This is a genomic window from Thalassobacter sp. 16PALIMAR09, from assembly GCF_000765485.1.
In the GTDB taxonomy this organism is placed as follows: domain Bacteria; phylum Pseudomonadota; class Alphaproteobacteria; order Rhodobacterales; family Rhodobacteraceae; genus Thalassobacter; species Thalassobacter stenotrophicus.
Window position 1 is genome coordinate 113,432 of the sequence record NZ_JHAK01000002.1, and the last position, 454,425, is coordinate 567,856.

A 454,425-nucleotide genomic window follows, 5' to 3' on the forward strand; every position below is an offset into this window, starting at 1 on the left:
GATGTTTGTCGAGTGCAGGGGGAACACACGTTCCACGCCTTCACCGAAGGAAATCTTGCGCACGGTGAACGAGCCAGCGATGCCGGAGCCGTTCTTGCGGGCGATGCAGACGCCTTCGTAGTTCTGCACACGAGTACGTGTGCCTTCGGTCACTTTAAAACCGACGCGGATGGTGTCACCGGCTTTAAAATCCGGAATGTCGTTGCCGAGCGCAGCGATTTGCTCCGCTTCGATTTGTGCGATCACGTTCATGATACGCTCCTATGCTGATCCCCGTTTTTCGGGAAATATTGGCGCGTCCTCAGAGCTCTTGGTCTTCGCCCGGGTCCCTATCGTGATCTTCACAATAAGCCCGCCAGAGGTCAGGTCGTCGTTGCTTCGTCAGCCTTTCGGCCATGTCCGTCCGCCAGTCAGATATCCGGGCATGGTGCCCCGAGAGAAGAACCTCAGGAATGTCACGCCCCTGCCAAGTGGCCGGTTTCGTATATTGGGGGTGTTCGAGCAGACCGTGCGAGAACGATTCGTCCTCGGTGGAAGCCTGATTCCCAAGTACGCGCGGTATAAGGCGGACGGTGGCATCGATCAAGGCCTGTGCCGCGATCTCTCCCCCGGTCATGACGAAATCACCCAAAGACACCTCTTGGATGCCGTAATGTTCCAAAACGCGCTCATCCACGCCCTCAAACCGGCCGCACAAAAGCGTGACGCCGGGGCCTTCGGACAGGCGCTGCATCATGGCTTGATCCATTGGTTTGCCCCGGGGGCTCAGATAGATGATTGGCGCGTTCCAACCGCGTTGGGCATGCTCAATCGCGGGTCCGACAACATCGGGGCGCAGCACAAGACCCGCGCCTCCGCCCGCAGGTGTGTCATCCACATTGCGGTGTTTCGTCAGCCCAAAAGTGCGCAGATCAATTGTTTCAAGTGCCCAAAGGCCTTTTTGCAGGGCCGTGCCCGTCAGGCTTTCACCCAAAACGCCGGGGAAGGCGCTGGGAAAAAGGGTGATGATCTTGGCGGTCCACGCGCCCTTGAGGCGCGGCGTATCCGTCACAAGCGCGCGTGGCTTGAGGCTGGCCGAGATTGATAGCCGCCCGTGGGATTTGGTGGGCCGAGGGCGGGCGAGGTCTGGCTTGTCGGGGTCACTCATGGCGGGTCTCAATATGCTTGGGCGTCAGACGCGCCATGGCTTGGGGCCGTTAGGATTTGGGCGCGTCGTCTTCGTCGCTGTCGTCAAACAGCCCGGCAGGTGGGTCAATCACCACGCGGCGCGCGGCCAGATCAACTGTGGGCACGACCGCTTGGGTGAATGGAACCAGTATGGTGCCCGGGCCCTTGATTGGACGAAGTTCTAGGATATCGCCCGCGCCGTGGTCATGCACCGCATGGATACGGCCCAGCGTTTCGCCGCCCGTGTCCACGGCTGTGATGCCAATCAGGTCGCTATAATAATATTCGTCATCGGGCAGCTCGGGCAGCGCGCTCCGGGGGGCCCACAGCTTTTGTCCGCGCAAGCCATCGGCGGCTTCCTTGGATTTGACGCCAGACAGGCGCACTGCATAGCCGCCCTTCACGGGCCGCGTGACCGTGAGGGTGTATGTGCGACCCTCATCATCGGTGAGCGTGCCGTAATCACCAATCGCAGATGGGTCGGCGCAAAAGCTTTTGACCCGCGCTTCGCCGCGCACGCCGTAGGACCCCGTGATCGCCCCCAGACAGACTTTGTCCTTCATCGCTCCAGCACCTCCAGCGCCGTTGACCGGTCTTCCCAGCCGAGTTGTTCTAATTCGGGTGTCTCATCCACGGTCTCGGGCCAGCCAACGCATAGGTAGGCCACAAATGCCCAATCCGCAGGCACATCTAGATCGCGGGTTAGTTTGTCAGGGTCTAGGACCGAAACCCACCCCATGCCAAGGCCCTTTGCGCGGGCCTCAAGCCAAAAGAGGGTCAGGGCCGAAACCACCGAATACCGAAGCATTTCGGGCATGGTCGCGCGGCCCAGACCTTTGCCTTTGAGGCCGATTTCATCGCAAAACACAGCCAATTGTACCGGCGCCTCGCGCATGCCCGAAAGCTTGAGCGAGGCGTAGGTGTCGGCATCTGCCCCATCGTAGGTCGCCAGCGCATCTGCATTGGCGGCCTCAAAATTGGCAAGGGCTGCGGCCCTTGCCTGCGGGCTTGCCACGCGTACGATCCGCCAAGGCTCCGAGAGGCCAACAGAGGGGGCAAGCCGAAACGCATCCAGCGCCTCGGCCAGCAGATCCTCTGGTACCGGGTCCGTGCGAAAGCGGCGCACATCACGGCGCCACTTCAACAGGTCCCGGAATTCCTCTTGGAACGCCTGCGAAAACGTCCGCATCTGCCTTACTCGGCAGCAGCTTCCTCAGCGGGTGCGGCAGCAGCTTCGGCGGCCTCAGCAGCTTTGGCAGCTTTTTCTTCAGCGCGTTCCTGAGCGGCTTTGCCCGGTGTACCCTTCTTGGGGTTGTTACGCTCTTTCTTGGGCAGCACGTCGGCGGCTTCCAGGAAACGCGACACACGGTCGGTAGGCTGGGCGCCTTGGCTCAGCCAGTGCTGAACGCGTTCCATGTTCATTTGCACGCGCTCTTCGCTGTCTTTGGGTAGCAGTGGGTTGTATGTGCCGAGCTTCTCGATGAAGCGGCCATCACGCGCCATGCGGCTGTCAGCAGCAACAATGCGGTAGAAGGGGCGTTTTTTGGAACCGCCGCGGGCGAGCCGGATTTTCATAGCCATGGTGTTTCTCCTATCAATGGCGTTTGCAGACGAATGTGTCTGCTATTTCTGGTGTTCTTCGTGGTGTCGGATGACTTCCTGAATGATGAAGTTCAGGAATTTCTTGGCAAACTCGGGGTCCAGATCGGCCTCGGTTGCAAGGGCTTCGAGCCGAGCGATCTGCGTGGCCTCACGGGCCGGATCACTGGGCGGCAGGTCGTGAGTGGCCTTGAGGCGCCCCACAGCCTGCGTGTGTTTGAACCGCTCGCCCAGCGTGTAGACGAGGATGGCATCGAGCCGGTCGATGCTGCCGCGGTGCTCTGCAAGCACTTCGGCGGCGCGGGTTACGACGTCATTAGTCAAGAGCAAAGCCTTTCGGTTTGAAGGTCGGATCTGCGTAGTGTTCGATTTCCATCTCGATCCCATGGGCCAGACGCGTGTTGTCCAGTTCGGCTCGGGACGGGTGGCGGTAGACGACATCGTTGCCATCAACGCTTTGGGCTTCTCTGTCGCGACAGGCTCCCAGACGCTCTGCCAACCGGATGCTGTCTAGGTTTTTCGGGTCCAGATAGCTAACGGCGTTTTCCCAACCAGCTTGGCGATAGAAATAGTCGCGCGCGGCATGGGTGGCTTCGAGCGCATAGCCCTTACCTGCGACTTGAGGCCAGATCATCCACGCCAATTCGGCTTGGGGCCATTTGGCGGGCTGCCATCCACCGGCCATGCCCAAGGTGTGATCCGTCTCACGGTCATGGATCATCCACATGCCAAAGCCGCGAATTTCCCAATGCCCGATTTCCGCAGCATAGAGCATCCAGCTTTCGTAGTCGTTCAATGGCCCGCCCATGAACCGCGCGCGGTAGCTGGTGAATGTGGCTTTGAAGTTGGGGTAATCTTCGGCCTGCGGGCCGCGCAGCTCTAAGCGGCGGGTGCGCAGAACGGGGATATCACGGTGACCCATCGATTATCCTCCGACCTTGGGGTGGCGGTAGATGGTCAGTGTGCCAAGGCGTGCGTGCGTGAACGTGCCCTCGGGCGTGCAGCCGAGGCGCGTGGCCACGCGGGCAGATGCATCATTGCCAATCGCCACAAGGCTGATCGCTGTGTCCCAGCCAAGCGTGTTATAGGCATAGCTTCGCGCAGCTTCCGCTGCCTCAGTCGCATAGCCTTTGCCGGTCGCGCCCTCGAAAAGGTCCCAGCCGATTTCCGGCTCAGGCCAACCTAGTGGGGCCCATAGCCCGACACAGCCGATACATGTGTCGCTGCCCGTCTCGGTCACGGCCCAACGGCCAAAGCCATTCAAGGTCCAGTGCCCGATTTCGCCCGCGAGCGTGCGCCAGGATTGCTCTGCGTTCATGGGGCCGCCCACAAAGGATGAGCGGTCATCGGCATAGAATGCGGCGAACGCCTCGGCGTCTTGGGGGCCAAGCGCGCGCAGTGTCAGGCGGTCAGTGGTGAGGGGCGGTGCAATCATCCGCGCGGTCCCCAATATCTGTATATGCGATTACCGTTCAGAGTGCCGCGATGTTTGGCGCCCAACCGCTCGGCCAACGCAATAGCGCGGGTGTTGCTGGCGTGGATATAGCTGACAAGCTCGGGCAGATGCAGCGTGTCGCGTGCATGCAAAAGAGCGGCTTGGCTTGCTTCGTGCGCATAGCCATGGCCTTCGCCTGCCTCGGTGAACATAAAGCCCAATTCGTGGGCCTCATCCCCGGGTTCGGTCCCTATCCGGACAAACCCGATGGGCACGCTATCGGAGGTCACGGTCCAGATGCCGTGGCCGCGCAGGACCCAAGTTGCGCACATCTGGGCATAGTCGGCCCATGCCTCGGCGCGCGTCTTGGGGCCGCCCAAATGCTTGCCGCGCTCAGAACAGGCGATGCTCGCGTAGACCTCAAAGTCATCAAGGTTGGGTGCGCGCACGGACAAACGCTCAGTCGTCAGGACCGGCAACGTGGCCGAGGTGAAAAATGCCTGTTCATAGCCACGAGGGGTGACGGGGATGTGTGTCGGTCTTAGCATTCGTTCGCAAGCTCAGCGGGGGACCGGGTGATCAGCTTAAAGTTTAGAGCCTTCGGCATCCAAGCAGGAGGTGCTGTGTCTTCCCTCTGTGCGCCGATTTTTTCAGCGACACGAATAGACGCGAGATTTTCGGGAAGAACGTGAATGTGATAGATGGGTACGCCGATAATGCCATCAACGACAGCGCGTGCGGCTTCGCTGGCAATGCCTTGCCCCTCATATGCGCTATCCCACAGGGTCCAAGTCATTTCTGGTGCTGTGGTCTCGTCAAGCAATAAAGGACCAACGTGGCCGATTGGGATGTCATCCTTCGTGATGATATAGCGGCCTATACCGCGTAGGGTCCAATGCCCAATCATCGCCGCAAATTTGTCGACGGCTTGGACCGCGGAGTAGGGGCCGCCGACGAACTGCGCGCGCACACCTGTGCAATAGGCCGTGTAGGCGGGCAGGTCCGTCGCGGCCGGACGGCGCAGCACTAGGCGCGCGGAACGTATGGTGGAAGGGGCGTTCACCGATTACTTCTTCTTGCCAAAACCACTCAGGCCACTTGGCAATCCGCCCATACCGCCGGGCATTCCGGGCATGCCCTTCATGGCGCCCAGTTGTTTACTGGCAGCTTCCAGTGCGGCGGGGTCCATCTGGCTGGGGTCTGGCATACCGCCACCCTTGCCCATCATGGCGGCCATGGCTTTCTTCATCATGCCGCCTTTGCCCATCTTTTTCATCATGTCCGCCATCTGGCGGTGCATCTTGAGCAGCTTGTTTAGCTCAGAGACCTCAAGGCCCGCACCCGCCGCGATCCGCTTTTTGCGGGACGCTTGCAGAACCGCAGGGTTGGCGCGCTCTTTCTTGGTCATCGAGTTGATCAGAGCGACCTGCCGTTTGAGGATGCCGTCATCCATCCCGGCTTTGTCCATCTGCTTGGCCATTTTGCCCATGCCGGGCATCATGCCCATGACGCCTTCCATGCCGCCCATCTTTTGCATCTGTTCCAGCTGGCCCTTAAGGTCGTTCATGTTGAACAGGCCCTTTTGGAAGCGCTTCATCATGCGCTCTTGGGCCTCGATCTCCATGGTTTCCTGCGCCTTCTCGACCAGCGCGACGATGTCGCCCATGCCAAGAATGCGGCCCGCGATGCGCGAAGGCTCAAAGGTTTCGATGGCGTCCATCTTTTCGCCAAGACCGACGAAACGGATGGGCTTGCCGGTGATGGCCCGCATAGAGAGGGCCGCGCCGCCGCGACCGTCACCGTCCATCCGGGTCAGAACAACACCGGTAATGCCGATTTGGCCGTCGAAGTTTTCGGCCGTATGGACCGCGTCTTGGCCAGTCAGGCCGTCAACCACCAGAAGCGTTTCGCGGGGGTTTGCCACGTCGCGGACAGCTTCGACCTCAGCCATCAGCTGTTCGTCGATCGACAGGCGCCCTGCGGTGTCGAGCATATAGACATCAAACCCACCCAAGGTGGCCTGCTGCTTGGCGCGCTTTGCGATTTGAACAGGGGTCTCGCCCTTGACGATAGGCAGTGTCTGAACGCCGATCTGGGTGCCAAGGATTGCCAGCTGTTCCATCGCGGCGGGACGGTTTACGTCGAGCGATGCCATCAGCACGCGCTTGCCCTCACGCTCGGTCAGGCGCTTGGCCAGCTTTGCGGTGGTGGTGGTTTTACCCGAACCCTGCAGGCCGACCATCAGGATCGGCGCGGGCGGGTTGTCGATCTTTAGCTCGCCAGGGTCCCCTTCGCCCGAGAGCGTGTTGATCAGCTCATCGTGGACGATCTTGATGACCTGCTGGCCGGGGGTCACGGATTTGGTGACGGCGGCGCCGGTGGCCTTGGCTGTCACGGCTTTGACGAAATCGCGCGCGACGGGCAGCGAAACGTCGGCCTCTAGCAGGGCGACACGGACCTCACGCATGGCGGTGCGGACGTCATCCTCTGAGAGCGCGCCCTGCTTGGTAAGACGGTCAAAGACACCGGACAGGCGTTCAGAGAGATTTTCAAACATGCCCAAAGGCCCCTTATTCTCGATCAGTTGCTCCAAGCATATGGAGCCGCAGCGCAATACACAAACGCCCCCACGGGCGTAACACGCTGGTGGAGGGCGATCCTTGGCACATAGCCGCAGGACCGGAAGGCAAGCTTCCGGGGATGGGTGGCGTGTACGCCGCGCGAGGGTAGGAGTCAACCAAAGGTGCGAGACCTGGTTAAGTGCGCGGCCTTCGGAGCGTATATTTTATGGACCCTCTGGCCCAGAATCAAAAAGGGCGTCTCGGTTGAGACGCCCTTTTCCATTCGCAGCGAAAGAATCGCTTAGACGATTTCGATGTTAACCGCGCTCTCGCGGCCATCACGGCCAGCTTCAAGCTCAAAGGTAACTTTTGTGTTGTCTGGCAGTTCGCGCAGGCCGGAACGCTCAAGAGCGGAGATGTGAACGAATACGTCCTTGCCGCCATTTTCAGGAGCAATAAAGCCGAAGCCTTTGGTTGTGTTGAACCATTTTACGGTGCCGTTGGCCATTCCGTGTCTTCCTTATATCATGTTGCCCGCATAAGGCGGCAACCCGGCTGTGTATGCACAAGATCGAATGCGCTGTAGCCGATAGACTGGAGACAGGGTCGATAGAGATAACGTAGCCCCTACCGCATGACAGGTTGACGCGGAGGCGTAAAGTGGTTTCGTGAATCTTTACCCGGCGTGCTTAATACTTCGGCAAAATTCCGCGGTGATTACCGTTGTTTCCTGCGTAAATGAACGCAATAGTCGTTTTTGTGTGAACTGTGTGGAGGGTAGCACAATGGCGTTTAACGATTGGGACGAGGTGCGTACCGCATTTCAGGTGGCCCGCAAGGGCACCGTGAGTGGGGCGGCTCAAGTGCTGGGCGTGCACCATGCGACCGTCATCCGCCACATTGATAGCCTTGAGGAAAAGCTGGGCGCCAAGCTGTTTCAGCGCCATGCGCGCGGCTACACCCCGACTGAGGCAGGCGCTGACCTGTTGAACGTTGCCCAAAGCACCGATGATCAGTTGAACCAATTGGCCAGTCGCATCCGTGGGCGCGGCGATCAGGTCACCGGGGATTTGGTGATCACGTCTCTTGCCGTTCTTGCGCCGCTTGTTTCACCCGCGCTGGCGGCATTTCAGGATGAGCACCCCGAGGTCACAATCAAGTTCCTGACGGATGAGCGGTTGTTCCGGCTCGAATACGGGGAGGCCCATGTCGCGATTCGTGCAGGCAACCCACCCGATCAGCCCGACAATGTGGTGCAGAACTTTTACACGCAGCAGTTCGGCCTTTACGCCTCCAAGGAATACGTCGCGCGCTACGGTAAGCCGACGAGCTTTGAGAACTTGGCCCACCACAAATTCATTGGCAGTGCCGATGAAACGCCGCGCGCTCCGTTCTTTGTGTGGCTGCATGATAATGTGCCTGCCGAAAATATCACATATAAGGTGAACCAGATCACAGCCATGCGCCCAGCGATTGAAGCGGGGCTGGGCATTGGCTTTGCTGGTGTATGGGACCGGAATGAAGCGGACGGCCTTGTCCAAGTCTTTGCGCCGATCCCCGAGTGGGAATCAAAGTTGTGGCTGGTGACGCACGTGGACTTGCATCGGACGCCAAAGGTGCAGACGTTCGTTCGCTTTCTCAAGGATTACGCGAAGTCCTGGCCGGCCTAATCTGCGTCGGGCAGCTCGGTCTGCAAGAAACGTTCAAACGCGTCTAGGTTCACGGCCTCGAACTGGCCAAAGCTTTGCATCCACACGGACGCATCGCGCAGGGCCTCTGGCTCTAACTTACACCATTTGACCCGGCCGCGTTTCTCCTGCGTGATCAGGCCCGCGCGGGTCAGGATCATCAGGTGTTTAGATACCGCAGCCAGTGACATTTCGAATGGTTCGGCCACGTCCGTCACGGCCATATCGTCCTCTAACAGCATCGCAAGGATTGCGCGGCGTGTGGGGTCCGAGAGGGCCGAAAATATCGTGTCGAGGGCATCACGCATACACCCTCCCTGCCAGTCGTGCGGGGTGTAGGCAATGTCCAATCACGCGATTATCAACCAGACCGTTGAATATGCCGCAGCCGATATTGAGGGTGCGACAGGATGGTCATTTTAAGCAAAACGCAATTCTATCAGTGACTTACTGATGTCGTATGTGCGTTGACTCTCTCGTCGCCTCTGATAGCTTCCGCTCAAACTTCTGGGGGGTTGGTGCGCATGTCCGAAGGACTTGATCCAAACCGACTGGCCGAACTTGAGGCGCGCATCAAAGCCGCCAAGGGTGACGCAGGCGCCGATCACATGGAAGAACACTATTCGCAGGCGCAACATGCATGGCGGATGGTGACGGAGCTGGTCGCGGGTCTCGGGATTGGTTTCGGAATAGGATACGGGCTCGATGCGCTGATGGGGACAGCCCCATTGATGATGTTGATCTTCACCATTCTAGGCCTCGTGGCCGGTGTGAAGGTGATGATCAAAACGGCGCAAGAGCTTCAGGATGAAAACATGGCGCAGTCTTCGGACGCGCAGGATGAGAGCGAAGGGAAGTAGTCTTGGCAGACGCAACTGACAGCGGAGTCGCATTCGACTTCAAACCGATGGATCAGTTTATCGTCAAGCCGCTCGGCGGGTCGGCAGGTGATCCTGTGAGCATGCTGACGATCACCAACGCAACGCTTTGGCTTGGTATTTCGGTTCTTGCGATCATCGCTCTGTTCGTTTTGGGCACCAGAGGCCGGGCGATCATCCCGTCGCGGACGCAATCCGTTGCGGAGCTGGCCTACGGTTTCGTGTACAAGATGATTGAGGACGTCACTGGTAAAGATGCCGTTAAGTACTTCCCCTACATCTTTACACTGTTCGTGTTCATTCTGTTTTCGAACTTCCTCGCGCTGATCCCGATGTCGTTTTCGCCCACGTCGCAGATCGCCGTCACCGCGGTGCTTGGTTTTTCGGTGTTCTTCGTCATCACGGCGATTGGCTTCATCAAAAATGGCGTCAGCTTCTTGAGCCTGTTCTGGGTATCGTCGGCGCCACTCGCGCTGCGCCCGGTCTTGGCTTTGATCGAAGTGATTTCTTACTTCGTGCGGCCCGTTAGCCACTCTGTCCGTTTGGCAGGCAACGTACTTGCCGGGCACGCAGTTCTAAAGGTGTTCGCAACGTTTGCGGCGTCTGTTCTGGTCGCACCAGTGGCGATCCTCGGCGTGGTTGGCATCTTCGCACTCGAAATTCTCGTGTCAGCGATCCAAGCCTACGTCTTCACTATTCTGACGTGCGTGTACCTCAAGGACGCACTTCACCCGCATCACTAAGAACGTTCAGCAGGAAATCCTGCTGCACATACGACTAACTTCCAATCGTAAGGAGAATACTCATGGAAGGTGAACTCGCACACATCGGCGCAGGTATTGCTGCACTCGGTACTGGTCTGGCTGCAATCGGTGTTGGCAACGTTGCTGGCAACTTCTTGGCCGGCGCACTGCGCAACCCATCTGCTGCTGGCGGTCAAACTGCCACGCTCTTCATCGGCATCGCTTTCGCAGAAGCACTGGGGATCTTCTCGTTCCTCGTCGCTCTGCTTCTGATGTTCGCCGTCTAAGCACTTCAGGTATCCTTACGCGCGGTGGGGCATTTGTTTGCCCCACCGTTGACAGAGGTTTCCCCTAGGAGAGCCCAATGGCAACCGAGACCACTACATCCACAAGCGCTTGCGTGGACGCCTCCGGCGGCGCAATCGGGATGCCCCAACTGTGCCCAGATTGGTTCACAAACCAGATTTTTTGGTTGGTGATTGCCCTTCTGGCTATCTTCTTCGTGCTGTCGAAGATCGCTCTGCCTCGCATCGCTGCGGTTTTGGCCGAACGCTCGGGCACGATTTCAAATGATTTGGCATCCGCCGAAGACCTAAAGCGCAAAGCTGTTGAGGCTGAAGAAGCCTACAACAAGGCTCTGGCTGACGCCCGTGCCGAAGCGCAGAGCATCGCCGCCCAAACACGTGCCGAGATCAAGGCCGATTTGGATGATGCCATCGCTAAGGCCGACGCTGAGATTGCCGCCAAAGCTGCCGAAGGTGAAGCAAAGATCGCCGAGATCCGCGCCGGAGCCATGGAAAGCGTATCTGAGGTGGCCAAAGACGTCGCCGCAGAGATCGTGACCGCACTTGGCCAGACAGCAGATGCAAAGACCGTCGGCGATGCCGTCGCGGCCCGGCTGAAGGGATAAGACCATGAAACGTATGAGTGTTCTTATCACCCTGTTGGCAACAACGCCTGCTTTCGCAGCGAAAGGTCCGTTCTTTTCGCTTGGAAACACAGACTTTGTTGTGACCATCGGTTTCCTCGTGTTCCTCGGGGTGCTGGTGTACTTCAAAGTCCCCGGCATGCTGATGGGTTTGCTGGATCAGCGCGCTGCTGGCATCCAGTCTGACCTTGATGAGGCCCGCGCGCTCCGCGAAGAGGCTCAGTCAATCCTCGCCGAGTATGAGCGCAAGGCCGCTGAGACCAAGGATCAAGCCGAAGCCATCGTTAAGGCGGCCCGCGAAGAAGCGGCGGCCGCTGCCGAGCAAGCAAAAGCTGACTTGGCCACCTCCGTGACGCGCCGTCTTGCCGCTGCGCAGGACCAAATCGCGAGTGCTGAGGCATCTGCCGTTAAGGAAGTGCGTGACACTGCCGTGACCGTGGCAATTGCTGTCGCCGGTGAAGTTGTTGCCAAGCAGCTCAAAGCCGCTGATGCAAACGCAATGATCGCTGACTCGATCAAATCGGTTGGCGCCAAGCTGCACTAAGTACGACCTACAAGAATTCAAAATGCGTCCCGCCAACCAGCGGGGCGCGTTTTGCGTTTATGAAGAGTGTTTAGGTGCCGCGCGGTTTTGCACGAAGGGTTGGGTCCGCCTGTGTCGGGTCCTCTGGCCACGGATGGCGCGGATACCGACCGCGCATGTCTTTGCGCACGTCGGCGTAGGACGTCGCCCAAAACCCCGGGAGGTCTTGGGTCACTTGAACGGGCTTTTGTCCCGGCGACAAAAGAACCATCCGCAGCGGTGTTTGGTTTGGCCCCGTGCAAGGGTGTCGCGTTTCGCCAAACACTTCTTGTAGCCGCAAGGACACTTCGGGCGTGCCGCTGGAGTAATCGATTGGCACTTGGCGCCCCATTGGTGAGGTATAGTGCGCGGGAGCAAGTTGGCCCATGCGCTGGCTGTCCTCCCAGCCCAACCATGCGGTTAGGGCTTCGGTCGGGTCGAACTGTTTAAGGTCGGCCGCAGTACGTTTGCCGCTCAGATAGGGCAGGGCCCAGTCCTCCAACGTTTCGATCAGAGCTTCGTCCGATACATCCCGAACCTGTGAAATGGCGATCCGTGCGCGGAGCCGCTTGGCTTTGGCTGACCAGTTGAGACAGTCCAACCCCAGATCGCGGATGCCATCCAGCAAGGCCTCTGCGATATTCTCGGGCGGGGCTTCGGGCCATGTTTGGTCATTAAGCACCAGCGCCATGAGCCGTTCCTGCCGCCGCGCTTGGACCCGGCGCGCGCGGGCATCCCATTGGCAAATGTTTTGCCACGCGATGGCGTCCCCGTGGGTGGCGCGCAGTTCAGCCTCGCTGAGAGCGAGCGCTTGGCGCACACGCGCCTCTCGGCGGTCACCATCCACGTCTAGGGCTACGATAAGCCGCGCCGTTGATAGGCTATCGCTCACCTCCATTTTAGCTCCGGCTCCGCCTGACAGGTGCCACCGGGGGGCATCGCCTGCGCGGCGCAATCCAATCCGATCGGGATAAGCGCGGGCGGCCTGTTGGGCAGGGCTTTGGCTTGGCTCTTCGGCCTCAAATCTTTGCAACCGTTTAGCTTCTTTGCGGAGGCGGCTCAGCGCGGGATCCGCCCGGCCCGAGTTGATTGCGTCTAGTCGCGTCAGCGTATCAACCCCTGCGCCATGAAGCGGGTCTCGGTCCGACAAAAGTGCGGCGAGCGTCGCGCTGCCTGTCCCACCGGTTAGAACCATGTGGCCCAAACGTGGGTGTAGCGGCAGCTTGGCCAAGGCGCGGCCATGTTCTGTGATCTGGCCATCGCGGATTGCACCGAGGGAGGCCAACAAGGCTTGTGCCTCCCGCAGCGCGCCCTCGGGTGGTGGGGTCAAAAACGCCAAGCCAGTGCCATCTGGCGCGCCCCATAGCGCAAGGTTGAGCGCGAGATCCGACAGATCGGCCGCTGCTATCTCCGGCGGTGGAAATGCCGCTAGCGCACCCTCTTCGCCCTTGGTCCAGTGGCGGTAGCAGGTGCCAACGGCAACACGGCCCGCACGCCCGGCGCGCTGGGTGGCCTCAGCCTTGGTGACGCGTTCGGTTACCAACCGGCTCATGCCACGGGACGGGTCGAACCGTGCCCGCCGTGCGCGTCCACCGTCGACCACCACCCGAATGTCCGGCAGCGTCAGCGACGTTTCGGCTATCGCCGTAGACAGCACCAAATGGCGGCCAGTTTTCGGGGGGCGAGTCGCGGCTTGTTGGTCCTTGAACGGCATCGCACCGTAGAGTTTGTGCAGCGTGACATCAAGCGGCAGGGGTCCCAGCGCTTGGGCCACTTTGTTGATCTCTCCCACTCCCGGCAGAAAGACGAGGCAGGAGCCTTCGGAAACCTCCTCCAACGCGCGGTTCACCAACCCGGCCATCGCGGCCTCATATCGCTGGCCTTGGGGCACGGGGCGGTCGCGGTGGCGGATATCCACCGCATACGCGCGGCCCTCTGCCGTCAGGATTGGGGCATCGTCCAGCATCGCGGCGACGGGGGCTGCGTCCAGCGTGGCGGACATCACTACGATCTGCAGGTCATCACGCAGCGCGCCTCGGACCTCCCACGTGAGCGCGAGCCCTAGATCCGCTGTCAGGGAGCGTTCATGGAATTCATCAAAGATGACCACATCGACACCCGGTAGGTCGGGATCGGATTGGAGCATCGCTGTCAGAATGCCCTCGGTGATAACCTCGATCCTGGTCGATTTGGACACCTGCGCATCGCCGCGCATCCGGTAGCCGACGGTTTGGCCCAACGGCTCACCCAGTGTTTCGGCCATCCGGGCGGCGGCCCCCCGTGCCGCGAGGCGACGAGGTTCAAGCATCAGGATTTTACCCGCAACATCCGGCAACAAAGCCAGCGGCACACGCGTGGTTTTCCCAGCACCCGGTGGGGCCTGAAGCACAGCGCGCCCAGTGCTGCGCAACGCGGCGCGCAGATCAGGCAGAATGGTGTCGATCGGAAGGTTGGTCATCGGCGGCGCAGCACGGCGTCTCCGTATACTGTGGGCACGCGCACTTCGGTCACCCGTAGTTTGTCCGCCATCGGCTGTAGCCTCAGGGTCATCGGAAAGACCGAGCGTTCTGCCAAATCCTCAGGTGAGAAGCCGCCCAATCGCGTGTAGTCGCCCGTGCACGTCGCGGTTCCGTCCGGCTGTACCGTTGGCGCGCCAAGTGTCAGCTGCGTCCTGCGGCGACCATCGAACAAGGTTAGGCTGGTGCTGCAGGCGCTCTCGCGGGGTTGGTCACGGAGGACCGCGAAGATCGCGGTCAGCGGATCAACTGTGCCGCCTTGGGTTACGGGATCAAGATCATATGGGGCGCGGCCGCGTGGTGGGGTGATCTGGGGTGGTTGGGGCACACCTGCGCTGTAACTCATTTCTGCGCGAGCCTTTCGGCCCCGGCGGTCGGTATCTTGGCTGTAAAAGCTGGGGCGGAAGCCATTGGGGGTTACGGTGCCGCGCGCGGTGGCGTCGTAGCGAAACGTCAAAAGGGCCGCGACGATCCCTGTGCTTTGGACCTTCCCGGCCACGGCATATCGCCCACCGGCCTGTTCGGCCTTAAACACCAACTGTCCCGCAGGAATACCGCGTAGGATCACGTCGAAACGGCCCTCATCCACCTGCTGGGCGTGCAGGGGCAGGCCTAGCAGGCCAAGAACAAGGGCAATCGCGAGGGTGTGTCGCATCAAAAGCGTTCCTTTCGCCGTGCAGACGCACTGGACTTTCTGGGGTCAGACAAGGCAGGTATCTCCGGAAGGGTCAACCAAAAGGCCCGTGAACTGGGCGAAAGCCTGCCGCAAAGGACATATTTCGTGAACGACGCCGATCTTGCGCCTGATCCGCTGTTGGAGCCCGTTTTGCAAGGGCAGCGCCGGTCATTGGCCCGTGCGATTACCCTTGTCGAAAGCACGCGGCCCGATCACCGCCGTCGCGCTACTGCCCTGTTAGAGGCGCTGCGTGGCCATGGGCGCGAAAGCCTGCGCATCGGGCTGTCGGGGACGCCGGGCGTCGGTAAATCCACGTTCATTGAGGCCTTTGGCCTGATGCTGACCGGGCAGGGGCTGCGCGTTGCCGTTTTGGCGGTGGACCCGTCCAGCACCCGCTCGGGTGGCTCGATCTTGGGCGACAAAACCCGGATGGAACGGCTGTCGCGGGACCCGCTGGCATTTATTCGGCCCTCGCCTTCGCTGTCACATCTGGGTGGGGTGTCGCGCCGGACCCGTGAAGCGGTCGCGCTGTGTGAGGCTGCTGGGTTTGATGTCGTCCTGATTGAGACTGTGGGCGTGGGCCAGTCCGAAACGATGGTCGCTGAAATGTGCGATCTGTTCACTTTGCTGATGGCGCCTGCGGGTGGGGATGAATTGCAGGGCGTCAAACGCGGAATCATGGAGATCGCTGATCTGATTCTGGTGAACAAGGCGGACGGTGACTTGAAACCTGCTGCCAGTCGCACTGTGGCGGATTACGCAGGCGCATTGCGGCTGTTGCGCAAACGGGCGCAGGACCCTGAGGGCTTTCCCAAGGCGTTGCCGGTTTCCGCATTGGCCGAAGAAGGGCTGGCGGGCGCATGGGCCGATATGCAGCAACTCGCAGAGTGGCGTCGCGCCGAAGGGCATTGGGCCAAGCGTCGTGCGGCACAGGCAACCCATTGGTTTGAAGAAGAAGTTCGTAGCGGTTTGTTGGCGCAATTGACCGATAATCCGCGAGCACGCGGCGAAATGGCGGCTTTGGCGGCGCAAGTGTCAGAGGGGCAGCAGTCACCAGATGCGGCCGCCGCGCTGATGTTGGCGTATTTGCGGGGTGAATCGCTTGACAGCCCCCCGCAGAGAGCCTAGTACCGCGCGAACCGCGGGGCCATCAGGCCCCTGCTTTCTATCTGAATTGTATATAACTGAGGTTGGGCCATGTCGCGCGTCTGTGAACTCTCCGGTAAAGGGCCGATGTCTGGCAACAACGTCAGCCACGCCAACAACAAAACAAAGCGTCGGTTTTTGCCGAACTTGAACGACGTAACGCTCCAGTCCGAGACACTCGGTCGTGGCGTAAAGCTGCGCATCTCGGCGTCTGCCCTGCGCACCGTCGATCACCGTGGTGGCCTTGATGCCTACCTCGCGAAAGCTAAGGACGTTGAACTGTCCGACAAAGCGCTGAAAATCAAAAAAGAGATCGCAAAAGCCTCTGCCTAAGAGAGCCTGCGATTGATGCAAGAGCCTCGGGGTTGCCCGGGGCTTTTTGCGTTTTTTGGTGGGGCGTGTTGCCCCAAGCTGCCCGGTATAGGGAAGATGTCAGCACGACGGCTCTAGCCGCAGCGTCGTTCGGCAAGGGACGCAAAGTCCCGCCAACGCTGCCAGAGCCGCTCATCACTTGTACGGTTTGATTGTCGGGTGTCTTGGGCCAGTTGCGGGTCCGCGAAGAACTGCGCCGTGCGCCGCTGTTCGTTGCGCCGCAATGACGCGTCAGCCACCCCTTGAATGCATGCACACAAGGCGCGACTGGCCGCTGCGCGATCAGATTGAAGACAGGCGCGTTCAATAGGGCCTGCATACGTGAGAGAGGGGAGGACCGCTACACAAGCGGCGAGCATCCAAGATTTCATCATAGCCTCATACCGCATCGCTCCATTCATTGGGGCATACGCAGAAATGATGTCAGAAACCTTAATTCGGCTCAACATCTGCGGTGCAAACGGATCTGCACCGCAGGCGTGTCGTTTTCTACGCGGCGTCTATGCGGCGGATTTGCTGCGACCGCCACCGGAGGGGCGTTTATTGCGACGTGGACCGCCAGGCTTGCCCTGTGGTTTGGGTTTGCCAGCCTTGGGTGCGCCACCCTTGGCCGGGCCGCGCCCTTGACCACCGGGGCCACCACGGCGTCCGCCACCACTGCGACCCGAAGGCTTAGTGGCATCCCCATGCGACGGTTCCCAGCGACGGCCAGAGGCCACGGGGATGTCTAGCTTGATGACCTTCTCGATGTCTTTCAGGCAGCCGATCTCATCAGGGGCACAAAATGCAATAGCCGCCCCATCACGCCCAGCTCGTGCTGTACGACCGATGCGGTGAACATAGTTTTCGGCCACGTTGGGCAGATCGAAGTTGTAAACGTGGCGCACGCCGGGAATGTCGAGACCACGAGCCGCCACATCAGTGGCCACCATGATCATGGCTTCTTCAGCCTTGAAGGCCTCAAGCGCGCGGGTACGTTGGCCTTGGGATTTGTTGCCGTGCACCGAAACAGCCGTAAAGCCCGCGTTCACGAGGCTTTTCATCAGCTTCTCCGCACCATGCTTGGTGCGGGAAAACACGAGCGCGAGTTCCTTGCGGTGCTCACCCAACAACTCAATCAGGAGTTTGGATTTTTCAGCCTGCGCGATGAAGTGAATTTTCTGCGTCACCTTGTCGGCGGTTTTGCCAGGGGGCGAAACCTGTACGCGGACAGGGTTGGTCAGGTACTTGCCAGCAATTTCTTCCATCTGCTTGGGCATTGTGGCCGAAAACAGCATGGTCTGACGTTGCGCGGGCAGCAGAGACGCGATTTTGCGAAGTGCGTGGATAAAGCCGAGGTCCAGCATTTGGTCCGCTTCGTCCAGCACGAGGAACTGGGTTTCATCCAAGCGCATCGCCTTGCGATCCAGCAGATCGAGCAGGCGACCGGGGGTCGCGACCAACAGGTCGGCACCGCGCTCTAGGCGTTTGACCTGCGGCCCAAGGCCGACGCCGCCCACAACTAGCTGTACTTTCAGGTGTGAACCTTCGGTGTAGGCGCGCAGGTTGTCGGTGATCTGCTTGGCCAGTTCGCGCGTTGGCGCAAGGATCAAACCGCGCACAGTTTTCGCCTCTGGCTTAGTGCCCGCGGTCAAAAGCGCGTGGATCATAGGCAGGCCAAAGGCCGCCGTCTTGCCGGTGCCTGTCTGCGCAAGGCCCATTACATCCTTGCCGTTCATGGCATGGGGAATGGCTTGGGTCTGAATGGGGGTTGGCTGTGTAAGGCCTTGATCAGCCAGCGCACGTGTGAGGCGGGGCGCAAGGCCCAGCATGTCGAAATCCATCAACGGTATCCTTAGATGTCGGACGTCTTCTCCGACACCGAGCGCCACATGGCACTCTCGGGAGACGTGATTGAGTGGCCCTAATGCGGCAGCGCAGCGATTATGTCAACAGATACTGGACCGCGTACAGGGTCACGATCCCGCTGACGATGGCTCCGATAACGTTCTTGGTGAGGATGCCAACCGCAAGTGCAGCCCCCGCCGCGCTAAGCCGCGCAGGGTCGGGTTGGCCCCCGGTTGCGGCGGGCCACAAGACCAAAGGCGCAATCAACCCGGGCATCACCGCAACGGCTGTATATCGCAGGTGCCGTAGCAGCCATGCAGGCATCTCGCGGTCGCCAACAAGTCCAATGAAAACAAATCGAAGCACGAACGTCCCCAAAGCGAGGCAGACGATGATGAGCCAGATGGTTGGGGTGGAATAATTCATTGCCGACGCTCCAGCCAAAGCTCAGACTGCGCGCCTGCAATCATTGCGAAAACGGCCGCGATAATCAGCCCGAGGTTGTAGGGCACCCAGACAAACGCCAGTGCGAGGGCCGCGGAAATGACGGCTGCAATGACGTGGGGTAAGGTGCGCAACGCGGGTGCGATAATCGCAAGGAATGTGATCGGAACCGCGAAGTCGAGGGCGTATTCTGGCGGGATCGCCATGCCCAGAACCGCCCCCGCATAGGTTGCGATATACCACATTGGGGCGACGGTGCTGATGCTTCCGACGAAAAAGGCGACCTTTTCCGGGATGGTCAGATTGGGCCTGCTTTCGTATTCGTTGATTGAACAGGCGTAGCTTTGATCCACGCACAGATAGGCGATAAAGGCCCGTTGCCACAGCGGGGCTGCCCCCAAATGCTGGGCCAGCGACGCCGAATACATCGCCATGCGCAGGTTCACGGCCAACGCCGATATGATCACGATTATGGTTGGGGCCTGTTCGGTCATCAACTGAACGGCGGTGAACTGCGCGGCCCCCGCGATCACAAGGACCGAGAACGCCATGACCTCTAACAGGGGTAGCCCGGCTTCGGTCCCAACAACGCCAAAAAGCGCCCCAAATGGGACGATAACCAACAGAAATGGCGCGCCCGCGCGAAAGCCGCGCCAGTATGCTGTTTTCGGGTTGGAAATTGCCATGAAACGCCCCAAAGTTGTGCCTCAGTCGGCGCAGTTGCGTCCGGTGTACGCACCCACCTTCGGAGAAACAAGCGCATGATTATTGCCCCCGATCCTTCTTTGCCGCGGCTCACGCGGGCCGTCGTTGGGCGTGATCAGACCGGGGCTGAGGTTGATCTGCGCGTGGTCGAAGAACGCCCCCTGACGATTTACCTCAATAGCCGCGAAATCGTGACCTCGATGACGATTGGGGATTATCCCGAATACTTGGGGCTTGGGTTTTTGGTGAACCAAGGGATGGTTGGCCCGGATGATGTTGTGACGGGCGTTGACTACGACGAAGAGCTCGAGGTTGTCGTTGTGCGCACTGAGGTTGAGACGAACCATGAAGCCAAACTGGCCCGCGCCACCCGCACAAGCGGTTGCGCTGTGGGCACCGTTTTTGGTGACATGATGGAGGGGTTAGAGGGGCTGGAGCTGCCCGCCACACAGGTGCGGACCTCGGACCTGTATTCTCTGTCAAAGGCGATCAATCAGATGCCCTCACTCTACCTAGATGCGGGAGCGATCCATGGCACGGTTCTATGCCAAGGTGACCAACCCTTGGTCTATATGGAGGACGTTGGCCGCCACAATGCGGTGGATAAAGTCGCGGGTTGGATGAGGTCCACAGGAACGCCTGCGGGTGACAAGACGCTCTATACGACCGGGCGCCTTACGTCCGAGATGGTGATCAAATGCGCATTGATGGGCATCCCGGCGCTTGTGTCCCGGTCGGGCTTTACCGCTTGGGGTGTTGAAATCGCCCAAGAGATTGGTCTGACGGTTGTGGGGCGTTTACGTGGGCAGCGATTTGTGTGCCTTAGCGGGGCGGAGCGGTTGGTATACGACGCTGATCTCAGCGCGGTTTCGGACGAAAGCAGCAAGCATCGCCGCAAGGGAGCACAGGCATGATCCAACCTCATGGGGTGATCCTTGCGGGTGGTTTGGCCACACGTATGGGCGGCGGTGACAAAGGTCGCCTCCGCGTCGGTGGGCGCAGTTTGTTTGCGCGTGTCATTGATCGGCTAGAGCCGCAGGTTGACCGTATGGCTCTGAATGCCAATGGCGACGCGACCCGGTTTACTGATCTGGGCTTGCCGGTGCTGCCCGACAGTGTGGATGGTTTCGCGGGTCCCCTCGCGGGTGTTTTGGCTGGGCTGGAATGGGCCGCCGAAACCGGCGCGCCGCATATCGTGACGGCTGCTGCTGATACGCCATTTTTCCCCGCTGATCTGGTGCCGCGTCTATTGCTGGCTGCGGGTCCCGAGGGTGTGGCTCTTGCCGCGACCCGGGATGAGGATGGCAAGCTGTGGCACCAACCGACGTTTGGGCTGTGGCCCACTGCGTTGCGCCATGACCTGCGTGCAGCCCTCGAAGGTGGGCTCCGCAAAGTGCTGCACTGGACCGACCGCCACGGCGCTGGCATGGCTGAGTTTCCGGTCACAGGGCTTGATCCGTTTTTCAACATCAACACGCCAGATGACCTTGCGACGGCTGAGGCCGCCCTATGAAGCACTATGGCATTACGGGCTGGAAAAACTGCGGCAAGACCGGGTTGATGGAGCGATTGGTCACCCATTTCACGGGCCAAGGTCTGCGCGTGTCGACGATTAAGCATACGCACCATGCGGTCGACCTTGAGGTCGCGGGCACCGACACGCATCGTCACCGTGTGGCCGGGGCGGATCAGGTGATGCTGGCCTCTGCCAGTCGTTCCGCGCTGCTGACCGAACATCGCGACGCGCCTGAGCCCGAATTGCGTGATCTCTTGGCGCAGATGGCACCCGTTGATTTGGTGCTGGTTGAAGGGTTCAAATCCAGTGATCATCCCAAGGTTGAGGCGCACCGCGCCGCAGCGGGCACATCCGCACTGTTGGCCGAGACCAACACGACCATTCGGGCCGTGGCCAGCGACAGCAACCCTAGCGCGTCCGTGCCAGTGTTTGACCTCGATGATACGGCGGCCATCGCGGCGTTCATTGCACAGGATCTGGGCCTTTGACCTATGATCTGGTGATCGCGGTTGATTGGTCCGCACGGGCCAAGCCGGGGCCAAAGGCTCCGACCAAAGACAGTATCTTTATCTGTGCCGGACGGCCCGGTGAAATCACGCACCCCGTTTATTGTCGCACCCGCATGGACGCGATGGCACATATTCATACCCTTCTGGATGCCGCCCTCGCAGCAAAGGAACGGGTGTTTTTGGGCTTTGATTTCGCCTTTGGTTATCCCGATGGTTTTGCCGAAACGCTGACCGGCCAGCGCGGCGCGCTTGCCGTGTGGGATTGGCTTGCAGCGCGCGTGTCGGATGCGCCTGACAATGCCAACAACCGATTTGAGGTCGCCGCCGAAATGAACCGCGCCTGTTCTGGTGTTGGTCCCTTTTGGGGGTGCCCTGCGCAGGTTGAGCTGCCGGACCTACCGGCCAAAGGCACGGCGCGGCACGGGCATGGCATGGCCGAACGCCGCCGGGTTGAGGCCAACATCCGCAGCGCGCAGCCCGCGTGGAAGCTGTTCACCACGGGGTCGGTCGGCTCTCAAAGCTTGTTGGGGCTGCCGCGACTTGCAGCACTCCGGGCGCGGTACGGTGATGACCTATCGGTTTGGCCCCTGCAAAGCGGGTGGCAGGCACCCGAGGCCGCAATCACTGTGGCTGAGATCTATCCGTCGATGCTGGCCCCAAGCGATCCCGGGGCGTTGGATTTGGAATACCCCGGCGCGGGCTATGACATCCTCGATGCCGCGCAGGTCCGTTGGGTGGTTGAGGCGATCCTGACAGCCCAAGCAAATGGTACGCTTGAGGGATGGTTCCATGGTGAGGGCGATCCCGCCGAGGAGGGGTGGATTTTTGGGGCAAATGCCGCGCGTGCGCCGGTGGCGCCGCCCCTCAAGAACGATTGTTTTGCCCTGCCGCCCGGCGTGCATTGGACCCCCGTGGACGAGGCGTTGGACCACCTGCGCGATGGATTAAGCCGAGTTGTAGCCGCGGAGGTCGTGGAGCTTGAGCACAGCCTTGGTCGTGTTCTGGCACAAGATATTGTCGCCCTGCGAGACAACCCACCGACCGCGAATGCGGCCGTTGATGGCTACGGCTTTGCCCATGCCTCGGGCGCGCTGCGGATGCCGCTGTTGGATGGGCGTACGGCGGCTGGTGTGCCCTATGACGGGATCGTACCCCCCGGGCATGCGGTGCGCGTTCTGACGGGTGCACCCGTGCCTGCGGGCGTGGATACGATCGTGATGCAAGAGGACGTCGCGCTGGATGCGGGTGCCTTGCACCTGTCCGCGTTGCCAAAGCCCGGCGCAAATACCCGCCGCGCGGGTGAGGACCAAAAAGCCGGCGCGCCGATTTTCGATGCGGGTCACGTTGTCCGCGCACCGGATTTGGCGACGCTATCGGCGCTTGGCCACGGCAGTGTTCCGGTGTGGCGGCGCCTGCGTGTGGGTGTGCTGTCTACGGGCGATGAGCTGGCTGCCCCCGGCGCGGCCGTGGCACCTGCGCAGATTTATGATGCGAACGGCCCTATGCTGCGTGGTTTGATCGCGGGTTGGGGGATGGAGGCTGTCCATTTGGGCCGTGCCCCTGATGATCGCGATGCCTTGCGCGCGCTATTGAATGATGCGGCCAGTCGGTGCGACGCGATCCTGACGTCTGGCGGTGCCTCGGGCGGGGATGAGGATCATATGTCCGCACTCCTGACGGCTGAGGGGCAGCACACTCTATGGCGCATTGCGGTAAAACCGGGGCGTCCGCTTGCGCTGGGCCTGTGGCAGGGCGTGCCGCTATTTGGTTTGCCCGGCAACCCGGTTGCGGCTTTTGTCACGGCGGCCATCTTTGCCCGCCCCGCGCTGGCAGTGCTTGCAGGCGCGGGTTGGCGCACACCACGACCCACGTGGCTGCCCGCACAATTTGCCAAGGGCAAAAAAGCGGGACGTCGTGAATTTTTGCGCGCGAAAATCACGCCCCAAGGGGTTGAGGCCTACTCATCCGAAGGATCGGGCCGGGTGTCGGGGCTGTCTTGGGCGGATGCGTTGATCGACCTGCCGTCGGACGCGCTAGAAATCCAGCGCGGCGACATGGTGCGAGTGCTGCCCTACGACGCGCTTTTGCGGCTATAGCAAACCGCGCCGCTGGATTTCACATTCCAGCAGGCGTTTTTCGGTGATCTCGCTGTCTAACGGCGCGAATGTGACGGCCTGCATTCTGGAATACAGGTGCAGGATTTCTGCATCGCCCTTGCCGGTTTCCAGCGCGTTGAGCGCGCTGCGCACATTGATAGCATCGGTGTCAATGCCGTTGGCGCGTGCTGCGGTCACCCGCGCGTTTTCATTCATTTGTACCGCTTCAAGGCCACCTTTACAAAGGTTGCCCACAAAGGTCTTGCGGATGATCGATCCGTTTAGGTCCGCCTCGGTGGTTACAGCCAGACCATCTACACCGGTACTGACGGTTGAAACCACTGCGATACCCGTCCCGACCAGGGCAGCGGTAAGCACCACCCAGTCCAGCGTCAGCGCGCCGGCATCGTCATTTAGGAAGTCGCGAAAAAACATAATAAGCCACTCGTTAAGGTTAATGTCCTTTCAACATAGCGGCTGAGGTTGGCAAAATTTGGGCACTTTGGCCGGTATTTGCGAATTATATCGGGATCATTAGGTCCTGAATGAGCAACAAAGCGCAGTTTCTGCACCCATTATGTCATTAATTTGCCAGTTCGCGCGCTGGGCCTCTAATTGTTCATTTACCTTAAAATTAGGTTAACGGGCGCCCCCAAAACGCGCCCGTTGACGGTGTCAGCCCCTTACAGGTTGTCGGGGTGCGGCATGCCCATCACGTGATAGCCGCCATCAATATGCACGACCTCACCCGTGGTGCAGGCCCCCATCTCAGATGCGAGGTACACGGCTGTGCCGCCCACAGCCTCAAGCGTCGCGTTAGAACGGAGCGGCGCGTTTTGTTCGGTATGCCGATAGGTTTTGCGCGCGCCACCGATGGCCGCCCCCGCAAGGGTTTTCATCGGGCCGGGCGACAGGGCGTTCACGCGGATCCCGTCGGGGCCCAGATCAGCGGCAAGATAGCGAACCGATGCCTCAAGCGCCGCCTTGGCCACGCCCATCACGTTGTAGAACGGTGTGACGCGTTGCGAGCCATCAAAGGTCAGCGTGAGCAGCGTGCCGCCATTGGGCATCATTTCAGCAGCCCGGCGGGACACTTCGATGAACGAATAACAGGAAATATCGAGCGAATTTTTGAAATTCGACCGGCTGGTGTTGACGAAACGGCCCGTCAGTTCCGACTTGTCCGAGAACGCGATGGCATGGACAAGGAAATCGAGGCTGCCCCAGCGATCTTTGAGGGTGTCAAAGGCGGCGTCGAGTGACGCATCATCGGTGACGTCCGCATCCACAAGGATGTCTGAGCCCAATGACGCGGCAAGCGGTGCGACCCGTTTGCCAAAGCCTTCGCCTTGGTACGTGAACGCCAGCTCGGCGCCTTGCTCTGCCATGGCCTTGGCGATGCCCCACGCAATGGAGCGCTCGTTCGCGACCCCCATGATCAGGCCTTTTTTGCCGTCCATCAGTCCCATGGTGTCTCCTTTTTCACTATTTAGAGTGAGCGGTAGGGGACGGGCGCGGGGCGGTCAAGCTTTGGGCGGCATTTGAAGGGCGGGCACGCTGATAGGCCGCGCCCAAGCCGGGCACGGCACTTGGAAGTTAGCGGAGCGCTTAGTCGCGATGCTTGGAGATGATGACCGTGCCGTTGGTGCCGCCAAAGCCGAACGAGTTCGACAAGATCGAGTCGATCTCAGCGTTTTCCTTCAGCTCGGTGTTGATCTCGGCAGGGGCGAGGTTTTCGTCCAGATCGTTGACGTTGATCGAGGGCGCGATGAAGCCCTTGTTCATCATGATCATGGAATAGATCGCTTCCTGCACGCCGGTCGCGCCGAGGCTGTGACCTGTCATGGATTTGGTCGAGCCGACCGGGGGCGTGTTGCCCTCACCCCAGATGTTGCGGCAAGCCACGATTTCTTTGATGTCGCCCACAGGGGTCGAGGTGCCGTGGGCATTGATGTACCCGATGGAGCGGTCCTCAGGCAGTGTGCTCAGCGCCAAACGCATCGCACGTTCCCCGCCTTCACCGGAGGGGGCAACCATATCATGGCCGTCGGATGTTGCGCCGTAGCCAGTAACTTCGCCGTAGATTTTGGCGCCACGGGCAATCGCGCGTTCGCGTTCCTCTAGGACCACAACACCGGCGCCGCCGGCGATGACAAAGCCGTCGCGGGTGCTGTCATAGGGGCGGGACGCGGTTTCGGGGGCGTCGTTGTATTTGGACGACATGGCGCCCATTGCGTCGAACAGGCACGAGAGGGTCCAATCGACTTCCTCACCGCCGCCGGCAAACACGATATCTTGCTTGCCGAATTGGATTTGCTCCGTCGCGTTGCCCATGCAGTGCAGCGATGTGGTGCAGGCGGATGTGATCGAATAGTTCACGCCCTTGATCTTGAACGGCGTCGCAAGACACGCCGAGTTCGTGGACGACATACAGCGCGTGACCATGAAGGGGCCCATGCGCTTGGGGCTGCCCTTGTTGATCACGGTGTCAAAGGCGGTAAAGAAATTTGAGGTCGATGGCCCACCGGACCCCATCACAAGGCCTGTGCGCTCGTTCGAGACTTCGTTTTCCGCCAAGCCGCTGTCTGCAATCGCGCGTTCCATCGCGATGTAGTTGTAGGCTGCACCCGGCCCCATGAACCGCAGCTGCCGTTTGTCGATGTTTTCGGCCAGATCGATGTCCGGCACGCCGTGGACTTGGCTGCGGAACCCATGCTCGGCATAGGATTCTGAGAATGTGATACCGGACTTGCCTGCGCGCAGGCTCGCTTCGACCTCATCGGGCGTATTGCCGATGGGGGACACGATGCCAATACCTGTGACAACAACTCTACGCATGGGGTTCTCCTCGATCCGGTCGCATTTGTGTTTAGGCGAGGGGTCGTGGAGGAGCAAGGCCCGGGTGATCTAAAGGTTGGTGTGCGGAACGCAGAATCAAGTCACCCGCGGGCTTGCGGGTGACTGAAAGGATACGAATTATCGGTGATGCCGCAGGCGCGTTAAGTCTCGCTCAGCGCGACTTTCATGTCTTTGACCTGATAGATCACTTCGCCGTCGGCCTCGACGATGCCGTCAGCTACGCCCATGGTCAGGCGGCGCGTTTGGATCGCTTTGGTGAAATGCACGTGGTATTTCAGCATCTTGCGGTCAGGGCGCACCATACCCGTCAGTTTGACCTCACCCACGCCAAGCGCATAGCCGCGTCCCTGCCAGCCGCGCCAGCCAAGGTTGAAACCGGTCAGCTGCCACAGCCCATCCAGACCCAAACAGCCGGGCATGATTGGATTGCCGGGAAAGTGGCAATCAAAGAACCAAAGGTCGGGTGTGATGTCGAATTCTGCGATCACGTGGCCCTTGCCGTGCGGTCCGCCGTCACCCGAAATCTCGGTGATCCGGTCCATCATCAGCATGGGCGGAGCGGGCAACTGGGCATTGCCAGGGCCAAACAGCTCTCCGCGTGAGCATTGCAGGAGGGCTTCCTTGTCGAAAGAACTGGGGAAATCGGCCATGGTCAATCCTTCGAATGTGTCGCGATTAACCGGGCTTAGCATTCAAGGTTTGGGGTCCGCAAGGGCGCGTGCTACTCCCCGTTGTGTGCGTCAGTGCGCCCGGCACAGGCCCATTGAAAATTGGTCGCAACTCGCACTATATTAAGATCATGGAGAAAACGGACATCAAAATGGCCCCTGAGGCGCTGACACGCGGAGCAGATTGGCTTTCGGGCGCGGGGCTGCGACCAACGCGCCAGCGCGTGCTTTTGGCTGGTATTCTGGTGGGTGACGGGGCGGATCGCCATGTCACTGCCGAATGGCTGCACGATGCGGCGGGCCGTGTGGGTGATAAGGTCTCGCTCGCGACGGTTTATAATACGCTGCGGGCTTTCTCTGATGCCGGGTTGGTGCAGGAAATCACTGTTGATGGCACGGGCTCCTACTTCGACACACGCACCGAAGATCACCCGCATTTCTACTGGGAGGGGAGCAATTCCCTCACGGATGCCAGTGCGGATGAATTGCAAATCGCGCGCCTGCCATCGCCCCCCGAAGGGATGGAGATCGCCAAGGTCGATGTTGTCATTCGGCTGCGCCCCAAAGCGAACTAGCCGCTTGGGGTCATGTAGGCGATTTGCGCGCCGAACGGATCCTTTAGAATTGTCATGCGTCCGACACCCTGCACCTCAAAGGGTGGCTGTATGATTGTCGCACCGGCGGCTTCTGCCTCGGCTGCCGTGGCATCCACGTCCTGCACCCCGATATAGCTGAGCCAATAGGGTTCAACGTCCTCCATCCCCTCAGGCATGCCCATGATGCCGGCCACCATCGTGTCGCCTATCCGCGCGACGTGGTAGGGGCCCGTGCCCATATCAACCTCTTCAACGGTCCAGCCCGCGGTTCGGTTGTAATACGCGGCTGCGGCGTGGGGGTCCGAGGTCATCAATTCGGTCCAAAGGATCGTTCCGGGAATAAATGTCATGGCAATCTCCTAATGTGATGGGAATGTATCACATCTCGTGGCTTGAGTGTGGGCTTTGCGCGATGCAATGTGTGCACCTTGAGGGAGCACACGATATGCCAATCACAACTTGCATCTTTGATGCCTACGGAACTCTGTTCGACGTGGCATCCGCCGCGCGCGAGGCTGCAGCCGAACCCGAATTCGCCATGATTGCGGAGACGTGGCCAACCATTGCCAACGACTGGCGGCTGAAGCAGCTGCAATACACGTGGTTGCGGGCCATCACGGGTGAGCACACAGATTTCTGGGAAGTCACCGGCAACGGTTTGGACTGGGCGCTAGAGCGCTCCGGCCTTGCGGGTGAGGCCGCGTTGCGCGAACGCCTCATGGCGCTCTACTGGGAGTTGTCTGCCTATCCAGAGGTGCCCGGTATGTTGGATACGTTGACATCAGCGGGCTTCAAAACGGGCATCCTGTCCAACGGCTCGCCCGAGATGCTGGCCGGTGCGGTCAAATCCGCCGGGATTGCGCGGCACTTGGACCACGTGCTGAGCGTAGAAAGCGTCGGCATCTTCAAGCCCGCGCAGGCGGTGTACGACATGGTCGGCACAGCATTCGATTGCGCCCCAAACGAGGTCTTGTTTGTGTCGTCCAACGGCTGGGACGTGGCGGGGGCAACCGGCTATGGGTTCAACACCGTTTGGGTGAACCGCGCCGCCGAACCTGTGGACCGCCTACCGCATCGGCCCGCCCATGTGTTGGACGATCTGACCCCCATCCCTGATCTTGCAAGGACGTTCTAAGCATATGCCCGAATTCACAACATCCGATGGCTTGACCTTGCACTACACAGATGAGGGGGCCGGTACGCCGATCCTTTGTTTGGCTGGGCTGACGCGCAACGGCACCGATTTTGACTACGTTGCTCCCTATCTGGATGGGGCACGCTTGATCCGTCTGGACTATCGCGGGCGGGGCAAAAGCGGCTGGGCCAAGGATTGGAGCACGTATTCCATCCCGGTTGAAGCGCGCGATGTGCTGGAGCTTTTGGATGAGCTGGCCTTGGATGAGGTGGCGATTTTGGGCACCTCGCGGGGCGGTTTAATTGCCATGGCGTTGGCCGCGACCGTGCCGGACAAATTGTTGGGTGTTTGCCTGAACGACATCGGCCCTGAAATTGCGGAAAGCGGGATGGAGGACATTCGCGACTACCTCGGCATCCCGCCCACAGCCAAAACGTATGAGGATGCAGTTAAGGTCCGCGCCAGTCTTCTGCCCGGGTTCGACGATGTCCCCGAGGAGCGTTGGCGCGAGGAGGTCGAGAAGCACTATGTCGAGACCGAGGAGGGGCTTGGCCTGAACTACGATCCAAGCCTGCGCGACGCGATCCTTGAGGCAGGCGCGCAACCCATTCCCGACCTTTGGCCGCTGTTTGACGCGCTGACGCCTTTGCCCTGCTGCCTGATCCGTGGGGCTAATTCGAACTTGCTCACGGCCGAAACGGCCGCCGAAATGCAAGCGCGCAACCCCGACATGATCTATGCCGAAGTGCCCAAGCGCGGCCATGTGCCCTTTTTAGATGAAGCCGAAGCGCTGGATGCTCTGAACGAATGGATGATGCTGCTATGAGCGATTTGACCATGATCTGCGCCGCAGCGGAGCGGCTGAAGGGCCATGCCCGCGTCACGCCTTTGTTGAACTCGGCCTTCCTGGATGAGATCGCTGGCCGGCGTGTGTTCGTAAAGGTCGAGGCCTTGCAGCACACTGGTAGCTTCAAGTTCCGCGGCGCATGGTCGGCGGTTTCGGCCCTGTCGGAGGCCGAGCGTTCCAAGGGGATTTTGGCCTTTTCATCGGGGAACCACGCGCAGGGTGTCGCTATGGCGGCGCGCAGTCATGGGGTGCCTTGCGTCATCATTATGCCTGCCGACGCTCCTCGTGTGAAAATTGAAAACACCCGTGCGCTGGGCGCTGAGGTGGTGCTGTATGATCGGGACACTGAGGACCGGGACTCCATTGGCGCGTGCCTCACGGTTGAGCGTGGCATGACCCTCGTGAAACCGTTTGATGAGCCGTTGGTGATCGCTGGTCAAGGCACCTGCGGGCTAGAGATCGCGGCCCAAGCGGCTGATCTGGGTGTCACCCCGCAAGAGGTGTTGGTGTGTTGCGGTGGCGGTGGGCTGACCTCTGGCATCGCGTTGGCGCTTGAGGCGGAGATGCCCGGTGTAACCGTTCGTCCCGTGGAACCTGAGTTTTTCGATGACGTCACCCGCAGCCTTGCGACGGGCACGATCCAGCGCAATGCGCGCAGCTCTGGCTCTTTGTGTGACGCGATCATCACGCCGCAACCCGGTGATATTACATTTCCAATCCTGCAACGCTTGTGCGGCCCCGGCATCGTTGTGCCCGAGGATGATTGCCTGCGGGCAATGGCACTCGCGTGGGACCGGCTCAAGGTGGTGCTGGAACCCGGCGGGGCAATCGCGCTTGCGGCCGCTTTGTTCCACAGCGAAGGCACGTCTGATATCGTGGCCGTTGCCTCCGGTGGTAACGTGGACCGAGACGTGTTTGTGAACGCGCTAGAGAGGTTTGGCTAGCGTGCGCCTGCCGGGCCGCTGACCCGTAGGCCCATCGCATAAATCGCCCCCGCAACCGCCATCAAAACCGCGGCGGCCATAAACGGCGCACCGGGCAAAAAGACGGGCGTTGTGGGGGCGGTGAACTGCCAAAACACTTGGGTAAAGACCAAGGGTGCCACGATCATCCCGATCGCATTGATCGAAGACATCACCCCCTGCAATTCGCCCTGCTGGTTGTCAGCGGCCCGTTGCGACATCACCGATTGCAGGGCAGGTGCCACAACCGCGCCAAGGGCAGATAGCGGCGTCAGCGCAAGCAGGAGCCAGCCGCTGCCGATGAACGTGATGACCGACAGCATCACAGCGTTGTACCAAAGGAACACGTAGACCGTGCGCATTTCCCCCAAACGGGCGATGATCACACGGATCAATCCGCCTTGGACCAGCGCCATTGATATGCCGTAGCAGGCCAGCGAAATGCCCACCATGCGCGGCCCCCAATCAAACGCGGCGCTGGTGTAATAAGCCCAGACAGCTGGGTAGACCATGTTCGCAATCTGGTAGAAAAAATAGCACGCAAGCAAGATCCCCACACCGGGAATAGCGGTTACATATTTCAGCGCGCCAAAGGGGTTTGCACGTTTGATCTGAAACGGGCGGCGGGTACGATCCGTGACGGTTTCAGGCAGGATCAACAGCCCATAGAGAAAGTTCGCACCCGCGAGGATTGCGGCGGCGACGAACGGCGCGCGGGGTCCTAATTCTGCTAACAGCCCGCCAAGAACGGGGCCAAGGATAAATCCGATCCCGAAACAGGCCGAGATCAGACCAAAGTTCGCGCTTTTCTTTTCAGGGGCTGAGATGTCGGCCATGTAGGCAATCGCAGTTGCGTGGGTGGCAGCGGCGATCCCGCCAATGATCCGCCCAATGAGCAGCCAGCCCAACGTGCCCGCCAGTGCCATGATGACATAGTCCAAACACAGCACCGCCGTTGAGATTAGTAGTACCGGGCGCCGTCCAAACCTGTCCGAGAGTGACCCAATTGTAGGCGAAAACAGGAACTGCATCACGGCATAAACAGCCGACAAAACGCCTCCCCAAAGGGCGGCCTTGGCGACATCTGATGCGCCAACCTCCATCAGCAGATCTGGCATGACCGGTAGGATCAGGCCGATCCCCATGGCGTCTAAAACAACCGTTACAAGGATGAAGTATACAGGGGCCTTCGCGGATGCGGCGGGTTTGGTCATGATCGAATATTGCCCCTGTCGCGGGCATGTGCGTTCCGCGTGTTTCGGCTGATGTGTCAATGCAGCCTTACACCTCAACAGCGGTTTCACGCAAGTGCCGGGTATGGCGGAAAAAGTTGGCCAATTAGACCCTCAGGCGTCGCTAAAGGACAATCGAGCGGATAGGGACGTGCCAACGTGCGAGAAAAGAACAGGAGCCTTGTGATGGCAAAAATCAAAGCCGCTGTGTGCCATGAATTCGGTACGTCCCTTCAGATCCAAGAGGTAGATCTACGCACCCCAGAAGCCGGTGAGGTTGAGGTCACGCTTGAGGCCTGTGCGATCTGTTTTTCAGACATCTCCTTCATGGATGGTGGTTGGGGCGGAACGCTGCCAGCGGTGTTTGGGCATGAAGCTGCGGGCCGCATTACAGCCGTGGGCGCCGATGTGCGCGGCTACGAATTGGGGCAGGCGGTCTTGGTCACGCTGATCCGGTCCTGCGGGACCTGTGCATCCTGCGCCTCGGGTGTGCCGGTGCAATGCGCCGACCCGGATGCGTCCGAGCCGCTCAGCCTCGAAGGTGCGCCTTTGCACGCGGCAATGAACTGCGGGGCCTTTGCGGAAAAGGTCGTCGTGCATCCATCGCAGCTTGCCGCGATCCCGGATGATATGCCCATGGATGCGGCTAGCCTGTTGTCTTGCGGGGTCGTGACGGGCTTGGGCGCGGTGGTGAACACTGCCCAAGTGCGGCCGGGCCAAGTGGTTGTTGTGATCGGCGCCGGCGGCGTGGGGTTGAACGCGATCCAAGGCGCGCGGATCAGCGGTGCCTCGCGGATCGTGGCCGTAGACATGACGGAGGACAAGCTCGCGGATGCCCGCGAATTTGGCGCAACAGACGGCATTTTGACGACAGACCCCGCCCCATGGGACCGTTTGGCTGAGTTGACAGGTGGGCGGATGGCGGATGCGGTCTTTGTGACCGTCGGCGCGATCCCCGCCTATGATGCAGCGCCCAAATACCTCGCGCGGAGCGGTGGTGTTTATATGGTGGGCATGCCCCATGAGGGCGAACATATGACGATTGAGCCGGGCAATATCGCGGCCTACGGGCAGTCCTTGGTTGGCACAAAAATGGGAGACGTCGTTCTAGCACGCGACATTCCTTGGCTGGTTGAAATGTACAACCAAGGGCGGTTGAAGCTGGATGAGTTGGTTTCGGGGCGCTATCCGTTGGAGGACATTAATGCCGCGATTGCCGACACAAAGGCCGGAGCGGCCCGCCGCAACGTGATTGTGTTCAAATGAAACTCGCTGGTCTTGAGATTTTCGTTGTGGCCCCCCCCGCACCGGGTTGGGGTGGTCAATACTGGATTTTCCCTAAGCTAACGACGGCCTGCGGGATCGTGGGGTATGGCGAATGTTACGCCTCTACGGTTGGGCCAGAGGTCATGCGCGCCGTGATCGAGGATGTGTTTGCGCGACACATGCAGGGCGAAAACCCAGAAAACCTCGAAAAAATGTTCCGCCGTGTCTATTCCAGCGGCTTTACGCAGCGGCCCGATCCGACGGTCATTGGTGCGTTTGCCGGGCTCGAAATCGCCTGCTGGGACATTCTTGGTAAGGCGCGGGATCGGCCTGTTTGGGCACTGCTCGGTGGGCAGATGAACGACCGTTTGCGCGCCTACACCTATTTATATCCGCAGCCGGGGCAGGCTTTGCCAGAATTCTGGACTTCGCCCGAAATGGCGGGCGAGGCGGCAATCGCGATGGTTGAACAGGGCTATACGGCCGTTAAGTTCGATCCCGCGGGCCCCTATACAATGCGCGGCGGCCACATGCCGGCGATGTCCGACATCTCAATGTCGGTGGCGTTCTGCAAAGCCATCCGTGAGGCCGTGGGTGACCGCGCTGATCTCTTGTTCGGTACGCACGGGCAGTTCAGTGTCGCGGGTGCGATCCGTCTGGGCCAAGCGATTGAACCCTATAGCCCGCTATGGTTCGAAGAACCCATCCCGCCGGACGCACCGCTGGATATGGCTCGCGTGGCACAATCGGTGCGCATTCCGGTGGCTACCGGTGAGCGGCTGTGCACCAAGGCCGAGTTTGCGACGCTCTTGCGTGCGGGTTCTGTTGAAATCCTGCAACCCGCTTTGGGGCGTTTGGGCGGTATTCTTGAAGCCAAGAAGCTGGCGGCTATCGCCGAAGTCTTTACCGCGCAGATGGCACCGCATTTGTATGCAGGGCCTGTGGAATGGGCCGCGAATGTGCATCTGGGCGTCTCTATCCCGAACCTTCTGATGGTCGAAAGCATCGATACGCCGTTCCACAACGCGCTGATCAAGAACACTGTAAAGGTTGAGGGTGGGTTTGTGCCTGCGCCCCAAGCCCCCGGTCTGGGCATCGACTTTGACGAAGATCTTGCGCGCGCGCATCCGTGGACTGGCACGGGCCTGCACCTGAACATGCAGGACGCGCCTTGCGACTACGTCAATGGGAACAGCTTTGGGGGCGGCGCGCTGGTTAAAGAGTAAATCCTAGCGCGCTTGCTCGTGCTCAAGCCGCTTGCGGGCGATCAGCTCGTGCTTGTCGGCCTCGGTCTGGTCCTTAAGGCAGGTTAGAACGAAGGTCAGATGCGCTTCGACGGCGGCTTGGGCTGCGTCTGGATTGCGGGCTTGAAGCCCATCGTTGATGGCGCGGTGTTGGTCCAGCAACAGTTCACGCGTGGCGCGCTGCTTGAACATCACGGTGCGGTTGTAAAACACGCCTTCGCGCAAAAGATCCATCATCGACCGCATCATATGCAGCATGATGACGTTGTGGCTCGCCTCAATGATCGCCAGGTGAAATTCCGCATCAAGGGTGGCTTCATCAGTCGGGTTTCGCTTGGTGTGGGCGGCTTCCATCTTTTTGAAAACGGTATCAACCACGGCCAAATCCGTGTCCGAACCAAGGCGGGCTGCGCGGGCGGCTGCCAGCCCCTCCATGTCGCGGCGAAACGCGATGTAGTCAAAAACGGCGGCGTCGTGGCTGGCAAATAACTTGACCAGTGCAGGTGAAAACGCTGAGCCCAAGACATCGGCCACATAGATGCCTGCACCCGCTTTGGCCGATAGCAATCCGCGCTCCTGCAATTCGCCCACGGCTTCGCGTAGCGAGGGGCGCGATACGCCAAGCCGTTCAGATAACTCACGTTCTGAGGGCAGGCGGTCCCCTGGGCGCAGGATGCCGCGCAGGATCAAATCCTCAATTTGGCGCACCACGGCCGTCGACAAACGCTCGGATTCGATTTTGGCAAAAGGCACGGGCATACTCCTGAATTGGCGAAAGAATATGACCGCGCCGGAGGCTTTGCAACCATTGGGGGCTAGGCGGTTGGCTGAATAACGATCTCCACCCGGCGGTTAAGCGCCTTGCCGTCCTCCGTCAGGTTGGTGGCAATGGGGTCTTCCTCTCCAAAGCCTTGGGGGATGACGCGCGATGGGTCGACGCCGCTTTCGTACAGCACGCTGGCCACCGCCGTGGCCCGCCGCGCGCTGAGCGCGAGGTTGTACTGCGATGTACCCGTGCTATCGGTGTGGCCCTGCACCTCGACCACACTGTTTGGGTACTGTTGCAAGTTATCCGCCAGCGCCTGCAAATCGCCGACAAGGCCCGGGGCCACGATCGCGCTGTCGGTGGCAAACAGGATGTCTTGCGGTAGGGTCACGATCAGCTCGGACCCGGTGTTTTCGATGCGGACGTCGGGGTTGTCCAATTGTGCCTCTAGATCGCGGGCCTGACGGTCCAACGTTTGGCCAATGGCGGCGCCAACACCTGCGCCAATGGCCCCACCGATGACCGCACTTTTGAGCCGATCATCATCATTGGTAAGGCCCGCTGCCGCCGCCCCAAGGATGGCCCCAATGGCCGCGCCGCTTTTGGTGCGTTCACCGTTGCGAACCGGCTCATTTGAGATCGGGCCAGAGGTACATCCCGCCAAAGCAATCGCACTGACGGACATAAGGACAAGAAACTTGGAAAAACTGCGCATAGATCACCTGTGATTTTTCACCATTTTGCAGAGGTGCCGCGATCTTTGCCAGTTAATTTCCGCGAACGCGCGAGGAAGTGATCATGCCGATTCCAATTTGGCCGTTTCAAATGCAAGCATCGCGCGTTTGACGGGCAGGCCCCAGTGATAGCCGCCCAAACCGCCCGATTTGCGCAGGGCGCGATGGCAAGGGATCAGCCATGAAATAGGGTTCCGGCCGACTGCGGTTCCCACCGCGCGCACGGCCTTGGGGTTGTCGATAGCCTGTGCGATTTCGGAATAGGTCGTGACGTGGCCCGAGGGGATTTTTAGCAGGGCTTCCCACACCTTGATCTGGAATGGCGCGCCGATCAGGTACAAGGGCGCTGTTCCGCCCTCGACCTTGCCAAAGGCTGCATCAACCCAAGGGCCCAACCGCATGGGGTCTTCGACGAATGTCGCCTTGGGCCAGCGGGATTTTAGGTCGGCAAAGGTCGGCTCGGCTCCGGCTTCGGCGCCGAAACCCATGCCGCAAATGCCACGGTCTGTCCCCATCACAAGGGTCGGGCCAAAGGGGCTTTCGAACCAGCCCCAAAAGATGGTGAGCCCCGCGCCACCAACGGCGTAATCACCGGGGGCCATCGCCTCCCACCGGACAAAAAGGTCGTGCAATCGCCCGCTTCCCGACAGCCCGATGGTTGCCGCCGTTTCCAGTGTGGTGTGGCGCGCCCGCAAAAGCGTTTTGGCGTGGTCTAGCGCAAGGTATTGCCCATATCGCTTTGGGCTGAGCCCCGCCCATTGCGAAAACACCCGTTGCAGGTGCGCGGGGCTCATCCCCAATTCTTTGGACAGGTCTTCAAGCCGGATGCCCGCACCCTGTGCGTCGATGATATCCAGCGCACGGCGCACAACGCCGTAGTGGTAAGTTTCCTCGGGGGTGTCGGTCATGGCGGTCTCCTTGCGGGAAACTTTAGGGTGCTTGGCCCGCCACCGCGACCCGAACCTTGCGCATTACCGCACCTTTTGTCGCGAATGATTTGCCGCGGGCTTGGCAGGCTGGGCCGGGTGGGGCATAGACGTCGGATGGCAAAGCAGATGGACTACAACACCCTTACCCAGATTTTTGAGCGGTTTCAGGCCCATGAGGCGGAACCCAAGGGTGAGCTTGATCACACCAACGCTTACACGCTTGTTGTGGCCGTGGCGCTGTCGGCGCAATCGACGGACGTCGGCGTCAATCGCGCCACGCATGAGTTGTTCAAGGTGGCCGATACCCCGCAAAAGATGCTCGACCTTGGCGAAGAGGCCCTGATCGAGCATATCAAGACGATCGGCCTGTACCGGAACAAGGCCAAGAACGTGATGAAGCTGAGCCGCATCCTCGTGGATGACTACGGCGGTGAGGTTCCATGTTCCCGCGCGGCCCTTGTGTCGTTGCCCGGTGTGGGGCGCAAAACGGCGAATGTTGTGCTGAACATGTGGTGGGGGCATCCATCGCAGGCCGTCGACACCCATATATTTCGCATTGGCAACCGGACGGGCATTTGCCCCGGCAAGGATGTCGATGCTGTGGAACGCGCGATTGAGGACCATGTCCCCGTGCCCTTCCAACACCACGCCCATCACTGGCTGATTTTACACGGCCGTTATATCTGCAAAGCGCGTAAGCCGATGTGCCAAACCTGCATCATCCGCGACCTTTGCCCCTATGAGGACAAGACCCAATGAGCCAATTTGACGTCATCGGCATCGGCAATGCGATTGTGGACGTAATCTCAACTGCGCCTGATACGTTTCTCGACCAGATGGGGATCGAGAAGGGGATCATGCAGCTGATTGAGCGTGACCGTGCCGAGTTGCTTTATGCTGCGATGGATGGTCGGGTTGAGACCCCGGGCGGATCGGTGGCCAACACGATTGCGGGCATTGGCGCGCTGGGCCTCAAGACCGCGTTCATCGGCAAGGTAAAGGATGACGCCTTAGGCCAGTTCTATGCCGATGCGTTGGCGGAGTCGGGCACCGCGTTTCCCAACCCACCCAAGGGTGTTGATCTGCCGACCTCACGCTCGATGATCTTTGTGTCGCCTGATGGTGAGCGGTCGATGAACACCTACCTCGGTGCGGGGGCGGATCTGTCGTCTCAGGACGTGCCAGAGAACGTGTTTGCGGGCGGTGGCTTGTTGTTCCTTGAGGGATATCTGTTCGACAAGGATGAGGGGAAAACCGCGTTCTCTGAGGCCGCGAAGGATATGAAAGCCGCCGGTGGGCGCGCCGCGATTACCCTGTCGGACCCGTTCTGCGCCGACCGTCATCGCGATGATTTTCAGCGCCTCATCGCTGAGGACATGGATATTGCTATCGGCAACGATCAGGAGTGGATGACGCTCTATGAAACTGACGATCTGAAGGCGGCACTGACCAAGGCCGCAGCCGTGTGTGACATCGTCGCTTGCACCCGCTCCGGTGAGCCGGTTTGGGTCTGGGCCAATGGTGCGCAGATCGAAGTGCCGGTCAAAACCATCACCCCGGTCGATGCGACAGGCGCGGGCGATCAGTTCGCGGCGGGCTTCCTCTATGGTTTGTCGACGGGCAAAGACCTTGAGGCGGCCGCGAAAATGGGTGTCATTTGTGCGCACGAAGTGATTGGCCACATTGGACCCCGCCCCGAGGTGGACTTGCTCGCGGTGTTCCGGGATCAAGGCCTCGTTTGATCGGGCCGTCGGACCCACCCAAATTGTTTGCTAATTGAGAGACCCGGATGCCTTATACCTACGACACCCAGAACATTTTTGCCAAAATCCTGCGCGGTGAAATTCCCAATAGCACCGTGATGGAGACAGAGCATACGCTCGCCTTCAACGACATCACCCCGCAGGCGCCGCATCACGTCCTGGTCATCCCGAAGGGGGCATATGTTTGCTATGATCACTTTGCGCTCGAAGCGTCAGAGGCTGAGATCGTCGATTTCACCCGCACCATTGGCAAACTTTGCGCCGAACTGGGCGTTCAACCGGGTGAGGGCGGCAACGGGTTCCGGCTGATCACCAACGCAGGTGAAGACGCCATCCAAGAGGTGCCCCATATGCACATCCACCTTGTGGCTGGGCGCGGTCTTGGGCGTATTTTGCAGCCCGCAGGCTAGTGCCGTTTAGTCAAACGTTCCGGTCACGCGCCCTAACAACATAAAGGCGCGGGCCGTGCGGGTGTTGCCCAGCTGGGTCAATTCCACGTCGGTCATGCGCGGCTCTGCTTGCGCGAGCGTGCGGTCAAACTGGCGCAAAAAGTGATGCACAGTGTCCTTGAACACTGGGTCCGAGCGCATCCGCCCCGCACAAAGCGTGAGCGAGGACCGGTCCCTGATACCGCCCAGAGACGCAATTTCACGACCGCGTTCGCCTTGCGCAAATTGGCGCCAAATTTCGGGGCGCGCGCGGTCTGGCGTGAGGTCATCCATATAGATGCCCTCTTGGCTCATTAGGGTCAGCACGTCTTGGGCGGCGTTGATCAACCGCGCTGCAGCCCGGTCCTTGAGAGCGCGGCGGAGGGTGCGAAAGCCCTCTTTGTCTTTCTCGTTTTCCGGGAAATTCACGGCGCGAATAAATTCACCCATCGTGAGCGGATCCCCTGCGGGCAGGGCCTCTGCAGGGGTGCCTAGCGCGAGGGGCGGCTGATCGGTGATCTCCATCTGTGGGGCGGCTTCGGCTGTCACCTCAGGGGCCGCTGGTTCCGGGGCCGTTGATCTGGCCATGCCTGCGATTGCGGCTTCAGCCCGCTCCTGCGCCTTGGAGATCGAATCGATTTTAGCTTCCATCGAGCGTTTGATCGACATGCCCGCCATCTGCTGCTGCTCAACATAGGCGTGACGCATCCCGTCGATGGCGGCCTGAAGACGTGCGCTTTCTTCGCGCATGGTGCGCGCAGTACGCGCCGCAGACGCCCCGATCCAAATCACGGCGAGCGGTAGGATGACGCCAACCATGGTCATCAAAGACGTTAGTGGGGCTTCCTCGCCGCCTGCGGACGGATCAGCCGTCAGATAAAAGTAGCTGATGACCAGCACCCATAGGACGCTCAGCACAATGGCCACGATCTCAATGGTTGAGATCAGGCTCGGCGCATCGCGCTGGCCATAGGTGTTAAGCCCCATTGATGCGATTCGCTTTGCTGCCCCAGAACCAGTGCCAGTGTCATCACTGGTTGGTTTTGGCGGCTGTGGGGCTGAGCTGGTCATAGGAAGCGCCTATTTGAATGCGACGGTCAGGATTTCGTAGTCTTTGACGCCACCGGGTGTGCGTACCTCGACGCTGTCGCCTTCTTCCTTGCCAATCAGGGCGCGGGCGATGGGCGATTTGATGTTCAGCAGGCCGTTTTCGATGTCAGCCTCGGTTTGCCCCACAATCTGATAGGTTTTTTCCTCGTCGGTTTCCTCGTCCACGATGGTGACGGTCGCGCCAAATTTGATGGCGCCCGACAGGGTGGCCGGGTCAATCACCTCAGCTAGACCAATGGTGCCCTCAAGCTCCTTGATGCGGCCCTCAATGAACGACTGCTTTTCGCGCGCAGAGTGATACTCGGCGTTTTCCGACAGGTCGCCGTGTTCCCGAGCCTCGGCGATGGCCCTGATGATAGCGGGACGCTCGACTGATTTGAGCTGTTTGAGCTCTACGTTAAGCGCCACGAACCCCTTGGGGGTCATTGGGAATTTTTCCATGAAACGTCTCCTACCCGGCCGACCTGACCAGGACTTCACGTTAACTGTATGATTGCGCCGTGCGCGTTGCAACGCCCGCTAGGGCGCAGCACGCATCAGTTGGTCGAAACGACCGTTTTTTCGCCACCCGAGGGCGGTTTGGGGGCGCCATCCACGCCACATGCGGCGAGGATGACCATGCATAGGATCAATGCAGCAGGCTTCATGCGTAGATACCCTGCCAGCGTTTGACCTGCGCGCGCACGTTGACGGGTGCGGTGCCGCCATAGGCCGTGCGGCTGGCCACAGAATTGTGGACACCCAAAACGGTGAACACATCGGCGGTAATTGCACCGTGTACGGCCTGCATATCCTCAAGCGTAAGGTCGGGCAGATCGCAGCCTTTGTCCTCGGCCATCTTAACGAGTGTGCCTGTGACGTGGTGCGCCTCCCGGAAGGGCATGTCGAGGGCCCGTACCAGCCAATCCGCCAGATCGGTCGCGGTTGAAAACCCGCTGGACGCGGCAGCCTCAAGGCTTGGAACATTGGCCTGCATGTCCGACACCATGCCGGTCATTGCCGCAAGCGACAGCATCAGGTTATCGGCGGCGTCGAACACCTGCTCTTTGTCCTCTTGCATGTCCTTGGAATAGGTCAGCGGCAGGCCCTTCATCACCATAGTGAGGGCGACTTGCGCCCCGAAAATCCGCCCGATTTTGGCGCGCATCAGTTCGGCGGCATCGGGGTTTTTCTTTTGGGGCATGATCGAGGAGCCAGTCGTCCACTTGTCCGACAGTTGCACAAAGCGGAATTGGGCTGAGGACCAGATGACCAGTTCCTCTGACAGGCGGCTCAGGTGCATCGCGGTGATTGACGCACAGCTCAGGAATTCGAGCGCGAAATCGCGGTCAGATACCGCATCGAGTGAGTTGGCGGCAGGTCGATCAAAGCCCAGCTCATTGGCGGTCATCTCGCGGTCAATCGGGAATGATGTGCCCGCAAGCGCGGCGGCGCCCAAGGGGCATTCATTCATCCGCTCGCGGGCGTCCGCAAAACGGGTCAAATCGCGTGAGAACATCTCAACATAGGCCAGCATATGGTGGCCCCACGTCACAGGCTGTGCCGTTTGTAGGTGGGTAAAGCCGGGCATAACCCATTCAGCGCCCGCCTCGGCCTGCGCCACAAGTGCTTTGCACAGCGCGCTTAGTGCGTCGATTGCGGCGTCGGCTTGGTCGCGGACCCACATGCGAAAATCGAGCGCGACCTGATCGTTGCGCGACCGTGCGGTGTGCAACCGCCCCGCTGGTGCGCCGATCAATGCGGTCAGACGCGCCTCCACGTTCATGTGGATGTCTTCCAATTTGGTTGAGAATTCGAACGTCCCGGTCTCAATCTCTGACAAAACCGTGAGGAGGCCTTCCCGGATCGCTTCTGCATCGGTATCTGAGATGATGCCTTGGGCGGCTAGCATGGCAGCGTGTGCGCGGCTCCCGGTAATGTCCTGGCGCGCCATGCGCTTGTCAAACCCGATGGAGGCGTTGATGGCCTCCATGATTGCGTCGGGGCCTTCTGCAAAACGCCCGCCCCACATCGCGTTGGAGCTGGCGGCATCGTTGGATTGGGTCATGGAAGTGGTCCAGAAATGGGAGTGAAACATGCGGACAATTTGCGCCGGACTGCTATACGGTGCCTTGGCCTTGGGTGCAAACAGCGCGCTGGCCGGCGGCTTCGAAAAGCTACAGGTCCATGCCGCGCCCAAAGCGCCCGCTGTGACCTCGTTCGTGACAATTGATGGGGTGCCAATGGACCTAAGTGCCTATGCGGGCGCCGTGGTTGTCCTTAATTTCTGGGCGACTTGGTGCGCCCCGTGCAAGCGAGAAATGCCCGGTTTGGACCGTTTGCAGGCCATGATGGGCGATGAGGGCATTGAGGTCGTTACGATGGCCTTTGGGCGGCACAATCCGATGGCGATGGAGAAATTCTGGGACCGTGCCAACATTGAGAACCTGCCCCTGCACCGTGATCCCACCACTGAGTTGGCGCAGGCTTTCGGGGTTAAGGGGCTGCCGCACACGGTGATTCTGGATGCCGAGGGCAACGAAATCGCCTCGCTTCCGGGTGAGGCTGAATGGGACAGTGCCGAGGCGATTGCGCTTTTGGAGGGGTTTGTTACGGATTAGGCCAGCGCGGGCCAGAGTGTCGCCATTAGCAGCGTGGCCATCGTCCAATTGAAGGCGCGCAACCGGCTTGGGTTGGTCAGGACGCGCTTCATTTGTTGGCCGAGCACCGTCCACGTCGAAACCGATGGCAGGTTTACCGCGCCAAACGCGAGGGCCACGGCCCCGATCGCCCAAACGGACCTATCTGGCGCGTAGATCGTGATTGCTGTCAGGGCCATGGTCCACGCCTTTGGGTTCACCCACTGAAAGGCCGCCGCCTGCAAAAAGGTCATGGGTTTTGGGCCCGCGCCTTGTTCCTTTGGGGTGCCGGAATGGGCAATTTTCCATGCGAGCCAGCATAGGTACGCTACGCTCGCGATCTTGAGGACGGTGTGCAGCACCGGAAACGCGTCAAACACCTGCGCCAAACCCATCCCCACTAGAAATATCATCAGCGTAAAGCCGATCCCGATGCCAAGCATATGCGGCACCGTACGGCGAAATCCAAAGTTCGCGCCGGAAGCCATCAGCATCAGGTTATTGGGCCCCGGGGTGATGGAGCTGACAAAGGCAAACCCGGTCAGGGCAAGGAGGATTTCATAACTCATGGCGCAATAAAGAACGAAAAGACTGTGCATGTGCTTGCGTTTTCATGGGTTTATCCGCTAATTTTGCAATATATGATGAAGATTGATGCTATAAATGCGCATATATTGCGCGTACTTTCCGATGATGGGCGCGTGTCCAACATTGATCTGGCCGAACGCGTGGGATTGTCGCCTTCCGCGTGCCTGCGCCGCGTCCAAGAATTGGAGCGGAGCGGTGTTATCACTGGCTACCGTGCGGTGGTAAATCCGCTGAAAATCGGGCGGGGATTTACGGCCTATATTACCGTCGGTTTGAACGATCACACAAAGGCCAGCCAAGAGGCTTTTGAGCGTGCGATTTCCCGAAGCCCTGAGGTGCGGGAGTGTCACAACATCACTGGCTCGGTTGAATATCTGCTACGCGTCGAGGCTGAGGATTTGGCGGCCTACAAAGTGTTTCACACCGAAATTTTGGGAACACTGCCACAGGTCCACGCGATTACCAGCTATGTTGTGATGGGCTCGCCCAAGGATGAGCGCGCCTAGGCTGTGTCTATGAGGTCGGCTGCATGGCGGCGACCTCAGCATGGCGAGGGCAGCTGACCAAATGGTCGTTCACCATGCCGGTTGCTTGCATGAACGCATAAACAATCGTGGGGCCACAGAATCGAAATCCGGCCTTCTTGAGGTCCTTGCTGATCTGAGTCGAAAGCGGGGTATGGGCTGGAACATCCGCCAAACTCGCCCAAGAATTTTGTAACGGTTTGTTCTCCATATATCCCCAAAGGAACGTATCGAACCCTTCGCGCTGCTCGATTTTCTGCCACGCGCGGGCGTTGCCGATGGCGGCTTCAATCTTGCCTCGATGCCGGATAATTCCCGCGTTCTGAACAAGAATTTCAACCTCTTTTTCACCCCAAGTTGCGATCTCATTGGGGTCGAAGTCTGCAAAAGCAGATCTAAAATTATCACGCTTTTTCAAAATGGTTATCCAGCTAAGGCCTGCTTGGAACCCATCTAAAATCAGCTTCTCCCATAGGGCGCGACTATCCCACTCGGGAACGCCCCATTCCGTGTCGTGATAATCCACGTAAACGGGGTCAACTCCGCACCATCCGCAGCGATCCATAGAGGTCTCCTTCATTTTAGGGAAAGGTGAAGCAAAAAGAACAAAAATAAAACATTTAATAATTCAGAAAGGGTTTCGGAGCCATGATTGCTGTGAATTTGGTGAGAGGGATAGCACATTATGGCACAAGAAATTATGAGACCCGATCAGGAACAATCCGCCGGTACGGACGCCGTGCAGAGCGATCAAGCCATATTGTCTATGGTGGTTTCCGCGCTCGAACGAGGCGATTTCATGTTGGCGTTCCAGCCTATCGTTCAGTCGCAGAAGCCCTATCACCCCGCGTTCTATGAGGGGTTAATTCGTGTCTTGGATAGTGCTGGTCGGATTATTCCTGCGGCTGAATTCATGCCGCTGGTTGAGCATCATGACATCGGGCGGGACATCGACTGCGCCGCACTTCGCTGTGGCATTGATGCACTTCGCCGCAAGCCCGATTTGCGTTTGGCGATCAACATGTCCACCCGCTCAATTGGTCATCCGCAATGGACGCGCATACTGGAGCATGCTTTGCTCAATGACCCTACTTTGGGTGAACGTTTGATCCTTGAGATCACTGAGAGTTCAGCCATGCGAATACCTGAGGCGGTGATGGCCTTCATGCAGCGGTTTCAGGCACAGGGCGTGACCTTTGCATTGGATGATTTTGGGGCGGGTCATACCTCGTTTCGCTATCTCAAAGATTTCTATTTCGACATCCTCAAAATTGATGGGCAATTCACGCGCGGTGTTCATCATGATGCGAACAATCAGGTGCTGACCGAAGCCCTTATCAAGATCGGTCGACAGTTCGATATGTTCACCGTGGCCGAGGCAGTTGAGACGCAGGAAGAGGCTGATTTTTTGGCGAAGGCGGGCATCGATTGCATGCAGGGCTATTACTACGGTCGCCCGGAAACGAACCCTTTTTGGTTACAGCAACCTGAGCAAAAGCATAGCCAAATGTCAGCTTAGCTATGCGCTGGGCGCATGGGACCTATCGGCAGGTATGCGCCGGGTGAGACACCGTGTCCGCTTACTCCGTTCAAAGACTCGCGTTAACCAAACCCTAGGACATGCGCGAGGGCTTGGCCCACTAAGGGGTCGGGGTGGTCGCGCCCTCAGAAGGGTAAGATGAATGACGAATGTTGTGATTGCTTCAGCTGCGCGGACCGCGGTTGGCAGCTTTGGAGGGTCGTTTGCCAACACCCCCGCCCATGATCTTGGTGCTGCTGTTATCGAAGCTGTGGTTGAGCGGGCCGGCGTGGACAAAGCCGAAGTTTCCGAAACAATTCTGGGCCAAGTGCTCACCGCGGCCCAAGGCCAAAACCCTGCACGTCAGGCGCATATCAATGCAGGCCTCGCGCAGGAGGCTGCTGCTTGGAGCATTAACCAAGTATGTGGTTCCGGTCTGCGTGCTGTCGCGTTGGGCGCGCAGCATATTATGCTTGGCGATGCCGAAATGGTTGTCGCTGGCGGTCAGGAAAACATGACGCTTTCGCCCCATGCCGCTGCAATGCGTGCCGGTCAAAAAATGGGTGATATGAAGTTCATCGACACGATGATCCGCGATGGCCTGTGGGATGCTTTCAACGGCTACCACATGGGGCAAACCGCCGAAAACGTCGCTGAGAAATGGCAGATTTCGCGTGATCAGCAGGACGAATTCGCGGTCGCTTCGCAGAACAAGGCAGAAGCGGCGCAAAAGGCTGGCAAATTTGATGATGAAATCGCGGCCTTCACCGTGAAAACCCGCAAGGGTGACATCATCGTTGATAAAGATGAGTACATCCGTCACGGCGCCACGCTGGAAGCGATGCAAAAAATGCGCCCCGCTTTCACCAAAGATGGCACAGTGACTGCGGCGAATGCCTCTGGCCTGAACGACGGTGCTGCCGCGACATTGCTGATGTCTGCCGATGCAGCCGAAAAGCGTGGCATTCAGCCGTTGGCGCGCATCGTATCTTATGCAACTGCCGGTCTTGACCCGTCGATCATGGGCGTCGGCCCGATCTACGCGTCGCGCAAGGCGCTCGATAAAGCCGGTTGGTCGGTCGGTGATCTTGACCTTGTCGAAGCCAATGAGGCTTTTGCGGCGCAAGCATGTGCTGTGAACAAAGACATGGGCTGGGACCCGGAAATCGTAAACGTTAATGGCGGCGCTATCGCGATTGGTCACCCCATTGGTGCCTCGGGTTGTCGTGTTCTCAACACCTTGCTGTTCGAAATGCAGCGTCGTGACGCCAAAAAAGGCCTCGCCACGCTTTGCATCGGTGGCGGCATGGGCGTCGCTCTGTGTGTTGAGCGTCCCTAATCATCAAAAACGGGCGGGCTGAAACCCGCCCTTATTTCTAGATTTCTGAGGAGAAAATCCATGGCACGAGTTGCACTGGTCACCGGCGGATCGCGCGGTATTGGCGAAGCGATTTCCAAAAAACTTAAGGCTGACGGCTACGAAGTTGCGGCAACCTACGCTGGTAACGATGAAAAAGCGGCTGCCTTCACTGCCGCAACTGGCATCAAAACCTACAAGTGGGACGTGGCGGATTACGCAGCTTCTGAAGCTGGCATCGCGCAGGTCGAAGCCGACCTTGGCCCTGTTGATGTCGTGGTGGCAAACGCCGGCATCACTTGGGATGGCTTCTTTCACAAAATGAAGCCCGAGCAGTGGCAAAAAGTCATCGATACAAACCTGACAGGTGTGTTTAACACTGTGCGCCCCGTGTGGCCCGGCATGCGTGAGCGTGGCTTTGGACGTGTGATCGTGATCTCTTCGATCAATGGTCAAAAAGGCCAAGCCGGTCAGGTTAACTACGCCGCGACCAAGGCAGGCGATCTGGGTATCGTTAAATCGCTGGCTCAAGAGGGTGCCGCCAAAGGCATCACAGCCAACGCTGTTTGCCCCGGATACATCGGCACCGAAATGGTGCGCGCAATCCCTGAGGAAGTGTTGAACGCCAAGATTATCCCGCAAATCCCAGCGGGCCGTCTGGGTGAGCCAGAAGAAATCGCACGTTGTGTAGCGTTCCTTGCGTCGGATGATGCGGGCTTCATCAACGGTTCGACGATTTCTGCCAATGGTGGCCAGTTCTTCGTCTAAGGGTTGCGAGGATAAGAAATTCAAAAGGACCGGCCATGTAGTGCCGGTCCTTTCTGCGTTAAAGCTGTACTTAAGTCGCTTGCATAACGGCTAGCGGGGCGAATGTTGCGCGAAGCCCGAACCAATTTTTCCAAACTGAGGCAAAGGCAGCGGCCCGTTCTTTGTGGGCGTTTTCAATCGCTTGTTGCAGCGGTATTGTGTGCAATTGGTGTTCCATGTCAGTATTCCTTAGCATGTTGCAATTTCTAGGGCTCAACATGCGCCTCAACGTTCTTTTTCACAAACGAGACTTTCAAACGCGTCAGATAAGTTATATTTAACTGATATGATGGATCGCCTTCCTCCCCTTACCGCTTTGCGGGCCTTTGAAGCTGCTGCGCGGCACATGTCATTCGCACGGGCTGCGGATGAGTTGAACGTCACCCCAGCGGCGCTGAGCTTTCAGATTAAATCATTGGAAGAACACTTCGGCGCGCCCTTGTTTCGGCGGCTCAACCGCGCGGTTGAGTTGACGGAGGCTGGCAAGGCGCTCGCGCCGGGCACAACGGACGCCTTTCAAATGCTGCAAGCCGCCTGGCGGGCGGCGGGCAGAACGGTGGATACAGGCGTGCTTACGGTCACCGCTGGCCCAGCTTTTACGGCCAAATGGTTGGCACCGCGGCTTTTTGATTTCGCTCAGAGCCACCCAGAGATCGAATTGCGGTTCGCGGCCAGCCTGCGACTGATGGATTTTGAGCGGGATGACATCGATATCGCCATCCGGTTTGGCTTCGGTGGGGATGATGGCCCGAATCTTTACAGTGAAAAAATCGTGGGTGAATGGCTCACCCCAATGATGCATCCGGACCTTGCTGCGCGGTTTCCAACGCCTGAATCCTTATTGAACGCACCGTTGCTACACCAAGATGACATCGCGTGGCTGCGTCCGGCCTGTGACTGGACCGCTTGGTTTCGGGCAAATGGCTTAGAATTGGGCGAAATCCATGGCGCACGTTTCAGCCAGGCGGATCACGCCATTGATGCCGCCCAAGCCGGGGCAGGTGTTGTCTTGGGGCGGATTACTTTGACGGATCGGGCGTTGCGTGATCGACGCTTGGTTGCACCGTTTCAGACAGCGATCTCAACGGATGCGCATTTTCGGGTGCTGTGTCCAAAAGGATCCGAGGAAAAGCAGCAATTCAAAGCGTTTCTCGAATGGCTTCGGGTCGAAACCTGCAAAATGCGGGACCACGGCCAAGGTCGGCACATGGTCCGCGCAGATAATATTGGGGGTTAGGCGGAGAGGCGCTCAATCTCTTGTTTGAGCTGTAGCTTCTGCTTTTTCAAAGAGACGACTTCAAGTCCGTCCGTTCCGGGACTTCGTTGGGCTTCTTCCACTTGTTTTGAGAGATGCTCGTGCTTTTTGCGTAGGCTCTGCAGATGCGACGTCAGCGACATGTATATCTCCTCTCTAGTGATGAATATTAAAAGCTCACCACAAGAACTGAGTCCTGTCACGTAATTTTGTTCGGCATCCGGGCGACGAATATAACAAGTTTTATCTATTTTAGGTGAATTGCCGCGCCGCCGCGTAAAACGTCTGAGGCGATTTTGGTAAAATCATCCCCATCTTCAAAATGTTGCGGCCCTTCATGCAACACCATTGGGGGGCACATTTGCAGGCCTGCGCGCCCGCCTTTGCGGCTGCAGAATATTACACGCTGCGCCGGTTTTTGGGCCCGAGGTGTTAACGGAAGCACGATGTGACTGCCCATTCGTGCGTCGATGGCTTGGAAATAGCTATCCAACCGGTCCGCACGCAGGATCATGGTTAAGGTCCCCCTGGGTCGCAGGCGACGGGTCGCCACGTCGATCCATGTGGCCAGTGACACATCCTCACGCAATGCGGTTTCGCGCGACGCGTTGGTCGATGCGGTCCCGGCCTTGGGGGCGAAATAGGGCGGGTTACAGATGACATGATCAAAGTTGAGTGCGGACAATTCCGCAGGCGGCGCCGCCACGTCGCCTACAATTACCTCAAACGGCAGGCCTTGGCCGTTGCTTCTGGCCAAGGCCGCGTAGTCCGGTTGCAGTTCCAAGCCGGTTACCTGCGCTTGGGGCACCCGCGCCAAAAGGCATAAGCTGGCGACACCGACGCCGCAGCCAAGCTCCAACACGCTTTCGCCAGCTGCGGCGGGGCACGCGGCGGCCATCAACACAGGGTCCGTCCCGGCCCGGTAGCCGTCGCGCGGTTGATGCACCTGCACCTTGCCGCCCAAAAAACTATCAAACGTTGTCTCGATCACCCGGTTACCGTGATGCCGTTGTCGCGCAATGTCGCGCTTGCCATGAAATAATCGCGCTCCGCCACCAAAAGCCGCCGCGGCAATACGCCAATGCTTCCTTCTAGGACGCTCATATGGACGTCCATTTCAAACCACTCTATATCCTCCCCCTGTAAGAGGGCCTTGGCAAAGGCAATGGCGGTTGGGTCATTGGTGCGAAGGATTTCTTTCATACCCATCAGTTAGGCGCCGGTTAGGGCGCTGTCGAGCCAAAGGTCGCAAAGATGAGTTTGGATACCGCTGTCCAAAAGCCCCACGAACGTCTGGCGATTACGCTCGCCGCTGATCTGGAGGCTGTTAACCACCTGATCCGTGCGCGTATGGCGTCTGAACATGCCCCGCGCATTCCGGAGGTCACGGCCCATCTGGTCGAGGCTGGCGGCAAACGTGTGCGCCCTATGCTAACGCTCGCCTGCGCGCGGATGTTTGGCTATGAGGGTGAGCATCACCAAAAGCTCGCTGCAACCGTTGAATTTATTCACACCGCGACCCTGCTGCACGATGATGTGGTGGACGAAAGCGGTCAGCGTCGGGGCCGTCCAACGGCGAACCTGTTGTGGGACAACAAATCCTCGATCCTAGTTGGTGACTATCTGTTCGCGCGTGCGTTCCAGTTGATGGTCGAAACCGATAGCCTGCGTGTGTTGGATATCCTCGCCAACGCATCTGCAACTATTGCTGAGGGCGAGGTGCTGCAACTGACTGCGGCCTCCAATCTGGCGACGACTGAGGCGATCTATCTGCAAGTGATCCGCGGCAAAACAGCGGCTTTGTTCCAAGCCGCGTCCGAGGTTGGCGGTGTGATCGCAGGCCAAGACGACGCGACCGTTGCAGCCCTGCGCACCTTTGGTGACGCGCTCGGCGTGAGCTTTCAGATCGTGGACGACTATCTGGATTATGGCGGCGCGGGCACGACCCTCGACAAAAACGTCGGCGATGATTTCCGGGAGCGTAAACTGACCCTGCCAGTCATCCGCGCCGTGGCACAGGCCACCGATGAAGAACGCGCGTTCTGGGTCAAGACGATCGAAAAAGGGCGTCAGGATGAAGGCGATCTTGAACACGCCATGGCGCTGATCGAAAAATACGGCACGCTTGAGCAGACCCGCCAAGAGGCTCTGCGTTGGGCTGAGGTTGCGAAATCTGCGATGGCGTCCATGCCAGAGCATCCCTTGCGCGACATGTTGATTGATCTTGCCGATTACGTGGTCGCGCGCGTCCGCTAAAGCACCTTTGCGGCGCGGGTCCACCAGTTGGACCTGCTCAATTGCGCGGCGGCCTTGTTCGCAGCAGCCTCTGATGGGTACAACCCAAAGCACGTAGCGCCTGAGCCGGACATCCGCGCAAGCCCTGCATCAGTGGCTGTGATCGCAGCAAGCACCTCAGCTATTTCTGGGCACAACGTTCGGGCCGGGGGTTCTAGGTCGTTACGCTGTTCTCTGAGCCAAGCCAGTTGATCGTGCAGCGATGCAAAGCGGGCCACCGGCCCCATGGGCGGATTATTCTTGGTCGGTAGGGCGTTGAAAATCGGCCCCGTCGGCGTGGGAACACCGGGATTAACCAGCACCACCCACATGGGATGCAACGTCGCGACTGGGGTGACGTCTTCGCCAATTGAAGTCATCCGTTGTGGCCGCGGTGACAGGCACACGGGCATATCCGCACCCAATGGCAACAGCGCCTGTGGTGGGGGCAGGGGTTGGCCCGTTAGGCGACACAAGGCGCGTACCGCGGCTGCGGCATCTGCGGACCCACCTCCGATCCCGGCAGGGTGGGGTAGGTTTTTTGTCAGGTGAAACTGACCTTCGACCCCAAGCAGTGCTGCGGCCTTGAGGATTGAGTTTTCTGGCCCCGTCGGCACGCCCTGCGCAAACGGCCCCGTTACAGACAGGGATGGGCCGCCCAACTGAGCCGCCAGCCCATCGCCCACGTCCGCAAAAACCACGAGGCTGTCGAGCAGGTGGTATCCATCGCTTCGCTGTCCCGTGACATGGAGTGTGAGGTTAATCTTCGCGGGCGCGAACTCTTGGGTAGTGGCTGTCAAGAAAAAGGCTCAGTCCTGCGCGGCTTTGCGCGTAGCTTCCGCTGCGGCAGCCTTTTCAGCCAATGATGGCGCGCCTTCTTCCTTCAGGACGCGGTCTAGGCCGATCTCTAACTTCCGGCGCATTCGATCTGGATCAGCCTCGCTGTCTGTGTCGTCGGGGTCCACGTTGGATAAGGCACGACGCCACTGAAACTCAGCCTCGCGCTTGCGCCCAACAGCCCAAAACACATCGCCGAGGTGATCGTTGATAACCGGATCAAGCGGCTCTAGGGCGACGGCACGTTCCATGGGGGCAACGGCCTCATCGAAACGGCCAAGGCGGTAAAACACCCAGCCAAGACTGTCGGTGATGTAGCCATCATCGGGGCGCGCAGCCACGGCCTTTTCGATCATATCAAGCGCTTCGACCAGATCGCCCTGCTTTTCGATCATCGAATACCCAAGATAGTTCAGCACATGCGGCTGTTCAGGGTTCAATTCGAGCGCTTTGCGGAAATCCGCCTCGGCCAGTGGCCAACGGTTCGTGCGTTCATAGGCGATGCCGCGCACATAATAGAGGAACCAATCGCGGGGTGTCGGCTCTTGGACCAAGGCAACAGCGGCCTCATAGGCGTCTGCGGCTTCACGGTGACGTTCCAGCCGGCGCAGAGTGTCGCCAAGGGCGGTGTGAACCTGTTGGATATCGCCATGCGTCCGCGCGAGCGATTTGAGAACCTCGGCCGCCGTATCCCCCCGGTCGTCGCTGTATAGCAGGCCCGCGCGTGAAATCTCTGCGAGGTAGAATGACGGATGATCAATCGGAACGGCGTCCAGCACCGCCCCGGCAAGGGCGTATTGTTCCTGTTCCTCTAGCAGGTCCGCGGTCAAAAGGATCGCATCCACATTGGTGGGGTTCAGGACAAGTGCCGCACGGCTGTGCAGCAGCGTATACGTGTGCGAGGCCTCTCCGTTGACGACGGCCGCGAGCGTGGCAAACGCCTCTGACATGCCCTCAAGCGGGGTGCGAATAATGTCGTAGCTGACCGCGTCACCGTTTTCGATCCGGGTGAGCAGCGCCTCTAGCTCCGGGGAGGAGCCGCGTTGCAACGTTTGAGCCAGAAAGGCTGCCGCATCGTCTGGACGGTCCAGCTGCACAAGGATTTGCGCATAGGCCTCAAAAGCTGTGATGTTCAGGCTCAACTCGCCGTAGGTTTCACCGCTCAGGATGGCTTCCGCGCTTTCGAAATCACCGACCATCGCGAGGGCGAGGGCCTTGTGGATGTAGGCAAATGAGCGGAACGCGCGGTTTTCCGAAAGGGCCTCAAACGCGGTGACGGCTTCGGACATATTGCCCTCGGCCAGTTCCACCCAGCCCAGCAGCAGCCCGTCGAGCAGGGGGCCGCCGACCACACCCTCCATCAGGGCATCCTTGGCCGCAGCCGTGTTGCCCTGCGATACGTCGCGCACCAAGCGGACCATCTGCGCAATCTGCATGTCCGGCTCAAGGCTGATGACCCGCGCTGCGGCATCGCCCGCGCGCTCAAAATCACCGAGCATGGCAAAGCTGATCATGGCCGCGTCAAGGATTTCAACTTGGCTCGGATCGCGCTGCAACAATTGGCCGTAATATTCGGCGGCGGCGGCGTAATCACTGGCAAAGCCCGCAAGCCGCGCGGCCAAATAGGGTCCTGCAATACCGTCTTGGGCAAAGCTCGGAGCGGGTGTCGCAAATGCAAAGGTGCTGGCAAGTAGGGCGCTTTTGAGGATGTGCAGGCGCATTGGCTCTCCGGTCTAGTTTCCTCAAAGGTAGTTTGCCCCAGCCCCAAGAGCAATGGGGCGCCCCGCAGGACGCCCCATCAAGTTGATCACATGTTCGGGTAGTTCGGCCCGTCACCGCCCTGCGGTGTGACCCAAGTGATGTTCTGGCTTGGGTCTTTGATATCGCATGTTTTGCAGTGCACGCAGTTTTGGAAGTTGATCACAAAGCGCGGGTCTTTGTCCGGCTCGCTCACCACTTCGTAGACGCCGGCAGGACAGTATCGCTGCGCGGGTTCCGCGTATTTGGGCAGGTTGACGCCCACCGGGATCGACGGGTCCGTCAGACGCAGGTGTGCCGGCTGGCTTTCTTCGTGGTTGGTCATCGAAAAGCTGACGTTGGTCAGGCGATCAAACGACAGCACACCATCGGGTTTGGGGTAATCGATGGGTGCAAACTTGGCGGCCTCGCCGGTGGCATCGGCGTCGTTTTTGCCATGACCCAAAGTGCCCAGAATGTTGAAGCCGGTCAGGTTGGCCGCCCACATATCGGCGCCACCGCCCATGAGTGAGGCAACAAGCCCATACTTCGACCACAGCGGTTTGACGTTGCGCACGCGCTTGAGGTCTTTGGCGATAGGGCCCGACCGAACGTCGGCTTCATACGTGGCCAGTTCATCGCCTGCGCGGCCTGCACCGATCGCCTCAAACGCGGCCTCAGCGGCGGCTTTGCCGGACAGCATCGCGTTGTGATTGCCCTTGATGCGCGGCACGTTGACCATCCCTGCAGAACACCCCAGCAGCGCCACGCCGGGGGCCACAAGTTTCGGCATGGATTGCCAGCCGCCTTCGGTGATGGCCCGCGCGCCATAGGCCACGCGTTTGCCGCCCTTCAACAGGTCGGCAACCATTGGGTGATGCTTGAACCGCTGGAATTCCATGTAAGGGAACATGTGCGGGTTTTCGTAGTTTAGATGAACCACAAAGCCCACATAGACCTGATTGTTATCAAGGTGGTAGATGAATGATCCACCGCCCGCGTTCTTGCCCAAGGGCCAGCCCATTGTGTGGGTCACGGTGCCTTCTTTGTGCTTTTCTGGATCGATTTCCCAGATTTCCTTCATGCCAAGACCGTATTTCTGCGGCTCGGCATCCTTGGCGAGGTCGTATTTCGCGATCACCTCCTTCGAGAGGCTGCCCCGCACACCTTCGCTCAGGAACACATATTTGCCGTGCAGTTCCATGCCGACTTCGGTGTTTTCACCGATAGAGCCGTCTTGTTCCAACCCGAACACACCGGCCACAACGCCCTTCACTTCGCCGTTATCGCCGAACACCAGCTCGGAGCACGCCATGCCGGGGAAAATTTCAACGCCCAGCTCTTCGGCTTGCTCGGCCATCCAGCGGCATACATTGCCCATCGACACGATGTAGGTGCCATGGTTGCTCATCAATGGGGGCATGATCGACGTGGGGATGCGCAGCGAACCGGCCTCACCCAACATGTAAAAGTTATCCGACGTCACGGGCACATTGATCGGCGCGCCCTTTTCTTTCCAATCGGGGATCAGAGAATCCAGACCGGTCGGGTCCAAAACGGCGCCAGACAGGATGTGCGCACCGACCTCGGACCCTTTTTCCAGAACGACCACATTCAGATCTGCGTCCAACTGCTTGAGCCGGATCGCAGCCGACAGGCCCGCAGGACCCGCCCCGACGATTACGACATCGTATTCCATGGCTTCGCGTTCAATTGCAGACATATCGGTCACCCCGTTGGCTTTGCTCGATTCCAAACTCAAAAAAGGTTATGGGGACAGAAGCCGGAGGCGTCAATTCCGACGCCACATCATTTCGCCGCACTGCCGCAATTCCGTAATATTATGTCGCGGCGGGCACATTTTTCATTCAATCAGCCGCAATAACAGCACATGGTTGGCCTTTGGGCTTTTCCCACTACGTCTCGGCCAAAGGAGACTTCCATGATGACCTTCGTCTATATCGCCCTCGTGATCCTCGGCACGATCCTGCCGTGGCGCCATTTCTATGCGTGGTTCCAAGAGCATGGGTGGGAACTTGGCCCCCTGATCGATGCTTGGTACGTCAACGAAAGCACAACGGGCCTGACCTGGGACCTGACGATTGCGGCTGTGACGCTGACGCTCTGGATCCTCCATGAGACGATCTCACGCCGCAATTGGCTGGGACTTTTGGCGATCCCTGCGACCTATGGCATCGGCATCTCTGCGGGCTTGCCTCTTTACCTTTTGCTCCGGGCGCGGCAAAGCCGCTGACATGGACCATTTTCTCTACAAAGACGGCGCGCTGCACGCCGAAGATGTCTCCCTTGCGCAGATCGCAGCGCAGGTGGGCACGCCCTTCTATGTCTATTCCAGCGCCACGCTGACGCGACATTTCAAGCTGTTCAACGAAGCCCTTGAGGGGCTGCCGCATCTTGTGTGCTTTGCGATGAAGTCGAATTCCAACCAAGCGGTGATCAAGCTGCTGGGGGATTTGGGCGCAGGCATGGATGTTGTGTCGGGCGGTGAATACGCGCGCGCCAAGGCGGCGGGCATTCCTGGTGAGCGGATCGTGTTTTCGGGCGTGGGCAAAACCCGGGCCGAGATGCGGATGGTTCTTGAGGGCGGTGTGCGGCAGTTCAACGTCGAAAGCGAACCAGAGATGGAGGCGCTGAGCGCCGTAGCCAGCGAACTGGGTGTTGAGGCGCCGATCACGATCCGGATTAACCCGGACGTAGACGCCAAAACCCATGAGAAAATTTCCACCGGCAAATACGACGATAAATTCGGCATCCCGATTTCGCGGGCGCGCGAAGTTTATGCGATGGCGGCCAAGCTGCCGGGCCTCAAGGTCATTGGTATTGATGTGCACATCGGCTCTCAGCTGACCGAGCTTGCGCCATTTGAGCTGGCCTACAACAAGGTGGTCGAACTGACCCACCAGTTGCGCGCGGATGGTCACACGATTGAGCGGCTCGATCTGGGGGGCGGTCTTGGCATCCCCTATGAACGTTCCAACACCGCGCCGCCTTTGCCCATGGAATACGGGGCGCTAATTAAAAAGTGTGTCGGTGATCTGGATGTTGAGGTCGAGATTGAGCCGGGTCGTCTAATTTCTGGCAACGCAGGTCTGCTCGTGACCGAGGTTATTTATCTCAAGAACGGAGAAAGCCGCGATTTCCTGATTGTCGATGCGGCGATGAATGACCTGATCCGCCCGGCAATGTACGGGGCACATCACGATATTGTGCCCGTCGTTGAGCCCGCCCCCGGTGTCGAAACATCTACCTATGATATCGTTGGCCCCGTTTGCGAAAGCGGCGACACCTTTGCCAAACAACGCACGCTGCCGCCCTTTAAATCAGGTGATCTCATGGCGTTCCGCAGTGCGGGTGCCTACGGCGCGGTTATGTCGAGCGAGTATAATTCGCGCCCCCTCATCCCCGAAGTTTTGGTGCAGGGCGATCAATACGCGGTGATCCGCGCACGTCCCACCTTTGACGAGATGATAAATCGAGATACCATTCCAGAGTGGCTCTAAGCGGAAACCCCGCGGAAGGGCGCATCCATTGTGAACCTTCCGGGGGTTGAATGACCTTACCAAAAACCCTGCGCTGGCCCTATTCGCTCACGTATTTGGGGCTTGTGGCTGAGCGGATCACCCAAGCGGCTTGGCCGCTTTGGAGCGTTCTGTTCGCGGCATTGGCGCTGTGGGGTTTGGGCGTTTTGGCGGCTTTGCCGACGCAGGCTCTGTGGCTTGCGGTCGTAGTGCTGCTTGCGGGGGTCGCCTATGGCGTCTGGTATGCGCGACGGTTGCGTTGGCCCACCCGGGCCGAAGCGCTAGAGCGTCTTGATGCGGCCTTGCCGGGACGCCCTATTCAAGCCCTATCAGACACGCAAACGATCGGCGGCACGGACGCGGCATCTGTCGCGGTGTGGCGCGCCCACCTTGCCCGAATGGAACAGAAATTGCGCGCCGCCAAAGCGGTTGAGCCTGACCTGCGTGTCGCACGCGCCGATCCGTATGCCCTGCGGTACATGGCTGTTCTTGGGCTTGCGCTTGCGCTTTTGTTTGGGGGCGCGTGGCGCGGTTCTGACCTTGCGGCGGGCTTGGGCGCTGGGGCCGCTGATGCGCTGCCCGCAGGCCCCGCGTGGGAGGCATGGCTTGAGCCGCCCCGCTACACCGGCAAACCAACTCTTTATTTACCCGATATCGCGCCGGGCACTTTGGAAATCCCCCAAGGATCGCGCGTGACATTGCGGCTTTATGGGCAAGTGGGCGCATTGGCCGTCACCCAAACCCTATCGGCGACACCCCTGCCGGACCCATCCGCCGTCGCGCAGGATTTTGAGGTCACGCGCTCGGGCAGTTTGACCATCGCGGGTGGGGAGGATGACCAAACATGGGACATCGTGATGTTGGCCGATACCGTGCCCAGCATCACCATTGATGAGGCTCCCACCGCACAGCCCCCATCACAAATGGAGATGGCGTTCACCGTGGTCGACGACTACGGCATGGAGATCGGCCGCGCCGTTATTACCCGCGATCTGGCCAATACGGACCGTCGTCATGGCCTCGCGGTCGATCCTGACCCGAGGGCCCCTCTGTCACTGACACTGCCCTTGCCGATTTCGGGTGATCGTGCGGATTTTTCCGAAGTTCTGATTGAGGACGTCTCAAAGCACCCCTTCGCGGAGTTGCCCGTCGCCCTGACGCTAGAGGCGGAGGATGCGCTGGGCCAAACTGGGCGCTCGGATACGATGCAGGTGGTGTTGCCGGGGCAGGGCTTTTTCGACCCGCTGGCACATGCGCTGATCGAACAGCGGCGCGATCTGTTGTGGGCTCGTGCGAATGGCCCGCGCGTGGCCCAAATTCTGCGTACGCTGACCCACCGCGCCGATGATACCTTTGTCGATCCGTCTGCTTTTATTCTTGTGCGGATGGCCATTCGCCGGCTTGAGGCCAACGCCGATCTGACGCCTGAGGTTCAAGAAGACGTTGCCGAAATTCTGTGGCAAGCGGCTCTCAAGATTGAGGAAGGGACACTTGAAAACGCCCTTGAAGAATTGCGCCGCGCCCAAGAGCGTTTGTCTGAGGCGATCCGCCAAGGCGCGGATCAGGCTGAGATTGATCAGCTGATGCAAGAGCTGCGCGAGGCGATGAACAACTACATGCAGCAACTGGCCCAAGAGGCCATGCGCAACCCTGACAGCCAGCAAAGCCAGAACCAACAGGGCCAGCAGGGTGAGAGCGAGCAGGTCACCCAAGACCAGCTTGATCAGCTGCTCGAACGGATTGAGGAGTTGATGCGCGAGGGCCGCACGGCGGAGGCGCAGCAATTGTTGCAAGAGCTTCAGCAGATGATGGAGAACATGCAAGTCACCCAAGGTGAGGGCGGCCAGGGCCAGCAAGGCGAAGGTCAGCAAGCTATGGAAGACCTGCGCGAAACCCTGCGCGAACAGCAGGGCCTGAGCGATGAGGCCTTCCGCGATTTGCAGGAGCAATTCAATCAGCCCGGTCAGCAGGGTCAACAAGGCCAACAGGGCCAGCAGCCGGGCCAACAACCCGGACAGCAGCCGGGACAAGGACAAGGACAGGGTCAAGGTCAGGCAGAGGGGCAACAACCCGGCCAAGACCAACAACCTGGACAGGGGCAAGGTCAAGCACAGGGCGGCCAACAGCCCGGCGGCGCACCCACTGCCGAAAGCCTCGCACAACGCCAAGAGGCCCTGCGCGATCAGCTTGGCCGCTTGGAACGCAACCTCCCCGGTCAGGGTACCGAAGCGGGCGACGCCGCGCGTGACGCATTGGGCCGCGCAGGCCGCGCAATGGACAATGCCGCCGACGCGCTCGAACAGGGCGATCTGCCCGGAGCGATCGACGATCAGGCGCAGGCAATGGATGCCTTGCGTGAGGGGATGCAAAACCTAGGCGAGGCGCTCGCACAGGAACAGCAGAACAGACAGGGGCAGCAAGGCTCTGAGTTCGGGCAAAACGGTCAGCCGCAACAGCAAGACCCGCTTGGTCGCAGCCAAGGCACCACGGGCAGGCTTGGTACGGATGAGAATATGCTTGGGGCAAATGACCCGCGCCAACGCTCTCGCGAGTTGCTGGATGAAATCCGCCGCCGCTCCGCTGAGCAGGAACGTTCCGAGCAAGAGCGCGACTACCTTAACCGCCTGCTGGATCGTTTCTAAACCGCGCGGTTACGCGCTGTGCCCGACGGTTAACGCCAGCACACCTACCAAAACGAGGCTCAGCGCCCAGGCGACATCAAGGTTGAACCAGCCCTTGGATAAAAACCGCAGCCCGAGCCAGCGGTATACGCCAATGGCGATCAAACCACCCGACAGCATCATCGCGCCCGTGTGCACGAACGCCACGATCAGCGCGATCTCTACGTCGCCCGTGATCAACCGCGCCGCGGCGGCATGGCCCGCATTTGTGTCGATTGTTTTGCAGATGCCCAGATAGATCGGTACCAACATCAGCCCTGCGCCATGGGCCATCGCCGCCAAAAAGGACCACAACGCCAACCGCGTCGGTGGCACGCGTGCCAGAAACCGGGGGTGGCGTCGGTTGATCAACAAATAGACCCCCAACGCGATCACCAAAACGGCCGCGGCCACTTGAATCTCATGCTGCCATTGCACCAGCACCAACAGCGCGGAAAACGGCAGCAAGATCGTGATCATTGCCAGCAAATGCCCTGCCGCCAATGCCAGAAGGGCGCGCAACAATGACCCGCTCGTTTTTGTCATCAACGCTGAGGACACCGCCAAGGGCCAGCCCATGCCGGGGTTCACACCGTGATAAATGCCCGATGCAACGACAGCCCACCAAAGGGCCGTCGTCGTGTCAAAATCTAGCACCGATCAGGTGTTCGGATAGCAAAAGCTATCGGTTGAGCAATCGCCGCCCTCTAGCCGGATTTGGTGGCTGCGGTAGCCTTTGGGGAACTCCACATAGAAATCTGGATCCAGCGTGAGCCCGCCATTTTCGCCCACATGGGCCATGACCATCTGGCCACCGTCTTCGCCGGGATAGAATTGATCGTCCCACGTAGAATAGAGCGAGTTGGTCCAATAGACGCGCTTTCCGTCGCGGCTGATCTCAACCATCTGCGGGCCATAGACAAAGGGCTTGCCGTTGGGATGTGCTGCACCGCGTGCAATGCCGCCCAACTCAACCTTACCCGCCAACACCGGGTTCATCGGGTCCGTCACATCGTATTGATGCATCTCGCCCAAGCCCCAGCAGGCCACATACAGGTATTTGTCATCAAGGCTGAGGTCGATGTCTGTGACCAAAGGGGGCACCGCGCCGAAACCCTGCAAAAGGGGCGGCAGGTTGGCAGGGTCCTCGGGGCGCGGATCAATGGTCAGGACCTTCTTGGCGTCAAATGTGCCATCCTCCTTCTGCCACCAAGTGAAAATCGCGCCCTGAAGGTTGGTGGTGTCTACGACCACCCCGCAAAATCCGTAATCCTTGGCCGGGTCATGTGCAGGGCGGATTTCCAGCGCCATCTGATGGTTCGCGCCCAGATCAATGGTTTGGACATTCTTGCGCGCCCGCAGGTTCCAGAAATGGATCGAATGGCCGTATTTGTTGGCCAAAAGGTCCTCAGCTACGATCCCGTTTTCGAATTGCGGCGGCAGGCCCCATTCTGAACTGACCATGTAGTCACGCGGCAGGTTCCACCAAAAATCGTAATGCTTGTCCTGCGCGCCGCGGTCCATTTCGTAGCGGCCCAAGATTTCAAAGGTCTCACAATCCATGATGAAAATGCCGGGGGGACCGTCGGTGCCATCCTCGCCGCCGCCACCAAGGGTCGAGACATAAATCCCCTCCGGGCCACAATGGATGGTGTGAGGGCGCGAATAACCGGTTTTGTCAAAGACCTCCTCCGGCTCAATGATTTTGTGGATCTTGGCCTTGAGCGGTTCTTTGACGTCGATGATATAAATCCGCGAGGACCGGATGCCGGGAATGATCAGATAGCGGCGTTCCAAAAACGCATGACCCGATAGGGGCGACAAAGAGGATGAACACGCGTTCCAGCCAAAGTGGTGAAATTCATCGCCTGTATTGGGCATGATCACTTGATGGACGATCTGACCAAAGGTGGGGGACTTTGGGTCCACATCAACCACCGCAAGCCCGTCGGGCTGGGTGCCATCGGGACTGAGCATCAGGGTAAAGGCAAGGGTTTCGGCAGGGGCCTCCATCGCCATGCGAGGAGACGGGTGAAACGTTGGATCAGGTCTTAAATTCATGAATGGGTCCTCCCTTGGAAAAAGAGGTGCCGGTCAGTTGCTGATCTCTGACACCCCGAAGGGAAGCCTCGCACGACTCATGACGCTGCGTAAACTTATTTGATTTATCGGCTGTTTCGTGGGCGCCGCGGCGTTTTTTTCGAGTTATATTCACGCTGTTTACGCCGGAATGATCTGCCGCAGTCTTTGCTTTGAACGGCTGAGTAAGGTTCAATGAACCTGCCCGGACCCCACACATGAGTACACTCCCATGCCCGCACAATCCGAAACACCGCCCATCCAAACCGCCCATGACGACCCGCATTTGATCCACCGTCAGGGGTGGCTCAGGGCATCGATGATGGGGGCGAATGACGGAATACTATCGACGGCTGCGTTGATCATTGGGGTCGGCACTGGCGGGTTGGGCGCGGACGGCGTTGTGATCGCCGGCATCGCGTCAGCCGTGGCAGGGGCCATGTCGATGGCCGCGGGGGAATACGTTTCCGTGGCCAGCCAGTCCGATCTGGAAAAAGCTGATATCGACCGAGAGCGAGAGGCCCTGCGCACCAATCCCAAAGGCGAATTGGTCGAGTTGCAAAGCATCTATGAGGCCCGTGGGCTAGAGCCCGACCTGGCACATCAAGTGGCGCAGGCCCTGACCAAGAAGGACGCCCTTGGCAGCCATATCCGGGATGAGTTGGGATTGGATGAGACACTGCGTGCCCACCCAGTTCAGGCGGCGGGGGCCTCGGCAAGCGCGTTCGCGCTGGGCTCACTGCCGCCCATATTGGTGGCGGCTTTCGTGCCTTATGACTACTTGCTGCTGGCTGTTGGGTTGGTCACGATTATCGCGCTGGCCACGCTGGGGGCGCTGGGTGCGCACGCAGGCCGGGCCGCGCGGGGCAAAGCGGCGGGCCGTGTCGTGCTGTGGGGTGTACTGGCCATGGGCGTGTCGGCGGCGGTTGGCGCCTTGGTGGGGGCGGTTCTTTAGCGGATTGCGCCCACCTGATCCCACTTGATCCCTGTTGGGACCTTCGGTAACAGGACGCGTCGCTGTCCGCTCTGGGGCGACCATGTCTCCGACTACCATGTGAAAAACGGATCATATCTATGACAAGACTTCTTCCTGGCGTTCTCGCCATGGCGGCCATCGTCGTCGCCTCGAACATCGGCGTTCAGTACATCATCGCGGATGGTTGGCTGACCTATGGTGCCTTTACCTATCCGCTCGCGTTCCTCGTCAATGACGTGATGAACCGTGTCTACGGGACCGATGCGGCCCGCAAGGTCGTGTTTGCAGGCTTTGTGACCGGCGTGATCTGTTCGCTGATCGGCAGCCAAATCATGGGTGAGTTTGGCCCGCTTGTGACATTGCGTATCGCGATTGCGTCTGGTTCGGCTTTCTTGATCGCGCACCTGATCGATCTGGTGATCTTTAACCGCCTTAGGGATCAGGCATGGTGGCGGGCGCCACTGGCCTCAACCCTTGTGGGGTCGACCATCGATACGGCGATCTTCTTTTCGCTCGCGTTTGCAGCGGCGTTTACGTTCATCGAACCGGCCAACGATGTGAGTTGGGCGAATGAGGCGCTGCCCCTGTTCGGGGTCGGACCTGAACTGCCCTATTGGGTCGGTCTCGCGATTGCTGATTATGGCGTCAAACTGATGATTGGATTGGCAGCTTTGGTGCCATTCCGGGTGCTCGTTCACAAAACGATTACCAAATCGGCCTAAAAAGTTTTTGACTTCCACAAAATATATGGCACGGTCACCATATCGGCAATTTATCGAAAGGAGGTGATCCAGTGTCTAAGAAGGTGTTGGAGAATGCGGTCGGGACAACTTTGGAGGGTCTCATCTAAGGCAGTCCTTGGATGACTGAAACTCCGAGGTGGAGCCTGCTCTAACCGGCCCCCTCCTGAACTTCACGGAAACGCCGCACCCATTGCCGGGGGCGGCGTTTCTTATTTCTAAATGTGCGCTGTGCGCGTTACATGTTTTAGGGGGCTCTGTCCCCGTCCTTCGGACTCCCCCGGAGGTATTTGGGGAACAAAGGAATGCTGCGGGTCTCAGAGGATGTCAGTCTTGAAGAGTGGGAGTTGACGGAGAGTTTTACCCGCGCCTCGGGGCCGGGGGGGCAGAACGTCAACAAAGTCGCTACGGCTGTGGAGTTGCGGTTTGAGGCGGCGCGGTCGCCCAATTTGGCCGGGTCGGTTAAGGCGCGGCTGAAGCGCTTGGCAGGCCGGCGCTGGACTGCGGATGGGGCGATTGTGTTGCGTGTTGAGGATACGCGGCATCAGGCGCGCAACCGTGAAATCGCGCGCGATCGGTTGGTAGAGTTGATCGCCAAGGCGTTGGTCGTACCCAAGCGCAGGGTCGCAACAAAGCCGACAAAGGGGTCCGTCCGGCGAAGGTTGGCCGGAAAGGCGCAGCGCGGTGCATTGAAAGCCTCGCGTGGGCGGGTTACCGATGATGAATGACGTCTGATTTGCTTTCTCGACGTGCGGCGGCCCTTGGGGGACATGTGCCGACGTTTTACCGCCAGCCGCTAGAGATTGTGCGCGGTGCGGGTGTGTATGTGTGGGATGCGCAGGGGCGGCAATATCTGGATTGTTACAACAACGTACCGCACGTTGGGCATTGTCATCCGCGTGTGGTGGAGGCGATTGCCCAGCAGGCCGCGACGTTGAACACGCACACACGGTATTTGCACCCGATGGTTGTGGAATACGTTGAGCGGCTATGCGCCAAGTTTGATCACGGTTTGACGCAGGCCATCATGGTGTGCACGGGATCTGAGGCGAATGACGTCGCGTTGCGCATGGCGCAGGCGGCAACGGGTGCGCGGGGCGTGATTGCGACCGATGCGACCTATCATGGCAACACGTCAGCGGTTTCCGCGTTGAGCACTCGGCGGCCGCCAATTGGGGGGTATCCGGCCCATGTGCGGTTGGTGCCCGCCCCCGAGGCAGGGATGACCGGCGCAGAATTTGCGGCGAACGTGGCTGACGCCATTGCAGAGCTTAAAGCCGCTGGTGAAGGGTTTTCAGGGCTAATGCTGTGCCCTTTCTTTGCCAATGAGGCGTTTCCGACCGTTGCGCCGGGGTTTCTACGCGCGACGGAACAGGTTGTGCAGGATGCAGGCGGCTTGATCATGGCTGATGAGGTGCAGCCAGGATTTGGCCGGTTGGGCAGTCATTGGTGGGGGCATGATTGGATCGGGTTGGTGCCGGACATTGTCACGCTCGGCAAGCCCATGGCCAACGGACATCCGGTGGCGGCTGTTGTGACGCGGCCTGACATAATGGAGGCGTTCCGCAGTGCTTTTGGTTATTTCAACACCTTTGGCGGCAACCCCGTGAGCAGCGCCGCCGCCCTTGCGACCCTTGATGTGATAGAGGATGAGGCGCTGGTCCAAAACGCCGCCGCCGTGGGCCCGCATGTGACCGAGATGTTGCGCGGGTTGGATCATCCATTCCTGCATGAGGTGCGCGGCGCGGGTCTTTTCTTTGGCATCGAGTTCCGCAAAGACGGGGCCCCCGCCACGGATTTTGTCGGTGAGCTGGTCGAGCAAGTCGTGGCGCGGGGGGTCTTGCTCAACAAGATTGGGCGGCATGGAGAGGTTCTTAAGATGCGGCCACCTATGCCGTTTTCGCACCAAAACGCCGAGCATTTGGTGCAGGTGCTGGACGATGCGCTGAGGGCGACACCGCTCGATGCATGATGTGATGACCCCCGAATCCGCAGCCGCCGATTGGGGCGCACATTCGCCGGTTCTGCTGAGCCATCGCGAGAACGCCGTTTATGCGGTTGAACGTGGCGGGGAACGCGCGGCGCTGCGGCTGCACCGACCGGGGTATATGTCGCGCCGGGCGATTTCGTCGGAACTGTGGTGGATGCAGTCGCTGGTTTCCCAGGGTTTTCCGTGTCCCGCGCCCGTGCCGCTGCCCGATGGGTCATTGGTGCGCAAAGTCGGGGACCGGATGGCCACGATGGTCACATGGGTCGAGGGCACCGCCATCGGCGAGGGTGGCGCGCCGTTGCCGGGCACTCTGGCCGATCAATCCAAACTGATGACGCAGATCGGCGGGCTGATGGCACAGATGCACAGCCTGAGCGATGGGATGGTGCTGCCCGAAGGGTTTGAGCGGCCCGCGTGGGACATGGACGGGTTTCTGAGCCACCATCCAACTTGGGGCCGGTTTTGGGAAAACCCCTGCCTGACGGATAGGGACCGCGCCCTTGTTAACGAAGGCCGCATCATTGCGCGCCATGCGCTGAGCCGTGATGTGCCAGACATCGGGCTGATTCACGCGGATCTTCTGCGGGAGAACGTCTTTACCGGGCCGCAGGGCCTGACGTTCATCGATTTCGATGACGCAGGCATTGGCTACCGGCTGTATGATATCACGACGACCCTCACCCAAAGCCTCGAAGACCCCGAGCTGCCGGACCTCGCGCAGGCGTTGCTAAGGGGCTACGATGATGTGCGGCGGTTGTCGGATCTAGATCTATCGCTGATGCCTGTTGCGTCGCTTTTGCGGTCTATGGCGGCTCTGGGGTGGGTGATGTCGCGGTACCCGGCCAACCACCCCAAGATGCCGATTTATATCGCGCGGGCCACGCGCTCGGTTGAGGCGCTGCAACAGGGGCGGAACTTCTTTCTTGAGGGGTTTGGGTGACCGCCTAAACGATCACGTCCATCGGCTCTTGGGCGTCTAGGTCGAACACGCGCTTGTAGCGTTCCACCTCGGCCTTGGGACCCATCGCTTTGTTGGGGTTGTCCGACAGCTTGACCGTGGGCTGCCCGTTGGCGGCCACCGCTTTGCACACCAGCGAAAACGGCGCGAGACCTTCGTTCGGCACCAATCCGCGAAAATCGTTTGTCAGCAATGTGCCCCAACCGAACGACACACGCACGCGGCCTTGGAACTGTTTTTGCAGCTCTAGGATTTTGTCCACATCCAACCCGTCCGAGAAAATCACCAGCTTTTGGGTGGGGTCCTCGCCACGCGCTTTCCACCATGCAATCGCACGCTCCGCGCCGGTGGCGGGATCACCGCTGTCGATGCGCATGCCGGTCCAGCCAGCCAGCCAATCGGGCGCGCCTTGCAGGAACCCTTGGGTGCCGTAGGTGTCGGGCAGGATGATCCGCAGATTACCTTCATGTTCGTCCTGCCAATCGGCCAGCACTTTGTAGGGGGCGTCGCGCAGGGCCGCGTCATCCTCTGCCAGTGCGCTATAGACCATCGGCAGTTCGTGCGCGTTGGTGCCGATGGCCTCCATCTCGCGGCGCATTGCGATCAAACAGTTGGAGGTGCCGACAAAATGCTCGCCCAACCCTTCGCGCATGGCCTGCACGCACCAGTCTTGCCACAGAAAGCTGTGGCGCCGCCGGGTGCCAAAATCTGCCAGCCGCAGGGTGGGCAGATCGCGCAGTGTTTCGACCTTTTCCCAGACTTTTGTCATCGCGCGCGCATACAACACTTGCAGCTCGAACCGGCCCATATCGCTCAGCACAGCGCGGGACCTTAGCTCCATCAAAATCGCGAGCGCGGGGATTTCCCATAGCATAACCTCATGCCACTTGCCTTCGAACGTCAGCTCATATTGTCCGTCGCGTTTTTCAAGATGATAGGGGGGCAGGCGCATGCCCTCGAACCATTCCATGAAATCGGAGCGGAACATCTGGCGCTTGCCGTAAAAGGTGTTGCCGCGCAGCCAAGTGCTTTCACCCCGGCTCAGGGAGAGGGACCGCATGTGATCAAGCTGTTCCCGCAGCGCACCCTCATCAATGATATCGGCAAGCCGGATCGATTTACTCCGGTTGATCAGCGAAAAAGTCACGTTTGTGTCGGGTTTATTGCGAAAAACCGATTGGCACATCAGGAGTTTATAGAAGTCCGTATCGATCAACGACCGCACGATCGGATCGATCTTCCACTTGTGATTGTAGACCCGCGTGGCGATATCAACCATGGTGCGCTCCTTTGGTTAATGGCTTTAGACCAAACGCCACGCGGGAAAGCAATCAGGCCGGGCGCAGGTGTGGCTCTCACACCATTGTGTCTGGCAATTCGGGCCTATCCCCCTTTTCATAAGGCCTCAAAATCGGCACATCAGAGACATCGTCCAAGGAGAGACCCGTGACCAAACCTGTTTTTTCCCGTCGCTCGCTGCTGTTGACCGCTGGTGCCAGTGTTCTGGCCGCCCCAGCCATTGCGCAGGACCTCGATTTTGAGGTGCAGGACCGGTCCATCACGGCCGTGACGCGCCGCAACACATCCAGCTTCCGGCAGCAGTCTTGGCAGGATCACTTTGACACGCTGGGTGTCGCGACGATCGTCTGTGATACCGGGTCCCGGGCGCTGCATTACTGGAACGCGGACGACACAGATTACCGGATTTATCCGACGTCCGTCCCCATGAGCGAAGAGCTTACCCGCCGCGGCTACACCACGATTGTACGCAAGAAAGAGGGCCCCACATGGACGCCCACGGCCAATATGCGCCGCCGCGACCCATCCCTGCCTGAGTTTATGGAGGCAGGTCCCGGCAACCCGCTGGGCACACATGCCATGTACCTCGGCTGGCCCGCCTACCTGATCCACGGGACCCACGACACGCGCAAAATCGGGCGTCAGTCGTCATCGGGCTGCATTGGCCTGTATAACGAAAAGATCGAAGAGCTATTCGCGCTCGCCCCAATTGGGACGCAAGTGCGCGTCATCTGATCTTGGCCGCTTAGCCCGCCAGAACAACACCCGCCGCCGCCATCCCGTCCCGCGCGGCGGCCAATGAACCGTCGAAATCAATCGCGCGGCATAGGTCCATGCGGACTGCGACCTCAAAGCCCAACTTAGCTGCATCCACGGCTGAATAATTGACGCAAAAATCGGTGGCCAACCCCACAAGCGTCACTTGGGTGATCCCGCGCGTGCGCAAATACCCCTCCAGCCCCGTGGGCGTTGTGTGGTCATTCTCAAAAAACGCAGAATAGCTGTCGATGGCGGGGTTAAACCCTTTGCGGATGATCATGTCGGCACGGTCTGTGCGCAGATCAGGGTGAAAATTCGCGCCACGACTGCCTTGGATACAATGATCGGGCCACAAAACCTGGGGGCCGTAGGGCATCTGGGTCAGGCTCATGGGGGCCGCGTCATGGCTGCTGGCAAAGCTGGAATGCCCTGCGGGGTGCCAATCTTGGGTCAGGATTACGGCGTCGAAATCAGCCATCAATGCGTTGATGCCGTGAACAATCGCATCGCCGTCCGGCACCGCCAGCGCACCACCGGGGCAGAAATCGTTCTGGACGTCGATCACGAGCAGGGCGTGGGTCATGGGGGCCTCCGGGCATGGGTCTGCGACCAGCTTACGCCTTGAGCGGTGCCGCGCAACCGCGTATGCGATAGCCCATGTATACAGTAGCTGCACTCTATCACTTTACCCCGTTTGCGGATGTCGCCGCGCTTCAGGATCCGCTGCGAGACGCCTGTGAGGCGGGCGGCGTTGTTGGCACGCTCTTGCTTGCGCCCGAGGGGATCAACGGCACCATCGCCGGGCCGCGCGCCGGGATCGACGCTGCCTTGGCCCATATCCGCGCCCTTCCGGGATGCAGCGACTTGGAGTGGAAGGAAAGCACCGCCGCCGAGCGCCCCTTCAAAAAGCTCAAGGTGCGCCTCAAGCGAGAGATCGTCACAATGGGCCAGCCGCAAGTGGACCCCCGCGCAAGCGTGGGCCACTATGTGACGCCCGCCGACTGGAACGACCTGATCTCTCAACCCGATGTCGCCGTGATCGACACGCGCAACGATTACGAGGTGGCCATCGGCACGTTCGAAGGCGCCGTTGACCCCGAAACCAAAAGCTTTGGTGAGTTCCCCGCATGGTGGGAGGCCAACAAGGCCCGCTTTCACAACAAGCGGATTGCGATGTTCTGTACAGGGGGTATTCGCTGTGAAAAGTCTACGAATTACCTGCTGGGCGAAGGCGTCGAGGAGGTGTTCCACCTCAAGGGTGGCATCCTGAAATACCTCGAAGAAGTCCCCGAGACGGACAGCAAATGGGACGGATCGTGCTTTGTGTTTGATCGGCGCGTCAGCGTGGAACACGGCCTGCGCGAAGGACCCCATGTGCTGTGCCACGCTTGCCGCCGCCCCCTAGACCCCGCCGATACTCAGCGCCCTGAGTACGAGGCCGGAGTACAGTGCCACCAATGCGTGGACGACTATACCGAGGCCGACCGCGTCCGTTTTCGCGAACGCCAGCGCCAGTTAGAACAGGCCAAGTCATGACCCAAGATGAACGCGGCGAACTGCTTTTGCGGACCATGGCCATGCCCGCCGACACCAACGCTTCGGGCGATATTTTTGGTGGCTGGCTACTGAGCCAAATGGATATCGCGGCGGGTATCATTGCCAGCCAGAGGGCACAGGGCAGGGTGGCAACCATCGCGATTGAGGCGATGAAATTCATTCGTCCCGTCCATGTGGGCGACGTGCTGTGCATCTACGGTCAGGTCACGCGCGAAGGCCGCAGTTCCATGGGGATCACCCTAGAGGCATGGGTCCTACGGGACCGCATCGGCGCGCGTGAAAAGGTAACCGAGGGCCTGTTTACCTTTGTGGCCATTGATGACGAAGGCCGCAAACGGACGTTGCCCTAGCACGCCCCATGGCTAGTGTGGTCCCCAAAGGGGAGGGGCCTCATGCAGCTTGAATTTCACCACATCAACGTTGTGGGCGATGACATCGATCGCTTGCACAACTTCTACACCAACGTCCTTGGGCTGGCGGATATGCCGGTCGAAATGTTCCCCCGTACCGAGGCGCGGGCGGGGGCCGGCTACGATGGCGATATCAAATTCGCAACGGACGGCGGCATGCAAATGCATCTGGCCCAACGCGACCTAACCGTCGCCTTTCGCAACGGCCAATCACTTAATCCCGTCGCGCGGGGGCACATCGCGTTTCGCACGGATGATTTGGCGCAGGTTTTGGCAGAGCTAGAAGCGGCGGGTGTGCCCTATGCCGACTACGGCACCGCGTTCTCGGCAGAGTGGCACCAAGTCTTTTTCCAAGACCCCGAGGGCAATGTCATTGAGGTCCATCAGCAGGTCGCGAAGGCGTAACCTGCCGGGTCAGTCGTAGGGCGCGCAGCGGCGCACCCTACGGTTTTATATCGGTCTAGCGCGTGAATTTCTTGTATTTCACGCGTGTCGGTTCCAGCGCATCCGGGCCAAGGCGACGCTCTTTGTCTTCCTCATAGGCTTGGAAGTTGCCCTCAAACCATTCCACATGCGCCTCACCTTCAAACGCAAGGATGTGCGTGCACAGCCGATCGAGGAAGAACCGATCGTGCGAGATGATAACCGCGCAACCCGCGAAATCGTCCAGCGCATCTTCGAGCGCGCGCAGCGTTTCAACATCCAAGTCGTTGGTCGGCTCATCGAGCAGCAGCACGTTGCCGCCGGATTTGAGCAGCTTGGCCATGTGCACGCGGTTACGTTCACCACCCGACAATAGGCCGACCTTTTTCTGCTGATCGCCGCCCTTAAAGTTGAACGAGGAACAATAGGCCCGGGAATTCACCTCTGCGTCGCCGAGTTTGATCAACTCCGCCCCGCCTGAGATTTCTTCCCACACTGTGGCATCGGGGCTGAGCGTGTCGCGCGACTGATCCACGAAGGACAGCTTAACCGTATCACCAAATTCAACCGTGCCCTCATCGGGCTTTTCCACGCCCGTCAGCATGTTGAACAGCGTCGATTTACCCGCGCCGTTCGGCCCGATCACACCGACAATCCCACCCGGAGGCAGCGAGAACGACAGGTCTTCAATCAACAAGCGGTCGCCAAAACCCTTCTTCAGGTTTTCGACCTCAATCACCTTGTTGCCCAGACGCGGGCCGTTGGGGATGACGATCTGGGCGCGGCTGATTTTCTCACGCTCGGACTGGCCTGCCATTTCTTCGTAGGCGGCAATCCGGGCCTTGGATTTGGCTTGGCGGGCCTTGGCCCCGGCGCGAATCCACTCCAGCTCTTTTTCGAGGGCTTTGGTCTTGGATTTGTCGTCCTTGGCCTCACGCTCCAGCCGTTTGGCTTTTTGCTCCAGCCAAGCAGAGTAGTTGCCTTCGTAGGGAATGCCCCGACCCCGGTCCAACTCAAGGATCCAGCCGGTGATGTCATCAAGGAAATAGCGGTCGTGGGTCACGATCAGGATCGTGCCTTTGTAGTCGATTAGGTGGCGTTGCAGCCATGCAATGGTTTCCGCGTCCAAGTGGTTGGTCGGTTCATCGAGCAGCAGCATGTCAGGCGCTTCGAGCAACAGTTTGCACAGCGCCACACGGCGCCGTTCACCGCCCGACAGGTTTGCGGGCATCGCGTCATCAGGGGGGCAGCGCAGCGCCTCCAGCGAGACGTCGATCTGCGCGTCCAGATCCCAGAGGTTCTGCGCGTCGATCTCGTCTTGGAGCTGCGCCATCTCATCGGCGGTCTCATCCGAGTAGTTCATCGCCAACTCGTTGTAGCGATCCAGAATGTCTTTTTTGGCCTTCACGCCCAGCATCACGTTTTCACGCACGTTGAGGGCTTCGTCCAAGTGGGGTTCCTGCGGCAGGTAGCCAACTTTGGCCCCCTCGGCGGACCACGCCTCACCTGTGAAATCCTTGTCCATCCCGGCCATGATTTTCATCAGGGTGGATTTACCTGCGCCGTTCACGCCAACGACGCCAATCTTCACGCCCGGCAAAAAGCTCAGGCGGATGTTCTCAAAGCACTTCTTGCCACCGGGATAGGTCTTGGACACGCCGTCCATGTGGTAGACATATTGATAAGCCGCCATTGGGGTCCTCCAAACGTTTCACAGGGATGTAGCCGGGGTGCGCCCAGAGGGCAACAGTCGCCGCATGCGCCTTTGCCATTGCATGCGCCCCCCGGTCCGGGGCAAAAGACGCGTAGCGGTCCCTTAGCTCAACTGGATAGAGCAGCTGACTTCTAATCAGCAGGTTTGGGGTTCGAGTCCTCAAGGGATCGCCACATCACATCCAATTCACGCGGGCGGCTCGGCGTTTTGTGGCCATGTATCGGCGGCAGACCGCGCGCCATAAGCGGTGGGCCGCGCAGGATTATTCCCGTGGGCGTAGCCCTTGCAACGTAACGGCCGCCGGGCGACGACATCCTCAGAAGGGTGTGTTTTCCAACGGGGGACGGACGATGGATACGACCAAACGCCCAACGCTCAAGACCATTGCCGGGATCACCGGATTGGCTGTACCGACAGTCTCTAGGGCACTGAAAGGGGCGCGGGATATCAGTCAGGCGACCAAGGATCGGGTGCGCCAAGTGGCCGATGAAATCGGCTATGTGCCCAATCACGCGGGTATTCGCCTGCGCACGGGGCGTAGCCATGTCGTCACGATGCTGATGTCCACGGAACCTGAGCTGATGACCCAAACGGCCCTCTTTGTGCGGGCGGCGGCAGCGGGCTTGCGGGCCTCTGATTATGCTTTGTCCATTGCGCCTAGTTTGCCCGACGGTGACCCGCTGGCACAGCTGAAATACGTCGTGTCCACGCAGATGGCAGACGCGCTGATCCTTGACCGCGTAACTCTTGATGACCCGCGGGTGCGGCACCTGATGGACATTGGCCACCCGTTCGTGACCCACGGGCGCAGTCGCTGGTCCGCGGACCACGCCTTTTTCGATGTGGATCATGCGCAACTGGGGGCCGAGGCTGTCGCGCGGCTGGTGTGGAAAGGCCGTCAATCGCTTCGGCTGGTGGCCCCATCCGCTGACCAATACGCCGCCGCCCATCTGCTTGAAGGCGCGCGCCTTGCCGCGGACACCTACGATGTCGAACTTGAGCTCATCTCAGGCTTTGACGCAGACAGCCCCGGGGGCCACATTCGCGCCCTTGCCCAAGAAATTGCGGTGGGCGGCGGCGCAGGGGATGGGTGGATTTTCGCGTCAGCGGCTTCGTGCTTGGCCGCGCTCAGCGGGTTCGCGGCCGCAGGCATAGAGGCGGGTTCCGATTTCGACGTGGTTGTCCATGATGCGCCGTCCTTCGTGGGTTGGGCGCAGCCGATGGTGCACACCGTTCCCAGCCGGGCCGAGGCGGCGGGCGCGTTCTTGGCCCGCGCAGCCATCGCCCGGATCACGAACCCAACTGCTGCGCCGCTGCAACACATCGACCGCCTGCCCAACCTTGATGACCCTTTCACACAAACGTGAGCCACTCATTCCGCTTCGAACGGCTAAAATCAAACCCACATGCGGTGGGGCGCGTGATCGGAGGGACAGATGGACCGCAGAACTTTTTTGATGTCAGCCGCAGGGCTTGGTGGCGCATTCGCCACTGGCCAAGCAGCGGCATATGAACCCGCCGCGAACTTGCGCCCAACGCTGGTGCAGGTCCGCGCGGATTTTGCCCCCGGCAGCATTGTTGTCGTGCCCAAGGCACACTACCTGTACTGGATCCAAGAAGGCGGGACCGCCATGCGCTACGGCGTAGGGGTGGGGCGCGCGGGCCTCGAATTTCAGGGCGACGCGGTGATCGCGCGCAAAGCCAAATGGCCCAACTGGCGCCCCACGGATGAGATGATCGAACGCGACCCCCAAACCTATGCCCGCTTTGCAGAGGGTGTGCCCGGCGGACCCGAAAATCCCCTCGGGTCGCGCGCGCTGTATCTGTATCAGGGTGGGGTCGATACGTATTACCGCATTCATGGCACGACCCAGCCGCGTTCCATCGGGCAATCGGTGTCGAACGGCTGTATTCGGATGATCAACGCACATGTTGAGGACCTGTATGACCGGGTGCCGGTGGGCACGCGTGTCACGGTCCTTTAGGGGCGGTCCTAAGCCCTACTTACCCTTGCCCTTAAACGGCGCCATGCCGGCGCGCGCCAGTTCATCGGCGCGCTCGTTTTCGGGGTGCCCCGCGTGGCCCTTGACCCATTCCCACGTCACGTCATGACGGGCCTGCGCTGTATCTAAACGCTGCCACAGGTCCACGTTTTTGACGGGCTTTTTGGTCGATGTCTTCCAGCCGTTCTTTTTCCAACCAAACAGCCACGCGGTGATCCCGCCCTTTACATAGGCGCTGTCGGTCACGACCGTGATCACGCTGGGCCGCTCTAGGGCTTCTAGGGCATTGATCGCAGCCAAAAGCTCCATCCGGTTGTTGGTCGTGTCGGCCTCACCGCCCTGCAAGGACCGCTCCTTGACGACATCTGCGCCGTCCTTGGCCTGCAACAATGCGCCCCAACCGCCGGGCCCGGGGTTTCCGCTGCACGCGCCATCGGTATAGGCATAGAGCTTATTCATGGATGGCCACCATCATCGCAACGGGGTCTATCGTTCCGGCAAAGCCGCGCTCTCGTCCGGTTTCTTGCCAGATCACTTTCATGCCCACGTCTCCCAAGGCTTTGTGCAGTTCCTCAACCGTGTGAAAGCCATAAAGCCGACCCATCGCGTCGCGGAAATCCTCTGTGCCCAGCTTCATGCTTATATACAAGCGGCCATCGGGGCGCAGGGCGCGGACCGCACGGGCCAAGACATCGGGAAATTCTGCACGCGAGGCGTGTAGCAATGAAAACGAGGCCCAAACCCCATCATAAGCGGCATAATCATCCAGCTCGAAAAAACTGCCCAAACGCGCGCTCAGGCCCCGCTCGGTCGCGGCGGTGACAAAGGCAACCGAGGCATCCAGCCCGGAAACCTCAAATCCTTGGCTGAGGAACGCGGCCCCATGCAGGCCCGGCCCACAGCCCAAATCAAGGATATGCGCGCCTGAAGGCAGCCCCTCGACAAACGCCGCCATAGAGCGGATTTCACTGTCCGGCAGCTCCAGCGCGGTGTATTCGGCCGCGCGTGCATTATAGCAGTCGATCGTTTCACGGTCGCTCATAGAAACACCCCAACGCTTAGGCAGATCACAACGATAGCGGTTAGCAATACGCGCAGGTGCATCCACCAGGGCGGCGCTAATTCTTGCTTCCAAAATAGCCAATCAATGCCCAGCAGCCCGATGAACCCGGCCATCAGGGCCATGCCCGCACTAACCGGACCGCCCCCCGTCATGAAAAACGCCCACAGCGCAGGCAGCACCGATAACGCGTAGCCGGTAGTGGCCACGGGGCCGGTGGTCTTGGTGGCAAAGCCCCACAACACGCCGGACATGAACGACAAAATGACCGAGCCGTAGAACAATTGCACATAAGGCCCCACAAATCGCGGCCCCAAGGCATGCGCGCCCCACAGTTGCAGGTCGGTGTTTGACGTGGTCATGGCCCCCCACACAAAAGGGATCAGCCCGGCAAGGCCGAGCAAAAGGGCGCTGCGGGGTATCTGTGTCATGCGCGCTCCGTCGCGAGGCGGGCCGCGAGCAGGGCAAACACCCCCGCAAACCCGCGGTTCAACCAGCGCATGACCCGCGCGCTTGACAGTAGCCACACCCGGGCGGCCGCTGCGAACACGCCGTAGGCCACAAAGACCGCAAATGTCATCGCCATGAAAATCGCGCCCATACCTACCATTTCCGCTGTAGCGGTTGCGGGGTTCCCGCTCAGGAACGGGGGCAGAAGCGCGAGGAAAAAGATCGACAGCTTCGGGTTCAGGATGTTGATTAACGCACCGCGTTGGGCGATCCGCAGGCCCGGCTCAGTGGTGCGCGTGGCCGATACCGCCAGCGCGCCGTCACTGCGCAGCGCGCCCCATGCAAGCCACAACAAATACGCAACGCCTGCGAATTTGACGATGTTGAACAAAACGGCCGAGGTGTGCAGCACAGCCGCCACGCCCAGCGTTGCGGCCAACAAGTGCGGTACGATCCCAAAGGTGCATCCCAGCGCGGCCCAAATCGCCGCGCGTCGCCCCTGACCCAAGCCAAGAGCCAGCGTGTAAATCACCCCAGTTCCGGGGGCGACAACAACCACCAAAGCGGTGACAAGGAATTGGACTGAGATCATGGCGTCCTCGTGTTAACCTAAGTTTACGGCCATTGCCCGAATGCGAAAAGCCTCTTTTGGAACCGATTTAGGGCCGCGGTGTCCCCGTGGTAGGCACATCTGCAACCGCATAAATCGTGTCGATCGGGCGGGTACATGTCGGCACGCGTCTAGGGCGTGGGGCTGCGCCTAGGCGGGTTCGCGCAACACGCGTGGGACTTTGAATTCGACGTTCTCAACGGCAGTTTCCACCATTTCGACGGTCACGTCATAGCGGTCCTTGAAGGCGTCTACGACCTCATTGATCAACACCTCAGGTGCGGAGGCACCCGCCGTGATCCCCATCGATGAAATCCCCTCTAGCGCGCGCCAATCAATGTCTGTCGCACGTTGCACCAATTGCGCGTATTTGCAGCCCGCGCGGGCGCCAACCTCGACCAAGCGCTTGGAGTTGCTTGAGTTTGGCGCACCGACCACCAACATCGCATCGGCCAAGGGTGCCATGGCCTTGACCGCCTCTTGGCGGTTCGTCGTCGCGTAACAGATGTCTTCCTTGTGGGGGCCAACGATAGCGGGAAAGCGCGCGTTCAAGGCGGCGACAACCTCGGCGGTGTCATCCACGCTCAGCGTTGTTTGCGTGATATAGGCCAGTTTTTCTGGGTCGCGCACGTCTAGGCCCGCTACGTCGTCTGGCGTTTCGACCAGCAAAACCTCACCTTCGGGCAATTGCCCCATCGTGCCCACAGTTTCGGGGTGACCCGCGTGCCCGATCATCACCATCTGAAGCCCGGCATCCGCATGACGCGCGGCCTCAATATGGACCTTGCTGACCAGCGGGCAGGTAGCATCCACATAGACCATTTCGCGGGCCTGCGCCGCAGCGGGCACGGATTTCGGCACACCATGGGCCGAAAAAATAACGGGTCGGTCGTCGGGGCATTGGTCCAATTCCTCAACAAAAACAGCACCCTTGGCCTTGAGGTCATCAACGACGTATTTGTTGTGCACGATCTCATGGCGGACATAGACGGGCGCGCCCCATTTCGCCAAAGCCATCTCAACAATCTTGATCGCGCGGTCGACACCGGCGCAAAATCCGCGCGGCGCGGCCATATACAGCGTAAGAGGGGGCTTGGTCATGTGGGGTCTCCTTCTCCCAAAGGGGTAAACCGCCCCTTGCGCGGGGTCAAACACTAGCCGTCAGCCGCGCCAACGAAAAAGACCCGCCACTGGGGGCGGGTCCTTCGCAAGCATGACGTATGATTTAGGCGGTTTGACGACGCCGCGCCGCATATCCTAACCCACCAAGGCCCAGCAGAACCAAGGGCAGGCTCGCAGGCAGGGGCACGGCGGCCAGCGTGATGTTGATGTCGCCACCATAGCTGGGCTGACAATTGCCGGTACAAGCCAGATCGGTAAAGTTGATCCATGTCGACAGACCAAGCAGATCCCAGTTTTTGTCGTTGGCTCCCACCCCGACTTGAACCGCTTTGGTCATGTCCATTTCCGTCAGCTTAAAGCTCGCCAAACTGCCCGCGCCCAAATAGGTCAGCGTGCTGTCGATGGATGTGCTGATGGAATAAAACGTCCACGCGCTGGTATCGATGCTTTGACCGGCGGGAACCGGCGGCAGCTTCAGGCTCGCGGGGGTGCCCGTAGCCTCCATGAACAGGCTCAGCGCATATTCATCGCCACCTGCATTTTTGACATTGCCCGTCAGAGTCGCGGTCCCGTCGTCAAACTGTGTGAACACACCGTTACCGGGCATCGCGTTCTCAAACAGGAAGTGGTTGTTTTTCGGCCCGCTAGAGCCCGCCGGATTGTGCCCACCTGCAAAATACACCGAATGCTCGGGCGTCGCCTGCGCCCCAACGGTATGGCTAAAGGCTTTGTATTGTTGCGTAATTGTGGCCGCGTGGGCGGCGCCAGCAATGCACGTTGCGGCCAACATGGCCGCCGCAAACCGAATTGCTTTCATGACTGTCCCCTAAGCAAATAGATATTTAAAATCTCTTTAGTTGATACTTAATATCTATCGTATTGTTAACACATTTGCAATCCATCCTAAAAGATCGACCTAAATCGATAAAAATTCTTAAAAATGGCTGGTTTAGAGGCGAATGGCCAATTGGCCCGATGTCAAAGAGAGATCAATATCCCCCGCGCATCCCTACTTTCGCCACCGTGTCGGCACAATTGCAAGCGCCCCGATTGAGCTGGCGATGGCGTTAAATCCGGGCTGGCGAAAGCCGATGCCGAACATGATCTGCACAAAGTAGAAACATAGCGCCCCACCAACACAAATGATGATCGAAGGGATGATACCGTTGGTCGTAAACCCCGTGCGCTCGCTTGCGTAGCCGATGATGCCCGCGATGATGATGGTGCCGATCATTGTGGGAAACATTGGCCTAATCCCCCAGTCGCGCGCTGGATTTCAGGCCTGCGCCATTGACCCAAGATGCCGCATCCATCCGGCCTTTGCCTGCGGGCTGGACCTCTAGCAATTCAATCGCTCCGGTGCCACAAGCCACGGTTGGCCCTTGCAGTAGGGTGCCGGGTTCGGCCGCATTTGCATCGTCCAACGCGCGCGCCCGCAATAGCTTGAGCCGCGTTTCACCCCGCATCACGAATGCGCCCGGAAACGGCGACAACCCATTGATATGACGTGCAACTTCCGCCGCAGGCCGGGTCCAATCAATGGCGGCCTCTGCCTTGTCGATTTTGTGGGCATAGGTCACGCCCGCGTCGGGCTGAACCTGCGGCTCCAGCTCTGGCAGGCGCTCCAAGGCTTCGATGATCAGCCGGGCGCCCATCGCGCTCAGCCTGTCGTGCAGCGCGCCGGTGGTTTCCGTGTCACCAATGTCCAGGGCCTCACGCAGCAGGACCGGCCCAGTGTCCAGCCCGGCCTCCATCTGCATGATGCAAACGCCGGTTTGCGCGTCCCCCGCCATAATGCTGCGATGGATCGGCGCCGCCCCCCGCCATCGTGGCAAAAGCGAGGCGTGGATGTTCAAACACCCCCGCGCAGGCGCATCCAAAACGGCCTGCGGCAGGATCAAACCATAAGCCACAACAACCGCTACATCCGCGTTTAAAGCCGCAAAAGCCGCCTGTTCTTCGCTTGATTTCAGCGACGTAGGGTGGCGAACCTCAATCCCCAAGGCCTCTGCCCGCGCCTGTACCGGCGATGGGCGCAGCTTTTTGCCCCGGCCCGCTGGGCGCGGCGGTTGGGAATAGGCACACACGACCTCATGCTCAGCCGCCAAGGCTTCAAGCACCGGAACCGAAAACTCCGGCGTGCCCATGAAAACGACCCTCATTTGCGGGCCTTCTTGATCAACATATCCCGCTTCAACTTGGACAGGTGGTCGAAATACATCTTGCCGTTCAGGTGGTCGATCTGGTGCTGCACGCTGGTCGCCCAAAGCCCGACAAAGTCTTGCTCCTTACTCGCACCCGTTTCGTCCAAAAAGGCAACGGTCACGGCGCGGGGCCGCGTGATCCAAGCAAACGCACCGGGCAAATTGGGTGACGCTTCTTGGTGATCGTTGGTCTTGATGCTGGCATGCAGGACCTCGGGGTTGGCCATGCGTATGGGGGCCGTTTGATCACCCGCATCCACCACCGCCAGCCGCAGCGAGATACCCAGTTGCGGTGCCGCAAGGCCCACACCGGGCATCGCATACATCGCCTCAAGCATTTCGTCCCAGATTGCGCGCGTCTCGTCGGTTACGGCCTCAACAGGGGCCGCAGGCGTGCGCAAAACCTTCGCAGGCCAAGGGACAAAGGGGCGATGCGCCATGAGGTACTCTCCAAATAGTCCAATCGGATCAGCGGCCCCTTGGGGCCGCAATACACGCGCCTAAGGCCGCGCCAATTCCCGTTTCAGCTTTTGCATCTTGCGGGTGATCATCTGACGCTTGAGCGGTTTGAGGTAGTCGATGAACAGCTTGCCGTCCAAATGGTCAATTTCATGCTGCACACAGGTCGCCCAAAGCCCGGTAAACACTTCGCTCTTGGCAGAACCGTCCACGTCCATCCACGCGACTTCCACCTCGGCAGGGCGCGTGACATCCGCGTACTGATCCGGGATCGAAAGGCAGCCTTCCTCGTAAACGCTCGTCTCATCGGAGGCGGCAATCACCCGTGGGTTCAGCATCGCCAAAGGCCGGGGCGCCTCGCCCTCTTCCTTCACGCAATCCATCACAATCAGCCGCTGGCCAATCCCGATCTGGGGCGCGGCCAAGCCAATGCCCGGCGCATGATACATCGTCTCCAGCATGTCCTCGGCCAACGCGCGCAGGTCATCACCAGAATCCTCAACAGCCGCAGCAATCGCCTTCAATCGCGGGTCCGGATGGATAAGAATGGTCCGTTTTGTCATACCCTTCACGTAATCCAGACGCCCGCAAATCGCAATGCGCCGCCCTCTCCTTTGTTCCCAAAATACTCCCGCCGGAGGCGTCCCAGCGCCGCACCCCTTGCGTCCGCCCCGCATTTCACTAGCTTCCCCGCCAAAGGAGACCTGCCCATGACCGCCCATTCCGATCTCGACCCAAGGTTCGATCCCATTATCAATCGCGTGGGCACCAGCTGCTCTAAGTGGGATGCGATGGAGAGCCTTTATGGCGTCTCCCCGCAGGATGGTCTGGCGATGTGGGTCGCGGATATGGACTTCAAACCGCCGGCATGCGTCGCGGACGCGCTGGCGGCGATGCATAACCACGGCGTCTACGGCTACTACGGCGATCAAACCGCCTACAAAGAGGCGATCTGCTGGTGGATGCAAACCCGCCACAACTGGCACGTTGATCCGGCCTCCATCTTTACCACCCATGGCCTCGTGAACGGGACGGGCCTGTGCGTGGATGCTTTCACCAAACCAGGTGACGGCGTTGTCCTAATGACCCCAGTCTACCACGCCTTCGCCCGCGTGATTGAGGCCGCAGACCGCCGCGTTGTCGAATGCGAACTTGCCAATACCGACGGGCACTACAGCCTTGATACCGCCGCGTGGGACGCCCAACTCGATGGGTCCGAGACGATGCTCGTCTTCTGCTCGCCCCACAATCCCAACGGTCGCGTCTGGTCCCGGGCCGAACTGCAAGAGGTCGCCGATTTCGCCAAGCGTCACGACCTGATCCTTGTGTCCGATGAAATCCATCACGACCTGATCTATCCCGGCTTCACCCACACGCCGATGTCCGCGCTGGACGGGATCTCGGACCGGTTGGTGATGATGACCGCAAGCACCAAAACCTTTAACATCGCGGGCGCGCATATCGGCAACGTCATCATCGCCGATGAAGGTCTGCGCGCACGGTTCGCAAAGCGGATGGGGGCGCTGGGCCTTTCGCCAAACTCCTTCGGGATCGTCATGGCGCAGGCGGCCTACAGCCCTGCAGGTGCCGCTTGGGTGGACGATCTAATGGTTTATCTTGATGGCAATCGCCAAATTTTCGACGCCGGGATCAACGCGATCCCGGGCCTCAAATCCTCCCGGCTGGAGGCGACGTACCTGTCATGGGTCGATTTCGCGGACACCGGCATGGACCGTGATGAGTTCACCCGCCGCGTGCAACAGGACGCGAAAATCGCGGCCAACCACGGGCCGACATTCGGCAAGGGCGGAGAGAGTTTCCTGCGCTTCAACATCGCGACGTCCCGCGCGGTGATCGAAGACGCGGTTGAGCGGATGCAAAAGGCCTTTGCTGACCTTCAGTAGTAGGCCTTAGCGCGCGTTAAGGGTGTTCACCAGCGTCGTAAGCTGCGTGAACACCTCATTAAGCTGCACGCGCAAATCATTTACCCACGCGACATATACCGTCAGAACCGGGGCCGCATCTGGCACGGCTTGGGCCAATGATCCGGCGGTCACGTATGCGATAGCCGCGATCACGACCGCCGCCATCACAAACCCAAACCCGAACCGACGCCCGGCGCGCTGTGGCGATGCGGGCCGCCGCGTTTCGACGACAGCTGCGATGTCCTGCTCGCGTGCAACGTCATCGGGACGAAGGGTTGAGTTGATCTCTTCGATATCCGGCAACAAATCGCGCCGCTGGGCAGCGGGGTCGGCCTCTGCTTCAGCGGGCTTGCCCGGTGCAATCGTGGGGGGCTGTGGGGCGGGGGCTAAATCGGGTGCCGTGTCCGCTTCTGGTTCCAGCGTTGCCCCTGGGGCCAGATCAGCCTCAACCTTAGCCGTGGGGGGCTCAGCCTCGGGGCGGGCCAGCCCGGCAATCTGCGCGCGTGCTTGACGGCCCCGCTCAGCGGTGTCGGCGGGCATGTCCAGCGGCATTTCTTCTTGGGTCTCAAGCGCCTCAGCGGCGCGCATCCGCGCTTCGCGGGCGGCCTCTTGGCGGATGATCTCAAGCGCGCCAGCCGATGTGCCCTGACGGCGCGGTTGCGGCGGCTCTGTCGGGGCGGGAATGGGCGCAGGCACGTCCTCGGGCACTGCATCAACGGGTATGCGCGCTGCCGCAGGGGCCTGATCAACGTCATGTTTTCCGGGCTGAAACCACGTGGTCACACAGTTCGAACACTGCACGTCCCTGCCGTCCGCCGGGATCATGGCAGCGTCTACTTCGTACTGCGCCCCACAATTCGGGCAGATCAAACGCATGTGCCACTGCTCTCCAGGCGAAATGTCCTTGAACCTTATGTCTATCAACGCCTTGTCGCTTTTCCAAGCGCCTTGTCCACAGGTCCCTGCATCGCCCAAAATTCGGGAACCGGGCCAAACCCGGCCCCACGCGGGACAGGCGCATTGCGCCGCTCGCGACCCTAGGGCAGAAAGACCCCAACACGGGCGGGAGCATATCGTGATTGAGTTGCATAAGGCGGGCTATTCCTACGGTCAGGACGCGATCTTGCGGGACGTGTCGTTGCAGCTTGCGCCCGGGTCGTTCCACTTTTTGACGGGGCCAAGCGGGGCGGGCAAATCCACCCTGCTCAAGCTGTGCTACGGCGACCTTTTGGCCAATACGGGTACGGTTAAATTGCTGGGCCAAGACGCCCGCGATCTGAGCCGCGATGCGCTGGCCAAAGTACGCCAACGCATTGGTGTGGTGCACCAAGATTGCCAGTTTTTGGATCACCTCAGCATCACGCAGAACGTGGCGCTGCCGCTTGCGGTCTCGGGCCGCGATGTTGAGGCTGAGGCCGAGAACCTTGCGCAACTTCTGGCGTGGGTCGGGCTAAGCCCGCGCGCCCATGCCTTGCCGCCCGAACTCTCGGGGGGGGAACGTCAGCGCGCCGCCTTGGCCCGCGCGATCATCATGGGGCCTGACGTGATCTTGGCGGATGAACCCACCGGCAACGTCGATTGGGAGATGTCGCAGCGCCTTCTGTCGCTATTGGTCGAGCTGAATAAGATGGGCAAAACGGTCCTCATCGCGACCCATGATTTGGGCCTGATCCGCGCGGCCAAGGCGCAAGTGTCGGCCCGGGTGCTGCGGCTTGCGGGTGGGGCGGTTCAACTGGCGGGAGCGGATCTGTGAAGCAAATCTGGGCCATTTTGTCCGGTGCGCCGGATGCGGACCGCGTTGTCCCGCCGACGGGATTTACCGTTTGGTTGACGGTGTTTAGCGCGGCTGCGATGGCGTTTTTGGCGGTGTTCGCCTTGGCCTTGTCGCTGGCAACAGAACGGCTAAGCGTGCGGTGGGGCCAAGAGTTGGCACGCACCTCAACGGTGCGCATTTCCGCCCCCGCCGCGCAGGAGGCGCTGCAAACCGCGGCCGCCCTCACCGTGCTGGAAACAACCCCCGGCGTGGCCCGTGCCCGCGCCCTAAGCGATGCCGAGCAAGAAGCGCTTTTGGCCCCATGGTTTGGGGTTGACCTGCCGCTGGATGCACTCCCGATCCCGCGCCTGATTGAGGTGGTTGAGGCTGGCGCCGGCTATGATGCCGAAGGCTTGCGCGCGCGTCTCGCGGCAGAGGCCCCGGGCGCGATCTTGGATGATCACACGCGCTGGCGCCGCCCCTTGATCGAGGCGGCCAATCGGTTGCGCACAATCGGCTGGGTGTCATTGCTTTTGATTATGCTGAGCATGGCGGCGATGATCACGCTTGCAGCGCAATCGGCGCTAGCGGCGAATGCGGGGGTGATCCGAACGCTGCGCCTGGTCGGGGCACGCGACAGCTATATCGCGCGGGCATTTGTGCACCGGTTCACGATGCGCGCGGCGTTGGGCGCGGGCCTCGGGACCGTGTTGGCCATGGGGGCTGTCGCGGCATTGCCAACGGCGGATGTGGCGGGCGGATTTCTGACTGGGTTGGGATTTTCGGGGGCAAGTTGGCTGTTGCCGTTGCTGATCCCGCCGCTCGCGGGGGGCGTGGGCTTTGCCGCCACCCGCGCCGCCGCCTTGCGCGCCCTGCGCAAAATGCCATAAGGGACGCCATGCAATTCCTTCGTTCCCTCTTGTTCAACATCCAAATGTATCTGGCGATGCCGGTCGTTGGGATCCTGTTTTTGCCATGGGCGCTGGTGTCGCGCCGGGGCGCGCACGCGGGCTGTCACGCCTATGCGGGCTACGTGATCTGGTCGGCGCGTTGGATGGTTGGCCTGCGGTGCGAGGTGCGTGGCACCCCGCCGAGCCAAGGCCCCGTGATTGTGGCAGCCAAGCACCAAAGCTTTCTCGATATTCTCATGATTTATCACGCCATTCCGCGCGGTATTTTCATCATGAAGGACATCCTGAAATACGCCCCCGTCATTGGCCAATATGGGCTACGGCTGGGCTGTATTCCGGTGAAGCGTGGGCAGCGTGGCGTGGCGATCAAAAAGATGCTGGATGACGTGGCGAGTGGCCGCCAGCGGGGCGGTCAGTTGATTATCTACCCGCAAGGCACGCGGGTCGCGCCGGGTGTAGTCAAGCCGTACAAAATCGGCACTGCCGCGATCTATGATCAAATGGCTCAGCCGGTGTATCCGGTTGCGGCGAATGTCGGGATGTTCTGGCCCAAGCGCGGCGTGACCCGCAAACCGGGTGTTGCGGTCATCGATTTCCTGCCGCCGATTGAGCCGGGGCTGAGCAAACAAGATTTCATAAAACGCCTTGAGCATGATATCGAAACCGCGTCGGATGCTCTTTTGGACGAGGCGGGATTTCAGCGTGACACGGGTCAACTCGATCGCAGCGCTTGAGGCGCTGTATAGCCAATCGCCGGGGGCCGCATCCTTGGCAAAGGTCGCGCGGCGGCTGACGCCTCTCTATCGGAAATGGATCATGGCATCGCGCTTTTGCGTGCTGACGACCGTTGGCGCGGAGGGCACGGACGGAAGCCCCCGTGGCGACGATGGCCCCGTGGTCGCCGAGCTGGACCCCGGGACGCTGTTGATGCCCGATTGGCGCGGCAACAACCGGTTGGATAGCCTGCGCAACATTGTCAGTGATGGACGGGTGTCCTTGATGTTCATGGTGCCGGGATCGGCGACTGTTGTGCGCGTTAACGGGCGCGCGCACCTCAGCACGGATGCCGCTTTGCGCGAACGGTTCGTGCAAAAGGGGCGGCAGCCCACGACGGTTATCGTGATTGAAATCGCTGAGATTTATACCCAGTGCGCTCGGGCGATTATGCGGGCAGGATTGTGGACGCAGGGCGATCAAAGTGCGGGGTTGCCGTCAGCGGGTGAGGTCCTGCATGAGATGACCGAGGGGGAGATTGATGGTGCCGCATATGATGCGGCTTGGCCCGCGCGCGCCAGGGCGAGCATGTGGTAGACGGCCGAGTTATTAGGTCAGTCTTACTGCTGTTTTGTTGCGCGTGCGCAACAATGGGTCAGTCTACGTGACTGATAATAAAGGTTAATCCAACCAGTTGGCGCTTGCGCGACGGGGCCGTTCTGTGATCGATTCGTGCGCTTTTGGGTTGGGGTGGCCTAAGCGGCCAGCCCCTTGGACCCGATATCGAGGAACTTTTGCCGCCGCATCGCCACCAGTTTTTTGGGTGAAAATCCGGACAGCTCATCGATCATGGTGTCGATGTTTTTACCAACGGTTTCCATCATCTGCGTCCGGTTGCGTTGTGCGCCGCCTTGCAGTTCGGGGATAATCCGGTCGATGACGCCCAGCTTGTGCAGGTCTTGGGCCGTGAGGCGCAGGGCCTCGGCGGCGTCGCGCATTTTCTCGGCGTCTTTCCATAGGATCGATGCGCAGCCCTCGGGTGAGATTACGGAATAGACCGAGTGTTCCAGCATTGCGACGCGGTTGGCTGTAGCAAAGGCCACAGCTCCGCCGGAGCCGCCTTCGCCGATGACGACGGACACCAAAGGCACGCCGATTTGCAGGCATTTCTCGGTCGAGCGGGCAATGGCCTCGGACTGGCCGCGCTCCTCTGCGCCCTTGCCGGGGTATGCGCCGGGGGTGTCGATCAGGGTCACGACCGGCAGGCCAAAGCGGTCGGCCATGTCCATCAGGCGGATCGCTTTGCGGTAGCCTTCGGGGCGGGCCATGCCAAAGTTGTGGTGCAGGCGGGATTTGGTGTCAGCGCCTTTTTCGTGGCCGATCACGACGACTGCGCGATCTCCGAGCCGGGCGAGGCCGCCCATGACGGCGTCGTCTTCGGCAAAGTTCCGGTCACCGGCGAGGGGCGTGTATTCGGAGAACAGCGCCTCGATGTAGTCTTTGCAATGGGGGCGGTTTGGATGCCGGGCCACCTGACATTTGCGCCACGGTGTGAGGTCCTTGTAGAGGTCCTGCAACATCTGGGCTGCTTTTTTGTCGAGGGCGACGGCCTCTTTTTCGAGATCGACGTCCTCATTGGTGCGTGCCATGGCGCGCAGCTCTTCGGCTTTGCCTTCGATCTCGGCGAGAGGTTTTTCAAACTCGAGGTAGTGGTTCATGCGGCTGCCCTTTTGCTTCGCCCACATATGGGACAAGGCCGCGCGGGATGCAACGGGGGGCTGTGCTGGGAACCGGGGTGCGCAGTTGGACGCGAGGGGTCACCGGAGCGCGGGCCAGAGCCCTGTGGGCTCCGGTCCGCGCTCCGGTGCTGTGGCGTGTTAGCCCGCAATCATTTCGGATTGCTTGACGATCACTTCGGCCTGTTTGATCGAGGCGATGTCCACGAGGCGACCTTTGTAGACGGTTGCGCCTTCGCCGTTCGCCTTGGCCTGTTCCATGGCGGCGAGGATTTCACGGGCTTCGGTCACAGCGGCCTCGGAGGGGGTGAAGACCTCATTCGCGAGGGCGATTTGTTTGGGGTGGATTGCCCATTTGCCCACCATGCCCAGCGTCGCCGAGCGGCGCGCCTGTGCGCGGTAGCCATCATCGTCCGAGAAATCGCCAAAGGGCCCGTCCACGGGCAGCACGCCGTTGGTGCGGCAGGCCGCGACGATGGCCGCCTGTGCCCAGTGCCATGGGTCTGACCAGTGCTGTGCACCGTCCCGCAGCATGTAGTAGTTTTCCTGTGTGCCGCCGATGCCTGTGGTTTGCATCCCCATGGAGGCCGCGAAATCGGCGGCGCCAAGGCTCATGGCTTGCAGGCGGGGCGAGGCGGCTGCGATAGCGTCGACGTTTGCGATGCCTGCGGCGGATTCGATAATGACCTCAAGCGCGACTTTCTTGGTGCGGCCCATCGCGGCTTCGATCGCGGTGATCAGGGCGTCGACGGCATAGATGTCTTCGGCGCAGCCCACTTTGGGGATCATGATCATGTCCAAACGCTCGGACGCCTGTTCCAGCAGGTCCACCACGTCGCGGTACCAATACGGGGTGTCGAGCGAGTTGATCCGGACCGACACGGTTTTGGTGCCCCAATCGATCGTGTTGATCGCCTCGATGATGTTGGCGCGGGCCGTGGCCTTGTCGGAGGGTGCGACGCTGTCCTCAAGGTCCATGTTGATGACGTCTGCCGCCGATGCCGCCATTTTCGCGAACAGTTTGGTGTTGGAGCCGGGTCCGAACAGCTGGCAGCGGTTTGGACGGGCGGCGGGCGTGGGTTGCAGGCGGAAGCTCATGGCGATTCTCTTTGGGTTAGAAAGTTTCGTCTTGTTCGGCTTGAGTGTTAGGATATTGCGTGAGTGGGTGCAAGCGCTGCATTGCAGCGAAAGTGGCGCGGCGGCTAGAGCGGTTTTGAAAACACAATCTTGTCGTCGCCCTTGGCCCAATAGTCCGGAATACAAGCGACTTGGTTGTAGCCGATATGGCAATAAAACCCTCGCGTTTGGGCAAAGTCATCCGTGCCAGAGGTGTCCACGATGATCAGGCGTTGGCCCTCAGCGCGGAGCTGATCCTCCAGTGCGCGGGTGAGCGCGGCGCCGAGGCCTTCGCCCTGATACTGCGGGTGCAGCGCGAGGGCGCGCATGTTCCATGTGCCGTCCGTCAGCTCCTCAGGTTCTGCAAAGCACAGGCCGATGGCCACGCCGTCCCGCTGACATGTCAGCCACCGCGCGGGGCTGTCGCCTGCAAGCATCGGGGCGAGCATGTCGGGCAGCATCTCACTGGGGAACAGGTGTGTTTCGTCCAGCACGCGTTGGAGCGCTGGAATATCGGCGGGCGTGGTCATTTCAAAGGTTACTTTGGTCATGGGTTTTGCCTTGAATATCCAATGACAAACCCGCCCGGTGGTGTGCCGAGCGGGTCGCAATGTGTAGGCCTAAGCGGGCGGTGCGCGCCGCAAAGCGCCGCTATACCCCCGCCGCGATGATCGCGTCCGCAAGGATTGGCACGGTCTGGGCGTTGAGGCCCGCGATATTCAGGCGGCTGTCGCCGACCATGTAGATCGCGTTGTGTTCACGCATGGCTTCGACCTGTTCGGGGCTGGCGCCGAGGCGTGAGAACATGCCGCGGTGCTCGGCGATAAAGCCAAACCGGTCCGAGCCGGAGCGCTCACGCAGGGCATCAGCCAGTTGTTGGCGCAGGTCCAGCATGCCAAGGCGCACCTCTTCGAGTTCCTGCATCCAGTCCGCCTTGAGTGTTTCATCGTTCAGGATGATCGACACCAGCCGCGCGCCGTGATCGGGCGGGAAGCTGAAGTTCTGACGGTTCAGGAATTGCAGGTTGGTCTGGGTGAGGCTTTGCTCGGCCGAGGACGGCGAGAGCGCCATCAGAACGCCCGTCCGCTCGCGGTAGATGCCGAAGTTCTTGGAGCATGACGCCGCGATCAGCATTTCGGGCACTTTGGAGGCGATGAGGCGCACGCCAGCTGCGTCCTGTTCCAGCCCGTCGCCAAAGCCCTGATAGGCGATGTCGATGAAGGGGATCGCGCCGCGCGCGTTCAGGAAATCGGCCACTTCGCCCCACTGCGTGAGGTTCAGGTTTGCGCCCGTTGGGTTGTGGCAGCAGCCGTGCAGCAGGACCAGATCGCCTGCCTTTACGCCCTCAAGATCAGCCATCATGCCCGCGAAATCGACCGCGCGCGTGGCGTTGTCAAAGTAGCGGTATTCGCCCATCGGCACGCCGAGGTATTTCATGATCGAGGGGTGGTTTGGCCACGTCGGGTTGGACAACCAAACGGTCGCGTCGGGCGAGGCCATTTGGATCAGCTCAAGCGCCTGACGGATCGCGCCGGTCCCGCCCGGGGTGGCGACGGCAGCGAACCGCTCGCGCGGGTAGTCCGTGCCGAGGATCAGGCCGGCCATCGCCTCAGAGAACGCGGGATCACCGGCCAGCCCGGTGTAGGCTTTGGTCTGTTCTTCATCGACGATACGCTGTTCCGCCACCTTGATGGCGCGCATCACGGGTGTCAGGCCTTGGGCGTTTTTGTAGACGCCAACGCCCAGATCCACCTTGGTGTCGCGCGGGTCGGCGCGATAGGCGGCGGCGAGGCCGAGGATCTTGTCGACGGGTTGGGCCTTTAGGTTGCTCAGCATGGGCTATTCTCCCGTTTCGATTTTCAGGTCAGGGTACATGCCCCACTCGGCCCAAGAGCCATCGTAGAGCGCATGTGCGTCATGGCCGATCTGGGCCAACGCAAGGTTAATAACAGCCGCCGTTACGCCGGAGCCGCATGTGGTGATCACGGGTTTGGACAGGTCCACGGAAGCATCGGCAAACACCTCACGCAGGGCGGGTGTGGGCAGCATCGTGCCGTCCTCAGCCAGGAGCGAGGTGTAGGGGATGTTGCGCGACCCGGGGATGTGGCCTGCGCGCAGACCGGCGCGCGGCTCAGGCGCTTCGCCCCGGAAACGTGCGGGCGCGCGGGCGTCCAGAATTTCGTGTGTGCCCAGTTTGGAGGCTTGGGCGACTTGGGTGACATCCTTCAACAGATGCGCCTGACGGGACACGGTCATGTGCCGGTCGCGCATCATGGGGGGCATGTCCTCAGTAGGGCGGCCCTCGGCCTGCCATTTGGCAAAGCCACCGTCCAGCACGGCCACGTCCTGCTTGCCCATCAGTTTGAACAGCCACCACAGGCGTGCGGCCGAAAACAGGCCCGCGCCGTCATAAACGACGACTTGGTGGCCATCCCCCACGCCCCATTTGCGCATGCGAGACATGAACTTTTCAACCGGTGGGGCGGTGTGTGGGATTGCGCTGCGCAGGTCCGAGACTTCGTCAATCGGGACAAACCGTGCGCCGGGAATGTGGGCGGCGTCGTATTCCGCCTTTGGGTCGCGGTTTGCGTCGGGCAGGTACCAGCTCATGTCCAGAACACGCAGGTCCGGGTCGTTGAGATGGGCCTCAAGCCAGTCGGTGGATACGAGGATGCGGGGATCGTCAGCCATTGCCATCGCCTCTTTACGTCGGGGACCTTCCTACGCCGGGCTTGGCCCCCGTGCAAGGGCTCTGCAAGGGCCGTTCAAAAGCGGTGCGGACTAGCCGCGTTCGCGCAACAGGCGGGCTTTTTGACGGTTCCAATCGCGCTTGGCAGAGGTCTCACGCTTGTCGTGATTTTTCTTGCCCTTTGCGATGCCGATTTTGAGTTTCACCCGACCCGTGTGGTTGAAATACATAACTAGTGGCACGAGGGTGTAGCCCTCTCGCTGGGTGGCGTTCCACAGTTTGGCCAGTTCCTTGCGCGATACCAGCAGTTTGCGGCGGCGGCGTTCTTCGTGGGGGAACATGCGGGCCTGCGGGTAGGGTGCGATATAGCTGTTCACAAGCCACAATTCGCCCTCATCCACCGAGGCATAGCTTTCGGCGACATTTGCCCCGCCTTCGCGTAGCGATTTGACCTCAGACCCCTGAAGAACGATGCCGCATTCGATGTCGTCCTCGATGGCATAGTCGTAGCGCGCGCGCCGGTTCTCGGCGACGACTTTGTAGTTCTTTTCCTCGGGGGTCTTGGGTTTGGCCATAACGGGGATGTATGCGCGCGGCTCTGGGATGTCTAGCCAGAGAGCCTGCGTGACAGCATGATATGTGCGATTGCCAGTGTCGCGGCGAGGCCGCTGGCCAGCCCCAGCGCCTCAATCCCGAAGCGAGCGATGACCACGCCGCCCATGCCCGACCCGATAGCAGCACCAGCATAGACTGCGGCGGCATTGAGCGACAAAAGTACCGGGGCCGTTTGGGGGGATAGCGTCACAAGGCGGGTTTGTTGCGGCGCCATAAAGGACCAGCCACAGACCGACCAAAGTGCGACCAGCACCACAAACACCGGAAGCGGCAGGGGCAGCAGGCTGAACGGGACCATAAGCGCGGCCTGCGCACAGGACAGGACCAGCAAGGTGCGGGCGGGTCCGAGCCGCATGCTCATCCGGCCGCCCATCCAGTTGCCAACAACAGCGCCGACGCCAAAGACGATCAACGATGCGGTTACCATGTTTCGCTCAAAGCCCATTTTGGCCTCTAGGAGGGGGGTGAAATAGGTGTAAAGCGTGTAGATTGCGCCAAGGAACGTTGCCGTGAATAGCACCGCAATCATGGAACGGGCGTCGCGCAGGGTTCGGCCCAGATCGCCAAGGCGCACGGGTTGGAAGGACAGGCCAGCTGGGACGCGGAGCCACAAAAGCGCGAGCATCGGCAGGCCCAATGCCGTGACTGTCCAGAACGCCGCGCGCCAGCCGAATGTATAGGCGATGAAGCTGCCTGCCGGTACGCCGATGACCTGCGCCATGGTCATGCCAAAGAACACGCCGGCCAAGGCTTTGGCGCGGGCTTGGGGCGGGGCAAGGGCCGCCACGACTGCCGCCGTGATGGGCGTTGTGATGCCCGCCCCAGCTGCGGCCATCACGCGGCTGGCCAGCAGCAGTGTTTCATTTGGGGCAAGGGCGGCGACCAGGTTCGACAGTGTGAACAGGGCGAGCCCCGCAACCAACACGCGCCGCCGTCCGATCCCGCCTGTTAACGTCACCAACAGGGGCGACAGAACCGCATAGGATATCGCGTAGACGGTCAGCAGGAGGCCCGCCTCACCCGGGGTGAGGCCTAGGTCACTGGCCAATGGCATCAGCCCGCCGATCACGACAAAGGCGCCCATGCCGATGATGAAATTGGTGGCTGACAGTAGCGGGATCAGCCCTTTGGGGATACCCGCTGTTGTACCTGTCATGGAGGGCTGGCTCAGTTCAGCAGTCCCGCGTGACGCAGGCCCGCGCGCAGTTTTTCGCGTGTGGGTTCGGTCACGGGCAGAAGGGGTAGGCGCAGTTCGCCGTCGATCAGGCCCAGCTCTTCGAGCGCGGCCTTGGCACCGGCCAGACCCGGCTCGGTGAAGATCGCGTCATGCAGGGGCATCAGGCGGTCCTGAAGCGTGAGCGCGGTTGCGTAATCACCCTTGAGGCAGGCCTCTTGCAGTTGGCTGCACAGTTTGGGCGCGACGTTTGCCGTGACCGAGATACAGCCCGTGCCGCCTTGGGCGTTAAAGCCGTGTGCAGTTGCGTCCTCACCTGACAACTGGATGAAATCCGGGCCGCAGGTCTGGCGCTGGGCGCAAACACGGGCCAGATCGCCGGTCGCGTCTTTGACCCCGATGATGTTGGGGTTCTTGGCCAAGTGCCCCATCGTTTCGGGCGTCATATCCACGACGGAACGGCCGGGGATGTTGTAGATGATGATTGGGATGCCAATTGCGGCCAGCGCCTCGAAGTGGGCGATCAGACCGGCTTGGGTCGGCTTGTTGTAGTAGGGCGTTACAACAAGGGCAGCGGTCGCGCCGACGTCATGGGCGTGGCGGACCATCTCATAGGCTTCGGCCGTGTTGTTGGAGCCTGCGCCCGCGACAACCGGAATGCGCCCTGCGGCGGCGGTCACGACGGCCTCAACCACTGCGTAGTGTTCTTCGTGGCTGAGCGTGGGGCTTTCGCCGGTGGTGCCAACGGGGACGAGCCCGTGCGAGCCTTCGGCGATGTGCCATTCGACCAGCTTCTTGAGCGTATCGAAGTCCACTGCGCCGTCTTTAAACGGCGTGATCAGGGCAGGCATGGAACCTTTGAGCATGATACGCTTCCTTTGATGAGGTGTGGTCGTGTGTGAATCGCGCGGAAACTAGCCGCGATGTGGGTCTTTAACAAGTTCGCTATTTGGCTTCCGGTGCGCGGGGCCTTAGCTATGTCGAAACAAGCGCGAATGCGGAGTGGTACAGGCGATGATTTTACGGGCTTTTCTGGGCGCAGTGATGGTGTGTGCGTCTGTTGCCGGGGCTGCGGCGGACGCAAATTTGCGCGCGGCGATGGAAGCGGTGCGCGCACAGGATTGGGATGCGGCGCGGGCGGCACAGTCGCGGATCACTGACCCCGCGGGGCGTGACGTCGTGAGCTGGTCGCTTTTGCGGGCGCGGCAGGGCAGCTTTGCGCAGGCGCAGGATTTTTTGGCGCGCAACGGTGATTGGCCGGGCCTGCCGTTGCTGCGCGCGCGGGTCGAGGCTGCGATTGCCCCCGACGCAAACCCCGATCAGGTGTTGCGATATTTTGCGCCTCGACCGCCCAGCACCGCCCAAGGCGCGCTGCGATTTTCCGAGGCTTTGACGCGGCTCGGGGAGCGTGACGCCGCGCGGGCCGTGTTGATCCGGTATTGGCGCAATGAACCCATGGGGCCAGAGGACCACGCCCTGTTCATCATGGAGCACGGCGCAACGCTGGCCGCCCACCATCAGGTGCGGTTGGACAATATGGCATGGGCTGGTGCGCAAGAGGCAGGTGCGTTGATGCTGCCGCTGGTGCCGGACGCGCAGGCCGCGTTGGCGCGCGCGCGACTGGCTTTGCGCGCTGATCAAAACGGTGTGGATGCGTTGATCAATGCGGTGCCTGCATCGCTGCGTGATGACCCCGGGCTTGCCTATGAACGGTTCCGTTGGCGTCTACGCAAGGGCCGTTTGGATGCCGCGATGGATCTGTTGTTTGAGGCCAGCCGCAGTGCAGAAACCTTGGGGCGCCCCGAAGTGTGGGCCCAACACCGAGAGCGCCTTGCGCGGCAATTGATGCAGGACGGGCGTGACCGCGATGCCTACCGCGTGGCGTCCGAGCATCGGATGACGGATGTGTCTGAGGTGGCGATGGCCGAATGGCTTGCGGGCTACATCGCCCTGCGCAAACTGAACGACGCCCCCCGCGCCGTGCAACATTTTGAGCGGTTCACAGCCGCAGTTGGCACCCCCATCAGTTTTGGTCGTGGCGGCTATTGGCTGGGCCGCGCGCAGGAGGCTGCGGGCAACCCAGAGGCCGCAGCGCAGGCCTATGCCTTTGGCGCACGGTTCCAAACCAGTTTCTATGGCCAGTTGGCAGCGGAACGCGCGGGGCTGGCCCCCGACCCGCTGCTGACGGGGCAAGAGGCGTTTGAGGATTACCGCAGCGCGCCTTTTGCCGATAGCTCCATCTTGCGCGCGGCACTGGTGTTGCGCGATGCGGGCCAAGACGTCCTTGCGGAGCGGTTTTTCACCCACCTCACCGAAAGCTTACCGCGCCGCGAAGTGGGTCAGTTGATTGAGCTGGTCCTAGAGCTAGAGGAGCCGCATATCGCCATCATGATCGGCAAACGCGCGGCCCAAGCAGGCGTGGAATTGCACCGGGGCTACTATGCCGTGTTGCCAAAGCTGGTGGCCATGGATGGCCCTGTTGCGCCCGAATTGTCCCTGTCGATTGCGCGCCGCGAAAGCGAATTTGACCCCGTCGTGGTGTCACCCGCAGGGGCACGAGGGTTGATGCAATTGATGCCCGGCACCGCAAAAGAAATGGCGCAAGACTTGGGAGAGGCCCATTCGCTGAGCCGTTTGCTGAGCGATCCAGTCTATAACGCGCGCCTCGGCACTGCATATCTGGCGGAGCTTCAGCGCGAGTTTGGCGCGAATGTTGTGCTGGTGTCCGCGGCGTATAACGCAGGGCCCACACGGGCGCGCCGCTGGGTCAAGGAGTTGGGGCACCCCGGTGATCCGTCGGTTGATGTGGTCGATTGGATCGAGCACGTGCCGTTTACCGAGACGCGTAACTACATCATGCGCGTATCCGAGAGCCTTGCGATTTATCGCGCGCGGCTGTCGGGGCAAACCGCGCCGCTGGGGCTGGGGGCTGCGCTTACGGCGCGCTGACCCGTTCGCGCCACAGGGTGAACAGGCCTGCGCCAATCACCACTGCGGCACCGATGACCAGCGGCCACGACAGGCTTTCGCCAAAAATCGTAAGTGCGATTGCGGAGGCAAAAACCAGTTGCAGATAGGCAAAGGGTTGCACGGCGCTTGCCTCGGCAAAGGCGTAGGTTTTGATCAGCGTGTAGTGGCCTATGGCGGCGGTGACGCACAGGATGCACATCCAAACCCAGTCCGAGCTGCTCATCGGTTCCCAGAACCAGATGCCGATGGTGGTGGTAAAGACCGCGCCCACCGTGCCGGTCCAAAAGAACGAGGTGGCCGCACTGTCTTTGCGGGCGGCCAACCGGGTCAGCAGGTTATAGAGCGCGAACATCAGGGCCGCGAGCAGTGGGATCAGCGCGAGCGGTGAGAACACTTTTACCCCCGGTTGCAAGATGATGACCACGCCGACAAAGCCGATCCCGATCGCGGCCCAGCGGCGCCAGCCGACGGCCTCGCCCAAGACGGGGCCAGAAAGGGCCGCAACCAGCAGCGGATAGGCCGTGAAAATCACATGGCTTTCCACAAGGCCCAAAAGGGTGAACGCGGTAATCATTACACAAATCTCAGCCGCAAGCAGAAAGCCCCGCACGGTTTGTAGCACGGGCTGTTGGGTGGCTGCGGCGGCGCGGATGCTGCCTGCCTGACGCTTGGCGATGGAGATCACAAAGGCCGCAAAGAACCAGTAGCGGATCATTACAATCATCAGAACGTTGTATTCGCCCGCAAGGTGCCGGGAAATCCCGTCTTGGGCGGCAAAGATGATGGTCGTGATGACCATCAGCCCGATGCCTTTTTGGGTGTCGGTCATGGTTTGGTCCCGCGGGTCATGTGGCGTTTGCGGCCAAAGCCCTCGGTGCGTGTGATGTCAAAGCCTGCCGCCTCTAGGGATTGGCGGACGTGACCTGCGGCGGTGTAGGTCGCACAGGTGCCTTGCGGCGCGGTATGTGCGCCGACTTGGGCCATGAGGTTCGGTTCCCACAGCTCGGGGTTTTTGGCGGGGGAAAACCCATCCAAAAACCATGTGTCCGCCGCGCCCGACCATAGGGGCAGCATGGTGCGCGCGTCACCCTTCCAAAGGGTCAGGGTGATGGGGCCGAAATTGGCGCGGCTCAGGGGCCACGCTTTGACCAATTGCTCGGCCAAGGGGGCCAGCTCTGGAAACGCCAAAAGCGCTTGGGCCATGTCGTGGGTGTCCAGCGGAAAGGCCTCAAAGCTGGTGAAATGGATTTGCCCGCCGTGGGTTTTGTAGGTGTCTGAGGTGATCCAAGCCTGCCACAGCGTCAGAAACGATAACCCGGTGCCAAAGCCCAGCTCGGCCACTTGGAACCCGTCGCGCAGGCGCGCGGGCAGACCGTTGCCGTCCAAAAACACATGCCGGGTCTCGGCCAAGCCCCCTTCGAGCGAAAAGTAAGGGTCGTCAAAGCGATCGGACACCGGGGTTCCGTTTTCGCGCCAGCTGAGGGGGTTTTCGTTGGTCATATCGTCCTGTAGGCCCATCTGAACAATGCGGCAAGAGGTGTGGCGATGGTCGATGTAACAGTGCGTGGCGCAGGGATTTTTGGGCTGTCGGTGGCATGGGCCTGCGCGCGGCGGGGTGCGCGCGTGCAGGTGGTTGATCCTCATGGCGTGGGGGCAGGGTCGTCGGGGGGGATTGTCGGGGCATTGGCACCGCATACGCCCGAAAACTGGAACTCGAAAAAGGCGTTTCAATTCGACAGTCTGATGATGGCGCAGGCGTGGTGGGATGAGGTCGCGCAGGTCAGCGGCCTGCCCACCGGTTATGCGCGCAGCGGCCGCGTTCAGCCTGTGTTGGATGCGCGCGGGCTGGAACTGGCGCAGGCCCGGGCCGAGGGCGCCAAGACGTTGTGGCAGGGTAAGGCGGTTTGGTCCGTTGAGGCCGCCTCGGGGGAATGGTGCCCGCAATCGCCCACGGGCATGGTTATCCGCGATACGCTGTCGGGGCGGTTGCATCCGCGCATGGCGTCGCAGGCTTTGACGGGGTGTTTGCCGCCCGTCGTGGCCGAGGCCCCGGACCAAGGCGCAGTCGTTTGGGCCACGGGGTGGCGCGGGTTGTTGGACCTGTCGGAGCGGTTTGGCCGGATGATGGGTGCGGGCGTCAAAGGGCAATCCGCGCTCTTGCGTTATGATGCCCGCGATGCGCCGCAGTTGTTTGCCGATGCGCTGCACATTGTGCCCCATGCGGATGGGACGGTGGCGATTGGCTCAACATCCGAGCGGGAGTTCGATGCGCCCGATACCTGTGACGATCAGCTGGATGATGTGATTGCGCGCGCGTTGTCCGCGTTTCCGGTGCTGGAGGGAGCGGAGGTGATTGAGCGATGGGCCGGTGTACGCCCGCGTGCCCGTAGCCGCGCCCCAATGTTGGGCGCATGGCCCGACAGGCCCGGGCACTTTATCGCCAATGGTGGGTTCAAAATTGGCTTTGGCATGGCCCCCAAGGTGGCGGAGGTCATGGCCGATTTGGTGCTTGAGGGGCGCGATACGATCCCCCAAGGCTTTCGGGTTGAGGATAATTTACCCGCTTAGGTGGCTGCTGCCTTAAGCGCGTCCATCAACCGTTTTAGCCCGTCCAGCCCGCGCCCTTCCTTGAGGCGTCCATCCTCGGTGAACTCATTGAAGTTGCTGCCGATCAAGACCTCGGGCCCCGGCAGAACATGCGCCTGAAAAGGCATCAGGCACAGGCGCGTGGCGTATTGCGCGCGTTCTCCGCCGGAGCGGCCCGCCGTCGCTGATAGGATCGCGACAGGCTTGCCCGCCCAAGGGGCATCCTTGGTACGGCTCACCCAGTCGAGCGCGTTTTTGAGCACGCCAGACAGGGACTTGTTGTATTCTGGGGTCACGACCAGCACCGCGCTGGCGGTTTTGATCTGGTCGGCAAGGGTCTGGACATCCGCCGGAATGCCCTCGGCCTCTTCTAGGTCGCCGTCATACAGCGGCAGGCGCAAATTGCCCTCAACAAAGGGGCCGCCGTACTGCAACGCGGCCTCGCGCATGAGTTTGAGGTTAAAACTGTCGCGGCGCAGTGATCCGCAAAGTCCCAGAAGATGTGACATGGTGTTTTCCTTACCCGTTGGCTGTGTCACAGATAAGCCAAATGACGGGGAGACAAGGTTCATGCGCCACGGTGGAAAAATCCTAAGCGATCAATTGGCGATACAGGGCGTCACGCGCGTGTTTTCTGTGCCGGGTGAGAGTTTCTTAGCCGCTTTGGACGGTTTGTATGACAGCGGCATCGCCAATGTTGTGTGCCGCCAAGAGGGCGGGGCCGCTATGATGGCCGAAGCCCATGGCAAGCTGACGGGTCAGCCGGGCGTGCTGTTTGTGACGCGCGGACCGGGGGCGACCAACGCCAGTGCGGGTCTGCACGTGGCGATGCAAGACAGTACCCCGATGGTGGTGTTTGTGGGCCAAATCGCCCGGGATCACCGTGACCGAGAGGCCTTTCAGGAGGTTGATTACCGCGGGCTCTTTGGCGGCTTGGTGAAATGGGTGGCTGAGGTCGATCAGGTTGAACGCTTGCCCGAATACATCGCGCGGGCGTTTTCCGTGGCGCAAGCGGGGCGGCCGGGGCCGGTGGTTTTGGCCCTGCCGGAGGACATGTTGTCCAGCGCGGCTGAGGTTGCGGACCGCGCGCGCGTTGTGGTGCCGCGCGCCGCGACACCCGATGTTGCCCCGATCCTTGAGGCTTTGCGCGAGGCGTCGCGCCCGATGATCATCGCGGGCGGCCCGGGGTGGAGCGCGCAGGCCGCGCGGGACCTAGAAACCTTTGCGCAGGCCGCGCAAATCCCCGTGGCAGTGGCCTTCCGGCGGCAGGATTACATGGACAACCGTGAGCCGAGCTATGCCGGGGACCTGAACGTGGGGCCGAACCCTGCGTTGATGGCGCGGTTGCGTGCGGCGGATGCGTTGTTGGTGTTGGGTTGTCGTCTGGGTGATATCGCAACGCAGGGTTATACTGCGCTGGACCCTGCGGACCCGGGCAAAACGATCGTGCATGTCCACCCTGATCCCGACCAGATCAACACGACATATCAGGCTGAGGTGCCTGTGGTCGCGGACGCAGGCGCGGTGGTGGCCGCCTTGGCCCCGCGCGGGGGCGAATTGCCCGGCTGGCCTGCTGAGGTCGGAGGCGCGCGCGCCTCCTATGAGGCGTGGATCACGCCCAAGCCCACCCCCGGTGCCGTGCGCCTAGAAGAGGTCATCGCGCACCTTGATGCGGTTTTGCCCGAGGATGCCATCCTGACCAACGGAGCCGGAAATTATGCCGCGTTCCTGCACCGCTATTACCGCTGGCGGCAGTATGGCACGCAGTTGGCGCCTACCTCTGGGTCGATGGGGTATGGCTTTCCGGCGGCGGTGTCGGCGGCCTTGCATGCGCCGGACCGTACCGTGGTTTGCCTTGCGGGGGATGGGTGTTTTCAGATGACCCTCAATGAGATGTCCACAGCGATCCAACATGGTGCGACACCGATTGTAATCGTGGCTAACAATGGCCGCTACGGGACGATCCGCATGCATCAGGAGAAAACATATCCCGGGCGTGTGTCTGGCACCGCGCTGGCCAATCCTGACTTTGCGGCGTTGGCCCAAGCCTATGGCGGCAAGGGATGGGTCGTAACGGAACAGGCGCAGTTTGCACCCGCCTTTGAGGCCGCGCGCGCCTGTGGAACCCTTGCGGTGATCGAGCTGAAACTGGACCCAGATATGCTGAGCACCGGCCAATCGCTCAGCGATTTGGCGGGGTCCTGAGGGCCGGGGTGAAGGCCCTCAGGGGCGTTGAAGCTAGGCCTGTTTCGGCAAGAACGCCTCAACTGCGGCGGTGGCGATGGTTGTGACATTGCCGCTGTCGGGGTTCGTGATCGACAGCCCGCCTTGCACGGCAGTCACAGTGGCGCGGCCACGGGGCAGGTTGGCCTTGAGAGCCTCTGTGTCGGTGGCCGCTGGATCCGGCACGCCCACGGTGACCTGAACACGCATCTCATCGTGTGAGATATTGAGCGCCTCAAACATCGGGATTGAGGAATGACGGATCGCATCCTCAATCGCGCGGGCGGCGGCCTTGGTCATATCTTGGCCATAGAGGTCGTTGCCCATGCCCATCTCAATGATAAAACGTTGATCTGTCATGGCTTATACCTCTAGTGCGACGGAAATTGCGGCGTTCGCGATGACGGTCGGATTGCCATCGGGCCGGGGCACATCCAACCCGCCAAGAACGACGCGCACGGTCACATCGCCATAGGGAAAGACGGCCTTACACGCCTCGGCATCGACAGCATCGGGTTGCTGCACGCCGATTTCGGCGGTGATCTGCATGGCGGATTTCGGCTTGTCGAACAGCTCCGCTAGGTTGATCGAATTGTGCCACAGCGCGTCCTTTAGAGCGCGGGTCGCGGCCTCGGTGTAGTCTTGGCGGCGCAGGGACGTGCCCATGCCGAATTCTGTCAAAAGACGTGGCATCAGATGCCCTTTCTATAGCCATTTATGATAGCGGAAAAATACGAAGAGTGCGGCGGCAATGGCCACACAGGCGGCGCATAGCGCGGCAAAGGCCCAAGGTGCGGTCAGCCCTGGCATGCCCGCGATATTGACCCCAAACAGCCCCGACAGGAACCCTAGCGGCAGGAACACAGCCGCGACCACGGACAGGATATAGCCGTGTCGTGACACGATGGCGCTTTGCTGGGCGTCCAACTGGTTTTGCAGCACCGCAAGGCGGTCGCGGTTGGCCTCTAGCTCCTCGACGGAGCGGGCAGCAGCGTTGGCCCATTCGCGCAAGGCCGCGCGGGCGGGGGCGTCCAGCCATGGGATGTCGGCCTGTGCCAGCCGGGCCAGTGCTTCTCGTTGGGGGCCAACGTATCGGCGCAATTTGATGATACGGCGTTGCAATTGGGCAAGGTTTGCAGCCGTTGAGCCACCGTCGAGCGAGACGTCCTCTAGGGTGTCCACCTGATCCTCGAGCGCGAGTGAGACGGTTTCAATCCGGGTGATCAAGCCTGCGATGATCATCGTCAACGCGGCCGCGGGTGTGGCGGGTACGGGGGCGGCTGGATCGGCAAGCGCGCCCTGCAATTCCTGCACGGCCATCAGTCGCCGCAACCGGACCGTGACCAACCCGTCGGGGCTGAGCCAACACCGCAGCGACACCATATCATCGACCTGTGCGCCGGGGTTCATGTTGACCCCGCGCAGCACAATGATGGACCCTTCGGCCATATGATCAGCCCTTGGGCGCGTTTCCTCAGCCATCAGGGCCTTGGCCGCGACGGTAGGCAAATGCGCCGCCACCCAGTCGCGAGTGCCCGGTGCGTTCAGGTCTAGATGCAGCCACCGGTAGCCCTGCGGTGATTGGGGGGCGGGCCATGGGTCATCCACGGGCCGCGCCGCCCCGTCCACCACGTCAAAGGCAGCCAGCGGCATGAGCGCCTGCGCCATGGCTTAGTATTCCACGCCGATCTGCGCCTTGATGCCCGCGCGGAAGGGGTGTTTGACCAGCTCCATTTCGGTGACCAGATCGGCCAGTTCAATCAGCTCATCCTTGGCGTTGCGCCCGGTCAAAACCACATGGGTCATCTCGGGCTTTTCATCGCGGAGGAACGCCACGACTTCGTTCACGTCGATGTAATCATACCGCATGGCGATGTTGATCTCATCCAGCAGGACCATTTTGTGGCTGGGGTCGCGGATCAGGTCCTTGGCCTTGGACCACGCGGCCTGCGCCATTTCGATGTCGCGGTCTTTGTCCTGGGTTTCCCATGTAAAGCCCTCACCCATGGTGTGGAATTCACAGATATCGCCAAACTTAGCGAGGATCAGGTCGCGTTCGCCGGTGGACATGCCGCCCTTGATGAACTGCACCACGGCGCATTTCATGTCATGCGCGATACAGCGGAAAATCATCCCAAACGCGGCAGAGCTTTTGCCCTTCCCCTTGCCGGTGTGCACGATCACCAAGCCCTTTTTATCGGTCTTGGTAGCCATGATCTTATCGCGGGCGGCCTTTTTCTTGGCCATCTTGGCATTGTGGCGCTCTGTGTCTGCTGCGTCGGTCATCGCGGGCTCCCTTTTCATTTGGTGCCCAGAGTGCCTGCGAGAGCGGCAGATGAAAAGGGGGTGTAGTTGTTAACCAAGGCTTAACTAAGTTTGGTGCAAACTAGGACATGAAGGCCGTAATTCTTATCCCCCTTGCGGCTTTGGCCGCCTGCGCTTCACCGCATCCTCTATCCGGGCTGCGAGATCAGGTCACCGTGGACGCAGGCGGCTACTCCTTCGCAATAAACTACTCACAAGACCGAGCCGAGGTGACCCGGCTCACCCGCGTGTGGCGTCCTGATTATGCGGACGTACAGGCCGCAGCGGTGGCCGCCGTAATCAAGGGGACCGGCTGCGCGCCGGACCTTGGGTCTGTGTCCGGCGATGTGGCTTTGTTGCGGATGAAGATCGACTGCACCGAAGGCGCAGAGCTGAAATTGCCCCCGCCTCGGGATGGTCCCAAAACATCCTGCGTGGGCAATTTGATCCCGTTTGACCTTTCGACCGGGGTGTTCGATCTGGCCATCGACTGCGACTAGGCGTTGTTCGCGGGTTGACCGCTGCCCAATTGCTCCAGCAATGCGCGGGCTGAGTTGGACCGCGGCGTCCATAGCCCGCGGTCAATCGCCTCTTGCAGGCGGTCCGCGATGTCGGCGAGGGCTGGCGCGTTGTGATCGGCGATAAAGTCGCGCGTGTCTGTATCCTCCAGCATCGCGGCGTGGACCATGTCAAAATGGTGGTCCCGCACAGCGCCTGTCGTGGCGGCAAACGCAAACAGGTAGTCCACCGTGGCCGCGATCTCAAACGCGCCCTTGTAGCCGTGGCGTTTGACGCCCTCGATCCATTTTGGGTTCACCACACGGGACCGTACAACGCGCCCAATCTCATCCTCTAGTGTGCGGATAACAGGTCGTTCGGGCCGAGAGTGGTCGTTGTGATAGACAGGACGGTCGCGCCCTTGCAGGGTGCTGATCGCGGCGGCGGCACCGCCTTCGAATTGGTAATAATCGTCGCTGTCGAGCAGGTCGTGTTCGCGGTTGTCTTGGTTTTGCACGACGGCCTCAGCTTGGCTTAGCCGTTGTTCCAACCCGGCGCGGTCGCGCGTGCCTTCGGCGTCAGCGCCATAAGCGTAGCCACCCCATTCGAGGTAGGCCTCCGCGAGGTCGGATTTGTCGGCCCAAAGGCGTTCGTCGATCATGGCCTGAAGGCCTGCGCCATAGGCCCCCGGTTTTGATCCATAAACACGGGCCGTGCTTTCGCCTGCGCGGGCGCGGGCGGCGGCGGGGTTGTCCGCGTCCGGCTCATCAAGCGCCTGGATCGCGCGGGCGGCGGAATCGATCAGTGCGATTTGCTGCGGGAACGCGTCGCGGAAAAAGCCCGAAACCCGCAGCGTGACGTCTACGCGCGGGCGACCCAAGACGCCTTGGGGCAGGATTTCAAACCCCGTGACCCGGCGGTTTGCGGCGTCCCACTTTGGCTTGACGCCCATCAGCGCGAGGGCCTGCGCGATGTCATCGCCGCCCGTGCGCATGTTGGCCGTGCCCCATGCTGTTAACAGCAGGGCGCGGGGCCAGTCGCCGTGGTCCTGTAGGTGCCGCTCGATCAATAGGTTGGCGGATTTCCAGCCCAGCTTCCATGCGGTGGGGGTTGGAACAGCGCGGCTATCGACCGAAAAGAAATTGCGCCCTGTGGGCAGGACGTCCAGCCGTCCGCGCGTTGGTGCGCCTGACGCACCCGGGGCGACGAAGTGCCCTGATAGGGCGGTGAGAAGGCCCGCCTGTTCCGCCGGTCCGCAGGCGCGCACGGTGGGGGTGATATGATCGCGGATTGCGTCCAGCACAGGGGCGGATGCGGTGAACTCTGCCGGTGTTTCGGTCCAGCCGAGGGCGGTTTGCGCCAACAGCTCCAACCGTTCTACGGTGTCGCCATTGCTGCGCCACGTATCCGCGCTTACGTCCGCGAGGATCGCGGGACGTTGGCCTTCGTATGTCGCGGCCATGTCGCAATCCAGCGGATCAAACCCTGCGCCGCAGTCCTGTGCCAACGCTCGCAACAAGGATGCGTCCGCGTCTTTGCCCTCACCACGTGGAATGCGGGCCAATGCGATGACCAGATTTCGCTCTAGCGTGCCCTCGGGCGAGGCCCCAAAGATATGCAGGCCGTCGCGAATTTGGGCTTCTTTCAACTCGCACAAGTATGCGTCCAGTTTGGCCAGATCGCCGGCCTCATCGCCGTCAAAACCTGCGTCTTGGTCCAACCCGGTTGCTGCCGTCAGGCTCAGGATTTCGCGGCGCAGATGTTCGATCCGGCGCGGGTCGACGCCCGCAGCTTCATAGTATTCATCGACCAACGCCTCTAGGTCGCGCAGCGGTCCGTAGGTTTCGGCGCGGGTCAGCGGTGGCGTCAGGTGGTCAAGGATCACCGCCTGCGCGCGGCGCTTGGCTTGTGTCCCTTCGCCGGGGTCGTTCACGATGAACGGATAGATATGGGGCGTTGTGCCCATCACGATCTCGGGCCAGCACGTGTCCGACAGCGCGACTGCCTTGCCGGGCAGCCATTCGAGGTTGCCGTGTTTGCCCATATGCACAATTGCGTCTGTGGCCCAGTGGTGGCGCAGCCAAAAGTAGAACGCCAGGTAGTTGTGCGGCGGAACCAGATCGGGAGAGTGATAAGTCTCGGTCGGGTCAATGTTGTAGCCGCGCGCGGGCTGTAGGCCGACGACGACATTGCCAAAGGTGTGGATGCCAAGCGCAAAGCCGTCCGTGTCGCAAAACGGGTCCGTTTCGGGTGTGCCCCAGCGGTCCTCCATCTGGCGGCGGACCTCCCACGGGAGGGCGTCGTAGTGGCGGCGATAGTCGGCCATGGTCAACCGCTCACCGCCCGTCCGCTCAACTCGGTCCGTCAACCAGTTGGTGGGACCAGCCATAAGCCGCTGCATCAGGGCATCACTGTCTGCAGGAGCGTTTTCAACGGAATACCCGTCGGCGCCCAAAGTCTGGAGGGCAGCTACCGTGGCCGCAGGCGTATCAAGGCCCACACCATTGGCGAGCCGTCCGTCTCGGTTGGGATAGTTCGCCAGCACCAGTGCGACCTTGCGATCCGCCGTCTTGGCCCGGCGCAGGCGTGCCCATGCGAGGGCCAGTTCCGCCACATAACCGATCCGGTCGCCGCGTGCCTTGTAGGTGGCGATGGCGCATTCGGTTGCTTCATCGAAATAGGCCTCGCCCTTGAAGCTGATGGCGCGGGTCAGGACACGGCCATCCACCTCCGGCAGGGCTACGTTCATCGCGATGTCCCGCGCGCTCAGGCCGGTGAGGCCTTCTTCCCACGCTTGTTCGCCTGAGCCTGCGAGGACGACCTGAAACACTGGGGCTGCGTTGCACCATTCGGCGGCCAGCGGGTTTTCGGCCCCGTCCCCGTGGGGGCTGCCGACGGCGAAGGAGGTGGCGTTGAGGATAACCTCGGGCGGCGCTTGGGTGAACAGCGTCTGAAGCGTCGCGACCGAGACTGGATCTTTGAGCGAGGCAACAAAGACCGGCAGCGGGTTCAAGCCCGCGCGCAGGAGCGCTTTTACCATGCGGTTGATCGGGTTCAGGCCCGCGCCTTGGACCAGCGCGCGGTAAAAGATCAGCGGCACGACGGGCGCACCTTCGGTCCAGTTGGCTGTCGCGGCGTTTAGGTCCGCGATCCCGGCACCGGGCCAGTAGACGCCCGCGCGCAAAAGGGGTGTCGCGGCTTGGGGGCGCTCAGATTTATCGAGAAAGGCACGGGTGTAGGCAAGGAAGTTGGCGGCATTCTGGGGCCCGCCTTCGACTAGATAGGCCCAGAGGGCGTCGTAATCCTCAGCCGGGACGGTCGAAAGCTCCCGCAGTTCGGGGTCGGGTTTGTCATCACCGGGTAGAAAGGCCACGGGGATGTTCGCGGCACCCAACCGGGCTGCGTATTGTTCCACGCCGTAGCGCCAATAGCCCATGCCCCCAAGAACGCGCGCAATGACCAGCCGGGATTTGGTGGCGCAGGCTTCTAGGTGGAGGTCCACCGACATTGGGTGGCGCAGATGCATCATGTTGGCCAGCCGCAGTGTGCCGTGAGGCGCGTCGGCATGGGCCGCGGACAGGGCGGCGAGTTCCGTATCAGCGGCGGAAATAATGACCACGTCGGCGGGCGTTTGGCCGAGGTCAACGGGTTCTTGGCCGTCGTCGATTTGTCCGGGTGTTGCTGCGAGCAGATGCATGGGCGCTCCTGTTACGGTTTTTCTGGCGAAAAACCGGGCCTCCGGCGGGAGTATTGGGGGAACAAAGGACTAGAGCCGTTTTTCCATGAATGTTGACGTTGGCACATCGAGGTAGTCTGCGAAGGGGCCGCGACGGCGGTATCCCATACGTTCATACAGAGTGCAGGCGGCGACAAGAAGATCACCTGTTTCGAGCCGCATGAGAGTATGGCCGTCCGCTTGCGCGTCCTTCTCTAGGCGGGCCATTAGGGCTCGGCCCAGTCCGGTGCCTTGGGCGGGTGGCGTGACGAACAGGCGTTTGATTTCGACGTAGTCGCCCATATCAACGGAGGCAACGCAGCCTAGTGGGGTGTCTTGGGCATCGCGTGCGATGTAAAAAATGACGCCCGGCGCCGTGAGTTCCTCTGGCGAATAGGCAAAGCTTTCTTCGGCCGTGTAGAATTCACGCAACGCCTGTTCAGACCCTTCGATCAAGGCGAGGCCCTCGGGGCTGAGCGGATCGCCGGGCGCGATGATCATGCGACGAGGGCGGCCGTGATGGCGGCGCGGTCGAGCCCTGCCTCACCGATGACAACCAAGCGTGTTTCGCGTGGGTCACTGCCCAAGGGGCGATCGAAGTAGGTGTCGACGCGCGGACCAACGGCTTGGAGCGTGAGCCGCATGGGTTTGTTCGCGACGGCGGCAAAGCCCTTGAGCCGAAGGATACCATGGGCGCGGATTACATCAGCGACTTGTTCGGCGAAGGCTGCGGGGTCAGCGATTTCGGAGCGCGTGACGATAAAGCTCTCGAATTCGTCGTGCCCGTGTTCGTGGGCGTGATGGTGATGGTGGTGGTGATCGTGATGATGGTCGTCATCGTGGGCATGATCATCTTCGTGGTGGTGGTGATGCACCTCATTGCGGGCGTCTAGATCGGCTTCGGCGCCGACGCCTTGGCCCAGAAGGACGGAAACAGGGAGCGCGCCCATGGACGCTTTGACCACCTGCACGCCGCCCCGAGCCTCATCCTTGAGGCGGGCAACAAGGCCGTCGGCCTCTGCGGTGTCGAGCAGGTCGGCTTTGTTCACGACAATCATGTCAGCGCAGGCCACTTGGTCTTCAAACAGCTCAGACAGGGGTGTTTCGTGATCAAGGTTTTCGTCCAGCTTGCGCTGTGCGTCCACGGCTGCGACGGAATGCGCGAACTGCCCATCGGTCACGGCGCGGCCATCCACGACCGTGACAACGCCGTCCACGGTGACACGGGTCGAAATGCCGGGCCAGTTGAAGGCGCGCACAAGGGGTTGGGGCAGGGCAAGGCCAGACGTTTCGATCACGATGTGATCAGGGGGCGTGTCACGATCCAGCAGTTTTTCCATCGTTGGGATGAAGTCATCGGCGACGGTGCAACAAATGCAGCCGTTCGACAGTTCCATCACGTCGTCCTCGGTGCAGGTCTCGATGCCGCAGCCCTTGAGGATATCGCCATCGACGCCTAGATCACCGAACTCATTGATGATCAGCGCGATGCGCTTGCCCTCGGCGTTTTGCAACATGTGACGGATGAGCGTGGTTTTGCCCGCGCCCAGAAATCCCGTGACAACGGTTGCTGGAACTTTGCCTGCCATACTCGTTTTTCCTTTTCGTGTCTGAACGCGGTGCGCCAAGCCTGCCTGGTGGCGAAAGGGGCGCGCCGAATGATCAAGGGCCAGCGCCGAGTGGGCGCTGACCCGAATGGTTGGTTTAGGCGGCCTCACGCGTGTAGAAATACGCCGCAAAGAACCCGAGGGCAGCCCATCCGGCGGCCGCATATCCCAGCGACATCGCTGAGAATTGTGCCGCAAGTTCCGCCGGTGTCACCCCAAAGTAGGTGTCGAGCGTTGGCGCACCTACAAGCTGGGGAGCCAGCAAAAGAGGCACTGCCAACAGGGGCAGCAAGCCACGGCCAAACGCTAGGAGCCACATGGCCAACCCTGCGGTGAGCAGCGTTGCCATCCACCATGCTTGGCGCGGACCAATGTCGGCCCCGATAGAGCCGGGCAGGACCGGTGGTTGCCCGATCGCGGGGGCCAGTTGGATCGCGATGAACCCGGCAATGCCCCAGATCAACCCTTGGCGTGGGGTGATTTTGGTCAGGCCGCGTGCCTCAGCCAGGGCCATAAGCGCCACCAAAAGGAACCCGAACCCTACGTAGGTCACCACGTTGAACGCCATGGTCATCACGTAACGCATCGGCTCTGCGGCAAAGTCGATCTCTGCGCCGCCACGAGGGCTTTGTGGCGAGCCATCGACGGCGAAGTGAACCTTGGCACCGGCTTCGTAAAGCTCGCCCTCAAGCAATGAGGACGTGACAAATGTAAATTGCAGCAAAGCGGCAATCAGCCCTGCAGCAACACCAGCGAACACCGCGCTGGTCAGCAATTTCATCGGCATGGAGCTAAGCGCTGCCTAGTGGCAGGGGAATGCCATAGCGTGACGCTGATCGTGGGCGGCGTCATGCAGGATTGTGGCTTGTGCGTAGCCCGAGAAGAACAGCAGCATCATGCCAGCGGCTGCGGCAAAAACGATGGAAGCTGTGGAAGTGTTGGTCGTTGCGACTGTTTGGGTCGTCATGGGTCTTTCTCCTATGTCCGTCCACCCGACGGCAGGGGTTATCAAAATCGCTTGGCCGGTCTCCTGGCTTGCGGGTCGATGCGCGGACCGCCTTCCCGGGGGAACCCCAGTGGCATGTGGCCTTTGCTCACCGCTTACAGTCGCGGGGGCGGCTGTGGCATCTGGCCCCGACTTGGGTCACCGTCACCACATTCCCGTTTCAGACCCCGTCGCGCTTTGCGCATGGGGCCACCAAACTGCACCCGTTGTGCGTGTTCGGTGCGGGTGGGTCAACAATGAAAGCGTCATCTGGGGGCGGCATAACGGCATCTGTTCTGCGCGAGGGCCTATATATTGTGGATAACCTGGCACGAGTCGCGAAATATGCGATGCCTCGCCTTGACACAATGCGCGCGCCTTTCCGAGACTGCCATTGATATTGCGTTATTTCTTGAAGTGAGTCGCCCTTGCGTTTCGCCCGTCTTCGTCTGAATGGCTTTAAAAGCTTTGTTGATCCCACCGATTTGGTCATTGCGGATGGGCTGACGGGGGTGGTGGGCCCCAACGGATGTGGCAAATCAAACCTGCTTGAGGCTCTGCGCTGGGTAATGGGCGAAAATCGCCCCACGGCGATGCGTGGCGGCGGCATGGAGGACGTGATCTTTGCGGGGGCGGCTACACGTTCGGCCCGCAATTTCGCCGAAGTAACGCTGGGCATGGACAACAGTGAGCGCCTTGCGCCGGCGGCGTTCAATGGTGAGGAAAACCTCGACATTATCCGCCGGGTCACGCGGGATGTTGGCTCTGCCTATAAGGTGAACGGCAAGGACGTGCGGGCGCGCGATGTGCAAATGCTCTTTGCGGATGCCTCGACCGGGGCGCATTCGCCCGCGTTGGTCCGGCAGGGGCAGATCAGTGAGTTGATCAACGCTAAGCCCCAGAAACGTCGCCGCGTGCTAGAGGAAGCGGCTGGCATCTCGGGCCTGTACCAGCGGCGTCATGAGGCTGAGCTAAAGCTGAAGGGGGCCGAGACGAACCTGACCCGGGTGGATGATGTTTTGGAGCAATTGGCCGCACAGTTGCAGACCCTTGCGCGGCAGGCCCGTCAGGCTGCGCGCTATCGCGAAATCGGGACAAGCCTGCGGTTGGCCGAGGGGCAATTGTTATACCGTCGCTGGCGCGAAGCAGAGGAGGCCCGCGCAAAGGCGGAGGCGCAGGTGCGTACCTTGTTGACCGAGGCCGCGCAGGCAGAGGGGGCGGTGACACGCGCCGCCAGCGCCCGTACGCAGGCCGAGGACAAGTTGCCCCCTCTCCGCGAAGAAGAGGCCGTGTCAGCAGCTGTTTTACAGCGCGTTTTGGTGGCCCGCGACACGCTTGAGGCAGAAGAGACCCGCGCGCTGGAGCGGATAGAAACGCTGACCGGGCGGATTGAGCAACTGGCCCATGACCAAGCCCGCGAAGAGACGCTTAACACTGATGCGGGCCAAACGATCGAGCGTTTGGATTGGGAAAAGACGGAGCTGGAAAAGGCGGACGCTGGCCACGCCGAGGCCCTGGCCACTGCGCAAGCCGCCGCCCATGAGGCTGCCGAAGTGCTCGCGGAACGTGAAAGCGACTTATCGCGGCTAACCGAAGATATGGCGCGGCTGGCGGCGCGGCACCAATCGGCGACGCGCCTGATCGGTGACAGCCAGTCGCGGGTCGAACGGCTGGAGGCCGAAGCAGCCAAGGCACAAGTTGCCGTGACCGAGGCGCAAGCAACTTTGGACGGTGCGCAAGCGGCATTGACGCAGGCCCAAACCGCGCAACAGGCCGCGACCCTGCTGGCGCAACAGGCGGATGAAGCGCTTTCGGCTGCGGAGGCTGCACGCGCCGAAACGCAGGAACGAGAAAGCCGCGCCCGCGCCGCACGATCCGAAGCTGAAGGTGAAGCCACGACCTTGCGCGCTGAGGTCACTGCCCTGACCAAGCTGATTGCGCGCGACAGTTCGGAAGATGAGCCACTTCTGGATCGGTTGACCGTTGAGCCGGGGTTTGAGGCTGCATTGGGAGCGGCTCTTGCGGATGATCTGCGCAGTTCCGAGACGGAAGGCGACACCGGCTGGGCGCGGTTGCCTGACTATGACGCCCCGCAAAAACTGCCTGCGCAAATCCGCTCCATCGCGGAGCATGTAAAGGCCCCGGCGGTTTTGACGCGGAGGCTGGGACAGATCGGTGTCGTGGATGCGGATGAGGCGCCCAAGCTGCAACACATGCTGTTGCCCGGGCAGCGGTTGGTCAGCCAAGACGGGGATCTGTGGCGCTGGGACGGGTTCCGGGCCGCATCTGAAACCGCGCCGTCCTCGGCCGCGTTGCGTTTACAACAGATCAATCGACTTCAGGCGCTGAAGCGTGACCTTGAGGAGGTCGAGGCCCGTGCTGATGGCACCCGTGCCGCGCATGAGGCGCTGACGGACCGGCTTAAGGAATTGACGACGGCTGATATAGCGGCCCGCGATGCCCGCCGTGCTGCGGACAGGGCTGTGGCCGATGCATCCCGCGATGTGTCCCGCGCCGAAAGTGCGCAAAGCATCGCAGAGAGCAAGCTGGAAACCGGGCGTTTGGGTGTTGCACGGTTCGCCGATGAAGGGGCCGAGGCGCGGACCGCTTTGACTGAGGCGCAGGCGGCACAAACTGCGCTAGAGCCATTGGACGCGGCGCGCGGCGCGGTTGAAGACATTAAACTGACGGTTGAGGCCGCGCGCCTGACCATGTTGCAACGGCGCGCTGCCTCGGACGAATTGAAGCGCGAAGGCGATGCGCGCACCCGGCGTCGGCAAGAGGTTATCAAAGAGCTGAGCGGTTGGCGCCACCGCTTGGAAACCGCGACGACCCGTATCACCGACCTGACGGAGCGGCGCCTCAAGGCCGAGGCGGAGTTGGGTGAGGCACAGGCCGTGCCGGAGGCATTGGCGGCGCAACGTGCAGAGCTGTCGACACAGATCACCGCCGCCGAAACCCGCAAAGTAGCATCCGCAGAAGCGCTTTCGTTGGGGGAGGCCGGACTTCGCACAGCCGCCGAAGCTGAGCGCACCGCAGAGCGCGCGGCTTCAGAGGCCCGAGAGGCCCGCGCCGCAGGCCAAGCCCGCCTTGAGGCTGCTGCTGAGGCTGTGGAGGCGGCTGCGAACCGGATCAACGAGGACCTTGAAACCACGCCCAAAGCGCTTTTGGCGCAACTGGAGGTGGACCCCGTGAACATGCCGACTGCTGCGGCCCTAGAGGCGGATGTGAACCGCCTGCGCCGTCAGCGCGATGCGCTGGGCGCGGTCAATCTGCGTGCCGAAGAAGACGCCCGTGAGGTCCAGACCGAGCATGACGAGTTGCTTGCCGAAAAGACCGACCTTGAGGAGGCGATCAAGGCCCTGCGTGCCGGGATCGCGGGTCTGAACAAAGAGGGCCGCGAGCGGCTTTTGACCGCGTTTGAAACGGTGAACAGTAATTTCTCGATGCTGTTTACGCACCTGTTTGGTGGGGGTGAGGCTCGACTGGCCCTCGTCGAAAGCGATGACCCGTTGGAGGCAGGCCTTGAGATCATGTGCCAGCCGCCGGGCAAGAAACTGTCTACGCTGTCGCTGTTGTCGGGGGGAGAGCAAACGCTGACCGCGCTGGCTTTGATTTTTGCGGTGTTCCTTGCGAACCCCGCGCCTATCTGTGTGTTGGATGAGGTCGATGCGCCCTTGGATGACGCGAACGTCACGCGGTTCTGCGACATGCTTGATGAAATGACCCGTCGCACAAACACGCGGTTCCTCATCATCACGCACCACGCGGTGACGATGGCGCGGATGGACCGTTTGTTTGGGGTGACGATGGCCGAACAGGGTGTCAGCCAGCTGGTGTCCGTTGACCTGAAAAAAGCCGAAAGTCTGGTGGCTTAGAGGCCTTCAGAGCGCGTCCAATAAATCTGTCGTGGGCCAAGCGTCCGCCGGAAGGCCAAGGCGCTGCTGCTCAGACTGCACAGCGGCGCGAGTTCGCGCGCCCAAGATGCCGTCGATTTTGCCAACATCATACCCGCGCGCGGCCAGCTTTTGTTGTAGGCGTTTCATCTGGTTGTCCTCCAGCCCAGCCTCAGCCGCGCGGGCATCAAACACAGGCGCGCCGCTGAGCCGTGTGGCAAAGTAAGCAGCGGTCGTCACATAGGTAAAACTCTGGTTCCAATCGAAAAATACGCGGTAGTTGTCAAAAGCTAAAAATGCAGGACCTTTGTGGCCTTGGGGCAATAGCAGCGAGGCTTGCAGCCGCCGCGGCAGGTCTGTGCCTCGCGGTACGACGCCCAATCGTGCCCATTCCGCGACGCTCTTTTGGGTTTCAAGCCCAGAGACGCTCCAATCCATTTCGGCGGGCACGACAACCTCTGCCAGCCACGGTTCATCGCGCTGCCAGCCGAAATCGGCCAACATACGCGCGCCTGACATCAACGCATCCGCGACAGATGTTTTGAGGGTGACGTGGCCATCGCCGTCGCCGTCTACGCCGCGCTCTAGGATGTCGCCGGGCAGCATTTGGACCATGCCGATTTCTCCGGCCCATGCACCTGTCGTGCGGGCCGGGTCGAAATCGCCCGCCTCAAACAGCTCCAGCGCGGCGAACACCTGCGGGCGGAACAATTCCGGGCGGCGGCAATCGTGGCTCAGTGTCACGAGCGAGTTGAGCGTGTTGAAGTCGCCCTGTACCGCGCCAAAGTCAGTTTCAAGCGCCCAAAATGCCAACAGGACCCCGCGCGGGACACCGTACTCGGCCTCAGCCCGGTCAAAGATGGCATCGTAGCGATCTGCGTTGCGGCGCCCGTTGGTCAGTCGGCTTTGGCTGATGACCCGGCGGGTGAAGTCGGTAAAGGGGATGCGGAACACCCCTTGGGATCGGTCGGCGCGCAGAGTGCGGTCGTCTTGGGTGACGGAGGCAAAGAATTCTGACACCGATGCTCGGTTGTGCCCACGGCTGATGGCTTCGGCCTTTAGGTCTTCGACAAAGCCCGAAAAGCTGCCCCCGCATGTGGCGAAGGCCGCGCCGGGCAGGCACAGTGCCAAGCTGATGGCGAATGAAAGTCGGCGCATGGTGCTGGTCCTAGCTATCCCCTTGCGGCCACCTCACATCATCAGCGCGCCAATGGCAACCGCGCCGAACAGGCCCGCCCAGACGCGCCAAAGCACATTGCACGCCGCGTCGATGTCGCTTGGGCCGATATCGCGGCGCCCTGCGGGGTGGACGAAGGGGAACTCCTCCATCCGACCATCATAGCTGCGCGGCCCTGCAAGCGCGACGTCTAGCACCGGCGCAATTGCGGCTTCTGGCCAACCGGCATTGGGAGAGCGGTGTAGCCGCGCCTCAGCCATCACGCGGCCCCACGCAGCGCGATCCAGTGCGCGGCCCGAGACCACCATAATGGCAAGTGCGGTCAGGCGCGCGGGCACCCAGTTCATGACATCGTCCAGCCGCGCGGCAGCCCAGCCAAAGTCGCGGTATCGCTCCGTCCGGTAGCCAATCATGCTGTCGGCTGTGTTCACGATTTTGTAGATCAGGATGCCCGGCAGCCCGCCCACAAAGAACCAAAACGCAGGGGCCATGACGCCGTCGCTAAAGTTTTCGGCCGCGCTTTCGATGGCGGCGCGGGTGACGGCGGGTGCGTCCATCGCGGTCACATCGCGCCCGACGATCATGGCGACAGCGCTGCGCCCCTCGGCCAGCCCTGTGCGGAGCCCGTCTGCCACGGCGCGCACATGTTCGATGAGCGAGCGGTGCGCCAGCAGGATCGCGGCGCCGATGATTTCGAACACCCAGCCGAGGGGAAGGGCGGCCAGCACCATCCCCAAAGCGCCCGCGCCAATCACAAGGATTGCGACGGCCAATACACCGGCGCGGCGTTGTGTGGGGGGATGGTTGAGCCGTTGATCAAGCGCGCCGACCGCACGCCCCATCACGACAGCGAGATGCGGCGCGCGGTTCCACAGCCATTTGGGTTCGCCCAATGCTGCGTCCAGCGCAAGGGCTAGGGCGAGCAGTCCGCTCATGCGTGGGTGTCCGATCGGGGGGCGGCTAGGGCGCGTTCCAAGTGGTCCCATTGGGCGGACGTGCCGGGCAGGCCGAGGCGCACCCAACGGCTGGAATAGGGAAAGATCCGGCTCCAGACATGATGCATGGCCAGTCGGTCCTGCCATGCCTTTGCATCGCCCACATCGTACAGTCGAAACAGGGACGTGCCGCCGACAACGGGCGCGTCAATTAGCGCGTCCAGCCGCGCGGCGTCTTGGGTGAGCCTGTCCCGGGTGGCTGCGGCCCAATCGTGATCCTCAAGCGCGACGGCCCCGATGCGCAGGGCTGGCCCCGACACAGCCCACGGTCCAATCATGTCGCGCAGGCGTGCGATGGTCGCCGGTTGGGCAACTGCAAACCCCAGCCGCATCCCCGCAAGGCCCCAGAATTTGCCAAAACTCTTGAGGACGACGACCCCATCGCGCGCGGCCAGCTCGATCATTGATGCCTCGGGCGTGACGTCGCAGAAGCTTTCATCGATGATGGTGAGCGGGGCGGTGATATCCTCAGCGGACCAGAGCCGCCCGTCGGGATTATTGGGATGCACCAACACGCGGGCGGACGGGGCCTGATCCGTGATCTGCCAGCCATGAGCACGGAAGGCTGCCGCATGTTCGTTGTAGGTGGGGGCAGGGATGTCGACACGTCCAACCGGGGCCAAGACCGGCATTTGGGCAATAAGCGCAGAGGCGCCGGGGGCTGCCAAAACCTCGGCTGAGGCCGGGACATTCCAGAATGTCCGTGCGGCTTGCGTGAGCCTGTCTTGTGCCGCTGCATCGGGCAGGCAGGCCCAGTCAGCGTCTGTTAACTTTTGTATCGGAAACGTTACCGGGTTTATGCCGGTAGAAAGGTCTAACCATGCGTCGCGTGCCCCGCCCCAGCGGGCAACAGCGGCATCAAGACCTCCGCCATGATCGCGGGGCGTTTTGGGGCAAGCCGAGGGGGCAGGCGCGAGGGTCATTTTACGCTCAGGCGTCGGGCAGTGGTGGGATGCGGGTGATGAAGTGGCCCTTGATCGCTTGGGGCCACTGCTTGAACGGGACTTGTCCGCTTTTGCTTTCGGCGTGCAGGGCGGCATAGGCAACAATCCCCTCGGCAGCCTCTGCCGTGGTTTCGAATTTTCCCAACGTATAGGTCAGTTTACCCGCGGCTTGGAGCGATACGTTACAACCGTGATTGCACCCCATAAGACAGGAATGACGCCGTGTCTCGACACCAGCAACGCCTTCGGCTGCGGTTTCGACAAGTGTGGCCAAGGCCTCACCATCGGTCAGCTCAACCCCATCATTGGCCGCGCGTTCGGCCCAGTCATCGCGTTTGCAAGTGTCGCAAATGGTGATCACGCTCGTCATCAGGCGCTCCCTTTATCGTGCAGATGTGTGCGTCAATATAGGGCGCGCAAGCGAGTGCATCCCCTTTTGCGACCCTTCAACAGCAATTCGGAACGCTCTGCAAGAAACCGCGCATCGGGGGCTGCCACGCGGCACTGTTAATCCTCTGTTAGGGTTCGTGGACTAGCCATAAAGGACAGCCACTCAGAACGAGTTCATTAGGTCGATACACCGCAGAAGGGGTAAACGGGCATGCAGGTTCTTATTGTCGAGAGTAACGCGAATTTGGCCGCACTTTGGCAAAGACCGCTGTCGGCTTGGGGGCATGGCGTGACCATTGCGACGGGGCAGTTGGATGCCGTGCGGCACCTGTCCACCCACGATTTTGACGCAATCATTCTAGACCTAAAACTGACCGAAGGCAGCGCCATGGCGGTGGCGGATTTTGCGAATTACCGCCAGCCGCAGGCCCATATTATCGCGGTCACCTCTGATCGGTGTTTTTCTGATGGGTCAATCTTTGCCCACCTTGGCAACGCGCGTGTGTTGTTGCCAAGGGCCACCTCGCCCGACGATCTGGGCAAGATGGTCGAATATTACGCGGCCTGAAGCCCGTCACGCCCATGGGGTTCCATCCAGTCGATCTGTGCATTGATCGGAAGGATGCGGTTCGGGTTAATCGTGTCGTGACTATAGTGGTAGTGGCGCACGATATGCTCCATTCCGACGGTCTCTGCGACGCCGGGCACTTGGTACAATTCTCGCGTATAGGCCCACAGGTTGGGGTAATCGACCAGCCGCTTGCGATTGCATTTGAAATGCAGGTGATAGACCGGATCGAACCGTACAAGTGTGGTGAACAGGCGCCAGTCTGCCTCGGTGATTTGATCGCCCGCAAGATAGCGGCGGGTGCCGAGCAGGGCCTCCATCTCATCAAGGGCGGCGAACAAGGTCGTGACGGCCGTGTCGTAGGCCCCTTGGGTCGTGGCAAAACCTGATTTGTAGACGCCGTTGTTGATCGGCTCATAGACGCGCTCATTGATCTGATCGATCTCGGAACGCAGGGCCATCGGATAGAAATCGAGCGTGTTGCCCGTGATTTCGTTAAATGCCGTGTTGAACATGCGAATGATCTCAGAGGATTCGTTGCTCACGATGGTTTGGCGCTGTTTGTCCCACAGGATCGGCACGGTCACGCGGCCCGACACGCCGGGGTCCGCGCGGGTATAGATGTCACGCGCAAAGGGCAGCCCATAAAGCGTATCGCCGGTTGCACCATCATCGTCAGTTTCAAACGTCCAACCGTCAGACAGCATGTCGGGATGCACCACTGAGATGTTGATGAGGTCAGTCAAACCCTTGAGTTTGCGAAAGATCAGCGTGCGGTGCGCCCACGGGCACGCAAGGGAGACATAGAGGTGATAGCGGCCCGCCTCGGCTTTAAATCCGCCTTCACCCGTGGGGCCTGCGCTGCCATCTGCGGTGATCCAATTGCGGAACCCGGCCGTTGAGCGGACGAACTTTCCGCCCGTGGATTTCGTGTCGTACCAAGTGTCATGCCAGACGCCGTCAACCAATTGGCCCATCGTTCATCTCCTTTTGTTGTGTCCCGAATAGACCGCTTGCATTCGCGCATCTAGGTCGCGTTCAGCGCAGGGCCTGCGCGCATACGCACAAACTGGGGGAAAATGAGGCTAAAACCGGCTTTGAATCCCGTTGCGCCCTTGTCACCCGCAGGCTAGGCAGTGGCAGACGACGCCTCGTTTCGGGGCCGGACAGGTGGATCACGGGCCCCGCCGACCCAGACAGGGGGCGGACCGCGACATCGTCATCCCGGCCACGGCAGCGGGGCATGCGAATGATGGAGCGTGCCTTGAGACCTGTTCTTTTCCTTATCCTCTCTGCTTTTGCGGGACCGGCTGCGGCGCACCCCGGTCATATCGCGGACCTTGCTGGCCATGACCATTGGGTTGCGGGTGCTGCGATTGGTGCGGCGATCGGTGCTGCGATCTGGGGGCACCTAAAGGGCAAAAAGGCCGAGGCCAAAGACGAAGAGCCCGAAGATACCGCCGAGGAGGCCACCGCATGAGCACCACTTCCCCCCAGAAAACCGGCGTTATGATTTGTGGGCACGGTTCGCGCTCGCAGTCGGCGGTGGATGAATTCGCGACACTGGCCGAAAAACTGCCCGCCCACCTGCCCGCGGAGTGGGAGGTGGACTATGGCTATCTTGAGTTCGCCAACCCCGTCATTCGTGACGGTCTTGATGCCCTGCGTGCCAAAGGTTGTACGCGGATTTTGGCGGTGCCGGGTATGTTGTTCGCAGCGATGCATGCCAAAAATGACATCCCCACTGTTCTGAACACATATGCCCAGAAAAACGGGCTACAGGTCAGCTATGGGCGTGAGCTGGGCGTAGACCCCAAGATGGTGTCCGCGGCGGCCGCACGTATTCGCGAAGTCGCGGGTGATGGCCCCTATCACGACACCTGTCTGGTGGTTATTGGCCGCGGCGCAAGCGATCCTGACGCCAATGGCAACGTCGCCAAAATCGCCCGGCTTTTGCACGAAGGCCTTGGCTTTGGCTGGTGTGAGGTTGGCTATTCCGGCGTGACGTTCCCGCTGGTGGAACCTTGCCTGCAACACGCGGCCAAGCTGGGTTACAAGCGGATCGTCGTGTTCCCGTACTTCCTGTTTTCGGGCATTTTGATCGACCGGATCTATGGCTTCACCGATCAAGTCGCGGCACAGCACCCCGAGATTGAATTCCTCAAGGCCGGTTATTTGGGCGATCACGTGGATGTTCTGCGCACCTTTGCCGAGCGTGTGATTGAACAAGACAGCGCGACCCCACCCCCCAACTGTGGGCTTTGCGCCTACCGTGAGCAGGTGCTTGCGTTGGAGGATGGCCGCCATCACCACATCAAGGCCGAAGACCGCCAGCACCCCGCGTTTGGCGCGGTCCCGCCGTCCACTTGTGTGATGTGCAAATACCGCACGGCCGTTCTGGGTTTTGAGGCTGAGGTGGGGGCTGTCCAAGAAAGCCATCACCACCATGTTGAAGGGCAGGGGGCCAATGCGCCCGGCTCAAACGTGGCGGATTGCAAGCTGTGCGATACGTTCTGCACGGGCATGTGCCGGTTGGAAATGCAGGATGCGCACGCGCATCACCACCATCATGACCACGGACATGGACATGCGCATGACCATGATCACGGGCATCACCATCACGCGGAATACCCGCACGCTAAGCACCCTCATGGGCCCGAAAGCGCGCGCAAACGGGTTAAGCCCTAACTCCGAACCCGCGCCTGATTATCTGCGTCCCGTCCGGCTCAACCGCTCCGAGAGGATTTCGCCCTGCGTCCCTACGAAAAAGACCCGAAGGCCATCTATGCGGCCAGCTTTGCCACCGTTCAGGCCGAGGCCAATCTGGACCGGTTCGATAGTGGTATGCAGGCGCTGGTCACGCGGCTGATTCATGCGTGTGGCATGGTTGAGGTTGCGGATCGCATCGCACATTCACCCGGGGCTTATCTGGCCGGGCACCGTGCTTTGGCGAATGGCGCGCCTGTTCTGTGCGACTGTGAAATGGTCGGCGCAGGCATTATCCGCCGGTATTTGCCCGCGCAGAATGAGGTCATCGTGACGCTGAATGACCCCAGCGTGCCGGACCGCGCGGCCGCGATCGGTAATACACGATCTGCCGCCGCAGTGGAGTTGTGGGCAAACCATCTGGAGGGCGCTGTTGTCGCGATTGGTAATGCGCCCACGGCTCTGTTTCACTTGCTTGAACTGTTGGATCAAGGCGCGCCCAAGCCTGCCGTGATCCTCGGGTTTCCGGTGGGGTTTGTCGGCGCGGCGGAATCCAAGGCCGAATTGGCGGAACGGCCCCGGGGCTGTGACTTTGTCGCCCTGCGTGGGCGGCGGGGTGGCTCGGCGATTGCCAGCGCGGCCGTGAATGCCTTGGCCGCTGGGCTGCCGGAACTCAACGCATGAGCGGGCACGTCGAAACGTCCGCACCTTGGTTGCATATCGTTGGCATCGGTGAGGACGGTCTGGACGGGCTGACCCCCGCCACACGCGCCGTGGTTGAGGCCGCAGAAATCCTGATCGGCGGAGATCGTCACCACGCCCTTGCGCAAACAACTACGGCCAAGCGCTACGCATGGCCCAGCCCGTTTGATGCCCTGATCGATCTGTTAAAACAGCACGCGAACCAGCGTGTTGTCGTCCTCGCGACAGGCGATCCGCTGTGGTTTTCGGTTGGGGCGCGGATTGGCCGCTCAATCCCCGCAGGGCAGATCACATACCATCCGCAACTGTCCGCGTTTCAGCTGGCAAGTGCGCGCATGGGCTGGTCGATGGCCGATGTAGAGACGTTGACCGTTCATGGCCGCCCTGTTGAGCAGATGATCGCGTTTATTCAACCCGATCAGCGGCTTATCATCCTGACCACCGGGGCTGAGACGCCGGGCCAGATCGCGCAGTTCCTGACGGAACGCGGTTTTGGCGACAGTCCGATGACTGTTTTGGCCAACATGGGTGGCGAAAGGGAGCAGCGTTTTGACGGGATTGCACGCGAGTGGTCCCATGAGGTGCCGCCGTTCAACACCCTTTGCGTCGATTGCCGCGCCGCCTCTGATGCGGCCCTTTTGCCACGTGTGCCGGGCCTGTCAGATGACATGTTCCAGCACGACGGCACCATGACAAAGCAAGAGGTGCGCGCTGTTACGCTGGCCAAGCTGATGCCGATGCGTGGCGCGCTGTTGTGGGACATCGGGACGGGCTGCGGGTCCGTCGCGGTCGAATGGATGCGTGCGGCGCGCTACGCCCGCGCCATCGGGATTGAGCCGCGCGCGGACCGCCGCGCCATGGCCGCCGCGAATGCGTTGTCGCTTGGAGTGCCCAAGCTAGAGCTGATCGATGGACAGGTTCCAGAGGCGCTGGATGGGTTGGAAAAACCTGATGCCGTGTTCATCGGCGGGGGCCTGTCGCCCGAGACATTCGATGCCGCCTTCGCCGCGCTCCGGCCTTTGGGTCGGTTGGTCGCGAACGCCGTAACGCTGGAATCTGAGGCGACGCTGGTCGACCTGCACAAAACCCACGGGGGGCAATTGGTTAAGCTCTCTGTTAACCGCGCTGAACCCGTGGGCCGCCTGACGGGCTGGCGCCCGCTGATGCCGGTCACGCAATGGAGCTTGGTAAAGAGATGACGGGACGATTTATTGGTGTGGGCTTGGGTCCGGGTGACCCGGGGCTCATCACGCGTAAGGCTGCGCAATTGATTGAATCGGCTCAGGTGATTGCCTACCCCACGCTCGCTGGGGGCGATAGCTTTGCGCGCAGCATTGCCGCCGATCTGATCCGCGCAGAGGCCCGCGAAATCCGTATGGATGTGCCGATGACCCCGGCCCGCGCCCCGGCCCAAGCGGCCTATGACCAAGGCGCCGCCGAAATCGCGGCAGCCCTTGATGCAGGTCAGGATGTCGTCTGTCTGTGTGAGGGGGACCCGTTCTTTTACGGCTCTTTCATGTATCTGTATGCGCGGCTCAGCACCAAGTACGACACCGAAATCGTCCCCGGCGTGACCTCAGTCACGGCCTGTGCGGCCCGCGCGGCGATGCCGCTGGTGGCGCGCAATGAAGTGATGACCGTTCTGCCCGGCCCGCTGCCAGAGGCAGAATTGCGCGCCCATCTTGAGGCCGCAGACACGCTGGTTATCATGAAGGTCGGTCGCCACCTGCCCAAGCTGCGCGCGCTGCTAGACGAGGCGGGCCTGACGGACAACGCCACCTATGTCGAACGCGCGACGCTGGGGGCTGAGGTTATCCTGCCCCTCGCGCAAGCGCCCGAAACTGCACCCTATTTCTCCATGATCCTGATCGCGAAAGGCGCCGACCCATGGCTCTAGATCCCATTGTCCTGTGCCTGAATCGGGCCGGCGAACCCACGGCACATCTTATTGCGCAGGCGCTTGGCGCGCCGGTGCATGGCCGCGAAACCCGCGTTGATCAAGCCGACGTGTTTTTTGCCAATGCGTTGGATCACATCCGCACGTTGTTTGCGGCGGGCACGCCCGTCATTGGAGTATGTGCCAGCGGCATTCTGATCCGCGCTGTGGCGCCTTTGTTGGTCGATAAATCGATTGATCCCCCGCTCCTGAGCGTGTCGGACGATGGGGCAATCGTGATCCCCTTGCTTGGCGGGCACCGGGGCGCGAACCGGCTTGCCGCAACCATTGGGGATGCCATCGGCGCCACCGCAGCCGTCACGACGGCGGGTGATGTCGCCCTTGGGGTGGCCCTTGATGCGCCGCCCGTGGGTTACCGCCTTGCCAACCCAGAGGATGCAAAAACCGCTATGGCCGCGCTGTTGTCGGGCGATGGGGCAACCTGTCTTGGCGCGCCATTGTTCGATCTGCCAAAGGGCACTGCGGCCACCATCGAAGTTACCGAAAAGCCCGCCCAGACTGGGCCGGAGCGGTTGGTCTACCACCCGCAGACCTTTGCATTGGGTGTGGGCTGTGCGCGTGATGCGGACCCGACTGAGTTGTGGGACAACGTTCAAGCCGCGATGGCCGAGGCGGACATCGCACCGGGTGCAATCGCTTCGGTCAACACGCTGGACCTAAAGGCCGATGAGCCCGCAATGAACCAGCTTGCCGAGCGCTTGGGCGTTCCGCTTCGGGTCTATTCCGCCGCTGAGTTGGAGGCTGAGGCCCCCCGTTTGGCCAACCCTTCAGACGTGGTATTCGCCGAAGTGGGCTGCCACGGTGTGTCCGAAGGCGCGGCCCTTGCTGCGGCCCCCGATGGTGCGCTTGCGGTTGCCAAACGCAAGACCGCCAACACGACCTGCGCACTGGTCCGCAACCCAGTGCCCATCACTGAACATGCAGGCCGGTCGCGCGGGCGGCTGTCGATCGTAGGGATCGGTCCGGGGCAAGCCACATGGCGCACGCCCGAGGTGTCAAAATTGGTGGCCGATGCCGAAGAACTGGTGGGCTACGGCCTTTATATCGATCTTCTGGGTCCGCTCGGCTATGGCAAGGCTCGCAGTGACTTCCCGCTCGGCGGTGAAGAAGCGCGTTGCCGTTATGCTCTAGAAAAGGCCGCCGAAGGGCGCAACGTGGCGCTGGTGTGTTCGGGGGATGCGGGCATCTATGCCATGGGCGCGCTGGTGTTTGAATTGCTCGACCGGGGCGCGGATGAGCTGGGCGTAAGCGACGCGGCCAAGCGGGTGGATATTGTCTGCTCACCCGGTGTGTCGGCCCTGCAGGGGGCTGCGGCCCGCGCCGGTGCCCCGCTGGGGCATGATTTCTGTGCGATTTCGCTGAGCGATCTGCTGACCCCGCGTGAAGACATTATCAAACGTCTGCACGCAGCGGCTGAGGGCGATTTTGTCATCGCCTTTTACAACCCCGTGTCGCAACGCCGTCGGACTCTGTTGGCCGAGGCGCGCGATATCCTGTTGCAGCACCGCCCACCGGAAACGCCCGTTATGCTGGCCAGTTCACTTGGTCGTCCCGAGGAATACATCCGCTACCGCCGCCTTGATGCCCTTGAGGTAGACGAGGTCGATATGCTGACTGTTGTTCTGATCGGCTCCAGCCATTCAAAGCTGGCGCATTTGGGTGAGGGGCCGCGCATGTACACGCCACGTGGCTATGCGCGCAAAATCGATGGCGATTTGGCGCAGGCGACCAAAGAGGGTCAGGGGTGAGCGCGCGCGCTCTCCCGCGCTGGTACGAAACTGTTTGGGCCGCGCTTTGTCGTGCCGCCTGTCCTTCGCAAGGAACACTACTATGACTGTCTATTTCATTGGCGCAGGCCCTGGGGACCCCGAGCTGCTAACGCTCAAGGCGCAACGTTTGATCCGGGCCTGTCCGGTCTGCCTCTACGCGGGTTCGCTTGTGCCGGAGCAGGTCGTGGCCGAGGCGCCAGAGGGCGCGCGGGTGTTGGACACCGCCTCGATGACGCTGGACGAAACCCACGCAGAGATTGTTGCGGCTCATGGCCAGGGCCAAGACGTGGCGCGTGTGCATTCCGGTGATCCATCGCTTTATGGTGCAATCGCAGAGCAAATTCGTCGCCTGAAAGCCGATGGCATTGACTACCAAGTGGTTCCCGGTGTGCCTGCCTATGCCGCGGCCGCCGCCGCCTTGGGCCAAGAGCTGACAATTCCTGAGGTGGCGCAGTCGATCATCCTGACGCGGGTGAGCATGAAGTCCACCTCTATGCCGCCCAACGAGACGTTGGAAAACTTTGCGCGGACGGGGGCCACGCTGGCGATCCATCTAGGCATCCGGAACCTGCGGGAGATTGAGCGCGTTTTGACCCCGCATTACGGTGCAGATTGTCCCGTGGTTGTGGCCTACCGCGTTGGCTGGCCGGACCAGATGTTTGTAAAGGGCACAATCTCGGATATTCAGCCCAAGATACGCGCCGCCAAGATAACGCGCACCGCACTGATTCTGGTCGGTCCCGCCCTGCGGGAGGTCCAAGATTTCCGCGATAGCGCGCTCTATGACCCGGCGATGCCTCATGTCCTCAGGCCAAAAGCGCGCGCCTGAGGTTTTTCTGCAGGTATTAAACCCGCCCTTAACGAATGGCGTGCCACGTTGGTGTTCATAAGAGAGGACCAACCATGAGCACGCTTATTCAAGACCATTCAAATGTTCACGTCCGTGTCGGGGATGCGTCCCTGCCGGTCTATGCGCTTACTGAAAACGGTCTGGATATGGATATAAAGGACGCCCCGCTTTTGCGGGGTTTTGTTTTGGTTTTCGATGGTGAGCAGTTGTTGTCAGAGGCCTACATCGATGCGGTCGATGAAGCGCGCGGCTTTCTGCGATATGTTTTTGGGCGTGATACCGCCCGCACCTAAATCGGCACTGGCCCGTAGTGGGCAGCCTCCGCACCGGTAATGCGGGCCCACATTTGATCACCCAGCGAAAAGTGCCACCACTCCGTCGGGTTGTTGGCAAAACTCGCCGCATCCATCACCCAAAAGAGCATGCGCCGGTTGTCCCGTGCCTCAATCGCCGAGAAAGACATGGCGTCTGAGGCGGTTTCAAAATGTGCGGTGTTCGATATTTCGGTCACATCGTCAAAGATTGAACCCATGAATAATGCGTCCCCCCCGATCCTGCGCAGCGTCAGGTCTACGGCGGCCCCTGTGGCGTGGGGCGGCGGTGAGGTTGGATCAATCATGCCGCCGGGCGCGCCGCGTGCCCAGTATTTCTCCACTTCCGCCTGAAGTGGGGCACCCTCAAGGCTTGGATCATGGTGGCGCAAATGCGCAGGCATCCAGTGGTCATGAAAATAGTTTTGCACGGCGATGGGCCGCCACGCATCAAACACCCACAGCTCTAGCCCGTATTGGGCGAGGACCGTGTTGACGTTTTTTAGGCGTTCTGCGAGCGGGGCGCGCAGCAACAGATCTGGCACGGAGCCGTCGATTTTGGTGTGATACGGCGGGTTGTGCAGACTGTGGTAGTAGTTCTCGCCCGCGATCCCCGATGCGCGCAAATCCACCATAGCGTCGCGTTGCGCCGGGGCGCTGACGTCCACCGGATGGTCGCGGTAGCCGGGGCGGAGCGCTTCGGCGCGGGCCACGCGCTCCGCAATGGATTGAGTGCGATAGGTGCCAAGAACACCTTGGGTAACAGATTGGATCATGGCGCCTTTTTGCGGCCTTGTGACCCTTTCGGCAAGGCTGGACTTGACGGTCTGGCGCGGGCGGGCACATAACCGTGCGACCCAATCAGGAGGCTTCCCCATGTCCAGAACCGTCTATGTGAACGGGGCCTATGTGCCCGAAGAAGACGCCAAAATTTCCGTGTTCGACCGGGGGTTTTTGTTCGCGGACGGGGTGTATGAGGTCACGAGTGTACTGGGCGGCAAGCTGATCGACTTTGAGGGGCACGCCAAACGGCTCGAACGCTCATTGTCTGAGTTGGACATGCCCGCGCCCTGCACGATGGACGAATTGTTGGAAATTCACCGCGAATTGGTGCGGGCGAATGGGATCGACGAAGGCTTGGTTTACTTGCAGGTCACGCGCGGGGCGGCAGATCGTGATTTTGCCTATCCGGTAGATGCCGCGCCGTCGTTGGTTTTGTTTACACAGTCCAAGCCCGGATTGGCGGCGAACCCTGTGGCGGAAAAGGGGATCTCGGTCATTTCGATCGAAGATCAACGCTGGGGCCGGCGGGACATTAAGACCGTGCAGCTATTGTACCCGTCGATGGGCAAGATGACGGCCAAGGCTGCGGGTGCAGACGATGCGTGGATGGTCGAGGATGGCGCCGTCACAGAGGGCACGTCTAACAATGCATACATTGTTAAGGGCAACACGATTGTAACCCGCCATTTGGGCAACGAAATTTTGCACGGGATTACCCGTGCCGCCGTACTGCGCATGGCACAAGAGGCGCAGATGCAGGTAGAGGAGCGGTCCTTTACACTCGAAGAAGCGGCGGCTGCGGATGAGGCGTTTGTGACCTCGGCCTCGACGTTTGTGATGCCGGTGGTGTCATTGGATGGGGCGCAAATCGGAACCGGTAAGCCTGGGCCTGTGGCTGCGCGTTTGCGTGAGATCTATCTTGAGGAGAGCCTTGCAAAGGCCATCTAGTGCTGCGCTGGAGGAAGCCTCCGGCGGGAGTATTTTGTGAACAAAGGAGGGGGGCGTCGCGGCCCCCCTTTTTGTTTGTTCAGCCGTCTTTATTGGTGACGTTTTCTTTGAAAGATGTTTCGAACGCGGCTTTCTGTTCGGCGGTGGCCTCGGTCTGGTGCTTGGCCTTCCATTCGGACATGGGCATGCCGTAGTAGGTTTCGCGCGCGGCGTCCTTGGTCATCTCGATCCCATGTTCTGCGGCGGCCTCTTGGTACCAGCGCGACAGGCAGTTGCGGCAAAAACCTGCGAGGTTCATCATGTCGATGTTTTGTGCGTCTGGACGGTCTTCGATCAGGTGTTTGCGGAGCCGGCGGAAGGCAGCGGCTTCGATTTCGATGCGGGTTTGGTCATCCATGGGTAGGCTCCTTTAGGGCGGCGCGCGCGTGTTCGAGTAGCGGGGCGAGCCGTATGGCCCATGCCTTTTGTTGCGCGGCTGTTTCGATCAGATCGTTGCGGATTTCGATGAGTGTGTGCAGGCGCCCGGTGCGCAAACCATGCCGGTGCAATGCATCCTCGGGTAGGTGCCCGTGATAGGGTTCATTCACGCCGACGCAAAGGTTTTCCTCGGCGTTTAGGGCAGTGATCAGCGCGCGAGACAGCCTGTCGTCTGTATCAGAAAACAGGACGCTGATTTCCCATGGTCGGGGCGCGCGGCCTTTGAGTTGAGGCGTGAAGGAGTGAATGGCAACGATCGCCGCGTCGGGCGTGGCATTGATCGTTTGTGCCAGCGTGTCGTGATAGGGGCGGTGATAGAGGGCGAGCCTCCGCTCACGTTCTGCCTCGGTGGCGTGGCGGTTGGCGGGTATGATCGAGCCGTCGTAGAGGCGCATCATAAGCGTCGGGTCGTCCTCGCCTCGGTTGGGATCAATCACCAAGCGCGAATAGGTCGACAACACGGCAGGTGCGTTTAGATGCGCAGCCAAGTGTCGGGTAACGCCGGCGGCCCCCACGTCGTAGGCGATATGCCGCCCCATGTCTGTTTCGGGCAGGCCGAGGCAGCCGATTTCTTCGGGGATACGGTTGCTTGCATGGTCACACGTGATAACCCACCGGGCAGTCGCCGGACCAGGAAGCGTTTCGTAAGGCGGGGAGAGGGCTCTTGTCATAGGGCTGATATAAAGGTCTTCTATGGCGGTGACCAGTTGTGCCTGACCCAGACTTCGGGCATTAAAGCGGTAATGTTTGCGCTAACATTTTGATGTGTTGGCCGTGGATGAGACGAAATTAGAAGGAACGAGCAGAATGCGCCGGCATCGGAATGTGAAAATCGTGGCTACTTTGGGGCCCGCATCCAACGACTATCAGACGATTAAGGCGTTGTTTGAGGCGGGCGCGGATGTGTTCCGCCTGAACATGAGCCATGGTGATCATTCTGAGATCCGGGCGCGCCACGCGATGATCCGCGATCTGGAGCGTGATACCGGCCGGCCCATCGCGATCCTTGCGGATTTGCAGGGGCCAAAGCTGCGGTGTGGTGTGTTTGCAGGCGATAGCGCCGAGATCGAGGCCGGTGCACCGTTTCGATTTGATCTGAGCGATGCACCCGGCGATGCGACCCGTGTTCAGCTGCCCCACCCCGAGATTTTTGAGGCCCTTCGCCCTGGTGCCACGTTGCTGGTGAATGACGGCAAACTGCGGCTTACGGTTGATGATTGCGGGCCCGATTTCGCACAATGCACTGTTGTGATCGGTGGTACGATTTCAAACCGCAAGGGCGTGAACGTGCCTGATGTGGTGCTGCCCTTGGCTGCGTTGTCCGAAAAAGACCGCAGCGATCTTGAGTTCGTATGTGAGTTGGGTGTCGATTGGTTGGCGCTGTCGTTCGTGCAGCGCGCGGCCGACGTGGACGAAGCGCGCGACTTGGCAAAGGGCCGGGCCGCACTCCTGTCGAAGATCGAAAAGCCCGCCGCCGTAGAGGCCTTTGAAGAAATCCTTGCCGCGTCAGACGGTATCATGGTGGCGCGCGGTGATCTGGGCGTTGAGCTGCCGGTGCAAGCTGTGCCCCCGATCCAAAAACGCCTTGTGCGTCGCTGCAGGAGCGCGGCAAAGCCCGTGATCGTTGCGACCCAGATGCTGGAGAGTATGATCGACAGCCCCATGCCCACGCGGGCCGAGGTGTCGGATGTGGCGCAGGCCATCTACGAGGGCGCGGACGCAATTATGCTGAGCGCGGAATCTGCCGCAGGATCGTACCCGCTGGAAGCGGTCAGCACGATGAACAACGTGGCTGTTGAGGTTGAAAGCGACCCAACATACCGCGAGATTATTGAGGCGAGCCGCACCGCCACGCGCACCACAACGGCCGACGGCATCGTGGCCGCGGCGCGTGAGATCGCGGAAACCACGGACATCAAGGCGATCTGTTGCTTCACGCACTCAGGTACGACGGCCGTCAAGGTGGCCCGTGAGCGGCCGCGCGTGCCGATCATTGCGTTGACCCCATTCGCCAACAGCGCCCGGCGTATTTGCCTGACGTGGGGCGTGCACACCGTCATCAGCCATGAGGTAGAGCGGTTCAAGCTGGCGGTTGTATCAGCGGTGCGGGCCGCAAAAACGGCGGGCTTTGCGGAGGAGCAGGATCAGGTCGTCGTGACTGCCGGTATCCCGTTCAACCAAGTCGGCTCGACCAACATTCTGCGCGTCGCGCCTTGTGACGAAAAGCTGATCTACGCAGGCGAGGGTGACTGAGCTACCGCCCATCGGCGACCCGGCACTGTTCATCGTTTTGATGACGGTGCTGATGGCGCTGGGGGCATCGAGCGTCATGTCCGGCTGGGCCGAGCGTCGGTTTCCATGGCTTGGCGTGTTGGTCACGATCGTCGCCTCATGCGGGTTTGCATGGGTCGGATCGCAAGAGGGGATCGCGCTGGACACGATCCCGGTGGCCTTTGTGGAAATCCTTGCGCGATTGATCCGGTAGGATCGTGCGCATTGGGCTTGCCAAACCTTCTGCGTCTCCGTAAAGGAGGCGCTCTAATCCGCGAGACCGGCGCAAGTGGCATGCCGAGTCGCGCGGCAACACGTATCCGATAGGAGACCGAAATGCCCAAGATGAAGACGAAATCGAGCGCCAAAAAGCGCTTCAAGATGACCGCCTCCGGGAAGGTCAAAGCTGGTCAGGCAGGCAAACGCCACGGCATGATCAAGCGCACCACCAAATTCATCCGTGACGCCCGTGGCACCACGACCCTGTCCGCTCCTGACGCACGTATCGTCAAGAGCTACATGCCCTACGACCGCTAAGCAGGAGTTCGAGATATGAGCCGCGTTACATCTGGTAAAGTCACCCACGCCCGTCACAAGAAGGTCATCAAGGCCGCCAAAGGTTATTACGGTCGCCGTAAGAACGCCTTTCGGACTGCTACGCAGGCGGTCGACAAAGCGAACCAATACGCCACACGCGACCGTAAGAATCGCAAGCGCAATTTCCGCGCGCTGTGGATCCAGCGGATCAACGCTGCTGTTCGTTCGCACGACGAGAGCCTGACATACTCCAAGTTCATCAACGGTCTGGCGAAAGCTGGAATCGAAGTTGACCGGAAAGTTTTGGCTGACCTCGCCGTTCACGAGCCCGACGCGTTCGGTGCGGTCGTGGACCAAGCGAAAGCCGCATTGGCCTAAGCCGATCTAGTAATAGTTTTTAAAAGGCCCCCGCGGAAACGTGGGGGCCTTTTTGTTTTGTCCAGTTTGAGCAAGACATACGGACAGGACGAGCGTAGGTGTGATACACGGGGCGTCGATCATAGCTGATACCAAGTTCAAGGTTCGGGACGCGCCGATCTGAAAGGAGTGACGATCATCACCGATCTCTCTCAAATAATTTATGTATCTCAGCCCTTCGGATATGATGCGGCCATTCTCAGCAATATTCTGCTCGATGCCCGCCGCTGTAACGAACGTGATGGTGTCACGGGCGCTTTGGTCTGCCGTCACGAAATTTTCCTACAGCTGCTTGAGGGCTCCACCGCAGAGGTTGAGGCAACCTATGCGCGCATCCTCCGTGATGATCGGCATGTGAGCCCTCGCAAACTGGTCTCTCGGTCGATCTCGCGCAGGATGTTTGCGGATTGGGCGATGCTGCATGATCCGGCCAAATCTCTCATTTGGTCCCGACAAGAGATAGCTGATGGAGCGCTGGATAGGGCGACGCCATCCGATGTCATCAAAGTGTTCGAAGCTCTGGCGGAGAATGTGGAGCGGGCAGCAGACACTTAGAAAGCCATTCAAGCTCTTGTTTGGGGCGACTTTGGCTGGGGCATGCGCAATCCACATTCGACTAGCTTCAAAAAAGCTCCCGCACGGATGCAGGCGCTTTTTCGGTGATCAAGCGTGCTGATGCGCTGATTAAAAGTCGAAAATCTCGCTCAAGAAGCTGTCGCGTTTTTTCTTTCTGGGGCGCTCTTCATAGCCTTGGTTGTAACCACGTGGCGGCGGAGGGCTGGCGGTGGCTGCGGCCGGGACGCTGCGTTCGATGATTTTGTCTGACTCGCCGCGATCGAGCCACACGCCACGACACTGCGGGCAATAGTCAATTTCGACCCCATTGCGATCTGACATCATGAGCTGAGTACCGTCTACTGGGCATTGCATAGCGTCTAAGTCTTTTCCAGATTTAGGGTTTGGAGTGGCCCGTACAATGGCATCGGCGAAACCAATATGCGTGCGATAGGGTGGCTAAATCACTGTGAGTGTTAGGGGCATTTGCAGCTTAGCGGTGGGAGCATTCTGAACGCGGCGCGTCCCCGACCCTTGCACCCAACCCCCATCCCCGGTAGCACGCTCATCAGCCAATCCGGAGACGTCTGATGCAAGAGTTGCGCGACACATACCTGACCCAAATCGCGGCCGCCGCCGATGAAGCCGCGCTTGAGGCGATCCGCCTCGCCGCTGTCGGCAAAAAGGGCGAGATCGCTCTTAAAATGCGCGAACTGGGCAAGATGACAGCTGAGGAACGGCAAGTTGCCGGGCCTGCCCTCAACGCTCTCAAGAATGAGGTTAACTCGGCCATCGCCGCCAAGAAGGCCGCTTTGGCGGATGCCGCGCTCGATGAGCGTCTGCGCAGCGAGTGGCTGGATGTGACACTGCCCGCACGCCACGCACGTCAGGGTTCCATCCACCCGATCAGCCAAGTGACCGAAGAGGTCACCGCGATCTTTGCTGACATGGGGTTCTCCGTGGCTGAAGGGCCGCAGGTCGAGACCGATTGGTACAACTTTGACGCCCTGAATATTCCCGGCCACCACCCTGCGCGCGCCGAGATGGACACGTTCTACATGGCGCGTGCGGAGGGTGATGATCGCCCACCCCATGTGCTGCGCACCCACACTAGCCCTGTGCAAATCCGCTCGATGGAGAAACAGGGCGCTCCCATTCGGGTGATCTGCCCCGGTCGCGTGTATCGCGCCGACTACGACCAAACCCACACGCCGATGTTCCATCAGGTCGAGGGTTTGGCGATTGATACCGACATCTCGATGGCGAACCTAAAATGGTGCCTTGAGGAGTTCGTGAAGGCCTTCTTTGAGGTGGACGATGTTGAGCTGCGCTTCCGCGCCTCGCACTTCCCGTTCACCGAACCATCGGCTGAGGTGGATATCCGGTGTTCATGGGAAGGTGGCCAGTTGAAGGTGGGTGAGGGCGATGATTGGCTCGAAATCCTGGGCTCTGGCATGGTCCACCCCAAGGTGCTGCAGGCCGGTGGGATCGACCCGAGCGTCTATCAGGGTTTTGCATTTGGTGTCGGCATCGACCGGATTGCGATGCTGAAATACGGCATTCCCGACCTGCGCGCGTTCTTTGATAGCGACCTGCGGTGGTTGCGGAACTATGGGTTTGCATCGCTGGATGCGCCCAGTCTGCACGCGGGCCTTAGCCGCTAAGGTGACACGCGCCGCCTGACGCCTATGTGTATGGGCATCAGGACAAGGGGCGGGACATGAAGCTGCGCGGATGGTTGGTCACTGGGTTGGTCGTTTGCATCGTGTTAGCGCACGTGGCTTTGTGGCGCTCTGGGATGGACACCTCGACCAAGCTGGCCTTCACCGTTTTGAATGCCATCGGTTGGACCATCGTCCTTGCGCCTATCTTGCTGGTGGACAAATGGCTCGATGCCAAGCGTGGACAAAACCAAGACCGTGATTGATGGCCCGCAAGGGGCGGTCAATCAGACTATTTCCACCGCCCAAGCGGCGCGTTTGTGCAGCAGGTCTTTCCCCTGTGCGGCCAATGGGCTAAGCACGCCGCGACTTGGCTTAAATTCATAAGGCACGCCCCATGAAATTCACGCTCTCGTGGCTCAAAAGCCACCTCGACACCAATGCCACTCTGGATGAGATCGTTTACGCGCTCACGGACCTTGGGCTTGAAGTGGAGGGCGTTGAGGATCGCGGCGCCAAGCTGGCCGATTTTACCATCGGCAAAGTGATCTCAGCCGAAAAGCATCCCGATGCGGATCGCCTGCGCGTGTGTCAGGTCGAAACGGACGAAGGTCTCAAGCAGATCATCTGCGGCGCGCCCAACGCGCGTGAGGGCATCACGGTCGTGGTCGCCAAGCCCGGGGTTTATGTGCCCGGCATTGATATCACGATTGGCGTGGGCAAAATCCGCGGGATCGAGAGCTTTGGCATGATGGCCTCCGAGCGGGAGATGGAGCTGAGCGATGAGCACGATGGCATCATCGAGCTACCCTCCGGTGACGTGGGTGATCGGTTCGTCGATTGGCTTGCGGCAAATGATCCGGCCAAAGTTGACCCCGTCATTGAGATTGCAATCACACCCAACCGCCCAGATGCGCTGGGTGTGCGCGGGATTGCCCGTGACCTTGCAGCCCGTGGCCTTGGTACGATGATCGCACGCGATGTGACGCCTGTGGCTGCGACGTTTGCTGCTGACATGGCCGTTAGCATTGATGACGATACGCTTGATGGCTGTCCGCTGTTTACGGGCCGTCTGATCCGGGGCGTGAAAAATGGCCCTTCGCCGGAGTGGTTGCAGGACATGCTGCGCGCCATCGGCCTACGCCCGATTAACTTCCTCGTCGATGTGACGAACTTTTTCACCTACGATCTGAACCGCCCACTGCACGTGTTCGATGCAGATAAAGTCGCGGGCAACCTGCGGGTGCATCGCGCTGCGGGCGGCGAAGAGATCGTTGCGCTGGACGACAAAACCTACACGCTGCAATCTGGCCAAATGGTCATCTCGGATGACAACGCGGCCGAAAGCATTGCTGGCGTTATGGGTGGCGCAGCCACCGGTTGCTCGGACGAAACGGTCAACGTGTTCGTCGAAAGCGCCTATTGGGATCCGGTGCAAATCGCCTACACCGGGCGCGCTCTCAAGATCAATTCGGACGCGCGCTATCGGTTTGAGCGTGGGATTGACCCGGCCTTTACGGCTGAGGGTCTTGAGCATGCGGTGCGGATGATCGTGGATCACGCGGGTGGCGAGGTGTCTGAGGTGATCAGCGCAGGCGCGGTGCCGGATGTGGCGCGTGCCTACAAACTGGATACCGATCGTGTGCAAAGCCTTGTGGGCATGGAAATCCCCGCGGAGACGCAGCGCGCGACGTTGGAAACCCTTGGCTTTGTGCTGGAAGGTGACATGGCCCATGTCCCATCGTGGCGGCCTGATGTTCGGGGCGAAGCGGACCTTGTGGAAGAGGTTGCGCGGATTGCGTCGCTCACGAAACTTGTGGGCAAGCCGATGTCGCGGGTGGCGGGTGTGCCCAAGCCGGTCCTGACGCCAATGCAGCTGCGCGAGCGCGCGGCGCGGCGCACGATCGCGGCGCTTGGGTATAACGAATGTGTCACCTACAGCTTTATCGACGCGGATGCGGCCAAGGTGTTTGAGGGCGGCACAGACGCGACGAAGTTGGAAAATCCGATCAGTTCTGAGATGAGCCATTTACGCCCCGCGCTGTTGCCCGGGCTGTTGCAGGCTGCGGCGCGCAACCAAGCACGCGGCTATATGGACTTGGCTTTGTTCGAAGTCGGTGCTGCGTTCCAAGGTGGTGAGCCCGGTGAGCAGCACGTATTGGCGACCGGGCTTTTGGTTGGCCATTCCGGCCCCAAAGACCTGCGTGGAGAGCGGCGCGGTGTTGATGTGTTTGACGCGAAAGCGGACGCCGAAGCCGTTCTAAGTGCGATTGGTGCCCCTGCCAAAGTGCAAATCCTGCGCGGTGCGCCCTCGTGGTGGCATCCGGGACGCTCGGGCAAGATGTGCCTTGGCCCGAAAAAGGTCATGGCAGAGTTCGGTGAAATCCACCCCAAAGTGCTGGATGCGCTGGATGTGAAGGGGCCTGCGGTCGGCTTTACCGTCTACCTCGCAGAGCCGCCTTTCCCTAAAGCGAAATCCACCACGCGTCCTGCGTTGAAACTGCGTGATTTGCAGGCGGTGGAGCGTGATTTCGCGTTTGTGGTAGATGCTGAGGTTGAGGCGCTGACGCTGGTGAATGCGGCTGCTGGTGCTGATAAGGCTCTGATCGAAGACGTTCGCGTGTTTGATGAATTCATTGGTGGCGCGTTGGGTGAGGGTAAGAAATCCCTTGCGGTGACGGTGCGCCTGCAGCCCACAGATGCGACCTTGACGGAAAAAGATATCGAGGCCGTGTCTGAGAAGGTGATCGCAAAGGTGTCCAAGGCGACGGGCGGCGTGCTGCGCGGCTGATGCCTGGTTCTGGCTGATGGCGGCGGTGCCTCCGGCGGGGATATTTGTGAACCAAAGAAGCGGAGGAAGTTTGAGATGACGTTGAAGGTTTATTTGTCGGGCGAAATTCATACCGATTGGCGCGAGCAGATCACGGAAGGGGCTGCCGCGTTGGATGTGACGTTTGAGAGCCCGGTGACGGATCACGACGCGAGCGACGATTGTGGTGTCGCGATTTTGGGTGCGGAGCCGAACAAGTATTGGCACGATCATAAAGGCGCGATGGTTAATGCGATCCGGACCCGCAAGGGTATTTCGGATGCCGATGTCGTCGTTGTGCGGTTTGGTGAGAAATACAAGCAGTGGAACGCCGCGTTTGATGCAGGGTATGCTGCAGCGTTGGGGAAATCACTGATCATTCTGCACGGGGCGGAACATCAGCACCCTCTGAAAGAGGTGGATGCCGCGGCGCTTGCGGTGTGTGAAGAGCCGCGGCAAGTGGTTGAAATCTTGAACTACGTGTTAACCGGCAAGTTGCCCGGTTAACGTGCGTTAGCCGTCGCGGTCGGGCACGTTGAGCCCGACTTGCACGGCGGGACGGGCGAGAAATCGCTCAAGATATGCGATAAGGGCTGGGTGGTTATCCCACCCGACAGTGTCCTTTACGCCATAGAAATCGAGCGCGCGTAGCCAAGGCGCGATTGCCATATCAGCGATGGAATACTCCCCTGCAATCCAGTCGCGTGTGCTTAGCTGAGCCTCTAACACTGCTAAAAGCCGCTTGCCTTCGTCGACGTAGCGCTGCCGGGGGCGGTGGTCTTCTATCTGGGCGCCTGCGAATTTGCTGAAGTAACCAAGCTGACCAAACATGGGGCCAAGACCACCCATCTGGAACATGAGCCACTGTGTGATGCGGGCCTTTTCAGTCGGTGTGTTTCCACCGAATTTTCCTGACTTTTCAGAAAGGTACAGGAGGATTGCACCGCTTTCGAATAGTGCGGTTTCGGTTTCGGGATCAATGATCGCTGGGATTTTGTTGTTGGGATTGAGCGCGAGAAACTCGGGGCTTTTGACGTCGCTGTCGGAAAGAGTGACGAGATGCGGTTCGTAAGGGATGCCCATTTCTTCGAGGGCGATGGATACTTTGACCCCGTTTGGCGTGGGAAAAGAATAGAGTTGCAATTTCGACGGATCAGATGTGGGCCAGCGGTTGTTAATGGGGTGATTTGTAATGAACGACATGAGTGTCTCCTTGGGTTGGAACTACACCTAGCCTCTTTTTCTTGGGACAAAAGGCGTGACACCTGTGCGTTTTTGGACAGAGTGGTATGCGGTGGTGTTTGGGGAACACGAACAGCGCCGTTACATTGTGAGCAAAAGGGATAGGGAAAAGATGCTTAACGAATTCAAAGAATTCATTGCCAAAGGCAACGTCATGGACATGGCGGTGGGGATTATCATTGGTGCCGCGTTTACTGCGATTGTGACCTCATTGGTCGGGGATTTGATTAATCCTCTGATTGCGCTCTTTACTGGGGGGATCGATTTCTCGGGTTGGTTCTACTCGCTCGATGGGGAGACATATGCATCCTTGAGCACCGCGCAGGAAGCAGGTGCACCGGTCTTTGCCATCGGGAATTTCATCATGGCAGTGATCAATTTCCTAATCGTGGCTTTTGTTGTGTTCATGTTGGTTAAGACTGTGAACCGCGTGAAAGCTGCTGCGGAAAAAGAGCCTGAGATCAAAGAGGAAGCGCCTAAGGGGCCTTCTGAAATTGATGTTCTTTTGGAAATTCGGGACGCCTTAGCCAAGCAAAAGGCTAGCTGAGCCAAAAGCCAACTAAGCAAAAGGCCCGCCAATCCGGCGGGCCTTTTCTATTTCAACTATGATGTTTCGCAATTAAGCGGCCAAGACCGAGCTTGGATCGACGCTTGCGAGGTTCAGCGCCTCACCCACTGCGGCATAGGTCAGTTTTCCGGCATGCACGTTAAGGCCGTTGCGCAGGTGCGGATCGGCCAGGCAGGCCTCGCGCCAGCCCTTGTTCGCCAAGGCGATCATAAACGGCATCGTGGCATTGCCGAGGGCGATGGTCGATGTGCGGGCAACCGCGCCAGGCATGTTGGCCACGCAGTAGTGCATGATCCCGTCCACGTCATAGATTGGGTCGGCGTGGGTCGTGGCGCGAGATGTTTCAAAGCAACCGCCTTGGTCGATTGCGACGTCCACGATGGCCGCACCCGGCTTCATGGTGGACAATTGTGCGCGCGATACCAGCTTGGGGGCCGCAGCGCCTGGCACGAGAACCGCACCGATAACCATGTCGGCCTCTGCGACCAGCTCGGCGGTGTTCCCGGAGGATGCGTAGCGCGTGCGGAACACAGAGCCGAAGGCATCATCAAGATACCGCATCCGGTCAAGCGACATGTCCAGCACGGTCACATCCGCGCCCATACCTGCCGCGATGCGGGCCGCGTGGGTGCCCACAACGCCGCCACCGATCACGGCTACCTTTGCAGGGCCCACGCCGGGTACGCCGCCCAGCAGGACGCCGCGGCCGCCGTTGGCCTTTTGCAGTGTGTAGGCGCCGACTTGTGGGGCCAAACGTCCCGCCACTTCGGACATGGGCGCCAGCAGGGGCAGCCCGCCACGTGCGTCGGTGACGGTTTCATAGGCGATGCAGGTCGCGCCGGATTTCAGCAGGTCGTGGGTCTGCTCGGGGTCGGGTGCAAGGTGCAGGTAGGTGAACAGAAGTTGGTCCTCGCGCAACATCGCGCGCTCAACCGCTTGGGGTTCTTTGACCTTTACGATCATGTCGGCTGTCGCAAAGATTTCTTCCGCGGTGTCAGCCATGCGTGCGCCAGCGGCCACATAGTCGGCATCTGCAAAGCCTGCGCCTGTACCGGCACCGGCTTGGATCACGACTTCGTGCCCATGACGGACGGCTTCCATGGCCGCAGCTGGCGTCATGCCGACGCGGAATTCTTGGGGTTTGATCTCTGTTGGGCAGCCGATGAGCATTGTGATGTTCTCCCTAAACGCATCGTTGAGTCTCGTTGCTCGCACAATAGGAGAGGCCGAAGGCAATTGCTTTGAATTGATCGGCGTGTCAGGATAGCTAAACGCAAAATTTTTGCGTTATACGTTATTCAATCGGGATCAAATGTTGTGAATGAAGAAATGGACGCAATTGATCGTCGTCTGCTGACATGTTTGCAGCGGGATGGACGAATCTCCATGCAGGCATTGTCCGAGATCGTGCATTTATCCCCCTCCGCGTGCCATCGGCGTATTCAGCGGTTGGAAAAGGCGGGGGTGATCCGGGACTATGTTGCTCTCACGAATGCGCGAAAACTTGGGCGCTCAACCACGGTGTTTGTAGAGATCAGCCTTAGCGGGCAGGCGGATGAGCTGTTGGATCGGTTCGAAAAAGAGGTCGCGTTGATCCCCGACGTGCTGGAATGCCACCTGATGACCGGGCGCTATGATTACTTGCTCAAGGTAGTCGCCAAAGACACTGAGGATTTCGCGCGCATTCACCGGCAATCGCTTGCGCGGCTGCCCGGGGTCGCGCAGTTGCAGTCCAGCTTTGCGCTTAAGACGGTGTTCAAAACCACCGCCATCCCCGTGGATTGAGGTCTAGGCCCTAGACCTCTTCAACCATCGACACACCGGGCAGCGATTTTAGCGCGCCTTTGATTTGGGGCGAAACAGGGAAGGGTTCAGGCAGGATCACCTCCACCTCACCGGGCAGGTCAGGAGCCATCAGGCACAGGTGCACCGGCGCACGCCCTTTGGTTTTGCTTTCGGTTTTCATCCGCTCCAACAGGTTGGCGACAGAGCTCACCGCTTCAGTCTGATCGACGAAAACACGCAGCCCCATGGGGCCTTGGCCCATTTCGACCACGTCATCCACGGGTGTCACACCGCGCGCGAGCAGCTTGAGCTGATCTGCCTCCAACGTGGCCTCAACCTGTACGGTGATACGATTGCCCGTCTCAAGGTGGTCGCGCGATGCCTCAAGCGTGTCTGAGAACATCGTTGCCTCAAACTGACCGGTCGGGTCGCTGAGTTGGATAAACGCAAAGCGGTTGCCCTTGGCGGATTTGCGTTCCTGTCGTCCGGCCACAACACCGGCCATTCGTGCCACCAACGGGCCGCCACGGGTCAAATCCATGATCTCGGCCAAGGTTTTGACGTCCTTGCGACGCAGCGCGGGCATGTAGTCATCCAGAGGGTGCCCGGACAGATAGAAGCCGATGGCCTTGAATTCCTCGGCCAAACGCTCTGCGGGCAGCCAATCGTTCAGCTCACGCATACGCGGTTCGGGCAGGTCGTCGCCCGCCTCCCCAAAGAGCGAGACTTGGTTTGACGCGCGCTGCTCATGGATCGCGGCGGAGTATCCGACCAACCCATCCAGATTGGCCAATACGCGAGCGCGGTTGGCATCGATTTCATCAAACGCCCCAGCCCGCGCGAGCATTTCAAGCGGGCGTTTGCCAACCCGCTTGAGGTCCACACGGCGGGCAAAGTCATACAGCGTGGCAAAGGGTTTGCCATCGCGTCCCTTCACGACAAGCTCCATCGCATCCACGCCGACATTCTTCAATGCGCCCAACCCATAGATCAGGTGCCCCTCCCGGGAGGAGAACCGCGCATCCGAGCGGTTCACGCATGGCGGCACAATCGTCAGGCCAAGCCCGCCCCGTTCGGTGGGCTTGCGGACCTCTTCGGCATAAACCGACAGCTTATCCGTCAGGTGGATATCGCAGTTCATCACACCGGCCATGAACTCAACCGGATGGTTCGCCTTAAGCCATGCCGTCTGATAGCTGACCACCGCGTAGGCGGCGGCGTGCGATTTGTTAAAGCCGTAGTTGGCGAACTTATCGAGCAGGTGCCACACCTCAAGAGCCTTGGCCTTGTCGACGCCATTCTTGGCTGAGCCTTCAAGGAACTTGGGGCGTTCGGCGTCCATCGCCTCTTGGATCTTTTTACCCATCGCGCGGCGCAACAGGTCGGCGCCGCCAAGGCTGTAGCCGGCCATTTCCTGCGCGATCTGCATCACCTGTTCCTGATAAACGATGATGCCCTGCGTCTCATCTAGGATGTGGTCGATCGACGGGTGCAGCTTGTCGCGTTCGCTCTTGCCGTTCTTGACCTCACAGAACTTGGGGATGTTCTCCATCGGGCCGGGCCGGTACAGCGCCACAAGCGCGATGATATCCTCGATGCAGTCGGGTTTCATGCGCCGCAGCGCGTCCATCATGCCGCTCGATTCCACCTGAAACACGGCAACGGTGCGCGCGTCGGAATACAGCTTGTAGCTGGCCTCATCATCCAAGGGGATCGCGTTGATGTCGCCCTCAGTGCCGGGCGCGGGCACGTATAGCTCGGTCCCATCCGCACCAAGGTGAATTTCGCGCCCCTGCGCATGGATGATCTCAATCGCGTTTTCGATCACCGTCAGGGTCTTTAGACCCAGAAAGTCGAACTTCACCAACCCGGCCTGCTCAACCCATTTCATGTTGAACTGGGTGGCGGGCATGTCCGAGCGGGGGTCTTTATAGAGCGGTACAAGCGCGTCCAGCGGACGGTCCCCAATCACAACACCGGCGGCGTGGGTCGACGCGTTCCGCAATAGCCCCTCAACCTGCTGGCCGTAGTTCAGCAAGCGTGCCACGACTTCCTCGTCACGGGCGGCCTCGCGCAAGCGCGGCTCATCGGCCAGCGCCTTTTCGATGGACACAGGCTTCACGCCCTCCACCGGGATCATCTTGGACAGACGATCCACCTGACCATAAGGCATCTGAAGCACCCGGCCCACATCACGCACCGCAGCCTTGGACAGAAGCGCACCAAAGGTGATGATCTGGCCCACTTTGTCCCGGCCATATTTCTCCTGCACGTATTGGATCACCTCCTCGCGGCGATCCATGCAAAAGTCGATGTCGAAGTCGGGCATCGATACCCGCTCAGGGTTCAGGAACCGCTCAAACAGCAGCGAATATCGCAGCGGATCAAGGTCAGTAATCGTTAGCGCATAAGCCACAAGCGACCCCGCGCCCGACCCCCGGCCAGGCCCCACGGCGATGCCCTGATCTTTGCCCCACTGGATAAAGTCGGCAACGATCAGGAAATAGCCCGGAAAGCCCATGCCCTCGATGATGCCCAACTCAAAGTCGAGCCGCGCTTGGTATTCCTCAAGCGTGGCGGCATGGGGGATCACCGCAAGCCGCTTTTGCAGGCCTTCATTCGCCATCCGGCGCAGTTCGGCGACCTCATCATCGGCAAATTTGGGCAGGATCGGGTCACGCTTGTAGGCTTTGAAGGCACACCGCTTGGCGATCTCCAGGGTGTTTTCGATCGCCTCGGGCAGGTCCGCAAACAGGGTGACCATCTCGGACTGCGATTTGAAATAATGCTCCGCGGTTAGCCTGCGGCGGTTAGCCTGCTGATCGACATATGCCCCCTCCGAGATACAGATCAGCGCGTCATGCGCCTCATACATCTCAGTTTTGGGGAAATAGACATCGTTGGTCGCGACCAGCGGTAGGTCGTGGGCATAGGCCAGCTCGACCGTCTCTGCCTCTGTCGGGTGGACACCACCGTGGCGTTGCAATTCAACATACAAACGGGTGCCAAAAGCGGCCTTGAGGCGCGTCAGCAGCGCCTCGGCCTTGGGCATTTGCCCCCCGTCAATCAGCCGTCCCAAGGCCCCATCCGGTCCACCGGTTAGGCAAATCACTCCAGCGGCGTATTTTTCCAACTCATCTACCGTCACCTGCGGCAGCATCTCGGGCCGCTCAAGGTACAGGCATGAGTTCAGCTTCATCAGGTTTTCATAGCCTAGCTCGGATTGCGCCAGCAAAACCATCGGCGCAGGGTTGCGTGGCTTCTGGCCGGGCTCGGCGGGATCATACATCACATCGAACTGACAGCCGATAATCGGCTGCACGCCCGCCTTGCTTAGGCCCTCTGAGGCCTCAAGTGCGGCGAACATGTTGTTCGTATCAGTGATCGCCACGGCAGGCATCTCAGCCATCTCACACAGGCCCGGCAGCTTCTTTAGCCGCACAGCCCCTTCCAAAAGTGAGTATTCCGTGTGCAAACGCAGGTGAATGAATCGCGGTTTTTGTGCCATGCCGCCACCATATGTAGGGTGCGCCCCTTGGAAAAGCGTGAAAGCACTTGCAAGAAGCCCAAACGCCCGCTTTCCTGTGGGCAGTTCCTCCCGCGCTCTCTACGCCGCATCGACAGCGCACGACCGGAGGTCATTAACCGAGTAACGCGGCGGGCATATAATATGGAGATCACGTTTCTTCTGAACGGAGAAACCACCCGGGTTTCGGTAAGCGACCCGACGGTTACACTTCTTGATTGGCTCCGCGAGGACCGCGGCCTGACCGGCACCAAGGAGGGCTGCAACGAAGGCGATTGCGGCGCCTGCACGGTCATGGTGACAGACCCCCAAGGTGCACGCGCATTAAACGCCTGCATCCTGTTTTTACCACAGATCGACGGTAAAACCGTCACAACGGTCGAAGGCCTCGCCGCCCCAGATGGCACACCCCACCCGGCTCAAGACGCCCTCGTTACCCATCACGGCAGCCAATGCGGCTTTTGCACACCTGGTTTCGCGGTCTCGATGGCTACGGCACATGTTAACGGCGCGACGGACCACGACGACCAACTCGCTGGTAACCTCTGCCGCTGTACCGGCTACGCGCCGATCCTGCGCGCCGCCAAATCCATCGAAAACGCCCCCGTTCCCCCCCACATCAAACCTCTCTTTGGTTCCGAAATATCCCAGGGGGAGGCGAATAGCCGGGGGGCAGAGCCCCCATATGCCCACCCCGAAACAATCGATGCGCTGGCCGAGTGGTACGCCGCTCACCCCAAAGGCACCCTCATCGCGGGTGCCACCGACGTCGGGCTGTGGGTGACCAAACAACATCGCTCATTAGGGCCTGTGGCCTTTTTGAACCGTTGTGCAGACCTGCAAGAAATCTCCATTAATGATAGCGAAATCCGGATCGGCGCAGGCGTAACCCTGCGCGATTTACGGCCCGTGATGGCGCGCTACCATCCCGCCTTCGCGGAGATGATCCGCCGCTACGGCTCTGAGCAAGTGCGGGGCGCTGCGACCATCGGCGGCAATATCGCGAACGGCTCGCCTATCGGCGATAGCCCGCCCGCGCTTATCGCGCTTGGGGCCACGTTGCATTTGCGGCACGCAAACACACGGCGCAGCCTCCCGCTTGAGGATTTCTTCATCGAGTATGGGAAGCAAGACCGCGCACCCGGTGAATTTGTCGAGGCTGTCAGCATTCCGCGCCAACCCGACACCCTGCATGTTTACAAGCTGTCCAAGCGGTTCGACCAAGACATCTCAGCAGTGTGCGGTGCGTTCAATTTAGTGATCGAAAATGGCCGTGTTGCCTCCGCTCGGATTGCGTTCGGGGGCATGGCGGGCACTCCAAAGCGGGCCTCGCAGGTGGAGGCTGCTCTCACGGGGCAGCCTTGGACCGAGGCGACCGTTGATGCTGCGATCGACGCCTTCGCGCGTGATTTTGATCCGCTATCTGATATGCGGGCCAGCGCGCAGTACCGGCTGAAATCCGCGCAAAACATGCTGCGGCGGATCATGGCGGAACATTCAGGTCACCGAACCAACGTGTTGGAGGTCCGATCATGAGCGTTGCCAAACCCCTCCCCCACGATGCAGCCGCGCTTCATGTAACGGGTGCTGCGCGCTACGTAGATGACATCCCCACACCCAAGGGCACGTTGCACATCGCCTTTGCCTTGTCGGACGTGGCCCACGGCAGGTTAAACGGCCTGGACCTAACGGCTGCGCGCGCCGCGCAGGGGGTTCACGGCGTTTGGTCAGGCGATGATATTTCGCCCATGCCGGACTGCTCGCCCTCTGTCCATGATGAGCCGCTTTTGTGTACGGGTGAAGTCCAGTTCCTAGGGATGCCGCTGTGTATGGTTGTGGCCGATAGCCACCTGAATGCGCGCAGAGCGGCGGCCTTGGTCTGCGCAGATATCACGCCCGCCCAGGCGATCCTTAGTATTGAGGACGCAATGGCTGCCAAAAGCTGGTTTGACGGCGGTCCGCGGGTTTATGCCCGTGGTGATCTGGATCCGGCCTTAAAAGCTGCACCCCACCGCCTGAGCGGTGCGATTGAGATGGGCGCGCAGGAGCATTTTTACCTTGAGGGCCAAGCCGCCCTCGCGTTGCCGCAAGAGGGCGGCGATATGGTTGTGCACAGTTCAACTCAGCACCCTACGGAAGTGCAGCACAAAGTGGCCCATGCTTTGGGCGTGCCTATGCATGCTGTCCGGGTCGAGGTCCGCCGCATGGGTGGTGGATTTGGCGGTAAAGAGAGCCAAGCCAATGCGCTGGCCATTGCCTGTGCCATTGCCGCCTCCCGCACGGGGCGCCCCTGCAAAATGCGTTATGATCGTGATGACGATTTCATGGTCACGGGCAAACGGCATGATGCGCGGGTCGCTTATGAAGTGGGGTTTGACGATGACGGCAGGCTGCTAGGCGTGCGGTTCACGCATTTCGTCCGGTGCGGCTGGGCGCAGGATTTGAGCTTGCCGGTCGCGGACCGGGCCATGCTGCATGCTGACAATGCCTATTTTCTGCCTGCGGTCGAGATCACGAGTTACCGTCTGCGCACGCATACGCAGAGCGCGACCGCCTTTCGCGGGTTCGGTGGCCCTCAGGGGATGCTTGGGATTGAGCGCGTGATCGAGCATGTCGCCCATCATTTGGCACGCGATCCCTTAGCCGTACGGCGCGTTAATTTTTATGACGAGGCCGGAGGGGCCAGCCCCCCCGGACCCCCCCGGGATATTTCGGAACCAAAGAGAAATACTACGCATTATGGGCAGGAGGTGTCTGATTTCTGTCTAGGTGGGTTGGTTGCTGACCTTGAGGGTCGGGCTGGGTATGGGGCACGCCGCGAGGCGGTGGATGCGTGGAATGCGCGTGAGCCGATCTTGAAGCGTGGTCTTGGTTTGACGCCGGTGAAATTTGGGATTTCGTTTACTCTGACGCATCTCAATCAGGCGGGTGCCTTGGTGCATGTGTATCAAGATGGTTCGGTGCATTTGAACCATGGTGGAACGGAGATGGGGCAGGGATTGTTCCAAAAGGTGGCTCAGGTCGCTGCGCACCGATTTGGTGTTGGTCTTGAGGCAATCAAGATTACCGCCACCGATACCGGCAAGGTGCCAAATACTTCGGCAACTGCGGCCTCTAGCGGGTCTGACCTGAATGGGATGGCGGTGCAGGTGGCGTGTGACAAGATCAAGGCTGCGATTGTAGATTGGTTGGGTGATCCGCAGGCGCGGTTTGTGGATGGTATGGTTATCGCTAAGGGCGAGGCGCGGCCTTTTGCGGAAGTGGTGAATGCGGCCTATCAAGCGCGTGTGCCGCTGTCGGCGACTGGGTTTTACAAGACGCCTGATATCGCCTGGGATCGGGACAAGGGGCAGGGGCGGCCGTTCTATTACTTTGCCTATGGGGCGGCTTTGACGGAGGTCGTTGTTGATACGCTGACCGGTGAGAACCGCATTTTGCGCACGGATATTGTGCATGATGTCGGGGCGTCTTTGAACCCTGCGCTGGATGTGGGGCAGATTGAGGGCGGGTTTGTGCAAGGCGCAGGTTGGCTCACGATGGAGGAGTTGGTGTGGGATGACGCGGGGCGGCTGCGCACCCATGCGCCCTCAACCTACAAAATCCCTGCCGCTAGCGACCGGCCCGCTGAGTTTAACGTGCATCTGTGGGATGGGGCCAACCGTGAGGACACGGTGTATCGATCAAAGGCTGTTGGGGAGCCGCCTTTTATGCTGGGCATGTCCGCCTTGATGGCGCTGTCGGATGCGGTGGCCGCCTGTGGTGATCGTTTTCCTGCGTTGGACGCACCCGCCACGCCGGAGCGGTTGTTGGCCGCGATTGAGGCCGTCCGGGCATGAGTTTCGACCTTGAGGCGTTGCAAGCCGCACTGGCCCATGCGGGCCGGGTCGTGCGGGTGGTTGTTACGGACGTGCGCGGCTCGGCGCCGCGTGAGGTAGGGGCATCGATGCTGATCTGGTCGGGCGGGCAGTCCGGCACGATTGGCGGGGGGCAGTTGGAATGGGACGCGACAGAGATTGCGTTGCAAACCCTGCGCGATGGGACGCCTCGAGTGCGGCGCTTTGCGCTGGGTCCGGAGCTAGGACAATGTTGTGGTGGGGCGGTGCAGATCGCTGCGGTGCTTTATACGCCCGAGAGTGTGCCTGCCCCGGGGATTGTTGCCCAGCCGCTGGAGACAGGCGTTGTGCGTCCGGCCGCGCCACTTGCTCTGCCCGGCATCAAGGGTGGGTGGTTTTTCGAGAGCACTGATGCCCCCGCCACACCCGTCTGGATTTATGGCGCGGGTCACGTGGGGCGGGCGATTGTTGATGTGTTGAGCCTACAGCCGGGATTTGGCGTGATGTGGGTTGATACCGGCGTCGATCGCTTTCCCGAGGCGCCCAAGGTTCGCTGTTTGCCAGCGCAGGACCCGGCGCGAGCGTTGGGGTTGGCGCCCAAAAACGCCCATCACCTGATCTTGACGTATAGTCATGCGATGGACCTCGCACTGTGTCATGCGGCGCTGGGCCACGGGTTTGCGAGCGCGGGGCTTATCGGGTCGCAAACAAAATGGGCGCGCTTTCGCAAACGTTTGCGCGAATTGGGGCATGCTGAGGATGCAATTGCCCGAATTACTTGCCCGATTGGGGATCCAAAGCTGGGACGGCACCCGGAGGCCATTGCGCTTGGCGTTGTCGCTGGCCTAATCTATGCCGCGGCGGCGCACCCGGTCGCAGCAGAGGAATTCACATGAGCCAAACGCCCCTTCTTGACCTGAGCGGTCTGCGCAAGGCCTATCCCGGCGTTGTGGCCAACGACGACGTAACCTTTGCGATCCAGCCCGGTGAGGTACACGCGCTTTTGGGCGAAAACGGTGCGGGCAAGTCCACGCTGGTCAAGATGATTTACGGGCTTGTACGCCCTGACGCGGGGACGATGATGCTGAACGGCACGCCCTTTTCCCCGCCCGAACCGCGTGCCGCACGGGCGGCTGGTGTGGCGATGGTGTTCCAGCATTTTTCGCTGTTTGAGGCGCTGAGCGTGGCGGAGAACGTAGCGCTCGGGATGGAGAACCCGCCCAAGCCGAGCGCGCTTGCTGCGCGGATCACGGAAGTGTCGAACACCTATGGTCTGCCACTGGACCCGAACCGTCGGGTTGGTGACCTGAGCGCGGGGGAGCGTCAGCGGGTCGAGATCATCCGTTGCCTTCTGCAAGACCCGCGTCTGTTAATCATGGATGAGCCAACCTCGGTTCTGACCCCGCAGGAGGTGGATATCCTGTTCGCGACCTTGCGCAAGTTGCGTGCGGAGGGGACGGCGATCCTGTATATTTCCCACAAGTTGGAGGAAATCCGCAGCTTGTGTGATGCGGCGACGATCCTGCGGTTGGGCAAGGTCGTGGCCCGGTGCAATCCACGCGAAAAGACGGCCTCGGAGCTGGCTGAGTTGATGGTGGGCACCTCGCTTAAGCCGCCCAAGAGCGGTGGCGCTGCGCCCGGTGACATCATCCTGAAGGCCCAAGACCTGTCGATGCCAAGTGCAAGTGCGTTCGGAACACCGCTGCGCAATATCTCATTTGAGTTGCGGCGCGGTGAAGTGCTGGGCATTGGCGGTGTGGCGGGCAACGGGCAGGATGAATTGCTGATGGCCCTATCGGGGGAGCGGAAGCTGCCCCAAGGGTCGCTCTATTTCGAGGGCGAAGACATCGGTACGCGACCCGCTGATATGCGCCGCCGGATCGGCGTGCTGAGCGCGCCAGAGGAACGGCTGGGCCACGCGGCAGCCCCGAACATGAGCCTTACGGAAAACGCAGCCCTAACGGCGGCGCGGCGGCAGGGCATGCTGTCACGCGGGTTTGTGAACTGGGGCGCTGCAAAGGGATTTGCCGAAAAGGTTATTGGCGCCTTTGACGTGCGTACGCCGGGGCCAGGTGTGGCTGCGCGTGCCCTTTCGGGCGGAAATTTGCAGAAATTCGTGATTGGCCGTGAGGTCATGCAAGCGCCTGAGGTCTTGATCGTGAACCAGCCCACTTGGGGCGTGGATGCTGCGGCTGCGGCCTTTATCCGGCAGTCAATGCTCGACTTGGCCGCGAAGGGAACGGGCGTGGTGGTTATCAGTCAGGATCTTGATGAATTGATGGAAATATCCGACCGGTTCGCGGCCCTCAATGAAGGCCGCTTGAGCGCGGAGGTGCCCACGGGCGACCTGACCATGGAGAAGATCGGATTGATGCTAGGTGGCGCGCAGACCACCGCGATGGAACAGGCGTGAGGCTGGGAATTTGAGTATTTTTGGAACAAAGGAGCGGCCGGGTCGTTTTGTGTTGGAGTGCTGGGCTTGATTTGGCTTGAGAAGCGCCCCGCGCCGAGCCGCACTTGGTCGGCGGCCAGCCCGATCGTGGCCGTTTTCCTGACGCTGATTGCGGGCGGCATCATGTTCGCCATTTTGGGCAAGAACCCGTTTGAAGCGCTGCGCACGATCTTTTGGGACCCGCTGTTTCATGAGCAATTCGCATCGTTTTCGCGGCCGCAATTGTTGGTAAAAGCGGGGCCGTTGATCTTGATTGCCATCGGGCTTTCGTTCGGGTTCCGTGCTGGAATTTGGAACATCGGCGCCGAGGGGCAGTACATCATGGGTGCCATCGTCGGCGCGGCCGTTGGGTTGGCGCTGTACCCTTCGGACTCGGTCCTGATCTTTCCGCTGATGGTGGTGGCCGGCGCGCTGGGCGGCTGGGCTTGGGCGATGATCCCGGGGCTTTTGAAGGTGCGCTTTGGGACCAATGAAATCCTTGTGTCGTTGATGTTGGTCTATGTGGCCGAGAATATCCTAGCCTCCGCCGCAGTTGGGTGGTTGAAAAACCCCGATGGCGCTGGATTTCCCGGCTCTCGGAACCTGAGCCAGTGGGAGGCCTCTGCCAACCCCGAGTTGATCGCAGGCACAGGGGCGCATTGGGGTGTCATGGCAGCGGTGATCGCGGTGGTTTTCGCCTATGTTGTCTTCACCAAGCACATCCTTGGGTTCCATATCCGTCTGTCAGGCGAGGCGCCGCGCGCGGCCCGGTTCGCGGGCGTGAACCCGAGCTTGTTGGTTCTGGTGTGCCTTGGGCTATCGGGGGCGCTTGCGGGGCTTGCGGGGTTGTTTGAGGTCACGGGGCCTGCGGGGCAGATCGGCATCGATTTTAACGTGGGCTACGGGTTTACCGCGATTATCGTTGCGTTCCTTGGGCGGCTTCACCCGATTGGGATTTTGCTTGCGGGGCTGTTGATGGCGCTCACCTATATCGGTGGCGAGCTTGCATCCTTTATGCTGTCGATCCCGGGGGCGGCTATTCAGGCGTTTCAGGGGATGTTGTTGTTTTTCCTTTTAGGGGTGGATGTGGCCACGCATTACCGTGTGCGGTTTGGCCGGAAAGGTGTCGCGTAATGGACCTGTCTTCCATCAATTGGCTTCTTTTGCTGGCCTCTCTCATGGTGGCGGCGACGCCAATTTTGTTGGCCGCCGTTGGTGAACTGGTCGTCGAAAAGGCTGGTGTGCTGAACCTTGGGGTTGAGGGCATGATGATCATGGGCGCGGTCTGCGGCTTTATCATCGCGGTCGAAACCGGCTCTGCGCCGCTGGGCTTTGTGGCGGCGGCTGCGGGGGGCGCGCTTTTGTCGATGCTGTTTGGGGTGCTGACGCAGTTCTTGATGTCGAACCAAGTGGCGACGGGCCTTGCCCTGACGCTGTTTGGTCTGGGGCTGTCGGCGTTGATGGGCCAAGGCTACATCGGGATCAAGGCGCCGGGCATTGGAAAGCTGGACCTCGGGCCGCTGTCGGACCTGCCGGTGCTGGGCACCATCCTGTTCCGCCACGACGCCATGGTCTATGCGTCCATCGCTATCGTCATCGCGGTATGGGCGTTTTTGAAATTCACGCGCGGAGGCCTGATCCTGCGCGCAGTCGGCGAGAGCCATGATGCGGCACACGCACTGGGTTACAACGTGATCCGCGTGCGGCTGATGGCGATTGCCTTTGGCGGCGGCTGTGCGGGCCTTGGCGGCGCTTACCTGAGCCTTGTGCGCGTGCCCTCATGGACCGAAGGCATGACAGCGGGTGCGGGGTGGATCGCGCTGGCAATTGTGGTATTTGCCAGCTGGAAGGCGGGTCGGATTATCGTGGGTGCCTATCTTTTTGGCGGAATCACGGTTTTGCAGCTCAACCTTCAGGCCGCAGGGGCCAAGATTCCTGTAGAGGTCTTGTCCATGTCGCCTTACCTCATAACTATCATCGTGCTGGTCGTGATCTCGGCGGACCGAAAACGCGCGGCGCACAACGCACCAGCCGATCTTGGCAAATCATTCCATGCCTCTCACTAGGGGCACATCCAACAGGGGGATACCCATGAAACTCACGAAACTTTTGGCATCGGCCGCACTGGCGGTTGGCCTTGCAACGACCGCATTCGCGGACGGCCACGAGAAAACCAAAGTCGGCTTTGTGTACGTCGGACCCATCGGTGACGGCGGCTGGACCTACCAGCACGATCAAGGCCGCCTTGCTGTCGAAGCTGAGTTCGGCGATGCGGTTGAAACCGTGTTCCAAGAAAGCGTCCCCGAAGGCCCCGACGCCGAGCGTGTGATGACGCAAATGGCGCTGTCTGGTGCGGACATCATCTTTACGACGTCTTTCGGTTACATGGACGCCACGAACAATGTGGCCGCCAAATTCCCAGACATCAAGTTTGAGCACGCGACAGGTTACAAACGCCTGCACGACAACGTCTCGACCTATGATGCGCGCTTCTACGAAGGCCGCGCCGTTCTGGGCCACATCGCAGGTAACATGACCGAAACCAACAAAATCGGTTACATCGCGTCGTTCCCCATTCCCGAAGTGATCCAAGGCATCAACTCTGCCTATTTGCACGCGTCCAAGGTAAACCCTGACGTCGAGATGGTCGTGATCTGGGCCTACACATGGTTCGATCCCGCCAAAGAAGCCGACGCCGCAAAAGCGATGATCGAGCAAGGCGTTGACGTGATCCTGCAACACACCGATTCCACTGCACCACAGGCCGCCGCACAGGAAGCCAACGCAAACGGTGGCCGCGTGTTCACCTTTGGTCAGGCCTCTGACATGGCTGCATTCGGTCCCAAGCCGCGCATCGCGTCGATCATCGACGATTGGTCGCCCTACTACATCAAGCGCGTTGGCCAGCTGATGGACGGCACGTATGAGCAAACTGCAAGCTGGGGCGGCATGCCCGAAGGCGAAGTGGTTATCGGTGAGATCACAGACGAAGTCCCCGCCTCGGTCAAAGCCGAAGCACTGGCGATGGTAGAGGCCATTTCCAACGGCACATACCACCCCTTCACGGGCCCTATCACCAAGCAAGACGGCACACCGTTCCTTGCAGAAGGTGAAGTCGCCACGGACGTGCAGCTGGTGACGATGGATTTCTACGTCGAAGGCATCACAGGCGACATCCCGAACTGAGTCGGGTCATGATCTAGTCGCTGAAAATGCGGCGCAATGGGGCGTGTCAGTGAAAACTGGCGCGCCCTTTTGTTTTCGCCAAGCATACAAAAGTATCTAAATCTTCATGTTGTTTCGCGAAACTGGCCCCAACTGAGATATAACTTTTGGATAGGTTGGATCACCTCTTGTTTTGTGTACTGTCCTGGGCGGAATGGATATCGATTTTTTGATTATAGGCGGCGGCATTGCCGGAACCTCCGCAGGCGCCGCGCTGTGTGCGCTCGGCTCCGTTCATCTGTGGGAGGGTGAGACCGCGCTTGGCTATCACGCCTCGGGTCGGTCTGCCGCGCTGTTTGAGGAATCCTATGGCCTTGCGGAGGTGATCGCGCTTAACAAAGCCAGCGGGCCCGTCCATCATGCCAATGGCTATACCGCGCCGCGGGGCTTGCTGTTTTTGGGGACCCCCGCGCAATCGGATGATCTGGCGCGGGATATCGCGGCTTATGGTTTGACCCCGCTTAGTCCGTCTGAGGCGACGGATATGATCCCGATCCTCAATGCGGACGCGTTGGCGGGGGCAGGGTACCACGCAGAGGCCTATGATCTGGACACTGACCGTATGGTCCAAGACGGCGCGCGTGCTATCCGCGCCGCTGGTGGGGCGACAGAGACGGGCCGAACCGTTACGGCGATTGAGAAGCTCAAGGGCGGATGGCGTGTTAGTGCCGGTGCCATCACAGTGACCGCGCGGCATGTGGTTAACGCGGCGGGCGCATGGGCGGACGGTGTTGCGGGAATGGTCGGTGTGGCCCCCGTGGGCCTGACGCCGATGCGGCGGTCTATGGCGCGGCTTGCCGCTCCGGGTGGGCTGCCCACGGCGGATTATCCCATGATGATCGGCGCAAATGAAACGTGGTACGCCAAGCCCGACGCTGGCGCGCTGCTGGTGTCTCCGGCGGAAGAAGAACCAAGCGCCCCCATGGACGCTTTCGCCGATGACATGGTGCTGGCCGAAGGGCTGGCCCGCTACCAAGAGGCCGTCACCCCCGAGGTCACGCGCCCGATGTCCACATGGGCCGGGTTGCGGACCTTTGCCCCAGATCGTCGTCTTGTGCTGGGCCGGGACCCCGCCGAGCCTTCGTTCATATGGTGCGCGGGGCAGGGCGGCTACGGCTTCCAAACGGCTCCTGCGGCGTCTCGCCTTTTGGCGGATATCGTCGGTGCCCGTCCGTCGGAACTAGATGCCACCACAGTTAACGCCTTTGCTCCGGAGCGATTTGCATGACACCAAAACCCTCCGACCGGGCGCCGAACACAGCCGCTAACCCAAACGACATCATCGCTCAGAAGTTTTCTGTCGCAGCGGAACGGAACATCAAACCAATCCAAGATGTGTTGGCCAAATACCTGCCCACCAGTGGCCGGGTGCTGGAAATCGCGTCAGGGACGGGGCAGCGCATCGTAGCGCACGGCGCGGCCTTCCCCGAGCTGATGTGGCAGCCCACGGACATCAGCGCCATGCGTCGTGCGTCTATTGAGGCGTATCGCAAGGTTATGGGCCTCGAAAACGTCCTACCGCCTGTGCATATGGATGCCTGTGCCCAAGGGTGGGCGCGGCAGCGTGGCCCGGTGGATGTGGTGATCGTGGTCAACCTTTTGCACTTGATCACAGATGCCGACATGGCCGTTTTGCTGGATGAGGCAAGCCAGAGCCTGTCGTCCAGCGGAATGCTCGCGATCTATGGACCGTTCCTGCGTGAAGGAATGACGACGTCCCAGGGCGATGCCGATTTCCATTCTGAACTTCTCGCGCGGCATGAGGGGCTTGGCTACAAGGACCTTGGCGCCGTGGCCTCGGTGCTAGAGGCGCTGCAACTGCGCGTCTCAACCTATCCGATGCCGGCCAACAATGTGATGCTGATTGCCCGTAAGGCCGACTAATCGACGAGGGCGTCCGGGGACGGCATCGCCGCCCCACGGGCCTTTGTATCAGCTACCCTAGCCGTCCTTGCGGATGGTGGCGTTCGTAGGGTCATAGGGGCTGTCGACGGTCACCTCGACAGGCCATAGCTTGTCTTGGATTTTGACCATCAGCTTAGTGCCCGGCTCTGCCAGATCAGGCCGCACATACCCCATCCCGATGGAACGCCCAAACGCCGGTGAATACCCGCCCGAGGTCAAACGCCCGACCTTGGTATCCCCTGCATACAGCGCCTCACGGCCCCACGGGTCAGCATCCGCAGGCCCATCCACCAAAAGCGTGACACATTTGGACCGGATGCCAATGGCCTCCATCGCGGCTTTGCCGTGGAAGTCCTTGTTCAGGTCCACAAAGCGGTCCAGCCCGGCCTCTAGCGGCGTCGCATCCCGGCCCAATTCGGTGCCAAACGCGCGATAGGATTTCTCCTGCCTGAGCCAGTTTTGCGCCCGTGCGCCCACCAGCTTCAGCCCATGGGGTTCACCGGCCTGCATCAGTTGGTCGAACAGATAGTTCTGCATCTCAATCGGGTGGTGCAGCTCCCAGCCCAGCTCACCGGTGTAGGCCACGCGGATCGCCATCGTGGGGCACATTTTCAACTCGATGTCCTGCGATGACAGCCACGGGAACCGCTTGTTGGACAACGCGGTTTCTGGGTTGGCATCACTGATCAAGGCACCCAATACGTCACGGGATTTTGGCCCCGCAATCGCAAACACCCCGTATTGCGATGTCACGTCCTGCAAGGTCATCGCGCCGAATTCAGCGGTCTTGTCCGCAATGGCAGCCCGCAGGAAATCAGCGTCATAGGACTGCCACGCGCCAGCGGACACAAGGTAATAACTGTCCTCGCCCCGGCGCACGATGGTGTATTCCGTGCGCGTGGTGCCCGCCGCCGTCAAAGCATAGGTCAGGTTGATACGGCCCACGCGGGGCAGCTTGTTCGTGGTGAACCAATCCAGGAATTGCGTAGCACCGGGGCCGGACAGAACGTGTTTGGTAAAGGCTGTCGCATCGATCAGGCCAACGCCCTCACGGATCGCGTGGGCCTCGTCCTTGGCATAGTCCCACCACGCCCCGCGCCGAAAGGACCGTGCGTCGTGGTCAAAGCTATCGGGCGCATCAAGCGGGCCAAAGTAGTTGGGCCGTTCCCAACCGTTGACGCAGCCAAACTGTGCCCCCAGCGCCTTTTGCCGATCATAGGCTGGCGCAGTTTTTAGCGGACGACATGCGGGGCGCTCTTCATCCGGATGGTGCAGGATGAAAACGTGGTCGTATGATTCCTCGTTCTTGCGCGCGGCATATTCCGTCGTCACCCAAGAGCCAAAGCGTTTCGGGTCGAGCGACGCCATGTCGATCTCCGCCTCACCCTCAACCATCATCTGCGCGAGGTAATAGCCCGTGCCACCCGCAGCCGTGATCCCAAAGCTAAAGCCCTCAGCCAGCCACATGTTGCGCAGTCCCGGCGCGGGGCCAACCAACGGGTTGCCATCGGGGGTATAGCAGATCGGGCCGTTGAAATCGTCCTTCAGGCCGACTTCCTCAGACGAGGGGATGCGGTGGATGAAGGACATGTATTCTTCTTCGATCCGCTCCAGATCCAGCGGGAACAGGTCCGCGCGGAAACTGTCCGGCACGCCGTATTCAAAACACGCAGGGGCGTTTTTCTCATAGGGGCCCAGGATCCAGCCGCCGCGTTCCTCACGCACGTACCACTTGGCGTCCGCATCGCGCAGCACGGGGTGCTCACCGTGGTTTTTACGGTATTCTTGCAGCATCGGGTCGGGTTCGGTCACGATGAACTGGTGTTCCACCGGGATCGCAGGGGATTTGATGCCCAACAGCTTCGCGGTGCGTTGGGCGTGGTTGCCCGTGGCGGTCACCACATGCTCTGCCTTGACGACAACCTGTTCCTCGGTCGCGACCAAGTTGCCGCCCTTGTCGGCCATCTTGGTGCAGGTGACCTCCCAGTGATCGCCCTTCCACTCATAGCCATCGACTTGCCACTTACGCTCAATCGTGACGCCGCGCTGTCGGGCGCCTTTGGCCATGGCCATCGTCACATCGGCAGGGTTGATATAGCCGTCGGTGGGGTGGAAAATCGCGCCCTCAAGGTCCTCGGTGCACACCAATGGCCACCGCTCCTTGATCTGCGCGGGCGTCATCCACTCGTAGGGCACGCCCACGGTTTCGGCCGTGGATGCGTACAACATGTACTCATCCATGCGCGCTTGGGTCTGCGCCATGCGCAAGTTGCCCACCACGGAAAAGCCCGCGTTTAGGCCGGTCTCTTCTTCCAGCGATTTGTAGAACTTCACGGAATAGTCGTGAATATGGCTTGTGGCATAGCTCATGTTGAACAGGGGCAGCAGGCCAGCGGCGTGCCAAGTCGAGCCCGAGGTCAGTTCATCGCGCTCCAGCAACATCACGTCGGACCAACCGGCTTTTGCCAAATGATAGGCGATGCCGTTGCCCACGGCGCCACCGCCAACAACGAGGGCTTTTACTTCCGTTTTCATTGCAACACTCCCGGAGATCTAGTTGCGCCTACATTGTCCAAAAATGCGCGCCGCCCACAATCCCACCCGACGCAAACCCATCCGAAAACGACCTGTTGTCAAAGTTGCGCCCTTCATGCCGCATTGATGCAGGCAACCGGGCCGGATAAGCGACGCGCATGAAAGTCGTTCACACCAAATCCGACCTGCGCGCCGCCCGCGCGTTACTGCCCGCCAACATCGGGTTTGTGCCCACGATGGGTGCTCTTCATGCGGGCCATATGGCTTTGGTGCAGGCCGCGCGCGCCGCATCCGATGCCGTGGTCGTGTCGATCTTTGTGAACCCCACACAGTTCGGCAATCCCGAAGATCTGGCCAAATACCCCGACACTCTCGCAGAGGACCTCGCCCAGTTAGAGGCCGCAGGCGTCGACCTTGTGTTCTGCCCCACAGCCGCGCAGATGTATCCCGAAGGCGCGGATACAATCGTTGAGACACCCAAACTCGCAGGTATGCTGATGGGTGCCCTACGGCCCGGCCACTTTCGAGGGGTCGCAACCGTTGTCAGCAAATTGTTCAACCTGGTTCAACCTGCCCGGGCGTGGTTTGGGCAAAAGGACTACCAACAGGTGCTCGTGATCCGGCAGATGGTTCGCGATCTCGAAATTCCGGTTGAAATCGTGGCTCACGCAACCGTGCGTGAACCCGACGGCCTGGCGATGTCCTCGCGCAACCTGCGCCTCACCGCAGAGGATCGCGCCGCCAGTACGGTCCTGTCACAGGCGCTCAATACTGCACAATCCATGGCCGCACAGGGGGCCACACCCGATCAAATCGCGGCAAAAGTCTCCGCTCAAATCACGGCAGAACCCCGCGCCACCCTACAGTCCGTAGATATCCGCGGCGCCGCAGATCTCCGCGAACTGCCCGATGCTCCACTTGCGTCCCATGCGGTCCTGTTACTCGCGGCAGATTTCGGGCCGGTCCTGCTGATCGACAACGCGATCCTCACCCCCTGATCCCTAACTCTTTGGTTCCCAAATATCCCGGGGGAAGGCCGCAGGCCGGGGGCAGAGCCCCGTACAGCATGTCCCTTACAACATACTGGGCACAACCAAGTCGGGTGGACGGTGTCCATCATCAAACGTCTTGATATTGATCAAGACCTTCTCACCCATTTCAACGCGCCCTTCATGTGTCGCCGACCCCATATGTGGCAATAGCACGACGTTGTTCAGCTCACGCAGACGTGGGTTCACGGTGCGGCCATGCTCATACACATCCAGCCCCGCACCCGCGATTTCATTGGCGCGCAGCATCCGGGTCAGTGCATTTTCATCCACGACTTCTCCGCGCGATGTGTTCACAATCACGGCCGTGGGTTTCATCAACTTCAGCCGCCGGGCGTTCATCAAGTGAAACGTCGAAGGCGTATGGGGGCAGTTGATCGACAGCACATCCATGCGCGCAATCATCTGGTCAAGGCTCTCCCAGTAGGTGGCCTCCAAGGGCTCCTCTAGGCCCGCGTGTAGGCGGCGGCGGTTGTGGTAATGCACCTGCATCCCAAAGGCCGCGGCGCGTCGCGCGACTGCCTGCCCAATTCGTCCCATTCCCAAAATACCAAGGCGCCGCCCGGCCAATCGGCCGCCCAGCAGGGCCGTGGGGGACCATCCGTCCCAATTGTCTTTCTGCATGACGGCCATGCCCTCAGGAATGCGCCGTGTGACGGACAGCATCAGGGCCATGGTCATGTCAGCCGTGTCTTCGGTCAGCACGCCGGGCGTGTTGCTGACCAAAATGCCCCGTTGCCGCGCAGTGGACACATCAATGTTGTCGACACCCGCGCCGTAGTTCGCGATCAGCTTCAGCCTGTCGCCCGCTTGCCCCAAAAGGCCTGCGTCAATCGTATCGGTGATCGTCGGTACCAAAACATCGGCGCGCGCCATCGCGGCGACCAGTTCTGCGCGGGACATCGGCGTGTCATCTTCGCGCAGCTCGACGTCAAAAAGCTCCATCATGCGGGTCTCGACCGCCTCAGGCAGTCTCCGGGTGACCACAACTGTCAGCTTTTTGCCTGCCATTTGACTGCTCTCCGTTGGATTTGTCACGCCACTGGCGCGCTGGGCTCTAGATTTATGCCCCCCATAGTGACAAACTGACAGCCACGCGCAAGGCGTGAAACGCAGCCCGAAACGGGCGCAGATCAGACGATACAGGACCTCTCACATGATGCGCAGGCTTGCGTTCGCACTACTGATCGGGCTGATGGCTTACGCGCCCACGGCGCAGGCCACCGAAGAGCCAGCCCAGCCCGCAGCCGAACGCGGCCCCGTGACCAATCTGCCCTTGCCGCGCTTTGTCTCGCTTAAGGCGGCTGAGGGCAATGTGCGGCGCGGCCCTTCGCGCACACACCGGGTGGATTGGGTGTTCAAACGGCGCAACATGCCCCTGCAAGTCGTCAGCGAATATGGCCATTGGCGGCGCGTGGTGGACCGCGATGGCGCGGGCGGCTGGATGCATTATTCGCTGCTGTCCGGGGCCCGCACCGCGCTTGTTACGCTTGATAAACTGCCCCTACACGCACGCCCCGACGCCAGTACGCGCGTCATAGCCTACGCCCAAGAGGGCGTAGTGGCGCGCTTGGGCGAATGCGCGGATGGCTGGTGTGAGGTCCGCATCAGCGGGATTGAGGGCTGGTCGCCCATGGCGCATTTGTGGGGGGCAGGCGCACCCGCCCCCTAACGCATCAAGCGGTCAACAATCCGCGTCCCTTGAGCAAAGCCTCAACCCCCGGCATCCGGCCCCGGAACTTGGTATATAGCACATCCGCCTCTTCCGAGCCGCCTGCCGACAGGATGAACTCTTCCAACTTTGCCGCAATTTCGGGGTCAAACGGACCACCTGCTTCGCCAAAAGCGTCGAACGCGTCGGCGTCCATCACTTCGGACCACATATAGCTGTAGTACCCGGCGGAATATCCGTCGCCCGCGAATACATGGGCGAAGTGCGGCGTTGCATGGCGCATCGGGATTGCGCGGGGCATGCCGATCGCCTCTAGGACTTCGGCCTGTTTTTGCATCGGGTCGGCGGGGGCGTCTGCGGCTTCGTGGAACGCCAGATCGACCAGCGCCGAGGCGACATATTCCACCGTCGAAAAGCCCATATCATAGGTCGCCGCACCCAACAGGCGGTCCAATAGGTCGCGCGGCATTGGCGCGCCGGTGTCGGCGTGGGTGGCGAATTCCTCCAATACTTCGGGCACCTCCAACCAGTGCTCATAAAGCTGGCTGGGTAGTTCTACGAAATCGCGCGCCACAGATGTGCCTGAGATCAGCCCATAGGTGACGTTCGACAGCATCTGGTGCAACGCGTGGCCAAATTCGTGGAACAGGGTGCGAGCGTCGTCATAGGACAACAGCGCGGGTTCTGATTTGGCAAAGTTGCACACGTTCACGACGATGGGTGTCACGGCACCGTCTAGTTTGGATTGTGACCGCATGGCTGAACACCACGCCCCCGACCGTTTGGAGCCACGGGCAAAGTAATCGCCGATGAAAATGGCCACCGGCGCGCCATTGCGGGTGACTTCCCAAGCGCGGGCATCGGGATGATAAAGCGGGACGTCCAGTGGCGCAAACTCCAGCCCAAACAACCGGTTGGCGCAGGCGAAAGAGGCTTCAATCATCCGGTCCAGCTGCAAATATGGCTTCAGCTCGGCCTCATCCAAATCATGCTCGGCCTTGCGCCGGATGGCCGCGTAATAACGCCAATCCCACGGCTCTAGCGGACCTTCGTAGCAGTCCTTGTGCAGCATCGCTTCTAGGATTTGCGCGTCCTCGTTGGCGGCGGATTTCGCGGGCTCCCAGACTTGCATCAACAAGCCGCGCACGGCGTCCGGCGTGCGGGCCATTTCGGTCTCAAGCTTATAGTCGGCAAAATTGGCATAGCCGAGCAGCTTGGCCCGTTCTGCCCGCAAGGCCAAAATCTCGGCGCAGATGGCGCGGTTGTCTGTGTCGCCGCCGTTCGCGCCCCGCGCGATCCATGCGGCAAAGGCCTTGGCCCGCAGGTCGCGGCGCGGCGAGAATTGCAAAAACGGTGTGATCAAAGACCGCGACAGCGTTACAATCGGACCGCCTGCCTCTTTTTCCTCACCCGCCGCGCGGGCCGAGGCTACCACGAAATCCGGCAGGCCCTCTAGGTCGTCCTCGGACAAGGGCATGAACCATGACCTTTCATCCGCCAGCAGGTTTTGGGTGAAGGTCGTGCCCAAGGTTGCGAGCCGTGATTTGACCTCTGTCAGCCGATCCCGCGCCGCGCCTTCTAGGGCTGCGCCCGAGCGGACAAAGCTGCGGTGATACAGCATCAAAACCCGTGCCTGTTCCGCGCTCAGATCTAGGTCATCACGCGCATCCCACAGCGTTTGGATGCGGGCAAATAGGGCTGCGTTGTTGGTAATTTCGCTGGCATAGGCCGACATGCGGGGGGCCAAGTCACGCATCAGCGCCTCGCGCTCGGGGTTACTGTCCGAACCCGCGATGTTGTAGAATACGCCTGCCACCCGGTCGAGCAGCTTGTCCGCACGCTCCAACGCTTCGATCGTGTTGGCGAACGTCGGCGGCTCGGTGGCCTCGGCGATCGCGGCAATCGCCGCGCGCCCTTCGGCTTCGGCGGCGTCAAACGCGGGGCCGAAATGCGCGTCGCTTATGGCGTCAAACGGGGGCAGGGCGTGAGGGGCGGTCCACTCGGCAAGCAACGGGTTGGTCATGGGAAATCTCCTTTGACCTCAAGCTAGGGGCGCGGCCCGTCCTCCGCCAGCCCTATGGCGCAAAAAGGTCCCGACCGGAGCCGTGCGAATGGGGGCTGGATTATAGCCGACAGACGGCGCACTCTGCGCGCAACAACAGGCAAAACAGGGGGCGCGCGCCATGGCTTGGTCCATTCATCACGTCAATCTAGAGGCACGCAATGTGGCTCAAACCGCTCGGTTCTATACCGAAATTCTGGGCATGACGCTGGGCACATGGGCCTTTCCCGAAACGCGCGGCTACCTTCCGGGTGATCCAGATAAGTTGGCGCTTTTGGGCGATGGGCGTGAGGGTCACACCGGCCTGCACCTCATCGCACCGGACCCTGAGTTCGCGGCCAAAAACAACATGGCCCACAACCCCAGCATTGGCGGTCACGTGGCGCTTCAGGTCGATGATCTGGACAGCGTGATTGCGCGGCTGACAGCGGCAGGCGTGCCCCATTCCGTCACCGGAGAGTTCGCAATTCCCGGCCTGCGCCACGTCTATGTCGAGGACCCAGAGGGCAACCTGCTAGAGATCAATGGCCGTCTGCGCCCAGCCCCGGTGCCTGTGCGCCACATCGTGCTGTGCCAGATCGAACCGACCATTTCGCAGGCTGAGATCGACGCACTTTGGACAAAGCTAGAGGGGCTGCGCAGCGCCGTGCCGGGCATGGGCCCGGTCCGCGCAGGCCCCAACACCAGCCCCGAGGGTGCTGCGCGCGGTTATACCCACGCCATCACCATCGACTTTGAGGATGCTGCCGCGCGCGATGCGTACCTAGCTCATCCCGATCACATTGCCGCGGGCGCAGAATTGGTCGCAATGTGTGCGGGCGGCGCGGATGGGATCTGCGTGTTGGATATCTAATAGCACCCTTTCGCCGACCTAACCCAGGGCGCTGGTCGCGCCCATTTAGATATGGTTAATACGTATGAAGACCAAAGGAGAACGCGGCATGACCCGTATTTGTGTGATGATGGCAATGTTGGTGGCGCTGACCGCCTGCGGAACAATCCAAGGCGTGGGCCGTGACATCACGAGTGCCGGACAGGCCATCGAACGCGCGGTTCAATAGCGACCCGTCCCCGTGTTACCGCGCGCAGTTTCGACACAGCGACGCGGTGGGCACGGCCTCCAGACGCGCGACTGAAATAGCCTCACCGCACTTTTGACAAATGCCGTATTCGCCGGTCTCGATCCGGGCGAGGGCGGCATCAATCGCGCGAACCTCTTGGGCGTCATGGACGCCAAGCGCTTCCATCACCTCATCTCCCTGCCGCTCAGTGGCGGCATCCTCCACGTCTCGGGGGGCAGGTTTGTCGAGGTCCCGCTCAATGATCTGCATCTGACGGGTCAGCTGATCACGTCGATCCAACAGGCGGGCTTTTATTTCGGCATAGGTTGGGCTTGCGGCCATGGGTTCATCCTCCGTTATGCGGATGAACTATGCGCCCGGCCTCAGACGCTCGCGTTGATATGGGTCAACTGGCTCGGTGGCTGTGCGCTCCACAGGGCCAGCACAGCCGCCAAAACGGACAGCCTTAGCTGTCCATTTTCAGTGCATTGATAAACGCCTGCTGCGGAATTTCGACCTTGCCGAACTGGCGCATCTTTTTCTTACCGGCTTTCTGCTTTTCAAGAAGCTTCTTCTTCCGTGTGGCGTCACCGCCATAACACTTAGCAGTCACGTCTTTGCGCATGGCTGAAAGGGTTTCACGCGCGATCACTTTGCCGCCGATGGCCGCTTGGATCGGGATTTTGAACATGTGGCGCGGGATCAACTCCTTGAGCTTTTCGACCATCGCGCGGCCACGTGTTTCGGCCCGCTCGCGGTGCACCATCATCGACAACGCGTCCACTGGCTCATCGTTTACCAGCACCGACATCTTAACCAAATTGTCTTCGCGGTAACCAATCATTTGGTAATCGAACGAGGCATAGCCCTTTGTCACCGACTTCAGGCGGTCATAGAAATCAAACACCACCTCGTTCAGCGGCAGGTCATAAACCACCATCGCCCGCGAACCCGCATACGTCAGGTCCAGTTGTAGGCCGCGCCGATCTTGGCACAGTTTCAGAACGTCGCCCAAATACTCATCAGGCACGAGGATCGTGGCCTTAATCCGCGGCTCTTCGATGTGATCCACAAGGGTCAGGTCGGGCATGTCCGCAGGGTTATGCAGCTGCTCAACCGTGCCATCCTTCATGTGAATATCATAAATCACGCTTGGCGCGGTGGTGATCAGGTCGATGTCATATTCGCGCTCAATCCGGTCACGGATCACTTCAAGGTGCAGCAACCCTAGGAAACCACAGCGAAAACCGAACCCAAGAGCCGCGGACGTTTCCATCTCAAAGCTGAAGGACGCATCGTTCAGCGCAAGCTTATCGATGCTGTCGCGCATGTCCTCAAACTGGGCGGCGTCCACGGGGAACAGCCCACAAAACACAACCGGTTGCGCGGGCTTAAAGCCGGGCAGTGCCTCAACCTCGGACTTTTGGTGCGTGATCGTATCACCCACACGCGTATCGCGAACCTGCTTGATGGAGGCCGTTAGGAACCCGATTTCACCGGGGCCGAGGCTATCGATTTCGGCCATCGCAGGCCGGAACACGCCGATCCGATCCACATGGTGCACGGTCCCGTTCGACAAAAACTTAACGCGTTCACCCTTTTTCAGGCGACCATCGATAACGCGGACCAAAACGATCACGCCCAGATACGAATCATACCAGCTGTCCACCAGCATGGCCTTTAGCGGCGCATCCGGGTCGCCCTTGGGCGCGGGCAGATGTTTGACAATGGACTCAAGGGTTTCGCGGATGCCAACACCGGTCTTGGCCGAAACCTGAATGGCCTCAGAGGCATCAATCCCGATCACATCTTCAATCTGCTCCGCCACGCGTTCACAATCGGACGCAGGCAGGTCGATTTTGTTCAAAACCGGCACGATTTCGTGGTCCGCGTCAAGCGCGTGGTACACGTTGGCCAGCGTCTGCGCCTCAACACCTTGTGTGCTGTCGACCACCAGCAATGATCCCTCAACCGCACGCATCGAGCGGGAGACCTCATAGGCAAAGTCGACGTGGCCGGGGGTGTCGATCAGGTTCAGCACATAGTCCTGACCATCATCGGCGGTGTAGTCGATCCGCACGGTGTTGGCCTTGATCGTGATGCCGCGCTCACGCTCAATGTCCATGGAATCAAGCAGTTGCTCTTTCATGTCCCGAACGGCGACGGTGTTCGTCTCCTGAATTAGGCGATCAGCGAGCGTGGATTTCCCGTGGTCGATGTGCGCGACGATGGAAAAATTGCGGATTTTATCGAGGTCGGTCATGATGGGGATATGATGCGGTTTTCGGGCTTGGTCAATGGTGGAGATGCGGGACGGTAAAGGCGTCTGTTAACGGCCGTGAAAATAGGGGTCTGGTGGTCTGGTTTGCGCAGGGCCTAAGCGCCCGCTGATCAGCCATTTAATACATATTAATGCAATGACCAGATGGGCGTTGCAGCAAGACACCCGTGTGCCACAAAATAAAGGGATGCCCCTCTACATTTTGTGGTTAGCGCGATATGGTGCGAAATTAATTTCAGTTAATTATCAGTAAGATAACCTGGCCCTTTGTTGCGCGTGCACAACAATAGGACATAAGGCGTGACCTATCGGGTCAGAGGCCCAGAATACCCTCAAGCCGCTTCAACTCAGCCCGGTCCTCAGTTGTCCAATCCGCCGCGCGCGCGCGGAACAGGGTCGCTTGGCTTTGGTGGATCGGCTCGCCACCCAATACTTTCAGGTGGTTCGCGCGCAGCGTTTCCCCGGTTGATGTGATGTCCGCGATCGCCTCTGCCGTCTCATTCTTGACGGTGCCCTCCGTCGCGCCTTGGCTGTCGACCAGCTGATAGTCGGCCACGCCCGCGTCGCGCAGGTAGTCGCGCACCAGACGGTGGTATTTCGTGGCAATCCGCAGGCGGTGACCATGCTGCGCGCGAAACGCGGCGGCAACCGCGTCCAGATCATCCAGCGTGTCCACATCCGCCCAAGCGACTGGCACCGCAAGGATCAGGTCCGCATGACCAAAACCCATCAACGCAAGCTCTTCGACACGCTGGTCCCATAGGCTCAACTTTTCGCGCACAAGGTCCGACCCCGTGACGCCCAAATGAATGCGCCCAGCGGACAATTCGCGCGGAATTTCACCAGCCGAAAGCAACACCAACTCGATGTCTGCGCCTTCAACTGCCCCGGCATATTCCCGCTCGGACCCGGTGCGCGACAGCGTCAGCCCACGTTTGCCAAACCATTGAAATGTCTTTTCCATGAGCCGCCCCTTGGACGGCACCCCCAGCTTCAGCGTCATGTGAGGTTCTCCCGCATTTGGCGGACTAGGGCGGGGCGGATGACGCCGCCCACAGCAGGGATCGCGCGGCCTTGGCCCAGCACCGAGGTCAGCGCGTCATAGCGCCCGCCAGTCGCGACAGGGGGCAGGTGCGGCGCGCCGGTAAAGCCGAACACGAAGCCGTCGTAATACTCCATTGAGGTGCGCCCATAGGTGGCCTCAAACGGGATGTCGGCGATGGTGATACCCGCCGCATCCAACGCTTCGAGCCGAGCCTCAAACATGTCGGTCGCATCCGAAATGGCGGGCAGGTCGATGGCGATATCGCGCAGAATTTGCAGTGCGCCGGACAGTGGTGCTTTTAGGTCCAAAACCGCGTCAATCACGTCTGCCTCGGCCTCACCGATGGGCGGGGTGGCGGCGTCGATCCGAAGGGCCTCGATCCGGTCCGCGACTTCCTGCGGGCCGCGCTTACCGACCTGTACGGCATCGCTCGCGACGGCCAAGGCCGCGCGCGGGTCCGCGATCAGGGCGGCGCGGTGCGCGGGCACGGACGTGCGGCCCGTAAAGCGGTCCAGCAGCGTGCGGAACCGGCGCGGACGCCAGATGTGGCGGCGCAGTGCGGCGCGGCGGCGTTCCGATGTGGACAGCCCATTTACGACCGCGATCAGGATACCAATGTCCCCGGTTACAGCCCGTAGGTTGAGCGGCGAAAGCACCTCTGAAAACAGAGAAAACACCTCAGCGTCGGCGCGGGCGGGATCGGTGCGATCAAACAGCTCAAAGCCAACCTGTAGGTATTCACGCGCGCGGGTTGCGTCGCTTTCTTGCTTGCGAAACACCTCACCCATATAGGCGTAGCGCGCGGGTTCGGGGCCTCCGGCCTCGATGTTGTCCATGTGCATCTGCACGACAGGCACGGTAAAATCCGGGCGCAGCATCATCTCACCCTGATCGGGGTCTTGGGTGATAAAGGCACGGCCGCGAATGTCTTCGCCGTAGAGGTCCAACAGCGTTTCGGCAGGTTGCAAAAGGTCCGTTTCCACCGGCGTGGCACCGGCGTGTTTGAACGCCTCTAGCACCCGTGCGGCTTCGGCCCGGTCTGCGGTTTTATCTATTGCTCCAGGCACTTGCGAACCTCTTCCACCAGATCGTCGCGCGAAATCTCGCGTTGGGCGGGCTGGGCTTTCCATTCCTCAAGGCTCGCGCTTTCGGCGATTTTGGCCCCAAGGATCAGGTCCTTGATCTGCACAACGCCGCGCTCAGCCTCATCCGAGCCTTGGATGATCGCCACAGGGCTGAGCCGCTTGTCCGCATATTTCAGCTGGTTGCCAAAGTTCTTGGGGTTGCCCAAGTACACCTCGGCGCGGATGCCGGCGGCGCGCAGCTCAGACACCATCTGTTGGTAGTCCGACATGCGGGCCTTATCCATGACCGTTACTACCACGGGGCCGGGCGGGGTTGCGGCGGTGCGACCCTTCATACGTAGGGCGGCCAGCAAGCGATCAACGCCGATGGACACGCCAGTTGCGGGAACCTCTTGGCCAGTGAACCGTTGCACGAGGCCGTTGTAGCGACCGCCCCCTGCGACCGAGCCGAACTGCCGCGGACGGCCCTTTTCGTCTTTGATCTCAAAGGTGAGTTCGGCTTCGTAGACCGGGCCTGTGTAGTAGCCGAGGCCGCGCACGACGGAGGGGTCGATCACGATTCTGTCGGCGGCGTAGCCTTGGGCTTCGAGCAGGGACGCGATTGTTTGCAGCTCTTCTACGCCCTCGGTGCCCACGGCGCTGTCGCCGATGGCGGCGCGTAGGTTGGCGAGTGTGTCGGCCGAGGTCGCGCCCTTGGATGTCAGGAACGCGAGGACCGGTTCGGCCTGTGCGTCGGTCAAACCAACTCCGTCGATGTAGGCACCGGAAGCGTCCAGGCGCCCCTTGCCCAGCAGTTCGCGCACGCCGGCCTCACCGACTTTGTCGAACTTGTCGATGGTGCGCAAAACGTCGGCCTGTTGGGCGTCATCTGTGACGCCTGTGGCCTCTAGCACGCCGTTGAGGACTTTGCGGTTATTGATCCGGATCAGGTAGTCGCCGCGCGGGATGCCCACGGCCTCTAGCGTGTCCGAGAGCATCGCGCAGATTTCGGCGTCTGCGGCGACCGAAGGCGCGCCAACGGTATCGGCATCGCACTGATAAAACTGGCGGAACCGACCTGGGCCGGGTTTTTCGTTGCGCCAAACGGGACCCATCGCAAAGCGACGATAGGGCATCGGCAGATCATTGCGGTGTTGCGCATAGACGCGGGCCAGAGGCGCGGTCAGGTCATAGCGCAGGGCCATCCAGTCGCCCTTGTCGTTCTCATCGGCTTCTTGCCACGCAAAGACGCCCTCATTGGGGCGGTCCACGTCGGGGAGGAATTTGCCCAAGGCTTCGACCGTTTCCACGGCAGAAGATTCGAGCGCCTCAAACCCATACAGGTGGTAGACAGCGGCGATCTGATCCAACATAGCCTTGCGCTCGGACACCTCGGTGCCGAAATAGTCGCGAAAGCCCTTGGGCGGTTCGGCCTTGGGGCGCGGGGATTTCTTGGGTTTGGCCATGGGTCGGTCCGATGTTTGATCAGGTGCCCCGCCTTTACCCGCCCCGGTACGTGGGGGCAAGCAATGGGACAATTGGACGAGGTGAGAGATGAGTGATGTAGAAATGATTGCGTTGCAGGAAAAGGTGGCGCACCTGACCCGTGTGGTCGAGGATTTGTCAGATGTTGTGGCCGGGCACGCCAAGACATTGGACATCGCGGAGCGTCGGATTGAGGCGTTGATGCGCCGCGCCGCCGAGAGCGAATTGGATGCGGGGGGCACCGTGCCCCTAGCTGATCAACGCCCGCCGCATTGGTAGGCCGCTCGGTTAATGCAAGCTGAGCGTGTCGGGATCTGGGGCGAGGCCCCAGATGGCTGCTGGCGCGGCGTTTGAGTATTTTTGGAACAAAGGAGGCGGGGCGGCGTTAGAGCAGCCCGATGTCTGCCAGCTCGCGCGCGAGTGTGTCGGGCAGGGGGTCGTCAGCCTCACGGCCTTCGCGCAGGTCTAGGGGGGCGTCGGCAGCTTGGAGGTAGCGCCAGCCTTGGAACGGGCGTTTGGGAGCGGGCGTGACGCGGGTGATCGTGGGGTCCAGCACGATGCCGCAGCGGCGGATACCGTCGTGGCCGATTACCTCATCGAAGCGAACGATAGGTTGGCGGCAGAGCACCAAGCCTTTGAATACCCAGTAGAGTGAGCCTTGGCCCACGATCTCGGCTTCGCGTTTGGGCCACATGCGTGTGACATGGCGTGGCTGGCCATCGGGGCCTTTGGCGCGGGGGTGGTTTTGCCACGCCAGAAGGTCCTCAACCGCTTCTGCTCCAACGCAGAGTTTGATAAGATGCACAGGCTTATCCACAGAGTCGTCCCCATAATTCACAACATATGGTAGTGGATTTTGAGGGGTCTTCAAGCTATTGTGTGTCTCCGCCGTTATTGAAAACAAGGATCACTGCCATGACCCGTTTTACCGCTCCGATTGCTGAACAGATTTGGGATATGAAGTATCGGTTCAAGGAGGCGGATGGGACGCCGCTGGATCATTCGGTGGAGGACACGTGGCGGCGGATTGCCCGGGCTTTGGCAGCGGTTGAGGCAGAGCCGGAGGTTTGGGAACCTCGGTTCTATGCCGCTTTGGAGGATTTCAAGTATTTGCCCGCGGGCCGCATTACGGCGGGGGCAGGGACTGCGCGGTCGGTGACGTTGTTCAATTGTTTCGTCATGGGCACGGTCCCCGACAGCATGGGCGGAATTTTCGACATGCTGAAGGAGGCCGCGCTGACGATGCAGCAGGGTGGTGGGATCGGCTACGATTTTTCGACCATCCGGCCCAAGGGCGCGAGCGTGACGGGTGTGGCGGCGGATGCCAGTGGGCCTTTGTCGTTTATGGATGTGTGGGATTCGATGTGCCGCACTATTATGTCGGCGGGGTCCCGGCGGGGGGCGATGATGGCCACGATGCGGTGCGACCACCCCGACATTATTGACTTTATCGAAGCCAAGTCGGACCCGGCGCGGCTGCGCATGTTCAACGTAAGCGTGTTGGTCACGGACGCCTTTATGGAGGCGGTGAAGGCCGATGCTCCGTGGGATTTGGTGTTTGACGGGCGGGTGTACCGCACGTTGGATGCGCGTGATCTGTGGAACCGGATTATGCAGGCGACGTTCGAATACGCCGAGCCGGGGGTGATTTTCATCGACCGGATCAACGCGGCCAACAACCTGAATTATTGCGAGACGATTGCGGCAACGAACCCTTGTGGGGAGCAACCCTTGCCGCCCTATGGGGCCTGTTTGCTGGGTTCGGTGAATATGGCGCGGCTGGTGGATCGGCCATTTGAGGACGGGGCGGATTTGGATGAGGAGGCTTTGGTTTCCTTGGTCGGGACCGCCGTGCGGATGATGGACAACGTGGTTGATGCCTCACGCTTTCCGCTAGAGGCGCAGGCCGCTGAGGCGCGGGCCAAGCGGCGCATTGGACTGGGCGTGACCGGATTGGCGGATGCGTTGTTGATGGTCGGTGCGCGCTATGGCTCGGAGGAGGCGGCGCGTCTGACGGACCGCTGGTTGCACCGGATTGCGCGCGCCGCATACCTTGCGTCGGTGCAATTGGCACAGGAAAAGGGGCCGTTTCCGTTGTTTGACGCGGAGGCCTATTTGGCCAGCGGCACGATGGAGGCGATGGATGACGACGTGCGCGACGCCATCCGCACCCATGGGATTCGCAACGCGCTGCTGACCTCGATTGCGCCGACGGGGACGATTTCGTTGTACGCGGGAAATGTGAGTTCGGGCATCGAGCCGGTGTTCGCCTATGCTTATACGCGCAAAGTGTTGCAAAAGGACGGGTCGCGGACCGAAGAAGAGGTCGTGGACTACGCCGTCCAGATGTGGCGCGAAAAGTTTGGCGACCGGGAGCTGCCCGATTACTTTGTGAATGCCCAAACTCTTGCGCCACAAGACCACGTGCGGATGCAGGCGGCGGCGCAAAAATGGATCGATTCGAGTATCTCAAAGACGATCAATTGCCCCGAAGACATCAGCTTTGAGGATTTTAAGGACGTCTACATGGCGGCTTGGGATCAGGGCTGTAAGGGCTGCACGACCTATCGGCCCAATGCGGTGACCGGGTCGGTGTTGAGCGTGTCGGAGGATAAGCAGGACCTGAGCGCGGCGGCGCCTGAGGCTCGTAGTGACACGTCTGAGGGCGCAGAAGTGGTCCACCTCTCGGAGCCGTTGCGGCGGCCGGCTTCGTTGGAGGGGCAGACCTATAAGGTGAAGTGGCCCAACACCGAGCATGCTATTTACATCACCATCAATGACGTGATCCTGAACGGGCATCGGCGTCCGTTTGAGGTGTTCATCAACTCCAAGAACATGGAGCATTTTGCGTGGACAGTTGCGTTGACGCGGATGATTTCGGCGGTGTTCCGGCGGGGCGGGGATGTGTCGTTCGTGGTGGAGGAATTGAAGGCGGTATTTGATCCGCGCGGGGGCGCTTGGATTGAGGGCAAGTATATCCCGTCGATCCTTGCGGCGATTGGCGGGGTGATTGAGCAGCATCTGATCTCAATCGGGTTCATTGAGGGTGAGGGGATGGGCCTAAAGGCTGATCCTAAGGCCGAGGTCGTTAACCTGCCCGGACAAGGGGCGGGACCTGCCTGTCCGAGTTGTGGGCAATACGGGATGCAGATGATCGAAGGCTGCATGACGTGCCGGGATTGTGGCCATTCAAAGTGCGGCTGAGGGCGTGGTGCGCGGCCCCTATGGGCCAAAAGAAGGGTGCCGCAAACTGGCCTTTTGGTGTCTGAAATAGGCTGACCTCAAAATGGTTGCTCGCTAGGCTGCTCCCAAAACAGGGGGTGACCATGCACTTTGGGTTGAGCGATGAGCAGCAGATGATCGTGGATACGGTCCGGTCGTTTGTAGAGGCCGAGATCTATCCGCATGAGGCGGAGGTTGAGCGGACCGGCGAGGTGCCGCCCGCCGTCGCCGAAGCTATCAAGGCAAAGACTCTTGAGTTGGGCTTTTACGCCTGTAATTTCCCGCAAGAGGTTGGCGGCGCTGGGCTAAACCACGTGGATTTCGCGCTTGTGGAGCGTGAGTTGGGCCGTGGGTCCATGGCGTTGACGCATTTCTTTGGGCGGCCACAAAACATCCTGATGGCCTGCGAAGGTGAACAGCGTGAGCGGTACCTGCTGCCAGCGGTGCGTGGGGAGCGGATGGACGCGCTTGCGATGACGGAACCCGGCGCGGGCTCGGACGTGCGGGGCATGACTTGCGCCGCGGTGCGCGACGGTGGCGACTGGGTCTTGAACGGGACCAAGCATTTTATCTCGGGGGCGGAACACGCGGATTTCGTGATTGTGTTTGTCGCGACGGGTGAGGATCAAACCCCCAAGGGGCCCAAAAAACGGATTACGACGTTTTTGGTGGATCGGGGCACGCCGGGGTTCACGATCCGGGATGGATACAAGAGCGTCAGCCATCGCGGCTACAAGAATATGATCCTAGAATTCGACAATTGTCGCCTGCCGGATGCCCAAGTCTTGGGCGAGGTGGATGGTGGTTTTGCGGTGATGAACGAGTGGCTTTATGCGACGCGGATCACGGTGGCCGCGATGGCAGTGGGCCGGGCGCGGCGGTGTTTTGATCTGGGGCTGAATTACGCCGCTGAGCGTCGGCAGTTCGGGCAGGCGATTGGCAAGTTTCAGGGGGTGAGTTTTCAGCTAGCGGACATGGTCACGGAGATTGACGCCGCCGATTACCTGACGCTTGCGAGCGCGTGGCGATTGGATGAGGGGCTGCCCGCGAACCGTGAAATCGCGAGTGCGAAGCTCTATGCCTCGGAGATGCTGGCGCGGGTCACGGATGCTGTGTTGCAGATCCATGGGGGGATGGGCTTGATGGATGATTACCCCATTGAGCGGTTCTGGCGTGATGCGCGGGTGGAGCGCATTTGGGATGGGACGAGCGAAATTCAGCGCCACATTATCTCGCGCGAGTTGTTGCGGCCCTTGGAGGGCTGAGGGGGTGGGAGCCTCCGGCGGAAGTATTTCGGGAACAAAGGATGGGTTGGGGCGGCTTTTGCGGCCGCAGTCCATTGCGGTGGTGGGGGGCGGCGCGTGGTGTGCGTCGGTCCTTGGGAATTGCCGGGAGTTTGACGGGCCTGTGTGGTGGGTGCACCCCACCCGCGGGGATGTCGCGCGGGTCGAGGATTTGCCGGGCGTGCCGGATGCGGTGTTTTTGGGCGTGAACCGTGAGGCGACCGTAGAAGCGGTGGCTGCGTTGTCTGGGATGGGGGCTGGGGGGGCTGTGTGCTTTGCCTCCGGCTTTTCGGAGGCAGTGGCGGAGTTAGCGGACGGCGGCGATATGCAGGCCGCGCTTTTGGCCGCGGCCGGAGAGATGCCGATATTGGGGCCTAATTGCTATGGGCTTTTGAACTATCTTGATGGGGTCGGATTGTGGCCCGATCAGCATGGTGGTGTGCCCGTGGAGCGAGGCGTGGCGATTGTGGCGCAGAGTTCCAACATCGCGCTCAACATCACAATGCAGGCGCGGGGATTGCCGATTGCCTATGTCGTGACGCTTGGAAATCAGGCGAGCCGGGGTGTGAGTGATGTGATTGCGGAGTTGGCGGCGGACCCTCGGGTGAGTGCGATTGGGCTGTACCTTGAGGGGATCGATGATTTGGAGCGGTTCGTGTCGGTTGCGCGGGATGTTGAGGTGCCGATCGTTGCGTTGAAGGTGGGGCGGTCGGCGCAGGCGCAGGCCGGGGCGGTATCGCACACGGCCTCTTTGGTTGGGTCAAGCGCCGGGGCGTCCGCGTTGTTTGCCCGCCTTGGGATCGGAGAGGTTGAGAGCCTGCCGGTTCTGTTGGAGGCGTTGAAACTGTTGCATTGCACGGGCGGTTTGGCGGGGTCGCGGGTTGTGTCGGCGTCCTGCTCGGGCGGTGAGGCGAGCCTGATGGCGGATTTGGGCGCGAGATTGGGCGTGACGTTCCCAGCGCTGGAACAGGGGCAGTCGGATGGGCTGCGCGCGGCGCTTGGCCCCAAGGTCGCGCTGGCCAACCCGTTGGATTACCACACCTACATTTGGGCTGATGTGCAGGCGATGGCTGCGACTTATTCCGCCATGATGGTGGGTAACGTGGATATGGGGCTGTTGGTGTTGGACTTTCCGCGTGGGGATCGATGCGACGTGGAGGCGTGGACGCCTGCGATTGAGGCGCTTGAGGCGGCGGCAGCGGCAAGTGATGCGCCCATGGGGTTAGTGTCGAGTTTGCCAGAGGCCTTGCCGGAGGATGTGGCGCAGCGGTTGATTGCACAGGGCATTGTGCCGTTTTCGGGCATGGCGGAGGCCTTGGCCGCGATTGCGGTGGTCGGCGCGATGGCGCGGGGTGACAGTGCGCGGCCCTTGGTGCCCGGCCCGCGTAGTGGTGTGCCCGTTGTGTGGGATGAGGCGCGATCCAAGGCGGCCTTGGCGGGCTATGGTGTGGCCGTTCCGCGTGGGGGTGGAGCTGGTCCGTTTGTGGTGAAGGCCACGGGGCTTGCGCACAAGACCGAGGCCGGGGGTGTGATGTTGAACGTCGCCGCGTGTGATTTGGCGCAGGCCAAGGTGGCGCTGGGCGGCGCGGTTTTGGTGGAGGAAATGGTCACCGACGCCGTGGTTGAAGTTTTGGTCGCTGTCGTCCGGGACCCCGCCCACGGGTTTGTCCTGACGCTAGGCGCTGGCGGGGTTGATGCGGAGTTGTGGGGTGACACGGTGCAACTGTTGGTGCCCAGCACTGCCGCCGAGATTGACGCGGCCCTCAGCCGCTTGGCTATTGCGCCGAAATTGGTGGGCTGGCGCGGGGCGCCGGGTGTGGACCGGGAGGGTCTTGTGGCTTTGGTGCAATCCGTGCAGGACTTCGCGCAGGCCCATGCGGATGCGTTGTGGGAAGTTGAGATTAACCCGGTGCTGTGTACGCCCACCCGCGCGGTGGCAGTGGACGCATTGGTGCGCATGGCGGAGGACTAAATGGACACCCCTTTTCACATCGAGCGTCGCGGGGGCGTGTTTGAATTCACGCTTAACCGACCCAAAGCCAATGCGATTGATCTGGAGACCAGCCGGGCCATGGGCGAGGCATTTACCGCGTTTCGGGACGACCCGGAGATGCGGGTGGCGTTAGTCACTGGAGCGGGAGAAAAGTTTTTCTGCCCGGGCTGGGATTTGAAAGCTGCGGCCGATGGTGATGCCGTCGATGGCGATTACGGGAAGGGCGGCTTTGGCGGTTTGCAGGAGCTGCGCGGGCTCAACAAGCCGGTGATCATGGCGGTGAATGGGATTTGCTGTGGTGGCGGGTTGGAGTTGGCCTTATCCGGCGACATTATCTTGGCCTCTGAGGGCGCGTCATTTGCATTGCCCGAGATACGCTCGGGCACTGTTGCGGATGCGGCGTCCATCAAGTTGCCCAAGCGTATTCCGTATCACATCGCAATGGAGATGTTGTTGACGGGACGCTGGCTAGAGGCTGAAGAGGCGGCGCGTTGGGGGTTGGTGAACCGGGTTGTAGCGGCTGAGGATTTGATGGCTGAGGCGCGGGCTTTGGCGGATAGTCTTGCGAGCGGGCCGCCGTTGGTGTTTGCGGCGATCAAAGAGGTTGTGCGCGAGGCGGAAGATATGAAATTCCAAGACGCGTTGCTGCGGATTAAATCCAGCCAGTTTGAGAGTGTGGAGCGATTGTATCGATCCGAGGATCAGTTGGAAGGTGCGCGCGCTTTTGCTGAAAAGCGCGATCCCGTATGGACGGGGCGCTAGGGTGGCCACAGATTTTTCGGGAAAAATCTGGCCTCCGGCGGGGATATTTTGAAACCAAAGATGACGAGGAAGTAAGACATGCCACTGACGATGAACCGGGAGGTGTTTGTCACCTGTGCTGTCACAGGGTCCGGCGGAACGCAGGATCGCAGTCCCCATGTGCCGCGCTCGCCTGCGCAGATTGCCGAAAGTGCGATTGACGCGGCGAAGGCCGGTGCAGCGGTTGTGCATTGCCATGTGCGAGATCCGGAGACCGGTGCGCCGTCGCGGGATTTGGGTTTGTACCGCGAAGTGACCGACCGGATCAGGGATGCGGATGTTGATGTGGTGTTGAACCTGACCGCCGGTATGGGGGGCGACATTGTGTTTGGCGGCGTTGAGGCGCCTTTGCCCGTGGTCGCCGGCACCGACATGGTGGGTGCGACCGAGCGGGTTGCGCATATTGCTGAGTGCCTGCCGGAGATTTGTACTCTGGATTGCGGCACGATGAACTTTGCCGAAGCTGACTACGTGATGACCAACACGCCCGGGATGTTGCGGGCGATGGGGCAGGCGATGACGGATTTGGGTGTGAAGCCCGAGATTGAGGCGTTTGACACCGGGCATCTTTGGTTTGCCAAGCAGCTGGTGGCGGAGGGCATTTTGACCTCTGATGCGTTGGTTCAATTGTGCATGGGCGTGCCTTGGGGGGCGCCGGATGATTTGAACACCTTCATGGCGATGGTCAATAACGTACCATCGGACTGGACGTTCAGTGCATTTGGGCTGGGGCGCAATCAGATGGCCTATGTTGCGGCGAGTGTTCTTGCGGGCGGCAACGTGCGGGTCGGTCTTGAGGACAACCTATGGCTTGAGAAGGGTGTTTTGGCCACGAATGCGCAGCTTGTTGAGCGTGCGGTTGGTGTGATCGAGGGCATGGGCGCGCGGGTGATTGGCCCCGCTGAGGTGCGTGAAAAGCTGGGGCTTGTGAAGCGCGCGCCGCGTGATGATCTGCGCGATGCGCGCAGTGTCGCGGCACCTGTGCCTGCGGCGGATGCGTCGGGGCGCAAGACCTGTCCCGAGTGTGGTCATGTGTTCCGTGGCAAGGGCTGGGATGGCATCGACACGCATTGGCATCTGAAGCACGAGGGCGTCATGCCATTTGATCAGGCTTGGCCTGCGATTGAGGCTGGCACGTATAAGTCGTCTTCATGACGCACGAAGGCGCGCGGGTTGTTATCACCGCTGGAGGCGCCGGGATCGGGGCCTGCTTGGCGCGGCGGTTTGAAGAGCAGGGGGCGCAGGTCGCCTATTGTGACGTCGATCCCGGCGAGGTGCCTGAAGGCATGTTGGGTGTCGCTGCTGACGTCACGGATGAAGCGCAGATGGCTGCGTTTTTCGCCCGCGTCGAGGAGACGATGGGCGGCGTCGATGTGTTGTGCGCCAACGCGGGCATTGGTGGCCCTGCAGCGGGCATTGCGGACATGAGCCTTGGGGATTGGCGCGCCACTTTGTCTGCCAATCTGGACGGCGCGTTTCTGGCTACGCGCTGGGCTGCGCCGTTGATGGCCGCGCAGGGGGCGGGGTCGATCATGCTGACGTCCTCGACGTCTGGGCTGTGGGGTGTGCCGACGCGCGCGCCCTATGTCGTTGCGAAATGGGGCGTGATTGGCTTGATGAAGACCCTCGCGATGGAGTTGGGCCCCGCCGGTGTGCGCGTCAATGCGGTGGCGCCGGGTGCGGTTGAAGGCCCTCGCATGGAGCGTGTCCTTGCCAAAGAAGCCGCCGCAAAGGGCTGCTCCGTTGAGGACATGCGCGCGCTTTATGCTGAGGGCACCTCCCTGCGGACGTGGGTCACCGCAGAGGACATCGCGGATATGGTTTTGTTTGTCACATCAGATGCGGGCAAGCGGATTTCAGGACAAACACTGGCCGTGGACGGCCATACGGAGCGGATGACATGAAGGCAGCGATTATTGGCGGCGGCGTAATTGGCGGCGGTTGGGCAGCACGGTTCTTGTTGAACGGATGGGATGTGGCTGTGGCCGATCCCGACCCAGAAGCAGAGCGCAAGATCAACGAAGTGTTGGCGGGCGCGCGGCGGTCCTTGCCTGCGGTGTATGACCGGGCGTTGCCAGCTGAGGGCACGCTAAGCTTTTGTGCGTTGGAGGACGCCTGTGCGGGCGCCGATTGGGTGCAGGAAAGCGTGCCGGAGCGGTTGGATATCAAACATGCCGTGCTGGACCGCGTGAATGCAGCGGCCCCGGATAGTGCCGTGATCGCGTCCTCGACCAGCGGGTTCAAGCCCTCTGAGTTGACGGCGCAGGGTGCGCGCTGCATCGTGGCGCATCCGTTTAACCCTGTGTATCTGCTGCCGCTGATTGAGCTGGTGGGCGACGTGCCTGCGGGTGCCGCCGATATGCTGCGCGGCGTTGGCTTTTCGCCCCTGCATGTGCGCAAAGAGATCGACGCGCATATTGCGGACCGTTTCCTTGAGGCCGTTTGGCGCGAGGCGCTTTGGCTGGTTAAGGACGGTATCGCGACCACTGAAGAGATTGATGAAGCGATCCGCATGGGCTTTGGCCTCCGGTGGGCGCAAATGGGGCTGTTTGAAACCTACCGCGTGGCGGGCGGTGAGGCCGGGATGAAGCACTTTATGGCGCAGTTCGGCCCCGCGTTGCAGTGGCCTTGGACCAAGCTGATGGATGTGCCCGAGTTTACGGATGAGCTGGTTGATCTGATCGCAGGGCAATCCGACGCGCAATCTGGGCATCTGAGCATTCGTGAGTTGGAACGTTTGCGCGACGACAACCTTGTGGGCATTTTGCGTAGCCTCAAGCGGACGAATGCTGCGGCGGGTGGTGTGATCGCCGCCCATGAGGCCAGCCTTCCGCAGCCTAGTGCGTCCTCTGAGGCTTTGCCCATTACCCAAGACCGCGTGATCCCGCAGACATGGACCGACTACAACGGGCACATGAATGAGGCGCACTACCTTGAGCTGGGCGCGGCGGCGACCGACCGCTTCATGGAGATGATCGGTGCTGATGCGGCCTACATCGCCGAGGGGCTGAGCTATTTTACCACAGAAAACCACTTGCAGTATCTGGATGAGATGCACGCCGGTGATCGGGTCCGGGTGAGCACTCAAGTGCTAGAGGGTGGCCCGAAAAAGATGCATTTGTTTCACCGGATGATGAATCCTGCCGGTGAGGTTGCGGCCACCATGGAGACGTTCCTTTTGCATGTTGATCTGGGCACGCGGCGCAGCGCGCCTGCGCGTGCGGATGTGGCCGAGGCGTTGGCTGCGTTTGAACAAGCGCATGCAGGGATGCCACGGCCCGAGGGCGCAGGGCGCTACGTGGGGCAGCGGGGCTAACCAGCCCCTTTGATCACGCAAAATAGGGACGCGCGTGTTGCCCAAGAGCTGGGCTGCACGGGCGTTGGTCTGCGATTTTTGTGAAAGCGGAACACGCGTTCTGTTTTGGCGGCGGGTATGGAATTTATTTCCGCGCAAAGGCTTTGTATTCTGCTTTGTGAGAACGCATATGGGGCGGACGCAAAGAAATAGGTGCGCCCATGCTGCTGGACTACATCCCCTCTGACCTGAATGTTCAACTTCTGTTTGGATTGGCGCTTGGCGTGCTGTTTGGCATCGCGGCGCAGATCACTCGGTTTTGTTTGCGGCGCTCGGTCGCTGGCGAAGAGGGCGTGGATCGGGCGGGCCTGTCCGTTTGGCTGCTCGCACTTGCGACAGCGATTGCGGCGGTGCAGTTCGCGGTGGGCGCGGGCTACGCCGTTTTGGACGAAAGCCGCTACCTCAACCCTGATATTCCGGCACTTGCGATTGTGCTGGGTGGGCTCGCTTTTGGGGTGGGGATGGTGCTGACGCGCGGTTGCGTGACGCGCCTGACGGTGCTGTCGGCGACCGGCAACATGCGCGCGCTGACGGTTTTGGTGGTGTTTGCCATCACGGCCCACGCGATGATGAAGGGCATTCTTGCGCCGCTGCGTACGACCCTTGGTGAAATCTCATTTGAGCTGCCGTTTGCTACAATCGCTGCGGTTCCGGGCATCAGTGTTGTGCTGCCGATTGGTCTGATCGCGGGCAGCGTATGGCTGGCGAAACGGGGCGGCGCCCCCGTGACGCATCTAGGCTTGGGGGCGCTTATTGGTCTGCTGGTGGCTGCGGGCTGGATCGGGACATCAACCCTGTTGATGGATGAGTTCGATCCGTCCCCTGTGCAATCCATCGCGTTTACCCTGCCTTGGACGGATAGTTTGTTTTGGGTCATCGCCTCAACGGCCATTCCCGCCGGGTTCGGCACGGGTCTGATCGGCGGCGTGATGGTTGGGGCGTTCTTAAGCGCACTTGTGCGGTCTGAGTTGGCCTTGGTCAGCTTCGCCGAGCCTCAGCAAACCGTGCGCTACGGCGCGGGCGGTGTGTTGATGGGTATTGGCGGGGTCTTGGCGGGCGGCTGCACGATTGGTGCGGGCCTGAGCGGCGTTGCCACCCTTAGCCTGTCGGCCATGCTGGCGCTGGTCGCGATTGTTACGGGCGCAGTTGTTGCGCGCTATGTGCTGGGCACGCGATCCGCAGGTGCGGTGCTGGCGTAGCGCGATCTGGGCGATTATCCACAATCTGCCCACAAAAAATCAACATATTTATCCACAGTAACGAATCACCCCCTTCCCAGGGTGATTCGGCTGTGTTAGCCTTATGGGAAGTTCTTTGAGCAGCCAGAAATAAGAACAGATACCGTAGGCAGGTGATAACAGGCCATGAGCATTCGCGGCGCAAGCCCGATGCTCAACACATTAGCGAACTCCCGGGGAGATGGTGGAACACCGCACCCGGGACGGACCTGTGAGAGACGCACCAATACGGTGTTGACCGGGCGCTTTGGGTTCCATGAGGGGAACCGGGCGCCTTTTGCTTTTCCCCCTATATACTGTGCGGCTGTCGGCTTTGTGGCGCCCGCGCCAAGGGTTAAAGCCTGTGCCAAGGCTATCGCGCTTGACTCCCCCCACATGGCCCCGTAAAGCCCGCCCATTCATTGGTGTTGGTGGCCCCTGCAAGGGGATGCCTGTCGGGGTACGCCCAAAGGACAACGCCCTTCTTGATGGTTCTGATGCGCCTCACCGCGTGCCAAAATCATCCTACATAACGAAGGAGAACAGCCGTGACCAAACGCACGTCTGCCAAGTACAAAATTGACCGCCGCATGGGCGAAAACATCTGGGGCCGCGCTAAATCCCCAGTGAACCGCCGCGAATATGGCCCCGGCCAGCACGGTCAGCGCCGCAAGGGCAAACTGTCCGACTTTGGTCTGCAGTTGCGCGCCAAGCAAAAACTGAAGGGTTACTACGGCGACCTGACAGAGAAACAATTCAAGCGCATCTTTGGTGAAGCTGCTCGTGTCAAAGGCGACACCGGTGAGAACCTGATCGGCCTGCTGGAGCGTCGTCTGGACGCTGTTGTGTACCGCGCCAAGTTCGTTGCAACCATCTTTGCTGCACGCCAATTCGTGAACCACGGCCACGTGACCGTGAACGGTAAGAAAGTGAACATCGCTTCCTACCGTGTGAACGAAGGCGACGTGATCGAAGTTCGTGAGAAGTCCAAGCAGATCGCAGTCGTGATCGAGGCTACTCAGCTGGCTGAGCGCGATGTTCCTGACTACATCGAAGCCGACCACAACAAAATGAAGGCGACGTTCGTGCGCACTCCTGGTCTGGGCGACGTGCCCTACGCGGTGCAAATGGAACCAAACCTCGTCATCGAATACTACGCTCAGAACTAATCTGACGCTGGTTGATGGATTTAAAGGCCGCTCCTTCGGGGGCGGCCTTTTGCGTTGGCGCTGTGGATGGGGTGCCTGCTGGGCGATGTTTCGGCAAATACGTCGCGTTCCATGGCTATCCTCTGTGGTTGGTTTCAGCCTATGAAGCCCGCACTGGCTGGCGCGTCCGTCTGTGACATCGCTCCAAGCCATTTCTTTCGGCCAAGCGCGGTCTATCTCGAACCGCACCAAGCAAGGAGCAGCGCGATGTCTCACCCAATTTATGCCCGTATTGATGGCCCCATTGTGATGATCGGTTTTGGGTCGATTGGTCGGGGGACGTTGCCCTTGATTGAGCGCCACTTTGACTATGACCGCGCGGCGTTTTCGGTGATTGAGCCGGGCGAGGCAGGGCAAAAGGAATTGGCGGCGCGGGGCATTACCTGTCATCCCGTGGCACTGACACCTGAGAATTACCGTGAGGTGCTGGGCAAGGTTTTGGAACCGGGCAAAGGGTTTTGCGTGAACCTGAGCGTCGATACCTCTTCGCTTGATTTGATGAAGTTCTGCCGCGAAATCGGCGTGCCCTATATCGACACCGTGGTGGAGCCATGGGCGGGCTTCTATTTCGACACCGAAGACAACGCCGCCCGCACCAATTACGCGCTGCGCCAAGCGGTGCGTGATGAGAAGGCCGCAAACCCGGGCGGGAGCACCGCCGTGTCGTGCTGTGGTGCGAACCCCGGGATGGTGTCGTGGTTTGTGAAAGCCGGCTTGATGACCTTGGCCCGGGATACGGGCCGTGAGATCGCCGCGCCTACGGACCGTGCAGGCTGGGCCGGATTGATGCAGTCGCTTGGCGTTAAGGGCGTGCACATCGCAGAGCGTGACACGCAGGCCCGCGAAACGCCGCGCCCCCGCGGTGTTTTTGTGAACACTTGGTCGGTTGAGGGTTTCATCGCCGAAGGCTTCCAGCCCGCTGAGTTGGGGTGGGGCACGCATGAGACATGGTTCCCGGAAAACGGCTATCGCCACAGTGAGGGGTGTCAGTCGTCTATCTGGCTGGACCGGCCGGGCGCGATCACGCGTGTGCACACCTGGTGCCCCACACCGGGGCCTCAGTTTGGGTTTTTGGTGACGCACAATGAGGCGATCTCGATCTCTGATTACTACACTGTGGGTGCTGCGGATGCGCCGGAGTTCCGGCCGACGTGCCACTATGCCTATCACCCTGCGGATGATGCCGTTTTGTCCCTGCATGAGATGTTCGGATCGGGACGCCAGCAGACCGAGCATGTAATCTTGGAGGTCGATGAGATCGTCGAGGGGATCGATGAGTTGGGTGTGCTGCTTTATGGGCATGAGAAGAATGCCCTGTGGTACGGATCGCGGCTGTCGAACGAAGAGACCAAAGCGTTGGCGCCCGATCAGAATGCGACCGGGTTGCAGGTGACCTCTGCGGTTTTGGCTGGGATGGTCTGGGCCTTAGAAAACCCCAATGCGGGTATCGTTGAGACCGACGAAATGGATCACGCTCGCTGTTTGGAGGTGCAAGTGCCCTACCTCGGCCCGGTCGAGGCGCATTATACCGATTGGACGCCATTGCAGGATCGCTGGCAGCATTTTCCCGAGGACATTGACGAAGCCGATCCTTGGTTGTTCCGCAACGTGCTCGCCAGTTAGATTTTTTGCCTCCGGCGGGGATATTTCGAAACCAAAGAAACGCAGGGGCAGGTGTGCGCGAGCGCGGGATTGCTCTGGGCGAGGCAGTGGTGTAGCGCGAGTGGGTGAAAACTGTACACCTCTCTGAGACGCGCGACTGGCCTTTGTGGCGGCGCCCTGTGGCTTTGCTGGCTTTGATGGCCGCGGCTATGCCGATTGCTTTTGCGACTTGGTCGGCGCTGTTGAACAACTTTGTCATTGAGATGGCCGGGTTTGATGGTGCGGACATTGGGTGGCTGCATACGGTACGTGAGATCCCGGGCTTTTTGGCCATTGGGGTGATTTTCATTATCATCTTTATGCGCGAGCAAGTGTTGGCGTTGGTGTCGCTGGTTTTGTTGGGGTTTGCGACCGTGATAACTGCGCAGTTTCCATCGTTGGGTGGGTTGTTGTTTGTGACGCTCTTGTCGTCCATCGGGTTTCATTACTACGAAACCGCCAACCAATCGTTGCAGTTGCAATGGATCGACAAGGCGCGCGCTCCGCAAGTGTTGGGCATTTTGATGGCTGTGGGGTCGGGGGCTACGTTGCTGGCGTATGGCGCGATTGTGCTGACGTGGCGGGCGTTCGATCTGAGCTATGATCTGGTATATTGGGTCGCGGGATCGATCACTGTGGCCATGGCGCTGTTTGCGTTTTGGGCGTTTCCGCAGTTTGAGAGCCCCAACCCGCAGACCAAGAAGATGGTCCTGCGTAAGCGTTATTGGCTGTATTACCTGTTGCAGTTCATGTCCGGTGCGCGGCGGCAGATTTTCGTGGTCTTTGCAGGCTTTATGATGGTCGAGAAGTTCGGCTTTTCGGTGAGCGATATCACGTCCCTGTTCATGGCCACGCTCGTGGTGAACATGATCGTGGCGCCCCAGTTGGGCCGGGCTGTCGCATATTTTGGCGAACGGGCTGCTTTGATCGTCGAGTATGCCGGGTTGTTCGGGATTTTTGCTTTCTACATTGGGTTATATTTGTTCGATTGGTCGGCCACGGTAGCGGCGGCTTTGTACATCTTGAACAACATCTTTTTCAGCCTCGCGCTGGCGATTAAGACATACTTTCAAAAGATCGCGGACCCCGGGGATATCGCGCCCACGGCGGCAGTGGCCTTTACGATCAACCATATCGCGGCGGTGTTTTTGCCTGCATCGCTGGGGTACCTTTGGTTGGTATCGCCGATTTCGGTATTTGTCGCGGCGGCGTGTATGGCGTTGGTGTCGCTTGGGCTGTCGTGTTTGATCCCGCGCCATCCTGAACCTGGGAATGAGACCGTGATCACGCGGCCTATCCCTAGTCCTGCGGAGTAAAGCGCCCTATATCAAGCGAAAGCCAGATGGAGGTGCTGCATGTTTCTGTTCCAACGTAAGAAAGCCGAGATGGTTGCGCGCAGTGCAGCCTTGCCCGGTCGTCAGACAGCCATTCCTACGGCGCAGACCCACTTTGTGAACGGCAATCCGCTATTGGGTCCCGTGCCTGATGGCATGGAAGAGGCCATGTTTGGCATGGGCTGTTTCTGGGGCGTTGAGCGGATGTTTTGGCAGCTGGATGGCGTCTATGTCACGCTGGTGGGGTATGCGGGTGGCTATACCCCGAATGCCACATACGATGAGGTGTGTTCGGGCCAGACAGGTCACAATGAGGTGGTGCGTGTGGTCTATGATCCTGCGGTCATCAGCTATGAAGATCTGCTGCGGGTCTTTTGGGAAGGGCATGACCCGACGCAGGGGATGCGCCAGGGCAACGATATGGGCACGCAGTACCGCAGCGGTATCTATGCTTATTCCGATGCGCAAAAGACAGCGGCTGAGGCATCAAAGCTCGCGTTCGCGCCACGGCTTTTGTCTGCGGGCTATGGTGCCATCACCACCGAGATCATCGATGCACCTGCGTTCTACCACGCGGAGGACTATCATCAGCAGTACCTTGCCAAGAACCCGGACGGCTATTGCGGGATTGGCGGGACGGGCGTGACCTGTCCCATTGGTGTGGGCGTCTAGACAGCCGCCGCAGGGCCGGGTAGGCGGGGTGCAAAGGAGCCCCCGCTATGACCGAAACGACCTTTACTGCCTTTACGACACTTTCTGGCAAAGCGCCCGCCGAAGCTTTGGGCGAAGCGTTGGAGGATATCGATCCGGCGCCTTACGGCGTGGGCGTGTTTGAGGTCGAGGACGGCTCGGGCACGTGGGAGGTCGGGTCCTATTTCCTTGAGCGTCCGGATGCGGTGGCCTTGGCGCTATTGGCGGCAGCGCATGGCGCGGCGGATTTCGTAGTGTCTGAGTTGCCGGATACGGACTGGGTCGCACATGTACGCCGCGAATTGCACCCGGTTGAGGCGGGTCGGTTTTTTGTACACGGCGGGCATGACACCGAGGCGTTGCCTGAGGATCGCATTGGCCTGCTGATTGAGGCCGCGATGGCCTTTGGCACTGGACACCATGGCACAACGCACGGCTGTCTTCTGGCGTTTGAGCGTCTGTTGCAGGCGGGCTTTGGTCCTGGAAAAGTGGCGGACATTGGGTGCGGTACAGCGGTTCTGGCGATGGCTGCGGCCAAGGTTTGGTCCGCCGATGAGGCTGGCACGGTCTATGCCAGCGACATGGACCCAACGGCCGTGGATGTGGCGCGTGTGAATGCGGACGTCAACGGGTTGGGCGACCGGATCGAATGCCTAGAGGCTGCGGGCTTTGACCACCCGACGCTGGCCGAGGTGGGTCCCTTTGATCTGGTGTTTGCCAATATCCTGATGGGACCCCTGCTGGAATTAGCCCCTGATATGGCAACAAACGTTTCTTTTGGTGGCTACGCTCTTTTGTCGGGTATCCTGAACGAACAGGCCGCAGACGTAATTAAGACTTATGAAACAGTGGGTTTCACGCTTGAGCATCATCACAAGACGCCCGAGTGGTCGACCCTATCGTTGAAGAGAAGCTAAAAATCGCGCCTTATTGGTGCCCCATTTCGGCTGTATTTTATCAGTGTTGGGGGTGCCAATTCATTTTGAGGTGCCGATGTATAGTCAAAATAAATCGTTTCAGCACCGTATGGCTGAGGTGGAAACGCGCAAGCGCGAAGCCGCGTCGAAACACGCTAAGGTGCTTTATAAAAAGCGGCCCGATGGGTTGCTGGTTCCTGTTGTTCTAAAAGAAGCCCGCCGTATTCCGTGGCTGCATTTGGCTTTTGTGATTGTGTGCTTGATCGGTTTGAAGGGGTTTATTTATGCCTACTTCGGGACCGATGTTTTGAATGTGCGGGTCACGGGATTGTCTCAGGGCAATTGGTCGGATCAGGTATTCGCTTTTGTGCTACAACCGGATGCCATCTCGCTGCGGGTTGCGGAATGGATGTCGGCGGTTTTGCCTTCTGGGGTTGCCGCCCCGGTCGCTGGATAAACAGCGTTCTAAAAATGCAGAACGCCGCACGAGGGTGCGGCGTTTACACGTTACAAAGGTGGGTAAACCCCTTTGCTATAGCCTCAGATCAAGGCTTCGATGTCGGCGCGTTTAAGCCCGATATCATTCAGTTCCCGGTCCGACAGACGCTCAAGAGCATCACGCGTTACGCGGCGATCATTCCAAGCCGCAATGGCTGCAATGAGAGAGATAAAGAACGTCCGAGGGCCATTTTCGGTGGCGATCGGACGGATGGTGTCGAGGGTTGCCATAAGTGCGTCCTTTCCGATCTTTCAAGTTTTTAGGTTTAAGCGAAAGCGTGGTAATTGCTTTCCATGAGCGGCAGGTATTCCGGAATTCTGATCTCAACAATTAGCAAGAATGCATGTCTCATATGCGATTTGTGCATAGGATCGTGGGGTGGTTAACGGATTTAATTGACTGCGATTTTTGGCCCAAAAAGCGTCGTTTGCGAATTGTGTTGCGTCGGTTTTGGTTTGCAATGTCGCGTTTGGCTTGGCGCGGGATTAACCTTTGTTTTTCTGGCTGCCGTCCGATCTTCGTGATAGTCCTGTAACAAACACAAAAGGCGAGAGCAGAATGCGCGTTCTAGGGGTCGATCCCGGGCTGAGGAACATGGGGTGGGGCGTGATTGAGTCGCGCGGCAGCCACTTGCGCCACATCGCCAACGGGACATGCAAAACGGATGCAAAGGATACGTTGGCCGCACGGTTGCTGAGCCTGCATGCGCAGCTGACGGATGTGATCGCGGCCTATGAGCCCGACACCGCCGCCGTGGAACAGACATTCGTGAACAAAGACGGGGCGGCGACGCTCAAGCTGGGGCAGGCGCGCGGCGTTGCGTTGTTGGTGCCAGCGCAGGCGGGCTTGGCGATTGGGGAATACTCACCCAACGCGATCAAAAAGACGGTCGTGGGCGTGGGACACGCGGACAAAGGGCAGGTGCAGGCAATGGTGCGCGTGCAATTGCCTGGTGTGACGTTCGACAGCCCCGACGCGGCAGACGCGTTGGCAATCGCGATTTGCCACTCGTTTCACGCGCAATCCTCAGGTCGACTGGAGGCCGCAATGCGGGCAGCACAATGATTGGCAAACTTACGGGTCGGGTGGACTACAAAGGCACGGATCACGTTCTGCTGGATGTGTCGGGCGTTGGATATACCGTTCATTGCTCGGATCGGACGCTGGCGAACCTGCCAGCGAAGGGCGAGGCCGCTGCACTCTATACTGAACTGTTGGTCCGCGAAGACCTACTGCAATTGTTCGGCTTTACGACTGTGTATGAGCGGGAATGGCACCGGCTGTTGATCTCGGTCCAAGGGATCGGGGCCAAGGCGTCGATGGCGATACTGGGCACACTTGGGGCCGATGGCGTGGCTCGCGCGATTGCCTTGGGTGACGCAGGCGCGATCAAGGCTGCGCCGGGTGTGGGCCCTAAGATCGCTGCGCGCGTTGTGAATGAATTAAAAGACAAGGCCCCCGGCCTGATGGCGACCGGGGCGGATACGCTGGTTGAGGCGGTGGGCGATGTCCCGGCGGCGGCGTCCGTGGCCAAGCCGCAGGCCGCACCATCCGCCCCCGGTGGTCAGGCCGAGGCATTGTCCGCGCTGACCAACCTTGGCTATGCGCCCGTTGATGCCGCCCGCGCCGTGGCGGAAGCCGCCGATGCAGGCGACACCGGCGCAATCATCAAGGCCGCGCTGCAATTGCTCGCGCCGAAGGGCTAAGCCATGACCGACCCGCTTTTGGATCCAAACCCCGCCCCCGAGGACAACGACCGCGCCCTGCGTCCGCAAGCGCTTGAGGAATTCATCGGTCAGGCCGAGGCACGCAGCAATCTGCGGATTTTCATCGAAAGCGCGCGGCGGCGCGGTGAGGCGATGGACCATGTATTGTTCCACGGCCCTCCCGGCTTGGGCAAGACGACTCTGGCGCAGATTATGGCCCGTGAGCTGGGGGTGAACTTTCGTATGACCTCTGGCCCGGTGCTGGCAAAGGCGGGCGATCTGGCAGCGATCCTGACCAACCTTGAGGCGCGCGATGTGCTGTTCATCGACGAAATTCATCGTCTGAACCCGGTGGTCGAAGAAGTGCTGTACCCCGCGATGGAGGATCACGCGCTGGACCTTGTGATCGGGGAAGGGCCGTCCGCCCGAACCGTGCGCATCGATCTGCAACCTTTCACGCTTGTCGGCGCGACGACGCGGCTTGGCTTGCTGCAAACCCCGCTGCGGGATCGGTTCGGAATCCCGACACGGTTGCAGTTCTATACCGAGGATGAATTGCATCAGATCGTTCTGCGCGGGGCACGCCTTTTGGGCTGCCCTGCTGATGATGCTGGTGCGCGCGAAATCGCAAAACGCGCGCGCGGCACCCCGCGTGTTGCGGGCCGATTGCTGCGCCGGGTCGTGGATTTTGCGGTTGTTGAGGGTGATGGCCGCGTTACCCAAGCGCTTGCGGACAACGCGTTGACCCGCCTGGGCGTGGATAACGCGGGGCTGGACGGCGCGGACCGTCGGTACCTAACCCTGATCGCAGAGCATTACATGGGCGGTCCCGTAGGCGTTGAGACAATCGCCGCCGCTCTGTCAGAAAGCCGCGACGCCCTAGAAGAGGTAGTAGAGCCGTATTTACTGCAACAAGGCATGTTGCAGCGCACCCCGCGCGGCCGGATGCTTGGCCCCCGTGCCTGGACCCATTTGGGCCTGACACCACCACGCCCCGAACCCCAAGGGGACTTGTTCTAGGGGCGAAAAATCTTCATGTAGACCCCTCGAACGGGAGGACGCAGAGGCGTCTTTCCCCCTACACTCATGGGGCCGAGATGACACCAGACGAGACAACCGCCTATTTCACCCGCGCTGATGACAGCTATTTGTTTGCCCGCTGGGGCCGGCCCATTGTGCCGATCACATTCGGCGTTTTGGATGAAACGATCGCAGTCCTAAAGGGTGCGATTGAGGCTCTGTGCGTTCTGACCGGCCACAAAATGGCCGAGACCGACCCAGAGCTGGGCGCCAACCTGATGGTGTTCTTTATCCAAAGCTGGGACGAACTGACCGAGACCCCGAATATGGACCGGCTGCTACCGGACCTAGAGCCGCTGGTCGCGCGGCTCAAGGCAGCTGACGCAAACCAATACCGCGCCTTTCGGTTTGACGAGGACGGGGGCATCAAGGCCTGTTTTTCGTTCATCTGCATGGATGATGCGTTGCGCGATGTGCCTGCCGAAACGCTGGCGCTGAACCAAATGGTGCAGGCCATGGTGTTGTGGTCCGATACGGCGTTTTTGGGGGCCTCGCCTATTGGGTTGGTCGACGGTTCGGCGGTTCTGCGGCCTGACGTGTCCAGCTTGTTGCGAGCGGCCTATGACCCGGTGATGCCAGTGATGGCGCAGGATCCGTCCCACGCACTGCGCCTTAGCGCGCGTATGGCGGCGGAGAAAGTCCAGTGAGCCTGCCGGGCCCGCATCGCTGGCCCATTCGTGTCTATTACGAGGACACCGATCTGGCCGGGATCGTGTACTACGCCAACTATCTCAAGTTCATCGAGCGCGCTCGGTCCGAGATGGTCCGCGCAGCGGGTATCGACCAAACTGCGATGAAGGCTGCGGGCCAAGTGTTCGCCGTCGCTCGGCTTGAGGCCGACTACCGCGCCCCCGCCAAATTCGATGATGAGTTGATCGTTGAAACATCTGTCACAAAGACGACCCCGGCGCGGCTTACCTTGCAGCAGGTCATAACCCGCAAAAGTACCCTAATTTTTGAGGCAAAAGTCGTGCTTGTCTGTCTGGGCTCGGACGGACGTCCCACCCGCCTGCCGCCCCAGATCACAAAACTGGCAACCACTCGCTGATTTGTGCCAAAACCTTGGCCTTTGCGCTGAAATTCTGTTACCTAATTTCTATATAAGCCGATAACGGCATCACTAGACAGGACCGAGCAGTCCATGGAAACCGAAGTTCTCGCAGCCGCGCAGGAGATTGATTTCTCTATGTGGGCGCTGTTTCTCCGCGCCACGTTTATCGTGAAGGTCGTCATGATCATGCTGATCGTGGCCTCCGTCTGGGTTTGGGCGGTTTATATTCAAAAGCTTATGCAGTTCCGCCAAGCGCGGGCTGAGACCTCCGTCTTTGATGAGGCTTTCTGGTCCGGCGAGCCGCTGGATGAGTTATATGCCAAGATCAACGGCGCACCAAAAACCGCGAATGAGCGGATTTTCGTCTCGGCCATGACTGAGTGGGAACGCAGCCACCGCAACGATGGTGGATTGATCGCAGGCGCGCAGGCGCGGATTGACCGGGCCATGGACGTGGCCATCGCCAAGGAGCGCGGTGCGCTGACCTCGGGGTTGACGTTCCTTGCGACAACCGGATCGACGGGGCCGTTCATCGGCCTGTTCGGTACGGTCTGGGGCATCAAACACGCGTTTGAAGAAATCGCCATTCAGCAAAACACCAACCTTGCCGTTGTGGCGCCGGGCATCGCTGAGGCGTTGTTGGCCACGGGGCTGGGCCTATTGGCTGCGATCCCCGCAGTGGTGTTCTTTAACCAGCTTAACCGCGATGCGGACAAGATCACGGGCGAATATGAGGCCTTTGCCGATGAGTTCGCCACGATCCTGTCGCGCCAGTTGGACGCGGCCTAGGCCATGGGCGGCGGGGTCATGCAATCGGGTGGCGGCGGGCGGCGCGGACGGCGTCGGCGCGGCGGTGGCAGTCAGCCAATGTCCGAAATCAACGTCACACCCTTTGTGGACGTGATGTTGGTGCTGCTCATCATCTTTATGGTCGCGGCACCTTTGTTGACCGCGGGTGTGCCCATCGAATTGCCCGAAACGGCGGCAGGGCCGCTGCCGGATGAACAAGAAGAACCGCTGGCCGTGACGATCGCCGCTGACGGCACCGTATTGATCCAATCCACCGAAGTGGCGCGCGAAGAACTGGTCACCCGGTTACAGGCCATTGCCGCAGAGCGCACCACCGACAAAGTGTTTCTGCGCGCCGACGGCATCGTGCCATATGCGCAGGTGATGGAGGTCATGGGTGCGCTCAATGCGGGCGGTTTCCGCAATTTGGGGCTGGTGACGGACGCGGGCGGGCCAACGCTCGACGCGGACGGACAGTGATCGCGCATGCAGATGCGCGAGGGCCTCATTGTCTCCGGGACGGTCCATGGGTTGATTGTCCTTTGGGCGATGGTGGGAGCGTGGTTGCAACCCACCCCGCCGGAAGAGCCGTTTGCCGTGACCGAAGTGAGCGTGATGACCAACGCGGAGTTTGACGCCTTGGTGTCCGACGCTCCTGCGGTCGAGGTGCCGATGCCCTCCGCGCCGATTGCGCCCCCGCCTGAGACATCTGACATCGCGACACCACAGGTTGAAACCACGCCCCGGCCCGAGGCTCCGACGCCGCAACCTGCGCCGGAGGCACCCTCTCCGCCTCAGGTCGCGATCCTGACACCGCCGCCGCGCACCGAAGTGCAGCCAGAGGCGCCCCAAGCGCCCGAGCCGCCCGCACCTCCGCCGTCGGATCCGGATGCGCCGATTTCTGATGCGCCGCCAACACCGAGGGCGGCCCCGCGCGTTGCACCTACACCTGCGCCACCCTCGCTGGCGGAAACCGCCCCTGTGGTTGAGGCCGCCCCCACGCCATCAGAGGCCGCCGATGCCCCACCGGAGGAGGCCGCCCCAGACCCCGTCGCCCCACCAGAGGCCACCACACGGATTGTCACCGAAGCGGATATTCCATCGCGCGCGCCGGAGGTTTCCTTGCGCCCGCAGCGCAAACCAAGCCGCCCCGTCGCTGTGGCCGAGGCCCCAGTTGTGGAGGAGCCGGTGGTTGAGCCGACCCCTGATCCCGCGCCAGAGCCTGAGGCCGACACGTCCTCTGGGATCGCGGGCGCGATTTCTGAGTTGCAACAAACGGTGGCCGCTGCGCCATCTCGCCCACCGCTTAGCAGTGGCGAACGGGATGGTTTCCGCGTCGCCGTGCAATCATGCTGGAACGTCGACCCCGGCGCTGTTTGGGCGCAAACGGCTGTGACGATTGCCTTTGCCCTCAACCCCGATGGCACGCCTGTTGCAAGTTCTTTGCGCATGGCTGGGTTCCAAGGTGGCTCGGAAGCGACCGCCCGACAGGCCTATGAGGCAGGTCGCCGCGCAATCCTACGCTGTGGCGCGCGGGGGTTTGACCTACCCCAAGAGAAATATGACCATTGGCAAGAGGTCGAGATGACCTTTGACCCTTCATCGATGAGGATCCGTTAATATGCTGTCCCTTCTGAGCCGTATCCTTCTAGCGCTGGCGATTTTGACTGGCCCCGCCGTGGCGCAAAGCCCCGGGCCGCTGCGCATCACCATCACCGAAGGTGTGATTGAGCCGATCCCCGTCGCGATCCCGGATTTTGTGCCGCAAAACCGGGCGTCGAACGATATGGCCCAAGATATCAGCCGAGTGATTGCGGCCAACCTGACGAACACAGGCCTGTTTCGGGAAATTCCGGCTTCGGCGCATATTTCTCGGGTGACCAGCTTTGACAGCACGGTTCCTTACAGCGACTGGAAAGCGATCAATGCACAGGCGCTGATCACGGGGGCTGTGACCGTTCAGGGTAATCGTTTGACCGTACAGTTCCGGTTGTTTGATGTGTTTTCGGATGCCCCCCTTGGGGATGGGTTGCAGTTCGTGGGTACCACAGACGGGTGGCGGCGGATGGCGCACAAAGTCTCGGACGCGGTCTATGCCCGGATCACCGGTGAGGCGGGCTATTTCGATAGCCGCGTTGTTTTCGTGTCAGAGACCGGCCCCAAGAATGATCGCCGCAAGCGTCTTGGGATTATGGACTACGACGGGGCGAATGTTTCGTTTTTGACCAGCTCGGACACTATCGTTCTGGCCCCCCGCTTTTCGCCTGACGGCGAGCAGATCCTTTATACCAGCTATGAGACCGGCTTTCCGCAGGTCTATGTGATGGATGTGGCCACCCTGCGCCGCCGTGTGATCGGTGATCAAGGCGGCGACATGAGCTTTGCGCCCCGCTTTTCACCTGATGGTCGGACGGTGGTCTACAGCCTTTCGGCGCGTGGGAACTCGGATATCTATACGCTTGATCTGCGCTCGGGGCAGTCGCGGCGCCTGACCTCTGGCCCGTCGATTGAGACTGCGCCTAGTTTCTCTCCTGACGGCCGTCAAATTGTGTTTGAGAGCGACCGCTCTGGCAGTCCGCAAATTTATATCATGTCCGCTACGGGGGGCAGCGCGCAGCGGGTCAGCCAAGGCCGCGGACGCTATGGCACGCCCGTGTGGTCCCCGCGCGGTGACTTAATCGCCTTTACCAAGCAAAATGCTGGCCGGTTCCATATTGGCGTGATGCGCACCAACGGGACTGAGGAACGGCTTCTCACGGGGGCGTTCCTTGACGAAGGCCCAACGTGGTCGCCCAATGGGCGTGTTATCATGTTCACCCGCGAAAGCCGTGGCGCGCAGGGTGCGCCTGCTTTGTACTCTGTCGATATTTCGGGGCGTAACCTGCAACGCGTCCCGACCCCCAATGCTGCAAGCGACCCCGCATGGGGTCCGCTTTTGCCCTAAGCCATGTTATACTCATCACTGCGGGAACGAGCTGCCCGCATGTGCCCACAAGAAGGACGTTTGAAATGACCCTCCGCACTCCCATTATGTTGCTGGCCGCCCTCGCGCTGTCGGCGTGTACCAGCAATCCGTTCCTTGGTGACGGCGGCGGCTTTGGCGGCTCCGGCAGCGATGGCGCGCTGGGCAGCAATGGCCAGATTGTGCCCGGCTCGGTGGATGATCCGACCTCGCCTGCGTATTTTCAACAAGCCGTCGGTGACCGCGTGCTGTTTGCCGTGGATCAAAGCACCATCGATGAGGCTGCTCGCGCCACGTTGACCGGCCAAGCGGATTTCTTGGCCCGCAACCCGGAATACACCGCCCTGATCGAAGGCCACGCCGATGAACAGGGCACGCGGGAATACAACCTTGCGCTCGGCGCACGCCGGGCGGCATCGGTACGTGACTATCTGGTGAGCCAAGGCATCGCGGATGCCCGCCTGCGCACCGTTACTTATGGCAAGGAACGCCCGATTGAGCTGTGCTCAACCGAAGCCTGCTATAGTCAAAACCGCCGGTCGGTCACGGTCTTGGGTGCCGCCGGTCTGGGGAGCTAACTTATGAAATTGCCTGCACTTTTACTGTGGTCGCCAGTGGCCTTTGTTCTCGCCTTCGCCGCGCCGATGTCTGCGCAGCAAACGCAGGAACAGACGCTGGCGGATATCCGGCAGGAACTGACGGTTCTGTTCGTAGAAGTGCAGCGGTTGCGCACACAGCTTTCGACCACAAGTGCGCCGGGGGCGGTTGTCTCTGGCGACACGGTTCTTGAGCGGCTCGATGCGATTGAACAGGAAATGCGCCGCCTGACGGCCATTACCGAAAACCTTGAGCTGCGCGTGCAGCGGGTGGTTGCAGATGGCACAAACAAGGTCGGTGATCTTGAGTTTCGCTTGTGTGAACTGGAGGCAGCCTGCGATATCGGCTCACTCGGTGAAACGCCGAAACTGGGTGGTGATCTGACAGATGCGGTGGCGACTGACCCCGCGATCAATCCGACACTTGCACCCGGCCCCGAGGCTGATGGTGAGCAGTTTGCCGTAGGTGAGCAAGGCGATTTCGCCCGTGCGCGCGATGCATTTGAGGCCGGGGATTATGCTTCCGCTGCGGACCAGCTACAGGCGTTTTCTCAGACGTATCCCGGTGGCCCGCTGACGTTGGATGCGTTCTTGTTGCGCGGCGACGCGCTGAGCCAAATGGGAGAGTGGCAGCCCGCCGCCCGCGCCTATTTGGACAGTTTCAACCTAGCGCCCAACGGCCCCGAAGCGCCTGGTGCTTTGCTGAAACTTGGTCGCGCGTTGGATATGATCGGCCAACCGGGTGAGGCGTGCTTGATGCTGGCCGAGGTCGGTATCCGCTTTCCGGGGGCGGCCGAGGTAGCTGAGGCTGAGGCCGCACTGGCGACGCTTGGCTGCTCGTGACGCTGGAGGCCCGCGCCGCAGAGGCTATTAGAACGCTTTGCCCCGAGGGTGCGGTCGCCGTGGCGTGTTCCGGCGGGGGTGATTCGATTGCAACGTTGCATTTGGCCGTGCGTGCCTTGGGGCCGGCGCGTGTCACAGGCTTAAGCGTTAACCATAATTTGCGCCCCGAAGCGGCCGATGAAATTATGCTGGTCGCTCGGCATTGCGCGGCCCTTGGGGTCGAGCATCAGGTGTTAGATTGGCATTGGTCAGGTGTTGGCAATGTCCAAGCCGCCGCGCGTGAGGGGCGCCATAGCGTCCTGCTGGCGGCCACCTCGGGCACGATCCTTATGGGGCACACTGCGGATGATCAGGCCGAAACGGTGCTGCTGCGGCTTGCGCGTGGCTCTGGCGTGGATGGCTTGGCGGGGATTAGGCCTGTGTCTGGCCGAGTGATCCGACCGCTGCTTGGTGAAACCCGGGCGGATTTGCGCGATTGGTTGCGGGCTGAGGGGTTGGATTGGGTGGATGATCCATCGAATGAGGACCCCCGGTTTGATCGCATTCGCGCCCGCAAAATGGCAGATGCGCTGGCGGACTTGGGCCTCAGCCGGGCGCGGCTTCTACAAACTGCCGAACTGATGCAAGACGAGGCTGACGTTTTGGCCTATGCGTCGCTCAACTGGGCTAAGGCCCATGTGCGGGCAGAGGCGGGCGACCTGTTGATCGATGCATCTGCTGCGCGCGCGGCCCCTTCCGCGTTGGTCTCACGCATTTTGGCGGCTGCGGTACAATGGATGTCAGCGAGCCCCTATAAACCCCGCAGGCAGGCCACGCAAAACTGGCTGGATCAGGCCACGTCGCAGGGCAGCGCGCCGTTGGGGGGCGTGTCGATGACCGTCCAAGGCGAAACGTTGCGGTTGAGCCGAGAACTGCACGCGGCAAACAGGTGTGAGAAGTCATCTTTGAGCGGACTGTGGGACCATCGCTGGCAAATCACCGGTCCCGCCAAGGCAGGCGCGCTGCGGATTGTGGCCTTGGGCGATCATCTGCGCGATTGCCCCGCGTGGCGCACAACTGGATTGCCACGCCGATCCCTCGTGTCCACGCCCGCAATTTTCGTCGATGACGCTCTTGTGGCGGCGCCTTTGGCAGGGCTGACAGGCGATTGGGACGCTTTTATCCCCATCTCATTCATCACATTCCTCGAATCCCGTTGAAGTTCGCCCCATCACGTTTATCTTTAGGGCAACTGGTGTGACCCTCCCGTCGCGCCACACTTGAAGGAGTATCCCCTTGGGTAACGCGAGAAATATCGCCTTTTGGGTCGTTCTGTTCGTCCTGATCCTGTCTTTGTTCAACCTGTTCTCGGGTGGCCAGTCGTCGTCCAATGCCCGCGCAGCAGCCTATTCGGACTTTATCGCGCAAGTCGAAGGCGGCGGAGTGAACTCCGTGACGTTGGACGGCGAGCGTATTTTGTTCCGCGGCGCGGATGGCCAACAGCAAGTGACCATCAAACCCGCTGATGTAGACGTGACCCAAACGCTTTTGGATAACGAAGTCATCATCCGCGCAGAGCCGCAGGAACAGTCTGGATTTATGTCCGCGATCTCCCTCTGGTTGCCGTTTCTCGTGCTGATCGGCATCTGGATTTTCTTCATGAACCGGATGCAGGGCGGCGGCAAAGGTGGGGCAATGGGCTTTGGTAAATCCAAGGCCAAACTGCTCACCGAAAAACAAGGCCGCGTGACATTTGACGATGTGGCGGGCATTGATGAGGCCAAAGATGATCTCGAAGAGATCGTTGAGTTCCTCAGAAATCCTCAGAAATTCAGCCGGTTGGGTGGTAAGATCCCCAAGGGTGCGCTGCTTGTGGGCCCTCCCGGTACGGGTAAGACGCTGCTCGCACGGGCCGTGGCAGGTGAGGCGGGTGTGCCGTTCTTCACCATCTCGGGTTCTGATTTTGTTGAGATGTTTGTGGGTGTGGGTGCCTCCCGTGTCCGCGACATGTTCGAGCAGGCGAAGAAGAACGCGCCTTGCATCGTGTTCATCGATGAGATCGACGCCGTGGGCCGGTCCCGTGGCGCTGGCTACGGTGGCGGCAACGATGAGCGGGAGCAAACGCTGAACCAGCTTCTGGTTGAGATGGACGGTTTTGAGGCCAACGAAGGCATCATTATCGTGGCCGCGACCAACCGCCCTGACGTTCTGGACCCCGCGCTGCTGCGTCCGGGTCGGTTTGACCGTCAGGTGCAAGTGCCCAATCCCGACATCAAAGGCCGTGAGAAAATCCTTGGTGTCCACGCGCGCAAAGTGCCGCTTGGCCCCGACGTGGACCTGCGCATCATTGCACGCGGCACGCCCGGGTTTTCGGGTGCTGATCTGGCCAACCTTGTGAACGAATCAGCTCTGATGGCTGCGCGTGTTGGTCGTCGCTTTGTAACAATGGAGGATTTCGAATCCGCCAAGGACAAAGTGATGATGGGTGCGGAGCGGCGCTCGATGGTCATGACCGAGGATGAAAAGGCGCTGACCGCGTATCACGAAGCGGGCCACGCGGTGGTCGGCCTTTATGTGCCCGATCACGACCCGATCCACAAAGCGACGATCATCCCGCGCGGTCGTGCGCTGGGTCTGGTGCTGTCATTGCCTGAGCGTGATCAGCTGTCGGTGAGCAAGCAAAAGTATACCTCCAAGATTGCGATGGCGATGGGTGGTAAGGTTGCAGAAGAACTGAAGTTTGGCCCCGAGAATGTGACCTCGGGTGCGACCTCGGATATTCAGCAATCGTCCAAAATTGCCCGCGCGATGGTCACCCAGTTCGGTTTTGCCGAAGAGTTGGGCCACGTGGACTATGCGAATGAGCAGCAGTCCTATCTGGGTAACTACGGCGGTGGCACGAACCACAGCCAAGCGACCCAACAGATCATCGACAAGAAGGTCAAAGAGATCATCGACACCGGCTATGAGACAGCCAAGCGCATCCTCACGGAAAAGCGGGACGAGTGGGAAAACCTCGCTCAGGGCTTGCTGGAGTATGAAACGCTGACGGGGCCTGAGATCAAAAAGGTCATGCGCGGCGAGCCTCTGAACCGGGGCGACGATGATGAGGATCATAACACGGGCGGGACCAGCGTTACGGCGATCCCCAAGACAAAGCCCAAGTCCAAGCCTTCGGGCGGCGACATGGAGCCTGAGCCCTCGGCCTAAAACGGTCCACTCCGTTTCTTGCACAAAACCCCCTGCGCGCTGGCGTGGGGGGTTTTTCTTTGTCTGCACGCAGGGCTAGATGGGCCGCAGCAACAGGAGACGACGATGCCCGCACTCAAACCGCTGAAACTAACCGGCCAGATTGTATGGCTTGGCCACGTCCCGGACCGGGAGGCAGCCTTGGCTTCAACTGCGCAGGACGAAATGGCCCTGTCCTTTGCTGGCCCCGTGGGAGAGGACCATGGCGGGCTGACGCGTCCTTCGTGCAGTCGGGTGATCTCTCAGTACCCCAGGGGCACCGAGATCAAGAATACGCGGCAGCTGTCTGTCGTCTCAGCCGAGGAGTTGGCGCAAATCGCAGAGGCAATGGGTGTAGATACCTTGGACCCTTGGTTGGTTGGGGCGACAATGGTCGTATCTGGTATCCCGGATTTTAGTCACCTGCCGCCATCAAGCCGATTGCAAGTCGCCAACGGCGCGACCCTGACTGTGGATATGCAAAACCGTCCCTGCCACCTGCCAGCGGCTGAGATCGACGTGCCCCACCCAGGCAAGGGCCGTGCGTTCAAGGCGGCGGCGCGGGGCCTGCGCGGCGTAACCGCGTGGGTCGAGCGTGAGGGCACGGCCCGTGTCGGCGATAGCGTTACGGTTCACGTCCCTGATCAGCGTGCATGGGCCTATACGGGCGAATAGCCTTAGGCGGTTGATGTCATAAGGCTGATCATGACGCTGCACGCCAATAGCAAAAATCCGGAATGCAGATAGAGGGTTTCAATGTTCATGGGGGCTCTCCACTTGATGAACCTGAAAATTCCTCTGAGCGGTTAACAAAGCGTTTATCGCGATACACCGTGCGCTGGGTTTCCGATCTGAAACGTCTGTTTCCTCGGTAGACGATTCCGATGCGCGTTTTGTCGGAAATGCACCACGGTGGGCACTGACGCGTCTCTATATGCCAAAGTATACATGAAGACTGTGGCGGATTTTCACGTCCACGGGTGCATGCAGGGAGAGCAGCATGAGCTATAAGACCGATATCGAGATTGCCCGCGAGGCGTCGAAGCAGCCCATCCAAGAGATCGGCGCGAAGCTGGGCATCGACACGGCGGATTTGCTGCCCTACGGCCACGACAAAGCTAAAGTGAGCCAAGCCTTCATCGAAAGCGTTAAGGACAAGCCAAACGGCAAACTGATCCTCGTGACCGCGATCAACCCAACGCCTGCGGGTGAGGGCAAGACGACCACGACCGTGGGTCTGGGCGATGGCCTGAACCGTATCGGCAAAAAAGCCGCTGTTTGTATCCGCGAAGCCTCGCTTGGGCCAAACTTTGGGATGAAGGGCGGCGCCGCTGGCGGTGGTTACGCGCAGATCGTCCCGATGGAGGACATGAACCTCCACTTCACGGGCGATTTCCACGCGATCACCTCGGCGCATTCGCTGCTAAGCGCGATGATCGACAACCACATCTACTGGGGTAATGAGCTCGAAATCGACATCCGCCGCGTCGTTTGGAAGCGCGTTGTGGACATGAACGACCGTGCGCTGCGTCAAATCACGGCGTCGCTGGGTGGTGTGGCCAACGGTTTCCCCCGCGAAGCTGGCTTTGACATCACTGTGGCCTCTGAGGTTATGGCGATCCTGTGCCTTGCAACCGATCTCGCGGATCTAGAGAAGCGTTTGGGTGATATGATCGTGGCTTACCGTCGTGACCGTACGCCCGTGTTCTGTCGCGATATCAAAGCGCAAGGCGCGATGAGCGTGCTGTTGAAGGACGCGATGCAGCCCAACTTGGTGCAGACGCTCGAAAACAACCCGGCCTTTGTGCACGGCGGCCCATTCGCCAATATCGCTCATGGCTGTAACTCGGTGATTGCAACGACCACTGCGCTCAAGACGGCGGATTACGTTGTGACTGAGGCAGGCTTTGGTGCCGACCTTGGTGCTGAGAAGTTCATGAACATTAAGTGCCGCAAAGCGGGTCTCGCACCCGATTGTGTGGTCCTTGTGGCGACAGTGCGCGCGATGAAAATGAACGGCGGTGTGGCCAAGGCTGATCTGGGCGCCGAAAACGTCGATGCGGTGAAAGCCGGTTGTGCCAACCTTGGGCGCCACATCGGTAACCTCAAAAGCTTTGGCGTACCGGTAGTTGTCGCGATCAACCACTTTGTCACGGACACGGACGCCGAAGTGCAGGCCGTCAAAGACTATGTGGTCAGCCAAGGGTCCGAGGCGATCTTGTCGCGTCACTGGGAATTGGGCTCGGAAGGGTCCGCTGAATTGGCGACACGCGTTGCGGAAATCGCGGACAGCGGCGTCAGCCAGTTTGCGCCGCTGTATGCGGACGAGTTGAGCCTGTTTGAAAAGATCGAGCGTATTGCCAAAGGCATCTACCGCGCGGACGATGTGATTGCGGACAAGAAAATCCGTGACCAACTGCGTCTTTGGGAAGAGCAGGGCTATGGCCATCTGCCGATCTGTATGGCCAAAACGCAATACAGCTTCTCAACCGATCCGACCCAACGCGGCGCGCCCACAGGCCACTCTGTGCCCGTGCGCGAAGTCCGTCTGAGCGCGGGTGCCGGGTTCGTGGTTGTTGTCTGCGGTGAGATCATGACCATGCCGGGTCTGCCCCGTGTGCCCTCCGCTGAGGCCATTCACCTGAACGACGCAGGCCAAATCGAAGGCCTGTTCTAGGGTCATAGACCATCCAAAGACCAACACCGGGCGGGTAACAAGATTAATCAGTACTCAACACATCCGCCCGGTTTCTTGGTCCATGGCGTCATATGACACATGGCTGCGATGCGCAGCGCGCCCTATGGGTTTCCACAAAGTCCGCCGCACACCCCAGTGTTGGCCAACAATATGTTAAGGAGGCGTTAACATGGCGCAGATCATCGACGGAAAAGCGTTTGCCGCCAAAGTGCGCGGGCAAGTGGCCGATCACGTGGCGCAATTGCGCGCAGATCACGGGATCAAGCCGGGCCTTGCCGTAGTTTTGGTGGGCGAAGATCCCGCAAGCCAAGTTTACGTCAAGTCCAAGGGCAAGATGACGGTTGAGGTCGGCATGACCTCGGTTGAGCATCGCCTGCCCGCAGACACCCCCGAAGACACATTGCTTAGCCTCATTGCTGAGCTGAACGCCGATGCCGAAATTCACGGCATCCTCGTGCAATTACCGCTGCCGGATCACCTCGATTCTGATCTGGTGATCAATTCGATCGACCCTGCCAAGGATGTCGATGGGTTCCATATCTCCAATGTCGGTTTGCTGGGCACAGGCCAGGACGCGATGGTGCCTTGCACGCCGCTGGGATGCCTGATGATGCTGCGTGACTATCACGGCTCGCTTAGCGGGATGGACGCCGTTGTGGTGGGGCGCTCCAACATCGTGGGCAAGCCGATGGCGCAGTTGCTGCTGGGCGATAGCTGCACAGTGACGATCGCGCACTCGCGGACCAAGGATTTGGCGGCGGTGGTCAAGCGCGCTGATATCGTGGTCGCGGCCGTTGGCCGTGCCGAAATGGTCCCCGGCGATTGGATCAAACCCGGCGCGACAGTCATAGACGTGGGCATCAACCGCATCCCGGCCCCCGAAAAGGGTGAAGGCAAAACGCGCCTCGTGGGGGATGTGCATTACGAAAGCTGCGCCGAAGTGGCCGGCGCGATCACGCCCGTTCCCGGCGGTGTAGGTCCGATGACCATCGCGTGCCTGCTGGCCAACACGTTGACAGCGTGCTGCCGTGCCAACGGCCTGCCAGCGCCTGAAGGCCTAACCGCCTAGCGCGGTTGCGCCAAGGAGGGTCGCTGGGGCGCTGTAGGTGCTGCGCCCCGCGGCATCGGGATTTCGACCATCGGCGTGCCGGTCAGGATGGCGGTGGCTCGTGGCTCCATCATCGTAGTCAACGCGGCATCGCTGGACCGGAGCCCGCCAGTATACGTGCCATAAGCCGGCAGGATCAGGCGCATTTCATCCCTTAGAAAGCATGGCCGCGATAAGCTGCGACCTTGTAGGGCCACGCGCGCCTTGGGGTGGTAATGCCCCGACACTTCGCCCCGCGCGCTGCCCGTCGCAATATGGCGAAAGATCAGGGGCGGTTCGTAAAAGGCATCCAGATGCGTGCCGCCAAGCTCAAGCGGGGCAGGATCGTGGTTGCCCGCGATCCAAACCCAGCGCCGCCCGGCCATCAGCCGCTCAATCCAGGTGCGATGTTCCTCTGACAGGGCCTGCTCTGAGTCCATGTCGTCAAAGGTATCACCCAGACACACCACAATGCGTGCGCCGGTGGTCATGATGTCATGATCGAGCCGGGTAAGGGTGTCTGTTGTTTCGTAGGGCGGCAACAAGCTGCCGCCGCGCCGTGCAATACGTTCGGACTTGCCCAAATGCAGATCCGAGACAATTAAACATTGGCGACCGTGCCACCAAAGTGCGCCCGACGGCAGGGCCGTCAGCTGCGCCTGTGCAAATTCAAAAGCGTAACCTTCCATAACGTCAACAGATACCACTTCTTGCGGAAATGGAAGAGCCGACCGCTACTACTTGTTGTTATCGCTTTCCAAAGCCTCAAGACGCGCCAAGAGTGCGGCGTTCTCTTCGCGGGCTTTCTGCGCCATGGTGCGCACGGCATCGAATTCTTCGCGTGTGACGAAATCACGGTCGGCCAGCCAGCGGTCCATCAAGGATTTCATTGCCGTCTCGGCCTCATCCTTGGCGCCCTGAGCCACGCCCATGGCGTTCGTCATCAATTGGCCGAGGTCGTCAAAGATTTTGTTGCGCGTCTGCATGGTGGCCCCTTTTGGCTATGTGCTGGCCCTTATATGGGCCGCGCGAGGCTGGCTCGCAACCTTGTTGCTGTCGCACCCGTTGACATCCGGCGGCGGGCGGCTGATCCATCGACTATGTTAGCTGCTATTCCCTTCCCGAACCTTTCGCCCGAGATTTTCACGCTGTCGCTGGGATCATTCGAATTTTCGCTGCGGTGGTATGCGTTGGCCTATATCGCGGGGCTGGGCTTTGCGTGGGCATTCGCGCGGTGGCTGGTGCAGCGGCCCGGGCTGTGGCCTGCGGGTCAGGCGCCTATGACCGCCGCGCAGGTTGAGGATTTCATGACATGGGCAGTTTTGGGCGTTGTACTGGGGGGGCGGCTCGGATTTGTGCTGTTCTATCAACCGGCCTACTACCTCGCGCACCCGGCTGAAATCCTGATGGTTTGGCAGGGGGGCATGGCGTTTCATGGCGGCTTCCTTGGGGTGGTTGTGGCGGCTGTCATTTTCGTGCGTCGCAATGGTTTGCCGTGGCTCAGCACAGGTGATCTGATCGCGATTTCGGTGCCGATCGGGCTGATGCTTGGGCGGCTTGCGAACTTCATCAATGCAGAACTTTGGGGCCGACCGACAGACGTGCCATGGGGCGTGATTTTTCCCGGCGCTGCGGCCCAAGCCTGTGGCGATCCATGTGTGCGCCACCCGTCGCAATTGTACCAAGCGGGGCTTGAGGGGTTCGCCCTGTTCGCCGTGCTGGTCTTGGTTGCGCTAAGGCTGCGAGGTTTTCACAAACCCGGCCTGATTATGGGGCTGTTCGTTGCCGGATACGGCGCTGCGCGGGTTATTGTCGAAGGGTTCCGCCAGCCTGATGCGCAGTTCATCACGCCGGATAATCCACTCGGGCAGGTGTTTTTGGGGCTGACAATGGGGCAGCTGCTGTCAGTGCCGATGCTATTGATCGGGGTGTCCCTTGCGAAGTGGGCAGCGCGGCGATGACCACGCCCTTGACCGATATCCTCGCCGCTCGCATCCGTGCAGACGGCCCGATTTCGATGTCGAGCTACATGGCCGAATGCCTGCTGCACCCGACCCATGGCTATTACACAACCCGCGACCCCTTTGGCGCAGCAGGTGATTTTACAACCGCGCCCGAAATCAGCCAGATGTTTGGCGAAATGCTGGGCCTGTGCATGGCGCAAGCTTGGATGGAACAGGGGCGGCCGTCGCGGTTCATCCTTGCGGAGCTTGGTCCCGGACGTGGCACCTTGATGGCCGATGTGTTGCGCGTGGGCCGAGCCGTGCCTGGCTTCGTTGAGGCCGCTCAGGTTGTGTTTGTTGAGGCATCTGAGGTGTTGCGCCGTGCGCAGGCGACCCGCGTGCCGGACGCAAAATGGGTCGACAGTGTTGATCAAATCCCCGCGGATGCGCCGCTGTTCTTATTGGCGAATGAATTCTTTGATGCGCTACCGATCCGCCAGTTCCAACGACAACAGGTCGATTGGGCCGAGGTATGTGTGGGTTTGGATGCAGATGGTACCTTGCAACTGACGCTGCGCCCCGCGCCCGGTGCCGTGCCGGGTCGGCACAGCGATACCCAGCCGGGAGGCATCGTTGAGCTGTGTCCTGCGCTGCCCGGCATCGTGGCAGAGGTTGCGGCCCGTGTGGCTGATGGTGGCTGTGCGATCATTGTGGATTATGGCGATTGGCGGTCGCTGGGTGATACGGTCCAAGCCCTGCGCGCCCACACGCCTGAACCGATCCTTGCGGCGCCCGGTGCGGCTGATCTGACGGCGCATGTAGATTTTGAAGCGATTGCGCAGGCAGCCAACGGGCAGGCCAGCGCGATGATCCCTCAGGGCGTTCTGTTAGAGCGTCTGGGCATAACGACCCGCGCCCAAACGCTGGCGAAGGGCCTGACAGGGGCTGCACTGGACGCGCATATTGCGGCGCACCGGCGCTTGACCCATCCGGATGAAATGGGTCACCTGTTCAAAGCGATTGCCCTTGGACCAAAGGGCGGTCCGTTTCCTCCGGGGTTTGTATAGTGGGCGGGGTCGTTTGATGGGGCTCGAAATCCTCAAATCTGAAGTGCTGGGTACTGTTCCGCACGGTTTTTTCACGCGCAAGGGCGGGGCTTCGTCGGGCGTGTTTCAGGGGCTGAACTGCGGCAGCGGATCATCGGACATGTCTGACGCGGTCAAGCTGAACCGCGCGCGGGTCGCGGCGGCGATGGATGTGCCGGAATTGGCGAGCGTGTATCAGGTTCACTCCGGTGATGCAGTCGCGGTCACTGGGTCGGGCCGCGCGGCGGGCGAGGCGGACGGGATCGTCACCGCGACACCGGGTGTCGCCCTGTCGATCCTAACTGCCGACTGCCAGCCCGTGTTGTTCCACGACCCAAAGGCCCGTGTGATCGGCGCAGCCCACGCCGGGTGGAAAGGCGCTATCGGCGGTGTGCTGGAGGCAACTGTGGCACAAATGGAGGCTCTGGGCGCGACGGTTGGCAATATCCGCGCGGCCATTGGCCCCTCAATCAGCCAGCCCGCCTATGAAGTCGGTCCCGAGTTTCTTGATCGCTTCGTGGAACAGGCTCCTGAGGCCGCAACATTCTTTGCCAAGGGCGTGGGGGAGAAGTACCTCTTTGACCTGCCTGGGTACGGGCTGTCGCGGTTAAATGCGCTTGGTGTGGCGGCTGCGGAATGGACCCAGCATTGCACCTATTCGGACCCCTCGAGGTTCTTTTCCTATCGGCGCGCCACCCATGAGGGTGAGGCGGATTATGGGCGATTGATCTCAGTGATTCGGCTGTAGCGGCGCGATTTTTCTCCAGTATTGACACAAAACCGTCGTTAACGTTTGTTAATGCTGACGGCGAAACAGTGGACCGCTTATGCAGCGCATTCTCGGGAAAAGTATTGCGAGACGGTCCAATGCGCATAATTTTAAAGCTACAAGGCCCTCCCCTGTAGGGAGAGCGTTTCGGGCGGTGGGGATCGCCCGGGGCATACCGAGGCCCAGACATGGAAGCGAAATCCAAGGGCTTGGGGAATTTAGCGAGGGGCGTCGTGCCGTTGCGCGGCTGCTCGTAAAAAGTAATTTTTATGAAGTAACACGGGCACGTCCTTTGCGGGGCGTGCCCTTTTTATTCTAGCCCAAAACGCGGTTCACATGGCCCATTTTGCGGCCGGGCTTGGCTTCTGCCTTGCCGTACAGGTGAACCTGCGTGCGCGTGGCGCGCATCTGCGTGCCTAGGTTGGCGACATCGTCCCCGATTAGGTTCAGCATCTCAACATCTGCGTGACGCTGACCATCGCCCAAGGGCAGGCCGACGACTGCACGAATGTGCTGCTCAAACTGATCCACGGCGCAACCCGCTTGGGTCCAGTGGCCCGAGTTGTGGACGCGTGGGGCGATCTCATTGACGATCAGGCCACCGGGGGTCACGAACAGCTCAACCCCCATTACGCCAACATAATCGAGCGAAGTCAGAATCTTGCCCGCAAGCAGCGCTGCATCCATCCGTTGGCTGCCGCTGAGGCGGGCAGGCACGGTTGTCGTGTGCAGGATACCATCCCGGTGGACGTTTTCACCGGGATCATAACAAACGACCTCACCAGTGAGGCCTCGCGCCGCGATGACCGAAACCTCGTGGCTGAAATCAACGAACCCCTCAAGGATCGCGGGCGCACCTGCCATTGATGCAAGCGCCTCAGCCGCGTCATCGGATGTTTTGAGGCGGGCTTGGCCCTTGCCATCATAGCCCAAGGTGCGGGTTTTGAGGATCGCGGGTGCCCCGATTGCAGCAATCGCGGCATCCAAGCTGGCGGCGTCGCTGACGTCCGCAAACGGGGCGGTTTGTAGGCCCAATTCCTGAAGGAACGTCTTTTCCGTTAAGCGGTCCTGAGACGCCGCAAGCGCGGCGCGGCCGGGCCGGATGGGTTTGAGCGTTTCCAGCAGGTCCAGCGCGGCCGTTGGGATATTCTCGAATTCATAGGTGATGACATCCACAGCGTCGGCAAATGCGCGCAGAGCGGCGTGGTCATCGTAGGAGGCGGTCGTGACCTGCTCAGCCACATGGCCCGCAGGGGGCTGCGCGCCGGGCTCAAAGATGTGGCACCGATAGCCTAGTCGTGACGCAGCAACCGACAGCATGCGCCCCAGCTGTCCACCGCCCAAAATACCAATCACGCTGCCTGCTGGGAGGGCATCACTCATCGGTCGGCTCCTGCGGGATAGAGGCGGAAAGGGCCGCGCGCCACGCATCCAAACGCTCTGCCAATGCAGGGTCTTGAAGCGCCAGAATTCCCGCCGCCATCAGGCCCGCGTTGGCGGCACCTGCCGCGCCAATGGCCATGGTCGCAACCGGATAGCCCTTGGGCATCTGTACGATGGAATAAAGACTATCCACCCCGGACAGTGCCTTGGTCTGGACCGGCACACCGATCACAGGGACCCGCGTCTTGGACGCCATCATGCCGGGCAAATGTGCAGCACCACCAGCCCCTGCGATAATCACCTGAAGGCCGCGGCCAACAGCCTCCCGGCCGTAGTCCCACAAACGATCCGGCGTGCGATGCGCCGACACAATGCGAGCCTCATAAGCGATGCCAAGATCATCCAAAACAGAAGCGGCTTCCTTCATCGTGGGCCAATCCGATTGGCTGCCCATGATGATACCGACAGGCGGTGTTGTCATTTTCGCCGTCCTTTTATGCGATAATATCGGGGGTAAGCTCGTCCTCGACCCGTGCGATCTGGTCTTTTAGGTGAAGCTTTTGTTTCTTGAGCCGGCGCAGCGTCAGCTGGTCAGCGGTGGCCTGACCACCCAGCGCATCAATAGCCACATCAAGGTCGCGGTGCTCGCGGCGCAAAACTTCTAGTTTTACACGGAGGACCTCTTCGTGGGTCATCTTGTCAGGCTGTGGCGTCATGGGTGGCAGCTATCGGCATCAAGGTCACGTGACGTGAAAGCTTTTCTTAGCGTCATTTTAGGTCTCAAGCAAAGGGGCATTGCATCAAAGACGATGCAATCCCATATTATTTGCATGCGCAGGGTGCCGCGTGTCGGGCCTTTGTGTGCGTTAATCGCTTTTCGAAGGGTTACCTGATGACGAAACTTACCTTGGCTACCCATCCGTTTTTGCTCGGCTTTGATGAGCTGGAGCGGCTGGTGGAGCGGACTGCGAAATCCGGAAACGACGGATATCCGCCCTATAATATCGAACAAACGTCCGAGAATGCATTTCGGATCACGCTGGCTGTTGCTGGCTTTGCCGAAGAGGATCTGTCGATCACTCTTGAGGACAAGCAACTGGTGATCCGTGGGCGGTCTACGGACGACAGCGAGGGGCGCGTGTTTTTGCACCGTGGCATCGCCGCGCGGCAATTCCAGCGGTCATTTGTGTTGGCGGATGGTGTCGAAGTGGCGGGTGCCGCGATGGAGAACGGATTGCTGCACGTTGATATGAAACGCTCAGTGCCAGAGACCGTTGTTCAAACGATCAAGATCAAGAAAGGGTAAGCACATGACAGAGAATTTTGACATCAAAGCCCCTGAGGGCGACACGCCACTGGTATACGTGCGTCCGGTTGAGGTGGCGGATTTACCCGAAGCCGTGCGCGCGGAAGCGGGCGACGTGGGAACCCTTTACGCCTTGCACCGGCCCAACGGTCAGCAGTTGGCGCTGGTCCGGGACCGCAAGCTGGCATTTGTGCTGGCCCGCCAGAATGACCTCACGCCGGTGAGCGTCCACTAAAACGACGTATGGCGGGGTCATCCCCGCCATAGCCTGTCATTTGGGCTTAGGGCCCGGAGCCTATTTGGCTTAAATCAGCCCCATGCTTTCTAGCTTGAGCAGAACCTGTTGGGCGCAATTGTCCACCTCATACCCTTCGGTATCGACCACCAGCTCGGCTGCGGTGGGGGCTTCATACGGGTCGGAAATCCCGGTGAATTCTTTGATCTTACCCTCGCGCGCTAGCTTATAGAGGCCCTTGCGATCCCGCCGTTCACATTCCTCTAGGGCAGTGGCGACGTGGACTTCAACAAAGGCACCAAACTGCTCAATGTCTTCGCGCACGGCTCGGCGGGTGGCGGTGTAGGGCGCGATGGGCGCACAGATCGCGATCCCGCCGTTTTTGGTGATCTCGCTGGCAACATAACCGATGCGGCGGATGTTCAGGTCACGGTGCTCTTTGCTGAAACCTAGCTCCGAGGACAGGTTTTTACGCACGATATCCCCATCAAGCAGCGTCACAGGACGCCCACCCATTTCCATCAGCTTGACCATCATGGCGTTCGCGATGGTGGATTTGCCCGAGCCTGAAAGCCCGGTGAAGAACACGGTGAAACCCTGCTGAGACCGGGGCGGCGAGGTGCGGCGCAATTCATTCACGACCTCAGGGAATGAGAACCACTCAGGGATCTCTAGGCCTTCACGCAGGCGGCGGCGCAATTCCGTGCCCGAGATGTTGAGGATGGTCACATCATCCTTGTCGGTGATCTCATCGCTGGGTTCGTACTGGGCGCGCTCCTGCACATAGACCATGTGCTTAAAGTCGACCATTTCGATGCCCATTTCTTCCTGATGGGTGCGGAACAGGTCCTGCGCGTCATAGGGGCCGTAGAAATCTTCGCCGGCTGAGTTCTTGCCGGGGCCCGCGTGATCGCGACCGACGATAAAGTGCGTGCAGCCGTGGTTGGCACGGATCAGCCCGTGCCAAACCGCCTCGCGTGGGCCGGCCATGCGCATCGCAAGATTCAAAAGGCTCATGGAGGTGGTTGCTTGGGGGTACTTGTCGAGCACCGCCTCATAGCAGCGTACGCGTGTGAAGTGATCCACATCGCCGGGTTTGGTCATGCCAACAACCGGGTGCAACAGCAGGTTCGCCTGCGCCTCACGGGCTGCGCGGAACGTCAGTTCTTGGTGGGCGCGGTGCAGCGGGTTGCGCGTTTGGAACGCAACGATGCGGCGCCAGCCCAGCTTGCGGAAGTATGCGCGCATTTCATTGGGTGTGTCGCGGCGCGCACGGAAATCATAATGAGTGGGGGGCTGGATGCCTGTGATTGCGCCGCCCAAATAAACGGGTCCGGCCGTGTTGTGCAGATAGTTGACCGCTGGGTGCGCCAGATCGTCTGCGCCGAAGACCATCTCCGCCTCGCGGGCTTTGTTGGGGCGGTACGCGTCCGAAATCGAGAGGATCGCAAGGATCACGCCCTCTTGGTCGCGCAGGGCGATGTCTTGGCCCGCCTCGACGCCCTCGGCAAATGCCTCTGATACATCCAGCGTGATGGGCATGGGCCAGAGCGTGCCGTCCGCAAGACGCATGTTTTCCACGACGGAGGTGTAATCCTCTTGGCTCAGAAATCCTTTGAGCGGGCTAAAGCCGCCGTTCATCAGGAGTTCAAGATCGCAAATTTGGCGTGGGGTCAGGTCCCAACTGGGCAGGTCGCCAGCGTCAATTTTCAGCTTCTGAGCGCTGTCTTGGCTGACATACAGTTCTTGAATTGGGGTCAGATTGGAATTCATCGGAAGCGTCCTATTGAGAGGAGGAAGAAAGCTGCTGCCAGAGCCGGAGAGTTCGGCATGCAGAGCGTGATACTCGGCGCGTTTGCGCGCTAGAAATTGATCCGCAAGGCGGGCCTTGGTCGCTGCGCCCTTCGTCGTGAGGGTGTAATTGAACCGCGCCCGTTTGTCGGGGCCGGGCCGATCGGAAATGGCGATCAGACCTTCCGCGCTTAGCGCGCGAAGCAAAGTGTTGAGCCGCCCAAGTGAGATGCCCAACGCCACTGCAGTCGCGCGCTGCGACTGGCCGGGTGCTACGTCGAGTTGCCGTAGGAGGCGAAATCGCAGGTCGTCGTTGGGTTCGGTGTCGTGGTTTGGGGTGGTCACGGGCGTACATTCACAATGCGTTCAGTGGTGAACACATTGCATGGATTTTTGATCTTGAAAAGAAAAAACCTGCGAAACGGTGTGTTTCGCAGGTTTGAGCCTGAAGTTGAGCGGAATTTCTGCCTGTCCGCCGAGGATAAGGAGACGGTCGAGGTGTGGCCTAGGTTAAAGCCCGCGGCCCTAGCTCTCATCCTCGGCCAAGAACTTCTCAGCCTCAAGTGCAGCCATGCAGCCCATGCCCGCGCTGGTGACGGCTTGGCGGTAAATGTGGTCGGTCAGATCGCCTGCCGCAAAAACCCCCGGGATCGAGGTTGCCGTGCTGTCGGGTTTTGTGACGACGTAGCCGCCCATGTGTGTCTCGAGTTGATCCTTGACCAGCTCAGATGCAGGCGCATGGCCGATGGCGACGAAAAAGCCTTTGCAGGGGACTTCGGTCACTTCACCGGTATCCACATGGCGCGCCTTTACGCCTTCAACGCCAAGCGGCGCCTCGGAGCCGACGACTTCATCAACTGAGTGGTTCCAAAGGATCTCGACCTTGGGGTTCTTGAACAGTCGGTCTTGGAGGATTTTCTCGGAGCGGAGCGTGTCGCGGCGGTGGATAAGGGTGACCTTGGACGCAAAGTTCGTAAGAAACAGCGCCTCTTCCACGGCAGTGTTCCCGCCGCCAATAACCACAACCTCTTGACCGCGGTAGAAAAAACCATCGCACGTGGCGCAGGCAGAAACGCCAAAGCCCTTGAATTTCTCTTCGGAAGGTAGGCCCAGCCACTTGGCTTGCGCGCCCGTGCACAGGATCACAGCATCGGCCGTGTAGACCATGCCGCTGTCGGATTGGGCGGTAAAGGGCCGCTTGGACAGGTCGATGCTCGCGATATAATCAGCGATGATTTCGGTGCCGACAGCGCGGGCGTGTGCCTCCATGTTCACCATCAAATCGGGGCCTTGAATTTCGGTTTCACCGGGCCAATTTTCCACCTCGGTCGTGATGGTCAGCTGTCCGCCGGGCTGGATGCCTTGTATCAGAACGGGTTCTAGCATCGCGCGCGAGGCATACACGGCCGCCGTGTAGCCTGCGGGGCCGGAGCCGATGATCAAAACGCGGGTGTGGCGGGTTTGGGGCGAGGTGTCGGACATCGGCGCGCGGCCTCCTGAAAATACGCTGGCAGCCCGATATAAGCGGCGCAGGCGAGGGATGGAAGGGCTCGATTAGAGCTTCGCATTTCTTGCGTTGGGGTGAAACATTGTTGCGCATGTTTGGCGCGCAATGTAAGATATGAAAATTGAGGCGTGGAGGAAATCGGACCGTGGCGATATCAAAATTAGATCCAATCGATAGAATGATTCTAGCAGAGCTACAGGCCGATGGGCGCATGACCAACGTTGAGCTGGCCAAGCGGGTGGGCATCAGCGCACCGCCCTGTTTGCGCCGTGTCCGCAGCCTCGAAGAAGCTGGATATATCCGTGGATTTCATGCCGATGTAGACGCCCGCGCGCTGGGTTTTGAAGTGCAAGTGTTCGCTATGGTTGGTCTGCATTCGCAAGCCGAAACCGACCTTAGTGCGTTTGAAGCCAAATGTGCTGAGTGGCCATTGGTGCGTGAGTGTCACATGCTGAACGGCGAAATTGATTTCATTCTGAAATGTGTGGCGCCGGATTTGTCGAGCTTTCAAAGCTTTTTGACTGGGCAGCTTACATCTGCGGAAAACGTGGCGAGCGTCAAAACCTCACTGGTAATTCGCGGTGCCAAGGATGAGCCGGGCGTTCCATTTGACGTGTTGGAACAGCGGCTTGAGCAGATCGCCTAAGTGCACGCGACGCTAGAATAGCCCAAGACTGCGGGTCTCTGACAAAGAAAGATGTGCCACACGCTGCGGTCCAAACCCGTTGCGCGCACTGAGGTGTGGGAACAATCGTGCCAGTTCGCGCAGGCCGTCTTGGTTCAACAGGTGGCTTGCGTTTCGGCAGGGGTGAAAAGTCTCTATGGGGAGGCCGTTTGCAATGACTGCCTCATGGTTTCGCAGGGCGATATTGTACACGGTCATCTCACCAGCGGGCAGGATGCGGGTGACGTTATAGCTGTCTTCAAAGGCAGTGATTGGCGCAAAGCCCATGTCCTGACCAATCAGCTTGCGACATGCGGGAGTGCGCAACAGAACGGCTGCAGCATGGGCCAGCACCAAATCGTGCGCCGGTGCGTTATGGCCAAACGCCCCGGCGCAGACCCGGTACAGCGGCGCGCGCGTTTCAGTGTTCGGGGCGGTACCTTCGGCATAGCAGTGAGAGCCGATCCACTGCACCTGCGCCGGTGGGCCACTGGCTGTGTTAACCATCATGCCGGGGTTCAAATCTTCAACTGCGATCTGGCCGTCAGGCGTGCTGAGCAGGGTGCCCCGTGCAAGGCTAGAGACTGCTGCATCTATCACATCTGATACAGGTAAAACCCGAGTTTCCCATTCCGGGTGCCCTTGTGCATTTAGCCATGCCAGATCGAATGAGCCGTGGGGCCGAAGCGCAGCTGCCTGCTGTGAAGGGCGCGTAAGGGGGGACGACCTGAAGGCGGAATTCATGGCAGACTTTCAGCATGACGGCCCCCACCGTGATGGCTCTAGTATCGCCTGATGCCCGCCATCAACTCAAGTTCTGTAAAAGAAACAATAGGTTTCGGTGACAGTGTACGTCTTGGGTGGCCACTGTAGCGCCGCCTACGCCCAATCGGTCACCTGCCAGCAACAGTTTGAACGCATCCAAGGCGTAAGCGTGGAAACCGGGGCAGGGGGGCGGCGAATCTACGTCATAGGTCTGTTCTGTCCACGACGTATAGGAAGGGCTCGCCGCGCTCACACCGTGCGATATTGGCTGCGATCTGCTCGGATGCAGTATCAGATCGAGTCTCGCTTGCGATGTGCGGGGTGACGGTTACGCGCGGATGGGACCAATATGCGTGCTCTGGTGGTAAGGGCTCCACCCGGAATGTATCAAGCGTGGCGTGCGCAATTGCGCCACTGTCCAGCGCCGCCAAAAGGGCGGCATCATCCACCAATCCGCCGCGCCCGGGGTTGAGCACAAAGGCCCCTTTGGGCATTCGGCTGAGCCGCTCGGCGTTTAACAGGTTTTCAGTCTTGGAGGTTAGGGGCGTTAGAAGAATGAGGATCTCAGCGTTGCTCAAGACCTCGTTCAAGCCGTCCTCGCCGGTGTAGTTGGTGACGCCGGGCACGTTCTTGGGTGACCGGCTCCAGCCCATAACCTGAAATCCGAGCCCCGCGAGGGCCGCGCCGCAGGCCCCGCCCAATTCGCCCAAGCCCAAAATGCCGACCTTGCGCCGAGACATAAGGGGGGTCATCGCCCGCCCAGATCGCCACTCACCGTCTTGGCCGTGGATATGGGTGTCGATGTCCATATGGTGCCGCAGCGTGTGGGCCAGCACCCATTGCACCATGCCATCGGTTAACCCCGGATCGACCATGCGCATCAAAGGCGCGGTCAGTGTCTCATTCCCGATGACATCCTCGACGCCCGCCCAGAGGTTCATAACCCCTTTCAGCCGCGTATAGGGCCGGAAATCTTGGACAAAGCTGGAGGGAGCGTAAACGATATAGTCCACGTCCTGCGGCTCCATTTCGGGCGCGATGACCGCATGCGTGAGGCCCTCAGCATCGAGTGCGCGGCGCAAATGGGGGGCGTAGTCCGACCACATTTCGGGGCGGTCGGCGAAGAGGATATTAACCATTACGGGTCCTTGGTCGATGGATATGTGCGGATTGGACGACCCCAAAGCCGACCATGAGAACCAACATGGCAGAGCCGCCATAGCTGACAAGGGGCAAGGGCACGCCGACAACCGGGGCCAAGCCCATAACCATCGACATGTTCACGGCAAAGAACAAAAAGAACGTCACCGCGATGCCCAGTGTGACGAGGGATGAAAACCTGTCCCGGTTGCGCAACGCCGAGATGACGCAAAACACGATGATCAGCGTGTAAAGCGTCAGCAGCGACAGCGCGCCGATAAACCCAAATTCCTCAGCCAGTGTGGTAAAGATGAAATCCGTGTGCTTTTCCGGCAAAAAATTCAGCCGTGATTGCGTGCCCTGCATATAGCCGCGCCCGGTCCAGCCACCTGATCCAAGCGCGATCTTGGATTGCGTAATGTGGTAGCCCGCGCCCAAGGGGTCGGTTTCGGGGTCAAGAAAGGTGTCGATGCGGCGGTATTGGTAGTCTTTCAGGATTTGCCAACTGGTGCCCTTGGATTGCAAAACCGCGGTCACCAGCCCCACACCCGCCGCGATCACGGTCGCAAAATAGGCCCAGTGGACGCCCGCGAAAAACATCATCGCCCCGCCGCCCACCAGCAACAAAATTGCGGTTCCAAGGTCCGGCTGCATCAGCGTCAACATCACCGGCAGCAGGATCAGAGCCACGGGGATGATCACCCAAATCGGTCGCGAAGCTTTCTCAGCCGGGAGCCAGTCGTAATATGCCGCCAGCATCATAACCAACGTGATTTTTGTAAGCTCAGAGGGTTGTAAGCGCATGAAACCTAGGTCGATCCAGCGCTGTGCGCCCATGCCGACAACGCCCACGAACTCCACTGCCAAAAGCAACGCAATAGAGATGGCGAATAGCAATGCGGATAGGTTGCGCCAAAGCCAGATGGGGATCATCGCGACGACAAACATCGCGGCCAACCCGAGGCCAAACCGCTTCAATTGTGGTTCAGCCCATGGTCTCCAGGAGCCGCCCGCAACTGAGTACAACTGCATGACACCTATGGCGACAACGGCCGCGATCAGAATGACCAGCGCCCAGTTCAGGTGCAGCACTTTGCGCAGACCCGATGGGACCTGCGCGACATTGTACTCAAGATAACTCATGCCCGGGTTCGCCCCGATGAACTTGGGCCTGGCGGACGTAGCGGCAGGGCGTTTTGCATTTCTTCAATCTCACGTCGCTGATCCGATGGATAGGCATCCAAGGGCGGCAGCCCGCCGTGCAGCGCTTGCAACATGATGTCCCGCGCGACGGGTGCTGCCGCAGATGACCCGCCGCCGCCATGCTCAACCACCACCGAGATCGCATATTTTGGAGCGTCAAAGGGTGCAAAGCCCACGTATAAGGCGTGGTCGCGCCGGTTCCACGGCAGGTCGGCGTTGCGAAACACCCCGCGCGCGCGTTCGGCTGGGGTGATGTTGCGCACTTGGCTCGTGCCTGTTTTGCCAGCCCACTTGTGTTCCTCGGTCATGATGCGGCTGGCCCGCGCAGTCCCGCGTCGCCCGTTATTGACGTCATACATCGCCTCACGGACCCATTGCAGGTGGAGCGGGTTCAGCCCCATGTCCGGGCCGTTTTCAATCGGTTGCTCAACCCCATCAACGGATTTCACCATGCGGGGCATGATCGTGCGTCCCGTGGCCAGCCGCGCGGTCATAACGGCCAGTTGCAGCGGGGATGACAGCACAAAACCCTGCCCGATTGAGGCGTTGACCGTGTCGCCGATCACCCATTCCTCACCGCGGTTTGCAAATTTCCAATCCTTGTTCGGGATCAACCCGCTGGAGATCGAGGTCATGTCCACGTCATGCGCCACGCCCAGGCCCAGCTTGCGGGCCATTTCGGCGATCTTTTCAATCCCGACCCGCATAGAGATGTCGTAGTAATAGACGTCACAACTCTCCACGAGGGATTTTTTCAGGTCCACGGGCCCATGTCCGGCACGTTTCCAACAGTGTGCCCGCCGGCCGCCTACGCGCAGCACACCGTTGCATTGGATACGTTCCTCCGGCGTGATCAAACCGGCCTCAAGAGCTGCCAAAAGCGTGACCATTTTGAAGGTCGAACCCGGGGGATAGAGGCCTTGTGCGATCTTATTGTGCAGGGGGCGATGATCGTTGTCGCGCAACAGATCAAAATCGCTTTGGCTGATGCCATCGACGAATTTGTTGGGGTCATAGCTGGGCGAGGATACGGCCGCGACCAGGTCACCGGTTTCGACATCCATCACCACGGCGCTGGCGCTTTCGTCGCCAAGTCGGGCTTGGACGTAGTTTTGCAGGTTGGCGTCCATGGTCATCTGCACGCTCGCGCCGCGCTGGCCTTCTTCACGGCCCAGCTCGCGCATCACGCGCCCTAACGCGTTGACCTCAATGCGGCGCGACCCGGCTTTACCGCGCAAAATATCCTCCAGCTTGGCCTCTGCCCCGAACTTACCGATCTTGAACTGTGGCATCTGCAACAGCGGGTCGCGGTCCTCTTGGTTGGCCAAATCCCGTTCCGTCACACGGCCCACGTAGCCGATGGTATGGGCAAAATCCGCGCCCAGCGGATAGCGGCGCAGCAGCCCCACCTCAGGGTAAAGGCCCGGCAACGCAGGGGCATTCACAGCAACGATTGAGAATTCTTTCCACGTCAGGCCATCCGCCAGCGTCACGGGCACAAAGGGCGACCGGCGACGCATCTCTCGCAACGCTCGCTGCAATTGCCCCTCATCTAGTGGGATCAGGGCGCGCAATTGCTCAATCGTGGCCTCAACGTCATCGGTGTCTTCGCGCACAATCGTCACGGAATAGTTCTGCGCATTGTCCGCCAAAAGGGTGCCGTTGCGATCAAACATCAGCCCCCGAGCGGGCGCGAGCAGACGCACGTTAATGCGGTTTTCCTCGGCCAAAAGGCGGTATTGATCCGCGTCCTCCACCTGTAGCTGGCGCATGCGCCCCGCGAGCAAACCAATAAACGCCAGCTTTAACCCACCCACAATTGCAGCGCGCCGAGTGATGCGCCGCAGGCTGTCTTCGCTGTCTTTGACATTGCGCTTCATGCGCGCCCTCCCAAAGTGTCAACTTCGCCGGGTTGCAGGCGTCGCACGCCTAGCACGCTGTGGGTGAACAGAACGATAATCGGGTAAAACACGAGTGTCATCCCAACGTGGATGACTTGGCTGAAAAAAACGGGCGGCTCGGCCAGTAGGGCCAATAGGATAAGGCGTTCGGCGATAAAGCATGCCAGCATGACCGGCAGGATTTGGCCGAATTCCTCTGCGGGGGTAAGGGCCTCTGTCTGGACCACACTGCGGCGCAGGAATTCTGTCGCGACCAGCATGATCAGGGTCCACAAACCAAGGGGGCGCATCAATAACGCGTCCGCCGCGAACACCATCACCAAGACCAGCCCAAGGGGCACATAATCGGGGCGGCGCAGCACAAACGCGAACAACAGGCACATGGCCAAGTCTGGGCCCGGAATGCCGCCGAACATCGGGCCAAGCGGCAGAAGGCTGGTAAAAATGATCAGGCTCAGAAGGCCTGCGAGCAAAGCGCGTTGTTTCCAGACGGCATAGGGGGCCATGCTTAGCCCTCCGGGTCCGGGGGCAATTGCGGCCCTTGGATCGGGGGGCGCACGGGTGCGATCAACCCGCCCATTGTATCAAGCGCAGGCACCGGCCGCGCGCGCAAGACCCGCAAAAACTCCAATCGTTCCGCATCCGCAGACAGCTGAACGCGCCAGCGTTGGTCTGGGCCTTGGGCCATTTGACCAACCAAAAGATCGGCGGGAAATACGCCGCCATCGCCCGATGTCACGACCCTATCACCGGGGCGCACCTCGGTCGTGCGTTCCAAAAACTCGATCAGTGGCGCGGCGGTGGTGTCACCTGTCAAAATCGCTTGCTTGCCAGAGGGTTGGATCGTTACGGGAATGCGGCTGACAGGGTCGGTCACAAGGATCACGCGCGCGGTGTTGTCACCCACGCCTGCGATCCGGCCTACTACGCCCAGCCCGTCCACGGCCGCCCATCCATCGCGAATACCGTCATTCGCCCCGATGTTCAGCAGCACGGACCGGCGAAAGGGGCTGCCGCTGTCGGTCAAGACGACCCCAGTGACAAACGTCAATTCCGGCGACAACCGCACCTTGTTGAGGTCCAAAAGCCGCGCATTTTCCTGCTCTAGCTGAAGGGCCGCTTCACGCCAGGCCTTCATCTGTTGTAACTCACGGCGCAGGTCTTGGTTCTGCTCATAGACGCGGGTGTAGCCTTCAAAATCCTGCACCAAACGGCTCAGCTTGGTCACGGGCACCATGGCCCATTCAACGTTCGGAACCACGGCATCCACAAGCATGGACCGAATACGCTCCGCACGTGGGTTATCAATCCGCCACAGCAGGACAATTGCCACCAACACAAAGATCATCAGCCCCAGAATGAGGCGACGCACAGGGCGCTGGTAAAACTCTGTGTCAGAGTTGCGGGCCATCGGGTCTCCGCTTGGGCGAGGTTAACGTTGCAGCCGGGTTTAGCTGTCGTAGTCGATAACGTGGCGCAGGAGCTTTTCGTATTCAAGCGCCTTGCCGGTGCCCAAAGCCACACAATTGAGCGACTCGTCGGCCACCGAAATGGCCAGCCCGGTCTGCTCACGCAGTGCCAAATCCAGATCACCCAAGAGCGCGCCACCACCCGTCAACATTACACCGCGGTCCACAATGTCCGCGGCCAAATCAGGCGGCGTGCTCTCAAGCGCTTGCATAACGGCTTCGCAGATTTGCTGCACGGGTTCGGCCAGTGCCTCACACACTTGTGCCTGAGTGATCTCTGTTTCCTTGGGGACACCATTCAAAAGGTCCCGACCACGGATGGTCATGGACGCGCCGCGCCCGTCGTCAGGCATCCTCGCGGTCCCGATTGAGGTCTTGATCCGCTCAGCGGTGGCCTCACCAACCAAAAGGTTCTGGTGACGCCGCAAATACGCAATCACCGCTTCGTCCATCCGGTCGCCACCCACGCGTACGGAGCGCGCGTAAACGATATCGCCCAGCGACAGGACCGCGACCTCGGTCGTCCCGCCACCGATGTCCACAACCATGGATCCGGTGGGGTCCGTGATGGGCATGCCCGCACCAATCGCGGCCGCAATCGGTTCGGCGATCAGGCCGGCTTTGCGCGCGCCAGCTCCCAGAACGGACTGACGAATGGCGCGTTTTTCAACCGGGGTGGCCCCATGGGGCACACAGACGATGATCTTGGGCTTGGTAAAGGTCGTGCGTTTGTGAACCTTGCGGATGAAATGCTTGATCATTTCCTCGGCGGTATCGAAGTCCGCGATGACGCCGTCACGCATGGGGCGGATCGCCTCAACCGAGCCGGGCGTTCGGCCCAGCATCAGCTTGGCGTCTTCGCCCACGGCCAGCACCTCTTTGCGGCCACCTTTGGTATGGTAGGCGACGACCGAAGGCTCGCTCAACACCACGCCCTTACCCTTGACGTAGACCAACGTGTTGGCCGTCCCAAGGTCGATTGCCATGTCTGAGGAGAACAAACCCCCGAACCCGAATGCCATTTTTGTTATCCTCGGTGAAATCGCCAACGCAGACAGACATGCCCGCCTCTGGTTACAGTTAATGGCTTCGCGCGAAGAAAGGGTAAAGGCCGATCCTTAAATTGTCGGCCATATTTCGCTGTTGTGATGCCTTCATGCGGCGTTGGGCGGTGAATTTGGCCAATTGGCGGCAATCTTGGGGCAGAGGTGCGCGTGATTGGCGGGTCAGCCTCGGCCATCAATTCAAGGCGACGTTAATCCCTGCGCATGAAAACACCCTGCCGTGAGGGTGTCTCGCGGCAGGGTGCATATCTTGGGCAGCGCAACGCGGGGACCGCATTGCGAAGGGCGTAACCCGCCTAGCCAGCGGCGTCCGTATAGCGGATTTCTCGCGCGTCAGAGCCGGACTTTTCGCGGCGCACCATCAGCCGGTTGAGCGCGTTGACGTAGGCCCGGACCGAAGCCACGACCGTGTCCGTATCCGCCGATTGGCCCGAAACGATCCGGCCGTCTTCTTCCATCCGCACGGTCACGGTGGCCTGCGCATCGGTCCCTTCGGTCACGGCGGACACTTGATACAATTGCAGGCGGGCCGAGTGCGCGACCAAGGCTTTGACCGCGTTGAACGCCGCATCCACAGGGCCGTCGCCGGTCGCGTCTGCGGAAACGCTTTCGCCGTCGATGGCCAGACGCAAGGTCGCCTCTTGCGGACCTTCGGTGCCGCACACCACACGCAGGTATTCCACCTTGATGCGGTCCTCGCCAGAGCGTTCCTCATCCTGCATCAGCGCGATCAGGTCGTCGTCATAGATTTCCTTCTTGCGGTCCGCTAGCGCCTTGAACCGCACAAACACGTCGGCCAGTTGGTTGTCGGCCAGCTCATAGCCCAACTCACCCAACTTGGACCGCAGCGCGGCCCGGCCTGAGTGTTTGCCCATCACAAGGTTCGTCTCGGACAGGCCCACGTCCTCGGGGCGCATAATCTCAAACGTTTCCGCGTTCTTGAGCATCCCATCTTGGTGGATACCGCTTTCGTGCGCAAAGGCGTTCTTGCCGACGATCGCTTTGTTGAACTGCACCGGGAAGCCCGAAACAGAGGCCACGCGACGCGAAATCGCCATCAGCTTGGTCGTCTCAATCCCGGTGGTGTAAGGCATGATATCGCCGCGCACCTTCAGGGCCATCACAACCTCTTCGAGGGCGGTGTTGCCCGCGCGCTCACCCAAGCCGTTGATCGTACACTCGATTTGGCGCGCGCCGCCCTCAACTGCGGCCAGCGCGTTTGCGGTCGCCATGCCAAGGTCGTTATGACAATGCGTAGCGAAAATCACAGCGTCAGCCCCGGGCACTTCGGCGATCAGACGCCGGATCAGGTCCGCACTTTCGCGCGGTGCGGTGTAGCCCACGGTGTCGGGGATGTTGATCGTGGTTGCGCCGGCCTTGATCGCAATCTCAACAACGCGCGCGAGATAATCCCACTCGGTCCGGGTCGCATCCATCGGCGACCACTGCACGTTGTCACACAGGTTGCGGGCATGGGTGACCGTTTCGTGGATCTTGTCGGCCATCTCATCCATGGTGAGGTTCGGGATGGCGCGGTGCAGCGGCGAAGTGCCGATAAACGTGTGAATACGTGGCTTGGCGGCGTGTTTCACGGCCTCAAAGCAACGGTCGATGTCTTTGAAGTTGGCCCGTGCCAGCCCGCAGATCACCGAATTCTTCGATCGGCGCGCAATCTCGGAAACGGCTTCAAAATCGCCGTCCGAGGCGATGGGAAAGCCCGCTTCGATAATATCTACACCCATTTCGTCGAGCATCTCGGCGATTTCGACCTTTTCGTCGTGGGTCATAGTGGCGCCGGGGCTTTGCTCACCGTCGCGCAACGTGGTGTCGAAAATTACGACTTTGTCTTTGTTTGCCTCTGGCGAAACGCGGTTCTGTGTCATGGTATTTGTCTCTATGCTTCTGTGCGTTTTTTGGTGACTGGCGCTGATCCTCCCCTGAGCGGTCGCGCCAAAAGGCACGCTCAGAGGCGGCTAAGAAGCAGGCTTGCGTCTAGGAGAGCGTAGGCTCTGCCGGTGGGGATATGTGGACGCTGTGTCATTGCGCAGCATCATACGTCTGCGTCGCGGTTTGAAAAGAGGTTAAATCAAATTGTCTTGATAAACCCCCGCGCTAGGTGCGGGTCATGGAAAAAGCACTGGTGATAGGAGCGTCCGGCGGGATCGGACAGGCGTTGGTGGCCGAATTGGCACAGCGCTATGATGTAACGGCCCTTTCGCGTCGCGCCGACGGGCTGGACGTGACCGATGAGGCCAGCGTTGCGGCCACTTTGGGCGCGCTAGAAGAGCCGTTTGCCCGGATCATCGTGGCCACCGGTGCGCTGGAAATTGACGGCCATCAACCAGAGCGGACGATCAAGGCGCTGGAGCCAGAGGCGATGATGGCCCAGTTTCGCCTTAATACGCTGGGGCCTGCCCTCGTGCTCAAACATGTGTGGCGGTTGATCCCGCGCAAATCCCCCAGCGTGGTCGCGGTTTTGTCGGCGCGGGTGGGCAGCATCGGCGACAATAAAATCGGTGGCTGGGTCAGTTACCGCACGGCCAAGGCGGGGGTGAACCAAGTTGTCCATACCGCCGCGATTGAGCTTGCGCGCACCCACAAACAGGCCTGCCTGATTGCGCTGCACCCGGGCACTGTCGCCACGCCGTTCACCCAAAAATATCTAGGCCGCTACCCTTCCGTCCCGCCCCAAGAGGCAGCAGCCAATTTAGCGGGCGTGCTGGATGCCCGCCGCCCCGAGGACACAGGCCAATTCTATGATTGGGCCAACACACAGGTGCCATGGTGAAACTTGTCTTAGTACTGGGCGACCAGCTTTCCCCCGAACTCAGCGCTCTGCGCGAGGCTGACAAAACCCGTGACGTGGTGGTCATGGCCGAAGTCATGGAAGAGGCCTCTTACGTTCCGCATCACCCCAAAAAGATCGCGTTCCTGTTCGCCGCCATGCGCAAATTCGCCGCTGAACTGCGGGCTGATGGCTGGGATGTGCGCTATTTCGCGCTGGATGAGGGCCACACCAGCATCGTGTCGGCCCTGTTGGCGGTCGCAGGCGACACCGGTGCCGCTGAGGTGTTGGCCACGGAACCCGGTGAATGGCGCGTGATTTCCGCGCTAGAGGACAGCCCCGTACCGGTTCACCAGTTCCCTGACGACCGTTTCTTGTGCAGCCACGCCGAATTCGACGCATGGGCCGAGGGGCGCAAACAGCTTCGGATGGAGTATTTCTACCGCGATATGCGGCGCAAAACCGGGCTGTTGATGGATGGCGACCAGCCCGAGGGCGGCAAGTGGAATTACGACCACGACAACCGCAAACCTGCCCCCGATGAGGTCACGCACCAAGGCCCGCTTCAGTTTCAAACCGATGAGACTACCCGAGAGGTGCTAGATCTGGTTGACGTGCGGTTTGCCGACAACTTCGGCACCCTGCGGCCATTTTCCTTTGCCACGGACCGGGCGGGCGCTCGCGCGGCGCTTACGCATTTCATCGACCACGCCCTGCCCAAGTACGGTGATTTTCAGGATGCGATGCTCACGGACAATCGCTTTCTCTATCACTCGGTCATTTCGATGTATATCAACGCGGGCCTTCTGCCTTGGCGCGAAGCCTGCGATGCAGCTGAGGCGGCCTACAGGGCGGGCCATGCACCCTTGAACGCGGTTGAGGGGTTTATTCGTCAAATCATCGGGTGGCGCGAATACATGCGTGGCATCTATTTCCGCGAAGGCCCCGACTATATGCACCGCAACGTGCTGGGCCACACTCGCAAGCTGCCCGCCCTCTACTGGGGTGCAGACACCCGGATGAAGTGCATGTCCACCGCCGTCGCCGCCACCCGCGACGAGGCCTATGCACACCATATCCAGCGGCTCATGGTGACGGGGAACTTTGCTCTCTTGGCGGGGATCGACCCGTTTGAGGTGCACGAATGGTACCTTGCGGTCTATGCGGACGCTTACGAATGGGTCGAAGCCCCGAATGTCATCGGCATGAGCCAGTTCGCCGACGGCGGCATCGTGGGGTCCAAGCCTTATGTGTCGGGCGGCAACTACATCAACAAGATGTCAGACCACTGCAAAACCTGCGCCTATAAGGTGAAGGAAAAGGTCGGGGACGACGCCTGTCCGTTCAACGCGCTCTATTGGGCGTTCCTCAATCGTCACCGGGAACGGTTCGCCAAAAACCCCCGCATGGCACAGATGTACCGGACGTGGGATCGCATGGACGACACCCATTGCGCCGAGGTTTTGGAACGCGCGGATCGGTTCCTTGCGAAGATGGAGCAAGGCGAAAGCGTTTAGACTTTTCCGCACAAAGCCCGCAGGAGCGCCCACATTTCGCCACCCTTGCCTGTCACCTTTGCATCATCGAGAACATAAAAACGGGCAAAACTCTCATGTTTGCAAAACTGATCCGCAGCGTCACAGGCGACGCAGACAAACGCGCCCAAGATGCGCAAACCGTTGCTGCCGCTGCCCTGCGCAAACTAGAGGCCGCAGCAGAGGCTGAGGCGCATGCGCTGCGCGGATCCGGCTCGTGGGATACGGATTACACGCCCGCGCAGGAAATGCAGCCATTGCCCCGGGCCGCACCTGCGGCACCCAAGCCGCCCGCCCGTGTTGCGATCCACGCCATGCGTCTGATGACGCCCGGCCATCTGGCGGTGTTCAACATGATCACCGACCGGCTTGAGGTTGAGGCCCCCGATATGACGCTCCACGCACAAGTGTCGCTCGATGCGTTTTTGCATGTGGATCGCCGCGCGGCACAAACCGACCAAGATGCAGCCCGCGCGGGTTTTGTGGCACAGCGGGTGGATATCTTGATCCTTGATGATGCGGGCCTGCCGGTCGCGGCGCTGGACTTTGTTGGCAACGCGCGGGATGCGGGGCCATTGGCCGATGCAAAAGCCGCGGCCCTAGAGGAAGCCGGCATTGGCTATGTCACTGCCAATGAACTGACCGCGCCCGACGATATCTGGACGCAGGTGTTCGCACACCTCTACCTAGAGGACGACGACATGCCCCAAGCAAACCCCTCGGGCGTCGCGGTCTAGCCGTCGTTGCTGTTGTCTGGTGTGGCCTCATCCGCTGGGGCCTGATCCGAAGCGGCCTCACCCGACGGGGCCTCAGATGCGGTGCCCACCTCTGGTGTCGGGTCAGTTTCCTGCGCCGGAGCCTCAGCTTCGGCCGCCAACGCAGACAGCCGCCCCTGATCCCACTCACCGCTTTCGATCTCGCCCGTGGCATAGCGCATGGTGCCGGGACCCTGCCGCTTGCCCTTGGCAAAGCTGCCCTCATAGACGTCGCCGTTTGAATAGGTCGCGGTGCCTTGGCCGTGGATTTCACCGGCCTGCCAACCGCCCTGATAGACAAAGCCGTCGGCCATCGTGATCTTACCCTCACCGTCGCGCTGGCCCTGCACAAAGGTCCCGACATAGATCGTGCCATCCGCATAGGTCGCGGTGCCCATGCCGTGGCGCAGCCCGTCTTCCCATGCGCCGTCATAGCGGTAGCCATCGGCAAAGGTCATCACGCCTTGGCCGTGGTTCTTGGCGTTCAGAAACTCCCCAACATACAGCAAACCGTTGGGATATTGCGCGCGGCCCGTGCCCTCAATCACGCCGTCCACCCAATCGCCCTCATAGGTGGCGCCATCGGGATAGGTGATCTTGCCGGTGCCATGCGCCAGATCGTTGCGGAACCCGCCGACGTAGACCGAGCCATCGGGATAGGTGACCTCACCCTCGCCCTCAATCCGGCCATCGACCCAAGAACCGACGTATTGGTACCCGTCTGTGCCCTTGAAAATGCCTTGGCCTTGGCGCTTGTCCTCAAAGAACTCGCCCTCATAGACATCGCCGTTGGCATAGGTGACCGCACCCGTGCCGTGGCGCTGGCCGTTGACCAAAAGGCCCTCATAGATGTCACCGTTGGGCTGGGTTAGGCGGCCCAAGCCGTTGATCTGACCTGCCTTCCAGTTGCCGATATAGACCAAGCCGTCTGGCATGGTCAGGGTGCCTTGTCCCTCACGCGCGCCTTTGACCATCTGGCCTTCGTAGGTGGCACCATCGGGATAGGTGATCAGCCCGGTGCCGTCCTTCATCCCGTCCACCCATGATCCCTCATAGCGGTAGCCGGTGGTGCTTTCCATGATGCCATCACCATCATGTAGGGCGTTTACGAAACTGCCGGTATAACGGACGCCGTTGGCGTAATTGGCCACCCCGCGTCCGGTGATTTTACCGTCCAGCCAGTCGCCCTCATAGGTGCCGCCATCGGCAAAGATTATGCTGCCCGTGCCCTCGGGCTTTCCGCGCGCAAACGTCCCGGTATAGACCGAGCCATCCGGAAATTCAGCCGTGCCCATGCCGCGGATTTCGCCCGCAGCCCATTCGCCGGTGTAGACATAGCCATTGGGCAGCCGATAGGTGCCGGTGCCGTGCTGTTTGCCGTCCAGAAAGGTGCCCTCATATATCCCGCCACCATCATATTGCTTGGTGACGATCTCACCCTCCTGCGCCAAGGCGGTGCTGGGCGCGGAAAAAGCTAGGATAGTGGCCAGAATTAGGGCTGTCGATTTATGCGTCACGGTCTGCTCCCCACGAATGCGGTGACATCGCTCGCCCCAAAGCTAAATGACCGATAGGGCGGGGGCAACGGTTTTCCCCGCTCTGCGCGGGGGATAGCCGGGATCGGCGCTTTCCCTCCGTGCGCGATGTCGGTAGAGGGAAACTGCCGCAAGAGCACCAACCTGGGACGACACGGGGAGACGAGGCATATGTCGAGCACATTCCGCCTGACAATCGCGCAGCTAAATCCAGTGATGGGGGACCTTGAGGGCAATGCCGACAAGGCCCGTGCCGCATGGGCTGCGGGCAAAGCCGCAGGCGCCGATATGGTCGCGCTGCCCGAGATGTTCTTGACGGGCTATCAGCCCCAAGACCTTGTGCGTAAACCTGCCTTTGTTGCCGATTGTGCCCGCCACCTAGAGGCGCTGGCCAAGGATTGCGCTGATGGCCCCGCGCTGGGCATTGGTGCGCCTTGGTGGAATGAGGGCGACGACAAACCCCACAACGCGTGGTTCGTGTTTGAGGCGGGTCGCACAGTTGCCCGTGTCCTGAAACACCACCTGCCCAACTACAAAGTCTTTGACGAAAAGCGCTACTTTCAATCCGGCGATGTGTCTGGCCCCTACCGGATCAAGGGCGTCGGGATTGGCACGCCGATCTGTGAGGACGCGTGGTTTGAGGATGTCGCAGAAACCCTCGCGGAGACAGGGGCCGAGATCCTCGTGATCCCCAACGGCTCCCCCTACTTTACGGGCAAGCAAGACGTGCGGTTTGCGCATATCGTGTCGCGCACCGTTGAGACAGGTTTGCCGGCTGTGTACCTGAACCTTGTGGGCGGGCAGGATGATCAGGTGTTTGATGGCGCAAGTTTTGTCCTGAACCCCCACGGCAAACTGACCCACCAATTGCCCGCGTTCGAGGAACATATCGATCACATCGATTTCGAACTGGGCGAAGATGGCTGGGTCGCCGTCGAGGGCGAAAAAGCCCACGCGCCAGAAGGGATCGAAGCGGATTACCACGCCACGGTTTTGGCCCTGCGGGACTATATGGGCAAAGCTGGTTTCAAAAAGGCGCTGCTGGGGATGTCGGGGGGCGTTGATAGCGCACTTGTGGCGTGTATTGCCGCCGACGCGCTTGGGCCCGAGAATGTGCGCTGCGTGATGCTGCCGTCTGAATACACTTCGCAAGGATCGCTGGATGACGCGGCCACGGCGGCCCGCGCGCTGGGCTGCCCGTTGGACAACGTGCCGATTTCCGGGCCACGCGCTGCCGTGAGCGAGGCGCTTGAGCCGTTTTTCGCAGGCACCGAGCCGGGCATTGCTGAGGAAAACATCCAAAGCCGTCTGCGCGGGCTGCTATTGATGGGGCTGAGCAATAAGAACGGTGAAATGCTGCTGACGACAGGGAATAAATCCGAGGTCGCGGTGGGTTATGCCACGATCTATGGGGATATGTCCGGCGGGTATAACCCCATCAAAGACATGTACAAAACGCGGGTGTTTGATGTGTGCCGCTGGCGTAACGCCAACCACCGCCCTTGGATGCAGGCGCCTGCGGGTGAAATGATCCCGGTGAGCATCATCGACAAACCGCCCTCAGCGGAACTGCGCCCGGATCAAAAAGATGAGGATAGCCTGCCGCCCTATGAGGTGCTGGACGCGATCCTTGAGCGCTTGATCGACTGGGAGCTTTCGGTGGCGGAGGTTGTGGCGGATGGCTACGACCGCGAAATGGTCAAGCGAGTCGAGTGGTTGATTTATATCAGCGAATACAAGCGCTTTCAGTCGGCGCCGGGGGCGCGGCTGTCACAGCGCGCATTCTGGTTGGATCGTCGCTATCCGATTGTGAACCGCTGGCGCGATCCGAGCTGAGGTGTTGCGCCGCCCTTTGGGGCGTCGCGACGGCGAGGGACGCTGTCCCTCGCGCTCCCTGGGATATTTGAAAACCAAAGAGTTAGCGCAGTTTTGGCGGCTGATCCGGGTTCATGCCTGGGTTTGCGCCGGGTGTTTGAGTTTGGCTGAGTTGGGGGAGGTCAAACCGCAGCCCATGTTTGGCCAAAAGCGGTGTGATTGGATCGGCGGCGCGGAAGAAGCCCACGTCGAGTGCGCCGGCCTCAATGCCGGAGAAGGTGAGCGCCTCAGAGACGGCGCGGGCGAGGCTTGGTTCTGCCTCGGGGATGGCGCCGACGAAGCCCAAAAGATGGGTTTTTTGTGCGTTCTCATAGGTGACGGAGACCAAATAGGCGCTGCGGGCGAGACCTTCGGCCATTGCGAGTTTGGTGTCTAGGGCGGTGATCAGGGCTTCGGGCAGGCCTGCGGGTGGGGCGATTGTGTCGGGGGTTGCTTGAGTCTCGGATGGGGCGTTTGTGAGGGTTTCGGCGAGCCATGCGATGGCTTGCGGTTCGAGTAACTGGGACGAGGGGGCGACTTCGAGGTTTAGGCCGAGGCCGAAGCCTTCGGCGGCCAGCATTTGTGCCAATAGCCGGCCCGAGAGGGCGGCGTAGGGGGCGGGACCATCGGCAAAGTCGCTGAGCCGTTCGGGTAGGTCGAATGCGAGGACGAAGGTTTGGCCTTCGACCGGAAACAGCCGAGGCGCGATTTGATCACCCTCGGCTTCTTGCTCCAGCAGGACAAAGAGTTCGGCGTCCGCGATCCGTTCATAGAACCTGAGGCGGGCGGCATCGGTGCCTTCGGTCTCGAGGGAGAGGGCGGCGGTGTCGAGTGGTGTGTTCATGCGAGGACCTCAGCGAGATGACGGCGCAGGTGTGGGACGAGGTCGGCCTCGAACCATGGGTGGCGTTTAAGCCATGCGGTATTGCGCCAAGACGGGTGAGGCAAGGGGTAAACCGAGGGTGCGTGGGTGCGCCACGCCGCGACAGTATCCGTGACGGAGCCGGATTTCAGGTGCCATTTTTGGGCATAGCCGCCGACCAGTAGGGTGAGTTGGATATTGGGCAGCGTGTCCAGCACTTGGGCCCGCCATGTGCGGGCGCAGAGGGGTGGGGGTGGCAAATCGGCGCCTTTCGCTGTCGTGCCGGGAAAGCAAAACGCCATTGGCACAATCGCGATGCGGCTTGCATCATAAAACTGATCGCGGGTGAGGCCCATCCAGTTGCGCAAGCGATCCCCGGAGGGATCATCAAACGGCAAGCCCGAGGCGTGTACCCGCGCGCCCGGGGCCTGACCCGCGATCAAAATCTGGGCAGAAGCCTCGGCGCGGACCACGGGGCGCGGCTGGTGACCAGTGTGCGTTGCCTCAAAACGCGCGGTGCAAAGGCGGCAGCTTGCGATGTCATCCAAAAGGTCCATTCCCGCAGGCTACAGGCCAGCTGCCCGCTTTGAAATCCTGCCTGTGGGTCGTTGGCGTGTTTTCCGCCCGGCAGCAGTTCGATCATAGCTGGGCATCATGCAATCCCATCAGGGTCACCCGAAATACGGCGCTTTTTTGCCCCCGCTGCACCGCGAATGCCATAAGTTCGGCCAATAGGGCGGACAAACAGACATAATACCGCCTATTTCCACCGCTACCGTAAACATATCTGTCCAGAATGGACGGGTCCGATATGGTGCGGGCGAAGGGCCGGTATATGCTTGAATTTGACTCTGTCTCCAAGTCCTTTTGGACCGGCACGCAACGCAAGGTGATCTTGGATCGCGCTTCGTTTCGCGTGGACGTGGGGCAGTCGTTGGGCATCCTCGCGCCCAATGGTGCGGGCAAAACCACCCTGATCAACATGATGGCCGGCCTCGAAAAACCGGACGAGGGCACCGTGACCAAAACCTGCCGGGTTTCCTTTCCGCTGGGGTTCATGGGCGGGGTCGTGAACAAACACTCCGGCACCGAAAACGCGCGCTATATTGCGCGGCTCTATGGGCTGGACCCCGATTATGTCGAAGCATTTTGCCGCTATCTGTGCGGGATCGATGAATATTTCGACATGCCCATCGGCACCTACAGCCAAGGCATGCGGGCGCGATTTACCTTTGCGCTGATGCTGGCGCTGGAATTTGACATTTACCTGATCGACGAGGGGATGCCCTCAACCACGGACGTGGAATTCAACCGCAAAGCGGGGTCCATCCTGCGTGAACGACTGCAATCCGCCACTGTGGTGATCGCTTCGCACCAGCCCAAGACGCTGGCCCGCTTTGCAGATAAGGCGGCCGTTCTAAACAACGGCAAGCTCCATCCATTTGAGACGTTAGAAGAGGCCAGAAGGCTCTATGACTATGAAACCCAAACCTAAGAAATTCCGGGTGCGCCGGGCCGCGACAGGCCAGACCGAGGGCCAACTCACGAGTGCGACATCCGGGGATAAGGTGTTTGAGACCACGGATGACGGCTTTGGCGACGCTGATTTCCGCGCAGCTCCCCCGCGGGAGGAGACTTCGCCCAAACAAGCCGCGATTGACCGTGAGCTTGCGGCCATTCGGGCCGAGGGGCTGACGGGCCGCCAGTTGCGTATGGCCCGCAGGGTCGCGCAGATGCGCGGCGTCACACCGTCGTCGGACTTTGATGCCGTGCGCCAACTGCGCGCCATGGGGGTCGATCCCTTCGCCAAGGCCAACATGCTGGAACTGGTCGCGGGCGCGAATGTGCCCGCCGTGACCCCCGCGCCGCAGACACCACAAACGCCGCCACCGGCCCCTGCGGGCATTGATGCGGCGACCCGCGCGGCGGACATCATCGCCATTCAGCGTGACATCGCCGGTCGGCGTCGGCGCAAAGTTGCGCTGCTTACGGCGCGGCTGTTGTTCTTTGTAATGCTGCCCACGTTCATTGCGGCGTTCTACTTCTACATGCTCGCCACGCCGATGTTCGCCACCAAATCGGAGTTTGTAATCCAACAAGCCGACGGCGGTGGCGGCGGGGCCGGGGGCTTGGGGGGGCTGTTTTCGGGCACCTCAATGGCGACACAGCAGGACTCAATCTCGGTCCAAAGCTATCTTCTTTCGCGCGATGCGCTGGCCCGGCTGGACGATGATCTGGGCTTTCGCGCGCATTTTGAGGGCGACAATATTGATGAATTGCAACGCCTCACCCCCGAAAGCAGCAATGAAGACACCTATAAACTGTACCAGCGCATGGTCCGCATCGGCTATGACCCCACCGAGGGCGTCATCAAGATGGAGGTCATCGCCGCCGACCCCGCCACCAGCGAAGCCTTTGCCAATGCGCTGATCGGATACGCTGAGGAGCAGGTGGATCAACTGACCGCGCGCCTGCGCTCGGACCAGATGCAGGGCGCGATGGGCAGTTTTGAGGCCGCAGAGGTGCGCATGCTTGAGGCGCAGCAAAGCGTCGTGCGGCTTCAGGAACAGCTGGGCGTCGTTTCGGCGGATGTTGAGCTATCCTCACGGATGGAACAAATCGGCGTTGTCGAAACCGAACTGCGCGATGCGCGTTTCCGGCTTGATACGATGATGTCAAACGCCCGCCCCAATGCGGCACAGGTCGAAAATCTTGAACGGATCATTCGCCTCCGCGAAGCTGAGATTTCTGAACTGCGCGGCAGCCTGACCGAAGGGGCCGAGGGCACGGCATCGCTTGCGCGGATATCGGCAGAGTTGGGTGTGGCCCAGATGGATCTGACCACGCGGCAGGCCCTGTTGCAGCAAGCCGCCCAACAGCTCGAAACCGCCCGGATTGAGGCGAACCGACAGGTCCGCTACCTTTCCACCTCTGTCCCGCCCCGCGCCCCGGATGAGGCGACCTACCCCCGCAAATTTGAAAACACGCTGCTGGCATTCATCATTTTCGCAGGCATTTACCTGATGATTTCGCTCACGGCCTCAATCTTGCGCGAACAAGTTTCGGCCTGATATCGCGTCACACAACTGCAACGCCGCGCGGTCTATATTGGCACCGGCGTTGCATCTTAACCCCCGCTCCGCCATCCAAGGCCAAAGACTTCAAGAGGGACGATTTGATGAAACCTATTGCCGACGTGACGCCCAACACATGGGAATTTCTGCGCGATCCGATGATCAAACCCACCGGTTTTCGCGAATATGACGCGCGCTGGCGGTTTCCCGAAGAAATCAACCTGCCTGGTATGCAGGCGCTGGGGCGCGGTCTAGGTACCCAGATGCATGAGGCAGGCATCCCCCCGGTGATCGCTGTCGGCAATGATTACCGCGACTATTCCGTGGCGATCAAATACGCCCTGATGACCGGCCTGATGGAGGCCGGCATCCACGTGCGCGATATCGGCCCAGCCCTGTCACCAATGGCATATTTTGCGCAGTTCCACCTTGATGCGCCCGCCGTTGCGATGGTCACGGCCTCACACAATCCGAACGGCTGGACGGGCGTCAAAATGGGGTTTGAGCGTCCGCTTACCCACGGCCCTGATGAAATGTCCCGCCTGCGCGAAATCGTGTTGAACGGCGAAAGCATCGCGCGCGATGGCGGCAAGTACGAACGTGTCGATGGTGTCCTTGAGGCGTATATTGATGACCTCGTGGGGGATTTCAAAATGTCCCGCCCGCTCAAGGTTGTGTGCGCGGCGGGCAACGGCACGGCGGCAGCCTTTGGCCCCGAGGTCCTGCGCCGCATGGGCGTCGATGTCGTCGAGAGCCACTGCGAACTGGACTATACCTTCCCCAACTACAACCCAAACCCCGAAGCGATGGAAATGCTGCACGACATGTCCGCAAGCGTCAAAGCCAGCGGCGCGGACTTTGCGCTCGGCTTCGATGGTGACGGTGACCGCTGCGGGGTGGTGGACAATGAGGGCGAAGAGATTTTCGCCGATAAGGTCGGCGTGATTATGGCCCGTGACCTGTCACGCCTTCACCCCAAAGCGACCTTTGTGGCAGATGTGAAATCCACGGGCATTTATGCCAGCGACCCAGTTCTCAAGGAAAACGGCGCAACCACGGATTACTGGAAAACCGGGCACAGCCACATGAAGCGCCGTGTCCACGCTTTGGGCGCGCTCGCGGGGTTTGAGAAATCCGGCCACTACTTCCTCGCGGAGCCTGTGGGCCGGGGCTACGACTGCGGCATGCGTGTCGCGGTTGAGATCTGCAAACTGATGGATCGCAACCCCGATAAATCCATGGCTGACCTGCGCCGTGAGCTGCAAACCACCTACACCACGCCCACGCTGTCGCCCTATTGCTCGGACACTGAAAAGTACGACACGCTGGACCGGATCGTTGCCAAACTGGTCGCTCATCAGCCGGGCGGCACCCTCGCGGGGCTCAAGATCACCGACATCGTTACCGTGAACGGCGCGCGGGTCATGCTGGAAAACGGGGGCTGGGCGCTGGTTCGCGCCTCATCCAACACGCCGAACCTTGTGGTCGTCTGCGAAAGCCCCGAAAGCCCGGAACAGCTGCGCGCCATTTTCAATGACCTCGACGCGATCATCCGCACCGAGCCGAACGTTGGCGACTACGACCAAGGGTTCTAGCAGGCCTGCCCACAGGCCCAGCCCGAAGACCACGCCCATTGGAAGTTGTAGCCGCCCAACCATCCGGTCACGTCCACGACTTCGCCGATGAAATGCAGGCCCGGTACGGCGCGCGCGGCAAACGTGCGCCCGTCGAGGGCCGCGGTGTCCACACCGCCCAGCGTGACCTCCGCCGTGCGGTAGCCTTCGGTGCCCGCTGGTGTAACGTCCCAACTGTGAACCGCCGCGTCCAATGCATCGAGGGCCGCGTTGCTTTGATCGGCCAGCGTGCCCGACACCTGCGCACGCGCCACGACCTGCACGGCCAGCTTTTCGGGCAAATGCCGCGCCAGCGCATTCTTGATCGAGATTTTGCCCGCCTCTTGCCGCGCGGCCTTTAGCGGCTCTGCGATGGGGGTGTTGGCGGCCAAATCCACCGTGATCGGCGCGCCTTCGGTCCAGTAGCTTGAAATTTGCAGGATCGACGGCCCCGACAACCCACGGTGCGTGAACAAAAGCCCCTCATCGAATGAGGTGCCGCCCGCCGCGACCGTCGCTTGCACGGATGTGCCGGACAACGTGGCCATATCGGCCTTTAGCTGCCCTTCAAACGTTAACGGCACCAGCGCGGGGCGCGTGGGCACGATACGCAAGCCAAAATGCTCGGCGATGTGATACCCGATCCCGGATGCGCCGATTTTGGGAATGCTCTTGCCGCCTGTCGCCACCACAACGGCCTCCGCCGCCAAGGGGCCAGAGGTCGTGTCCACCACAAAGCCCGCTGCGCCGCGCGTCACATCGGACACCCCGCAGCCCAGCCGCAACGTGGCCCCGGCCTCTGCCAATTCCCGCGTCAGCATGGCGATGATATCCTTGGCGGAGGTGTCGCAAAACAACTGCCCCAGCGTCTTTTCGTGCCACGGAATTCCCGCAGCATCGACACGCTCGATAAAATCCCATTGGGTATAACGGTTTAGCGCCGAAAGCGCGAAGCGCGGGTTCTCACCAAGGAACTTGTGCGGCTCAATATACATGTTGGTGAAATTGCACCGCCCCCCGCCCGAGATACGGATTTTCTCGCCCGGGGCCTTCGCATGATCCACCACCAAAACACGCCGCCCACGCCGTGCAGCCTCGATGCCGCAAAACAGCCCCGCAGCGCCTGCGCCCAATATGATGACGTCCCAACTTTCCATGTCGCCGCCTTACGCAGGGCTTCGGTTCATAACAAGTAATTTCCGCTGATTTTTTGCTTGCAGAGCCTCAACACACGCCCTAGATAACGCGGCACGGTTGGGATGTAGCCAAGTGGTAAGGCAACTGTTTTTGGTACAGTGTACCGTAGGTTCGAATCCTACCATCCCAGCCAAATTCTCCAGACTTCAGTGAAATAGCCTTCGCGCCAGACCGCAGGGCGTTTTCCACCCGCGCAGGTCACCGGCCTCGGGCTTGGGCATGATCAAACCCTCATATTTCACGCCGTGTCGCTTGCGCTGCCCGGCATCAATCTCGAATTGGGACCAAGTGCTTGCGCTGCTAAACCAGCTAAATCGCAGATTTGTCTTTTATTTTTACCATATTTTCGATCGTTGCTCCTGTTCTACTAGTTAACTCCAATGTCTTGTGGTATCTGTGTGAGAATATGACAGATACATTTGAAAATTTTCTTAACGATATTACCCGTTGTTTTGTTGAACCCAATTTTGAGTTGTGGCGCAGTCGGCTGATATTACCTTTTTCGATTGTCATGAAAGACGGGACTATGGTCCTGAGTGATGTCGATGAAGTGAAACGCAATTTTGATCTTTACCTAAAGGCGGTTGAGATCATGAAACCGGATGTAATCGACCGAAGCATCGTAAGCTTTGAGCATTGCGATGACGGATCGATTCTTGGAACTTTTCGGACCCGTGTTGTCCGTGATGGCATTCTGGTCATCGAGCCCTATGCGGGCACCGCGCTGTTGCGGCGGATCGATGGCCGTTTGCAGATGTCGTCCCTGTTGAATGCGCGTGGCCACCATGAATGGACCGGAATCAGGGGCCATTAGGCACGCCAAATTGGGCTGCAATTCGCGTTTCTAGGCGGTGCTGTCCCCATAGTGCACGGGCTTGGCGAATGCCCGCCCAACGGGGTGTGGCAATAGGGCGACTTTACGCACGCTAGGGGCGAGTGCCACACTCTTCATACGATCTTTATGAATTCATGTAAGAGTAGCCTGTATGCTTTTACATAAATTTTTTATTAAAATTCAAATGAATGGCCCGGGTGCGCGGATACTTATCGTGTGCGCCGGACTGGTAAGGATAGGCGCCCGTGCGGTCCGAACAAGGTGATGCTGTGCGCATCTATCAAACGCATCTGGATGAGGTAGGACACGCCATTGAGCATGGGGATTTCGACGGCTACGCCCAACATTTTGCTTTAGCTCATGAATTTGAAACAGTTGTCGGAAATGTTCGTATCTCGAACCCCGTTTCTTTGCGCCTGCTTTTCGATACGCTTTGCGGCCAGTTAGAGCTGCACAATCTGCCGACGCTGCACCGCGTGTGCAAAGAGGCCAGTTTCACAGGCCCCACCACCATCCTTGGGACACACCAAACCCGTCTTGTTCGCCAAGATGCGATCGTGGCCGAGTCGTTCACGGCGCGCTGCGTACTAAAGCTACGGGGCAACCAATGGCGGCTGTCTCGGATGCAGGTGAACGACGGTGCCAAAGCGCTGCCTGCGGTTGTGATGTCTCATGTGCTAAGTCGTCAAAAGCGCCGGGGCTAAATCCGGTTCACAGGGATTTTTAGCACCATATTGCCCGCATCATCCTCGGGCACGTCGCCTGCGCGCATATTTACCTGAAGCGCGGGCAGGATCAGCTTTGGCATGGCCAATTGCGCATCGCGCGCCTCACGCATCGCAACAAACGCCTCCCGCGAGGCGCCGTCCCCGACATGAATATTCGCCGCCCGTTGCTCGGCGATTGTGGTTTCCCATGCGATGGCGCGGCCACCGGGGCCGTAATCGTGGCACACAAACAGCCGCATCTCATCGGGGAGGGCCAGAACTCTTTGGATCGAATCGTATAGTTGCCCCGCATCGCCGCCCGGGAAATCCGCCCGGGCGGAGCCGCCGTCAGGCATGAATAGCGTGTCACCGGCAAAAACTGCGTTGCCCATGATATGCACCATACACGCGGGCGTGTGGCCGGGGGTGTGCAAAGCGGTGCAGGGCATCGCGCCGACATGATAGGTGTCGCCATCGGTAAACAGCGCGTCAAATTGCGAACCATCCCGCTGAAACTCGGTGCCTTCGTTGAACACTTTGCCAAAGGTTTCTTGCACGGTTGTGATTTGCGCGCCGATCCCGATTTTGCCGCCCAAACGCTCTTGCAGGTACGGCGCGCCGCTTAGGTGGTCGGCGTGGACATGGGTCTCAATGATCCACTCCAGTTGCAGGTTCGCGGCCTCGATATGGGCGATCATCGCGTCGGCGCATTCAGAGGTCAGCCGCCCCGCGGCCGCATCGAAATTCATCACCGCATCAATCGCCACACAGGCGGGGCCGCCCGGTTCCTGCACGACGTAAGCGATGGTGTTGGATTGGGCATCAAAGAAGGGCGTGACCTTGGGGTGAAGGTCCATCTGGATGTCTGCGGGCAGGGGCATCGTTGTCTCCTTTCTTTGGGGGCTGAGTGTTCAAAAAATAATGTATACATTAATGTGTACATTAGAGCGCTGTCATTTCACCGCCTCAATAGGGCCTCCGTCAGCCTCCCACCCCGAAAAGCCGGTGCGCAAATGTGCGGCTTCAAATCCCATGCCCTGAAGCGTGGCTACGGTGAGGGCAGATCTCCAGCCGGAGGCGCAGTGAAAGACGTATCGCTTCCCCTCTTGGGAAAAGACGGGCTTGTGATAGGGGCTGTCGGGATCGACCCAGAATTCGACCATGCCGCGGGGGGCGTGGACTGCACCGGGGATCGCGCCTGTGCGGGTGCGTTCGCGGGGGTCACGGATATCGACGATGACTACATTCGGGTCATCCACCTGCGCGATCAGGTCTGCGGTCTCAACCTCGGTGATGCGCGCCCGTGCGGCGGCAACCATATCCGCCGATGACATCTTTAGCTTGGTCATATCTGCCTCCCGTTTTGGGGAAGGGTGACAGCTTTGGGCGGGTCGATCAACACGTCTGGACAATCACGCGCCCGGGCGCGACCTTGGCGACAAATTTGGACAGGAGGCCACCATGGCACAGACGAAATATGCACTCATCACTGGCGGCGCTCAGGGCATCGGATTGGCCTGCGCCGAGGCGTTGGCAGAGGACGGCTACACAGTCCTTCTGGCGGATATCAAAGACACCGTACACACCGAGGCCGCGCGTTTGGGCGGGCATGGATACGTCTGTGATATGGGCGACGCGGAAGCGGTTTTGGCTTTGTTTGATACGATCGAGGCTGATCATGGCCCTGTAGCGGCCTTGGTGAACAACGCCGGTATCGCGGCGCCGGGGGATTTCTTGGACTATGATCTGGCCACATTTGATGCGGTGCTGGGCGTCAACCTGCGCGGCGTGTTTGTGGCGACGCAGCGCGCGGCCAAGGCGATGGTTGCGGGCGGAATACAAGGGGCGATTGTTAACATGTCGTCGATCAATGCGCAGGTCGCGATCCCTGCGATCCCGGCGTATTGCGCGTCTAAGGGCGGTGTGATGCAGCTGACAAAGGTTGCGGCCCTTGCGCTGGCGCCATCGGGCATTCGCGTGAACGCGGTTGGGCCGGGTTCTATCGACACAGAGATGATGGCGGGCGTGAATGCCAACCCTGACGCGTTCAAGACCGCTATGTCGCGCACGCCGCTGGGTCGTCCGGGCACGGCTAAGGAAATCGGCGATGTCGTGGCATTCCTGTGCTCGGACAAGGCGAGCTATGTCACCGGTGAGACGATCTATGTTGATGGTGGACGGCTGGGCCTGAACTACACGATGTGATCCGCAAGGGCGCGCGCGGGACGGCCCGTCGAGGCCCGCCCCACGCCACACACCGCCAAGCGGGTGTGCGCCCAAGTCCCACCGGATCGAATCAGGACATTCCGCCGCGCGCCCTCGTTGCGTCTTGAACGGCGCGGCCTGTGCCGTTAAGCGGGCGGTATACGATTGTATGCCGCCCTGCAGGAGGAACCGACCTATGGCTCAAACACCCGGAACGATTATCTACACCAAGGTCGATGAGGCCCCCCAACTGGCCTCTGCTTCGCTGCTGCCGATCATCGAGAGCTTTCTTGGCAAAGCCAGCCTGAACGTGGAAACCCGCGATATTTCGCTGGCGGGCCGGGTTATTGCGACCTTCCCCGAAAACTTGACGGCCGAGCAGCGCATTGCGGATGATCTTGCGGGTTTGGGTGAGCTGGTCAAAACGGCCGATGCGAACGTGATCAAGCTGCCCAACGTCTCGGCCTCCGTGCCGCAGCTGGAAGCCTGCATCAAAGAGCTTCAGTCGCAGGGCTATGACATCCCCGACTATCCCGAGGACCCGCAGACCGACGCGGAAAAAGACGCCCGCGCCCGCTATGACGCGATCAAAGGCTCGGCGGTGAACCCGGTTCTGCGCGAAGGCAACTCGGACCGCCGCGCCCCTGCTGCGGTTAAGGCATTTGCCCAAGCTAACCCCCATTCCATGGGCGAATGGTCCGCCGAGAGCAAAACGCGCGTGGCCACGATGGGCGCAAACGATTTCCGCAGCAACGAAACCTCGGTCACGCTGAGCGCCGCGCAGGCCGCTGGCACCGCCAAGATCGTACACACCGCAGCGGACGGCACGCAGACGGTCTTGAAGGACGGTCTGAGCTTTCCTGAAGGCACCATCGTTGATGCGACATTCATGTCGGTCAAAGCGCTGAAGGCGTTTTACGACGCCCAAATCGCATCCGTTGCAGAAGAAGGCACGCTGTTTTCGCTGCACATGAAGGCCACGATGATGAAGGTTTCGGACCCGATCATCTTTGGTCACTGTGTGCGCCAATACCTTGCGCCCGTGTTCGACCAGTACGGCGCAGATTTTGACGCGGCTGGCGTGTCGCCGAACGGCGGGCTGGGTGCGATGCTCGACAAAATCGCCGAGATGTCCAATGGGGCTGAGATCAAGGCGGCGATTGACGCCTGCCTCGCCTCGCGTCCGCCGATGTATATGGTGAACTCCGATAAGGGCATCACCAACCTGCACGTGCCGTCAGACGTGATCATCGACGCCTCGATGCCTGCGGTGATCCGCGCGGGCGGCAAGGGCTGGGGTCCCGATGGCAACGAGGGCGATACAACCTGTGTCATCCCCGACAGCTCCTACGCAGGTGTCTATGCCGAGACGATTGATTACTTCAAAGAGACCGGCAAGCTGGACGTAACCACCGCAGGCACCGTGCAAAACGTGGGCCTGATGGCGCAAAAAGCTGAGGAATACGGCTCGCACCCTACGACGTTTGAACTGGCTGCCGGTGGCACGGTTGAGGTGATCGCAGGCAACGGCGACGTGCTGCACAGCCACAGCGTTGAGGCCGGCGACATCTGGCGTCTGGCGTCTGCGCGCAAGGACCCAATCCTGAACTGGATCGAGTTGGCGATTGAGCGTCAGGCCGCAGAAGATTGCCGCGCGATTTTCTGGCTGGACGCGGACCGCGCCCACGATGCCGAGCTGATCAAATACGTCACCACCGTGCTTGAGGCGCGCGGTCTGTCGGACAAGTTTGAGATCATGGCGCCCACGCCTGCCACCCGCGCCTCGTGCGAGACGATCCGTGAGGGCAAGACCTGCATCGCGATCACCGGCAACGTGCTGCGCGATTACCTGACGGATCTGTTCCCGATCCTTGAGGTTGGCACATCGGCCAAGATGCTGTCGGTTGTGAAGCTGATGCAAGGCGGCGGTCTGTTTGAAACGGGTGCTGGTGGCTCTGCGCCCAAGCACGTGCAGCAATTGGTCGAGCAAAACCACCTGCGCTGGGACAGCTTGGGTGAGTTCTGTGCCTTGGGGGAAAGCCTGCGGTTCGCGGGCACGCCTGCGGCCAAGTTGATGGGCAAAGCCGTTGATGACGCTACCGAAAAGCTGTTGTCCGAAGGCAAGTCGCCGGGCCGTAAGGTGGGGCAAGACGACAACCGCACTAGCCACTATTACTTTGCCCGCTACTGGGCAGAGGCGATGGCGGCACAGACCGATGATGCGGACCTTGCGGTGGCGTTTGCGCCCATCGCAGAGGCGCTGGCCAGCGGCGAAGACGCGATTGTGTCTGAGTTGAAGGCCGGTGGCGGCACAGCCGTTGATCTGGGCGGCTACTATCACACCGACCCCGCCAAGGCGGCAGCGGTGATGCGCCCCTCAGCCACGCTGAACGCGATTATCGGCTAAGCGATACAAAGCTAAGCGACACAAACGAACAAACGCCGTGCCCCTAATGTGGGCGCGGCGTTTTTTGTTGTGCGTATTGCGTAATCATATTGCGCGCCGGATGCTCATAAATTAGGCTTTCCTCCGCAGGGCATGGGGGGCGGCCGCTTTGCGACAGTCGTCTGCTTTTCTCTGTGCGCGGGTGCCTTAAGAGTGCACGCGGTGTTCCACAGGGAAGGACAAATCCATGACATTTCACAAGACCGTTTTGGCCGCTGCCGCGTCGCTGATTGCGGCGCCGGTTATCGCTCAAACTGACGTACCCTTCGCGCTCGACTGGAAATTTGAGGGCCCCGCCGCCCCGTATTTCCATGCACTCGACGCAGGCTATTTTGAGGCCGAGGGCCTGAACGTGACCATCGCCGAGGGCCGCGGCTCGCTCGACGCTATTCCAAAGGTCGCGACCGGCGCGTTTCCGGTGGGCTTTGCCGACATCAACTCGTTGATGCGGTTCCTCGACCAAAACCCCGGCGCGCCCGTGACGGCCGTGATGATGGTGTATGACAAGCCACCTTTCGCCGTTGTTGGCCGCAAGTCGCTGGGCGTTTCGGCACCTGCCGACCTGATGGACAAAGTGCTGGGCGCACCGCCCCCCGATGGCGCATGGGCGCAGTTCCCGATCTTTGCTGCCGAAACCGGCATCGACGCGGACAAAATCACGGTTGAGCCCGTAGGCTTCCCCACGCGTGAGCCGATGTTGGCAGAGGGCAATGTGGCCGCGATTACGGGTTTCTCGTTCTCGTCCACGCTGAACCTCAAGCGTTTGGGCGTGCCTGCGGATGATATCTCGGTGCTGCTGATGGCGGATTACGGCGTGGATCTTTATGGCAACGCGATCATCGTCAACACTGAGTTTGCGGCGGAAAACCCCGAAATCGTGACCGGCTTTTTGCGCGCCGTTGCAAAGGGTTGGAAAGACGCGATTGCCACGCCTGGCGCCGCTGTTGACGCCCTGATCAAGCGCAACCCTGCCGCCGATCCCGCACTGGAGACGGAGCGTCTGCAAATGGCGATTGATGCCAACGTGCTGACCGATTTCGTGAAAGCAAACGGCATGGGTACGGTTGATGCAGACCGCATGACCAGCGCGATTGAGCAGACCAAGCAGGTCTATGAGTTCCAGGCCGCACCCGACGCGAGCCTGTACTTTGATGCGAGCTTCCTGCCCGCTGATGGCAGCCTCGCGCTGCAATAAACGACGCAAGGGTCGCGCGAATGTCGTGCGGCCCTTTTTTGCTGTTGAATGAGGGCAGGGCAATCGAAAATCTGATTGAGATCAAGGGCGTAAAGCACGCCTATAGCACCAAGGCCGGGCCATTGCCCGTGCTGGATGGGCTAGAAGTTGCGGTGCCTGAGGGCACTTTTTGCGCGGTTGTTGGGCCGTCTGGGTGCGGTAAGTCCACACTTACGCGCCTTGTCGCAGGCCTGATGAAGCCCGACGAGGGTGAGGTTTGGCTACACGGCGAACGTGTGCGTGGCCCGCGCAAAACCGTTGGCATGGCTTTCCAAAACCCGGTCCTGTTGGAGTGGCGGACGATCTTGGAAAACGTCATCCTGCCGCTTGAAATCGTGGCGCCTACGATGTCCCGCGCCAAGCGGGTTGAGCGCGCGATGGAGCTGTTGGAGATGGTCGGCCTAAAGGGGTTTGAGAACAAACGGCCCTCGGAGCTGTCGGGTGGGATGCGCCAGCGCGCTTCGCTGTGCCGTTCAATCGTTCACAAACCCGAAGTCCTAATCATGGACGAACCGTTCGGCGCGCTGGACGCGTTCACCCGTGAGGACCTGTGGCAAACCATGCGTGAGCTGCGCGCCGCAGAGCCCTTTACCGCCGTGTTGATCACCCACGATCTGCGCGAAAGCGTGTTTTTGGGCGATCAGGTCATCGTTTTGTCCGGGCGTCCTGCGCGGACGCAATACGTGATGAATGTGGACCTGCCCGCCGACCGCACGCTGGACGTGCTGTATGAAAAACCAGTCGCCGATATGCTGAGCGTTCTGCGCCAGCAGATCAAGATCGCGCAAGGCCGCGATGAGGAGGTGCACTGATGCTCCGGCAAATCACAGTTCCGATCATTGCGATCCTCGTCTTTCTTGGGTTTTGGGAATGGCTCGTATGGGTCAACGGCTGGCCAAACTTCAAAATGGCCTCGCCCTCGGACCTTCCACCGGCCTACAGCCGCTATTGGGAATTGTTCCTAACGATGGGCTGGCAAACCCTGTGGCGCACAGTTGTGGGGCTGTTGCTGGCGGTTGTCGTGGGCACGTTGATCGGCATGATCATCGGCTTTTCGCGGCTTATGCGCGACGCGCTCTACCCGCTTTTGGTGGGCTTTAACGCCATCCCAAAGGCGACTTTGGTGCCGGTCATCTCATTGATCTTTATCGGTCAGCACGACTTTAACACGGTGTTAATGGCCTTTATGATCTCGTTCTTTCCGATTGCGGTGTCGGTGGGCATTGGTCTGTCCACGCTAGAGCCGGAATACCGCGACATCCTGCGGTCGCTTGGGGCGTCTAAATACACGATCTTTACCAAGATCGCGCTGCCCAAGACCCTGCCGGAATTCTTTGGCGCGCTGAAGGTGTCTGTGACGCTGGCGTTCATCGGGACCAACTTGGTGGAAATCGTTAGTCCCCACGGGCGGGGCCTTGGGGCGCTGTTCAAATCGGGTGAGACGAACGGCGATTACCCCTTGATGTTTGCGGTGCTGATCGCGCTCGCGGTGTTGGGCATCGTCCTTTATTATGCTGTGGTTTTCCTAGAGAAAATCTTTGCGGGCTGGGCCGAGCGCGAGGGATCGTAGGCCTATTCCGGTTGCCAATTGGCGCGGGTGAAGCTGATAAAGGTCTCACCCGCGCCGCCCGCAACATTGCGGTCCACCACGTCCCGCAGGCGGCTAGTTGAACGGATCGCATCCCATCCGACATGCGAGAATGTGGTGGGTTTGAACACCTCACGCGACAGCAACGGGTTGGTCAGTGCCTGACTGAACGCATCCAGCGCCACGAACGACAGGATCAGGCCCGGCAAAGGGCTGTTGGGCACGCGGTCTTCGCAAAATAGCCCCACGTGAAAATCCACGTCGCGGGGGTGGTCGTAAAAACCGCGCAAAAGTGCCGCGACCTCCGGGTCCGAGGATATCGCGTCCATCGAATAGGGGCGGTTGATGCCCAGATAATCGCAATAGTCCGAATAGCTGGCGAGGGCGCACAGGCGGTCCTGTTTGATCGAGTCGATTTCGATGTGCAAAAGCGGCGAGGCCGTGTTGCGCGGGCCCAGTTCCGCAGCCTGTTGCGTGCTCATCTGGGCAAAGCTGGCCAGTAGCCCCTGATCGGTCAGCAGCTTGTTATCCATGAACGTTTTACCCACCGGGATGGCTGTCTCGTTCCATGTGATTTGATCCGGGATCAGCGCGTGCCAGCGGTATAGCAGGCTAAATTCTGTCGTGATCCAGTTGGGTTTGTTCCACGGTGCATCCCACGCGACCGAAGGGTCGGCGCGCAGGGTAAACGGCAGGGGCGAGATGTGGTTGATGTAATCCTCGACCACGATCTTGATGAACACAACGATCACCGTGTTGCGCGCCGTTTGAAAGACACGCTCATCGTCCCAATCGGGGTGCGCGGCCTCGATCAACCCGGCCAAGCGATTGTGTTCGCGCAGAAATACGGTGTTCATCATGGCGACCTGTGGGACGGAATTGGCGCGGTCCCCACCAAAGGCAAACAGCCGCGACAGCCGGTCCGGGTCCAGGTTGCTTTGGCCAAGGGGCGGGTCCAGCACGGCGAACTGCGGGTCCACCGCGCCGTTTTTGTAGTAGTAGGGCGCGTATTCCTCATCGTTGATGCGCTGGCTCTTGAGGCGGCCTTTTTCGCCCATCTCTTCGGAGTTCAGCCGCAGCGCGCGGGTCTGGGCGCGGGTCCGTCCGTACAAGGGGCACAGGTCAATTTCATGGTTGGAAGAGTTACGTTTGAGCCGCGTTTGATCGTCCGGATCACCGGTGGCCACGTCATCGCAAGCGTCGCGCACAAAGCCCGCGCTTTCGGTGCGAATGAACCCATCGGTCAGGTATTGCGCGAACGCGGGAAAGAGACAGGTGGATTTGGGGCAGAGCCGCTGCGTGCCGTCTTTGCGCGCGAACAGCACGCTGAGTGTGGCGGGATCGGGCGGATTGGGCCGTGGGCGCGGGGGCAGGTGCCGTCCGCTCCAGCGTTTGTCGGTCAACCCGTCCCATGATGTGTAATCGTGCAAAGTGCTCAGCGGATGTGGCCGGCTGCGGGCGCGTTTCACCACCCGATTGATCGCCCATGAGTTGGCAAAATCACGTATAGGCGGGATCGCTTCGACCGCTGCGAGGACGGTTTTTAAGAGCATGTAGCGCGTAGAGGGCATGGCAACGAACCGAAACTGGGAAAGCAAACAACCCCGACAGTATGGCAGAAGTTTACGTAACGTAATAGTGTTCGGCAGGTCGGGTTTTCCTGCCCCCGCCAAGGCGATGACGGGTGCAAGGCGCGGGTCCGCGTGGTAGGTGTTGGGCAACATGCGACAGACGCGAAGGTGGGTTAAACAGGTGCCAAGATCGTTCTTGAGGCTATGCGCTGCTGGAATCACTGCGCTTTGGATGCCTTTGGTCGCGGGGGCTGTTGAGGTTTCTGTTCGTGGGGCATCGGAGGGTGCGCTTTCGCAGGGCCAAGCGGACAGCCTGCGGGCGGCGTCCTTGACGGCCACGCTGGGTGCGGCGGCCACACCCGGCGATATTTTGGCTGCGGCACAGGCGGATTACGGCCGCTTGGTCGCCGCGTTATATGCCGAAGGGTACTACGGCCCGGTCGTGCGCATCGCGCTGGATGGCCGAGAGGCGGGCGCGATTGATCCGGTTCGCCCCCCTAGCCGGGTGCAGTCCGTGGTGATCACCGTGGCCCCCGGTCCGCAGTTCCGATTTGGCACCACGCGCATCGCGCCCTTGGCTGAGGACACTGTGGTGCCGCCCGCCTTTGCCAGCGATGAGATCGCGCGCGTGACTGTCCTGCGAGAGGCCGCGAGCGCGGGTGTTGATGGCTGGCGCGCCTTGGGGCACGCAAAGGCCGCGATTGGTGGGCAAACCCTGCGCGCGGTGCATGGCGCGGGGCGGTTGGATGCCGACATCACGCTGGCCCCCGGCCCGCAGCTACGCTTTGGCGCATTGGGGGTTGAGGCACCATCCGCCGTCCGCACCGAGCGTATCCTTGCGATTGCGGGTCTGCCCGTCGGCGCGGTCTATTCCCCCCAGGACGTGCGGCGTGCCAGCACCCGGCTGCGGCGGACCGGTGCGTTTTCCAGTGTTGTCCTGCGTGAGGCCGAGGTGGCCAACCCAGACGGGACCCTCGATTTTAGCGCGGCTCTTGTGGATCAGCCCCCCCGACGGTTTGGTGCGGGGGGCGAGGTTGCCTCGCTTGATGGGGTCACGCTGTCTGGCTATTGGCTGCATCGCAATTTCACCGGGGCGGCGGACAGGCTGCGGTTTGACGCCGAAATCGCGGGTATCGGCGGGACCCGTGGCGGCACCGATTACAGCGTGGCCACCCGCTATACCCGCCCCGCGACACGCAACGCCGATACTGACCTGTTTGTTGAGGCCGAAATCGCGCGCGAAGACGAGGAGGCCTTTACCCAAGACGTCCTGACATTTGGCATCGGCTACACGCGCTATGTCTCGGAGGCGGTTGAGATTTCTGTCGCCATCGGCCTTGAAGCGGCCGAGACCACGGACGCCTTTGGCACGCGGGACTATGTCATTTTGGCCCTGCCGCTAGAGGGCACCGCCGATTACCGCGACGACGCGCGTGATCCGTTGCGCGGTCTCTATGTGGGGGCCAGCGTCATGCCGTTTACGGGCGTCGGCTCGGTGGATGGGGGGCTGCATGTGACGGGCGATGTACGCGGGTATGTGACCCGCGATTTGGCGCGCCCCGTGACCTTTGCCGCCCGCGCGCAGGTCGGTGCGTTGATGGGGGCGTCGCTGGATCGCGCGCCCAGCGGGCTTTTGTTTTTCTCGGGCGGGGGTGGCACCGTGCGTGGGCATAGCTATCAATCCCTTGCCGTCGATCTGGGTGGGGGGCAGTCAGCCGGTGGGCGCAGTTTTCTGGGCCTCTCGGCAGAGGCGCGGGTGCGCTGGAATGAGACGATTGGCATCGTGGGTTTCGCCGACGCGGGCTACATCGGGCGCGAAAGCGTTCCGAACGGGAGTGACGGCGAATGGCATAGCGGTGCGGGTTTGGGCCTGCGCTATGCCACCGGAATTGGGCCGATCCGTGTGGATCTGGCACTGCCGGTGACGGGCCCTGAAGATGAAACAGGCCTGCAATTTTACATCGGTATTGGGCAGGCGTTTTAATGCGGTTTCTCTTGGCATGTGTGGTGGTTTGGGGTCTTGGCCTGCCTGCGTTCGCGCAGCAGGACGAGGACGGCCCGGGGTACTTGGCGGGGCTGCTGCAAAACGCTCTCAGCGGCGCGGGCCGTGAGGTGCGGATCACCGGGTTTGAGGGCGCGCTCAGCTCAACTGCCCGGATCGCCCAGATGACCATCGCGGACGATGCGGGCGTTTGGTTGACCCTCACGGATGTGACGCTGGACTGGGCGCGTAGCGCGCTTTTGCGCGGGCGGGTTGAGGTCAACACGCTGACGGCGGCCAGCCTGAATGTTTCGCGCCCTCCGCAATCGGACCCCGAGCTGCCCAGTCCAGAGGCCACGCCATTTCGGCTGCCGGACCTGCCGGTTTCGATCGAAATCGGCACGCTTGAGATTGAGGACATCATGCTGGGCCAAGAGGTTTTGGGCCAACCGATTGCCTTGCGCCTTGAGGGGGCGGCCAGTTTGGCAGGCGGTGCGGGGGCCGTGCGGATTGAGGCTGCGCGGATCGACGACATCGCGGGCCGCTTTGCGATTGAGGGCAGTTTAGATGCAGACGGCACCGCGCTGGTCCTGAGCCTACGGGCTGAGGAAGCGGCGGGCGGTTTGGTGCCCACGTTGACGGGCCTGCCGGGTGCGCCCTCGGTCGCGTTGGGTGTTGAGGGCACAGGCTCTCTGGATGATTTTGCCGCGGATTTGACGCTGGCCACGGACGGACAATCGCGGCTGAGTGGGCGTGTTGGCCTGCGCACCCAAGGGCCGGTTGAGGCGCAGGAGCGTGTCATTACAGCCGACATCGGGGGTGATCTTGCGCCGCTGTTTGCGCCCGATTATGCGGCGTTCTTTGGGGATGCCGTGGCCCTAAAAGTCAGCGCCACGCAGATGCCCGATGGCGCGCTGGACCTGTCGGATCTGTCGCTACAGGCTCAACGCCTAGACCTGCGCGGTACCGCCGCGATTGGCGCGAACGGGTGGCCCGAGGCGATTGATATCAACGGACAGATTGCGGATGCGGAGGGCGGTGATGTGCTGCTGCCGCTGGCCGGAACGCCTACCCGCGTGGGGCGCGTGGACCTATCGGTGCAGTTTGACGCAGCGCGCGGCGATGCCGTTACGGGCCGCTTTACGGTGACCGGTTTGGACCGGCCGGACGTGCGAGTGGCGGATGTGAGTGTGGCGCTTGATGGCATGCTGTCCGCCTCAGCTGAGGGTGTGGGCGCGTTCGCAGCAGGTGTTGTTGCGCAAGCCGCTGGCATCGCGGGGTTGGACCCCGAAGTCGCGCAGGCGCTGGGGCCTGATGTGGTTATGCGCACGGACGTTCGCTATGCGTCTGACGCGCCGCTTGAGCTGCGCGACTTAGCTCTAACGGCGGGGTCCTCGCGGTTGGTGGGCTTTGTGCAGGCGGATGATTTGGGCGCGAACCTGCGTGCTGATCTGGATCTACGGCTCACCTCCGGTGAGTTGGCGCGGTTTGCCGCGCTGACAGGCCAGCCCTTGGGCGGCGCGGCGGAGGTCCGTTTGGTGGGTACGGTCATGCCGGTGTCCGGGGCGTTCGATCTAGCGGTTGATGCCGTGACGCAGGACCTTTCGGTTGGCGTGCCGCAGGCCGACGCGCTGTTGGCGGGGCGTACCGACTTGGCGATTGCGGCGGTGCGTGACGCCGCAGGGCTGCGGCTGGACGCATTCAGCCTAAGCAACCCGGAAATCTCGGCCGAAGCCGCCGGGACCTTGGGCTCGCAAGCCGCAGAGCTAAGCTATGAGATTGCCCTGCGCGACGTGGCTAAGGTCGCACCGGGCGTAACGGGCGCGGCCCGGTCCGCAGGTCAGGCGCGCTTGGCGGGGGGGGTGTGGCAGGTGGATGCAACGGCCACTGGCCCTTTTGATACCGCACTGACGATCGCGGGTCCGGTGACCGGCCCAACGACCGACATTGTGCTGCGTGCGCGGGTGCCGAATGTGGCGGCCCTCGTGCCGGAATTGTCTGGACCTTTGACCATCGACGCGCGCGTTCAGCGCCCGGACACTGCGTGGATTATTGCGGCGTCGGCTGACGGCCTTGCGGGGGTGCAGGCGCAGATTGAGGGTTCCGTGGACGGCGCTGGCACGCCCGATTTGACCATCTCCGGCAGCCTACCGCTCGCCCTTGCGCGGCCCTTTATTGCGCCCCGTGCTGTGGGGGGGACGGCGCAGTTCGACCTTGGGGTGCGGGGGGGCTTTGGGCTGGGTGATCTGGCGGGGCAAGTGAGCATCCGGGATGCGCGCATTAGCGATCCGGGCCTGCGCCTTGTGCTAGAGGATGTGCGGACTGATATCGCCCTGCAATCAGGGCAGGCACGGGTGGATATGTCTGCGCGCAATCGCGCGGGCGGGTCGGTCGCATTGGCGGGCGGTGTGGGGCTGTTGGGCGCGCGGACCGTGGACTTGGACGTACGGCTGAATGGCTTCACGATTGCGGACCCGCAGCTTTATGAAACTTCCGTGGATGGCGCGGTGGCTGTGAACGGGCCGCTTGCGACGCCGCAAATCTCAGGTGATCTGACACTGGGTGAGACGAACATTATTGTGCCCTCAACAGGCATTTCGGGTTTGGCTGAAATCCCTGAAATAACGCATCTGGGTGCGCCAGAGGCTGTGCAAACCACCCGCCGCCGGGCGGGGTTGATCCAAGACGCGGGCGAGACCGGGGCTGGGGGCGCGAGCCTTGGGTTGGATGTGTCGATCACCGCACCGGGGCGGCTGTTTGTGCGTGGCCGGGGCCTAGACGCAGAGCTGGGCGGCGCGCTGCGCGTGACCGGAACCACCGGTGCCCCTGTCTCCGCCGGGGCGTTTGAGTTGATCCGTGGGCGGCTGGATATCTTGCAAAAACGCTACGTGCTGGAAGAAGGGCTGATCCAAATGCAGGGCACGCTTGAACCCTATCTGCGGTTTGTTGCGGCCACGCGGACCTCAGCGGGAACGGCGCAGGTGATTGTGGAGGGGGATGCCTCTGCGCCCGAGGTGTCCTTTGTTTCGGACCCCGAAGCCCCTGAGGAAGAAGTGTTGGCGCAACTGCTGTTTGACCGTAACCTGAGCGAGATGTCGGCCTTTCAGGCGGTGCAACTGGCCAGTGCTGTGGCGACGTTGGCGGGTCGCGGGGGTGTCGGGATCATCGGCAACTTGCGCGAGGGCCTTGGGCTGGATGACTTCGACGTCACGACGACCGCGCAGGGCAACACGGCGCTGAGTGCGGGCAAGTACATCTCGGACAACGCCTATACGGACGTGACGGTCGATAGTGCGGGCAATTCGGAGGTCAGCCTGAATATTGATCTAACGCCTAATTTTAAGGCGCGGGGGTCTGTTGCTGCTGATGGAAACAGCGCCCTCGGCCTATTTTTTGAGAGAGACTACTGAAACGAAACGGTTTTACGCCCTGGGCTTGTAACACTGAGTGCAGGGCATAGCATGAATGTGTGGTAAAAGGGGTCGGGGATGTATTTTTGCGAGATGACGGCCGGTGACGGCGTACGTGGCCCCTACGCTGATTACGACGCATGGTTCGCCCAACAAGATAACGCGCGCCTGGCCCAAAAGTCCCGCGAGGCGGAGGCCTTTTTCCGCCAAACCGGCATCACTTTTAACGTTTATGGCGACAAGGACGCAGAGGAGCGTTTGATCCCATTCGATCTGGTGCCGCGCATTCTATCGGGGCGTGAATGGGACAAGCTATCGCGTGGGGTTGATCAGCGGGTGCGCGCGCTGAACGCATTTTTGCATGACATCTACAACCGCCAAGAGATCCTGCGCGCGGGCATCGTGCCGATTGACCTGATCGCCCAGAACGTCGCCTATCTGCCCCAGATGATGGATTTTGTCCCGCCCGGCGGCGTCTATACTCACATCGTGGGCACCGACCTTGTGCGCACCGGTGAGGATGACTTCTTTGTTCTCGAGGACAATGCGCGCACGCCCTCGGGGGTGAGCTATATGCTCGAAAACCGGGAAACGATGCTGCAAATGTTTCCCGAGCTGTTCAGCAAGCAAAAGGTCAAGCGGGTCAGCGATTATCCCAAGAATTTGCGCGCCTCGCTTGAAGCCTCTGCGCCGCCCAATTGCAAGGGGCGGCCCTGTGTGGCGGTCCTGACGCCAGGCATCCACAACTCGGCGTATTTTGAGCATAGCTTTCTGGCCGATCAGATGGGGGTGCAACTGGTCGAGGGGCATGACCTGCGCATTGTGGATGGGCATATCGCGATGCGCACGACCCGCGGGTTTAAGGTGATTGATGTGCTGTATCGCCGGGTCGATGATGATTTTCTGGACCCGCTGACGTTTCACCCCGACAGCATGTTGGGGGTTCCGGGCATCATGGATGTCTACCGCGCGGGCAATATCACCATCGCCAACGCGCCGGGGACAGGGGTGGCCGATGACAAGGCGATCTATAGCTATATGCCCGATATTGTTGAGTTCTATACCGGCGAAAAAGCGATCCTCAAAAATGTTGAGACATTCCGATGCTCAGAATCGGATAGCCTGAAATACACGCTCGATAATCTCAAGGATTTGGTGGTCAAAGAGGTGCATGGCTCTGGCGGGTACGGCATGTTGGTAGGGCCTGCCGCCAGCAAGGCCGAGCTTGCGGCCTTTGCCGATAAATTGCGCGCCAACCCCGCCAATTATATCGCACAGCCCACGCTCTCGCTGTCTACGGTGCCGATTTTCACCGAAGCGGGTCTTGCGCCGCGGCACGTGGATTTGCGCCCCTTTGCGTTGGTCTCGCCCGAGCAGGTCAACATCGTGCCCGGCGGGCTGACGCGCGTTGCCATGACCGAGGGCAGCCTTGTTGTGAATTCCTCCCAAGGGGGCGGGACCAAGGACACTTGGGTGCTGGAGGATTGAGCGATGCTAGGTAAAACCGCCGGTGGCCTGTATTGGATGTTTCGCAACCTAGAGCGGGCGGAAAACACCGCGCGTTTGATTGAGGCGGGCTTTCGCATTGCCCTGACCCGGTCGACCGATCCGGCATCGGATTGGCGGTCGGTTATCGTGACCTCGGCGCAGCAGGCCGCCTATGAAGCCAAGTGCCAGACCTATCAAAGCACGCAAGTGACCGAGTTTTTGCTGCGTGATCCCAGCAACCCCAGTTCTGTTATGAGCCTGATCAAGAACGCGCGCGATAATGCGCGCCTGACGCGGACGGCCATCACCTCAGAGGTGTGGGGCGCGGTGAATGAGACGTGGATGCGGCTGTGCGATCAGCTGTCCGCGCCGGTGCCAGACACCGAGCTGCCCAAGGTGCTGGCCAGTATCCGGCGGCAATCCGCGCTGGTGCGTGGCGCGCTGCACGGCACGATGCTGCGCAATGATGTGTACGATTTCTGCCGTCTTGGGACGTTTCTGGAGCGGGCGGATAACACCGCGCGGATCGTGGACGTAAAGTACCACGCGCTATTGCCGTCGCCGTCGTTTGTCGGCTCCAAAATGGACAACGTGCAGTGGGAGACCTTGCTGCGCTCTGTCTCGGGCCACCGGGCGTTTCGGTGGGGCAGTGATGGCGAATACAACGCGGCCAACATCGCGAACTTTCTGATTTTGGATCGTCGGATGCCGCGGTCTTTGGGGTATTGTGCGGATAATCTGGTCGATAACCTAACCTATATTTGTGACCAGTACGGGCAGGAGACCGAGAGCCTAGAGCGGGCTCATGCCATCGACAGCCGCCTGCGGGGGCGTGATATCCACGAAATTTTCGATGAGGGCATGCACGAGTTTCTCAGCACGACTTTGATCCACTTGGGGGAACTGGGGCTTCAGATCGAAAAAGATTACAGGTTCTTTCAATAATGCAGCTCTTTGTCACTCATGCCACGCACTACACCTATGACACGCCCGTTGTGTATGCCCTGCAAAAGGCGAGGTTGCGGCCGTCGGGGTCCAAGTTGCAAGAGATCGAGGCATGGGATCTGACCGTTGAGGGCGGCAAGATAGAGGCTGGGTACCGGGATCATTACGGCAACAACGTGGATCTGATCAGCGCGGAGCCGGGGACGCAATCGTTGGTGATCACGGCGCAGGGCACGATCAACACCCATGATTTGGCGGGTGTTTTGGGGCCTGTGTATGGCCGCGCGCCGTTGTGGCATTTTCAGCAGATCACGCCCATGACGCGCCTGACGGACGAGGTCGCGGCCCCCTTCCTTGGGGTGTTTGGCGCGGCCCCAAACCCGATCGAGGGCGGACATGCGTTATGCCATGAAATCCTGAGCAACGTGGCCTACGACACCGACAAAACCCATGCCGCCACCACCGCCCAAGAGGCCATCGCAATTGGCCACGGGGTGTGTCAGGATCATAGCCATATTTTTATCGCGATTGTGCGCCAAGCGGGATTTGCCGCACGCTACGTCAGCGGGTATCTGAGGATTGATGGGCGGGTGCATCAGGATGCAAACCACGCCTGGGCCGAGATACATGTGCCCGACCTTGGGTGGGTCGGGTTCGATGTGTCCAACGGGATCAGCCCCGATGACCGCTATGTGCGGTTGGCGGTTGGGCGCGATGCCCGGGATGCAGCGCCTATTTCGGGGCTGCGGATGGGAAATGGCGGTGAAGAGTTAATGGTTTCTTTGCAGGTGCAGCAGTAGAAGGCCTATCAGGCATCAAAACAGGACACGTCGCATGACATATTGCGTAGGCATGAAGCTCGATAAGGGGCTGGTTTTCATGTCGGACACCCGCACGAATGCGGGGGTGGATAATATCTCTTCTAGCCGGAAAATGTTCAATTGGACCGTCCCGGGGGAGCGAAGCATCACCATCATGACTGCGGGCAATCTGGCCACAACGCAGGCGATGATCTCGCTGTTGCAGGAACGCTCTGAGGCGGTCGAAAACCGCGCGCCGGGTATTTTGCAGCAGCCCACCATGTTTCAGATCGCGCGACTTGTGGGCAGCACGCTTAAGGAAGTGATCCTGGACAGCGCGGCTGAGGGTCCCGAAAGCGCGGATACCTTTGCCGCGTCCGTGATCGTGGGTGGCCAAATACGCGGCGGACAGCCGACCATTTTTCTGGTGTATCCAGAGGGGAACTTTATCGAAGTCACCGCCGATGCGCCGTTTTTCCAGATCGGTGAAACCAAGTACGGCAAGCCGATCCTAGTGCGCGCCTATGAACCTACGCTCGATTTCCCGGAGGCCTTGAAGCTGGTGTTGGTGTCGTTTGATTCAACCGTGAAGGCCAACATATCCGTCGCGCCGCCGTTTGATGTGACAATCTACAAGTCCGACAGTTTTGAGGCGGGCCAAGAGATGCGGATCAACTACGAAGATCCAATTTATCAGTCGATTTCGCAGGGGTGGGGCGATGCGCTGCGCTCTGCCTTGGATCAGCTACCGAACTATCCAGTTGAATAATAGAGGCATCCCCCCGAACTGGTGATCCAGCTCGGGGGTGGTGTGTAATTACTCAGCTGGAGCGGCCTTTGCGATTGGGTCCACTGCATCGGGGGCGGGTGCTGACAGCACCAACCGCAACAGTGGCGGCACCGTTAAAAGCGTCAGGAACGCGGACATGGATAGACCGCCCACAACCACAGCCCCAAGGCCACGATAAAGCTCGGACCCTGCGCCGGGGAACACGACCAGTGGCATCATCCCGCAGATCGACGTCAGCGTAGACATAAAGATCGGTCGGATACGATTGCGCGTCGCTTCCTCGATGGCGTCGATGGGGGGCATCCTGTCTTCTCGGAGGTGGTACAGCGATTGGTGCACGATCAGGATCGCGTTGTTCACCACAATACCGACCAAAATGATGAAGCCCAAAAGCGTCAGCATATCCAACGGCTGGGTGCCGACGAGGTTCAACAGCGCAAGGCCGCCAACACCCCCGGCCGCCGCCACAGGAACCGAGATCATCACGACCAGTGGCAGAACAAAGCTTTCGAACAGGATCGCCATGACAAGGAACACGATCACCAGCGCGATAGCGAGGTTGATCTGGATCGCGTTCCAGGTCTCCGATAGGGCGTCCGCGCTGCCAGAAACGCCCAAGCGGACACCGGGTGGCAGGCCGCGCGCCTCAAGGGCGGCGATGACTTCGGTCTCTAGCAACTCGACCGCCGCCTCTAGGGGCAATGCGTCGGAGGGGCGGATTTCGAGTGTCACGGTGCGCAGGCGGTCAAGGTGGCGTATTTCGGTCGGGCCGGCGGTGACGCGGACCTCGGCCAGTTCAGACACGGGCACGATTTGCCCCGAGGGCGTGACGACCGGAAAATCGCCCACGTCCTGAGTGCGTAGCCCCGATAGCGCGGCTTCGTCCCCCTTGAGCGTCAGGTCGAGGCGTCTGTTGCCAACGCTGATCTCGGCCACGCGCAACCCATCGTTATAGGCGTCAACCGTTGCGGCAAGGTCCTGCGTGGTCAACCCCGCATCCGCAAGGCGGACCCGGTCGGGCAACAGGCGAACCTCAGGCGCGCCAAGTTCTAGGCCGGGAATGGGCCGGAATTGGTGCCCATCCGAGCGGGGCAAAAGTCCCGAAACCAGCCCCGCAGCTTGGCCTGCAACGCTCAAGATATCCTCCAACTCATCGCCGGAGATGTTCAGTTCGATCGTTCGGCCACCGCCCACGCCGCGCCCGAAGAGGGACGGTTGGGTCATGAACCCAAACGTGCCCGGCTCTGCGAATATGGGCCGCGACAGGACCGGGATGACCTCAGCCACGCGGGCGCCATCCACGGCGGCGGCACCGACAAAGCTGTTGCCGGGGGTGGCCACGAAGAAGAACGATTGAAGGGCGGGGGTGCCGTCCTCCAACTCAGTTTCGGGGCGGGCCTGCCACATGGGTTCGGCCACGGCCTCAATGCGTTGGGCGATGGTTTCGGTCGTGTCCAAATTGTACCCGGGGGGCGGGATGATCAGGCCGAACACGAGGTTCCGATTGCCCTCTGGCAGGTATTCGAGCTTGGGCAGGAAGGTGATCGCGGCCAGTGTTGCACCGGTTGCGATGGCGCCGACCATGATCAAACCGGCCACGCGGAACCGCACGGTTAACCGCACATAGGCCATGATCATCCACGAAAAGGCGCGGCCAAAGTGGTCGATCCCGGGCAGGGGCATAGGCTTGGTGCTGCTTCCCGAAAGAAGCCGGCTCGACAGCGCGGGGATGACCGTCACCGCCACCACGAGCGATAGAAGGACCGACACCGAAATCGCCACGGCAATGTCGCGGAACAATTGCCCGGCCTCTAGCTGCATCACGAGGATTGGGATGAACACCATCACTGTCGTCAGAGCCGACACGAGGATCGCGCCCCAGACCTGTCGCGCGCCTTCGTAGGCCGCTTCGAACCGGGATTTGCCCTGTTCCCGCAGACGGTAAATGTTTTCGAGCACGACAATTGCGGCATCCACGATCATGCCCACGGCAAAGGCGATCCCGGCCAGTGAAATGACGTTCAGCGTGCGCCCCGTGGCCGCCATTGCAACAAAAGTCGCCACGATAGACACCGGAATCGCAAGGCTGATGACCAACGTTGCCCGTGGGGATCGGAGAAATAGCAGTAGCACCATGGCCGCCAACAGGCCGCCGACCCAGATGTTCTGCGTCACCAGATCAATGGCGCCTTCGATGTAGATCGTCTCGTCGTAGACTTGTTCCATCAGGAGGTTGTTGTCCGCGACGGGGCCTGCCTCCAGATCGGCCAAGACCTCTTTGACGGCCTCCATCGTTGCGATCACGTTGGCGCCTTGTTCGCGCACAATGTTGAACGCCAGGGCGGGCTCACCTCGGAACCGCAAGCGCGCTGTCGGCTCCTTGTAGGAAAATCCGACATCGGCGACTTCGCTGACCGTGACGCGGCCCAAGGCCCCGGTCGTGCCAAGGCTGGCACTGCGCAAAACGACGCTCTCAATCGCGGCGATGGTGTTGAGGTTGCCGTCGGCGCGCACGACATAGCGGCGCTTGCCTTCATCCACGTCGCCCGCGGAGAGCGAGATGTTTTCCGCCCGCAGGCGGTTCACCACGGCGGGAATGGTCAGGCCAAAGCGGGCCAATTCCTCGGGGCGTATCACGATCTGTAACTCACGTGAAACGCCGCCAAAGACGTTCACCGTGGACACGCCATCAACACGTTCGACACGCTCCTTCAGGACGTCTTCTACGAAGTCGCCATAGGTCGACATGAGGCGTGTGTTGCCCTCGGCTGCGCGCAGGATCACCCACGCAATTGGGCTGTCGTCCGAGCCGGAGGTGTTGAGCGTCGGTTCCCCGGCTTCTGCGGGATAGCCGCCCACGCGGTCGAGCCGGTTTGACACCAACAAAAGGATGTCGCCCATATCCGAGCCGACCGCGAATTCCAGCGTGACCTCTGCTTGCCCGGTGCGGGACCTGCTGGTCATCGTCTCGAGGCCTTCGAGCCCGCGGAACGCATCCTCTTGAAGGTTAACGATTTCGCGCTCAACCTCAGCCGGGGCAGCGCCGGGCCAACTGGTTTCGACCACGACCACGGGCTTGCGGACATCGGGGGCCAATTGGACCGGAATGCGGCTTAGGGCGAGCGCCCCGAACAGCACGGCCATGATGACAACGGCAACGACCGCGATGGGGCGTTGAATAGACGCGCGGATCAGATCCATGGGTTCTTATCCTTGATTGTCTGTTGTTTCGGCGTCTGCCGTAGGGGGGGGCGCGTTGGTGGACATGATGCTTTGTCCCGGGCGCAGTCGTTCGTTGCCGCGCACGACGACCTGATCACCGGGGGCGAGGCCCGACAACACCTCAAACCCGCCGGCCATTGCGGCACCAATATCCACGGGGCGCGGTTGGGCGGTGCCATCGGCGTTCACGAACACCATCCAGCCGCCCGCCCCTTGGACCAGCGCATCTTTGGGGACCGACACGACCTCACGCGGGGCGCTGACGGGAATGTCGAGCGTCACCGTTTGGCCCACGGCGATGGTCACATCGGGTTGCGTGACCTCAAACCGGACGGGCCGGGTGCGGGTGGCCGCGAATTCCGTTGGTAGGATGGCGCGCAGGGTGACTTCGAGCGTGCCGCCCACATCCGTGCTGGCGGCGACGGGTTGGTCAGATTGCAGCGCGCTGATGAAGCGTGCGGGCACGTTGGCCTCAACCTCCATTGCGCCGATATCAAGCAGGGTAACCACTTGGCTGCCCACCGAAATGAACTGTCCGACCTCGGTATTGACCTCAAGCACGACGGCGTCAAAGGGGGCGCGGATGATCGCATTGTCAAAGGCGTATTGGGCTTGGCTGCGCGCAACCTCAGCGGCGCGCAGGCGGGCCTGTGCCTCGGCGCGGGTCGCAACGGCTTCGTCAAAATCGCTCAGCCGGTCTTCGAGTTGAGCCTGCGAAATGTTGGCGTTCTCGCGCAAGGTTTCGGCCCGGCGCAAGGCGCGTTCGGCCCGGTCGACCCGTGCCTCTGCAACACCGACACCAGCGGCTGCAATGCCGGCTTCGGCCTCGGCTTGGCCGATTTGAAGGCTTAGTAATTCCGTGTCTAACTGTGCGAGGATCTGACCTGCGGTGACCTGTGCGCCGACCCGTGGCGGGACACTTTCGACCACGCCCGCGACGCGCGCGGCGACCGCGCTTTCGCGGCCTGATACGATTTGGCCAAACACGGCAATCGTGTCCGAACTGGTCTGTAGCGCAACATCTGCGGTTTCGACCATGGCGGGCCGCCCCTGCGCCAGCGTGACCGCCGGCAGGGTGCTGATGAAGGCCAAAGTGGCCAATAGTTGGAATGCGCGCATGTCTAAGTCCTTGTTTGCGGGCGGTTCATCCCGTCCGGCTCGCCATCACATAGCGCGATCTAGTACCAAACCCAACGCACAAGGATGAACAGACGTCTGCGCGTGGCTGCGCAGTGTCTGGTGGCGGTGTTTGCCGGAAATTGGGGCGGTTTGCCCGCAGTATGTTCGATCCTAAGGCGCGCAAAAGAGGTCAAATCTAAACGGTTAATAAAGTCGAGTATTTTAGTATGAAATGCTTGACAGGTCCGTAGGATTGAGTAATTGACTGTATTAGTCGGAATAAGGAAAGACCCATGACATTCAAATCCACCGTCTCTGTTTTCACGCTTGCGATGGTCGCAATGACCAGCACGCCGAGCGTTGGTTTCGCCGAGGGCGAATTGAACCTTTACTCCTCACGCCACTACGACACCGATGAGCGTCTGTATTCTGATTTCACCGACGCCACAGGCATTGAGATCAACCGGATCGAGGGCAAGGCTGATGAGCTGATCACCCGAATGCAGGCCGAGGGTGCGAATTCGCCAGCCGATATCCTGCTGACCGTCGATACCTCACGGTTGGAGCGGGCTAAGGCCGCAGGCGTTCTGCAATCCATTGAAAGCGCTTCGCTAGAGGATCGCCTGCCTGACTATTTGCAGGACAGCGACAACCAGTGGTTCGGGTTTTCACAGCGGGCCCGGATCATTTTCTATGACAAAGCAGATGTGCAAAACCCGCCCAAATCGTACCTAGAACTGGCCGATCCCGCATATGAGGGCATGGTGTGCCACCGCTCGTCCACCAACGTGTATTCCCAGACGTTGATGGGTGCGATCATTGCCAACCACGGCGAAGAAGCGGCGCAGGAATGGGCGGCTGGCTTTGTGAACAACTTTGCCCGTGATCCGCAGGGCGGTGATACCGATCAGCTGCGCGGGCTTGTCTCGGGGGAGTGTGATATCTCAATCTCGAACACCTATTATTTCTCCCGCGCGTTGCGCCGTGATGTGGACGGGCTGAATGCGGAGGCGCTGGCCAATATCGGTTGGGTGTTCCCCGCGCAGGACGCGGAAGGCGCGCATATGAACCTGTCGGGGGGCGGTGTTGCTGCCCATGCGCCCAACAAGGAAAATGCGATCAAGTTCCTTGAATATCTCGCCAGTGATCAGGCGCAGCAGTATTTCTCGGCCGGGAATGATGAATACCCCGCAGTGCCGGGGGTGGGGCTAAGCAGCTCTGTAGCCGCACTTGGGATCTTTAAGCCCGATGATCTGCAAGCCTCTGAGATCGCGGCGAATGTGCCCAAGGCGCAGGCTATTTTTAATGCGGTGGGCTGGGAATAGATTCAGCCAAATCGCAACGCAAAGGGCGTGCCGCTGGGCGCGCCCTTTTTGGTTTAGGCCGGGATAACTTTATGCATTGTCGCGGGCCACACGCCGACACAGCAATACCACCGGGACAAGGCCCAGAAGGGCGATCATCAGGCTGGGCACTGCCGCCCCTTGCAGGCGTTCATCCGAGGCGAGGCGATAAGCCTGCACCGCGAGTGTGTCATAGTTGAAGGGCCGCATGATCAGTGTTGCGGGCAGTTCCTTGATCACGTCTACGAATACGATCAGGGCGGCTGTGAAAAGGCTAGGCGCGATGATCGGTGCGTGTACACGGCGCACAAGCCCGCCGACACCTTGGCCAAGCACCCGTGCGGCCGCGTCCATATTGGGGCTGACTGCAGAAATTCCGCCCTCGTACGAGCCAAGGGCAGCGGCCATAAAGCGGATCAGGTAGGCAAGGATCAGCACCCAGATAGAGCCGGTGAACAACAGCCCCGTGGAGACATCAAATGTCGCCCGCATCCATGCGTCCAACGTGTTGTCAAAGGCCGCAAACGGGACCAGCAGGCCCACAGCGATCACCCCTCCGGGCACGGCATAGCCCAATCGTGCGATGTAAAGGGCCGCACCCGTCAGGCGCGTGGCCTTGACCCGGTGGACCGAGCCCAAAACAATCGCACCGGCCACTGTCAGCAGGGCTGCGATGGTCGCGAGCGTCAGCGTGTTTTGAATGAAGCCGATGTAGCGGCGGCTAAAGATGTCCTGCTCAGACCCGATAGCCATGGTGGTTAGCGTGATGACCGGGATCACGACGCCCAGCACGACGGGCAGCAGGCAAAGCGTCATTGCCCCCCATTTTCGCGCGCCGGTCAGTTGCAGCCGGACCATCGCCTCTTGGCGGCGGCCGTTGTTGTAGCGCACGTTGCCGCGGCTGTAGCGTTCCAGCATCGCGAGCAGGAGGGCAAAGGCCAGCAACCCCAGCGCGAGTTGTGCAGCGGCGGCGCGATCAGCCAGTGTGAACCAGCTTGTGTAGATGCCCGTGGCAAATGTTTGGACGCCGAAATAGGCAACGGTGCCAAAGTCCGCGATGGTCTCCATCGTGGCGAGCATGACGCCTGCTGCAATGGCAGGGCGGGCAAGCGGCAAACAGACGGAGAAGAACGCCCCCGTAGGTGTGCGCCCCAGCGCGCGGGCCGCGTGGAATGTCGTTGCACTTTGGCCCATGAACGACGCGCGCGCCAAAAGGTAGACATATGGGTATAGCACCAGTGTCAGCATCATCGCCGCCCCGCCAATAGAGCGGATTTCGGGGAACCAATAATCCCGTGGGCCCCAGCCAAACATGGCCCGTAGGGTGGTTTGCACAATGCCTGGATGGTCAAGGATATGGGTGTAGGCGTACGCAAGGACATAGGCCGGAAAGGCCAGCGGGATCACCAGTGCGATTTCGCATAAACGACGTCCGGGGAAGTTCGTCATTGTGACCAGCCACGCCGCGCCTGCGCCCAAACAGGCCGTGCCGAGTGCCACGCAGACAACCAGTATCAGGGTTGCGGATGCGTAGCGTCCCAGCACGGTATTACTGAGCTGTTCCAGTGTGTCGAATGAGCCTGAAAAAGCCGCGAGCAAGACCGCCACGTGCGGCAAGAGGCACAAAAGCGCGATCACACTGGCGGTGATGACAAAGAAGCGTCCGGATAGGAAAGCGGCCAAGGCGGGCTCCGTCAGATTGGGTTGTGGGGTTGATACCCCGATGCTGCCTGACAGAAAAGCTAAGAAAAAGGGCCGCCCCCAGAAGGGACGGCCCAAAAGCGTGGGATGTGGGCTGCTTAGACCAGGTCGAAGCGATCCGCGTTCATGACTTTGGTCCATGCGGCGACAAAGTCTGCGACCAGTTTAGGCTCACCATCGCTGGCGCCATAAACCTCGGCCACGGCCCGCAATTGCGAGTTGGAGCCAAAGACCAGATCGACGGCTGTGCCGGTCCATTTGGCGGCGCCGGTTGCGCGGTCTTTGCCTGCGTAGGCGGTGTCACCGGTTTTGGTCCACTCAGTGCCCATGTCGAGGACGTTGACGAAGTAGTCGTTCGTCAGCTGACCTTTGCGGGTGGTGAACACGCCGTGATCGGAGCCGTCGTAGTTGGCGCCAATCGCACGCATCCCGCCGACCAGTGCGGTCAGCTCGGGCGCGTTCAGGCCCAGCAGTTGCGCGCGGTCCACCATCAGCTCCGCAGGGGCGCGGGTCTGGCTGGCGGCGACGTAGTTGCGCATCGCATCCGAGCGCGGCTCAAGCCAGCCGTAGCTGTGCGTGTCCGTCATCTCTTGGGTGGCGTCGGTGCGGCCCGGTGTGAAGGGCACGGTGACGTCGTGGCCCGCGTCCTTGGCGGCTTTTTCCACGGCGGCGGAACCGGCCAGTACGATCAGGTCAGCCATGGACACTTTGGTGTCGCCCTTGGCATCAAAGTCCGCTTTGACCCCTTCGAGGACATCCAAGACCTTGGACAGCTCGGCGGGGTTGTTGACTTCCCAATCCTTGGCAGGGGCCAAACGGATACGTGCGCCATTGGCCCCACCCCGTTTGTCCGACCCACGGAAGGTCGCGGCCGAAGCCCACGCCACGCGGGTCATTTCCTGTACGCTCAGACCGGATGCCAGCAACGCGGCCTTGAGGTCTGCGACGTCCGCGTCCGATACCAAGGGGTGCGTGACGGCGGGAACTGGGTCCTGCCATGGCTGTGGCTCGGCGGGCACAAGGGGGCCAAGGCCGCACTCATAGGGGCCCATGTCGCGGTGGGTCAGCTTGTACCAAGCGCGGGCAAAAGCGTCCGCAAATGCGGCGGGGTCCTTGTGGAACCGCTCCGAGATTTCGCGGTAGGCGGGATCGGTGCGCAGGGCCAAGTCAGCGGTGGTCATGATCGGCGCGTGACGCTGTGCGGCGTCGTGCGCGTCGGGCACGATGTCACCGGCAGCTGGGTCTGTTGGGATCCACTGATGTGCGCCAGCGGGTGAGGACGACAGTTTCCACTCATACCCGAGCAGAATGTCGAAGTAGTCGTTGTCCCACACGATGGGGTTCCGCGTCCAAGCACCCTCGATGCCGGAGGTGATTGTGTGCACGCCCTTGCCGCTCTCGTAAGAGTTCGCCCAGCCGGTCGCCATGGCCTCAAGGGGCGCGCCCTCAGGCTCTGCGCCAACGTATTGGCCGGGATCGGCGGCGCCGTGGGCTTTGCCGAAGGTGTGACCGCCTGCAACCAAGGCGACGGTTTCTTCGTCGTTCATGGCCATTTTTAGGAAGGTCTCACGCACATCGTGGGCCGATGCCTGTGGGTCTGGGTTGCCCATGGGGCCTTCGGGATTCACGTAGATCAGGCCCATTTGCACGGCACCTAGCGCACCGATCAGCTCGCGTGGGTCGTTATAACGCTCAGTGTCGTCGCCCAGCCATTCGGTTTCGGGGCCCCAATAGATGTCTTCCTCAGGCTCCCAGATGTCTGCGCGGCCACCGGCGAAACCAAAGGTTTCAAAGCCCATGGATTCCAGCGCGACGTTGCCTGTCAGGATCATCAGGTCGGCCCAGCTGAGGCTTGCGCCGTACTTTTGCTTGATCGGCCACAGAAGGCGGCGGGCTTTGTCGAGGTTGCCGTTGTCGGGCCACGAGTTCAGCGGTGCGAACCGCAAGTTGCCTGCGCCCGCGCCACCGCGACCATCGCCGACACGGTAGGTCCCGGCAGAGTGCCATGCCATCCGGATAAAGAAGGGGCCGTAATGGCCGTAGTCTGCGGGCCACCACTCTTGGCTGTCTGTCATCAAAGCGTGCAGATCGGCGCGAACGGCATCAAGATCAAGCGTTTTGAACGCTTCGGCGTAGTTGAAATCTGCGCCCATGGGATCGGGCGTTTTGCCCTGCTGGTGCAGCACTTTGAGGTTCAACTGGTTTGGCCACCAATGCTGGTTCGCGGTCGAACCGGTGGCGCTTGTGTTATGCATCACCGGGCATTTGCCGGCGCTGTCTACGGGGGCTCCATCCATGGAAACTCTCCAAATCTGTTGGTTAAGGGTGACGGCGTACGTGCAGCAAACATGCCGTCTTGGAATTATTCTAACATCCGAGTTAAATCAGGGGAACTTGTTTTATCTGATAGTGATGATAAGAATTTCTGATGATGAATTTGACGCTCAAACAACTTAGATATCTGGATGCCCTCGCCGCACAGGGGCATTTTGGCCGCGCCGCTTCGATCTGCGCGGTGTCACAGCCCGCGCTGTCTATGCAGATCAAGGAGTTGGAGGATAGCCTTGGCCTTGCACTAGTGGAACGCGGCGGGCGGCAAGTGCGGCTGACGGAATTTGGGGCGCGGTTTGTGGCCAAAGCCCGAGAAGTGCTCGCACAGGTCGAAGACATGGGTGAGATGGCGCGCGCTGCCCAAGACCAACTGATGGGCCGCCTGCGGCTGGGCGTGATTCCCACCATCGCGCCATATCTGTTGCCGCAGGTCATGACCGCGCTGGGCCGTAGTCATGCTGGGCTGGACCTGCATGTGCGTGAAACGCAAACGCATCGGCTGTTGGCGGATGTTGAGGCTGGGTTGCTAGAGGCAGCGATTGTCGCCCTGCCGGTGTCTGAGCCAAGCCTAACGGAAGTCGCGTTGTTCGATGAGCCCTTTGTTCTTGTGCGGCCTGGATCTGAGGCAGGTCGCCCTGTGCCGGACGCCCGCGCGATGGCAGAAATGCGGCTGCTGCTGTTGGAAGAGGGACACTGTTTTCGCGACCAAGCGCTTGAATTTTGTGGCCTCAGTGGTGTGGGGCGTGAGGCGTTGGACGCCTCATCGCTGTCGACGTTGGTGCAAATGGTGGATGCCGGAATTGGTGTGACGCTTTTGCCGGAAATGGCGGTGCGGCTGGAAACGCGCTCCACGCAGGTGGACGTCACAGCCTTCGCGGGTGCGCAGCCACCGACCCGGACCGTTGGGATGGTCTGGCGCCGGTCCAGCCCGCTTGCCGCGCAGCTGCATGACATTGCGCAGGTGGTGCGCGCCGCAGCCCTAAGCTAGCTGCGCGCAGGCACGCCGAACAGCCCGCCCATATGTTGGGCTGCGACCCGTTGCACCACGATCAATGCGATCACCCAGCCCGAGGCGACCGCCGTCGCGATACCGAACCACACACCCCAGACATCAAAACCCATGACACCCACGAACAACCAGATGAATGCAGCGACGCCAAACCCCTGACGGTAAAGGCTGATCCACAGCGTGTAGACCGGTTGTTTTAGTGCCTGAAGGATCGAGTTGATGGAAAACAGCATCATGTAGATGGGGAACAGGATCGCATCGACTTTCAGGTAACTTGCGCCGACCGCGATGACCTCTGGGTCGTCCGAAAACAGGGATACAAAGTACGCCCCGCCAAACCACAGCGTTGGCGTGGCGATGACGGTCATCGCAAAGCCCAGCTTCCAGCAATAGAACAACGCGTCGCGGACGCGGTCGTGGTGTCCGCCGCCAAAGTTCTGCCCTGCGATGGGCAAGAGCGCGCCGGTCATGCCCAAAACGGGTAAGAGCAGGATCTGTTCAATCCGCAGGCCAACGCCGTAGGCGGCAATCGCGCTTTCGCCAAAGCCCTTGAGCGCGAATTGCACGACGAAGCCTGAGATGAACATCACCATCATCGCGGTGGAGGAGGGCAAAAGCTGCGCTGTGATCGCCCGAAAACGCCTCATATCGGGGGCAAAGGCTGCGCGTGTGATGCCTTCGAAAATCTCAAGCTGTGAGACGCGGTAGAGGATCCAGACCATCACGCCGGTTTGGCTGAGCACTGTCGCAATTGCGATGCCATTAAAGCCAAAGCCCAGCGTGAACATCAGCAGAGGATTGAGCACGATGTTGGCCACGAAGGCGACCATCAACGCCCGCTGCATCGAGACCGTGTCGCCATGCGCCTGAAGGATGCCGTTCGCCCCATAGGACATAAAAAACCCGGGCAGCGAAAAAATCAGCACGTAGAAATAGCCCATCGCCGCATCGCGGTAACCGCCCGGTTCGGACACGATCGTGATCAGGGCGGGGCCTACGAAATAGGCAACGCCCATCAGGATCGCGGTGGCGATGATCCCGTAGGTGATGCCTTGCGCGGCGGTGGCGCGGGCGTCTTCCGTATTCTTGGCGCCCTTCGCGTTTGAGACAAGCGCGCTCATGGCGGAGCTGAGGCCAAAGCCGATGGCCATAAAGATGAAGAACGCTTGGAAGCCGATGGCCAGCCCAGCCTGCGCCTCGGTCGAGAGCATCCCCGCGTAAAACACATCCACCACGTTATAAAGCGTGGCAAACAGCATCCCCATGGCCGCAGGCACCGCCAATCGCCAAAAGTGGCCCGACATGGGGCCCTCGGTCAGGTCGTATTCGCGACGGTTCTTCATTGCTCGGCTGCTTGCATTTTACGCTCAAGCCAGCGGACACCCGCAGAGACGATGAGGATCAAAATCAAATACTCCACCACAAGGATCGTATAAATTTCGAGCGGTCGATAGACGCTCACGGACAACTCATTCGCCTTGCGGGTCAGTTCCTGCATGCCAATGACCGACACAAGCGATGACATTTTGATCATATAGACGAATTGATTGCCCAAGGCGGGCAGGATGCGGCGGATGGCTTGGGGCAAGATCACATAGCGCATCGTATCGCGGTAGTTGAGCGAGATGGACTGCGCGGCCTCATATTGGCCCCGCGCTACGGACTGGATGCCCGCGCGGAAAATCTCGGCTTGAAAGGCGCTGTCCGATAGCGCGAGCGCGAGGACCCCGGCCCAAAAGATCGTCAGGTTGATGCCCGACACGACAGGCAGCCCATACCAAACCCACAAGATAAGCACGAGGATCGGGACGGCACGGACCAGCTCGACATAGGTGCGATTGACCCCGCGCCAGCCCCGGTGTTTCGACAGGCCGGGCAGGGCAATCAAAAGCCCTATGACCACGGAAAAGCAGATCGCCGTCAGCGAAAGGGCGATGGTCCAATACGCGCCAGAAGCCAGGAACTTGAGGTTGTTCCAGCCGGTCGTCGTGGTCGGATCAATGATGTACCAGCCCCAGTTGGCGCCACCACACCCGGTCAGCAACAGCAGGGGAACAAGTAGGAAAATACGGTTCATGACGCGCCCCTAATGGTTGAGAATTTGATTGAGGAAGGTGGCAAAGCGCGCAGATTTTGGTGCCTTGAACACCTGCTCAGGGGGGCCGACCTCCACGATCTCGCCCTTGTCCATGAATACCATGGTGTCGGCGACTTTGCGGGCAAAACCCATTTCGTGGGTTACCACGATCATCGTCATGCCAGAACGGGCCAGCTCAACCATCACATCCAAGACTTCTGCGATCATTTCCGGATCCAACGCAGAGGTCGGCTCATCGAAGAGCAAAATGCGCGGCTCCATGCACAGGGAGCGGGCAATAGCCACGCGCTGTTGCTGGCCGCCCGAGAGTTGGCGGGGCAGTTTGTTGGCTTGATCTGGGATGCGCACACGTTCAAGGTACAGCATGGCGCGGGCCTCGGCCTCTTCCTCGCTGAGCCCTAATGCGCGCCGTGGCCCTAGCGTGAGGTTTTCGAGCACGGTCAGGTGCGGGAACAGGTTGAACTGCTGAAACACCATGCCCACGGTGCCGCGAATGTGATCGAGTGTTGTGTCGCTCAGCGTCACACCATCCACCACGATATCGCCGGCTTCGTGTGCCTCAAGGCGGTTGATGCAGCGGATCAATGTGGATTTGCCGGACCCTGAGGGCCCACAAACCACCACTCGTTCACCTTCCTTTACGCAAAGCGAGACGTCCTTGAGCGCTTGAAACTCATCAAAAAACTTGGAAACGCCCTGCATCGAGATGAGGGGCGCCGTGTCGGCATCGGGCATGGAAGGTCTTTCTGGCTAGTGTCAGATTTTTACAAACTATAGTGTCATAAAAATTAGACACCACTGGGCATTTCTTTCCTCGAATGGCAAACTATGTCCCAATCATCAAACAGGAAGGTATCCCGATGACTTTTTTCAAAACCACCGCGACGATTGTCGCACTGGCCGCGAGCACCGTGGCCGCGCAAGCACAATCCGTCTTGCAGGAAATCCTGTCGGAGGGCGTGCTAAAGGTCGGCACAACGGGTGACTGGAACCCGATGACCATGCGTGACGTCGCCACCAACAGCTACACGGGTTACGACATCGACGTGATGACCCAGCTCGCCGCCGATTTGGGCGTTGAGGTCGAGTTTGTGCCCACCGACTGGAAAACACTGGTCGCTGGTGTGACCGCTGGTCAGTACCACATCACGGGCTCTGCGTCCGTCTCGCCCGCCCGCGCCAAGGCGGCAGGCTACTCCAACAGCTACTTCTCGCTGGCGACTGTGCCGCTGACGCTCAAAGAAAACGCTGGTCGTTTTTCCGAGTGGGAAGACCTCAATCAGGCAGACGTCAAAGTTGCCGCGACCTTGGGCACCACCCAAGAGCAGCAGGTCAAAGCCTTCTTCCCGAATGCTGAGCACCGCATCGTTGAGGCCCCCGCACGCGACTTCCAAGAAGTCCTCGCAGGCCGCGCTGACGCTAACATCACGTCCAACGTTGAGGCCAACAAGCTGGTCGCACAATACGAGCAGCTGATGATCGTGCCCGTGTCCCAAGGCCGCGCGCCCACACCCATCGCTATGCTGATGCCACAGGCCGATCAGGTCTGGATCAACTACGTCAACACATGGATCACGCTCAAGCAAGAGCAGGGCTTCTTTGACGAACTGGGCGTGAAATGGCAGCTTCTGGCTGAGTAACCCCCGACCAACCGCATAAAAAGGCCGTCCTTTGGGGCGGCCTTTTTTGTGCAATGTACTTTAACGACATCGCCCACGCTGGGACGCGGGCAAAACCGCGCTAACTCTGCCCAAACACAGGCCCGGAGGCTCCATGCTCACAATTTATAACGTCCCCGTTTCGACCTACACCGCCAAGCTGCGGGTCACGCTGCGCCACAAAGGCCTCGCGTGGGAAGAACTGCCACCACCCGGCGGCTACGGGTCGGCAGAATACAAAGCCATCGTACCCTCTGGTAACATCCCCGCCATGGTGCATGAGGGCTTTATGCTCGCCGACAGCGAAGCCATCGCAGAATACCTCAACGAAGCATTTCCAGAGATCCCAATGCTGCCCGCTGATCTGCGCCAACGCGCCAAAGCGCGCGAATTTGGGCGGCTGCACGACACGCGGCTCGAACCCAATGTGCGGGCGCTTTTCCCGCAGGTTGCCTATGCCACGCGCGACATGGACGCGGTCCAAACCTGCGGCGCGGCCCTCAGTCAAAGCCTCAAAGCACTCGACCTTTTGCTCAGCCACTCGCAACTCCCCACAGATCAATTATGGCTGTGCGACGCAGGCTTCGCCATCACGTTCGCATGGATTGATGCAATGGAAACCGCGCTTGGCGTACCCGTCGATTGGCCCGCTCCAGTGCGCGCTTACCAAACGCGCCTAAAGGGGTTCAAAGCCGTCTCAGATGAGTTGGAATTTTACCGCCCCGCAATGGACGACTACCTCCAAAAAGCACGGCCCTGAATTCGGGCAAAACACTCTTTGGTTTCCAAATATCCCGGGGGAGGCGCGGCAGCGACGGGGGCAGCGCCCCCTTCATGCCCGGCGCAATCTCAGCGCGTTGGTCACCACAAAGACAGAGCTTAACGCCATCGCGCCACCCGCCAACATGGGCGACAGCATCATCCCCCAAACGGGGTAGAGTGCCCCCATCGCCACCGGGATTAGCGCAGTGTTGTAGGCGAACGCCCAAAACAGGTTTTGCCGAATGTTGCGCATGGTTGCTCGGCTTATGGCCACGGCACGTGCTACCCCGCCCAAATCGCCGGACATCAAGACGACATCCGCGGCTTCCATCGCGATATCCGTTCCGGTCCCGATCGCAAGGCCCACGTCCGCCAAGGCGAGGGCCGGTGCATCGTTAATCCCATCGCCCACAAAGGCCAATGGCCCGTCCGCGCGTAACCGCTCTAAGGCCGCGGTCTTGTCTGCGGGCAGGCACTCTGACACCACAGTGTCGATCCCAAGGGTCGCGGCAACCGCATCCGCGGTAGAGGCTGCGTCGCCGGTGATCATTGCAACCCTTAGCCCCATCGCTCGCAATGACGCGATTGTGGCTGGTGTGCTGTCTTTGATGCGGTCTGACACTCCGATTGCCGCCACCAATTGGCCATTAATAGCTGCATAAAGGGGCGTTTCGGCGGGGCTGAATTGCGCGTCAATATCTAGCGGTACATCTAGCTCAGCCATAAAACGCGCTGCACCCACATGGACTGTTTTGCCGTCGACCAAGGCGCTCGCGCCCATGCCGGGGGTGGCTTTGAACTGAGTTGCTTTTAGGCGAGGCAAACCATCCGCCGCGCGGCAGATCGCCTGTGCAATGGGATGCTCGGATTGGCTCTCTACGGCGGTGATCTGGGCCAAAATCGTGTCTCGATCCAGCCCCTCACGTAGGGTGAGGGTCGTCAACTCCGGGCGGCCCTCTGTCAGTGTGCCGGTCTTGTCAAAGGCAATCGTTTCAACCGTCTCAAGGCGTTGCAGCGCCTCGCCCTTGCGAAACAACACGCCCAGATCTGCGGCGCGGCCCGACCCGACCATAATGGATGTCGGCGTGGCCAGTCCCATGGCGCAAGGGCAGGCGATGATCAGGACCGATACACCCGACACGAGCGCCAGCCCCAGTGCAGGGTCCGGGCCGAGCATCAGCCATATCCCTACGGTCAACGCCGCCAAACCCATCACAACGGGCACAAATACTCCGGTGACCCGGTCCACCAAGGCTTGCACTGGGAGTTTCGCGCCTTGGGCGGTTTGGACCATGTCGATGACCTGCGCCAATACAGTGTCGCGCCCCACGGCGCGGGCCTCCATCACCAATGCGCCGGTGCCGTTGACTGTGCCGCCAATGACCTGCGCGCCGGGTGTTGCGTGCACGGGTACCGGCTCGCCTGAGATCATGCTTTGATCCACAAAGCTGTCGCCCGATACAACGATGCCGTCCACGGGCACGCGCTCTCCGGGGCGGATGTGCAAATGGTTGCCGACTATAACGTCCGCAAGGGGGCGTTCGACGGGGCCTGTGTCGGTCTCGACCCGAGCGGTTGCCGGGCGCAGGCCAATCAGCCGGGTGATAGCCGCCCCGGTGCGCCCCTTGGCGCGGGCCTCTAGGGTGCGGCCCAACAGGATCAGGGTGCAGATCACCGCCGCGGCCTCAAAATAGACGGCTTGTGTCCCCTCCGGCAGGACGCTTGGCGCGAACAGGGCCACGGTGGAAAACCCCCACGCCGATGCGGTGCCAAGGGCGACAAGCGCGTTCATCTCGGGGGCGCCGCGCAACAGGCTGGGCACGCCCAGCCGAAAAAATACTGAGCCGGGGCCGGCCAACACGGCTGTCGTCAGCACGAATTGGATGAACCAACTGGTGCGCATGCCGATGGTTGTATGAATCCAGTGATGAAAGGCGGGTGATAGGTGACTGCCCATTTCGAGGATGAACACCGGCAGGGTCAAAATGCCTGCGATTAAAGTGGCGCGTTGCAGTACGGTGCTTTCGGCGGCTTTCCTATCAATCTGGTGGATTGCATCGTTTGCGACCTCGGCCGCGTATCCAGCATCCGTCACCGCTTGGGCCAATTGCGTGGGTGTTGCAACGCCCTCTGCATAGGTGACCTGTGCGGTTTCGGACGCAAGGTTGACGCTTGCCTGTGTGACGCCAGGGACCGCGCGCAACGCCGCCTCAGCACGACCAACGCATGAGGCGCAATGCAATCCCGTGATCGTAAGCTTGGCCTGCGATGTGGCCGCAGGATAGCCCGCCGTTTCGAGGGCGGCGTGTGCGGCTTGGACCGCATCAGCATCCGCGACTTGCATGTGTGCCGTCTCGGAGGCGAGGTTCACCTGGGCCGACGTGACACCCGGTACTGCCGCCAACGCGGCTTCAGCGCGCCGCACGCAAGACGCGCAATGCAGGCCGGTGACGGAAAATGTGACAGTGCGGGACATGGGCGCTCCTCCCCATTCAGATAGGAACAAAACCCTCTATTTGCCAAGGCCCGCCGCGTGCGGCGAAAGCGTCAGGGCAGGGGGGCGGTGCGGTACAGTTGCACCTTGAGGCCGCCGTGCGCGATCGGCCCCTCGGTCGGTAAAAGCGGCAGGCCAGTGGCCTTTGCCAAGCCGCCGTCGGAGGTGATGATGCCAACTCGCCAGCCGCTAAACCGTTCTAACAGAGTTTTGCCAAGTGCCCCATAGAGCGAGAACAGCAGTTTGCGTTCACCGATACGCGCGCCATAGGGCGGGTTGACGATCACAAGGCCGGGGGGCGTGTCGGGTGGGGCCAGGTCGCTGACAGCGGCGCGCGTGAACGTCACGCCGACGCCTGCGCGCGCAGCATTGTCTGTGGCCATCTTGATAGCGCCTGCATCCCGGTCGGAGCCGTAGAATAGCGTGTCGGCGTCGGCTTTATGGCCTTGGGCCTTTGCGCGCATCGTGGCCCACGCTGCGGCGTCAAAGGTGGCAAGCTGTTCAAAGGCAAAAGTACGACTGCGCCCCGGTGCGATACCTGCCGCAATCTCGGCGGCTTCAATCACAAAGGTGCCGGAGCCGCACATCGGGTCCACCACGGCCTCGCTGCCCGTGAACCCACATTGCCACAAAAACGCCGCCGCCATGTTTTCGCGCATGGGGGCCTTGCCCACGCCGGCCTTGTGGCCGCGTTTGTGCAGGCTTTCCCCGGAGGTATCGATGCTGATGGTGCATAGGTCGTCAAAGATGCGGACCTTTAGCACGACCTCAGCCTCCACCGAGAGTGTGACGCCCGCGCTTTCTGTCAAGGCGCGCTCGATCCGCTGTCGTGCGGCATTGTCGTGATAGATCTTGGATTTGCGGCAGGTCACTTCGACCCGCACAGGCACATCGCTGCGCAAAAATGCCGCCCAGTCGAATTTGCGCGCACGCTTGTCTAACTGCGCAAGGTGAAACGCTCGAAAGCTGCCCACTCGCGCTAAAACCCGGCCCGCGCTGCGCAGCCACAGGTTAACCCGCCATACATCGGGCCAGCTGCCCTCAAACGTGACGCCGCCTGGAACAACCTGCGCCCCGGTAAAGCCCAATTCGACCACTTCGGCGCACAAAGTGTGTTCTAGCCCCGGTGTGGTCGTCGCAAAGATTTCAAAATTGCCCATCCCGCGTCCCTAGCGCCAAATGCCCGCCGCAGCGAGCCGAAAAAATATAGGCTCATGTCGGTATGTTGTGGGAATTTCTGTCGGAACGTTTATCTTTTCGGGACCCCCACGACGAGGGTGGGGCAAAAAATGGGAGAGATCTGATGAAGATGTTTACGAAAGCGGCCTTCGCGGCGGCTGTTTTGGCCGTCGGTGCCATGGGAACAGCAAAAGCCGAAGAAGCCAACTATGTGCTGTCGACTGCCTCCACCGGTGGCACCTACTATCCCGTCGGCGTGGCCCTTTCCACGCTGGTGAAGGTCAAACTGCAGCCAAAGCAAAAAATCGGCATGTCCGCGATTTCGTCGGCAGGTTCGGGCGAAAACGTCCGTCTGATCCGCGAAGGCGAAGCGCAGTTCGGCATTTTGCAGGGTCTGTTTGGCTACTACGCGGCAACGGGCACCGGCCCGCTGGCAGAAGTCGGCCCCCAAGAGCACCTGCGCTCGGTTTCGATGCTGTGGCAGAACGTTGAACAATTCATCATCGCCGCTGATGCGGCTGAGAGCGGTACGCTGTCGGATGTGACGAAACTGTCGGGTGCGTCCATGGCTCTGGGGCGTCAAAACTCCGGCACTATCGGTTCCAACGCCGCTCTGATGGCCGGCTTGGGCATCGACATCAACGAAGCGTTCGATCTGGTGTACGCAGGCTACGGCCCTTCGGCTGAGGCGCTGCAAAACGGTCAGGTCAAAGGCATTTCGACGCCCGCAGGAGTGCCCACTGGCGCCGTCAGCCAGCTTATGGCATCCGCAGGTGATAGCGTGAAATTCCTGAACGTGACACCCGAGGAACTGGCAGCCGCAGACGGCGGTCGTAACCTTTGGACGCCCTACACCATCGCGGCTGGCACCTACCCCGGTCAGACCGAGGACATCCAGACTATGGCGCAGCCTAACTTCTTGGCCACGCATGCCGATCTGCCCGAAGAGCACGTCTACATGATCACCAAGACCATGTACGAAAACCTGCCCTTCTTGCAGGCGATCCACCCTGCGACCAAAGCCATGGCAATTGAATCCGCCATCGCCGGTCTGCCAGTGCCGCTGCACCCCGGTGCGCAGCGCTACTACGAAGAAGTCGGGATCGAAATCCCAGCGCGCCTGATCGCGCAATAAGCGACCTCGGGGCCAGCGAAACGAACCGCTGGCCCTTTTTCTATTCCGGGGAGGGGATACGATGGCTGACGCAACACCAGTGGACCGCGAAGAGGGCGGTCTGACACGGGAATATACCGGCTTTGCTGGCGTGCTTTTGGGGGTTCTATGCGCAGGCATCGCGTTGGTTCACCTGTATGTGGCGCTTGATCCCTTTATCTCGGAACTGCAACGCAACGCCTTTCACTATGCGGGCTTTGGGTTCTTGGCCTGTCTGTTGTACCCGCTGGCGTCCAACCCAGCCGTTCGGGCGTTGGATATCCTGTTCGGCGTTCTGATTGCGGCCTCTGCCATTTATTTATCCCTCGCGGAGAACGCGATTTATGACCGTGGGGTAAAGCTCGTCACGTTGGACTGGATCGCGATTGGTATCTGCGTTGCGGGCGCGGTTGAGCTGACGCGTCGCCTGACAGGGATGATCATCCCCACACTGATCGTGCTCGCGCTGACCTATGTTGGCTGGTGGGGCTCACTTATTGGGGGGGTCTTTTCGTTTCCGGGGCTCAGCTGGGAAACGGTCGCGTTCCGCTCAATCTATGGGGATGACGCGATGTTCGGCACGATTGCGCGGATATCCTCGACCTATGTTTTCTTGTTCATCATCTTTGGCGCGTTTTTGCTGCGGTCCGGCGCGGGTGAGTTCGTGATCGACCTTGCACGCGCGGTTGCGGGCAAGCTGGTCGGTGGCCCGGGGATCGTCGCGGTGATTGCGTCTGGGCTGACGGGTACGATTTCGGGCTCTGCAGTTGCGAATACGGCCTCCACCGGGGTCATCACTATCCCGCTGATGAAGAAGGCCGGGTTTAAGCCCAAGTTCGCTGGCGGGGTCGAGGCCGCGTCCTCTACGGGGGGGCAGCTGATGCCGCCGATTATGGGGGCGGGGGCCTTTGTGATGGCTAGCTTCACGCAAATTTCATACGAGACGATTGTCGCTGTCGCGGCGCTTCCGGCGCTTTTGTATTTCCTCTCTGTGGCGTTTTTCGTCCGGATTGAGGCCAAGCGCATGAACCTCGCCCCGATGCCGTCGGATGGCCAAACACTCGGCTCGGCCTTTCGCAAAGGCGGCGCGAGTTTTGTCATCCCGATCACACTGCTGATTGGCATGCTCGTCGCGGGCTTTACGCCCACTTATGCTGCGGTTTTTGGCATTGTGGCTGTGATCGCGTCTAGCTGGCTGACGCAAAACCCGATGGGCCCCAAAGCCGTGTGGGAGGCATTGGTTCTTGGCACAAAGAACATGGTGCTAACGGCGGTTTTGCTGTGCGCGGTTGGCTTGGTTGTGAACGTGATCACCACGGCGGGCGTGGGCAATACCTTTAGTCTGATGATCGCAAGTTGGTCGGGTGGGAACATCCTAATCGCGATTTTCCTGATCGCGCTCGCATCCTTGGTTTTGGGCATGGGGTTGCCGGTGACGGCGGCCTACATCGTGCTCGCGACGCTGTCGGCGCCCGCGCTGGCGGGGATGATTTCGGACCGATTTGTGATCGATGCCTTGGTCGCGGGAACGTTGGCAGACCCGGCAAAAGCGATCCTGATGATCGGCGTGCCCGAGGCGATGATGGCATTGGCGGGGCCTATGGATCCTGCGGCTGCAAGCGCGCTGGTCGGTGGCTTGCCGCTAGAGCTGGCGGCCCCTTTGCGCGACTTGGTTGTCCCGCAGGATGTGGCCGTGACCGCGATTTTGTCGGCGCATATGATCATCTTTTGGCTGTCCCAAGACAGTAACGTGACGCCGCCTGTGGCGCTGGCGGCATTCACTGCGGCCGCCATTGCGCGCGCACCTGCGATGGCCACCGGCGTGGCTTCGTGGAAGCTGGCGAAGGGGTTGTATATCGTGCCCGTCCTGTTCGCCTACACGCCGCTTTTGTCGGGGGATTGGGGGGCGATGCTGACGGTGTTCGCATTTGCCGTCTTGGGCATCTACGCGCTGGCTGCAGCACTTCAGGGCTGCATGGAGGCACCCTTGGGCGTGGTGTGGCGCGCAGTGGTGGCTGTGGCAGGCGTGGCCTGCCTCTGGCCCTCTGATGTCCGCGTTCAGTTGGTTGGCGCGGCGGTCGTTATCGCGAGCTTGATAATCAACCTGCGGGTTGCGAAATCTGTGCCTCAGCCCACGCCATAAGCGCATCAAGATCGGGGGCGACTTCAACTGCGAGGCCCCCGGTAAACTCCTGAAATGCGGGCAGGTTGGCCCCGTTGAGGCCACACAAGACGGGCAGGTCGGCGGCCATAGCCTCTCCGATCAGGGGGCGAAATCCGCGGCCCTGCGCCTCGTGCTTGCCGAACTTGTTCACGAGCAATAGGTCCGCGCTGTCAAGCGCTTCGGACGTTGCGGCCACCGCTTGTTCCAATGCGGCAGGGTCCAAACGGCAGCCGCGTGCGCCGACCCCAAGGGATTGCGATATCCGCAGTACTTCGCCGGAATGCAGCACCGTAAGGTCCATGTCACATTTGCGCTCGGGGCCGCAGTCTACGTTGCGTTGCACAACGCCTGCGCAGGTGACGCCGCGCGCGCTGAGCCGCTGGGCCAGTTGGGCCAGCAGCAGGTCCATATCGCCCTTTCCGGGCATCATCGTATAAGCAAGTGTCATGGGCGCAGTGTGCACCTTAGCGGCGCTAGTTCAACGTCAGATTGCTGAGTTGGGCGCGAATAAATGTATCGGTGTCGTCCGCGTCCGCCGTGACGCCCACACCGATCAACACACCTGGCCCGGTGCCAAACGCCGCGCGGTAGTCAGAGGCCAGATCCACCGTTTCGGTGTGCTGGCCCGTGCCCGCGCCGCGGCGCACGAGGGTGCGAAGGCCGGGGTGATAAGGGCTTTGCATGACAGTTCCGCGGGTTTTGTCGCCGCCCCAGACGTACACAAGGGCGGTTGTGTTCTTATCCCGCAGCAATCGAGCCGCGCGGTTTGGGTTAACATTCTCGGCGTTTTCGGCGGTGGTATAGACGAAATAGAGCGCGATATTCCGATCATCGCCGCCCTTTTGAGCCAAGTCCGTGGGCGGCACACTTTGTTGCACCGTCCACGTCCAGCTTGCGGCCTGTGCACCGCGCAAACTCTCGGGCACAGCGCGCCACAAAAGCGAGACCGTCCCATCTGACACAATGTCCAATGCGCTGCCCTGCTGGGCGTAGTCATTTGAAAAAAGGCGGAGAAAGCCTTGCTCACGCCAAGAGCCGTCGAAGGGAATTTGTGTCGCTGCCGCAGGCAGGGTGAGGGTGCAGGCCACGAGGGCGGCGATGATGGAGTGTCTCATGCGGACAGTTGAGCAAGGTGCGCGGCATAAGGGAAATCACAAGGCTGTGGGTAGTTTTGATCAGCTTGTGGATCGTTTGCCGCTTAGACATGCATTTTGTCCAACACACCGCATATAGTTGTGGACAACCCCAAGACACACCAAATTAAGTCTTTACAGACTCACCCCTCGGCGGGCACCATATTTTGTATAGAAGGGGCAAAGCCGCCCTTTCCTTAGATTTCGACCCCGTCCCTTGTAGTGACCTTGAGCAAGGGGCCAAGGTAAAAGAGGTGCAGCCCATGAGCGCGTCCGAGCAATTTTACGAGACCGATGAGCTTCACCCTATCGACGTTGTTGAGACGCTTGCTGCGCATCACGAGTGGGAATTTGACCGTACAACCGACGATCAGATATCGATGTCGATTGAGGGTCAGTGGCGCACATACTCGATTACGCTGGCATGGTCCGAGTACGATGAAACGCTGCGTCTGATCTGCACGTTTGAGATGGAGCCGCCAGAGGCTTCGCTGCCCGGGCTGTACGAGTGTTTGAACCTGTGCAACGACATGTGCTGGACGGGCCAGTTTTCGTATTGGGAGCCGCACAAGTTGATGGTGTACCGCTACGGCCTGACGCTGGCTGGGGGCGCGTTTGCGTCGCCTGATCAGATCAACCGCATGATCGAGGCTGCCGTCACCGGGTCTGAGCGGTTTTACCCCGCGTTTCAGCTGGTCTGCTGGGCGGATCGCAAGCCAGAAGACGCGATGCAAGTCGCCATTGCGGAGGCCTACGGCCGCGCCTAAGTTGCCACCCCAAGAGGGGGGCTTAAGATGGATTTCACAAACGTAAACGCGCGCGGCCTTGTGCTGTTGGGCTGTGGTAAAATGGGCTCAGCAATGCTGGCCGGTTGGCTGGCGGACGGCCTGTCCCCTTCCGCGGTGCATGTGATTGACCCGGCCCCGTCGGACTGGCTACAGTCCCAAGGCGTGGCTCTTAACAGTCCGTTGCCGCTGTCCCCGGCGATTGCCATAATCGCAGTTAAACCGCAGATGATGGGACAGGCGCTGCCGCAACTTCAATCTCTTGAAAACACCCTGCTGTTGTCGATCGCGGCTGGCACATCCATCGCCGCATTTGAGCAGCATTTCCCAGGCGCCGCCATTGTGCGCGCCATGCCCAACACCCCTGCCGCCATAGGTCAGGGCATCAGTGCGATGGTCGGAAATTCCGCCACAACTGCGGATGATCTGGATCTGGCCGAGGGTATTTTGCGCGCCGTTGGCGAGGTTGTGCGCCTTGACGCTGAGGATCAAATTGACGCCGTGACCGGGCTGTCCGGATCGGGCCCTGCATATGTGTTTCACCTGATCGAAGCTATGGCAGCGGCGGGCGTGGCGCAGGGACTGGATGCCGATCTGGCCCTTAAACTCGCGACGCACACCGTGGCCGGAGCGGGAGCGTTGGCCATCGCATCGGATGAAGGCCCCGCACAATTGCGCATCAATGTGACCTCGCCCAACGGGACGACACAGGCCGGGCTAGAGGTGTTGATGCCTGAATTGCCGGAGCTGATCGCGCGTACCGTTGCCGCAGCGACCTCTCGTTCCAAAGAGTTAAAGGGGTAGGGCATGACCGACCTTAGCTTTGATGACTTTCTGAAGGTTGATATTCGCGTGGGGCAGATTGTGCGCGCGGAACCTTACCCAGAGGCGCGCAAGCCGGCGATTAAGGTGTGGGTCGATTTCGGACCTGATATTGGTGAGAAAAAAAGCTCTGCCCAGATCACCAAGCACTACGCGCCAGAGGATCTGCCGGGCCAAAAGGTGCTGGCGGTCGTTAACTTTCCACCCCGTCAGATCGGAAAATTCATGTCCGAAGTGCTCGTGCTTGGGGTGCCGGATGAGGACGGAGAGGTGGTTTTGCTAACCCCCGACAAGGACGTGCCAATTGGCGGAAGGATGTATTGATGAAGCTGCTGATTTCACGGCGTTTGCCGGAAGCGAATATGGCTGAAATTGAGGGTGACGCGCGTTTTGACGTGACCACCCGGACGACGACACAACCGATGTCGCGAGACGAATGTGTGGCGGCTTTGGCGGACTACGACATCATCTTGCCGACCCTAGGTGACCTGTTTTCTGCCGCCGTTTTTGAGGCGGCCAGCGCCATTCGGTGCAAACTGTTGGCGAATTTTGGTGTGGGCTACAATCATATCGACGTCGCCGCAGCACGCGCGCATGGGATAGAGGTGACGAACACGCCGGGGGCCGTGACTGATGCTACGGCGGATATCGCGTTAACCCTTATGTTAATGACCGCTCGACGCGCTGGTGAAGGCGAGCGGATGTTGCGCGCCGATGGGTGGGACGGCTGGCACCCCACCCAGATGTTGGGCTTCCATCTGAGCGGAAAGCGGCTCGGGGTGATTGGAATGGGCCGGATCGGACAGGCCATCGCGCATCGCTGTCGTGCGGGTTTTGCCATGGACGTAGTCTATTATAATCGTTCGAAAAAAGCGGTTGAAGGCGCGCAGCAACTCCCGAGTGTTGGGGACGTATGTGCGCAGGCTGATGTGGTTGTTATGGCCGTGCCGGGCGGGGCGGAGACGCATCACCTGATGAATGAGGCGATGTTTGCCGCGATGCAATCACATGCAATTTTTGTGAATATCGCACGCGGGGATGTGGTGGACGAAGCAGCCCTTGTGGCCGCACTTCAGGCTAAACAGATCGCCGGTGCAGGCCTGGACGTTTACGAATTTGAACCAAAAGTTCCCGCCGCCCTCAAAGCGATGGAAAACGTCGTTCTACTGCCGCACCTGGGCACCGCTGCGTTAGAAGTACGTGAGGACATGGGGCGCATGGCATTGGCCAACGTGATGGCGTTCGCAGCCGAAAGTCCGGTGCCGAATGCAGTCTAACTGTCTGTAGCTTCGCGAAAATGTCGTCGGCAGAGAGAGACGTAACGATCATTGCCGCCGACCTCAATTTGCGCGCCTTCAGTTAGGGCGCGACCATCAGCATCGGTGCGGATCACCATCGTGGCTTTGCGCCCGCAGTGACAAATCGTACGGACCTCGCGCATTTCATCCGCAAGAGCGAGAAGCGCTGCTGAGCCGGGAAACAGCTCACCACGAAAGTCGACCCGCAGTCCGTAACACATCACTGGGATGCCCAGATCATCCACTGCGCGCGCAATTTGCCAGACCTGTTCGCGCGTCAGCCATTGGGCTTCATCTACCAACACGCAGGCGCAGGGCCCGTGTGCGAGCCTGTCTTGAATTATCTCAAATATGTCAGTCGTTTGATCGTAGATATCCGCCTTCGCTTCGATCCCAATACGGGAGCCGATGACGCCAACATCGCCAGCACGATCATCAAAATTCGCGGTCAGCAAATAGGTCTGCATACCGCGTTCAATGTAGTTGTATGATGCCTGCAACAGCAAAGTCGATTTGCCGGCATTCATGGTGGAATAGTTGAAATAGAGCTTGGCCATATGGGTTTATCCGTGGCCGAGGGGCAAGGTTCAAGGGGCTTTTACCCCCGCTTTACGCTCGTTAACGCAAAGCCATTTCAGTGCTTGGTTAACACGACTGATCCCACGGAATAGCCCGCGCCAAAGGAACAGATCAGCCCGCGATCACCCGGTGCCATATCGCTTGAGTGTTTTGAAAACGCAATGATCGACCCTGCTGAAGAAGTATTCGCATAATCCTGCAGGATGTTGGGCTGCTCAAACGGTTCGGGCGTGCGGCCAAGAACCTTTTTGCCAATGAAGTCGTTCATTGTTTTATTCGCCTGATGCAGCCAAAGCCGCTTGAGATCAGAGGCTTGCACGCCTTCATCTGCCATGTGCGCTTTGATGTGCGCCGAGACCATGGGCAGCACTTCCTTAAAGACTTTACGGCCGTTTTGCATAAATTGCATGTCCCGCCGATCCTCCATTTGATCGCGCGTGCGACGGAGAAACCCGTTGTTGTTGCGAATATTGTTCGAGAATTCAGTCGCGCAGCGGGTGCTGTCGATCCGAAAGCCACAGGTTGCGTCAGCCTCGAGCAAGAGCGCAGTTGCGACGTCGCCAAAGATGAAGTGACAGTCGCGGTCCCGCCATTCGAGGTGTGCGGAGCAGATTTCAGGACAGATGACCAAGGCTTTGGAAACACTGCCTGATTTGATCATGTCTGCTGCGGCTTGCAGTCCGAACGTGGCCGATGAGCAGGCGACGTTCATATCAAATGCAAAGCCCCCGGCGCCCAGCAGTTGCTGGATTTCGATCGCGACGGCCGGATAGGCGCGTTCGTGGTTCGATGCCGCGCAGATCACAAGGTCTACGTCCGCAGCATCAGTTCCGGCCATTTTGAGCGCCGTGCGTGCCGCATCTATCCCCATTTCGGCCATTTGACCGGGTGCGTTGTCTGGCCGAGAGGCGAGCTTTGGGAACATGCGGGTAGGGTCGAGAACACCTTCTTTATCAACGACATATCGTTGATTGATCCCCGAAGCGGATGTGATGAAGTCGGCGCTGGAGTGTGCGATTGCCTCTACGGTGCCAGCCGCGATTTCTTCTGTGTGTTTTTCATTTTGGGCATCGGCGAACGCGTTAAAGGCCACCACCAATTCATCATTGGTAATGATCTGCGAGGGTGTGAAAACCCCGTGTCCAGTAATGGAAACTGTCCGCATCTGACCCCTCCGCATGTGTCCTGATCAACTGCGAGGAAAGGGAGGGTCAGGTCAACAAAGACGCTACGGAAGAGCGATGTTGACGCTAGGCGCTTTGCGGTGTGCTGGGGCACCCCGCACGTCGGGGGATGCCCAAAGGTATTAAAAGACGCGGCGCCTTTATTGTAGCGAGCGGACTCCAACGTCCCCTTCGTCCCGCGCTTTGATCGCGAGAGCAGCGGCGAGGCTGCCAGCGAGCGTGGTGTAGTAGGGGATCTTGTCCATCAAGGCGACGTTGCGCATAGAGCGTGAGTCTTCAACAGCTTGCGCGCCTTCGGTCGTGTTCATGACCAAGTCGACTTCGCCATCTTTCATGACGTCGACGATAGTGCGTCCGCCCTCATAGGCCTTGTTCACGCGGGTCGACGCAATGCCGTGGTCCGCAAGGAACTTGGCCGTTCCGTCCGTCGCAAGGATCGTGAAATCCTTCTCCGCAAGGACGCGCGCGGTTTCGACCAGTTGTTCAGTCTTGTCTTCGGGTTTGATCGACATGAACACGGTGCCTGTTTTGGGCAGCTCAACGCCTGCGCCCATCTGTGCCTTCAGGAACGCGCGCGGGAAGGAGCGATCCCAGCCCATAACTTCGCCGGTTGAGCGCATTTCTGGCCCCAGGATTGTATCGACGCCGGGGAAGCGGGCAAAGGGAAGCACGGCTTCCTTGACCGAGAACCACGGTGTGTTGGGGTCAGCCAATGTCATAGGGTCGGGCAGAGGCAAGTGTTCGCCGGTCGCCGCGTCATCCGCGTAGGGCGCGCGCAACGGGAAGTTCGACAGCGGCTCACCTGCCATCAGGCGCGCGGCAATTGAGGCAATCGCGCTGTCCACGGCTTTGGCCACGAAAGGCACCGTGCGAGATGCCCGCGGGTTAACCTCAATCAGGTAGATATCGGTGCCTTTGACCGCGAACTGGATGTTCATCAGGCCAACAACGCGAAGTGCCAGCGCGAGATCAACGGTCTGGCGGCGAATTTCGTCGAGGATGTCGGAGGACAGCGAATGCGGGGGCAGCGAACATGCGCTGTCACCGGAGTGAACTCCGGCTTCTTCGATGTGCTGCATGATGCCTGCTACGTGAACGTTTTCACCGTCAGACAGAGCATCTACATCCACTTCAATCGCGCCGGACAGATAGCTGTCTAGCAGGACGGGGCTGTCACCCGAGACAACCACGGCTTCGGCAATGTACCGCTCTAGCTGGGCCGTGTCGCGGACGATTTCCATCGCGCGGCCACCCAGCACATAGGAGGGGCGGATCACCAGCGGATAGCCAAGCTCTTCGGCGCGGATACGGGCCTCATCGTCGCTGGACGCAATCGCGTTGCGCGGTTGCTTTAGGCCCAGACGGTTCACAAGCTCTTGGAAACGCTCACGGTCTTCTGCAAGGTCAATGGCGTCAGGTGTGGTGCCCAGAATGGGAATGCCCGCTTCATTCAGCGCATTCGCCAGTTTCAGCGGGGTTTGACCGCCGAACTGTACGATCACACCGTGTAGCGTGCCGTTGTCTTGCTCAACCCGCAGGATTTCCATCACGTGCTCAAACGTCAGCGGCTCAAAATACAGGCGATCCGAGGTGTCGTAATCGGTCGAGACCGTCTCGGGGTTGCAGTTGATCATGATCGTCTCGTAGCCCTGATCGCTCAGCGCGAAACAGGCGTGACAGCAGCAATAATCGAACTCGATCCCTTGGCCGATACGGTTGGGGCCACCGCCTAGAATGACAACCTTTTTGGCGTCGCTCGGGCGGGCCTCACACTCGGGCTCACCCATGACAGGTGTCTCATAGGTGGAGTACATGTAGGGTGTTTGCGCTTCAAACTCAGCGGCACAGGTATCAATCCGTTTGAACTGCGCGGTCACACCAAGGTTAAGGCGCGCGCGGCGGACGTTATCTTCGGTCCGGCCGGTTAGCTTGGCGAGACGGGCATCGGTAAAGCCCATCATTTTGAGCGCGCGCAGAGGAGCTTCGGTCACGGGCAGGCCGTTTTTGCGGACCTCAGCCTCAGCATCGACAATCTCACGGATGCGGTCGAGGAACCATGGGTCAAATGCGGTGACTGCTTGGATTTCGTCGTTTGACAGACCTTCGCGCATGGCTTGGGCGATCACGCGAATGCGGTCGGGTGTTTGGCGGGACAACTCACGCTTGATCCCAGCGACGTCCGTGCCGATGTCGATTTCGTCAAAGCCAGTGAGGCCCGATTCCATTGAGGCCAATGCCTTTTGCATCGATTCGTGGATCGTGCGGCCGATGGCCATCGTCTCACCCACGGATTTCATCGCCGTGGTTAGCAGCGGCTCAGAGCCGGGGAACTTTTCGAACGCGAATTTGGGGATTTTCGTGACGACATAGTCAATGGTCGGCTCGAATGAGGCGGGCGTGACCTTGGTGATGTCGTTGTCCAGCTCATCCAAAGTGTAGCCCACGGCCAGCTTCGCGGCGATCTTGGCGATGGGGAAACCCGTCGCCTTAGAGGCCAGCGCCGAAGAGCGCGAGACGCGTGGGTTCATTTCGATCACGACCATGCGGCCGTCAGCGGGGTTTACGGCCCACTGAACGTTGGAGCCGCCTGTCTCAACACCGATTTCGCGCAACACGTTGATCGAATGCGTGCGCATCAGTTGGTATTCTTTGTCGGTCAGCGTCAGGGCCGGAGCCACTGTGATGCTGTCGCCGGTGTGGACACCCATGGGGTCCACGTTTTCGATGGAGCAGACAATGATGGCGTTGTCGGCGGTGTCCCGCACAACTTCCATCTCATATTCTTTCCAACCCAAAAGGCTCTGATCCACAAGGATTTGCGCCATGGGGGATGCTTCAAGCCCGCTCCGGCAGATGGCTTCGTAGTCGGCGCGGTTATAAGCAACGCCGCCGCCTGTACCACCGAGCGTAAAGGCAGGGCGAATGATGGCGGGCAGGCCAATGTGCTCCAGCGCATCGAGGGCCTCGGCCACGCCAGCGGCGATATCGTACTTGCCATTATCCTTCTTGGGGGCGGCGACGATGGTAGCTTTGGGGTTTTCGATGCCGAGACGGTCCATCGCCTCACGGAAAAGTTTGCGATCCTCGGCCATTTCGATGGCTGCACGCTTGGCACCAATCAGCTCGACGCCGAATTTTTCAAGCACACCCATATCGTCTAGCGCGAGGGAGGTGTTCAGTCCGGTCTGGCCGCCCATCGTGGGCAGCAGCGCGTCGGGGCGCTCTTTTTCGATAATCTTGGCGACAACTTCGGGGGTGATTGGCTCGATGTAGGTTGCGTCCGCAAGGCCCGGGTCGGTCATGATGGTCGCGGGGTTCGAGTTCACGAGGATGACACGGTAGCCTTCTTCGCGGAGCGCCTTACAAGCCTGAGCGCCGGAGTAGTCGAACTCGCATGCTTGCCCGATCACGATGGGGCCTGCACCGATGATCATGATGGATGAAATATCGGTACGTTTGGGCATGGTGGGCTCTCCGGACGAAGTTGAGGCAGCGGTGGCGGCAAATTGACTGCGTTATAGGCATGGGTGGAATGGACGCAAGGGGGGAACGCGCGATTTGGCTAACAGCCTGTGCGTGTATGCGGGCGGATGGGCTAGGGCTGCTCGTGGCTTGGCGCGGTGTGGGGTGTTTGGTCCGATGATTTGGGCGCATTCCACAGCGCATTCACCTCAGCCCCCAGCAGGATAATGAACGCCGAAAGCCAAAACCACGTCAGCAGTACGATCACGCCCCCAAGCGCGCCAAAGCTTTGGTTATAAGACGCAAAGTTGCCCACATAGAACGCAAAGACCGCAGATCCCGCCAGCCATAGCACGCAGGCGACACCAGCCCCGCGCAGCGATGCGCGTGTTGCGAAAGGCCGCGTTGGGCCAAAACGGTAAAGCCCGGTCAGCCCTGCAAGGATCACAATCACCATCAGCCCCCACACCAAGACCGCGCCCAAGGGGCCAAATTCGATCACCGGCCCCAAAAGTGCGACCGCGGCTGGGACCAGCAATGTTGCAGACAGGCCCAGCACCGCCCCAAGAATCAGCGCCACCGTCAGGCCCAAGCGTGTGGCGGTCTTGGCGACAAAGCCGCGTGTCTCTGTTGTCTCATGTGCGGCGTTCAACCCCTGCATCAGCCCCGCAACCCCACGAGAACTGGAATAAAGGGCCACGCCCAACCCAACCCACGCCGCGACCTCTAGCCCCAGCCCATCACCACCCGCGACGGCGGTGGCTTGGCTCATCACGATGTCGATCGCGTCTTCGGGTATGATGTCAGTGAATAGGTCCACTTGGGCCAAGATTTGCTCCGGCTCAATCAATAGCCCACCCAAGGCAAGGCCCGCCGTAATTGCGGGGAACAGAGCGAGCAGTCCATAAAACGCCACACCCGCTGAAATCAGCGCAATACGATGCTCTGCCAGCCGCGTGTTGAGGGCCCAGACAAACAAAGCCCCGCGTTTCAGCCGATCTAGTGTGGCGCGATCAAACATATCCGCCATGGTTGCCCGATCCGCTCGCGCCGCTCAAGCGGAGTGTTCATGACGTCGGGGTTATTTCGAACCGGCATGCGGGATGGTGGTTGGCGCAACATTCCAATTCGTGGGCGGTATAGTCCGCGCGCACAAGGCGCTGATACAGCCGGGTGAACACCGCCGCATGCCAGTGACACAGCGGAGCATCCGCGACCTCACCCCGCACAACGGGGTTGTCGGCGATTTGCAGGCGGATAGGTGCATGGCTGATCACATTGAACCGTCCCGAGCCGGTAAAGGTCCAGGCGTGATGCTGGATCGAATTCGTTAACAACCGCGCCGCTATCCGGTGGGGCAATCGCGGCAACAGCCAGACGATCAGCGGTGGAATGCGGTGGGCGATCACATAGTCTGCAGTGCGCATGCCCGCCTCGGTCGCGATGGATTTGGCACGTTCCGGCAAGTGGGTCCGGATCGCTTGGTGCAGGGCCGCTGCCCCGGCTTCGGGGATTAGCCCGGTGTCGGGGGGGAGGGCGTCAATCCCTGCGGCCTCAAGCATCGCGTTGGCCAGCTTTTTGCCGCCCTCAGCCTCCAACACCGGAAGCATCTGCAATATTGCGTTTGGCCCGATGCGTCCGGGTGTCGATGCGCTGTGCGGCATCACAGCAACTCCTCGGCTTGCTCCGTGCCGCCGCCGCAAGCGGGGATAACCAACTCCTTGGTGTCGAGCGCCTTTTTGCGGGCCCGCTTGGCAGAAGCGATATCCGCCGTGCTGAGCCAGTCATCCATTTGCGCGGGAGCAATCGTGCGGGTGCGATCAAAGTTGAAATTCACGCCCTCTTTGGACTGTGGCCCCCAATAGTTGGCTTTCCCAAGATCGTAAAACGTGCGCGCAAACCCTGCCTTGGCGAAAGCCTTGAGGCAGCCGAGTAGATATTTGCGCCGATATCCCGTGCCGCGCCATGGATAGTGCCAAAGTGCTTTGCGTGAATAAAACCGACGGTAATTGTGCATCACACGGTCCAATAATGTCGCGCGATCCATGGCATCTGGCGCCATGATGGGGGTCACGAAATTATACTTAGAAAAGTCGAAAATCTCGACCTTGTCCTTCATTTCCTGAAACAGCGGCGTAAAGGGCCAGGGCGTATACATCGCCCAGTTCGCCAGATCAGGCTGCCAATCCCACGCCATCTGAAACGTTTCCTCAAGCGTTTCGGGCGTCTCGTTGTCTAAGCCGACGATGAACTGTGCCTCGGTGAAAATGTCGGCCTCACGCAGCAGACGAATGGCCTCCTTATTCTCTTCAACGCGGGTTTCTTTGTTGAATTGGTCCAGTTTTAGTTGCGCTGCGGCCTCAGTGCCCAGCGATACGTGGACCAGTCCGGCTTTGCGGTACAAGGGCAGCAGCTCCTTATCGCGCATGATGTCCGTGACCCGAGTATTGATGCCCCACTGCACGCGGGACGGCAGGTCGCGTTTGATCAATTCCTCACAAAATTGAATAAATTTACGCCGGTTGATCGTGGGCTCTTCGTCCGCGAGGATAAAAAAGCCGACCTGCTGCTCATTCACCAGTGTTTCGATTTCATCTACGACCTTAAGTGGATCGCGCACGCGGTAATCTCTCCAAAATTTCCATTGCGAGCAGAATGAACATGTGAACGGACAGCCGCGCGCCATGCTCGGGATGGCCACCCTGACGCCAAGGGGGATGTATTGATAGTTCGGCCAATTCAGAAGCGTCCAATCAGGCTCTAACCCATCCAAATCCTTGACGGTTGATGCCGCCTGCGTGGCGATAATCTGCTCCTGGTCTCGATAGGCGATACCATGAATGCGCTTGCGGTCTGTCTCCCAACGGCCGTCCTCAAGCGCATTCATCAGGTCAACGATGATCTCTTCACCTTCACCCCGTACAATACAATCAATCCAAGGTGCTTCCGAGAGGACCTGTTTGTACATGAACGTCGCATGCACCCCGCCAAGGATGCCAAATGCTTGCGGCACCACCTCTTTTGCGATTTGCAGAACGCGCTCGGCCACATAGATCGACGGGGTGATGGCGGTGCAGCCAACAACGTCCGGCTGCAATTCGGCAAGCCTCACGCGCAACTCGCCTTCAGACATGTTGTCGGTCATCGCGTCGAAAAAATGGATATCAGTATATCCCGCCTTCTTGAGCGACCCGGCCAAATACGCCACCCACGCCGGAGGCCACGACCCCGCGATTTCGGCGCCACCAGAACGGTAATTGGGGTGGATCAAAACAATGCGCATGGGCTGGCTCCTTGGGGTGTCAAGTAAATCTGACACATTTAACCCTCAGAAAAACTGACACAGATCAAAATTCTCAATCCAGTCAACAGCCGGCTTGTTAACCAAAATTACTCCTTTGTTCCCTAAATACCTCCCGCCGGAGGCTTCCGAGAGCCCAGATACCCCGACGCGGCTTGACATCTGGGCGCGCGCGCGGTGTATCGGCCCGACCCCGCACCCGGACATGCAACGGAGCCTGACATGCACGCCTACCGCACCCATTCTTGTGCTGATTTGACCAAAGCCAACGAAGGCGACACGGTCCGCCTCTCTGGTTGGGTACACCGTATCCGCGACCATGGCGGCGTGCTGTTCATCGATCTGCGCGATCACTATGGCATGACGCAGCTGTTGTGCGACCCCGACAGCCCCGTATTTTCAGACGTGGAAAAGCTGCGTTCTGAGTTCTGCATTCGGATCGACGGAAACGTAAAGGCGCGTGACGCGAGCCTAATCAACCCCAAGCTGCCCACGGGTGAGGTCGAGGTCTATATCCGTGACGTCGAAGTTCTAGGTGGCGCGGGTGAACTGCCTCTCATGGTCTTTGGTGACCAAGAATACCCCGAGGAAACGCGCCTCAAATACCGCTTCCTCGATCTGCGTCGCGAAAAAATGCAGCGCAACATGACGCTCCGCTCGGACGTTGTGTCCTCCATCCGCAAGCGGATGTGGGATGACAACTTCCGCGAATACCAAACGCCGATCATCACGGCCTCCAGCCCTGAAGGCGCGCGCGATTTCCTCGTGCCCTCGCGTCTGCACCCCGGGAAGTTCTATGCGCTTCCACAGGCACCGCAGCAGTTCAAACAGCTGCTGATGGTCTCGGGCTTCGACAAGTATTTCCAGATCGCGCCCTGTTTCCGCGACGAAGACCCCCGCGCAGATCGTTCGCCCACGGACTTCTACCAACTCGATCTTGAGATGTCCTTTGTGGAACAGCAGGACGTGTTTGATGTGATCCAGCCCGTCATCCAAGGCGTATTCGAAGAATTTGGCGGCGGCCGCAAGGTCGACACTGTGTGGGAGCAGATCAGCTACCGCGATGCGGCCCTTTGGTACGGTACCGACAAGCCCGACCTGCGCAACCCGATCAAGATGCAGGACGTGTCTGAGCACTTCCGCGAGTCCGGCTTTGCGATCTTTGCCAAATTGCTGGAGCAGGACGGCACCGAAATTCGCGCCATCCCCGCCCCCACGGGTGGCTCGCGCAAATTCTGCGACCGTATGAATGCCTTCGCGCAAAAAGAAGGTCTGCCCGGCATGGGCTACATCTTTTGGCGCGATCAGGGCCAAGGCATGGAGGCCGCTGGTCCCTTGGCGAAAAACATTGGACCCGAGCGTACCGAAGCCATCCGGGAGCAACTGGGTCTGGGTGTCGGCGACGCGGCGTTCTTTCTTGGCGGCAAAGCCAGCGCGTTTGAACGTGTTGCAGGCAAGGCCCGCACAACCATCGGTGACGAATTGGGTCTAACGGACCAAGATCGCTTTGCGTTCGCCTGGATCGTGGACTTCCCGATGTATGAGGCTGACGAAGAAACCGGTAAAATCGATTTCTCGCATAACCCATTCTCCATGCCGCAAGGCGGGATGGCCGCGCTCGAAAACGATCCGCTAAACGTTTTGGGATACCAGTATGACCTAGCGTGTAACGGCTACGAACTGGTGTCTGGCGCGATCCGGAACCACCAGCCTGAGATCATGTTCAAAGCGTTTGAACTGGCCGGTTACGGCGCGGACGAAGTGCGTAAACGGTTTGGCGGGATGGTTAACGCCTTCCAATACGGTGCCCCACCGCACGGCGGTTGTGCTGCCGGGATCGACCGGATCGTGATGCTTTTGGCGGATGAGGCGAATATTCGCGAAGTTATTTTGTTCCCAATGAACCAACGGGCCGAGGATCTGATGATGTCGGCGCCGTCCGAGCCTTTGCCAGATCAGCTGATGGAGTTGGGTCTGCGGGTTATTCCGCAAGACTAGGTTCACCCGTACAGACTATTCAAAAGCGTCCGTCCTCAGTGCCGGGCGCTTTTTTCGTTTTGACCCGCGCTAAACGGCTTGCTTGTGTTCTAACCGTTTGGCGATCAAGCGGCGCAACCGCTCTCGGGCTTCAGGTGACATTTCGTAGGCTTCGGCTTCGCGTAGCAGATCGTCATCGTGTCCGGTGCGCGCGACGCCCTTTAGAAAGCCAGAGATAAAACTTGCAGGCACGCCCTCATCGTCCATCAGCTTGGCAACATGGGCGAGGTCTTCATCCATCGCAAAGCTATCCGGCGTCACAGTGTCCGAACTGGCGGCGGGTGCGGCCCTTGGTCGGTCTTCCTCTGGGATATGCTTGAGGATTTCTTGTTGAAACACCGCAAGGCTTTCGATCGGTTTGGGCAAAAAACCATCCGCTCCGGCCTCAATTGACGCAAATTCCGATTCTTCGCGATGATTGCCAGAGGTCGCCAAGACAATCGGGGGGCGCTGGTTGGCGTGATCTAACGTACGGATCAATTCGAGCCCTGATCCATCAGGCAGCCCGAGATCAATAATGGCAACGGTCGGTCGGTAGGTGGTCAGATGCCGCCGTGCTGCGGCCAAAGAATCTGCCCGCCGGATCCGTGCGCCGGATCGCAGGCACAACAGTCGCAGCGCCTCTGAGGCAAATCGGCTGTCTTCGACGATCAAGACAGTCACACCCAGAAGGGGCCGCAAAGGGGTGGGGCGCGGCACGTTAAGTTTCAGGTCTGAGAGGTCATCCATTGGTTTTCTCCGAATCCTTTGGACCCAGAAAACGCCTTTAGGCCTAACAACCGGTAAACAAGCGCCAGAAATCCTTGCTGGTGCGCGCAAGCGGGGTCTTGTTCAGGGGACTGCGGGGGGCCATAACCTGACCAAAGCTATAAGGAGTTTTCCCATGATCGGTCGTTTGAACCACGTCGCCATTGCCGTGCCGGATCTAGAGGCCGCGGCCGCCCAGTACCGCGATGTCCTTGGCGCCAAAGTGAATTCCCCGCAGGATGAACCTGACCATGGTGTCACGGTCGTCTTTATCGAGCTGCCGAACACCAAGGTTGAGCTGCTGTATCCTTTGGGCGAAAACAGCCCCATCCAAGGGTTTTTGGATAAAAACCCCTCTGGCGGCATTCATCATATTTGCTACGAAGTTGACGACATCCTTGCCGCCCGCGACCAGTTGCAGGCCTCTGGCGCGCGTGTTCTCGGCTCGGGTGAGCCCAAAATCGGGGCCCACGGCAAGCCGGTCTTGTTCCTGCACCCCAAAGATTTCACTGGCACCCTCGTGGAACTGGAACAAGTCTGATGGGCGTTTTTAGCGGAATTGTTCTGTATGCGGTGATCTGGTTCATCACGTTGTTGATCGTGCTGGTGATCCGTCAGCCCTCGCAGGCGGAGGATGGACCGGTGGTTCCCGGCACACATGCTGGTGCGCCCGCCGACCCGCAATTGCGCAAACGCTTTCTTTTGACGACGCTCATCGCGCTTGCGCTGTGGTTACCGCTCGTTGTGACGATCCTGTCGGGGGGCATCACGCTGGCTGATATTGACCTGTTCACGCGCTTTGGCGGTGGGGGCCAACCCTATGGTACAGGTGAGTAAAGGCCGCAGCGCCGATCACCGGGACCAATAAGTTCAGCACGGGCACCGTTAACGGCACAGCCATGATCACGCCCAAGGCCCAGATCGAAAACCGATTGCGGCGGCGAAATGCGTTCGCCTCCGCACGTGATAATCGGCGCAAGGCCACCATTTGCGCGTATTCACGACCCAAAAGCACACCGTTCACGCCCCAAAATATCAGGGGCGCAAGGGGCGCGAGTATCAAATACGCCAACAGAGCCAACAGGTTTACCCCAAGGATCAGCCCTAAAAAGCCAATCGAGTCGCGAATGGCCGTAGCGAGTGGTGCCCCTGATGCCGGTGGCAAACCGGGGTAGTGGCGATCTTCAACCGCGTCGGCGATCCGTTCTAGGAAGATGCCCGTAAAGGCCGAGGCCACAGGGACCATCAAGAATACGGACAACACCATCACCACCGGAACAGAGGCCCAGCCCGCGGCCTCGGCTAGCCAAGTCACCTCACCGATCCAAGGCAGGCTGACAGACGGCCCGATGAGCCACTGCACCCCTGTGATGAACAAAAAACTGAAGCCAACCAGTAGGGCCAAGGCGAGGCCAATGCCTAACACCAAGACATTGCGAAACCGGGGATCCGGTAGCTGACCAATCGCCTTGGTGACGTCGCTGATCATTCGCTCAGCCACGTGGTAATGGCGGTCAAATCCGGGCGTGGCCGTTCAGGTGGGCGCGCACCTTCACTGCCCAAATAGACGTATCCTGCAACCCACTCATGCGCTGCCAGGCCCAAGCCTTCGCTCAAAAAGTCTCGGTCCGTGGCCATCCAATTCGTCAGCCAAGATGCCCCCCATCCAGCTGCAAGCCCCGCGGTTAGCAACTGTTGGCACACCGCGCCCGCGCTGAGGGTTTGCTCAATTTCCGGGATTTTTTCAGACGCTTTGGGGGATGCCACAACCGCAACGCACAGATGCGCATTCGCGAACTGCGCGCTGGCCTTTTCTAATTTATCCGCGTCCATGCCCTTCGCCATGCCGATACGCCGGGTCAGGGCCGCCAGCCGCACGCAGGCTTCCCGCTCCAACACGCAAAACCGCCACGGCTCTAGCTTGCCATGATCGGGCGTGCGGGCCGCAATGGTCAGGAGTTGCTCAACGACGGCGCGGTCGGGCACCGGTGTCACAAGCGTCTTCGCAGGGCGGGAGCGACGTGTCGCAAGGAACTCAAGAACTTCGGGGTGCGGCTGTAGCGCGGGCATTTGATCGGGCATTGGCTCTCCTTATGGCTTTTATGTCGGAGCGTTTGGCGCGGGCGTCAAGCGTTTGACCTTCCAAAAGAACCGCCAACTCACGAGGATGGCCGCAAAGGCCAGCCCCAAACCGTAGCCGATCCATATTCCCTTGGGGCCCCAGCCCAGAAAAACGCCAAGCCCATAGGCTAGCGGCAGGGCGACGCCCCAGTTACCTAGCAAAGTCGCCGCTACAGGCACACTGTTGTCTGTCATCCCTCGCGCCGCGCCTAGCATGGTACCTTGTATACCGTCCGCAATCTGTGTGGCCGCGATGATCCAAAACAGCGTTGTGGCCAAGGCCACGACCGCCGGATCAGCGGACAGCGCTCCGGCGATTGGACCCGCGAGTATCAGAAGGCCAAGCATCACAGTCACCATCCATCCAACGCTAAGGCTCAGGGCGGCCACACCAATGCCCCTGATGCGGTGATCCTGCCCAGCGCCTAGCGCTTGGCCCACTACAATCGAGACTGCAATCGATATGCCGAGAGGCACCATATAGAGGACGGTCGCTACTGAATTAACGATTTGGTTCGCCGCCAGCGCGCCCGCCCCAAACCAACCCACCATTAGACCGACGCAGGCATAAACCGCTCCCTCGCTGAAATAGCCTGTGGCGATCATCCCACCTGCACGCAGCTGATGTAGGACCTCGGACCGGGTCAGGGTAACAACACGCCGCGCGCTGGCAAAAGCCGGCCCGTAGCGCCACAAGGCCCAGGCTACTCCCAATGACGCACTTTGTGACAACAGGCTGGCATACGCCGCCCCAGATAGGCCCAAGCCGTCCCAGCCACCAATCCCATAGATCAGTAACCAGTTGGCGGGCACGTTTAGGGCAACCGCGCCAAAGGCCACGCTCACTCCAAGCCAAGGTGCGCCCACCGCATCAAACAAACCTTTAAGCATGTAAAACAGCGTAAACGGGACCAGCAAAACGGCCATAGCCTGCCAATACCCTCCCGAAAGGGCATCCAACACCTCAGGGGGCTGACCGAGCCATGCCAACCCAGGCCTCAGCGCAAGCATCAGCCCCATACCCAAAGCGCCAGCGCCGCCGCCGATCACAAGTCCCGTCAAAGTCGCTTCAGACAAGCCGCGTACATCACCCGCGCCGAATGTCTCAGACATCCTCACGGAAGTTCCGGAAACAAACCCATAGAGACAAGCAAAAAAGATCACTTGAATTGAGACGGTGATCGACGCTGCCGCGAGCGCGACAGTTCCCAAAGGCGCGATCATGATCGTATCGACGACCCCGATTAGCATGGAGGCCGCAAGCGATATGATGATCGGCGTGCTCAACCTTGCCAATGCGCGGATATCTAGGACTATGCTTGGGTTAGACATGCGCCCCCTTGGGCACATGCAGCTTGCCCCAATATGATCCGACACAGAGCAGCCATTGCCGAATAGCCCGTACCAGACTCCTTTGTTCCCGAAATACTCCGGGGGAGCCCGAAGGGCGGGGGCAGCGCCCCCCAAAGCACTGCAATGCGCCGTAGGCGCGCAATTCGGTTACTTCGTTTCGGTCTTAGCGGCGGGTTTTTTCTTCGCAGGCGCTTTCTTTTTTGCCGCTGGTTTCTTCGCTGCCGGCTTTTTCGCCGCGGTTTTCTTGGCAGTAGGCTTTTTCTTTCCGGTCTTGGCCAACCGCTCTTCCAAAAGCTGCACGGCTAAGTCCATGGTCACGTCTTCCGGCTCGGTGGTTTCAGGAATGGTGGCATTCACCTTCTCCCACTTCACGTAAGGCCCGTATTTGCCCTTCATGATGTTCACCGCGCCGCCGCCGTCGGGATGCTCACCCAGTTCCTTCAAAGGGGTTGCCGCAACCCCTCTCGCTCCGCGAGAGGCCACTTTTTCCGCCAGCAATTGCACCGCGCGGTTCATGCCCACGGTCCAAACCTCATCCAGCCCTTCAAGGTTGGCATTGGTGCCGCCCCGGTTGGATGTGCTGTCAGCGTGCTTCAGGTACGGACCATAGCGACCGATATTGGCCCAAACCGCGATACCATCTTCGGGGTGCTCCCCAATTAGGCGCGGCAGCGCGAGCAACTGCACACCCTGCTCAAGGGTCAACTCTTCGGGTGCCCATTCCTTTGGAATAGACTGGCGCGGGGGCTTTTTGTTTTCTTCCGTGACTTCACCGCGCTGGACGTAGGGCCCAAAGCGGCCCTTAAAGATCCGGATTTCGTCGTCGGCGTCGCTGCCCAACAGCTTGCCCTCGGGCGGGATTGCGGATGGGTCTTCCATGCCGGGGGGGCCAAAGGGCCGGGTATAGCGGCACTCAGGGTAGTTTGAGCAGCCGATAAACGCCCCGCCCGCGCGCGCTGTGCGCATGGACAAACGGCCAATCTCGCAGTTCGGGCATTGGCGCGGTGGCTTGCCGTCGCCTTGATCCGGGAACAGGTGCGGCTCTAGCACCTCATTGATTTTCTCAAGGACTTCGGTGATGCGCAGCTCTGCGGTTTCATCAATCGCAGCCTTGAAGTCGCGCCAGAACCGGTTCAGCACGTCTTTGTACTGCGCATTGCCGGCGGATACTTCATCCAGCTGGTTTTCCAGTTCAGCCGTAAAATCATAGCCCACATATTTGCGGAAGTAGTTCGACAGGAACACTGTCACCAACCGGCCTTTATCTTCGGGGATCAGGCGGTTTTTCTCTTTGATAACATAGCCGCGGTCTTGGATCGTGGTCACAATCGAGGCGTAGGTCGAGGGGCGTCCAATACCCAATTCTTCCATGCGCTTAACCAGTGTCGCCTCAGTGTAGCGGGGCGGAGGCTGGGTAAAGTGCTGCTCGGGGGTGATGCTTTCCTTCTTGGCGGGCTCACCCTGTTGGATCGAGGGCAGACGCTTGTCGTCGTCATCCACGACCTCGTCATCGCGGCCTTCCATGTAGACCTTCATAAAGCCGTCAAACAGTACCACCTGACCCGAGGCGCGCATCTCAACCTGAGCATCATCGGAGCCGATGATTGCCGTGGTGCGCTCAAAGCGGGCGGCTTCCATCTGGCTGGCCAGTGTCCGCTTCCAGATCAGATCATAGAGTTTGCGCTGATCAGGCTCCGAGACTTTGATCTCATCGGCGGAACGGGTCATATCCGTGGGGCGGATACATTCGTGCGCCTCTTGGGCGTTCTTGGCCTTGTTCTTGTACATGCGCGGGCTGCCGGGCACGTATTCCGCGCCGTAGCGGTCCTTGATCGCGTCGCGGGCGGCGTGCACGGCCTCGGGCGCCATGTCGATGCCATCTGTTCGCATGTATGTAATCAGGCCCGCTTCATACAGGCGCTGAGCCGTGGACATCGTCTGCCGTGCGCCAAAGCCGAACTTGCGGCTGGCTTCTTGTTGCAGGGTCGATGTCATAAAGGGCGGGCTGGGGTTACGTGTGCCGGGCTTTGCCTCGACACTTAGGATACTCAGATCGCGCGAGGTGATGGCTTGCACGGCCATTTCTGCATCGGTGCTGTTGCCAAGGCTGAACTTATCCAGCTTTTTACCGGCAAACGACGTGAGGCGCGCCTCAAACGTCTGACCGCGCGGGGTTTCGAGTACGGCTTTTACGGTCCAGTATTCCTGAGGCTTAAAGACCTCAATCTCCATCTCGCGCTCAACGATAATGCGCAGACAAACCGATTGCACACGTCCGGCGGATCGGGACCCTGGCAGTTTGCGCCACAAAACGGGCGATAGGTTGAACCCAACCAAATAGTCCAGCGCGCGGCGGGCGAGGTAGGCCTCAACCAACGGTTGGTCCACCTCACGGGGGTTTTGCATCGCTTCGGTGACGGCTGTCTTGGTGATCGCGTTAAATACAACGCGGCTAACCTTGGTGTCCTTTTTGATGGACTTCCGCTTGGTCAGGGCCTCTTGCAGGTGCCAACTGATCGCTTCACCCTCGCGATCGGGGTCGGTCGCGAGGATCAGTTCGTTGTCGTCTTTTAGGGCGTCCGCAATGGCTTTGACGTGTTTTTTGCTGTCAGAGGCGACCTCCCACAGCATCTCAAAACCCTCGTCGGGCAGGACCGAACCATCCTTGGGCGGCAGGTCCCGCACGTGGCCGTAGCTGGCCAAGACGGTGTAATCCTTGCCCAAATACGTGTTGATTGTCTTGGCTTTGGCCGGGGATTCAACAACAACAACGGGCATGGGGGCTCCTAATCAGGGCGCGAAAAGTGTTTGCGCCGCGCAACATGTGGTGCCTCGGGGGGTAGAGTCAACTGCGTCTAATGTCCACCGCCCAAGATACCGGTCCGCACCGAATAGTTTGCGGCGATGGCGTAATCGGGGTCATCGTCGCTGTCGACCATCAGGTGCCCGGCCTTGTTCAGCAGCGCGTGGCAATCGCGTGTCAGGTGACGCAACTGGATGCGTTTCCCGGCGGCTTCATACTTGGCGGCGACGTTTTCGATGGCCTCCAACGCAGATTGGTCGGCCACGCGCGAGCCCGCGAAATCGACCACAACCATGCCGGGGTCATTCTTGATGTCGAACATCTCGACAAAGCCTGTGGCTGAGCCAAAGAACAATGGCCCCTGCACTTGGTAGACCTTGGCGCCTTCGGGGGTTTCATAGGTTGTCGCGTGGATACGGCGGGCGTTTTGCCAGGCGTAGGCGAGGGCCGAGACAATCACACCCACAATAACCGCCACTGCAAGGTCAGTGAGCACGGTCACAACCGTCACCAACAGGATCACAACAGCATCCGTTAGGGGCACTTTGCGTAGGATTTTGAGGGAGTTCCAAGCGAACGTTCCGATCACCACCATGAACATCACACCCACGAGGGCCGCGAGTGGGATTTGTTCAATCGCGGGGGAGGCCACGACGATAAACGCCAGCAAAAACAGGGCCGCCGCGATGCCCGCAAGCCGTGTGCGCCCCCCGGATTTCACGTTGATCATGGATTGTCCGATCATTGCGCAGCCACCCATGCCGCCGAAAAAGCCGGTCACTGTGTTGGCCACGCCTTGGGCAACGCATTCTTGGCTGGCTCCGCCGCGCTGGCCGGTCATTTCACCCACAAGGTTGAGGGTCAGCAGGCTCTCGATCAGGCCAATTGCGGCAAGGATCAGCGCGTAAGGCAGGATGATCTGGAACGTCTCAAGGTTCAGCGGGACCATGGGGATATGGAACTGCGGCAGACCGCCCTCAATCGAGGCCAGATCGCCCACACGTGGTACGTCAATACCAAGGCCAATCACCAGAGCCGCGACAATACCAATACCGGCCAGTGGGGCCGGGATCACCTTGGTCAGGCGCGGCATAAGATAGATGATTCCCATCGTCAGCGCGACAAGACCCAGCATGACAACCATCTGATTACCGGGCATCCAATTGCCCTCAGCGGTTTTGAATTGGGTCAACTGCGCAAGGAAAATCACGATCGCGAGGCCGTTCACAAAGCCTAGCATTACCGGGTGCGGCACCATGCGAATATATTTACCCCAGCGCAGCACGCCTGCCGTTATCTGCAACAGGCCCATCAAAACAACGGTCGCAAACAGGTATTCGACACCGTGTTGCGCGACCAAAGCGACCATGACCACGGCCAAGGCCCCCGTCGCGCCCGAAATCATACCCGGACGGCCACCGATCACGGCGGTGATCAAGCCCACAAGGAAGGCCGCATAAAGGCCGACAAGCGGGTGAACCCCTGCCACAAAGGCAAATGCCACGGCTTCGGGCACCAGTGCCAGCGCCACGGTCAGGCCCGACAAAAGGTCGGTGCGAATCTGCGCCGGAGTGAGGGGCGTGCCGCCGGAGGGTGTTGCAAAACGGGGCGCAAGCGCCGCCAAGAGGGTGCGTGACATAGAGCGAAAACCTATGGGAATGATAGTCTGGAGTGATCTCTTGGCGCCCGCCTAACACACAACGCCCAAAAAACACAACGTTTGCGTGCGCAAGCGGCGAGCGCGCGGTGCAACGGGGGGCTGTGCGGTGTCTTGTAAGGGACGCGTTGCAATGAGATCCGCTCTGGGCGATGTTCCACGCGATTTTCGACACTGTGAAAGGCTGCCAGATGATGGGACAGGCAAAGATCGGCATTATTGGCGGCTCGGGTGTTTATGACATCGATGGGCTGGAGAATGCGGCTTGGGTCACGGTCGAAACGCCGTGGGGTGCGCCGTCCGACGCGCTTTTGACCGGGCGGCTCGATGGGGTTGAAATGGTGTTTCTGCCCCGTCACGGGCGGGGCCATGTCCATTCGCCCAGCACTGTGCCGTACCGTGCCAATATCGACGCGCTCAAGCGGCTAGGGGTTACGGATGTTATCGCAGTGTCGGCCTGTGGGTCCTTTCGCGAAGACATGGCACCGGGCGATTTTGTCATGGTGGATCAATTCATTGACCGAACGTTCGCGCGCGAAAAATCGTTCTTTGGGACCGGCTGTGTGGCGCATGTCTCCGTCGCGCACCCTGTTTGTGAACGTCTGCGCCAAGCGTGTCTCGCTGCGGGCCGTGCACAAGGCGTGACGTGCCATGATGGGGGTACGTACCTCGCGATGGAGGGGCCGCAATTTTCCACCGTTGCCGAAAGCAAAATGTACCGCGACAGTTGGGGTGCGGATGTGATCGGGATGACCAACATGCCCGAGGCGAAACTCGCCCGTGAGGCAGAGCTGTGCTATGCCTCAGTCGCGATGATCACCGATTTTGACAGTTGGCACCCCGACCACGGAGCCGTGCAGATCAGCGATATCATCGCCACACTGGGGGCCAATTCGGCCAACGCTCGCGGGCTGGTGGCGCGGCTGCCGGCAATGTTGCGGGCGCGGGATGTCTGTGCCCATGGCTGCGATCACGCACTGGAACACGCCATTATGACCGCCCCGGACAAGCGCGACCCTGCGGTTTTGGCGAAGCTTGATGCGGTTGCGGGACGCGTGCTGTGAGGCATTGGCTAGCCGCGATCCTCGTTTGTTTGACGTGTCCGGCGGCCGCGCAGGAATTCATTCAAACTGACGCCCTGCTCAGCGATGACGCGTTCTACCGGCTGGTGGCCTGCGCAGCTCCGCCCGGTGCGGATTGTAGCAAGCCGATGATCTACTGGCCGCAGGAAAAGCGCAGCGCCCTGCGGGTTGGTTTCGTGACCAAAACACCGGCCCTCGCGCCTTGGCAGGAGCGGATTTATACCCGCGCGCTGATCGAAGCCGTCGCGGAGATCAACAAAGTCGGCGGCGGTATTCAGTTGCGGGTGGCGGCCCCCTCCGATGACAGCGCGCCGGATATTGCGATGCACGTGCTGGATACCCGTCCGGGTGAGGTGATGGAGAACACTGGCGTGCCTGTTCTGGAGGGGCGCGTTTTGTCCTTGGGTCAAGTCATGGTCCGTGCCCGCAACAGTTGGATTGACCAAGCGGTGATTTCCATGTCAGTGGACACCCCGCGGCGGGCCATTGCGTCTGTGGTGCTAGAGGAAGTTGTGCAGGCGCTGGGCCTGATGACGGACATCCGCTCACCGGTGTATCGCCGCTCAGTTTTTTCTGAGGATAGCAACTCGGGTACGCGGTTGCGCGGTCAGGATGCTATGGCCATCCGCCGGCATTATCCTCCTACGTGAAAGGCACGTTTCATGGCCAACCATAAGCATGTGCGGGATTATATCCGCACGATCCCCGATTTCCCGCACGAGGGAATTTTGTTTCGCGATGTGACGTCGCTGTTTGCTGATCCGCGCGGGTTGCGGTTGGCAGTGGATCAATTGCTGGCCCCCTACGCGGGCGAGAGGATTGATGCTGTCGTCGGGCTAGAGGCGCGGGGCTTTATCCTTGGCGGCGCGGTGGCGCACCAGTTGGGTACGGGGTTCGTGCCCGTGCGCAAGGCGGGCAAACTGCCCGGCGCCGTACATGCCCAAGATTATGAGCTGGAATACGGCTCGGCCACAGTCGAAATCCACCAAGATGCGTTGGAGCCGGGTGCGCATGTCCTCGTCGTTGATGATCTGTTAGCTACGGGCGGCACTGCAAAGGCGGGTATCGGCCTCATCGAAAAGCTGGGTGCCCAAGTCATTGGCTGTGCTTTCGTGATCGACCTGCCGGAACTGGGCGGACGCAAACTGCTTGAGGGAATGGGCATGGATGTCCACACCATCTGCGATTTCGACGGGATTTAACGATCTGCAAAAACGCGCGCGTTTTCTCATAATGGTAACGCTTCGTTAACCAATAATGCGCTAACGTTTTCGGGTGGCAGTCACCCAACTGCCGCTGCTTGCCCCATCCTAGACACGCTCCGCTGTTCCCCCCGCGGAGCGTGTCGCTTTTTGGGAGGCAGTATACGGATCATTAGGAGCTGTTAACGCTCTGGCAGAACCGCACCGGGGTTCATAATGCCCATCGGATCAAGGGCTCCCTTGATCGCGCGCATCGCCACCAGTTTGCCGGGATCTCCGTACCGCTCTAGGTCCGCGACCTTCGTGCGGCCAACCCCATGCTCCGCTGAGATGGATCCGCCCATTTCGTGGACAAGGTCATGTACGCAGGCCTTGATCGCGGGGCGTAGGTTGTCATGGTCTGATCTGGATTTTCCGTGCACCGGAAAGACGTTGTAGTGCAAGTTGCCATCGCCAAGGTGGCCAAAGCAATTGATCCGCCAATCCCCAAGTTCAGCCAGCCGCCCCGGCGCCTCGGCGATAAAGCCGGGGATGGCCGCGATGGGCACGGATATATCATGGCTTGAGACGGAGCCGATCCGGCGATTGGCCTCGGGGATTTGTTCGCGAATGGCCCAAAACTCGGCGCGTTGGGTTTCTGATTGCGAAATCACCCCGTCGCTGACCAGCCCTGCGTCAAACGCCTCGGCAAACAGGGCCTCCAGCGCGTCTTGGGCCACAAGCGTGCCAGAGGTGCCCACATCAATCAGGACCATCCATTCTGGCGGGGTCTCGAACGGGGCGCGCACATCTGGGCCAACCTCTGCAAGGAAATCCAGCCCCATACGGTGCATCAATTCAAAGGCAGAAATCGCCTCACCCAGATGTTTGCGCCCAAGCGAAAGCAGCTCAAGCGCCGCCTTTGGGCGGGGCACGGCCAGAAGTGCAGTGGCCTGCGATGACGGGCGCGACACCAGTTTGAGCGTGGCCGCCGTGATAATGCCCAGCGTCCCCTCGGAGCCGATCAAAAGGTGGCGCAGGTCATACCCTGTGTTGTTTTTGCGTAGGGCCGAAAGCCCGTGGTGGATCGTACCGTCGGGCAGAACCGCCTCAATCCCAAGCACCAGATCGCGGGTGTTGCCGTAGCGCAGCACGTTCACGCCGCCTGCGTTGGTCGCAAGGTTGCCGCCGATACGCGCGGACCCCTGAGAGGCTAGTGAAAGGGGAAATAGCCGGTCTGCATCAGCGGCAGCCTTTTGGATCGTCTCAAGGATGACACCGGCCTCAACCACCATGTTAAACCCATCGGGATCAATATGGCGGATGGCAGTCATCCGCTCCATCGACAGGATCACGGGCATCGGGCCGTCGGGGGCCATTTGTCCGCCCACCAGCCCTGTGCCGCCGCCATATGGCACCACGCCCACCCGCGCGTCATTGCAGATGCGCAAAACTGTGGCGACCTCGTCCGTGGTGGCAGGGGCAATCAGCAGCCCACCCGCAGAGGCGTAGCGCCCACGCGGCTCCTCCAGATAGGCGGGTGTCAGTTCGCGAAAGCAGGCGGCAGGCAGGGCTGCGCGCAACGCGGCCTCGGCGGTATCAAAGGGATGCAAGGTCATGTGTGGGGAACTACGCAGCTCGTTAGGGAAGGCCAGTGTTTAGTCGTTTGTGGGGGCGTTCAGCCACTGGGGCATCAACACGCGCACTGTGGGCTGTGAGGGTAGGTTCCGCAAGGAGACTTCCATGCTGTGCGCACCATCGCGTTCAATCACGAAGCCCTCTGCGGCCATGCCCTCCAGAAAACGGTCAAGCGATGAGAGTGAAAACCAATGCATCGGGATGACCAATGAGGATCGGAGGCGGGCCACAATCGCCGTCATTGTTTCGAGCGGGACGGTAAAGCCGCCGTCGATAGGGGCCATCACCACGTCTAAACGTCCGATCGCGGCATATTGAGCGGCGTTGGGTTCATGATGCAGGTGGCCAAGGTGCCCGATGCACAGGCCACCGACTTCAAACACAAAGACCGAATTGCCGTTTTCAATCCGCCCATTGTCAAATCGGTTGCGGATATCGGTCGAGACTGAGCGGACCAAGACTTCACCCAGATCAAGGTGGTGGTCGGCGGACATGCCGCGCGTCTCCGACCAGCCGCGCAGAACATGGGGGATTGCAGGATCCGGAAAGTCGGTGAAGTGCGTTGTGTGCGCGCGGTTCATCGTGACGACGTCCGGGATCATCGGGCTGGCCCCAATAAACCCGGAATAATCCGTGACCAGTCGCAGCCCACCGTGGGTTTCGATCAGGAACATCGCATGGTCGATGAAGTGGATGCGGGTGGTGAATTCGTCGGGCAGGGGGCTGCCGTAGGCGGCCTTTTGGATGTATTCCAAGCCCGGTGCTGCGTCGGCGATGGCGATGCAATGACTGGGCCTGCGGTCTTGCGCGGCGGCGGTAAACGGCAGGGCAAGCAAAAGGCAGGTCGCGAACAATCTCAGCATCGGGGCACTCCTCTTTCCAGACGAAAAGATAGAGCGGTGCTGCCCACTGGCAATTGCATGTCGTCAGCCCGCGTCTGTGCGGCCCCGCCGGTCATGGCGCAGGTTGGCATAGAGCACATGGGTGCGCCAACGGTTCGCGATTTGTAGATAGCTCTGCGCAACGCCTTCATACTTGAACCCACAATGTTCGAGTACCCCGCGCGACGGGGTGTTTTCGGGCAAACATGCGGCCTCAATCCGGCTAAGGTCGAGAGCGTGGAACGCGTGATGCACGGTCGCCTTAATCGCCTCGGACATATAGCCTTGGCGTGCAAAGGGTGCACCGATCCAATAGCCCAAGGTGCCCGATTGCGCGGGCCCCCGGCGGATATTGTCCAGTGTGAGGGCGCCCATAAGCGCCCCGTCTTGGCGGCGTTCAAGGAATAGGGCCATGGCCGAACCGCTCGTCCACGCGCGCTGTGCCCAATAGATGCGGTTGGTGAACGCCTTGCGGGTCAGGTGATCCGCGGCCCAAGCCGGCTCCCAGGGTTGTAGGAAGTCGGCCGACTGGGCGCGCAAACCCGTCCACGCGCGAAAGTCACTGTGCGCGGGCAGGCGGAGCGTCATGCGCTCAGTCTCGATCCTGACTTTCCGCGTGCGGCCCAGCATTAGGCGATCAGCCGCTCCACGAGAGCGTCGCGGTGTGGCATGTCACTTACAGGGCCATAACTTGCGATCGCTGGGGTGGCCTTGGCGCAAAGTGCGGCGGCATGGGCGCGGACAGCGGCGGCATCCACAGCGTCGATTTTGGCCACGGATTCCTCAAGCGGCGGCACCCGGTCCCAGATCGCGACCACACGGGCCAAACGTTCCGCGCGTGACGAGGGGCTTTCGAGGCCCATCAGCATACCCGCTTTCATCTGTGCGCGCGCGCGGTCAACCTCAACGGCTGAGATGTCGTCGCCTGCGCGCTTCAACTCATCAATGATAAGGTGGGTCAGGCCGGCCACATCCTCGGCACCGGTGCCCGCATAGACCGTCATCATGCCGCTGTCGTTAAATGCGCCGACTTGAGCAAAAATCGTATAGCACAGGCCGCGTTTTTCGCGCGCCTCTTGGAACAAACGGGAGGACATCCCGCCGCCTAAAGCTGCGGCATAAATCTGCGCGGTGTAGATTTCATCGTCGCGGTAGCCGGGTTGTTCAAACGCGAGGGCAACATGGGCTTGTTCCAGCGTTTTGACTTGTTGGAACGCGCCGCCCTTGAACTGAGCGGGCTGTGCCAACCCTGCGGTGCCCGGCGTCAGGTGGCCAAAGGTTGCCTCGGCCAGTCGCACCAATGCGTCGTGATCAACCGCACCGGCAGCCGACAGGATCATCTGTTCGGGGCCGTAGTGTTCGTTCACAAAACCCGACAGGTCCGTGCGACCAAAGGCCTTTACCCGCTCGGACGGGCCAAGGATCGTGCGGCCAATCGGTTGCTCGGGGTAGGCGGCCTCTTGCAGCCAATCAAAGATAATGTCGTCGGGCGTATCCAGCGACTGGCCGATCTCTTGCAAGATCACGCCGCGCTCAACCTCAATCTCACGCTCGTCAAAGGTGGGGTTCAGCAGAATGTCCGAGATTAGGTCAACGGCCAGTGGCACATCATCCTTGAGCACGCGGGCATAATAGGCTGTTACCTCACGGGAGGTGTAGGCGTTGATGTAGCCGCCCACGTCCTCAATTTCCTCGGCGATTTGCAGCGCGCTGCGCCGTGCCGTGCCTTTGAACGCCATATGCTCCAGGAAGTGGGCGATGCCGTTCTGCTCCAACCGCTCATGGCGGCCCCCGGCGCTGACCCAGATACCAACGGCAGCAGATTGCAGCCCCGGCATGTATTCCGTCACAACGCGAAAGCCGTTGGAAAGGCGGTGAACTTGCGTGCTCATTGATGGGTTCCTACGCTGATCCGATCGCGGATCAACTCTTCGAGGGCGGTGAGATCATTCTCGACGCGGGTCACGCGTTCCGGCCGGTCAAACAGATCAGCCATGCGGGGTGGTAGCGCGGGGTGATGCCCGGTCGCGTCTTTGACGGCGGCGGGGAATTTCGCAGGGTGCGCGGTGGCCAGCGTGACCATCGGTGTGGCGCCTTGGTGGTCTTCGGCGACCTTCACACCAATGGCCGAGTGGGGGCACAACACCTCACCCGTGCGGGCCAAGGCATCTGTGATCATCGCGGAGGTGTCTTCCTCTGACACACGGCCCGAGGCGTAGATATCGCGCAAAGTTTCAAGCGCACCTTGCGAGACATGGAAGCCACCCGCCTTTAGCTCCGCCATCAATTGCGAAACGGCCGCGCCATCGCGGTCATATGCGTCGAACAATGCGCGCTCAAAGTTGGATGACACCTGAATGTCCATCGACGGGCTGATCGAGGGGATCACGCTGTCGGTCACATAGCCGCCAGTCATAAGGCAGCGGTGCAGGATGTCGTTTTGGTTCGTCGCCACGACCAGTTTTTCGATGGGCAGACCCATGCGCTTGGCGATGTAGCCCGCGAAGATGTCGCCAAAGTTGCCCGTGGGCACCGTAAAGCTGACGGGGCGGTGTGGCGCGCCAAGTGATACCGCGGAAGAAAAATAGTATACGACCTGCGCCAGAACCCGGGCCCAGTTGATGGAGTTCACGCCAGCCAACCGCACGCCATCGCGGAAGTCGAAGTCGTTGAACATATCCTTCAGACGCGCTTGGCAATCATCGAAATCGCCCGTCAGTGCGAGGGCGTGGACGTTATCCTCGGTCGGGGTGGTCATCTGACGGCGCTGCACCTCAGAGACACGGCCATGAGGATAGAGGATGAACACATCCACATTCGACAGGCCACGAAACGCCTCAATCGCGGCAGAGCCAGTGTCGCCTGAGGTCGCGCCGACGATGGTCACGCGCTTGCCACTGCGGCTCAGGGCTTCTTGGAACATCTGACCGATCAGCTGCATCGCGAAGTCTTTGAACGCCAGTGTTGGACCGTGGAACAGTTCCAGCAGGAAATGGTTCGGGGCCAGTTGCACGAGGGGCGCGCGGGCATCGTGGCCAAAGCCCGCATAGGCCTTGGCGATCAGGTCCGCAAAGACTTCGTCCGTGAAGGTATCACCGACGAAGGGGCGCATGACCCGAAAGGCGATTTCTTCATACGACAGACCCGCCATTGCCGCGATATCACCATGGCTGAGCGTTGGGATCGTCTCGGGGACGTACAGCCCGCCATCCCGGGCAAGGCCCGTCAGCATCGTGTCTTCAAAGCTCAGAGCGGGGGCGTTGCCGCGGGTTGAGATATATCGCATCACACAGGCCTGTTTTTCATGGTTTCCGCCTCATACGCCACATCCAAAGGAGTGTCATCCCCAACCACACAGCCGCGAGGCCGAACCACGTGATCGCGTAGCTCAGGTGGTCGTTGGGAATGGTGCCGCTGTCGACGGGATAGGGGGTGAGGGCACGCTGGGTCGGTGTGGTTTCGCGCGCAATAATCAGCGTGGGCTCCGCACCAAGATGATCGGCCATTGTGGGGACATCGCGGGCAAACCAAATGGCGCGGTTGGTGTCGGTTTCCGGGGTCGAGGAATTGATCTCATTGGGCCAATGCAGGTTGCCGGTGACCGTGACGTTGCGGTCCGCGCGTGTCGCATCCTTTAGCTCAAGCGGGAGGAACCCCAGATCGACCATGATGCGACGACCGTCCAGATCCAGTGCTTGGATCACGCGGTAGCCTGCGCCGAGGCCTTTGGCGGATGCCAATACGTGGATCTCGGGGCCGGTCAACGTGCCGGAGGCGGTGACGGCAAGGTACTTATCGGCTTCTTCGGAGGGGGCGGTAGGCAGAGGGGCAGGGGCATCAAAGATGCGCGCGTCAATCTCTGCGAGTATCGCATTTTTCCATGCGAGGCGTTCAACCTGCCACATCCCAAGGGACAGCAGAACGCCACAGCCGATCAGGCCAAGAAGGACAGGAAAGATAAAGCGCATGGATGTCACCCTTTCAACGAAAAGCAGCGCGAGGTTCCCCCCGCGCTGCAAAAGCTGCGTGTTGTTGCGGCGAACCTAGAGGCCCCAGATATAGACCGCAAAGAACAGGAACAACCAGACAACGTCCACAAAGTGCCAGTACCATGCGGCGGCTTCAAAACCGATGTGACGCTCGGCGGTGAAGTGGCCTGCACGGACGCGCAGATAGCAGATGAACAGGAAGATCGTCCCGATAATCACGTGCACGCCGTGGAACCCTGTCGCCATAAAGAAGTTAGCGAAGAATTTGTCGCCGCTGAATGACCAGTCTTGGTCGACCAACAGGTAGTGGTATTCGTAGGCCTGGAAGAACGTGAACACGATGCCAAGGATAACGGCGGCCAGCAGGCCATGCTCTACGTCGCGGCGTGGGCCACCGTGGACCAGCGCGTGGTGCGACCATGTTACCGCAGCACCCGACAACAGCAGGATCAGCGTGTTGATCAGCGGCAGGTGCAGGGGATCAACTTGGTAGAACACTGGGGGCACATAAGTGGAGCCCACATATTCGTTCATCGGATAGATCGTGTGCTTGAAAAAGCTCCAGAACCATGCGGCGAAGAACATAACTTCGGACATGATAAAGAAGATAAAGCCATAGCGCAGGCCGATTTGAACCACGGGTGTGTGATCGCCTGCGTGGCTTTCGCGGATAACGTCCGCCCACCATGCGTACATTGTGAACAGAACCGCCACAAAGCCCATGCCGAACAGGTAGGGGCCAGAGCCGTGCATCCAAAGCACAGCGCCGAATAGCATAACAAAGCCGCCCACAGAGCCCACGAAGGGCCACACCGAGGGTGGCAGGATGTGATAGTCGTGATTTTTGGCACCAGCCATGGGTGTCCCTCCGGTCTTCTTTTTAGTTTGTCTGTGTCTGCGGTGTGAACGTCGTCACACCGGCGAATTCTTCGGGCATGTCCGTCACGTGGAACGTGTAGGACAGGGTAATTTCGGAAATGCCTTTGGCTTCTAGGTCGTCCACCATGTCGGGGTCCACATAGAATGTTACGGGCATTGTGATCCGCTCACCGGGCATCAAGACCTGCTCTTGAAAGCAGAAGCACTCGATCTTGGCGAAATACAGACCAGCCGCGAATGGGGCCACGTTGTAGCTGGCGGTGCCGGCCACGGGCTTATCCGTCGGGTTGTAGGCTTCATAAAAGGCGAGGCCTGTTTCACCGATGCGAATTTCCATCTCGCGCTGGACGGGTTTGAACTCCCACGGCATGTCGCTTGCCTTGGAGGCGTCAAAGCGGACGTTAATCGTCCGATCCAGAACTTCGATGTTGGAGCCGTCCGAGATAGCGGTCGTGCCGCCATAGCCGGTCACGCGGCAAAACAAATCGTACAGCGGCACCGAGGCCCAGCCGAGCGAGCCCATGCCGATAACCACCGCAGTCGTTTGTGCAACGACACGGCCATTGTCTGACAACCCTCTGAACCAGCTCAGGATCATTGCGTATCCTCCACCGTGATTGCGGGGCGCGATACATGGTCAAACGCCTCGGCAAATTCACCGTTCGTAACCTTAACAACGGTCAGGCCAAAGACGATGCCCACAAGCCCGATCAGAACAGCCAAAAGGCCGAAGTTCCGGCCGGAGCGGCGTTCGTGCAGTTCGTGATCTTTGTGAAATGCCATTGTCTTACCAGCCTCCCAAACCGACGAGCTTTAGAGCGGCCTCTGCCAAGAGGACCCCAAAGTTCGCAAATAGGTACAGGATCGAAAATTTGAAGACTTTCTTCTCAACGGCATATTCGTCGCCCTCAGAAGTGGCTTCGTCGCGGCGCCAGATGTCCCACGCGCCTTTTAGGAAGATCGCGTTGAGCACCGTAAACACCACCAGTGTCATCGGACCACCAACCGAGGACAGTGCTGTCCAGATGGCGACCGGGGCCAGTGCCACGGTGTACCACCAGATGTGGCGGCGCGTTTCTTTGCGGCCGTGGGTCACGGTCAGCATCGGCACTTTGGCTTGGTGGTAGTCAGACTTCATGAACAGTGCCAGCGCCCAGAAATGGGGCGGCGTCCACATAAAGATCAGGCCAAACATCAAAGCCGCTTCGATGGAGATAGAGCCTGTCGCGACAACCCAACCGATCATCGGAGGGAACGCACCAGCAGCGCCCCCGATCACGATGTTCTGTGGTGTCGAGCGTTTGAGCCACATGGTGTAGACCACGGCGTAGAAAAAGATCGTAAAGGCCAGCAGGCCCGCAGCCATCCAGTTTGCCGTCAGGCCCAGCATCACAACGGATAGGACCGACAGAAACAGGCCAATGGCCAGCGCTTCGCGTGCCGTCACTTTGCCAGCTGGCACAGGACGCTTCGCGGTGCGTTTCATGACGCGGTCGATGTCCGCGTCGTACCACATGTTCAACGCACCGGACGCGCCTGCGCCTACAGCGATGAACAAAACAGCGGCAAAGGATTCGAACGGATGCAGCGCCGTTGGTGCGACCAGCACACCAACCAAGGCGGTGAACACCACCAGTGACATCACGCGGGGCTTGAGCAGGGCGAAATAATCGCCGAACGAGGCCTCGGGGCTTTCTACTTGGGTAGTGTAGCTTGCGTCACTCATGCCGGCGGGCTCCCATCCGGGGTTAAATGGCGCGGCAGCTTATGCCGCCGCGCTTAGAGCAGTTTACCAGGCGTAGGTATCGCCTTCTTTAACCATCGCGAGCCATTCTGCGTAAGCGTCCTCAGAGACGACTTTGACAGTGATGGGCATGTAGGCGTGGTCTTTGCCGCAGAGTTCGGAACACTGGCCGAAGTAGATACCTTCGCGCTCGGCGGAGAACCAAAGCTGTGCAAGGCGACCCGGCACACCATCCTGTTTCACACCGAAGGCAGGGATGGTCCATGAGTGGATCACGTCACCAGCGGTCACTTGCATGACGACAGTTTTGTTCACAGGCACCACAACCGCGGTGTCCGTGGCCAAAAGCCATTCATCGCGCGAGTAGCCATACTCTTCCAGCATGCCTTCCATCGCGGGCGACAGAACGAAGGGCTGTGCGCCTGCGTCTTCGGCAGCGTCGGTCATGGTGGCGGGGTGGCCGACCATGTAGCTGTCGAAGGACACGTCTTCGTCCACGTACTCGTAGTTCCAGTACCACTGTAGGCCCGTCACTTTGATGTAGATGTCACCTTCGGGGATGGTCTGCTGTTTGAACAACACTGGCAGCGAGAAACCACCGATCAGAACCAGAATACCAACCGGAATGATCGTCCAAGCGACTTCCAGTGTGGAGTGGTGGGTGAAGGTCGCGGGCTTGTCGTTCCGCTTTTCGTTGTAGCGCACGATGACCCAGATCAGCAGCGCCGTCACAAACAGCGAGATCACAGTGATGATCACCAGCAGGAACATGTTCAGCCACTGCAAGTCACGGGCGAGTTCCGTGGAAGCAGGTTGCATCCCCATAGCGCCTGGCGTCGGCGAACCGATGATAGGCAGATCCTGTGCGTGGGCTTGGAGCGCGACAAGGCTCGCGCCGGCGGCGGCCGTGAGGCCGGCCATTTTATTGGCTAAAGTCATTCAAATCGTCCTGTTGTCCGGGTTCCCGCTGTCTTGAACGGTCGTTGCAGGAATCCCCGTTGCGTCCTGCGGTGTGTGAACCATATCTTAGAGGGCAAATGCAAGCCGCCCGGCGCCAATCCAACCATTGATTGATTCTTGGGGTGTAGCGAAATCAAGGAGTTAGCCGTGGCAGCCGTAAAAAGTGAGACATTTCGTCCCTTCGAGTCCAAAGTTGATTTGGATCAAAGCCTTTCCCTGCTGCGTGAAACGCTTGTGGGTGCCGACGACGGAGAGCTGTTTTTCGAGCGGCGTCGCTCCGAGGTTTTGGTGTTTGATGACGGTCGCGTAAAGAACGCCAGCTATGATGCGTCCGAGGGCTTTGGCCTGCGGGCGGTGCGCGGTGAGACTGCGGGCTACGCTCATTCAACCGAGATTTCCGAGCAGGCCTTGCGCCGCGCCGCTGAGACCGCGCGTCTGGCCGTGGGTGCGGGCGGCGGGACCCTTGCAGACGCGCCGCAAGCGACCAACCAGCGGCTCTATACAGACGAGGATCCGATGGCAGGGGCCGCGTTCAACGTAAAAGTCGACACCCTGCGGGAGATCGATGATTTCGCACGGGGGCTGGACGCGCGGGTAGTTCAGGTTGCAGCCTCCATGGCGGCTTCAATTCAAGAAGTTGAGATTTTGCGCCCCGAGGGCACGCATGTCCGTGATGTACGCCCCATGGTGCGCCTGAACATCAGCATCATCGTAGAGCATGAAGGCCGCCGAGAAACCGGATCGGCCGGTGGCGGTGGTCGTGTGGGGTTAACGGGCCTGATCGGGCGGGACCATTGGGAAGGGGTTGCCCGCGAAGCGCTGCGCGTGGCCGTGGTAAACCTGAGCGCAGAACCCGCCCCCGCCGGGGTGATGGACGTGGTGTTGGGGGCGGGCTGGCCCGGCATTTTGCTGCATGAGGCCGTGGGCCATGGGCTTGAAGGCGACTTCAACCGCAAGGGTACCTCGGCGTTTGCGGGTCTGATGGGCGAACGTGTTGCGGCCCCCGGTGTCACCGTGTTGGATGACGGCGCCATCCCGGATCGCCGCGGTTCTATCACCGTGGATGATGAAGGCACGCCAAGCGCCAAGAACACCTTGATCGAAGACGGTATCCTTGTGGGGTACATGCAGGATCGTCAAAACGCCCGCCTGATGGGGGTTGAGGCCACGGGTAACGGGCGGCGCGAAAGTTATGCGCACACCCCGATGCCGCGAATGACCAACACCTATATGCTCGGCGGAGACGCCGCCCCCGCAGACATCGTTGCGGACCTAAAGGACGGGATCTACGCGGTGGGATTTGGCGGCGGACAGGTGGACATCACGAACGGCAAGTTCGTGTTTTCCTGCACCGAAGCCTATCGGGTCAAAGATGGAAAGGTCGGCGCGCCGGTAAAAGGAGCGACGTTGATCGGCGACGGCGCGACGGCGTTGAAGCACATTCAAGCCATCGGGAACGACATGGCGCTTGATCCCGGCATGGGAAATTGCGGCAAGGCGGGCCAATGGGTGCCCGTGGGCGTCGGGCAACCGACGCTCAAGATCGGTGGACTGACAGTGGGCGGGTCGCAGACGTAAGCCCCCGTCCCGCTGCCTGCCTCGGGGTCGTTGCCTATGGTTGCAGTCGCCGGATTGATCGCATCTCGCCGCCGGTCGCCTGTGTAACCTTCATAAAGAATTAACCATGCCCGCCTAGTTTGGCGGGCATGAATTACGACACCCCTGAGTTTTTGTCCTCTGCTGACACGGACGGCTTTTCTGAGCCTCCGCGTCCGTTCTTTGCCCAGCCCGTTACGAGCGTTGAGGATAAATTCGCGCGTCTGCGTTTGATCCGGTCGCGCAGAGTGGGCCCTGCCACGTATCGCCGCCTGATGGCCGAGCATGGCAGCGCCGCGGCGGCTCTTAGTGTGTTGCCGGACGTGGCCGAAGAGGCGGGCGTCAAGGGTTATCAAATCTGTCCCGAGGGTGTCGTTCGGGCCGAAATTAAGGCCGCGCAAAAGATCGGTGCGCGGCTGTTGTGCCTTGGTGATGCTGAGTATCCAGCAGAGCTTGCGGAGGTCGCGGATGCGCCGCCAGCCCTGTGGGCGTTGGGCGACAGGGGGCTGTTGACCAAGCCCAAGGTCGCACTGGTGGGTACACGCAACGCATCGTCTCTGGCCGGGCGAATGGCGCGCAAATTGGCCCAAGACCTAGGGGCGGCAGGCATTGTCACTGTTTCAGGCATGGCGCGCGGCGTCGACACAGCCGTGCATCAAGCCAGCCTAGAGACCGGCACCATTGCGGTGCTCGGTGGTGGCGTCGATGTGATCTACCCGGTTGAAAACACAGCGCTTGGTGACACGATTGCGGCACAAGGGTTGCGTCTGTCTGAGGCACCCATGGGCCATCAACCACAGGCGCGTGACTTCCCAAGGCGCAACCGGATTATCTCTGGGCTTGCGCCCGTTTTGGTCGTGGTTGAGGCCGCTCTGAAATCAGGCTCCATGATCACGGCACGGGCGGCATTGGATCAAGGTCGTGAGGTTCTTGCCGTACCGGGCCATCCGCTGGATACGCGCACCTCGGGCTGCAACGCGTTGTTGCGCGACGGGGCAACTTTGGTGCGCAGTGCGGAGGATATCCTAGATATACTCGATACAATGACCGCACCGCATGAGCCCGCGCAAAGCGCGCTGCCGTTCGAGGCCCCGACGGCCACGCACACCATCCCGCCGGACCAAATCATAGCACTTCTGGCAATCACGCCTGTGGCCGAGGATCAACTGGCCCGTGATCTCGGGATGGAATTGTCTGCCTTTAGCGCGCTGGTCGCTCCGCTGGAGCTATCAGGGCAGATATCGCGCGCGCCCGGGGGGCTTTTGTCACTTGCTGGTTGATGTTCAATCGTCCGGGCGGGTCAGTTCAAACACTTCGCGGATCACGGCGTAGTCCCGATAGCCCATGCGTGTTAGCGGTTGAAATTGTGTCACGTCGAACCGACCATTGACCACGCAATCGTCCCGCATGTGGACGCCCACGACTTCTCCGATGACCATGACGTTATGCGCGCCCTCAAGGGGGACGATCTGGCGAACCTGACATTCCAACGCGGCGGGGGCATTGGCCACGCGGGCACATGCGATTTCGGAGCATTCGGTTTTCGCCGCACCACTTTTCGCGAATTCATCAATGTCTTTCGTAAAACCCTCGGACGAGATGTTCATCACGTCTCGGTCGCTTTGGGCCACGATGTTCACGCAAAATACACCCGTTTCGCGGATGTTGGCGACACTGTCCTTGGTGCCGTCTTGATCGGGCTTGGCTGAGGTTGATGCGAACATAACCTGAGGGGGTACGTAGGCAATTGCGTTAAAAAACGAGTAGGGTGCGAGGTTGTCTGTGCCATCCGCGCTGCGCGATGAAATCCAGCCAATCGGGCGCGGGGCGACGATTGCGTTGAATGGGTTATGCGGTAGGCCGTGGCCGTCGGCGGGGCGATAATACATGGCAATCCTCCGGGTTGTTTGCCCCCCAGCTAACCTCATGCTACGCCCCTGACCAGAGGCAGCGAACGGATGACGCGTGGAGTTACGGCAGGAAACCCCCGAGGACCGGTGGGAGGTGGAGGCGCTCTTTGATCTGTGCTTTGCGCCCGGTCGCACGGCACTGTCATCCTATCGCTTGCGCGAGGATGTGGCTCCGGTCGAGGCCTTGTCGCTTGTGGCCGTGGATGATCTGAACATCATTGGTGGCGCGATCCGTTACTGGCCCGTCATGATCGGTGATCATGAGGCGCTGTTGTTGGGTCCTGTCGCGGTACACCCGACCCGACAAGGTGAGGGGCTTGGCGCATTTTTGATCCAAGATTCGCTTGAGCGCGCATGGGCGCTGGGCCATGCGCGCGTGCTGCTGGTGGGGGATGCGGCCTATTATCGGCGGCTTGGGTTTTCGGTGCTGACGGATGTTGAGATGCCGCCACCAACCAACCCAGACCGGGTTTTGGGTGTTGGCGACTGGGCAGGCGTGACGGGGATTGTTTCGCGCCACACGTAACGTGCAGCTTGCCGGATACACGGCTTGCCCCCATATTCTGTGCATGAACACTATCATTGTCGCTGATCAAACCCGCGCGCGTCTGGCGCGTCTTGCAGCCCGGCACCGTAATGCTCGGGGCGTTGGGATGCAGCTTGTGGGGTTGCTGGGGTCTCAGGCTGAAAATCTGCTGGAACGTCTGCCTGACCCGGTCAAAACGGGGCTTGAGGGTGCGACCGCTCGGGCGCTTGAAAGTGCGATGGATGTTGCGAGCGCAAGTCGCACCGCACGGTTGCCTGATACTTCCGACTGGCTAACCCGCGCGATCACATTGGGCACCGGTGCCGTTGGTGGCTTGGGCGGCTTGCCGTCCGCGCTTGCTGAATTGCCCGTAACGACGACCGTTCTTTTGCGCGCTATTCAGGGCATCGCCCAAGAACACGGGATCAACGCCCAAACTCCGGAGGGCAGAGCGGCCTGTTTGCAAGTGTTCGCCGCTGCCGGGCCGCTTGAGGCTGATGACGGCACAGACCTTAGCTTTCTCACACTGCGGCTGACCCTATCGGGTAGCGCGGTCAGCAAGGCGATTGCGGCTGTGGCCCCGCGCTTGTCGTTGGTTTTGGGTCAAAAGCTGGCCGCGCAATCCGTGCCATTGTTGGGGGCAGCGGCCGGGGCCGCGACGAACTATGTGTTTACCAGCTATTACCAAGATATGGCGCGGGTGCAGTTTGGTTTGATGCAGCTGAGCCAGGAAACAGGGCGCCCTGTTGAGGCGCTGGTGGATGACCTGCGCGCGCTACTGTCCGCGCCGCGAACCCGCTAGATGGCGCATACGCACACGGTCCTTTATTCGATCAACCATGACGGCGACACGATTTGCGTGGATCTGTTTCGACGCCCTGATGGCACCTTTGGCTTTGAAGAATTTCGCCGCGACCCAGAGGACGGGCGCGGGTGGTTCCCAATCGGACATTATGGCCACGAAACGTTCAGCTCTGTTGAGGCCGCACTTGATGCAGCCACCGCGCATGTTGGCTGGTTTGATGCGAGCCGCCTTACCCCCGGCGCTTGAGCCAATCCATCACGGCAGGACGTACGCTTTGCGCCCCGGATGTGCGTGCGGCGTCAATCACGGCGCGCGCCTCATCCAGGTCCGTGCGCCGCAGCAAATGCTTGACCGGACCGATTGAGGCCGGACGCATCGACAGTTTGCGCAGGCCCATCGCGGCAAAACACATTGCTTCAATCGGGCGACCCGCATCTTCGCCACAGAAACTGACAGGTGTGTTTGTCTCGGCGCAGCGGTCTACGATTTGCTCGATCAGCGATAGGAAGCTGACGTTGAGCGTATCGTAACGCCGCCGCACACGTTCGTTTTCACGATCCGCGGCAAAGAAGAACTGCTTGAGGTCATTGCCTCCGATAGAGATGAAATCAGCCAGTTCAAAGAACCGCCTTGGCGCGAAGGCCATGGATGGTGTTTCGAGCATCGCACCGATCTTGAGGCTTTCGGGCAGGACGTGGTTAAGGCTTTTTTCGCGGTGCATTTCCAGCAAGAGCGCCTCGCGCGCGCTGATAAATTCTTCAAGCTGGGCAATGAAGGGAAACATCACAGTCAGGGGGCGCCCTTCGGCGGCGCGGATCAACGCCTGAAGCTGCATCCGCATCACGCCGCGCTTATCAAGTCCCACGCGGATCGCCCGCCAGCCCATGGCCGGGTTGGGTTCCTCGGTGGGTTTCATGTAGGGCAGCACCTTGTCGGAGCCGATATCTAGCGTGCGGAACGTGACCTCTTTGCCGCCCGCCGCGTCCATCACGCGCTTGTAAAGGCTGGCCAACTCTCCACGTTTTGGGACGCTGCTGCGGGTGAGAAACTGCAATTCGGTACGGAAAAGCCCCACACCCTCGGCCCCAGATGTTGACAGGGATGGCAGGTCGGCCATGAGGCCTGCGTTCATCTGTAGTTCGATGCGGCTGCCACACTGCGTTTCGGCGGGTTTATCCCGGATTGAGGCGTAGCGTTCGAGTGCGGCGGCCTGCATTTCCAATTTATCGCGGAAGGCGTTGCGCACGCTGTCGTCGGGGCGCAGGTGAACGATGCCTTGGTCTCCATCCACCAAGACCACGTCATTGTTGAGCGCCTCAGTGGTGATGCCTTTGCAGTTGATCACGAGTGGAATAGCCCAAGCCCGAGCCACGATCGCCGCGTGTGACCCGACAGAGCCTTCCTCTAGGATCACCGCGCTGAGGCCACGGCCATATTCCAACAGTTCAGCTGGCCCAATGTTGCGCGCCACAAGGACTGCGCCGTCGGGCAGGGCCTCGGCGCTGACGGTGGCTTGGCCGGTTAGCTGTCGCAGCAGGCGGTTGGACAGGTCATCCAGATCGGCCAGACGGTCGCGCAGATAGGGATCTGGGACTTGGCCCATTCGGGCACGGGCGGTTGATTGCTCTTTCTCGACGGCGGCTTCGGCCGTGAGCCCAAGGTCAATGTCTTCTTCCATCCGGCGCAGCCACCCGCGCGAGTTGGCAAACATCCGGTACGCCTCGATCACCTCGACCTGCTCTTTGTCGCCTCTGGCGCCTTCGAGCATTTCATCGACCGAAACCCGCAGCACATCAACAGCGGCGCGCAGCCGCTCCAGTTCGGCTTGGGGGTCGTCGGCCACGGGGTTGGTGATCACCACTCGTGGGTTATGCAAGAACACAACGCCCTCGGCCGCGCCTTCTTGTGCGGTGCCGCCCCGAAACAAAACCTGACTTTTGTGGCGGGCGCGCAGAGCTTCGCCTTCGCCAACAAATGCGCCCAGCTCGGTCATCTCGGCCAGAACCATCGCCACAACCTCAAGGGCGTAGACTTCATCCTCGGTATAACTGCGCGCGTCCTTGGATTGTACAACCAGAACACCCAGCGTTTCGCCAAGGCGCTGGATCGGCACACCGAGAAAGCTGGAATAAATCTCTTCCCCGGTTTCGGGCATGTAGCGGAAACCGGGTGAGCTAGGGGCGTCGGACGCATTCACGGGGGCGGCACGTTTGGCCACGCGGCCCACAAGGCCTTCGCCCACGCGCATACGGGTGACGTGCACGGCCTCGGCGTTCAAACCCTTGGTCGCGCACAGTTCAAGCGTTTCGGCGTCGCGGTGCAGATAGACCGAGCAAACCTCGGTGCCCATGCTGTCTGCAACCAACGCCGTAATCCGATCAAGCCGCGCCTGACCTTCGCCAGCCTCGGCCATAACGCCTTGCAAACGTTGCAAGAGCCTGCGGCTATCTGAGTCTTTGGTCTGTACCATGTGACCCTCCCTGAGAGGGCACTATGAAGACAAAGCGGGCCCAGTGAAAGGGGCATGAAATGACCCGTGGGCCGAAAATTGCTGTCTGTTGGGTGGTCTGGGGCGAAATGTGTCGCCCCAGTTGAATTTTTAGGCTTTTTCTAACTCGAACGTATCGTGCAGGGCTTGCACGGCAAGCTCCATGTACTTGCGATCAATCAGGACCGAGACTTTGATCTCGGATGTGGTGATGACCTTGATGTTCACGTTCTCATCGCTGAGCGCTTTGAACATTTTGGAGGCCACGCCCGCGTGACTGCGCATTCCGATACCAACGACGGACACCTTCGCGACCTCGGTGTCGGCGATCAGATCGTGGAAGTTGATCGAGCCGACCTCACGAGCTTCCTGCATCGCACGCTCCGCCTTGAGGACCTGATCCACAGGGCAGGAGAACGTCATATCGGTGCGCCCCTCTTCGGAGATGTTCTGGACGATCATGTCGACGTTTACGCCAGCATCAGCCAACGGGCCAAAGATCGCAGAAGCGATCCCGGGGCGGTCTGCCACCGATACCAGCGTCATCTTTGCCTCGTCGCGCGAATAGGCCACACCGGCCACAACATTGCTTTCCATGATGTCCTCCTCGTCGCACACAAGCGTGCCAGCGTCGTCAGATTGTTCCTCAAAACTGCTCAGAACGCGCAGTTTCACTTTGTAGCGCATTGCCAGCTCAACCGAGCGGGTTTGCAGCACTTTGGCCCCGAGGGACGCGAGCTCCAGCATTTCCTCAAAGGCGATCCGGTCCAGTTTCCGGGCCTTTTTGGTGATGCGCGGGTCAGTGGTATAGACGCCGTCAACGTCAGTATAGATGTCACAGCGTTCCGCGTCGAATGCGGCCGCAAAGGCCACTGCAGTCGTGTCCGAGCCACCTCGGCCCAGCGTCGTGATCCGGCCCTCGGGGCTGATGCCCTGAAAACCCGCCACAATCGCGACCTTCATACCTTCGTCGAATTTGGTTGCCAAATTCTCGGTTGGGATTTCTTCGATCCGGGCGCTGGAATGTGCAGAGGTCGTCATCACTGGTACTTGCCAGCCCTGCCATGACCGTGCGGGCACGTCCATTTCTTGCAGAACAAGGGCCATCAACCCGGCGGTGATATTTTCACCCGACGACACAACTGCGTCGTATTCGCGTGCATCGTGTAGCGGCGAGATTTCATTGACCCAGCCGACCAGTTCGTTGGTTTTGCCGGACATGGCCGACACGATCACGATGACATCATAGCCCTTCGCGACCTCAACGCCGACACGCTTGGCGGCGCGGCGGATACGGTCAAGGTTTGCGACAGACGTGCCGCCGAATTTCATTACGAGGCGTTTACGTTGGCCTGACATTGCTATTCCCGGGACGTGGCTCCTGTTAGCTGGGCCTGTTAGGGGAGGGGGCGTCAAAGGGCAAGGCCTCGCCGCGAATAGGGTTGGGTTTTGTGCTGTGGCATGGGCGCATGTTGCCATGTCTACACAGGCTCGGTCGTGCGGAGAGCGTTGCTAAAGAGTACGGCCCAAACCCACAGGAGCGGACCGTACTCATCGTCGCACTGGGTTAATCGTTAACCATAGAAACAACACTAAGCTGCACCAGTTCGAACACATTCTTGCCCGTTTGTGGCGAGAACGTGTCAAAATAATGCCACGTATCGATATTTCGGTGCTCAAAGCGTTTGCCGCGCCAGGATCGGCGGATTTAAGCCGGTTTCAGGAGCCTTTGAGCCTCCGTTTGGGCAAATTTGCTCATTTTTTCACCGTGTAGGGCGATAAAGGCGCGGACACGCTCAGGGTCACGCTTGCTTAGCTCGCGCAGCCACCACGCGACGGCCTTTTGGATGAACCATTCGGGATTCGTTGCGTAGCGCGCGGCCCAGCCCAAAATTCGTTCCCGGGCTTCCAGCTCGGCGGGTTTGGGGTGGGATTGTTTGGTCCAGGGCAGCGTCATGACCAATGCCGCCCGTTGGGTCCAAAGGTGGTCAGAGGTTGTCCAACCCTCAACCACATCCAGTCGTGTTGGGTCCGCGATTAAGCGGCGTGAGCCCGCACTGCTGACGGCGTCGGCAATGGCCCAGCTGTCAAATTCTGGCACCCACGATTGGATCATATCCCACGCGGGCGTGTCGTCGGGGCGAATACGGGCTTGGGTCAGCAGTTTGGCCGCCGTGATCCGGGCCTCAAATACGTCAGTTTCCCACAATCCCTGAGCGAGGGTCAGCCGATCGCTCAGGGTAAGCGTTTGGCGCCAGTCCTTGGCGTGGGCATCCAGCGTGGCGCTGGGCACGCCCAGATACCGCCGCTCAATCTTGTGATAAGCGGCCATCTCGACGGCTTTATCCGCATCGCCCAACTGTTCCAGCGCGACAAGCGCGTCCTGCGGTGTCATTCCACGGTCACCGATTTGGCGAGGTTCCGTGGCTGGTCCACGTCCGTCCCTTTGTGCACCGCTGTGTGATAGGCTAGCAGCTGCGCGGGCACCACATAGACGAGCGGCGCAAAAATGGGGTCAACATCGGGCATCTGGATCGTGGCCCACACGTCATCGCCGGCCTGTGTGATCCCGGCGGCATCAGACACCAGTAGGACCATGCCTTTGCGCGCCATGACCTCCTGCATGTTGGATACCGTCTTGTCGAACAGCGCGTCACGGGGGGCCAAGACCACGACGGGCAGGGTTTCTTCGACCAAGGCGATGGGGCCATGCTTTAGCTCGCCGCTGGCGTAGGCTTCGGCGTGGATATAGCTGATTTCCTTCAGCTTCAGCGCGCCTTCATGGGCCATTGGATACATCGACCCGCGCCCAAGAAACAGGATGTCAGAGGCCGTAGCCAGCTTGCGGGATAGGTCTGAGATATGTCCAGACAGGCCGAGGGCTTGGTTGATCAGGCCGGGCACATGGGCAAATTGGCCCACCAGTTCGGCTTCGCGCGCGGCATCAATTGCGCCGCGTTGACGGGCGGCGGTGATGGCGAGCGACATCAAGACCGCCAACTGGTTGGTGAACGCCTTAGTGGATGCTACGCCCACCTCAACGCCAGCATGAATGGGAAAGCTCACGTCGCTTTCGCGCGCGATTGAGCTTTCGGGGACGTTCACGACCGACAACACCGATTGAGCCTTGTCTTTGCAGTACCGCAGCGCCGCAAGGGTATCGGCGGTTTCACCGGATTGGCTGACGAAAATCGTGGCGGTACGGGTTTGGATGGGTGGTTCGCGGTATCGGAATTCGGATGCGATATCGACCTCAACCGGCAGGCGGGCTAATTGTTCAAACCAGTACTTCGCCACGGTGCAGGCGATATGCGCGGTGCCGCAAGCAACCATGATGATCCGGTCAATCCCGGTGAAATCAAATGGCTCTGGCAGGGTGATTGCATCGTTGCTGATATAGGTCTTGAGACAATCGGCCAGTACGGCGGGCTGTTCATGGATTTCTTTGGCCATGAAGTGCTTATGGCCGCCTTTTTCGACCTGCGTGTGTGCTAGGTTCACCTCACGGATTTCGCGGTTCGCCAATGTGCCGCTGTGATCGTAGATCGTGGCGCCTGCACGGGTAATCTCGGCGCGGTCGCCTTCCTCTAGGTAGGTGATCCGGTTGGTCATGGGGGCCAGCGCAATCGCGTCGGAGCCGATGAACATCTCTCCGTCACCGTGGCCGATTGCCAAGGGTGAGCCGAGCCGGGCGGCGATCAGGAGGTCTTCTTCACCGTCAAAAATGAAGCACAGCGCAAAAGCGCCCTCAAGCCGGGCGATGGTTGCGGTGGCGGCGTCCTGCGGACCCAAGCCGGTGGCCAGATAGTGCTCGCACAATAGGGCTACGGTTTCAGTGTCGGTTTCCGTCTGAAACGGGACACCCAATTCGGCCAGCTCGGCGCGCAGCTCCCGGTAGTTTTCGATGATGCCGTTGTGCACCACGGCCACGCGACCTGCGCGGTGCGGGTGCGCGTTGCCCACACTGGGCGCGCCGTGTGTGGCCCAACGCGTGTGTCCAATGCCGACCTTTCCGGCCAGCGGTTCATGCACCAGCTTATCGCTTAGGTTAACCAGCTTGCCGACTTCGCGACGGCGATCCAGCCGTTGTTCGTGCACGGTGGCAATGCCCGCACTGTCGTAGCCGCGGTATTCCAGCCGTTTGAGCGCCTCAACCAGTTGAGGGGCGGCTTCGTTATTGCTTAGGACGCCGACAATTCCACACATCAGTTCGTGCCTTTCGCTTTGAGCCGTAGGGCAAGGTCGTGCAGTTTGCGCGCAAGCCCGGGCTTTGTTTCCTGCTTGGCGCGTGCCACGGCCAGCGCGCCGTCGGGCACGTCACTCGTGACGACTGATCCGGCGGCGGTCATCGCCTCAATCCCTATGTTGACGGGGGCCACGAGGGCGGTGTTGGTTCCGATAAAGCTGCGCGCGCCGATCTCGGTGCGGTGCTTGTTGACCCCGTCATAGTTGCAGGTGACGGTGCCCGCGCCGATGTTTGCCTCTGGCCCAACGGTTGCGTCGCCGACGTAGGACAGGTGATTGACCTTGGCGCCAGTACCGATGCTAGCCTCTTTGATTTCGACGAAATTGCCGATCTTGACGCCGCGGTCCAGCTCTGCGCCGGGGCGCAGGCGGGCGTAGGGGCCAACGACGCAACCGCCCGAGACGTGACACCCCTCTAGGTGGCTGAACGCACGGATATGGGCCCCGGTCTCAACCGTGACGCCGGGACCGAACACAACATTCGGCTCAATCACAACATCGCGACCGATATATGTGTCATGGGCGAAAAAGACCGTTTCGGGTGCGGTGAGCGTAGCTCCTTCGTTCAGGGCCTGCGTGCGGGCGGCAGTCTGAAATGTGGCCTCTGCGGCGGCCAGATCGGCGCGGGTGTTGACGCCAAGTGTCTCGGCCTCATCGCAGGTCACGACACGTGCGGTCAGGCCGCGCGCGGTGGCAAGGCCGACGATGTCGGTAAGGTAATATTCACCGGCTGCGTTGTCGTTTCCAACGGCCGCCACCAGATCAAAAAGCAAGGCGCGCGGGGCGCAGACGACGCCTGAATTGCATAGACGTACGGCCAATTCTTCGGGGGTGGCGTCTTTGGCCTCTACGATACGCTCAAGCTGGTCGCCTTGGGTAATCAACCGGCCATAACGGCCCGGATTGGCTGCCTCAAACGCAAGCATCACGATGTCGGCCCCGCTTGCACGGGCGGCAAGCATTGCTTCGAGCGTTTCGGCGGATACAAACGGCGTGTCGCCGTATAAAACGATGACGTCGCCGTCAAAATCCGCAAGCGGCGGGCCCGCTTGTGCGACGGCGTGGGCGGTGCCCAATTGCGGCTCCTGCCGGACGGTTTGCGCCTCAGGGTGCGATGCGGCCAGCTCCGCCTCAACCGCTTCGGCTCCGTGACCGGCCACCACGACAATGCGGGCGGGATCAAGCGCCAAACCCGACCCAATTGCATGGCTCAAAAGCGGGGCGTGGCCGATTTTGTGCAAGACCTTGGGCAAATCAGAGTGCATTCGGCTGCCGTGTCCAGCAGCAAGAATGGCGAGAGCTATAGGCATACCTGTAAATCGCTTTTTCTATCATTCGTTAACGTTTCTCTTGTCACATCCCGGCGCGGGGCTGCAAGACAAGCGATGGTCAAATTGCATAACAGAGTGTAACCGCGATGGGCGGGATGCCGCCAATGAAAGGGCAGGGGACAGGATGCAAACGGTTATATTCGATCTCGACGGAACACTTGCGGACACCAGTGGTGACCTCTTGGCGGCGGCGAATGCGGCCTTTGATGCGCTGGGCCACCCCGCCCGGCTTGACCCGGTCGCTGCAGAAGATCAGGCCACCGCGCTGCGCGGCGGGCGCGCGATGCTTCGGCTGGGGTTTGGGCGACACGGTGCCATTGATGAGGCCGCGGTCGATGCGGGCTATCCGGTACTGCTAGAGGCCTATGCCCAAGCGCTAAGCGTGCATACCACCCTTTACCCCGGCGTGATGGACGCGGTTGAGCGGTTGCGCGTCGCGGGCCATCCGGTTGGTATTTGCACTAATAAACCCAGTGGTTTGGCCGAAAGCTTGATGCGAGACTTGGGTGTTCGTGATGCGTTTGGCGCGCTTGTGGGGGCGGACACGCTGCCAGTGCGCAAACCCGACCCTGCCCCGTTTCGTCACGCGGTCGAATTGGTGGGCGGCGATCCGGCGCGCGCGGTCCTGATTGGTGATACTGAAACCGACCGTGAAACTGCTCGTGCCGCGGGTGTCCCCAGCGTGCTGGTGACCTTCGGACCCTTGGGGCGTGGTGTTGAGGCGCTCTCTCCCGAGGCGCTTTTGGATCACTACGATGATCTGGACCGGGTTCTTTCGGGCATCTGGACCGACTGAGGGCAATTGACGCAGCCACAATTGCTTCATATCGCTAGGGTATCGCGTTTTTGAGAGGCTGCCATGACCGAGCGTTTTACGGGATCGTTTACTCAGCAGGAACCCATTCCAGAGGCCGGGATCGAAGCCGCGCTAGAGGTGCTGCGTTCGGGTCGGTTGCATCGCTACAACCTATCTCCGGATGAAATCGGTGAAGTCGGCCTGTTGGAGGAGGAATTTGCCGCCTCTGTCGGGGCGAAATACGCACTGGCGGTTGCCTCGGGTGGCTATGCCATGGGCTGCGCGTTGCGCGCGCTGGGCATCGGTCCCGGTGATAAGGTCCTGACCAATGCCTTCACGTTGGCCCCGGTGCCGGGCGCCATTGCGAGCGTCAATGCTGAGCCGGTTTTGGTCGAAATCACATCGGACCTTGTGCTCGACCTAAACGACCTTGAGGCGAAGGCGAAATCTTCCGGCGCGCGCGTCCTAATGCTGAGCCATATGCGCGGGCATTTGGTCGATATGGAGGCGCTGGTGGCGGTTTGTGACCGGTTGGGCGTCACGATCATTGAAGATTGCGCACATACGATGGGGGCGGCGTGGAACGGCAAAGCCTCTGGCACGTTCGGTGCAGTCGGCTGTTTTTCGATGCAAACCTACAAACACATTAACTCTGGCGAAGGCGGGCTGATCGTCACGGATGACCCAGAGCTTGCGGCGCGGATGATCCTGCTGTCGGGCAGCTACATGTTATATGAGCGCCACGGCGCGCGCCCACCGATGGAGGCGTTTGAGGATGCCCGGTTTGTAATGCCCAACGTGTCGGGCCGCATGGATCACTTGCGTGCGGCGATCTTGCGTCCGCAATTGGCGGACCTGCCGCGCCAGGTGGCCCGGTGGGCCGAGCGGTATCAGACGCTTGAAGCGGGACTTGCCCAAACACCCGGCCTACACGTGGCACCCCGCCCAGATGCAGAGACCTATGTCGGCTCTAGCTTTCAGTTCACTTTGCCCGGCGCTTCGGCCGATCATATCCGTGATTTCGTGGCACGCTGTGCCGCGCGTGGGGTTGAGCTGAAATGGTTCGGGGCGGATGCGCCTGTGGGCTTTACGTCGCGCCATAGCCATTGGGGCTATGTCAGCCCGCAGCAATTGCCCAACACGGATCGTATCCTGTCAGGACTGTTGGATATGCGCGTACCCTTGACGTTCAGCGTCGAAGATTGCGCGTTGATCGCGCGGATCATTGATGCCGAGGCACGGGTGCCTGCATCCGTGGCCGCCGAGTAAAACGTGCCGCGTTGGTGGATATTTGCGCCCATTGCGGCGTTCTTCGGGCTGATTGGCGTTATGGCTTTGCTCTATGGCAAAGACATCGCGGAGCTGTCCGAGACCGAAGTCATTACTCACTACGCCGAGCGCTATGTGGTTGAGAGCGACAATCCAAATGCGCGCATGACGGACTGCCACGCGGTTCCCGGGGCGGACAATGTATGGATCATCGTGCGTTGTGCGGGGCATGAATATGCAGTCAATCGCTTTGGCGGGCTGATCGAATACACGCCGCTCTCGCAATTGCCGCCCAGCACCTAGCGCGCCTTGCGCAGAACATGCGCAACACCCTTGATGCCTGCGCGATACTGGGCACTGTAGGGGCACCTTTTTAATACACTTATTAACGTATGGATTTTGATATGTCTGATTTCACGGATCTTATTGATTGGTATCGACCTGTTGGCGGCATTCGGTACCGTACGATCAAACCTGTCCCGTGGGAAATCGGGGCCAAAGGATCGGGCCTGCGGATCGTTGTGCCGGTCGATTATGAGTTCGACGTCTCAATCCCTTGGTTCCTGCGTTGGCTGTTTGATCCCCATGATGCGCGTTATCTCAAAGCCGGGGCGCTGCACGATTATGCCCTGCATGTCCTCAGCTGGTCACGGGTTGCGGCCGCTGCATCTTTTTCAGAAGCGCTGAGCGCTGACGACGTAAAGCTATGGCGCAGATTACCCATGGTGCTCAGCGTAATCGTCTATAAATTCGACTGAGTCGTCACCGGGCGATCCGTGGCACGGATCAGGCTGGCAAAGGCCACCACCCAAGCCTGCGTCAGGACGCCGCCCCTGCAAAATCCAAAAATTCCCGCCTGCGTTGCAAATCAGGCGGGTACTGCGACGCTGCGCCGATTGACCCCCCGGGTCATGGGGACTAGATACCCCTCCAAGGTGCCTTTCGCATGAACGACCGAAACGAAGGAGGCCCACGTGGACGCGCTACTTTCGGAATACTTGCCTATCTTGATGTTTATCGGTGTGGCTGTCGGCCTCGGCCTTGTGCTGATGTTGTCGGCGCTGATCGTTGCTGTGCGCAACCCCGATCCCGAGAAACTCTCAGCTTATGAGTGTGGTTTTAACGCCTTTGACGACGCGCGGATGAAGTTTGACGTGCGGTTCTACCTCGTGGCGATCTTGTTCATCATCTTTGACCTCGAAATCGCATTCCTGTTCCCGTGGGCCGTGGCCTTTGGGGATATGAGCATGGCGGCCTTCTGGTCCATGATGGTGTTCTTGGCGGTTTTGACCGTGGGCTTTGCCTATGAGTGGAAAAAGGGAGCCCTCGAATGGGAGTGATGACAGGCGCACACACGGCCGGACCCGACAAAGAACAGGCCACCGCTCTTATCAATCAGGAGTTGCAGGACAAAGGGTTCCTCGTCACCTCTACGGATGATCTGATCAACTGGGCGCGCACTGGTTCGCTGCACTGGATGACCTTTGGGTTGGCTTGCTGCGCCGTTGAGATGATGCACACCGCGATGCCGCGCTACGACATGGAGCGGTTCGGTACCGCGCCGCGCGCGTCTCCGCGTCAGTCGGACCTGATGATTGTCGCCGGCACGCTGACCAACAAAATGGCACCCGCGCTGCGCAAGGTCTACGACCAGATGCCAGAGCCGCGCTATGTTTTGTCGATGGGGTCCTGCGCGAACGGTGGCGGCTATTATCACTACAGCTATTCGGTTGTGCGCGGGTGTGATCGGATCGTTCCGGTTGATCTGTATGTGCCCGGTTGCCCGCCCACGGCAGAGGCGCTGCTGTATGGTCTGTTGCAGCTGCAACGCAAAATCCGCCGCACTGGCACGATCACGAGGTAGGCTATGTCTGACGCACTCCAACAGGCTGCGCATCAGGCGCTTTTGGACTTGGCGGACCATATTTCGGCCAAGCAACCCGATGCCGTATCCAGCCACACTGTAACTCATGGTGAGTTGACGGTTGAGGTCTCGCCCTCGGCCATCGTGGATTTCGTGGATTTTCTGAAGTCTGACGCGACCTGCCGGTTCAGCAGCTTGGTTGATATCACTGGCGTGGATTACCCCGGCGAAGAGCGTCGCTTTGTGGTCGTCTACCACTTTTTGTCGATGTACCAAAATCAGCGTATCCGGGTCAAAGCGGCGATCCGCGAAGAGGAAATCATCCCTTCGATCGTATCGGTTTACCCGGCGGCCAATTGGTTTGAGCGTGAAGTGTTCGACATGTACGGCGTGCTGTTTTCCGGTCACCCGGACCTGCGCCGTATCCTGACGGATTATGGGTTCCGTGGCTATCCGCTGCGCAAAGACTTCCCCACCACGGGCTACACCGAGGTGCGCTATGACGAGGTTCAAAAACGCGTGGTCTATGAGCCCGTGAACCTGACCCAAGAATACCGCCAATTCGATTTCATGTCCCCGTGGGAGGGTGCGGAATACATCCTGCCCGGTGACGACAAAGCGGAAGAGAAGGCCTAATATGATGGACGGCACGAACTTCGACGACGCCCTCACGGGCGAGCAAAAAATCCGGAACTTCAACATCAACTTCGGGCCTCAGCACCCGGCTGCCCACGGTGTGTTGCGGCTGGTACTGGAACTGGACGGTGAGATCGTAGAACGGTGTGATCCGCACATCGGCCTGTTGCACCGTGGCACCGAAAAGCTGATGGAAAGCCGCACGTATCTGCAAAACCTGCCTTACTTTGACCGCCTCGACTACGTGGCGCCGATGAACCAAGAGCACGCTTGGTGTCTGGCCATTGAAAAGCTGACAGGTGTCGAAGTGCCCCGTCGTGGCTCTTTGATCCGGGTTCTGTACTGTGAGATCGGGCGCATCCTGAACCACATCCTAAACGTGACCACACAGGCTATGGACGTTGGCGCGCTGACGCCGCCGCTGTGGGGCTTTGAGGAACGCGAAAAGCTGATGTGCTTTTATGAGCGGGCTTGCGGCGCACGTTTGCACGCCGCGTACTTTCGCCCCGGCGGTGTTCATCAGGACCTGCCTGATGATCTGCTGGATGATATCGAAGAATGGGCGCATTTCTTTCCCAAGGTCATGGATGACATCGACGGCCTGCTGACGGAAAACCGTATCTTCAAACAGCGTAACGTAGATATCGCCATCGTGACCGAGGAAGAAGTCACCGATTGGGGCTTTTCGGGCGTGATGGCGCGGGGCTCTGGTCTTGCGTGGGATTTGCGTCGTGCGCAGCCCTATGAGTGCTACTCCGAGTTTGATTTCGACATCCCGATCGGCAAAAGCGGCGATTGCTACGACCGCTACTTGGTCCGCATGCAAGAGATGCGCGAAAGCCTGAAGATCATCCTACAAGCCATCGCCAAGCTGCGCGAATGCCCCGGTGACGTGCTGGCCCGTGGGAAAATCACGCCGCCCAAGCGTTCGGACATGAAAACCTCGATGGAAAGCCTGATCCACCACTTCAAGCTTTACACCGAAGGTTTCCACGTGCCCGCAGGTGAGGTCTATGCCGCCGTTGAGGCCCCGAAGGGTGAATTCGGCGTCTACCTCGTGGCGGATGGCACCAACAAACCCTATCGCTCCAAAATTCGGGCGCCCGGGTTTTTGCACCTTCAAGCGATGGATCACGTCGCCAAAGGCCACCAACTTGCGGACGTGGCAGCCATCATCGGCACCATGGATGTGGTGTTCGGAGAGATCGACCGCTAGCGACGCGCCCCGACCATTGGGCTAGCCAGAAACAAGAACGAGACCGACCACATGCTCCGCCGCCTGCACAAAGACCAACCTGAGAGTTTCGCCTTCACGCCGGATAACCACGCGTGGGCCGAGGCCCAGATCAAGAAATACCCCGAGGGTCGTCAGGCCTCGGCGATTATTCCGCTGTTGTGGCGCGCGCAGGAGCAGGAGGGCTGGTTAAGCCGTCCCGCGATTGAACATGTCGCTGCGATGTTGGATCTGGCCTACATCCGGGCGCTTGAGGTTGCGACGTTCTATTTCATGTTCCAGCTACAGCCGGTGGGCGCGGTGGCGCATATCCAGATTTGTGGCACGACCTCGTGCATGATCTGTGGCGCAGAGGATCTGGTCGCGGTCTGTAAGGACAAGATCGCAAAGGCCCCGCATGTGATCTCGGACGATGGTAAGCTGTCGTGGGAAGAGGTCGAATGCCTTGGGTCCTGCGCGAACGCGCCCATGGCCCAGATCGGCAAGGATTATTACGAAGACCTTACGGCCGAAAAGTTCGCGACCATCTTGGATGAGCTGCGCGCTGGTCGCGTGCCGACCCCGGGTCCGCAGAATGGTCGCTACGGCTCTGAGCCGTTGGGCGGTTTGACCAGCCTCAAATCCTATGAGGCGGGTAAGGCTGCGGGCAACGCGTCTGTACAACTGGCCACCGATATTGGCGATACCGTGAAACGGATCGACGGAACCGAGGTGCCTCTGTTGACGCCGTGGATCCATGATGGAGCGGCCAACACGTCCGCAAAGCCAGCGGCACAGCCCAAGGCAAAGCCAGCGGCGCCGAAAAAGGCGCAAAAAGCCGCCGACACGGCGACACCGGGCACCAAACCTGCTGGCCTGACGGCGGCGCGGGACGGCAAGGCCGACGATCTTAAGCTGATCAAAGGCGTTGGGCCCAAGCTGGAAACGCTCATCAACTCCCTCGGGTTCTATCATTTTGACCAGATCGCAGCGTGGTCCGAGGATGAGATCGCATGGGTCGATCAGAACCTTGAAGGCTTCAAAGGTCGGGTCACTCGGGACACTTGGGTTGCCCAAGCCAAGGCGCTTGCCGCCGGAGGGGAGACAGAAATCGCATCTCGCGTTAAGAAGGGGGACGCCAACGAATAAGGCGCTTTTAACGGGGAGAAGTTAATAATGGAAAAATCATCTAGCAAATTGACCTGCGCGATCACCTGTTGGGGGATTGCTGCGTTATTTGGTGTGGTCGTTGCGGCCGTTTTGATTTCCATGAGCGGATGGATGTTTTTGCAGGGCGCCTTCATGGGCGCCGTCGGTTTTGTGGTTCTTGGGGTGCTGTTGTCGCTGACGTTGTGCCGAGACCTGCCGCACCTGTCTGAGGTTCGCGCCGTGAGCAGCGCGCCTGCGCCAACAGCCGCGCCTGATGCGCCATCGGCCGCCCGCACATCCGCGACAGCGGCAGCCGCCGCCGCGATGGACACGGCAACCGCGGATGCAACCGACGACGTCGCGGCACCTGCGCCTGCCCCTAAGAAAGCGGCCCCGGCACCTACGCCTGCGCCAAAACCCGCGCCAGCCAAACCGGCCGCTGCGGAAGGCGAAGGTACCAAGCCCGCAGCCTTGGCAGCAGCTCGCGCGGGGGGTGCAGATGATTTGAAACGTATCAAAGGGGTCGGCCCAAAATTGGAGCAGACCTGCAACAGCCTTGGGTTTTACCATTTCGATCAAATCGCGGCGTGGACCGCAGATGAGGTCGCTTGGGTGGATCAAAACCTTGTTGGCTTCAAAGGCCGCGTGAGCCGTGATGACTGGGTCGCGCAGGCCAAGCTTTTGGCGTCCGGAGGGGAGACTGAGTTCTCCAAGAAGGTCGACAAAGGCGATGTATACTGAGGTGTAAATGGCACCTCGCAACACGGACGCCTCCGTCCGCACGGCCAAACAGGCCAAACTGGTCGCTATCGTGCTTGTCGCCACGATGGTGCTCTGGATGGGGGCGAATTTCATTGGCGCGCAGGTGGGGATATCGACCCGCTTTGCGTTGCTGTTTGATCTGGCGGCGCTGGGGGCCTTTATCTGGGCCCTTATCGTGACGATTGGCATCTGGCGTGCGCGCCAGAACGAAAAGGACTAGGACATGCTGCAAGATCAGGACCGGATCTTCACCAACCTTTACGGAATGCACGACCGCACCCTAGCGGGCGCGCAACAGCGCGGCCATTGGGACGGGACCAAGGATCTGATCGGTTTGGGCCGTGACAAGATCGTTGAAATCATGAAGGCGTCGGGCCTGCGTGGCCGTGGCGGCGCGGGCTTTCCTACGGGGCTTAAGTGGTCCTTTATGCCCAAGGAAAGTGATGGCCGTCCTGCGTACCTTGTCGTCAATGCGGACGAATCCGAGCCGGGCACCTGCAAAGACCGGGAGATCATGCGCCACGATCCCCACACCCTGATCGAAGGGTGTTTGATCGCGTCGTTCGCGATGAATGCGCATGCCTGCTACATCTACATTCGTGGCGAATATATCCGCGAAAAAGAGGCGCTTCAGGCCGCTATCGATGAGGCCTATGCCGCCGGTCTGGTCGGCCCGAATGCGTGCAAATCCGGTTGGGACTTTGAGATTTACCTGCACCACGGGGCAGGGGCCTACATTTGTGGCGAAGAAACCGCGCTGATCGAAAGCCTTGAGGGCAAAAAAGGCATGCCCCGCATGAAGCCGCCGTTTCCTGCGGGTGCGGGTCTCTATGGCTGCCCCACGACGGTGAATAACGTCGAATCCATTGCCGTTGTGCCGACCATCCTGCGCCGCGGCGCGGAATGGTTTTCGCAATTCGGCCGCCCCAACAACGCTGGCACCAAGCTGTTTGCGATTTCGGGCCATGTGAACAACCCCTGTGTTGTCGAAGAGGCCATGTCGATCAGCTTTGAAGAACTGATCGAGACCCATTGCGGCGGTATTCGTGGCGGTTGGGATAACCTCAAGGCCGTGATCCCAGGCGGATCCTCGGTGCCCTGTATCCGTGGCGAAAACATGCGCGACGCGATCATGGATTTTGACTACCTGCGTGAGCAACGCTCGGGCCTCGGGACTGCGGCGATCATCGTGATGGATAATTCCACCGACATCATCAAAGCGATCTGGCGTCTTTCGAAGTTCTATAAACACGAAAGCTGTGGCCAATGTACGCCCTGCCGTGAAGGCACGGGGTGGATGATGCGGGTCATGGACCGCTTGGTCCGAGGCGAAGCTGAGGTTGAGGAAATCGATATGCTGTTGGACGTGACCAAGCAGGTCGAAGGCCACACGATCTGCGCCCTTGGTGATGCGGCCGCGTGGCCCATCCAAGGCCTGATCCGCAACTTCCGGGATGAGATCGAAGATCGCATCATCGCCCAGAAAAAGGGCCGCGTTAGTGCGGTAGCCGCAGAATGATCCGCGCCTCTCTCCTCCTGTGTTGCCTCGCGACACCCGCGTTTGCGGCTGAAAAAGTCCCGGCGCCCACGTATTTCGTGTCCACGGTCATGGAAACCTCGACCGCTCAGATGCTGGCTGTTCGGTGTTCGACCTTATCGATCCATCTGGGCAAAGCCGCGCTGCGCAGCGAAAGCGTGTTGGTGCAACTGACGAAGGACGGGTTTGAGCCTTCGAACCTTGAGGATCAGATGCAAGACCCCTCTGCCGACGTGGCAGTGTTGCAGGATGCCTTTGTGGCCAAGCATAACCTGCGTGGCACGGTGACCGAAGATCAGATTTGTGCCGCGGGTCAGATCGAGATCGCCGAAGGCACCGGCATTGGTGAGCTGTTGTTGGGTGTTGCTCAATGATCCGCGCACTGGTGATCGCCGCTTTGGTCGCAAGCCTGTCCGGCTGTGGCTGGTTTGGCATTGGCCAAGACCGCGCGCTGCGCTCAGAGCGGGTGTTGTTTGACGGCATCCGGTTCCGCACCGACGTCGACAGCACCAGCCAAGACCGCCGCGACTTTACCGTCGATGTCCGGGGCGCGTCGCGCAGCTTGGCAGGCGCCCAAGAGGCGGGCGAGTTCGAAGCGGTTAAGTATTGCCTCGGCGTGTTCGGCGGATCGGATATCGCCTGGACACAATCCCCGTACCAAGAGCTTGAGGCCTTGGAATTAGGGGCGAATGACACATTGACGATTGCAGGGCGCTGCACCAAACGCTGAGCCCAAGCCAGCGCCGCCAGACACGGCGCGCGAAGTATGATGAAGGACGACGAAAATGAGCGACCTTAGGAAAGTGAACATCGACGGCCATGAGGTCGAAGTCGACGGTGCCATGACCCTGATCCAAGCCTGTGAAGAGGCCGGGATCGAGGTGCCGCGGTTCTGCTATCACGAGCGTCTTTCCATCGCTGGCAACTGCCGGATGTGTTTGGTTGAGGTCGTTGGTGGCCCGCCCAAACCTGCGGCCTCCTGCGCGATGCAGGTCCGCGATTTGCGCCCCGGCCCCGAAGGTCAGGCCCCCGTCGTTAAAACCAACTCCCCGATGGTCAAAAAGGCCCGTGAAGGGGTGATGGAGTTTCTGCTCATCAACCACCCCCTGGATTGCCCGATCTGTGATCAGGGCGGTGAGTGTGACCTGCAAGACCAAGCCATGGCGTATGGCGTTGATTTCTCCCGCTTCCGGGAACCAAAGCGCGCCACCGAAGACTTGGATCTCGGCCCATTGGTCGAAACCCACATGACGCGCTGCATTTCCTGCACCCGTTGCGTGCGCTTCACGACCGAGGTCGCGGGCATCCATCAGATGGGCCAGACGGGACGCGGCGAAGATGCCGAGATCACGTCTTATCTGGGTGAGACGTTGAACTCGAACATGCAGGGCAACATCATCGACCTGTGCCCCGTTGGCGCGCTGGTGTCGAAGCCCTATGCCTTTACGGCTCGCCCTTGGGAACTGACCAAGACCGAGAGCATCGACGTGATGGACGCGCTTGGCTCAAACATTCGGGTTGATACCAAGGGTCGTGAAGTCATGCGGTTCCTGCCACGCAACCACGACGGCGTGAACGAGGAATGGATTTCCGACAAAACGCGGTTCGTGTGGGATGGTCTGCGCCGTCAGCGTTTGGACAAACCCTACGTGCGTATCGACGGCAAGCTAAAGCCCGCCAGCTGGGGTGAAGCGCTTCAAGCCGCCGCCAAGGCGATCAAGGGCGCGCGGAAGGTTGCTGGCGTTGTGGGTGATTTGGCCCCCACCGAGGCGGCCTTTGCCCTCAAGGCATTGGTCGAAGGCCACGGCGGCGCGGTCGAGTGTCGTGCCGATGGTGCGAAGTTGCCCGCAGGCAACCGCTCCGGCTATGTCGGGACCGCGTCGATCGAAGATATCGATACTGCAGAAGCGATCATGCTTATCGGCTGCAACCCACGCGATGAGGCGCCTGTGCTAAACGCGCGTCTTCGCAAGGCGTGGTCGCGAGGCGCAAACGTGGACGTCGTTGGGCCAGTGGTCGATTTGACGTTTGATCACGCGCATCTGGGCACCGGTCCCGCCGCTTTGACGGAGCTGTTGGCAAAAGATCATTCTGATGTTGCTGACAAGCCATCGTTGATCATTGTCGGCCAAGGCGCTTTGGCGCGCGAAGACGGTGCGGCGGTTTTGGCTGCTGCTCAGGCTTTGGCGGATGCGACCAAATCCAAATTCTTGGTTCTGCATACCGCAGCGGGCCGTGTTGGAGCGATGGATGTCGGCGCGACCACGGATGGCGGCATCACGGCGGCTCTGGATGGCGCTGATGTGGTGTACAACCTTGGCGCGGATGAGGGTGATATCCCCGCCGGGCCGTTCGTGATTTACCAAGGTTCCCACGGGGACCGAGGCGCGCACCGCGCAGACGTGATCCTGCCCGCCGCCGCCTACACCGAGGAAAACGGTCTGTTCGTGAATACCGAAGGCCGCCCTCAACTGGCGATGCGCGCGAGCTTCGCCCCCGGTGAGGCCAAGGAAAACTGGGCGATCCTGCGGGCGTTGTCGGGTGAACTGGGCGCACCATTGCCCTATGACAGCCTTGCGCAATTGCGTCAGGCCTTGGTCAAGGCGGTGCCGCACCTCAAGAAAATCGACGAAGTTGCGCAAAACGAATGGACGCGGGAGGCCGAGGGCAAAATGACCGACGCGCCGTTCGCGCGCGCAATTTCGGAGCATTACCTGACCAACCCAATTGCGCGGGCAAGCCAGTTGATGGGCGAACTCGCGGCCAACGCCAAAGCGCGCCAAGACGCGCCCATGGCTGCGGAGTAACACACGATGGCGGTGGGCCTTAGACCGGCCCTTGTCTGCGGTGCGATGGCCCTTGGGGCCTGCACGCCGCAGACGCCGCCCACACAAGACACCTTTAGGCCCGTGTATGTCGGGCTTGAGACACGCAAACTGGACAACGACCTCGTGAATTTCCTTGTTGAGATGAAAGGCGCGCGCACGGGCGCAGACGTCGCGGAGTATGCAAAGTGCGCAGCTGCACAATATGCGTTGATCCGGGGCTTCGGTTTTGCGCGTCACGTCCGCACATCTGTGGACAACAAGGGTGGAATCTGGAGCGGCGATGCGGTTTACACCGTCTCACCGGCGCTCCCGCAGGGCGTACGAACGATTGATGCTGAGGTTGTGGTGGAAAACTGCCGCGATCAGGGCATTCCGACGGTATAGGGACGACTAGAGATGGCTGAATTCTTCACCACACCCGCCGGCATTGCGGTGCTGATCTTGGCTCAGACCCTTGCGGTTGTGGGCTTTGTGATGGTTTCGCTCATTTTCCTTGTCTACGGCGACCGGAAAATCTGGGCCGCTGTGCAGATGCGCAAGGGGCCGAACGTCGTTGGCCCGTTTGGGTTGCTCCAGATTATCGCGGATTTCCTGAAATACGTCGTCAAAGAAGTCGTCATCCCCTCAGGCGCTGACCGCACGTTGTTCATGCTGGCGCCGATGATCACATTCGTTCTCGCGCTGATCGCGTGGGCGGTGATCCCGTTCAACACGGGTTGGGCGGTTGCTGACATTAACGTCGCTGTTTTGTACGTTTTCGCGGTCTCCTCGCTGGAGGTTTACGGCGTGATCGTGGGTGGCTGGGCGTCGAACTCGAAATACCCCTTCCTCGGCTCGCTGCGCTCTGCGGCGCAGATGATCTCCTATGAGGTGTCTATCGGCCTGATCATCATCGGGGTGATTATCTCGACGGGCTCGTTGAACTTCGGCTCTATCGTCGCGGCTCAAGACACTGACTACGGGTTCTTTGGCTGGTACTGGCTGCCGCATCTGCCGATGGTGTTCTTGTTCTTTATCTCCGCCTTGGCTGAAACGAACCGTCCTCCGTTCGACCTGCCGGAGGCTGAATCAGAGCTGGTCGCGGGCTACCAAGTTGAATACTCCTCCACGCCGTTCCTGCTGTATATGGCAGGTGAGTACATGGCGATCTTCCTGATGTGCGCGCTGATCTCGCTGCTGTTCTTTGGCGGTTGGTTGTCGCCCTTCCCATTCTTGCCTGACAGCCCGCTGTGGATGGTTGCGAAAATGGGCTTCTTCTTCTTTATCTTTGCGATGGTGAAGGCCATCGTGCCCCGCTACCGCTACGACCAATTGATGCGCATCGGTTGGAAGGTCTTCTTGCCGATGTCCCTCGCGTGGGTTGTGGTTGTGGCGTTCCTTGCAAAATTCGAAGTGCTTGGCGGCTTTTGGGCCCGCTGGGCCGTGGGAGCATAGGACATGACGCAGATCGACTACGGACGGGCCGCGAAGTACTTTTTGCTGGCCGACATCTTCAAGGGCTTCAAGCTGGGAATGAAATACTTCCTCGCGCCGAAGGCCACGGTGAATTATCCGCACGAAAAGGGCCCCATCAGCCCGCGTTTTCGTGGTGAACACGCGCTGCGCCGGTACCCCAACGGCGAAGAGCGTTGCATCGCCTGTAAACTTTGCGAAGCCGTGTGCCCGGCTCAGGCCATCACGATCGACGCCGAACCGCGCGAAGACGGCTCTCGCCGGACAACGCGCTATGACATCGACATGACCAAATGCATCTATTGCGGTTTCTGCCAAGAAGCCTGCCCCGTGGATGCAATCGTAGAAGGGCCGAACTTTGAGTTCGCCACTGAGACCCGCGAAGAGCTGTTCTATGACAAGGACAAGCTTTTGGAAAACGGGGACCGCTGGGAAGCCTTCATCGCCCGCAACCTTGAAATGGACGCGCCGTACCGATGATTGATCCCAAGAACCCATTCGCCGCGTTCCTTGAGCAAAGCCAAGCTATGGCCAAGGCGCTGAACCCCGCGCTGGAACATTTTACGCCTCAGGGCTTTGAAAAGCTGTGGCCCACGATGCCTGCCGAAATGATGGAAGCCACCATTGGTAAGGGCGCCAACCCCGAGGGGCTGGATGCCAAGACCAAGCTGCTGCTGACGTTGGCCGGGCTGACGGTGCACGGCGCGCAAGCAGAGGCGCAGGTGCGCCTGACGGTGCGCCACGCCAAAGAGGCAGGCGCAACCCATCAAGAGATCGCCGAAACCATCGGCATGATGGCCATGTTCGGTGGCGTGCCCGCGATGAACAAAGCGATGGAACTGGCGACGTCTGTTCTGGACGGGTCCGAGGAGTAAGCCCTGTGTCGATTGCTGAGATCACTTTCTACCTCTTTGCCATCACAACTGTGACGGCGGGGCTTTTTGTCGTTGTCGCGCGAAACCCTGTGCACTCGGTCCTGTGGCTGATCCTGACATTCCTGTCCACGGCGGGCCTGTTCGTGCTGGTCGGGGCTGAGTTTGTGGCGATGCTGCTGGTCATCGTCTACGTCGGTGCTGTCGCGGTGTTGTTCTTGTTTGTGGTGATGATGCTGGACATCGATTTTGCCGCTCTCAAGGCCGAAATGGCCAAATACGTGCCGCTTGCGGGTTTGATCGGTGTCGTCTTGCTCATGCAACTCGCGCTTGCGTTTGGTGTTTGGGAAACTGCGGACGGCGTGTCGACGGCTGCAAACCTTGGTGCGATTGAACGCGGTGAGATGGAGAATACGGCAGCGCTGGGGATGATCCTCTATGATCAATACTTCCTGCTGTTCCAACTGTCGGGTTTGATCCTGCTCGTGGCTATGATCGGGGCGATCCTTTTGACCCTGCGCCACCGCCAAGACATCAAACGCCAGAACGTTCTGGCCCAGATGTACCGCGATCCAGCCAAGACCATGGAAATCAAAGACGTCAAACCGGGGCAGGGGCTGTAATCTTGTTCCGTTTGGCCTCCATATCGTTTGCCCTGGCTGCGCCTGCGGCAGCCTTGGACCTTGGGCAGTGTACGCGCACGACCCATGTCTCTCACGGTGGTGAGGCTGAGCATCGTGACCTTGGCGCGGGCCGCGTCGCTTGGGCCGAGTGGTGGAGCCAAGAAGGCGTCTATGTGGATGCCTACGTTGCGGATTGTAGCATGGCGCGGGTTCTGACCACCCGTCTGCGTGAAGAAAACGTTGGCGCGCGGCAGTTTGATCGCCGGGATGCGGGCCAAAAGATTATTGAGCGTCATACGCGTCGGCATCCCTCGCTGTTCTCGCTTGAGGGATTGGCGGACGATTTGGCCAACACCGGTGAGGACACGCAGCTGTCCGATATGACAACAGAGCCCTGCGCTTGCGCGAGCCTCTATCCCAATATGCGAGGGGCCATGATGCCTTTCGTTCTGAACTAGCAGACAGTTTTTAGTGAAAAACTGTTCGCCCTAAAATCTTTCAAAAGATTTTTTGGGCATGAGTAAGACCACCGGGCCGCAAAGGCCCACAATGAAGACAAGGGGCCAACGCGCTCCGGAGGGACGACATGATCGGCTTGGAACATTACCTCACGGTGGCGGCAGCGCTTTTCGTGATCGGGATTTTCGGCATCTTTCTGAACCGCAAGAACGTCATCATTATCCTGATGAGCGTTGAGTTGATGCTGCTTGCGGTCAACATCAACCTCGTGGCGTTTTCAGCATTTTTGGGCGACCTCACGGGGCAGGTGTTTACGCTGTTCGTTCTGACAGTAGCCGCCGCTGAGGCCGCAATTGGCCTTGCGATCCTTGTCTGCTTCTTCCGCAACCGTGGGACAATCGCGGTCGAAGATGTCAACGTGATGAAGGGCTAAGATCATGGAAACGATTATCCTATTTGCGCCCCTCGTTGGCGCCCTGATCTGTGGCTTTGGCTATAAGTGGATCGGTGAAACACTGGCGATGTGGGTTGCCACGGGCTTTTTGTTCCTTGCGGCGATCTTGTCTTGGGTCGTGTTCGTAACGTTCGACGCATCCGCGCATGACGGCGGGTTCTACACGGTAACGATCCTGCGCTGGATCGAAAGCGGCAGCCTCGCGACAGATTGGGCGATCCGGATGGATGCGTTGACGGCGACGATGTTGATCGTTGTGACAACTGTATCGGCGCTCGTGCACCTATATTCCTTTGGGTACATGGACCACGATCCGCAGTGGCGCGATGGCGAAAGCTACAAGCCGCGCTTCTTTGCGTATCTGTCGTTCTTTACCTTTGCGATGCTCATGCTCGTGACGGCGGATAACCTGATCCAAATGTTCTTTGGTTGGGAAGGCGTGGGCGTCGCCTCCTACCTTTTGATCGGGTTCTACTGGCGCAAGCCTTCGGCGTCTGCGGCCGCGATGAAGGCATTTGTGGTCAACCGCGTGGGTGACTTCGGTTTCGCGCTTGGGATCTTCGGGATCTTTTTGCTGACCGACAGTGTCGAGTTTGCGGTGATCTTCGAAAAGATGCCTGAGCTGGCCGACACAACCGTCCGCTTTTTGTGGTCCGACTGGAATGCGGCCAACTTGATCGCCTTCTTGCTGTTCATCGGCGCGATGGGCAAATCGGCCCAGTTGCTTTTGCACACATGGTTGCCCGACGCGATGGAAGGCCCGACGCCCGTGTCGGCCCTGATCCACGCCGCGACAATGGTAACGGCGGGTGTGTTCCTTGTCTGCCGCATGTCCCCCCTCATGGAATTTGCGCCCCAAGCGATGGAGTTTGTGGTGTTCCTCGGGGCGACCACAGCCTTTTTCGCAGCGACCGTGGGTCTTGTACAAAACGACATCAAGCGCGTGATCGCCTATTCGACGTGTTCCCAGCTTGGCTACATGTTCGTGGCGGCAGGGCTTGGCGTTTATTCGGTGGCGATGTTCCACTTGCTCACCCACGCGTTCTTTAAGGCGATGCTGTTCTTGGGTGCGGGCTCCGTGATCCACGCGATGCATCACGAACAAGACATGCGCAACTATGGCGGCCTGCGTAAAAAAATCCCCCTGACGTTCTGGGCGATGATGATCGGTACATTGGCCATTACAGGTGTGGGTATCCCGCTTTTATACGTGGGCTTTCCGGTCGGCTTCGCGGGCTTTGTCTCCAAGGACGCCATCATCGAGAGCGCATATGCAGGCACCGCCGGGGGCTACGCCTTCTGGATGCTGGTTGTCGCAGCCTTGTTTACCAGCTTCTACAGCTGGCGCCTGATGTTCATGACATTTTACGGCACGCCGCGCGGCGACAAGCATACCCATGAGCATGCTCATGAAAGTCCCCTCGTAATGACTGCCCCGCTTGGTATCCTTGCGATTGGTGCCGTGTTCGCGGGCATGGTGTTCTATGGTCCGTACTTCGGCAGCCAAGCCAAGGTCGACAAGTTCTTTGGCACCCATGAGGGTGGCGCGTATGGTGAGCATCATGCCGCAACCAATGTGATCCCGTTGATCGCACAGGCCCATGCCGCAGGCGACAAAGACCACGCCGAGCGCGCACCCCAAAAAGCAGGCCACGGTGGCATCTACATCGGCGATGACAACACCATGATCCACGACGCGCATGTCGTTCCGAAATGGGTCAAGGTATCTCCGTTCATTGCGATGTTGCTGGGCTTTGCCGCGGCATGGGTTGGCTATATCAAACGCCCCGAATGGCCCAAGGCATGGGCTGAGGCGGCGCAGCCGCTGTACTTGTTCTTGCTGAACAAATGGTACTTCGACGAACTCTACGACGCGGCCTTCGTTAAACCCGCCCAAGCCATTGGCCGGTTCCTTTGGAAAAAGGGCGATGAGGCGACGATTGACGGCGGTATCAACGGGCTTGCGATGGGAATCATTCCCTTCATCACCCGTCTCGCGGGTCGGGCACAGTCCGGCTATCTGTTCCACTATGCCTTCGCGATGGTCATTGGGATCGTTGTGTTGGTCACATACATGACGATCGCCGGAGGGGCGAAATAATGGAAAACAACCTCCTCTCCTTTATCACGTTCACCCCATTGTTGGGCGCGCTGATCCTTGCGTTGTTCTTGCGCGGCGATGACGCCGCTGCACAACGCAATGCCAAGTGGCTGGCCCTTGGTGCTACGGTATTCACGTTCCTGTTCTCGATCGGGTTGCTAACCGGGTTTGACGCCCAAAACACGGACTTCCAGTTTGTTGAGGAACGCACTTGGCTGCTGGGTCTGACCTACAAGATGGGTGTTGATGGCATTTCGGTTCTGTTCGTGATGCTCACGACATTCCTGATGCCGCTGGTGATCGCCGCCTGTTGGGATGTGACCCACCGGGTTAAAGATTACATGATCGCGCTTCTGATCCTTGAGACGCTGATGATCGGCGTGTTCTGCGCGCTCGACCTGATCCTGTTCTATGTTTTCTTTGAAGCAGGACTGATCCCGATGTTCCTGATTATCGGGATTTGGGGCGGCAAGAACCGCATCTACGCGAGCTTCAAGTTCTTTCTCTATACCCTCCTCGGTTCGGTATTGATGCTGGTGGCGATGGTTGCGATGTACGTTGACGCGGGCACCACGGATATTCCGACCCTGCTGACCCACACCTTCGCAACCGAGAGCTTTTCAGTCCTGGGCATCCATGTCGTCGGCGGTTTGCAGACCATGATGTGGCTTGCGTTCTTTGCGTCATTCGCGGTGAAGATGCCCATGTGGCCGGTGCACACTTGGTTGCCCGACGCCCACGTTCAAGCGCCCACAGCGGGCTCTGTCGTTCTGGCGGCTATCTTGCTGAAAATGGGGGGCTATGGATTCCTGCGGTTCTCATTGCCCATGTTCCCGGTGGCATCAGACTTGCTGGCACCGATGGTCATGTGGCTGTCCGTGATCGCGATTATCTACACCTCGCTGGTGGCGTTGGTGCAGGACGATATGAAAAAGCTGATCGCCTATTCGTCCGTGGCCCATATGGGTTATGTCACGGCGGGGATCTTTACGGCCAACCAGCAGGGCATTGACGGGGCGATTTTTCAGATGATCTCCCACGGGTTCGTGTCTGGCGCGCTGTTTTTGTGTGTCGGCGTGATTTACGATCGGATGCACACTCGTGAGATTGATGCATACGGGGGTCTTGTGAACCGGATGCCGGCCTACGCGTTGGTGTTCATGCTGTTCACGATGGCCAACGTGGGCTTGCCGGGCACCTCGGGGTTCATCGGTGAATTCCTCGTGCTGATGGGCTTGTTCCAATACAACACATGGATTGCAATGTTCGCGACGACCGGTGTGATCTTGTCGGCCTGTTACGCGCTGTATCTCTATCGCCGCGTTGTCTGGGGTGATCTGATCAAGGAAAGCCTCAAATCGATCACGGACATGACCACGCGTGAGCGCGCGATCTTTGCGCCGTTGATCGTCATGACGATCCTCTTTGGCGTCTATCCCGCCCCCATTCTCGACATCATCGGGCCCTCGGTTGAGGCTCTTGTCGCTGATTATCAAACCGCGACCCTCGTGACGGATACCGTCACGGCTGTGGCCGCCGCAAGCCAATAGGACGCACGTGATGAGCGCTGACCTCAACATCATCCTGCCCGAAATCCTGCTGTCGCTGTTCGCGATGGGGGCCCTGTTGGGCGCGGTCTATACCGGCAAGGACAAACTGGCCCTGCCGATTTTGTGGGCCACCGCCGGCCTGTTCGTGGCCATGGCATTCTGGATCGGCGTGTCCGGTGACACTGACCGTATGGCGTTTGGCGGCATGTTCACCGATGACGCATTTTCGCGGTTCGCCAAGGTGACGATCTTGCTGAGCGCTGCGGCCGTTTTGTTGCTGGGTCAAGACTACATGACCCGCAACGATATGCTCAAATTCGAGTACCCCGTGTTGGTCACACTTGCAGTTGTCGGCATGATGACCATGGTTTCCGCCGGTGATCTGATGGTCCTTTACATGGGGCTCGAGCTGCAATCTTTGGCGCTTTACGTAGTGGCGTCTATGCGCCGCGATAACCTTCGCTCGACTGAAGCGGGGCTTAAGTATTTCGTGTTGGGCGCGCTGTCTTCGGGTCTGTTGCTTTATGGTGCGTCGCTGACCTACGGCTACGCGGGCACGACCAATTTCGCAGGCATCATTGCCGCGGCTGAGGGCGACATCTCGCTCGGGCTGCTGTTCGGCCTCGTGTTCATGGCGTCTGGCCTTGCGTTCAAGGTTTCGGCAGCACCCTTCCATATGTGGACACCAGACGTCTACGAAGGCTCACCCACGCCTGTCACCGCGTTCTTTGCGACCGCACCCAAGGTCGCGGCCATGGGGCTATTTGCCCGCGTCGTGCATGATGCCTTTGGTGGTGTTGTCGCTGACTGGCAGCAGATCATCGCGCTGCTGGCTGTGGCGTCGATGTTCCTAGGTGCGATCGCTGCGATTGGTCAGACCGATATCAAACGCCTGATGGCTTACTCTTCGATTGCGCACATGGGCTTTGCTTTGATGGGTCTTGCGGCTGGTACGGCTGCGGGTGTGCAGGGGATGCTGATTTACATGGCGATCTACGTCACCATGAACATCGGGACCTTTGCGTTTATCCTGTCCATGCGCCGGGATGGCCGGGACGTGACGGATATTGCCGCGCTCAACATGCTGTCCAAATCGCATCCGACACATGCCTTGGCGCTGTTGGTTCTGTTGTTCTCGCTTGCGGGTATCCCGCCGATGCTGGGCTTCTTTGGCAAGCTATACGTGCTACAAGCCGCCGTGGACGCGGGCCTGTTTTGGCTTGCGGTTCTGGGCGTTGTCGCATCGGTTATCGGTGCGTTCTATTACTTGCGTCTGGTCTATTTCATGTACTTCGGCACGGAGGGCGAGCCCCTCGATCAAGCGATGCCTGCAATCCAATGGGTGGCAATGGTTGGCTGTGCTGCGATCATGGTCTTGGGCATCGTAAACCTGTTTGGGATCGAAGGTCTTGCGGCAGCGGCTGCCGAAACGCTGGTCCGCTAAGATGCGGATTGGTTGTGCCCATCGCGGGGGTCACGCATCGTGATCCCGCGCTGGCCCGAGGGTGTCGGGCAGGTAATCCTCCCCACCGTTGATAGCACTTCGCTAGAGGCCGCGCGCCAAGCCCCGCATATCGCGGGGCCGACGTGGTTTTTGGGGCTAGAGCAAACCGCAGCCAAGGGGCGGCGCGGGCGCGCGTGGTCCAATCCGGCGGGCAACTTTGCAGCATCGTTGGTCTATCGCCCCGGTGGCGCGATTGCGCATCGGGCGCTGCGCAGCTTTGTGGCCTCGCTTGCGTTACAGGACGCGTTGATCGCCGCCACGGGCCGGACCGAGGGGCTGCGGCTTAAGTGGCCCAACGACGTGCTGTTGAATGGGGGCAAACTGGCGGGCATCTTGCTAGAAAGCGGCCCGTCCGAGACCCTGATCATCGGGATCGGTGTCAACCTGCGCGCCGCCCCAACGCAGGCTGAGGTCGAAACCGGTGCGGTTGCGCCAGTGTCCCTTTTGTCCGAGACAGGTACCGACATCACGCCCGAGGCATTTCTTGATCTTTTGGCGCCCGCCTTCGCCGCCGTTGAGGCGCAATTTCTGACCTACGGCTTTGACGCTGTGCGTACCCGCTGGCTGGCCAATGCCGCCAAATTGGGTGAGCCGATCCACGCGCGCACCGTCACCGAGACCCACCACGGCACGTTCGAGACCGTGGACGCGGAGGGGCAACTGGTGTTACGGACCGCGGCGGGCCAGCGAATGATCTCGGCGGGCGACGTATTTTTCTAAAGGGGGCAGCCATGCTTCTTGCCATCGATTGCGGAAATACCAACACCGTCTTTTCCATCTGGGACGGCGATGACTTCGTGGCGAGCTACCGGATGTCGACGGATCATGCCCGCACCGCGGATGAGTATTTCGCATGGATCAGCCAGATGATGCTGCTGCAAGGGGTGGCTGCGCGGATCGACAGTGCGATCATCTCATCTACGGTGCCGCGTGTGGTGTTTAACCTGCGGGTGCTGTGCGACCGGTATTTCGACTGCCGCCCCAGGGTTGTGGGCAAGCCGGGTTGTGCCCTGCCGGTCGAAACACGGGTGGACGCCGGGACTGCCGTTGGGTCAGACCGCCTTGTAAACACCGTCGCAGGTTACGATCTATTTGGGGGCAATCTGATTGTTGTCGATTTCGGCACCGCCACAACGTTTGATGTGATAGACCATGACGGTGCTTATATCGGCGGTGTGATTTCCCCTGGGGTGAACCTGAGCCTTGAGGCGCTGCACCGTGCGGCGGCCGCGCTCCCCCATGTGGATATCAGCAAGCCATCGGCCGTGATTGGCACCAACACCATCGCCTGCATGCAGTCGGGCGTTTTCTGGGGCTACATCGGCCTCGTCCGAGAGATTTGCGCGCGGATCAAAGCTGAGCATGGCGCGCCTATGAAGATCATCGCTACAGGGGGACTGGCCCCACTTTTCCAGCAAACCGAGACGCTCTTTGATGCTTTCGAAGAGGACCTGACAATGCACGGACTGACCGTGATACATAAATATAATGAGAGTTTAGAGGCCTAATGAAAAAACCTGACCGACTGATCTACCTCGCCCTCGGGGGCGCGGGTGAGATTGGCATGAACGCCTATGTGTATGGCTACGGCCCCAAAGGCAAAGAACGCTTTATCCTTGTGGACCTAGGCATCGCTTTTCCTGACATGGACAGCACTCCGGGCGTGGATGTGATCCTGCCGGATATGTCGTGGCTCGCGGAGCAGGCGGACCGTTTGGATGGTATCTTTATCACCCACGCCCACGAGGATCATGTTGGCGGCGTGGCCCACATGTACCGCCATTTCAACGCGCCGATCTATGCGCGCCCCTTCACCGCCAACATCGCCAAGCGCAAGATGATTGAGCAAGGGCACGCCCCTGAAAATGTGCATGTGGTCGAGGCGATGGAGCCGGTCGAAGTGGGCCCCTTTACGGTCAGCTACCTGCCTATCTCACACTCTGTTCCCGAAAGCGCGGGCCTTGTGATCGACAGCCCCGAGGGCCGCGTGATCCACACCGGTGACTTTAAGCTGGACGAAAGCCCCGTCGTGGGTGAGGCGTTTGATCCCGACCTCTGGGCCGAAGTGTCTAAGCCCGGCGTTCGCGCCCTTGTGATCGATTCGACGAACGTGTTCACCGGCCATGCGGGTCGCTCTGAGGCGGTTTTGGGCCCAGAAATCCAAAAGCTGATCAAGGCTCAAAAGGGCATGGTCGTAGCGACGACGTTCGCCTCAAACATCGCGCGTCTGAAAACGCTGGCGGATGCGGGGCGGGATGCGGGGCGTTCGATCGTTCTGTTGGGTCGCGCGATGCGCCGCATGACCGAGGCCGCGATGGAGGAAGGCATCCTCACGGATTTCCCCAGCGTGATTTCGCCCGAGGACGCCAAGAATGTGCCACGCGAAAACCTGATGCTGATCGTGACCGGTTCGCAGGGTGAGCGGCGCGCAGCGTCTGCCCAGCTCAGCCGGGGTAAGTATCTGGGGCTAGAGTTGAAGGAAGGCGATACGTTCCTGTTTTCCTCCAAGACGATTCCGGGAAATGAGCGCGGCGTTGCCCAGATCATGAATAACTTCAGCGAGATGGGTGTTGATGTCGTGACGGATGCGGATGGTCTGTACCACGTGTCAGGTCACGCAAACCGCCCCGACCTTGAGCGGATCACGGGTATCGTGAACCCACAGGTCGTGATCCCGATGCACGGGGAACACCGTCACCTGCGCACCCATTCCAAGCTGGCCACGGCCAATGGCCGCCAAGGCGTGTTGGCCCCCAACGGGACCATCGTCGACCTGTCCGGAAATGCCGCCACGGTCGCGGGCTATGTCGACACGGGCCGGGTGTATTTGGACGGTGCCGCACATGTCGGGTCCTACGACGGGGTTGTGCGGGATCGCTTGAAAATGGCGCTGAACGGCCATGTGGTTGTGGCGGTGATGGTCGATGAGGACGATGACCTGCTAGAGGACGCTTGGGTTGATATCCGGGGCCTGAGCGAAGTGGGCACCAATGGTGCCCCGCTTTTGGATCTGCTTGAGGATGAACTGGCCCAAGCCTTGGCGCGCGTTGATGGGCGGACTGCTGCGGATGATGACAAGCTGTCTGATGTTGTCAAACGTGCGGTGCGCCAGCTCTGCAAAGAACAGATCGGCAAGAAGCCTGAGGTCACGACGTTGATCACGCGGCTGGCGGCTGAATAACGAAAAAGGGCGGGATCAACTCCCGCCCTTTCTAATTCTAACGATGCGATATGTGCGGACTGGCCGCCGCAGGGGTTAGCCTGCGTTTTCTTCGCGGCGTTCTTCAAAGCTGAGCGCGATGAAGCCGGGCAGGTGATCGCCCAAACCCACCACACGATTGTCCTGACCGCCGGAGCGACCACGTCCGCCGCGCGAACGTCCGCCACCTGCATTGTCACGCTTGGGGGCTGGCTGCTCTGCTGGGGCGGCGTTATCGGCTTGGGCCTCAGGGGCGGCTGCCTGTGCTGCGGTATCCTCAGCGGGACGCTCCGACTTGTTGCGACCACGGCCACCGCGGGAACGGGTTCGCTTGGGGCGCTCTTCGGTCTGCTCTGGTGCCGCGTCGTCAGAGACGGACTTGTTGCCGCCGCCGGGTGGGGACCATGGGCTTTCGACCCGTGGAATTTCCTTTTCCACCAAACGCTCAATCGCGGTGAGGTATTTTTCGTCCGACGGCACCGAGATTGAGAACGCCGTTCCCAATTTGCCCGCGCGCCCGGTGCGACCGATGCGGTGGACGTAGTCTTCGGCGTGGCTGGGCAGGTCAAAGTTGAACACGTGGCTCACGTCCGGAATGTCCAGCCCGCGCGCAGCCACGTCAGAGGCCACAAGGAACCGCAATGACCCCTCACGGAAGCCGTCCAATGTGCGCATCCGCTGGGCCTGATCCAGGTCGCCGTGAATAGGCGCTGCATCATAGCCGTATTTCTTGAGCGACTTGGCAACGATATCCACGTCAACCTTGCGGTTACAAAAGATGATGCCGTTTTTGCATTTGTCGCCTTCGCTATCGATCAGCGCGCGCAGGATTTCGCGTTTGTCTTTTGCCGTCATATCGCGGCGTTTGGGGGTGTGCTGGATCAACCCTTGAGTAATCGTATCGGAGGTCGAGTTCTGCCGCGCGACTTCAATCTTTTCGGGGTTCGACAAGAAGGTCGATGTGATCCGCTCAATCTCGGGCGCCATTGTGGCCGAGAAAAACAGGGTTTGCCGGGTGAAGGGCGTCAGCTCAAAAATACGCTCAATATCGGGGATGAACCCCATGTCGAGCATCCGGTCAGCTTCATCCACGACCATGATCTGCACACCACCGAGCAGCAGTTTGCCACGCTCAAAGTGATCCAGCAGACGGCCCGGTGTTGCAATCAGGACGTCAACACCACGGTCGATCAGCTTGTCCTGTTCTTTGAACGAAACGCCACCGATCAGCAGAGCCTTCGTGAGGCGCGAGCCCTTGGCGTAGGTGTCAAAGTTCTCAGCAACCTGTGCTGCCAACTCCCGTGTGGGGCACAGCACGAGGCTGCGTGGCATCCGTGCGCGCGCGCGGCCTTTGCCGAGCAGGGTGATCATGGGCAGGGTAAAGGCGGCGGTTTTGCCGGTGCCTGTCTGGGCAATTCCCAGGACATCGCGGCCTTCGAGGGCAGGCTTGATCGCGCCTTCTTGGATCGGTGTCGGAGACGTGTACCCTGTGGCTTCGATAGCCTTCAGGACTTTGGGGTCGAGGTTGAGCTCGGAAAATGTCGTCATGTGCGTCCATTGTTAGCGGGGAGCCGTATTGCTCTGATCCGCGGGGGGAGGACGCCTGCATTCACGCCCAAACGGTTTTCAAACGCGCGTTCTTCGCACGTGCGGCAGGACCTAGACCATAACGCGCAAAACGTCAACTTTTGCCCGTGCCGCGGGTGGTTGGGTGTATGTCTGGGCGGTAGCCGTGCCGAAGGGTGGCAATTGTCGGGGCAGGGGTCAGGACCGTGACGGTCCCGCTGGGCCGCGGTTGGGGTGGGCCGTACCCTGCGGGGCTATAGGTATGCGCGGCACTTTCGGTCAGCAATATCGGAGTTTGTCCGGCGATAAAGCTGCCCGGCGGCAGGTCGGCTGCATCCGCGCTATGCACGATCTGTTGGCGGCCGCGTGTGACGCGGGCGGCGTGCAAGGCCCGGTCTAGATCGGGCATCCGGGTTGCAGGGCCGCCGGTAGGGCCATGTGCGGCATCCCACGCAGCGCGAAATTCCCGTGCACGGGCGCGTTGGCAGTAGTGGCAGGGGCGGTGCCCCGCCGCGAGTGCAACAGCCTCATCAAGGAAAAACAGTGCGGTCCAGGCGCGGTCCGGCATCGGACCATGATAGGTGCCGCGCGGGTGATGCAGCGTGCAAATCACCCAATTGGGGTGCTGCCACCGAGAGGTGCCAAGGGTCCGATCGGGCCGGTGCAGGATGCCTCGGTTCCCGGTCAGCGTCCCGCGGGCTGGATGGGTGATAATCTCACCCGTCGGAGCCACGCGGTTTTGCAGTGTCACACCATCATTTCCTTGGTGTTGGACAGGGTCACATCCGGATAATCGCGCACCACACGGTCGATATCCCACTGAAGGCGGGTCAAAAACACCACGTCGCCGTCGTTGTCGTGGGCGATGTGCTGTTTGTTGGCATTCACAAGCTTGTCTACCGCCTCTTCGGTGCCATGCACCCAGCGCGCGGAGGTAAATTGCGACGGCTCGAACCGGACGGGCAGGCCGTATTCCAGCTCAATCCGCGAGGCGAGGACTTCAAACTGCAACGCGCCCACCACGCCGACGATAAAGCCGCTGGCGATGGAGGGTTTGAATACCTTGGCCGCGCCTTCTTCGGCAAATTGCATCAGCGCCTTTTCGAGGTGCTTGGCCTTCATCGGATCGCCCGCGCGGACCGTTTGCAAAAGCTCGGGCGCAAAGGACGGGATGCCGGTGAACTTGAGGGCTTCACCCTCTGTCAGGGCGTCGCCGATGCGCAATTGGCCATGGTTGGGAATGCCAATGATGTCACCGGCCCATGCCTCTTCGGCCAACTCGCGGTCTGCGGCCAAGAACAGCACAGGGTTTGAGATCGCCATTGGTTTTTTGGACCGCACGTGCGTCAGCTTCATACCGCGCTGAAAGTGACCGGAGGCAAGGCGCACAAACGCCACGCGGTCCCGGTGTTTGGGGTCCATGTTGGCCTGCACCTTAAACACAAATCCTGCGACTTTCTTTTCATCGGCGCTGACTTGGCGGGGGGAGGCGGATTGCGGCTGTGGCTCAGGCCCGAATTCCGCGATGCCGGACATCAGTTCCTGCACCCCGAACGAGTTGATTGCAGAGCCGAACCAAATGGGGGTCAGAGTGCCCTCAAGGAATGCTTTGTGGTCCATCGCGGGCAGCAACTCACGCGCCATCTCGATCTCTTCTAGGAAGGTATCCAGCAATTCTGCGGGCACGTGTTCCGCAAGTTTGGGGTCATCCAGACCCTCAATCGCGATGCTCTCAGAGATTTTGTTGCGGTCCGCGCGATCCATCAGTTCTAGCCGGTCACGCAGCAGATCGTAGCAACCGACAAAGTCGCGACCGCGCCCAATCGGCCATGAGGCCGGGGTCACGTCGATCGCGAGGTTTTCTTGGATCTCATCGATGATCTCAAAGGTATCGCGGCTTTCGCGGTCCATCTTGTTACAAAACGTCAGGATCGGAAGGTCGCGCAGGCGGCAAACCTCAAACAGCTTTTGCGTCTGGCTTTCAACGCCCTTGGCGCCGTCGATCACCATGACGGCGGCGTCAACGGCGGTCAGCGTACGATAGGTGTCTTCGGAGAAATCCGAGTGGCCCGGCGTATCCACAAGGTTAAAGCGAAACTCGCGGTCGGGCGTGTGATAGTCGAACGACATCGCTGAGGCCGACACGGAGATGCCGCGATCCTGCTCCATCTTCATGAAGTCTGAGCGCGTGCGTCGCGCCTCACCTTTGGCGCGCACCTGACCCGCCATCTGGATCGCGCCCCCGTACAACAGGAACTTTTCCGTCAGCGTCGTTTTCCCGGCGTCGGGGTGCGAGATGATCGCAAACGTCCGGCGGCGGCTGATTTCGGGGGGCAATAGGGGCGCATTATCAAGCATGATCGGGCTATAGAGCGCAGGCGATCAACGTGCAAGTTCGCAGGCCTATGCCGCCCGCTTCTTGGCTTTGGATTTTGCGGGGCCCCAGTCCAGTTTGACCTTCTTCTTTTTAAGCTTCTTAAGGTACGCTTGCTCCCAGTGGGTGTAGTGGCCAAGCGTATCTTGTTGCTGACGCAGCATGTCCAGAAACGCGATCTGGTGCTTTTCCTTTTTCAGCCCCTTGAACAGGGATTTTTGCGCCTTGGTCATGGAGCACCCGATGCAGTGCCCTTCGCGCTTGAATTTGCACACGTCAATGCAGGGGCTGGGCACTTTGCTCATGGTGGGTTCCGTGTGTTGCGGGCCGTTGTTCAATACTTGATGATTTTGTCCCAAATTTCAATCCCGACAAAAACAATCGGACTACACGCTGGCACGGCGTAGGCCGGCCCCCATCGATTGCAGGTTGCAGTACGCGCGCATTCGGCTAGGTCTAGCGCCGAAACGTATGGGAGAAGACGACTATGGATCTGGGTATCAAAGGTAAACGCGCCCTCGTGTGTGCAAGCTCCAAAGGTTTGGGCCGTGGGTGCGCCGAAGCACTGGCCGAGGCTGGCGTTGATCTGGTGCTGAACGCCCGTGGGGCAGAGGCGCTTGAGGCGACCGCGGCACACATTCGCAGCACCTACGGCGTAGAAGTCACGGCCGTTGCCGCCGACATCACGTCCGAGGATGGCCGCGCCGCAGTGTTGGCTGCCGCTGGCGACATCGACATTCTGGTCACAAACGCGGGTGGCCCGCCCCCCGGCCTGTGGTCCGATTGGAGCCGCGATGATTTCATCGCAGCCATCGATGGCAACATGCTGGCCCCCATCGCATTGATGCAGGCAGCACTGCCGGGCATGATCGCGCGTGGCTGGGGCCGTGTGGTGAACATCACATCCGGTTCGGTCAAAGCACCCATCCCGCAACTGGGCCTGTCGAACGCGGCACGCACCGGGCTGACCGGCTTTGTTGCAGGCACCGCACGTCAGGTCGCCGAAAAGGGTGTGAACATCAACAACCTGCTGCCCGGCATCCACGACACCGACCGTGCCGTGTCGTTGGACACAGGCGTGTCCAAGGCGCAGGGCATCACCATGGATGAGGCCCGCACACAGCGCGAAGGCACCATTCCGGCCCGTCGCTATGGCACCGCGGCTGAGTTTGGCGCGACCTGCGCATTCATGTGCTCGCAGCACGCGGGCTTTATGGTGGGGCAAAACGTTCTGCTCGATGGCGGCGCAATTAACGCCACGATCTAAGGCCAAATCAGGCAAAAAGTGTCGCAGGACTGGCCAAGGGCTGGACCTGCGACGGTTTCGCACCATCTTGCCCCTTGAATAGAAGGGAGCCTTAGATGTTCGACGAAACACACGACCCCGCGACTGCCATGCGCCAACGCCGCCAAGAGGCTGAGGCCCAAATCCGCGCAAAAGAATTGCGCAAGGTCGCCCAAGGCCACGTCTTGATGGCTGGCTTTGAAGCCTACGGCAACGGCATGAACGGCAAAGGCCTGTTTGCAAAGGTGAACACGGCCGCCAAATGGGGCTTGATCTGGTTCGCCATGATCGCGCCAATTCTTTTGGTGATTGACCAACGCTGGTAAGCCAGCTGGCTTCGATGTCTGAGCGTGGTCCCCTTGGGGCCGCGTTTTTTGCGTTTCTTGATGTATCCCATCACATCATTCCATTTGACGCTGGTGCGACCCTCCGCGAATGATATTCGTATCGCAACGCAGTGGAGGCCGGGATGAAAGACAGCAACTTCCTAAAGGAAATGAACGCGCGCAAGCTGTGGCACCCGATGGCGCACCCCGGTGCGATGCAGGACGCCCCGCCCAAGATTATCACCAGTGCGGATGGCATCCACATTACGGATATCGATGGGCACAGCGTGCTGGATGCAGTTGGCGGGCTTTGGAACGTCAATCTGGGGTATTCCTGCCAGCCAATCAAAGATGCGATTGCGGCCCAATTGCAGGTGCTGCCATATTACAGCGCCTTCAAGGGCACGACGACGGATCTTGCGATTGAGCTGTCGGATGTTGTGGTGGATTCCTTCGATCAAGAGGGGATGGCGCGCGTCTTTTTCACCTCGGGGGGCAGTGACAGTGTGGAAACCGCGCTCAAGCTTGCGCGGCAATATCACCGTCTGCGCGGTGAGGCAGGGCGCACCAAGTTCTTGTCCCTGCGCAAAGGCTATCACGGGACGCATTTTGGCGGGGCCTCGGTAAACGGAAATCCGCTGTTCCGCGCCTCTTATGAGCCGCTTTTGCCCGGCTGTTTCCACGTGCCCGCGCCCTATACCTATCGCAACCCGTTCGATGAGGCCGATCCCGAGCGGCTGGGCGCGATGTGCCTGCGCGCACTGGAAGAAGAGATCACCATGCAGACACCGCAAACGATCGCGGCGATGATTATGGAACCCGTTTTGGGGGCTGGCGGCGTGATTGTGCCGCCCGAAACCTATATGCCGGGCGTGGCTGAAATATGCGCGCGCCACGGAATTCTGCTGATCTCGGATGAGGTTATTACCGGCTTTGGCCGCACCGGATCATGGTCCGGGGCCCGGCGCTGGGGCGTGAAACCCGACATGATGACGACTGCCAAGGCGATCACCAACGGGTACTATCCGTTCGGCGCGGTTCTGCTGTCGGGTGAAATGGCTGAGGTGTTTGAGAGCGCGGATGAAGCGGCAGGCATGATCGGCCACGGCTATACCTATTCGTGCCACCCCGTGGGCGCGGCGGCGGCGCTGGCCTGTTTGGCGGAAACGCAGCGGTTGAACGTGATGGAGAACGCAAGCGCGCGCGGTGCACAATTGTTTTTGGGCCTGCAATCCTTGGCTGAACGGTTTTCGCTGATCGGCGATGTGCGCGGCGGGGCTGGCTTGATGTGCGGGGTGGAACTGGTCTCGGACCCTTCGACCAAGACGCCCCTAGACGCGGCGACGGCCAAGAAAATATTTGAGACGACCTATGAAGCGGGCGTCATGGTACGGCTGTCTGGCACCAACCTGTTGATGTCGCCGCCGCTGATTTTGGGCGCGGGTGATGTGGATACTATCCTTGCCGCACTGGCAAAAGGCTTGGAGGCGGCCTAGGTTACGCACCCTAACGCGCTTGCATCGAAGGCAAATTCCATGACCGCTCGGATATTCATCAACGGCTTTGGCCGCATCGGTCGCTCTGTCCTTCGGGCGCTTTTGGCGCGGGATGAGGACCTTGAGGTCGTGGGAATTAACGACATCGCGCCTTTGGAAACCTGCGCTTATCTATTTGAGTTCGACAGTGTGTTTGGCCCCTGGAAGGGCACTGTCGCGGTTGAGGGCGATGCGCTTGTGGTGGATGGGCGACGGTTCGCGTTCCACCGCACGCCCGACATTCGGACCCTTCGGCTGGGCGATGTTGATCTGGTGATGGAATGCACCGGTCACGCCGAAACCCGCCCCGAGGTTGAGCGCGGTTTGCTGGCAGGCGCGGGCAAGGTTTTGATGTCGGGACCCTCTGCTGTGGCGGATGGTACCGTTGTTCTTGGGGCAAATGACGCGGCTTTGCGCCCCGATATGCGGGTCGTGTCCAACGCGTCATGCACCACCAACGCGGTCGCGCCACTGGTGCGGGTGCTGGACGATGCCTTTGGGGTAGAGACCGGGACCATGACCACGATCCACTGCTACACCGGCTCTCAGCCGACTGTGGACAAACCAACAGGTGGATTGGCGCGGTCGCGGGCGGCGGCTTTGTCGATGGTGCCGACAACCACCTCAGCCGGGCGGTTGGTTGATGTGGTCTTGCCGCATCTTGAGGGGCGGGTCGTGTGCACGTCCGTGCGGGTGCCTGTCGCGTCCGTGTCAGCCGTTGATCTGACCGTACGATTGACTAAGGACTGTGACGCAAGCGCGTTGAATGCAGCAATTTTGGCGGCCAGTGGGCCTATCATTGGCACAACGGACAAGCCGCTGGTTAGTTCGGACCTGCGCGCCCGCGCCGAAAGCTATATCCACGCTCTGCCCGAGACGTTTGTCACAGACGGAGGCCTTGTGCGGGTGTTTGGCTGGTACGACAACGAGTGGGGCTTTGCGCACCGGATGATTGATATGGCTGTCCGAATGACCGCGCGTGCCTAAAACCGAACGTGGTATTTCGGTTGGCCTCGGGCGGATCGGCGCGTGGCCTAGGCCAGGCCCTTTTGAGGCGAACCGGCAAGGTCCTACGCCTGCGCAAGATCCCAGCGATATTCTTTGAGGCAGTGGCGCTCAGGCCGGTTGCAGCGCGCTATGCAGGTGAGTCCAACGTGCCCAGCGCGGTGAATAGACCTGCTTGTGTTAAAGGCCCGGCGGCAAACCGGTCCGCGGGCACGCCTTGTTTGGACAATGCACGCGCGTAAAGCCCGCACAGCACCTCTCGCCCGATGAGGGCGACTTGCTGACCCAGCCAATAGGGTTTTAACGCGGCAATCTCGGCCCCGATCAGCAAGCCCGACAGCCGAGCATCTGCCGCCGTCTTGGTCGCGCCGGTCAAGACATGGCTCGCGCGGATCGCGGCCAATTCGGTGACCAAGCGTTCTGGATTGGACAGTGTCACATCCACCCCTTCGTCAAAGGCGATGCCATCCGGGTCACCATGGGCCACGGAATGACGCAGGATCGAAGTCTCAGCCAGAAGGTCATACATCTCACCCGTCATGGTGGTTTCAAAGCTGACAATTTCCTCGGCACTGACATGGGCCCACTTGGAATGCGTTCCGGGCAGGCAAATGACGCCCTCGAACGTTGGATGAGAGGCTAAAAATCCAGAAATCTGGGTTTCCTCGCCGCGCAGAATTGTGGGCTTGGGGCGCAATTGTGACAGTCCGGGCATCATATAAACGTGCAGCCCTGCATCCTGCGTCGGTACGCGCGTTGGTGCCAGCGTGCGCGGGGCGCAGGGGACCTGTGCAAACGGGGCCTCAAACCAACCCTCGCGGGAGCCTGCCTCACCACAGATCAGGATCGTCACAGGGCGATCCCCCCAAGTGCTGCGCCAAGGGTCGATCAATTTGCTCAACGTTGGTTCAAACTCATCGCAATTGAGGGTGCGCGCCCCGGCGGACCTATCCCCGGCCTCGGCCACAGCAGTGTCATCCTGCATCAGCCAAGCCCGCAGGTTTGACCCGCCCCAATCAACGGCAATCCAAGTCATCAAGCGCACCCTTTTCTGTCTCATTCAGCCCAAGCTGCGCCCCTTATGCGCAATGCGCGGCCCAAGACCAAGGCTTGGATTGGCGGCATCGTGGGGGCGGCAGCGGATGGTTTTGTCGGGCATAAACCATCAAGCGTGAACATGGTCCTAAGAGCCGGGCACAACGCGAATACGTTTGAAGCTTGGGGGGTGCTCCGCGCCTTTGGGCCGAGTGGAACCAGTGGATGCGCCCACCCGCAAACGCCGCGCGCCTTCGGATGTCGGCGGCAGGCTCTGACGCGCCCTCAGCCGCGCCATCAGGTCCGCCACTGGTGTCGTCAGTTCCATGCCGTAGACGACAAAACGACCGTCATCGCCGCGCGTCCCGCCGGAGATGATCGACAGGATCCGGCGATTGCCGTCTTCTTCGATGAATACCGGGGCCCCGGATGAGCCGAAGGTCGCGGCACAGTTGAACTCTAGGATGCCGCCAGAATAGCGGTTCGTGATTGCGCAGCCGCGTTCTTGGGTCAGGGCTTCCTCTCGGCCCTTGCCGTAGGACACCAGCATGACTTCGGTGCCTTGGCTCGCGCGGGCGTGGATCCGAAAGGGGGAGGCGCTGGTGACGAAAATCTCACTTTCAAGCTGTAATAGCGCGATGTCATAGGGGATGGTTTTGGCGGTCGACTTGCCGCCCGGATCGCGCACATAGCCCTGTGGGATGTGAGCGGCCACAACGCGTCGCTCCGCGCTGGCGGCACCGTGTTGATAGCCTGCGCGAAACACCAAATCGCGGGGCAGTTTGGTTCCGGCTTTGACGTGGTCATAGACACAATGCGCTGCCGTCAGAACGATATCGCGGGCAATGAGCGTGCCGGTGCAAAACCCGCGACCAAAATCGAGCCTGCCGACACCTTCCCACCCCATGCGCTTGAATGGTGCGTCTAGCGTCTGGATGGATTGGGCCTGCACACTGTGGGAGCATGCCAACACCACCATAATCGCAAGCGCGTGTGCAGAGCGGCGCGCAAATTGGTAAAGCATGGTCGGACCCCCGTGATAGCACTGCCCCCAACGTAGGCGCGGGGCGGGACAATTCTGCGGCAACAACAGGGAGATTTCGCATCATCCCTGAAACAATGGCATCAAAAGAGGGGGATTGTTTGACTTGCCATTCGATCCATCGGTGAACTTGTTGGACATAGGAACGTTCTAGGCACCATGCCGATGTCATCGGAGAAGGATATCGCTGATATCTGGGCAAGCAGCACTGATTGTGGTTGCCTCTGCAGGGTCTGCTGTGGGCGGGCTTATGGTGGGCCTTGAACTATTGTGAACTGATGGTGATGGTCAGTCTAGTGCAGGTAGTGACGCGCTCTTTGTGCTATGAATGACGAGCCTGATTGCACAAAGCGCCGCAATAGGGAGCACTGTTGCGATCTACATGCTGGCGTTGATGCCGCCGCAGGTGATCAGCGCTGTGGGGGCGCTGACAGCCCCGGTGTGCCGATACGGCGTTAGATCGGCACCATAATGATCGACGCCGATCCTCTCTCAGGCATCCCTGAAAAAAACGACGTTGGATGCGGAATGAAACGTTGATTTTATTTTGCCCGTTGTCGTTAGTTTTCTTGATGGTCGATTTTTTGGGCCAACTGGGGTGATAGTGTCGGAGTCATCGGGGCTAGGCTCGATGTCGATCGCGGCGTTGAAAAAGGAAAAGCATACCGTCCAACTCTCGGTGGTGAGCTGGTGTGCATCGCTTTCCGTTCCTGCCCAAGGTCGATGATTGGAACCGATTTAACCGGCGCACGGGGGGCACTTTGGTCGAAAAATGCTGCCACTTTTGGGACTTGATGCGCCTGACGCTGCAAAGCAATCCGGTCCGCGTTTATGCCAGCGCAGGCGTCGATGTGAACCACTTGGATGAGGTGTATGACGGTCAAACTCCGGACATTATCGACAATGCTTTTGTGGTGGTCGATTTTGAAAACGGCGCGCGTGGAATGCTGGATTTGTGCATGTTCGCCGAAGGGTCATACTGGCAAGAACGGATCGCCGTCACCGGTGAAAAGGCGCGGCTAGAGGCGCTGATCCCCGGGCCTGCAAGGTTCTCACCAGATGGATCCGAGCGCGCCGCAGAGTTCGTCATATCACCCCGCGCCACCAAGCAAGAGCAACGCGAAGTCGTGCCTGTTCCTGAGCATATCCTTGCCGCGGGCGATCACCACGGGTCCACCTATTTTCAACATGAACGCTTTCGTGATCTGGTGCTGGCAGGAGTTGGTAAGCCTGAGGTTACGTTTGAGGATGGCTACTGGTCCGTCCTTGTGGGCGAGGCGGCAGAGCAATCCGCGCGGACCGGTATGGCCGTGGACCTAAGGGGCAAGGGGCCATGATGCCAGAAGCCTTCTGTTGAAAAATGCCTCTGTTGTTCGTGAAAATTGCCGCTATCACTTGTGCAACGACCTAGCGCTTGGACCCCTTTATGACCGACCCGCGTGCCCCTGACGGCAGCCTTATCACGACTCACGACATTGCCCACGCAGGCCTACGCGCGCGGCTGACATCGTGGGGTTCGGTGCTGATGGACCTGCGGTTGGATGGGCACGAGGCCCCGCTGGTTTTGGGGTTTGAGGACCCCGCGCTATACCTGCGGCACTCGCCCTACTTTGGGGCCACTGCGGGGCGCTTTGCCAATCGGATAGGCGGCGGCCGGTTTGTAATCGACGGCACCTCGTATCAAGCTGATTGCAACTATCTGGGTGAGCACACGCTGCACGGTGGCGAGGTTTCGATGGGCAAGCGCAATTGGGACACGATTGCCCTGTCCGACAGCTCGGTGACTATGACAATCGGGCTTGAAGATGGTGAGATGGGCTTTCCCGGCGCGCTCCGGGCTGAGGTGACATATGCATTGGTGGTGCATGACGGCTGTACTGCGTTGCGCATTGATTACCGCGCCACCAGCGATGCGCCCACGCTGTGCAACTTGGCCCATCACAGCTATTGGGCGCTGGATGGGTCCGGCGATCTGGGGCACCACAGCTTGCAGGTCGATGCTGCGCACTATACCCCTATCGATGCGGAGCTGATCCCCACCGGGGAAATCGCGGACGTCACCGGGACCCGGTATGATTTTCGCCAGCCGCGCAGCGTTATGAGCAATCGTCTCGGGGAGGGGCCGATCGATCACAACCTTTGTCTTGCGTCCACGCGCCGGGCGCGCCGTCGGGTCGGGACCCTGCGCTCGCGTCTGTCCGGCGTGTCGATGGACATCACCACAACTGAGCCTGGTCTTCAGGTCTATAACGGGGCCAAGATCAACGTCTCCGTGCCGGGACTGGATGGACGCGTTTATGGGGCCCATGCGGGCGTTGCCCTAGAACCCCAAATCTGGCCCGACGCCCCCAATCATCCCGGTTTTCCCAACGCCATTTTGCGTCCGGGGGAAACCTATCGCCAAACAACGATTTTCAGTTTTTCAAAGGAGGCTCCCGATGAGCTTTGAGACCTATATGCGCCAAGCCAACCTGATCGCCGGAGAATGGGTCGGGGCGGACAGCGGTAAGACAATCGACGTCACAAACCCGGCCACCGGCGAAGTCATCGGCACCGTGCCCGCCTGCGGCACCGCCGAGACTGAGCGCGCGATCGCTGCCGCTCACGGTGCTTATGCCGACTATGCGGCCACCTCATTGATGGACCGTGTCGGGCTTTTGTGGAAGCTGCACGATGCGCTGATGGACAATCAAAAATCGCTGGCCGAGCTTCTGACCATCGAGATGGGCAAGCCATTGGCCGAGGCAATGGGCGAGATCGCAATCGGCGCACAATACGTTCGCTGGTTCGCTGAAGAAGCCCGCCGTGCCAAGGGTGAGATCGTCCCCGCAGGCGTGAATGGTCGCCGCATCCTCGTGACAAAGCACCCTGTGGGCGTGGTCGGCATGATCACACCATGGAACTTCCCGTCCTCGATGCTCGCCCGGAAAATCGCACCGGCGCTGGCGGTTGGCTGTACTGTGGTAGCCAAACCCGCAACCGCGACGCCATACTCGGGCCTCGCATGGGGGGCATTGGCCGAAGAGGCAGGGTATCCGGCGGGCGTGGTCAACGTGCTGACCGGGTCCGCGCGGGCAATTGGGGGCGCCATCATGGATAGCCCGATTGTTCGCAAAGTGACTTTCACCGGCTCAACTGAGGTCGGCAAGGAGCTGATCCGGCAATCGGCAGACACGGTCAAAAAGGTCTCAATGGAACTGGGCGGCAATGCACCTTTCCTAGTGTTTGATGACGCGGATATTGATGCCGCCGTCCAAGGCGCAATGGTGTCCAAGTTCCGCAACGCGGGCCAAACCTGCGTCTGTGCCAACCGCATTTATGTGCAGGCCGGCATTCACGACGCCTTTGTCGCCAAGCTCGTAGAGGCCACTGAGGCCATGAAGGTCGGCAATGGCCTTGAGCCCGGCGTCGAGCAGGGCCCAATGATCGACATGGATGCGGTCGCAAAGGTTGAGGAATTCATCGCTGACGCGACCGCCCAAGGTGGCACAATCGCCACAGGCGGGGCGCGTCACGGCAATGGCGGTACATACTTCACACCCACGGTCGTCACCGGCGCCACGCAGTCGATGAAGTTCGCGACCGAAGAAATCTTTGGCCCCCTCGCGCCGGTGTTCAAATTCGATACCGAAGAGGAGGCGATCGCGATGGCTAACGCGACGGAATATGGTCTCGCATGCTATGCCTACACTCGTGATCTGGCCCGCACATTCCGCCTCAACACCGCTCTGCAGTACGGGATGATCGGGGTAAACTCCGGTCTCATCACCACCGTCGAGGCTCCGTTTGGCGGTGTCAAAGAAAGCGGCTTGGGCAAGGAAGGCGGCAGCCAAGGGCTAGAAGACTACATGGACACCAAATACGTTTGCATCGACGGGGTCTGAAAACGGCCCCTCCTTTGTTCCTGAAATACTCCGGGGGTGCGGGGGCCGCGCCCCCGCGTCAGGCGTAGCCTGAAGAGGCTGCGCAACCCACTAGGTCACACGCTTGATCAAACGTGCATGTTGGTCGCAGGCGATATTCAATTCGCCGACCGTCGTAATGTCGCGCGCCTCCAGCATCGGGATCAGCGCCCGCAACGCCAGTGCGGTGGCGCGGGCGTCTCCCAATGCGGTGTGCCGTACCTCTTCGGGGATTTCGATCCCCAGCCGCGCGCACAAGGCGTCCAACGTGTGCGTCTGGGATTGCCCAAATACCACGGCTGACATCAGCACCGTATCCAGTACCGGCATATCAAACCGCAACCCCAGTTGCGTCTCGCGCCGTCGAAGGAAGGCCATGTCAAACGGGGCGTTATGGGCGACCAATGCATGGCCATCCGTATAGCGGTGAAAAGCCCGCAGGGCATCGCGCACCAAGGGCGCCTCACGAACCATGGCCTCAGTCACATTGTGAATGGCGGTCGAGGCCGCGGGGATCGGGCGGTTGGGATTGACATAGGTGTCGAACGGCTCGGTGGTAAGGATCTCTCCCCCGACCACCCTTAGAGCCGCGATTTGTACGATCTCATCGCCCTCGTCGGGCAATAAGCCAGTCGTTTCAGTGTCAAACACCACCAGATCAAGGTCGCGCAGGCTGGTCGTCTCACTCAGCGGATGCGAGGGGCGCCCCAGGAGGCGAAAGTCGCGCGCGCCCGCGCCGCGTTTGGCCCCTTCGCCCAAGCGCACAAGGTAACCTGTACCGATCTCGGGCAGGTCGATTTTGCGCACGCCCGCGCGATCCGCGGCAGGGGGCAAGCGGCGGTTCAAGCCAACCTCAACATCCCCAACCGACAGCCCAGAGGCGGCTGCGTTATACGCCACGACCCGACGGTCCTCAGAGCACAGCACATAGGCCTCGGGCAAGTTGTCCAGAACGGCCTCTAGGCGTGCGCGCTCTCGGCGCAAAGCGCGGGTTTCACGTGCCAGTGCTGCCGTAACGGCCTCTCGGCTCTCCGCGAGAGAGTCTGCCATTGCATGCGCGGCATCGCCCAAATCCCCCAGATACCGGGCATGCGTGATGTCCATTTCATGGGTGGTTTCGGTATGCGCGCGGGTGCGCAACTGCGCGGCCAACGCCTCAACGGGTTTCGCGACATTCTCATCGAACAAAAGCCAGACCCATGTCGTCAGCCCCAAAATTGCCAGTCCCGCCACCAGCCCAGCAATCACAAAGCCCGACAGAACCTCTGGCTGCGCAAGGCGCATATAGCCCAAGATCAACCCGCCCGTGATCAACGCAATCCCACCCAATGCCATCAGGGCAAAGAACAGAAAAATCCGCAGTCGGAGTGAGAGGTTCGCGAGCCCCATGACCTAGCCCTGACACACAATCGGCAGGAACGGATCGTCATCCGCCAGCGCGCGCCAGTCGCTTTCCGCCGGTAAATCCGCGCCGTCGGGCAGGTCCGCACGCCGCCTGCCCGCGCAGTCAAACACCACGGGCATCGCAAACAGGGGCGCATCGCGGGTAAAGACATAGACGGTGGCCAGTTTCGCGCTCTCCATCGCGGGGTTCGTCAAAATGGTGTCCCGGTCCACGGCCATGAACGTGTGGACATAGGGGCGTGCCAGGGTCCACGGGCGGTACCATGCGCTGCTTTGCTGGTTGTTGACCTCAACAAATCCAGCAGGCATCGCGTTTAGGTTGCGCGGGTACCACGAATATTCAGCGTTGATCGAAAAGGCGACCATGGCCAAAGCGGCTGCGGTGGGCGTGACCCAGCGGGGGATGACGTTACCCACAATCACCCGCACCAACATGACGACCCCTGCCACGGCGGCCCCGCTGGCCAGCATCGCGATCAATTCCCAAATCATCTCTACTCTCCCCTTTGTCGTTTCTTATTGCGCCAAGCCGCGTCCAGACTGGAGCGCGCTTTGCATTGTTTTCACCACGACAAATGCGTCGCGGAGGTGTGATCTCTCCAGGTCGGACAATTGCCCCGGAGACATGAAGTTATCGGGCGCCTCGCCGCGATTAATTTGCGCGGCTTGATGCAAAAGCCGGGTTTCCGCGATCATGTCATAGGCGTCGCGCAGGTCCTTGGCTCCGGCGGGTGAAATCAGGCTGGCGTCAGCGGCAGTCATCAATCGCGCCCCGGTGTTCACCACACGCATTTGCCCCAGCAACGCATAGACCCGCCCCAAATCGACCACTGGCACGACGCCGTTGTGTTTAAGGTCTAGGGTGTTCTTGTGCTCTCCCGAGCGGATGGTGGCAAGGCCGCGCAACAGCCCAAGGGGGGGCGCGTGTTTCAGCGAATTGGCGATCATTTGGGCCACAAAGATCGAGTTCGATTTCGCGGCAGGCAGGGTCTCATCCAATAGTGCCGTCAACAACGCCGGATCGCCGCCAATCGGGCGCAGATCAAACATGACAGAGGCCAGCATCTGCGCCTCTGTACTGGGGTTGCTGATCCACTTTTCAAAGTAGCTTTTCCACACGCGCAAGGGCTGGCGCCAGCGCAGTGTGGTGGCCATCATTTCGCCGGGGCAATAGACGTAACCACAGGTGTTCAGGCCATCGCAGACGAATTTGGCCAGCTCCGAGAAGTAGGTATCATGCGGGGGCGCGACGCTATCGTCTAGGATCAGGCAATTGTCTTGGTCTGAGACGCCTGTTTGTTCTTGCCGTCCCTGACTGCCGCACGCGGCCCATAGATAGGGCACGGGCGGGGGGCCTAACTCTTGCTCCGCGAGGGTGAGGAGGCGTCGGGTTGCGGCGTCGGCAATATCGGTGATCAGGCGCGTGATCGTGCCATGCTCGGTCTTGGCAGCGACCAATTGCGCCAACAGGGCTGGGATTTGGGCCGTGGACTTGGCCATTTCTTCGGCCGAATGCGCATTCACCACGTCCGCGATCAACTGCCCAGAGGACAGAGCCTGATAGCGGGTCAAATCGGTCTGAGTAATGATCCCGGCGACATCGCCCGTGGCATCAACAATCGGCAGGTGCGAGACCTTACGCTCCAGCATCAGGTGCAGGGCATCAGACACAAGAGCCGTCGGGCTGAGAGTGAGAGGATCAGGCGTTTGGATGTCCGCGATCGCGGTTGAAGCTGGCAGGGACTGCGCCAGCGCCTTGAAGGTCATGTCCTTGGTTGTCACGATCCCAGCAAGCGCGCCGCCGTCAGTCACGATCAGTGAGGACACTTTGGCATCCCGCATCATCTGGGCCGCGACTTGTACCGTTGTGTCCGCGGCGCAGGCGACGGGTGTCCGGCTCATCAGGTCTGAGACAGGCATGGTCATCAGATCGCGTTTTCGGGGGCCTGCGGGGGTGGTGCGGGCGTAAAACGCCTCCGCGTCGGGGTGGGTCGCGCAGAGCTGGGCAAATGCGCTGGCGTTCAGGCAATACAACGTGACTGCCGTTGCGGCCTGTGCGGATGTTACGGCAGTGCCGTCCTTGCGCAAACCGCGTTCGCCGAATTGGTTTCCCGCCCGCAGATGCGAGAGGGTTGAGCCAAGCGCGTCGGTGACTTCAACCTCACCCTCGGCAATCAGATACAGCCCGGCCAGTGTTTCGCCGGTGGAATAAATCGTGGCCCCCGCAGCGTAGCGCATCTGCGTCAGGCTGGCCGCAATCTCACGTTTCGTGGCCTCCGGCAGGGCCACGAAGGGCGGCGTGGTGTTCATCAATTCAAGTTCGGTAAAAGAAATGTTCGGCATGATGCAGCCCTGCGAAAAATAAAACGGCGCGCCTCAAGTGTGGGGCGCGCCGCTGGTTTGGGGAAGGGGCCGCATCGTCGCGGGAGGTGCGAACGATGGTCGTCGCGGCCCCTAAGCCGTTAGTGGTCGGCTGCCGCAGCGCCTGCACCCTTGGGGATACGAACGCTTTCCACCAGGTCCACGATCTCTTGTGGAGGGGCGGCAGTTACGCGGGACACACCAATTGCGACTGCAAAGTTGATCATCGCGCCCACGGCCCCGAAGGAGGTGGATTTGATGGTCAGAAGCAGTGGGTCTGCATCTGTGAAGCTGTTCGTGTCAGGAATGAACAACCAGCCTTTGTGCAGGAAGATGTAGACCAACGTTGTGACCAGACCTGCGAGCATGCCCGCAACTGCGCCACGGTTGTTGATGCGCTTGGAGAAGATGCCCATCATCAGTGCAGGGAAGATCGAGGCCGCAGCGAGACCAAAGGCCAGTGCCACAGTTTGCGCCGCGAACCCGGGAGGGTTGAGGCCCAAGATCACCGCCACAGCGATTGCAACAGCCATCGAGATCCGTGCCGCCATCAGTTCCGATTTCTCGGACATGTTTGGCGTCAGCTGACCCTTGAGCAGATCGTGCGACACAGCAGACGAGATCGCCAGGAGCAGACCCGCAGCCGTGGACAGAGCCGCAGCCAAACCACCGGCAGCCACAAGGGCAATCACCCAACCTGGCAGACCTGCGATTTCTGGGTTCGCCAACACTAGGATGTCACGGTTTACGCTCAGCTCGGAACCGGTCCAGCCACGCTCAGCCGCCGTAGCCGCAAAGCCATCGGAGCCTTCGTTGTACCACTGGATGAGGCCGTCACCGTTTTTGTCGTCGTACTTGAGCAGACCGGTTTTCTCCCATGTGGCCATCCAATCGGGACGCTCTTCATAAGCGATCGGTGCGGATGCTGTGCCATCAGGATAAACAGTCGTGATCAGGTTCAAGCGCGCCATGGAGCCAACAGCAGGAGCCGTCAGGTACAACAGTGCGATGAATACCAGTGTCCAACCAGCGGACCAACGAGCGTCAGATACAGTAGGGACCGTAAAGAAGCGCATGATCACGTGGGGCAGACCAGCAGTACCGATCATCAGCGACAGGGTGAACAGAACCATGTTCAGCGTATCGGCGTGGTGGCCGGTGTAGCTGTTAAAGCCCAGTTCGGTCACAAGACCGTCCAGTTTCTGCAGGAGCGGTTCACCGGAGGCGGTGTGCTCACCCAACATGCCCAGAGCGGGGATGGGGTTACCTGTCAGTTGCAGCGAGATAAAGATCGCGGGGATCGTGTAGGCAGTGATCAGCACGACGTACTGAGCAACCTGCGTGTATGTCACACCCTTCATGCCGCCGAAAACGGCGTAGGCGAACACAACACAGGCACCGATCAGCAGACCGGTTGTTGCCGACACTTCGAGGAAGCGACCGAATGCAATACCCACACCCTGCATCTGACCGATCACGTATGTGATGGAGGCCACCAGCAGACAGATCACAGCAACCATGCGTGCAGTCTTGGAGTAGAAACGGTCCCCGATGAACTCGGACACGGTGAATTTGCCGAATTTGCGCAAGTAAGGCGCAAGCAGCAGAGCCAAAAGCACGTAGCCGCCGGTCCAACCCATGAGGAAGGTCGAGTTATCGTAGCCGGTGAACGCGATCAGGCCCGCCATCGAAATGAACGACGCCGCAGACATCCAGTCCGCGCCTGTGGCCATACCGTTGGTGATGGGGTGAACGCCGCGACCTGCTGCGTAGAATTCAGATGTGGAACCCGCGCGGGCCCACACAGCGATGCCGATATACAGAGCAAAGGACGCCCCGATAAACAGCCAGTTAAGAACGAATTGGTCCATTTATCAGTCCTCCTCAACGCCGTGTTCGGCGTCCAGCTTGTTCATGCGCCAAGCGTAGAAAAAGATCAGCGCCAAGAAGACCAGGATCGAGCCTTGTTGCGCGAACCAGAAGCCCAAGTCAGTGCCGCCCACGGCGATGCCAGACAGCATCGGACGCAGGAGAATGCCAAAGCCGAACGACACAACAGCCCAGATAACGAGACACCATGTCACGATCCGGATGTTTGCCGACCAGTAGGCGTTTTTGTCGGATTGGTTATCAGCCATGTCCAACTCCCTTTTTGGTTGAAAAATGCTCGCGTGCCCTCCTCTGGCCACGCGCGCGGTTACTGTTTGCGCGGGGAATTCACGAATTCACCCCTCGCGCGCGACTTTCCCTACGATGGTCGACAGGTGCGAGGCGATCGCGTCGATCTCGCCCATGGCATCCACCGTTGTGAGAGTTCCTTTTGCGTCATAAAACGCGATGAGAGGGGCCGTTGAGGCGTGATACGCCTCCAGCCTTGCGGCGACCGTCTCTGCATTGTCGTCGGCTCGGCGTTTGAAGTCCGAGCTTCCGCAATTGTCACACGTCCCGGCCACCTTGGGGGCTTTGAACGTGTCGTGATAGCCTTCGCCACAGCCGCCACAAGTGAACCGGCCAGACACCCGTTCGACCATGGCCGCATCATCCACCGCGAGCGAAATAACGCTGTCCACGGTGGCGTTGTGCTCAGCTAGAAGCCCTTCGAGCGCCTCTGCCTGTGCGGTTGTGCGGGGAAAGCCATCAAGGATCACGCCGCGGGCGCAATCATCATCGGCCATACGGTCGCGCAGGATGTTGATGACGATCTCATCAGAGACCAATTCACCCGCTTCCATCACGGCCTTGGCCGCTTTGCCTGCGTCGGTTCCAGCGGCAACTGCGCCGCGCAAAAGATCACCGGTCGAGAGTTGTACAAGACCGAAGTCTTGTTCCAACATCCGCGCTTGGGTGCCCTTGCCTGCGCCCGGAGGCCCAAGCAAGATGAGCGTGACGGGGCGGGTCATGGTTTCAGTCATGCCGTCCATCTCACTTCACCGCGCGGTTTGCGATCAGGTCGTCAACGACGGACGGATCGGCCAGGGTGGATGTGTCGCCTAGACCGTCAACCTCATTCTCGGCGATCTTGCGCAGGATACGGCGCATGATTTTACCGGAGCGGGTTTTCGGCAGGCCGGGGGCCCACTGGATCACGTCGGGCTTTGCGATGGGGCCGATTTCCTTGCGGACCCATGCTTGCAGCTCTTTGACCAGTTCGTCCGAAGGATCGGCATCGGACATCAGGGTGACGTAGCAATAGATGCCTTGGCCCTTCAGTTCGTGCGGGTAACCAACCACGGCAGCCTCGGCCACCTTTTCGTGGGCGACCAATGCGCTTTCGACTTCGGCGGTGCCCATGCGGTGACCGGATACGTTGATCACGTCATCGACGCGGCCGGTGATCCAGTAGTCGCCATCGGCGTCACGGCGGCAGCCGTCCCCAGTGAAGTAGTAGCCTTTGTAGTCCGCAAAGTAGGCCGACACGAAGCGATCTGCATCTCCCCAAAGGGTCCGCATGATGCCGGGCCATGCGTCTTTCATGCACAACACGCCTTCGGCTTCTACGGTGGTGATCTCTTCGCCCGATTGTGGGTCAAGGATCACGGGCTGCACCCCAAAGAACGGCTTGGTGGCCGCGCCGGGCTTGAGCTTGGTTGCGCCGGGAAGCGCAGTGATCAGGTGGCCGCCGGTTTCGGTCTGCCAGAAGGTATCGACGATGGGGCATTTGCCCTTGCCGACGACCTCATTGTACCAGTTCCAAGCCTCGGGGTTGATCGGCTCACCCACCGAGCCAAGGACCTTAAGGTCGCTCAGGTCGTACTTGGTGACGAAATCATCCGATTGGCCCATCAAAAGACGGATCGCTGTGGGCGCGGTGTAGAATTGGTTCACCTTATGCTTTTCGCACACAGCCCAGAAGCGGCCCGCGTCGGGATAGGTAGGCACGCCTTCGAACATCACGGTTGTCGCGCCGTTCACGAGGGGGCCGTAGACGATGTAGCTGTGGCCCGTGACCCAGCCTACGTCAGCGGTGCACCAGAAAACGTCGTTCTCTTGGTAATCAAAGGTGTATTGGTGCGTCATGCCCGCATACACGAGGTAACCGCCGGACGTGTGGACGACGCCCTTGGGTTTGCCTGTGGAGCCCGAGGTATAGAGGATGAACAATGGGTCCTCTGCGCCGACTTCTGCGGCGTGGCAGAAGGTCGAGGCGGACGCGGCCAGTTCATCGTACCAGATGTCGCGGTTTTCCTGCCACGTCACTTGTTGGCCGGTCCGCTTGACCACCAGACATTTGACGTGATCGTCGCAATGCAACAGCGCCTTGTCGACGTTGCCCTTAAGGTCGGTGACACGGCCACCGCGCGGCGCGCCATCGGAGGTGATGACAATTTTTGCGCCCGAGTCGTTGATCCGCGAGGCAAGCGCGTCAGGGGAGAAGCCCGCGAAAACAACAGAGTGGACCGCGCCGAGGCGGGCACAGGCGAGCATCGCGTAGGCGGCAGCCGGGATCATGGGAAGGTACAGAACCACCCGATCGCCTTGCTTGACGCCAAGGTCCTTGAGGACGTTCGCGAATTTACCAACTTCATCAGAGAGCTGTTGGTAGGTGATGTTCTGAGCGGGTTCATTCGGATCATCGGGTTCAAAGATGATCGCGGTTTGATCGCCGCGAGTCGCGAGGTGACGGTCGATGCAGTTTTCGGCCACGTTCAGCGTGCCGTCTTCAAACCATTTCACATGCACATCATCGTGGGCAAAGGAGGTGTCTTTGACCTTGGTAAAGGGCTTGATCCAATCAATGCGCTTGCCGTGCTCTGCCCAGAACCCTTCAGGGTCCGAGATCGAGGCTTCGTACATGGCATTGTAAGTTTCTGTATCCGCGTGCGCACCGGCCAGCAGTGGCGGAGTATTATGAATGTCTTTAGGCATCTCGCCTTCCCTCTCTTGCTTCGGAGGAGGGGACAGAGATCTGGGCACACCTTCTGCGTTCACAGCCCAAGGTGGACTGTGGGACGGCATTGCCAAAGATCCTCTGGATCCTCCCGAAAAACGTCTGATGCGTCTGCCCCTGTGGCTCCCACCACGCAGCTGCATCTAACGCCATATAAAAGAGTGGTGGGTAAAAAGGGCCCATCACCCTGACGACTGCTTTACTTTACACTACGCGGTGAAAGATTTCGCAATGTGGCGTAATTGCGCGCTTTTTCTGTAAAGAAAGTTTCAGAAAATACCGCCGGATTTGTAAATTTCTGAGCAGTACCCAGTTTTACTGAGCGAAATCAGTCTATTTTCGGATCAAAGGTGACAGGCCGTCGCAGGCCCAAAAAGCCGCGGCAGTGCGTGGCACGCTGTGGCGTCAAGTGGGCCGTGCCAGCATGTCGCAGGGCAAGTTAACGAAAAATTGACACCCCAGCGACTCAGATTGTTGCGCGGGCGTGGTTTGCGGCGGCGATCACATCGACCCCCATCTGGCTCAAGAGGTCCACGTAGTCGAGCAGGACCCAGTTTTCAGCGATTTGTGTCTGGGTGCAGCGGTAGAAATCCATCACGCGCAGCGTCAGGGCTTTGCCGGTTGCGGGAACACCCAAGTAGGGGCCTGCATGGGTCATCGTCATAGAGGGCCAGCCGGAGACCGCCGCGTAGGGCCCATCGCCGATCCGGCAGTAGTGATTGCCGCCCTGGCGATCTGGGAAGGCATTTAGGAACGGGGCACGGTGGTCTTTAACAAAACCTTCCCACTGAAAGTTCGATCCAATGCCGCCGGGCCCGTACCAGAACATATCCTTGGCCCATAGTCCCCCTTGGCCGGTTTGATTGTCCGAGCCAAAGGTTTCGGGGTCATAGACATGCAGTGCGCCCAACATCGCTTGCACAATGTCGAGCGACCGCGCGCCGTCGCCCGTTGTCGGGCAGACACCATCATGGGTCGCAGGGCCGGGAAAGAGCATTTCCGTTCCAAGTTCGAACGGAATGGGCTTTAGGCCCGCCTGACGCATCAGGTCGATCAGGTCGATGATAACCTTGGCCTCAGTGATGCGGCCGTTCTCGACCCGGTAAAATTCACCTGCCCGCAAGAATACCAGCCGGTTGCTGGGCGGAATGCCCCACAGCGGTGCATTGAAGGTGCCGACATAATGGCTGACCGCGCCGACCCATTGCCCGCCCGGCGCACGAATATTGTCGCCCCCGATGAAAATTTCATCTCGGCGGTGCAGCCCGGTAAGCGCATGGCGCAGAGGCATGATCACCTGCTCAACCACAGCCTCACGCCCCTCAAGCCGATTTACGGGGGCACACATGTCCCAAATGACCTCCGGTGCGATGACGGCACTGGCGGCTTCAAGCTCAGATTGTGGGCAGGTGAACAGCGTGTTGAGCGCGGGACGAAGGGCATTGCGGTAGTTCAGCATGGGACACCTTTGCGTGTTTGTCAGAAAAGCCTTGCCAAAGGGCGTTTCAAGAATCTAGCTTATTTTGCAATCGTATGCATTTTGCTGTGATGTTAGTCGGCTCAAGGAGCCTATTTCCCTCAGTGGCAATGCAGACGCCAGAAAAAGAAGACCCCCAAATAGACAACGTTCAACGGGAGACATCGAATGTTTATTAAGAAAATCGCGCTCGCTGGTGCGGTCTCGCTCTTTGCCAGTGGTGCCGCAGTGGCCTGTTCCTATGAGAACACAGTGCCCCTGAAGTCGCTGACGGCTGGTTTCGAAGCTTGGAAGGCTGTGACAGACGCAATGGCGGCCTGTGGCAACTTTGAGCCTGAACTGGACCAAGAGTTCCGCACCAAACAGCCCGCAGCCTTTGCGGCGAACCCTTCGCTTTACCACATCGGTGGGGTGTCCAACGGGACCGTTACGCCACTGCTGAATGAGGGCACGATTCGTCCGCTGGATGATCTGGTTGCCAAATACGGGCAAAACCTCAGCCCCAACCAATTGATCCGCGTTGATGGTCAGATCATGGCCATCGCCATGATGGTGAACACGCAGCACATGATGTACCGCTCGGACATCTTTGCCGATCTTGGGCTGGAAGCTCCTGCAACCTATGACGATGTGCTCGCGGCAGCCCAAGCGATCAAGGATGCAGGCGTTGTGGACTACCCACTTGGTGCCACGATGAAGTCCGGCTGGAACCTCGCGCAGGATTTCAACAACATGTTCCTCGGCTTTGGCGGCACCTTTTACGGTGACGACAGCATGCCGATGGTTAATTCCGAAGCGGGCATCAACACGCTTGAGATGATGCAGAAGCTGGCTGTGTACATGGACCCTGAGTTCCTCGTATCCGACAGCACATACGTGCAGCAGCAATTCCAACAGGGTAAAATCGCGATGGCGAATCTGTGGGCCTCGCGCGGTGGTGCAATGAACGACGCCGCTGAAAGCTCGGTTGTGGGCAAAGTCGGCTCCTCCGCAGCGCCTTTGGCGATGGCAGGTGGCGCGCCAGCGACGACCCTGTGGTGGGACGGTCTTGTGATCGCGGCTAACATCTCGGACGAAGAGGCTGATGCAGCCTTCCGTCTGGCGATGGAAGGGCTAACCACGGACATGGTCCAAGCGAACAACGATGCGGCGATCTGGCTTGTGAACGGCTACCAGCCTTCGGATATGGCCGCCGGCGCGATCGCCACAGCGACCGCAGCACCCGCACCTGCGCCGTACCCATCGACCAGCCAAATGGGTCTGATGCACACAGCTCTTGGCAACGTGTTGCCCGCGTTCTTCACCGGTGAGATGTCTGCTGAGGACGCACTGACCGCGGTTGAGGATGCCTACAAAACAGCCGCCGAAGAAGCAGGCCTGCTGTAAACCCCATCTTGGGGCCCGCGCAGACGTGCGGGCCCCGCTCAGGACCATGAAAAAGAAGGACTGACGATGAAGCCCAAAGTCTTTGCGATGTTCGTCGGCCCGTCCGTCTTTTTGATGCTCTTGTTCATCGCAGCACCTCTGATCTCGGTGCTTGTGAATTCGTTCCAAGTCACCCAGCCGATTGTTGAAGTGGTCGAGGTCGAGACATGCACGCCCGGCTTTTTGACCCAGACCTGCGTGACCGAGGTCAAGACAGTCCCGATCCTTGATGACTTCGGCAAGATCCAAACAACAACCAAATGGGTGGGTCTGCAAAGCTACGCCAACGTGTTGGAGCTGGACCGCGTGGGCGAAGCGATCTCATCGGGCGCATGGGGCAATATCCTTCAGATCGATTTCTGGAAGGCGTTGCGATTCACGCTGACGTTCACACTGATCACGCTGCCCTTCGTGCTGGGCCTTGGGCTGGCAATCGCGGTGGTGGTCAATAACGCAACCAAGGCGGTAAAGGGACCGGTGATCTTTGTGTCGTTGCTGCCATTCATCATCACCCCCGTGATTGGCGCGCTGTCCATCCGGTGGCTGTTTTACGGCGACGGGATCGTCACGGTCTGGCTAGAGGCGCTGTTTATGACCGACATCTCGGTCGCGGCGAATGGCTGGGCGGTTGAGTTTTTGATGATGTTCTACCGCGTTTGGCACGTTGCCCCCTTTGCCTTTGTGATCTTTTACGCAGGCCTGCAAACGGTCAACCAAGATACCCTCGAAAGCGCGATTATCGATGGCGCGTCGCGCTGGGACCGGTTGCGGTATGTGATCGTTCCGCACCTGATGCCGTTGATCATCTTTATCACGCTGATCCATTTGATGGATGCGTACCGGGCGTTCGAAGAAGTCGTCGGCTTTTCGTCGCAATCGCAACGGATCACGCTGCAATGGCTGACTTACGATCTGTTGCAACCGGATGATGCGGGCAACCGCGCGATCAGCCGGGCATCGGCCAGCGCGATGCTGACGATGATCGGGATTGTGCTCATCCTTATTCTGCCACTGCGCCGCACATGGCGCGATCATAAGGGAGGCTGACATGAGCGACGCTGCCATTCCACGCGCCATGCGCCAACCGTTCGGGCTTAAACTGGCCTCGAACCTCTTTTTGATCTTTTGGCTTTTGCTCGCGGCGTTCCCGCTGTTTTGGGTTCTGGCCATGAGCTTCAAATCACCGGTTGATGCCTTTTCCAGTTCTGCGGCTGAGGTGATTTTCGGGCCAGAGACTTTGGCCAAGGGCGACGGGCTGTCGTTGATCGACATGGCCTTGGGGGTCGCATTCATTTGGCTGTCGATCAAAGCGGCCGTTAAGTGGTTGATGCCGATGGCCGCCGGGGTGGGCACCCTGCAACGGGTGTTTAGCTGGCTGGTCATCTGTGCGGGCTTTGCCGTTATGGTGATCGTGGGTCTGTTCGTTGTGTTGCCGTGGATTTTGGCCCCGCTGAATGCGGTGGCTGGTCCGCTGGGCACACCGATTTTGGGCCTAACGACCGAGCATTACTATGCGGTCTGGGTCGAGAACGCCTTTTGGCAAAACTTCAACAACTCGCTACTGGTGACGGCCGGGGTTGTGACTGTTTCGCTGACGGTTGGGACCTTGGCGGGTTACGGTTTGGCGCGGTCAGGATCGAACCTCGCGTTTTGGATTTTGATCGTGGCGTTGGTGTTTCGCGCGCTGCCGCACTCGGTTTTGGTGGCAGGCTACTTGCCGTTTTTCATCAACTCCGCCGAATGGCTGCGTCCGATCCTAGGTGAAAACGCACCGACGCTCTATGGTCAGCCCTTGGCGGTGATTGCGGTGTTGGTGTCGATCAACCAACCCTTCACGATCTGGATGCTGCGGTCCTTCTTTCAAAGCATCCCGGAGGAGCTGGACGAAAGCGCGCGCGTGGACGGCTGCACTCATTTTCAAGCATTTCGCTGGGTGATTATGCCCGTGATGTGGCCGGGGGTCATTACGACCGGACTGTTCAGCTTCTTGCTGGCCTATAACGACTTCTTGGTGACATCGCTGCTGTTGGACGCGTCGAACCAGACGATGGTCCCGGCGATTGCGGGCTATTTCAATCGCGAAACGACGACCACGGATCAGGTGGAGGCTGTCGCGGCGGCCGTGTCGATCACGGCTCCCTTGTTCTTGTTGGTAATGGTGTTCCAGCGCCAGATCGTAAGCGGCCTGACGGCAGGGGCTGTGAAAGGCTAGAGAACGTGTGTGGCTCCAGGCGGTTTTCGCCCGGAGCCAAACGCATTAATCGATGCCGAGCTTCTGGCGCACGCCGTGTTCAACCTTAGTCGGTGCCCACAACGGAACGCCCGCGCGGAATGCGGCGCGCCCGATCATATGCGCACCCACAGGTGCTGTGATCAGCAGGAACACAACGATGGCAATGCACTTTGCGACCGTCTGCGTATCGCCGAAATAGACCGCAACTGCGGCCATGATCAGGCCAGAGGACAAAGTGCCCGCCTTGGTTGAGGCATGCATGCGGATCAAGACGTCCGGCAAGCGGACGATGCCGAGGGCTGCGACAAAGGCGAAAAAGCCGCCAAGCAACAGTAGGACTGATATGATGATTAGGCTCATGGCTTCGGCTCCTCGGCGGGGGGCTCATCCATCAGGCTTTGCGCCAATTTGGTGTCTTGGGCGCGGATGATTTTACGCTCAATAAAGCGGGCAAAGGCGACAGTCGCCAAAAAGCCGATCAGCGCGAGCACGATGGCCACGTCCAAAAAGGCCTGAACTTCGGACAAAAGCGCATAGAGTCCGCAGAAGGCCACGATTAGGACTGTCATCAAATCGAGTGCGACGACCCGGTCGGCCAGTGATGGGCCCTTGATCAAGCGAATGAACCCGAGGGCTACGGCAACCATCACCATGATAAAGCTGGCATGTAGTGACCAGTCAAAGAACTCTTGCGGTGTCATTCAAACGCCTCCCGCACCCATTTTTCCATTCCGTTTTCAATGTCGGCCCGGATTTGGTCCGCATTGTCGGCGAACATTGCGTGTACCACGAGGGTGTTACAATCCTCGGTCACGTCCATGCTGAGCGTGCCGGGCGTAAGCGAGATAAGGTTCGTAACCAGCAACACCTCGGCCTCGCCTTTGGCCTTTAGGGGCACGCAAATGACCCCGGGCTTGGCGCGGTGTCGTGGGGTGAGAACATCCCACACTACGTAAATGGAACTCACGATTAGTTCCCAATGGAACAGCACGATCAGTTTGACCCACTTGAACACGCGCTTGAAATAGCCACCGCCATTGTCCTCGAATAGTGGTGAGGCAACCCACAGCGCGACAAAGCCGACCACTGTGCCCACCGCCAGCCCCGGTAGGGTAAAGTTGCCCGTGAGCGCGGCCCATGAAACGGCCAGAATTAGGTTCAGTAAAAACAGGCTCATTGTGTGACCTCCGGCAGGGCCGTCGCAGGCGCGGTTATGGCGTCAAGCGGCGCGTTCAGGCGCAATACAGTCTCAATATAGACCGTTGGCTCCAAGAGTTGAGCCGCTGAGGTTTCTGCAAAGCTGACGAAAGGTTGGGGGAAGACGCCAATAAGCACGGTCATGATTGCAAGTGCCGTAATGGGTGTCATCAGCGCGAGCTTTTGGCCTGCTGGCAGGGTCGCAAGTGTGGGCACGTATCCCTCGGGGTGGGGTTTCCAAAAGGCTTGGCCCCAGATTTTCGTCATTGAGTAAATCGTCAGTAGCCCCACGGCCAATGCGACACCGGCGATGATCCAGCCTTCAACCTCAAGGGCTGCTTTCACCAACACATATTTGGCCCAGAACCCCGAAAGCGGCGGGAAACCCGCAAGCGAGAAAGCCGGGATCAGGAACAACAGCGCAAGGAACGGAGCACCCTTATAAAGACCACCAATTGCACCCAGCTCTGTGCTGCCCGAGATGCGCTGCGCTACGCCCGCGATCAAGAAAAGGTTCGCTTTTACGATGATGTGGTGGACCAGATAGAACACTGCGCCCACCAAAGCCAGTGGCGTGAACAGCGCCAGGCCCAGCACCATGTAGCCGATTTGGCTGACGATGTGGAACGACAGAATTTTGCGGAAATCAGTTTGCGCGGCAGCCCCCAAAACCCCGGTCACCATCGTAAAGCCTGCGATCCATAACAGCAGGGTGTGGGTGAATGCGACATCCGTGTCGAACACCAACGTGAACATGCGGATCAGCGCGTAAACGCCGACCTTGGTCAGCAGCCCCGCAAACACCGCTGATACTGCGAAGGACGGGGTGTGATAGGATGCGGGCAGCCAGAAAAACAGCGGAAAGACGGCGGCCTTTACGCCAAAACCTATCAAGAACATCGTGGCGATGACGGTCAGGGTGCCTTGGTCCTGAATGCGGTCCACGCTGCCTGCAAGGTCGGCCATGTTCAGCGTACCGGTCATGCCGTACAGCAGGCCAATGCCCGACAGGAACAGGATCGTCGAAATCAGATTGAGTGTGACGTATTTAATGCCCGCGTCCAGCTGTTGTTTGGACCCACCAAGCACCAAAAGCCCGAAGGACGAGATCAGCATGACCTCAAACCAGACGTAAAGGTTGAACAAGTCGCCGGTTAGAAATGCGCCCGTTACCCCCGCGATCAGCACCTGAAACAGCGCGTGAAAGCCCAGCTGGTCCATCCGTTCGGTAATGTCCCCGATGGAATATATCGCGACCGCGAGCCCGGTGATCGCGGTGATTACGACCATCACAGCGCTCAGGTAATCTGCCACAAGCGTGATGCCGAAGGGGGCAGGCCAGCCGCCCATTTGTGCAGCCACAACACCTTGATCCAGCACTTGGCCCATCAGAATGACGGCGGCGATCAGCGTCCCAAAGGACCCCGCGACCGAAATATAGCGCCCCTCAGGCGTGTTGCGGAACAAGAATGCCAGCACCGCCGTGGCGAAGGGCAGGATGATGGGGGTGGCGAGGTACCAACTCATTTCGAGGTCTCCTCGGCTTTGGTCTCGCTCTCAAAGCGCGGCTCAGCGATGCGCATTTCATCAGCATTGAGCGTGCCTAGGTTTTGATACGTGCGGTAGACCAGAGCCAGCGCAAAGGCGAACAGGCCAAACCCGATCACGATGGCCGTAAGCACCAATGCCTGCGGCAGAGCATTAGCTGCGCCCACCACGGTGTCAGCGCCTTCTGCAATCAACGGCGGCGTTTCGGGGGTCAGTCCCCCGGCGGCAAAGATCGTCAGGTTAGCCGCGTTGGACAACAACACCAGCCCAAAGATGAACCGCAGCACATTGCGCGCCATCATCAGATAGACAGACGTGGCGACCAGAACACCCACCATGATGGCAATCAGACTTTCCATCAGACTTCCTCTTCCAGCGCGAGCACCATGGCGAGGATGGACCCCAGCACCACAAGGTAAACGCCCACGTCAAATATCAAAACGGTCGAAAGGGGCAGGCCCTTTTCGGTCTCGGTCGCGCCGAGGAACATCCACTGGCCTGTGAAGAACGCATCGCCATCGAAAAGGGAGGCAACACCAGCAAACAACGCAATCCCAAGGCCTGACATCGCGATGTCGAGGGGATCAATCCGAAGCGCAGTCCGCGCTTCAGCCGAGCCATGGGCCATCGCATATAGCACAAAGCCGGATGCGCCGATCAGTCCGCCAATGAAGCCACCCCCCGGCTCGTTGTGGCCGCGGAGAAGCATATAGATGGAAAACATGAGCAGGAGCGCGACCATCAGCCGGGTGGCGGCTCTGACGATTAGGGAACTCATTTCTCTTCTCCTTTTGGCGTACCACGCAGCAGGACAAAGGCACCCAATGCCGCGATCATGACCACTGCAATCTCACCAAAGGTGTCGAGCGCGCGGAAATCCACGAGGATGACGTTCACGACGTTGCGGCCGTAGGCTTCTGGCCATGAGGTTAGCTCAAAGTAATCCGTAAGGCGGCGATCCAGCGGCTCGGCCATGGATGCCAGTAGGACAATGGCTGATGTGGTGCCCACAAGGATCGCGACCAGCGCGTCCCAGCCGCGAATTTCGGCGATCTTCTTGGGGTTGAGGTAGGGCAGTTTCAGCATCGCAAGTGCGACCAGAACCACGACCAATGTCTCAACCAACAACTGGGTGATGGCCACGTCTGGCGCGCCAAACATGATAAAGATGAGTGCGACACCAATCCCTACCACGCCAAGGGCTGCAACTGCGGTCATGCGTGAATTTGCGGTGGCGGTGACAAAGGCACCTGCGGTGATAAAGATCAGAACCGCCCAATCGCGAAAAGCCACGCCCGTGAAATCAAACTGGACCTGCCACGCATCGCGCAGCCACATGGCATAGGCGACTGTCACGCCCAAAAACGCAAAGATCACAAAGATGTAGCGGCGCAAAACCCCGTGTTGCAGTTTTTGCGCCTGCCACTTGGCAAAAGCCGCAAAGCCATCAAGGAACCTGTCCCAACCGCGATCAAAGTGGATGGGGTTCCAGCTCTCGATACTAGCCAGCCGTGCGCGCAGGCGGCGGTGGCCAAGATAGAGAACAATGCCCGTGGCGAACGTGACAAGCGATAGGATCAGGGCGGCGTTGACCTCTTTGTAGAGGTATAGATCAACAGCAACGGGGCTGCCGTAGACGGCGGCAGTTGCGGGGCGCACAAGTGTTTCGGCCCAGTCTGAATTCACGCCAAGCGCAAGACCAAGGCCCGCAAGGATCAGCGGACCCACCAGCATTGCGATGGGCCCTTCGCGCGGGGCCTTTGGCGTGTCACCCAGTTTGCCAAAAAACGGGCGCAGAGCCACAATACCGCCCACCGCAAACATCAGCGCGGAGGCCGCAAAGGCGGTGCCAGTGATCCAAAGCTGCGCGGTCGGCATGCTCAGCGCAGCCTTGTAGAGAAACTCTTTGCCGATAAACCCGATCAGCGGCGGGATACCCGCCATCGACAAGGCAGCCAAGACTGCGGCCAGCGCGGTTAGGGGCATCTTGCGCGAAAGGCCAGACAGGACCTCAGCCTCTCGGCTGCCGGTGCGGTGATCCACAATGCCGATCATCAAAAACAGTGCGGCTTTGTAGAGGGAATGGACGATCAAAAAGAGCATCGCGCCCTTGATGGCCGCACTCGTGCCCGCCCCGATAAACAGTGTTAGCGTGCCAAGCGCCATCAGGGTCGTATAGGCCAGCACCTGTTTGATATCGGACTGCCGCATCGCAAGGATGCTCGCGAAAACGGCTGTGAAACCGCCCGCAATCGTGAGCGACCAAAACCACAAATCCGTACCACCCAGCGTGGGGTTCATCCGCGCCATCAAATAGATACCCGCTTTGACCATCGTGGCGGAGTGTAGGTAGGCCGACACCGGCGTCGGGGCCGCCATCGCGTTGGGGAGCCAGAAGTGAAACGGAAATTGCGCTGATTTGGTGAAAGCACCCGCGAGGAACAAGATGGATATCGCGACGATCCACGGGTGGTCGCGCAACTCAACTTCTCGGATTTCTGACAACTCAAATGAGCCAGCCGCAAAGCCGATCAACACAATCCCGGCAAGGAACGCGAGGCCGCCGGTGCCCGTCACCAAAAGCGCTTGTAGCGCGGAGCGGCGCGATTTGGCTTCATCGGCAAGATATCCGATCAGCAAATAGCTAGAGATCGTCGTGACTTCCCAAAACACAAAGAGCGCGAGCAGGTTGTCCGCCAGTACAAGGCCGAGCATCCCGATCATGAACGCCATCAGGAACAAAATGAACCGGGGGTATTGTGGCTGCGTGCCCAAGTACTGCGCGGAATAAAGCGTCACCAACGCTCCGATCCCGGTGATCAACAGCGCGAACGTCAGCGAAAGACCGTCGAGCCAAAAACTGATCGCGACGTCAAGCGACGGAACCCATTCCATCGACCAGCGCAAGGTTTCCCCGGCGGCGATGGCGGGGATGAATTGCAAAAACCAAATGAATAGTACCAGCGGCACGGCCACAGATATCCAGCCCGATGGCCCGCCAAAAAGTCTTGGCACCTGTGGTCCCGTATCCGCCATTTCGCTCGCCCCTGGTAATACTTTGTTGGGTGGAAGCTAGCATCTCATTTTGATTGTTCAACACTTATAAGGCGTGACTTTCGATAGTATGAACCTAACTATCCAGCTAACGCCCAGATCGGAGGGTTTCATGCCCACACTGCAGCAGTTCAGATACCTCGTGGCCGTGTCGGAGGCTTTGCATTTTCGCAAGGCGGCGGATCAGGTTCATGTGACTCAGCCGACGCTAAGCGCGCAGCTGCGAGAGTTAGAGGGCAAGCTGGGTGTGCAATTGGTTGAGCGGTCACGTTCTCGGGTCATTTTGACCCCGGTGGGGGCTGAAATTGCCCGCCGTGCCAAAGGCATCTTAAGGGATGTCGAAGAAATCACATCGCTCGCGCGGCAGGGCTCCAACCCGCTTGAGGGCACGGTGCGTGTGGGGTTGGTGCAGTCTCTCGGCTCCTACTTTTTGCCCCTCGTGATCCCTGCATTGCACGCGACATACCCCAACCTCAAATTCTATGTCCGAGAGGGAACTGCGGCGGATCTACAGGCGCGGCTTGATCAGGGCACGCTCGACATTTTGCTGTTTCCGCTGCCTGCCGAAGGCCCCGACCTGCGGATCGCGCCGCTGTTTGAGGAGCCGCTTTTGTTGGTCGTGGCTCACGACCATCCGTTGGCCTCTAAGGCCGAGGTGAAACGCGCGGACCTACGCGGCGAAACTGTGATGCCGCTCGAATCTGGTCACCGCTTGCATGGGCAGGTTGCTGAAATCGCGGCCTCCGCGGGGGCGGAAATCTCTCTTGATTATGCGGGCACATCGCTCGACACGCTGCGCCAAATGGTGGCGACCGGGCTGGGGGTGTCGCTTTTGCCCGCGCTCTATGTCCGCTCCGAGGTGGAGCGCGAGGCATTGGTCACAGCCCTCCCGCTGGACGACCCGCAACCGTCGCGCAAGATTGGCATGGTATGGCGCGTGACGGCGGCGCGGGACGAAGCCTATGAGGCAATCGCCACTCTGATCCGTGAGACGTTAAACAAGGCCGCCCCCGAGGTGCGTATCCTTCCGCCAGAGTGACTTGCACGCGGCTGTTCGGGGTCGTAGAGGGCGATGATGTTTGACGCTCTTGCCCTCACCACCACGGATATACTCGTACTAAGCGGTCTCGCCTTTTTGGCGGGGCTTGTGCGCGGGTTTTCGGGGTTCGCGCTGTCGGCGGTGATGATGGCCACGGCCGTGGTGATCCTGCCGCCGGTTGAGTTGATCCCCGTCCTTTGGGTGCTGGAAGCGGTGGCTTCGATCATGATGGTGCGCGGCGGGTTGCGCGACGCGGATCGGGGCATTGCGACCGGTCTTGTGCTGGGCTCAGCGATTGGGGCGCCCATCGGCTGGGCGCTGACGGTGTCCGTGTCGGTGATGACGTCCTCCATGATCGCGCTGACGTTGATCATTTGTCTCGCGGGGTTACAGCTCAGCCGGGTGCGGTTTGTATTCTTGGCCACAAGGCCGGGGCTATACGGCTCCGGTGTGTTGGCGGGGGTCGTCACGGGGCTGGCTGGCATCGGCGGGATGATCGTGGCGCTTTATACGCTGAGCCAAGACAAACCTGCCCGGGTCATTCGCGCCACGTTGGTGATTTTTCTGCTGTTTACGTCCGTGTTTAGCGCGATCACTATGGTCGCTTATGGGGTGTTCACCGGGGTCAGCATTTTGCGTGGCGTCGTTCTTGCAGCCCCCATCGCGGTTGGGGTGTTTCTGGGCCAACGGCTCTTTAACCCTCGGTTTGAGCCGTATTATAAGCCCACCTGCCTGACCCTTTTGATTGTACTGGCGAGCGTCGCCCTCATCCGTGTGAGCCTATGACAAACCTTTCTATACACAGCTCCGATGGCACCCAACTTGTGGTCACAGATGTGGGCCCGCGCGACGCACCGGCGTTTGTGTTTATCCACGGTTGGGCGCAGGCACGGCTTGCTTGGACCGCGCAGTCCCCACTGGCGGATCGCTTTCGCCTGATTTCATTCGACTTGCGCGGCCACGGCGACAGCGACGCGCCCCAGAACCCCGCTGCCTATACCGACACCCGCCTTTGGGGGGATGACGTGTGCGCGGTTCTAGAGACACTGCAACCCAAGACACCGATGCTGGTGGGGTGGTCCTACGGCGCGCGCGTGATCGGCGCCTATCTGGCGACGCATGGGGCAGGGACCGTGGCGGGCATTGCGCTTGCTGGTGGCGTCTTGGCGCTTGGCTCCGCGCGGGAAGAATGGATGGCCGGCCCAGACAGTCCGGGCATGAACCGCGCGCTCTATTCCGATGATGACGTTGCCCGGGCAGAGGCGACGCGTGGGTTTGTCACCGCTTGCACCCACGCGCCGCTTGATCCCGGATTTACCGCGCAGCTGATTGCGGCGAATGATCGTGTCGGCGCGCTGGTCCGCCGGTCACTGTTCAAAACGGATGAGGACTTGCGCCCCGTTTGGGCCGCGTTCGACCGCCCCGCGCTGGTTGTGCATGGCGCACAGGACAGCGTGATCCCGGGGACCGTCGGGCAGGCGGCGGCGGATGCGCTTCCGCAGGGGACGCTTGCGGTTTATGACGACTGCGGCCACGCGCCATTTTTGGAACATCCCGCGCGGTTCAACGCCGATCTTGCGGCGTTGGCCGAACGCATCACTCCTTAGCGCGCAAGACACCAGCAGGGCGCGCAGCCAAAGGCCGCCACGCAAAGGCCAACCCCGCCAAAAGCGTGGCCATCGCACCGCCCAAGATGATTGCCGTCGCAGAGACCCACTCAAACCGGTACGTGCCGTCCATGACGAATGTCATCACGGCCCAGCCCGCCAACGCGCCTGCGCAAATCGCGACCGTGCCAGCGGCGGCACCCAACATGGCGGAGCGTAGCGCAAAGCTTGCAAGGATCGTGGCGCGCGTGGCCCCTAGTGTCTTGAGGACGGCGGCTTCAAAAACGCGCGCGCGCTCTCCCGCGGCGGCGGCACCGATCAACACGATGAACCCGGTCAGCAAAGTGGCCGCTGCCCCGTAGGATGTGGCGGCGGCCAACCCCTGCAATGCTTCGGTCACCAAGGCGATGCCGTCGCGCACGCGGATCGCGGTGATGTTGGGGGCGTTGCCCGCCACATCGCGCAGAATTGCGGCCTCGGCGGCTTCTTCGGCGTAGACTGTTGCGATGTGGGTGTGCGGGGCGCCAGCCAATGCGTTCGGCGACATCACGAGGATAAATCCGATACCCGCATTGGAAAAATCCACCTCCCTCAGGGATGTGATGGTTGCGGTGATGTCACGGCCCAAGATGTTGATGGTCAGCGTGTCGCCAAGCCCGATCCCCATTTCCTCGGCCTCTTCGGCGGCAAAGCTGATCTCTGCGGGGCCTGTATGGTTTTCGGCCCACCATGCGCCTGCCGTGACTGTCGTGCCCTTGGGGGGCAGGGAGGAATACGTGAGGCCCCGGTCGCCCTGTAGCACCCAGTGATCACCCGCCACGTCCCTTGAGGGGATGCCATTGATCCGCGTGATCACGCCGCGCAACATCGGCGCGCTATCCACGCGTCGTACGGCAGGATCGGTTGTGACCCGCTCCAAAAAGGCGGGCAGTTGGTCATTTTGAATGTCCACAAAGAAGTATGAAGGGGCTTCTTGGGGCAAGTCTTGGGTTATGGCAGCACGCAGGTTGGTGTCGATTTGTCCAACGGCGGCTAGAACCGTTAGCCCCAGCCCGAGCGACAAGACTACCGATGTCGCGTCTCCGCCGGGTCCGCCCACGGCACCCAGTGCCAGCCGCAGTCCGGTGCGGCCCCGGACCCAATGGGCGCGTGCAAGACCGCGCGCCAGCCGCCGCACACCCCATGCGGCACCCGTCAGAATAGCGAGCGCGCCGAGGATGCCGCCCGCCGAATAGAGCGCGAGCGTCGGGATGCCTGAGAGCCACATGGACAAGCCCACAAGCAGTACGACGAGCATCGCGATCAGGATCAGCATTCCCCAAGAGGGCAGCGCGCGGGACGGTCCGCTGGCATCTCGGAACAAGGCGGCTGCGCGGACCTCTCGGGTGCGCGCAAGCGGCCAGAGTGTGAAAATTAATGCCGTGAGTGCGCCGTATAAGGCGGCCTCTAGCAAGGGGCCCGCGCTGACGCCAAAGGCCACGGGGATCGGCAGTTGTGCTGCGATCAGGGGTGCCAAGAGCAGGGGCACAATCGCCCCCAAAATCAGCCCCAGCGCGATGCCCACAGCCCCCAATACGCCGATTTGCATAAGGTAGGCGGCAAAGATCACACGCCCCTCCGCGCCCAACGTCTTGAGTGTCGCGATGACGGGTGTTTTACGGTCCAAATAGGCGCGCACGGCGGCTGATACCCCAACGCCGCCCACCGCAAGCCCTGCCAACCCGACCAGCACCAAAAATGCACCTATCCTCTCGACGAACTCCGCGATGCCGGGGGCTGCGTTGCGCGCATCGCGCCAGCGCAGGCCAGTGTCACGAAACGCCTCTAGGGCGCGGGCCTCTAGCGCGCCAAGGTCGGCGTTCTCGGGCAGGTCAAGGCGGTATTGGCTGTCGAACAGGGTGCCCGGTGCCAACAGCCCGGACCCGTCGAGCGAGGTCATTGATACCAATGACCGTGGCCCAAGCCCAAAGCCGCTGCCTGCGGCGTCAGGTTCAACCTCTAGGGCGGCGCGTAGCGTTAGGGTGGCTGTGCCAAGACCCACCTGATCACCAATCGTGAGGCCCATGCGCGCGATAAGGATCGGGTCCATGACAATGCCGTTATCCGCCAACGCCTCCGCAATCGGCATTGCGGGCGCAAGTGTGACTGACCCGATCAGCGGGTACAGATCGTCCACGCCGCGCACCTGTGTCAGGCCACGCTCGTCACCCTTTACGATCATGGATCGGAAATCGACTGTTTCAGACACGCGCGCGCCGGTGGCTTGCATAAAGGCGCGCTCCTGCGGGCTGGCAAAGCGATAGGTGAACGACATCTCTGCGTCGCCGCCCAAGATGGTCGCGCCTTCGCGGGCCAATCCATCCGAGATCGCGACCCGGACGGAGCCGACGCCCGCAATTGCTGCCACCCCTAGCGCGAGGCACAGCAGAAAAATCCGAAATCCGGCGACGCCGCCACGCAGCTCCCGCCGGGCAATGCGCCATGCGCTGGTCAAAACATTGCTCATTCTGCTGCGGCCTGTGCAACGTCGGTCTCAATGCGGCCGTCGCGCAGCCGGATCACCCGGTCGCAGCGTTTGGCCAGCTCAGGCGCGTGGGTCACAAGGATCAGCGTGGCACCGTGCCGGTCGCGTAGCCCAAACAGCAGGTCCATGATCGCCTCGCCAGTGTTGCCATCCAGATTGCCCGTGGGTTCATCCGCCAGCAGAATGTCGGGCCGGGGTGCGGCGGCGCGGGCCAAGGCGACGCGCTGTTGCTCTCCGCCGGACATCTGCGCGGGATAGTGATGCATGCGGCTGCCTAGTCCCACGGCCTCCAACTCGGCCTCGGCGCGCTCAAATGCATCGGCCACGCCGCCAAGTTCTAGCGGCGTTGCGACGTTTTCCAGCGCGGTCATGGTCGGAATAAGGTGGAAGCTTTGGAACACGACCCCCATATGTGAACGGCGAAAGCGGGCAAGCTGGTCCTCGTTCATTGCGGTCAAATCCTGCCCCATGGCACGGATTTCGCCGCTCGAGGCCTGCTCCAACCCGCCCATCAGCATGAGGAGAGACGACTTGCCCGACCCCGATGGACCAATCAACCCAACCGTTTCTTGGGCACCGACTTCGAGCGTGAGCCCATGCAAAATATCCACCGGGCCCGCGTTTCCAGCAAGCCGGAGGGAGACATTGTTGAGGGCGATCACAGGGGGCATGGGGCGTTTCCTTTGGGCGGCGTCTACAAGGACATATGGGGTGGTCGCGGCGCAGGCCAAGGCGATTGTCGTGAGCATTTTCATGGTTTTGCCGGTCATGGGGGGCGCTGCGGCCGAGCCAATCACCGTGGCAGCCCTAGGCGATAGTCTAACCCAAGGCTACGGCCTACCGCCTGAGCAGGGGTTTGTGCCGCAATTAGAGGGCTGGTTGCGGGCGCGGGGGGCGGATGTTTCCATCCTGAATGCGGGTGTGTCAGGCGATACGACGGCGGGTGGGCTGTCGCGCATCGCTTGGACCCTGACGCCAGAGGTGGACGCGGTCATCGTGGCCCTCGGCGGGAATGACCTGTTGCGCGGCATTGCGCCAGAGGTCAGCCGCGCCAATCTGGACGACATCTTGCAGGCCACACAGAACGCAGGCGTGCCAGTATTATTGATCGGGCTGCCGGCACCGGGCAATTATGGACCGGATTACCAAAGGGAATTCAACGGGATATATCCTGCGTTAGCGCAGGCTTACGATACTCTCTATGCCGAGGATTTCCTTGCAGGGTTAGGTGAAAACACGCCCCAAGCGCTGCGCAGCTATATGCAGGCGGACGGAATTCACCCCAACGCCGCTGGGGTCACAAAGATAGTCGAGACGTTGGGGCCAGAGGTTGAGGCGCTGCTTGCTCAGGTCAGGCCGTAGGCCGCCAAACCTGTAGAACGTCCGCCCCAATTTGTCGGTGCGCTGACAGCGTGAACTGAGGCGCTTGGGCCAGCTTTGCCAGGCCCATCGCGGCGATGGACGGCGTGCCCTCGGCCCCGATGATCTTGCCTGCGAGGTACAGATGAATTTCATCGACCAGACCTGCCGCCAAAAGAGATGCGGCCAGTGCACCGCCGCCTTCACAATACACACGCGTGAGGCCTGCGTCGCCAAGTGCTTGTAGCACGGCGGAGGGATCCAAGTTGCGGCCATCCTGGCCACACTCGATCAGTCGCGCGTCGCCGAATTGGTCGCGCAGTGGAGCGGGAGCAGCCGCGCCATGGCACAGCCAAACGGGGGCGGCGCGGTCGTTGAACATGCGGGCTGTCGGGGGGAGGTCTAACCTACGCGACACGACGACCCGTACGGGCTGGGGCACATCGCCCATGCCACGCACGGTCAGTTGTGGATCATCGGCGCGCAGTGTGCCCGCACCCACCATGACCGCATCATGGGCCGCGCGTTGGGCATGGACATGCGCGCGTGCAGCGGGACCCGTGATCCACTGGCTTTCGCCGCTCGCGGTTGCGATCCGACCATCAAGGGTGCTGGCCAGCTTGAGCGTCACCATGGGCCTGTTTTGTGTGATCCGCGTGGTAAACCCGCGTTGCAACAGTGCTGCCTCGTCGGTGCAGACGCCGGTCGTGACCTCAATCCCGGCGTCTTGCAGGATGCGGATGCCACCGCCATCCACACGCGGGTCCGGGTCTGTCTGCGCGATCACCACACGCGCGACACCAGCTGCAACCAAGGCCATGGCACAAGGTCCAGTTTGCCCGGTATGCGCGCAGGGTTCGAGCGTGACATAAGCCGTCGCACCCCGTGCATCGCCCATTGCCAAGGCCTGTGTTTCGGCGTGAGGGCGGCCGCCGTCAGCAGTCCGTGCCCGGCCAATCACCCGGCCATCGCGCACAATAACACAGCCGACACTGGGGTTTGGCCACACGCGCCCCAACCCGCGCCGGGCCAAAGCCAGCGCGGCGCGCATCCAACGGACGTCTTGGTCGGAATGCACTTACTCGTTGATCTCGGGTGGGCGCAGTTCGTGAACAAAGTCCTCGAAATCATCTGCCGCCTGGAAGTTCTTGTAGACGCTCGCAAACCGCACATAGGCCACGGTATCGATGCGAGCGAGACTCTCCATCACGATCTCACCGATGGTTTTGGACGAAATGTCGGTGTCGCCCATGCTTTCGAGCCGGCGCACAATGCCAGAGATCATCTGATCGATCCGCTCCGGCTCAACCGGGCGTTTCTGCATCGAAATACGGATAGAACGTTCCAGCTTGTCACGGTCAAACTCTTCGCGTTTGCCGCTGGTTTTCACCACGATCAGGTCGCGCAATTGAACGCGTTCATAGGTTGTGAACCGACCGCCGCACGCAGGGCAAAACCGACGCCGGCGAATGGCGACGTGGTCCTCTGCGGGACGGGAGTCCTTTACCTGTGTGTCGACATTTCCACAAAACGGGCACCGCATCGGCGTCTCCCTTCACGTCTTTATGGCCCATGGGGCATTTATCCACAGGTACTATATGACCATCCCAAGGACTTGGGTAGGGGGATATTAACCATGCTCTATCTTGCGGGTCGAAGCTGCTATCGCAGCAGTGCGATGACCCTCCGCGTGTGGGGGGCGTCGCGATGCTCTACGACATAGATGCCCTGCCACGTGCCAAGAGACATGCGCCCGCCGATAATTGGAATTTGCAAAGAGGTCGGCAGAAGGGCTGCCTTAATGTGGCCCGGCATGTCATCGGGGCCTTCGTACGTGTGGGTCAGATAATCCATCGACGGATCGGTCGTTGGCGGGACCAGCCGATGAAAATAGGCGGTCAAATCTGTGCGCACCTCAGGATCTGCGTTTTCTTGGATCAGCAGCGAGGCCGAGGTGTGTTGAATAAACAGCGTCAAAAGTGCTTCATCCCGACCCGCGTCCGCGACCCAAGCGGCCACGTCGCGCGTGATTTCACTTAGGCCCGGACCGTGGGTCTGGATGGTAAAGGTTGTGTGCATGGTCAGCGCCCCAAAGGGCACGGTCCTTACCAGTTGATGTGATCTTTGAACGAGCTGACCGCATAGCTCCAGCGCGAGATCATCTCTTCGAACAGCACGCCCGAGACGCCGCCTTTGGCAATGATGTAATGTTCCAGATAGGGATCGCTTTCATCGTCAAGGTAGACAGACCCCATCAGTTTTGCGCTGTTCCACTCGTTGGCCTTTTGCAGGGTTAGGCCGTTGTTGAGGTCAAAACCAACCGACAGCTTCCAGCTTGTGCAATCAGCGTTGTCGGTGCAGCCATAAAACCAGATGTAGTAATCCACACCTTCCAGCTGAGACTCGATGCGGGGGTCACCAACACTGTCGACCTCAAGTTGGGCGCGGTAGCCCATTTCTTGCAGCGCCTTAATGACGGAAAAGGGCCGTGCTGGATCGACGCTTTGCGCCTGTGCCACCGTCGCGGAGAATAGAAAGAAGCTCAAAAGCAGTAGTGTACGGCGCATGGTTGGTATCCCTCTTTTTGCTGGTTGGGAAACAACCGTAAGAACCCAATTGGGTCAAGCTGCAACTCGGTTCAAAGATGGTGTCTTACATCCATTTTTAGGCATTTTTGCTATCGTTCGAGAGAAATGCAACCACAGCGCGTGCGGGATCAGAACAGTCGCGCGCCTTGTTGGTCAATCACCTGCTTGGCCTTTTCGATCGCAGCTTCATGCGCGGCTTCTACCGAGGGCAACGTATCGGCGCGGATCAGATGATGGCTTTGGCCGTCTTTCTCTATGATTGCAGACAAGCGATACACATGCCCTTCCTTCATCGGCTGGGGTGTGATCGCATATCCCTCATACATCACGGGCTCCGCAGGCTTTTGCTCGGATTTTCCAAAAAGTTTAGAGAGAAAGGACATGGGCTAAGTTTCCAATACGACTAGTCAGCGTCTTCAAGGCGACGGCGGCGCTCATCCAAAAGCTCGCCTTCATATACCCAAGAGCTTGGTCCAGAAACCGCGCTCCAATTATACCCCAGCTTATGAAAAACCCGCAGCGCCGACTGGGAGAGGCTCATTTCCTCACCGTTATAAATACGGTATGATTGTCCTTCACCGTACACACCTCAACCTCGTCTTTTTTGTGCGCAAGGACCGCGCCGAGCGGGACCTCGGCGGTGCGAAAACTAAAGCGGTTGCGGCGTTCTTTTGCCTTCTTAAGCGCGGCAGCATCGTCAGGTTCAACAATAACGGGGCCGGTTGGAGTTATCTCTCGGACGGCCGCAAGTTTAAGTGCAGAGGCAATCCGCTCAGGCGCAATTTCAAAGAACTCGCGGTTCTTTCGAACGCGGTGATCGTCAAACGCATCGTGGATCAGCTTTTCTACAAGGTGACAGTCTGCAACCTCCGCTGCAAAAAAGCATTCAAACGGAAGTGGGATGCCCGTGGTGTCCAACGCCCTAATCCGACCCAATAAATCCGATGTCGTTTTACCGACTTTTACGAGGCCGGGCATCGCCTCGTTGGTGAGAATATAGACAATATCCATCGAGGCGACCTTGGGTCCGGCGTTTTACTGATCTAAGAAACTCCGCAGCTTACGGCTCCGCGATGGGTGCTTAAGCTTGCGCAGCGCTTTTGCCTCAATCTGACGAATACGTTCGCGTGTCACGCTGAACTGTTGGCCGACTTCTTCCAGCGTGTGGTCGGTGTTCATCCCGATCCCAAAGCGCATGCGCAGCACGCGTTCTTCGCGCGGGGTGAGCGAGGCGAGCACACGAGTGGTCGTCTCTTTCAGGTTTTCCTGAATGGCGCTGTCCAGTGGCAGAACCGCATTCTTGTCCTCGATGAAGTCGCCCAGTTGGCTGTCTTCTTCGTCACCAATCGGAGTCTCAAGGGAAATCGGCTCCTTGGCGATTTTCATCACCTTGCGGACCTTTTCCAAAGGCATTTGCAGCTTTTCTGCCAATTCTTCTGGCGTGGGTTCGCGGCCAATCTCATGCAGCATTTGACGGCCTGTGCGGACCAGCTTGTTGATCGTTTCGATCATGTGAACCGGAATACGGATCGTGCGCGCCTGATCCGCGATCGAGCGGGTGATCGCCTGACGGATCCACCATGTCGCATAGGTCGAAAATTTGTAGCCGCGGCGGTATTCAAACTTATCCACGGCCTTCATCAGGCCGATGTTACCCTCTTGGATGAGGTCAAGGAACTGAAGCCCGCGGTTGGTGTATTTCTTAGCGATGGAAATCACGAGACGCAGGTTCGCCTCAACCATTTCCTTCTTGGCCTGCCGGGCTTCTTTTTCACCCTTTTGGACCTGCTGCACGATGCGGCGGAATTCGTTGATGTCGACGCCGACGTATTGGCCGACCTGCGCCATGTCAGCGCGCAACTGTTCGACCTTATCGCGCGAGCGTTCCAGCAACATCTGCCAGCCGCGCCCGGATTTTTCGGACATGCGGTCAACCCAACCGGGATCAAGCTCATGGCCGCGGTATTCTTCGATGAATTCACGACGGTTGATGCGGGCTTGGTCCGCCAGCTTTACCATGCCGCTGTCGATGGACATGATCCGGCGGTTGATGCCGTACAATTGGTCGATCAGAGCTTCGATACGATTGTTGTGCAGGTGCAATTCGTTCACCAGCTCAACGATCTCAGAGCGCAGGTGCTGGTACTCAGCCTCATCGTCCTTCGAGAACGTGTCGTCTTTGTTGAGGGTCGCGGAAATCCGCAGGTCCTGCATTTCGGACAGCTTGGCGAAGTCGTCGGAAATCCGCTCAAGCGCTGCCAGAACTTGGGGCTTCAGAGCGGCTTCCATCGCGGCCAACGACATGTTGGCCTGATCGTCCTCATCTTCGTCGTCATCGCGGCGGATCGGGTTGCCGTCGGCGTCCAACTCTTGGGCCGCTTCTTCTTGGGGCTTGGGGGCCTCAGAGGAATTGGCGGGCGCGTTCGCGACCACGGGCTCTACGTCATCCTCGTCACCCATGGCGTTGCCAAAGGTGGTCTCAAGGTCGATCACATCGCGCAGTAGAATATCTTCGTTCAGAAGTTCTTCGTGCCAGATCGTGATCGCTTGGAATGTCAGGGGGCTTTCGCAAAGCCCAAGGATCATGGTGTTGCGGCCGGCCTCGATGCGCTTGGCAATCGCGATCTCGCCCTCACGGGACAGCAACTCAACTGACCCCATTTCACGCAAGTACATGCGGACAGGGTCATCGGTGCGGTCCAGCTTTTCGCCACCAGTGGCGCCAACGGCTAGGTCGCGGTTGCCTGCAACTTCGACCACAGCCGTAGAGCCGGACTTACCGTCGTCTTCGCCGTCCTCGGCCTCTTCGGCTTCGATAATGTTGATGCCCATTTCGGACAGCATCGACATCACATCTTCGATTTGCTCGGAGGACACCTGCTCAGGCGGAAGCACCGCGTTGAGCTGGTCATAGGTCACGTAGCCCTTGGTTCGGGCTTCGGCGATCATCTTTTTGACCGCAGCTTGGCTCATATCAATTGCGATATCGCCGTCCTGCTGGTCAGTTTTTTGATCTTCGTTGGTGTCTTTAGCGGCCATGGAGCGCTCCTGGAGCTTGCGGGGGCGGACGTGGCGGAATCGATTCGCACGGTAAGGTTGTTCGAATCATTACCGCGAATCGTAGGGAAGCGCACCCGCTGCTAGCGTTTTTTCTTTTCCCAAACCTTCGTATCGAGAAGATTTTGGAGGTAATTTGACATTGACGCACTGTCCTCCGCGTCAACCCCGGTATTAGGCAGAACAGCGCGATCAGCAAGAGCGCGCGTCTGGTTGGCCTCATTCAAGCGCCAAGTAAGGGCTTCGTCCGCAGGGCTAGGCTCTGCTTTGGCCCGAAGGTCCTCAAGTGCCTCGCTCAACTCCTGACGGTGACCCCGGCGCGCCTCTAGCTTTGTCAAAGCGTCCATGATGCACGGGGCCGCGTCGCTTGGCTGTGCCTTTTGGCGCAAAGCGGGGCTCAGTTGGATGTGGCGTGAAGCACGCAAAGTTTCAAGGGTCTGCGCAGTGCCTGTGGCCATGAAATAAGCGTCGGGGTTGTCGGTGGCCTCTTTTGTCCACCACAACAGCGCGTTGGCCAGCACTTCGTGGCCGGGGCCGACCCATTTCATTTGCTCCAACGCCTCTGCGTGGCTGTCAATCAGGGCAGGGTGCGCGGCCAACGCGGTCAAAACCACACCCTCTAGCAAGATTTCCGAGGTTTCGTGGGTCGAGCTTTGAGCCAGCGCGGAACTTTTGGTCGAGGCGACGGGCGCCTGCGGTTCCTGCCACCGCGCGAAATTTCCGCGCCCACCACCGCCGCCCTGGCCTCCACGGCGCTGACCGCCGCCAAAGCTGCCGCCCTCATTGCGCTGCCCGCCTCTGGAGGGGCGGGGGCCGAATAATGCTTCACGTAGGCGCGCGATTTCATCGCCGTAATGCGCCCGGATCGAGGGGTCTTGGATACTGCGCAGAACGGTCCGTAGGTCTTTGTCCAGCTTCGCGCGCCGCTCGGGGCTGTCGATGTTTTTACCTTGGGTTTCGCGCCGCCAGAGCAATTGCACCATCGGCAGCGCGCCGCCCAAGAGGGTCTTCATCGCCTCTGGCCCTTCGGCGCGCAAAACGTCGTCCGGGTCCCGTCCCTCGGGCATCAGAGCAAAGCGCACGGATTTGCCGGCCTCAAGGATCGGGAGGGCAAGATCGATCACCTTATAGGCCGCGCGCACACCGGCCTTGTCGCCATCCATGGCAAAAACAGGCTCATCCTCAAACCGCCACAACATCCGCAGATGTTCCTGGGTGACGGCGGTGCCAAGGGCCGCGACCGTAGCCTCAAACCCTGCTTGGCTAAGGGCGATGACGTCCATGTACCCTTCGGCCACGACCAGCGGCTGGCCCTTGCCTGCGGCAGTGCGCGCAGGCCCGTGGTTATAGAGCGTGTAGGACTTCTTGAATAATTCCGTCTCGGGCGAGTTGAGGTATTTGGCCCGCGCATCCGCCGCCATCGCGCGGCCCCCAAACGCCACACACCGCCCGCGCGGATCACGGATGGGAAACTGAATGCGGTCGCGGAACGTGTCATAGGGGCTGCGGCCATCATCAGGGGTTTTGGCCAGCCCGGCGGCTTCGATCAGTTCCTGTGGGACGCCCTTGCCTTTGAGGGCGGTTTGCAAACCGTCGCGTCCATTGGGGGCAAAGCCGATCTCGAAACGTTCAATCGTAGCGGCATCCAGCCCGCGACGGCTGAGATAGGCGCGCGCGTCTGCGGCCACGCCGGTGTTCAGCTGGAGCCGGAACCATCGCGCCGCAAGGTCCATAACCTCAGCCAGCTGGGTGGCGCGGTCGGATTTTTCCTGCGCCTTTGGATCGCGCGCAGGCATCGGCAGCCCGGCTTCACCGGCTAAAATTTCGACCGCCTCCATAAAGCTGACATTCTCGCTTTCACGCACAAAGCTGATCATGTCGCCCTTCGCTTGGCAGCCAAAGCAATAGTAGTAGCCCTTTTGGTCATCCACGTGGAACGAGGCGGATTTTTCTTGGTGGAACGGGCAGGGGGCCCACCAGTCGCCCTTGCCTTGGTTCGACTTGCGGGTGTCCCACATCACCTTTCGCCCCACGACATCCGCAAGGGATAGTCGCGTGCGTAACTCATCAAGAAAACCGGGCGGGAGACTCATGCCCCTATGGTCCCATGCGCTCGGCTCCGTGTCCAGATGACCCGCGACCCATTGGGCGGCTCCCATACTAAGTATTTGGATCCCGCATTGGGGCGCAGGTGTGCTCGAAGGCAGCTATCGGCACATTTGCGCCAACGAAGTGGCTGCATTTTTCATAAAATTGCCCCTATTCCGGCGCGCCAAGGCCATGGCCCCGCGCGACAAAGGATCAATGCCCCCGAGGGGCCAAAACGATAAGGATGCGTCCCATGTCTGTCACCAAAGCCCAACTGACCCATTTTTGGCGCGACACGTCCGGCGCAATAACCGTCGAATGGACCCTCCTGACCGGAGGGCTTGTGGCCATCGCGCTCGCGGCAACGGCCGTTGTGGGTTCGGGCCTTGATTCCAACACGGCGATGCTGAACGAAGAATTCACCCGCGAACATCGCTTCTATGAAACACGCAATTTCGGGCGATCACCGACCGAGGTTGCACAAGCGCTAGAGATGGAAGTGCTGTCCAATAGCCGTCGTGATCGTCGGGTTGCGCGGTTATTGGATGCTCTGACTGAGAACCAATTACGCAACCAACACCGCACGTGGAACACACGCGCCGCCGATGCCAGCTACAGCAACCTGCCGCTGGCCCGTGATCAGGTTAAACTGATCGACGTGGCGATGGATGCACGCGACGTCGATCCGCACGCAGGTGTGCCGACGCCACTGCCCACGCCCGCAACCTAGGCGCTTAGCGCAGCCCGTGCGGCGACGCCCGTCATGGCATGCGTGATTTCATGCACCGCCGTCTGCGTCATGGACCGGAACACATAAATATCCATCCCGGTTTTCGTCCGGTGATACAGCGCCGACATATGCCCCAATAGCCCGCGCGCCGTGGCACCCGGCCCCATCGCAGCCACATCAAGCGGCGTCAGTCGTGCCATCACAGCCTCAAGCGCGTCGCCCTCAAGCGTGAGCGCGGCCCATGCGTCCGACTGGTCCGTGGTAGCCGCAAGCCCCGCCAGCTCAGCACACTCCCCAACCACAAACGCCATATTGCGCCCCGCCCAAAGGACGTTTCCTTTGGCTTCATTCGGGGCGGGCCAGTGACCGAGCGCCTTGCGTACGGCGGTCTTTTTGCCCTTGAACGGTGAAACAGAGGTAAGCGTTGGCGCCCGCTCCGTAAGTGTGAGGTTACCAATAGTGATCGGGCACAGACCCGATGCGGCGGAGGTAGCAATCAGATTACCCACGGGCGCGCCCTCCTTCTGGGTCCAAGAATACGGGGTGGCAAATCTCAACCTCCGCGTCGACGCCGCGCAACCGGTCCACAAACCGAATACGCTCACCCAGTCGCGCCGTGCCGTCCCGCACAAAAGCAAGCGCCATGTAGGTGTTGAGCGTTGGCGAATAACAGGCCGATGTGGCGTAGCCTTGGTCGGTCTCGCGGTGCACGCGGTCGCCAATATTGTACAGGTGCCCGCCCGCGTCGATCTTGGTGTTGGGGTCCACGGGACGCAGGCCCACCAATTCCTCGCGAGAGGCCATCAGGACGGGGCGGCTGGCCGCAGCCTTACCGATGCAATCTTTCTTGCCTGAGATCATCCGCCCCATGCCGATGTCGCGCGCGGTGACCCGGCCCATAATCTCGGCGTGGGTGACAAAGCCCTTCTCGATGCGCAGCACGTTCAGTGCCTCCATCCCATAGGCCCCGCCGCCGAGCAATTCGGACCGCGCCACAAGGTCCCGCCAGAGGGCGGCCCCATACCGTGCAGGCACCGCAACCTCATAGGCATGCTCGCCCGAGAACGAGATCCGGAACAAACGCCCCGCCACGCCCAGCACGTCAATCGCGCCACAGGCCATAAAGGGGAAACTATCGTTATCGACCTGCGTATCGGTCAGCGAATTGATCAGCTCACGTGCTTTTGGCCCCGCGACCGAGAATTGCGCCCAGGCCTCGGTGGTTGAGATGATCGACACGTCCCATTCGGGGTGCAAGGCTTGGGTTACGAACTCTAGGTGTTTCATGACGTTGCCAGCCGCGGCCGTCGTGGTCGTCATGACATAGTGATCCGGCGCGATGCAGGCGGTGGTGCCGTCATCCATGACAAAGCCGTCTTCGCGCAGCATCACCCCATAGCGCACGCGCCCGGGTTTGAGCGTTGAGAACGTGTTGATATAGACAAAATCCAACAGTTTGGCGGCGTCTGGCCCCTGAATGTCGATCTTGCCCAGCGTGCTGACATCCGCCACGCCCACGGCCTCGCGGACCATGTTGACCTCTCGGTCGCAGGCATCACGCCACGTCTTTTCGCCCGTGCGGGGGAAATAGCTGGGGCGGTACCATAGGCCCGCCTCAATCATCGGCGCGCCCATTTGCAGCGCATTTGCATAGGATGTGGTGAACCGCTCAGGCGCAAAGCCCTTGCCCTTGGCACCAGCCCCCATCGTCCCGATTGCGGTGGGCACATAGGGCGGGCGGAAGGTCGTCGTGCCAGTGCCGGGAATGTCCCGACCCGTGGCCTCTGCCAAAACCGCAAGCGCGCCAACGTTTGACGACTTGCCCTGATCGGTGGCCATGCCTTGGGTCGTGTAGCGTTTCATGTGCTCGACCGACTGGAAGTTTTCCTTGGCCGCTTGGCGCACATCCTTGGTGGTTACGTCGTTCTGAAAATCGAGCCAAGCGCGTCCCGGCGCATCCACCGCCCAAAGGGGCGCAAGCCCGAGGGGCGTGTCATCGGCCACGGGCGTCTGGATGGAGGCAGGCTTGAGGCCCAAGCTTTCCAGTACTTTGCGCGCCCGAAATATCCCGGATTTGAGTGCACCGTGGGTTGAGAAATTGCCCATCGCAGCACCCGCCGCCTCTAGCCCCGGCACGGAGCCCGGCGTGGGCACAAAGGCGTGGATTTCGGGGTTCCACGTGGGGCGTCCGTTCATGTGGCACGTCAGGTGCACCGAAGGGTTCCAGCCGCCAGACAGGCCAAGGCCGTCAGCTTCGATGTCCCATTCGCGGGTGCCCTGCCGGACCTTGACGCTGCGTAGCCCCAAATGCCCGCGCGTGTTGATGACCTCAGCCCCTGCATGCACAAGGTAGTCACCGCTTGGAGAGATACCGCTGCGCGCGTCAATCACGGTGGTGTCGATGCCTGCGTCCGCAAGGTCTTTGGCCGTTGCATGGGCGCTGTCGTTGTTGGTGAACAGCACGATCCGCTTGCCGGGGGCGACGCCCCAGCGGTTCAGATAGCTTGCCATCGCAGAGGTCAGCATAACGCCGGGGCGGTCATTCATCGGGTGGGCGATGGGGCGTTCCAGCGCGCCCGCCGCCAGCACCGCGCCGCGTGCGTGGATACGCCAGAAACATTCGCGCGGGAGATCAGCAGAAGGATTGGGTAAGTGGTGGCTTACGCGCTCCAGCGCGCCGTAAGTGCCGCCGTCAAACACGCCCGTAATCGTGGTCCGCGTCATGATCCGGACACCCAGATCACGCAAGGTTTGCACCATCTCAGCGGCCCAGACGTGGCCGGGTTTGCCGTCCACGTCGACGGTTTCCGACAACAATCGCCCGCCCGCTTCGGTCTGCTCATCACACAAAATCACCGACGCACCGGACTTCGCGGCCGTAAGTGCTGCCATCAAACCCGCAGGACCCGCTCCAATAACCAGCACGTCACAGGTCGCAAAGGCACGCTCTGCGTCGTCTGGATGCGCCTCACCGGAAAGCCCGCCCAAACCAGCCGCGCGGCGGATGATCGGCTCATAAAGCTTTTCCCAAAATGCTTTGGGCCACATGAACGTCTTGTAATAGAAACCCGCCCCAAGGAAGGGCGCCGCCAGATCGTTGATCCCCATCACATCGGTCTTGAGCGAGGGCCACGCGTTTTGCGAAAACACCTCCAGTCCGTCGTAGATTTCTTGCATCGTGGCGCGGACGTTGGGGTCCTGCTCTGCGCCGCTGCCCACGGTGATCAGGGCGTTTGGCTCTTCGGAACCTGCGGTCAGCGGACCACGGGGGCGGTGGTATTTGAAGCTGCGCCCCATCAACCGCTCACCCTTGCCCAAAAGGGCGGAGGCCACAGTATCGCCCGCATACCCACGGACATATTTGCCATCAAACTGGAACAGCACCTCTTCGGCGCGGTTCACGCGGCCCTTGCCATCAAGTCTCATGTGCGGGCCTCCCGGGGATAGGTCTCGGCCAGCTCTGATCCCTTGACCTCATGGGTGACAGTGTTGCGGGTCACAACGACCCACGCGCCACAGCCCGCTTCATGCTGCCACAGCTCTTGGGTGTCGCCCGCCGGGTTGTCGCGCAGGTGCAAATACGCGTCCCACTCAGGCAAAGGCGCATCAGCGGCGGGGCGGTTGAGATATGTCTCATGACCCATGTAGTAAAATTCCCGGCGATCACGGTCGCCGCAAAGCGGGCAGGTTATGCGCATGGGACGTTCCCGTGGGCTTGAGAGAGAAAGACGCAGCCAAGCGACATGCGCTGGGCGGTTTGTATGGGCGAACGCATGGCCATCAGTGCAAGTTGTGCTGAGACCCAGTGGCCTCTTCGTCGATGACATGACCGCGCGCGAGCCGGTCGAGGCGCAGCTTGCTGGCGGCGGGGTGGTAGTCGCCAGTCGCCATCAAGTGGGCAAAACACTTGCCGGACCCGGGCACGGCCTTAAAGCCCCCGTAACACCAACCACAGTTGATAAAGAGCCCTTCGGTCTGGGTCCGGTCAATAAAGGGGGAGCCGTCGGGGGTCATATCCATGATCCCGCCCCACGACCGCAGCACCTTGGCGCGTCCGATCATCGGCATCAGGGCCATGCCCGCCTCCATCACATGCTCGGCCATATGCAGGTTCCCGCGCGACGCGTAGGAGGCATAGAAATCAATATCACCACCGAACACCAAGCCGCCCTTGTCCGACTGGCTAAGGTAAAAGTGCCCCATGCCAAAGCTGATCACATGGTCCACACAGGGCTTCAGCCCCTCGGTCACAAAGGCCTGCAATACGTGGCTTTCGATGGGCAAACGCATGCCCGCCATTGCCGCCACTTGGCTGGAACGGCCCGCGACAACAATCGCGACCTTCTTGGCCCGGATCGGCCCGCGTGATGTTTGCACCCCGCGCACAACGCCGTTTTCGATATCGATGCCGGTGACTTCGCATTGTTGGATGATGTCCACGCCGCGCTGGTCCGCACCGCGCGCAAAGCCCCATGCCACCGCATCATGGCGCGCTGTGCCGCCGCGGGGGTGGTACAGCCCGCCATAAACCGGAAAACGTGGGTTGTCGTAGCTGATGTAGGGCAGCATCTCGCGGATCTCATCGCGACCCAGCATGATCGCGTCATCGCCCTGTGAAATCATCATGTTGCCGCGCTTGGCAAAGGCGTCGCGCTGACCGTCGGAATGGAACAGGTTGATGATGCCGCGCTGGCTCATCATGGTGTTGTAGTTCAACTCCTGCTCCATATCTTCCCACAGCTTAAGCGAGTGGGAATAGAACTCAGAGTTGCCATCAATACCGTAGTTTGCGCGCACGATCGTGGTGTTTCGGCCCACGTTGCCGCCGCCGATATAGCCCTTTTCAAGGACGGCCACGTTGGTGATCCCGTACTCTTTGGCCAGGTAATAGGCCGTGGACAGGCCATGCCCGCCCCCACCAATGACCACAACGTCATATTCGGCTTTGGGTTCGGGCGAACGCCAATGCGGCTGCCAACCGGTGTTCCCGGTCAGCCCTTGCTTGAGAATTTGCCATGCTGAATAGCGCATTAGGTCCCCGCAGAGGTGTCATCAAATTGTATGACACACCCTAACGAAGCCAAGCGCAATCCCCTGCCGATCCGCGACATCATGCGGTCAAAGTCCGACGTGCTGTTACATAGGCGCCGGATGAAGTCGGCTCAATAGGTCCCGACCGGGGCTGCGGGCAGTGCGACGCTCTGATCGAACTCAAGGAATGAGGCAAAGCGGGGCCGCGTCACGATGATGTTTTCAAAGTTTTGCGTGGGCAATTCGATGTTCAACGGCGGGGTGTAGGTGGAATAGGTTTCGACCACGATCACCCGCTCACCCACGGCCATCACGGGCATACGCGCCAACAGCGCGGAGATGGAATTGGTGTCGCGCACCGCGTTGCCGTCGGTGGCGTAGGACCATTCGACCTCGTAGCCGACATCCCCGCGCCGCACCTCGCTGTAACGCAACCACGGCTCACCGTTCTCAAACGTCAAAAACTCGTAAAGGTTTGCAAGACCTTCAAAATCCCACGCCGTCACGATGGGGCGCCGGGATAGAATGTCCCCAATCGTGTAGGCGGCCTTCAGCGACAGGTTATACCGCCGGAACGCGTCGAAAAATGTGAACGACAGGATCAGCGTCACGAATAGGATCGGCATGATGATCACAGTCTCGGTCGAGATCGCGGCATCCTCCCGCCGCCAAAAGGAAACGATGGATTTGCGCATGGCTTAGGTCCCTCCCGGTAGGCTGGCGGTGCCTGCAATCGGTTCGCTCGAAAAGGCAGTGGCGGACGTCATGTACAGCAGCCCATTTGTGTCGCGGGTCAGCGCGAGGCCGAACTGCGATGTGGGGAAAAACGGCTCAACCACATAGCAGGTGCGCAGAACGATCATCATGTTGGGCGTTGTCTGCTCAAACCACGTCAGCGGTCGCACCGCGTTGGACACATCCACGCAAGGTTGGTCGAACCGCGGCATCACGTAATTCGCGGATGACACCTCGGTCATTTCAACGCTGAGCGTTGCATCGCAATGCGGCAGGACCACCGTGTTGGAGCAAATCCGGTGGCGGATCACGGATTCCGTGATGGTAAGTCCCGTGCCCAGCCGGATGTCGCGCACAACCAGATCAATCGCCCGGTCCAGCATAACCTGACGCGCCAACAGCATCGCCGCCTCAAACGCCATGATGAAAATCATGATAAAGGCAGGAAAGACGATCACAAACTCGACCGTCGCGCCTCCGTGATCATCGCGGCGCAGAAACTGCGCGATATGGGCCCCAAGCCGCATCACTGCGTGAGCCTTAATTGGCCGATGGTCTGCGCGATGGCGGCAAAGACCTCGTTAATCTCAAAGCCGTTCACGTCGTAGTAATGGCTGGGCGTGCTGGCGCAGTCGCGAAGGGCGGCCTCACCGCTGGGTGGGGCTTCAAACGCGATGGAAAAGATCACCAGATTGCGGTTTGCCTGTGCCTTGGTCTCTGAGCAGATTGCAGCCAACCGGCGGTCCCCCACGGTTTGCCCACCATGCTGGGCCACGGCGTTACGGATGCGGTTTTTCCAATTGTAGGGAGAGCTTGCACCATTGCGTGTGGGGTAAATGTTGTCCGCAACCCAACGCACGTTGTACCGGCTCCACAACTCAACATAGCTCATTTGGCGCGCGGCACTGCCACCGATGGGGGTCGAGTAATTGGTGTTGTCCCAAGGGTCGCGGTAGCGGTTGTTTTCGGGGATGTAATACGAAAACTGAGGGGCGCGGCCCGAGCGTTCATAGATCCACACGTTGGACAGGCCGGACTTAAATTCATTCTTCAGGTCGTATTGATTGGTATTAGATCCATCCGTCATCAAGATGACCACTTTGATCGTGTCACGGTCGTTATAGGCGACGGGAGGGCCCGCAAAAATGGGGTCAACGCTGGCAGGGGCTGCCACGGCCATCGCGGACAGGTTGGCTTGGGTCGAGGGGTCAATCAGGATCGAGGCCCACTTCATCCCCACATCAATCGCGGTCCAGCCGTCGGCGTTAAGCCCGTTGATGGCTGCGTTGATTGTGGTCTTATTGTTAGACCAAGGAATGATCGCGCCGTACTCGTTTGTGGGGCACCACGGGTTCGTCATGGACCCAGACGTGCTGTCCTTGTTGAAGTGTCCCATGCGGGGCAAAGGCGACAGCGGATCAATCGTGGTGGTCGAGAACATGGCCTCCGAAAAGTTGATGCAATTCGAAAAGTTATGCTCATTGGTAAAGTTGAAATGGTTCGCAACCAATGTGCCCGCATTCACCTTGCCGTTGTAGGGAATGACCGAAACCGACACGAGGTCCTTTTGTTCATCCACCAGCACCGTGTTTACGAATTCGGTCGCTGCGTCCTTCATAAGCTGCATCTTGGACTTGCCACCTGTAGGCGACCAATTCCCCATGGAGCCGGAGATATCCAGCACCAACGAAATCTCAACATTCAGCACCCGCTCCTCGGCGGTGCCAGTGGCCGGGGCGTTGATGCTATCAATCCCAACCATGTGTAAAAACAATGAGTTGACGTCTATACTCGCCTCTGCGGTCACCTTCCGGTAAGATCCAACAGTGTCCTGCTCCACGTCCACATCCAGGGTGTAGCCCTGCAATCCTGCCTTAGCGAAATAGTCCGTCACAACCAGCGTCGGGTCTAGGTCTTGGTCCAAGGAGGCCGCCGCCAAAACCGCCCGGTCCAGTGTGTTTTGCAGCTTGGTCCGATTGGCTTCATACCGCATCGTGTCCACGGCAATGCCGCCCGCAACCAGCATCAAGATCATGATCATCAGCCCAAAGATCACCATCGACCCGCGCTCGGATCGCTTGAACCGCCGCAAAGCATGACGCAGCCCGCGCCGGGGCGCGTTGGATGTTGTGTTTTGATCGGTCTCTTTGGTCTTCACGGCAATACCCTCCATCCCACGGGCACGCAGTGACATCGGACCGGCCGATGTCTCATGTGCGCACCTCTTGCGACAAGGGAAGGGTGCGGGGGGCACGTGGCGATTTTAAGGCGCTCAATAGGGCGCTTTCGCGGCATTTTCCTTAAATCAGAAACAACACAGCCTCGTTCGCAAGGTCTGTCGCGCAGAGCGCTGATCCAACGGAGGCTTTACTTTGCGTAAACCTTATGGGTTTAGTCTCAATAATTAACATACCATAGGTTGCAAGGGAGGGGACTATGACGGGACCAGCAGGGGCCAACGAGCCGGGATTTCGAGAATCCGTTAACCTTATGTTTGATCGTGCTGTGGCACTGATGGACCTCCCTCCAGGGTTGGAACAGAAAATTCGGGTGTGTAACGCGACCTATACCGTGCGCTTTGGCGTGCGCCTGCGCGGGCAGGTCGAGACGTTCACCGGGTACCGCTCGGTCCATTCGGAACACATGGAGCCGGTCAAAGGCGGCATCCGCTACGCGCTCGCCGTGGACCAACAAGAGGTTGAGGCGCTCGCCGCTCTGATGACCTTTAAATGCGCGCTGGTTGAGGCGCCGTTTGGTGGTTCCAAGGGCGGCCTGTGCGTCGATCCGCGCAAATGGGACGCCCATGAGATGGAGCAGATCACCCGCCGTTTCGCCTATGAACTGATCAAGCGCGACCTGATCAATCCGTCCCAAAACGTGCCTGCCCCCGACATGGGCACCAGCCAGCGTGAGATGGCGTGGATCGCGGATCAATACGCCCGGATGAACACCACCGACATCAACGCGCGCGCCTGTGTGACGGGCAAACCGTTGAACGCGGGCGGCATCCAAGGCCGGGTTGAGGCCACGGGCCGCGGCGTGCAATACGGCCTGCGCGAATTCTTCCGCCACCCCGAGGATATGGCCAAGGCCGGGCTGACCGGCTCGCTCGAAGGTAAGCGCGTGATCGTGCAGGGCTTGGGCAACGTGGGCTATCACGCGGCGCATTTCCTACAGGTTGAGGACGGCGCGATCATCACCGGCGTGATTGAGCGTGACGGCGCATTGGTCTCAGAAACGGGCCTAGATGTTGAGGCCGTGCGCGCCCACATTCTGGAAACCGGCGGTGTCAAAGGCTTCACTGGGGCCGAGTTCGTGGAACACGGGGCAGTCGTACTTGAGGCAGATTGCGATATCCTGATCCCCGCCGCGCTGGAGGGTGTCATCAACCTTAAGAACGCAAGCTACATCAAAGCCCCCCTGATCATTGAGGCCGCAAATGGCCCGATCACCGCTGCTGCCAACGATATCCTCGTCGAAAAGGGCTGCGTGATCATTCCCGACCTCTATGCCAACGCGGGCGGTGTCACGGTCAGCTACTTTGAGTGGGTCAAAAACCTGAGCCACATTCGGTTTGGCCGGATGCAGCGCCGCCAAGAAGAGGCCCGCCACCAGCTCGTCATTGATGAGCTGGAAAGGTTGTCCACCTCGGGCGGTGTCGACTGGAAACTGTCACCGGGGTTTAAGGATAAGTACCTGAAAGGCGCCGATGAATTGGAACTGGTCCGCTCAGGTCTCGATGATACGATGCGCACCGCCTACCAATCCATGCGGGAGGTGTGGCACAGCCGTGACGGGGTCACGGACCTGCGCACAGCGGGGTTCCTTGTGGCGATCGACAAGGTCGCGCAAAGCTATACGGCCAAGGGGCTGTAACCCAATAATCCCGGCCTCCACGCGCGGGGCCGGGATGCCCGCAGGACTAGGCCACCTCCGGCGCGCGGCAGGGCACGGCCAATCGGTTCACCCCTTGGCCCGCCAATTCCGCAACCAAGACGTCAGTGTCCACCAATTGCACCGGCACGCCCGCGCGTAACGCAAGCGCGCTGGCCATGCCCGTCGCCTGACCCATCGCCATGCACTGCGGCATTCCCCGAACTGAGGCGAATGCCACCGGGTCCGCCGACAAAATACGACCTGCAAACAAAAGGTTGGTCACCTTTGAAGGGATCAAGGCGCGGAACGGAATGGTATAGTAATTGCCCGCCTCAATCGCGGCATCATGGGTCATATCCCCGTCCGAGCGCATCACATCATCAATCGGGTTGTCACAGGCCACGATCCCATCGGCGAACTTGGTCGCGCGCGCCAGATCAGCGCCCGTGACACGGTAAACGCCCTCTAACTTACGGGTTTCTCGCACGCCCACGGTCGGCGACAGCATCGCCATATGCGCGCCTTCAAATCCCGGCACATCGCGGCGCAACAATTGCGCAAGCTGATAGCACCGCCTGCGCCCCTCCTGCGTGGCTTGCCCCACAGCGACGGGGTCCGTGCCATCCACACCCCGCACATGGACCGAATTGCAAAACACCGATCCCTCGTGAAATCCACGCATCAGGTATAGTTTCGCAAGGTCCGGGTGCAGGCGCCCCTCCGCGATGCCGCGTGCGGCGTAAGTCTCAAAATAGGGGTCGGGGTCGGCGAATGCCGCGTCCCAATCCACACCCACCATGTGGAACGAAATCGTCACGGCCATCATGTTGCCCGACGCGTCACCCAAGGCATAGGGCACGCCCGCCTTGGCCGAAATATCCCCGTCGCCCGAGCAGTCGATGACCATCTTGGGCGTAACCGTGAACACTCCGTTTCGGTCGCAACACGACACGCGCGCGATGGTATCGCCGTCCATGTCCGGCTCCAGTGCCATGGCCCCCAGCCGGACGCGGACACCGGCCTCTTCCAACATCTCAAACATCGTGAGGGTCGCGATATCGTGGTCATAGATGATTTCGGGCCCAAAGTTTTCGAGCGTACAGGGCCGCTTTACCGCCGCAGGTGGCTCCATTTTGGCCAACCGTTCCGTTAGTTCTTCGATCAAACCGCCGATGATCTGATCCTGCGGATACCCGCCCCCCCACGGCATACCGGGGCAAAACGCCATCACACCGCCAATTTTGGTCGTGGCCTCCAATAACGTCACGCGCAGGCCCTGTCGCCCGGCGGCAATTGCGGCCCCAAATCCGGCGGTTCCGCCGCCAATCACCAAAACATCTGTCTGCTCATCCCGTACGCTCATCCGTCCCCCATTTTGCGCAAAAGGCCGCTTCTCATCGTTGGGTCAAAGCCTGCGTCGCCCGCGCCTCAGGGTCAAGGCTTCCTGCGCATCGCGCGTCCAGCCGCACAGCGGCCCGTAGCCTGCCAAACGGGCAGAGCCACATCATCCACCGTCACCACCCCATATTTGGTGGTTAACGACTTACGGAAATCGTTAATTTATCGTTACTTTTCAGTAATATATGCTGACCTATTGTTGCGCGTGCACAACATTCAGTCAGCCGCGCTGACCTATTCGTCGCTCAGGGTCTCAGGCGCTTTGTCCCGGTCCGCCACCATCATCGAAAGCGCATCTGCAACGATCTTGGTTTGCGATCCGTTGGTCACCCCGCCAATGCCCACATGGCGGCGCACCCGCCACCACATGCCGGGTTGCCACGCCCGTGGGGCGGGGTCCCGCAGCCGGACCAAAAAGCCGCGCGCAGGCTTCACCGCAAACAACGACCGATCCACCGAAGCGATCTCATCCAAGGGCGCAATCGGCGCGCCCAGATCATCAAACAACCCATCCGAGCGCAGCACAATCCGGCGGGCCCCGGCGCGCCAGCCGCGCACCGCCGCCACCAATGATACGATCCCCACGACAAACAACAGCAGCAGGAATATGAAATCGCGCGGCGGGGTCGCTAGCGCGGTATAGATCAAAAGTGTGCCCAAAAGCCCCAAAACCACGCTGCCAAAAATGCGGCGCGGTTCGGAGGCTTGGATCTCAAACAGGGTCTCTGGTGTGGTGTTCATAGCCCCCTTCTGCACGGATGGCGGGCAATGCACAACTAGCGACGCACATGAACCTCGCCGCCGCGTTCCTCGGGCTCATCATCGTGCATTTCGGCGGGAAAACCGGGGGCGGTCACGTCAAGGCCCGTGGCTTCTTCTAGGCGTTTGATGATGTTGGGCGACAATTCACGCGGGCCAAACCGGTCGATCCCATCGGCAAAGATCTGGTTCACCAGCGGTGAGATTTCGAGCGGCACGTCATGGGCCTCAGCGATGGATTGAAACAGGCCAATGTCCTTGGCCACCAAATCCATCGTAAACGAGATATCGCGCGACCCGTTCAGGATCACTTGGCTTTCGGTTTCGTGCACAAATGACGTTCCCGAGGAGATCGCGATGGCTTCATAGGCGGTGGCCAGATCAAGGCCTGCGGCTTTGCAGGTCACCAAGGCCTCGGCGCAAGACACAAGGTTAACGGTCGCGAGGTAGTTGGTGACCACCTTCAGCTGTGAGGCCGTGCCAACATCGCCGGTGTGCAGAACACGGCGTCCAAGGATCGTGAGCAGCGGCAAGACCCGCTCAAACGTCGCGCGGTCCGTGCCTGCAAAGATCGAGATATTGCCCGTGTCCGCCCGGTGGCAGCCGCCCGAAACGGGGCAATCCACGGCGGCACCGCCCGCGGCGGTGACTTTGGCCGCAAGGCGCGTGACCTCGGTGGCGTCGGTGGTGGACATCTCTAACCAGATTTTACCCTCGGTCATCGCGTTTAGCAGGCCATCGGGACCCTCAACGGTTTGGGCGCAAATCGTGGGTGAGGGCAGGCAGGTGATGACCACGTCGCAGGCCCCCATCAACTCAGCCGGGGTCGCGGCGGACTTGGCGCCTCGTTGGGTAAAGTCGCGGACCTTCTCTGCATCCAGATCGAGGACGGTCACATCCTGATCATTGCGCAAAAGCGACCCCGCCAGTTTGGCCCCCACATTGCCCAGTCCAATAAAGCCGATTTTCATGGCCATCCCTTTCATTGTTTTGGGAAAGGTCCAGCGATTCGGACCCCTGTGCGCGCCACTGAGCGACACTTTGCAAATATGCACAGATCCCGTGGAGTTTCGCCCTCTTTTGCGGGAGCGTGGGATGGTTATCTTGGGGGCAACCGATAGCAAGGAGTTATCTCATGTCTGTACGTCCCGTCACCCAAACCCGCCAAGCCCAACCTACGATGGAAGGGGCAGGGGTTCACCTTCACCGCGCCTTTGGCTTTCAAGATCCAAGCGAGTTGGATCCGTTTCTGTTGTTTGACGATTTTCGCAACGACATTCCGGCGCATTTTGAAAAAGGCTTTCCGTGGCACCCGCATCGGGGGATCGAGACGATCACCTATGTGTTGAATGGCACGGTTGAGCATGGCGATAGCCTTGGCAATGTCGGCACCTTGGGAGCAGGCGATGTGCAGTGGATGACCGCAGGCTCGGGCATTTTGCACCAAGAAATGCCCCACGGAAACGCATGCGGGCAGATGCATGGCTTTCAGTTGTGGGGCAACCTGCCCAGCAGCCAAAAGATGACCGCGCCTCGCTACCAAGATGTCACGGCGGCCGATATCCCCGTGGTCATCGACGATGATGGCACGCAGGTGAAGGTCATCGTGGGTGAGTTCTGGGGCAGGCGCGGACCGGTCGACGGTATCGCGGCGGACCCGCAGTATCTGGACGTATATGTGCCTGCGGGCGTCAAAAAGACGTTCCGGATTGATACCTACCGCCGGGCCTTTGCCTACGTGTTCGAAGGGGCTGCGGCCTTTGCGGATGCCAGCAAACCTGAGGGTGTTTTGCTAGAGAAGGAAGTGATGGGCGAAGAGGTCAACATTCGGGACCTTTCGGGCGATCGCACCCTGATCCGGTTTGGCACGGGCGATGAGGTAACAGTGCAGGCGGGGCCTGAGGGCGTGCGGTTCCTGTTGATTTCGGGTGCGCCGATTGAAGAGCCTGTCGCGTGGCACGGCCCGATTGTGATGAACACACAAGAAGAGCTGATGCAGGCCATGCGCGAACTGCGCAACGGCACGTTCATCAAAGCAGCGCATTAGCCGGTTTGTAATCTGCTAGTGGGGGGCGTTTAGGCGGGATCGCTTGGACGCCCCTTTGGGCGTGCGCGGCTTGAGATGAGTATTTGGGGAACAAAGGAGGCGGCGGCGCTACGCGGCCATATGCAGGTGTCCGTTGATGTAGGTGGCGGTTACGGCGCGGTCGTCGCCCATCATGATGGTGGGAAACAGGGCCTGCCATATATCCTCGGCGCGGGTGGTCGCCTGCGCGATTGCGGGGGTTGAGGCGAGGTCTAGGACGACCAGATCGGCTTCATACCCCGGGGCGAGGGTGCCGATTTTATCCTCGAGGCGCAGGGCGCGGGCGCTGCCGCCGGTGGCCAGCCACATCAGGTGCGCGGGGTGGAGCGCTTGGCCCCGCAGTTGCGCGACTTCATAGGCGGCGGCCATTGTGCGCAGCATCGAAAAGTTGGACCCGCCGCCCGTGTCGGTTGCTAGGCCAACCCGGTGCGTTTGGGCGTGGGCCATATTGAACAGCCCTGAGCCGATGAACGTGTTGGACGTGGGGCAGTGCACCATGGCAGCGTCCACCTCAGCCAGCCGCGCGATTTCGCGGTCCGTTAGGTGGATGGCGTGGCCGTAGACACCGCCGGTGCCAAGTAGCCCGTGGGATTCGTAGGTATCAAGGTAGTCGCGCGCGGTTGGGAACAGCTCTTGGACCCATGCGATTTCGTCGACTTGTTCGGACAGGTGCGTTTGCATCAGGCAATCGGGGTGTTCGGCCCAAAGCGCGCCAAGGGCCGAGAGTTGGTCCGGTGTTGAGGTCGGAGAAAACCGGGGCGTGATGACGTAGGACAGGCGGTCTTGGTTATGCCATTTAGTAAGCAGTGACTTACTATCATCATAGGCGGATTGGGCCGTGTCCCGCAGGGTGTCGGGCGCGTTGCGATCCATGCAGGTTTTGCCCGCCAGCGCCCGAAGGCCGCGCGATTGAGCGGCCGCAAAAAACGCATCAACCGACGTGGGATGGATCGTGGCGTAGCTGCACATGGTCGTCGTCCCGTGCGCCAGTGCGAGGTCCATGTAGCGGCCTGCCACGTCGGAGGCATAGGCCGGGTCTGCAAAGCGCGATTCCTCGGGGAAGGTGTAGGTGTTGAGCCAGTCGATCAGCCGCTTGCCCCATGAGGCGATGATCGCGGTTTGGGGGTAGTGGACGTGGGCGTCGATGAACCCCGGCACGATCAGGCCCGTGCCGTAGTCCGTCACGGGTGCGCCGGGATGGGCGGCGCGGATATCGTCGGCCGGGCCCACGGCTGTGATTTTGCCCTGCGCAATTGCCACAGCGCCGCGGCGTTCGTGGCGCGCGCTTTGGGGGCCCGTTTGGAACGGGTCGCAGGTCAGTGTCAGGGTTTGGCCGAGGAGGAGATGTGTCATACGGCGCAGCCTATCTGCCGCGTGGGGGAGCGTAAATCCCGGTTGGACTTGACCCAGTCGCGCGGTAGGTAAGGAACAAGTGAAAGGTGCGCCATGGATCAGCCTGAGGTCATCGACCCCCCCGAAAATGAAGCGGCGCTGTATGCCCAGCGTTTGGGCTTGGTGCGTGCGGCACTTGAGGCGCAGGATGAGGCCGGGCTAAAGGCCCTGTTGGAGCCGCTGCACCCGGCGGATATTGCCGACATCCTTGAGCAGATTGGCCGCGGTGAGCGGGCGCGGTTCTTTGGGCTGTTGGGCGATGATCTGGACGCCGATGTTCTGAGCGAACTTGACGAAAGTGTGCGCGAAGAGATCGTGGCGACCTTGCCTTCGGCGCAAGTCGCGGAAGCGGTGGCTGAGCTGGAAACCGATGACGTCGTGGACTTCATCGAGAACCTTGAGGATGAGGAACAAGCTGAGGCGATTCTGGACGCCTTGGAGGATGCCGACCGCGTCGCGGTTGAGCGCGCGCTGTCCTATCCGGAGTATTCCGCCGGGCGTTTGATGCAGCGCGAGGTCGTGATGGCGCCTGAGCATTGGACCGTGGGCGAGGCGATTGATTACCTGCGCGCCAGCGACGACCTGCCGGAGCAGTTTTACCACCTGATCCTTGTGGACCCCAAGCTGCGCCCCACGGCCTATGTGACGCTGGGCAAGATGTTGGCGCATCCGCGGTCCGTGGCGTTGTCGGCGATCACAGAGGACAGTTTTCGCACCTTTGATGTCACGCAGGACGAGGGTGACGTGGCCTATGCGTTCAACCAATACCACCTGATTTCCGCCCCCGTTGTGGATGAGGATGAGCGGTTGGTCGGGGTCATCACCATCGATGACGCGATGAATGTGTTGGACGAAGAGCATGAGGAAGACATCCTGCGGCTGGCGGGTGTGGATGCCGAAGGGTCCTTGGCTGATAAGGTCGCGGCGACGGTTAGGCGGCGCTTTCCTTGGCTGTTCGTGAACCTTGTGACCAGCGTGCTGGCATCGTTGGTGATTGCGCAGTTCGAGGATGTGATCGCGCAGATCGTGGCTCTTGCGGTGTTGATGCCGATTGTGGCGTCCATGGGCGGCAACGCGGGCACGCAGGCGCTGACCGTGGCGGTACGCGCGCTGGCGACCAAGGATTTGACCGGAGCCAACGTTTGGCGCGTGATCCGGCGTGAGGTCTTGGTGGGGCTGGTGAACGGCTTGGCCTTTGCCGTTATTATGGGGATTGTCGGGGTGATCTGGTTCGGCTCGCCCATGCTGGGGGCTGTGATTGGCGTCGCGATGGTGGTGAACCTGCTAGTGGCGGGTTTGGCTGGCGTCGGCGTGCCCGTCCTGCTGGAAAAGGCTGGGATTGACCCTGCGTTGGCCTCGGGCGCGTTTGTGACAACGGTGACAGATGTCGTTGGGTTCTTTGCGTTTTTGGGTCTTGCGGCGATGTGGCTGCTGTAGACTGGGCTTAAATCCGGGGCATCTCAAGCACCAGATCGCGGCTGCCTTTGCGGTAGGTCAGGCGCCCCGGTGCGATGGAGGTCACGCGACCACTGTCGACACGGTCCCCCACGCCGACCCTTACCGTGCGCCCATTGCGCAGACGGACGAGGGCCTTGGGCGACGAGGGCTTTCCAAACACCCCGATTAAGCTGACGGCGCGCAGGGAAATTGCGTTAGCCTGCGTGGCCGCGCGCGCAACTGAGCTGCCCGTGGGTAGGGTGCGCGTGGTGGTCGGAGCCTGTGGGCGCGGTGCAACAGCGGCCACGGAGGCGGTGTTTGTGGCCTGCGCCGTGGCGCGCTGGGCGATGGCCGCAACGCGTTGATCCGCATCTGCGGGGCGGGTGCGCGGCGCGGCGGACCGGGCGATGGCCAGTGGGCTGTCGCTTTGCTGCGTGGTCCGTAGGGGCGGCTCTGGGGTGGTGCCTGTGCGTGCGATGGCGCCGGGGTTTGTCGCGCGCTGCCCGCCAGTGGCGGAACCGGGGCTCGCCAGCGAGGCTTGCTGGGCGGCTTGTGCGGCGGCTGCGGCAACGGAGGCCGAAAGACGCGCCTCCTCCTCCGCTTGGACCTGAAGGCTTTTGGGCCGCGGCGTGGGTTCTGGGCGGCGCAATTCGGCCAAGGTGAGGCCGTTGTTTTCCGACCGCTCCACAGCATCGGCGGAATTGGCGGGGCGGGGCGTGGGCAGGATCTTGGCGAGAAGTGCGCGCTGGGCTGCCTCCGGGGTGGGGGCGGCGTCGGCGTCCGGGCTGGGCGTGTCGGGCGACGTGGGCCGGGGGGGCGGCAAAACCTCAACCGGTGGGGCACCGGCGATGACCCTGACCCCATCTGGCGTCACGATGCCCTCGGCGGTGGGCGCCACAAGACCGCGCGCGTCGACGGTAAAGGTTGAGCCGGGCGGCGGGGGCGGCAGGTATCTACGCGGCAATGTCGGCTCTATCTGGTCGTTCGATTTCGGCAGTGCCACGGCATCCGCGTGGGCGATTGGGTCGTCCAGCGTGGTCTGATAGAGGCTCAGCAGGACATCCTCGGGGGCGGGTTCGGGCGCATCCGGCGTTCCGATCCACACGCCTGAGGCCGCGTAAATTTCGACGATCTGAAGCGGAGTGGGCAGGGGCATCGGGGCTTCGGCCTCTTGCTCCTGCGCGATGACGTCATCCTCGCTCGGAAGGGTCGCGGGTTCAAAACCGTTGGTTTCGGAGGGCTCAGGCTCGGGGGCCAATTCGTCGGGCAGGGGGGCGAGGGCGAGGTCCGTAAAATTGCCACCCTCGGGCGTGTTTGTTTCCGGTAGGAGGTTGTAGGCCGTGTCATCTTCAACAGCCTGAGGGCCGGGCCGGGACGTGACCAATGCAATCGCGCCCACGATCAGGAAAGCCGCCAAAAGCCCCAAGGTCAGCCAGATCCCGAGGCGGTTTCGCGCAGGCGGCGGCACCGGAAGGTTGAGGTCGGCGCCGAGCGGTGGCGTGTCTTCCCGGGGCGGCGGTACGCGCGTGGCAAGCTGGCTCAGACGCTCGGCCACCGTGTCCGGGTTCACGCGCTGCGAGGTGAATGTGGCTGTGGTTTCGGGCGGTGCGCTCGGTTTTGCGGCTGGGGGCAGCGGCGCTTTGGTGATGCGGAACGGGCCGGTTTCAGGCTCCAGAGCTGCGCCGCCGAGCAGCGCATTTGCACCAGCACAGGGGCCAAAGTTCGGCTGGCCATCGAACTTCCCCGCTGGCACATGGGCCGAGAGCGCGATGGGGTTAAAGCCATGCTCAACAGCGAACCCCTCGGCCTCCCGCAGGGTGTCACGCGCGACGGCTGCGACCCTGCGCACGGTGCCGGTGCCGGACCAATCAAATACCAAATCCGCAACGGAATAGGGGGTAAGTCCCTCTAACTGCTCCGCGATTTCGGTGCGTGCAGCAGAGTCTGTGCTGACGGTGACGTCCGTGTACAGTACCTGATCTTGGGGCAAGATCAGCAGCGTCGTAAACGCGGGACCACTGTCGGCAATCGCTTCACCGCGTAGGTCCGAAAGTGCGCCTTGCAGGTCCGGATCGCTCAGCTTGACCACGCCCAGCGACAACCAACGATTGCCCGGCCGCCGCGCAAAAAGCGTGATATCCTGATAGGAAAAGGCCAGTGCAGAGGTCGGTTGCATATCGGATTGGGTCCAGACGCGCGGCGGTTTTGCGCCGTACCTTATGAAGGGTACGCGCACTTTGGTTAATTTTACCCTAGGATAGGCATGAGCGAAAGACTTGCGAAATGACAGCTGGGGCAAAATAGGCGGGCCGCCGGGGGCAAAGAATGGCAATTCGGGCGGAGTTCCGCCGATCCGAGCCGAGAGAGGAAAGCTATGAGATTGAATGTATTGAGTGTTGCAGCCGCCTTGGTCGTGGCTATGGCTGCCGCGTTCGTCGCGCCGGTCCGGGCCGAAACGCTGTTACAGGTCACGGGTGAAGGGCGCATGACCGCCGCGTCGGACATGGCCGTGATCTCGCTTCGGGTGTCGCGCGAAGGGGCTACGGCCGCAGGCGTGACGGCGGAAATGGCGGCGGCCGCCCGCGCAGTTTTGGCCGCACTTGAGACGCAGGGCGTGGCCGAACGCGACGTTCAAACCAGCGCGCTGCAACTCAACCCGCGCTGGACCCGCCCCGCTGACGGTCAGGCCCCGCGCATCGTCGGTTATGAGGCGGCAACGGGATTTGAGGTCCGCATCCGCGATTTGGACCGTTTTGGCACCGTGCTGGATGCGGTGATTTCGGATGGTGCGAACGGGTTTCAAGGCGTGCGGTTCGCGTTGACCGACCCACGCCCCATGCAGGACGGCGCGCGGGTTGCGGCCTTTGATGATGCGATGGCCAAGGCGCGGCTCTACGCCGAGGCGTCCGGCATGATGGTGGGTGATATCCGCAGTATCCGCGAAGGCACTGCCGGGCCGCGCCCGATGGCCGAGGGGCTCAGCATGCGGGCCATGGCGGCTGATGTGCCCGTCGCGGCGGGCGAGCTGGATGTGGTCATGCACGTCAGCCTTGAGGTTGTGTTGGTGCCCGCACCCTAGCTTGTCGGGCACCAGATGGCCTAACCCAAGTAGCCCTCAACAATCACCAAATCGCTTTCGGCGATGCCAAGGCGCAGCTGAAGGGCTGCCTGATACCCCGGTGAGGCATAGCAATCCCGCGCTGCCTGCAAGCTGGGAAATTCGATGACAACCGTGCGGGGCTTGGCGTCGCCCTCCATCACCTCTTGGGTCCCGCCACGCACCCGAAACACGCCCCCAAACTCTGCAAGCGGGGCTGCGTTGGCGGCCCGATAGAGGTCGTATTTCTCAGGGTCGTCCACGCGGCCATGGGCGATCCAGTAGCCTTTGGGGGTATCGGTCATTGGACAATTCTCCTCGCTGTTCGCCGGGGATGGAACGGCGCGGGGCGGCCGAAGTCAAGCGGCTTACAGCGGCTTGAAAAGCCTATCTAGGCGGGTCAGTTCGGTCTGTAACCCATAGGGTGGGTTGATCAGTGCCATGCCTGAGCCGACCATCCCATGATCGGGCCGCGCGGGCTTAAATCGAACCTCATGTATCGTGATCTCAGGCACCGCTTCGCGCAACCCGCGCACCATCGGCTGATGCCGCCCATCCACAAGGATCGGATACCACAGCGCGATCACGCCAACATTCCACTTGGCATGGAGTTGCGCAATCTGGCGCGGCAACGCGTCATACTCGGCTTTGACCTCATAGCTGGGGTCAATCAACATCAACCCGCGCCGAGGCGTGGGCGGTGTTCGGGCCAGCGCCATGGCAATGCCGTCACCGTGAAACAGCTTATGCGCATCGTCGAAATTCAGATCTTCTAACGCGGCAAATTCCTGAGGGTGCATCTCGGCTAAATGCGCCTGATCGCCGGGCCGCAGGAAATGCGTCGCAATCAGGGGTGAGCCTGGATAGATCGCTTCCCCGTACACCCGCGCAATGCGCTTCCGCACAGCACTATAGGGATGCTCGGGCGGAAACGCCTCCGCCAGCCGCAAAATCCCCTGCGCCGCTTCACCGGTCTTAACCGCAGCTTCACTCGTCAGGTCATAGGCCCCACGTCCGGCATGCGTCTCAAAATACGTGAGCGGCTTATCTTTTGCCGTCATATACTCCAACGCGCAGGCCAGCAGAGCGTGCTTATGCACGTCTGCCAAATTGCCCGCGTGGTAACTGTGTTGATAGCTCAGCACGACCGCGCCCCTCTTTGGTTCACAAATATCCCCGCCGGAGGCTTCGTTTTTTTGCTAAAAAACAACCAGCCCCTACACCAAACGAGAGTTTTCCTTGGCCGCGCGGATGAAGTCTTTGAACAGTGGATGCGGTGCAAAGGGCTTTGATTTCAGCTCGGGGTGGAACTGCACACCGATGAACCAAGGGTGATCTTTCACCTCTACAATCTCGGGCAAACGGCCATCTGGCGACATCCCTGAGAACGTTAGCCCATGGGCTTCCAGCTGCTCACGGTAGGTCGTGTCGACCTCATAGCGGTGGCGATGGCGCTCTTCGATCTTGGTGGTGCCATAGACTTCCGCTACCTTCGACCCCTTGGTCAGGGCCGCGTCATAGGCGCCGAGGCGCATGGTGCCGCCCTTGTCGTCGCCGACTTTGCGCTCAACCTTGTGGTTGCCTTGGACCCATTCTTTCAGGTGATAGACCACGGGCGTAAAGCGTTTCTTACCCGCTTCGTGGTCGAATTCTTCTGAACCCGCGTCGTCCAGCTTGGCCAGATTACGCGCAGCCTCGATTACGGCCATCTGCATACCAAGGCAAATACCCAAGTAGGGCACTTTGCGTTCGCGGGCGAATTGCGCCGCCTTGATCTTGCCCTCGGTCCCGCGCTCGCCAAAGCCGCCGGGCACCAGGATTGCGTGGAAGCGTTCCAGATGCGGCGCCGCGTCTTCGCGGTCGAACAGTTCTGCATCGACCCACTCGACCTTGACCTTGACCCGGTTGGCCATGCCGCCGTGGGTCAGCGCCTCGGCGATAGATTTGTAGGCATCTTCCAACTGGGTGTATTTACCCACGATGCCCACGCGCACTTCGCCGTCGACGTTCCAGATACGGTCGTAGACGTCTTCCCAGCGGCTCAGGTCCGGCTTGGGGGCGGGGCTGATCTGGAAGGCATCCAGAACCGCTTGGTCCAACCCTTCGCGGTGATAGGCGAGGGGGGCTTCATAGATGGATTTCAGGTCGGGTGCTGCAATCACACTATCGGGGCGCACGTTACAGAACAGCGCCAGCTTTTCGCGTTCTTTGGCGGGGATTTGTCCCTCACCACGGCACACAAGGATATCGGGTGCGAGGCCAATGGACCGCAGCTCTTTCACGGAGTGTTGGGTCGGTTTGGTCTTTAGCTCACCAGAGGCTTTGATGAACGGCAGCAAGGTCAGGTGCATGAACAGGCACTGACCGCGCGGCTTGTCCTGCGAAAACTGGCGGATCGCTTCAAAGAAGGGCAGACCTTCGATGTCGCCCACGGTGCCGCCGATCTCACAGAGCATGAAATCGACCTCATCCTCACCGATTGAGATGAAATCTTTGATTTCATTCGTGACGTGGGGAATCACTTGGATGGTTTTGCCCAGATAGTCGCCGCGCCGCTCTTTTTCCAACACGTTGGAATAGATCCGTCCGGAGGACACAGAATCGGTGCGCCGCGCCGCGACCCCCGTGAACCGCTCATAGTGGCCAAGATCCAAGTCGGTCTCGGCGCCGTCGTCTGTCACGAACACTTCGCCGTGTTCAAACGGGCTCATCGTGCCGGGATCAACGTTGAGATAGGGGTCCAGCTTGCGCAACCGGACCGAAAAGCCCCGCGCCTGCAGAAGTGACCCAAGGGCGGCGGATGCCAAACCCTTTCCGAGCGACGACACAACGCCGCCGGTAATAAAAATGAACCGTGCCATGGGGGCTCCCGCAAGTCTGTGTGCGCTCGTGTATTGCCCGGAGGGACGCGAGCGCGCTGCCTTCTTCACGGGGGATGAGTTTAGGCTGAGTCGGGGGGTAAGCGCAACAAAGCATACCATATCCTGCGCATTTTAAGCACGCAGAGACGATCCCTAGTTAGCTTGGACCTCGTTCGCTTGGCCCAAATTAGCCTAGGCCACAGGTGACGTGGCCCTTAGTCAGTGTGATGGTCTGGTCCGCGTGCTTTAGTCGGCGCGGGGTGGCGTAAGCGGGGCGTCCGTCGTGGCAGGCGGCAAGAGCGCGCCGCCACCGGGCAGTGCAGGCACCGCAGGTGCTGCCGGGGCCGGGACGCCGAGTTGGTCGATAACCGACGAGTTAGCAGAGTTTTGTGCCGCCAAGATCGTCAGCGCCACAGATGTCGTCAGAAACGCTGCTGCAAAGATCCATGTCAGCTTGGTCATCGCGTTTGCAGCTTGGCGACCGGTCATTGCACCGCCGCCGCCACCGCCGCCCATACCAAGGCCGCCGCCTTCGGATCGTTGCAAAAGAACGATACCGATCAAGCACAAGGCTAGGATCAGGTGAATGACGAGGATGACATTTTCCATCGGCGGTCCAATCGTGGTCAGTTGGCGGGGTATGTATGTGCTGCGACGCCGCGCCGCAAGCGTTTAATCCCGACAAGACCCCCCGTCCGCTCGTAACATGACGCTACAACCAAGACGTGTGCTCGTCCAGAAGTTTCTGACAGAATGTCGCAGGACGGTTGACGGGGTATGGTTTTGCGATGCGGTTGGCAAGATATTGTAAATAATTATGAATAATATCCGGCGGGGTTCAGACGGTGTTCGGGCGCAACGCGGCGGCCCGTGTGGAAATTGCCGCCCGTATTCAAGGTTGCTTAAGGGTTTGCGTCCACAAAGCTTGGGCGAACGGTCGTGATTGGCGGCTGAGGTGTTGGAAAAGTGCCCTTCGCGTTTTTCGGTTTCGCCCCTGCGCGGTGTTGGCTATACCCGCGCGCGGACATTAAGGAGCGAATGCAGTGGCAAACGTCGTCGTGGTCGGCGCCCAATGGGGCGATGAAGGCAAAGGCAAAATCGTAGATTGGCTGAGCGAGCGGGCTGATATCATCTGCCGCTTTCAGGGCGGTCACAACGCAGGCCACACACTTGTGGTGGGCGAAACAGTCTACAAACTGCATGCGCTGCCTTCGGGTGTTGTGCGCGGTGGCAAGCTGTCGGTCATTGGCAACGGTGTTGTGCTCGACCCGTGGCATCTGTTGCGCGAGATTGAGACCATCCGCGCCCAAGGCGTTGAGATTTCGCCTGAGTCGCTGATGATTGCGGAAAACACGCCGCTGATCCTGCCGATCCACGGTGAACTGGACCGCGCCCGCGAGGAAGCCGCGAGCAAGGGCACCAAGATCGGGACAACGGGTCGTGGCATCGGGCCCGCCTACGAAGATAAAGTCGGCCGCCGCGCCGTACGTGTTGCCGATCTGGCTGATGATGCGACGCTCGTGGCCCGTGTGGACCGCGCGTTGCAGCACCATGATCCGCTGCGCAAAGGTTTGGGGATTGAGGCTGTTGATCGCGACGCCTTGATTGCCGCGCTGCGTGACATTGCAGGCAAAATTCTGCCCTACGCGGCACCTGTCTGGAAGGTGCTCAACGAGCAGCGCAAGGCTGGCAAACGTATCCTGTTCGAAGGTGCCCAAGGCGCGCTTTTGGATATTGATTTTGGGACGTACCCATTTGTGACGTCTTCCAACGTGATCGCGGGGCAGGCGGCAACGGGTGTGGGCATTGGACCCGGCTCTGTCGATTATGTTCTGGGTATCGTAAAGGCCTACACCACACGCGTCGGTGAAGGCCCGTTCCCGACGGAGCTTGAGGATGCGGATGGTCAGCGTTTGGGCGAGCGCGGCCATGAGTTTGGCACGACCACCGGGCGCAAGCGTCGCTGCGGTTGGTTCGACGCCGCACTTGTGCGCCAGACCTGTGCCGTGTCCGGGGTCACCGGGATTTCGTTGACAAAGCTGGACGTTCTGGACGGGTTTGAGACGCTGAAGATCTGCGTTGGCTACGATCTGGACGGTACGCGGATGGATTATCTGCCCACCGCTGCGGATGAGCAGGCGCGTTGTGTGCCGATCTACGAAGAAATGGACGGCTGGTCGGAGTCGACCGAAGGCGCGCGGTCATGGGCCGATCTGCCTGCGGCTGCAATCAAGTATGTGCGCCGGGTCGAAGAGTTGATCCAGTGCCCAGTCGCGCTACTGTCCACATCTCCGGAGCGTGATGACACCATTTTGGTGACGGACCCCTTCGCGGATTGATCGCAGCGCCCGAATGGGCGTGACACAATTGCTAATCGGGCGCGCCTTTGGGGGCGTCCATATCGCCCCAAGGAGTGCCCCATGGCCCTGAGCTACAAAGCCCGTCGTCGTTGGTCGTTGGTCATCCTGCTTGTCGGGTTGCCCGCCTATATCGTCACGGCGGTCACGATTGTGAACTGGCTGGAGCGTCCGCCCCTGGTGGTGGAGCTCTTCGTGTATATCGCCCTTGGTGTGGTCTGGGCGTTTCCGTTTAAGTCCGTGTTCAGAGGGATCGGTCAGGCCGATCCGGATGCGCAGTCCAAGGACTAGACCTCAGCCCTTTGCGGGCCTCGCACGTCAAATCATGAAAAAATGGCGGAAGGATCGTAAGGATCGCTTCCGCCAGTTTGTTTGGAACGAGCTTCCAAAATCGAAAAGGGGGCGCCTTGTTCCTGCGCCCGCCTTGTTTGTGAGGGCGACGTTAAGCCGCCCGAGGTGAGTTAGCTTGCGGACCGTTTGGCGGCTGGCTCCGCGTAGCGCGAGGTCCGTGTCAGCTCGAACGAGCCGCGCTTGATTTTCTTGATGGTGCCATTGCGCAGGAGTTGGCCAAAGCTACGCAGGCCCTCTTCGCGGCTGAATGTTTCGTCTGCTTCCATCGCGAGGTGCAGAAGTTTGGGGCGCGAAAAGCTTTCACGGCCCTGCACAAGCTGGCTGTAGGCGGCGGCTGCTTCTAGGATATCGACCAATTCTTTGGCGCCTAGTTCGGTGGCGAAATCCTCAAAGTCGGACCCAAGCTCAGCGCGGTTTTCACCTGCGGCAGCGGCCACGGAGGCGAGCGTATCGCGATCGCTTTCAAAGCTGTCGGTCATTGCGCGGCGCACCCGGCGGGGCAGGACTTTGCCGCCAATGGGCTCTGCACGCGAAGCGGGGGTTTCATCGGCCTCCTCGGGTGAGGGCGCCGCGAGGTTTTCAATTGCGTCATCTTCTGCCGTATCGTCCAGATCGTCGAGGCTATCCTCGTCCGACCCATCGTCCACACGCTGCTCGGATACGAGCACGAGGGGAGTTGCGCGCTCTGCCTCGATGGTCTCTGGGGTTTCGGTCTGTGGTTCCGCAATCCGAGGCCCTTGGTCTTTGACGGCGTTTGCCAGATCTTCGCGGTAAGCTTCGGTTTCGTCGTTTTCCTCGACGCTAGCGGCTGGGACGTCTGCGTTGCGGGCGGCGACGGCGGCCTTGAGGTGCGAGATATTGGCATGCGCACGGGAAGTTTCGGCCCCGTCAAAGCGGGTTTCAGTGGCGTCGAACAAGCGCTCTAGGTCGGCGGGGTTGTTCATCGCCGTTGCGGGCAGGGCTTCGGCGCGGCGCTTGGCGGTTTCGGCTTCGATCCGGGCCAGACCCGCCAGCATCTCGGCCTCATCCTCGGGGGAAATCGTGTCGTCTTCGACAGAGACGTCGGGCTTGGACACCTGCATCTTGGCGATATCTTTTGCGGATTTCAGAACCCTTGTCACAATTGCGCGGGCGATGGGCGCGGGCTTGGCAATCGGGGCGAGGGGGGCTGAGTCTTCGATCGTTTCGATTTGGTGGCCATCATCCAGGGTGCCGTCATCAAAATCGGTAACCTCAAAGCTGTCCTCGATCATTTCCGGCTCAGACGGTGGAAGAATGTGATCATCGGCCAAGAGGGCGGCGATGCTGTCTTCTGCTGTCTCTGAGATATCCTCGGCGTGCTGATCCTCAGAATACGTGTCGATAAAGGCGTCGTCATCTTCGGGGTCTGTGTCTTGGGCGACGACGGCGCGGATGCGGGCCAATCGGTCGGCAACGGTCGAGGTGTCCTCGGGCGTTTCGACCTCTTCTTGGTCGGTGATTTCGACCTCGGCGGGGGCCTCTTCGATGATGGTCTCATCCGCCACGTCTTGGACCGGTTCTTCGACTACTTCGGGGGCGTCGTCTGTATCTTTGTCAATCGCTTCGACGTGCTCGGCGATCTCTGGTTCAGTCTCAATTTCGAGGGTTTCTGTAACCTCGGATGTGATCGGCTCAGGCGTCTCAGTCACGGTATCGGTGGGGCGCAGGGTTACGGCATTGTCGCCCATCTGCGCCGAAACGGAAGCCTGGGTATTCACCTCAGCAATGTGTTTTAGCATGTCGGCGTCTAGCTTTGGCGGCTCTGCCCCAAAGAAACGATCCTCCGATGCGAGGTTGCGAAAATACTCGGAAATGTCTTTCATGGTTGAGAAGGGATCATCAAACCCCTCCAAGGTGCATGAAAATGTGCCATAAGACACTGTGAGAATTTTGCTCGCGTTGACCATTTCTTGCTGCACTTTCTCCCCGGAATGTCCGAGGCTATCCATACCTTGTCAACGATTGGTTAAACAAAACGATTCCAGTTAAAAGGCGACGCGTTTGGGGCGATTTCAGGATGATTAACCACAAATTAGGCATAATTGCGGCGCTGGAGGGAGCTCTGTCTTATGATTGTAACCAGTGAGACCGGCGTCACCTTGGTGGGTGGCGCGCCGATTTCGGCCCAGATGCTGGGGTTGTGCCTTGAACGTGCGCCGACGTTGGTGGCCGCTGATAGTGGCGCGGGCCGTGCGCTGGCGCTTGGGCATCGGGCAATCGCCACCATCGGAGACCTCGATAGCCTTGATCCGGACGTGCGCGCGCGCCTGCCGTCCGACAGCCTGCACCCCATCGCGGAGCAGGACACCACGGATTTTGCCAAGGTTTTGCGCAGCGTAGAGGCGCCGTTCCTGTTGGGGATTGGGTTCACTGGTGCGCTGCTGGATCACACCTTGGCCGCCCTCAGCACGCTCGCCGCCCATAAGGGAGCGCCTTGTGTGCTGGTCTCGGACCATGAGGTGATCATTCACGCACCGCGTTCGCTATCGCTGAACCTGCCGCTAGGCACGCGGGTGTCGTTGTATCCCCTGTGGCCCGTGACGGGGCGGTCCCGTGGGCTGGAATGGCCGATTGAAGGGCTGACGCTTGGGCCGCAGAACCAGTTGGGCACTTCCAATCGGGTGATCGCGCGGGATGTGCACTTGGAATTTGACGCGCCGGGAACGCTCGTATTTTTGCCGCCAGAGATGTTGGACGCAGCACTCGCGGGGTTGGGCATTTCCGCTCGCAGCCCCGGCGTGGGCGGTTTATAGAGAACGCGCCTGCCACCTTTTATGCAAGGATTCTGCCGTGTCCGCTGATCTGAACCCCATCGAAAAAGCAAAATATGTCTCGGCGCGCCGGGCCGTTGATTATGTTGAGGACGGGATGCGCGTCGGATTGGGCACCGGCTCAACCGCGGCGTGGATGGTGCGGTGTCTGGCTGAGATGGTGCGCAACGACGGGCTCAACATTACGGGCGTGGCTACCTCGACCCGGACGGCCGACTTGGCGACGTCGCTGGGTATCAAGGTCGTGGACCTGAACGAAGCCAAGTGGCTGGACGTCACAATCGACGGCGCAGACGAATTTGACGACAACCTGACCCTGATCAAAGGGGGCGGTGGCGCGCTGCTGCAAGAAAAAATCGTCGCCACGGCCAGCGATAAAATGGTCGTGATTACGGACCCCACCAAGCACGTCAAAACGCTGGGTGCGTTCCCGCTGCCGGTTGAGGTGATCCCCTTTGGTTGGCAGACGACCCAGTCGCTGATCGAAAAAGCGCTGGTCGACCTTGATGTGGATGGCCGCAACATCACGCTTCGGCTGAACCAAGATGCGCCGTTCCGCACCGATGAGGGCAACTTGATCCTTGATCTGCACCTAGAGCGGCTAGAGGATGCGCAGCAGGTAAGCCACGTGCTGAACCAGATCCCGGGCGTTGTTGAGAATGGGTTGTTCATCAACCTATGCGACGTCGTGATCGTGGGGGCCGCTGACGGCAGCGCGATTGTGCGCGACATTAATAACGGCACAGTGACCAACGAACAGGTCGCCGTGAACGAGAGCGACAGCATCTTTACGGATGTTGGTGGCTAAGACTTTGGAAGGAACTGCAATGGCGTTTGACTATGACCTCTTCGTAATCGGAGGCGGGTCGGGTGGTGTGCGTGCAGCCCGTGTGGCAGCAGGCGAAAACGGCGCCAAGGTGGCTCTGGCAGAAGAAAGCCGGTACGGCGGCACCTGCGTGATCCGGGGCTGTGTGCCCAAAAAGCTGATGGTGTTCGCCTCCAGCTATGGCAGTGTCGCACAGGATGCAGGCGCCTATGGCTGGGACGTCACGCAGGGCGGTTTCGACTGGACCAAGTTTCGCACCAAGATGAACGCCGAGTTGGACCGGCTTGAGGGCGTTTATCGTTCGCTGCTGAAAAACTCAGGCGTTGAGAGCTTTGATCAGCGTGCACGGGTCAAAGACCCTCACACCGTTGAGCTGGCCGATGGCCGGACCTTTACCGCCAAACACATTCTGCTGGCTATGGGCGGGCGTCCGGTGCGCCCCGATATGCCTAATGCGCATCTGGCGATGGTGTCGGATGACATCTTTAATATGCCCAAAATGCCCAAAACCGTGCTGATTGTGGGCGGCGGCTATATCGCGTGCGAGTTCGCCTGCATCCTGCAAGGGCTGGGTGTGCAGGTGACGCAATACTACCGTGGTGCGCAGATCCTTCGGGGCTTTGATGATGAGGCCCGTGGCCTGATTTCTGAGGAAATGCGGACCCAAGGGATCGATATCCACACAGGGGCCAATGTGCTGCAAATGGCACCAGAGGCGGCGGTGAAAGCCGCGGGCGGTGTCGATGCGGCGATGGCCTACCCCGCTGGTGAAACCCCGGTGATGACTGGCGACGAGGACGGCCCGCTATGGGTCAAATCCACCACCGGCCATGAAGGCGTTTACGACGCTGTGTTCTTTGCCACGGGTCGCGCGCCCAACACGGACAACATGGGCCTAGAAGACGTCGGCGTGAAACTGGGCCGTGCGGGTGAGGTTGTCGTGGACGACTACAGCCAGACCGATGTGCCCTCGATCTACGCGATCGGCGACGTGACCAACCGGGTTAACCTGACGCCTGTAGCCATCCGCGAAGGTATGGCTTTTGTTGAGACCGTGTTTAAAGGCAACCCCACCAAGGTTGACCATGACTTGATCCCATCTGCGGTGTTCACGCAGCCCGAAATGGGGACAGTCGGCCTAAGCGAAGAGGCCGCGCGGGAGATTGAACCCGTTGATATCTATTGCACATCCTTCCGTCCGATGAAGTCCGCCTTTGCTGGTGCGCCCAACCGCGTGTTGATGAAGCTGGTCGTCTCCAAGGCGACGGACATCGTTCTGGGCTGTCATATTGTGGCGCCTGATGCGGGTGAGATGATCCAACTTGCGGGGGTCGCCGTGAAAATGGGCGCAACCAAAGCAGATTTTGATCGCACCGTCGCCGTTCACCCCACGATGTCTGAGGAAATCGTGACCATGAAGAACCCGGTGCGGAGCGCCTAGTAAGGGCTTGAATATTCGTCCTTCGACCACAAGTTGAAGAACAACGCTAAAGAGATAAGACGACAAAAGGGGAAGACCTGTATGGCTGGGAATAACGGCGGCCCTTGGGGCGGCGGAGGCGGCTCTGGCGGCGGTGATGATGACCGCGGCGGCAACCGAGGCGGGGGCGGACGTCGCCCCAACGGCAATGGCGACGGGCCTCAAATCCCTGAAATTGATGAGCTGGTGAAAAAAGGCCAAGAGCAGTTGCGCGTCCTGATGGGCGGCAAGGGCGGTGGCGGCAATGGCCGTGGCCCAATGGGCGGCAGCGGTGGCCCGATCTTTACCAAAGGCACCATCGGTTTGGCGGCCTTGGCGGCTGTTGGTCTGTGGGTCTATGCCTCGCTCTATACGGTCCGCCCGGAAGAGCAATCCGTTGAGCTGTTGTTTGGCGAATATGTGGCCACCGGCAATTCGGGTCTGAACTTTGCGCCTTGGCCCGTTGTGCGCGCCGAAGTGATCCCGGTCACGACGGAACGGACGGTGGACATCGGCACAGGTCGGGGTCAGGCAGCGGATGCTGGTCTGATGCTGACGGGTGATGAGAATATCATCGACATCGATTTCCAAGTGTCTTGGAACATCAGTGACCCGCGTGCCTTCTTGTTCAACCTGCGCGACCCCGAGCAATCGATCCGCGCTGTGGCTGAATCTGCGATGCGTGAAATCGTGGCACAGTCTGAACTGGCTCCGATCCTGAACCGCGACCGCGAAGCCATTGCGCAGCGCCTTGAGGAACTGATCCAGTCCACTCTCGACAGCTATCAGTCCGGTGTGGCGATCTTGCGTGTCAACTTTGACCGTGCCGATCCGCCCGAAGAAGTGATTGATGCCTTCCGCGAAGTGCAGGCCGCTGAGCAAGAGCGTGACCGGCTGCAAAGCCAAGCTGATGCCTATGCCAACCGTGTGCTTGCGGGCGCGCGTGGTGAATCTGCTCAGCTGTTAGAAGAAGCCGAAGCCTACCGGGCGCAGGTTGTGAACGAAGCTGAAGGTGAAGCCAGCCGTTTCGTCGCCGTTTTGGGCGAATACACCAACGCCCCTGAAGTGACGCGCAAGCGGCTCTATCTGGAAACGATGGAAAACGTTCTGGGCGGCCTCGACAAGATCATCGTTGATGACAACATCGGCGGTGGTGGCGAGGGCGGTGGCCAAGGCGTCATCCCGTTCCTGCCCATCAATGAACTGCGCCGTGGCGGAGGAACCAACTGATGAACAAATCAACTTTTCTGATCCCGGTCGTCGTTGTTGCGCTGGTCGGTGTGCTGTCTTCGGTGTTTATCGTGGATGAACGTGAAAAAGCGCTCGTGCTGCAATTTGGTCGTGTGGTTGCGGTCAAGGAAGACCCCGGTCTGGCCTTTAAATTGCCGCTGATCCAAGAGGTTGTCCGCTACGACGACCGCATCCTGAGCCGCGATGTTGATCCGATTGAGATCACGCCGTCGGATGATCGTCGTCTCGTGGTTGACGCGTTTGCCCGGTATCGGATTTCCGACGTAGAAGACTTCCGCGAAGCTGTGGGCGTCGGTGGTATTCGGACTGCCGAAATCCAGCTTGACCGGATTTTGCGGTCGCAGTTGCGGGCTGTGCTGGGTTCGGTGTCGTCGAACGACATCCTGAGCACGGATCGGGCGGTTCTGATGGACCGGATCGCGACACTTGCTCGGAATGAAGGCCGTCAACTGGGCTTGGAAATCATCGACGTTCGCCTCAAGCGGACCGACCTTCCGGCGCAAAACCTTGACGCAACCTTTGCTCGGATGCGCGCAGAGCGTGAACGCGAAGCCGCAGATGAGATCGCCCGTGGTGAAGAAGCCGCGCAGCGGATCCGTGCCCAAGCGGACCGGACCGTGGTTGAGTTGGTCTCGGACAGCACACGTCAGGCTGAGATCGTTCGTGGTGAAGCCGATGCGCGCCGCAACAACATCTTTGCTCAGGCCTTTGGTCAGGACCCGGAATTCTTTGAGTTCTACCGCTCACTCACGGCCTACAGCCGCGCGTTGCAGGGGAACAACTCGACGATGGTTCTGTCGCCTGACAGCGAGTTTTTTGACTACCTAAAAGCGGACACTGGTCGTCAGTAATGATCGAAGCAGTGTTACTGGGCCTGGCGATGGCCCTTGTGATTGAGGGGCTGGTGCTTGCACTGGCCCCTCGGCGTTTGGAAGACCTGATCGCGATGATTGCGGAAATCCCGTTTGAAACCCGCCGCATGATCGGCCTGATTTGTGTGGGCTTGGGGGTCGTGGGCGTCGGATTTGTGCGGGCTGTGTTTGGGGGTTAGCCCCGATTGGGGCCAGGCTGTGGGGGCTAATCCCCCTGCAGGCTTTGCAGATAGCTGATCAAGTTTGCCAACTCTGGGCTGACAAGGACCGGTTGGCCGCTTTCGACCTTGAGCGGGACGTTTTGATCCGCCTCAAGAAACGCGCCGAAAATCGGCATGTCACCGCCGTGGGCCAGCAACGGGGACCGACCGTCGATTTGCATCAAAGTCCGTTCCGTCGGAAAGGTTCCACCGTTCCGATCCGACAGTTTGGTCAGGTCTGGTGGTGCGATGGCGAGCATCTCGGCCATTTGTCCCGTACCCGCGCCGCTTTTGCCGTGGCATTGCCAGCAATAGGTTTGGAAAAAGTCGCGCCCGGCTTGCGGGTCGGCCTCTTGCGCCTGCGCGGGTAGGGTCGCGGCTAGCGCGACCGTTAACACTCGAAGTCCCATCAACATTGGTCACCTCCTGCTTTCAGTGTACCAAAATGGGCGGTTTTCGACAACGCTGCTGCATTTTGTGCGCGGGATCGGCATGTTAAGACAGGTTAAACCACCGGAGCCGCGCACCATGACCCAACTGCTGATCGTGTATCATTCCCGCACAGGTGGCAGTCTGCAGATGGCGCAGGCCGCTGCGGACGCGGCGGGGCAGGAATGCGAAACGGTCCTGAAACCCGCGCAGGATGCAGGGCCGGATGACCTATTGGCGGCAGATGGCTACATCTTTTGTGCGCCCGAAAACCTTGCGGCGATTTCGGGTGTGATGAAGGATTTCTTTGATCGGTGCTATTACCCGGTTTTGGGTGAGTTGAACGGGCGGCCCTATGCGCAGATGATCTGTGCAGGGTCCGATGGTCAAAATGCGGCACGTCAGACGGCGCGCATCGCGACGGGCTGGCGTCTGCGAGAGGTGCAGGCGCCGCTGATCCTGTGCACTCATGCCCAAACGCCAGAGACCATTTTGGCGCCGAAGTCCCTGACGGAGGCCGAGTTGGCCCCCTGTCGTGATCTGGGGGCGGCGATTGGGGCGGGGCTGAGCCTCGGCGTGTTCTAACCCGTCTGTTCCGCAGGGAATATGTCGCGTTGTGGATGGGGCCCGAGTCGGTGTGTAATCACCCCTAGCGGCGTTAAATTCAGGCCAGTGGGGCAACATGCCACGTTTTCCGTGCTTGAGATTTTGCCCGCCATAGTATACCGCGGCATACAATTGCTTCTCGGGAGCGGTGACCCACGGGTCCCGGCGTCGAAGCTGCCCTCTAAACTCTAACTCGTCGGGATCACCATGAGCTTGTACACAGCCTACCTAGAAGAGATCGAAACGCGCAAAACCCAAGGTTTGCACCCCAAGCCGATTGATGACGGGGCGCTGACCTCTGAGATCATTGCGCAGATCAAAGATACCAGCAACGCGCATCGCGAAGCGTCGCTTGAGTTCTTTATCTACAACACGATCCCCGGCACGACGCCCGCTGGCCGTCAAAAGGCTGACTTCCTCAAGGAAATCATCCTGGGTCAGGCGAACGTTCCCGAAATCACACCTACCTTCGCGTTTGAGCTGCTGTCGCACATGAAAGGCGGCCCTTCGGTTGAGGTTCTGCTGGATCTTGCGCTGGGTGATGACGCGGATATCGCGAGCCAAGCCGCCGAAGTCCTCAAGACCCAAGTGTTCCTCTATGAGGCGGACACCGACCGTCTGGCTGAGGCCTTTGCTGCTGGCAATGCCGTCGCCAAAGACATCCTCGAAAGCTACTCGGACGCTGAGTTCTTTACCAAGGTGTCGGACATCGACGAAGAGATCAAAGTCGTCACCTATATCGCGGCTGAGGGCGATATTTCGACCGACTTGCTGTCGCCTGGCAACCAAGCGCACTCCCGCTCGGACCGTGAACTGCACGGTAAGTGCATGATTACCGAACGTGCGCAGCAAGAAATCGAAGCTCTCAAGATTCAGCACCCTGACAAGCGCGTGATGCTGATCGCGGAAAAGGGGACGATGGGTGTCGGGTCCTCGCGCATGTCGGGCGTGAACAACGTCGCACTGTGGACCGGCAAAAAGGCCAGCCCCTACATTCCGTTCGTGAACTATGCGCCCATCGTGGCAGGTACCAACGGGATTTCGCCGATCTTTTTGACGACCGTCGGCGTGACCGGTGGTATCGGCGTCGACCTGAAAAACTGGGTCAAAAAGGTTGATCAAGACGGCAACCCCATCCTGAACAATGACGGCAACCCTGTGTTGGAGCAGCGCTATTCGGTGGAAACCGGCACCGTCCTGACGATCAACACCAAGGAGAAGAAACTGTTCTCTGAGGATGGTTCCGAAGAGTTGGTCGATATGGCCGACAGCTTCACGCCGCAAAAGGTTGAGTTCATGAAGGCCGGTGGCTCCTACGCCATCGTGTTCGGCAAAAAGCTCCAGACATTCGCGTGCGAAACGCTGGGCATCCCGCTGAAATCCGCCTTTGCACCGTCCAAAGAAATCTCGCACGAGGGCCAAGGCCTGACCGCTGTTGAGAAAATCTTTAACCGCAATGCTGTTGGTGTGGCCTCTGATACGCCCCTGCACGCGGGCTCGGACGTTCGGGTCAACGTCAACATCGTTGGCTCGCAGGATACCACCGGCCTGATGACCAGCCAAGAGCTGGAGGCCATGGCGGCAACGGTTCTGTCGCCCAAGGTTGACGGCGCGTACCAGTCCGGGTGCCACACCGCGTCGGTTTGGGACCTCAAGGCGCAGGCCAACACGCCCCGCCTGATGGCGTTCATGCACAAGTTTGGCCTCGTCACAGCACGTGACCCAAAGGGCGTCTATCACGCGATGACGGACGTGATTCACAAGGTGCTGAACGACATCACAGTGGACGATTGGGCGATCATCATCGGGGGCGACAGTCACACGCGGATGTCCAAGGGCGTGGCCTTTGGTGCGGACTCCGGTACGGTTGCATTGGCGCTGGCCACGGGTGAGGCGACAATGCCCATCCCAGAGTCGGTCAAAGTGACCTTCAAAGGCCAAATGGCCCCGCACATGGATTTCCGTGATGTGGTCCACGCGACCCAGTTGCAGATGCTGGAACAGTTCGGCGACAACGTCTTCCAAGGGCGCATCATCGAAGTCCACATCGGCACATTGCTGGCCGACCAAGCGTTCACGTTCACCGACTGGACCGCAGAGATGAAGGCCAAAGCCTCGATCTGTATCTCTGAGGATGAGACGCTGATCGAAAGCCTTGAGATTGCCAAGTCGCGGATCCAGATCATGATCGACAAGGGCATGGAAAACGATGCCAAGATGTTGACCGGCCTGATCGCGATTGCCGACAAGCGGATTGCGGAAATCCGGTCTGGCGAAAAGCCCGCGCTGACACCAGATGCTAACGCCAAGTACTTCGCCGAAGTCGTGGTCGATCTGGATGCCATCAATGAGCCGATGATCGCAGACCCTGACGTGCGCAACGCCGATGTGTCCAAGCGCTATACCCACGACACGATCCGTCCAATTTCGTACTACGGTGCGGAAAAGAAAGTGGATTTGGGCTTTGTCGGTTCGTGCATGGTGCACAAGGGCGACGTCAAGATCGTGGCGCAAATGCTGCGTAATCTTGAGAAGTCCACCGGCAGCGTTGAGTTCAAAGCGCCATTGGTTCTGGCCGCACCGACCTACAACATCATTGATGAGTTGAAGGCCGAGGGTGACTGGGAAGTGCTGCAAAAGTACTCGGGCTTTGAGTTCGACGACAACGCACCCAAAGAAAAGGCGCGGACCGAGTATGAGAACATTCTCTATCTTGAGCGCCCCGGCTGTAACCTGTGCATGGGCAACCAAGAGAAAGCGGCCAAGGGTGATACGGTGCTGGCGACGTCCACACGTCTGTTCAAAGGCCGTGTGGTTGAGGATGCAGGCGACAAAGCGGGTGAGAGCCTGCTGGCCTCCACGCCGGTTGTTGTGCTGTCCGCAATTTTGGGTCGGACCCCCACGGTTGAGGAATACAAAACCGCTGTTGAGGGCATCGACCTGACCAAGTTCGCGCCGCCCAAGGCCGAAGGAATGGCGAGCCTGTCTGCGCATTATTAAGCCGCATTCGATTTGCAAATTGGGGGCCATCCGGGACAACCGGGTGGCCCTTTTTCGTGGCTGGCGTTCGTTGTTGGGGGGCGGCTTCCATATCGTGCAAAAGCGGCTAGGGTGCGGACAACCAAGGGGGGCATATGAACGATATCATTCTACTCGGCACCAAGGGTGGTCCCGCGATCCGGCAGGGCGGTGCGCTGCCTACGGCGTCATTGTTGCGGCTGGGCGGGCGCACCGTCTTGATCGATTGTGCCATTGGCGCGGCCCGCAGCGCGGTTGAGGCGGGCGTGGGCCTGCTTGAGATTGACGATATCTTTATCACCCACCTGCATTCTGATCATGTGCTGGAATTGGGGCCGCTGATTTACACGGCTTGGACGACGGGGCTGCAGCGGCAGATTACGGTCTACGGCCCGCCCGGAATTGCGGAATATTGGCAGGGGTTCATGGCCTCTATGGCGTTTGACTACAAAATCCGTCTTGCGGATGAAGGGCGCCCACCGCTGCTGGATTTGATCAAGATCGAGACCTACGCCGAAGGTTCCGTGATGCAGGACGACACGCTCAGCGTTGCGGCTTTGCGTGTAGATCACCCGCCCGTCACGGACTGCTTTGCACTGCGGTTTACGGGTGCTGGCGCGACGGTCGTGTTCTCCTCTGACACTTGTTATTTCCCACCGCTTGGCGCGTTCGCAAAAGGCGCGGACGTGTTGGTACACGAGGCAATGTTGACCGATGGCGTTGAGGCTTTGATCAAGCGCACACCGGGCGCCAGCCGCCTGCGGGAGCATCTTTATGCCTCTCACACCCGGGCCGAAGATGTGGGGCGGATCGCGACGGCAGCCGGCGTTGGGCATTTGGTGCTGAACCATTTGTTGCCTGCCGATGATCCCAACTTTTCCGAGCGTGATTGGCATGCCGCGATCCAACCCACATGGGACGGTCCGCTCACCGTGGGGCGTGATGGTTTGTGCATCCCGCTTTCGTGATTGGCCATTCGCAAGCTTTTGCCCAAAACGGCGCGACTTGCAGATATTTGGCTCTAGGTTAACCATAGATTAAGAGACATCTCACACTGTTGTGAGAGGCGCGCTCTATTGAAAGCTCCGCCCGAGGCCCCGATATGCATCAGCACGGGCGCACCGGGTACGGGCTGCGCCGACAGGGTTCAGGAGGACGATCATTTGACACTTAAAACTACCGCACTCGCCCAGCCCGCTCAGACCCAGCCGACATGGCTGCGGGGCTTGTGGCTTTTGGTATTGGGCGTGGCACTGACGCTGGCGCAGGCGATGGCCGCGCAGGCTCGTGGCGCCCCTGACAGTTTTGCCGACCTTGTGGAGCAAGTCTCGGGCGCGGTGGTGAACATCACCACATCGACCACCGTGGAACGCGGCACCGGGCCCCAAGTGCCGCGCGGCTCTCCGCTGGAGGATTTCTTTGAGGAATTCCGCAACCGCCCCGGTCAACAGAACCGTCCCCAACGTCGGTCCTCGGCGCTTGGGTCCGGGTTCGTGATCTCAGAGGACGGGTATATCGTGACGAACAACCACGTCATTGAGGGCGCGGATGAGATCTTGATCGAGTTCTTTTCCGGTGCGGAACTGCCCGCCGAAGTGATCGGGACCGACCCCAACACCGATATCGCGGTACTTAAGGTGCAAAGCGACATCCCCCTGCCGTTTGTGCCCTTTGGGGATAGCGACGCGATGCGCGTTGGCGATTGGGTGATGGCGATGGGCAATCCGCTGGGCCAAGGGTTCTCGGTCAGCGCGGGCATCGTCTCTGCGCGGGAACGTGCGTTGTCGGGCACCTATGACGACTACATCCAGACCGACGCCGCGATTAACCGGGGCAACTCGGGTGGGCCGCTGTTCAACATGGATGGCGAAGTGATCGGCGTGAATACGGCGATCCTGTCGCCCAACGGCGGCTCCATCGGGATTGGTTTTGCGATGTCCGCAACCGTTGTGACCCGCGTCGTGGATCAATTGCAGGAATTTGGCGAAACCCGTCGCGGCTGGTTGGGTGTCCGCATCCAAGACGTGGATGCGGAATTGGCCGAAGCGCTTGAATTGGACGCCGTCCAAGGTGCGCTGATCACCGATGTGCCCCCCGGTCCCGCCCTTGAGGCAGGCTTGCAGGCGCGTGATGTGATCTTGTCCTACGAAGGTGAGACCGTCGAGGATACGCGCGGTCTGGTGACGATGGTCGGCAACTCGGACGTTGGCGCGGTTGTACGCGTCGTGGTGTTCCGCGATGGCGGCACGCAAACGATCCTTGTGACGCTTGGCCGTCGTGAAGAAGCCGAACGTGCGGTGCCCGCTTCTGCCCCGGTTGAGGAAGTCCCGACCGAGCAAGAATTGATGGGGCTGACCGTCGGTGTGCTCGATGACCAGTTGCGCGCTGAGCTGGACCTGCCGGAGGCGGCATCGGGTCTTGTGGTCAAGGAAGTGGATGAGGCCAGCGAAGCCTTTGCCAAAGGCCTGCGGGTCGGTGACCTGATCACTGAGGCCGGCCAGACTGAAGTCAGCACTTTGGTTGAGCTGGAGGAAAAAATTGCAGCGGCCAAAGCAGCGGGGCAAAAGAGCCTTCTGTTGTTGATCCGTCGCGGTGGTGATCCTCGGTTCGTAGCCCTGTCGCTTGGCTAAGTCGCCGCATTAGCGCAGCACTATAAATACAAACGCCCCGGCCACCATCGTGTGAGCCGGGGCTTTTTATGCCGCACTAGGTGCTGTCGTCGCGAGGCACAGCCACCAGACCCAGCGTTCGGGCGGCATCGACACTTAGCACTCCACTATCGGGCCCTTGGGGGCGTTGGTAGGCGCGCACGGCAGCGCGGGTGGGCGCGTCATAGGTGCCGGTTATGGGGCCGTTATAGTACGCCCGTGCGGCCAAAGCACGTTGGAGCGTGGCAATGAACGCGGGGTCTTGGTCGAGCGCGCAGGGGATTTCGAACCAACGGTTCCCATCATCGACAATGCGCTGCCGGGTTCGGGTCCGATAGATTGGTGGCTGTGTGATCGTGCCCGCGCTGGAGATTTGGGCGGGCTGGATCAAAAGCCGCTCAGTGATGGTTTCGATGACAGCGGGCCGTGTGGTTTTGGACCAGCAGGCATCGGGGTTGGTCCGCGCGCGTAGCTCAGCTGGGGCTTTTGCGGCGGGGATAATGCTGGGTTTAGTCGCGTCCAAGGCTCCGCCCGACGACGTACACGCTGGCGTGAGGCAAAGCGCAATAAGGGCGGTGGAAATTCGGTGGGGCACTGCTGAAATCCGGTCTGAAGCCGTTTGGCCAAGACTAACGCGGTTTGTACCCGTGGGAAAGTGACGGCGAGGGTGATGGGCCCAACTGCTCATGAACACGGGGCAGATCGGGGGACAAAAGCGCGTCTAACATAGGTGAGATGTCCTCAACCTTTTCGGCGACTAGGTGGGGCACTGGCCCTTGTCGCTGAACCCGGCCCGTCACGCGAAGCAAGCGTCCGGCGATGATTGCCCTGCGAAACCGCTCATAAATCGATTTCCAGACGATCACGTTGCAGGTGCCTGTTTCATCCTCAAGCGTCAGAAAGATCACCACCTTGGCCGTGCCGGGACGCTGGCGCACTAGCACGAGGCCCGCGACCGTGAGCCGAGTTGTGTTGGGGGCCGCATTCAGCGCGGCGGTGGTGATGCAATGCGACGACATGAGAACAAAAATAGAACAATTGATGCGAAATGCAAATCCCGTTTGCCCCCGAGGTCCGCGACAGCTACATCGCAAGAGGACACGACTGAAGGAGCATCGGCGCATGGCCAAAATCACCTACATCGAGCACGGCGGCAAAGAGCATGTCGTGGAAGTTGCTAACGGGCTGACCGTTATGGAAGGCGCGCGGGACAATGGTATCCCGGGTATTGAAGCCGATTGCGGCGGGGCTTGTGCTTGCTCAACCTGCCACGTTTATGTGCATGCGGATTGGGTCGAAAAACTGCCTGCAAAAGACCCGATGGAAGAGGACATGCTGGATTTTGCGTTCTCACCGGATGCAGCGCGTTCGCGGTTGACCTGCCAGCTTAAGGTCAGCGACGCGTTGGACGGCCTTGTCGTGCAAATGCCCGAAAAACAAATCTAAATGGTGGCGGCGCCGCGTCCACCCGCCCGCTTGTGGAGCGGTCTGGTGCGCGGCGTTTTGCTGGCCGCGAGCCTGTGGCCCGGCCTAGCGGATGCGCTAGAAATCACTGCGGCGCGTTATTCCGGCGCGACGCAGATCTATGGCCATCTTGTGCTGGGAAAGCCGCACAATTGGTCGACGCTTGATGTGACGCTGTCGGATGGCCGCGTGACTAGCGTCATCCTGTCTGGGCAGGTGTTCGAAGACATCGCCCCGCGATTGGCGGACATGGATGGTGATGGTAATCCCGAAATACTGACGGTTGAGGCGAAGCCCGGGCAGGGGGCGCGTGTGGCGTTCTATGGCTTGGGTCCAGCTGGGCAGCTTGGGCTGCGCGCGGCCACGCCTTACATCGGTACGAACAATCGCTGGCTTGCGCCTGTGGGTGTGGCTGATTTTGATGGCGACGGGGCTGTGGAATTTGCCTACGTTGACCGCCCTCATCTGGCGAAAACGCTACGGGTGTGGCGTTGGAATTCAGCGCCAGATGGTGATGTGCGGCTGCAAGAGTTGGCCATGGTGGGTGGGCTGACCAATCACCGGATCGGTGACGATTGGATCACCGGTGGTGTCCGCGATTGTGGCGATGGGCCCGAGATGGTGTTGGCGCTTGGCAATTGGGCCGGAATGGTCGCTGTGCGATTTATTGGTGGGTTTCGCTTGCGTGAATTAGGGGCTGACACCTCACGCATCGCCTTTGATCGGGCGCTGCGTTGTGACTAAGCCCGTGCATGGATATTTGTGAACCAAAGAAGCTTTGGTTTAGGGCTGTACGTCGTAGGGCAGGATATCGCGCCGGTTTGGGTCAAGTTGGAGGCGGCTTTCCAGCGGCGGGACGGACCGTTGATGACAGCCTGCGCGGTTGCAGATGCGGCATGAAATTCCGATCGGTTCAAAGGGTGCACTGAGGTCCATTCCATCCGCGTACACGATGGATTTGGCGTGCACGACCTCACATCCGAGGCCGATCGCGAGGCGCCGTGTCGGGGCTGAGTAGCTGCCTCCTGATTTTGAGACATCGCGCGCGAGGCAGAAGTATTTCACCCCGTCTGGGGTTTGTGCCAGTTGGCGCAGGAATTGACCGGGTGTTTCAAAGGCGCGGTGGACGTTCCACAGGGGGCAGGCCCCGCCGTAACGTGCGAATTGGAGCCGTGTTGCGGAGTGGCGTTTGGTGATTGTGCCGGCCTGATCGACGCGGACAAAGAAAAACGGCACGCCTTTGGCGCCGGGGCGTTGGAGGGTTGATAGTCGGTGGGCGACCTGTTCCAGCGATGCGTTGAAGCGGTGGGCGAGCAACTCTAGGTCATGACGGACATCTTCTGCCGCGGCCTTGAAGCGGGCATAGGGCATAAGTGCCGCACCTGCGAAATAGTTCGCGAGGCCTACTTTGGCGATATCGCGGGCCTGCCCTGAGAGGCGTGCGAGATCGAGGGTTGCCTCAAGGATTGGGTCCTTTTCGATGAGTGCGAACTGGTGAAGCATCTGGAACAGTTGCGTTGATTCCGGGCTTTGGGCTGAGACGGTCAGAACGTTGCCCTCAAACCTACGGACGGGGCCTTCGGCGACTTCGACGGTGACGCCGCGGGCGCGCAGGGCAGCTGCGAGCGCCTTTTTCACATCACCGCCTTCGCGTTCTACAAAGTTTTCAGCGTTGCGGTCGACGGCGTCGATGTAGTTGTCGCAGTAGTGGAAGAAGTCGCGCACCTCTTCCCATGGGCTTTGACCGACGCCTTCACCGGCAGAGCCAAGGGCCTCATCCATGGAGGCGAGCCGTTCATTGCTTTGACGGTAGGCGCGGTGCAGTTCCAGGAACGCGCGCGCGAGGCCTGGGGCGTTGGATGCGGTTAGCCGTAGGTCCGCAAGAGGCGGTGGGTCAGAGAATACGGGATCGGCCAGCGCCTCACGCATATCGGTCACGACCCGCTCTGCATCGCCCTCAGACAACTCGGTGACGTCGAAGCCAAACTCGCCCGCGAGGGCAAGCACCACCCGTGTGGACACGGGCCGGTTGTTATTCTCCATCTGATTTAAATAAGGGAGCGAGACGCCGAGTTTTCGGGCGAAGTCAGTTTGGTTGAGAGACAGGCGACCCCGGACTTCGCGCAGCTTTGCACCGGCATATAATTTGCGCTGGCTCATGGTTGCTCTCCTTTGCAGATTTGCAGCGTGATTTTACGCGGCTTTGCAAAGGGGCGCTAGGGGGTGATCGTGTGCCCTAACCTACGGTCGCGCCGGACCGTTGCAACAATGGTTGCGACGCCGCAAATGGCTGAGGCCAGCATGATCAGAATGAGGGGCATTGCGCTGTTGCCGGTGCCTAGGGCGGCACCCGCCAGTGCCGATAGTGCCGCGCCTCCGCCGATCATCATCGCGCCGCCCAAGCCGCTGGCGGTGCCCGCAAGGTGGGGGCGGACTGATAGCATTCCAGCGGTTGCATTGGGTAAAACCAGCCCATTGCCGACGCCCACAAAGGTCATCAGGCCGAAAAACACAAAGCGGCTTTCGATGCCAACGGCAAACAGCAGGGCCATCATGCCGATGCCCGTGCAAGAAAACAGTGAGCCACGCAGAACCATCGTGTTGATGCCAAGGCGTTGGCTGTAGCGCCCTGACAAGAAGTTTCCGCAGAAATAGCCAATAGCGGGGGCGCCCAGAAATGCGCCCACTGTTGCCGGATCCATCTTGAACAACGTGACCCCGACGTAGGGCGCGCCGCCCAAGTACGCAAAGAACGCACCAGACGTGAATGCCGCACCCATAGCGTACCCCCAGAAACGCGGCGAGGTGAGCAGTTCGGGGTAATCGCGGATTTGGGCGATCATGCTGGTCGAGGTGGCCTTGGCGGTTTCGCCAAGGTCAAACCAGCTGAGCGCCCAAAGGCCCAGCCCCGCAATCAGCAGGAGCCAAAAGCTGGCCTGCCAGCCAAAAGCCGCATCTAGCCCGCCACCAATGGCTGGGCCGATCATGGGGGCCACGGACATGCCCATCGTGACGTAGCCGATCATCGATGCGGCTTCATTTGTGGGCACCATATCGCGGACAACGGCCCGGCTGAGGACCATGGATGTCACGATGACGGCCTGCGCCATGCGAAAGAATAAAAACGTCTCAACGCTTTGCGCGATAAGGCAGCCCAAGGTCGCTACGCAAAACAACCCGCACCCCCACAAGATCACAGGGCGGCGGCCGTATCGGTCGGATAGGGGGCCGACAATGACCTGAAGCACTGCGTTCATGGCCAAATAGACTGCGACCGATAGCTGCATCAGGCGATAGTCGGTCTCAAAATAAGCGGTCATATTCGGCAGTGAGGGCAGAAAAATGCTCATCGTGAGGGCCGCGATGCCGGCAAGCATCACGAGCGTAAAGACGGTCGGTGGGGTGGATCGGTCGAGAAAACGGACCGTTGGACGGGTCGACATCCTTTGTTCCTAGGGGGTTAAGGTTAACAAGTCCATGCGCGCGGCTGTGTGGTGGCGCACATTGTGCGGGTCCATGGCACACAGAGTGAATGGGTCGCTTCCACAATATTCGCAAATTTGCAATTCGCTAAAATATGCATATGCAGCATTTGCAAATATTCTAACTGAGCCTTCCCAGATCGCGCGTCACTGCATAGAAGGTCTCAACACCAAAAAGGGAGTCCCCGGACATGAAGGATATTCTGAGCGAGTTGGACGAACGCCGTGCCGCGGCGCGTGCCGGGGGCGGAGAACGCCGCGTGGCGTCACAACATGCCAAGGGCAAGCTGACCGCCCGCGAGCGCATCGACCTTCTGCTCGATGAGGACAGCTTTGAGGAATATGATATGTTCGTGCGCCATCGCTGCACGGACTTCGGGATGGAGGCGGAGCGGCCTGCGGGGGACGGTGTTGTCACCGGATGGGGCACAGTTAACGGACGTCAGGTCTATGTGTTTTCCCAAGACTTCACCGTGATGGGCGGTTCCGTCTCCGAGACGCATGGTGCCAAGATCTGCAAGATCATGGATATGGCCATGCAAAACGGCGCACCCGTGATCGGGATCAACGATTCCGGCGGGGCGCGTATCCAGGAGGGCGTCTCATCGCTGGCGGCCTATGGCGAAGTGTTCCAACGCAACATCGACGCCTCGGGCGTTGTGCCGCAAATCTCGATGATCATGGGGCCGTGCGCGGGTGGGGCCGTGTATTCGCCCGCCATGACCGACTTTATCTTTATGGTCAAAGACAGCTCCTACATGTTTGTCACTGGCCCTGATGTGGTGAAAACGGTGACCAACGAGCAGGTCACCGCAGAGGAATTGGGTGGCGCGACCACGCACACCAAGAAATCCTCGGTTGCGGATGCGGCGTTTGAAAATGACGTTGAGGCCTTGGCTGAAGTGCGTCGCCTGATCGACTTCCTTCCGCTCAACAACCGCGAAAAGCCCCCGGTCCGGCCGTTCTTTGACAGCCCCGACCGGGTTGAGCCGTCGCTCGATACTTTGGTGCCCGAAAACCCCAACGCGCCGTATGATATGCGCGAGTTGATCCTGAAAACCGCCGACGAAGGCGATTTTTACGAAATCCAAAAGGATTTCGCGGGCAATATTATTACAGGGTTCATCCGGTTGGAGGGACGCACCGTGGGTGTGGTTGCCAACCAACCTATGGTGCTGGCTGGGTGTCTTGATATTGACAGCTCCCGCAAGGCGGCACGGTTCGTGCGGTTCTGTGATGCGTTCGAAATTCCGCTGCTGACGTTCGTGGATGTGCCCGGCTTTCTGCCCGGCACGACCCAAGAATACAACGGCGTGATTAAGCACGGTGCCAAGCTGCTGTATGCGTATGGCGAAGCTACCGTGCCAAAGGTCACTGTTATCACGCGCAAAGCCTATGGCGGTGCTTATGTAGTGATGTCGTCCAAGCACTTGATGGGCGATGTGAACTACGCGTGGCCCACATCCGAGATCGCCGTGATGGGTGCCAAGGGTGCGACTGAAATCCTCTACCGCTCTGAGCTGAATGATCCCGAAAAGATCGCGGCACGTGCGGCGGATTATGAGGATCGCTTTGCCAACCCGTTTGTGGCCGCTGAAAAAGGCTTTGTGGATGAGGTCATCATGCCCCAATCTACGCGCAAGCGGGTGGCACGGGCCTTTGCGGCGTTGCGGAACAAGTCCACGAACAAGCCGTGGAAAAAGCACGACAACATCCCGCTCTGATCGGATGGCGAAGGGCTGGCATATGTCGGTGGACGGCGCGCGGCTGACGCTTGCGCGTCGGACCCCCGTGCGCTGGGACGTGGCGGTGCAGACGGTGTTGACCGGCTGCGCCGATCGTAACCGCGCGGCCATTGCCCATCAGGTCCGCCAAGACATATGGCGAGCCTTGGCGCGGGTGCGTGGGTTTTCCCCGATTGTTGAGGTCACGCGCAGCGGCTCGGACATGCAGGTGCGTGCAGGCGGACGGCTGGACGCGTCTGCGCCGGATCTAACGGCGCGTATTGCGGGGGTGCTTAATCAACCCAAGGCGCGTGCCCGGTGGTGTGCGCGTGCGTAAATGGATGTTCGCCTTCGTGCTTGGCCTTACGGCGGGGCAGGCGGGGGCAGTGCCCTCGGGCCAGCCGCTAGCGCTGTGGCAGATCGCGTGGGAACGGATGCAGGGCACCCAAGACCTGCAATTGGTTATCCGCGCCATCGCGCCCAAGGTCGGTGCATTGGGGTTTGAAGCCGCGCAAGCGGACATGGATTGGATTTGCGCGACCCATGGCTTGACGCTGAGCGGTTTGCCCCATGGCGCCGCCGCCCAAGTCGTGGTCAACCTGATGGACACACCTATCCCGCGCGGCACGTCCAACCCGGACGTCGCGCAGTATTTTAGCGTATATGAGCTGGCCGATGGGGCCTGCATCTTGGAGGACTTATGAAGCGGCCACACGACCTTGAGCTGCGATGTTCACCTGCGGGGAGGGCTGGTGCATGTGCGCAACAACCCGCGCATGTGACCGCACGCCCGTATGTTTTCCACACCGATTCCGATATGCTGCAAAACGATTGCAGTGGTGCAGTCGGCAGTCGTCGGGAGGGTTGCGTCGATGCATCGGCCCCCCGCACCTCATTAAGGAGAGCAGAATGTCCAAAAGCCTCAAAGCGCTTATTGCCGTCGGTTTGGTCGCCATCGTTGCGGCCTGTAGCAGCGGCACCCAAGAAGAAATCGTCATCGTTGAGCCCACGCCTCTCGAAGCGGAACCTGTTTCCGGCAAGTTCTGAGCCGCGTGACCTGAACACCCTCATGTGGCGGGCCGTTGCCTCCGCCACATGGACCCCGTCGGTGGGGGGCAGCGCATGCTAAAGCACCGTGGCTTTCCGGGCCGTCTTCCGGGCACTGACTATCAGTTTGTGATCCGCCGCGCGAACCCGCGTGGAGTAACGCCCCTAGTGGCGCGCAGACGTTTTCCTGACCGTAAACCTGCCGATCGGCGCGCCGATGAGGGCTTTATGGCTGCGTTGTGGTCCCACTTCGGGCCAGAGCCGTTTGAGCGGGGCAATTTGGACGCAGGCCGTCTGAATTGGCTGCTCGACCGCGAGGTTGTGGCCGTCGAAGAGGATTTCGACCCCGTCAGCTACGACTCGCTTTTGCGGATCGATGAGGCCGTGGCGCGCGTGTCTTTCCCGCGTGTGTTTGAGGCCGAAAGCTTTGACGACTGGGACGAGGAAACCGAGGAATGACCTTGGGATTCGGCGCAAATTCGCTGATGGCGAAACCCAGTGAGCCAATTCGCGCCGATCGTAATTTGAATGAGCGTTCCTGCTGGCCTGTGCCCATAACTCGTGCACATTTAAAACCATGGCTGAATTCCCCCAAGGATTTCATGAGCCATGGCGGGGCCCTATGTTCCTCTCGCCTGGTGCAGGCTCGTCGATTTCCTCCGAGCCTGTACTCGGCTGGGGGTGCGGCGCAGGTGTCCGGGGCCCGGGACATACAGGAGACGTCAAAGTGGCAAAGACCATCAAGTTATCAGCAGTCGCAATCGTTTTATCCACGCTCATGGCGTGCAACACCGCAAGCCTGTCCGACATTGAACGTGCCGGGATCGGCGCGGCTGTCGGCTGCGCGGTGGGTGAAATCATCGAAGACGGCGAATGCATCACGGGGGCCGCAATCGGCGGCGTCGGCGGTGCATTGTCAAACGACCTCGGCCTCTGACGCCGAGTGCACTGCACCCCTGACAAGGGGTAACCACGACTCACAAGCCTCAAGGCTGCTCGGGAGGGGATCCCGAGTGGCCTTTTGGCATTTGAACGATATCCGGGGATCAGCCTCGGCAAAAGGTCAAGACAAGGGGACAGCGTAATGTTCGAGAAAATTCTAATTGCCAACCGGGGCGAGATTGCCTGCCGCGTGATCAAGACTGCCAAAGCCATGGGCATCAAGACGGTGGCGATTTATTCGGATGCGGACAAAAACGCGCTGCATGTAAAGATGGCCGATGAAGCCGTCCACATTGGCCCGCCCCCAGCGAACCAGTCCTATATCGTCATCGACAAGGTGATGGAGGCGATCAAGCAAACGGGTGCCCAAGCGGTTCACCCCGGTTATGGCTTCTTGTCCGAGAATTCCAAGTTTGCTGAGGCGCTTGAGGCCGCTGGCGTGGCCTTTATCGGGCCTCCCGTTGGTGCGATTGAAAAAATGGGGGACAAGATCACCTCCAAAAAGATCGCCCAAGAGGCCAACGTTAGCACGGTTCCCGGCTACATGGGTTTGATCGAAGACGCCGAAGAGGCTGTCAAAATCTCAAACCAGATCGGTTATCCGGTTATGATCAAGGCCTCCGCTGGTGGCGGTGGTAAGGGCATGCGGATCGCATGGAACGACACCGAAGCGCGCGAAGGTTTCCAGTCCTCCAAGAACGAAGCGGCAAACAGCTTTGGAGATGATAGAATTTTCATCGAAAAGTTCGTCACACAGCCACGGCACATCGAAATTCAGGTGCTGTGCGATAGCCACGGCAACGGCGTGTACCTGCATGAGCGTGAATGCTCGATCCAGCGTCGGAACCAAAAAGTGGTTGAGGAAGCGCCCTCGCCCTTCTTGGATGAGGCCACTCGCAAAGCGATGGGTGAGCAGTCCTTGGCACTGGCACATGCGGTTGGCTACGCCTCGGCAGGTACCGTGGAATTCATCGTCGACGGCGACCGCAATTTCTACTTCCTTGAGATGAACACCCGCCTTCAGGTGGAACACCCTGTGACCGAGCTGATCACGGGCGTCGATCTGGTCGAGCAGATGATCCGCGTTGCCGACGGTGAGGTGTTGGGCATCAAGCAAGAAGATCTCAAGATCAAAGGCTGGGCGATTGAGAACCGCCTTTATGCAGAGGATCCCTACCGGAACTTCCTGCCTTCGATCGGGCGTCTGACCCGTTACCGCCCCCCTGTTGAAGGTGCGCTGGGCGATGGCACCGTGCGCAACGACACTGGCGTGTTCGAGGGCGGTGAGATCAGCATGTATTACGATCCGATGATCGCTAAGCTCTGCACATGGGGCCCGGACCGGGCCACTGCGATTGAGACAATGCGCACAGCCCTTGATAGCTTTGAGGTTGAGGGCATTGGCCACAACCTGCCGTTCGTGGCTGCGGTGATGGACCATGACATTTTTATCAAAGGTGACATGACAACGGCTTTCATCGAAGAGCAGTATCCTGACGGCTTTGAGGGCGTGACCTTGGATGAGACAGCCCTTTCGCGCGTGGCTGCGGCATGCGCTGCGATGCACCGCGTGGCCGAAATCCGGCGTACTCGTGTGTCTGGCCGCATGGACAACCACGAGCGCAAAGTCGGCGACGATTGGGTCGTGACCGCGCAGGGCGCGCGCATGGATGTCACCGTGGATGCCGACAAAGACGGCGCCACCGTCCAGCTAAAAGACGGCGCAAGCCTGCGGGTTGAAAGCGATTGGACCCCTGGCGATAGCCTCGCGCGGGTGATGATCGACGGAACACCCATGGTGCTGAAGGTCGACAAAATGGTCGGCGGTTTCCGCATCCGGTTCCGGGGCGCAGACATCAAGGTCCATGTGCGCACACCGCGTCAGGCGGAGCTGGCCGATCTGATGCCAGAAAAACTGCCGCCCGATACCTCCAAGATGCTGCTGTGCCCCATGCCCGGTCTGATTGTTAAAATCGACGTGGCCGAGGGCGAAGAAGTGCAAGAAGGTCAGGCGCTGTGCACCGTTGAGGCGATGAAGATGGAAAACATCCTTCGCGCCGAAAAGAAGGGCATCGTCACCAAGATCAATGCAGGCCCCGGCGACAGTCTTGCCGTGGACGAAGTGATCATGGAGTTCGAATGAGCCATGACACGGCACCTCGGCATCCGACATCACCTACACCTTGCGCGCGCTTTGGCGTCGCGCGGGGGCGTGGCTGGTGCGGATGGGGTGCCAGTTGATCAGCTACCTGCGCGCATTTCCTGTCGGCGCAGGGGCATTTTGTCGATGGAGCGTGTCAGTTCGCGCACGTCCCACGGCAAAGGTTTGCGCAGTTTCACCTGCCCGTCCTTACCAATCAGGACCATCATGAACCCCCGGGGGCGCAGCTTGGTGCGCAGGGCGCTTTCACCGCTTGGGTCAGTGTCGACGATGATGACCACGTCGCGGTCCGCAAGGTCTTGGGGGCGCTGCGACAGCAGGTCCATTTGCTGGGTGAACGCTGGATCCCGCTCCGAATTGGCAAAGACCACGATGGGTCGTGCGACCCATGCAAAGTCGTTCAAATCCACGTCATCGGCGGCAAAGATGTGGGTTTTGTCAGCCTCCCACACGGCCAGAACGTCTTGGTCTGAGACGTCAGAGGCCATGGCGGTGGTGGCGAATACTCCAAGCAGGCCAAGGCCTAAGGCAAAATGCGTCAGTCGTGTCATGGTTCCTCCAGTTCACTCACATATAGGGGGTGCGCGGCGCGGGGCGAAGGACTTTGCGCAATTTGTTGAAAAATCGGCCCTTAACGGGTTGAGGGAACTGCCGCACCAAGGCAGTCAGATTGCCGATTTGACTGACCCTGCTGCCGAACGATTTGCTCCCCTCACCACTGATCAGGGACAAACGATGGGCGGGACATATGACACCGACCTCACCTGGCTGCGCGCTGGCACGGATGGTTTTGCTAGTTTTATTGACACCAAGGCGTCGCGTTCAGTGACCCTGACAGCCGCACACCCGGACGCATGTTCCGGGGCGCAGGCTTAGACAGAGAAGGATATCCCATGACGGATCAGAACACGCCGGACCGCACAAAGCTTTGGACTGAGCTTGCGACCAAAGAATTGCGGGGCAAACCCCTTGAGGACCTGACGTGGAAAACGTTGGAAGGGATCGAGGTCAAGCCGCTGTATACTGAGGCCGACCTTGAGGGGTTGGATCATTTGGGCGGCATCCCCGGTGAGGGGCCGTTTACGCGGGGCGTCAAGGCGACGATGTACGCAGGCCGCCCTTGGACCATCCGCCAATACGCGGGTTTTTCGACAGCTGAGGAAAGCAACGCGTTCTACCGCAAGGCTTTGGCTGCGGGCCAACAGGGCGTGTCGGTGGCCTTTGATCTGGCAACGCACCGCGGCTACGACAGTGATCACCCCCGGGTGGAGGGTGACGTCGGCAAAGCGGGTGTAGCGATTGATAGCGTCGAGGATATGAAGATCCTGTTCGACGGCATCCCGCTTGATAAAATCTCGGTCTCCATGACGATGAACGGCGCGGTGATCCCGATTTTGGCGAACTTTATCGTCACCGGCGAAGAGCAGGGGCATGATCGCTCCGTGCTGTCGGGCACGATCCAGAACGACATCCTGAAGGAATTCATGGTCCGCAACACGTATGTTTATCCGCCCGAGCCTTCGATGCGGATCATTGCGGATATCATTGAATATACGTCGAATGAGATGCCGAAATTTAATTCGATCTCAATTTCTGGCTACCACATGCAGGAAGCGGGCGCGAACCTCGTGCAAGAGCTGGCGTTTACGCTGGCCGATGGGCGCGAATACGTGCGTGCGGCGATTGCCCGTGGCATGGACGTGGATAAATTCGCGGGCCGGCTCAGCTTTTTCTTTGCGATTGGGATGAATTTCTTCATGGAGGCCGCCAAGCTGCGCGCCGCACGCCTGTTGTGGCACCGCATCATGGAGGAGTTCGAGCCTAAGAACCCTAAGTCATCCATGCTGCGCACCCACTGCCAGACCAGCGGCGTGTCGCTGCAAGAGCAGGACCCCTACAATAACGTGGTCCGCACCGCCTATGAGGCGATGGCCGCAGCCCTCGGCGGCACGCAATCGCTGCACACCAACGCGCTCGATGAGGCGATTGCCCTCCCGACAGAGTTTGCTGCACGGATTGCGCGCAACACCCAGTTGATCTTGCAGGAAGAAACCGGCGTGACCAATGTGGTCGATCCGCTGGCGGGGTCGTACTATGTCGAAAGCCTGACGGCTGAGTTGGCGGATGAGGCGTGGAAACTGATCCAAGAGGTCGAGGAGCTGGGCGGGATGACGGCCGCTGTGAACTCGGGCATGCCCAAGTTGCGGATCGAGGAAAGTGCCGCGCGACGTCAGGCTATGATTGACCGGGGCGAAGAAGTCATCGTTGGCGTCAACAAGTACCGTTTGGACAAAGAAGATCCGATCGACATCATGGATATCGACAACGCCGCTGTGCGTGATAGCCAGATTGCGCGCCTAGAGCGTATCCGGTCCGAGCGGGACGATGCGGTTTGTGCCGCCGCCCTTGCAGAGGTTGAGCGTCGCGCGTCCGAGGGTGGCAACCTGCTAGAGGCCGCGGTCGATGCCGCCCGTGCCCGCGCAAGCGTTGGCGAAATCAGCCTCGCGATGGAGGCCGTGTTTGGCCGTCACCGCGCCGAGGTCAAAACCCTCGCAGGGGTTTACGGTGCCGCGTATGAGGGCGACGCAGGGTTTGCCGCGATCCAAAAGTCGGTCGAAGACTTTGCAACGGACGAAGGGCGCAGGCCTCGGATGCTGGTCGTCAAAATGGGTCAGGATGGTCATGACCGCGGTGCCAAAGTCATCGCCACGGCCTTTGCGGATATCGGGTTTGATGTCGACGTTGGTCCCCTGTTCCAAACGCCGGATGAGGCTGCGCAAGACGCGGTTGATAACGATGTACACGTCATTGGCATCAGCTCGCAGGCGGCAGGCCACAAGACGCTCGCGCCCAAACTGGTTGCCGCGTTGGAGGCCGCAGACGCCAAGGACATCATCGTGATCTGTGGAGGGGTGATCCCACAACAGGATTACCAATTCCTGTATGACGCAGGCGTTAAGGCGATTTTCGGTCCCGGCACCAACATTCCGGAGGCGGCCCAAGACATCCTGCGCCTGATCCGCGAAGCACGGACCTAAGCGTTGGGCGCGCCACGGCGTGCCAGTATTTTGAGCCATTAGGGGCGGGGCGGTTGTATTGATCGCCCCGTTTTGCCATTTGAAGGGTTAACATAGGAGAACTGCGTGGCCTTACCCGCAAAACAACAGGTGACCTATTGGGGGCTCGTGAGCTTTGTCTTTCTGCTCGCGCTGTGGTTTTTGGGCGATATCATGCTGCCGTTCATCGTGGGCGGTGCGATTGCCTATGGGCTTGATCCACTGGCAGATCGGCTAGAAGCGCGCGGCCTAAGCCGGGCCATCGCTACGACACTGATCTCATTATTCGCACTGTTTATCTTCTTGCTCGCGGTTGGAT

The 454,425-nt window shown here is 60.2% G+C and carries 445 protein-coding genes, 2 tRNA genes, 1 pseudogene and 1 riboswitch (2 of these 449 only partly in view); of the genes and pseudogenes, 236 read left to right on the top strand and 212 right to left on the bottom strand.

Going from position 1 to position 454,425, the window contains the following annotated elements:
* The 12 genes from rplS to PM04_RS04450 form a co-directional block, all read right to left on the bottom strand.
* On the bottom strand, positions 1–252 hold the 5' portion of the coding sequence (gene rplS, locus PM04_RS04395; protein WP_038004122.1) for a 50S ribosomal protein L19. 138 nt of this gene lie to the left of the window's left edge; 252 of the gene's 390 nt are visible here — the first part of the coding sequence; it begins with the start codon at positions 250–252; its stop codon lies off the left edge, out of view.
* A 49-nt stretch (positions 253–301) separates the two neighbouring features.
* Positions 302–1,147 carry a tRNA (guanosine(37)-N1)-methyltransferase TrmD gene (trmD, locus tag PM04_RS04400; RefSeq protein WP_038004123.1) on the bottom strand — a complete coding sequence of 282 codons (846 nt, stop codon included), beginning with the start codon at positions 1,145–1,147 and terminating at the stop codon, positions 302–304.
* A gap of 49 nt (positions 1,148–1,196) precedes the next feature.
* The gene (gene rimM / locus PM04_RS04405) at positions 1,197–1,730 is read right to left on the bottom strand and encodes a ribosome maturation factor RimM (RefSeq protein WP_038004124.1); all 534 of its coding nucleotides are present in this window, start codon (positions 1,728–1,730) and stop codon (positions 1,197–1,199) included.
* Entirely contained in the window at positions 1,727–2,356 is a 630-nt protein-coding gene (bluB, locus tag PM04_RS04410) for a 5,6-dimethylbenzimidazole synthase (protein ID WP_038004125.1), read from the bottom strand. The genes rimM and bluB overlap by 4 nt, the downstream gene beginning before the upstream one ends.
* Positions 2,357–2,361: 5 nt before the next feature.
* Positions 2,362–2,748 carry a 30S ribosomal protein S16 gene (gene rpsP, locus PM04_RS04415; RefSeq protein ID WP_038004126.1) on the bottom strand — a complete coding sequence of 129 codons (387 nt, stop codon included), beginning with the start codon at positions 2,746–2,748 and terminating at the stop codon, positions 2,362–2,364.
* A gap of 42 nt (positions 2,749–2,790) precedes the next feature.
* On the bottom strand, positions 2,791–3,090 hold the full coding sequence (locus PM04_RS04420) for a chorismate mutase (protein WP_038004128.1): 300 nt from the start codon (positions 3,088–3,090) through the stop codon (positions 2,791–2,793).
* A complete protein-coding gene (locus PM04_RS04425; RefSeq protein ID WP_038004130.1) occupies positions 3,083–3,688 on the bottom strand; it encodes a GNAT family N-acetyltransferase in 606 nt (201 codons plus the stop codon). The genes PM04_RS04420 and PM04_RS04425 overlap by 8 nt, the downstream gene beginning before the upstream one ends.
* A gap of 3 nt (positions 3,689–3,691) precedes the next feature.
* Positions 3,692–4,201: a GNAT family N-acetyltransferase gene (locus PM04_RS04430; RefSeq protein ID WP_038004132.1), complete on the bottom strand. Its 510-nt coding sequence runs from the start codon at positions 4,199–4,201 to the stop codon at positions 3,692–3,694.
* Positions 4,198–4,749, bottom strand: a complete 552-nt coding sequence (locus tag PM04_RS04435; RefSeq protein ID WP_038004133.1) for a GNAT family N-acetyltransferase — start codon at positions 4,747–4,749, stop codon at positions 4,198–4,200. The genes PM04_RS04430 and PM04_RS04435 overlap by 4 nt, the downstream gene beginning before the upstream one ends.
* Positions 4,743–5,264, bottom strand: a complete 522-nt coding sequence (locus PM04_RS04440) for a GNAT family N-acetyltransferase (RefSeq protein WP_052068198.1) — start codon at positions 5,262–5,264, stop codon at positions 4,743–4,745. Before PM04_RS04440 ends, PM04_RS04435 begins: the two co-directional genes overlap by 7 nt.
* Before the next feature lie 3 nt (positions 5,265–5,267).
* Positions 5,268–6,758, bottom strand: a complete 1,491-nt coding sequence (gene ffh, locus PM04_RS04445; RefSeq protein ID WP_038004134.1) for a signal recognition particle protein — start codon at positions 6,756–6,758, stop codon at positions 5,268–5,270.
* A gap of 305 nt (positions 6,759–7,063) precedes the next feature.
* Entirely contained in the window at positions 7,064–7,270 is a 207-nt protein-coding gene (locus PM04_RS04450; RefSeq protein ID WP_038004137.1) for a cold-shock protein, read from the bottom strand.
* Positions 7,271–7,547: 277 nt separating this feature from the next.
* Here PM04_RS04450 and PM04_RS04455 point away from each other — a divergent pair, with 277 nt between their 5' ends.
* Positions 7,548–8,432, top strand: coding sequence for a LysR family transcriptional regulator (locus PM04_RS04455; protein WP_038004140.1), 885 nt, complete (start codon positions 7,548–7,550; stop codon positions 8,430–8,432).
* On the opposite strand, the gene PM04_RS04460 is transcribed toward PM04_RS04455, so the two are convergent.
* Complete coding sequence (locus PM04_RS04460; RefSeq protein WP_038004142.1) at positions 8,429–8,758, bottom strand: metalloregulator ArsR/SmtB family transcription factor; 330 nt, start codon at positions 8,756–8,758, stop codon at positions 8,429–8,431. The genes PM04_RS04455 and PM04_RS04460 overlap by 4 nt on opposite strands.
* 216 nt (positions 8,759–8,974) lie before the next feature.
* Between PM04_RS04460 and PM04_RS04465 the strand changes: the two genes are divergently transcribed.
* The 5 genes from PM04_RS04465 to PM04_RS04485 all read left to right on the top strand — a co-directional run bounded on the left by PM04_RS04465 (position 8,975) and on the right by PM04_RS04485 (position 11,543).
* Positions 8,975–9,310: an AtpZ/AtpI family protein gene (locus PM04_RS04465; protein WP_038004144.1), complete on the top strand. Its 336-nt coding sequence runs from the start codon at positions 8,975–8,977 to the stop codon at positions 9,308–9,310.
* A gap of 47 nt (positions 9,311–9,357) precedes the next feature.
* The gene (locus PM04_RS04470) at positions 9,358–10,071 is read left to right on the top strand and encodes a F0F1 ATP synthase subunit A (RefSeq protein ID WP_052068246.1); all 714 of its coding nucleotides are present in this window, start codon (positions 9,358–9,360) and stop codon (positions 10,069–10,071) included.
* Between the two features lie 62 nt (positions 10,072–10,133).
* Positions 10,134–10,358, top strand: coding sequence for a F0F1 ATP synthase subunit C (locus PM04_RS04475; protein ID WP_038004146.1), 225 nt, complete (start codon positions 10,134–10,136; stop codon positions 10,356–10,358).
* A gap of 77 nt (positions 10,359–10,435) precedes the next feature.
* Entirely contained in the window at positions 10,436–10,981 is a 546-nt protein-coding gene (locus PM04_RS04480; RefSeq protein ID WP_038004147.1) for a F0F1 ATP synthase subunit B', read from the top strand.
* A 4-nt stretch (positions 10,982–10,985) separates the two neighbouring features.
* Positions 10,986–11,543 (top strand): F0F1 ATP synthase subunit B, encoded by a 558-nt coding sequence (locus PM04_RS04485; RefSeq protein ID WP_038004148.1) that lies wholly within the window; start codon positions 10,986–10,988, stop codon positions 11,541–11,543.
* 70 nt (positions 11,544–11,613) lie between these two features.
* On the opposite strand, the gene hrpB is transcribed toward PM04_RS04485, so the two are convergent.
* Positions 11,614–14,019 carry an ATP-dependent helicase HrpB gene (gene hrpB, locus PM04_RS04490; RefSeq protein WP_038004149.1) on the bottom strand — a complete coding sequence of 802 codons (2,406 nt, stop codon included), beginning with the start codon at positions 14,017–14,019 and terminating at the stop codon, positions 11,614–11,616.
* Complete coding sequence (locus PM04_RS04495; protein WP_038004151.1) at positions 14,016–14,732, bottom strand: DUF3108 domain-containing protein; 717 nt, start codon at positions 14,730–14,732, stop codon at positions 14,016–14,018. The genes hrpB and PM04_RS04495 overlap by 4 nt, the downstream gene beginning before the upstream one ends.
* 126 nt (positions 14,733–14,858) lie before the next feature.
* Here PM04_RS04495 and meaB point away from each other — a divergent pair, with 126 nt between their 5' ends.
* Both meaB and rpmB read left to right on the top strand, forming a co-directional pair.
* Positions 14,859–15,881, top strand: coding sequence for a methylmalonyl Co-A mutase-associated GTPase MeaB (meaB, locus tag PM04_RS04500; RefSeq protein ID WP_081945920.1), 1,023 nt, complete (start codon positions 14,859–14,861; stop codon positions 15,879–15,881).
* A gap of 69 nt (positions 15,882–15,950) precedes the next feature.
* Positions 15,951–16,232: a 50S ribosomal protein L28 gene (rpmB, locus tag PM04_RS04505; protein WP_038004153.1), complete on the top strand. Its 282-nt coding sequence runs from the start codon at positions 15,951–15,953 to the stop codon at positions 16,230–16,232.
* Positions 16,233–16,771: 539 nt separating this feature from the next.
* Here rpmB and PM04_RS04515 read toward each other — a convergent pair.
* From PM04_RS04515 to PM04_RS04525, 3 genes are all read right to left on the bottom strand, one after another.
* The gene (locus tag PM04_RS04515) at positions 16,772–18,094 is read right to left on the bottom strand and encodes a DEAD/DEAH box helicase (protein WP_038004155.1); all 1,323 of its coding nucleotides are present in this window, start codon (positions 18,092–18,094) and stop codon (positions 16,772–16,774) included.
* 100 nt (positions 18,095–18,194) lie between these two features.
* The gene (locus PM04_RS04520; protein ID WP_038004156.1) at positions 18,195–18,524 is read right to left on the bottom strand and encodes an AzlD domain-containing protein; all 330 of its coding nucleotides are present in this window, start codon (positions 18,522–18,524) and stop codon (positions 18,195–18,197) included.
* Positions 18,521–19,228 carry an AzlC family ABC transporter permease gene (locus PM04_RS04525; RefSeq protein WP_038004157.1) on the bottom strand — a complete coding sequence of 236 codons (708 nt, stop codon included), beginning with the start codon at positions 19,226–19,228 and terminating at the stop codon, positions 18,521–18,523. The genes PM04_RS04520 and PM04_RS04525 overlap by 4 nt, the downstream gene beginning before the upstream one ends.
* A 75-nt stretch (positions 19,229–19,303) precedes the next feature.
* Here PM04_RS04525 and PM04_RS04530 point away from each other — a divergent pair, with 75 nt between their 5' ends.
* Genes PM04_RS04530 through PM04_RS04545 form a run of 4 tightly spaced genes read left to right on the top strand, consistent with a single transcriptional unit; the run spans position 19,304 to position 23,368 of the window.
* Positions 19,304–20,161, top strand: a complete 858-nt coding sequence (locus tag PM04_RS04530) for a formate dehydrogenase accessory sulfurtransferase FdhD (protein WP_038004159.1) — start codon at positions 19,304–19,306, stop codon at positions 20,159–20,161.
* Entirely contained in the window at positions 20,158–20,760 is a 603-nt protein-coding gene (gene mobA / locus PM04_RS04535; protein WP_038004161.1) for a molybdenum cofactor guanylyltransferase MobA, read from the top strand. Before PM04_RS04530 ends, mobA begins: the two co-directional genes overlap by 4 nt.
* Positions 20,757–21,251 (top strand): molybdopterin-guanine dinucleotide biosynthesis protein B, encoded by a 495-nt coding sequence (gene mobB / locus PM04_RS04540; RefSeq protein WP_038004162.1) that lies wholly within the window; start codon positions 20,757–20,759, stop codon positions 21,249–21,251. Before mobA ends, mobB begins: the two co-directional genes overlap by 4 nt.
* Positions 21,248–23,368 carry a molybdopterin-binding protein gene (locus PM04_RS04545; RefSeq protein ID WP_038004163.1) on the top strand — a complete coding sequence of 707 codons (2,121 nt, stop codon included), beginning with the start codon at positions 21,248–21,250 and terminating at the stop codon, positions 23,366–23,368. The genes mobB and PM04_RS04545 overlap by 4 nt, the downstream gene beginning before the upstream one ends.
* Here PM04_RS04545 and PM04_RS18060 read toward each other — a convergent pair.
* The 4 genes from PM04_RS18060 to fabA form a co-directional block, all read right to left on the bottom strand.
* Entirely contained in the window at positions 23,363–23,803 is a 441-nt protein-coding gene (locus tag PM04_RS18060; RefSeq protein WP_038004165.1) for a hypothetical protein, read from the bottom strand. The two genes, PM04_RS04545 and PM04_RS18060, sit on opposite strands and share 6 nt — an antisense overlap.
* 248 nt (positions 23,804–24,051) lie before the next feature.
* A complete protein-coding gene (locus PM04_RS04555) occupies positions 24,052–24,837 on the bottom strand; it encodes an enoyl-ACP reductase (RefSeq protein ID WP_038004167.1) in 786 nt (261 codons plus the stop codon).
* 139 nt (positions 24,838–24,976) lie between these two features.
* Positions 24,977–26,206 carry a beta-ketoacyl-ACP synthase I gene (fabB, locus tag PM04_RS04560; RefSeq protein WP_038004168.1) on the bottom strand — a complete coding sequence of 410 codons (1,230 nt, stop codon included), beginning with the start codon at positions 26,204–26,206 and terminating at the stop codon, positions 24,977–24,979.
* Between the two features lie 161 nt (positions 26,207–26,367).
* Positions 26,368–26,877 carry a bifunctional 3-hydroxydecanoyl-ACP dehydratase/trans-2-decenoyl-ACP isomerase gene (fabA, locus tag PM04_RS04565; protein ID WP_038004170.1) on the bottom strand — a complete coding sequence of 170 codons (510 nt, stop codon included), beginning with the start codon at positions 26,875–26,877 and terminating at the stop codon, positions 26,368–26,370.
* Positions 26,878–27,026: 149 nt separating this feature from the next.
* On the opposite strand from fabA, the gene irrA reads away from it, so the two are divergent.
* Positions 27,027–27,470 carry an iron response transcriptional regulator IrrA gene (irrA, locus tag PM04_RS04570; RefSeq protein WP_304413022.1) on the top strand — a complete coding sequence of 148 codons (444 nt, stop codon included), beginning with the start codon at positions 27,027–27,029 and terminating at the stop codon, positions 27,468–27,470.
* On the opposite strand, the gene PM04_RS04575 is transcribed toward irrA, so the two are convergent.
* Positions 27,467–27,841, bottom strand: a complete 375-nt coding sequence (locus PM04_RS04575) for a VOC family protein (protein WP_052068199.1) — start codon at positions 27,839–27,841, stop codon at positions 27,467–27,469. The genes irrA and PM04_RS04575 overlap by 4 nt on opposite strands.
* Positions 27,842–27,936: 95 nt before the next feature.
* Between PM04_RS04575 and PM04_RS04580 the strand changes: the two genes are divergently transcribed.
* The 3 genes from PM04_RS04580 to PM04_RS04590 are packed head-to-tail and all read left to right on the top strand — an operon-like array spanning position 27,937 to position 30,417.
* Positions 27,937–28,626, top strand: coding sequence for a haloacid dehalogenase type II (locus tag PM04_RS04580; RefSeq protein WP_038004171.1), 690 nt, complete (start codon positions 27,937–27,939; stop codon positions 28,624–28,626).
* Positions 28,627–28,630: 4 nt separating this feature from the next.
* On the top strand, positions 28,631–29,452 hold the full coding sequence (locus PM04_RS04585) for an alpha/beta fold hydrolase (protein ID WP_038004172.1): 822 nt from the start codon (positions 28,631–28,633) through the stop codon (positions 29,450–29,452).
* The gene (locus tag PM04_RS04590; RefSeq protein WP_038004173.1) at positions 29,449–30,417 is read left to right on the top strand and encodes a threonine/serine dehydratase; all 969 of its coding nucleotides are present in this window, start codon (positions 29,449–29,451) and stop codon (positions 30,415–30,417) included. Before PM04_RS04585 ends, PM04_RS04590 begins: the two co-directional genes overlap by 4 nt.
* Here PM04_RS04590 and PM04_RS04595 read toward each other — a convergent pair.
* A complete protein-coding gene (locus tag PM04_RS04595; RefSeq protein ID WP_038004175.1) occupies positions 30,414–31,649 on the bottom strand; it encodes a tetracycline resistance MFS efflux pump in 1,236 nt (411 codons plus the stop codon). The genes PM04_RS04590 and PM04_RS04595 overlap by 4 nt on opposite strands.
* 204 nt (positions 31,650–31,853) lie before the next feature.
* Here PM04_RS04595 and PM04_RS04600 point away from each other — a divergent pair, with 204 nt between their 5' ends.
* Both PM04_RS04600 and PM04_RS04605 read left to right on the top strand, forming a co-directional pair.
* Complete coding sequence (locus PM04_RS04600; RefSeq protein ID WP_038004176.1) at positions 31,854–32,933, top strand: zinc-binding dehydrogenase; 1,080 nt, start codon at positions 31,854–31,856, stop codon at positions 32,931–32,933.
* Entirely contained in the window at positions 32,930–34,159 is a 1,230-nt protein-coding gene (locus PM04_RS04605; RefSeq protein ID WP_038004177.1) for a mandelate racemase/muconate lactonizing enzyme family protein, read from the top strand. Before PM04_RS04600 ends, PM04_RS04605 begins: the two co-directional genes overlap by 4 nt.
* A gap of 3 nt (positions 34,160–34,162) precedes the next feature.
* On the opposite strand, the gene PM04_RS04610 is transcribed toward PM04_RS04605, so the two are convergent.
* The 3 genes from PM04_RS04610 to PM04_RS04620 form a co-directional block, all read right to left on the bottom strand.
* Positions 34,163–34,930: a FadR/GntR family transcriptional regulator gene (locus PM04_RS04610; RefSeq protein ID WP_038005071.1), complete on the bottom strand. Its 768-nt coding sequence runs from the start codon at positions 34,928–34,930 to the stop codon at positions 34,163–34,165.
* A 62-nt stretch (positions 34,931–34,992) separates the two neighbouring features.
* The gene (locus PM04_RS04615) at positions 34,993–35,658 is read right to left on the bottom strand and encodes an OmpA family protein (protein WP_038004178.1); all 666 of its coding nucleotides are present in this window, start codon (positions 35,656–35,658) and stop codon (positions 34,993–34,995) included.
* 81 nt (positions 35,659–35,739) lie between these two features.
* Positions 35,740–36,585: a bifunctional helix-turn-helix domain-containing protein/methylated-DNA--[protein]-cysteine S-methyltransferase gene (locus tag PM04_RS04620; RefSeq protein WP_038004181.1), complete on the bottom strand. Its 846-nt coding sequence runs from the start codon at positions 36,583–36,585 to the stop codon at positions 35,740–35,742.
* A 135-nt stretch (positions 36,586–36,720) separates the two neighbouring features.
* On the opposite strand from PM04_RS04620, the gene nth reads away from it, so the two are divergent.
* Genes nth through PM04_RS04635 form a run of 3 tightly spaced genes read left to right on the top strand, consistent with a single transcriptional unit; the run spans position 36,721 to position 38,779 of the window.
* Positions 36,721–37,365, top strand: a complete 645-nt coding sequence (nth, locus tag PM04_RS04625; protein WP_038004183.1) for an endonuclease III — start codon at positions 36,721–36,723, stop codon at positions 37,363–37,365.
* Positions 37,362–38,348 carry an adenosine kinase gene (locus tag PM04_RS04630; protein ID WP_038004185.1) on the top strand — a complete coding sequence of 329 codons (987 nt, stop codon included), beginning with the start codon at positions 37,362–37,364 and terminating at the stop codon, positions 38,346–38,348. Before nth ends, PM04_RS04630 begins: the two co-directional genes overlap by 4 nt.
* Before the next feature lie 47 nt (positions 38,349–38,395).
* Positions 38,396–38,779, top strand: coding sequence for an HIT domain-containing protein (locus tag PM04_RS04635; RefSeq protein ID WP_038004187.1), 384 nt, complete (start codon positions 38,396–38,398; stop codon positions 38,777–38,779).
* A 6-nt stretch (positions 38,780–38,785) separates the two neighbouring features.
* On the opposite strand, the gene PM04_RS04640 is transcribed toward PM04_RS04635, so the two are convergent.
* The 3 genes from PM04_RS04640 to argH all read right to left on the bottom strand — a co-directional run bounded on the left by PM04_RS04640 (position 38,786) and on the right by argH (position 41,954).
* Entirely contained in the window at positions 38,786–39,868 is a 1,083-nt protein-coding gene (locus tag PM04_RS04640) for a hypothetical protein (RefSeq protein WP_038004188.1), read from the bottom strand.
* Between the two features lie 9 nt (positions 39,869–39,877).
* The gene (greA, locus tag PM04_RS04645) at positions 39,878–40,348 is read right to left on the bottom strand and encodes a transcription elongation factor GreA (protein WP_038004190.1); all 471 of its coding nucleotides are present in this window, start codon (positions 40,346–40,348) and stop codon (positions 39,878–39,880) included.
* A gap of 202 nt (positions 40,349–40,550) precedes the next feature.
* On the bottom strand, positions 40,551–41,954 hold the full coding sequence (argH, locus tag PM04_RS04650; protein WP_038004191.1) for an argininosuccinate lyase: 1,404 nt from the start codon (positions 41,952–41,954) through the stop codon (positions 40,551–40,553).
* A 28-nt stretch (positions 41,955–41,982) separates the two neighbouring features.
* Here argH and PM04_RS04655 point away from each other — a divergent pair, with 28 nt between their 5' ends.
* Positions 41,983–42,507 (top strand): TlpA disulfide reductase family protein, encoded by a 525-nt coding sequence (locus PM04_RS04655; protein WP_038004194.1) that lies wholly within the window; start codon positions 41,983–41,985, stop codon positions 42,505–42,507.
* Here the strand turns inward: PM04_RS04655 and PM04_RS04660 are convergent.
* The gene (locus PM04_RS04660) at positions 42,504–43,094 is read right to left on the bottom strand and encodes a LysE family translocator (protein ID WP_038005073.1); all 591 of its coding nucleotides are present in this window, start codon (positions 43,092–43,094) and stop codon (positions 42,504–42,506) included. The genes PM04_RS04655 and PM04_RS04660 overlap by 4 nt on opposite strands.
* Positions 43,095–43,166: 72 nt before the next feature.
* Here PM04_RS04660 and PM04_RS04665 point away from each other — a divergent pair, with 72 nt between their 5' ends.
* A complete protein-coding gene (locus tag PM04_RS04665) occupies positions 43,167–43,619 on the top strand; it encodes an Lrp/AsnC family transcriptional regulator (protein WP_038005075.1) in 453 nt (150 codons plus the stop codon).
* Positions 43,620–43,626: 7 nt separating this feature from the next.
* Here the strand turns inward: PM04_RS04665 and PM04_RS04670 are convergent, their stop codons facing one another.
* The gene (locus tag PM04_RS04670) at positions 43,627–44,202 is read right to left on the bottom strand and encodes a DNA-3-methyladenine glycosylase I (RefSeq protein WP_038004197.1); all 576 of its coding nucleotides are present in this window, start codon (positions 44,200–44,202) and stop codon (positions 43,627–43,629) included.
* Positions 44,203–44,322: 120 nt separating this feature from the next.
* On the opposite strand from PM04_RS04670, the gene PM04_RS04675 reads away from it, so the two are divergent.
* The 4 genes from PM04_RS04675 to gcvA all read left to right on the top strand — a co-directional run bounded on the left by PM04_RS04675 (position 44,323) and on the right by gcvA (position 48,557).
* Positions 44,323–45,156 carry an EAL domain-containing protein gene (locus PM04_RS04675; RefSeq protein WP_152593958.1) on the top strand — a complete coding sequence of 278 codons (834 nt, stop codon included), beginning with the start codon at positions 44,323–44,325 and terminating at the stop codon, positions 45,154–45,156.
* A 163-nt stretch (positions 45,157–45,319) separates the two neighbouring features.
* Complete coding sequence (locus tag PM04_RS04680) at positions 45,320–46,495, top strand: acetyl-CoA C-acetyltransferase (RefSeq protein ID WP_038004200.1); 1,176 nt, start codon at positions 45,320–45,322, stop codon at positions 46,493–46,495.
* Between the two features lie 60 nt (positions 46,496–46,555).
* Positions 46,556–47,281: an acetoacetyl-CoA reductase gene (phbB, locus tag PM04_RS04685; protein WP_038004202.1), complete on the top strand. Its 726-nt coding sequence runs from the start codon at positions 46,556–46,558 to the stop codon at positions 47,279–47,281.
* A 325-nt stretch (positions 47,282–47,606) separates the two neighbouring features.
* Positions 47,607–48,557, top strand: a complete 951-nt coding sequence (gene gcvA / locus PM04_RS04690; RefSeq protein WP_038004203.1) for a transcriptional regulator GcvA — start codon at positions 47,607–47,609, stop codon at positions 48,555–48,557.
* Here the strand turns inward: gcvA and PM04_RS17610 are convergent.
* The 3 genes from PM04_RS17610 to PM04_RS04700 form a co-directional block, all read right to left on the bottom strand.
* Positions 48,554–48,718: a YdcH family protein gene (locus PM04_RS17610; RefSeq protein ID WP_072936598.1), complete on the bottom strand. Its 165-nt coding sequence runs from the start codon at positions 48,716–48,718 to the stop codon at positions 48,554–48,556. The genes gcvA and PM04_RS17610 overlap by 4 nt on opposite strands.
* Positions 48,719–48,822: 104 nt before the next feature.
* A complete protein-coding gene (locus PM04_RS04695; protein WP_038004204.1) occupies positions 48,823–49,566 on the bottom strand; it encodes a tRNA1(Val) (adenine(37)-N6)-methyltransferase in 744 nt (247 codons plus the stop codon).
* On the bottom strand, positions 49,563–49,778 hold the full coding sequence (locus PM04_RS04700) for a DUF2007 domain-containing protein (RefSeq protein ID WP_038005079.1): 216 nt from the start codon (positions 49,776–49,778) through the stop codon (positions 49,563–49,565). Before PM04_RS04700 ends, PM04_RS04695 begins: the two co-directional genes overlap by 4 nt.
* Positions 49,779–49,829: 51 nt before the next feature.
* Between PM04_RS04700 and PM04_RS04705 the strand changes: the two genes are divergently transcribed.
* Positions 49,830–50,831 carry a polyprenyl synthetase family protein gene (locus tag PM04_RS04705; protein ID WP_038004205.1) on the top strand — a complete coding sequence of 334 codons (1,002 nt, stop codon included), beginning with the start codon at positions 49,830–49,832 and terminating at the stop codon, positions 50,829–50,831.
* On the opposite strand, the gene PM04_RS04710 is transcribed toward PM04_RS04705, so the two are convergent.
* The 3 genes from PM04_RS04710 to PM04_RS04720 form a co-directional block, all read right to left on the bottom strand.
* Positions 50,828–51,649 carry a 4-(cytidine 5'-diphospho)-2-C-methyl-D-erythritol kinase gene (locus tag PM04_RS04710; RefSeq protein ID WP_038004206.1) on the bottom strand — a complete coding sequence of 274 codons (822 nt, stop codon included), beginning with the start codon at positions 51,647–51,649 and terminating at the stop codon, positions 50,828–50,830. The two genes, PM04_RS04705 and PM04_RS04710, sit on opposite strands and share 4 nt — an antisense overlap.
* 9 nt (positions 51,650–51,658) lie before the next feature.
* Positions 51,659–53,407, bottom strand: a complete 1,749-nt coding sequence (locus PM04_RS04715) for a tetratricopeptide repeat protein (protein ID WP_038004207.1) — start codon at positions 53,405–53,407, stop codon at positions 51,659–51,661.
* A gap of 86 nt (positions 53,408–53,493) precedes the next feature.
* Positions 53,494–55,146 carry an electron transfer flavoprotein-ubiquinone oxidoreductase gene (locus PM04_RS04720; protein WP_038004208.1) on the bottom strand — a complete coding sequence of 551 codons (1,653 nt, stop codon included), beginning with the start codon at positions 55,144–55,146 and terminating at the stop codon, positions 53,494–53,496.
* 222 nt (positions 55,147–55,368) lie between these two features.
* On the opposite strand from PM04_RS04720, the gene PM04_RS04725 reads away from it, so the two are divergent.
* The 3 genes from PM04_RS04725 to PM04_RS04735 are packed head-to-tail and all read left to right on the top strand — an operon-like array spanning position 55,369 to position 59,604.
* Positions 55,369–55,677, top strand: a complete 309-nt coding sequence (locus PM04_RS04725; RefSeq protein WP_038005082.1) for a DUF2834 domain-containing protein — start codon at positions 55,369–55,371, stop codon at positions 55,675–55,677.
* A 1-nt stretch (position 55,678) separates the two neighbouring features.
* The gene (gene lysA / locus PM04_RS04730) at positions 55,679–56,944 is read left to right on the top strand and encodes a diaminopimelate decarboxylase (protein ID WP_038004209.1); all 1,266 of its coding nucleotides are present in this window, start codon (positions 55,679–55,681) and stop codon (positions 56,942–56,944) included.
* Between the two features lie 50 nt (positions 56,945–56,994).
* Entirely contained in the window at positions 56,995–59,604 is a 2,610-nt protein-coding gene (locus PM04_RS04735) for a DUF4175 domain-containing protein (protein ID WP_038004210.1), read from the top strand.
* A 9-nt stretch (positions 59,605–59,613) separates the two neighbouring features.
* Here PM04_RS04735 and PM04_RS04740 read toward each other — a convergent pair whose 3' ends face one another.
* Both PM04_RS04740 and PM04_RS04745 read right to left on the bottom strand, forming a co-directional pair.
* Positions 59,614–60,201, bottom strand: coding sequence for a hypothetical protein (locus PM04_RS04740; protein WP_369793302.1), 588 nt, complete (start codon positions 60,199–60,201; stop codon positions 59,614–59,616).
* 81 nt (positions 60,202–60,282) lie between these two features.
* On the bottom strand, positions 60,283–61,683 hold the full coding sequence (locus PM04_RS04745; RefSeq protein WP_038004212.1) for a selenium-binding protein SBP56-related protein: 1,401 nt from the start codon (positions 61,681–61,683) through the stop codon (positions 60,283–60,285).
* A 250-nt stretch (positions 61,684–61,933) separates the two neighbouring features.
* Here PM04_RS04745 and PM04_RS04750 point away from each other — a divergent pair, with 250 nt between their 5' ends.
* The 5 genes from PM04_RS04750 (at position 61,934) to PM04_RS04770 (ending at position 66,347) form a co-directional block, all read left to right on the top strand.
* Positions 61,934–62,656 carry a VIT family protein gene (locus tag PM04_RS04750; RefSeq protein ID WP_038004213.1) on the top strand — a complete coding sequence of 241 codons (723 nt, stop codon included), beginning with the start codon at positions 61,934–61,936 and terminating at the stop codon, positions 62,654–62,656.
* A gap of 119 nt (positions 62,657–62,775) precedes the next feature.
* Positions 62,776–63,399, top strand: coding sequence for a queuosine precursor transporter (locus PM04_RS04755; RefSeq protein ID WP_038004215.1), 624 nt, complete (start codon positions 62,776–62,778; stop codon positions 63,397–63,399).
* Between the two features lie 323 nt (positions 63,400–63,722).
* A complete protein-coding gene (arfB, locus tag PM04_RS04760; protein WP_038004216.1) occupies positions 63,723–64,145 on the top strand; it encodes an alternative ribosome rescue aminoacyl-tRNA hydrolase ArfB in 423 nt (140 codons plus the stop codon).
* A complete protein-coding gene (locus tag PM04_RS04765) occupies positions 64,142–65,389 on the top strand; it encodes an aspartate aminotransferase family protein (protein WP_038004217.1) in 1,248 nt (415 codons plus the stop codon). Before arfB ends, PM04_RS04765 begins: the two co-directional genes overlap by 4 nt.
* A gap of 4 nt (positions 65,390–65,393) precedes the next feature.
* Entirely contained in the window at positions 65,394–66,347 is a 954-nt protein-coding gene (locus tag PM04_RS04770; protein WP_161785914.1) for a phosphotransferase enzyme family protein, read from the top strand.
* 4 nt (positions 66,348–66,351) lie between these two features.
* On the opposite strand, the gene pncB is transcribed toward PM04_RS04770, so the two are convergent.
* Positions 66,352–67,644, bottom strand: coding sequence for a nicotinate phosphoribosyltransferase (gene pncB / locus PM04_RS04775; protein WP_038004218.1), 1,293 nt, complete (start codon positions 67,642–67,644; stop codon positions 66,352–66,354).
* A gap of 167 nt (positions 67,645–67,811) precedes the next feature.
* Between pncB and PM04_RS04780 the strand changes: the two genes are divergently transcribed.
* Positions 67,812–68,399, top strand: coding sequence for a L,D-transpeptidase (locus tag PM04_RS04780; RefSeq protein ID WP_038004219.1), 588 nt, complete (start codon positions 67,812–67,814; stop codon positions 68,397–68,399).
* 10 nt (positions 68,400–68,409) lie between these two features.
* On the opposite strand, the gene pncA is transcribed toward PM04_RS04780, so the two are convergent.
* The gene (gene pncA, locus PM04_RS04785; protein WP_038004221.1) at positions 68,410–69,006 is read right to left on the bottom strand and encodes a bifunctional nicotinamidase/pyrazinamidase; all 597 of its coding nucleotides are present in this window, start codon (positions 69,004–69,006) and stop codon (positions 68,410–68,412) included.
* 74 nt (positions 69,007–69,080) lie between these two features.
* On the opposite strand from pncA, the gene PM04_RS04790 reads away from it, so the two are divergent.
* Genes PM04_RS04790 through PM04_RS04800 form a run of 3 tightly spaced genes read left to right on the top strand, consistent with a single transcriptional unit; the run spans position 69,081 to position 70,795 of the window.
* Positions 69,081–69,959, top strand: a complete 879-nt coding sequence (locus PM04_RS04790; protein ID WP_038004223.1) for a rhodanese-related sulfurtransferase — start codon at positions 69,081–69,083, stop codon at positions 69,957–69,959.
* Entirely contained in the window at positions 69,956–70,330 is a 375-nt protein-coding gene (locus PM04_RS04795) for an acyl-CoA thioesterase (protein ID WP_038004226.1), read from the top strand. The genes PM04_RS04790 and PM04_RS04795 overlap by 4 nt, the downstream gene beginning before the upstream one ends.
* A gap of 42 nt (positions 70,331–70,372) precedes the next feature.
* The gene (locus PM04_RS04800) at positions 70,373–70,795 is read left to right on the top strand and encodes a VOC family protein (protein WP_038004228.1); all 423 of its coding nucleotides are present in this window, start codon (positions 70,373–70,375) and stop codon (positions 70,793–70,795) included.
* Positions 70,796–70,850: 55 nt separating this feature from the next.
* Here the strand turns inward: PM04_RS04800 and ettA are convergent, their stop codons facing one another.
* Positions 70,851–72,506, bottom strand: coding sequence for an energy-dependent translational throttle protein EttA (gene ettA / locus PM04_RS04805; RefSeq protein ID WP_038004230.1), 1,656 nt, complete (start codon positions 72,504–72,506; stop codon positions 70,851–70,853).
* Positions 72,507–72,623: 117 nt separating this feature from the next.
* Between ettA and PM04_RS04810 the strand changes: the two genes are divergently transcribed.
* From PM04_RS04810 to PM04_RS04820, 3 genes are all read left to right on the top strand, one after another.
* Positions 72,624–72,700: transfer RNA gene (locus PM04_RS04810), tRNA-Arg, on the top strand.
* Positions 72,701–72,877: 177 nt separating this feature from the next.
* On the top strand, positions 72,878–73,894 hold the full coding sequence (locus tag PM04_RS04815; protein ID WP_052068201.1) for a LacI family DNA-binding transcriptional regulator: 1,017 nt from the start codon (positions 72,878–72,880) through the stop codon (positions 73,892–73,894).
* A gap of 69 nt (positions 73,895–73,963) precedes the next feature.
* Positions 73,964–74,512: a L,D-transpeptidase gene (locus PM04_RS04820; RefSeq protein ID WP_038004233.1), complete on the top strand. Its 549-nt coding sequence runs from the start codon at positions 73,964–73,966 to the stop codon at positions 74,510–74,512.
* Positions 74,513–74,527: 15 nt separating this feature from the next.
* Here the strand turns inward: PM04_RS04820 and rnhA are convergent, their stop codons facing one another.
* From rnhA to def (PM04_RS04870), 10 genes are all read right to left on the bottom strand, one after another.
* Positions 74,528–74,989: a ribonuclease HI gene (gene rnhA / locus PM04_RS04825; protein WP_038004236.1), complete on the bottom strand. Its 462-nt coding sequence runs from the start codon at positions 74,987–74,989 to the stop codon at positions 74,528–74,530.
* The gene (locus tag PM04_RS04830) at positions 74,982–75,572 is read right to left on the bottom strand and encodes a class I SAM-dependent methyltransferase (RefSeq protein WP_038004238.1); all 591 of its coding nucleotides are present in this window, start codon (positions 75,570–75,572) and stop codon (positions 74,982–74,984) included. The genes rnhA and PM04_RS04830 overlap by 8 nt, the downstream gene beginning before the upstream one ends.
* A complete protein-coding gene (locus tag PM04_RS04835; RefSeq protein WP_038004240.1) occupies positions 75,569–76,021 on the bottom strand; it encodes a DUF3429 domain-containing protein in 453 nt (150 codons plus the stop codon). The genes PM04_RS04830 and PM04_RS04835 overlap by 4 nt, the downstream gene beginning before the upstream one ends.
* Positions 76,018–76,632 carry a LysE family translocator gene (locus PM04_RS04840; protein WP_038004242.1) on the bottom strand — a complete coding sequence of 205 codons (615 nt, stop codon included), beginning with the start codon at positions 76,630–76,632 and terminating at the stop codon, positions 76,018–76,020. The genes PM04_RS04835 and PM04_RS04840 overlap by 4 nt, the downstream gene beginning before the upstream one ends.
* A gap of 168 nt (positions 76,633–76,800) precedes the next feature.
* Positions 76,801–77,751, bottom strand: a complete 951-nt coding sequence (gene ispH / locus PM04_RS04845; protein ID WP_038004244.1) for a 4-hydroxy-3-methylbut-2-enyl diphosphate reductase — start codon at positions 77,749–77,751, stop codon at positions 76,801–76,803.
* Positions 77,752–77,875: 124 nt separating this feature from the next.
* Entirely contained in the window at positions 77,876–78,589 is a 714-nt protein-coding gene (locus tag PM04_RS04850) for a VPLPA-CTERM sorting domain-containing protein (RefSeq protein WP_038004246.1), read from the bottom strand.
* Between the two features lie 192 nt (positions 78,590–78,781).
* Positions 78,782–79,018 (bottom strand): hypothetical protein, encoded by a 237-nt coding sequence (locus PM04_RS04855; RefSeq protein WP_038004247.1) that lies wholly within the window; start codon positions 79,016–79,018, stop codon positions 78,782–78,784.
* 4 nt (positions 79,019–79,022) lie between these two features.
* Positions 79,023–79,934: a methionyl-tRNA formyltransferase gene (fmt, locus tag PM04_RS04860; protein WP_038004249.1), complete on the bottom strand. Its 912-nt coding sequence runs from the start codon at positions 79,932–79,934 to the stop codon at positions 79,023–79,025.
* Positions 79,931–80,416, bottom strand: coding sequence for a peptide deformylase (def, locus tag PM04_RS04865; protein WP_038004251.1), 486 nt, complete (start codon positions 80,414–80,416; stop codon positions 79,931–79,933). Before def (PM04_RS04865) ends, fmt begins: the two co-directional genes overlap by 4 nt.
* A 60-nt stretch (positions 80,417–80,476) precedes the next feature.
* Positions 80,477–80,998 carry a peptide deformylase gene (gene def, locus PM04_RS04870; protein WP_170863213.1) on the bottom strand — a complete coding sequence of 174 codons (522 nt, stop codon included), beginning with the start codon at positions 80,996–80,998 and terminating at the stop codon, positions 80,477–80,479.
* Positions 80,999–81,145: 147 nt separating this feature from the next.
* Here def (PM04_RS04870) and PM04_RS04875 point away from each other — a divergent pair, with 147 nt between their 5' ends.
* Positions 81,146–82,339 carry a MalY/PatB family protein gene (locus PM04_RS04875; RefSeq protein ID WP_038004255.1) on the top strand — a complete coding sequence of 398 codons (1,194 nt, stop codon included), beginning with the start codon at positions 81,146–81,148 and terminating at the stop codon, positions 82,337–82,339.
* 6 nt (positions 82,340–82,345) lie between these two features.
* Here PM04_RS04875 and PM04_RS04885 read toward each other — a convergent pair whose 3' ends face one another.
* Complete coding sequence (locus PM04_RS04885; protein ID WP_052068202.1) at positions 82,346–83,236, bottom strand: zinc-ribbon domain-containing protein; 891 nt, start codon at positions 83,234–83,236, stop codon at positions 82,346–82,348.
* Between the two features lie 199 nt (positions 83,237–83,435).
* Between PM04_RS04885 and PM04_RS04890 the strand changes: the two genes are divergently transcribed.
* Genes PM04_RS04890 through PM04_RS04905 form a run of 4 tightly spaced genes read left to right on the top strand, consistent with a single transcriptional unit; the run spans position 83,436 to position 86,335 of the window.
* Positions 83,436–84,113, top strand: a complete 678-nt coding sequence (locus tag PM04_RS04890; protein ID WP_038004257.1) for a cell division ATP-binding protein FtsE — start codon at positions 83,436–83,438, stop codon at positions 84,111–84,113.
* Positions 84,110–85,003, top strand: a complete 894-nt coding sequence (locus PM04_RS04895) for an ABC transporter permease (protein WP_038004259.1) — start codon at positions 84,110–84,112, stop codon at positions 85,001–85,003. The genes PM04_RS04890 and PM04_RS04895 overlap by 4 nt, the downstream gene beginning before the upstream one ends.
* 8 nt (positions 85,004–85,011) lie before the next feature.
* Positions 85,012–85,758, top strand: coding sequence for a 1-acyl-sn-glycerol-3-phosphate acyltransferase (locus PM04_RS04900; RefSeq protein WP_038004260.1), 747 nt, complete (start codon positions 85,012–85,014; stop codon positions 85,756–85,758).
* Positions 85,697–86,335 (top strand): pyridoxamine 5'-phosphate oxidase family protein, encoded by a 639-nt coding sequence (locus PM04_RS04905; protein WP_052068203.1) that lies wholly within the window; start codon positions 85,697–85,699, stop codon positions 86,333–86,335. The genes PM04_RS04900 and PM04_RS04905 overlap by 62 nt, the downstream gene beginning before the upstream one ends.
* A 158-nt stretch (positions 86,336–86,493) precedes the next feature.
* On the opposite strand, the gene PM04_RS04910 is transcribed toward PM04_RS04905, so the two are convergent.
* The 8 genes from PM04_RS04910 to dapA all read right to left on the bottom strand — a co-directional run bounded on the left by PM04_RS04910 (position 86,494) and on the right by dapA (position 93,934).
* Positions 86,494–87,456, bottom strand: coding sequence for an acetyl-CoA carboxylase carboxyltransferase subunit alpha (locus PM04_RS04910; protein WP_038004265.1), 963 nt, complete (start codon positions 87,454–87,456; stop codon positions 86,494–86,496).
* A gap of 159 nt (positions 87,457–87,615) precedes the next feature.
* The gene (locus tag PM04_RS04915; RefSeq protein ID WP_038004269.1) at positions 87,616–88,572 is read right to left on the bottom strand and encodes an L-malyl-CoA/beta-methylmalyl-CoA lyase; all 957 of its coding nucleotides are present in this window, start codon (positions 88,570–88,572) and stop codon (positions 87,616–87,618) included.
* 104 nt (positions 88,573–88,676) lie between these two features.
* On the bottom strand, positions 88,677–89,141 hold the full coding sequence (locus PM04_RS04920; protein WP_052068204.1) for a GNAT family N-acetyltransferase: 465 nt from the start codon (positions 89,139–89,141) through the stop codon (positions 88,677–88,679).
* 100 nt (positions 89,142–89,241) lie between these two features.
* A complete protein-coding gene (locus PM04_RS04925; RefSeq protein ID WP_038004271.1) occupies positions 89,242–90,426 on the bottom strand; it encodes an amino acid aminotransferase in 1,185 nt (394 codons plus the stop codon).
* 3 nt (positions 90,427–90,429) lie between these two features.
* Positions 90,430–91,281, bottom strand: a complete 852-nt coding sequence (gene sseA / locus PM04_RS04930) for a 3-mercaptopyruvate sulfurtransferase (RefSeq protein ID WP_038004273.1) — start codon at positions 91,279–91,281, stop codon at positions 90,430–90,432.
* Positions 91,282–91,371: 90 nt separating this feature from the next.
* Positions 91,372–91,854 (bottom strand): SsrA-binding protein SmpB, encoded by a 483-nt coding sequence (gene smpB, locus PM04_RS04935; RefSeq protein WP_038004274.1) that lies wholly within the window; start codon positions 91,852–91,854, stop codon positions 91,372–91,374.
* A gap of 32 nt (positions 91,855–91,886) precedes the next feature.
* Entirely contained in the window at positions 91,887–93,050 is a 1,164-nt protein-coding gene (locus tag PM04_RS04940) for an MFS transporter (RefSeq protein ID WP_038004276.1), read from the bottom strand.
* Positions 93,051–93,061: 11 nt separating this feature from the next.
* A complete protein-coding gene (gene dapA, locus PM04_RS04945) occupies positions 93,062–93,934 on the bottom strand; it encodes a 4-hydroxy-tetrahydrodipicolinate synthase (protein WP_038004277.1) in 873 nt (290 codons plus the stop codon).
* Positions 93,935–94,082: 148 nt separating this feature from the next.
* Between dapA and PM04_RS04950 the strand changes: the two genes are divergently transcribed.
* Entirely contained in the window at positions 94,083–96,017 is a 1,935-nt protein-coding gene (locus PM04_RS04950; protein WP_038004279.1) for a lytic transglycosylase domain-containing protein, read from the top strand.
* Here the strand turns inward: PM04_RS04950 and PM04_RS04955 are convergent.
* Positions 96,004–96,867, bottom strand: a complete 864-nt coding sequence (locus tag PM04_RS04955; protein ID WP_038004281.1) for a DMT family transporter — start codon at positions 96,865–96,867, stop codon at positions 96,004–96,006. The two genes, PM04_RS04950 and PM04_RS04955, sit on opposite strands and share 14 nt — an antisense overlap.
* A complete protein-coding gene (gene mnmD, locus PM04_RS04960; protein ID WP_038004282.1) occupies positions 96,864–97,538 on the bottom strand; it encodes a tRNA (5-methylaminomethyl-2-thiouridine)(34)-methyltransferase MnmD in 675 nt (224 codons plus the stop codon). Before mnmD ends, PM04_RS04955 begins: the two co-directional genes overlap by 4 nt.
* 39 nt (positions 97,539–97,577) lie before the next feature.
* Here mnmD and PM04_RS04965 point away from each other — a divergent pair, with 39 nt between their 5' ends.
* Positions 97,578–98,606 (top strand): FAD-binding oxidoreductase, encoded by a 1,029-nt coding sequence (locus tag PM04_RS04965; protein ID WP_038004284.1) that lies wholly within the window; start codon positions 97,578–97,580, stop codon positions 98,604–98,606.
* Here PM04_RS04965 and PM04_RS04970 read toward each other — a convergent pair.
* Positions 98,603–99,133, bottom strand: a complete 531-nt coding sequence (locus PM04_RS04970) for an NADPH-dependent FMN reductase (RefSeq protein ID WP_038004287.1) — start codon at positions 99,131–99,133, stop codon at positions 98,603–98,605. The two genes, PM04_RS04965 and PM04_RS04970, sit on opposite strands and share 4 nt — an antisense overlap.
* A gap of 61 nt (positions 99,134–99,194) precedes the next feature.
* Here PM04_RS04970 and PM04_RS04975 point away from each other — a divergent pair, with 61 nt between their 5' ends.
* Entirely contained in the window at positions 99,195–100,829 is a 1,635-nt protein-coding gene (locus PM04_RS04975) for a thiamine pyrophosphate-binding protein (RefSeq protein WP_038005095.1), read from the top strand.
* Between the two features lie 33 nt (positions 100,830–100,862).
* Here PM04_RS04975 and PM04_RS04980 read toward each other — a convergent pair whose 3' ends face one another.
* The 4 genes from PM04_RS04980 to cobO are packed head-to-tail and all read right to left on the bottom strand — an operon-like array spanning position 100,863 to position 103,133.
* Positions 100,863–101,207, bottom strand: coding sequence for a Lin0512 family protein (locus tag PM04_RS04980; protein ID WP_038004290.1), 345 nt, complete (start codon positions 101,205–101,207; stop codon positions 100,863–100,865).
* 3 nt (positions 101,208–101,210) lie between these two features.
* Positions 101,211–101,540 carry a Lin0512 family protein gene (locus tag PM04_RS04985; RefSeq protein ID WP_038004292.1) on the bottom strand — a complete coding sequence of 110 codons (330 nt, stop codon included), beginning with the start codon at positions 101,538–101,540 and terminating at the stop codon, positions 101,211–101,213.
* A 12-nt stretch (positions 101,541–101,552) separates the two neighbouring features.
* Complete coding sequence (locus PM04_RS04990; protein ID WP_052068205.1) at positions 101,553–102,515, bottom strand: CorA family divalent cation transporter; 963 nt, start codon at positions 102,513–102,515, stop codon at positions 101,553–101,555.
* Positions 102,516–102,518: 3 nt separating this feature from the next.
* Positions 102,519–103,133 carry a cob(I)yrinic acid a,c-diamide adenosyltransferase gene (cobO, locus tag PM04_RS04995; RefSeq protein ID WP_038004294.1) on the bottom strand — a complete coding sequence of 205 codons (615 nt, stop codon included), beginning with the start codon at positions 103,131–103,133 and terminating at the stop codon, positions 102,519–102,521.
* Positions 103,134–103,240: 107 nt separating this feature from the next.
* Here cobO and PM04_RS05000 point away from each other — a divergent pair, with 107 nt between their 5' ends.
* Positions 103,241–103,651, top strand: a complete 411-nt coding sequence (locus tag PM04_RS05000) for a hypothetical protein (RefSeq protein ID WP_038004297.1) — start codon at positions 103,241–103,243, stop codon at positions 103,649–103,651.
* Here the strand turns inward: PM04_RS05000 and cobN are convergent.
* The 5 genes from cobN to PM04_RS05025 all read right to left on the bottom strand — a co-directional run bounded on the left by cobN (position 103,648) and on the right by PM04_RS05025 (position 109,938).
* Complete coding sequence (gene cobN, locus PM04_RS05005; RefSeq protein WP_038004299.1) at positions 103,648–107,346, bottom strand: cobaltochelatase subunit CobN; 3,699 nt, start codon at positions 107,344–107,346, stop codon at positions 103,648–103,650. The two genes, PM04_RS05000 and cobN, sit on opposite strands and share 4 nt — an antisense overlap.
* Before the next feature lie 69 nt (positions 107,347–107,415).
* The gene (locus PM04_RS05010; protein ID WP_038004300.1) at positions 107,416–107,865 is read right to left on the bottom strand and encodes an N-acetyltransferase; all 450 of its coding nucleotides are present in this window, start codon (positions 107,863–107,865) and stop codon (positions 107,416–107,418) included.
* On the bottom strand, positions 107,862–108,953 hold the full coding sequence (gene cobW / locus PM04_RS05015; protein ID WP_038004301.1) for a cobalamin biosynthesis protein CobW: 1,092 nt from the start codon (positions 108,951–108,953) through the stop codon (positions 107,862–107,864). Before cobW ends, PM04_RS05010 begins: the two co-directional genes overlap by 4 nt.
* Positions 108,954–109,068: 115 nt before the next feature.
* A complete protein-coding gene (locus PM04_RS05020; RefSeq protein ID WP_038004302.1) occupies positions 109,069–109,758 on the bottom strand; it encodes a CbtA family protein in 690 nt (229 codons plus the stop codon).
* Positions 109,759–109,773: 15 nt separating this feature from the next.
* Positions 109,774–109,938: a CbtB domain-containing protein gene (locus tag PM04_RS05025; RefSeq protein WP_038004304.1), complete on the bottom strand. Its 165-nt coding sequence runs from the start codon at positions 109,936–109,938 to the stop codon at positions 109,774–109,776.
* Positions 109,939–109,973: 35 nt separating this feature from the next.
* A riboswitch (cobalamin riboswitch) is annotated at positions 109,974–110,189 on the bottom strand.
* A gap of 195 nt (positions 110,190–110,384) precedes the next feature.
* On the opposite strand from PM04_RS05025, the gene smc reads away from it, so the two are divergent.
* Positions 110,385–113,834, top strand: a complete 3,450-nt coding sequence (smc, locus tag PM04_RS05030; protein WP_038004305.1) for a chromosome segregation protein SMC — start codon at positions 110,385–110,387, stop codon at positions 113,832–113,834.
* Between the two features lie 6 nt (positions 113,835–113,840).
* Here smc and PM04_RS05035 read toward each other — a convergent pair whose 3' ends face one another.
* The 4 genes from PM04_RS05035 to PM04_RS05050 are packed head-to-tail and all read right to left on the bottom strand — an operon-like array spanning position 113,841 to position 117,338.
* Positions 113,841–115,010 (bottom strand): lytic murein transglycosylase, encoded by a 1,170-nt coding sequence (locus tag PM04_RS05035; RefSeq protein ID WP_038004307.1) that lies wholly within the window; start codon positions 115,008–115,010, stop codon positions 113,841–113,843.
* Positions 115,011–115,043: 33 nt separating this feature from the next.
* Positions 115,044–115,964 (bottom strand): adenosylcobinamide-phosphate synthase CbiB, encoded by a 921-nt coding sequence (gene cbiB / locus PM04_RS05040; RefSeq protein WP_038004310.1) that lies wholly within the window; start codon positions 115,962–115,964, stop codon positions 115,044–115,046.
* Positions 115,961–116,947, bottom strand: coding sequence for a threonine-phosphate decarboxylase (locus tag PM04_RS05045; RefSeq protein ID WP_038004312.1), 987 nt, complete (start codon positions 116,945–116,947; stop codon positions 115,961–115,963). The genes cbiB and PM04_RS05045 overlap by 4 nt, the downstream gene beginning before the upstream one ends.
* Positions 116,948–116,954: 7 nt before the next feature.
* Positions 116,955–117,338 (bottom strand): DUF1636 domain-containing protein, encoded by a 384-nt coding sequence (locus tag PM04_RS05050; RefSeq protein ID WP_038004313.1) that lies wholly within the window; start codon positions 117,336–117,338, stop codon positions 116,955–116,957.
* A 231-nt stretch (positions 117,339–117,569) separates the two neighbouring features.
* Here PM04_RS05050 and PM04_RS05055 point away from each other — a divergent pair, with 231 nt between their 5' ends.
* Positions 117,570–117,926 carry a response regulator gene (locus PM04_RS05055; RefSeq protein ID WP_038004315.1) on the top strand — a complete coding sequence of 119 codons (357 nt, stop codon included), beginning with the start codon at positions 117,570–117,572 and terminating at the stop codon, positions 117,924–117,926.
* Here PM04_RS05055 and PM04_RS05060 read toward each other — a convergent pair.
* A complete protein-coding gene (locus tag PM04_RS05060) occupies positions 117,914–118,903 on the bottom strand; it encodes a glutathione S-transferase family protein (protein ID WP_038004317.1) in 990 nt (329 codons plus the stop codon). The genes PM04_RS05055 and PM04_RS05060 overlap by 13 nt on opposite strands.
* A 287-nt stretch (positions 118,904–119,190) precedes the next feature.
* Between PM04_RS05060 and PM04_RS05065 the strand changes: the two genes are divergently transcribed.
* From PM04_RS05065 to PM04_RS05100, 8 genes are all read left to right on the top strand, one after another.
* Positions 119,191–119,406, top strand: a complete 216-nt coding sequence (locus PM04_RS05065; protein ID WP_233486501.1) for a DUF6732 family protein — start codon at positions 119,191–119,193, stop codon at positions 119,404–119,406.
* Positions 119,403–120,614, top strand: a complete 1,212-nt coding sequence (locus tag PM04_RS05070; RefSeq protein ID WP_038004319.1) for a sirohydrochlorin chelatase — start codon at positions 119,403–119,405, stop codon at positions 120,612–120,614. Before PM04_RS05065 ends, PM04_RS05070 begins: the two co-directional genes overlap by 4 nt.
* 63 nt (positions 120,615–120,677) lie before the next feature.
* Entirely contained in the window at positions 120,678–121,316 is a 639-nt protein-coding gene (locus PM04_RS05075) for a precorrin-8X methylmutase (protein ID WP_038004320.1), read from the top strand.
* Positions 121,313–122,533 carry a bifunctional cobalt-precorrin-7 (C(5))-methyltransferase/cobalt-precorrin-6B (C(15))-methyltransferase gene (locus PM04_RS05080; RefSeq protein WP_038004323.1) on the top strand — a complete coding sequence of 407 codons (1,221 nt, stop codon included), beginning with the start codon at positions 121,313–121,315 and terminating at the stop codon, positions 122,531–122,533. The genes PM04_RS05075 and PM04_RS05080 overlap by 4 nt, the downstream gene beginning before the upstream one ends.
* The gene (cobI, locus tag PM04_RS05085; RefSeq protein WP_038004325.1) at positions 122,530–123,231 is read left to right on the top strand and encodes a precorrin-2 C(20)-methyltransferase; all 702 of its coding nucleotides are present in this window, start codon (positions 122,530–122,532) and stop codon (positions 123,229–123,231) included. The genes PM04_RS05080 and cobI overlap by 4 nt, the downstream gene beginning before the upstream one ends.
* Positions 123,222–125,039, top strand: coding sequence for a precorrin-3B C(17)-methyltransferase (gene cobJ / locus PM04_RS05090; RefSeq protein ID WP_038004326.1), 1,818 nt, complete (start codon positions 123,222–123,224; stop codon positions 125,037–125,039). The genes cobI and cobJ overlap by 10 nt, the downstream gene beginning before the upstream one ends.
* Before the next feature lie 82 nt (positions 125,040–125,121).
* Positions 125,122–125,889 carry a precorrin-4 C(11)-methyltransferase gene (gene cobM / locus PM04_RS05095; protein WP_038004328.1) on the top strand — a complete coding sequence of 256 codons (768 nt, stop codon included), beginning with the start codon at positions 125,122–125,124 and terminating at the stop codon, positions 125,887–125,889.
* 74 nt (positions 125,890–125,963) lie between these two features.
* Positions 125,964–126,203 carry a hypothetical protein gene (locus PM04_RS05100; protein WP_038004329.1) on the top strand — a complete coding sequence of 80 codons (240 nt, stop codon included), beginning with the start codon at positions 125,964–125,966 and terminating at the stop codon, positions 126,201–126,203.
* Here PM04_RS05100 and PM04_RS05105 read toward each other — a convergent pair.
* Complete coding sequence (locus PM04_RS05105) at positions 126,200–126,997, bottom strand: M15 family metallopeptidase (RefSeq protein ID WP_052077289.1); 798 nt, start codon at positions 126,995–126,997, stop codon at positions 126,200–126,202. The genes PM04_RS05100 and PM04_RS05105 overlap by 4 nt on opposite strands.
* Before the next feature lie 100 nt (positions 126,998–127,097).
* On the opposite strand from PM04_RS05105, the gene PM04_RS05110 reads away from it, so the two are divergent.
* On the top strand, positions 127,098–127,952 hold the full coding sequence (locus PM04_RS05110; RefSeq protein ID WP_038004331.1) for a D-amino-acid transaminase: 855 nt from the start codon (positions 127,098–127,100) through the stop codon (positions 127,950–127,952).
* Between the two features lie 79 nt (positions 127,953–128,031).
* Here PM04_RS05110 and PM04_RS05115 read toward each other — a convergent pair whose 3' ends face one another.
* Entirely contained in the window at positions 128,032–128,349 is a 318-nt protein-coding gene (locus PM04_RS05115) for a DUF1244 domain-containing protein (protein WP_038004333.1), read from the bottom strand.
* Positions 128,342–129,100, bottom strand: coding sequence for an N-formylglutamate amidohydrolase (locus tag PM04_RS05120; protein WP_038004334.1), 759 nt, complete (start codon positions 129,098–129,100; stop codon positions 128,342–128,344). The genes PM04_RS05115 and PM04_RS05120 overlap by 8 nt, the downstream gene beginning before the upstream one ends.
* Before the next feature lie 136 nt (positions 129,101–129,236).
* Between PM04_RS05120 and pyk the strand changes: the two genes are divergently transcribed.
* The 5 genes from pyk (at position 129,237) to PM04_RS05145 (ending at position 132,209) form a co-directional block, all read left to right on the top strand.
* On the top strand, positions 129,237–130,682 hold the full coding sequence (gene pyk, locus PM04_RS05125; RefSeq protein WP_038004335.1) for a pyruvate kinase: 1,446 nt from the start codon (positions 129,237–129,239) through the stop codon (positions 130,680–130,682).
* On the top strand, positions 130,675–130,914 hold the full coding sequence (locus PM04_RS05130; protein WP_038004337.1) for a hypothetical protein: 240 nt from the start codon (positions 130,675–130,677) through the stop codon (positions 130,912–130,914). Before pyk ends, PM04_RS05130 begins: the two co-directional genes overlap by 8 nt.
* 122 nt (positions 130,915–131,036) lie before the next feature.
* A complete protein-coding gene (gene rpmI / locus PM04_RS05135; RefSeq protein ID WP_038004338.1) occupies positions 131,037–131,237 on the top strand; it encodes a 50S ribosomal protein L35 in 201 nt (66 codons plus the stop codon).
* 15 nt (positions 131,238–131,252) lie between these two features.
* Positions 131,253–131,615 (top strand): 50S ribosomal protein L20, encoded by a 363-nt coding sequence (gene rplT, locus PM04_RS05140; protein WP_038004340.1) that lies wholly within the window; start codon positions 131,253–131,255, stop codon positions 131,613–131,615.
* Between the two features lie 168 nt (positions 131,616–131,783).
* Complete coding sequence (locus PM04_RS05145) at positions 131,784–132,209, top strand: BLUF domain-containing protein (protein ID WP_234702808.1); 426 nt, start codon at positions 131,784–131,786, stop codon at positions 132,207–132,209.
* 129 nt (positions 132,210–132,338) lie between these two features.
* On the opposite strand, the gene PM04_RS05150 is transcribed toward PM04_RS05145, so the two are convergent.
* The gene (locus PM04_RS05150; RefSeq protein ID WP_038004343.1) at positions 132,339–132,584 is read right to left on the bottom strand and encodes a zf-TFIIB domain-containing protein; all 246 of its coding nucleotides are present in this window, start codon (positions 132,582–132,584) and stop codon (positions 132,339–132,341) included.
* 215 nt (positions 132,585–132,799) lie between these two features.
* Between PM04_RS05150 and pheS the strand changes: the two genes are divergently transcribed.
* From pheS to PM04_RS05170, 4 genes are all read left to right on the top strand, one after another.
* Entirely contained in the window at positions 132,800–133,873 is a 1,074-nt protein-coding gene (gene pheS / locus PM04_RS05155) for a phenylalanine--tRNA ligase subunit alpha (RefSeq protein WP_038004344.1), read from the top strand.
* Between the two features lie 56 nt (positions 133,874–133,929).
* Entirely contained in the window at positions 133,930–134,136 is a 207-nt protein-coding gene (locus tag PM04_RS05160; RefSeq protein ID WP_052068207.1) for a hypothetical protein, read from the top strand.
* Between the two features lie 131 nt (positions 134,137–134,267).
* A complete protein-coding gene (pheT, locus tag PM04_RS05165) occupies positions 134,268–136,661 on the top strand; it encodes a phenylalanine--tRNA ligase subunit beta (RefSeq protein WP_038004345.1) in 2,394 nt (797 codons plus the stop codon).
* Positions 136,662–136,736: 75 nt separating this feature from the next.
* Positions 136,737–137,186: a YtoQ family protein gene (locus PM04_RS05170; protein ID WP_038004346.1), complete on the top strand. Its 450-nt coding sequence runs from the start codon at positions 136,737–136,739 to the stop codon at positions 137,184–137,186.
* Between the two features lie 6 nt (positions 137,187–137,192).
* Here PM04_RS05170 and PM04_RS05175 read toward each other — a convergent pair whose 3' ends face one another.
* Positions 137,193–137,882, bottom strand: a complete 690-nt coding sequence (locus tag PM04_RS05175) for a glutathione S-transferase family protein (RefSeq protein WP_038004347.1) — start codon at positions 137,880–137,882, stop codon at positions 137,193–137,195.
* Between the two features lie 151 nt (positions 137,883–138,033).
* Here PM04_RS05175 and mscL point away from each other — a divergent pair, with 151 nt between their 5' ends.
* Positions 138,034–138,468, top strand: coding sequence for a large conductance mechanosensitive channel protein MscL (gene mscL / locus PM04_RS05180; protein ID WP_038005110.1), 435 nt, complete (start codon positions 138,034–138,036; stop codon positions 138,466–138,468).
* A 72-nt stretch (positions 138,469–138,540) separates the two neighbouring features.
* Here the strand turns inward: mscL and ald are convergent, their stop codons facing one another.
* Positions 138,541–139,659, bottom strand: coding sequence for an alanine dehydrogenase (gene ald / locus PM04_RS05185; protein ID WP_038004348.1), 1,119 nt, complete (start codon positions 139,657–139,659; stop codon positions 138,541–138,543).
* Between the two features lie 159 nt (positions 139,660–139,818).
* Between ald and PM04_RS05190 the strand changes: the two genes are divergently transcribed.
* Positions 139,819–140,274 carry an Lrp/AsnC family transcriptional regulator gene (locus PM04_RS05190; protein ID WP_038004350.1) on the top strand — a complete coding sequence of 152 codons (456 nt, stop codon included), beginning with the start codon at positions 139,819–139,821 and terminating at the stop codon, positions 140,272–140,274.
* A 10-nt stretch (positions 140,275–140,284) separates the two neighbouring features.
* Here PM04_RS05190 and dnaE read toward each other — a convergent pair whose 3' ends face one another.
* The gene (gene dnaE / locus PM04_RS05195; RefSeq protein ID WP_038004351.1) at positions 140,285–143,782 is read right to left on the bottom strand and encodes a DNA polymerase III subunit alpha; all 3,498 of its coding nucleotides are present in this window, start codon (positions 143,780–143,782) and stop codon (positions 140,285–140,287) included.
* A gap of 162 nt (positions 143,783–143,944) precedes the next feature.
* On the opposite strand from dnaE, the gene xdhA reads away from it, so the two are divergent.
* From xdhA to PM04_RS05240, 9 genes are all read left to right on the top strand, one after another.
* Positions 143,945–145,336, top strand: a complete 1,392-nt coding sequence (gene xdhA, locus PM04_RS05200) for a xanthine dehydrogenase small subunit (RefSeq protein WP_038004354.1) — start codon at positions 143,945–143,947, stop codon at positions 145,334–145,336.
* Positions 145,333–147,636, top strand: a complete 2,304-nt coding sequence (gene xdhB / locus PM04_RS05205; protein WP_038004356.1) for a xanthine dehydrogenase molybdopterin binding subunit — start codon at positions 145,333–145,335, stop codon at positions 147,634–147,636. Before xdhA ends, xdhB begins: the two co-directional genes overlap by 4 nt.
* Complete coding sequence (xdhC, locus tag PM04_RS05210) at positions 147,633–148,529, top strand: xanthine dehydrogenase accessory protein XdhC (protein WP_038004357.1); 897 nt, start codon at positions 147,633–147,635, stop codon at positions 148,527–148,529. Before xdhB ends, xdhC begins: the two co-directional genes overlap by 4 nt.
* Positions 148,526–150,046: an ABC transporter ATP-binding protein gene (locus PM04_RS05215; RefSeq protein ID WP_038004359.1), complete on the top strand. Its 1,521-nt coding sequence runs from the start codon at positions 148,526–148,528 to the stop codon at positions 150,044–150,046. Before xdhC ends, PM04_RS05215 begins: the two co-directional genes overlap by 4 nt.
* Before the next feature lie 66 nt (positions 150,047–150,112).
* Positions 150,113–151,198, top strand: coding sequence for an ABC transporter permease (locus PM04_RS05220; RefSeq protein ID WP_038005113.1), 1,086 nt, complete (start codon positions 150,113–150,115; stop codon positions 151,196–151,198).
* Complete coding sequence (locus PM04_RS05225; RefSeq protein ID WP_038004361.1) at positions 151,198–152,130, top strand: ABC transporter permease; 933 nt, start codon at positions 151,198–151,200, stop codon at positions 152,128–152,130. The genes PM04_RS05220 and PM04_RS05225 overlap by 1 nt, the downstream gene beginning before the upstream one ends.
* 25 nt (positions 152,131–152,155) lie before the next feature.
* On the top strand, positions 152,156–153,250 hold the full coding sequence (locus PM04_RS05230) for a BMP family ABC transporter substrate-binding protein (protein ID WP_038004363.1): 1,095 nt from the start codon (positions 152,156–152,158) through the stop codon (positions 153,248–153,250).
* A gap of 193 nt (positions 153,251–153,443) precedes the next feature.
* Positions 153,444–154,517, top strand: coding sequence for an FAD-binding oxidoreductase (locus PM04_RS05235; protein WP_038004366.1), 1,074 nt, complete (start codon positions 153,444–153,446; stop codon positions 154,515–154,517).
* Entirely contained in the window at positions 154,514–155,173 is a 660-nt protein-coding gene (locus PM04_RS05240; protein ID WP_038004369.1) for a DUF938 domain-containing protein, read from the top strand. Before PM04_RS05235 ends, PM04_RS05240 begins: the two co-directional genes overlap by 4 nt.
* A 57-nt stretch (positions 155,174–155,230) precedes the next feature.
* Here the strand turns inward: PM04_RS05240 and PM04_RS05245 are convergent, their stop codons facing one another.
* The gene (locus PM04_RS05245; RefSeq protein ID WP_038004370.1) at positions 155,231–157,729 is read right to left on the bottom strand and encodes an FAD-dependent oxidoreductase; all 2,499 of its coding nucleotides are present in this window, start codon (positions 157,727–157,729) and stop codon (positions 155,231–155,233) included.
* A 158-nt stretch (positions 157,730–157,887) separates the two neighbouring features.
* On the opposite strand from PM04_RS05245, the gene panC reads away from it, so the two are divergent.
* Positions 157,888–158,727: a pantoate--beta-alanine ligase gene (gene panC / locus PM04_RS05250; protein ID WP_038004372.1), complete on the top strand. Its 840-nt coding sequence runs from the start codon at positions 157,888–157,890 to the stop codon at positions 158,725–158,727.
* Between the two features lie 75 nt (positions 158,728–158,802).
* Here the strand turns inward: panC and PM04_RS05255 are convergent, their stop codons facing one another.
* A complete protein-coding gene (locus PM04_RS05255) occupies positions 158,803–159,789 on the bottom strand; it encodes a D-glycerate dehydrogenase (RefSeq protein ID WP_038004374.1) in 987 nt (328 codons plus the stop codon).
* A gap of 145 nt (positions 159,790–159,934) precedes the next feature.
* Between PM04_RS05255 and PM04_RS05260 the strand changes: the two genes are divergently transcribed.
* Complete coding sequence (locus PM04_RS05260) at positions 159,935–160,450, top strand: SH3 domain-containing protein (protein WP_038004376.1); 516 nt, start codon at positions 159,935–159,937, stop codon at positions 160,448–160,450.
* Between the two features lie 4 nt (positions 160,451–160,454).
* Here PM04_RS05260 and PM04_RS05265 read toward each other — a convergent pair whose 3' ends face one another.
* Positions 160,455–162,473 carry a M3 family metallopeptidase gene (locus tag PM04_RS05265; RefSeq protein ID WP_038004377.1) on the bottom strand — a complete coding sequence of 673 codons (2,019 nt, stop codon included), beginning with the start codon at positions 162,471–162,473 and terminating at the stop codon, positions 160,455–160,457.
* Positions 162,474–162,633: 160 nt separating this feature from the next.
* Between PM04_RS05265 and PM04_RS17615 the strand changes: the two genes are divergently transcribed.
* Together PM04_RS17615 and PM04_RS17620 are read left to right on the top strand one after the other, a co-directional pair.
* Complete coding sequence (locus PM04_RS17615) at positions 162,634–163,365, top strand: Dabb family protein (RefSeq protein WP_081945923.1); 732 nt, start codon at positions 162,634–162,636, stop codon at positions 163,363–163,365.
* A gap of 88 nt (positions 163,366–163,453) precedes the next feature.
* Complete coding sequence (locus PM04_RS17620; RefSeq protein WP_081945924.1) at positions 163,454–163,573, top strand: entericidin A/B family lipoprotein; 120 nt, start codon at positions 163,454–163,456, stop codon at positions 163,571–163,573.
* A gap of 15 nt (positions 163,574–163,588) precedes the next feature.
* Here PM04_RS17620 and PM04_RS05280 read toward each other — a convergent pair whose 3' ends face one another.
* From PM04_RS05280 to hisS, 5 genes are all read right to left on the bottom strand, one after another.
* A complete protein-coding gene (locus PM04_RS05280; RefSeq protein WP_052068208.1) occupies positions 163,589–163,915 on the bottom strand; it encodes a TraR/DksA C4-type zinc finger protein in 327 nt (108 codons plus the stop codon).
* Positions 163,916–164,039: 124 nt separating this feature from the next.
* Positions 164,040–165,836, bottom strand: coding sequence for a translation elongation factor 4 (lepA, locus tag PM04_RS05285; RefSeq protein ID WP_038004379.1), 1,797 nt, complete (start codon positions 165,834–165,836; stop codon positions 164,040–164,042).
* Between the two features lie 331 nt (positions 165,837–166,167).
* A complete protein-coding gene (hisG, locus tag PM04_RS05290; RefSeq protein WP_038004382.1) occupies positions 166,168–166,857 on the bottom strand; it encodes an ATP phosphoribosyltransferase in 690 nt (229 codons plus the stop codon).
* A complete protein-coding gene (locus tag PM04_RS05295) occupies positions 166,854–167,966 on the bottom strand; it encodes an ATP phosphoribosyltransferase regulatory subunit (RefSeq protein ID WP_038004384.1) in 1,113 nt (370 codons plus the stop codon). Before PM04_RS05295 ends, hisG begins: the two co-directional genes overlap by 4 nt.
* Complete coding sequence (hisS, locus tag PM04_RS05300; protein WP_038004387.1) at positions 167,951–169,429, bottom strand: histidine--tRNA ligase; 1,479 nt, start codon at positions 169,427–169,429, stop codon at positions 167,951–167,953. The genes PM04_RS05295 and hisS overlap by 16 nt, the downstream gene beginning before the upstream one ends.
* Before the next feature lie 88 nt (positions 169,430–169,517).
* Between hisS and PM04_RS05305 the strand changes: the two genes are divergently transcribed.
* Entirely contained in the window at positions 169,518–169,727 is a 210-nt protein-coding gene (locus PM04_RS05305; RefSeq protein ID WP_038004389.1) for a SlyX family protein, read from the top strand.
* Between the two features lie 106 nt (positions 169,728–169,833).
* Here PM04_RS05305 and PM04_RS05310 read toward each other — a convergent pair whose 3' ends face one another.
* Positions 169,834–170,265 (bottom strand): DUF1489 family protein, encoded by a 432-nt coding sequence (locus PM04_RS05310; RefSeq protein WP_038004391.1) that lies wholly within the window; start codon positions 170,263–170,265, stop codon positions 169,834–169,836.
* Positions 170,266–170,363: 98 nt separating this feature from the next.
* Between PM04_RS05310 and PM04_RS05315 the strand changes: the two genes are divergently transcribed.
* The 14 genes and pseudogenes from PM04_RS05315 to PM04_RS05380 all read left to right on the top strand — a co-directional run bounded on the left by PM04_RS05315 (position 170,364) and on the right by PM04_RS05380 (position 187,566).
* Positions 170,364–172,652 carry an adenosylcobalamin-dependent ribonucleoside-diphosphate reductase gene (locus PM04_RS05315; protein WP_038004393.1) on the top strand — a complete coding sequence of 763 codons (2,289 nt, stop codon included), beginning with the start codon at positions 170,364–170,366 and terminating at the stop codon, positions 172,650–172,652.
* Between the two features lie 122 nt (positions 172,653–172,774).
* Positions 172,775–173,935, top strand: a complete 1,161-nt coding sequence (locus PM04_RS05320; protein ID WP_038004395.1) for an acyl-CoA dehydrogenase family protein — start codon at positions 172,775–172,777, stop codon at positions 173,933–173,935.
* Positions 173,936–173,993: 58 nt separating this feature from the next.
* Positions 173,994–175,925, top strand: coding sequence for an acetate--CoA ligase family protein (locus PM04_RS05325; protein WP_234702809.1), 1,932 nt, complete (start codon positions 173,994–173,996; stop codon positions 175,923–175,925).
* On the top strand, positions 175,926–176,708 hold the full coding sequence (locus PM04_RS05330) for a carnitinyl-CoA dehydratase (RefSeq protein WP_038004397.1): 783 nt from the start codon (positions 175,926–175,928) through the stop codon (positions 176,706–176,708).
* Positions 176,709–176,786: 78 nt separating this feature from the next.
* A pseudogene (locus PM04_RS05335) lies at positions 176,787–177,689 on the top strand (3-keto-5-aminohexanoate cleavage protein); the annotation flags it as partial.
* Positions 177,690–177,898: 209 nt separating this feature from the next.
* Complete coding sequence (locus tag PM04_RS05340) at positions 177,899–178,651, top strand: SDR family oxidoreductase (protein ID WP_038004400.1); 753 nt, start codon at positions 177,899–177,901, stop codon at positions 178,649–178,651.
* Positions 178,648–180,063: a carnitine 3-dehydrogenase gene (locus tag PM04_RS05345; RefSeq protein WP_038004403.1), complete on the top strand. Its 1,416-nt coding sequence runs from the start codon at positions 178,648–178,650 to the stop codon at positions 180,061–180,063. The genes PM04_RS05340 and PM04_RS05345 overlap by 4 nt, the downstream gene beginning before the upstream one ends.
* Positions 180,064–180,263: 200 nt before the next feature.
* On the top strand, positions 180,264–181,301 hold the full coding sequence (locus PM04_RS05350; protein WP_038004405.1) for a YeeE/YedE family protein: 1,038 nt from the start codon (positions 180,264–180,266) through the stop codon (positions 181,299–181,301).
* Between the two features lie 566 nt (positions 181,302–181,867).
* The gene (rpsD, locus tag PM04_RS05355; RefSeq protein ID WP_038004408.1) at positions 181,868–182,488 is read left to right on the top strand and encodes a 30S ribosomal protein S4; all 621 of its coding nucleotides are present in this window, start codon (positions 181,868–181,870) and stop codon (positions 182,486–182,488) included.
* A gap of 246 nt (positions 182,489–182,734) precedes the next feature.
* Complete coding sequence (locus PM04_RS05360; protein WP_038004411.1) at positions 182,735–184,150, top strand: homospermidine synthase; 1,416 nt, start codon at positions 182,735–182,737, stop codon at positions 184,148–184,150.
* Positions 184,151–184,254: 104 nt separating this feature from the next.
* Complete coding sequence (locus PM04_RS05365; protein WP_038004413.1) at positions 184,255–185,484, top strand: MFS transporter; 1,230 nt, start codon at positions 184,255–184,257, stop codon at positions 185,482–185,484.
* Positions 185,485–185,523: 39 nt separating this feature from the next.
* Entirely contained in the window at positions 185,524–186,174 is a 651-nt protein-coding gene (gene msrA / locus PM04_RS05370; protein ID WP_038004414.1) for a peptide-methionine (S)-S-oxide reductase MsrA, read from the top strand.
* Positions 186,175–186,221: 47 nt separating this feature from the next.
* Positions 186,222–187,109 carry a 50S ribosomal protein L11 methyltransferase gene (locus PM04_RS05375; RefSeq protein WP_038004416.1) on the top strand — a complete coding sequence of 296 codons (888 nt, stop codon included), beginning with the start codon at positions 186,222–186,224 and terminating at the stop codon, positions 187,107–187,109.
* Between the two features lie 76 nt (positions 187,110–187,185).
* Complete coding sequence (locus PM04_RS05380; RefSeq protein WP_038004417.1) at positions 187,186–187,566, top strand: hypothetical protein; 381 nt, start codon at positions 187,186–187,188, stop codon at positions 187,564–187,566.
* A gap of 83 nt (positions 187,567–187,649) precedes the next feature.
* On the opposite strand, the gene PM04_RS05385 is transcribed toward PM04_RS05380, so the two are convergent.
* The gene (locus tag PM04_RS05385) at positions 187,650–187,838 is read right to left on the bottom strand and encodes a DUF1127 domain-containing protein (RefSeq protein WP_038004419.1); all 189 of its coding nucleotides are present in this window, start codon (positions 187,836–187,838) and stop codon (positions 187,650–187,652) included.
* A 328-nt stretch (positions 187,839–188,166) separates the two neighbouring features.
* Here PM04_RS05385 and ruvC point away from each other — a divergent pair, with 328 nt between their 5' ends.
* The 16 genes from ruvC (at position 188,167) to folD (ending at position 203,609) form a co-directional block, all read left to right on the top strand.
* Entirely contained in the window at positions 188,167–188,673 is a 507-nt protein-coding gene (gene ruvC, locus PM04_RS05390) for a crossover junction endodeoxyribonuclease RuvC (protein WP_038004420.1), read from the top strand.
* Positions 188,670–189,314, top strand: coding sequence for a Holliday junction branch migration protein RuvA (ruvA, locus tag PM04_RS05395; protein WP_038004421.1), 645 nt, complete (start codon positions 188,670–188,672; stop codon positions 189,312–189,314). Before ruvC ends, ruvA begins: the two co-directional genes overlap by 4 nt.
* A gap of 3 nt (positions 189,315–189,317) precedes the next feature.
* Complete coding sequence (ruvB, locus tag PM04_RS05400) at positions 189,318–190,334, top strand: Holliday junction branch migration DNA helicase RuvB (RefSeq protein WP_038004423.1); 1,017 nt, start codon at positions 189,318–189,320, stop codon at positions 190,332–190,334.
* Positions 190,335–190,411: 77 nt separating this feature from the next.
* Positions 190,412–191,041 carry a hypothetical protein gene (locus PM04_RS05405; RefSeq protein WP_038004425.1) on the top strand — a complete coding sequence of 210 codons (630 nt, stop codon included), beginning with the start codon at positions 190,412–190,414 and terminating at the stop codon, positions 191,039–191,041.
* Positions 191,038–191,442, top strand: a complete 405-nt coding sequence (gene ybgC, locus PM04_RS05410) for a tol-pal system-associated acyl-CoA thioesterase (RefSeq protein ID WP_234702810.1) — start codon at positions 191,038–191,040, stop codon at positions 191,440–191,442. The genes PM04_RS05405 and ybgC overlap by 4 nt, the downstream gene beginning before the upstream one ends.
* A 93-nt stretch (positions 191,443–191,535) precedes the next feature.
* Positions 191,536–192,234, top strand: a complete 699-nt coding sequence (tolQ, locus tag PM04_RS05415) for a protein TolQ (RefSeq protein WP_038004427.1) — start codon at positions 191,536–191,538, stop codon at positions 192,232–192,234.
* 3 nt (positions 192,235–192,237) lie between these two features.
* Positions 192,238–192,714 (top strand): protein TolR, encoded by a 477-nt coding sequence (gene tolR / locus PM04_RS05420; RefSeq protein WP_038004428.1) that lies wholly within the window; start codon positions 192,238–192,240, stop codon positions 192,712–192,714.
* Positions 192,715–192,720: 6 nt separating this feature from the next.
* Positions 192,721–193,854 (top strand): hypothetical protein, encoded by a 1,134-nt coding sequence (locus PM04_RS05425; protein WP_052068209.1) that lies wholly within the window; start codon positions 192,721–192,723, stop codon positions 193,852–193,854.
* A gap of 1 nt (position 193,855) precedes the next feature.
* A complete protein-coding gene (gene tolB / locus PM04_RS05430; protein ID WP_038004430.1) occupies positions 193,856–195,178 on the top strand; it encodes a Tol-Pal system beta propeller repeat protein TolB in 1,323 nt (440 codons plus the stop codon).
* 65 nt (positions 195,179–195,243) lie between these two features.
* Positions 195,244–195,774: a peptidoglycan-associated lipoprotein Pal gene (pal, locus tag PM04_RS05435; protein WP_038004432.1), complete on the top strand. Its 531-nt coding sequence runs from the start codon at positions 195,244–195,246 to the stop codon at positions 195,772–195,774.
* Positions 195,775–195,777: 3 nt separating this feature from the next.
* Positions 195,778–196,635, top strand: a complete 858-nt coding sequence (locus tag PM04_RS05440; RefSeq protein ID WP_038004433.1) for a tetratricopeptide repeat protein — start codon at positions 195,778–195,780, stop codon at positions 196,633–196,635.
* A complete protein-coding gene (gene tilS, locus PM04_RS05445) occupies positions 196,632–197,834 on the top strand; it encodes a tRNA lysidine(34) synthetase TilS (protein WP_052068210.1) in 1,203 nt (400 codons plus the stop codon). The genes PM04_RS05440 and tilS overlap by 4 nt, the downstream gene beginning before the upstream one ends.
* Before the next feature lie 76 nt (positions 197,835–197,910).
* Positions 197,911–199,824, top strand: coding sequence for an ATP-dependent zinc metalloprotease FtsH (gene ftsH / locus PM04_RS05450; protein WP_038004435.1), 1,914 nt, complete (start codon positions 197,911–197,913; stop codon positions 199,822–199,824).
* Between the two features lie 105 nt (positions 199,825–199,929).
* The gene (locus tag PM04_RS05455) at positions 199,930–200,517 is read left to right on the top strand and encodes an MOSC domain-containing protein (RefSeq protein WP_038004438.1); all 588 of its coding nucleotides are present in this window, start codon (positions 199,930–199,932) and stop codon (positions 200,515–200,517) included.
* A 325-nt stretch (positions 200,518–200,842) separates the two neighbouring features.
* Positions 200,843–202,519, top strand: coding sequence for a formate--tetrahydrofolate ligase (locus PM04_RS05460; protein ID WP_038004441.1), 1,677 nt, complete (start codon positions 200,843–200,845; stop codon positions 202,517–202,519).
* A gap of 190 nt (positions 202,520–202,709) precedes the next feature.
* A complete protein-coding gene (gene folD, locus PM04_RS05465; RefSeq protein WP_038004443.1) occupies positions 202,710–203,609 on the top strand; it encodes a bifunctional methylenetetrahydrofolate dehydrogenase/methenyltetrahydrofolate cyclohydrolase FolD in 900 nt (299 codons plus the stop codon).
* Here folD and pdeM read toward each other — a convergent pair.
* Together pdeM and PM04_RS05475 are read right to left on the bottom strand one after the other, a co-directional pair.
* Positions 203,606–204,316, bottom strand: a complete 711-nt coding sequence (gene pdeM, locus PM04_RS05470; protein WP_038004445.1) for a ligase-associated DNA damage response endonuclease PdeM — start codon at positions 204,314–204,316, stop codon at positions 203,606–203,608. The two genes, folD and pdeM, sit on opposite strands and share 4 nt — an antisense overlap.
* A 48-nt stretch (positions 204,317–204,364) precedes the next feature.
* Positions 204,365–204,613 carry an accessory factor UbiK family protein gene (locus PM04_RS05475; RefSeq protein WP_038004448.1) on the bottom strand — a complete coding sequence of 83 codons (249 nt, stop codon included), beginning with the start codon at positions 204,611–204,613 and terminating at the stop codon, positions 204,365–204,367.
* A 114-nt stretch (positions 204,614–204,727) separates the two neighbouring features.
* Between PM04_RS05475 and lgt the strand changes: the two genes are divergently transcribed.
* The 3 genes from lgt to pgeF are packed head-to-tail and all read left to right on the top strand — an operon-like array spanning position 204,728 to position 207,403.
* Complete coding sequence (gene lgt / locus PM04_RS05480) at positions 204,728–205,588, top strand: prolipoprotein diacylglyceryl transferase (RefSeq protein WP_038005131.1); 861 nt, start codon at positions 204,728–204,730, stop codon at positions 205,586–205,588.
* On the top strand, positions 205,585–206,637 hold the full coding sequence (locus PM04_RS05485) for a class I SAM-dependent methyltransferase (protein ID WP_038005132.1): 1,053 nt from the start codon (positions 205,585–205,587) through the stop codon (positions 206,635–206,637). The genes lgt and PM04_RS05485 overlap by 4 nt, the downstream gene beginning before the upstream one ends.
* 16 nt (positions 206,638–206,653) lie before the next feature.
* On the top strand, positions 206,654–207,403 hold the full coding sequence (pgeF, locus tag PM04_RS05490) for a peptidoglycan editing factor PgeF (RefSeq protein WP_038004450.1): 750 nt from the start codon (positions 206,654–206,656) through the stop codon (positions 207,401–207,403).
* A 336-nt stretch (positions 207,404–207,739) separates the two neighbouring features.
* Here pgeF and PM04_RS05495 read toward each other — a convergent pair whose 3' ends face one another.
* Genes PM04_RS05495 through PM04_RS05505 form a run of 3 tightly spaced genes read right to left on the bottom strand, consistent with a single transcriptional unit; the run spans position 207,740 to position 209,523 of the window.
* Positions 207,740–208,807, bottom strand: a complete 1,068-nt coding sequence (locus PM04_RS05495; RefSeq protein ID WP_038004452.1) for a 5-(carboxyamino)imidazole ribonucleotide synthase — start codon at positions 208,805–208,807, stop codon at positions 207,740–207,742.
* Positions 208,800–209,288 carry a 5-(carboxyamino)imidazole ribonucleotide mutase gene (purE, locus tag PM04_RS05500; RefSeq protein WP_038004455.1) on the bottom strand — a complete coding sequence of 163 codons (489 nt, stop codon included), beginning with the start codon at positions 209,286–209,288 and terminating at the stop codon, positions 208,800–208,802. Before purE ends, PM04_RS05495 begins: the two co-directional genes overlap by 8 nt.
* Before the next feature lie 13 nt (positions 209,289–209,301).
* Complete coding sequence (locus tag PM04_RS05505) at positions 209,302–209,523, bottom strand: YdcH family protein (protein ID WP_038004456.1); 222 nt, start codon at positions 209,521–209,523, stop codon at positions 209,302–209,304.
* Between the two features lie 176 nt (positions 209,524–209,699).
* Between PM04_RS05505 and PM04_RS05510 the strand changes: the two genes are divergently transcribed.
* Positions 209,700–210,113: an Hsp20 family protein gene (locus tag PM04_RS05510; RefSeq protein ID WP_038004458.1), complete on the top strand. Its 414-nt coding sequence runs from the start codon at positions 209,700–209,702 to the stop codon at positions 210,111–210,113.
* 4 nt (positions 210,114–210,117) lie between these two features.
* Positions 210,118–210,348: a DUF1150 family protein gene (locus PM04_RS05515; protein ID WP_038004460.1), complete on the top strand. Its 231-nt coding sequence runs from the start codon at positions 210,118–210,120 to the stop codon at positions 210,346–210,348.
* A gap of 69 nt (positions 210,349–210,417) precedes the next feature.
* Here the strand turns inward: PM04_RS05515 and PM04_RS05520 are convergent, their stop codons facing one another.
* Together PM04_RS05520 and trxB are read right to left on the bottom strand one after the other, a co-directional pair.
* Positions 210,418–212,484 (bottom strand): bifunctional sulfate adenylyltransferase/adenylylsulfate kinase, encoded by a 2,067-nt coding sequence (locus PM04_RS05520; protein ID WP_038004463.1) that lies wholly within the window; start codon positions 212,482–212,484, stop codon positions 210,418–210,420.
* A gap of 180 nt (positions 212,485–212,664) precedes the next feature.
* Entirely contained in the window at positions 212,665–213,621 is a 957-nt protein-coding gene (gene trxB / locus PM04_RS05525) for a thioredoxin-disulfide reductase (protein WP_038004466.1), read from the bottom strand.
* A 170-nt stretch (positions 213,622–213,791) separates the two neighbouring features.
* On the opposite strand from trxB, the gene PM04_RS05530 reads away from it, so the two are divergent.
* The gene (locus PM04_RS05530) at positions 213,792–214,292 is read left to right on the top strand and encodes an Lrp/AsnC family transcriptional regulator (RefSeq protein WP_038004469.1); all 501 of its coding nucleotides are present in this window, start codon (positions 213,792–213,794) and stop codon (positions 214,290–214,292) included.
* A gap of 12 nt (positions 214,293–214,304) precedes the next feature.
* On the opposite strand, the gene PM04_RS05535 is transcribed toward PM04_RS05530, so the two are convergent.
* The 8 genes from PM04_RS05535 to PM04_RS05570 all read right to left on the bottom strand — a co-directional run bounded on the left by PM04_RS05535 (position 214,305) and on the right by PM04_RS05570 (position 223,735).
* The gene (locus PM04_RS05535) at positions 214,305–214,910 is read right to left on the bottom strand and encodes a Hint domain-containing protein (RefSeq protein WP_052068211.1); all 606 of its coding nucleotides are present in this window, start codon (positions 214,908–214,910) and stop codon (positions 214,305–214,307) included.
* A gap of 368 nt (positions 214,911–215,278) precedes the next feature.
* Positions 215,279–216,214: an NAD(P)-dependent oxidoreductase gene (locus tag PM04_RS05540; RefSeq protein WP_038004471.1), complete on the bottom strand. Its 936-nt coding sequence runs from the start codon at positions 216,212–216,214 to the stop codon at positions 215,279–215,281.
* Positions 216,207–217,358, bottom strand: a complete 1,152-nt coding sequence (gene rodA / locus PM04_RS05545; protein ID WP_038004473.1) for a rod shape-determining protein RodA — start codon at positions 217,356–217,358, stop codon at positions 216,207–216,209. The genes PM04_RS05540 and rodA overlap by 8 nt, the downstream gene beginning before the upstream one ends.
* Positions 217,355–219,298 carry a penicillin-binding protein 2 gene (gene mrdA, locus PM04_RS05550; RefSeq protein WP_038004474.1) on the bottom strand — a complete coding sequence of 648 codons (1,944 nt, stop codon included), beginning with the start codon at positions 219,296–219,298 and terminating at the stop codon, positions 217,355–217,357. Before mrdA ends, rodA begins: the two co-directional genes overlap by 4 nt.
* Positions 219,295–219,825: a hypothetical protein gene (locus PM04_RS05555; RefSeq protein WP_052068212.1), complete on the bottom strand. Its 531-nt coding sequence runs from the start codon at positions 219,823–219,825 to the stop codon at positions 219,295–219,297. The genes mrdA and PM04_RS05555 overlap by 4 nt, the downstream gene beginning before the upstream one ends.
* A 2-nt stretch (positions 219,826–219,827) precedes the next feature.
* On the bottom strand, positions 219,828–220,730 hold the full coding sequence (mreC, locus tag PM04_RS05560; protein WP_038004477.1) for a rod shape-determining protein MreC: 903 nt from the start codon (positions 220,728–220,730) through the stop codon (positions 219,828–219,830).
* A gap of 39 nt (positions 220,731–220,769) precedes the next feature.
* Positions 220,770–221,810 carry a rod shape-determining protein gene (locus PM04_RS05565; protein WP_038004479.1) on the bottom strand — a complete coding sequence of 347 codons (1,041 nt, stop codon included), beginning with the start codon at positions 221,808–221,810 and terminating at the stop codon, positions 220,770–220,772.
* 338 nt (positions 221,811–222,148) lie between these two features.
* A complete protein-coding gene (locus PM04_RS05570) occupies positions 222,149–223,735 on the bottom strand; it encodes a 2-isopropylmalate synthase (protein WP_038004481.1) in 1,587 nt (528 codons plus the stop codon).
* 242 nt (positions 223,736–223,977) lie between these two features.
* Between PM04_RS05570 and PM04_RS05575 the strand changes: the two genes are divergently transcribed.
* From PM04_RS05575 to PM04_RS05585, 3 genes are all read left to right on the top strand, one after another.
* The gene (locus PM04_RS05575; protein ID WP_038004483.1) at positions 223,978–224,640 is read left to right on the top strand and encodes an SDR family NAD(P)-dependent oxidoreductase; all 663 of its coding nucleotides are present in this window, start codon (positions 223,978–223,980) and stop codon (positions 224,638–224,640) included.
* Positions 224,634–226,154, top strand: a complete 1,521-nt coding sequence (locus PM04_RS05580; RefSeq protein WP_038004485.1) for a cryptochrome/photolyase family protein — start codon at positions 224,634–224,636, stop codon at positions 226,152–226,154. Before PM04_RS05575 ends, PM04_RS05580 begins: the two co-directional genes overlap by 7 nt.
* Before the next feature lie 95 nt (positions 226,155–226,249).
* A complete protein-coding gene (locus PM04_RS05585) occupies positions 226,250–226,909 on the top strand; it encodes a DUF2726 domain-containing protein (RefSeq protein WP_038004487.1) in 660 nt (219 codons plus the stop codon).
* Here PM04_RS05585 and PM04_RS05590 read toward each other — a convergent pair.
* Positions 226,906–228,444, bottom strand: a complete 1,539-nt coding sequence (locus PM04_RS05590) for an MORN repeat-containing protein (RefSeq protein ID WP_052068213.1) — start codon at positions 228,442–228,444, stop codon at positions 226,906–226,908. The two genes, PM04_RS05585 and PM04_RS05590, sit on opposite strands and share 4 nt — an antisense overlap.
* A 189-nt stretch (positions 228,445–228,633) precedes the next feature.
* Here PM04_RS05590 and PM04_RS05595 point away from each other — a divergent pair, with 189 nt between their 5' ends.
* On the top strand, positions 228,634–230,298 hold the full coding sequence (locus PM04_RS05595; protein WP_038004488.1) for an NAD+ synthase: 1,665 nt from the start codon (positions 228,634–228,636) through the stop codon (positions 230,296–230,298).
* 82 nt (positions 230,299–230,380) lie between these two features.
* Here PM04_RS05595 and PM04_RS05600 read toward each other — a convergent pair whose 3' ends face one another.
* Both PM04_RS05600 and PM04_RS05605 read right to left on the bottom strand, forming a co-directional pair.
* Positions 230,381–231,160 (bottom strand): SseB family protein, encoded by a 780-nt coding sequence (locus PM04_RS05600; RefSeq protein WP_038004490.1) that lies wholly within the window; start codon positions 231,158–231,160, stop codon positions 230,381–230,383.
* The gene (locus tag PM04_RS05605) at positions 231,157–231,735 is read right to left on the bottom strand and encodes a uracil-DNA glycosylase family protein (protein ID WP_038004492.1); all 579 of its coding nucleotides are present in this window, start codon (positions 231,733–231,735) and stop codon (positions 231,157–231,159) included. The genes PM04_RS05600 and PM04_RS05605 overlap by 4 nt, the downstream gene beginning before the upstream one ends.
* A gap of 278 nt (positions 231,736–232,013) precedes the next feature.
* Here PM04_RS05605 and PM04_RS05610 point away from each other — a divergent pair, with 278 nt between their 5' ends.
* The 3 genes from PM04_RS05610 to PM04_RS05620 all read left to right on the top strand — a co-directional run bounded on the left by PM04_RS05610 (position 232,014) and on the right by PM04_RS05620 (position 235,847).
* Entirely contained in the window at positions 232,014–232,673 is a 660-nt protein-coding gene (locus PM04_RS05610) for an ABC transporter ATP-binding protein (protein ID WP_038005137.1), read from the top strand.
* Entirely contained in the window at positions 232,651–234,249 is a 1,599-nt protein-coding gene (locus tag PM04_RS05615; RefSeq protein ID WP_038004494.1) for a capsule biosynthesis protein, read from the top strand. Before PM04_RS05610 ends, PM04_RS05615 begins: the two co-directional genes overlap by 23 nt.
* A gap of 107 nt (positions 234,250–234,356) precedes the next feature.
* Complete coding sequence (locus PM04_RS05620) at positions 234,357–235,847, top strand: phosphomannomutase/phosphoglucomutase (protein ID WP_369793295.1); 1,491 nt, start codon at positions 234,357–234,359, stop codon at positions 235,845–235,847.
* Here PM04_RS05620 and PM04_RS05625 read toward each other — a convergent pair.
* Positions 235,844–237,022 (bottom strand): NAD(P)/FAD-dependent oxidoreductase, encoded by a 1,179-nt coding sequence (locus tag PM04_RS05625; protein WP_038004497.1) that lies wholly within the window; start codon positions 237,020–237,022, stop codon positions 235,844–235,846. The genes PM04_RS05620 and PM04_RS05625 overlap by 4 nt on opposite strands.
* Before the next feature lie 98 nt (positions 237,023–237,120).
* Here PM04_RS05625 and PM04_RS05630 point away from each other — a divergent pair.
* The 3 genes from PM04_RS05630 to PM04_RS05640 all read left to right on the top strand — a co-directional run bounded on the left by PM04_RS05630 (position 237,121) and on the right by PM04_RS05640 (position 238,601).
* Positions 237,121–237,195, top strand: a tRNA-Gln gene (locus PM04_RS05630).
* A 393-nt stretch (positions 237,196–237,588) separates the two neighbouring features.
* Positions 237,589–237,876 (top strand): hypothetical protein, encoded by a 288-nt coding sequence (locus tag PM04_RS05635; protein ID WP_139278617.1) that lies wholly within the window; start codon positions 237,589–237,591, stop codon positions 237,874–237,876.
* Positions 237,877–238,142: 266 nt separating this feature from the next.
* Positions 238,143–238,601, top strand: coding sequence for a hypothetical protein (locus PM04_RS05640; RefSeq protein ID WP_038004500.1), 459 nt, complete (start codon positions 238,143–238,145; stop codon positions 238,599–238,601).
* Here the strand turns inward: PM04_RS05640 and PM04_RS05645 are convergent.
* On the bottom strand, positions 238,598–239,485 hold the full coding sequence (locus PM04_RS05645; protein ID WP_052068214.1) for an MBL fold metallo-hydrolase: 888 nt from the start codon (positions 239,483–239,485) through the stop codon (positions 238,598–238,600). The two genes, PM04_RS05640 and PM04_RS05645, sit on opposite strands and share 4 nt — an antisense overlap.
* A 72-nt stretch (positions 239,486–239,557) precedes the next feature.
* The gene (locus PM04_RS05650; protein WP_038004501.1) at positions 239,558–239,953 is read right to left on the bottom strand and encodes a rhodanese-like domain-containing protein; all 396 of its coding nucleotides are present in this window, start codon (positions 239,951–239,953) and stop codon (positions 239,558–239,560) included.
* A 112-nt stretch (positions 239,954–240,065) separates the two neighbouring features.
* Between PM04_RS05650 and PM04_RS05655 the strand changes: the two genes are divergently transcribed.
* From PM04_RS05655 to PM04_RS05675, 5 genes are all read left to right on the top strand, one after another.
* The gene (locus PM04_RS05655) at positions 240,066–240,809 is read left to right on the top strand and encodes an SDR family NAD(P)-dependent oxidoreductase (protein ID WP_038004504.1); all 744 of its coding nucleotides are present in this window, start codon (positions 240,066–240,068) and stop codon (positions 240,807–240,809) included.
* A gap of 196 nt (positions 240,810–241,005) precedes the next feature.
* Positions 241,006–243,216 carry an NADP-dependent isocitrate dehydrogenase gene (locus PM04_RS05660; RefSeq protein ID WP_038004505.1) on the top strand — a complete coding sequence of 737 codons (2,211 nt, stop codon included), beginning with the start codon at positions 241,006–241,008 and terminating at the stop codon, positions 243,214–243,216.
* A gap of 226 nt (positions 243,217–243,442) precedes the next feature.
* Complete coding sequence (locus PM04_RS05665) at positions 243,443–244,450, top strand: ABC transporter substrate-binding protein (RefSeq protein WP_038004507.1); 1,008 nt, start codon at positions 243,443–243,445, stop codon at positions 244,448–244,450.
* A 62-nt stretch (positions 244,451–244,512) separates the two neighbouring features.
* A complete protein-coding gene (locus PM04_RS05670; protein ID WP_038005143.1) occupies positions 244,513–245,301 on the top strand; it encodes an ABC transporter ATP-binding protein in 789 nt (262 codons plus the stop codon).
* The gene (locus PM04_RS05675) at positions 245,301–246,059 is read left to right on the top strand and encodes an ABC transporter permease (RefSeq protein ID WP_038004508.1); all 759 of its coding nucleotides are present in this window, start codon (positions 245,301–245,303) and stop codon (positions 246,057–246,059) included. The genes PM04_RS05670 and PM04_RS05675 overlap by 1 nt, the downstream gene beginning before the upstream one ends.
* Positions 246,060–246,061: 2 nt before the next feature.
* Here PM04_RS05675 and PM04_RS05680 read toward each other — a convergent pair whose 3' ends face one another.
* The gene (locus PM04_RS05680) at positions 246,062–247,630 is read right to left on the bottom strand and encodes a peroxidase family protein (protein WP_234702811.1); all 1,569 of its coding nucleotides are present in this window, start codon (positions 247,628–247,630) and stop codon (positions 246,062–246,064) included.
* A 250-nt stretch (positions 247,631–247,880) separates the two neighbouring features.
* On the opposite strand from PM04_RS05680, the gene PM04_RS05685 reads away from it, so the two are divergent.
* The 6 genes from PM04_RS05685 to PM04_RS05710 all read left to right on the top strand — a co-directional run bounded on the left by PM04_RS05685 (position 247,881) and on the right by PM04_RS05710 (position 257,041).
* A complete protein-coding gene (locus PM04_RS05685; protein WP_038004510.1) occupies positions 247,881–249,632 on the top strand; it encodes an autotransporter assembly complex family protein in 1,752 nt (583 codons plus the stop codon).
* Positions 249,632–253,039 (top strand): translocation/assembly module TamB domain-containing protein, encoded by a 3,408-nt coding sequence (locus PM04_RS05690; protein ID WP_038004511.1) that lies wholly within the window; start codon positions 249,632–249,634, stop codon positions 253,037–253,039. The genes PM04_RS05685 and PM04_RS05690 overlap by 1 nt, the downstream gene beginning before the upstream one ends.
* A gap of 78 nt (positions 253,040–253,117) precedes the next feature.
* On the top strand, positions 253,118–254,527 hold the full coding sequence (locus PM04_RS05695; RefSeq protein WP_038004513.1) for a circularly permuted type 2 ATP-grasp protein: 1,410 nt from the start codon (positions 253,118–253,120) through the stop codon (positions 254,525–254,527).
* 3 nt (positions 254,528–254,530) lie between these two features.
* Positions 254,531–255,472 carry an alpha-E domain-containing protein gene (locus tag PM04_RS05700; RefSeq protein WP_038004515.1) on the top strand — a complete coding sequence of 314 codons (942 nt, stop codon included), beginning with the start codon at positions 254,531–254,533 and terminating at the stop codon, positions 255,470–255,472.
* The gene (locus PM04_RS05705) at positions 255,472–256,272 is read left to right on the top strand and encodes a transglutaminase family protein (protein WP_038004517.1); all 801 of its coding nucleotides are present in this window, start codon (positions 255,472–255,474) and stop codon (positions 256,270–256,272) included. The genes PM04_RS05700 and PM04_RS05705 overlap by 1 nt, the downstream gene beginning before the upstream one ends.
* Before the next feature lie 34 nt (positions 256,273–256,306).
* Positions 256,307–257,041, top strand: coding sequence for a peptidase (locus PM04_RS05710; protein WP_038004519.1), 735 nt, complete (start codon positions 256,307–256,309; stop codon positions 257,039–257,041).
* 48 nt (positions 257,042–257,089) lie between these two features.
* Here PM04_RS05710 and PM04_RS05715 read toward each other — a convergent pair whose 3' ends face one another.
* Together PM04_RS05715 and PM04_RS05720 are read right to left on the bottom strand one after the other, a co-directional pair.
* Complete coding sequence (locus tag PM04_RS05715; protein ID WP_038004520.1) at positions 257,090–260,263, bottom strand: efflux RND transporter permease subunit; 3,174 nt, start codon at positions 260,261–260,263, stop codon at positions 257,090–257,092.
* 6 nt (positions 260,264–260,269) lie between these two features.
* Entirely contained in the window at positions 260,270–261,403 is a 1,134-nt protein-coding gene (locus PM04_RS05720) for an efflux RND transporter periplasmic adaptor subunit (RefSeq protein WP_052068215.1), read from the bottom strand.
* 332 nt (positions 261,404–261,735) lie between these two features.
* On the opposite strand from PM04_RS05720, the gene PM04_RS05725 reads away from it, so the two are divergent.
* Entirely contained in the window at positions 261,736–262,728 is a 993-nt protein-coding gene (locus PM04_RS05725) for an extracellular solute-binding protein (protein ID WP_234702822.1), read from the top strand.
* A gap of 69 nt (positions 262,729–262,797) precedes the next feature.
* On the opposite strand, the gene PM04_RS05730 is transcribed toward PM04_RS05725, so the two are convergent.
* Positions 262,798–264,429, bottom strand: a complete 1,632-nt coding sequence (locus tag PM04_RS05730; RefSeq protein WP_052068216.1) for an iron ABC transporter permease — start codon at positions 264,427–264,429, stop codon at positions 262,798–262,800.
* Between the two features lie 116 nt (positions 264,430–264,545).
* Positions 264,546–266,744 (bottom strand): catalase/peroxidase HPI, encoded by a 2,199-nt coding sequence (katG, locus tag PM04_RS05735; RefSeq protein ID WP_038004524.1) that lies wholly within the window; start codon positions 266,742–266,744, stop codon positions 264,546–264,548.
* A gap of 131 nt (positions 266,745–266,875) precedes the next feature.
* On the opposite strand from katG, the gene PM04_RS05740 reads away from it, so the two are divergent.
* Positions 266,876–267,766 carry a hydrogen peroxide-inducible genes activator gene (locus PM04_RS05740; protein WP_038004527.1) on the top strand — a complete coding sequence of 297 codons (891 nt, stop codon included), beginning with the start codon at positions 266,876–266,878 and terminating at the stop codon, positions 267,764–267,766.
* On the opposite strand, the gene PM04_RS05745 is transcribed toward PM04_RS05740, so the two are convergent.
* From PM04_RS05745 to PM04_RS05755, 3 genes are read right to left on the bottom strand one after another with little or no spacing between them, the layout of a single operon-like run.
* Complete coding sequence (locus PM04_RS05745; protein ID WP_038004528.1) at positions 267,763–269,130, bottom strand: MATE family efflux transporter; 1,368 nt, start codon at positions 269,128–269,130, stop codon at positions 267,763–267,765. The genes PM04_RS05740 and PM04_RS05745 overlap by 4 nt on opposite strands.
* A complete protein-coding gene (locus tag PM04_RS05750; protein WP_038004530.1) occupies positions 269,127–269,864 on the bottom strand; it encodes an amino acid ABC transporter permease in 738 nt (245 codons plus the stop codon). Before PM04_RS05750 ends, PM04_RS05745 begins: the two co-directional genes overlap by 4 nt.
* A 9-nt stretch (positions 269,865–269,873) precedes the next feature.
* Positions 269,874–270,620: an amino acid ABC transporter ATP-binding protein gene (locus tag PM04_RS05755; RefSeq protein ID WP_038004532.1), complete on the bottom strand. Its 747-nt coding sequence runs from the start codon at positions 270,618–270,620 to the stop codon at positions 269,874–269,876.
* Between the two features lie 125 nt (positions 270,621–270,745).
* On the opposite strand from PM04_RS05755, the gene PM04_RS05760 reads away from it, so the two are divergent.
* On the top strand, positions 270,746–271,525 hold the full coding sequence (locus tag PM04_RS05760) for a transporter substrate-binding domain-containing protein (RefSeq protein WP_038005154.1): 780 nt from the start codon (positions 270,746–270,748) through the stop codon (positions 271,523–271,525).
* Between the two features lie 133 nt (positions 271,526–271,658).
* A complete protein-coding gene (locus tag PM04_RS05765) occupies positions 271,659–272,303 on the top strand; it encodes a glutathione S-transferase family protein (protein ID WP_038004534.1) in 645 nt (214 codons plus the stop codon).
* 72 nt (positions 272,304–272,375) lie between these two features.
* On the opposite strand, the gene PM04_RS05770 is transcribed toward PM04_RS05765, so the two are convergent.
* Together PM04_RS05770 and PM04_RS05775 are read right to left on the bottom strand one after the other, a co-directional pair.
* Positions 272,376–274,781 (bottom strand): heavy metal translocating P-type ATPase, encoded by a 2,406-nt coding sequence (locus PM04_RS05770; RefSeq protein WP_038004537.1) that lies wholly within the window; start codon positions 274,779–274,781, stop codon positions 272,376–272,378.
* A 71-nt stretch (positions 274,782–274,852) separates the two neighbouring features.
* Positions 274,853–275,959 (bottom strand): class I SAM-dependent RNA methyltransferase, encoded by a 1,107-nt coding sequence (locus PM04_RS05775; RefSeq protein ID WP_038004539.1) that lies wholly within the window; start codon positions 275,957–275,959, stop codon positions 274,853–274,855.
* Positions 275,960–276,102: 143 nt separating this feature from the next.
* Between PM04_RS05775 and PM04_RS05780 the strand changes: the two genes are divergently transcribed.
* Positions 276,103–277,113: a TAXI family TRAP transporter solute-binding subunit gene (locus tag PM04_RS05780; protein WP_038004542.1), complete on the top strand. Its 1,011-nt coding sequence runs from the start codon at positions 276,103–276,105 to the stop codon at positions 277,111–277,113.
* Between the two features lie 61 nt (positions 277,114–277,174).
* Complete coding sequence (locus tag PM04_RS05785; RefSeq protein ID WP_038004543.1) at positions 277,175–279,274, top strand: TRAP transporter fused permease subunit; 2,100 nt, start codon at positions 277,175–277,177, stop codon at positions 279,272–279,274.
* On the opposite strand, the gene PM04_RS05790 is transcribed toward PM04_RS05785, so the two are convergent.
* Positions 279,231–279,743, bottom strand: a complete 513-nt coding sequence (locus PM04_RS05790) for a DUF2478 domain-containing protein (RefSeq protein WP_038004545.1) — start codon at positions 279,741–279,743, stop codon at positions 279,231–279,233. The two genes, PM04_RS05785 and PM04_RS05790, sit on opposite strands and share 44 nt — an antisense overlap.
* A 25-nt stretch (positions 279,744–279,768) precedes the next feature.
* Positions 279,769–280,410 carry a DUF3047 domain-containing protein gene (locus tag PM04_RS05795; RefSeq protein ID WP_038004547.1) on the bottom strand — a complete coding sequence of 214 codons (642 nt, stop codon included), beginning with the start codon at positions 280,408–280,410 and terminating at the stop codon, positions 279,769–279,771.
* Between the two features lie 281 nt (positions 280,411–280,691).
* On the opposite strand from PM04_RS05795, the gene PM04_RS05800 reads away from it, so the two are divergent.
* Genes PM04_RS05800 through PM04_RS05815 form a run of 4 tightly spaced genes read left to right on the top strand, consistent with a single transcriptional unit; the run spans position 280,692 to position 283,312 of the window.
* On the top strand, positions 280,692–281,195 hold the full coding sequence (locus PM04_RS05800; protein WP_038004549.1) for a YbjN domain-containing protein: 504 nt from the start codon (positions 280,692–280,694) through the stop codon (positions 281,193–281,195).
* 27 nt (positions 281,196–281,222) lie between these two features.
* Positions 281,223–282,017: a pyrroline-5-carboxylate reductase gene (gene proC, locus PM04_RS05805; protein WP_038004552.1), complete on the top strand. Its 795-nt coding sequence runs from the start codon at positions 281,223–281,225 to the stop codon at positions 282,015–282,017.
* A gap of 3 nt (positions 282,018–282,020) precedes the next feature.
* Positions 282,021–282,359 (top strand): tRNA-binding protein, encoded by a 339-nt coding sequence (locus tag PM04_RS05810; protein ID WP_038004554.1) that lies wholly within the window; start codon positions 282,021–282,023, stop codon positions 282,357–282,359.
* Entirely contained in the window at positions 282,359–283,312 is a 954-nt protein-coding gene (locus tag PM04_RS05815) for a D-glycerate dehydrogenase (protein WP_038004556.1), read from the top strand. Before PM04_RS05810 ends, PM04_RS05815 begins: the two co-directional genes overlap by 1 nt.
* Here PM04_RS05815 and PM04_RS05820 read toward each other — a convergent pair.
* The 6 genes from PM04_RS05820 to bchE form a co-directional block, all read right to left on the bottom strand.
* Positions 283,309–283,890: a thymidine kinase gene (locus PM04_RS05820; protein ID WP_038004558.1), complete on the bottom strand. Its 582-nt coding sequence runs from the start codon at positions 283,888–283,890 to the stop codon at positions 283,309–283,311. The two genes, PM04_RS05815 and PM04_RS05820, sit on opposite strands and share 4 nt — an antisense overlap.
* Positions 283,891–283,967: 77 nt before the next feature.
* Positions 283,968–285,077: a beta-ketoacyl-ACP synthase III gene (locus PM04_RS05825; protein ID WP_038004560.1), complete on the bottom strand. Its 1,110-nt coding sequence runs from the start codon at positions 285,075–285,077 to the stop codon at positions 283,968–283,970.
* Between the two features lie 159 nt (positions 285,078–285,236).
* A complete protein-coding gene (gene carB, locus PM04_RS05830; protein ID WP_038004562.1) occupies positions 285,237–288,560 on the bottom strand; it encodes a carbamoyl-phosphate synthase large subunit in 3,324 nt (1,107 codons plus the stop codon).
* Between the two features lie 131 nt (positions 288,561–288,691).
* Positions 288,692–289,588: a YihY/virulence factor BrkB family protein gene (locus PM04_RS05835; protein WP_052068217.1), complete on the bottom strand. Its 897-nt coding sequence runs from the start codon at positions 289,586–289,588 to the stop codon at positions 288,692–288,694.
* Between the two features lie 37 nt (positions 289,589–289,625).
* The gene (bchJ, locus tag PM04_RS05840; protein WP_038004564.1) at positions 289,626–290,222 is read right to left on the bottom strand and encodes a bacteriochlorophyll 4-vinyl reductase; all 597 of its coding nucleotides are present in this window, start codon (positions 290,220–290,222) and stop codon (positions 289,626–289,628) included.
* On the bottom strand, positions 290,222–291,841 hold the full coding sequence (gene bchE / locus PM04_RS05845) for a magnesium-protoporphyrin IX monomethyl ester anaerobic oxidative cyclase (RefSeq protein WP_038004566.1): 1,620 nt from the start codon (positions 291,839–291,841) through the stop codon (positions 290,222–290,224). Before bchE ends, bchJ begins: the two co-directional genes overlap by 1 nt.
* 240 nt (positions 291,842–292,081) lie before the next feature.
* On the opposite strand from bchE, the gene aspS reads away from it, so the two are divergent.
* The gene (aspS, locus tag PM04_RS05850) at positions 292,082–293,857 is read left to right on the top strand and encodes an aspartate--tRNA ligase (RefSeq protein WP_038004568.1); all 1,776 of its coding nucleotides are present in this window, start codon (positions 292,082–292,084) and stop codon (positions 293,855–293,857) included.
* A 69-nt stretch (positions 293,858–293,926) separates the two neighbouring features.
* On the opposite strand, the gene PM04_RS05855 is transcribed toward aspS, so the two are convergent.
* Entirely contained in the window at positions 293,927–294,625 is a 699-nt protein-coding gene (locus tag PM04_RS05855; RefSeq protein WP_038004570.1) for a response regulator, read from the bottom strand.
* 154 nt (positions 294,626–294,779) lie between these two features.
* On the opposite strand from PM04_RS05855, the gene mce reads away from it, so the two are divergent.
* Positions 294,780–295,184, top strand: coding sequence for a methylmalonyl-CoA epimerase (mce, locus tag PM04_RS05860; protein WP_038004572.1), 405 nt, complete (start codon positions 294,780–294,782; stop codon positions 295,182–295,184).
* A complete protein-coding gene (locus PM04_RS05865) occupies positions 295,184–295,480 on the top strand; it encodes a DUF1467 family protein (protein WP_038004576.1) in 297 nt (98 codons plus the stop codon). The genes mce and PM04_RS05865 overlap by 1 nt, the downstream gene beginning before the upstream one ends.
* On the opposite strand, the gene PM04_RS05870 is transcribed toward PM04_RS05865, so the two are convergent.
* The 5 genes from PM04_RS05870 to PM04_RS05890 all read right to left on the bottom strand — a co-directional run bounded on the left by PM04_RS05870 (position 295,434) and on the right by PM04_RS05890 (position 302,559).
* Positions 295,434–296,132, bottom strand: coding sequence for an EI24 domain-containing protein (locus tag PM04_RS05870; RefSeq protein WP_038004579.1), 699 nt, complete (start codon positions 296,130–296,132; stop codon positions 295,434–295,436). The two genes, PM04_RS05865 and PM04_RS05870, sit on opposite strands and share 47 nt — an antisense overlap.
* A complete protein-coding gene (locus tag PM04_RS05875; protein ID WP_038004582.1) occupies positions 296,129–296,725 on the bottom strand; it encodes a nitroreductase in 597 nt (198 codons plus the stop codon). The genes PM04_RS05870 and PM04_RS05875 overlap by 4 nt, the downstream gene beginning before the upstream one ends.
* Before the next feature lie 18 nt (positions 296,726–296,743).
* On the bottom strand, positions 296,744–298,096 hold the full coding sequence (locus tag PM04_RS05880; RefSeq protein ID WP_038004584.1) for an MATE family efflux transporter: 1,353 nt from the start codon (positions 298,094–298,096) through the stop codon (positions 296,744–296,746).
* A gap of 168 nt (positions 298,097–298,264) precedes the next feature.
* Positions 298,265–300,895: a type I DNA topoisomerase gene (gene topA, locus PM04_RS05885; protein WP_038004586.1), complete on the bottom strand. Its 2,631-nt coding sequence runs from the start codon at positions 300,893–300,895 to the stop codon at positions 298,265–298,267.
* 77 nt (positions 300,896–300,972) lie between these two features.
* Entirely contained in the window at positions 300,973–302,559 is a 1,587-nt protein-coding gene (locus PM04_RS05890) for a SulP family inorganic anion transporter (RefSeq protein WP_038004588.1), read from the bottom strand.
* 170 nt (positions 302,560–302,729) lie between these two features.
* Between PM04_RS05890 and PM04_RS05895 the strand changes: the two genes are divergently transcribed.
* Genes PM04_RS05895 through PM04_RS05905 form a run of 3 tightly spaced genes read left to right on the top strand, consistent with a single transcriptional unit; the run spans position 302,730 to position 304,861 of the window.
* Positions 302,730–303,641 (top strand): S-methyl-5'-thioadenosine phosphorylase, encoded by a 912-nt coding sequence (locus PM04_RS05895; protein WP_369793297.1) that lies wholly within the window; start codon positions 302,730–302,732, stop codon positions 303,639–303,641.
* Complete coding sequence (locus PM04_RS05900; RefSeq protein WP_038004590.1) at positions 303,638–304,309, top strand: DUF2927 domain-containing protein; 672 nt, start codon at positions 303,638–303,640, stop codon at positions 304,307–304,309. The genes PM04_RS05895 and PM04_RS05900 overlap by 4 nt, the downstream gene beginning before the upstream one ends.
* A gap of 12 nt (positions 304,310–304,321) precedes the next feature.
* Positions 304,322–304,861, top strand: a complete 540-nt coding sequence (locus PM04_RS05905) for an adenine phosphoribosyltransferase (protein ID WP_038004592.1) — start codon at positions 304,322–304,324, stop codon at positions 304,859–304,861.
* 182 nt (positions 304,862–305,043) lie between these two features.
* On the opposite strand, the gene PM04_RS05910 is transcribed toward PM04_RS05905, so the two are convergent.
* The 11 genes from PM04_RS05910 to coxB form a co-directional block, all read right to left on the bottom strand.
* Complete coding sequence (locus tag PM04_RS05910) at positions 305,044–306,459, bottom strand: FAD-binding oxidoreductase (protein ID WP_038004595.1); 1,416 nt, start codon at positions 306,457–306,459, stop codon at positions 305,044–305,046.
* Between the two features lie 39 nt (positions 306,460–306,498).
* Positions 306,499–307,341 carry an MBL fold metallo-hydrolase gene (locus tag PM04_RS05915; RefSeq protein ID WP_038004597.1) on the bottom strand — a complete coding sequence of 281 codons (843 nt, stop codon included), beginning with the start codon at positions 307,339–307,341 and terminating at the stop codon, positions 306,499–306,501.
* A gap of 63 nt (positions 307,342–307,404) precedes the next feature.
* Entirely contained in the window at positions 307,405–307,989 is a 585-nt protein-coding gene (locus PM04_RS05920; protein WP_038004598.1) for a GNAT family N-acetyltransferase, read from the bottom strand.
* Complete coding sequence (locus PM04_RS05925; RefSeq protein ID WP_038004600.1) at positions 307,989–309,251, bottom strand: pitrilysin family protein; 1,263 nt, start codon at positions 309,249–309,251, stop codon at positions 307,989–307,991. Before PM04_RS05925 ends, PM04_RS05920 begins: the two co-directional genes overlap by 1 nt.
* Positions 309,248–310,645: a threonine synthase gene (thrC, locus tag PM04_RS05930; RefSeq protein WP_038004602.1), complete on the bottom strand. Its 1,398-nt coding sequence runs from the start codon at positions 310,643–310,645 to the stop codon at positions 309,248–309,250. The genes PM04_RS05925 and thrC overlap by 4 nt, the downstream gene beginning before the upstream one ends.
* A gap of 16 nt (positions 310,646–310,661) precedes the next feature.
* The gene (locus PM04_RS05935; RefSeq protein WP_038004604.1) at positions 310,662–311,327 is read right to left on the bottom strand and encodes an SURF1 family protein; all 666 of its coding nucleotides are present in this window, start codon (positions 311,325–311,327) and stop codon (positions 310,662–310,664) included.
* A gap of 75 nt (positions 311,328–311,402) precedes the next feature.
* Positions 311,403–312,206 carry a cytochrome c oxidase subunit 3 gene (locus tag PM04_RS05940; protein WP_038004606.1) on the bottom strand — a complete coding sequence of 268 codons (804 nt, stop codon included), beginning with the start codon at positions 312,204–312,206 and terminating at the stop codon, positions 311,403–311,405.
* A gap of 22 nt (positions 312,207–312,228) precedes the next feature.
* Positions 312,229–312,825, bottom strand: a complete 597-nt coding sequence (locus PM04_RS05945; protein WP_081945930.1) for a cytochrome c oxidase assembly protein — start codon at positions 312,823–312,825, stop codon at positions 312,229–312,231.
* Positions 312,822–313,010: a hypothetical protein gene (locus PM04_RS05950; protein WP_038004607.1), complete on the bottom strand. Its 189-nt coding sequence runs from the start codon at positions 313,008–313,010 to the stop codon at positions 312,822–312,824. Before PM04_RS05950 ends, PM04_RS05945 begins: the two co-directional genes overlap by 4 nt.
* A gap of 4 nt (positions 313,011–313,014) precedes the next feature.
* Entirely contained in the window at positions 313,015–313,953 is a 939-nt protein-coding gene (gene cyoE, locus PM04_RS05955) for a heme o synthase (RefSeq protein ID WP_038004609.1), read from the bottom strand.
* Positions 313,954–314,016: 63 nt separating this feature from the next.
* On the bottom strand, positions 314,017–314,910 hold the full coding sequence (gene coxB, locus PM04_RS05960; RefSeq protein ID WP_038004610.1) for a cytochrome c oxidase subunit II: 894 nt from the start codon (positions 314,908–314,910) through the stop codon (positions 314,017–314,019).
* A gap of 168 nt (positions 314,911–315,078) precedes the next feature.
* Here coxB and tldD point away from each other — a divergent pair, with 168 nt between their 5' ends.
* Together tldD and dprA are read left to right on the top strand one after the other, a co-directional pair.
* The gene (gene tldD / locus PM04_RS05965; protein ID WP_038004611.1) at positions 315,079–316,509 is read left to right on the top strand and encodes a metalloprotease TldD; all 1,431 of its coding nucleotides are present in this window, start codon (positions 315,079–315,081) and stop codon (positions 316,507–316,509) included.
* Positions 316,510–316,637: 128 nt separating this feature from the next.
* A complete protein-coding gene (dprA, locus tag PM04_RS05970; protein WP_081945931.1) occupies positions 316,638–317,807 on the top strand; it encodes a DNA-processing protein DprA in 1,170 nt (389 codons plus the stop codon).
* 3 nt (positions 317,808–317,810) lie between these two features.
* On the opposite strand, the gene PM04_RS05975 is transcribed toward dprA, so the two are convergent.
* On the bottom strand, positions 317,811–318,416 hold the full coding sequence (locus tag PM04_RS05975; RefSeq protein ID WP_038004613.1) for a flavin reductase family protein: 606 nt from the start codon (positions 318,414–318,416) through the stop codon (positions 317,811–317,813).
* A 76-nt stretch (positions 318,417–318,492) separates the two neighbouring features.
* Here PM04_RS05975 and PM04_RS05980 point away from each other — a divergent pair, with 76 nt between their 5' ends.
* The 3 genes from PM04_RS05980 to PM04_RS05990 are packed head-to-tail and all read left to right on the top strand — an operon-like array spanning position 318,493 to position 320,014.
* Positions 318,493–318,963 carry a GNAT family N-acetyltransferase gene (locus tag PM04_RS05980; protein WP_038004616.1) on the top strand — a complete coding sequence of 157 codons (471 nt, stop codon included), beginning with the start codon at positions 318,493–318,495 and terminating at the stop codon, positions 318,961–318,963.
* 43 nt (positions 318,964–319,006) lie between these two features.
* Positions 319,007–319,765: an EcsC family protein gene (locus tag PM04_RS05985; RefSeq protein ID WP_038004618.1), complete on the top strand. Its 759-nt coding sequence runs from the start codon at positions 319,007–319,009 to the stop codon at positions 319,763–319,765.
* Positions 319,766–320,014, top strand: a complete 249-nt coding sequence (locus PM04_RS05990) for a hypothetical protein (RefSeq protein WP_038004619.1) — start codon at positions 319,766–319,768, stop codon at positions 320,012–320,014.
* Here the strand turns inward: PM04_RS05990 and ptsP are convergent.
* The 5 genes from ptsP to glmU all read right to left on the bottom strand — a co-directional run bounded on the left by ptsP (position 319,998) and on the right by glmU (position 327,811).
* Positions 319,998–322,238 carry a phosphoenolpyruvate--protein phosphotransferase gene (ptsP, locus tag PM04_RS05995; protein ID WP_038004621.1) on the bottom strand — a complete coding sequence of 747 codons (2,241 nt, stop codon included), beginning with the start codon at positions 322,236–322,238 and terminating at the stop codon, positions 319,998–320,000. The genes PM04_RS05990 and ptsP overlap by 17 nt on opposite strands.
* Before the next feature lie 129 nt (positions 322,239–322,367).
* Positions 322,368–323,615, bottom strand: a complete 1,248-nt coding sequence (locus tag PM04_RS06000) for an aspartate kinase (protein ID WP_038004623.1) — start codon at positions 323,613–323,615, stop codon at positions 322,368–322,370.
* Positions 323,616–323,964: 349 nt separating this feature from the next.
* Positions 323,965–324,651 carry a DNA alkylation repair protein gene (locus PM04_RS06005; protein ID WP_038004625.1) on the bottom strand — a complete coding sequence of 229 codons (687 nt, stop codon included), beginning with the start codon at positions 324,649–324,651 and terminating at the stop codon, positions 323,965–323,967.
* Positions 324,648–326,462 carry a glutamine--fructose-6-phosphate transaminase (isomerizing) gene (gene glmS, locus PM04_RS06010; protein WP_038004627.1) on the bottom strand — a complete coding sequence of 605 codons (1,815 nt, stop codon included), beginning with the start codon at positions 326,460–326,462 and terminating at the stop codon, positions 324,648–324,650. Before glmS ends, PM04_RS06005 begins: the two co-directional genes overlap by 4 nt.
* Positions 326,462–327,811 (bottom strand): bifunctional UDP-N-acetylglucosamine diphosphorylase/glucosamine-1-phosphate N-acetyltransferase GlmU, encoded by a 1,350-nt coding sequence (glmU, locus tag PM04_RS06015; protein ID WP_038004629.1) that lies wholly within the window; start codon positions 327,809–327,811, stop codon positions 326,462–326,464. Before glmU ends, glmS begins: the two co-directional genes overlap by 1 nt.
* A 145-nt stretch (positions 327,812–327,956) precedes the next feature.
* Here glmU and PM04_RS06020 point away from each other — a divergent pair, with 145 nt between their 5' ends.
* The 28 genes from PM04_RS06020 (at position 327,957) to PM04_RS06155 (ending at position 352,082) form a co-directional block, all read left to right on the top strand.
* Complete coding sequence (locus tag PM04_RS06020) at positions 327,957–328,628, top strand: HAD-IA family hydrolase (protein ID WP_038004631.1); 672 nt, start codon at positions 327,957–327,959, stop codon at positions 328,626–328,628.
* Between the two features lie 63 nt (positions 328,629–328,691).
* Positions 328,692–329,897, top strand: a complete 1,206-nt coding sequence (locus PM04_RS06025) for a DegT/DnrJ/EryC1/StrS aminotransferase family protein (RefSeq protein ID WP_038004632.1) — start codon at positions 328,692–328,694, stop codon at positions 329,895–329,897.
* Between the two features lie 3 nt (positions 329,898–329,900).
* The gene (locus PM04_RS17330) at positions 329,901–330,200 is read left to right on the top strand and encodes a hypothetical protein (protein WP_052068219.1); all 300 of its coding nucleotides are present in this window, start codon (positions 329,901–329,903) and stop codon (positions 330,198–330,200) included.
* Positions 330,201–330,301: 101 nt separating this feature from the next.
* The gene (locus PM04_RS06035; protein ID WP_038005171.1) at positions 330,302–330,655 is read left to right on the top strand and encodes a DUF1353 domain-containing protein; all 354 of its coding nucleotides are present in this window, start codon (positions 330,302–330,304) and stop codon (positions 330,653–330,655) included.
* A gap of 216 nt (positions 330,656–330,871) precedes the next feature.
* The gene (locus tag PM04_RS06040) at positions 330,872–331,237 is read left to right on the top strand and encodes an NADH-quinone oxidoreductase subunit A (RefSeq protein ID WP_038004634.1); all 366 of its coding nucleotides are present in this window, start codon (positions 330,872–330,874) and stop codon (positions 331,235–331,237) included.
* Positions 331,228–331,761 carry an NADH-quinone oxidoreductase subunit B family protein gene (locus PM04_RS06045; protein WP_038004636.1) on the top strand — a complete coding sequence of 178 codons (534 nt, stop codon included), beginning with the start codon at positions 331,228–331,230 and terminating at the stop codon, positions 331,759–331,761. The genes PM04_RS06040 and PM04_RS06045 overlap by 10 nt, the downstream gene beginning before the upstream one ends.
* A gap of 3 nt (positions 331,762–331,764) precedes the next feature.
* Positions 331,765–332,397 carry an NADH-quinone oxidoreductase subunit C gene (locus tag PM04_RS06050; RefSeq protein WP_038004639.1) on the top strand — a complete coding sequence of 211 codons (633 nt, stop codon included), beginning with the start codon at positions 331,765–331,767 and terminating at the stop codon, positions 332,395–332,397.
* Positions 332,398–332,401: 4 nt separating this feature from the next.
* Entirely contained in the window at positions 332,402–333,613 is a 1,212-nt protein-coding gene (locus PM04_RS06055) for an NADH-quinone oxidoreductase subunit D (protein WP_038005173.1), read from the top strand.
* A 51-nt stretch (positions 333,614–333,664) separates the two neighbouring features.
* Positions 333,665–334,759, top strand: coding sequence for an NADH-quinone oxidoreductase subunit NuoE (nuoE, locus tag PM04_RS06060; RefSeq protein WP_038004642.1), 1,095 nt, complete (start codon positions 333,665–333,667; stop codon positions 334,757–334,759).
* Positions 334,760–334,786: 27 nt separating this feature from the next.
* The gene (locus PM04_RS17625; protein WP_038004643.1) at positions 334,787–335,500 is read left to right on the top strand and encodes a hypothetical protein; all 714 of its coding nucleotides are present in this window, start codon (positions 334,787–334,789) and stop codon (positions 335,498–335,500) included.
* Between the two features lie 7 nt (positions 335,501–335,507).
* The gene (locus PM04_RS06070) at positions 335,508–335,741 is read left to right on the top strand and encodes a DUF5337 domain-containing protein (protein WP_038004645.1); all 234 of its coding nucleotides are present in this window, start codon (positions 335,508–335,510) and stop codon (positions 335,739–335,741) included.
* Between the two features lie 3 nt (positions 335,742–335,744).
* Positions 335,745–337,040 (top strand): NADH-quinone oxidoreductase subunit NuoF, encoded by a 1,296-nt coding sequence (nuoF, locus tag PM04_RS06075; protein WP_038004646.1) that lies wholly within the window; start codon positions 335,745–335,747, stop codon positions 337,038–337,040.
* Complete coding sequence (locus tag PM04_RS06080; RefSeq protein WP_038004648.1) at positions 337,037–337,432, top strand: DUF5333 domain-containing protein; 396 nt, start codon at positions 337,037–337,039, stop codon at positions 337,430–337,432. The genes nuoF and PM04_RS06080 overlap by 4 nt, the downstream gene beginning before the upstream one ends.
* Entirely contained in the window at positions 337,429–337,788 is a 360-nt protein-coding gene (locus tag PM04_RS06085; RefSeq protein ID WP_052068220.1) for a hypothetical protein, read from the top strand. The genes PM04_RS06080 and PM04_RS06085 overlap by 4 nt, the downstream gene beginning before the upstream one ends.
* Positions 337,789–337,843: 55 nt before the next feature.
* Positions 337,844–339,865: an NADH-quinone oxidoreductase subunit NuoG gene (gene nuoG, locus PM04_RS06090; RefSeq protein WP_038004650.1), complete on the top strand. Its 2,022-nt coding sequence runs from the start codon at positions 337,844–337,846 to the stop codon at positions 339,863–339,865.
* Positions 339,866–339,871: 6 nt separating this feature from the next.
* Complete coding sequence (locus tag PM04_RS06095; RefSeq protein ID WP_038004651.1) at positions 339,872–340,270, top strand: hypothetical protein; 399 nt, start codon at positions 339,872–339,874, stop codon at positions 340,268–340,270.
* A 12-nt stretch (positions 340,271–340,282) separates the two neighbouring features.
* On the top strand, positions 340,283–341,320 hold the full coding sequence (gene nuoH, locus PM04_RS06100) for an NADH-quinone oxidoreductase subunit NuoH (RefSeq protein ID WP_038004654.1): 1,038 nt from the start codon (positions 340,283–340,285) through the stop codon (positions 341,318–341,320).
* A gap of 3 nt (positions 341,321–341,323) precedes the next feature.
* A complete protein-coding gene (nuoI, locus tag PM04_RS06105; RefSeq protein WP_038004655.1) occupies positions 341,324–341,818 on the top strand; it encodes an NADH-quinone oxidoreductase subunit NuoI in 495 nt (164 codons plus the stop codon).
* Complete coding sequence (locus PM04_RS06110) at positions 341,815–342,213, top strand: carboxymuconolactone decarboxylase family protein (protein WP_038004657.1); 399 nt, start codon at positions 341,815–341,817, stop codon at positions 342,211–342,213. The genes nuoI and PM04_RS06110 overlap by 4 nt, the downstream gene beginning before the upstream one ends.
* Before the next feature lie 5 nt (positions 342,214–342,218).
* A complete protein-coding gene (locus PM04_RS06115; RefSeq protein WP_038004659.1) occupies positions 342,219–342,833 on the top strand; it encodes an NADH-quinone oxidoreductase subunit J in 615 nt (204 codons plus the stop codon).
* 2 nt (positions 342,834–342,835) lie between these two features.
* Entirely contained in the window at positions 342,836–343,291 is a 456-nt protein-coding gene (locus tag PM04_RS06120) for a hypothetical protein (RefSeq protein WP_038004661.1), read from the top strand.
* Positions 343,292–343,419: 128 nt separating this feature from the next.
* Positions 343,420–343,725 (top strand): NADH-quinone oxidoreductase subunit NuoK, encoded by a 306-nt coding sequence (gene nuoK / locus PM04_RS06125; RefSeq protein WP_038004664.1) that lies wholly within the window; start codon positions 343,420–343,422, stop codon positions 343,723–343,725.
* 4 nt (positions 343,726–343,729) lie between these two features.
* Positions 343,730–345,847, top strand: coding sequence for an NADH-quinone oxidoreductase subunit L (gene nuoL, locus PM04_RS06130; RefSeq protein WP_038004665.1), 2,118 nt, complete (start codon positions 343,730–343,732; stop codon positions 345,845–345,847).
* On the top strand, positions 345,847–347,397 hold the full coding sequence (locus PM04_RS06135) for an NADH-quinone oxidoreductase subunit M (RefSeq protein ID WP_038004667.1): 1,551 nt from the start codon (positions 345,847–345,849) through the stop codon (positions 347,395–347,397). The genes nuoL and PM04_RS06135 overlap by 1 nt, the downstream gene beginning before the upstream one ends.
* A 10-nt stretch (positions 347,398–347,407) precedes the next feature.
* Positions 347,408–348,841 carry an NADH-quinone oxidoreductase subunit NuoN gene (nuoN, locus tag PM04_RS06140; RefSeq protein ID WP_038004669.1) on the top strand — a complete coding sequence of 478 codons (1,434 nt, stop codon included), beginning with the start codon at positions 347,408–347,410 and terminating at the stop codon, positions 348,839–348,841.
* 42 nt (positions 348,842–348,883) lie between these two features.
* The gene (locus PM04_RS06145; protein ID WP_038005178.1) at positions 348,884–349,621 is read left to right on the top strand and encodes a biotin--[acetyl-CoA-carboxylase] ligase; all 738 of its coding nucleotides are present in this window, start codon (positions 348,884–348,886) and stop codon (positions 349,619–349,621) included.
* A gap of 11 nt (positions 349,622–349,632) precedes the next feature.
* Positions 349,633–350,409: a type III pantothenate kinase gene (locus tag PM04_RS06150; protein WP_038004671.1), complete on the top strand. Its 777-nt coding sequence runs from the start codon at positions 349,633–349,635 to the stop codon at positions 350,407–350,409.
* The gene (locus PM04_RS06155; RefSeq protein ID WP_038004672.1) at positions 350,409–352,082 is read left to right on the top strand and encodes a ribonuclease J; all 1,674 of its coding nucleotides are present in this window, start codon (positions 350,409–350,411) and stop codon (positions 352,080–352,082) included. Before PM04_RS06150 ends, PM04_RS06155 begins: the two co-directional genes overlap by 1 nt.
* Before the next feature lie 75 nt (positions 352,083–352,157).
* Here PM04_RS06155 and PM04_RS06160 read toward each other — a convergent pair whose 3' ends face one another.
* The 4 genes from PM04_RS06160 to PM04_RS06175 all read right to left on the bottom strand — a co-directional run bounded on the left by PM04_RS06160 (position 352,158) and on the right by PM04_RS06175 (position 356,345).
* Positions 352,158–353,648 carry a DEAD/DEAH box helicase gene (locus PM04_RS06160; RefSeq protein ID WP_038004674.1) on the bottom strand — a complete coding sequence of 497 codons (1,491 nt, stop codon included), beginning with the start codon at positions 353,646–353,648 and terminating at the stop codon, positions 352,158–352,160.
* A 133-nt stretch (positions 353,649–353,781) separates the two neighbouring features.
* Positions 353,782–354,417, bottom strand: a complete 636-nt coding sequence (locus PM04_RS06165) for a hypothetical protein (RefSeq protein ID WP_038004676.1) — start codon at positions 354,415–354,417, stop codon at positions 353,782–353,784.
* Positions 354,414–356,024: a peptide chain release factor 3 gene (locus tag PM04_RS06170; RefSeq protein ID WP_038004678.1), complete on the bottom strand. Its 1,611-nt coding sequence runs from the start codon at positions 356,022–356,024 to the stop codon at positions 354,414–354,416. Before PM04_RS06170 ends, PM04_RS06165 begins: the two co-directional genes overlap by 4 nt.
* Positions 356,025–356,069: 45 nt before the next feature.
* Entirely contained in the window at positions 356,070–356,345 is a 276-nt protein-coding gene (locus PM04_RS06175) for a DUF1289 domain-containing protein (protein ID WP_052068222.1), read from the bottom strand.
* Positions 356,346–356,527: 182 nt separating this feature from the next.
* Between PM04_RS06175 and PM04_RS06180 the strand changes: the two genes are divergently transcribed.
* From PM04_RS06180 to PM04_RS06195, 4 genes are all read left to right on the top strand, one after another.
* Positions 356,528–357,307, top strand: coding sequence for an SDR family oxidoreductase (locus PM04_RS06180; RefSeq protein WP_038004679.1), 780 nt, complete (start codon positions 356,528–356,530; stop codon positions 357,305–357,307).
* Positions 357,308–357,402: 95 nt separating this feature from the next.
* The gene (locus tag PM04_RS06185; RefSeq protein WP_038004681.1) at positions 357,403–357,651 is read left to right on the top strand and encodes a hypothetical protein; all 249 of its coding nucleotides are present in this window, start codon (positions 357,403–357,405) and stop codon (positions 357,649–357,651) included.
* Positions 357,652–357,794: 143 nt separating this feature from the next.
* Positions 357,795–359,147 carry an aminotransferase class III-fold pyridoxal phosphate-dependent enzyme gene (locus PM04_RS06190; RefSeq protein ID WP_038004683.1) on the top strand — a complete coding sequence of 451 codons (1,353 nt, stop codon included), beginning with the start codon at positions 357,795–357,797 and terminating at the stop codon, positions 359,145–359,147.
* A 39-nt stretch (positions 359,148–359,186) separates the two neighbouring features.
* Positions 359,187–360,173 (top strand): type I glyceraldehyde-3-phosphate dehydrogenase, encoded by a 987-nt coding sequence (locus tag PM04_RS06195; RefSeq protein WP_038004686.1) that lies wholly within the window; start codon positions 359,187–359,189, stop codon positions 360,171–360,173.
* Between the two features lie 148 nt (positions 360,174–360,321).
* On the opposite strand, the gene PM04_RS06200 is transcribed toward PM04_RS06195, so the two are convergent.
* Together PM04_RS06200 and PM04_RS06205 are read right to left on the bottom strand one after the other, a co-directional pair.
* Positions 360,322–361,227 carry a 2-dehydro-3-deoxygalactonokinase gene (locus PM04_RS06200; RefSeq protein ID WP_038004688.1) on the bottom strand — a complete coding sequence of 302 codons (906 nt, stop codon included), beginning with the start codon at positions 361,225–361,227 and terminating at the stop codon, positions 360,322–360,324.
* 147 nt (positions 361,228–361,374) lie between these two features.
* A complete protein-coding gene (locus PM04_RS06205; protein WP_052068223.1) occupies positions 361,375–362,250 on the bottom strand; it encodes a serine protease in 876 nt (291 codons plus the stop codon).
* A gap of 710 nt (positions 362,251–362,960) precedes the next feature.
* On the opposite strand from PM04_RS06205, the gene PM04_RS06210 reads away from it, so the two are divergent.
* From PM04_RS06210 to PM04_RS06220, 3 genes are all read left to right on the top strand, one after another.
* Positions 362,961–363,605 (top strand): Gfo/Idh/MocA family oxidoreductase, encoded by a 645-nt coding sequence (locus PM04_RS06210; RefSeq protein ID WP_052068224.1) that lies wholly within the window; start codon positions 362,961–362,963, stop codon positions 363,603–363,605.
* Between the two features lie 89 nt (positions 363,606–363,694).
* The gene (locus tag PM04_RS06215; RefSeq protein WP_038004689.1) at positions 363,695–364,717 is read left to right on the top strand and encodes an aldose epimerase family protein; all 1,023 of its coding nucleotides are present in this window, start codon (positions 363,695–363,697) and stop codon (positions 364,715–364,717) included.
* Positions 364,707–366,152, top strand: a complete 1,446-nt coding sequence (locus PM04_RS06220) for an NAD-dependent succinate-semialdehyde dehydrogenase (RefSeq protein WP_038004690.1) — start codon at positions 364,707–364,709, stop codon at positions 366,150–366,152. The genes PM04_RS06215 and PM04_RS06220 overlap by 11 nt, the downstream gene beginning before the upstream one ends.
* A 90-nt stretch (positions 366,153–366,242) precedes the next feature.
* Here PM04_RS06220 and PM04_RS06225 read toward each other — a convergent pair whose 3' ends face one another.
* From PM04_RS06225 to PM04_RS06260, 8 genes are all read right to left on the bottom strand, one after another.
* Positions 366,243–367,559, bottom strand: coding sequence for an exonuclease domain-containing protein (locus tag PM04_RS06225; RefSeq protein ID WP_038004691.1), 1,317 nt, complete (start codon positions 367,557–367,559; stop codon positions 366,243–366,245).
* Positions 367,560–367,562: 3 nt separating this feature from the next.
* Positions 367,563–368,066: a hypothetical protein gene (locus tag PM04_RS06230; protein WP_038004693.1), complete on the bottom strand. Its 504-nt coding sequence runs from the start codon at positions 368,064–368,066 to the stop codon at positions 367,563–367,565.
* A 24-nt stretch (positions 368,067–368,090) separates the two neighbouring features.
* Complete coding sequence (locus tag PM04_RS06235; protein WP_038004695.1) at positions 368,091–369,917, bottom strand: DUF294 nucleotidyltransferase-like domain-containing protein; 1,827 nt, start codon at positions 369,915–369,917, stop codon at positions 368,091–368,093.
* A gap of 119 nt (positions 369,918–370,036) precedes the next feature.
* Positions 370,037–371,806 (bottom strand): sodium:solute symporter family protein, encoded by a 1,770-nt coding sequence (locus PM04_RS06240; RefSeq protein WP_038004696.1) that lies wholly within the window; start codon positions 371,804–371,806, stop codon positions 370,037–370,039.
* A 3-nt stretch (positions 371,807–371,809) separates the two neighbouring features.
* Complete coding sequence (locus PM04_RS06245; RefSeq protein ID WP_038004698.1) at positions 371,810–372,073, bottom strand: DUF4212 domain-containing protein; 264 nt, start codon at positions 372,071–372,073, stop codon at positions 371,810–371,812.
* A gap of 87 nt (positions 372,074–372,160) precedes the next feature.
* Positions 372,161–372,856: an adenylate kinase gene (locus PM04_RS06250; RefSeq protein WP_038004700.1), complete on the bottom strand. Its 696-nt coding sequence runs from the start codon at positions 372,854–372,856 to the stop codon at positions 372,161–372,163.
* Between the two features lies 1 nt (position 372,857).
* The gene (acs, locus tag PM04_RS06255; protein ID WP_038004702.1) at positions 372,858–374,801 is read right to left on the bottom strand and encodes an acetate--CoA ligase; all 1,944 of its coding nucleotides are present in this window, start codon (positions 374,799–374,801) and stop codon (positions 372,858–372,860) included.
* A 488-nt stretch (positions 374,802–375,289) separates the two neighbouring features.
* On the bottom strand, positions 375,290–376,282 hold the full coding sequence (locus PM04_RS06260) for an ester cyclase (protein ID WP_038004703.1): 993 nt from the start codon (positions 376,280–376,282) through the stop codon (positions 375,290–375,292).
* Between the two features lie 186 nt (positions 376,283–376,468).
* Here PM04_RS06260 and PM04_RS06265 point away from each other — a divergent pair, with 186 nt between their 5' ends.
* The 3 genes from PM04_RS06265 to PM04_RS06275 all read left to right on the top strand — a co-directional run bounded on the left by PM04_RS06265 (position 376,469) and on the right by PM04_RS06275 (position 379,937).
* Entirely contained in the window at positions 376,469–377,686 is a 1,218-nt protein-coding gene (locus PM04_RS06265) for an ABC transporter substrate-binding protein (RefSeq protein WP_038004705.1), read from the top strand.
* 66 nt (positions 377,687–377,752) lie between these two features.
* The gene (locus PM04_RS06270) at positions 377,753–378,772 is read left to right on the top strand and encodes a carbohydrate ABC transporter permease (RefSeq protein WP_038004707.1); all 1,020 of its coding nucleotides are present in this window, start codon (positions 377,753–377,755) and stop codon (positions 378,770–378,772) included.
* 1 nt (position 378,773) lies between these two features.
* Positions 378,774–379,937, top strand: a complete 1,164-nt coding sequence (locus tag PM04_RS06275; protein WP_038004708.1) for a carbohydrate ABC transporter permease — start codon at positions 378,774–378,776, stop codon at positions 379,935–379,937.
* Between the two features lie 45 nt (positions 379,938–379,982).
* Here the strand turns inward: PM04_RS06275 and mnhG are convergent, their stop codons facing one another.
* From mnhG to PM04_RS06310, 7 genes are read right to left on the bottom strand one after another with little or no spacing between them, the layout of a single operon-like run.
* The gene (mnhG, locus tag PM04_RS06280) at positions 379,983–380,318 is read right to left on the bottom strand and encodes a monovalent cation/H(+) antiporter subunit G (protein ID WP_038004710.1); all 336 of its coding nucleotides are present in this window, start codon (positions 380,316–380,318) and stop codon (positions 379,983–379,985) included.
* On the bottom strand, positions 380,315–380,659 hold the full coding sequence (locus tag PM04_RS06285) for a monovalent cation/H+ antiporter complex subunit F (protein WP_038004712.1): 345 nt from the start codon (positions 380,657–380,659) through the stop codon (positions 380,315–380,317). The genes mnhG and PM04_RS06285 overlap by 4 nt, the downstream gene beginning before the upstream one ends.
* Entirely contained in the window at positions 380,656–381,135 is a 480-nt protein-coding gene (locus PM04_RS06290) for a Na+/H+ antiporter subunit E (protein WP_038004713.1), read from the bottom strand. The genes PM04_RS06285 and PM04_RS06290 overlap by 4 nt, the downstream gene beginning before the upstream one ends.
* Entirely contained in the window at positions 381,132–382,682 is a 1,551-nt protein-coding gene (locus PM04_RS06295) for a Na+/H+ antiporter subunit D (protein WP_081945932.1), read from the bottom strand. The genes PM04_RS06290 and PM04_RS06295 overlap by 4 nt, the downstream gene beginning before the upstream one ends.
* Positions 382,679–383,062: a Na+/H+ antiporter subunit C gene (locus PM04_RS06300; protein ID WP_038004715.1), complete on the bottom strand. Its 384-nt coding sequence runs from the start codon at positions 383,060–383,062 to the stop codon at positions 382,679–382,681. The genes PM04_RS06295 and PM04_RS06300 overlap by 4 nt, the downstream gene beginning before the upstream one ends.
* Positions 383,062–383,481 carry a Na+/H+ antiporter subunit B gene (locus tag PM04_RS06305; RefSeq protein WP_038004717.1) on the bottom strand — a complete coding sequence of 140 codons (420 nt, stop codon included), beginning with the start codon at positions 383,479–383,481 and terminating at the stop codon, positions 383,062–383,064. Before PM04_RS06305 ends, PM04_RS06300 begins: the two co-directional genes overlap by 1 nt.
* A complete protein-coding gene (locus tag PM04_RS06310; RefSeq protein ID WP_038004719.1) occupies positions 383,478–385,739 on the bottom strand; it encodes a putative monovalent cation/H+ antiporter subunit A in 2,262 nt (753 codons plus the stop codon). Before PM04_RS06310 ends, PM04_RS06305 begins: the two co-directional genes overlap by 4 nt.
* Positions 385,740–385,869: 130 nt before the next feature.
* On the opposite strand from PM04_RS06310, the gene PM04_RS06315 reads away from it, so the two are divergent.
* Genes PM04_RS06315 through PM04_RS06325 form a run of 3 tightly spaced genes read left to right on the top strand, consistent with a single transcriptional unit; the run spans position 385,870 to position 388,403 of the window.
* Positions 385,870–386,796 carry a LysR substrate-binding domain-containing protein gene (locus PM04_RS06315; protein WP_038004721.1) on the top strand — a complete coding sequence of 309 codons (927 nt, stop codon included), beginning with the start codon at positions 385,870–385,872 and terminating at the stop codon, positions 386,794–386,796.
* 36 nt (positions 386,797–386,832) lie between these two features.
* Positions 386,833–387,582: a sulfite exporter TauE/SafE family protein gene (locus PM04_RS06320; protein ID WP_038004723.1), complete on the top strand. Its 750-nt coding sequence runs from the start codon at positions 386,833–386,835 to the stop codon at positions 387,580–387,582.
* Positions 387,579–388,403 carry an alpha/beta fold hydrolase gene (locus PM04_RS06325; RefSeq protein ID WP_052068225.1) on the top strand — a complete coding sequence of 275 codons (825 nt, stop codon included), beginning with the start codon at positions 387,579–387,581 and terminating at the stop codon, positions 388,401–388,403. The genes PM04_RS06320 and PM04_RS06325 overlap by 4 nt, the downstream gene beginning before the upstream one ends.
* On the opposite strand, the gene PM04_RS06330 is transcribed toward PM04_RS06325, so the two are convergent.
* Both PM04_RS06330 and PM04_RS06335 read right to left on the bottom strand, forming a co-directional pair.
* Positions 388,393–390,909, bottom strand: a complete 2,517-nt coding sequence (locus PM04_RS06330) for an ABC transporter permease (RefSeq protein WP_038004724.1) — start codon at positions 390,907–390,909, stop codon at positions 388,393–388,395. The genes PM04_RS06325 and PM04_RS06330 overlap by 11 nt on opposite strands.
* Positions 390,906–391,598 carry an ABC transporter ATP-binding protein gene (locus PM04_RS06335; RefSeq protein WP_038004726.1) on the bottom strand — a complete coding sequence of 231 codons (693 nt, stop codon included), beginning with the start codon at positions 391,596–391,598 and terminating at the stop codon, positions 390,906–390,908. The genes PM04_RS06330 and PM04_RS06335 overlap by 4 nt, the downstream gene beginning before the upstream one ends.
* Before the next feature lie 82 nt (positions 391,599–391,680).
* Between PM04_RS06335 and PM04_RS06340 the strand changes: the two genes are divergently transcribed.
* A complete protein-coding gene (locus PM04_RS06340) occupies positions 391,681–392,289 on the top strand; it encodes an arylesterase (protein ID WP_038005187.1) in 609 nt (202 codons plus the stop codon).
* On the opposite strand, the gene ribD is transcribed toward PM04_RS06340, so the two are convergent.
* The 8 genes from ribD to dnaG form a co-directional block, all read right to left on the bottom strand.
* The gene (gene ribD / locus PM04_RS06345) at positions 392,279–393,364 is read right to left on the bottom strand and encodes a bifunctional diaminohydroxyphosphoribosylaminopyrimidine deaminase/5-amino-6-(5-phosphoribosylamino)uracil reductase RibD (RefSeq protein ID WP_255347906.1); all 1,086 of its coding nucleotides are present in this window, start codon (positions 393,362–393,364) and stop codon (positions 392,279–392,281) included. The genes PM04_RS06340 and ribD overlap by 11 nt on opposite strands.
* Positions 393,365–393,829, bottom strand: a complete 465-nt coding sequence (gene nrdR, locus PM04_RS06350; protein ID WP_038004730.1) for a transcriptional regulator NrdR — start codon at positions 393,827–393,829, stop codon at positions 393,365–393,367.
* 119 nt (positions 393,830–393,948) lie between these two features.
* The gene (locus PM04_RS06355; protein WP_038004732.1) at positions 393,949–394,365 is read right to left on the bottom strand and encodes a secondary thiamine-phosphate synthase enzyme YjbQ; all 417 of its coding nucleotides are present in this window, start codon (positions 394,363–394,365) and stop codon (positions 393,949–393,951) included.
* Between the two features lie 26 nt (positions 394,366–394,391).
* On the bottom strand, positions 394,392–394,853 hold the full coding sequence (locus PM04_RS17340) for a YbjN domain-containing protein (protein ID WP_052068226.1): 462 nt from the start codon (positions 394,851–394,853) through the stop codon (positions 394,392–394,394).
* Positions 394,854–395,002: 149 nt separating this feature from the next.
* Positions 395,003–395,257 (bottom strand): HlyU family transcriptional regulator, encoded by a 255-nt coding sequence (locus PM04_RS06365; protein WP_038004733.1) that lies wholly within the window; start codon positions 395,255–395,257, stop codon positions 395,003–395,005.
* A 154-nt stretch (positions 395,258–395,411) separates the two neighbouring features.
* Positions 395,412–395,885, bottom strand: coding sequence for a GIY-YIG nuclease family protein (locus PM04_RS06370; protein WP_084212698.1), 474 nt, complete (start codon positions 395,883–395,885; stop codon positions 395,412–395,414).
* A 24-nt stretch (positions 395,886–395,909) separates the two neighbouring features.
* Entirely contained in the window at positions 395,910–397,913 is a 2,004-nt protein-coding gene (gene rpoD, locus PM04_RS06375; RefSeq protein WP_038004734.1) for an RNA polymerase sigma factor RpoD, read from the bottom strand.
* 101 nt (positions 397,914–398,014) lie between these two features.
* Entirely contained in the window at positions 398,015–400,024 is a 2,010-nt protein-coding gene (dnaG, locus tag PM04_RS06380; RefSeq protein WP_038004736.1) for a DNA primase, read from the bottom strand.
* A gap of 248 nt (positions 400,025–400,272) precedes the next feature.
* On the opposite strand from dnaG, the gene PM04_RS06385 reads away from it, so the two are divergent.
* The gene (locus tag PM04_RS06385; RefSeq protein WP_038004737.1) at positions 400,273–400,749 is read left to right on the top strand and encodes a Flp family type IVb pilin; all 477 of its coding nucleotides are present in this window, start codon (positions 400,273–400,275) and stop codon (positions 400,747–400,749) included.
* Here the strand turns inward: PM04_RS06385 and PM04_RS06390 are convergent.
* From PM04_RS06390 to PM04_RS06420, 7 genes are all read right to left on the bottom strand, one after another.
* Positions 400,746–401,258 (bottom strand): sarcosine oxidase subunit gamma, encoded by a 513-nt coding sequence (locus PM04_RS06390; RefSeq protein WP_038004739.1) that lies wholly within the window; start codon positions 401,256–401,258, stop codon positions 400,746–400,748. The two genes, PM04_RS06385 and PM04_RS06390, sit on opposite strands and share 4 nt — an antisense overlap.
* A complete protein-coding gene (locus PM04_RS06395) occupies positions 401,251–404,175 on the bottom strand; it encodes a sarcosine oxidase subunit alpha family protein (RefSeq protein ID WP_038004741.1) in 2,925 nt (974 codons plus the stop codon). Before PM04_RS06395 ends, PM04_RS06390 begins: the two co-directional genes overlap by 8 nt.
* Positions 404,172–404,447: a sarcosine oxidase subunit delta gene (locus tag PM04_RS06400; RefSeq protein ID WP_038004743.1), complete on the bottom strand. Its 276-nt coding sequence runs from the start codon at positions 404,445–404,447 to the stop codon at positions 404,172–404,174. Before PM04_RS06400 ends, PM04_RS06395 begins: the two co-directional genes overlap by 4 nt.
* 82 nt (positions 404,448–404,529) lie before the next feature.
* Positions 404,530–405,780, bottom strand: a complete 1,251-nt coding sequence (locus PM04_RS06405) for a sarcosine oxidase subunit beta family protein (protein WP_038004745.1) — start codon at positions 405,778–405,780, stop codon at positions 404,530–404,532.
* Between the two features lie 131 nt (positions 405,781–405,911).
* Positions 405,912–406,475 (bottom strand): TadE/TadG family type IV pilus assembly protein, encoded by a 564-nt coding sequence (locus PM04_RS06410; RefSeq protein WP_038004747.1) that lies wholly within the window; start codon positions 406,473–406,475, stop codon positions 405,912–405,914.
* A 3-nt stretch (positions 406,476–406,478) separates the two neighbouring features.
* On the bottom strand, positions 406,479–407,042 hold the full coding sequence (locus tag PM04_RS06415) for a TadE/TadG family type IV pilus assembly protein (RefSeq protein ID WP_038004748.1): 564 nt from the start codon (positions 407,040–407,042) through the stop codon (positions 406,479–406,481).
* Complete coding sequence (locus PM04_RS06420; protein ID WP_038004750.1) at positions 407,042–408,709, bottom strand: pilus assembly protein; 1,668 nt, start codon at positions 408,707–408,709, stop codon at positions 407,042–407,044. Before PM04_RS06420 ends, PM04_RS06415 begins: the two co-directional genes overlap by 1 nt.
* A gap of 242 nt (positions 408,710–408,951) precedes the next feature.
* Here PM04_RS06420 and PM04_RS06425 point away from each other — a divergent pair, with 242 nt between their 5' ends.
* Positions 408,952–410,391, top strand: coding sequence for a Glu/Leu/Phe/Val dehydrogenase (locus PM04_RS06425; RefSeq protein WP_038004751.1), 1,440 nt, complete (start codon positions 408,952–408,954; stop codon positions 410,389–410,391).
* A gap of 46 nt (positions 410,392–410,437) precedes the next feature.
* On the opposite strand, the gene PM04_RS06430 is transcribed toward PM04_RS06425, so the two are convergent.
* The 3 genes from PM04_RS06430 to PM04_RS06440 all read right to left on the bottom strand — a co-directional run bounded on the left by PM04_RS06430 (position 410,438) and on the right by PM04_RS06440 (position 413,519).
* Positions 410,438–411,754 carry an FAD-dependent oxidoreductase gene (locus tag PM04_RS06430; RefSeq protein ID WP_052068227.1) on the bottom strand — a complete coding sequence of 439 codons (1,317 nt, stop codon included), beginning with the start codon at positions 411,752–411,754 and terminating at the stop codon, positions 410,438–410,440.
* A gap of 269 nt (positions 411,755–412,023) precedes the next feature.
* Positions 412,024–412,530, bottom strand: a complete 507-nt coding sequence (locus tag PM04_RS06435; RefSeq protein WP_038004753.1) for a hypothetical protein — start codon at positions 412,528–412,530, stop codon at positions 412,024–412,026.
* Between the two features lie 35 nt (positions 412,531–412,565).
* A complete protein-coding gene (locus tag PM04_RS06440) occupies positions 412,566–413,519 on the bottom strand; it encodes an NAD(P)-dependent oxidoreductase (RefSeq protein WP_038005193.1) in 954 nt (317 codons plus the stop codon).
* Between the two features lie 164 nt (positions 413,520–413,683).
* On the opposite strand from PM04_RS06440, the gene PM04_RS06445 reads away from it, so the two are divergent.
* A complete protein-coding gene (locus PM04_RS06445; RefSeq protein WP_038004755.1) occupies positions 413,684–414,595 on the top strand; it encodes a pirin family protein in 912 nt (303 codons plus the stop codon).
* A 108-nt stretch (positions 414,596–414,703) separates the two neighbouring features.
* Here PM04_RS06445 and guaD read toward each other — a convergent pair whose 3' ends face one another.
* Positions 414,704–415,987 carry a guanine deaminase gene (gene guaD / locus PM04_RS06450; protein WP_038004756.1) on the bottom strand — a complete coding sequence of 428 codons (1,284 nt, stop codon included), beginning with the start codon at positions 415,985–415,987 and terminating at the stop codon, positions 414,704–414,706.
* A 93-nt stretch (positions 415,988–416,080) separates the two neighbouring features.
* On the opposite strand from guaD, the gene mgtE reads away from it, so the two are divergent.
* Entirely contained in the window at positions 416,081–417,463 is a 1,383-nt protein-coding gene (mgtE, locus tag PM04_RS06455; protein WP_038004758.1) for a magnesium transporter, read from the top strand.
* Positions 417,464–417,470: 7 nt separating this feature from the next.
* On the opposite strand, the gene PM04_RS06460 is transcribed toward mgtE, so the two are convergent.
* Positions 417,471–419,639 carry a hypothetical protein gene (locus PM04_RS06460; RefSeq protein WP_038004759.1) on the bottom strand — a complete coding sequence of 723 codons (2,169 nt, stop codon included), beginning with the start codon at positions 419,637–419,639 and terminating at the stop codon, positions 417,471–417,473.
* A 198-nt stretch (positions 419,640–419,837) separates the two neighbouring features.
* On the opposite strand from PM04_RS06460, the gene PM04_RS06465 reads away from it, so the two are divergent.
* On the top strand, positions 419,838–420,542 hold the full coding sequence (locus PM04_RS06465) for an SIMPL domain-containing protein (protein ID WP_038004760.1): 705 nt from the start codon (positions 419,838–419,840) through the stop codon (positions 420,540–420,542).
* 20 nt (positions 420,543–420,562) lie between these two features.
* On the opposite strand, the gene PM04_RS06470 is transcribed toward PM04_RS06465, so the two are convergent.
* The 4 genes from PM04_RS06470 to secG form a co-directional block, all read right to left on the bottom strand.
* The gene (locus PM04_RS06470) at positions 420,563–420,865 is read right to left on the bottom strand and encodes a DUF1330 domain-containing protein (protein ID WP_038004762.1); all 303 of its coding nucleotides are present in this window, start codon (positions 420,863–420,865) and stop codon (positions 420,563–420,565) included.
* 63 nt (positions 420,866–420,928) lie between these two features.
* Positions 420,929–421,705 carry a 23S rRNA (adenine(2030)-N(6))-methyltransferase RlmJ gene (locus PM04_RS06475; RefSeq protein ID WP_038004763.1) on the bottom strand — a complete coding sequence of 259 codons (777 nt, stop codon included), beginning with the start codon at positions 421,703–421,705 and terminating at the stop codon, positions 420,929–420,931.
* A 72-nt stretch (positions 421,706–421,777) separates the two neighbouring features.
* Entirely contained in the window at positions 421,778–423,421 is a 1,644-nt protein-coding gene (locus PM04_RS06480; protein ID WP_038004765.1) for a CTP synthase, read from the bottom strand.
* Positions 423,422–423,667: 246 nt separating this feature from the next.
* Positions 423,668–424,030, bottom strand: coding sequence for a preprotein translocase subunit SecG (secG, locus tag PM04_RS06485; protein ID WP_038004766.1), 363 nt, complete (start codon positions 424,028–424,030; stop codon positions 423,668–423,670).
* A gap of 434 nt (positions 424,031–424,464) precedes the next feature.
* Here secG and PM04_RS06490 point away from each other — a divergent pair, with 434 nt between their 5' ends.
* Complete coding sequence (locus PM04_RS06490; RefSeq protein ID WP_038004767.1) at positions 424,465–425,760, top strand: adenylosuccinate synthase; 1,296 nt, start codon at positions 424,465–424,467, stop codon at positions 425,758–425,760.
* Between the two features lie 81 nt (positions 425,761–425,841).
* Positions 425,842–426,069, top strand: coding sequence for a DUF2842 domain-containing protein (locus tag PM04_RS06495; RefSeq protein ID WP_038004769.1), 228 nt, complete (start codon positions 425,842–425,844; stop codon positions 426,067–426,069).
* A gap of 170 nt (positions 426,070–426,239) precedes the next feature.
* Here the strand turns inward: PM04_RS06495 and PM04_RS06500 are convergent, their stop codons facing one another.
* On the bottom strand, positions 426,240–428,099 hold the full coding sequence (locus PM04_RS06500; protein ID WP_038004771.1) for a hypothetical protein: 1,860 nt from the start codon (positions 428,097–428,099) through the stop codon (positions 426,240–426,242).
* Between the two features lie 120 nt (positions 428,100–428,219).
* Here PM04_RS06500 and PM04_RS06505 point away from each other — a divergent pair, with 120 nt between their 5' ends.
* The 6 genes from PM04_RS06505 (at position 428,220) to PM04_RS06530 (ending at position 433,508) form a co-directional block, all read left to right on the top strand.
* Positions 428,220–428,903 carry a thiamine diphosphokinase gene (locus PM04_RS06505; RefSeq protein ID WP_052068228.1) on the top strand — a complete coding sequence of 228 codons (684 nt, stop codon included), beginning with the start codon at positions 428,220–428,222 and terminating at the stop codon, positions 428,901–428,903.
* Positions 428,904–428,940: 37 nt separating this feature from the next.
* Positions 428,941–429,729, top strand: coding sequence for a ribose-5-phosphate isomerase RpiA (rpiA, locus tag PM04_RS06510; RefSeq protein WP_038004773.1), 789 nt, complete (start codon positions 428,941–428,943; stop codon positions 429,727–429,729).
* A 19-nt stretch (positions 429,730–429,748) separates the two neighbouring features.
* A complete protein-coding gene (locus tag PM04_RS06515) occupies positions 429,749–431,188 on the top strand; it encodes an FAD-dependent oxidoreductase (protein WP_038004775.1) in 1,440 nt (479 codons plus the stop codon).
* Between the two features lie 81 nt (positions 431,189–431,269).
* A complete protein-coding gene (gene hflK / locus PM04_RS06520; protein WP_038004778.1) occupies positions 431,270–432,436 on the top strand; it encodes an FtsH protease activity modulator HflK in 1,167 nt (388 codons plus the stop codon).
* Positions 432,436–433,308, top strand: coding sequence for a protease modulator HflC (gene hflC, locus PM04_RS06525; RefSeq protein WP_038004780.1), 873 nt, complete (start codon positions 432,436–432,438; stop codon positions 433,306–433,308). Before hflK ends, hflC begins: the two co-directional genes overlap by 1 nt.
* Positions 433,308–433,508, top strand: coding sequence for a DUF2065 family protein (locus PM04_RS06530; protein ID WP_038004783.1), 201 nt, complete (start codon positions 433,308–433,310; stop codon positions 433,506–433,508). The genes hflC and PM04_RS06530 overlap by 1 nt, the downstream gene beginning before the upstream one ends.
* Before the next feature lie 26 nt (positions 433,509–433,534).
* Here PM04_RS06530 and PM04_RS06535 read toward each other — a convergent pair whose 3' ends face one another.
* Complete coding sequence (locus PM04_RS06535; RefSeq protein WP_052068229.1) at positions 433,535–433,945, bottom strand: cytochrome c; 411 nt, start codon at positions 433,943–433,945, stop codon at positions 433,535–433,537.
* 112 nt (positions 433,946–434,057) lie between these two features.
* Here PM04_RS06535 and PM04_RS06540 point away from each other — a divergent pair, with 112 nt between their 5' ends.
* From PM04_RS06540 to PM04_RS06555, 4 genes are all read left to right on the top strand, one after another.
* A complete protein-coding gene (locus PM04_RS06540; RefSeq protein WP_038004785.1) occupies positions 434,058–434,543 on the top strand; it encodes a flavodoxin family protein in 486 nt (161 codons plus the stop codon).
* A gap of 228 nt (positions 434,544–434,771) precedes the next feature.
* Positions 434,772–437,564 carry a bifunctional aconitate hydratase 2/2-methylisocitrate dehydratase gene (locus PM04_RS06545; protein ID WP_038004788.1) on the top strand — a complete coding sequence of 931 codons (2,793 nt, stop codon included), beginning with the start codon at positions 434,772–434,774 and terminating at the stop codon, positions 437,562–437,564.
* Positions 437,565–437,698: 134 nt separating this feature from the next.
* Positions 437,699–438,550, top strand: a complete 852-nt coding sequence (locus tag PM04_RS06550) for an MBL fold metallo-hydrolase (RefSeq protein WP_038004790.1) — start codon at positions 437,699–437,701, stop codon at positions 438,548–438,550.
* A gap of 195 nt (positions 438,551–438,745) precedes the next feature.
* Positions 438,746–440,212, top strand: a complete 1,467-nt coding sequence (locus tag PM04_RS06555) for a Do family serine endopeptidase (protein ID WP_081945935.1) — start codon at positions 438,746–438,748, stop codon at positions 440,210–440,212.
* Positions 440,213–440,288: 76 nt separating this feature from the next.
* On the opposite strand, the gene PM04_RS06560 is transcribed toward PM04_RS06555, so the two are convergent.
* Together PM04_RS06560 and PM04_RS06565 are read right to left on the bottom strand one after the other, a co-directional pair.
* A complete protein-coding gene (locus PM04_RS06560; RefSeq protein ID WP_234702812.1) occupies positions 440,289–440,753 on the bottom strand; it encodes a peptidoglycan-binding domain-containing protein in 465 nt (154 codons plus the stop codon).
* A gap of 106 nt (positions 440,754–440,859) precedes the next feature.
* Entirely contained in the window at positions 440,860–441,249 is a 390-nt protein-coding gene (locus tag PM04_RS06565) for an OB-fold nucleic acid binding domain-containing protein (protein WP_081945937.1), read from the bottom strand.
* 103 nt (positions 441,250–441,352) lie between these two features.
* Here PM04_RS06565 and PM04_RS06570 point away from each other — a divergent pair, with 103 nt between their 5' ends.
* A complete protein-coding gene (locus tag PM04_RS06570) occupies positions 441,353–441,676 on the top strand; it encodes a 2Fe-2S iron-sulfur cluster-binding protein (RefSeq protein WP_038004792.1) in 324 nt (107 codons plus the stop codon).
* A gap of 45 nt (positions 441,677–441,721) precedes the next feature.
* Positions 441,722–442,438 carry a VCBS repeat-containing protein gene (locus tag PM04_RS06575; RefSeq protein WP_038005211.1) on the top strand — a complete coding sequence of 239 codons (717 nt, stop codon included), beginning with the start codon at positions 441,722–441,724 and terminating at the stop codon, positions 442,436–442,438.
* Positions 442,439–442,477: 39 nt separating this feature from the next.
* On the opposite strand, the gene PM04_RS06580 is transcribed toward PM04_RS06575, so the two are convergent.
* Both PM04_RS06580 and PM04_RS06585 read right to left on the bottom strand, forming a co-directional pair.
* A complete protein-coding gene (locus PM04_RS06580) occupies positions 442,478–443,854 on the bottom strand; it encodes a short-chain fatty acyl-CoA regulator family protein (protein WP_038004794.1) in 1,377 nt (458 codons plus the stop codon).
* A gap of 56 nt (positions 443,855–443,910) precedes the next feature.
* Positions 443,911–445,137 (bottom strand): multidrug effflux MFS transporter, encoded by a 1,227-nt coding sequence (locus tag PM04_RS06585; protein WP_038004796.1) that lies wholly within the window; start codon positions 445,135–445,137, stop codon positions 443,911–443,913.
* A 230-nt stretch (positions 445,138–445,367) separates the two neighbouring features.
* Between PM04_RS06585 and PM04_RS06590 the strand changes: the two genes are divergently transcribed.
* The 7 genes from PM04_RS06590 (at position 445,368) to PM04_RS06615 (ending at position 451,032) form a co-directional block, all read left to right on the top strand.
* Positions 445,368–446,900, top strand: a complete 1,533-nt coding sequence (locus PM04_RS06590; RefSeq protein ID WP_038004798.1) for an acyl-CoA carboxylase subunit beta — start codon at positions 445,368–445,370, stop codon at positions 446,898–446,900.
* Between the two features lie 22 nt (positions 446,901–446,922).
* Positions 446,923–447,237 (top strand): hypothetical protein, encoded by a 315-nt coding sequence (locus tag PM04_RS06595; RefSeq protein ID WP_234702813.1) that lies wholly within the window; start codon positions 446,923–446,925, stop codon positions 447,235–447,237.
* The gene (locus tag PM04_RS17345; protein ID WP_152593961.1) at positions 447,230–447,604 is read left to right on the top strand and encodes a DUF6497 family protein; all 375 of its coding nucleotides are present in this window, start codon (positions 447,230–447,232) and stop codon (positions 447,602–447,604) included. Before PM04_RS06595 ends, PM04_RS17345 begins: the two co-directional genes overlap by 8 nt.
* 205 nt (positions 447,605–447,809) lie before the next feature.
* Positions 447,810–447,947 carry a hypothetical protein gene (locus PM04_RS18065; RefSeq protein ID WP_162834952.1) on the top strand — a complete coding sequence of 46 codons (138 nt, stop codon included), beginning with the start codon at positions 447,810–447,812 and terminating at the stop codon, positions 447,945–447,947.
* A gap of 75 nt (positions 447,948–448,022) precedes the next feature.
* A complete protein-coding gene (locus PM04_RS06605) occupies positions 448,023–448,406 on the top strand; it encodes a hypothetical protein (RefSeq protein ID WP_038004803.1) in 384 nt (127 codons plus the stop codon).
* Positions 448,407–448,674: 268 nt separating this feature from the next.
* A complete protein-coding gene (locus tag PM04_RS06610) occupies positions 448,675–448,884 on the top strand; it encodes a hypothetical protein (RefSeq protein ID WP_038004804.1) in 210 nt (69 codons plus the stop codon).
* Positions 448,885–449,031: 147 nt separating this feature from the next.
* Positions 449,032–451,032: an acetyl/propionyl/methylcrotonyl-CoA carboxylase subunit alpha gene (locus PM04_RS06615; RefSeq protein WP_038004805.1), complete on the top strand. Its 2,001-nt coding sequence runs from the start codon at positions 449,032–449,034 to the stop codon at positions 451,030–451,032.
* A 98-nt stretch (positions 451,033–451,130) separates the two neighbouring features.
* On the opposite strand, the gene PM04_RS06620 is transcribed toward PM04_RS06615, so the two are convergent.
* On the bottom strand, positions 451,131–451,601 hold the full coding sequence (locus PM04_RS06620) for a DUF4174 domain-containing protein (RefSeq protein ID WP_038004806.1): 471 nt from the start codon (positions 451,599–451,601) through the stop codon (positions 451,131–451,133).
* 342 nt (positions 451,602–451,943) lie between these two features.
* On the opposite strand from PM04_RS06620, the gene scpA reads away from it, so the two are divergent.
* The gene (scpA, locus tag PM04_RS06630; RefSeq protein WP_038004808.1) at positions 451,944–454,088 is read left to right on the top strand and encodes a methylmalonyl-CoA mutase; all 2,145 of its coding nucleotides are present in this window, start codon (positions 451,944–451,946) and stop codon (positions 454,086–454,088) included.
* Between the two features lie 105 nt (positions 454,089–454,193).
* Positions 454,194–454,425 carry the beginning of an AI-2E family transporter gene (locus tag PM04_RS06635; RefSeq protein WP_038004809.1) on the top strand. The gene runs 866 nt beyond the window's last position, so the window shows 232 of its 1,098 coding nt (coding positions 1–232); it begins with the start codon at positions 454,194–454,196; its stop codon lies beyond the right edge, outside the window.

Bases quoted from the DNA above. Each gene is read 5' to 3' on its own strand.
- trmD (WP_038004123.1), bottom strand. From the start codon at position 1,147: ATGAGTGACCCCGACAAGCCAGACCTCGCCCGCCCTCGGCCCACCAAA.
- rimM (WP_038004124.1), bottom strand. From the start codon at position 1,730: ATGAAGGACAAAGTCTGTCTGGGGGCGATCACGGGGTCCTACGGCGTG.
- bluB (WP_038004125.1), bottom strand. From the start codon at position 2,356: ATGCGGACGTTTTCGCAGGCGTTCCAAGAGGAATTCCGGGACCTGTTG.
- rpsP (WP_038004126.1), bottom strand. From the start codon at position 2,748: ATGGCTATGAAAATCCGGCTCGCCCGCGGCGGTTCCAAAAAACGCCCC.
- PM04_RS04425 (WP_038004130.1), bottom strand. From the start codon at position 3,688: ATGGGTCACCGTGATATCCCCGTTCTGCGCACCCGCCGCTTAGAGCTG.
- PM04_RS04430 (WP_038004132.1), bottom strand. From the start codon at position 4,201: ATGATTGCACCGCCCCTCACCACTGACCGCCTGACACTGCGCGCGCTT.
- PM04_RS04435 (WP_038004133.1), bottom strand. From the start codon at position 4,749: ATGCTAAGACCGACACACATCCCCGTCACCCCTCGTGGCTATGAACAG.
- ffh (WP_038004134.1), bottom strand. From the start codon at position 6,758: ATGTTTGAAAATCTCTCTGAACGCCTGTCCGGTGTCTTTGACCGTCTT.
- PM04_RS04450 (WP_038004137.1), bottom strand. From the start codon at position 7,270: ATGGCCAACGGCACCGTAAAATGGTTCAACACAACCAAAGGCTTCGGC.
- PM04_RS04455 (WP_038004140.1), top strand. From the start codon at position 7,548: ATGGCGTTTAACGATTGGGACGAGGTGCGTACCGCATTTCAGGTGGCC.
- PM04_RS04460 (WP_038004142.1), bottom strand. From the start codon at position 8,758: ATGCGTGATGCCCTCGACACGATATTTTCGGCCCTCTCGGACCCCACA.
- PM04_RS04465 (WP_038004144.1), top strand. From the start codon at position 8,975: ATGTCCGAAGGACTTGATCCAAACCGACTGGCCGAACTTGAGGCGCGC.
- PM04_RS04470 (WP_052068246.1), top strand. From the start codon at position 9,358: ATGGATCAGTTTATCGTCAAGCCGCTCGGCGGGTCGGCAGGTGATCCT.
- PM04_RS04475 (WP_038004146.1), top strand. From the start codon at position 10,134: ATGGAAGGTGAACTCGCACACATCGGCGCAGGTATTGCTGCACTCGGT.
- PM04_RS04480 (WP_038004147.1), top strand. From the start codon at position 10,436: ATGGCAACCGAGACCACTACATCCACAAGCGCTTGCGTGGACGCCTCC.
- PM04_RS04485 (WP_038004148.1), top strand. From the start codon at position 10,986: ATGAAACGTATGAGTGTTCTTATCACCCTGTTGGCAACAACGCCTGCT.
- hrpB (WP_038004149.1), bottom strand. From the start codon at position 14,019: ATGACCAACCTTCCGATCGACACCATTCTGCCTGATCTGCGCGCCGCG.
- PM04_RS04495 (WP_038004151.1), bottom strand. From the start codon at position 14,732: ATGCGACACACCCTCGCGATTGCCCTTGTTCTTGGCCTGCTAGGCCTG.
- rpmB (WP_038004153.1), top strand. From the start codon at position 15,951: ATGTCGCGCGTCTGTGAACTCTCCGGTAAAGGGCCGATGTCTGGCAAC.
- PM04_RS04515 (WP_038004155.1), bottom strand. From the start codon at position 18,094: ATGGATTTCGACATGCTGGGCCTTGCGCCCCGCCTCACACGTGCGCTG.
- PM04_RS04520 (WP_038004156.1), bottom strand. From the start codon at position 18,524: ATGAATTATTCCACCCCAACCATCTGGCTCATCATCGTCTGCCTCGCT.
- PM04_RS04525 (WP_038004157.1), bottom strand. From the start codon at position 19,228: ATGGCAATTTCCAACCCGAAAACAGCATACTGGCGCGGCTTTCGCGCG.
- PM04_RS04530 (WP_038004159.1), top strand. From the start codon at position 19,304: ATGATTATTGCCCCCGATCCTTCTTTGCCGCGGCTCACGCGGGCCGTC.
- mobA (WP_038004161.1), top strand. From the start codon at position 20,158: ATGATCCAACCTCATGGGGTGATCCTTGCGGGTGGTTTGGCCACACGT.
- mobB (WP_038004162.1), top strand. From the start codon at position 20,757: ATGAAGCACTATGGCATTACGGGCTGGAAAAACTGCGGCAAGACCGGG.
- PM04_RS18060 (WP_038004165.1), bottom strand. From the start codon at position 23,803: ATGTTTTTTCGCGACTTCCTAAATGACGATGCCGGCGCGCTGACGCTG.
- PM04_RS04555 (WP_038004167.1), bottom strand. From the start codon at position 24,837: ATGGGACTGATGGACGGCAAAAAAGGCCTGATCATGGGGGTCGCGAAC.
- fabB (WP_038004168.1), bottom strand. From the start codon at position 26,206: ATGCGTAGAGTTGTTGTCACAGGTATTGGCATCGTGTCCCCCATCGGC.
- fabA (WP_038004170.1), bottom strand. From the start codon at position 26,877: ATGGCCGATTTCCCCAGTTCTTTCGACAAGGAAGCCCTCCTGCAATGC.
- irrA (WP_304413022.1), top strand. From the start codon at position 27,027: ATGGAGAAAACGGACATCAAAATGGCCCCTGAGGCGCTGACACGCGGA.
- PM04_RS04575 (WP_052068199.1), bottom strand. From the start codon at position 27,841: ATGACATTTATTCCCGGAACGATCCTTTGGACCGAATTGATGACCTCG.
- PM04_RS04580 (WP_038004171.1), top strand. From the start codon at position 27,937: ATGCCAATCACAACTTGCATCTTTGATGCCTACGGAACTCTGTTCGAC.
- PM04_RS04585 (WP_038004172.1), top strand. From the start codon at position 28,631: ATGCCCGAATTCACAACATCCGATGGCTTGACCTTGCACTACACAGAT.
- PM04_RS04590 (WP_038004173.1), top strand. From the start codon at position 29,449: ATGAGCGATTTGACCATGATCTGCGCCGCAGCGGAGCGGCTGAAGGGC.
- PM04_RS04595 (WP_038004175.1), bottom strand. From the start codon at position 31,649: ATGACCAAACCCGCCGCATCCGCGAAGGCCCCTGTATACTTCATCCTT.
- PM04_RS04600 (WP_038004176.1), top strand. From the start codon at position 31,854: ATGGCAAAAATCAAAGCCGCTGTGTGCCATGAATTCGGTACGTCCCTT.
- PM04_RS04605 (WP_038004177.1), top strand. From the start codon at position 32,930: ATGAAACTCGCTGGTCTTGAGATTTTCGTTGTGGCCCCCCCCGCACCG.
- PM04_RS04615 (WP_038004178.1), bottom strand. From the start codon at position 35,658: ATGCGCAGTTTTTCCAAGTTTCTTGTCCTTATGTCCGTCAGTGCGATT.
- PM04_RS04620 (WP_038004181.1), bottom strand. From the start codon at position 36,585: ATGACCGACACCCCCGAGGAAACTTACCACTACGGCGTTGTGCGCCGT.
- nth (WP_038004183.1), top strand. From the start codon at position 36,721: ATGGCAAAGCAGATGGACTACAACACCCTTACCCAGATTTTTGAGCGG.
- PM04_RS04630 (WP_038004185.1), top strand. From the start codon at position 37,362: ATGAGCCAATTTGACGTCATCGGCATCGGCAATGCGATTGTGGACGTA.
- PM04_RS04635 (WP_038004187.1), top strand. From the start codon at position 38,396: ATGCCTTATACCTACGACACCCAGAACATTTTTGCCAAAATCCTGCGC.
- PM04_RS04640 (WP_038004188.1), bottom strand. From the start codon at position 39,868: ATGACCAGCTCAGCCCCACAGCCGCCAAAACCAACCAGTGATGACACT.
- greA (WP_038004190.1), bottom strand. From the start codon at position 40,348: ATGGAAAAATTCCCAATGACCCCCAAGGGGTTCGTGGCGCTTAACGTA.
- argH (WP_038004191.1), bottom strand. From the start codon at position 41,954: ATGACCCAATCCAACGATGCCGCCAGCTCCAACGCGATGTGGGGCGGG.
- PM04_RS04655 (WP_038004194.1), top strand. From the start codon at position 41,983: ATGCGGACAATTTGCGCCGGACTGCTATACGGTGCCTTGGCCTTGGGT.
- PM04_RS04660 (WP_038005073.1), bottom strand. From the start codon at position 43,094: ATGAGTTATGAAATCCTCCTTGCCCTGACCGGGTTTGCCTTTGTCAGC.
- PM04_RS04665 (WP_038005075.1), top strand. From the start codon at position 43,167: ATGATGAAGATTGATGCTATAAATGCGCATATATTGCGCGTACTTTCC.
- PM04_RS04670 (WP_038004197.1), bottom strand. From the start codon at position 44,202: ATGGATCGCTGCGGATGGTGCGGAGTTGACCCCGTTTACGTGGATTAT.
- PM04_RS04675 (WP_152593958.1), top strand. From the start codon at position 44,323: ATGGCACAAGAAATTATGAGACCCGATCAGGAACAATCCGCCGGTACG.
- PM04_RS04680 (WP_038004200.1), top strand. From the start codon at position 45,320: ATGACGAATGTTGTGATTGCTTCAGCTGCGCGGACCGCGGTTGGCAGC.
- phbB (WP_038004202.1), top strand. From the start codon at position 46,556: ATGGCACGAGTTGCACTGGTCACCGGCGGATCGCGCGGTATTGGCGAA.
- gcvA (WP_038004203.1), top strand. From the start codon at position 47,607: ATGATGGATCGCCTTCCTCCCCTTACCGCTTTGCGGGCCTTTGAAGCT.
- PM04_RS17610 (WP_072936598.1), bottom strand. From the start codon at position 48,718: ATGTCGCTGACGTCGCATCTGCAGAGCCTACGCAAAAAGCACGAGCAT.
- PM04_RS04700 (WP_038005079.1), bottom strand. From the start codon at position 49,778: ATGAAAGAAATCCTTCGCACCAATGACCCAACCGCCATTGCCTTTGCC.
- PM04_RS04705 (WP_038004205.1), top strand. From the start codon at position 49,830: ATGAGTTTGGATACCGCTGTCCAAAAGCCCCACGAACGTCTGGCGATT.
- PM04_RS04715 (WP_038004207.1), bottom strand. From the start codon at position 53,407: ATGCGCCTGCACATCCTCAAAAGCGCCCTACTTGCCAGCACCTTTGCA.
- PM04_RS04720 (WP_038004208.1), bottom strand. From the start codon at position 55,146: ATGTCTGCAATTGAACGCGAAGCCATGGAATACGATGTCGTAATCGTC.
- PM04_RS04725 (WP_038005082.1), top strand. From the start codon at position 55,369: ATGACCTTCGTCTATATCGCCCTCGTGATCCTCGGCACGATCCTGCCG.
- lysA (WP_038004209.1), top strand. From the start codon at position 55,679: ATGGACCATTTTCTCTACAAAGACGGCGCGCTGCACGCCGAAGATGTC.
- PM04_RS04735 (WP_038004210.1), top strand. From the start codon at position 56,995: ATGACCTTACCAAAAACCCTGCGCTGGCCCTATTCGCTCACGTATTTG.
- PM04_RS04740 (WP_369793302.1), bottom strand. From the start codon at position 60,201: ATGGGCTGGCCCTTGGCGGTGTCCTCAGCGTTGATGACAAAAACGAGC.
- PM04_RS04745 (WP_038004212.1), bottom strand. From the start codon at position 61,683: ATGAATTTAAGACCTGATCCAACGTTTCACCCGTCTCCTCGCATGGCG.
- PM04_RS04750 (WP_038004213.1), top strand. From the start codon at position 61,934: ATGCCCGCACAATCCGAAACACCGCCCATCCAAACCGCCCATGACGAC.
- PM04_RS04755 (WP_038004215.1), top strand. From the start codon at position 62,776: ATGACAAGACTTCTTCCTGGCGTTCTCGCCATGGCGGCCATCGTCGTC.
- arfB (WP_038004216.1), top strand. From the start codon at position 63,723: ATGCTGCGGGTCTCAGAGGATGTCAGTCTTGAAGAGTGGGAGTTGACG.
- PM04_RS04765 (WP_038004217.1), top strand. From the start codon at position 64,142: ATGACGTCTGATTTGCTTTCTCGACGTGCGGCGGCCCTTGGGGGACAT.
- PM04_RS04770 (WP_161785914.1), top strand. From the start codon at position 65,394: ATGACCCCCGAATCCGCAGCCGCCGATTGGGGCGCACATTCGCCGGTT.
- pncB (WP_038004218.1), bottom strand. From the start codon at position 67,644: ATGGTTGATATCGCCACGCGGGTCTACAATCACAAGTGGAAGATCGAT.
- pncA (WP_038004221.1), bottom strand. From the start codon at position 69,006: ATGACCCACGCCCTGCTCGTGATCGACGTCCAGAACGATTTCTGCCCC.
- PM04_RS04790 (WP_038004223.1), top strand. From the start codon at position 69,081: ATGTATACAGTAGCTGCACTCTATCACTTTACCCCGTTTGCGGATGTC.
- PM04_RS04795 (WP_038004226.1), top strand. From the start codon at position 69,956: ATGACCCAAGATGAACGCGGCGAACTGCTTTTGCGGACCATGGCCATG.
- PM04_RS04800 (WP_038004228.1), top strand. From the start codon at position 70,373: ATGCAGCTTGAATTTCACCACATCAACGTTGTGGGCGATGACATCGAT.
- ettA (WP_038004230.1), bottom strand. From the start codon at position 72,506: ATGGCGGCTTATCAATATGTCTACCACATGGACGGCGTGTCCAAGACC.
- PM04_RS04815 (WP_052068201.1), top strand. From the start codon at position 72,878: ATGGATACGACCAAACGCCCAACGCTCAAGACCATTGCCGGGATCACC.
- PM04_RS04820 (WP_038004233.1), top strand. From the start codon at position 73,964: ATGGACCGCAGAACTTTTTTGATGTCAGCCGCAGGGCTTGGTGGCGCA.
- rnhA (WP_038004236.1), bottom strand. From the start codon at position 74,989: ATGAATAAGCTCTATGCCTATACCGATGGCGCGTGCAGCGGAAACCCC.
- PM04_RS04830 (WP_038004238.1), bottom strand. From the start codon at position 75,572: ATGAGCGACCGTGAAACGATCGACTGCTATAATGCACGCGCGGCCGAA.
- PM04_RS04835 (WP_038004240.1), bottom strand. From the start codon at position 76,021: ATGACACAGATACCCCGCAGCGCCCTTTTGCTCGGCCTTGCCGGGCTG.
- PM04_RS04840 (WP_038004242.1), bottom strand. From the start codon at position 76,632: ATGATCTCAGTCCAATTCCTTGTCACCGCTTTGGTGGTTGTTGTCGCC.
- ispH (WP_038004244.1), bottom strand. From the start codon at position 77,751: ATGACCAAGCCCCCTCTTACGCTGTATATGGCCGCGCCGCGCGGATTT.
- PM04_RS04850 (WP_038004246.1), bottom strand. From the start codon at position 78,589: ATGAAAGCAATTCGGTTTGCGGCGGCCATGTTGGCCGCAACGTGCATT.
- PM04_RS04855 (WP_038004247.1), bottom strand. From the start codon at position 79,018: ATGTTTCCCACAATGATCGGCACCATCATCATCGCGGGCATCATCGGC.
- fmt (WP_038004249.1), bottom strand. From the start codon at position 79,934: ATGAGGGTCGTTTTCATGGGCACGCCGGAGTTTTCGGTTCCGGTGCTT.
- def (WP_038004251.1), bottom strand. From the start codon at position 80,416: ATGGCGCATCGCCCCTTTGTCCCTTGGCCTGCGAAGGTTTTGCGCACG.
- def (WP_170863213.1), bottom strand. From the start codon at position 80,998: ATGACAAAACGGACCATTCTTATCCATCCGGACCCGCGATTGAAGGCG.
- PM04_RS04875 (WP_038004255.1), top strand. From the start codon at position 81,146: ATGACCGCCCATTCCGATCTCGACCCAAGGTTCGATCCCATTATCAAT.
- PM04_RS04885 (WP_052068202.1), bottom strand. From the start codon at position 83,236: ATGCGTTTGATCTGCCCGAATTGTGGGGCGCAGTACGAAGTAGACGCT.
- PM04_RS04900 (WP_038004260.1), top strand. From the start codon at position 85,012: ATGCAATTCCTTCGTTCCCTCTTGTTCAACATCCAAATGTATCTGGCG.
- PM04_RS04905 (WP_052068203.1), top strand. From the start codon at position 85,697: ATGCTCTTTTGGACGAGGCGGGATTTCAGCGTGACACGGGTCAACTCG.
- PM04_RS04910 (WP_038004265.1), bottom strand. From the start codon at position 87,456: ATGAACCACTACCTCGAGTTTGAAAAACCTCTCGCCGAGATCGAAGGC.
- PM04_RS04915 (WP_038004269.1), bottom strand. From the start codon at position 88,572: ATGAGCTTCCGCCTGCAACCCACGCCCGCCGCCCGTCCAAACCGCTGC.
- PM04_RS04920 (WP_052068204.1), bottom strand. From the start codon at position 89,141: ATGACCAAAGTAACCTTTGAAATGACCACGCCCGCCGATATTCCAGCG.
- PM04_RS04925 (WP_038004271.1), bottom strand. From the start codon at position 90,426: ATGCTGAGCAACCTAAAGGCCCAACCCGTCGACAAGATCCTCGGCCTC.
- sseA (WP_038004273.1), bottom strand. From the start codon at position 91,281: ATGGCTGACGATCCCCGCATCCTCGTATCCACCGACTGGCTTGAGGCC.
- smpB (WP_038004274.1), bottom strand. From the start codon at position 91,854: ATGGCCAAACCCAAGACCCCCGAGGAAAAGAACTACAAAGTCGTCGCC.
- PM04_RS04940 (WP_038004276.1), bottom strand. From the start codon at position 93,050: ATGACAGGTACAACAGCGGGTATCCCCAAAGGGCTGATCCCGCTACTG.
- dapA (WP_038004277.1), bottom strand. From the start codon at position 93,934: ATGCTCAAAGGTTCCATGCCTGCCCTGATCACGCCGTTTAAAGACGGC.
- PM04_RS04950 (WP_038004279.1), top strand. From the start codon at position 94,083: ATGATTTTACGGGCTTTTCTGGGCGCAGTGATGGTGTGTGCGTCTGTT.
- PM04_RS04955 (WP_038004281.1), bottom strand. From the start codon at position 96,867: ATGACCGACACCCAAAAAGGCATCGGGCTGATGGTCATCACGACCATC.
- mnmD (WP_038004282.1), bottom strand. From the start codon at position 97,538: ATGACCAACGAAAACCCCCTCAGCTGGCGCGAAAACGGAACCCCGGTG.
- PM04_RS04970 (WP_038004287.1), bottom strand. From the start codon at position 99,133: ATGTCACATCTTCTGGGACTTTGCGGATCACTGCGCCGCGACAGTTTT.
- PM04_RS04975 (WP_038005095.1), top strand. From the start codon at position 99,195: ATGCGCCACGGTGGAAAAATCCTAAGCGATCAATTGGCGATACAGGGC.
- PM04_RS04980 (WP_038004290.1), bottom strand. From the start codon at position 101,207: ATGACAGATCAACGTTTTATCATTGAGATGGGCATGGGCAACGACCTC.
- PM04_RS04985 (WP_038004292.1), bottom strand. From the start codon at position 101,540: ATGCCACGTCTTTTGACAGAATTCGGCATGGGCACGTCCCTGCGCCGC.
- PM04_RS04990 (WP_052068205.1), bottom strand. From the start codon at position 102,515: ATGGCGCAGGCGCTCATGCCGCTGGCTGCCTTTGACGTGGTGGACGGG.
- cobO (WP_038004294.1), bottom strand. From the start codon at position 103,133: ATGACCGACGCAGCAGACACAGAGCGCCACAATGCCAAGATGGCCAAG.
- PM04_RS05000 (WP_038004297.1), top strand. From the start codon at position 103,241: ATGAAGGCCGTAATTCTTATCCCCCTTGCGGCTTTGGCCGCCTGCGCT.
- cobN (WP_038004299.1), bottom strand. From the start codon at position 107,346: ATGCATCTGCTCGCAGCAACACCCGGACAAATCGACGACGGCCAAGAA.
- PM04_RS05010 (WP_038004300.1), bottom strand. From the start codon at position 107,865: ATGATCATCGCGCCCGGCGATCCGCTCAGCCCCGAGGGCCTCGCCTTG.
- cobW (WP_038004301.1), bottom strand. From the start codon at position 108,953: ATGGCAGGCAAAGTTCCAGCAACCGTTGTCACGGGATTTCTGGGCGCG.
- PM04_RS05020 (WP_038004302.1), bottom strand. From the start codon at position 109,758: ATGCCGATGAAATTGCTGACCAGCGCGGTGTTCGCTGGTGTTGCTGCA.
- PM04_RS05025 (WP_038004304.1), bottom strand. From the start codon at position 109,938: ATGACGACCCAAACAGTCGCAACGACCAACACTTCCACAGCTTCCATC.
- PM04_RS05035 (WP_038004307.1), bottom strand. From the start codon at position 115,010: ATGCGCCGACTTTCATTCGCCATCAGCTTGGCACTGTGCCTGCCCGGC.
- cbiB (WP_038004310.1), bottom strand. From the start codon at position 115,964: ATGAGCGGACTGCTCGCCCTAGCCCTTGCGCTGGACGCAGCATTGGGC.
- PM04_RS05045 (WP_038004312.1), bottom strand. From the start codon at position 116,947: ATGACCCTCGCGCCTGCCCCCTCGGCTTGCCCCAAAACGCCCCGCGAT.
- PM04_RS05050 (WP_038004313.1), bottom strand. From the start codon at position 117,338: ATGACGAGCGTGATCACCATTTGCGACACTTGCAAACGCGATGACTGG.
- PM04_RS05055 (WP_038004315.1), top strand. From the start codon at position 117,570: ATGCAGGTTCTTATTGTCGAGAGTAACGCGAATTTGGCCGCACTTTGG.
- PM04_RS05060 (WP_038004317.1), bottom strand. From the start codon at position 118,903: ATGGGCCAATTGGTTGACGGCGTCTGGCATGACACTTGGTACGACACG.
- PM04_RS05070 (WP_038004319.1), top strand. From the start codon at position 119,403: ATGAGCACCACTTCCCCCCAGAAAACCGGCGTTATGATTTGTGGGCAC.
- PM04_RS05080 (WP_038004323.1), top strand. From the start codon at position 121,313: ATGAGCGGGCACGTCGAAACGTCCGCACCTTGGTTGCATATCGTTGGC.
- cobI (WP_038004325.1), top strand. From the start codon at position 122,530: ATGACGGGACGATTTATTGGTGTGGGCTTGGGTCCGGGTGACCCGGGG.
- cobJ (WP_038004326.1), top strand. From the start codon at position 123,222: ATGGCTCTAGATCCCATTGTCCTGTGCCTGAATCGGGCCGGCGAACCC.
- cobM (WP_038004328.1), top strand. From the start codon at position 125,122: ATGACTGTCTATTTCATTGGCGCAGGCCCTGGGGACCCCGAGCTGCTA.
- PM04_RS05100 (WP_038004329.1), top strand. From the start codon at position 125,964: ATGAGCACGCTTATTCAAGACCATTCAAATGTTCACGTCCGTGTCGGG.
- PM04_RS05105 (WP_052077289.1), bottom strand. From the start codon at position 126,997: ATGATCCAATCTGTTACCCAAGGTGTTCTTGGCACCTATCGCACTCAA.
- PM04_RS05110 (WP_038004331.1), top strand. From the start codon at position 127,098: ATGTCCAGAACCGTCTATGTGAACGGGGCCTATGTGCCCGAAGAAGAC.
- PM04_RS05115 (WP_038004333.1), bottom strand. From the start codon at position 128,349: ATGGATGACCAAACCCGCATCGAAATCGAAGCCGCTGCCTTCCGCCGG.
- PM04_RS05120 (WP_038004334.1), bottom strand. From the start codon at position 129,100: ATGACAAGAGCCCTCTCCCCGCCTTACGAAACGCTTCCTGGTCCGGCG.
- pyk (WP_038004335.1), top strand. From the start codon at position 129,237: ATGCGCCGGCATCGGAATGTGAAAATCGTGGCTACTTTGGGGCCCGCA.
- rpmI (WP_038004338.1), top strand. From the start codon at position 131,037: ATGCCCAAGATGAAGACGAAATCGAGCGCCAAAAAGCGCTTCAAGATG.
- rplT (WP_038004340.1), top strand. From the start codon at position 131,253: ATGAGCCGCGTTACATCTGGTAAAGTCACCCACGCCCGTCACAAGAAG.
- PM04_RS05150 (WP_038004343.1), bottom strand. From the start codon at position 132,584: ATGCAATGCCCAGTAGACGGTACTCAGCTCATGATGTCAGATCGCAAT.
- pheS (WP_038004344.1), top strand. From the start codon at position 132,800: ATGCAAGAGTTGCGCGACACATACCTGACCCAAATCGCGGCCGCCGCC.
- PM04_RS05160 (WP_052068207.1), top strand. From the start codon at position 133,930: ATGAAGCTGCGCGGATGGTTGGTCACTGGGTTGGTCGTTTGCATCGTG.
- pheT (WP_038004345.1), top strand. From the start codon at position 134,268: ATGAAATTCACGCTCTCGTGGCTCAAAAGCCACCTCGACACCAATGCC.
- PM04_RS05170 (WP_038004346.1), top strand. From the start codon at position 136,737: ATGACGTTGAAGGTTTATTTGTCGGGCGAAATTCATACCGATTGGCGC.
- PM04_RS05175 (WP_038004347.1), bottom strand. From the start codon at position 137,882: ATGTCGTTCATTACAAATCACCCCATTAACAACCGCTGGCCCACATCT.
- mscL (WP_038005110.1), top strand. From the start codon at position 138,034: ATGCTTAACGAATTCAAAGAATTCATTGCCAAAGGCAACGTCATGGAC.
- ald (WP_038004348.1), bottom strand. From the start codon at position 139,659: ATGCTCATCGGCTGCCCAACAGAGATCAAACCCCAAGAATTCCGCGTC.
- PM04_RS05190 (WP_038004350.1), top strand. From the start codon at position 139,819: ATGGACGCAATTGATCGTCGTCTGCTGACATGTTTGCAGCGGGATGGA.
- dnaE (WP_038004351.1), bottom strand. From the start codon at position 143,782: ATGGCACAAAAACCGCGATTCATTCACCTGCGTTTGCACACGGAATAC.
- xdhA (WP_038004354.1), top strand. From the start codon at position 143,945: ATGGAGATCACGTTTCTTCTGAACGGAGAAACCACCCGGGTTTCGGTA.
- xdhB (WP_038004356.1), top strand. From the start codon at position 145,333: ATGAGCGTTGCCAAACCCCTCCCCCACGATGCAGCCGCGCTTCATGTA.
- xdhC (WP_038004357.1), top strand. From the start codon at position 147,633: ATGAGTTTCGACCTTGAGGCGTTGCAAGCCGCACTGGCCCATGCGGGC.
- PM04_RS05215 (WP_038004359.1), top strand. From the start codon at position 148,526: ATGAGCCAAACGCCCCTTCTTGACCTGAGCGGTCTGCGCAAGGCCTAT.
- PM04_RS05225 (WP_038004361.1), top strand. From the start codon at position 151,198: ATGGACCTGTCTTCCATCAATTGGCTTCTTTTGCTGGCCTCTCTCATG.
- PM04_RS05230 (WP_038004363.1), top strand. From the start codon at position 152,156: ATGAAACTCACGAAACTTTTGGCATCGGCCGCACTGGCGGTTGGCCTT.
- PM04_RS05235 (WP_038004366.1), top strand. From the start codon at position 153,444: ATGGATATCGATTTTTTGATTATAGGCGGCGGCATTGCCGGAACCTCC.
- PM04_RS05240 (WP_038004369.1), top strand. From the start codon at position 154,514: ATGACACCAAAACCCTCCGACCGGGCGCCGAACACAGCCGCTAACCCA.
- PM04_RS05245 (WP_038004370.1), bottom strand. From the start codon at position 157,729: ATGAAAACGGAAGTAAAAGCCCTCGTTGTTGGCGGTGGCGCCGTGGGC.
- panC (WP_038004372.1), top strand. From the start codon at position 157,888: ATGAAAGTCGTTCACACCAAATCCGACCTGCGCGCCGCCCGCGCGTTA.
- PM04_RS05255 (WP_038004374.1), bottom strand. From the start codon at position 159,789: ATGGCAGGCAAAAAGCTGACAGTTGTGGTCACCCGGAGACTGCCTGAG.
- PM04_RS05260 (WP_038004376.1), top strand. From the start codon at position 159,935: ATGATGCGCAGGCTTGCGTTCGCACTACTGATCGGGCTGATGGCTTAC.
- PM04_RS05265 (WP_038004377.1), bottom strand. From the start codon at position 162,473: ATGACCAACCCGTTGCTTGCCGAGTGGACCGCCCCTCACGCCCTGCCC.
- PM04_RS17615 (WP_081945923.1), top strand. From the start codon at position 162,634: ATGGCTTGGTCCATTCATCACGTCAATCTAGAGGCACGCAATGTGGCT.
- PM04_RS17620 (WP_081945924.1), top strand. From the start codon at position 163,454: ATGACCCGTATTTGTGTGATGATGGCAATGTTGGTGGCGCTGACCGCC.
- PM04_RS05280 (WP_052068208.1), bottom strand. From the start codon at position 163,915: ATGGCCGCAAGCCCAACCTATGCCGAAATAAAAGCCCGCCTGTTGGAT.
- lepA (WP_038004379.1), bottom strand. From the start codon at position 165,836: ATGACCGACCTCGATAAAATCCGCAATTTTTCCATCGTCGCGCACATC.
- hisG (WP_038004382.1), bottom strand. From the start codon at position 166,857: ATGACGCTGAAGCTGGGGGTGCCGTCCAAGGGGCGGCTCATGGAAAAG.
- hisS (WP_038004387.1), bottom strand. From the start codon at position 169,429: ATGGCCAAACCCAAGAAATCCCCGCGCCCCAAGGCCGAACCGCCCAAG.
- PM04_RS05305 (WP_038004389.1), top strand. From the start codon at position 169,518: ATGAGTGATGTAGAAATGATTGCGTTGCAGGAAAAGGTGGCGCACCTG.
- PM04_RS05315 (WP_038004393.1), top strand. From the start codon at position 170,364: ATGACCCGTTTTACCGCTCCGATTGCTGAACAGATTTGGGATATGAAG.
- PM04_RS05320 (WP_038004395.1), top strand. From the start codon at position 172,775: ATGCACTTTGGGTTGAGCGATGAGCAGCAGATGATCGTGGATACGGTC.
- PM04_RS05330 (WP_038004397.1), top strand. From the start codon at position 175,926: ATGGACACCCCTTTTCACATCGAGCGTCGCGGGGGCGTGTTTGAATTC.
- PM04_RS05340 (WP_038004400.1), top strand. From the start codon at position 177,899: ATGACGCACGAAGGCGCGCGGGTTGTTATCACCGCTGGAGGCGCCGGG.
- PM04_RS05345 (WP_038004403.1), top strand. From the start codon at position 178,648: ATGAAGGCAGCGATTATTGGCGGCGGCGTAATTGGCGGCGGTTGGGCA.
- PM04_RS05350 (WP_038004405.1), top strand. From the start codon at position 180,264: ATGCTGCTGGACTACATCCCCTCTGACCTGAATGTTCAACTTCTGTTT.
- PM04_RS05360 (WP_038004411.1), top strand. From the start codon at position 182,735: ATGTCTCACCCAATTTATGCCCGTATTGATGGCCCCATTGTGATGATC.
- msrA (WP_038004414.1), top strand. From the start codon at position 185,524: ATGTTTCTGTTCCAACGTAAGAAAGCCGAGATGGTTGCGCGCAGTGCA.
- PM04_RS05375 (WP_038004416.1), top strand. From the start codon at position 186,222: ATGACCGAAACGACCTTTACTGCCTTTACGACACTTTCTGGCAAAGCG.
- PM04_RS05380 (WP_038004417.1), top strand. From the start codon at position 187,186: ATGTATAGTCAAAATAAATCGTTTCAGCACCGTATGGCTGAGGTGGAA.
- PM04_RS05385 (WP_038004419.1), bottom strand. From the start codon at position 187,838: ATGGCAACCCTCGACACCATCCGTCCGATCGCCACCGAAAATGGCCCT.
- ruvC (WP_038004420.1), top strand. From the start codon at position 188,167: ATGCGCGTTCTAGGGGTCGATCCCGGGCTGAGGAACATGGGGTGGGGC.
- ruvA (WP_038004421.1), top strand. From the start codon at position 188,670: ATGATTGGCAAACTTACGGGTCGGGTGGACTACAAAGGCACGGATCAC.
- ruvB (WP_038004423.1), top strand. From the start codon at position 189,318: ATGACCGACCCGCTTTTGGATCCAAACCCCGCCCCCGAGGACAACGAC.
- PM04_RS05405 (WP_038004425.1), top strand. From the start codon at position 190,412: ATGACACCAGACGAGACAACCGCCTATTTCACCCGCGCTGATGACAGC.
- tolQ (WP_038004427.1), top strand. From the start codon at position 191,536: ATGGAAACCGAAGTTCTCGCAGCCGCGCAGGAGATTGATTTCTCTATG.
- tolR (WP_038004428.1), top strand. From the start codon at position 192,238: ATGGGCGGCGGGGTCATGCAATCGGGTGGCGGCGGGCGGCGCGGACGG.
- PM04_RS05425 (WP_052068209.1), top strand. From the start codon at position 192,721: ATGCAGATGCGCGAGGGCCTCATTGTCTCCGGGACGGTCCATGGGTTG.
- tolB (WP_038004430.1), top strand. From the start codon at position 193,856: ATGCTGTCCCTTCTGAGCCGTATCCTTCTAGCGCTGGCGATTTTGACT.
- pal (WP_038004432.1), top strand. From the start codon at position 195,244: ATGACCCTCCGCACTCCCATTATGTTGCTGGCCGCCCTCGCGCTGTCG.
- PM04_RS05440 (WP_038004433.1), top strand. From the start codon at position 195,778: ATGAAATTGCCTGCACTTTTACTGTGGTCGCCAGTGGCCTTTGTTCTC.
- PM04_RS05455 (WP_038004438.1), top strand. From the start codon at position 199,930: ATGCCCGCACTCAAACCGCTGAAACTAACCGGCCAGATTGTATGGCTT.
- PM04_RS05460 (WP_038004441.1), top strand. From the start codon at position 200,843: ATGAGCTATAAGACCGATATCGAGATTGCCCGCGAGGCGTCGAAGCAG.
- folD (WP_038004443.1), top strand. From the start codon at position 202,710: ATGGCGCAGATCATCGACGGAAAAGCGTTTGCCGCCAAAGTGCGCGGG.
- pdeM (WP_038004445.1), bottom strand. From the start codon at position 204,316: ATGGAAGGTTACGCTTTTGAATTTGCACAGGCGCAGCTGACGGCCCTG.
- PM04_RS05475 (WP_038004448.1), bottom strand. From the start codon at position 204,613: ATGCAGACGCGCAACAAAATCTTTGACGACCTCGGCCAATTGATGACG.
- lgt (WP_038005131.1), top strand. From the start codon at position 204,728: ATGTTAGCTGCTATTCCCTTCCCGAACCTTTCGCCCGAGATTTTCACG.
- PM04_RS05485 (WP_038005132.1), top strand. From the start codon at position 205,585: ATGACCACGCCCTTGACCGATATCCTCGCCGCTCGCATCCGTGCAGAC.
- pgeF (WP_038004450.1), top strand. From the start codon at position 206,654: ATGGGGCTCGAAATCCTCAAATCTGAAGTGCTGGGTACTGTTCCGCAC.
- PM04_RS05495 (WP_038004452.1), bottom strand. From the start codon at position 208,807: ATGAGTGATGCCCTCCCAGCAGGCAGCGTGATTGGTATTTTGGGCGGT.
- purE (WP_038004455.1), bottom strand. From the start codon at position 209,288: ATGACAACACCGCCTGTCGGTATCATCATGGGCAGCCAATCGGATTGG.
- PM04_RS05505 (WP_038004456.1), bottom strand. From the start codon at position 209,523: ATGACGCCACAGCCTGACAAGATGACCCACGAAGAGGTCCTCCGTGTA.
- PM04_RS05510 (WP_038004458.1), top strand. From the start codon at position 209,700: ATGACGAAACTTACCTTGGCTACCCATCCGTTTTTGCTCGGCTTTGAT.
- PM04_RS05515 (WP_038004460.1), top strand. From the start codon at position 210,118: ATGACAGAGAATTTTGACATCAAAGCCCCTGAGGGCGACACGCCACTG.
- trxB (WP_038004466.1), bottom strand. From the start codon at position 213,621: ATGTCCGACACCTCGCCCCAAACCCGCCACACCCGCGTTTTGATCATC.
- PM04_RS05540 (WP_038004471.1), bottom strand. From the start codon at position 216,214: ATGGTTAATATCCTCTTCGCCGACCGCCCCGAAATGTGGTCGGACTAC.
- rodA (WP_038004473.1), bottom strand. From the start codon at position 217,358: ATGAGTTATCTTGAGTACAATGTCGCGCAGGTCCCATCGGGTCTGCGC.
- mrdA (WP_038004474.1), bottom strand. From the start codon at position 219,298: ATGAAGCGCAATGTCAAAGACAGCGAAGACAGCCTGCGGCGCATCACT.
- PM04_RS05555 (WP_052068212.1), bottom strand. From the start codon at position 219,825: ATGGCCCCCTATGCCGTCTGGAAACAACGCGCTTTGCTCGCAGGCCTT.
- mreC (WP_038004477.1), bottom strand. From the start codon at position 220,730: ATGGCCCGCAACTCTGACACAGAGTTTTACCAGCGCCCTGTGCGTCGC.
- PM04_RS05565 (WP_038004479.1), bottom strand. From the start codon at position 221,810: ATGGCATTCGGGTTCGGGGGTTTGTTCTCCTCAGACATGGCAATCGAC.
- PM04_RS05570 (WP_038004481.1), bottom strand. From the start codon at position 223,735: ATGACACAGAACCGCGTTTCGCCAGAGGCAAACAAAGACAAAGTCGTA.
- PM04_RS05575 (WP_038004483.1), top strand. From the start codon at position 223,978: ATGGAAAAAGCACTGGTGATAGGAGCGTCCGGCGGGATCGGACAGGCG.
- PM04_RS05580 (WP_038004485.1), top strand. From the start codon at position 224,634: ATGGTGAAACTTGTCTTAGTACTGGGCGACCAGCTTTCCCCCGAACTC.
- PM04_RS05585 (WP_038004487.1), top strand. From the start codon at position 226,250: ATGTTTGCAAAACTGATCCGCAGCGTCACAGGCGACGCAGACAAACGC.
- PM04_RS05595 (WP_038004488.1), top strand. From the start codon at position 228,634: ATGTCGAGCACATTCCGCCTGACAATCGCGCAGCTAAATCCAGTGATG.
- PM04_RS05600 (WP_038004490.1), bottom strand. From the start codon at position 231,160: ATGAACACACCACTCGACACCGCCGCCCTCTCCCTCGAGACCGAAGGC.
- PM04_RS05605 (WP_038004492.1), bottom strand. From the start codon at position 231,735: ATGGACCTTTTGGATGACATCGCAAGCTGCCGCCTTTGCACCGCGCGT.
- PM04_RS05610 (WP_038005137.1), top strand. From the start codon at position 232,014: ATGCTTGAATTTGACTCTGTCTCCAAGTCCTTTTGGACCGGCACGCAA.
- PM04_RS05615 (WP_038004494.1), top strand. From the start codon at position 232,651: ATGACTATGAAACCCAAACCTAAGAAATTCCGGGTGCGCCGGGCCGCG.
- PM04_RS05620 (WP_369793295.1), top strand. From the start codon at position 234,357: ATGAAACCTATTGCCGACGTGACGCCCAACACATGGGAATTTCTGCGC.
- PM04_RS05625 (WP_038004497.1), bottom strand. From the start codon at position 237,022: ATGGAAAGTTGGGACGTCATCATATTGGGCGCAGGCGCTGCGGGGCTG.
- PM04_RS05635 (WP_139278617.1), top strand. From the start codon at position 237,589: ATGGTCCTGAGTGATGTCGATGAAGTGAAACGCAATTTTGATCTTTAC.
- PM04_RS05645 (WP_052068214.1), bottom strand. From the start codon at position 239,485: ATGCCCCTGCCCGCAGACATCCAGATGGACCTTCACCCCAAGGTCACG.
- PM04_RS05650 (WP_038004501.1), bottom strand. From the start codon at position 239,953: ATGACCAAGCTAAAGATGTCATCGGCGGATATGGTTGCCGCCGCACGG.
- PM04_RS05655 (WP_038004504.1), top strand. From the start codon at position 240,066: ATGGCACAGACGAAATATGCACTCATCACTGGCGGCGCTCAGGGCATC.
- PM04_RS05660 (WP_038004505.1), top strand. From the start codon at position 241,006: ATGGCTCAAACACCCGGAACGATTATCTACACCAAGGTCGATGAGGCC.
- PM04_RS05665 (WP_038004507.1), top strand. From the start codon at position 243,443: ATGACATTTCACAAGACCGTTTTGGCCGCTGCCGCGTCGCTGATTGCG.
- PM04_RS05675 (WP_038004508.1), top strand. From the start codon at position 245,301: ATGCTCCGGCAAATCACAGTTCCGATCATTGCGATCCTCGTCTTTCTT.
- PM04_RS05680 (WP_234702811.1), bottom strand. From the start codon at position 247,630: ATGCTCTTAAAAACCGTCCTCGCAGCGGTCGAAGCGATCCCGCCTATA.
- PM04_RS05685 (WP_038004510.1), top strand. From the start codon at position 247,881: ATGCCTTTGGTCGCGGGGGCTGTTGAGGTTTCTGTTCGTGGGGCATCG.
- PM04_RS05690 (WP_038004511.1), top strand. From the start codon at position 249,632: ATGCGGTTTCTCTTGGCATGTGTGGTGGTTTGGGGTCTTGGCCTGCCT.
- PM04_RS05695 (WP_038004513.1), top strand. From the start codon at position 253,118: ATGTATTTTTGCGAGATGACGGCCGGTGACGGCGTACGTGGCCCCTAC.
- PM04_RS05700 (WP_038004515.1), top strand. From the start codon at position 254,531: ATGCTAGGTAAAACCGCCGGTGGCCTGTATTGGATGTTTCGCAACCTA.
- PM04_RS05705 (WP_038004517.1), top strand. From the start codon at position 255,472: ATGCAGCTCTTTGTCACTCATGCCACGCACTACACCTATGACACGCCC.
- PM04_RS05710 (WP_038004519.1), top strand. From the start codon at position 256,307: ATGACATATTGCGTAGGCATGAAGCTCGATAAGGGGCTGGTTTTCATG.
- PM04_RS05715 (WP_038004520.1), bottom strand. From the start codon at position 260,263: ATGGATCTGATCCGCGCGTCTATTCAACGCCCCATCGCGGTCGTTGCC.
- PM04_RS05720 (WP_052068215.1), bottom strand. From the start codon at position 261,403: ATGCGCGCATTCCAACTATTGGCCACTTTGGCCTTCATCAGCACCCTG.
- PM04_RS05725 (WP_234702822.1), top strand. From the start codon at position 261,736: ATGGTCGCAATGACCAGCACGCCGAGCGTTGGTTTCGCCGAGGGCGAA.
- katG (WP_038004524.1), bottom strand. From the start codon at position 266,744: ATGGATGGAGCCCCCGTAGACAGCGCCGGCAAATGCCCGGTGATGCAT.
- PM04_RS05740 (WP_038004527.1), top strand. From the start codon at position 266,876: ATGATGAATTTGACGCTCAAACAACTTAGATATCTGGATGCCCTCGCC.
- PM04_RS05745 (WP_038004528.1), bottom strand. From the start codon at position 269,130: ATGAAGAACCGTCGCGAATACGACCTGACCGAGGGCCCCATGTCGGGC.
- PM04_RS05750 (WP_038004530.1), bottom strand. From the start codon at position 269,864: ATGAACCGTATTTTCCTACTTGTTCCCCTGCTGTTGCTGACCGGGTGT.
- PM04_RS05755 (WP_038004532.1), bottom strand. From the start codon at position 270,620: ATGCCCGATGCCGACACGGCGCCCCTCATCTCGATGCAGGGCGTTTCC.
- PM04_RS05760 (WP_038005154.1), top strand. From the start codon at position 270,746: ATGACTTTTTTCAAAACCACCGCGACGATTGTCGCACTGGCCGCGAGC.
- PM04_RS05765 (WP_038004534.1), top strand. From the start codon at position 271,659: ATGCTCACAATTTATAACGTCCCCGTTTCGACCTACACCGCCAAGCTG.
- PM04_RS05770 (WP_038004537.1), bottom strand. From the start codon at position 274,781: ATGTCCCGCACTGTCACATTTTCCGTCACCGGCCTGCATTGCGCGTCT.
- PM04_RS05775 (WP_038004539.1), bottom strand. From the start codon at position 275,959: ATGGGCAATTTTGAAATCTTTGCGACGACCACACCGGGGCTAGAACAC.
- PM04_RS05780 (WP_038004542.1), top strand. From the start codon at position 276,103: ATGAAGATGTTTACGAAAGCGGCCTTCGCGGCGGCTGTTTTGGCCGTC.
- PM04_RS05785 (WP_038004543.1), top strand. From the start codon at position 277,175: ATGGCTGACGCAACACCAGTGGACCGCGAAGAGGGCGGTCTGACACGG.
- PM04_RS05790 (WP_038004545.1), bottom strand. From the start codon at position 279,743: ATGACACTTGCTTATACGATGATGCCCGGAAAGGGCGATATGGACCTG.
- PM04_RS05795 (WP_038004547.1), bottom strand. From the start codon at position 280,410: ATGAGACACTCCATCATCGCCGCCCTCGTGGCCTGCACCCTCACCCTG.
- PM04_RS05800 (WP_038004549.1), top strand. From the start codon at position 280,692: ATGAGCGCGTCCGAGCAATTTTACGAGACCGATGAGCTTCACCCTATC.
- proC (WP_038004552.1), top strand. From the start codon at position 281,223: ATGGATTTCACAAACGTAAACGCGCGCGGCCTTGTGCTGTTGGGCTGT.
- PM04_RS05810 (WP_038004554.1), top strand. From the start codon at position 282,021: ATGACCGACCTTAGCTTTGATGACTTTCTGAAGGTTGATATTCGCGTG.
- PM04_RS05815 (WP_038004556.1), top strand. From the start codon at position 282,359: ATGAAGCTGCTGATTTCACGGCGTTTGCCGGAAGCGAATATGGCTGAA.
- PM04_RS05820 (WP_038004558.1), bottom strand. From the start codon at position 283,890: ATGGCCAAGCTCTATTTCAACTATTCCACCATGAATGCCGGCAAATCG.
- PM04_RS05825 (WP_038004560.1), bottom strand. From the start codon at position 285,077: ATGCGGACAGTTTCCATTACTGGACACGGGGTTTTCACACCCTCGCAG.
- carB (WP_038004562.1), bottom strand. From the start codon at position 288,560: ATGCCCAAACGTACCGATATTTCATCCATCATGATCATCGGTGCAGGC.
- PM04_RS05835 (WP_052068217.1), bottom strand. From the start codon at position 289,588: ATGGCGGATATGTTTGATCGCGCCACACTAGATCGGCTGAAACGCGGG.
- bchJ (WP_038004564.1), bottom strand. From the start codon at position 290,222: ATGCCGCACAGCGCATCGACACCCGGACGCATCGGGCCAAACGCAATA.
- bchE (WP_038004566.1), bottom strand. From the start codon at position 291,841: ATGCGCATTGTTTTGATCCACCCCAATTACCGTTCTGGTGGCGCCGAA.
- aspS (WP_038004568.1), top strand. From the start codon at position 292,082: ATGCACGCCTACCGCACCCATTCTTGTGCTGATTTGACCAAAGCCAAC.
- PM04_RS05855 (WP_038004570.1), bottom strand. From the start codon at position 294,625: ATGGATGACCTCTCAGACCTGAAACTTAACGTGCCGCGCCCCACCCCT.
- mce (WP_038004572.1), top strand. From the start codon at position 294,780: ATGATCGGTCGTTTGAACCACGTCGCCATTGCCGTGCCGGATCTAGAG.
- PM04_RS05865 (WP_038004576.1), top strand. From the start codon at position 295,184: ATGGGCGTTTTTAGCGGAATTGTTCTGTATGCGGTGATCTGGTTCATC.
- PM04_RS05870 (WP_038004579.1), bottom strand. From the start codon at position 296,132: ATGATCAGCGACGTCACCAAGGCGATTGGTCAGCTACCGGATCCCCGG.
- PM04_RS05875 (WP_038004582.1), bottom strand. From the start codon at position 296,725: ATGCCCGATCAAATGCCCGCGCTACAGCCGCACCCCGAAGTTCTTGAG.
- PM04_RS05880 (WP_038004584.1), bottom strand. From the start codon at position 298,096: ATGTCTAACCCAAGCATAGTCCTAGATATCCGCGCATTGGCAAGGTTG.
- topA (WP_038004586.1), bottom strand. From the start codon at position 300,895: ATGCCCGTTGTTGTTGTTGAATCCCCGGCCAAAGCCAAGACAATCAAC.
- PM04_RS05890 (WP_038004588.1), bottom strand. From the start codon at position 302,559: ATGTCACGCACCCTCTTGGCGGCGCTTGCGCCCCGTTTTGCAACACCC.
- PM04_RS05895 (WP_369793297.1), top strand. From the start codon at position 302,730: ATGTTCCACGCGATTTTCGACACTGTGAAAGGCTGCCAGATGATGGGA.
- PM04_RS05905 (WP_038004592.1), top strand. From the start codon at position 304,322: ATGGCCAACCATAAGCATGTGCGGGATTATATCCGCACGATCCCCGAT.
- PM04_RS05910 (WP_038004595.1), bottom strand. From the start codon at position 306,459: ATGACCTTGCATCCCTTTGATACCGCCGAGGCCGCGTTGCGCGCAGCC.
- PM04_RS05915 (WP_038004597.1), bottom strand. From the start codon at position 307,341: ATGCTGAGATTGTTCGCGACCTGCCTTTTGCTTGCCCTGCCGTTTACC.
- PM04_RS05920 (WP_038004598.1), bottom strand. From the start codon at position 307,989: ATGCTGGGCCGCACGCGGAAAGTCAGGATCGAGACTGAGCGCATGACG.
- PM04_RS05925 (WP_038004600.1), bottom strand. From the start codon at position 309,251: ATGAGCACGCAAGTTCACCGCCTTTCCAACGGCTTTCGCGTTGTGACG.
- thrC (WP_038004602.1), bottom strand. From the start codon at position 310,645: ATGCGATATATCTCAACCCGCGGCAACGCCCCCGCTCTGAGCTTTGAA.
- PM04_RS05935 (WP_038004604.1), bottom strand. From the start codon at position 311,327: ATGCGCTTTATCTTTCCTGTCCTTCTTGGCCTGATCGGCTGTGGCGTT.
- PM04_RS05940 (WP_038004606.1), bottom strand. From the start codon at position 312,206: ATGGCTGGTGCCAAAAATCACGACTATCACATCCTGCCACCCTCGGTG.
- PM04_RS05945 (WP_081945930.1), bottom strand. From the start codon at position 312,825: ATGATCCTGAGCTGGTTCAGAGGGTTGTCAGACAATGGCCGTGTCGTT.
- PM04_RS05950 (WP_038004607.1), bottom strand. From the start codon at position 313,010: ATGGCATTTCACAAAGATCACGAACTGCACGAACGCCGCTCCGGCCGG.
- cyoE (WP_038004609.1), bottom strand. From the start codon at position 313,953: ATGAGTGACGCAAGCTACACTACCCAAGTAGAAAGCCCCGAGGCCTCG.
- coxB (WP_038004610.1), bottom strand. From the start codon at position 314,910: ATGACTTTAGCCAATAAAATGGCCGGCCTCACGGCCGCCGCCGGCGCG.
- dprA (WP_081945931.1), top strand. From the start codon at position 316,638: ATGAATTACGACACCCCTGAGTTTTTGTCCTCTGCTGACACGGACGGC.
- PM04_RS05975 (WP_038004613.1), bottom strand. From the start codon at position 318,416: ATGTATTATCGCCCCGCCGACGGCCACGGCCTACCGCATAACCCATTC.
- PM04_RS05985 (WP_038004618.1), top strand. From the start codon at position 319,007: ATGAACACTATCATTGTCGCTGATCAAACCCGCGCGCGTCTGGCGCGT.
- PM04_RS05990 (WP_038004619.1), top strand. From the start codon at position 319,766: ATGGCGCATACGCACACGGTCCTTTATTCGATCAACCATGACGGCGAC.
- ptsP (WP_038004621.1), bottom strand. From the start codon at position 322,238: ATGGTACAGACCAAAGACTCAGATAGCCGCAGGCTCTTGCAACGTTTG.
- PM04_RS06000 (WP_038004623.1), bottom strand. From the start codon at position 323,615: ATGTCAGGCCAACGTAAACGCCTCGTAATGAAATTCGGCGGCACGTCT.
- PM04_RS06005 (WP_038004625.1), bottom strand. From the start codon at position 324,651: ATGACACCGCAGGACGCGCTTGTCGCGCTGGAACAGTTGGGCGATGCG.
- glmS (WP_038004627.1), bottom strand. From the start codon at position 326,462: ATGTGTGGAATTGTCGGCGTCCTAAGCAATAACGAAGCCGCCCCTCAA.
- glmU (WP_038004629.1), bottom strand. From the start codon at position 327,811: ATGCCTATAGCTCTCGCCATTCTTGCTGCTGGACACGGCAGCCGAATG.
- PM04_RS06020 (WP_038004631.1), top strand. From the start codon at position 327,957: ATGCAAACGGTTATATTCGATCTCGACGGAACACTTGCGGACACCAGT.
- PM04_RS06025 (WP_038004632.1), top strand. From the start codon at position 328,692: ATGACCGAGCGTTTTACGGGATCGTTTACTCAGCAGGAACCCATTCCA.
- PM04_RS06035 (WP_038005171.1), top strand. From the start codon at position 330,302: ATGTCTGATTTCACGGATCTTATTGATTGGTATCGACCTGTTGGCGGC.
- PM04_RS06045 (WP_038004636.1), top strand. From the start codon at position 331,228: ATGGGAGTGATGACAGGCGCACACACGGCCGGACCCGACAAAGAACAG.
- PM04_RS06050 (WP_038004639.1), top strand. From the start codon at position 331,765: ATGTCTGACGCACTCCAACAGGCTGCGCATCAGGCGCTTTTGGACTTG.
- PM04_RS06055 (WP_038005173.1), top strand. From the start codon at position 332,402: ATGGACGGCACGAACTTCGACGACGCCCTCACGGGCGAGCAAAAAATC.
- nuoE (WP_038004642.1), top strand. From the start codon at position 333,665: ATGCTCCGCCGCCTGCACAAAGACCAACCTGAGAGTTTCGCCTTCACG.
- PM04_RS17625 (WP_038004643.1), top strand. From the start codon at position 334,787: ATGGAAAAATCATCTAGCAAATTGACCTGCGCGATCACCTGTTGGGGG.
- PM04_RS06070 (WP_038004645.1), top strand. From the start codon at position 335,508: ATGGCACCTCGCAACACGGACGCCTCCGTCCGCACGGCCAAACAGGCC.
- nuoF (WP_038004646.1), top strand. From the start codon at position 335,745: ATGCTGCAAGATCAGGACCGGATCTTCACCAACCTTTACGGAATGCAC.
- PM04_RS06080 (WP_038004648.1), top strand. From the start codon at position 337,037: ATGATCCGCGCCTCTCTCCTCCTGTGTTGCCTCGCGACACCCGCGTTT.
- PM04_RS06085 (WP_052068220.1), top strand. From the start codon at position 337,429: ATGATCCGCGCACTGGTGATCGCCGCTTTGGTCGCAAGCCTGTCCGGC.
- nuoG (WP_038004650.1), top strand. From the start codon at position 337,844: ATGAGCGACCTTAGGAAAGTGAACATCGACGGCCATGAGGTCGAAGTC.
- PM04_RS06095 (WP_038004651.1), top strand. From the start codon at position 339,872: ATGGCGGTGGGCCTTAGACCGGCCCTTGTCTGCGGTGCGATGGCCCTT.
- nuoH (WP_038004654.1), top strand. From the start codon at position 340,283: ATGGCTGAATTCTTCACCACACCCGCCGGCATTGCGGTGCTGATCTTG.
- nuoI (WP_038004655.1), top strand. From the start codon at position 341,324: ATGACGCAGATCGACTACGGACGGGCCGCGAAGTACTTTTTGCTGGCC.
- PM04_RS06110 (WP_038004657.1), top strand. From the start codon at position 341,815: ATGATTGATCCCAAGAACCCATTCGCCGCGTTCCTTGAGCAAAGCCAA.
- nuoK (WP_038004664.1), top strand. From the start codon at position 343,420: ATGATCGGCTTGGAACATTACCTCACGGTGGCGGCAGCGCTTTTCGTG.
- nuoL (WP_038004665.1), top strand. From the start codon at position 343,730: ATGGAAACGATTATCCTATTTGCGCCCCTCGTTGGCGCCCTGATCTGT.
- PM04_RS06135 (WP_038004667.1), top strand. From the start codon at position 345,847: ATGGAAAACAACCTCCTCTCCTTTATCACGTTCACCCCATTGTTGGGC.
- nuoN (WP_038004669.1), top strand. From the start codon at position 347,408: ATGAGCGCTGACCTCAACATCATCCTGCCCGAAATCCTGCTGTCGCTG.
- PM04_RS06150 (WP_038004671.1), top strand. From the start codon at position 349,633: ATGCTTCTTGCCATCGATTGCGGAAATACCAACACCGTCTTTTCCATC.
- PM04_RS06155 (WP_038004672.1), top strand. From the start codon at position 350,409: ATGAAAAAACCTGACCGACTGATCTACCTCGCCCTCGGGGGCGCGGGT.
- PM04_RS06160 (WP_038004674.1), bottom strand. From the start codon at position 353,648: ATGACGACATTTTCCGAGCTCAACCTCGACCCCAAAGTCCTGAAGGCT.
- PM04_RS06170 (WP_038004678.1), bottom strand. From the start codon at position 356,024: ATGCTTGATAATGCGCCCCTATTGCCCCCCGAAATCAGCCGCCGCCGG.
- PM04_RS06175 (WP_052068222.1), bottom strand. From the start codon at position 356,345: ATGAGCAAAGTGCCCAGCCCCTGCATTGACGTGTGCAAATTCAAGCGC.
- PM04_RS06180 (WP_038004679.1), top strand. From the start codon at position 356,528: ATGGATCTGGGTATCAAAGGTAAACGCGCCCTCGTGTGTGCAAGCTCC.
- PM04_RS06185 (WP_038004681.1), top strand. From the start codon at position 357,403: ATGTTCGACGAAACACACGACCCCGCGACTGCCATGCGCCAACGCCGC.
- PM04_RS06190 (WP_038004683.1), top strand. From the start codon at position 357,795: ATGAAAGACAGCAACTTCCTAAAGGAAATGAACGCGCGCAAGCTGTGG.
- PM04_RS06195 (WP_038004686.1), top strand. From the start codon at position 359,187: ATGACCGCTCGGATATTCATCAACGGCTTTGGCCGCATCGGTCGCTCT.
- PM04_RS06200 (WP_038004688.1), bottom strand. From the start codon at position 361,227: ATGACTTGGATTGCCGTTGATTGGGGCGGGTCAAACCTGCGGGCTTGG.
- PM04_RS06205 (WP_052068223.1), bottom strand. From the start codon at position 362,250: ATGCTTTACCAATTTGCGCGCCGCTCTGCACACGCGCTTGCGATTATG.
- PM04_RS06215 (WP_038004689.1), top strand. From the start codon at position 363,695: ATGACCGACCCGCGTGCCCCTGACGGCAGCCTTATCACGACTCACGAC.
- PM04_RS06220 (WP_038004690.1), top strand. From the start codon at position 364,707: ATGAGCTTTGAGACCTATATGCGCCAAGCCAACCTGATCGCCGGAGAA.
- PM04_RS06225 (WP_038004691.1), bottom strand. From the start codon at position 367,559: ATGGGGCTCGCGAACCTCTCACTCCGACTGCGGATTTTTCTGTTCTTT.
- PM04_RS06230 (WP_038004693.1), bottom strand. From the start codon at position 368,066: ATGATTTGGGAATTGATCGCGATGCTGGCCAGCGGGGCCGCCGTGGCA.
- PM04_RS06235 (WP_038004695.1), bottom strand. From the start codon at position 369,917: ATGCCGAACATTTCTTTTACCGAACTTGAATTGATGAACACCACGCCG.
- PM04_RS06240 (WP_038004696.1), bottom strand. From the start codon at position 371,806: ATGGACCAATTCGTTCTTAACTGGCTGTTTATCGGGGCGTCCTTTGCT.
- PM04_RS06245 (WP_038004698.1), bottom strand. From the start codon at position 372,073: ATGGCTGATAACCAATCCGACAAAAACGCCTACTGGTCGGCAAACATC.
- PM04_RS06250 (WP_038004700.1), bottom strand. From the start codon at position 372,856: ATGGACGGCATGACTGAAACCATGACCCGCCCCGTCACGCTCATCTTG.
- acs (WP_038004702.1), bottom strand. From the start codon at position 374,801: ATGCCTAAAGACATTCATAATACTCCGCCACTGCTGGCCGGTGCGCAC.
- PM04_RS06260 (WP_038004703.1), bottom strand. From the start codon at position 376,282: ATGCTGAACTACCGCAATGCCCTTCGTCCCGCGCTCAACACGCTGTTC.
- PM04_RS06265 (WP_038004705.1), top strand. From the start codon at position 376,469: ATGTTTATTAAGAAAATCGCGCTCGCTGGTGCGGTCTCGCTCTTTGCC.
- PM04_RS06270 (WP_038004707.1), top strand. From the start codon at position 377,753: ATGAAGCCCAAAGTCTTTGCGATGTTCGTCGGCCCGTCCGTCTTTTTG.
- PM04_RS06275 (WP_038004708.1), top strand. From the start codon at position 378,774: ATGAGCGACGCTGCCATTCCACGCGCCATGCGCCAACCGTTCGGGCTT.
- mnhG (WP_038004710.1), bottom strand. From the start codon at position 380,318: ATGAGCCTAATCATCATATCAGTCCTACTGTTGCTTGGCGGCTTTTTC.
- PM04_RS06285 (WP_038004712.1), bottom strand. From the start codon at position 380,659: ATGACACCGCAAGAGTTCTTTGACTGGTCACTACATGCCAGCTTTATC.
- PM04_RS06290 (WP_038004713.1), bottom strand. From the start codon at position 381,135: ATGAGCCTGTTTTTACTGAACCTAATTCTGGCCGTTTCATGGGCCGCG.
- PM04_RS06295 (WP_081945932.1), bottom strand. From the start codon at position 382,682: ATGAGTTGGTACCTCGCCACCCCCATCATCCTGCCCTTCGCCACGGCG.
- PM04_RS06300 (WP_038004715.1), bottom strand. From the start codon at position 383,062: ATGGAAAGTCTGATTGCCATCATGGTGGGTGTTCTGGTCGCCACGTCT.
- PM04_RS06305 (WP_038004717.1), bottom strand. From the start codon at position 383,481: ATGAGTTCCCTAATCGTCAGAGCCGCCACCCGGCTGATGGTCGCGCTC.
- PM04_RS06310 (WP_038004719.1), bottom strand. From the start codon at position 385,739: ATGGCGGATACGGGACCACAGGTGCCAAGACTTTTTGGCGGGCCATCG.
- PM04_RS06315 (WP_038004721.1), top strand. From the start codon at position 385,870: ATGCCCACACTGCAGCAGTTCAGATACCTCGTGGCCGTGTCGGAGGCT.
- PM04_RS06320 (WP_038004723.1), top strand. From the start codon at position 386,833: ATGTTTGACGCTCTTGCCCTCACCACCACGGATATACTCGTACTAAGC.
- PM04_RS06325 (WP_052068225.1), top strand. From the start codon at position 387,579: ATGACAAACCTTTCTATACACAGCTCCGATGGCACCCAACTTGTGGTC.
- PM04_RS06330 (WP_038004724.1), bottom strand. From the start codon at position 390,909: ATGAGCAATGTTTTGACCAGCGCATGGCGCATTGCCCGGCGGGAGCTG.
- PM04_RS06335 (WP_038004726.1), bottom strand. From the start codon at position 391,598: ATGCCCCCTGTGATCGCCCTCAACAATGTCTCCCTCCGGCTTGCTGGA.
- PM04_RS06340 (WP_038005187.1), top strand. From the start codon at position 391,681: ATGGTTTTGCCGGTCATGGGGGGCGCTGCGGCCGAGCCAATCACCGTG.
- nrdR (WP_038004730.1), bottom strand. From the start codon at position 393,829: ATGCGGTGCCCGTTTTGTGGAAATGTCGACACACAGGTAAAGGACTCC.
- PM04_RS06355 (WP_038004732.1), bottom strand. From the start codon at position 394,365: ATGCACACAACCTTTACCATCCAGACCCACGGTCCGGGCCTAAGTGAA.
- PM04_RS17340 (WP_052068226.1), bottom strand. From the start codon at position 394,853: ATGCGCCGTACACTACTGCTTTTGAGCTTCTTTCTATTCTCCGCGACG.
- PM04_RS06365 (WP_038004733.1), bottom strand. From the start codon at position 395,257: ATGTCCTTTCTCTCTAAACTTTTTGGAAAATCCGAGCAAAAGCCTGCG.
- PM04_RS06370 (WP_084212698.1), bottom strand. From the start codon at position 395,885: ATGGATATTGTCTATATTCTCACCAACGAGGCGATGCCCGGCCTCGTA.
- rpoD (WP_038004734.1), bottom strand. From the start codon at position 397,913: ATGGCCGCTAAAGACACCAACGAAGATCAAAAAACTGACCAGCAGGAC.
- dnaG (WP_038004736.1), bottom strand. From the start codon at position 400,024: ATGAGTCTCCCGCCCGGTTTTCTTGATGAGTTACGCACGCGACTATCC.
- PM04_RS06385 (WP_038004737.1), top strand. From the start codon at position 400,273: ATGTCTGTCACCAAAGCCCAACTGACCCATTTTTGGCGCGACACGTCC.
- PM04_RS06395 (WP_038004741.1), bottom strand. From the start codon at position 404,175: ATGAGACTTGATGGCAAGGGCCGCGTGAACCGCGCCGAAGAGGTGCTG.
- PM04_RS06400 (WP_038004743.1), bottom strand. From the start codon at position 404,447: ATGCGCATAACCTGCCCGCTTTGCGGCGACCGTGATCGCCGGGAATTT.
- PM04_RS06405 (WP_038004745.1), bottom strand. From the start codon at position 405,780: ATGCGCTATTCAGCATGGCAAATTCTCAAGCAAGGGCTGACCGGGAAC.
- PM04_RS06410 (WP_038004747.1), bottom strand. From the start codon at position 406,475: ATGCGCAAATCCATCGTTTCCTTTTGGCGGCGGGAGGATGCCGCGATC.
- PM04_RS06415 (WP_038004748.1), bottom strand. From the start codon at position 407,042: ATGCGGCTTGGGGCCCATATCGCGCAGTTTCTGCGCCGCGATGATCAC.
- PM04_RS06420 (WP_038004750.1), bottom strand. From the start codon at position 408,709: ATGTCACTGCGTGCCCGTGGGATGGAGGGTATTGCCGTGAAGACCAAA.
- PM04_RS06425 (WP_038004751.1), top strand. From the start codon at position 408,952: ATGACGGGACCAGCAGGGGCCAACGAGCCGGGATTTCGAGAATCCGTT.
- PM04_RS06430 (WP_052068227.1), bottom strand. From the start codon at position 411,754: ATGAGCGTACGGGATGAGCAGACAGATGTTTTGGTGATTGGCGGCGGA.
- PM04_RS06435 (WP_038004753.1), bottom strand. From the start codon at position 412,530: ATGAACACCACACCAGAGACCCTGTTTGAGATCCAAGCCTCCGAACCG.
- PM04_RS06440 (WP_038005193.1), bottom strand. From the start codon at position 413,519: ATGAAAATCGGCTTTATTGGACTGGGCAATGTGGGGGCCAAACTGGCG.
- PM04_RS06445 (WP_038004755.1), top strand. From the start codon at position 413,684: ATGTCTGTACGTCCCGTCACCCAAACCCGCCAAGCCCAACCTACGATG.
- guaD (WP_038004756.1), bottom strand. From the start codon at position 415,987: ATGACACATCTCCTCCTCGGCCAAACCCTGACACTGACCTGCGACCCG.
- mgtE (WP_038004758.1), top strand. From the start codon at position 416,081: ATGGATCAGCCTGAGGTCATCGACCCCCCCGAAAATGAAGCGGCGCTG.
- PM04_RS06460 (WP_038004759.1), bottom strand. From the start codon at position 419,639: ATGCAACCGACCTCTGCACTGGCCTTTTCCTATCAGGATATCACGCTT.
- PM04_RS06465 (WP_038004760.1), top strand. From the start codon at position 419,838: ATGAGATTGAATGTATTGAGTGTTGCAGCCGCCTTGGTCGTGGCTATG.
- PM04_RS06470 (WP_038004762.1), bottom strand. From the start codon at position 420,865: ATGACCGATACCCCCAAAGGCTACTGGATCGCCCATGGCCGCGTGGAC.
- PM04_RS06480 (WP_038004765.1), bottom strand. From the start codon at position 423,421: ATGGCACGGTTCATTTTTATTACCGGCGGCGTTGTGTCGTCGCTCGGA.
- secG (WP_038004766.1), bottom strand. From the start codon at position 424,030: ATGGAAAATGTCATCCTCGTCATTCACCTGATCCTAGCCTTGTGCTTG.
- PM04_RS06495 (WP_038004769.1), top strand. From the start codon at position 425,842: ATGGCCCTGAGCTACAAAGCCCGTCGTCGTTGGTCGTTGGTCATCCTG.
- PM04_RS06500 (WP_038004771.1), bottom strand. From the start codon at position 428,099: ATGGATAGCCTCGGACATTCCGGGGAGAAAGTGCAGCAAGAAATGGTC.
- PM04_RS06505 (WP_052068228.1), top strand. From the start codon at position 428,220: ATGATTGTAACCAGTGAGACCGGCGTCACCTTGGTGGGTGGCGCGCCG.
- PM04_RS06515 (WP_038004775.1), top strand. From the start codon at position 429,749: ATGGCGTTTGACTATGACCTCTTCGTAATCGGAGGCGGGTCGGGTGGT.
- hflK (WP_038004778.1), top strand. From the start codon at position 431,270: ATGGCTGGGAATAACGGCGGCCCTTGGGGCGGCGGAGGCGGCTCTGGC.
- hflC (WP_038004780.1), top strand. From the start codon at position 432,436: ATGAACAAATCAACTTTTCTGATCCCGGTCGTCGTTGTTGCGCTGGTC.
- PM04_RS06530 (WP_038004783.1), top strand. From the start codon at position 433,308: ATGATCGAAGCAGTGTTACTGGGCCTGGCGATGGCCCTTGTGATTGAG.
- PM04_RS06535 (WP_052068229.1), bottom strand. From the start codon at position 433,945: ATGTTGATGGGACTTCGAGTGTTAACGGTCGCGCTAGCCGCGACCCTA.
- PM04_RS06540 (WP_038004785.1), top strand. From the start codon at position 434,058: ATGACCCAACTGCTGATCGTGTATCATTCCCGCACAGGTGGCAGTCTG.
- PM04_RS06545 (WP_038004788.1), top strand. From the start codon at position 434,772: ATGAGCTTGTACACAGCCTACCTAGAAGAGATCGAAACGCGCAAAACC.
- PM04_RS06550 (WP_038004790.1), top strand. From the start codon at position 437,699: ATGAACGATATCATTCTACTCGGCACCAAGGGTGGTCCCGCGATCCGG.
- PM04_RS06565 (WP_081945937.1), bottom strand. From the start codon at position 441,249: ATGTCGTCGCATTGCATCACCACCGCCGCGCTGAATGCGGCCCCCAAC.
- PM04_RS06570 (WP_038004792.1), top strand. From the start codon at position 441,353: ATGGCCAAAATCACCTACATCGAGCACGGCGGCAAAGAGCATGTCGTG.
- PM04_RS06580 (WP_038004794.1), bottom strand. From the start codon at position 443,854: ATGAGCCAGCGCAAATTATATGCCGGTGCAAAGCTGCGCGAAGTCCGG.
- PM04_RS06585 (WP_038004796.1), bottom strand. From the start codon at position 445,137: ATGTCGACCCGTCCAACGGTCCGTTTTCTCGACCGATCCACCCCACCG.
- PM04_RS06590 (WP_038004798.1), top strand. From the start codon at position 445,368: ATGAAGGATATTCTGAGCGAGTTGGACGAACGCCGTGCCGCGGCGCGT.
- PM04_RS06595 (WP_234702813.1), top strand. From the start codon at position 446,923: ATGTCGGTGGACGGCGCGCGGCTGACGCTTGCGCGTCGGACCCCCGTG.
- PM04_RS18065 (WP_162834952.1), top strand. From the start codon at position 447,810: ATGTCCAAAAGCCTCAAAGCGCTTATTGCCGTCGGTTTGGTCGCCATC.
- PM04_RS06605 (WP_038004803.1), top strand. From the start codon at position 448,023: ATGCTAAAGCACCGTGGCTTTCCGGGCCGTCTTCCGGGCACTGACTAT.
- PM04_RS06615 (WP_038004805.1), top strand. From the start codon at position 449,032: ATGTTCGAGAAAATTCTAATTGCCAACCGGGGCGAGATTGCCTGCCGC.
- PM04_RS06620 (WP_038004806.1), bottom strand. From the start codon at position 451,601: ATGACACGACTGACGCATTTTGCCTTAGGCCTTGGCCTGCTTGGAGTA.
- scpA (WP_038004808.1), top strand. From the start codon at position 451,944: ATGACGGATCAGAACACGCCGGACCGCACAAAGCTTTGGACTGAGCTT.